318 protein-coding genes and 3 tRNA genes (1 of these 321 only partly in view) are annotated in these 328,593 nt (G+C 38.5%); 157 read left to right on the top strand and 164 right to left on the bottom strand.

The window, feature by feature from the left end:
- The 5 genes from ABDZ97_RS09975 to ABDZ97_RS09995 all read left to right on the top strand — a co-directional run.
- A protein-coding gene (locus ABDZ97_RS09975; protein WP_343787132.1) for an SAM-dependent methyltransferase crosses the window boundary here: on the top strand, positions 1-559 show its 3' portion. The gene continues 149 nt to the left of window position 1, outside the view; 559 of the gene's 708 nt are visible here — the last part of the coding sequence; its start codon lies beyond the left edge, outside the window; the stop codon is at positions 557-559.
- Between the two features lie 95 nt (positions 560-654).
- Entirely contained in the window at positions 655-1,809 is a 1,155-nt protein-coding gene (locus ABDZ97_RS09980) for a cystathionine gamma-synthase (protein ID WP_343787135.1), read from the top strand.
- 1 nt (position 1,810) lies between these two features.
- Positions 1,811-2,509: a potassium channel family protein gene (locus ABDZ97_RS09985; RefSeq protein ID WP_343787137.1), complete on the top strand. Its 699-nt coding sequence runs from the start codon at positions 1,811-1,813 to the stop codon at positions 2,507-2,509.
- A gap of 5 nt (positions 2,510-2,514) precedes the next feature.
- Positions 2,515-3,228 carry an SDR family NAD(P)-dependent oxidoreductase gene (locus ABDZ97_RS09990; protein WP_343787139.1) on the top strand — a complete coding sequence of 238 codons (714 nt, stop codon included), beginning with the start codon at positions 2,515-2,517 and terminating at the stop codon, positions 3,226-3,228.
- Between the two features lie 56 nt (positions 3,229-3,284).
- Positions 3,285-4,472 (top strand): sensor histidine kinase, encoded by a 1,188-nt coding sequence (locus tag ABDZ97_RS09995; protein WP_343787140.1) that lies wholly within the window; start codon positions 3,285-3,287, stop codon positions 4,470-4,472.
- Here the strand turns inward: ABDZ97_RS09995 and ABDZ97_RS10000 are convergent.
- Positions 4,469-5,716, bottom strand: coding sequence for a competence/damage-inducible protein A (locus ABDZ97_RS10000; protein WP_343787142.1), 1,248 nt, complete (start codon positions 5,714-5,716; stop codon positions 4,469-4,471). The two genes, ABDZ97_RS09995 and ABDZ97_RS10000, sit on opposite strands and share 4 nt — an antisense overlap.
- A 68-nt stretch (positions 5,717-5,784) precedes the next feature.
- Here ABDZ97_RS10000 and ABDZ97_RS10005 point away from each other — a divergent pair, with 68 nt between their 5' ends.
- The 3 genes from ABDZ97_RS10005 to ABDZ97_RS10015 all read left to right on the top strand — a co-directional run bounded on the left by ABDZ97_RS10005 (position 5,785) and on the right by ABDZ97_RS10015 (position 9,661).
- Positions 5,785-6,531, top strand: a complete 747-nt coding sequence (locus ABDZ97_RS10005; protein ID WP_343787144.1) for a DUF4197 domain-containing protein — start codon at positions 5,785-5,787, stop codon at positions 6,529-6,531.
- A gap of 5 nt (positions 6,532-6,536) precedes the next feature.
- The gene (gene ispE, locus ABDZ97_RS10010; RefSeq protein ID WP_343787146.1) at positions 6,537-7,340 is read left to right on the top strand and encodes a 4-(cytidine 5'-diphospho)-2-C-methyl-D-erythritol kinase; all 804 of its coding nucleotides are present in this window, start codon (positions 6,537-6,539) and stop codon (positions 7,338-7,340) included.
- A 110-nt stretch (positions 7,341-7,450) separates the two neighbouring features.
- Positions 7,451-9,661 carry a hypothetical protein gene (locus tag ABDZ97_RS10015; protein ID WP_343787148.1) on the top strand — a complete coding sequence of 737 codons (2,211 nt, stop codon included), beginning with the start codon at positions 7,451-7,453 and terminating at the stop codon, positions 9,659-9,661.
- On the opposite strand, the gene ABDZ97_RS10020 is transcribed toward ABDZ97_RS10015, so the two are convergent.
- A complete protein-coding gene (locus tag ABDZ97_RS10020) occupies positions 9,658-10,344 on the bottom strand; it encodes a hypothetical protein (protein ID WP_343787150.1) in 687 nt (228 codons plus the stop codon). The two genes, ABDZ97_RS10015 and ABDZ97_RS10020, sit on opposite strands and share 4 nt — an antisense overlap.
- A 204-nt stretch (positions 10,345-10,548) precedes the next feature.
- Here ABDZ97_RS10020 and ABDZ97_RS10025 point away from each other — a divergent pair, with 204 nt between their 5' ends.
- Positions 10,549-11,409: a type 2 periplasmic-binding domain-containing protein gene (locus ABDZ97_RS10025; RefSeq protein ID WP_343787152.1), complete on the top strand. Its 861-nt coding sequence runs from the start codon at positions 10,549-10,551 to the stop codon at positions 11,407-11,409.
- A 38-nt stretch (positions 11,410-11,447) separates the two neighbouring features.
- Here the strand turns inward: ABDZ97_RS10025 and ABDZ97_RS10030 are convergent, their stop codons facing one another.
- On the bottom strand, positions 11,448-13,463 hold the full coding sequence (locus tag ABDZ97_RS10030; protein WP_343787154.1) for a BCCT family transporter: 2,016 nt from the start codon (positions 13,461-13,463) through the stop codon (positions 11,448-11,450).
- A gap of 339 nt (positions 13,464-13,802) precedes the next feature.
- Here ABDZ97_RS10030 and clpB point away from each other — a divergent pair, with 339 nt between their 5' ends.
- From clpB to ABDZ97_RS10060, 6 genes are all read left to right on the top strand, one after another.
- A complete protein-coding gene (gene clpB / locus ABDZ97_RS10035; RefSeq protein WP_343787156.1) occupies positions 13,803-16,418 on the top strand; it encodes an ATP-dependent chaperone ClpB in 2,616 nt (871 codons plus the stop codon).
- Positions 16,419-16,531: 113 nt separating this feature from the next.
- On the top strand, positions 16,532-16,954 hold the full coding sequence (locus ABDZ97_RS10040) for a DUF2141 domain-containing protein (protein WP_343787158.1): 423 nt from the start codon (positions 16,532-16,534) through the stop codon (positions 16,952-16,954).
- A 70-nt stretch (positions 16,955-17,024) separates the two neighbouring features.
- Positions 17,025-17,588, top strand: coding sequence for a LemA family protein (locus ABDZ97_RS10045; protein WP_343787160.1), 564 nt, complete (start codon positions 17,025-17,027; stop codon positions 17,586-17,588).
- Positions 17,589-17,618: 30 nt separating this feature from the next.
- Complete coding sequence (locus tag ABDZ97_RS10050; RefSeq protein ID WP_343787162.1) at positions 17,619-18,578, top strand: M48 family metallopeptidase; 960 nt, start codon at positions 17,619-17,621, stop codon at positions 18,576-18,578.
- Positions 18,579-18,591: 13 nt separating this feature from the next.
- Complete coding sequence (gene rpe / locus ABDZ97_RS10055) at positions 18,592-19,239, top strand: ribulose-phosphate 3-epimerase (RefSeq protein ID WP_343787164.1); 648 nt, start codon at positions 18,592-18,594, stop codon at positions 19,237-19,239.
- Positions 19,240-19,242: 3 nt separating this feature from the next.
- The gene (locus ABDZ97_RS10060) at positions 19,243-19,704 is read left to right on the top strand and encodes a DinB family protein (protein ID WP_343787166.1); all 462 of its coding nucleotides are present in this window, start codon (positions 19,243-19,245) and stop codon (positions 19,702-19,704) included.
- 12 nt (positions 19,705-19,716) lie between these two features.
- On the opposite strand, the gene ABDZ97_RS10065 is transcribed toward ABDZ97_RS10060, so the two are convergent.
- Genes ABDZ97_RS10065 through ABDZ97_RS10075 form a run of 3 tightly spaced genes read right to left on the bottom strand, consistent with a single transcriptional unit; the run spans position 19,717 to position 23,068 of the window.
- Positions 19,717-20,730 (bottom strand): toxin-antitoxin system YwqK family antitoxin, encoded by a 1,014-nt coding sequence (locus tag ABDZ97_RS10065; protein ID WP_343787168.1) that lies wholly within the window; start codon positions 20,728-20,730, stop codon positions 19,717-19,719.
- A gap of 3 nt (positions 20,731-20,733) precedes the next feature.
- Positions 20,734-21,129 carry an acyl-CoA thioesterase gene (locus tag ABDZ97_RS10070; protein WP_343787170.1) on the bottom strand — a complete coding sequence of 132 codons (396 nt, stop codon included), beginning with the start codon at positions 21,127-21,129 and terminating at the stop codon, positions 20,734-20,736.
- A 52-nt stretch (positions 21,130-21,181) separates the two neighbouring features.
- On the bottom strand, positions 21,182-23,068 hold the full coding sequence (locus ABDZ97_RS10075) for a polysaccharide biosynthesis protein (RefSeq protein WP_343787172.1): 1,887 nt from the start codon (positions 23,066-23,068) through the stop codon (positions 21,182-21,184).
- Between the two features lie 187 nt (positions 23,069-23,255).
- Between ABDZ97_RS10075 and gcvT the strand changes: the two genes are divergently transcribed.
- The 5 genes from gcvT to ABDZ97_RS10100 all read left to right on the top strand — a co-directional run bounded on the left by gcvT (position 23,256) and on the right by ABDZ97_RS10100 (position 28,968).
- A complete protein-coding gene (gene gcvT / locus ABDZ97_RS10080; protein ID WP_343787174.1) occupies positions 23,256-24,338 on the top strand; it encodes a glycine cleavage system aminomethyltransferase GcvT in 1,083 nt (360 codons plus the stop codon).
- A gap of 480 nt (positions 24,339-24,818) precedes the next feature.
- The gene (locus ABDZ97_RS10085; protein ID WP_343787176.1) at positions 24,819-26,096 is read left to right on the top strand and encodes a Glu/Leu/Phe/Val family dehydrogenase; all 1,278 of its coding nucleotides are present in this window, start codon (positions 24,819-24,821) and stop codon (positions 26,094-26,096) included.
- Positions 26,097-26,105: 9 nt separating this feature from the next.
- Complete coding sequence (locus ABDZ97_RS10090; protein ID WP_343787178.1) at positions 26,106-27,221, top strand: NAD(P) transhydrogenase subunit alpha; 1,116 nt, start codon at positions 26,106-26,108, stop codon at positions 27,219-27,221.
- Positions 27,222-27,248: 27 nt separating this feature from the next.
- Entirely contained in the window at positions 27,249-27,554 is a 306-nt protein-coding gene (locus ABDZ97_RS10095) for an NAD(P) transhydrogenase subunit alpha part 2 (protein ID WP_343787180.1), read from the top strand.
- Positions 27,555-27,582: 28 nt separating this feature from the next.
- A complete protein-coding gene (locus ABDZ97_RS10100; RefSeq protein ID WP_343787182.1) occupies positions 27,583-28,968 on the top strand; it encodes an NAD(P)(+) transhydrogenase (Re/Si-specific) subunit beta in 1,386 nt (461 codons plus the stop codon).
- A gap of 58 nt (positions 28,969-29,026) precedes the next feature.
- Here ABDZ97_RS10100 and ABDZ97_RS10105 read toward each other — a convergent pair whose 3' ends face one another.
- From ABDZ97_RS10105 to ABDZ97_RS10125, 5 genes are read right to left on the bottom strand one after another with little or no spacing between them, the layout of a single operon-like run.
- Complete coding sequence (locus tag ABDZ97_RS10105) at positions 29,027-29,782, bottom strand: DUF1295 domain-containing protein (protein WP_343787184.1); 756 nt, start codon at positions 29,780-29,782, stop codon at positions 29,027-29,029.
- Between the two features lie 32 nt (positions 29,783-29,814).
- Positions 29,815-30,708, bottom strand: a complete 894-nt coding sequence (locus ABDZ97_RS10110; RefSeq protein WP_343787186.1) for an EamA family transporter — start codon at positions 30,706-30,708, stop codon at positions 29,815-29,817.
- On the bottom strand, positions 30,708-31,400 hold the full coding sequence (locus ABDZ97_RS10115) for a response regulator transcription factor (RefSeq protein ID WP_343787188.1): 693 nt from the start codon (positions 31,398-31,400) through the stop codon (positions 30,708-30,710). Before ABDZ97_RS10115 ends, ABDZ97_RS10110 begins: the two co-directional genes overlap by 1 nt.
- A gap of 5 nt (positions 31,401-31,405) precedes the next feature.
- Entirely contained in the window at positions 31,406-32,758 is a 1,353-nt protein-coding gene (locus ABDZ97_RS10120) for a sensor histidine kinase (RefSeq protein WP_343787190.1), read from the bottom strand.
- A 28-nt stretch (positions 32,759-32,786) separates the two neighbouring features.
- Positions 32,787-33,080 carry a rhodanese-like domain-containing protein gene (locus ABDZ97_RS10125; RefSeq protein WP_343787192.1) on the bottom strand — a complete coding sequence of 98 codons (294 nt, stop codon included), beginning with the start codon at positions 33,078-33,080 and terminating at the stop codon, positions 32,787-32,789.
- A 133-nt stretch (positions 33,081-33,213) separates the two neighbouring features.
- Here ABDZ97_RS10125 and ABDZ97_RS10130 point away from each other — a divergent pair, with 133 nt between their 5' ends.
- The 6 genes from ABDZ97_RS10130 to ABDZ97_RS10155 all read left to right on the top strand — a co-directional run bounded on the left by ABDZ97_RS10130 (position 33,214) and on the right by ABDZ97_RS10155 (position 37,448).
- A complete protein-coding gene (locus ABDZ97_RS10130) occupies positions 33,214-33,489 on the top strand; it encodes a YbaB/EbfC family nucleoid-associated protein (protein WP_343787194.1) in 276 nt (91 codons plus the stop codon).
- 1 nt (position 33,490) lies between these two features.
- A complete protein-coding gene (locus ABDZ97_RS10135) occupies positions 33,491-34,255 on the top strand; it encodes a TSUP family transporter (RefSeq protein ID WP_343787195.1) in 765 nt (254 codons plus the stop codon).
- Entirely contained in the window at positions 34,252-34,803 is a 552-nt protein-coding gene (locus ABDZ97_RS10140; RefSeq protein WP_343787197.1) for a 5-formyltetrahydrofolate cyclo-ligase, read from the top strand. The genes ABDZ97_RS10135 and ABDZ97_RS10140 overlap by 4 nt, the downstream gene beginning before the upstream one ends.
- A gap of 224 nt (positions 34,804-35,027) precedes the next feature.
- Positions 35,028-35,726, top strand: a complete 699-nt coding sequence (locus tag ABDZ97_RS10145; RefSeq protein ID WP_343787199.1) for a 16S rRNA (uracil(1498)-N(3))-methyltransferase — start codon at positions 35,028-35,030, stop codon at positions 35,724-35,726.
- Entirely contained in the window at positions 35,723-36,403 is a 681-nt protein-coding gene (locus tag ABDZ97_RS10150; protein WP_343787201.1) for a DUF4159 domain-containing protein, read from the top strand. Before ABDZ97_RS10145 ends, ABDZ97_RS10150 begins: the two co-directional genes overlap by 4 nt.
- A complete protein-coding gene (locus ABDZ97_RS10155; RefSeq protein ID WP_343787203.1) occupies positions 36,393-37,448 on the top strand; it encodes a hypothetical protein in 1,056 nt (351 codons plus the stop codon). Before ABDZ97_RS10150 ends, ABDZ97_RS10155 begins: the two co-directional genes overlap by 11 nt.
- Before the next feature lie 3 nt (positions 37,449-37,451).
- Here the strand turns inward: ABDZ97_RS10155 and ABDZ97_RS10160 are convergent, their stop codons facing one another.
- Positions 37,452-37,973: a hypothetical protein gene (locus ABDZ97_RS10160; protein WP_343787206.1), complete on the bottom strand. Its 522-nt coding sequence runs from the start codon at positions 37,971-37,973 to the stop codon at positions 37,452-37,454.
- A 25-nt stretch (positions 37,974-37,998) separates the two neighbouring features.
- On the opposite strand from ABDZ97_RS10160, the gene ABDZ97_RS10165 reads away from it, so the two are divergent.
- Genes ABDZ97_RS10165 through ABDZ97_RS10180 form a run of 4 tightly spaced genes read left to right on the top strand, consistent with a single transcriptional unit; the run spans position 37,999 to position 41,385 of the window.
- Positions 37,999-38,613, top strand: a complete 615-nt coding sequence (locus tag ABDZ97_RS10165; RefSeq protein WP_343787208.1) for an IMPACT family protein — start codon at positions 37,999-38,001, stop codon at positions 38,611-38,613.
- Complete coding sequence (locus ABDZ97_RS10170) at positions 38,613-39,545, top strand: M20/M25/M40 family metallo-hydrolase (protein WP_343787210.1); 933 nt, start codon at positions 38,613-38,615, stop codon at positions 39,543-39,545. Before ABDZ97_RS10165 ends, ABDZ97_RS10170 begins: the two co-directional genes overlap by 1 nt.
- A 9-nt stretch (positions 39,546-39,554) precedes the next feature.
- Positions 39,555-40,796, top strand: a complete 1,242-nt coding sequence (locus ABDZ97_RS10175; protein WP_343787212.1) for a sensor histidine kinase — start codon at positions 39,555-39,557, stop codon at positions 40,794-40,796.
- A gap of 28 nt (positions 40,797-40,824) precedes the next feature.
- The gene (locus tag ABDZ97_RS10180) at positions 40,825-41,385 is read left to right on the top strand and encodes a CAP domain-containing protein (protein WP_343787215.1); all 561 of its coding nucleotides are present in this window, start codon (positions 40,825-40,827) and stop codon (positions 41,383-41,385) included.
- On the opposite strand, the gene ABDZ97_RS10185 is transcribed toward ABDZ97_RS10180, so the two are convergent.
- Positions 41,382-42,464: a fatty acid desaturase family protein gene (locus tag ABDZ97_RS10185; RefSeq protein WP_343787217.1), complete on the bottom strand. Its 1,083-nt coding sequence runs from the start codon at positions 42,462-42,464 to the stop codon at positions 41,382-41,384. The genes ABDZ97_RS10180 and ABDZ97_RS10185 overlap by 4 nt on opposite strands.
- Positions 42,465-42,632: 168 nt before the next feature.
- Positions 42,633-43,400, bottom strand: coding sequence for a YdcF family protein (locus tag ABDZ97_RS10190; protein WP_343787219.1), 768 nt, complete (start codon positions 43,398-43,400; stop codon positions 42,633-42,635).
- A 59-nt stretch (positions 43,401-43,459) separates the two neighbouring features.
- On the opposite strand from ABDZ97_RS10190, the gene ABDZ97_RS10195 reads away from it, so the two are divergent.
- The gene (locus ABDZ97_RS10195) at positions 43,460-44,419 is read left to right on the top strand and encodes a mechanosensitive ion channel family protein (RefSeq protein WP_343787221.1); all 960 of its coding nucleotides are present in this window, start codon (positions 43,460-43,462) and stop codon (positions 44,417-44,419) included.
- Between the two features lie 125 nt (positions 44,420-44,544).
- Positions 44,545-45,543, top strand: a complete 999-nt coding sequence (gene holA / locus ABDZ97_RS10200; RefSeq protein WP_343787223.1) for a DNA polymerase III subunit delta — start codon at positions 44,545-44,547, stop codon at positions 45,541-45,543.
- Between the two features lie 34 nt (positions 45,544-45,577).
- On the opposite strand, the gene ABDZ97_RS10205 is transcribed toward holA, so the two are convergent.
- Complete coding sequence (locus ABDZ97_RS10205; RefSeq protein ID WP_343787225.1) at positions 45,578-46,693, bottom strand: DEAD/DEAH box helicase; 1,116 nt, start codon at positions 46,691-46,693, stop codon at positions 45,578-45,580.
- A 239-nt stretch (positions 46,694-46,932) separates the two neighbouring features.
- Between ABDZ97_RS10205 and ABDZ97_RS10210 the strand changes: the two genes are divergently transcribed.
- Together ABDZ97_RS10210 and ABDZ97_RS10215 are read left to right on the top strand one after the other, a co-directional pair.
- On the top strand, positions 46,933-47,382 hold the full coding sequence (locus ABDZ97_RS10210; RefSeq protein ID WP_343787227.1) for a hypothetical protein: 450 nt from the start codon (positions 46,933-46,935) through the stop codon (positions 47,380-47,382).
- Positions 47,383-47,396: 14 nt separating this feature from the next.
- Positions 47,397-49,244 (top strand): T9SS type A sorting domain-containing protein, encoded by a 1,848-nt coding sequence (locus tag ABDZ97_RS10215; RefSeq protein WP_343787229.1) that lies wholly within the window; start codon positions 47,397-47,399, stop codon positions 49,242-49,244.
- Positions 49,245-49,317: 73 nt separating this feature from the next.
- Here ABDZ97_RS10215 and ABDZ97_RS10220 read toward each other — a convergent pair whose 3' ends face one another.
- Complete coding sequence (locus tag ABDZ97_RS10220) at positions 49,318-51,699, bottom strand: TonB-dependent receptor (protein WP_343787231.1); 2,382 nt, start codon at positions 51,697-51,699, stop codon at positions 49,318-49,320.
- Positions 51,700-51,947: 248 nt separating this feature from the next.
- Between ABDZ97_RS10220 and ABDZ97_RS10225 the strand changes: the two genes are divergently transcribed.
- The 16 genes from ABDZ97_RS10225 (at position 51,948) to ABDZ97_RS10300 (ending at position 63,593) form a co-directional block, all read left to right on the top strand.
- Positions 51,948-53,126 (top strand): T9SS type A sorting domain-containing protein, encoded by a 1,179-nt coding sequence (locus tag ABDZ97_RS10225; protein ID WP_343787233.1) that lies wholly within the window; start codon positions 51,948-51,950, stop codon positions 53,124-53,126.
- A gap of 428 nt (positions 53,127-53,554) precedes the next feature.
- A complete protein-coding gene (locus ABDZ97_RS10230; RefSeq protein WP_343787235.1) occupies positions 53,555-54,184 on the top strand; it encodes a hypothetical protein in 630 nt (209 codons plus the stop codon).
- Between the two features lie 153 nt (positions 54,185-54,337).
- Positions 54,338-54,751: a hypothetical protein gene (locus tag ABDZ97_RS10235; protein ID WP_343787237.1), complete on the top strand. Its 414-nt coding sequence runs from the start codon at positions 54,338-54,340 to the stop codon at positions 54,749-54,751.
- Positions 54,752-54,878: 127 nt separating this feature from the next.
- The gene (locus tag ABDZ97_RS10240; protein ID WP_343787239.1) at positions 54,879-55,121 is read left to right on the top strand and encodes a type II toxin-antitoxin system ParD family antitoxin; all 243 of its coding nucleotides are present in this window, start codon (positions 54,879-54,881) and stop codon (positions 55,119-55,121) included.
- A complete protein-coding gene (locus tag ABDZ97_RS10245; RefSeq protein WP_343787241.1) occupies positions 55,118-55,414 on the top strand; it encodes a type II toxin-antitoxin system RelE/ParE family toxin in 297 nt (98 codons plus the stop codon). Before ABDZ97_RS10240 ends, ABDZ97_RS10245 begins: the two co-directional genes overlap by 4 nt.
- On the top strand, positions 55,411-55,584 hold the full coding sequence (locus tag ABDZ97_RS10250; RefSeq protein WP_343787243.1) for a hypothetical protein: 174 nt from the start codon (positions 55,411-55,413) through the stop codon (positions 55,582-55,584). Before ABDZ97_RS10245 ends, ABDZ97_RS10250 begins: the two co-directional genes overlap by 4 nt.
- A gap of 87 nt (positions 55,585-55,671) precedes the next feature.
- The gene (locus tag ABDZ97_RS10255) at positions 55,672-57,030 is read left to right on the top strand and encodes a S41 family peptidase (RefSeq protein WP_343787245.1); all 1,359 of its coding nucleotides are present in this window, start codon (positions 55,672-55,674) and stop codon (positions 57,028-57,030) included.
- Between the two features lie 102 nt (positions 57,031-57,132).
- Entirely contained in the window at positions 57,133-57,759 is a 627-nt protein-coding gene (locus tag ABDZ97_RS10260) for a hypothetical protein (RefSeq protein ID WP_343787247.1), read from the top strand.
- Between the two features lie 56 nt (positions 57,760-57,815).
- The gene (locus ABDZ97_RS10265) at positions 57,816-59,354 is read left to right on the top strand and encodes a rhomboid family intramembrane serine protease (protein WP_343787249.1); all 1,539 of its coding nucleotides are present in this window, start codon (positions 57,816-57,818) and stop codon (positions 59,352-59,354) included.
- A 37-nt stretch (positions 59,355-59,391) separates the two neighbouring features.
- Complete coding sequence (locus ABDZ97_RS10270) at positions 59,392-59,916, top strand: hypothetical protein (RefSeq protein WP_343787251.1); 525 nt, start codon at positions 59,392-59,394, stop codon at positions 59,914-59,916.
- A 3-nt stretch (positions 59,917-59,919) separates the two neighbouring features.
- Positions 59,920-60,435 (top strand): DUF6896 domain-containing protein, encoded by a 516-nt coding sequence (locus tag ABDZ97_RS10275; protein ID WP_343787253.1) that lies wholly within the window; start codon positions 59,920-59,922, stop codon positions 60,433-60,435.
- Positions 60,432-61,007, top strand: coding sequence for a hypothetical protein (locus tag ABDZ97_RS10280; RefSeq protein WP_343787255.1), 576 nt, complete (start codon positions 60,432-60,434; stop codon positions 61,005-61,007). The genes ABDZ97_RS10275 and ABDZ97_RS10280 overlap by 4 nt, the downstream gene beginning before the upstream one ends.
- A 152-nt stretch (positions 61,008-61,159) precedes the next feature.
- Positions 61,160-61,963: a hypothetical protein gene (locus ABDZ97_RS10285; protein ID WP_343787257.1), complete on the top strand. Its 804-nt coding sequence runs from the start codon at positions 61,160-61,162 to the stop codon at positions 61,961-61,963.
- A gap of 129 nt (positions 61,964-62,092) precedes the next feature.
- Positions 62,093-62,215 carry a hypothetical protein gene (locus tag ABDZ97_RS10290; RefSeq protein WP_343787258.1) on the top strand — a complete coding sequence of 41 codons (123 nt, stop codon included), beginning with the start codon at positions 62,093-62,095 and terminating at the stop codon, positions 62,213-62,215.
- 113 nt (positions 62,216-62,328) lie between these two features.
- A complete protein-coding gene (locus tag ABDZ97_RS10295; protein WP_343787260.1) occupies positions 62,329-62,733 on the top strand; it encodes a DUF5958 family protein in 405 nt (134 codons plus the stop codon).
- 107 nt (positions 62,734-62,840) lie between these two features.
- Positions 62,841-63,593 carry a hypothetical protein gene (locus tag ABDZ97_RS10300; RefSeq protein ID WP_343787262.1) on the top strand — a complete coding sequence of 251 codons (753 nt, stop codon included), beginning with the start codon at positions 62,841-62,843 and terminating at the stop codon, positions 63,591-63,593.
- A gap of 248 nt (positions 63,594-63,841) precedes the next feature.
- On the opposite strand, the gene ABDZ97_RS10305 is transcribed toward ABDZ97_RS10300, so the two are convergent.
- A complete protein-coding gene (locus tag ABDZ97_RS10305; protein ID WP_343787264.1) occupies positions 63,842-66,028 on the bottom strand; it encodes a glutamine synthetase III family protein in 2,187 nt (728 codons plus the stop codon).
- Positions 66,029-66,392: 364 nt separating this feature from the next.
- Between ABDZ97_RS10305 and ABDZ97_RS10310 the strand changes: the two genes are divergently transcribed.
- From ABDZ97_RS10310 to ABDZ97_RS10330, 5 genes are all read left to right on the top strand, one after another.
- On the top strand, positions 66,393-67,823 hold the full coding sequence (locus ABDZ97_RS10310) for a sodium:solute symporter family protein (protein ID WP_343787266.1): 1,431 nt from the start codon (positions 66,393-66,395) through the stop codon (positions 67,821-67,823).
- A complete protein-coding gene (locus ABDZ97_RS10315; RefSeq protein WP_343787268.1) occupies positions 67,820-68,257 on the top strand; it encodes a GNAT family N-acetyltransferase in 438 nt (145 codons plus the stop codon). Before ABDZ97_RS10310 ends, ABDZ97_RS10315 begins: the two co-directional genes overlap by 4 nt.
- 2 nt (positions 68,258-68,259) lie before the next feature.
- A complete protein-coding gene (locus tag ABDZ97_RS10320; protein ID WP_343787270.1) occupies positions 68,260-69,390 on the top strand; it encodes an amidohydrolase in 1,131 nt (376 codons plus the stop codon).
- Positions 69,387-70,541 (top strand): alanine racemase, encoded by a 1,155-nt coding sequence (gene alr / locus ABDZ97_RS10325; protein ID WP_343787272.1) that lies wholly within the window; start codon positions 69,387-69,389, stop codon positions 70,539-70,541. Before ABDZ97_RS10320 ends, alr begins: the two co-directional genes overlap by 4 nt.
- A gap of 90 nt (positions 70,542-70,631) precedes the next feature.
- The gene (locus ABDZ97_RS10330) at positions 70,632-71,561 is read left to right on the top strand and encodes a transglycosylase SLT domain-containing protein (RefSeq protein WP_343787274.1); all 930 of its coding nucleotides are present in this window, start codon (positions 70,632-70,634) and stop codon (positions 71,559-71,561) included.
- A gap of 20 nt (positions 71,562-71,581) precedes the next feature.
- Here ABDZ97_RS10330 and ABDZ97_RS10335 read toward each other — a convergent pair whose 3' ends face one another.
- Together ABDZ97_RS10335 and ABDZ97_RS10340 are read right to left on the bottom strand one after the other, a co-directional pair.
- Positions 71,582-72,247 (bottom strand): DUF6962 family protein, encoded by a 666-nt coding sequence (locus ABDZ97_RS10335; RefSeq protein WP_343787276.1) that lies wholly within the window; start codon positions 72,245-72,247, stop codon positions 71,582-71,584.
- Positions 72,248-72,328: 81 nt separating this feature from the next.
- Complete coding sequence (locus tag ABDZ97_RS10340) at positions 72,329-72,730, bottom strand: CBS domain-containing protein (RefSeq protein WP_343787278.1); 402 nt, start codon at positions 72,728-72,730, stop codon at positions 72,329-72,331.
- A 135-nt stretch (positions 72,731-72,865) separates the two neighbouring features.
- Here ABDZ97_RS10340 and ABDZ97_RS10345 point away from each other — a divergent pair, with 135 nt between their 5' ends.
- The 5 genes from ABDZ97_RS10345 (at position 72,866) to menC (ending at position 77,581) form a co-directional block, all read left to right on the top strand.
- Positions 72,866-73,246 (top strand): hypothetical protein, encoded by a 381-nt coding sequence (locus tag ABDZ97_RS10345; protein ID WP_343787280.1) that lies wholly within the window; start codon positions 72,866-72,868, stop codon positions 73,244-73,246.
- 2 nt (positions 73,247-73,248) lie between these two features.
- A complete protein-coding gene (locus ABDZ97_RS10350) occupies positions 73,249-74,970 on the top strand; it encodes an ABC1 kinase family protein (protein ID WP_343787282.1) in 1,722 nt (573 codons plus the stop codon).
- Entirely contained in the window at positions 74,945-75,550 is a 606-nt protein-coding gene (locus tag ABDZ97_RS10355; protein WP_343787284.1) for a Maf family nucleotide pyrophosphatase, read from the top strand. The genes ABDZ97_RS10350 and ABDZ97_RS10355 overlap by 26 nt, the downstream gene beginning before the upstream one ends.
- A 63-nt stretch (positions 75,551-75,613) precedes the next feature.
- Positions 75,614-76,519, top strand: coding sequence for a 1,4-dihydroxy-2-naphthoate octaprenyltransferase (gene menA / locus ABDZ97_RS10360; protein WP_343787286.1), 906 nt, complete (start codon positions 75,614-75,616; stop codon positions 76,517-76,519).
- 12 nt (positions 76,520-76,531) lie between these two features.
- Positions 76,532-77,581 (top strand): o-succinylbenzoate synthase, encoded by a 1,050-nt coding sequence (menC, locus tag ABDZ97_RS10365; protein ID WP_343787288.1) that lies wholly within the window; start codon positions 76,532-76,534, stop codon positions 77,579-77,581.
- A 6-nt stretch (positions 77,582-77,587) separates the two neighbouring features.
- Here menC and ABDZ97_RS10370 read toward each other — a convergent pair whose 3' ends face one another.
- Both ABDZ97_RS10370 and ABDZ97_RS10375 read right to left on the bottom strand, forming a co-directional pair.
- Positions 77,588-79,189 (bottom strand): hypothetical protein, encoded by a 1,602-nt coding sequence (locus ABDZ97_RS10370; RefSeq protein WP_343787290.1) that lies wholly within the window; start codon positions 79,187-79,189, stop codon positions 77,588-77,590.
- 38 nt (positions 79,190-79,227) lie between these two features.
- Entirely contained in the window at positions 79,228-80,574 is a 1,347-nt protein-coding gene (locus tag ABDZ97_RS10375; RefSeq protein ID WP_343787292.1) for a dicarboxylate/amino acid:cation symporter, read from the bottom strand.
- Between the two features lie 131 nt (positions 80,575-80,705).
- Here ABDZ97_RS10375 and ABDZ97_RS10380 point away from each other — a divergent pair, with 131 nt between their 5' ends.
- The 5 genes from ABDZ97_RS10380 to ABDZ97_RS10400 all read left to right on the top strand — a co-directional run bounded on the left by ABDZ97_RS10380 (position 80,706) and on the right by ABDZ97_RS10400 (position 85,379).
- Positions 80,706-81,476 carry an META domain-containing protein gene (locus ABDZ97_RS10380; protein WP_343787294.1) on the top strand — a complete coding sequence of 257 codons (771 nt, stop codon included), beginning with the start codon at positions 80,706-80,708 and terminating at the stop codon, positions 81,474-81,476.
- Positions 81,477-81,531: 55 nt separating this feature from the next.
- A complete protein-coding gene (locus tag ABDZ97_RS10385) occupies positions 81,532-82,200 on the top strand; it encodes a DUF2461 domain-containing protein (RefSeq protein ID WP_343787296.1) in 669 nt (222 codons plus the stop codon).
- 169 nt (positions 82,201-82,369) lie between these two features.
- Positions 82,370-82,684: a YbjQ family protein gene (locus tag ABDZ97_RS10390; RefSeq protein ID WP_343787298.1), complete on the top strand. Its 315-nt coding sequence runs from the start codon at positions 82,370-82,372 to the stop codon at positions 82,682-82,684.
- Positions 82,659-82,826 (top strand): hypothetical protein, encoded by a 168-nt coding sequence (locus tag ABDZ97_RS10395; RefSeq protein ID WP_343787300.1) that lies wholly within the window; start codon positions 82,659-82,661, stop codon positions 82,824-82,826. Before ABDZ97_RS10390 ends, ABDZ97_RS10395 begins: the two co-directional genes overlap by 26 nt.
- Before the next feature lie 108 nt (positions 82,827-82,934).
- Positions 82,935-85,379: an alpha-ketoacid dehydrogenase subunit alpha/beta gene (locus tag ABDZ97_RS10400; protein WP_343787302.1), complete on the top strand. Its 2,445-nt coding sequence runs from the start codon at positions 82,935-82,937 to the stop codon at positions 85,377-85,379.
- 83 nt (positions 85,380-85,462) lie between these two features.
- Here the strand turns inward: ABDZ97_RS10400 and ABDZ97_RS10405 are convergent, their stop codons facing one another.
- The 4 genes from ABDZ97_RS10405 to ABDZ97_RS10420 are packed head-to-tail and all read right to left on the bottom strand — an operon-like array spanning position 85,463 to position 89,464.
- On the bottom strand, positions 85,463-86,590 hold the full coding sequence (locus ABDZ97_RS10405; protein ID WP_343787304.1) for an extracellular catalytic domain type 1 short-chain-length polyhydroxyalkanoate depolymerase: 1,128 nt from the start codon (positions 86,588-86,590) through the stop codon (positions 85,463-85,465).
- Positions 86,591-86,620: 30 nt separating this feature from the next.
- Entirely contained in the window at positions 86,621-87,532 is a 912-nt protein-coding gene (gene miaA, locus ABDZ97_RS10410; RefSeq protein WP_343787307.1) for a tRNA (adenosine(37)-N6)-dimethylallyltransferase MiaA, read from the bottom strand.
- Between the two features lie 23 nt (positions 87,533-87,555).
- Positions 87,556-88,326, bottom strand: coding sequence for a hypothetical protein (locus ABDZ97_RS10415; protein ID WP_343787309.1), 771 nt, complete (start codon positions 88,324-88,326; stop codon positions 87,556-87,558).
- Complete coding sequence (locus tag ABDZ97_RS10420) at positions 88,319-89,464, bottom strand: glycosyltransferase (RefSeq protein ID WP_343787311.1); 1,146 nt, start codon at positions 89,462-89,464, stop codon at positions 88,319-88,321. The genes ABDZ97_RS10415 and ABDZ97_RS10420 overlap by 8 nt, the downstream gene beginning before the upstream one ends.
- Before the next feature lie 52 nt (positions 89,465-89,516).
- On the opposite strand from ABDZ97_RS10420, the gene ABDZ97_RS10425 reads away from it, so the two are divergent.
- Genes ABDZ97_RS10425 through ABDZ97_RS10440 form a run of 4 tightly spaced genes read left to right on the top strand, consistent with a single transcriptional unit; the run spans position 89,517 to position 94,081 of the window.
- Positions 89,517-90,371, top strand: coding sequence for a ChaN family lipoprotein (locus ABDZ97_RS10425; RefSeq protein ID WP_343787313.1), 855 nt, complete (start codon positions 89,517-89,519; stop codon positions 90,369-90,371).
- A 56-nt stretch (positions 90,372-90,427) separates the two neighbouring features.
- Positions 90,428-91,057, top strand: coding sequence for a 7-carboxy-7-deazaguanine synthase QueE (locus tag ABDZ97_RS10430; RefSeq protein ID WP_343787315.1), 630 nt, complete (start codon positions 90,428-90,430; stop codon positions 91,055-91,057).
- Positions 91,058-91,061: 4 nt separating this feature from the next.
- Positions 91,062-93,083: an OmpA family protein gene (locus tag ABDZ97_RS10435; protein WP_343787317.1), complete on the top strand. Its 2,022-nt coding sequence runs from the start codon at positions 91,062-91,064 to the stop codon at positions 93,081-93,083.
- Positions 93,083-94,081 (top strand): geranylgeranylglycerol-phosphate geranylgeranyltransferase, encoded by a 999-nt coding sequence (locus ABDZ97_RS10440; RefSeq protein WP_343787319.1) that lies wholly within the window; start codon positions 93,083-93,085, stop codon positions 94,079-94,081. The genes ABDZ97_RS10435 and ABDZ97_RS10440 overlap by 1 nt, the downstream gene beginning before the upstream one ends.
- A 5-nt stretch (positions 94,082-94,086) precedes the next feature.
- On the opposite strand, the gene ABDZ97_RS10445 is transcribed toward ABDZ97_RS10440, so the two are convergent.
- The gene (locus ABDZ97_RS10445; RefSeq protein WP_343787321.1) at positions 94,087-95,133 is read right to left on the bottom strand and encodes an acyl-CoA reductase; all 1,047 of its coding nucleotides are present in this window, start codon (positions 95,131-95,133) and stop codon (positions 94,087-94,089) included.
- Positions 95,134-95,206: 73 nt separating this feature from the next.
- On the opposite strand from ABDZ97_RS10445, the gene ABDZ97_RS10450 reads away from it, so the two are divergent.
- From ABDZ97_RS10450 to ABDZ97_RS10465, 4 genes are all read left to right on the top strand, one after another.
- Positions 95,207-95,554, top strand: coding sequence for a 4Fe-4S dicluster domain-containing protein (locus ABDZ97_RS10450; RefSeq protein ID WP_343787323.1), 348 nt, complete (start codon positions 95,207-95,209; stop codon positions 95,552-95,554).
- Between the two features lie 70 nt (positions 95,555-95,624).
- Positions 95,625-96,725, top strand: a complete 1,101-nt coding sequence (locus tag ABDZ97_RS10455; protein WP_343787325.1) for a hypothetical protein — start codon at positions 95,625-95,627, stop codon at positions 96,723-96,725.
- A gap of 389 nt (positions 96,726-97,114) precedes the next feature.
- Positions 97,115-97,993, top strand: coding sequence for a succinate--CoA ligase subunit alpha (sucD, locus tag ABDZ97_RS10460; RefSeq protein WP_343787327.1), 879 nt, complete (start codon positions 97,115-97,117; stop codon positions 97,991-97,993).
- Positions 97,994-98,105: 112 nt separating this feature from the next.
- Complete coding sequence (locus ABDZ97_RS10465; protein ID WP_343787329.1) at positions 98,106-100,178, top strand: recombinase; 2,073 nt, start codon at positions 98,106-98,108, stop codon at positions 100,176-100,178.
- A gap of 59 nt (positions 100,179-100,237) precedes the next feature.
- Here ABDZ97_RS10465 and ABDZ97_RS10470 read toward each other — a convergent pair whose 3' ends face one another.
- The 3 genes from ABDZ97_RS10470 to ABDZ97_RS10480 form a co-directional block, all read right to left on the bottom strand.
- Positions 100,238-100,837 carry a hypothetical protein gene (locus ABDZ97_RS10470; RefSeq protein ID WP_343787331.1) on the bottom strand — a complete coding sequence of 200 codons (600 nt, stop codon included), beginning with the start codon at positions 100,835-100,837 and terminating at the stop codon, positions 100,238-100,240.
- A gap of 75 nt (positions 100,838-100,912) precedes the next feature.
- Entirely contained in the window at positions 100,913-101,815 is a 903-nt protein-coding gene (locus ABDZ97_RS10475; RefSeq protein ID WP_343787333.1) for a histone deacetylase family protein, read from the bottom strand.
- Positions 101,816-101,841: 26 nt separating this feature from the next.
- Positions 101,842-102,261, bottom strand: coding sequence for a hypothetical protein (locus ABDZ97_RS10480; protein WP_343787335.1), 420 nt, complete (start codon positions 102,259-102,261; stop codon positions 101,842-101,844).
- Between the two features lie 48 nt (positions 102,262-102,309).
- On the opposite strand from ABDZ97_RS10480, the gene ABDZ97_RS10485 reads away from it, so the two are divergent.
- On the top strand, positions 102,310-103,011 hold the full coding sequence (locus tag ABDZ97_RS10485) for a DUF4294 domain-containing protein (RefSeq protein WP_343787337.1): 702 nt from the start codon (positions 102,310-102,312) through the stop codon (positions 103,009-103,011).
- Here the strand turns inward: ABDZ97_RS10485 and ABDZ97_RS10490 are convergent.
- Positions 103,008-103,664, bottom strand: a complete 657-nt coding sequence (locus tag ABDZ97_RS10490; protein ID WP_343787339.1) for a fused DSP-PTPase phosphatase/NAD kinase-like protein — start codon at positions 103,662-103,664, stop codon at positions 103,008-103,010. The genes ABDZ97_RS10485 and ABDZ97_RS10490 overlap by 4 nt on opposite strands.
- Here ABDZ97_RS10490 and ABDZ97_RS10495 point away from each other — a divergent pair.
- The 7 genes from ABDZ97_RS10495 (at position 103,663) to ABDZ97_RS10525 (ending at position 111,554) form a co-directional block, all read left to right on the top strand.
- Positions 103,663-104,277: a hypothetical protein gene (locus ABDZ97_RS10495; RefSeq protein WP_343787342.1), complete on the top strand. Its 615-nt coding sequence runs from the start codon at positions 103,663-103,665 to the stop codon at positions 104,275-104,277. The two genes, ABDZ97_RS10490 and ABDZ97_RS10495, sit on opposite strands and share 2 nt — an antisense overlap.
- 78 nt (positions 104,278-104,355) lie before the next feature.
- Positions 104,356-106,041, top strand: a complete 1,686-nt coding sequence (locus tag ABDZ97_RS10500; RefSeq protein WP_343787344.1) for an NAD(P)/FAD-dependent oxidoreductase — start codon at positions 104,356-104,358, stop codon at positions 106,039-106,041.
- The gene (locus tag ABDZ97_RS10505; protein ID WP_343787346.1) at positions 106,041-106,775 is read left to right on the top strand and encodes a DUF1702 family protein; all 735 of its coding nucleotides are present in this window, start codon (positions 106,041-106,043) and stop codon (positions 106,773-106,775) included. Before ABDZ97_RS10500 ends, ABDZ97_RS10505 begins: the two co-directional genes overlap by 1 nt.
- Positions 106,776-106,940: 165 nt before the next feature.
- Positions 106,941-109,124 carry a S9 family peptidase gene (locus ABDZ97_RS10510; RefSeq protein WP_343787348.1) on the top strand — a complete coding sequence of 728 codons (2,184 nt, stop codon included), beginning with the start codon at positions 106,941-106,943 and terminating at the stop codon, positions 109,122-109,124.
- Positions 109,125-109,126: 2 nt separating this feature from the next.
- Positions 109,127-109,594: a thioredoxin family protein gene (locus tag ABDZ97_RS10515; protein WP_343787350.1), complete on the top strand. Its 468-nt coding sequence runs from the start codon at positions 109,127-109,129 to the stop codon at positions 109,592-109,594.
- Between the two features lie 200 nt (positions 109,595-109,794).
- Complete coding sequence (locus tag ABDZ97_RS10520) at positions 109,795-111,081, top strand: citrate synthase (protein ID WP_343787352.1); 1,287 nt, start codon at positions 109,795-109,797, stop codon at positions 111,079-111,081.
- A gap of 182 nt (positions 111,082-111,263) precedes the next feature.
- Positions 111,264-111,554: a hypothetical protein gene (locus tag ABDZ97_RS10525; protein WP_343787354.1), complete on the top strand. Its 291-nt coding sequence runs from the start codon at positions 111,264-111,266 to the stop codon at positions 111,552-111,554.
- Between the two features lie 20 nt (positions 111,555-111,574).
- Here the strand turns inward: ABDZ97_RS10525 and ABDZ97_RS10530 are convergent, their stop codons facing one another.
- The 18 genes from ABDZ97_RS10530 to ABDZ97_RS10615 form a co-directional block, all read right to left on the bottom strand.
- Positions 111,575-111,715, bottom strand: coding sequence for a hypothetical protein (locus tag ABDZ97_RS10530; protein WP_343787356.1), 141 nt, complete (start codon positions 111,713-111,715; stop codon positions 111,575-111,577).
- A 91-nt stretch (positions 111,716-111,806) separates the two neighbouring features.
- Positions 111,807-112,451 (bottom strand): class I SAM-dependent methyltransferase, encoded by a 645-nt coding sequence (locus tag ABDZ97_RS10535; protein WP_343787358.1) that lies wholly within the window; start codon positions 112,449-112,451, stop codon positions 111,807-111,809.
- A 25-nt stretch (positions 112,452-112,476) separates the two neighbouring features.
- A complete protein-coding gene (locus ABDZ97_RS10540) occupies positions 112,477-113,430 on the bottom strand; it encodes an NAD(P)-dependent alcohol dehydrogenase (protein WP_343787361.1) in 954 nt (317 codons plus the stop codon).
- 113 nt (positions 113,431-113,543) lie between these two features.
- Entirely contained in the window at positions 113,544-114,923 is a 1,380-nt protein-coding gene (locus ABDZ97_RS10545; protein ID WP_343787363.1) for a hypothetical protein, read from the bottom strand.
- 301 nt (positions 114,924-115,224) lie between these two features.
- The gene (locus ABDZ97_RS10550) at positions 115,225-116,196 is read right to left on the bottom strand and encodes a WD40 repeat domain-containing protein (RefSeq protein ID WP_343787365.1); all 972 of its coding nucleotides are present in this window, start codon (positions 116,194-116,196) and stop codon (positions 115,225-115,227) included.
- Positions 116,186-116,692, bottom strand: coding sequence for a hypothetical protein (locus ABDZ97_RS10555; protein ID WP_343787368.1), 507 nt, complete (start codon positions 116,690-116,692; stop codon positions 116,186-116,188). The genes ABDZ97_RS10550 and ABDZ97_RS10555 overlap by 11 nt, the downstream gene beginning before the upstream one ends.
- Positions 116,693-116,782: 90 nt before the next feature.
- The gene (locus tag ABDZ97_RS10560) at positions 116,783-118,420 is read right to left on the bottom strand and encodes a S41 family peptidase (RefSeq protein WP_343787370.1); all 1,638 of its coding nucleotides are present in this window, start codon (positions 118,418-118,420) and stop codon (positions 116,783-116,785) included.
- A gap of 60 nt (positions 118,421-118,480) precedes the next feature.
- Positions 118,481-119,578 carry a serine hydrolase domain-containing protein gene (locus tag ABDZ97_RS10565; protein WP_343787372.1) on the bottom strand — a complete coding sequence of 366 codons (1,098 nt, stop codon included), beginning with the start codon at positions 119,576-119,578 and terminating at the stop codon, positions 118,481-118,483.
- A 118-nt stretch (positions 119,579-119,696) separates the two neighbouring features.
- Entirely contained in the window at positions 119,697-120,413 is a 717-nt protein-coding gene (locus ABDZ97_RS10570; protein ID WP_343787374.1) for a heavy-metal-associated domain-containing protein, read from the bottom strand.
- 82 nt (positions 120,414-120,495) lie between these two features.
- Complete coding sequence (locus ABDZ97_RS10575) at positions 120,496-121,056, bottom strand: helix-turn-helix domain-containing protein (RefSeq protein WP_425542653.1); 561 nt, start codon at positions 121,054-121,056, stop codon at positions 120,496-120,498.
- 154 nt (positions 121,057-121,210) lie between these two features.
- Positions 121,211-122,257 (bottom strand): NAD(P)-dependent alcohol dehydrogenase, encoded by a 1,047-nt coding sequence (locus ABDZ97_RS10580; RefSeq protein ID WP_343787376.1) that lies wholly within the window; start codon positions 122,255-122,257, stop codon positions 121,211-121,213.
- A gap of 93 nt (positions 122,258-122,350) precedes the next feature.
- Positions 122,351-123,412, bottom strand: coding sequence for an alpha/beta hydrolase (locus ABDZ97_RS10585; RefSeq protein ID WP_425542654.1), 1,062 nt, complete (start codon positions 123,410-123,412; stop codon positions 122,351-122,353).
- A gap of 12 nt (positions 123,413-123,424) precedes the next feature.
- On the bottom strand, positions 123,425-123,817 hold the full coding sequence (locus ABDZ97_RS10590) for a DUF2255 family protein (protein ID WP_343787378.1): 393 nt from the start codon (positions 123,815-123,817) through the stop codon (positions 123,425-123,427).
- A 6-nt stretch (positions 123,818-123,823) separates the two neighbouring features.
- Entirely contained in the window at positions 123,824-124,471 is a 648-nt protein-coding gene (locus ABDZ97_RS10595) for a carboxymuconolactone decarboxylase family protein (protein WP_343787379.1), read from the bottom strand.
- A gap of 74 nt (positions 124,472-124,545) precedes the next feature.
- Positions 124,546-124,962 (bottom strand): cupin domain-containing protein, encoded by a 417-nt coding sequence (locus tag ABDZ97_RS10600; RefSeq protein ID WP_343787381.1) that lies wholly within the window; start codon positions 124,960-124,962, stop codon positions 124,546-124,548.
- Positions 124,963-125,068: 106 nt separating this feature from the next.
- A complete protein-coding gene (locus ABDZ97_RS10605) occupies positions 125,069-125,641 on the bottom strand; it encodes a sugar O-acetyltransferase (RefSeq protein WP_343787383.1) in 573 nt (190 codons plus the stop codon).
- Between the two features lie 86 nt (positions 125,642-125,727).
- Entirely contained in the window at positions 125,728-126,582 is an 855-nt protein-coding gene (locus tag ABDZ97_RS10610) for a helix-turn-helix domain-containing protein (protein WP_343787385.1), read from the bottom strand.
- 33 nt (positions 126,583-126,615) lie between these two features.
- Positions 126,616-127,242 carry a helix-turn-helix transcriptional regulator gene (locus ABDZ97_RS10615; protein ID WP_343787387.1) on the bottom strand — a complete coding sequence of 209 codons (627 nt, stop codon included), beginning with the start codon at positions 127,240-127,242 and terminating at the stop codon, positions 126,616-126,618.
- Between the two features lie 188 nt (positions 127,243-127,430).
- Here ABDZ97_RS10615 and ABDZ97_RS10620 point away from each other — a divergent pair, with 188 nt between their 5' ends.
- The 4 genes from ABDZ97_RS10620 to ABDZ97_RS10635 all read left to right on the top strand — a co-directional run bounded on the left by ABDZ97_RS10620 (position 127,431) and on the right by ABDZ97_RS10635 (position 129,803).
- A complete protein-coding gene (locus ABDZ97_RS10620) occupies positions 127,431-128,057 on the top strand; it encodes a superoxide dismutase (protein ID WP_343787390.1) in 627 nt (208 codons plus the stop codon).
- Positions 128,058-128,120: 63 nt separating this feature from the next.
- Positions 128,121-128,633: a DUF2480 family protein gene (locus ABDZ97_RS10625; protein ID WP_343787394.1), complete on the top strand. Its 513-nt coding sequence runs from the start codon at positions 128,121-128,123 to the stop codon at positions 128,631-128,633.
- Positions 128,634-128,638: 5 nt separating this feature from the next.
- Positions 128,639-129,178, top strand: a complete 540-nt coding sequence (locus tag ABDZ97_RS10630) for an NADPH-dependent FMN reductase (protein WP_343787396.1) — start codon at positions 128,639-128,641, stop codon at positions 129,176-129,178.
- Positions 129,179-129,245: 67 nt separating this feature from the next.
- Positions 129,246-129,803 carry a pentapeptide repeat-containing protein gene (locus ABDZ97_RS10635; protein WP_343787399.1) on the top strand — a complete coding sequence of 186 codons (558 nt, stop codon included), beginning with the start codon at positions 129,246-129,248 and terminating at the stop codon, positions 129,801-129,803.
- Between the two features lie 2 nt (positions 129,804-129,805).
- On the opposite strand, the gene ABDZ97_RS10640 is transcribed toward ABDZ97_RS10635, so the two are convergent.
- Genes ABDZ97_RS10640 through ABDZ97_RS10670 form a run of 7 tightly spaced genes read right to left on the bottom strand, consistent with a single transcriptional unit; the run spans position 129,806 to position 133,959 of the window.
- On the bottom strand, positions 129,806-131,188 hold the full coding sequence (locus tag ABDZ97_RS10640; protein ID WP_343787401.1) for an MATE family efflux transporter: 1,383 nt from the start codon (positions 131,186-131,188) through the stop codon (positions 129,806-129,808).
- Positions 131,189-131,221: 33 nt separating this feature from the next.
- Entirely contained in the window at positions 131,222-131,620 is a 399-nt protein-coding gene (locus ABDZ97_RS10645; protein ID WP_343787403.1) for a DUF1801 domain-containing protein, read from the bottom strand.
- Between the two features lie 2 nt (positions 131,621-131,622).
- Positions 131,623-131,985, bottom strand: coding sequence for an iron chaperone (locus ABDZ97_RS10650; protein ID WP_343787405.1), 363 nt, complete (start codon positions 131,983-131,985; stop codon positions 131,623-131,625).
- Positions 131,986-132,008: 23 nt separating this feature from the next.
- Positions 132,009-132,248, bottom strand: coding sequence for a hypothetical protein (locus tag ABDZ97_RS10655; RefSeq protein ID WP_343787408.1), 240 nt, complete (start codon positions 132,246-132,248; stop codon positions 132,009-132,011).
- A gap of 7 nt (positions 132,249-132,255) precedes the next feature.
- Entirely contained in the window at positions 132,256-133,092 is an 837-nt protein-coding gene (locus tag ABDZ97_RS10660) for a VOC family protein (RefSeq protein ID WP_343787410.1), read from the bottom strand.
- Between the two features lie 6 nt (positions 133,093-133,098).
- Positions 133,099-133,518, bottom strand: coding sequence for an SRPBCC domain-containing protein (locus ABDZ97_RS10665; RefSeq protein WP_343787412.1), 420 nt, complete (start codon positions 133,516-133,518; stop codon positions 133,099-133,101).
- Positions 133,519-133,959 carry a VOC family protein gene (locus tag ABDZ97_RS10670; RefSeq protein WP_343787414.1) on the bottom strand — a complete coding sequence of 147 codons (441 nt, stop codon included), beginning with the start codon at positions 133,957-133,959 and terminating at the stop codon, positions 133,519-133,521.
- A 123-nt stretch (positions 133,960-134,082) separates the two neighbouring features.
- Here ABDZ97_RS10670 and ABDZ97_RS10675 point away from each other — a divergent pair, with 123 nt between their 5' ends.
- The 11 genes from ABDZ97_RS10675 (at position 134,083) to ABDZ97_RS10725 (ending at position 144,399) form a co-directional block, all read left to right on the top strand.
- A complete protein-coding gene (locus ABDZ97_RS10675) occupies positions 134,083-135,048 on the top strand; it encodes a GlxA family transcriptional regulator (RefSeq protein WP_343787416.1) in 966 nt (321 codons plus the stop codon).
- A 230-nt stretch (positions 135,049-135,278) separates the two neighbouring features.
- Positions 135,279-136,337, top strand: coding sequence for a hypothetical protein (locus ABDZ97_RS10680; protein WP_343787418.1), 1,059 nt, complete (start codon positions 135,279-135,281; stop codon positions 136,335-136,337).
- Positions 136,338-136,349: 12 nt separating this feature from the next.
- Positions 136,350-136,910, top strand: a complete 561-nt coding sequence (locus ABDZ97_RS10685; protein ID WP_343787420.1) for a hypothetical protein — start codon at positions 136,350-136,352, stop codon at positions 136,908-136,910.
- An 11-nt stretch (positions 136,911-136,921) separates the two neighbouring features.
- Positions 136,922-138,763, top strand: a complete 1,842-nt coding sequence (locus ABDZ97_RS10690) for an OmpA family protein (RefSeq protein WP_343787422.1) — start codon at positions 136,922-136,924, stop codon at positions 138,761-138,763.
- Positions 138,764-138,778: 15 nt separating this feature from the next.
- Positions 138,779-139,237, top strand: coding sequence for a hypothetical protein (locus ABDZ97_RS10695; protein WP_343787424.1), 459 nt, complete (start codon positions 138,779-138,781; stop codon positions 139,235-139,237).
- A gap of 29 nt (positions 139,238-139,266) precedes the next feature.
- On the top strand, positions 139,267-140,139 hold the full coding sequence (locus ABDZ97_RS10700; protein WP_343787426.1) for a hypothetical protein: 873 nt from the start codon (positions 139,267-139,269) through the stop codon (positions 140,137-140,139).
- A gap of 59 nt (positions 140,140-140,198) precedes the next feature.
- Positions 140,199-140,735 carry a hypothetical protein gene (locus ABDZ97_RS10705; RefSeq protein ID WP_343787428.1) on the top strand — a complete coding sequence of 179 codons (537 nt, stop codon included), beginning with the start codon at positions 140,199-140,201 and terminating at the stop codon, positions 140,733-140,735.
- 6 nt (positions 140,736-140,741) lie between these two features.
- The gene (locus ABDZ97_RS10710; RefSeq protein ID WP_343787430.1) at positions 140,742-141,821 is read left to right on the top strand and encodes a hypothetical protein; all 1,080 of its coding nucleotides are present in this window, start codon (positions 140,742-140,744) and stop codon (positions 141,819-141,821) included.
- Between the two features lie 3 nt (positions 141,822-141,824).
- Complete coding sequence (locus ABDZ97_RS10715; protein WP_343787432.1) at positions 141,825-142,553, top strand: hypothetical protein; 729 nt, start codon at positions 141,825-141,827, stop codon at positions 142,551-142,553.
- 9 nt (positions 142,554-142,562) lie between these two features.
- Positions 142,563-143,744 (top strand): PASTA domain-containing protein, encoded by a 1,182-nt coding sequence (locus ABDZ97_RS10720; protein WP_343787434.1) that lies wholly within the window; start codon positions 142,563-142,565, stop codon positions 143,742-143,744.
- On the top strand, positions 143,737-144,399 hold the full coding sequence (locus tag ABDZ97_RS10725; RefSeq protein ID WP_343787436.1) for a PASTA domain-containing protein: 663 nt from the start codon (positions 143,737-143,739) through the stop codon (positions 144,397-144,399). Before ABDZ97_RS10720 ends, ABDZ97_RS10725 begins: the two co-directional genes overlap by 8 nt.
- A 117-nt stretch (positions 144,400-144,516) precedes the next feature.
- Here ABDZ97_RS10725 and ABDZ97_RS10730 read toward each other — a convergent pair whose 3' ends face one another.
- Positions 144,517-145,434, bottom strand: coding sequence for a DsbA family protein (locus ABDZ97_RS10730; protein ID WP_343788031.1), 918 nt, complete (start codon positions 145,432-145,434; stop codon positions 144,517-144,519).
- A gap of 216 nt (positions 145,435-145,650) precedes the next feature.
- Here ABDZ97_RS10730 and ABDZ97_RS10735 point away from each other — a divergent pair, with 216 nt between their 5' ends.
- Positions 145,651-145,971 carry a winged helix-turn-helix transcriptional regulator gene (locus tag ABDZ97_RS10735; protein ID WP_343787438.1) on the top strand — a complete coding sequence of 107 codons (321 nt, stop codon included), beginning with the start codon at positions 145,651-145,653 and terminating at the stop codon, positions 145,969-145,971.
- 128 nt (positions 145,972-146,099) lie between these two features.
- Complete coding sequence (locus ABDZ97_RS10740; RefSeq protein ID WP_343787440.1) at positions 146,100-146,729, top strand: hypothetical protein; 630 nt, start codon at positions 146,100-146,102, stop codon at positions 146,727-146,729.
- 45 nt (positions 146,730-146,774) lie between these two features.
- Here ABDZ97_RS10740 and lon read toward each other — a convergent pair whose 3' ends face one another.
- The 3 genes from lon to ABDZ97_RS10755 all read right to left on the bottom strand — a co-directional run bounded on the left by lon (position 146,775) and on the right by ABDZ97_RS10755 (position 150,899).
- On the bottom strand, positions 146,775-149,219 hold the full coding sequence (gene lon / locus ABDZ97_RS10745; RefSeq protein WP_343787442.1) for an endopeptidase La: 2,445 nt from the start codon (positions 149,217-149,219) through the stop codon (positions 146,775-146,777).
- A 135-nt stretch (positions 149,220-149,354) separates the two neighbouring features.
- Positions 149,355-150,512 (bottom strand): GlmU family protein, encoded by a 1,158-nt coding sequence (locus tag ABDZ97_RS10750; RefSeq protein WP_343787444.1) that lies wholly within the window; start codon positions 150,510-150,512, stop codon positions 149,355-149,357.
- A 132-nt stretch (positions 150,513-150,644) separates the two neighbouring features.
- Positions 150,645-150,899 (bottom strand): type B 50S ribosomal protein L31, encoded by a 255-nt coding sequence (locus ABDZ97_RS10755; protein ID WP_343787446.1) that lies wholly within the window; start codon positions 150,897-150,899, stop codon positions 150,645-150,647.
- A gap of 192 nt (positions 150,900-151,091) precedes the next feature.
- On the opposite strand from ABDZ97_RS10755, the gene ABDZ97_RS10760 reads away from it, so the two are divergent.
- On the top strand, positions 151,092-151,712 hold the full coding sequence (locus ABDZ97_RS10760) for an HD domain-containing protein (RefSeq protein ID WP_343787448.1): 621 nt from the start codon (positions 151,092-151,094) through the stop codon (positions 151,710-151,712).
- Positions 151,713-151,780: 68 nt separating this feature from the next.
- A complete protein-coding gene (locus ABDZ97_RS10765; protein WP_343787451.1) occupies positions 151,781-153,166 on the top strand; it encodes a contractile injection system tape measure protein in 1,386 nt (461 codons plus the stop codon).
- Between the two features lie 67 nt (positions 153,167-153,233).
- Here ABDZ97_RS10765 and ABDZ97_RS10770 read toward each other — a convergent pair whose 3' ends face one another.
- The 16 genes from ABDZ97_RS10770 to ABDZ97_RS10845 are packed head-to-tail and all read right to left on the bottom strand — an operon-like array spanning position 153,234 to position 175,952.
- Positions 153,234-156,560, bottom strand: a complete 3,327-nt coding sequence (locus ABDZ97_RS10770; RefSeq protein ID WP_343787453.1) for a hypothetical protein — start codon at positions 156,558-156,560, stop codon at positions 153,234-153,236.
- Positions 156,561-156,570: 10 nt separating this feature from the next.
- Positions 156,571-161,283 (bottom strand): hypothetical protein, encoded by a 4,713-nt coding sequence (locus ABDZ97_RS10775; RefSeq protein ID WP_343787455.1) that lies wholly within the window; start codon positions 161,281-161,283, stop codon positions 156,571-156,573.
- Between the two features lie 14 nt (positions 161,284-161,297).
- Positions 161,298-161,483, bottom strand: coding sequence for a hypothetical protein (locus tag ABDZ97_RS10780; RefSeq protein WP_343787457.1), 186 nt, complete (start codon positions 161,481-161,483; stop codon positions 161,298-161,300).
- Positions 161,484-161,493: 10 nt separating this feature from the next.
- Positions 161,494-163,200: a hypothetical protein gene (locus tag ABDZ97_RS10785; protein ID WP_343787459.1), complete on the bottom strand. Its 1,707-nt coding sequence runs from the start codon at positions 163,198-163,200 to the stop codon at positions 161,494-161,496.
- A gap of 28 nt (positions 163,201-163,228) precedes the next feature.
- Positions 163,229-166,543 carry a baseplate J/gp47 family protein gene (locus tag ABDZ97_RS10790; protein ID WP_343787461.1) on the bottom strand — a complete coding sequence of 1,105 codons (3,315 nt, stop codon included), beginning with the start codon at positions 166,541-166,543 and terminating at the stop codon, positions 163,229-163,231.
- Positions 166,543-166,968: a GPW/gp25 family protein gene (locus tag ABDZ97_RS10795; RefSeq protein WP_343787463.1), complete on the bottom strand. Its 426-nt coding sequence runs from the start codon at positions 166,966-166,968 to the stop codon at positions 166,543-166,545. Before ABDZ97_RS10795 ends, ABDZ97_RS10790 begins: the two co-directional genes overlap by 1 nt.
- A 1-nt stretch (position 166,969) precedes the next feature.
- On the bottom strand, positions 166,970-167,248 hold the full coding sequence (locus ABDZ97_RS10800; RefSeq protein WP_343787465.1) for a PAAR domain-containing protein: 279 nt from the start codon (positions 167,246-167,248) through the stop codon (positions 166,970-166,972).
- 6 nt (positions 167,249-167,254) lie between these two features.
- Positions 167,255-169,099: a type VI secretion system tip protein VgrG gene (vgrG, locus tag ABDZ97_RS10805; RefSeq protein ID WP_343787467.1), complete on the bottom strand. Its 1,845-nt coding sequence runs from the start codon at positions 169,097-169,099 to the stop codon at positions 167,255-167,257.
- Positions 169,100-169,111: 12 nt separating this feature from the next.
- Entirely contained in the window at positions 169,112-169,876 is a 765-nt protein-coding gene (locus tag ABDZ97_RS10810; RefSeq protein ID WP_343787469.1) for a CIS tube protein, read from the bottom strand.
- 2 nt (positions 169,877-169,878) lie between these two features.
- Positions 169,879-170,040 (bottom strand): DUF5908 family protein, encoded by a 162-nt coding sequence (locus ABDZ97_RS10815; protein WP_343787471.1) that lies wholly within the window; start codon positions 170,038-170,040, stop codon positions 169,879-169,881.
- Positions 170,041-170,054: 14 nt separating this feature from the next.
- A complete protein-coding gene (locus ABDZ97_RS10820) occupies positions 170,055-170,507 on the bottom strand; it encodes a phage tail protein (RefSeq protein ID WP_343787473.1) in 453 nt (150 codons plus the stop codon).
- Entirely contained in the window at positions 170,507-170,944 is a 438-nt protein-coding gene (locus ABDZ97_RS10825) for a phage tail protein (protein WP_343787475.1), read from the bottom strand. Before ABDZ97_RS10825 ends, ABDZ97_RS10820 begins: the two co-directional genes overlap by 1 nt.
- Positions 170,945-170,978: 34 nt before the next feature.
- Positions 170,979-172,814: a phage tail sheath family protein gene (locus ABDZ97_RS10830; protein ID WP_343787477.1), complete on the bottom strand. Its 1,836-nt coding sequence runs from the start codon at positions 172,812-172,814 to the stop codon at positions 170,979-170,981.
- Between the two features lie 33 nt (positions 172,815-172,847).
- Positions 172,848-174,287, bottom strand: coding sequence for a phage tail sheath family protein (locus ABDZ97_RS10835; RefSeq protein WP_343787479.1), 1,440 nt, complete (start codon positions 174,285-174,287; stop codon positions 172,848-172,850).
- A 30-nt stretch (positions 174,288-174,317) separates the two neighbouring features.
- The gene (locus tag ABDZ97_RS10840) at positions 174,318-175,337 is read right to left on the bottom strand and encodes a hypothetical protein (protein WP_343787481.1); all 1,020 of its coding nucleotides are present in this window, start codon (positions 175,335-175,337) and stop codon (positions 174,318-174,320) included.
- 6 nt (positions 175,338-175,343) lie between these two features.
- Positions 175,344-175,952 (bottom strand): Pvc16 family protein, encoded by a 609-nt coding sequence (locus tag ABDZ97_RS10845; RefSeq protein WP_343787483.1) that lies wholly within the window; start codon positions 175,950-175,952, stop codon positions 175,344-175,346.
- Positions 175,953-176,541: 589 nt separating this feature from the next.
- Here ABDZ97_RS10845 and ABDZ97_RS10850 point away from each other — a divergent pair.
- The gene (locus tag ABDZ97_RS10850; protein ID WP_343787485.1) at positions 176,542-177,951 is read left to right on the top strand and encodes an ATP-binding protein; all 1,410 of its coding nucleotides are present in this window, start codon (positions 176,542-176,544) and stop codon (positions 177,949-177,951) included.
- Entirely contained in the window at positions 177,951-180,866 is a 2,916-nt protein-coding gene (locus ABDZ97_RS10855) for a hypothetical protein (RefSeq protein WP_343787487.1), read from the top strand. Before ABDZ97_RS10850 ends, ABDZ97_RS10855 begins: the two co-directional genes overlap by 1 nt.
- On the opposite strand, the gene ABDZ97_RS10860 is transcribed toward ABDZ97_RS10855, so the two are convergent.
- Positions 180,859-181,137 carry a hypothetical protein gene (locus tag ABDZ97_RS10860; protein WP_343787489.1) on the bottom strand — a complete coding sequence of 93 codons (279 nt, stop codon included), beginning with the start codon at positions 181,135-181,137 and terminating at the stop codon, positions 180,859-180,861. The two genes, ABDZ97_RS10855 and ABDZ97_RS10860, sit on opposite strands and share 8 nt — an antisense overlap.
- The gene (locus ABDZ97_RS10865) at positions 181,134-181,469 is read right to left on the bottom strand and encodes a helix-turn-helix domain-containing protein (RefSeq protein WP_343787491.1); all 336 of its coding nucleotides are present in this window, start codon (positions 181,467-181,469) and stop codon (positions 181,134-181,136) included. The genes ABDZ97_RS10860 and ABDZ97_RS10865 overlap by 4 nt, the downstream gene beginning before the upstream one ends.
- Positions 181,470-181,494: 25 nt before the next feature.
- Between ABDZ97_RS10865 and ABDZ97_RS10870 the strand changes: the two genes are divergently transcribed.
- From ABDZ97_RS10870 to ABDZ97_RS10880, 3 genes are all read left to right on the top strand, one after another.
- A complete protein-coding gene (locus ABDZ97_RS10870) occupies positions 181,495-183,162 on the top strand; it encodes a hypothetical protein (protein ID WP_343787493.1) in 1,668 nt (555 codons plus the stop codon).
- A 3-nt stretch (positions 183,163-183,165) separates the two neighbouring features.
- Positions 183,166-183,618: a hypothetical protein gene (locus tag ABDZ97_RS10875; RefSeq protein WP_343787495.1), complete on the top strand. Its 453-nt coding sequence runs from the start codon at positions 183,166-183,168 to the stop codon at positions 183,616-183,618.
- Between the two features lie 272 nt (positions 183,619-183,890).
- The gene (locus ABDZ97_RS10880; RefSeq protein ID WP_343787497.1) at positions 183,891-184,193 is read left to right on the top strand and encodes a hypothetical protein; all 303 of its coding nucleotides are present in this window, start codon (positions 183,891-183,893) and stop codon (positions 184,191-184,193) included.
- A gap of 118 nt (positions 184,194-184,311) precedes the next feature.
- Here the strand turns inward: ABDZ97_RS10880 and ABDZ97_RS10885 are convergent, their stop codons facing one another.
- Positions 184,312-185,826: a hypothetical protein gene (locus ABDZ97_RS10885; RefSeq protein ID WP_343787499.1), complete on the bottom strand. Its 1,515-nt coding sequence runs from the start codon at positions 185,824-185,826 to the stop codon at positions 184,312-184,314.
- A gap of 322 nt (positions 185,827-186,148) precedes the next feature.
- Here ABDZ97_RS10885 and ABDZ97_RS10890 point away from each other — a divergent pair, with 322 nt between their 5' ends.
- A complete protein-coding gene (locus ABDZ97_RS10890; protein WP_343787501.1) occupies positions 186,149-186,799 on the top strand; it encodes an HD domain-containing protein in 651 nt (216 codons plus the stop codon).
- 62 nt (positions 186,800-186,861) lie between these two features.
- Here ABDZ97_RS10890 and trxA read toward each other — a convergent pair whose 3' ends face one another.
- Together trxA and ABDZ97_RS10900 are read right to left on the bottom strand one after the other, a co-directional pair.
- The gene (trxA, locus tag ABDZ97_RS10895; protein WP_343787504.1) at positions 186,862-187,179 is read right to left on the bottom strand and encodes a thioredoxin; all 318 of its coding nucleotides are present in this window, start codon (positions 187,177-187,179) and stop codon (positions 186,862-186,864) included.
- A 125-nt stretch (positions 187,180-187,304) separates the two neighbouring features.
- Entirely contained in the window at positions 187,305-189,065 is a 1,761-nt protein-coding gene (locus tag ABDZ97_RS10900) for a MutS-related protein (RefSeq protein WP_343787506.1), read from the bottom strand.
- A gap of 105 nt (positions 189,066-189,170) precedes the next feature.
- Between ABDZ97_RS10900 and ABDZ97_RS10905 the strand changes: the two genes are divergently transcribed.
- Positions 189,171-189,590 (top strand): nucleoside-diphosphate kinase, encoded by a 420-nt coding sequence (locus ABDZ97_RS10905; RefSeq protein WP_343787508.1) that lies wholly within the window; start codon positions 189,171-189,173, stop codon positions 189,588-189,590.
- Between the two features lie 75 nt (positions 189,591-189,665).
- Here the strand turns inward: ABDZ97_RS10905 and ABDZ97_RS10910 are convergent, their stop codons facing one another.
- Complete coding sequence (locus ABDZ97_RS10910) at positions 189,666-190,226, bottom strand: DUF4199 family protein (protein ID WP_343787511.1); 561 nt, start codon at positions 190,224-190,226, stop codon at positions 189,666-189,668.
- A 23-nt stretch (positions 190,227-190,249) separates the two neighbouring features.
- Positions 190,250-191,902 (bottom strand): transcription termination factor Rho, encoded by a 1,653-nt coding sequence (gene rho, locus ABDZ97_RS10915; RefSeq protein ID WP_343787513.1) that lies wholly within the window; start codon positions 191,900-191,902, stop codon positions 190,250-190,252.
- 233 nt (positions 191,903-192,135) lie between these two features.
- Between rho and fsa the strand changes: the two genes are divergently transcribed.
- Positions 192,136-192,792: a fructose-6-phosphate aldolase gene (fsa, locus tag ABDZ97_RS10920; RefSeq protein ID WP_343787515.1), complete on the top strand. Its 657-nt coding sequence runs from the start codon at positions 192,136-192,138 to the stop codon at positions 192,790-192,792.
- Between the two features lie 59 nt (positions 192,793-192,851).
- Here fsa and ABDZ97_RS10925 read toward each other — a convergent pair whose 3' ends face one another.
- The 3 genes from ABDZ97_RS10925 to ABDZ97_RS10935 form a co-directional block, all read right to left on the bottom strand.
- On the bottom strand, positions 192,852-193,628 hold the full coding sequence (locus ABDZ97_RS10925; RefSeq protein WP_343787517.1) for a TerB family tellurite resistance protein: 777 nt from the start codon (positions 193,626-193,628) through the stop codon (positions 192,852-192,854).
- Between the two features lie 55 nt (positions 193,629-193,683).
- Positions 193,684-195,573, bottom strand: a complete 1,890-nt coding sequence (gene htpG, locus ABDZ97_RS10930; RefSeq protein WP_343787519.1) for a molecular chaperone HtpG — start codon at positions 195,571-195,573, stop codon at positions 193,684-193,686.
- 123 nt (positions 195,574-195,696) lie between these two features.
- Positions 195,697-196,287, bottom strand: coding sequence for an SRPBCC family protein (locus tag ABDZ97_RS10935; RefSeq protein ID WP_343787521.1), 591 nt, complete (start codon positions 196,285-196,287; stop codon positions 195,697-195,699).
- A 71-nt stretch (positions 196,288-196,358) separates the two neighbouring features.
- Between ABDZ97_RS10935 and ABDZ97_RS10940 the strand changes: the two genes are divergently transcribed.
- On the top strand, positions 196,359-196,814 hold the full coding sequence (locus ABDZ97_RS10940; protein ID WP_343787523.1) for a GtrA family protein: 456 nt from the start codon (positions 196,359-196,361) through the stop codon (positions 196,812-196,814).
- A gap of 173 nt (positions 196,815-196,987) precedes the next feature.
- Entirely contained in the window at positions 196,988-197,248 is a 261-nt protein-coding gene (locus ABDZ97_RS10945) for an RNA-binding regulator (protein ID WP_343787525.1), read from the top strand.
- A 150-nt stretch (positions 197,249-197,398) separates the two neighbouring features.
- On the opposite strand, the gene ABDZ97_RS10950 is transcribed toward ABDZ97_RS10945, so the two are convergent.
- A complete protein-coding gene (locus tag ABDZ97_RS10950; RefSeq protein WP_343787527.1) occupies positions 197,399-198,082 on the bottom strand; it encodes a carbonic anhydrase family protein in 684 nt (227 codons plus the stop codon).
- Between the two features lie 498 nt (positions 198,083-198,580).
- On the opposite strand from ABDZ97_RS10950, the gene ABDZ97_RS10955 reads away from it, so the two are divergent.
- On the top strand, positions 198,581-200,290 hold the full coding sequence (locus ABDZ97_RS10955) for a M3 family oligoendopeptidase (RefSeq protein ID WP_343787529.1): 1,710 nt from the start codon (positions 198,581-198,583) through the stop codon (positions 200,288-200,290).
- 8 nt (positions 200,291-200,298) lie between these two features.
- Here ABDZ97_RS10955 and ABDZ97_RS10960 read toward each other — a convergent pair whose 3' ends face one another.
- On the bottom strand, positions 200,299-202,032 hold the full coding sequence (locus ABDZ97_RS10960) for a M61 family metallopeptidase (protein ID WP_343787531.1): 1,734 nt from the start codon (positions 202,030-202,032) through the stop codon (positions 200,299-200,301).
- Positions 202,033-202,157: 125 nt separating this feature from the next.
- Between ABDZ97_RS10960 and ABDZ97_RS10965 the strand changes: the two genes are divergently transcribed.
- Both ABDZ97_RS10965 and ABDZ97_RS10970 read left to right on the top strand, forming a co-directional pair.
- Positions 202,158-202,811: a hypothetical protein gene (locus tag ABDZ97_RS10965; protein ID WP_343787533.1), complete on the top strand. Its 654-nt coding sequence runs from the start codon at positions 202,158-202,160 to the stop codon at positions 202,809-202,811.
- Positions 202,765-203,751, top strand: coding sequence for a lysophospholipid acyltransferase family protein (locus ABDZ97_RS10970; protein WP_343787535.1), 987 nt, complete (start codon positions 202,765-202,767; stop codon positions 203,749-203,751). Before ABDZ97_RS10965 ends, ABDZ97_RS10970 begins: the two co-directional genes overlap by 47 nt.
- A gap of 10 nt (positions 203,752-203,761) precedes the next feature.
- Here ABDZ97_RS10970 and ABDZ97_RS10975 read toward each other — a convergent pair whose 3' ends face one another.
- On the bottom strand, positions 203,762-204,319 hold the full coding sequence (locus ABDZ97_RS10975) for an anthranilate synthase component II (protein WP_343787537.1): 558 nt from the start codon (positions 204,317-204,319) through the stop codon (positions 203,762-203,764).
- Positions 204,320-204,370: 51 nt separating this feature from the next.
- Between ABDZ97_RS10975 and ABDZ97_RS10980 the strand changes: the two genes are divergently transcribed.
- The 7 genes from ABDZ97_RS10980 (at position 204,371) to ABDZ97_RS11010 (ending at position 216,025) form a co-directional block, all read left to right on the top strand.
- Positions 204,371-204,748 (top strand): RidA family protein, encoded by a 378-nt coding sequence (locus ABDZ97_RS10980; protein ID WP_343787539.1) that lies wholly within the window; start codon positions 204,371-204,373, stop codon positions 204,746-204,748.
- A 6-nt stretch (positions 204,749-204,754) separates the two neighbouring features.
- Positions 204,755-205,282: a hypothetical protein gene (locus tag ABDZ97_RS10985; RefSeq protein ID WP_343787541.1), complete on the top strand. Its 528-nt coding sequence runs from the start codon at positions 204,755-204,757 to the stop codon at positions 205,280-205,282.
- Between the two features lie 6 nt (positions 205,283-205,288).
- A complete protein-coding gene (locus ABDZ97_RS10990) occupies positions 205,289-207,241 on the top strand; it encodes a glycosyltransferase (RefSeq protein WP_343787543.1) in 1,953 nt (650 codons plus the stop codon).
- Positions 207,242-207,420: 179 nt separating this feature from the next.
- Complete coding sequence (locus ABDZ97_RS10995; protein WP_343787544.1) at positions 207,421-208,761, top strand: dihydrolipoamide acetyltransferase family protein; 1,341 nt, start codon at positions 207,421-207,423, stop codon at positions 208,759-208,761.
- A gap of 56 nt (positions 208,762-208,817) precedes the next feature.
- A complete protein-coding gene (locus ABDZ97_RS11000) occupies positions 208,818-211,160 on the top strand; it encodes an OmpA family protein (RefSeq protein WP_343787546.1) in 2,343 nt (780 codons plus the stop codon).
- 60 nt (positions 211,161-211,220) lie between these two features.
- On the top strand, positions 211,221-213,569 hold the full coding sequence (locus ABDZ97_RS11005; RefSeq protein WP_343787548.1) for an OmpA family protein: 2,349 nt from the start codon (positions 211,221-211,223) through the stop codon (positions 213,567-213,569).
- 113 nt (positions 213,570-213,682) lie between these two features.
- The gene (locus ABDZ97_RS11010) at positions 213,683-216,025 is read left to right on the top strand and encodes an OmpA family protein (RefSeq protein WP_343787550.1); all 2,343 of its coding nucleotides are present in this window, start codon (positions 213,683-213,685) and stop codon (positions 216,023-216,025) included.
- A 54-nt stretch (positions 216,026-216,079) separates the two neighbouring features.
- Here ABDZ97_RS11010 and ABDZ97_RS11015 read toward each other — a convergent pair whose 3' ends face one another.
- The 5 genes from ABDZ97_RS11015 to ABDZ97_RS11035 form a co-directional block, all read right to left on the bottom strand.
- Positions 216,080-217,339: a M16 family metallopeptidase gene (locus ABDZ97_RS11015; RefSeq protein ID WP_343787552.1), complete on the bottom strand. Its 1,260-nt coding sequence runs from the start codon at positions 217,337-217,339 to the stop codon at positions 216,080-216,082.
- Between the two features lie 5 nt (positions 217,340-217,344).
- Positions 217,345-217,992 carry a pyridoxamine 5'-phosphate oxidase gene (gene pdxH, locus ABDZ97_RS11020; RefSeq protein ID WP_343787555.1) on the bottom strand — a complete coding sequence of 216 codons (648 nt, stop codon included), beginning with the start codon at positions 217,990-217,992 and terminating at the stop codon, positions 217,345-217,347.
- 5 nt (positions 217,993-217,997) lie between these two features.
- Complete coding sequence (locus ABDZ97_RS11025; protein ID WP_343787557.1) at positions 217,998-218,594, bottom strand: DUF4494 domain-containing protein; 597 nt, start codon at positions 218,592-218,594, stop codon at positions 217,998-218,000.
- Positions 218,595-218,638: 44 nt separating this feature from the next.
- Positions 218,639-219,733 (bottom strand): hypothetical protein, encoded by a 1,095-nt coding sequence (locus ABDZ97_RS11030; RefSeq protein WP_343787559.1) that lies wholly within the window; start codon positions 219,731-219,733, stop codon positions 218,639-218,641.
- A 142-nt stretch (positions 219,734-219,875) separates the two neighbouring features.
- Positions 219,876-221,459 (bottom strand): S8 family peptidase, encoded by a 1,584-nt coding sequence (locus tag ABDZ97_RS11035; protein ID WP_343787561.1) that lies wholly within the window; start codon positions 221,457-221,459, stop codon positions 219,876-219,878.
- Positions 221,460-221,585: 126 nt separating this feature from the next.
- On the opposite strand from ABDZ97_RS11035, the gene ABDZ97_RS11040 reads away from it, so the two are divergent.
- Positions 221,586-224,084, top strand: a complete 2,499-nt coding sequence (locus tag ABDZ97_RS11040; RefSeq protein WP_343787562.1) for a S8 family peptidase — start codon at positions 221,586-221,588, stop codon at positions 224,082-224,084.
- 53 nt (positions 224,085-224,137) lie between these two features.
- Positions 224,138-224,743 (top strand): DUF5606 family protein, encoded by a 606-nt coding sequence (locus ABDZ97_RS11045; RefSeq protein ID WP_343787564.1) that lies wholly within the window; start codon positions 224,138-224,140, stop codon positions 224,741-224,743.
- 77 nt (positions 224,744-224,820) lie between these two features.
- Here the strand turns inward: ABDZ97_RS11045 and ABDZ97_RS11050 are convergent, their stop codons facing one another.
- The 8 genes from ABDZ97_RS11050 to lhgO form a co-directional block, all read right to left on the bottom strand.
- Positions 224,821-225,477, bottom strand: a complete 657-nt coding sequence (locus ABDZ97_RS11050) for a hypothetical protein (protein ID WP_343787566.1) — start codon at positions 225,475-225,477, stop codon at positions 224,821-224,823.
- 72 nt (positions 225,478-225,549) lie between these two features.
- Positions 225,550-225,966 carry a hypothetical protein gene (locus ABDZ97_RS11055; RefSeq protein ID WP_343787568.1) on the bottom strand — a complete coding sequence of 139 codons (417 nt, stop codon included), beginning with the start codon at positions 225,964-225,966 and terminating at the stop codon, positions 225,550-225,552.
- Positions 225,967-225,996: 30 nt separating this feature from the next.
- Complete coding sequence (locus ABDZ97_RS11060; protein WP_343787570.1) at positions 225,997-226,479, bottom strand: hypothetical protein; 483 nt, start codon at positions 226,477-226,479, stop codon at positions 225,997-225,999.
- Between the two features lie 230 nt (positions 226,480-226,709).
- Positions 226,710-227,543, bottom strand: a complete 834-nt coding sequence (locus ABDZ97_RS11065) for a 1,4-dihydroxy-2-naphthoyl-CoA synthase (RefSeq protein ID WP_343787572.1) — start codon at positions 227,541-227,543, stop codon at positions 226,710-226,712.
- Between the two features lie 60 nt (positions 227,544-227,603).
- The gene (locus ABDZ97_RS11070; protein WP_343787574.1) at positions 227,604-228,497 is read right to left on the bottom strand and encodes an AAC(3) family N-acetyltransferase; all 894 of its coding nucleotides are present in this window, start codon (positions 228,495-228,497) and stop codon (positions 227,604-227,606) included.
- Positions 228,498-228,508: 11 nt separating this feature from the next.
- A complete protein-coding gene (locus ABDZ97_RS11075; protein ID WP_343787576.1) occupies positions 228,509-229,300 on the bottom strand; it encodes a hypothetical protein in 792 nt (263 codons plus the stop codon).
- Entirely contained in the window at positions 229,300-231,402 is a 2,103-nt protein-coding gene (locus ABDZ97_RS11080; RefSeq protein ID WP_343787578.1) for a WG repeat-containing protein, read from the bottom strand. The genes ABDZ97_RS11075 and ABDZ97_RS11080 overlap by 1 nt, the downstream gene beginning before the upstream one ends.
- A gap of 77 nt (positions 231,403-231,479) precedes the next feature.
- Positions 231,480-232,712: an L-2-hydroxyglutarate oxidase gene (gene lhgO / locus ABDZ97_RS11085; protein WP_343787580.1), complete on the bottom strand. Its 1,233-nt coding sequence runs from the start codon at positions 232,710-232,712 to the stop codon at positions 231,480-231,482.
- Between the two features lie 306 nt (positions 232,713-233,018).
- Here lhgO and ABDZ97_RS11090 point away from each other — a divergent pair, with 306 nt between their 5' ends.
- The 6 genes from ABDZ97_RS11090 to ABDZ97_RS11115 all read left to right on the top strand — a co-directional run bounded on the left by ABDZ97_RS11090 (position 233,019) and on the right by ABDZ97_RS11115 (position 240,714).
- Entirely contained in the window at positions 233,019-233,402 is a 384-nt protein-coding gene (locus ABDZ97_RS11090) for a hypothetical protein (RefSeq protein ID WP_343787582.1), read from the top strand.
- Positions 233,403-233,506: 104 nt separating this feature from the next.
- Positions 233,507-233,998, top strand: coding sequence for a GbsR/MarR family transcriptional regulator (locus ABDZ97_RS11095; RefSeq protein ID WP_343787584.1), 492 nt, complete (start codon positions 233,507-233,509; stop codon positions 233,996-233,998).
- Positions 233,999-234,083: 85 nt separating this feature from the next.
- Positions 234,084-235,439, top strand: a complete 1,356-nt coding sequence (locus tag ABDZ97_RS11100; RefSeq protein WP_343787586.1) for a TolC family protein — start codon at positions 234,084-234,086, stop codon at positions 235,437-235,439.
- Positions 235,440-235,462: 23 nt separating this feature from the next.
- Positions 235,463-236,518: an efflux RND transporter periplasmic adaptor subunit gene (locus ABDZ97_RS11105; RefSeq protein ID WP_343787588.1), complete on the top strand. Its 1,056-nt coding sequence runs from the start codon at positions 235,463-235,465 to the stop codon at positions 236,516-236,518.
- 24 nt (positions 236,519-236,542) lie between these two features.
- On the top strand, positions 236,543-239,722 hold the full coding sequence (locus ABDZ97_RS11110; RefSeq protein ID WP_343787590.1) for an efflux RND transporter permease subunit: 3,180 nt from the start codon (positions 236,543-236,545) through the stop codon (positions 239,720-239,722).
- Positions 239,723-239,811: 89 nt separating this feature from the next.
- Positions 239,812-240,714 carry a sterol desaturase family protein gene (locus ABDZ97_RS11115; RefSeq protein ID WP_343787592.1) on the top strand — a complete coding sequence of 301 codons (903 nt, stop codon included), beginning with the start codon at positions 239,812-239,814 and terminating at the stop codon, positions 240,712-240,714.
- Positions 240,715-240,718: 4 nt separating this feature from the next.
- Here ABDZ97_RS11115 and argS read toward each other — a convergent pair whose 3' ends face one another.
- The 3 genes from argS to ABDZ97_RS11130 form a co-directional block, all read right to left on the bottom strand.
- Positions 240,719-242,617 (bottom strand): arginine--tRNA ligase, encoded by a 1,899-nt coding sequence (gene argS, locus ABDZ97_RS11120; RefSeq protein ID WP_343787594.1) that lies wholly within the window; start codon positions 242,615-242,617, stop codon positions 240,719-240,721.
- 22 nt (positions 242,618-242,639) lie between these two features.
- Positions 242,640-243,596, bottom strand: coding sequence for an arginase (locus ABDZ97_RS11125; protein ID WP_343787596.1), 957 nt, complete (start codon positions 243,594-243,596; stop codon positions 242,640-242,642).
- 121 nt (positions 243,597-243,717) lie between these two features.
- Positions 243,718-244,314 carry a sigma-70 family RNA polymerase sigma factor gene (locus tag ABDZ97_RS11130; RefSeq protein ID WP_343787598.1) on the bottom strand — a complete coding sequence of 199 codons (597 nt, stop codon included), beginning with the start codon at positions 244,312-244,314 and terminating at the stop codon, positions 243,718-243,720.
- Positions 244,315-244,587: 273 nt separating this feature from the next.
- On the opposite strand from ABDZ97_RS11130, the gene uvrA reads away from it, so the two are divergent.
- From uvrA to ABDZ97_RS11155, 5 genes are all read left to right on the top strand, one after another.
- On the top strand, positions 244,588-247,380 hold the full coding sequence (gene uvrA / locus ABDZ97_RS11135; protein WP_343787600.1) for an excinuclease ABC subunit UvrA: 2,793 nt from the start codon (positions 244,588-244,590) through the stop codon (positions 247,378-247,380).
- A 287-nt stretch (positions 247,381-247,667) separates the two neighbouring features.
- Positions 247,668-248,648 carry a glycosyltransferase family 9 protein gene (locus ABDZ97_RS11140; protein WP_343787602.1) on the top strand — a complete coding sequence of 327 codons (981 nt, stop codon included), beginning with the start codon at positions 247,668-247,670 and terminating at the stop codon, positions 248,646-248,648.
- 66 nt (positions 248,649-248,714) lie between these two features.
- Complete coding sequence (locus ABDZ97_RS11145) at positions 248,715-250,178, top strand: MltF family protein (protein WP_343787604.1); 1,464 nt, start codon at positions 248,715-248,717, stop codon at positions 250,176-250,178.
- Positions 250,179-250,223: 45 nt separating this feature from the next.
- Positions 250,224-251,147, top strand: a complete 924-nt coding sequence (gene miaA, locus ABDZ97_RS11150; RefSeq protein ID WP_343787606.1) for a tRNA (adenosine(37)-N6)-dimethylallyltransferase MiaA — start codon at positions 250,224-250,226, stop codon at positions 251,145-251,147.
- Positions 251,148-251,210: 63 nt separating this feature from the next.
- Positions 251,211-251,417 (top strand): membrane or secreted protein, encoded by a 207-nt coding sequence (locus tag ABDZ97_RS11155; protein WP_343787608.1) that lies wholly within the window; start codon positions 251,211-251,213, stop codon positions 251,415-251,417.
- 2 nt (positions 251,418-251,419) lie between these two features.
- Here the strand turns inward: ABDZ97_RS11155 and ABDZ97_RS11160 are convergent, their stop codons facing one another.
- From ABDZ97_RS11160 to ABDZ97_RS11255, 20 genes are all read right to left on the bottom strand, one after another.
- Positions 251,420-252,025, bottom strand: coding sequence for a hypothetical protein (locus tag ABDZ97_RS11160; protein ID WP_343787610.1), 606 nt, complete (start codon positions 252,023-252,025; stop codon positions 251,420-251,422).
- An 82-nt stretch (positions 252,026-252,107) separates the two neighbouring features.
- Positions 252,108-253,238, bottom strand: a complete 1,131-nt coding sequence (locus tag ABDZ97_RS11165) for an FAD-dependent monooxygenase (protein ID WP_343787612.1) — start codon at positions 253,236-253,238, stop codon at positions 252,108-252,110.
- Between the two features lie 88 nt (positions 253,239-253,326).
- Entirely contained in the window at positions 253,327-253,899 is a 573-nt protein-coding gene (locus ABDZ97_RS11170) for a Crp/Fnr family transcriptional regulator (protein WP_343787614.1), read from the bottom strand.
- A 404-nt stretch (positions 253,900-254,303) separates the two neighbouring features.
- Positions 254,304-255,047 carry an HNH endonuclease gene (locus tag ABDZ97_RS11175; RefSeq protein ID WP_343787616.1) on the bottom strand — a complete coding sequence of 248 codons (744 nt, stop codon included), beginning with the start codon at positions 255,045-255,047 and terminating at the stop codon, positions 254,304-254,306.
- Positions 255,048-255,220: 173 nt separating this feature from the next.
- Entirely contained in the window at positions 255,221-255,697 is a 477-nt protein-coding gene (locus ABDZ97_RS11180; RefSeq protein ID WP_343787618.1) for an SRPBCC family protein, read from the bottom strand.
- A gap of 80 nt (positions 255,698-255,777) precedes the next feature.
- Positions 255,778-256,053, bottom strand: coding sequence for a hypothetical protein (locus ABDZ97_RS11185; protein ID WP_343787620.1), 276 nt, complete (start codon positions 256,051-256,053; stop codon positions 255,778-255,780).
- Positions 256,054-256,083: 30 nt separating this feature from the next.
- On the bottom strand, positions 256,084-256,821 hold the full coding sequence (locus ABDZ97_RS11190) for a hypothetical protein (RefSeq protein ID WP_343787622.1): 738 nt from the start codon (positions 256,819-256,821) through the stop codon (positions 256,084-256,086).
- Positions 256,822-257,197: 376 nt separating this feature from the next.
- Positions 257,198-257,710 (bottom strand): hypothetical protein, encoded by a 513-nt coding sequence (locus ABDZ97_RS11195; protein ID WP_343787624.1) that lies wholly within the window; start codon positions 257,708-257,710, stop codon positions 257,198-257,200.
- Between the two features lie 273 nt (positions 257,711-257,983).
- Positions 257,984-258,517 (bottom strand): hypothetical protein, encoded by a 534-nt coding sequence (locus ABDZ97_RS11200; RefSeq protein WP_343787626.1) that lies wholly within the window; start codon positions 258,515-258,517, stop codon positions 257,984-257,986.
- A gap of 92 nt (positions 258,518-258,609) precedes the next feature.
- Positions 258,610-259,095, bottom strand: a complete 486-nt coding sequence (locus tag ABDZ97_RS11205) for a hypothetical protein (protein ID WP_343787628.1) — start codon at positions 259,093-259,095, stop codon at positions 258,610-258,612.
- A gap of 91 nt (positions 259,096-259,186) precedes the next feature.
- Positions 259,187-259,573 carry a hypothetical protein gene (locus tag ABDZ97_RS11210; RefSeq protein ID WP_343787630.1) on the bottom strand — a complete coding sequence of 129 codons (387 nt, stop codon included), beginning with the start codon at positions 259,571-259,573 and terminating at the stop codon, positions 259,187-259,189.
- A 2-nt stretch (positions 259,574-259,575) separates the two neighbouring features.
- The gene (locus tag ABDZ97_RS11215) at positions 259,576-259,863 is read right to left on the bottom strand and encodes a hypothetical protein (protein ID WP_343787632.1); all 288 of its coding nucleotides are present in this window, start codon (positions 259,861-259,863) and stop codon (positions 259,576-259,578) included.
- 143 nt (positions 259,864-260,006) lie between these two features.
- Positions 260,007-261,281, bottom strand: coding sequence for a hypothetical protein (locus ABDZ97_RS11220; protein WP_343787634.1), 1,275 nt, complete (start codon positions 261,279-261,281; stop codon positions 260,007-260,009).
- Between the two features lie 139 nt (positions 261,282-261,420).
- Positions 261,421-261,906 carry a helix-turn-helix transcriptional regulator gene (locus ABDZ97_RS11225; protein ID WP_343784445.1) on the bottom strand — a complete coding sequence of 162 codons (486 nt, stop codon included), beginning with the start codon at positions 261,904-261,906 and terminating at the stop codon, positions 261,421-261,423.
- A gap of 307 nt (positions 261,907-262,213) precedes the next feature.
- Entirely contained in the window at positions 262,214-262,366 is a 153-nt protein-coding gene (locus ABDZ97_RS11230; RefSeq protein ID WP_343787636.1) for a tyrosine-type recombinase/integrase, read from the bottom strand.
- 41 nt (positions 262,367-262,407) lie between these two features.
- Positions 262,408-262,983: an NAD(P)H-dependent oxidoreductase gene (locus ABDZ97_RS11235; protein WP_343787638.1), complete on the bottom strand. Its 576-nt coding sequence runs from the start codon at positions 262,981-262,983 to the stop codon at positions 262,408-262,410.
- 57 nt (positions 262,984-263,040) lie between these two features.
- Positions 263,041-263,625 carry a Crp/Fnr family transcriptional regulator gene (locus ABDZ97_RS11240; RefSeq protein ID WP_343787640.1) on the bottom strand — a complete coding sequence of 195 codons (585 nt, stop codon included), beginning with the start codon at positions 263,623-263,625 and terminating at the stop codon, positions 263,041-263,043.
- Between the two features lie 3 nt (positions 263,626-263,628).
- Complete coding sequence (gene epsC, locus ABDZ97_RS11245; protein ID WP_343787642.1) at positions 263,629-264,372, bottom strand: serine O-acetyltransferase EpsC; 744 nt, start codon at positions 264,370-264,372, stop codon at positions 263,629-263,631.
- Between the two features lie 73 nt (positions 264,373-264,445).
- Positions 264,446-265,201, bottom strand: a complete 756-nt coding sequence (locus ABDZ97_RS11250; RefSeq protein WP_343787644.1) for a hypothetical protein — start codon at positions 265,199-265,201, stop codon at positions 264,446-264,448.
- Between the two features lie 40 nt (positions 265,202-265,241).
- A complete protein-coding gene (locus tag ABDZ97_RS11255) occupies positions 265,242-266,657 on the bottom strand; it encodes a gluzincin family metallopeptidase (RefSeq protein WP_343787646.1) in 1,416 nt (471 codons plus the stop codon).
- Between the two features lie 257 nt (positions 266,658-266,914).
- Between ABDZ97_RS11255 and ABDZ97_RS11260 the strand changes: the two genes are divergently transcribed.
- The 3 genes from ABDZ97_RS11260 (at position 266,915) to ABDZ97_RS11270 (ending at position 267,448) form a co-directional block, all read left to right on the top strand.
- Positions 266,915-267,001 (top strand) — tRNA-Ser (locus tag ABDZ97_RS11260).
- Between the two features lie 128 nt (positions 267,002-267,129).
- Positions 267,130-267,204: transfer RNA gene (locus ABDZ97_RS11265), tRNA-Pro, on the top strand.
- 170 nt (positions 267,205-267,374) lie between these two features.
- A tRNA-Arg gene (locus ABDZ97_RS11270) sits at positions 267,375-267,448 on the top strand.
- 359 nt (positions 267,449-267,807) lie between these two features.
- Here the strand turns inward: ABDZ97_RS11270 and catB are convergent.
- A complete protein-coding gene (catB, locus tag ABDZ97_RS11275; protein WP_343787648.1) occupies positions 267,808-268,437 on the bottom strand; it encodes a type B chloramphenicol O-acetyltransferase in 630 nt (209 codons plus the stop codon).
- Positions 268,438-268,722: 285 nt separating this feature from the next.
- Between catB and ABDZ97_RS11280 the strand changes: the two genes are divergently transcribed.
- From ABDZ97_RS11280 to ABDZ97_RS11320, 9 genes are all read left to right on the top strand, one after another.
- Entirely contained in the window at positions 268,723-269,262 is a 540-nt protein-coding gene (locus ABDZ97_RS11280; RefSeq protein WP_343787650.1) for a GNAT family N-acetyltransferase, read from the top strand.
- Between the two features lie 159 nt (positions 269,263-269,421).
- Positions 269,422-269,784 (top strand): DUF4180 domain-containing protein, encoded by a 363-nt coding sequence (locus tag ABDZ97_RS11285; protein ID WP_343787652.1) that lies wholly within the window; start codon positions 269,422-269,424, stop codon positions 269,782-269,784.
- Between the two features lie 91 nt (positions 269,785-269,875).
- Positions 269,876-270,280, top strand: a complete 405-nt coding sequence (locus ABDZ97_RS11290) for a hypothetical protein (protein WP_343787654.1) — start codon at positions 269,876-269,878, stop codon at positions 270,278-270,280.
- A gap of 574 nt (positions 270,281-270,854) precedes the next feature.
- Positions 270,855-271,970 (top strand): GAF domain-containing protein, encoded by a 1,116-nt coding sequence (locus ABDZ97_RS11295; protein WP_343787656.1) that lies wholly within the window; start codon positions 270,855-270,857, stop codon positions 271,968-271,970.
- A gap of 363 nt (positions 271,971-272,333) precedes the next feature.
- Positions 272,334-272,669, top strand: a complete 336-nt coding sequence (locus ABDZ97_RS11300) for a hypothetical protein (RefSeq protein WP_343787658.1) — start codon at positions 272,334-272,336, stop codon at positions 272,667-272,669.
- A 7-nt stretch (positions 272,670-272,676) separates the two neighbouring features.
- The gene (locus ABDZ97_RS11305; protein ID WP_343787660.1) at positions 272,677-273,369 is read left to right on the top strand and encodes an aspartate/glutamate racemase family protein; all 693 of its coding nucleotides are present in this window, start codon (positions 272,677-272,679) and stop codon (positions 273,367-273,369) included.
- A gap of 178 nt (positions 273,370-273,547) precedes the next feature.
- Positions 273,548-274,015: a DinB family protein gene (locus ABDZ97_RS11310; RefSeq protein WP_343787662.1), complete on the top strand. Its 468-nt coding sequence runs from the start codon at positions 273,548-273,550 to the stop codon at positions 274,013-274,015.
- A gap of 236 nt (positions 274,016-274,251) precedes the next feature.
- A complete protein-coding gene (gene tyrS, locus ABDZ97_RS11315) occupies positions 274,252-275,457 on the top strand; it encodes a tyrosine--tRNA ligase (RefSeq protein WP_343787664.1) in 1,206 nt (401 codons plus the stop codon).
- Positions 275,458-275,552: 95 nt separating this feature from the next.
- Positions 275,553-276,170, top strand: a complete 618-nt coding sequence (locus ABDZ97_RS11320) for a succinate dehydrogenase/fumarate reductase transmembrane subunit (RefSeq protein ID WP_343787666.1) — start codon at positions 275,553-275,555, stop codon at positions 276,168-276,170.
- A gap of 5 nt (positions 276,171-276,175) precedes the next feature.
- On the opposite strand, the gene ygiD is transcribed toward ABDZ97_RS11320, so the two are convergent.
- The 3 genes from ygiD to ABDZ97_RS11335 form a co-directional block, all read right to left on the bottom strand.
- A complete protein-coding gene (gene ygiD, locus ABDZ97_RS11325; protein ID WP_486389567.1) occupies positions 276,176-277,003 on the bottom strand; it encodes a 4,5-DOPA-extradiol-dioxygenase in 828 nt (275 codons plus the stop codon).
- A gap of 85 nt (positions 277,004-277,088) precedes the next feature.
- The gene (locus ABDZ97_RS11330) at positions 277,089-277,484 is read right to left on the bottom strand and encodes an OsmC family protein (protein ID WP_343787670.1); all 396 of its coding nucleotides are present in this window, start codon (positions 277,482-277,484) and stop codon (positions 277,089-277,091) included.
- 40 nt (positions 277,485-277,524) lie between these two features.
- The gene (locus tag ABDZ97_RS11335; protein ID WP_343787672.1) at positions 277,525-278,493 is read right to left on the bottom strand and encodes a M23 family metallopeptidase; all 969 of its coding nucleotides are present in this window, start codon (positions 278,491-278,493) and stop codon (positions 277,525-277,527) included.
- Between the two features lie 176 nt (positions 278,494-278,669).
- On the opposite strand from ABDZ97_RS11335, the gene alaS reads away from it, so the two are divergent.
- Positions 278,670-281,285: an alanine--tRNA ligase gene (gene alaS, locus ABDZ97_RS11340; RefSeq protein WP_343787674.1), complete on the top strand. Its 2,616-nt coding sequence runs from the start codon at positions 278,670-278,672 to the stop codon at positions 281,283-281,285.
- Between the two features lie 121 nt (positions 281,286-281,406).
- Positions 281,407-282,654, top strand: coding sequence for a voltage-gated chloride channel family protein (locus ABDZ97_RS11345; RefSeq protein ID WP_343787676.1), 1,248 nt, complete (start codon positions 281,407-281,409; stop codon positions 282,652-282,654).
- 14 nt (positions 282,655-282,668) lie between these two features.
- Here ABDZ97_RS11345 and ABDZ97_RS11350 read toward each other — a convergent pair whose 3' ends face one another.
- The 12 genes from ABDZ97_RS11350 to folK form a co-directional block, all read right to left on the bottom strand.
- The gene (locus ABDZ97_RS11350; protein WP_343787678.1) at positions 282,669-283,136 is read right to left on the bottom strand and encodes a YciI family protein; all 468 of its coding nucleotides are present in this window, start codon (positions 283,134-283,136) and stop codon (positions 282,669-282,671) included.
- A 2-nt stretch (positions 283,137-283,138) separates the two neighbouring features.
- Complete coding sequence (locus ABDZ97_RS11355; RefSeq protein ID WP_343787680.1) at positions 283,139-283,468, bottom strand: TfoX/Sxy family protein; 330 nt, start codon at positions 283,466-283,468, stop codon at positions 283,139-283,141.
- A 21-nt stretch (positions 283,469-283,489) separates the two neighbouring features.
- The gene (locus ABDZ97_RS11360) at positions 283,490-284,665 is read right to left on the bottom strand and encodes a sigma-54-dependent transcriptional regulator (RefSeq protein ID WP_343787682.1); all 1,176 of its coding nucleotides are present in this window, start codon (positions 284,663-284,665) and stop codon (positions 283,490-283,492) included.
- Between the two features lie 22 nt (positions 284,666-284,687).
- The gene (locus tag ABDZ97_RS11365; RefSeq protein WP_343787684.1) at positions 284,688-285,605 is read right to left on the bottom strand and encodes a Ppx/GppA phosphatase family protein; all 918 of its coding nucleotides are present in this window, start codon (positions 285,603-285,605) and stop codon (positions 284,688-284,690) included.
- A gap of 3 nt (positions 285,606-285,608) precedes the next feature.
- Positions 285,609-286,907, bottom strand: a complete 1,299-nt coding sequence (locus ABDZ97_RS11370; protein ID WP_343787686.1) for an ABC transporter permease — start codon at positions 286,905-286,907, stop codon at positions 285,609-285,611.
- Between the two features lie 6 nt (positions 286,908-286,913).
- The gene (locus ABDZ97_RS11375; protein ID WP_343787688.1) at positions 286,914-287,828 is read right to left on the bottom strand and encodes an ABC transporter ATP-binding protein; all 915 of its coding nucleotides are present in this window, start codon (positions 287,826-287,828) and stop codon (positions 286,914-286,916) included.
- A 103-nt stretch (positions 287,829-287,931) separates the two neighbouring features.
- Positions 287,932-289,062, bottom strand: a complete 1,131-nt coding sequence (gene dnaJ / locus ABDZ97_RS11380; protein ID WP_343787690.1) for a molecular chaperone DnaJ — start codon at positions 289,060-289,062, stop codon at positions 287,932-287,934.
- A gap of 14 nt (positions 289,063-289,076) precedes the next feature.
- Positions 289,077-289,607: a nucleotide exchange factor GrpE gene (locus ABDZ97_RS11385; protein WP_343787692.1), complete on the bottom strand. Its 531-nt coding sequence runs from the start codon at positions 289,605-289,607 to the stop codon at positions 289,077-289,079.
- A gap of 120 nt (positions 289,608-289,727) precedes the next feature.
- Positions 289,728-291,032 (bottom strand): UDP-N-acetylglucosamine 1-carboxyvinyltransferase, encoded by a 1,305-nt coding sequence (gene murA, locus ABDZ97_RS11390; protein ID WP_343787694.1) that lies wholly within the window; start codon positions 291,030-291,032, stop codon positions 289,728-289,730.
- 2 nt (positions 291,033-291,034) lie between these two features.
- Complete coding sequence (locus tag ABDZ97_RS11395) at positions 291,035-291,655, bottom strand: DUF4290 domain-containing protein (protein ID WP_343787696.1); 621 nt, start codon at positions 291,653-291,655, stop codon at positions 291,035-291,037.
- A 139-nt stretch (positions 291,656-291,794) separates the two neighbouring features.
- Complete coding sequence (locus ABDZ97_RS11400; protein WP_343787697.1) at positions 291,795-293,498, bottom strand: tetratricopeptide repeat protein; 1,704 nt, start codon at positions 293,496-293,498, stop codon at positions 291,795-291,797.
- A gap of 95 nt (positions 293,499-293,593) precedes the next feature.
- A complete protein-coding gene (gene folK / locus ABDZ97_RS11405) occupies positions 293,594-294,085 on the bottom strand; it encodes a 2-amino-4-hydroxy-6-hydroxymethyldihydropteridine diphosphokinase (RefSeq protein WP_343787699.1) in 492 nt (163 codons plus the stop codon).
- Between the two features lie 110 nt (positions 294,086-294,195).
- On the opposite strand from folK, the gene sppA reads away from it, so the two are divergent.
- On the top strand, positions 294,196-296,001 hold the full coding sequence (gene sppA / locus ABDZ97_RS11410) for a signal peptide peptidase SppA (protein ID WP_343787701.1): 1,806 nt from the start codon (positions 294,196-294,198) through the stop codon (positions 295,999-296,001).
- Between the two features lie 170 nt (positions 296,002-296,171).
- Here the strand turns inward: sppA and ABDZ97_RS11415 are convergent, their stop codons facing one another.
- A complete protein-coding gene (locus tag ABDZ97_RS11415) occupies positions 296,172-296,963 on the bottom strand; it encodes a DUF2797 domain-containing protein (RefSeq protein ID WP_343787703.1) in 792 nt (263 codons plus the stop codon).
- A gap of 144 nt (positions 296,964-297,107) precedes the next feature.
- Here ABDZ97_RS11415 and ABDZ97_RS11420 point away from each other — a divergent pair, with 144 nt between their 5' ends.
- From ABDZ97_RS11420 to rlmD, 5 genes are all read left to right on the top strand, one after another.
- A complete protein-coding gene (locus ABDZ97_RS11420; protein ID WP_343787705.1) occupies positions 297,108-297,788 on the top strand; it encodes a phosphoadenylyl-sulfate reductase in 681 nt (226 codons plus the stop codon).
- 7 nt (positions 297,789-297,795) lie between these two features.
- Positions 297,796-298,692 (top strand): sulfate adenylyltransferase subunit CysD, encoded by an 897-nt coding sequence (cysD, locus tag ABDZ97_RS11425; protein WP_343787707.1) that lies wholly within the window; start codon positions 297,796-297,798, stop codon positions 298,690-298,692.
- A 4-nt stretch (positions 298,693-298,696) separates the two neighbouring features.
- On the top strand, positions 298,697-299,944 hold the full coding sequence (locus ABDZ97_RS11430) for a sulfate adenylyltransferase subunit 1 (RefSeq protein ID WP_343787709.1): 1,248 nt from the start codon (positions 298,697-298,699) through the stop codon (positions 299,942-299,944).
- Positions 299,945-300,038: 94 nt separating this feature from the next.
- A complete protein-coding gene (locus tag ABDZ97_RS11435) occupies positions 300,039-301,334 on the top strand; it encodes a DEAD/DEAH box helicase (RefSeq protein WP_343787711.1) in 1,296 nt (431 codons plus the stop codon).
- Positions 301,335-301,354: 20 nt separating this feature from the next.
- Positions 301,355-302,788, top strand: a complete 1,434-nt coding sequence (gene rlmD, locus ABDZ97_RS11440; RefSeq protein ID WP_343787713.1) for a 23S rRNA (uracil(1939)-C(5))-methyltransferase RlmD — start codon at positions 301,355-301,357, stop codon at positions 302,786-302,788.
- 312 nt (positions 302,789-303,100) lie between these two features.
- On the opposite strand, the gene ABDZ97_RS11445 is transcribed toward rlmD, so the two are convergent.
- Together ABDZ97_RS11445 and ABDZ97_RS11450 are read right to left on the bottom strand one after the other, a co-directional pair.
- Positions 303,101-303,673 carry a GNAT family N-acetyltransferase gene (locus tag ABDZ97_RS11445; RefSeq protein WP_343787715.1) on the bottom strand — a complete coding sequence of 191 codons (573 nt, stop codon included), beginning with the start codon at positions 303,671-303,673 and terminating at the stop codon, positions 303,101-303,103.
- Positions 303,674-303,708: 35 nt separating this feature from the next.
- A complete protein-coding gene (locus tag ABDZ97_RS11450) occupies positions 303,709-304,086 on the bottom strand; it encodes a hypothetical protein (protein WP_343787717.1) in 378 nt (125 codons plus the stop codon).
- 146 nt (positions 304,087-304,232) lie between these two features.
- Here ABDZ97_RS11450 and ABDZ97_RS11455 point away from each other — a divergent pair, with 146 nt between their 5' ends.
- Positions 304,233-306,875 carry a DEAD/DEAH box helicase family protein gene (locus ABDZ97_RS11455; protein ID WP_343787719.1) on the top strand — a complete coding sequence of 881 codons (2,643 nt, stop codon included), beginning with the start codon at positions 304,233-304,235 and terminating at the stop codon, positions 306,873-306,875.
- Between the two features lie 9 nt (positions 306,876-306,884).
- Here the strand turns inward: ABDZ97_RS11455 and ABDZ97_RS11460 are convergent, their stop codons facing one another.
- The 3 genes from ABDZ97_RS11460 to ABDZ97_RS11470 form a co-directional block, all read right to left on the bottom strand.
- Complete coding sequence (locus ABDZ97_RS11460) at positions 306,885-307,670, bottom strand: class I SAM-dependent methyltransferase (RefSeq protein ID WP_343787721.1); 786 nt, start codon at positions 307,668-307,670, stop codon at positions 306,885-306,887.
- 178 nt (positions 307,671-307,848) lie between these two features.
- Positions 307,849-309,003, bottom strand: a complete 1,155-nt coding sequence (locus tag ABDZ97_RS11465) for a hypothetical protein (protein WP_343787722.1) — start codon at positions 309,001-309,003, stop codon at positions 307,849-307,851.
- Positions 308,996-309,970 (bottom strand): hypothetical protein, encoded by a 975-nt coding sequence (locus tag ABDZ97_RS11470; protein ID WP_343787723.1) that lies wholly within the window; start codon positions 309,968-309,970, stop codon positions 308,996-308,998. The genes ABDZ97_RS11465 and ABDZ97_RS11470 overlap by 8 nt, the downstream gene beginning before the upstream one ends.
- A gap of 225 nt (positions 309,971-310,195) precedes the next feature.
- On the opposite strand from ABDZ97_RS11470, the gene ABDZ97_RS11475 reads away from it, so the two are divergent.
- Both ABDZ97_RS11475 and ABDZ97_RS11480 read left to right on the top strand, forming a co-directional pair.
- Positions 310,196-310,420 (top strand): hypothetical protein, encoded by a 225-nt coding sequence (locus ABDZ97_RS11475; protein WP_343787727.1) that lies wholly within the window; start codon positions 310,196-310,198, stop codon positions 310,418-310,420.
- Positions 310,421-310,431: 11 nt separating this feature from the next.
- Positions 310,432-311,826 carry a radical SAM/SPASM domain-containing protein gene (locus tag ABDZ97_RS11480; RefSeq protein ID WP_343787729.1) on the top strand — a complete coding sequence of 465 codons (1,395 nt, stop codon included), beginning with the start codon at positions 310,432-310,434 and terminating at the stop codon, positions 311,824-311,826.
- Between the two features lie 30 nt (positions 311,827-311,856).
- Here ABDZ97_RS11480 and ABDZ97_RS11485 read toward each other — a convergent pair whose 3' ends face one another.
- From ABDZ97_RS11485 to ABDZ97_RS11515, 7 genes are all read right to left on the bottom strand, one after another.
- Positions 311,857-312,951, bottom strand: a complete 1,095-nt coding sequence (locus ABDZ97_RS11485) for a T9SS type A sorting domain-containing protein (protein ID WP_343787731.1) — start codon at positions 312,949-312,951, stop codon at positions 311,857-311,859.
- A 503-nt stretch (positions 312,952-313,454) separates the two neighbouring features.
- Positions 313,455-313,796 (bottom strand): hypothetical protein, encoded by a 342-nt coding sequence (locus ABDZ97_RS11490; RefSeq protein ID WP_343787733.1) that lies wholly within the window; start codon positions 313,794-313,796, stop codon positions 313,455-313,457.
- Between the two features lie 67 nt (positions 313,797-313,863).
- Entirely contained in the window at positions 313,864-314,241 is a 378-nt protein-coding gene (locus ABDZ97_RS11495) for a VOC family protein (protein WP_343787735.1), read from the bottom strand.
- Positions 314,242-314,285: 44 nt separating this feature from the next.
- Complete coding sequence (locus tag ABDZ97_RS11500; protein ID WP_343787737.1) at positions 314,286-314,774, bottom strand: hypothetical protein; 489 nt, start codon at positions 314,772-314,774, stop codon at positions 314,286-314,288.
- 125 nt (positions 314,775-314,899) lie between these two features.
- Positions 314,900-316,564 carry an SBBP repeat-containing protein gene (locus ABDZ97_RS11505; protein ID WP_343787739.1) on the bottom strand — a complete coding sequence of 555 codons (1,665 nt, stop codon included), beginning with the start codon at positions 316,562-316,564 and terminating at the stop codon, positions 314,900-314,902.
- 198 nt (positions 316,565-316,762) lie between these two features.
- Positions 316,763-317,146, bottom strand: coding sequence for a nuclear transport factor 2 family protein (locus ABDZ97_RS11510; RefSeq protein WP_343787741.1), 384 nt, complete (start codon positions 317,144-317,146; stop codon positions 316,763-316,765).
- Positions 317,147-317,417: 271 nt separating this feature from the next.
- On the bottom strand, positions 317,418-318,620 hold the full coding sequence (locus ABDZ97_RS11515) for a DEAD/DEAH box helicase (RefSeq protein ID WP_343787742.1): 1,203 nt from the start codon (positions 318,618-318,620) through the stop codon (positions 317,418-317,420).
- A gap of 633 nt (positions 318,621-319,253) precedes the next feature.
- On the opposite strand from ABDZ97_RS11515, the gene ABDZ97_RS11520 reads away from it, so the two are divergent.
- Positions 319,254-319,691 (top strand): cold-shock protein, encoded by a 438-nt coding sequence (locus ABDZ97_RS11520; protein ID WP_343787745.1) that lies wholly within the window; start codon positions 319,254-319,256, stop codon positions 319,689-319,691.
- Between the two features lie 184 nt (positions 319,692-319,875).
- Here ABDZ97_RS11520 and ABDZ97_RS11525 read toward each other — a convergent pair whose 3' ends face one another.
- The 11 genes from ABDZ97_RS11525 to ABDZ97_RS11575 all read right to left on the bottom strand — a co-directional run.
- Complete coding sequence (locus ABDZ97_RS11525; protein WP_343787746.1) at positions 319,876-320,295, bottom strand: hypothetical protein; 420 nt, start codon at positions 320,293-320,295, stop codon at positions 319,876-319,878.
- 102 nt (positions 320,296-320,397) lie between these two features.
- Complete coding sequence (locus ABDZ97_RS11530; RefSeq protein ID WP_343787748.1) at positions 320,398-321,252, bottom strand: T9SS type A sorting domain-containing protein; 855 nt, start codon at positions 321,250-321,252, stop codon at positions 320,398-320,400.
- Positions 321,253-321,516: 264 nt separating this feature from the next.
- Positions 321,517-323,145 carry a hypothetical protein gene (locus tag ABDZ97_RS11535; protein WP_343787750.1) on the bottom strand — a complete coding sequence of 543 codons (1,629 nt, stop codon included), beginning with the start codon at positions 323,143-323,145 and terminating at the stop codon, positions 321,517-321,519.
- A gap of 304 nt (positions 323,146-323,449) precedes the next feature.
- Positions 323,450-323,806 carry a hypothetical protein gene (locus tag ABDZ97_RS11540; protein ID WP_343787752.1) on the bottom strand — a complete coding sequence of 119 codons (357 nt, stop codon included), beginning with the start codon at positions 323,804-323,806 and terminating at the stop codon, positions 323,450-323,452.
- Positions 323,807-324,274: 468 nt separating this feature from the next.
- The gene (locus ABDZ97_RS11545) at positions 324,275-324,634 is read right to left on the bottom strand and encodes a hypothetical protein (RefSeq protein WP_343787754.1); all 360 of its coding nucleotides are present in this window, start codon (positions 324,632-324,634) and stop codon (positions 324,275-324,277) included.
- A complete protein-coding gene (locus ABDZ97_RS11550; protein WP_343787756.1) occupies positions 324,624-325,832 on the bottom strand; it encodes an RHS repeat domain-containing protein in 1,209 nt (402 codons plus the stop codon). The genes ABDZ97_RS11545 and ABDZ97_RS11550 overlap by 11 nt, the downstream gene beginning before the upstream one ends.
- Positions 325,780-326,580: a hypothetical protein gene (locus ABDZ97_RS11555; RefSeq protein ID WP_343787758.1), complete on the bottom strand. Its 801-nt coding sequence runs from the start codon at positions 326,578-326,580 to the stop codon at positions 325,780-325,782. The genes ABDZ97_RS11550 and ABDZ97_RS11555 overlap by 53 nt, the downstream gene beginning before the upstream one ends.
- A 181-nt stretch (positions 326,581-326,761) precedes the next feature.
- Positions 326,762-327,328, bottom strand: coding sequence for a hypothetical protein (locus tag ABDZ97_RS11560; protein ID WP_343787760.1), 567 nt, complete (start codon positions 327,326-327,328; stop codon positions 326,762-326,764).
- Between the two features lie 3 nt (positions 327,329-327,331).
- Positions 327,332-327,670 carry a hypothetical protein gene (locus ABDZ97_RS11565; protein ID WP_343787762.1) on the bottom strand — a complete coding sequence of 113 codons (339 nt, stop codon included), beginning with the start codon at positions 327,668-327,670 and terminating at the stop codon, positions 327,332-327,334.
- 58 nt (positions 327,671-327,728) lie between these two features.
- On the bottom strand, positions 327,729-328,292 hold the full coding sequence (locus tag ABDZ97_RS11570; protein ID WP_343787764.1) for an RHS repeat-associated core domain-containing protein: 564 nt from the start codon (positions 328,290-328,292) through the stop codon (positions 327,729-327,731).
- 56 nt (positions 328,293-328,348) lie between these two features.
- On the bottom strand, positions 328,349-328,593 hold a 245-nt coding region (locus ABDZ97_RS11575; protein WP_343787766.1), incomplete at its 5' end, for a hypothetical protein.

Raw genomic sequence — 328,593 nt, forward strand, 5'->3', positions numbered from 1 at the left:
GTTGGACAAACAATTCCCGATTGACGATTCTAACTTTTTTATAATAAATAAGAAACGTAATCCCGAGGAATTAAGTAAAGCATTACAGACACTCAGAAACGGAGAGAATGTCATTATGCTGTCAGATGCCGGATGTGCCGGAGTAGCTGATCCGGGAGCTGAATTAGCAAGTCTTGCACATGAAAATGAAATTCCCGTAGAACCATTGGTAGGTCCCTCTTCTATTCTGTTAACAGTGATGGCCAGTGGGTTTAACGGTCAGGCATTTCGTTTCTCAGGTTACTTACCTAAAGACAGAAAGGAAAGAAACCGTTTTATAAAAGAATTGGAATATACGGTAAAGAAAACCGGAGAAACACAATTGTTTATGGATACTCCTTTTCGAAATGTACATGTTTTGGAGGATATGTACGAAGTACTGGAACCTGAAACAAAAGTTTGTGTTGCCTGTGACCTTACATCACCTACCGGATTTGCCATGACAGTTTGTGTAAAAGACTTTAATAAGCTTCCGGCTAAAATAGATAAACGACCTGTTATGTTTGCGCTCGGACGATAGGTTTTTTCGCTTATCTGTTAATCCTTGTAAACCCATTGGTACTGCTAAAAAAAACAGTACATTTGTTATAATTCGAATACTTAGAAAATCAAAATATGGAAAACAAAAAAATGCGTTTTGGTACAAAAGCTATTCACGCTGGAGTTCAACCGGACCCTGCAACAGGGGCTATTATGACACCTATTTATCAGACAAGTACTTATGTACAGGAAGAAGTAGGTGTTCACAAAGGTTTTGAATACTCCAGAACAGGAAATCCTACACGCCAGGCGTTAGAACAAAATATTGCTGCAATAGAAAACGGTAAATACGGAGCTTGCTTCGGATCCGGTTTGGCAGCTATTGACTGCGTTATCAAAATGTTGAACCCCGGAGACGAGGTTATTTCAACCAATGATTTATACGGAGGAACTTACCGTATTTTTAACACCATTTTTGCAAAATATGGTATTAAATTCCACTTTGTCGGGATGGAGAACATTGACGAGGTAAAAGCTAAAGTAAATGCAAATACCAAGTTAATCTGGGTTGAAACCCCAACCAACCCGATGATGAACATTGTTGATATTGAAGCTATGGCACAAGTTGCTAAAGGAGCGAATGCCTGGTTAGCAGTAGACAATACTTTTGCTACTCCTTATTTGCAATCTCCACTTGATTTGGGAGCTGATATTGTAATGCACTCAGTTACCAAATACCTCGGTGGACACTCAGATGTAGTAATGGGAGCTTTGGTTACTTCCAGTGATGAGATCGCAGCTGAAATGTACCGTATTCAAAACAGCTCCGGTGCAGTTACTGCTCCTATGGATTCATTCTTGGTATTAAGAGGGATTAAAACACTTCATCTGCGGATGCAGCGACACTGCGAAAATGGTGAAAAAGTAGCCCATTTCCTGAAAGATCACCCAAAAGTAGACAAAGTGTACTGGCCGGGATTCACTTCTCATCCGAACCATGAAATAGCGAAAAAGCAAATGAGAGGGTTTGGAGGGATGATTTCTTTTACTTTGAAAGGAAACAAAATGGAAGATGCTCACAACATTGTTAAGAATGTGAAAATTTTCTGTCTTGCTGAATCTCTGGGAGGTGTTGAATCATTGATTGGACATCCGGCAACTATGACACACGCATCCATTCCTAAAGAAGAACGCGAAAAGACAGGAGTTGTTGATTCTTTGATTCGTTTGAGTGTTGGTGTCGAGGATGCAGAAGATTTAATTGATGATTTAACTCAAGCTTTGTCATAAGATGATTTTCAGTAAGTTCGCTGTAATTGGAATAGGTCGTTATGGGATTACCATTGCGAAAAGTCTTTCTCAGAAAGGAGCTCAGGTATTTGCATTTGATGTCAAGGAAGAACGGGTCGAGCAAATCAAAGACGACGTTGCCTTTGCTGTGACTATGGATACTACGGATATTAAATCACTTATTTCTCAGAATATTACTGAGATGGATGCCGTAGTTATTGCAATCGGTGAAAACTTTGAAGCAACAGTTCTGACCGCTGTTCACCTGATGGATTTAGGAGTTAAGCGAGTTATTGTTCGTGCCAGTGGTGCGCACCAAAAACTGATTCTTGAAAAAATAGGAATTAAAGAAATTCTTACTCCTGAAGACGAGGTAGCGAGTGCTGTACGGGAAAAGTTGTTAAACCCTTCTATCCTCTCTTTTCTCCAATTACCGGATGATTACGAAATTGCCGAAATTGTAGCTCCTAAAGGTGTTATCAATCGCCCGATTAAGGATATTCAATTCCGAAACCGCTACCAGTTAACATTGGTAACGATAAAGCGGGCTTTTGAAGTCAACAATAAAGGAGTAAGCTGTATAGAACAGCACGTTTTGGGAGTACCGGCAAGTGACACGATCGTTGAAGAGAGTGACACATTGGTTATTTTCGGAACCGGACAAAACGTAACGAAGTTTATTGAAATCAACGAAATTTAAAGGAAATGAATAGAGATATTCTTTTCATTACAGGTGTTTCATCGGGCATAGGCTTAGCTTGTGCCCGATTCTTTTTAGATCAGGGGTATAAGGTATACGGAATAGGACGAAGTAACTCCATAACTCATGAGAACTATCAATTCTTACTGCTTGATCTATCAGATAACGAAGCTATTTCCCGATTCCGGTTTTCTGACGAAGATGGAGAAAAGTACGTCCTGATTAATAATGCCGGAGTAATTGGAGAAATTTGTCCCTTTTGGGAAGCTGATCTTTCCAATATGCAACAGGTTATTCAGGTGAATTTTGTTGCTCTGACTGAATTAACCCAACGTTTTATCCAGTCTGTTCCTTCGGGGATCATTCTTAATATATCTTCGGGAGCCGGACAGCGACCTGTTAAAGGGTGGTCAGCCTATTGTGCTTCTAAAGCTGCTGTAAACTTATTTTCAGAGACACTGGCTGACGAATTCGAACATTACAACCAACCATTTACCATCAAATCAGTAGCGCCCGGTGTTGTTGATACCAATATGCAAACCACTATCAGAAAAGCAACTAAAAATGAATTTCCGGACCGGGCAGATTTTCACCATCTGTACGAATCCCAGCAATTAGATGCCCCGGAAGTCACTGCTCAAAAGTTATATTATTTACTTACACATCTGGATACTTATCCGGCCACATTGCTTTCTCTTCGATCCATAGAACTCTACTAGATATATTCTTTTTTCTAATGCCTCAACCCGATACACAATCCCCTCTCTACTATTCTATGAAGGAATATCTGGAAACCATCCGGTTAAAGCTTGCTTACCGGATCTCAGTTTCTTTCCTTATTATTTTTATGGTACTTACCTATGCCTATTATTTTGACTCATTTGAGAGTTTTATAACTATGGCATTTGGTTTCTTTCTGTCAGCTTTCTGCCTGATTACTTTACGAATAAGTAATAACTATCAACTCGTTATATACATCTATAGTATTTGTGGCGTTCTTGTAACCTCTTACGCTTTAATCATGTTCCACGAGACAATTCACTTTGCTGATATGCTCTGGATGCTTGCTGCTGTATCTCTCGCCTTTTTTGGAATTGGAAAAAAAGCCGGGTTTATTCTTCTGGCTATTTCCCTTATTAGTATTACTTATTTTATTCTTTACTCATTAAACATCAACATTCGGGTTGTACAGGAACGAACTCTGTATCAGGAAGTAACTCTTGTTATGGAAGTAGCGTCCGGTTTTGGGATTACGATTTACCTCTTTCTCATCTTTCATAATTTTTATCAGTTTTCGCAAAAAGAAATGATGAAAGTAAATGAAGAGTTACTGGCACAAAATGCGCTTATCAAAGAGCAGGATGAGGAAAAAACAATTCTGGTTCGGGAGGTTCATCACCGGGTAAAGAACAACCTTCAGATTATTATAAGTTTATTGCGAACACAAGCGATCGAAGTTAATGATCCAAGGGTTGACACTCATTTTCAGGAATCTATCAGCCGCATTATGGCGATGTCTCATATTCATAAAAAACTCTATAGTCAGGAATCCCTGAAGAATGTCAGATTCTCAGCTTATCTGAAAGATCTGGCAAACGATTTGATTGGGATTTATGGTGCCCATAAGAAGATTGATCTGACAATTACTTCTTCCGTGGAACAAATTGGTTTACGGTCCATTGTTCCTTTGGGATTACTGTTTAATGAGTTGCTTTCCAATTCATTAAAGTATGCATTTAAAGAAATGGAAACCGGTAACATTACCATCAATCTGAGTAAGGAAGGAACTGATTTTCTGATTACCTACAAGGATAATGGAAACTGGATTACGCGAGAAGAATATAAAGGATTCGGGTTATCATTGATAGATACATTAACCGAACAACTGGATGGTACCAAGGAATTATTTACCAGCGAAAATGAGACAAAGTATGTGTTCCGGTTAGCGAATCTGGAAATTTAATTATCCAACCTTCCCAATAGTAAAAGCCGAAGCATATTAAGAGCTGACAATACCGACATCTTAGTATTGCGCTCCCGATCGTTTCCAAACATAAATTTCTTTGAAAAAACACCTTCTTTAAAGGCTACAGCAATCCAAACTGTTCCGACGGGCTTTTCGGATGTTCCTCCATCCGGTCCCGCAATTCCTGAACTCGCCAGACAAAAATCAGTACCAAGACTTTCACGTCCATTGACAGCCATCAACTCAACACATTCCTGACTCACAGCACCCTGTGTTTCTAGCACTTCATAAGGCACTCCTACTTTTTCGTTCTTGAGACGATTGGAATACGTAACATAACTTCCTTCAAAATAAGAAGATGCCCCCGGGATTTTAGTAATCTCTGCTGCAATTCCACCGGAAGTACAACTTTCCACGGTTCCAATAGTCCTTTTTTGTTCAGCCAGAAGTTTACCGACAACCAAAGCCAATGATTCGTTCTCTTCGCCGTAATAATAGTCACCAACCAGCTCTTTGAGGGTATTCATGTATTGCTCCACTTTCTCTTTATCGTTTTCTCCTTTGTATGAAGTAACCCGAAGTCGAACAATTCCGGGAGACGGTAAATACGCCAACGATAATTCATCTGAACGGAGCTTATCTTCCCAGTTTTTTATTTTCTCTGCCAGGAAAGACTCTCCTATCCCTGTAGTCATAATACTTGACTGATAAATGTCTGCAAACTGGTATCGCTCATTCAGACGGGGAAAAACACCTTCGGAAATCAACGGTTTCATCTCGTAAGGAACTCCCGGAAGCGAAACAACCACTTTATCATCCTTTTCAAACCACATTCCCGGAGCTGTACCGTTATAATTCGGAAGAATCTCACACACATTGGGCAACATTGCCTGGTTTACATTAGACTCCAACATAGGTCGCCCCTTGCTTTCAAAATATTCCGTTATACGTTGAAGGGTTTCATCATGCATTTCCAGTTTTCCACCAAAAAACTCGCACAAAGTCTCTTTTGTAATATCATCTTTTGTAGGACCTAATCCTCCGGTAATCAGAACTACATCCGCCCTACTCAGACAATCTTCCAATTGTCGTAATATGTCCTCTTTTTCATCCTGAATAGTTACTGCTTTTGAAACTCTGACTCCTCGTTGACTAAGAAACTGTCCGATCCACGAAGCATTCGTATTTATCGTCTGTCCTATCAGCAGCTCATCTCCTATATTGATTAGTTCCAGTATCATTCTATTGAGGCATTATTTTTGTATGTGACAGTAAAAATATTTGTAAGTTTGACAAAACCCTAATGAAAATGAAAAAAAATATTCGACATATACTGCTTTTCTCGACTGTTTTCGCACTTTCTTCCTGTGAAGTTGTTCAGGAAGCTGCAAACTCGGTTTTAACAACTGATTCATCTTCAGAATCGAAGCCTTCACTAACAAACAGTGAAGTTATAGGAGGGTTAAAAGAGGCGCTTACGGTCGGAATTACAAATGCTACCGGGTTGACTTCTAAAACAGATGGCTTTCTGAAGAATGCTGAAATATCAATTCCCTGGCCGGAGGATGCTCTCATTGTAAAAGAGAAAGCTGAAGAATGGGGATTATCCGGACAAGTAGATAAGATCGTTACGACGCTTAACCGCGCAGCTGAGGAAGCTAGTAAAGAAGCTGCCCCGATATTTATTAATGCTATCAAAGGAATGACTATTTCGGATGGATTTAGCATTCTGAACGGTGGTGAAGGAGCTGCTACCCGCTTCCTGAAGGATAAAACAACCAGTCAGTTAAAACAGGCTTTCTCGCCTAAAGTAGATGCTGCTATTCAGAAAGTAGAGTTGACGAAATACTGGGAGCCTGTTGTAACCCGTTATAATCAGACGACGATTCTTACCGGAAAAGAAAAAGTAAATCCTGATCTGAATGATTACGTACTGACAAAAGCAATAGACGGTCTTTTCACCATGGTCGAAAAGGAAGAAAACCAAATTCGTAAAGACCCTGTTGCCCGTGTTACAGACTTATTGCAAAAAGTATTCGGTAGTCTGGGTAACTAATCCTTATGATTGTCTTTCCCCCTGCAAAAATCAATTTAGGTCTTCGGATAACCGGGAAACGACCGGATGGTTATCATGAGATCGACACGGTGATGCTGCAAATCCCTCTTTTTGATATTCTTGAAATCGTTCCAACGACTTCTTTTCTATTCACAAGTGGAGGAAATTCAGTAGACTGTCCGCCTGAGATGAACCTTTGCGTAAAGGCTTATTACTTACTGAAAAGTGATTTTGACTTACCACCCGTTCACATACACTTGCATAAAATTATTCCTATGGGTGCCGGTTTGGGAGGCGGCTCTTCAGATGCAGCCTATACCTTGCTTGCGCTCAACGAATTATTTCAATTACAGTTAAATCGTAAAACGCTGGAGAATTACGCCGCACAACTAGGGAGCGACTGTCCCTTTTTCATCAGTTCTTCTCCCAAATACTGTACGGGACGAGGCGAAATAATGAAAGACATTGAGATTCCTTCTCTTTCGGAAAAATGGCTCAAACTATACGATCCAAAAATACACATCAGCACTTCAAATGCTTATTCAGGAATTCGTCCGCAAGCCATCAACAAAACAACAGAAGAACAAGTTCTGGAACCTTTATCGGATTGGAGTGACTCATTAATAAACGATTTTGAGACAACTGTTTTTCAGGAGAATAAAGCTATTTCACAACTCAAAAACCAACTCTATAAAGACGGTGCACTCTATGCCGCTATGTCTGGCAGCGGGTCTGCTGTCTATGGTGTTTTTGAGCATATCCCCAAAAAAAATCAGCTTTCTATACAAGAATGGGTCTTTCAATTGTAATTAATTTGAAAGTATATCAATTCTCACAGTAACCTTTTAATAACATTTGTACTATAGGTGCAGGGGATATCCTGTTCAATGTGTATTTTTGACTTTCATAATTGATTCGAATGAAACATTTTTTACTTGTAATTACGCTACTTTCTACTTTTTTCGTTTCTGCTCAAAAAGCTTCAACCTTTACCGGAGAAGAGAAAGCATATATGTATCATGTCGTAATGAAAAGTCCTATACTACGAGATAACATAGGACGTTATTTTGAGTATTCAGGTCCACAGGTTTATTTTCGTGATACACTCCTTAATTATGATTCAATCGATATTCTGATTATGAATGAACCGGAACTTCTGTTTATTCGGTCTTCAGAAATTGCGAAAAAATCTCCTGGAATAGTAGCTGAACTGGCTAATAAAATGGCGATTTGGGAGCTGAACAAAACACTGTTAGCTTATAAGCAACAGGACGAAGATGAGATGGCTCGTTTCAAAGGTAAATTTGAAGACTTCGAAAAATTACTTTTAGAACATATTCCCTCATCGCTTTTACGTAAAACAAATTCAGGACAGCACACGTTTGATGCCAAACTCCATCGGGTAATTAATCCATCCCTTTCGTTTTCTGAAAAAGCAACCATGATAGGAACCTTCCACGGAATTTCTATCGAAGATCAGGAAAGAACACTTGTGGCAATCAATCAAAGTATCAATGAATGGGTAAAGCAACGTACTTATGACTTGTTTACACAACTGGGAGCTAAGACGACTCGCTTTCAAAATGAATTAATTGCCGCCGGAGACGGTTCCATGACTTCGGGATTATTAAATGAACGGGAGAAAGACGAACAAGGAAGGTGGAATCGGGGCCTACCAAGGGCTGTAGGACTATTCCCCTACCAGACATACATCGGCGAGTCCGGAGAAAAGAAACAACCAACTATCTTACCGGAACGTTTCGCCTCTCTTCATCTTCAGACGACGGGAAATGGACGTATTACGAATATACACCCGGATGTTTGGGGCTACAATGACAAAAAACAAACAACGGTTGTTATTGAGAAGAACAGCAAATCGTATGTGCTTTTCGGATCGGGAGATACTCGTTTTCTTTCGCCCGACTCTTCTTTTTCTGAGGGGAAAACATTTTATAGTTGTATTACTGAATTAGAAAACAAGTGGATCAGAGACCTCAAAGAAATGATTTATGGAAAAAAAGGCTTTGATTTCTGGATCAACTACTGGGAAGAAGAACGTATCAGAACGTTAAACGAGATAAAGAAACTGGAAATTGACCTAAGCGACCTTCGTATGTCGGGCGTAAGTAATACCAAAAAAGGGAAAAAAGAACGTAAAAAAGACCAGGAAATACTTTTGGGTAAATATAATTACCTGTCCGAATGTGAAAGCACAATCAAAAAATTGAAGAAAGAAAAAGAAGAGGCGCTTATTTTGCTCGCTGATTACGAAAGACTTTTAGATAAATACAAACAACTGATTGGCTACAACTGGGTGAAGTGGACGGAAAATGATGGGTTATACACGTTTGAAGATGGTAGTACCTTCAATTTGTACACACAGGATTTTCGTTTTCCGGCGCATACATTAAGTGAGAAGTTTGAAGTTCGTTTGCTTGCTATTCCTTTTACGGCATTGAGCGATCAGGCAGACGAAGTCATGCTCCATTTAAGTCTTTCGGATATGGAACCCGGATTTGATCAGACGTTTCGTCTGACTGCTGAAGATTTATTTCATTCCAACTCATATCTGATGAGTTCATCCCTCTTCACACCTGACGACAGTGTCGCCGTCGTTGATTTACTAAACGCAATATACACGAAGCCTAAAATTGATATTATTGCCAGAGGACAAGGGGTTGGCGAATGGAAAAACGGACAGGTTCAAAAACAGCATCCGGTACTGGAGGAAGCATTCTATCCCGGAGAAACAGAAGAAGACAAACTGCGCAGTAAAGAAGATTCTGCGTACAAAAGTTTACGAAGAACAGAAGTGTTTATTGATACAAAGTCCGGGATAACCATGGAAATAAATTCGTATACAGATCCTGTTCGTACTGATTTCACTCCTTCTCACCCGGAATTAAACACATTGAAAACAACCGGGAAAATTACAGGAAATGAATCCTTAAGTGCATACAGGTCGGCTGTTCTTTTAAAGACACTTCAGGAAGAACTGAACCTTCTTGCGGGAACTTATCTATCAAGGGAAAAAGCAAAGGTGGTCATTGACCACCTTAATAAAGCATTTGTGAAAGCAAAAATAAGCATCAGCATGTACTCTGTGCCTTTTTCTGAATTTACTTTCTAAGACAATAAGTTCTTTTCGGCCTGTAATGCACGTGGAATAATTACTTCATCCTCAATAAGAGCATGAATATGTAGATCTGCTTCAAGAATTGCTATCTGGTTGATCAGACGACGTACCAACATTCCTGCATTACCATCCTGTTTAAAAGGAGCTAAAACAGTTTCAAGAATACGTAAATCCTTCTCCGTATCACTGTGACTTTGCATAAATGCAGCCAGATTTGACCATCCGTTCAGGAAAGTAGCCGGACGGATCACACCTCCCCTTTCCTCTAATTTTTGTAATTCTTTTATATATGGAAAAATAAACTCATCTTCCTCTTTTAGGTGTTCACACAAGTGACGGGAATAATCCCGAATAAAAATAGATAATACACTGGAAAGCATGTGTTTGTCCTCCAATACATTTACCAACTGTATAATAGACAGTTCTATTTCAGGAAGTGACTTATACCGATACATTTCATGGCCCTTCTCCAAATAAGAAAGTAAAGTCAATGTCGTAAAGGAATCAAAACAAGAAGCTTCAAAAGCTTCCGGAGTTAACAGCAAATCCCCGACTGTTTTCGTCAGTCGTATTAGCTCTTCCTCCTCTACTGTTCTTCCTTTTGTGATTAAACGCTGACGGGCAATTTCAGGAACTCTGGTCCATCCTACCCGATCGGTGATTTTTTCTGTGATCATGGTCTTGATATTTAGTACTTACAAATTAGGTGATTCAAATAGCAAAAGTCAATACCCCGAAAATGGTATTCCATATACTTTGAACAGATCTGAACCAAAAAGAAATCAAAAGTAGGTTGTTAATAACAGGAGATGACATAAATCACCTCTCTTTTTCTCCTCAACCGTCCGCAAACTATTACTTTTGTAATGAAAACAGATAAAATGGATACATTAAAAGTAGGTGGAGTACCGGAACACTTTAATTTGCCATGGAGACTGGCTATTGAAGAACAGTTATTTGAAGCGTCAGGAAAAAGTCTGATCTGGGAAGATCAACCCATGGGAACCGGACAAATGGTGAAGAAGTTGGAATCAGGAGAGTTGGATGTAGCCGTTCTTTTAACAGAAGGTATTACAAAGGCAATTCTGGAAGATGGATTGAAAGCAAAAATACTACAGGTATATGTTACTTCTCCCCTGCATTGGGGGATTCATGTACCCTTCCAATCAGATATCAGGACATTTGATGATTTAAAAGATCAGACATTTGCGATCAGTCGTTACGGGTCAGGATCGCATTTGATGACTTACGTAAAAGCAGATCAGGAAGAGTGGGATACGAATACCTTACAGTTTAACGTCATAGGGGATGTTGAAGGTGGTATGCAGTCTCTTGAGAAAAATGAAAGCCAGGCATTCCTTTGGGAAAAATATACAACACACCCGTATACAGAAAAAGGAAGGTGTCGCTACATAGATGAAGTAGTAACACCATGGCCTTGTTTTGTAATTGCTGTAAGAGAAGATCTGTGTGGATCAGAAAAAGAGTTCCTTAACGAAATATGTACAATTGTTGGAAAACGTGCATTTGCCATGAAGAACTCGGAAAACGTTATTGAACTTATATCCAACCGATACGATTTGCGCTCTGGACAAGTTGCCAACTGGCTCATTGAAACCGATTGGAATTATGACATGAAATCATATACAGAAGAAATTGAAAACACCATTCATTACCTTGTAAAACTCGGGTTAATATCGAAAGCGAAGGTCGAAAACTGGGAAAGTAAATTATTCTGTTAGTCTTTTAAAAGCGGTTTTCAAAAGAAAACCGCTTTTTGTTACTTCATATTTTTATTTGCATTACTGCTGATAAACATTTCGTTTTGTTCTTCCGATATGATTTCCATAAACCGTTCGTAATGCTTTAAAACGTCAGATATCAACTCATTCTTTGTAAAATACTGCACATCATACCCTTCTCTTGCGTCTCCGAAATACGTTTTTGGGTAATATGTTTTTTGCCCTTCCGGATCAGGAAGATTATCTTCATCAATAAGGTAATCAGAAACTTTTTTTACTTGATTTTTCACACCGTAAACAAAATTATTGACAACGTCATGACGAATCTCAATTTCAATGCTGGTAGGATTATCACGTACGTTTATTTTCGCATCAATACCATTATCAGCAAACTCCTTCTGCAACTCTTCAAATCCTTTTCTCACCGTATTCAGAATAAAGTGATCAACAGATGAATGGTTTTTGAAAGATACTATTTGCTTTAGTCGCTCTTTCCAGTATTCACCTGACCAGGGCACAGAAGAAACGGAAAATTCCCGTTCGTAATAATTCCTGTCAATAGTTAATGCTTTCATCAAACTAACAATAAACAACAACATAATTGCAGTAAAAGGAAGAGCAGTTATCAATGTCATTGTCTGGAGAGCCTTCAGACCTCCTGCATTGAGGAGTAATAATGCCAATACAGCCAGTAGAACTCCCCACCATACAACTTGCCATTTAGGAGATTTTGCAGCATTTTTGGTTGCTATACTATTCATTACGAATATTCCGGAATCAGCTGACGTAACAAAAAAGATGACGATGATAGCGATAACCAATCCGCTTGTTATAGAAGACAAAGGCATGTATTCCAGGAACCGGAACATCAGCGCATCAGGATCGGACGCCAATTGACTCAATGCTCCCTCCGCCACGTGAGTATCAAACCATATAGCACTGTTACCAAATACAGACATCCAGATAAAATTGAACAACGTTGGTAGAATAAGAACAGCTGCAATAAATTCCTTTATCGTTCTTCCTTTCGAGATTTTAGCTATAAATAAGCCAACATAGGGTGCCCATGAAATCCACCATGCCCAGTACAAAATCGTCCAGTTATAAAACCAGGGTAAGGTATCTTCTTCATACGTATGAGTACTGAAAGTAAGCTGGAAAAATTCAGTTATGTAATTTCCAAGACCTTCCGTAAAACCACCGATCAAATGTACTGTCGGACCTAAGAACAAAACAAAAAGCAACAACACTATCACACCAATAATATTGATACTACTCAACAACTTAACTCCTTTATTTACTCCCGTCATAGCAGAAATAATAGACAGCGAGATCAGAACAACAACAATTAGTAACTGGTAAAAAAAGCTGGTTTCCGGCACTATATTTAATGTTTCCAGACCTGAATTGATTTGTACTACACCAAACCCCAGCGTTGTTGTAATCCCGAAAAAAGTACTGCAAAGCGCAAAAACATCTATTACATTCCCCCATTTTCCATTTATTCTATTTTTTAGCAACGGATAAAAACAGCTTCTGAGCGAAAGAGGTAAGCGATACCGGTAAGCAAAATAAGACAGTGCCAGTCCAACAATTCCATAGATTGCCCAGGCGTGTATTCCCCAATGAAAAAACGTAAATAATTGAGCATCTTTCGCGCGTTCTGTTACGGGGTTATCTGCAAAAACATCTGCTGAAAAATGCTGCATGGGTTCCGCAACACTAAAGTACATGAGACCAATCCCCATCCCTGCTGCAAAAAGCATAGAAATCCACGAAAAAAAAGAATACTGGGGCTTACTATCATTCGCTCCCAAACGAATAGATCCGAATTTACTGAACATCAGATAGACAAGAAACAGAACAAAAATAGTCACTGACCATACGTACACCCAATTCAGATTAACGAATATAAAAGACTTTATAGTGTCCAGTAAGTTTTGAGTAAGATTTGGATAGATGGCAGAAAGCACACAGACCCCAATAATAAAAATCAAACTGGGAATAGTAATTCCTTTACTGAAAGTACTTTTAAAATTACGGAAATAAATCATAGTTTTTGTTTAGATGCTCCGCTCGTAAAGAGCTGAAAAATAATGAACGATCACATTTTCGCAATTTTTCATTATAAACGAGGACAAAACTACACGATTTTATCCAAAAAGAAGCTTTTTCAAATAAAAACCACTTTTTACGTATCAGGATAAGACTTTACATCAGTTTCAATTTTTTGTATATTTCATAAAGTATAAAGCGGTAAAAGAATAAGTCATTTTGACAGTGTAAATAAATAAAAAAGCAATAAAACAAGTCATTTTGTCTCTTTTCGATGCTTGGCAATAAAATTGAGTTACCAAAACAAAACAATCGGTTAAACCTAAAATTGAAGTAAAATGGATTTTAATAAGTTTACAATAAAAGCGCAGGAAGCTATCCAACAAGCACAGCAAATTGCATTGGGTAACGGTCAGCAAGCTATTGAAACAGGCCATATATTGAAGGGAATGATAGAGGTTGATCAGGATGTGATTCCTTTTTTATTCAAAGAATTACAGGTAAATGATAAAATAGTTCTTGCCGCACTGAATCGAATTGTCGATGGATACCCGAAAGTTTCCGGTGGACAAGCCTATCTCAGCAACCCCGCTCAACGCGTGCTGAATTATGCTTTAAATGAAATGAAACAGTTCGGAGATGAATATGTTTCTGTTGAAATTATGCTCTACTCCATGTTGGATGCTACCGATTCGACTGGAAGTTTGCTAAAAGATAATGCAATAACAAAAGCCAAACTTAAAGAGGCAATTACGAAACTGAGAAAAGGAGAAAAAGTGACATCAAACAGCCAGGAAGGTACTTATCAGGCTTTGGCCAAATATGCTAAAAACCTGAACGAACTTGCGAAATCAGGAAAACTTGACCCTGTAATAGGACGGGATGAGGAAATAAGGAGAGTTCTTCAGATTCTTACCCGAAGAACTAAAAACAATCCTATTCTCATCGGTGAACCCGGTGTTGGTAAAACAGCTATTGCCGAAGGTATTGCCCATAGGATTATTGATGGAGATGTTCCGGAAAACCTGAAATCGAAAACAGTTTACTCATTGGATATGGGGGCACTTGTTGCCGGAGCCAAATACAAAGGGGAGTTCGAAGAACGCCTTAAATCCGTTGTCAAGGAAGTTATCAATGCAGAAGGTGAAATTATTCTTTTCATTGATGAAATTCACACGTTGGTTGGTGCCGGAGGTGGCGAGGGAGCTATGGATGCTGCAAATATATTAAAACCTGCACTGGCAAGAGGTGAATTACGTGCCGTAGGTGCCACTACCTTGAATGAGTACCAAAAATACTTTGAAAAGGACAAAGCGCTTGTGCGTCGTTTCCAAACGGTATTGGTGGATGAACCTTCCACTGAAGATGCTATTTCCATCCTTAGAGGGATCAAAGAAAAATACGAGAATCACCACAAAGTATTAATCAAGGATGAAGCAATTATCTCAGCCGTTGAATTATCACAACGCTATATTACGGAGCGACACCTTCCGGATAAGGCAATTGACCTCATAGACGAAGCTGCTTCCAAGTTGCGAATGGAAATCAATTCCAAACCGGAAGAACTGGATGAAATTGAGCGTCGTATTATGCAACTTGAGATTGAACGGGAAGCAATCAAACGTGAGAACGACACGAAAAAACTGGAAGGCATCCAGAGTGAATTGGCAAATTTGAATGATCAGAAAAACGCATTCATGGCCAAATGGAAAGCTGAACGTGACGTGGTTGATGGTATTCAAAAAACCAAAGAGGATATCGAACGTTTCAAACTGGAAGCGGATCAGGCGGAACGGGCCGGAGATTATGGAAAAGTAGCCGAATTGCGCTACGGGAAGATTAAGGAAGCTGAAAATGAGCTGGAGAACATGAAAGGTGAATTGGCTGAGATCCAGTCAAAATCCAAAATGATCAAAGAGGAAGTAGATGCGGAAGAAATTGCCGATGTCGTTTCCAAATGGACCGGAATTCCGGTGAATAAAATGTTGGAAAGTGAAGTGGCTAAATTGTTACGTCTGGAAGATGAATTAAGTAAACGTGTTGTCGGGCAGGAAGAAGCCATTGTTGCACTATCAGATGCGGTCCGAAGAAGTCGCGCCGGGTTACAGGATCAACGAAGACCTATCGGGTCCTTTATTTTCCTCGGAACCACCGGAGTCGGAAAAACGGAATTGGCAAAAGCACTGGCGGAATACCTCTTCAACGATGAAAATGCCATGACCCGGATCGATATGAGTGAATACCAGGAGAAACACAGTGTTTCCAGATTGGTAGGAGCACCTCCCGGTTATGTTGGTTACGATGAAGGAGGACAGTTGACGGAAGCCGTTCGAAGACGTCCCTACTCCATCATTTTATTGGATGAGATTGAGAAGGCGCACCCAGATACGTTTAACATTCTTCTGCAAGTGCTAGATGACGGACGTTTGACAGACAACAAAGGTCGTGTGGTTAACTTTAAAAACACAATCATCATCATGACATCAAACATGGGGTCTGATCTGATACAGGAAGCATTCGACGACATGAAACCAGGAGAAGAAGATCGGGTTGCAGAGCAAACGAAACAAACAGTTTTTGAATTACTCAAACGCAACATACGCCCCGAGTTTCTGAACCGGATTGATGAAACGATCATGTTCCGTCCTTTGCGAAAAGAAGACATTATCAAGATTGTTCACATCCAACTGGAAGGCTTGAGAAAACTTCTCCTGCAAAATGAAATTCGTTTGGTAACAACAGAAGATGCTATTAATTACATTGCTGAAGCCGGGTACGACCCTCATTTTGGAGCACGTCCGGTAAAAAGAGTGATTCAGCGTCAGGTTCTGAATGAACTTTCCAAACAGATTCTGGGAGGAACCATCGACAAGTCACAAAATGTTGTAATGGATGTATTTGATAACCATATTGTTTTCAGGAAACCAATTCGCGAAGAAGAGGAAGCTGTATAACAATGATAGGATAAGTTTAAAGAGCGTACGGAAATTGATTTCGTACGCTTTTTTTCCAGTCGCAATTTCTGGCACGATTTTTATGCGATATTTGCAATGAAAACCGGAATAGTATGAAAAAATTGATCTCTGGACTTGTTTTTGCATTTGCTATAAGTACAGGAATAGCACAAAATTTATCAGTCAGCATCGAAGATATCGATGTAAAAGAAGGGTATTTCTTTATTGCTGTTTTTGATTCTCAGGAGGCTTTTGATAAAAAGGAAACACCACATAAGAAAAGAATCAACGCTTCTGAAATTCACAAACCGATTATATTCAAAGGACTCCCAAAAGGCAAATACGCTGTTTCCGTTTTTTATGACACCAACAATAACAAACAACTGGATCTGAAAGCATCCGGGATTCCAAATGAACCTTTCGGTCTTTCGAACAACCCGGGTCTGGGCAAGCCCCGATTTGAGAAGATCAGTTTTCCTTTTGAAAAAGATCAGCATCTGGTGATCAAAATGCGGACAACAAAACCTGCAAATTAATTAACCATCATTCCACTTCTGAATACCATTATTTCTGACTATATTTGTTAGAAACCGTAAAAGATAGATTATGTCACCTGCATTAATTGGAATTATCCTAGTTGTCGTTTTGGTTGTGTGGATTGTTGCGATCTACAACACGCTTGTACGATTGAAAAATAATCGAGAAAATGCTTTCGCTGATATTGATGTGCAACTCAAACAACGTCATGATCTTGTTCCGCAATTAGTTGGAGCGGTAAAAGGATATATGGAGCATGAAAGAGAAACACTTGATTCAGTTACCAGAGCGCGCCAACGGGCTATTTCTGCGACATCCATTAACGATAAAATCGTTGCGGAAAAAGAATTGGCAGGAGCATTAAGCGGATTGAATATTCAACTGGAAGCTTATCCGGATTTAAAAGCAAATCAAAACTTCCTTCAGTTACAGAATGAATTGTCTGACATTGAAAATAAGTTGGCAGCGGTACGTCGTTTCTTCAATTCAGCAACTAAAGAATTGAATATCTCCGTTCAAAAGTTCCCGAATGTACTCTTTGCCGGAATGTTTGGTTTCAAAGAAGAACCTATGTTTGATTTAGGTGCCGTGCAACGCGAAGAACTGGATAAAGCTCCCGAAATAAAGTTTTAATCTTCTGATTCACGTATTCTGACACAAACAATGAAGTATACAGGTCTTCAGTCTCAAATTACAGCCAATAACAGGAAATCTGTTCTTTTGTTGGTCGCGTTTCCTTTACTCATATTTGCAGCTGTATATGCCATACTTTTCTTCATCTCCTTTGATGAAGAAGGAAACCCTAATCCTCAGGCAGCTCTTGACTTATTTGTCGATACAATTCCTTTTGTTTTAGCCGGAGTACTGATTTGGTTTCTTATTGCCTACTTCGGTCATTCAAAAATGATTGATCTGGCAACGGGAGCGCATACGCTTGAAAGAAAAGAAAACATGAGGGTTTATAACCTGACTGAAAACCTGTGTATGTCCGTCGGGATGAAAATGCCGCGACTGCATATTATTGAAAGTAACGCATTAAATGCTTTCGCAAGCGGCTTAAGCGAAAAAAACTATACCGTTACTCTTACCCGCGGGATTATTGAAGCATTAAACGATGAAGAACTGGAAGGAGTAATTGCTCATGAGTTAATGCACATCCGTAACCGGGATGTTCGGCTACTTGTTGTTTCTATTATTTTCGTCGGTATTTTCTCTCTTGTGGTTCAGATGGCTTTCAGAAGTGTATTGTATGGAGGTATGTCCGGTGGTTCCCGCAGAAAAGACGGAAAAGACGGCGGAGCTGTTCTCTTAATTATTCTGGTCGTTTCACTTGTCGCCTGGTTATTATCTTTATTATTCAAATTTGCGTTGAGTCGAAAACGGGAATACCTGGCTGATGCAGGAGCTGCACAAATGACCCGAAAACCAATGGCTTTGGCCTCTGCGCTACGAAAGATTTCAGGTAATCATCATGTAGATTCCGTAAAAAGTGAAGATGTTCAACAGATGTTTATTGAAAATGCTCCTGAAGATACTTCTGCCGGATTTTTTGGTGGTTTAGGAGGACTTTTCTCTACACATCCCCCTATAAAAAAACGAATTCAATTACTAGAACAATTTTAAATTCTCATTAGTTATGCCAATTGTTTCTCCTTCCGTACTTTCTTGTGATTTTGCCAATATTCAACGCGATGTTGAAATGATTAACCAAAGTGAAGCCGACTGGTTTCATATTGATGTCATGGACGGTGTATTTGTTCCGAATATCTCCTTTGGATTTCCGGTTTTGGAAGCGATAAAAAAACATGCTACAAAACCAATGGATGTACATCTTATGATTCAGAATCCGGATCAGTATGTCAGCGACTTCAAACGATCAGGAGCTGATATATTGACTGTTCACTATGAAGCCTGTACACATCTTCACAGAACCGTTCAACATATAAAATCAGAGGGAATGAAGGCAGGAGTTGCTTTGAATCCACACACAAGCATAGAACTTCTGGATGATATTATCGAAGATCTGGACCTCGTTCTTGTTATGTCAGTTAATCCGGGCTTCGGAGGGCAGAAATTCATTAAAAATGCTGTCTATAAAGTGGAGCAGGTTAAAAACCTTATTCATAAACGAGGATCAAAAGCTGTCGTAGAAGTAGACGGAGGTGTTAACCTTTCGACAGGTAAAGAACTTGTTATGGCAGGTGCAGATGCTCTTGTGGCCGGAAGTTTTGTATTCAATTCCGAAGATCCTGTACGTACGATTGCACAACTGAAAGAGCTGTAATATATGCATTCAGATTGGCTGGAAGACAAGTTTCGTTTTGATTTTGAAGCGAACGCTGCCTGGACGGATTTTCTTTCGAATGTTATAGATGATCCTAAACCTGAAATTGTACGCATTATTAGTCATATTCTTAATGTACATCACCTTTGGATCAGAAGAATAAAAGATATGCCTGTAGAATCGGGTGATTGGGACACATTTGAACCTCGCCATTTTTCACGTCTCAATTATCAGAATTTTCAGGAGACTATTGATTTACTTTCTGAGAATGGAGAAGATCGAATTATTACATACATAAACAGTGATAACGAGGACATGGAGAAAAGTATGTATGATATACTCTATCATATTCTTCAGCATAGCGCACATCACAGAGGGCAGGTAGCTTTATTATGTAGTAAGGAAGGATATGAAAATCGTCCGGAAGTCAATTATATCAGTTGGTCAGACACCAAAAACGTATAGAATATTTTTCACTTATTTTTTCTTCTTGCTTTTCTTTTTCTTGCTCTTTTTACCCGGAAGCGCATCATCTTCATCTCCTTCACCTTCCTGAGGAGTTCCTTCAGTCAAACGCCCATACTCATCATACTTTCTGAAATCAATGAGTTCATCCTTCTCATAGATAAACTCAGACATTAATTTCCCGTTAGGATAATACTCAACAAAAGCACCTTCTTTTCGACCTTTCTTATAACTTTCCCGTTTCTGAATATCACCATTAACAAAGAAAGTAGTGAACTCACCATCTTTCAGATCTTTCGAATAATTCTCAACAAGTAATACCGCTCCGTTGTTATAGAAATACTCTTGTTTGCCTTCTTTACTTCCATTTTTAAAATTCAGGCGTTTGGAAATTTTTCCATCCGGGAAATACGAGATAAAAGAACCATCTAAAACACCTTCCTTATAATGTACTTCTTCTTTTACCTTAGACCCCGCATAAAACGAAGTCTTTTTTCCGTGCAATAAACCATTCTGATAAAACTCCCACAAAGTTGTATCTCCTCCTGAGCCAAAATAAATGTGTTCGCCACTCTTTTCTCCCGCCATATAATTCATAACCCAGGCTCTTCTCGCTGTACTGTCATAATAATATGTCCATGCCCCATCTTCTTTTCCAATAGCATGGCTTCTGATTACGCGAATACACCCGGACTCGTAGTAAGTTGTATCTATACCATCCTCTTTTCCATTCAGAAAGCGAATTCGATGTTCTCTGAGTCCATTATTATGACAAGTTTCACATTCCCCGGTATACGGACTCCCTGATCCCCTGCTAAAAAACACATCAAGATTTTCATCGTATTCCAACTTACTATTACAGTCAACAACTCCGACAAGATTACCACACTCCCACTCTACAAATCTTTGTTTTGCTCTCTTTTCCGATTTCGCATAACAAGGTTCTCCTGTTTGAGAAGAAAACTGAGCCTGCGCGTGCAAATTCACCAAAAACACAAAAGAAAGTAACACCAAAGAGTATTTCATAATCTACTTAATAAATCGTTCAAAAGCTTTTCGGAATTCGGGATATACCTGAACAGACGTTTTTGCTGTATAATCAAAACAAACCAGTAGAGATTCTCCTTTACACTTAATTTTATCCCCTACACGCAATACATAAGACAAAACGAAACTGGTATTTCCAATAGTTTCCGGTCTTACTTCCACATCAATCATATCGGTAAGAAAAACAGGCTCCAGATATTCTATTTCATTTTTTCGCAGAACGATCCCTTTATTTTCCCAATCCCATTTGGTACCAAGTTCATTACTCAAAAAGTGCATACGGGCAGTTTCGAAATAATTCAGATAAATGGCATTATTAACATGTCCCATCATATCTACATCACTAAAACGAGCCTGAATCCTTAAAATATTACTCATAACGTTTAATTATACGCTAACAATATACTTAGAATTATAGAAAAACCAAGATTTAGTTTTTATCGAGTTTTTGATATACCGAATTGTTACTGATAAACTCCGGAACAATAGCCTTCATAGCAGCAACAATTTCTTCGTTATCCTGTTTATCGAATTTAGCAATCAATCCATTTATACTCTCCCGGATATCATCATTTACTTCCCGAACCCGGGCAATAAGTATCTTCTTGTTATGCGTAGGCAAAGTGTTCTCTTCTGTTGCCAAAAGCTCCTCATATAGCTTCTCACCCGGACGAAGCCCCGTTATTCTAATATCAATATCTTTCCCTTCTTCCAGTCCGGATAATTTTATCATTTTTCGGGCCAGATCAATAATTCGAACAGATTCTCCCATATCAAAGACAAAAACCTCTCCCCCATTCCCCATCGCTCCGGCTTCAAGAACTAACTGACAAGCTTCAGGTATCGTCATAAAATAACGTGTGATACGTTCGTCTGTAACAGTAATTGGACCACCTTTCTCTATTTGTCTTCTGAACAAAGGGATTACAGAACCATTTGAACCTAAAACATTACCAAAACGGGTGGTAATAAATTTAGTCGCATTTTGTTTGTTAGCAAGTTGTGCATACATCTCTGCAATACGTTTCGATGCTCCCATAACATTCGTCGGGTTTACAGCTTTGTCCGTGGAGATCATAACAAACTTATCAACCCCATATTCAATAGCCAGATCCACCAGTATTTTTGTCCCTTTCACATTCGCTAAAATAGCTTCAGAGGGATTATCCTCCATCAGAGGCACATGTTTGTAGGCAGCAGCGTGAAACACATATTGAGGGTGGAAAGTTTCGAACACTTTTCGCATACGATGAACACTTCTTACATCTCCGATTACCACTTCCAGATTATCACCCAATCCCTGATTCTGAAGCTCGACGTGCAAATCATATAATCCTGATTCAGCCTGATCCAGTAAACAAATCTTTTTGGGATTATATTGCACAATCTCCCGAACCAAACCACTTCCGATAGACCCCGCAGCTCCCGTAACAAGAATTGTTTTCCCATTCAGTTCTTTTGAGATCCGGCAACTATCTAAATGAATTTCCTCTCTCCCTAAAAGATCTTCAATTTTAACTTTACGAATATTTTTGACAGAGAATTCGCCATTAATCCAGCTTTTTGCAGAAGGAACATTCATAACTTCTACTCCTGCCTCCAAACAAACATCTACTACTTTATTCTTGTTTACTTTAACCGGGTTTTGAATAGCGATGATAAGCTTCTGAACGTCATGTTCTTTTATCATCTCCTGTAGTTCGTCCGTATGATGAATCGTAATTCCTTCCAGCCTTGTGTTTTTCAATTTTTTATTATCATCAACAAAAGCAACAATATTATAAGTGAGTCGGGCATCTTTTTCTATCGTACGTTTTGTGATCAGCCCTGATACCCCTGCTCCATAAATAATAACATTCTCAGCATTTTTCACCTTTCTTTTAGCTGACTCAAGGTATAGTAATTTAATTGAGAACCGGAAAAAAACCATTAAACTGAAAGAAGCCAGATACTCAACAATAATAATTGATATCGGCAGGAAATTTCGTTCGTCAAAGAAGTGAAATCGTATCGGAGATAAGACAAAAAATATTATTGTAGAAGTTGTTACGGCAAAAAAGACACGTTTAAGATCTTGAGTAGACGTATGCCGAACCAGTCCCATGTGTGTACGAAACAACATAAAGACGATCAATTTGACCACCAGGTACATAGGAAGAGCATACATCAAACTGCTCATTTCTTTCCTGAACACCTCACCTGAAATTTCAATATCAAACCGAACCAGATAGGCAATAAAAAGAGCAAATAATGAGATAACACAATCCATGAGTAAAACTACCCACCTTGGCACATTGGATTCTGGTAAAAACTTCATTCGTGTAGCTGCAATTGAATTTTGTGTACGTATCGCAAAAATAGGCGAATTGGATCAATAACATTCATCTTTTAACGATATTTAGAAAAAGAATTCCCGTTTCATCAAAACCTACTTTACCAAATCGGTAAAAGAAATCTCCTTTCATAGTGCAAAATATGTACATTTGTGCCCAAACGAAATCATTATGAAAAATACTGCACTGACAAGCGTACATACTGAATTGGGAGCTAAAATGGTTCCTTTTGCAGGTTTCAATATGCCGGTTCAATACGAAGGAGTAAATGTAGAACATGAAACCGTTCGAAACGGAATCGGAGTGTTTGATGTTTCTCACATGGGAGAATTCCTGCTTACAGGACCAAAAGCTTTGGATTTACTACAGAAAGTTTGTAGTAATGATGCATCTACTCTTACGATAAGTAAAGCTCAATATTCCTGTCTGCCTAATGATAAAGGAGGAATTGTAGACGACCTTATTATATATAAAATAAAAGAAGAACAATATTTACTGGTAGTAAATGCTTCGAATATAGAAAAGGATTGGAACTGGATTTCTTCTCATAACAGCGATGGAGTTGAAATGCGAAATCTTTCGGATGATTATTCTCTGCTTGCCATTCAAGGACCAAAAGCAGTTGAGGCCATGCAAAGCCTAACTTCAGTTGACTTGTCAGCTATTAAATATTACCATTTTGAAGTAGCTGATTTCGCAGGAATTGAACATGTTATTATCTCAGCGACCGGTTACACAGGATCCGGAGGTTTTGAGATTTACTGTAAAAACAGTGAAGTAAAACAAATCTGGGATAAAGTATTTGAAGCAGGAAAAGAGTTTGGTATTAAACCTATTGGTCTTGCTGCCAGGGATACACTACGTCTTGAAATGGGGTTCTGTTTATACGGAAACGATATTGACGACACCACCTCTCCTTTAGAAGCAGGATTGGGTTGGATAACTAAGTTCAACAAAGACTTTGTTAATTCTGAAAACCTCAAAAAACAAAAAGAAGAAGGAATAAGCCAAAAATTAGTCGGTTTTGAAATGGTTGATAAAGGAATTCCTCGTCATGATTACGAAATTGCTGATGAATCCGGAACTGTGATAGGAAAAGTAACATCAGGAACCATGTCTCCTTCTTTGAAGAAAGCAATCGGACTGGGTTATGTACCTGTTGAAAAAAGCACAGAAGGAACAGAAATCTATATCGTTGTTCGCGGAAAGCTAGTAAAAGCACAGGTTGTTAAACCTCCGTTTTATAAAAAGTGATTTTTCACAAACTGTTTGAATATCAAAAAGGCGGTAGATCTACCGCCTTTTCTTTTTTAGCTCTAAAAACCAATCAATAAACTACAAAACAACTACTTAACCACACAAACAGCTTGTTTTTGTTATATTTCTAAAGATTTGAACAATAAAGTCTGAAAAAATTAACATTAAGTTCTTCATTTTTTTGTTTGTCCATTCATCAGATATTGTAGTTTTGCCTTGTTTTTGGAAGTAATAATTTGTTAACTTTAGATTAACCGTTCTTTGAGTTCTGTTTTTTACGATTTATAAATGGAATTATACTGACTCCGGGTATTTCGCTTGTAGTTTTACTTTATTTCCTTTTATTGATTCGATAAAGTAAAACAGTTGGTTTGCTCTCAAAAACTTATTTTTTTGTGAAATTGCACGGATAATTAATCAACGTGTTGTTGGTTTACCGTAAAATTAGTTTATTTGAACATTATCAATAAACCAGATATGATAACTGAAGAAAAAAAGAAACCCGGGATGTATGAAAGCGTCCAGAAACAGTTCGACAGAGCTGCGGATATCATGGGATTAGACAACAATATTCGTAGAATATTATCTACTACGAATACAGAGATCATCGTTCACTTTCCGGTAAAAATGGATGATGGTAGTGTAGAAATATTTACCGGTTACCGCGTTCAGCACAATAATGCATTAGGCCCCTATAAAGGAGGTCTGCGTTACCACCCTGAGGTGGATATTAACGCTGCTAAAGCACTAGCTACCTGGATGACATGGAAGACGTCACTTGCAGGACTTCCCTATGGTGGAGGTAAAGGAGGAGTTCAACTGAACCCAAAACAATACTCTCAAGCCGAACTGGAAAGAATTACAAGACGATTTACGTATGCTCTTGGAGACAATATCGGACCGGAATATGATATTCCTGCACCTGATGTGAATACCAACGCACAAATGATGGCCTGGATTGCAGATACGTATATGTCTACAAAAGCTCCTTCTGAGCGTTCCAAGTACATGCACGTTGTAACTGGAAAACCTGTTGGTTCAGGTGGACTTGAAGGTCGTGACCGATCTACAGGATTTGGCGTTGTTGTAACCATTCGCGAATGGGCAAAACTGCGTAACATATCTCTTGAAGGGAAAAAATATATTGTTCAGGGATTTGGTAATGTTGGGCAATGGGCTTCTGTTTTCATGAAAGAAAGCGGTGCTATTCTTGTTGGTGTTCAGGATGCTACAGGTACTATTTATAATGAAAATGGTATTGATCCGGAAGCATTGATCACATATACGGCAGGAAATAACGGTGGAGTTAAGGATTTCCCTCATGCACCTGAAGTCGATGGTTCTGATTTCTTCGCTTTTGACTGTGATATCGTTATTCCTGCAGCGCTAGGAAACCAGATCACAGAAGAAAATGCACCTCGTATCAAAGCTCAATTGATAGCAGAAGGAGCAAACGGACCAACAACTCCTGAAGCAGATGTTATCCTGAATGAAAAAGGAATTGATCTTATTCCTGATATCCTGTGTAATTCAGGAGGTGTAATCGGTTCGTACTACGAATGGTTACAAAACCGAAACGGAGAAATCTGGACATTAGAAGATGTGATCGGAAGACTACAACAAAAACTTGAAATTTCATTTGCAAGTGTTGTTAAAGTTGCTGAAGAACACAATACAGACTGGAGAACTGCAGCGTATATCCAGGCAATTAAACGAATCGAATTAGCATACAAACAAAGAGGAGTTTTCCCTTAATGTAAGGAAATGCAATCTATAGGAATTCTGAAAGAACAGAATGGAGACCCACGCGTTTGCGTGGGTCCCATGACTGTTGGTAAAATCATCAAGGATCTGGGTTTTACCGTCTATACTGAACAAAGTGCCGGAAGTCAATCCGGATTTTCTGACGAAGATTATATTAGTGCAGGTGCCACAGTGCATGAGAGGAATGAGGTGATAAATAAGGCAGATATACTCTTGTTTATAAATCATTTCAGACTCCCCCACTTGGATGCTTCAAAAACATTTATAGGTATTGTAAATCCCTTGTTTCATTATAATCACCTGATGGATTATATGAAACCAGAGATCAATTTATTTAGTCTCGACCTGTTACCGCGTACCACGAAAGCTCAATCGATGGATGTACTATCTTCCATGGCTTCTCTTTCCGGGTACAAAGCTGTAATTAAGGCCGCTGAAGTAAGTAATACGGTAATGCCTATGTTTACAACTGCTGCAGGAACTATCCGTCCTGCTAAAGTTTTAGTTTTGGGAGCTGGAGTAGCTGGTCTTCAGGCGATTGCTACAGCTAAAAGACTAGGTGCTGTAGTAGAAGCTTTTGACGTTCGTAAAGCTGCGGGAGAAGAAGTCCGAAGCCTTGGAGCTAAATTCATCGAAGTAGAAGGAGCTACTGAAAATAAGGATGCGGGAGGTTATGCTGTAGAACAGTCTGAAGACTATTTGCAGAAGCAACGTGAGCTAATTCATAAACACGTTTCTGAAGCTACAATCGTGATCGCTACTGCGAATATTCCAGGAAAAAAAGCCCCCCTACTCGTTCGCACTGAAAGTGTTGAAAAGATGAAGTTTGGTTCTGTTATTGTCGATCTGGCTTCGGAACAGGGAGGAAACTGTGAGTTATCTCAGGATGAGAAAATAATCAATCACAAAGGCGTAAAAATTGTCGGAAGCTCTTTTCTTGCACGAGAAATTCCAGCTACATCCAGTCAAATGCTGTCCGGAAATTTCTTTAATTTCCTCAAACACTTCAAGTTAATTGAAGAGGGGGAAGTTCAGAATGATCCGATTGTTGATGGTGCATTGGTTGTGAAAGAAGGAAAGCTGGTCAATGAACGTGTAAAAAGCTTTCTCATATAATTGTCATTCATCTAAAATCTAATAAAAATGCTTGAATTCTTCAATGAAAATCAAGAGATGATTTATTTCCTCATTTTATGTACTTTTCTGGGAATAGAAATCATAGCGAATGTACCGGCAATTCTGCATACTCCACTAATGTCCGGAGCTAATGCAATTTCGGGAGTTATTCTTGTGGGAGCCATTATCATTATGCAGAAAATCGACCCACAGGATTATGTTAGTCTTACCATCGGTACAATTTCCGTTTTTCTGGGCACACTCAATATTGCAGGGGGATTCTTTGTAACCGGAAGAATGCTTTCCATGTTCGGAAATAAAAAGAAGAAATAAACGAAACATCATTTAAGAAAAAACAAACATGATAGCTCTAGTAAATATTAGTTACCTGATTGCTATGTTGTCTTTTATTCTGGGACTAAAGTTTCTTTCTTCTCCCTCAAAAGCAAAACATGGTAATATTCTGGCAGGAACCGGAATGGTTCTGGCTGTTATTGTCACTTTAATCAGTCAGTTTTTTGGTTTTTCAGTAAGCATCAATCTACTATTAATTCTCTTAGCGATTGTCACAGGAACGATAGTAGGAAAACGTATGTCTGATCGTGTTGAAATGACAGCAATGCCTCAACTGGTATCTCTTTTCAATGCAATGGGAGGTGGATGTGCGATGCTTCTTGGAATTATGGAAGCACGGCTAGGAACTCCCCCCTCCTCTGCCAGCCTGATTCTTTTATGGTCCGGTTTAATTATTGGTGCAGCTTCCTTCTCGGGAAGTGTTATAGCCTACCGAAAACTGGCTGGGAAGCAAAAAGACAAGCGTACACGTATGATTATGTACGTTTCAAGAATTCTTTTAGTAAGTTTTCTCGTAATTCCTGGTCTATATCTTACAAATCTGCTACCATTAGGTCTCGTTTCAGTAACTCTTATTCTTTCCTCCCTTGCGCTTGTGTACGGAATACTTTTCGTCTTACCGATCGGTGGAGCGGATATGCCGGTTGTAATTTCGCTGTTGAATTCACTAACTGGTATCGCAACAGCACTTGCAGGTATTCTTTATAACAATACGATTATGATTGCCGGAGGTATTTTTGTAGGCGCTGCCGGAATCCTTCTTACATTATTGATGTGCAATGCAATGAATCGTTCAATTTTTGCTGTTATCGGAGGTAAATTCAATGGTTCTGGAGTCTCATCAGGAGATGAGGAAGAAATAGAAATCAAAGCAACAAGTATTGGTGAAACAGCTACTAAACTTGCGTTTGCTCAGAAAGTAGCGATTGTTCCCGGATATGGATTAGCCGTGGCACAGGCTCAACACCTATGCAGTCAATTACAGGCAATTCTTGAAGAAAAAGATACGGAAGTGCATTATATCATTCACCCTGTTGCAGGAAGGATGCCCGGACACATGAATGTATTACTTGCAGAGGCAGATGTTCATTATGACAAGCTAAAAGAAATGGACCTTGTCAATGATGAAATGAACGAATACGACGTAACCATAGTTATAGGGGCCAATGATGTTGTCAATCCTGCCGCTGAACAGGATGAAAACAGTCCTATCTATGGCATGCCCATTATCAAAGCATATAATTCAAGAGAGGTTGTTGTAATAAAAAGAGGAATGAGCAAAGGATACGCCGGCGTAGAAAACAGATTGTTTGGTTATGATAACTGTCAGCTTCTTTTCTCTGACGCTAAAGTAGCATTGAGTGGACTTATTAACGAATTGAAAGTTCTCTAATAATAGATTCTAATCAAATAGAAACGGCTATCTGATTAATAGATAGCCGTTTTATTATTTACAATATTCTGGGAATAACTGCTTTTCTCTCTTTGGGGTATTCCTCTCCGAATTTCTCTTTATACCATTTATGATGGTCTAAAGTCCGCGGTAATAAATTCGCCCATGACCATATTGTAAATGATAAGGTTGGTAAACTTAAGGTCATTATCCCCCATCCGGTCCATTCAATCAGTTCTCCCATAATATTAGGTGAGGATACCCACTTAAAAAAACCTCCATAGGGAATTTTGTATCCTGTTTCTCCGGGTTTTCGAAGGTTTATCAATTTATAATCACTTGAAATATTAATATACATTCCTGTTAAAAAAACGACAATCCCACAAAGAAACCAGGGAGAAAGCAACCAACTTAGGTCATAAACTGCAAAATTCCCCAGAAAATAGCCATTTACAGGTCCGTTAACCAAATTGAAGAAAACAGCAGATGTCATTATAACAACCGGCATTTTCTTTTTCCCTGACCGAACCCTGAAAGGCCATATAAATGTCCTGTGTATGTAATGTGTCAAAAACAGTGTAAAAAAAATCCAGTGGACGGCATTTTTCTCGGCATTACCTGATAAAAAAAAGTAGGAAAACAAAAGAGGTGATGGTAACTCCATAAGTAACCAACCCCAACGGTTTTGTATCATTGGTCCAATAGGCTTACTGTGTCTTCCGTAAGGCGCGGTAACGAATAATGCCGCCGGAAAAACAACCAACGCGACACCTATCCAGATCCAAACGAAAAAATAAAACTGTTCTTCTTCCATAGTAGATTCTCTTTAGAAAAAGGTTAAAAGTATTATTTTTTCCGTAAACGATTCACGTTAAGTAACACAATAGAAAATATGATTAATCCTACTCCCCCCCATTGTACACTATTTATACGCTCGCCCAGAAATAGAAAAGCCATAGAAACTGAAACCGGAATCTCAAGAGAAACAATAATAGATCCTAACCCCATACCGGTTAAGGGCATCCCCTTATTCATTAATAGTGGTGGTAAAACCGTACCGAATACAGCTAATAATATTCCCCAAGGATAAAATACGCTCCAGGAAAAATCACCCATCAATACAGGTAATGCTGCGATAGTGACAACTGTAAACCCTCCGGTCATCATCCAGAAGCTACGTTTCTTATTGGATAATTCTAAACCAATCCTGTTACTTGTATACAGTGAAATTGTATAAGAAAGTGCTCCCAACATTCCCCAGGAAACACCCTGCCAACTGATCCCGTTTACATCTTTATATACCTCAGTTGCCAATAAAGTCCCGATAAGAACGAGTAAAACAGCAATAATCTTATTCGTTTCGGGGCGTTTCCGCTCAAGAATAGCCTCAAGAACCACTCCCATCCATACACTCTGCATTAGCAGTACGATACAAAGGGAAACCGGAATATAAAGAACGGCCCTGTAGTAAAACACTCCCGTAAAGCCCAAGGATGTACCAGCCAGTACCAACCATAGAACAGAATATTTACGAGGTATGTGATATTCCTGCTCTTTCTTTTTTTTCTGAATAAATGCTCGGAGAGCCATTCCTCCCAAAACAATCCAGCCAATACTATACTGAGCAAATGTGACCTCTTCTGTCGTATATCCCTCGTTGTATGCTAATTTTACGATTGTAGCCAAAATTCCGTAGCACAAAGACCCTAATGCTACGAAAACAATACCTCTAATGATCATTATTCTTCAGGACATATAAATTTAAACCCGATTCCATGCACGTTTGTAATAGCTACACGATCATCTCCTGAAAGATACTTCCGTAATTTGGTAATAAAAACATCCAGACTTCTTCCTACAAAGTAATCATCCTGTCCCCAAACACCATTCAGCACTAACTCGCGTGGTAAAACCTGATTTTTATATTTGCAAAGCATCGACAAAATCTCCGCTTCCTTCTTCGTTAACTTCTTTTGAAAATCAGTTGATTTTAATTCGTAATTTTCAGAATCAAATGTATACTGACCTATTTTATAAGTACTGGCATTCTCCTCTTCCTGAACGATATTAACTCGTTTTAGCAAAGCCTTAACTCGTACCATTAATTCTTCAGTACTGAAAGGTTTAGTAAGGTAATCATCACCTCCCGATTCGAACCCCTTCACCTTATCCTGTGTATCTGATTTTGCCGTCAAAAATAAAATCGGAATATCCTTATCAATTTTCCGAATGTCCTGCGCCAGAGAAAAGCCATCTTTTTTAGGCATCATTACATCAAAAATACACAGATGATAATTGCCATCGTTGAAGCGTTTAAACCCCTCAGCACCATCAGTTGCCAATGTGACATTATACTCATTGGAACGCAATTGATCCGCTACGACAAACCCCAGGTTCATGTCATCCTCAACCAACAAAATATTCGCTTTCATAGACATCAGTTTGTTTTGGTCATCGGCAAGTTAATCAAAAAAGTAGTACCCTGCCCAAAAACCGACCGGACACTGATCTTACCCTTGTGCGAATCAACAATCAATTTCACATAGTACAACCCTAGTCCAAAACCTTTTACATCATGAAGATCCCCTGTTGGTACCCGGAAAAATTTATCAAAAATCATTCGTAAATTTTCACGTCGAATCCCTATCCCGTTATCTGAAACTTCAATCAATATTGAATTGCCTGTATTACGTGTAGATATTGTAATCTGAGGTTTTCTTTCACAGTACTTAATTGCGTTATCAATCAGATTATGAATTACATTTCCGATATGTACTTCATCTGCTGTAATAACAGACTGATCTGCCTCCAGATTCAACTGGATCTCTCCCCCGTTTTCCAACTGGTTGATTTCAAATACCTCGCTTGCTTCCCGAATGAGTTCGTGCAAATCAAATTGTGAATATTTCAACTTCAACTCTTCTTTATCCAACTTGGCAACATTCAATACCCTTTCAACCTGGTTTTCCAATCGTTTGTTCTCCTTGTATATAATCCCGGCATATCGCTTTAGTCTTTCCGGATCATTGGCAAAACTTTCCCGCAGCAGTGTTTCACTTGAAAGAGCAATTGTCGAAATCGGAGTTTTCAACTCGTGGGTCATATTATTGATAAAGTCTGTCTTTATCTCCGACAATCGTTTCTGTTTGATAATTACAGATAGTGCGTATCCAAAAAATAAAAGAACAAAACCTATAATGGCAAACAGCGATATCCAGGGGGATGCATCCGAAGGTAAATCATCCATATTACTCATTTCCCGTTGGGGAAATACTACGGAAAAATAATGCCCGTCTTTATCCCACTTAATTTGCGGAGAAGTATAATGATTGGATGTGTCATCTTCCGGTTTAAAAAAATTGTCCTCCGAAAAGACAATTGTATTTGCATAAACAATACTATCGCTGAAACAATCATAAATTCCATATTGGAAATCTTCTTTTATCCCTCCGTCGTAAAACTCTCTTTTCAGAAGTTGTTCCAAAAAGTAAGGGTGTACCGTATCATTAATAGCAACCGTGAAATAGTTACTCATTTCCTGCTTTACAGCCCCGTACAGATCAGAAGAATCTTTGTACAAAGAAGAGATTTCGGAAACGACATTAGTCAAAGCTATATGTACACGCTCATTAAACTGACGATTACTGAGACTGTCTTCCCGCTGCTGTAATTCCTTTTTATTCTCCTGAATTATAATCGTTTTACGAATCCAGAATACCTGAATAAAAAGGATACTTAACAAGGAAAGTATCCCGATAAACAAAACCGTATTAATACTTCTGATTTTCATTTCAGCTTTTTTCGCGTGTGGATAGAAATTATTGCTGGTCTACCCAGGCCATAATTCCACCATCCAAATTGTACAGGTTATCAAACCCCTGAGACTCTAAAAAACCTATAACATTTGCGCTTCTTGCTCCTGAACGACAATGAACAACTACTTTTTTGTCTTTCGAAATTTCTCCCTGACGTTCCATAATTTCCCCCATAGGAATGTGATGAGCCCCCATATTTACTTCATCATATTCGTACTGTTCACGAACATCGATTAATTGGAAATCCTCTTTACTTTCCTGCATTGCCTTTAGCTCGGCTACGTTTACTGACTTCATCTGAATTTTTATTTTTTACAAAAATAATGCTTTTCAATAAAAACACTTCTCTTTTCGACCGGATGATAGACCTGAGATTAATCGGGTATTTATTGTAATTTTGCTAAAAAAGCAAAAAAATATGTTCGGTAACATGATGGAAAAGCTGCAGGAAATGCAAAATGCAGTTGAGGTTTCAAAAAAGAAGTTGGATGCTATTTCTGTCGAAGGAAAAGCAGAGTATATCACGATTGAAATGACGGGAAACAGACGTGTTAAAAATGTACGCATTGCTTCTGAAGCTCCTATTGACGCAGAAGAACTTGAAGATTTACTGACAATTGCTTTCAACAGAGCCCTTGAACAAGCCGATAAAATTAATGAAACAGAAATGGCTAACAGCGCCCGTGGAATAATTCCAGGGATGTAATATGGAGTGGATTACGGTCATATTGATCTCTTTTTCCGCCAGCTTATTAACCTTTTTCTCAGGATTTGGACTGGGAACTATATTAACACCGGTCTTTATTATTCTATTCAAAGACATTCCTCTTGCTATTGGCGCAACAGCTATTGTGCATATCACCAATACTATTTTCAAATTCGGACTAATGCGCAACGCAATCAACTGGCGTGTTGGTTGGAGTTTTGCACTGACGGCTTTTCTTGGCAGTATATCAGGAGCTTTTCTTCTTCAACAAATCAGCAATGTGGTATTGTTTTCAACTCCGTTTTTACATATCGAAATAAAATGGCTGAATCTCATTTTGGGAATGACTTTACTTTTCTTTACGCTACTTGAATTGTTCGACAGTCAACTATTGAAGAAAAATCCTCCCGGTCCTGTTACAGGAGGAATAATTACCGGAATTATGGCTGGACTGACAGGGCATCAGGGAGCCTTACGATCAGCCTTTTTACAGAAATACGGCTTTGCCAAAGAAACTTTTATTGCTACCGGTATTTTTATAGCCCTGATAACGGATGCTGGAAGAATCCCTGTATATCTATCCAGAATTGAACGTTCAACTATTTCTAAACACAGCCTGATTATCACACTAGCCATGCTGGCTGCTATTGCCGGAGCTCTTTTGGGAAAAAGACTTTTGAAAAAAATAACGCTGAGTTGGTTGAATCAAATGGTTTCCTATACTATTCTGATCTTTTCAGTTTGTCTAATACTCGGATGGCTATGACGAAAAAGGAGTTACGAAAATACTATAAAGCACAACGTGCCAACCTTTCCACTCAGGAAATTGAACAAGCAGGAGCTATTCTACGAGAGAAAATTCTGGAAAAAATCCCTCCTAAAAGTAATGTAGCCATCTTTCTTCCCATATCAAGTCATTCCGAATTGGATCTAACACCATTATTAACCAACACAGAGTACAATTGGTATGCATCCAGATCGGAATTTACGACCCGAACCATGGTATTCTACAAAATAGATTCAACTACGGAATTTGAAATAAATGAATGGAATATTCCCGAACCCCCGGAAAGCGGAAAAATTTCACCTTCCGAAATAGATGTTGTGGTGATACCTCTTTTAGTGTGTGATCTAAAAGGAAATCGTATCGGTTACGGGATGGGGTTTTATGACAATTTTTTAGCGCTATGCAAAGAAAGTTGTCTGAAATTAGGTGTCAACTACTTCCCTCCTGTCTCTTCAATAGCAGACGTTCGCAAAGATGATATACAACTAAATGTATTACTCACACCTGAAAAGGATTATATATTCTAAAATATGAACAAAGGAAATCAGGGTATATTTCACTTACTCACCATTCTTTTAATTCCGATAATTCTGGCGGTATTCTTTCTGGCTGAATCCATCATATTTGGAATACTATTATCAATCGCCTATGTAGTTCTGATCATATGGTTGTTAAAACAGGGTAACAAAAATTAACAGCCCGACAACCCTGTTGTTTCTCAATTTACTTATTTTTACCCCAAACACAAAAGATGCATCGTTTTTTCGTACCGGACATATTCAGTGACCAAAAAGTAATTATTCTACCCGAAGAAGAATCGAAACACGCTACAAAGGTTTTACGGCTAAAAGAAGGAGATACTATTGAGTTGATTAACGGAAAAGGCGATTTATTTACGTGCGAACTTATTCTGACCGGAAAACGTGCAGAAGTAAAAGTACTTCAACACCTGCATGAAACACCGGATAAACAAACGATACACATAGCCATTGCCCCGACAAAAAATATCGATCGTCTGGAATGGTTTCTTGAAAAAGCTACTGAAATTGGTGTTGACGAAGTGAGTTTATTACTCTGTGAGAATTCCGAAAGAAAAATTGTCAAAATGGAACGACTTGAAAAAATTCTTGTCAGTGCCACCAAACAAAGTAAGCGCTTATACAAACCAATCTTACATGACCTGCTTCCTTTCAAAACGTTTATAGAACAAATTGAAAACGGAGGTTTTATAGCTCATTGTGAAGAAAACAGGAATCGTACAGAACTCCGACAACAGTCTATTCCTGAAGATTTTCTGATATTGATTGGCCCTGAAGGAGATTTTTCTCCGGGAGAAATTGAACTGGCCCTTACAAAGAACTTCCAACCTGTTACGTTAGGAAAAAACAGGTTGCGTACAGAGACAGCCGGAGTTTATGTCGTATCTTTAGCAAAAATAGCAACAGCATGAAATCATTGATGATTTTAACAATATTGCTTCCCACCTGGTTTGGAAATGTCTTTGCTCAAAAAGGGACGTATCAGGTTGGTGTATTAAAATACAGTGGCGGTGGAGATTATTATGCCAATCCGACCAGTCTCCCTAATCTGGTGGATTACGCCAACAAAAAAATGGCAGCAGGAATCGACGAAGAGACACCTTATGTTGAAGTCGGATCTCCCCAATTGTTTTCATTTCCTTTTGTCCACATGACAGGACACGGAAATGTTGTCTTTTCAGCCAATGATGTTTCCAATCTCAGAAACTATTTATTGGGAGGAGGATTTTTACACATCGACGACAACTATGGCATGGATCAATTCATCCGGCTTGAACTTCAAAAAGTATTTCCCGACAAACAACTGGTAGAATTGCCGGCATCACATGACTTGTTTCATGCTCCGTATGAATTTTCTTCCGGGTTACCTAAAATTCATGAACACGACAGCAAACCTGCTCAGGCATTTGCTTTATTTCACGAAGGAAGAATGATTCTACTCTATACGTACGAAACAGACCTCGGAGATGGGTGGGAAGACGAGCCTGTACATAACAATCCCCCTGAGACCAGAGAAAGAGCTCTTAAAATGGGGACGAATATTCTTTACCACGCATTAGTGAAAGGAGGGTATGAAGATGAAAAATAAACTTTCATTATGTCTTCTCTTGCTGAATTTTGTGTGGATATCATTGTCTGCATCATCCCAATCGGAAGCCAGTTTTCCAAAGAAAGAGTCACGTCCGTATTTTAAACTTCTTCCTTATCCGAGAGGCTTTGAAAAAGATTCACTGGAGCACATGATGTCCTATCTACTGGAAAAACCTGGTAAACACTGGGACAGGAAGGATTCGTTGCAATACATGTACACGTTAATCGGCTCAAGTAATTATGATCTTGCTTACAAAATATTTGAGCAGCAAAGTCCTCTTGAAAACCTGACAGAAGATCAGTTTCATATTATTCAACATATGCTTCTGTACAAGTACAGGTATAAGGAGTATCATGAATGGCTAAAACTGGAAGAAGCTTATTTTCCATATACAAAAAAACAGATTGAAATCCGAAGCAGAATAGCAGAAGTCAACCGAAAACAGGTTGATCGGGTTTGGTCTTTGAAAGATTCTGTTCTTTTCCCTGAATTACTGGACCCCCGATGGAAGTCCTATAAAAAAGGTGGTCAGGAATATCTGAGTATATTAGTTCCGCTACTTCGGGAGTATGATGATGCTTTACGTGACGAAACAAAGTACGAGAGTGCTTCCAATCGCGCTCTTTCCCTCGCTTTTTATGAATTTGGAAAATTCCTAAAAAAGCATGTGAGTCTTTCAGATGCTTATATTGCCTATTCTATTTCCAGATATTACGATAAGTACAATAACGACGTTGCTGTTGACCTCCGCGCAATCAAAAATGAAATGAATAAACGTAATTACATCTTCCCCTCTATTCGCGAAATTTTTCCGAAGCAGAGAAAAGGAATTTTTAATTACAAAAAGATCATGGAGAAAAGAAAAGCACAACAAGACTCTACTCTTCATGCTGATTATCCGCCCTTAAAAATTGATCCGGATAAACTGGAAGACCCGGTCGTAAAAGGACTTTGGGATGAATTCATTCTGATCGGTGGATTAGTACTGATCCTGATTTGTGTTCTCGTTTTTATTCGAATTGATAAAAAAAGAAAAGAATAAAATCTAATTATACCTTAACTGCAAGAAAGACCCGTTTTGCATTAGAATTGTATCAGCACCTTGCACATATTTCACTCTGAATAACCCTGAAAAATGATTTTCAGTTTCTTCAAGATTCGTAACAATTACATGTGACTCCTCAGATAAATAAGTATTGTAAAAGTCCCCATTGTACTCAAGTTTTGTATGTGTACCGTCAACCAGTGGCCAAATCGTATCAGAAGTCATTTCAAAGTGAATCGAAAATTCTATTGAATCATTTACACCTGAGATAATAGCTTCATCACCATTCATAACAACATAAGGATGAAGGAAAGAGACTTCCCGACCATGGAATGTAGCAACCAATTGATTCGCTAACGGTTGCTCACAGGGAGCACAAGGACCTCCGCAATCGGCACCCGTTTCTCCGTTATTCATAAAACCATCCGAACAGTTTCCCGTCTTTTTCTCTTCTTCTTTTTCACAGGAAAGGAAAACACTTCCGGCAAGCAATAAAACAGCAAATAATCCTAACTTTGTCATTACACAAAGATACATATTTATTTTTTTGGATTCGGAACACACATACAAGACAATACAAGCTCCTTCGGAAGCTATTTACAAGGAAAAAGGGTCTAAATTTCTGGCTTTTGCAGTACCCTGTACAACAGAAGAACAAATCAAAGAACAACTGGAAGTCTGGAGAAAAAGTCATTCACAGGCAAATCACGTTTGTTATGCGTACAAACTTGGATTCAAGGGGGAACAATACCGGGCAAATGATGACGGAGAACCTTCTAATTCTGCCGGTCAACCAATTCTGGGTCAGCTATCTTCCTTTGAAGTAACCAATGTTCTCATTGGAGTTGTCCGGTATTTTGGCGGAACGAAACTGGGAGTCGGAGGACTGATTCATGCTTACCGTACTTCTGCTAAAGAAGCTCTTGAAAACGCAACCATTGAAACACGTTCTATCCAACAGATTCTTGAATTGCATTTCACGTATAAAGATATGCCCGCAGTCATGAATATTGTCAAACAGTCGGGAGCCAATGTCATGCGTCAGGATTTCGAGTTAGATTGTACACTAACGGTTGCTGTTTCTCCTTCAGATAAAGAAACTTTCTCAGAAAAATTTGAACTACTACAAAACGTAACAATAACAGATAAGGGATTAGCATAATGATGGATTTTGAATTATTAGAAAAACTGGTTGCCGTTCGGGGAACCTCTGGAGATGAAATTTCTATAAAAGAATTTCTGATTGATTATATTACTTCTCATCAATCTAATTGGAAACAGCAACCGGAAATTATCCAGGGAGAAGAATTTCAGGATGCAATTATACTTGTATTCGGACAACCTAAGACGGCTATTTTTGCCCATATAGATACAATTGGTTTTATGACAGGTTATGATAAAAACCTGATTAAAATTGGTGGTCCCAGAATAATAGACGGTATTCAGCTGGTCGGAAGTGATAGTCAGGGTGAAATAGAAACGGAATTACTCGTAATCGAAGAAGAAGATGGAAGTTCACACATAAATTATGTGTATGACCGTGAAATAGACCGGGGAACTCCACTTTCTTTTAAACCTGACTTCAGACTTACGGATACACATGTACAAAGTCCATATATGGATAATCGCTTAGGTGTATGGGTTGCTCTGCAGGTAGCTAAAGAACTCGAAAACGGGATTATTGTATTTTCCACTTATGAAGAACATGGTGGTGGATCAGTTGGATTTCTGGGAAAATACATTTATGAAAAATATAATGTGAGACAAGCGCTCATTTCAGACATTACCTGGGTAACTGATGGTGTTCACCATGGAAAAGGTGTTGCAATCAGTATGCGCGACAGTGGAATTCCCAGAAGGAAATACCTGAACAGAATTATTGATATCGCAAAAACTTCGTCTGTTCCTTTTCAATTGGAGGTAGAATCTGCCGGAGGAAGTGACGGAACTATGCTTCAAAAAACAGATCTTCCCTTCGACTGGTGTTTCATTGGTGCCCCGGAGGACAATGTACACTCCCCTGACGAAAAAGTAGCTTTATCCGACATACAATCTATGATTGATTTATACCAACTATTAATGAAGAAATTATAATTTCGCTTCATGTCGGACAAGATCAAGAAATATTTTCTGGGCAGTATATTGTCAAAAACAGAAAGCCTTCACGAAGAATCCCGAATTACATTATTTTACAACCTTGTACTGACGGTCTTTTTTATGTCAGTACTGTCGGTTTTTATCTCTTTGATTATAGGAACCCTTCCCGTTATACTTCCTTCTTTGGGTCATACAGCTCTCTCTCTATTTGCACTATTTTCGCTACGGTGGTGTAAATCGGTAAAAAAACCTGCCCTGGTATATTTCTCAGCGTTGTACCTGCTGTTAATGGGAAACTTGTATTTCAATGATGCAACAGCTCATATCGGAACACCATTCTGGATTATTCTACTCAATATTTTTGTGATTTATACCCTTGGAATACGTTGGGGGATTGCTTTCCTTCTACTTTCAGCAATCGGGTTCATCTATTATCTCCACGCAATTCTTCCCCGGATAATGGATATATTACCCACTTTGTCCAGTGCAACCTATTCTTCTGTTTACTACGAAACTATTTTTGCCCTTTTTTTACTGGGCTATATTATTAATACAATTCTAAACAGTAGTAAAAAGTCCGACGAACTCCTGAAAAAACGAAACGAAGAATTAATTCGTCAAAATCAGGAAATTATTGACCGTGATATAGAGAAAACAGTGCTCCTCAAAGAAATTCATCACAGAGTCAAAAACAACCTTCAGGTCATTACGAGCCTGTTAAGACTCCAGATGAGAGAGTTAAAGCACGAAGAATCCATTTCTAAGTTTCGCGACAGTATCAACCGGGTATTAACCATGGCGTTGATTCATGAGAAGATTTACAAAAGTGAAGGGCTTTCTAAAGTCAATCTTGAAGAGTATTTCCGAGAATTATCTCAGGATCTCATCAAGTCTTACCAAATAGACTTTCAGGTTCAGTTAAATTACCTTTTTGAAGTCGAAAAAATCGGATTAAAATCGATTGTTCCGCTAGCTTTGATTTTTAACGAATTATTTTCAAACTCTCTAAAGCATGCCTTTGTTTCGTCAACACCTCCATTTCTGATTACTTTACAATTAAGAAATTCCGATAAAGGTTATTTTGAATTTACTTACTCAGATAACGGAAAGTGGAAACAGCCCGGAAGCGATTCTACATTTGGTTTGGAGCTGATTGATTCGCTAACGGATCAGCTTGAAGGAGAATTATCATTTCATTCTTCTCCGGAAACAGTCTATCGATTTAAAATTAAGCATCTTAAATCGTAATTTTTTCATTGAATTACGTTATACGTATATGAAATGTACAATCTTTATTTTTTTACTACTCTTTCCCTTGCTTCCTTTTGTTTCGTATACACAACAGGAACAGGAGCAAGAGTTATTACAATTGATCAACTACTGCCGAACAAATCCTGATGACTTTTCACAAAAAGTCGCTCTGCCCTATATAAAAGAAAAAGGATTAACTCATCTAAAGGAAGGTAAATCACTTATCCGTACACTTCTCAAAATAACTCCTTTATTACCTCTCCACATGACAGATGATCTGAATCAAATGGCTGAAGAGTACGCCTTGGAAATGGGTCGAAAAGGTTTTACAGGTCATCGGTCATTTACTTCCCGTTTTAAAAATAACAACGTAAAATATGACTTTACGGGTGAGAATTGTTCATACGGATACAATTCTGCATTGGATATTATAATGCAATTATTAATCGATGAAGGCATTCCCGATTACGGACATCGAAAAAACCTTCTAAGCAAAGACTTTCAATATACAGGCATATCCATTCAACCTCATAAAAAGAGTGAATGGACATGCGTTATCGAATTCGGAGGAATGTTAGGAGACTAAGCCCTTCCCAATCTGTTAAGCAGTTTTAAGTGCGCAAAAACAGCTCCCGCAAAAGTTCTGTGGTAATTGTACCTGTATCCATATTCTTCAGCCGTTTCCTTAACGATAACTGAAATTTTCGAATAATGAATGTGTGAAATATCAGGAAACAAATGGTGTTCTATCTGATGATTTAAACCTCCTACAAACCAGGTCAGAACTTTATTCCAGTTTTCAAAATTTGCTGTAGTAGACAACTGGTGAACTGCCCAACTACTTTCAGGATTATTGGTTTCGTGTGATTCAACCGTAATAAACTCTGCTTCAGGAACAACATGAGCACTCTGGAAAACAAAAGCTAGAATTGAACCTGCAACAAAATGAAGAATTAGAAAACCAATCATCCAATGCCACCAAACAACATCTGTAAATACAATCGGTACAACAATAACATAGAAAATATACACCAACTTGAAAATGACCAAACGCGTCATTTCCTTCTGCAAGTTTGTTTTCTGAGCTTGTAGCAAATTCATTTTATTGTACTTGACCAACTCTTTAAAGTTCTTCGCTGAGACCCATAACAAAGTCATTAATCCATAAAAGAACCAGGCATAAAATACCTGAAACTTATGTATTTTCTTCTTGGGAGCATTGGGTGAAAAACGAAGAAACCCCGGAGCGTCAATATCTTCATCCATTCCATGTACATTGGTAAAACTATGGTGAAGTACGTTGTGCTGAATTTTCCAGGTAAGACTACTCCCCCCCAAAAGCTCCATTGAGTACCCCATTAGTTTATTGATCCATCCTCTTTTTGCAAATGATCCGTGTACGGCATCATGCATAACCGAGAGACCAATAAAAGCCATTCCTGCCCCCATAGCTGCAGTTGCAAGAATAACCGGAACAAAACTTTGTATAACACCTGTAAGAACAAGTATATACGGCACAAAATATATTGCAAGAAGAACTGGTACCTTCAAAGATATTTTCCAGCTTCCTGTCTTGTCTTTTTCATTTTCTTTAAGATAAGTATTAACACGTCGGGTTAATTCTTTCGAGAACTCATCTCTTTTTGTCAATTTCAAATACTCCATACTACTCATTAAAACCCTGCAACTCGCAGAGTACTGTAAAATTACTTATTAAAACGTGGCTTTCTTTTTATTCTTGTTCTATTCTATATATTATTAGACGAGCAGCCATAAATGCCTGATGAAAATAGATTAAACAGGTGTAACTGCCCTCTAATCACGAAATAATTGCTACAAATATCCGGCCACAGAATAGGCTATATATCCGAACCATTCATGTGTGAGCGCATACCAATCCAAAAGTGTGGAGAATGATGGCAGTATATATTCATCCCAATGATAGCTTCTTCCGGGACCAGTATAATGATCCGTCGAATAAGGAGTAACTTCTACCCCCTGCAACCTGAAACAAGCCCGGGCCCGTTTCATGTGTACAGCACTTGTCACCAAAACTATTTTCCCTTTTTTTAATCCATATTGTTCCAAAACTTTTACAGAATTCACTGCATTTTCATACGTATTCTTAGATAAAGAGTCTATCAATATATCTTCCGGTCTTACTTTTAATTTAATGAGTTCTTCTCTAAACCGAAGAGCTTCATTTAATCCTCTGTCAACGACATATCCTTCATCTCCGGCAAGAAGAACCTTTCCCACTTTTCCCTGATGATAGAGTAACAGAGTTTGCCAGATCCGATCTCCTCCCCTTCTCAGGCTTAGCCTTTCCAGATCATTGTTGTATTCTGCCATTCCGCCCAGTACTATGGCGACATCATGATAACTTATATCTTCCGTCCGGATACCTTCTGTTTCCCAAAGACGAACAAATTCTTTAAAAATAAAGGTGTTGGTAAAAAATAGGGCAAGAACAACTCCGGTCCGAAAGAACCATTTTTTCCATTTCTTATTGGTGAAAAAATAGGAAAGCATAATAAATAGCAAGATCCAAACTCCCGGAAATGTGAAAAAGTGAAATATTTTAGAAAGGACAAAAAACATATCCCAATTGATTTTGAATTACAGCTTTAAGCAGCTACTTTTGCGTAAAAATAACGATTATGCCAAATACACAAGACACAATTCAGGATTCTATCAGTCAGGTAGCTGATACTGTTCAGGCAATTAATGATACTGCTGTACAGGCATCTCCCGCCGACAGTATTCCAAAAGTTCTTAAAGTTCTCGAAAATCCGGTAGAACTTATGTCACCGGGATTCTGGTTAGAAGCAAAAGACTATATTATCGATTTCGGAATTCGTTTAGGAACAGCTATTCTGATCTTTGTTATCGGTTTCTGGATTGCTAATCAGGTTAAAAAAGGAGTTTCCCGTGTGTTCGAACGCAGAAACCTTGAACCATCTTTACGCTCTTTCTTAAAAAGCCTTATTACTGGTGCAATAAAAGTTCTGGTAATTATTACTGCATTATACCAGTTAGGAATTGAAATGACTTCCTTTGTTGCTCTTTTAGGAGCCGCTGGACTTGCCATTGGTATGGCATTTTCGGGAACTCTTTCAAATTTTGCAGGAGGAGTAATCATACTACTTTTCAAACCGTACCGCGTAGGTGATTTTGTTCAGATGCAGGGAGAGACAGGAACTGTCAAAGAAATCCAGATTTTCCACACGATCATGAATACAACGGATAACAAACGTATTATTCTTCCTAATGGTCCAATAGCCAATGGGAATATTACCAATTTTACGATGGAGAATATACGACGCGTTGATTTCAGTTTCGGTATTGCGTATGGAGACAATTTTAAGATTGCTCGCGATACGTTGTTACAATTTATAAAAGAAGATAAAAGAATATTAAAGGATCCGGAACCTTTTATAGGGTTAGGGTCATTAGGAGATAGTTCGGTAAATATTACGGTAAGAGTTTGGGCTAAAACTGAAGACTATTGGGATATATTCTTCGATATGAACGAACGTGTTTACAATGAATTCCCTGAAAAAGGACTCAGCATCCCTTTTCCTCAAATGGATGTACATCTTCACCAGGAAACCAAATAATGGTGACTATTATAAAAAGATAACAGAAAAGGTTGTGAACGATTCACAACCTTTTTCTTTTTCACTACTCCTCTCTCGCAATTCCTCCATTCTTTGGTTATATTTGTAACACGAATTTTGGTTCTATGGACTATAAAGCTGTCATCAAAGAAATAAGAGATAAAAAGTATCGCCCGGTATATTTTCTGCATGGGGAAGAACCTTATTTTATAGATGCGATCAGCAAAGTAATTGCCGAAGAAGTACTGGATGAAAGTGAACGTGACTTCAATCAGACAGTTGTTTACGGGAAAGATTGTGATCCGTATCAGATTGTCAGTCTCGCCAAACAATTCCCAATGATGTCCGACAGACAGGTGGTTATTATTCGGGAAGCACAGGACATCAGAAACTGGGATGCTTTTGAGTCTTATTTTGCCTCTCCGCAACCCTCTACTCTTCTGGTTATCTGTCATAAATACAAGAAATTTGATTCCAGAAAAAAAGCATTCAAAGCTTTAGGAAAAGAGAATGTCACGTTTTTAAGTGAAAAGGTACGGGATTACCAGCTTACTTCCTGGATTACCAAATATGTACAGGAAATAGGATACGGAATAACGGATAAAGCTGCCAGTCTGTTAGCCGAGTTTCTAGGGAATAACCTCGGAAAAATAATCAACGAACTGGATAAACTCTCGATCCTTCTTGAGAAAGGAACCAAAATAAACGACGTTCATATCGAAGAGAATATTGGAATCAGTAAAGATTATAATGTATTTGAGTTGGTTAATGCTATCGGAGAATTAAACATTCTTAAAGCGAATAAAATCATTCAGTATTTCGAACAGAATCCGAAAGCAGCCAATATTGTAGTGATTATTCCGAATCTTTTTACTTTTTTCCAGCGTCTTATGATGATTCACTTTCTGGCGAACAAATCTCCTGATAACGTAGCCATGAATCTAAAGGTGCCGAATTTTGTTGCCAAGGAGCAAATTCGTTATTCAAAGCTATTTCCTCCGAAGAAAATCGCGCAGAATATTAGCTTTTTACGGGAATATGATCTTAAATCCAAAGGATTAGGTGCAGGAAACACCTCTCAGGGAGAACTACTGAAAGAGCTGGTCTATCTGCTTACACACTGATTATCTGTATAAATCCGGAACAGTTATTTCTCTATCAGGTAACCTGAATAAAATCGATCACCAGTTTCTCCTGTAAAAACTTAAACTTTCTCATATCCTGGGGAGTCACAAAAGCAATTGAAATCCCGCGTTTTCCTGCGCGTGCTGTCCTTCCACTTCGATGTGTATAAAACTCTGCCTGATCAGGTAAATTGTAATGAACAACAAAAGCCAGGTTATCAATATCAAGTCCCCGGGCAGCCATATCTGTTGCTACGAGTAGCCTGAATTTCTTTGCCACAAACCCTCTCATCACTTTGTCCCGCTCCTTTTGTGTAAGATCGCCATGTAATTGATCCGCTTCAAACCCCTTAGCCACTAACATTTCGTTGACAGTTTTCGCATCTCCTTTTGTCCGGACAAAAATAATACCCCGGGCATTTCCCATTGCTTTAAGAAAAGCAGTCAACATGTATGACTTTTCATGTTTCTCACAAAGAATATACTGGTGTTCTATTAACGGGTTTATGACTTCCGCTTTGCTTCCTACACGTACAGAAGGAGCTCCTTTCGCCATATACGTAGAAATTACCTCCTGTAAACCATGGGGAATCGTTGCTGAAAAAAGCCAGATCTTACGAAAATCATTTGTTTTGGTCAAAATTCTGTCAATTTCCTTTTTAAATCCCATTGCCAGAATTTCATCCGCTTCATCCAATATAAACTGATGAATTCCGGAAAGATCTACTACGCCTTTATTCATCAATTCCACCAACCTTCCGGGTGTGGCAACCAATACTTGTGTGGGACGTGATAGTTGCTGTATCTGTACCTGAATATCTTCCCCGCCGTAAACCGATTCAACAAAAACTTTCGAACAATACTTCGAATATTTAAAAACGGCCTTCGCGTTTTGTTTGCACAACTCCCTCGTGGGACATAAAATAACCGCCTGAATACGTTTATTAGCCGGATCGACTCTTTCGAGAACCGGAACAACAAAAGCAACCGTTTTACCGGTTCCGGTTTGTGCCTGTCCGACAAAATCCGTTTTTTGATGAATCAAAACAGGAAGTGACTTTTCCTGAATCTCTGTAGGAGTATGAATCCCCAACTCCGATAATCCTCTACAAATTTTATCCGATACACCAAGTTCCTGAAACGTCGACATGCTATTGCTAAATAATTTGTGCCAAAGATAGTCAGAAAACGTGACCTCAAAAGGATAGTACCTTTCAATTACAAATTGATTTCGAACCTGAGGAGTTTTTAGTTAAAAGCCCTTTCTGGTCACACCTTTCTTTCGCTTATTTTTTTTTATCACTAAATAGTCATTTTCCTGTTAAAAAATTTTTGCCGTACTATTAATTAGTGTAAATTGCTCCTCGAACCAGTAGTATTAAATTAATTATGAAAACAAAAATTATGGTGGTTTTAGCCTTTATTGGGCTAAAGGCACTCCCTTCAAGCGCACAATCGCCTGAAATTGTCAATTGGTTAAACCTTCATCCCGAAGTTGAAGCCATTTCCCAGGAAAGATGGGATTCATTTAATGATCAACAAACAGCTTTCTTCAAGACCAGACCTCTGATCATATTCCAGAATGAAATTACGATTGCAGATATCAATACCTATGCTGCAAAAAAAGGAATTTCCGGAATTACCAATGAAAAAAGCAATATTACCGATGCTGTTATCAAAGATTGGATAAAGAATCATCCTGACGTTAAAATCATTCGCAACTCGGAGTTACGTAAAATGTCCGCGGAGGAGATTGAATTTTATCAGGAATGTTCTCAATGCCTGATTCTTTCCGGTGACGAGATCACTTTAGATGATATTAACAGATTTGGACTTTAAAATTTTAACCTAAAATGAAAAAAGCAACACTTATCGCTTGTGCGATATTATTTTCTATTTCATCCATCTATTCACAAAGTAATGACTGTGTCACTTCAGGGGCAGGAGAATTAACGGTAGGAACTTCCTGTTCCCCTGTAACATTCAATTCCTCGAATAATACAAAATACTGGAATTCGGCTTCCGGATGTAGCGGTTCTAATAATGATGATGCCTGGGGATGGTTCACAGCAACATCCAGTTCAACAACCATCACATTTACACCAGATAACACAGGACACGATGCTATTCTACATCTTTTCACAGGATCATGTTCGACCGGAATGAGTGCGTTAACCTGTTCAAACTCCGGAGGAAACGGAGCGAGCGAAACAATTACTTACGCAACGACTCCGGGACAGGTATACATGGTACGTGTTCAGAGAAATGGCAGTAATCAAACTATGAATGGTACAATCTGTGTGTATAGTTCTGCTCCTGTCAGTATTTGTAATAACCTGACGGTTTCCACGACAAACTTCTCACAAACAGGGCTTACAACTTGTGGTGCCGGGGATGATTTCTCCTCTTCAGATGTTTGTGAAGATAGTTACATGAACGGAGATGATTTTGTAATTGAATATACACCCACAACAACAGGGTGCGTATCTATCAGTTTGACAAATACGGATACTTATACAGGTATATTTGCTACGGATGAATGTCCTTCAAGCCCTACAGCAACCTGTTTAGGTTCGGTGACTAATAGTGCCGGAAATCCTACTCTGGTAAGTCTTTCAATCACAGCCGGGCAAACATACTACCTCACAGTATCCACCTGGCCTTCTCCGCAATGTACCCCATTTGATATTACAATCAGCACCATTACATGTCCTATTGTTCCTACGAATGTAACATGCGGAGCAATGGATCCGATTTGTTCAGGTTCTCCTATTGCATTTACGGCTGCTGCTGACGGAAGTGAAGCGGAACCCGGAAATAATTATGACTGTCTGGATTCTCAACCCAACCCCAGTTGGTATTACCTTGAAATATCTCAGGCGGGAGATCTTGTGATTGACATCACTGCCGCTGATGATGTGGATTATGCAATTTGGGGACCTTTCACTGATCTGACTAACGCACAGGCAAACTGTGGTTCTTATACTACTCCCGTAGATTGTAGCTTCTCTATATCTGAAACAGAACAGGCATTTGTTAGTGGAGTTTCTGTAGGAGAGGTTTATGTATTATTGGTAACAAACTATGCTGATGTTGTTCAAACTATTTTTGTTAACGAAGCCGCATCCAACTCCGCAGCAACGGACTGCTCAATTGTACCGCTACCTGTTGAACTGGTTAATTTTGAAGTTTCAAAATTAGAAAATCACAACTTGTTGTCCTGGAGGACCAAAACAGAGCTGAATAATGACTATTTTATTGTTCAACGTTCTTTGGATGGTGAATTATGGGAAACTATTGGTTTTGTTGATGGTAATGGTACTTCAAATGCTGAACACATTTACTACTTCGAAGATCGAATAATTGAAAGTGGTATTTCGTATTACCGATTCAAACAAGTCGATTTTGACGGAGCATTCCAGTTTTCTCCGATCCGATCAATAAACCGATCAAAAGAGAATAACAGTACAGATCTTTACCCTGTTCCTTCACACGGTGGATTTACTATAGCCAGCTCCGGTAAAACAATAAAGGATGTACTGATTTCTGATATTGCAGGTCGTAAAATACTTGTTCAGATCATTCAGAAAACAGACACTTTCTTTAAAGCTGAACTAGCTAAAAATGCGGAAGGTATTTATAATGTAATCATTATCTATGAAGACGGCAGCGAAGAAGTTCGAAAGCTAATTGTTGAATAGTCGCTAATTTCTGATATATGAAAACGGGGTATGGAAAATTCCATACCCCGTTTTTCTTACCTGATTAGTTCTATCACTTTAAGGTGTACATTAATTGTAACATAAAGTGACGGGGAGCCTGAATATCTCCCGGACGCGTCATTATTTCCTCATTAAACACATTATTTACCATGAAATTGATGTGATAACGCTCTTTATAAGCGTACCCCACACGCATATCAAATGCCAGACCTCCCTTTTGATTACGCTCACGATACCCTTTTAATCCGGGAAGAATTTCTGTTCCTGCAATGTTTTCTTCAAACACCCGGTCAATATTCCGGACGTGACTGTTATAACGACATGATACACCTAATTTGAATCCCTTATAGCGACCTTCAACATCTCCTTTTATTAGATGCTTGAATCTGTATTTAAGAATATTTGTAGTCGTATCCGAAAAAGTAGATCGGTACTCGGCATTATCATTGAGACTGATTGGATTCATATACGTATATCCCACCAGGGCAATAAGATCTACGTCACCAATTTTTCCTTCACTATTAAAGGAAACCTCAAATCCGGTTATTTTTGCCTTTTCGGCATTCTGTGCCTGAAATCCTAATAACTGGGCAACCGAATACCCCTCATTTAATAAGTCAAAGTACTCATTCAAATCATCCGGATTATTTATATCAATTGGCTGGTAGGTCTTTGGATTGAATATTCCAAATGCAAATTCAATCATATCGTCGTATTGATTGATGAAACCTGCCACATCTAGCATTCCTTTCCATTTACCAATACGAAAAACTTGCCTTGCCCCAATCTCTGCAGCCCATCCTGTTTCACGATTCAGATTTGGATTTGGAAAAATATTTAATGCCCCCACATTGGTAAACGTATACCTTTCTGCAACAGAAGGATAACGAACTCCCTGACCAAAAGAAGTCCGCAAAAATGTACCTTTGAACAACTGATAGTTAGCTGCTGCCCGTACAATCGGATAGATAGGTGATTTGTATTTATCATTTTTCCCAAAATAGTAGTACGAGTCCCCCTGTCGTTTATTTTGTTCGAAGAACTCCCCTCTTATTCCCCCGGTAAGTATAAGTTTTTTCCATAATCTTTGTTCATACTGTAAATAGACAGCCGGATTAATAGATGTATTTGTTCCAAACAGATTCGCTTTTACCGTAACATACGTATTTGAAATTCCCGTCGTTAACACTCCTCCCCATTTGTTTTTATTTTGAAACTGATAATCGGCAAAATAGGTAACGGATCCGTTATCCTGGTCCGGGTTATTTACGGTTTGATTATCGATATAATACACACGGGTACGAAGATTATGTGTATTTCCTTTTTTATCAATATACTTTACATAAGGATCTACATTCAATCGGTATCCTCTGTTTAAAATAACGGTTGAATTGGAATCCGTATAGTCCCCTCCTCCACTCGGTGTATAGGCTAGAGAGTCATTTTCCCAAATGATATACAAACCTGATTTCACCCATTGGAAATTATACCCTACTCCTGCTTTTAGTCCTTTTACCTTCTGAGGTCTGTAAAAAAAAGTCCCGCTGATTCTTCCGCGAGCCTGTGTTTCTCCCTCCCGGTATCCCTGGTCTGAAAAACCATGTCCGGCAACGGTAAATCCAAATCGCTTGTACATTTTCCCATAATAGACATCAGCAAACCCTAGCATTGGGTTCTTCGACCACCATTTCAAACTACTTCGCTTTGGATTATCATAAACTCCTCCCTGTAACTTTACCCGTAGCTCACCATCTACAGACGGTTCCCGTTCCGATAAAGAAACAACGCCATTGAGTGCGCCACTCCCGTACAATACAGAAGATGCTCCTTTTATCACTTCGATCTGAGAAACATTTTCAATCGGAATGGCATTAAATTTTATATCACCAACGTCCCCTGTTAACAATGGCATTCCCTCCCACAACAACATCACACGCGACCCAACACCATAAGCAAATCCACTGCCTCCCCTTATACTGATTTGTCCATCCATAGCATATACTCCGGGGCTTTGATCAACAGCTCCTTCCAGGTCCACAAACCCCTTACTTTCAATCAGATCAGCCTTAATAATCTCCATAGAGATGGGAACTTCTTCCAATTCCTGTTCTCTTCTTCCGGCAGACACTACAACCGTAGATAATATGCGGTCCGATGATTTCAGGCGAATAGTGATTGCTGATGGTTTCTCCACAAGAGTTGTATCAGTTTCATAGCCAATATAGCTTGTAATCAATTGAACAGGAAAAGTAGAACTATTCAATTTAAAATTCCCGTCAAAATCAGTAATAGCTTTCGCTCCATTAGTAATTTCCATGCGAGCTCCAACAACCGGTTCATTGTTTTTCGCATCAATAACTTTCCCCGTAATATTTTGGGCATGAAAACAAAAAGAAGACATACCCAGTACACAAGCCAGTAAAGTTTTTTTCATAAAGTTTCATAGTATAGCATTAATTGCTCTATCATACAACAGCTCAATTAACAATAGTTTAATCCGATTCTTTCATAATAAGTCGTCACCAAAATACATATTATTTCTAAAAAACAAATCGATTCCCATTGACCTGCCAAAATAAATCTTTTCACATCCTGTAGAAGAGGATCAGGTTGAAAAGGAAACTATTTTTTCTCACAGAATTAAAAAAAGAATATATTTGAGTGAATTAATGATTAGAAATTATGAAGAAACTATTACTACCCGTATCGATTGCTTTTTTCGGTATTAACCAAACATTTGCTCAATGTACGCCTGTTGACTGCTCGGCTACGCTTCAGGCATACGGTGGTGTTTGTGATACCATGATGCTGGATGGAACCGTCAACCAATCCTACTCTGATTTTGAATCTTTTGTACTTACTCCCAATTGTTTTGATGCCGGAATGATTGATCCCGGTCAGGCGGGTGTGGAAATAAAAATTACCAATATTGATAATTTTTCATATTCCGGTTTTCCTAATGGGGTATCCGGCCAAACCAATCAATCATCCTATCAGTCAGGGAGTTCAAATACGCTTGGCTGTCTTGCAGTCAGTGGAACACCAACAGAAATAGGTGTTTTTAATCTTACTATGACATTTTTGGCTGATGTGCAATTATGCGGTGCAATACCTGCTCCCATCAATGATAATGAGGCGAGCTATGTATTATGGATGACCGTTAAGCCTGTTGCTACTTTTAGTGGGTTAAGTTCGGAGTACTGTGTTACAGACGGACCTGTAAACCTGAGTATTACAGGTACAGCAGGAGGAACACTTTCAGGTCCGGGAATAACGGGGACAACTTTCAACCCTTCTACTGCAGGACCCGGAACGCATGAAATTAAATATGTTGTTTCCAAACAAGAAGGAGCCGCTATTGCTCCGGCTGCTGACAGCATGATTGTAACCGTAAATGTTTATAACGCGGGAACTACTTTTTACCAGGATGCGGATAATGACGGATACGGGGATATTAATTCTACCATTCAAGCCTGCACACCTCCAACAGGTTTTGTAAATAACAGTTTGGATTGTGATGATTCTGATCCTACTATTTATCCGGGCGCAGTTGAAATACCTGACGATGGTATTGATCAGGATTGTGATGGTTCTGATGCTTTCCTGAGTATTGAAGAATTATCCAGTGAATTGCTCACTATATATCCGAACCCTACTAATGGTAGCTTAAAAGTAGATTTGGGTAATCTCACTATGCAGGAGATTCAGATTCTTGATCTGAACGGAAGAATTGTTCACTCCGTAAGTGTCCAGTCTTCATCAATTGAATTGGATGTACAAAACCTGAACAATGGAATTTATATTTTATCTGTTTCCGTTGAAGGAAGTTTACTTCAAAAGAAAATTATCGTACGAAAATAGTATTGAGTTTTACTAGTGTTCGATAGAACTTATAGAAAAGCGGGAGGTCTGTAAAGGATCTCCCGCTTTCACGTAATATGGTTTTGCAGAACTCAACCACCTAAAAAAAGCAACTGCTTTTGGATAGTAAATTTCTCTGAGTTATTGACTATGCATACACTACTACATCGTTCCGTACCACCATTCCTGGAAAGCAAAACTGATTTATGGTATATTCAAACCCTTTTAGGCCACAGCAGTAGTAAAACACCGGAAACAGACATAATGATCACATTTTCAAGTATTCAAAGTCCATTTGATGATTTGTAAATCAAAAACATTTCATTAATTTCACAATGTAATATTCAGTAAAACTGTACAATGTTTCCATATTGTAGACGATAGTGTATGGTTAAATTGGATGTATAAACTAGTTGGCAGTAATATAAATGAGACAGAACAGTCATGGCATAATACGAGCTCTTCGTAGGGTTGAGAAAAACTCAACACAGGAAACTAACGAAAAGAAAGGAGGAAGTGGAAATTTTATTTCTTTTCTTGCTTTGATAATTTCAATAGTTGCACTCTACTTTCAATTTTTCTATTATCATTACGACTTGAATGCCAGTTTTATAAGTGGTGGATACGAAAATGATTCTTTACGACTTCACATTATTTACCATAACAAAGGAAATCAAGATGGAACCATTTTGAAGGCTGAAGTATGGTATTTTTCAGATTCAAATGTTGAACGACCCAAGAATCATCTGGGATTTCGTTCAAAATTGAATGACCCAGTAATATTACCTCCTGGAAGTCAAGAGTTTCATATCATTTCAGAGCCAACAGATTTTAAAATTTTTGACTTTGAAAAAAATAATACAAATCCATTTGACACTCTGAGAATACAATTGCAATTCAGATATCTAAATGATTATAACCTTCTATCTGAAAAAGAAGAGATTGTTGGGTGGGTTACCCTTGACAGCAATAAACAAGTAGACTACTATTCATTGTCTTTCAAAAATATAATTCTCGAAACGGATACTTATATCTCTGAAACGTATAGAAGTAAATAAATACTACTGCCAACAAAATGTAAAAAATAGCGCGGGTTGACGGTCATCCGAGAGGTTTAGGTTTTTCGGCCAGCTTTGGTTTCAGCCGACAATTAATTACTTTTAAACGCGCCAATTTTTTACACAAACCGTTGGCAACAATGAATCAACCATATGTGGATTGGAATATCAAAGGAGTATAAAAGCGAAACAATTAAAAAAGTCCTTCAAAGCTATTTTAATTCTGATAATGTGAAATTATTGAATGATATTACTGAGCTTGATATGGAATATGAGTGCTTCGAAATTGACCATAATTCAAGTGAATTCCCCCTAGTAATAACATACATAAAATCTAATGACGTTGATGTTTACAATAAATGCATGAAACTCGCTAAATATATTTCAATAGAATTAAATTGTAACACAATTTGCGATGGATCAGATGAAGGAGATGATTCAAGCCCATATTGGTCAATTGTTTGGAAAAGTGGAATCAGCTTTTTAGCCGATGATTGTGGGACGAAATTTGCCGACAACGAAGGAGGAGAAGTCAAGATTGTGAGAATGATTAATATTGATATTTAAAATGTTGCTAACACTATGTAAAAAGCATTAAAACGACTTTTTACATTTGACCGGTAGGCAACTAAATAAAGTACCCCAACTTGCATCTGTTACCAATTTTTGGTAATTTTAATCAAAAAAGCAGACTATGGGACGTAACACATCTATCTCACTTGGCGATCACTTCGAAGATTTCATTAATAAAGAAATTAAGTCTGGGCGTTATGGCTCAGTGAGTGAAGTTATCCGAGCAGCTTTACGACTTCTTGAAAGTGAAGAGCGAAAAATTAATGAATTAAGAGATGCTCTAATACTTGGTGAACAAAGCGGATGGGTTGAAGATTTTGATCCAGAAGAACATTTAAAAGCGCTTCATAAAAAATACAAATGAAAAAATTAGCGCTGAGAATTAGTTCCGAAGCATATTCGGACTTAGAAAAGATATGGCTTTACACCATAAATTCAAAAGAACAAGCTAATAGGTATTACTCCTTAATTATTGATGAAATTAGTTTTTTAACCCAAAACTATTATTCTGGTAAATCCGCAGAGCACATACGCCCAGAATACAGGGTGTCTTTCGTAAAATCACACATAATATTTTATAAAATTGTGGATGACCAAAAATTGGAAGTTATTAGAATTTTACATCAAAGTGTGAACATTGAAGATTGGATTGAATGATGCCTGTAACAGCAAATAAAGAAGAGAGAATTGAATTGATTATTGCATTTGAATTGTGTTTTGACCTAGGTTCACATAATGACGGGGCGACAATGACAGTAGATGTTGGAAATGTATTAAAAGGACTAAATAACTATAATCCAAACTGGAAACCAGATGATGAAAAATAAAAACCAGCTACCAACAATCGCTATAAAAACATGCCCTTCAGGACACTGCGTATAGCCAAACCATTACACACCAATAAAAAAAATCGAATGAGAACAATATTCATAAGTATAATTTTCACCCTAACAGCAACCATTGGAACGAGTCAAAGCAAGGCTTATCTTCCAACGGAAAAAGCAATAGCTGATATTCATTATATGATTAAAAATATTGAGGAAATTCACTACAATCCTTACTTTAAAATAGATAAAGAACTGTTTACTCAAAAGAAAAATGAATTATTAGGTAACTTTACTAAAGATTCCGTTTCTATTAAAACTTTTGTAGCAACAGGAATGAAACTAACCGCCCTAATGAGCGGCGGACATACCACAATGGACTGGCAAAACAATGACATTTTTCAAGAATTAATGTCTCAAAAATTCATTCCTTTTACAGGTAAGCTATCAAACGAAAACTCCTATTTAATCGTTTCTCGTTCTGCGATTCAAGACATAGAAAAAGGCACGCGTATTATATCCATAAACGGAATAGACGTGAATGAATTATACAAAGAGTGTATGAGCTATATAGGAGGAATTGAGACTTTCAAAAATGTTTATTGTGAGCAAGTATTCCCTCTGTATTTATTTTTCACAGATAAAATTTCAGCACCATATAGCATAAAAATAGCTAATGAGAAGAAAGAAATTGAAGTAGATGGATTAGATGTTTCAGAATTAAATGAATTTTTGACTCAAAATCAGCAAAAAGAAAACTATACTTTCAAGATAGTCAAAGATGAAATAGGGCTTATTACATATAATAGCTGCACAGATTATGATGTTTTCAGTGAATTTCTGGACGAAACATTTAAAGAAATTAAAGAGAAAAACATTAACAAACTCATAATAGATATTAGAGAAAACCTTGGCGGAAACTCCAGTTTAAATGATTTATTGCTTTCATATATTGCCACAAAGCCCTATAGACAATCAAGCGGTAGATATTGGAAAGTTAGCAATCAAGCCAAAACTACTTTCAAAAACAACCCCGAATTTGAAGAGATTTTTGGGGAAGAATTTTTAAAAAAATATGATGAATCTGGAAATCAAACAATTATCGAGTCGTTTGACGAAGAATTAGTTCAACCAATAAAACCTGAAAATTATTTTACTGGAAAAACATGTGTACTTATTGGTTCCAGTACTTTTTCTAGTGCTAATTTTTTAGCAGATGCTATAAAAACATACCAACTAACTACATTGATAGGATCGGCAACAGGCGAATTAACCAATGACTTTGGAGAAGTAATAAACTTTACTCTTCCTAACTCTGGCAACTATGTTTATGTAAGTTCAACCTATGACATTGGAGCAAATGGTAATCCCACTATTTTTGAACCTGTTTATCCAGATATAGAAACGAATAAAGATGCACTAGAATATGCACTAGATTGGTTGAAGTAAAAATCTCCATTTGATTGATTAATTTAGTTGCACAATAACTATAAAAGGAATAAAAGTCATGACTTTTATTCAGACGTTGGGCGTCATTAGAAGAAACTGAAAATGAATTCAATAAAAGGTATATTAGATAAGAGTGACTATGAAATCTATGATGACTTCTTGAATTTTCAAGTGGACGGATATTGGCTTGACGAAAAACTTGAAGAATTCTATCCAGGGAATATGTATAAAGGAACAGTCCCTACACTTTTGTTTTGGATGGAAATTGAAAAGGAACGTGAAGTTGTTTGGAATAGAATTTTGCCTGATATCGGACATAAAACAATCTGCCCAATTTTAATGTGTCCAGATGATTGCGATTTTTCCTGTACGCTAATTGACGCTGAAATTGAAAACACCGGTGGTACAATTAAGTGGAATAAAATAGGGATTGACCGAACTGAAGAATTTGAACCTGATAAAATTGGCTCAACAGTTGAATGGCTTGATAAAACTCAGCCACTTGAATTTGATTTAACTGAGTATGAACAAATGCTTGACGAATTCAAGAAGCACTTTGAAATTGACAAACTAAGATGGGAAGAAAGGAATAGAGAACTTCAAGAAGAACAGAAAAAGAAAAATAACGAACGCCCAACAATGCATAAAAGCAATGGCGGTAAAAGTGATAAAACGAAAGTTAGTACTAACAATAAAAGTCGGTCTTGGTGGAAAAGTCTGTGGTCTTAAATCCACCACTGCTTTTATGCGAAACCGTTAGCTTGCATTAAAAAACCGATCGAACATTGAACAACATTGGAATAAAACTAAAGGAAGTATACCTACCATTCTTACTAGTCTCAATTGGGACTATTCTTTTTTACAATCTATTTAGGTGGACTTTTGATATTAAACTTGGAGTTCTTCTATTAAAAGAGGACTTGCTTAATTTTTGGATTCCTTTCGCTCTTCCTTGGATACCGATTTTGATTTGGCTTAGACGTAGGAATAGAATTTTAAATGTTAAGGGAAAAAGAGACAATGGACATTTCTTTTATCAGTTTGCAATGGCAGGCGCTATTGCAGTTCCAATAATTGTAAGTCAGACTTATATAGAAAAAGCTTCATTTGATTTAGTGTCCATTACCAGCGCTGATGAAACTAAAAGCCAAAGAGATGAAAAGTACTTCAATATCAACTCATTTAGAGTTGACAAAAATGCAAGTCTTCCATATGTCACAGCAAGGACTTCAGGTAGAAACAATGACAATCTAAACTTCTATCTATATCTAGCCTGTCCTTTTGAAAATTCCGACAATGTTTGGTACGGTGTTGAATATTCGAAGAATTTGAGCAATCGAATTAGTAATGACAAAAAAGATTCTGAGTACAGAAGTTTCATTGAGAAATCTGAAAAAGAGTTTGATACTTATAATTTTCAAAATGTAAAGTACTTTGAAAAACTTGGCTACTCGGATGATAGAGATGGATTCATCGAGGCAATCAAAGAAAGATTTCCGAATATAACAAAATCAGAACAATTAATTCTTGTTCCCAAAACTGATGTTTTTGAAGATAGACTTGGAAACACCTTCTCTTGGATTTTTGGCTCATTTGGAATTGGATCTTTTATACTACTCTTAATGGTGGTTATTCCAAAAATTGACGAGAAAGAACTGAGAGACTTAAAAAAAGGCACACCATTAAAAGAAGATGATCTTAAAGATATGTTGGAGTTTTTAGACCCGAGAGGATCTAATAAAGCAACTGCAATCCTACTTCTATTAAATATTGCTGTTTTCGTAATAATGATTTTCGTAGGACTGAATATTGTCTCACCGACACCTAAAGAACTATTGGAGATTGGAGGAAATAGACGGTTTGAAGTAATGAATGGAGAATATTGGAGACTTTTTACTTCGATATTTATCCACGGTGGATTGATGCACCTTTTTATGAATTTGTTCGGTTTAGGATTAGGAGCAAGTTTGTTAGAAGGAATTCTCGGAAGAACTCAACTAATTATAAGTTTCATAGTTTGTGGTATTCTAGCCAGTATCGCAAGTATCTATTGGCACGAGAATACGGTAAGCGTAGGTGCATCAGGTGCAATATTTGGACTGTATGGATTGATTTTGGCTTTTACTGTTTTCAAAATTTATCCGACACATATGCGTGGAATGACTTGGATGCTACTAGGACTTTATGCAGGAGTTAGTCTGCTGTTCGGGTTCTTAGGTGGTATTGACAATGCTGCCCATTTTGGTGGACTAATAAGTGGTTTTTTTCTAGGAGGAATATTGATACTAATTGAAAAAGAAAAATTAATAAAAAACGCAAGCTAACAACGGCTATAGTGCATACCCTTGTGGTGCATTTAAAATGAAACAAGAGATTAAAATATGTGATGAATGTGAAAGTGAGTATTTTGCTGACTCATCAGAAATGATGAAACTATGTCCAGAGTGCTCTCATTATTTGTACGGATATGAAAATTGCAATCACGTTTTTTCGAATGGACGATGCACAAAATGCTATTGGAATGGAGTGAGTTCGGATTATGTAAATGGACTTAAGTCGAAACGATGGACTCCAATTTCTCTCGCTGAACTCAAAAAACTAATTGAGTCAGCTGTTTCTAAAATGACAACTAAAGAAAATAAGTTTTGGAATAAGATTGCAATCCGCCCTATTAAATGGAAGGAAATCGAATACGGTGAAGAGGGAAATGGATTTTGGGTTGTCGGAATCTTTGACAACAAAGTGATTTGGTACAATGAAATTGAAGAAGGTTTTAATGTTTCAACGTATTCTAATTATGGAGAAATTGATGAGTATAGTGCGGAACAAGACGAACTTCAATGGACAATAAAAAAAATAAAAAACGCACCACAACAAGGCGTATAGCTTATGGCGGGTGAACAGTTGCCAGCAAGGTTTTCGCTTCCGGTGGACAGGAAAGTGCTTCGAAACCGCCACAAGCCATATGCAAATCGTTGTAGTACATTTAAGAAAATGACTTTAGAAATATTAACCAAAGCGATTAACGAATACCGAAATGAGGGAATTGAACTAATGGAAAGATTAGGAAACAAATTTGGTTATGATATTACAATCAAAGAACAGTACGAAGAACTGATTTGGAAGGAAAATTCAAAAGTCCCAAGAAAAGGAAAACTTTCTGAAAGAGTGAATTACGCATTTCACGGTGGAGAATGTCATTTTCACAAAAAAAAGACTCAACAGAATATCGATGTTATTCTAACTAACCCACCAAAATTTGGAAAAATTGATGCTTGGTTTTTAAAATCATTTTTAGATAGCACAAAAGAGTATTCAGAACTGACAAAACACATTGATTATCAAGAATTAAAACCAATGCTCAATGAATTATATAAAACTGGTAAAGTAGAGGAAATAAAATGAATATCGTAGAAAAAGAAGCTGACAGATTTTTTGATAGACTTTATCGTAATGGAAAAACCAATACGCTTGAAAATCTTAAAGACCATATTACCTCAAAATTATATGACTTTAACAGAGATAGAGATAAGCTTGATTTTCTGAAAATCATACGACGAAAAAGCGTTGAAGATAGGGATAAACATATGAAAAACTGTAATGGTTGTGGTTATGATGAAGAACGTAATATTGGAATTTTTGCAATTGACCAAGAGATAGATGATATAAATCGCTTTTACACATATGAACCAGAAGGAGAAGATGAGTTTAATGTTGAAGAAGAATCAGAATTACACAATAAACTCAACGATATACTTGAAAAACTAGAAAAGCAAGGTTTCGGACAACAAATCATATTTGAAGAAATTGAGGATTTGAAAAACCACTTTAATTTAGGAAAGAAAAATTGGTTTCAGCTTTTAAAAGGAAAAGTTGTTGACCTTACTCTAAAAAAAGTTCTTGATAAGACAATCGTACAAGAAATTTACAATCAATTGAGTGAAGGTTTTGACCAAGCAATAAAAATGATAGAATAAAAACGCACTACAACAACGCATATAGCTTATGGCGGGTGAACGGCTGTCTGCAAGGTTTTCGCTTCGTAGCAAGCTTTGATTTCGGTCGACAGGAAAGTACTTCGAAACCGCCACAATCCATATGCAAAACGTTATATACAATTGACCATCGTATGAAGAACTGGATGACACTATTTTGTTTATTAATCTCGCTACAAAGTGTGGGACAAGAAGCAAATAATGAACTTGAGTTTACGGTGATAAAGGAAACTCTTCCACAAGTGTTAGATGCGAATCCTATCTCTTTCGTAAGCTATTTAAAAGGCGGAAGAGTTTATGAGTCGTTACTCTCAACAACCTCTATCTCCCCTGATTCTAATCAATTAAGAGTCGAACTAGATCTACTCGCTGATTCGATAGCTGAAGTTCTAAAGAATACTAAAATAATTATCCAACTTTCGGATACGCTTTTCGCATATAAGTATTCACCTACTTATATACATTTCAATTTTGGTGATGGTTGGGTTGATACATTTGATTTACGGGATAGCAGTACCTGGTCAATTGAATATGAAGACTTAGTAGAGGTTTTTCAGACCAATCACGAGTACCGAGGACTTTCAAAACCGATTGACCTTGAATTCATAGAGCTAATTAAGATGCATATCAATTCAATTTCTAATGAGGATATTCCAATAGATATAAATAAGCTAAGCAGTTCAAACTATTCATTTACTACTGTTCTTCCGCTAAATCACGACTCATTATGGCACCAATCAATACTATTGAAAGGGATACGTGTTTTCAGACCAGTCTTTAATTCATCAGAAGATAGGGCTTGTTATTTATTTTCTTATGAAACAAGAACTGATCCATGGCGGGAATTTGTTTTTGTTGAAAAAAAGAATGGGAAATGGTACTTTCTTGAATCGTATGGTAGCAAACACGTTGACAAAAATGAAACCTGGTTTAAATAATACACCTACCCAAAAGTAACAGTTCAGCAGTTAAATCAAGCTTTGTACCTGGCAGACAGTGAAATACTTCTAATCTTTACGTTGCGTAGCCTTGAACATTAACTACAAGTAAAAAAACAAACAGAAAAAATGAAACTTAGATTAACCATTTTATTAGCAGTGATTGCTATAACAGTATTTGGAAAAAGTAATCAGACTGTTGATTTAAAATGGGAAATTGGTAAAAACGAAAAGTGGAGTTATGACCGCTAATAAAAAGACAAAATTCACATTGATAAAGGAATAAAATCACCCGAAAATCATGTATAAACGGCATTAAAACGCTGTTTAGCCAAAACCGTTAAGTACAATTAAAAAACAGAACCGTGTTAACTCAAGAAGATTTTTACATAAACAAGTATGCTCAAGAAAAAATTGAACTTACAAAATTTCTTATTTGGTTTGATTCGAAAAATGAAGTTGATCAAAAAATGATTATTCGACATATTGGAGAATACATAAAACAGGCAATTCCTGATAAAGTAAATTGGAATCAAAATGAAATAAATTGTATAATACCATCAGTTCCCTTAAAACAGAGCTTTACTCCAATCATTTTACTGAAAACCAAACCATTGAAAATTGCTCTCGAAAAGATCTATAATTTACCAAAAGAAGAAAATAAAAAGAGTATGATTGCTTTAATTTCAATTTTCAAACACATGGATCAAATTAGGCGAAATACTGAATGTAAAGATGGATGTAATCACGAATGGCACAATATTTATTAAAAAGAAATGTACTTAACATACTGAAAAAAATGGCGTACAAATTTCCCGAGAGAATACACCACATCGCATACTACTAAACCATTGTACATAATTGTAAAATGACAACAATGCAAAAATTGAAAGGAACTGCAATAATAATATTCTTGACTCTTTTTAACTCTTGTGAACAACTACAAGACAATAGGGAAGTTCCGAAGCAGAACATAATGAAGAGTAATGAATTAGTGAGAGACGAGTTAAGTGAACAAAAACATTATTTTGATACGGCATTTACAATAGACAAAAATTCGATACGACTTTTAATCAAAGACATTAGTGAAGAAGAAATTACCTTGGCTTTTTATAGAAATAACAAAGTATTGAAACTCGACACATTACAGTCATTAGGTATAGCATATTTTGAATTTGTGGATTATAATCAAGATAACTTTGATGACTTCTTGATTGCTTACATAGGAAATATTCCAACTCATTTTATATATTTATTTGACCCATTGACCAATGAATTTAGGTTTGTTGAAGGACTGACCAATTTTCCTGAAGCTAAACAACTCAAAGCAAATAATAACTATTACTATTCATACTATAAGGCGGGTTGTGCGGATATGAATTGGGTAAGTGATTTGTTTTACATTGACAACTTCGAGAAAGTTCACATTGGACATATTTACGGACAAGGTTGTGACTATGAAGTAAAAGGCAATCCACAAACGATTGAACTTTTTAAAGTACTAGATAATGACGAGAGTAAAAAAATATTAGTTGAAAAACTTCCTTATTTGAAACATATACCAAACTTCGATGACAAATGGATATTTATAGAGAAGTATTGGAACAAAAACTACTCGAAATATGACTAAAAAAGAACAACGAAGGCATAATAACACTTACCCAAAAGTGACAGTTCAGCGGTTAAATCAAGCTTTGTACCTGGCGGACAGTGACATTGTGACTTATACAAAACCAGAAGAATAAAACATTATACACAACGCACTAGCGGGTTAAATGGAAATTGGAATTCATGGAAAAGGAGAGATAACGTTTGAAAACTGGAGAATAAAAAATCCCGGAAGAGAACTCCCGGGATTTTTATTTTTATCAGCTCATTTTATCTCGTAAATAAAACTTCTCTCATTTTTGGAAGTGGCCAGATTTCATCATCCACAAGCAATTCCAGCTTATCTGCATGATAACGGATTTCATCAAAATGGATTCTTACTTTATCACAATACGCCTCTGCTCGTTTCTCCATATCCTCAATCTTGTTCGCATTCTTGCGTTCCTGAAGCATGGTATCCACCAATTCTTTCAGCTTATTCAGGTGACGGGAAATGTCTTTGATAAGAAGAATTTGCGTAGCGCATAACTCGCGCCCCTCTTTATCCCCCATTACCTCAATCATTCCTTTAACATTATTGATGAGTCGGTTCTGGTACTCAATAACAGCAGGAATCAAATGATTCTGTGCTAAATCTCCCATTACACGCCCCTCAATCTGTACCTTCATTACATACGCTTCGTATTCTATTTCCTGACGGGCATGTAATTCAACAGGTGTTAAAATTTCCAATTCGCTAAACAATGAAAGTGTCTTCTTGTCCGTCAATACTTTTATTGCTCTTGGCGTATCTTTAAGGTTTGAAAGTCCTCTTTTCTCTGCTTCTTTCACCCATTCATCTCCGTATCCATTCCCTTCAAAACGAATCTTTTTCGAAGCTTTGATCAAACGCTGTAATTCTTTAAGAATGGCTTCGTCCTTATTCTCCCCTTTCTTAATACGACCGTCCACGTTCATTTTGAACTCTCGTAATTGTTTGGCAACTATGGCATTCAAAGCAATCATTGCTGAAGCACAGTTCGCAGAAGAACCTACCGCTCTGAATTCAAACTTATTTCCTGTAAAAGCAAAAGGAGAAGTTCTGTTACGATCCGTATTATCCAGTAAAATCTGAGGAATTTTTCCGATATTCAGTTTTAACTCGGTTTTATCTTCCGGTGTCATTTTCCCAGCCTTGATACTCTTTTCAAGATCATCTAAAACTTTGGAAAGATGTGATCCAAGGAATACAGAAATAATAGCCGGAGGCGCCTCATTTGCTCCTAATCGGTAATCATTTGACGCCGAAGCAATAGCTGCACGCAACAAATCTGCATTTTCGTTAATTGCTGCAATTGTATTGACAAGGAATGTCAGGAATTGCATATTGCTTTTCGGATTTTTACCCGGACGCAGCAAGTTTACTCCTGTGTTTGTCGAAAGAGACCAGTTGTTATGTTTTCCCGAACCATTAAGTCCTTTAAACGGCTTTTCGTGCAATAATACTCTGAAGTCGTGACGGCGTGCTATCTTTTCCAGCAAATCCATCAATAACAAATTGTGATCATTTGCCAGGTTTGCCTCTTCAAACATCGGAGCACACTCAAACTGATTAGGAGCAACTTCATTGTGTCGTGTTGTCACCGGAATTCCAAGCTTAATCGCTTCAATTTCAAAGTCGCGCATAAACGCAGTAACACGATCCGGAATTGAACCAAAGTAATGATCATCCAATTGCTGTCCTTTTGCAGGAGCGTGTCCGAACAACGCTCTTCCTGTCATCATAATATCAGGACGCGCATTGAATAATGCTTTATCAACAAGAAAATACTCCTGCTCCCAACCTAAGGTTGTATTTACTTTTGTAACGTTTTTATCAAAATACTGACACACTTGCAACGCTGCATCTTCAATAGCGGCAAGCGCTTTAATCATCGGTGTTTTATAGTCCAACGCCTCACCTGTATACGAAATAAAAATTGTCGGAATACAAAGTGTCTTACCAATAATAAATGCAGGTGACGACGGATCCCATGCTGTATACCCTCTTGCTTCGAAAGTATTGCGAATCCCTCCGTTTGGAAAGGATGAAGCATCCGGTTCCTGTTGCACCAACAAGTCACCTGAAAAACGTTCAATCGCTCTACCAGCCGAAAGCGGGTGAAAAAAAGCATCATGCTTCTCTGCTGTAGCACCTGTCAATGGTTGAAACCAGTGAGTATAATGCGTAGCCCCCTTGGAAATAGCCCAATCCTTCATGGCAGAAGCAACCTGATCCGCGATCTTTCGATCAATGCTGGCACCATTATTAACAGCCGCCATAACTGAATCATACGCTTCCTCTGTAAGGAATTCACGCATTACCTCCGCGTGAAAAACATTCTGACCAAACAACTCGGAAATTTTTCCTTCGAAATTAAATGGCTTGGGAACTCGATGAAGTACATCGTTTAAAGCCGCTTTTCTAAATGATGACATATTTTTTGTATTTACCAGACAAAAATACAACAGTTTAAACACAAGTCAAGTCAAAAAATACACTTTTTTTCAACACACCCCCATTAAAAACATGTTCAAATCATAAAAAAACAATAATTTAAAGAAATCACCCCCTAAAAAATCAGGTCAATATCAAAATATGTGAAAAATCAAAAATACTTTATAATTAGAACATCGCTTCGACTACCTCCCCACTCTATTTTGTCATCCCCTTGTTTTTTACTAATTTTGTTTCTGTACAAACAAATCATTAAAATAACATGTATAAACTTATGTTTTTGAAACATTACTTATTAAATTCTTATACAAACAATTATTCAAAACATATAAACCCGATACTACTATGAATGCAATAGATCTGATTATTTTTATCATCTATGCGCTCATCATGTTATTTATTGGTTTCTTCTTTTACCGTAAAAACAAAGGCGTAGATGATTATTTTGTTGGTGGTCGCCAAATGAGCAGCTGGCACGTGGGACTATCGGTCGTAGCAACAGATGTTGGAGGAGGGTTCTCCATCGGGTTAGGAGGTCTGGGTTTTACAATGGGAATTTCCGGTTCCTGGATGCTTTTCACAGGACTTATCGGGGCCTGGGTAAGTGCTGTTTTACTAATCCCCAAAGTGAGTAAACTTACCAAACAGATTAACTTACTCACCTTTCCGCAGATCTTTAATCATTATTATGGTGCCCGAACAGCTCTTGTGGCTGCCCTAATTTCATTTATCGGTTATTTAGGTTTTACCAGTTCTCAAATACTGGCCGGTGCTAAACTGGCTTCTGCTACATTTCCTGAAATTGATTTCACAACACTACTGGTTTCGATGGGAGTCTTTACAGTGGTCTATACAGCGATAGGTGGACTGAAAGCCGTAATTTTTACCGATACAATACAGTGGATCATTCTAATGGCCGGATTACTTTTTATCGGATTACCGGTTGCCTATTATGCCGTAGGTGGTTACGATGCCATAAAAGCGTCAATTCCCCCCGAATTTCTGAATTTCAATAATATATCCTGGAGTCAGGTAGTCAACTGGAGTATTATTATCATCCCAATCTGGTTTATTGGGATGACCCTGTACCAACGTATTTTTGCCTGTCGCAATGAGAAAGATGCAAAAAAGGCATGGTTTATCGCCGGATTATTTGAATGGCCGATCATGGCATTGCTCGGGGTTTCATTAGGTTTAATCGCCCGGGCTGCTTTTGAACAACAACTTCTGCCCGGATTGGATGGAGCTGATCCTGAACTGGGACTTCCTGTTCTTCTCGCAACAGTATTACCTGTAGGACTCCTGGGATTACTTATGGCAGCCTATTTCTCTGCAATCATGTCAACAGCTGACAGTTGTCTCATGGCTGCAAGTGGTAATTTTGTTACAGACTTACTGGGGAAATTTGTAAAACTCTCTGACGATGCAATTCTAAAGATTTCACAATGGTCAACACTTGTATTAGGTTTTCTGGCAGTATTCATAGCCGTACAGATGACGAGTGTACTGGAACTCATGCTCCTCTCCTATTCTTTTATGGTATCCGGGTTATTTATTCCGGTATTAGGCATACTTTTTCTCAAAAAACATTATTCTGCAGCAGCCCTTTCAGCTATGCTTGCCGGTGGTGGGTCTACCGTTATACTTCACCTTGCTAATGTGACACTTCCTTACGAACTGGATATTAACGTTATCGGACTCACTATTTCATTGCTTACTTACGCTACCATTCATAGTATTTATAATAAAAAAACAAATTTAATAGCTAGTAAATGAAAACACATGTAATTACACCGGAAACGGGAAAACACGAAACTTTCAACGATGAAAAAATTGTAGATTTTCTGTATACTCATTTGGATCAATACGGTGATGAAAAAGAAGATATCCAAAAATGCATAGACTATGTCTTTACACCAGGACGCGGAGGCGCCATCTATCTGGCAGAGGAAGACAGTTCTATTGTGGGAGCAGTTATTGTTAACCACACCGGGATGCATGGTTATATCCCTGAAAACATTTTAGTCTACATTGCTGTTCACCAGAATCAAAGAGGAAAAGGTACCGGAAAAGCTCTTATGCAATTAGTAACTGATCATTGTAAAGGAGATATTGCTCTCCACGTAGAAAAAGACAATCCGGCAAAATTCCTGTATGAAAAGTTTGGTTTTACCAATCCTTATCTTGAAATGCGTTTGAAAAGATCCTGATTATGGACGAACTCGTACAATTGCGACATCTGATTCATAAACATCCCGAAATTTCAGGTGAAGAAAAAAATACAAAAGCACGAATCATTGCGTTTTTTGACCAGCTTCCCGATTGTAAAACAATCGATTTGAATGCAGCGGGAGTTGCTTTCAGGTTCTTTGGAAAAAAAGAAGGGAAGCATTGTTTGGTTCGTTGCGAACTGGATGCTCTCCCCATAAAGGAAACGGAAAACAAACCATACAGCTCCGTTTTTGAAAATGTGGCTCATTTGTGTGGCCACGACGGACACATGGCAATTGTTTGTGGAGTTGGGAAATGGCTTTCGGAACATTCAATTCAGTTCGGGATTGTCACACTACTCTTTCAATCTGCGGAAGAAACCGGTAAAGGTGCACGAAGTGTGATTGAACATCCATTATTTCAGGAGCAACTCCCTGATTATTGTTTTGCACTGCACAATGTTCCCGGGTTTGAAAAACACACGATCATTTGTAAAGAAGATACGTTTACACCTTCCGTGATCAGTATGATTATTCGGGTACAGGGAGAGACATCGCATGCAGCCGAACCAGAAAAAGGAAAAAATCCGACACGGAATATTGCCGGAATTATAGAGCGTGTACTTCAATTAAATTCAGACGCAGCATCCGAAGAAAGCGCCTTTTGTATTGTAACCCCCATTTATACACGGATAGGTTCTCAGGCATACGGAACCAGTGCGGGAGAAGGGGAAACACACTTTACCATTCGCACCTATTCCAATAAAAAGACGGACGAAATCACTGAAAAAATCCAGCAAATCACCGAACAATATCTGGAAAATACTGGAATGCAGGCTACTTTCTCGTTTCTGGAAGAATTTGCTGCCAATGAAAACGACAGCACCTGTGTTGAACTGATAAAAAATGCGGCAACCGATAATAAATTCAATTACATCAATAAACCTGCTCCGTTTTCATGGGGAGAGGATTTTGGTCTGTTTACTCAGAAATTCAAAGGAGCTATGTTCGGATTAGGAGCCGGTAAGGATACTTCACCGCTACACCATCCCGACTACGACTTTCCAGACACAATTATTCAAACAGGTGTACAAATGTTCACCTCATTAATCCAAAAAGTGACGAACGAATGAAACAGACTTCGCATATCGAATTACATGCTGAAAATTACAGAAAAAACATTTCTTTTATCCGGGAACAAATCGGATCCGGTTGTCAATTGTCATCTGTAATAAAGGGAAATGCGTATGGTCATGGAATTGAATCATTTGCTCCTTTAGCTGAAACGTGCGGAATCAATCACTTTTCGGTATTTAGCGCCTACGAAGCCTATCGGTTATCAAAAGTAAGTGACGGAAATAGTACCATTGTGATTATGGGAGTTGCTGATTCGGATGAAGAACTGGAATGGGCTGTTAATAAGCAGGTGGAATTTTTTGTTTATGATACAGATCGATTGCTGCATGCCATCCAATGTGCCAAAAAACTCAGGAAAAAGGCATTCATCCATATCGAGCTGGAAACAGGAATGAACCGGACAGGTTTCTCCTCCTCCGATCTCTTACAAGCTGTTTCTATCATTGAGGAAAATAGAGATCACCTTGTACTCAGAGGTCTTTGTACGCACTTTGCAGGAGCGGAAAGTATTGCCAACTATTTCCGGATTAAGCAACAAATCATAAGTTTTTCCAAATTCAGGAAATTTCTTCTCGGTCGAAACCTGAATTTTGACTATCAGCACCTCGCCTGCTCTGCTGCCATTATTAATTACCCGTCAACTATTAACAATATGGTTCGTGTTGGTATCATGCAATATGGTTTCTGGCCAAACCGTGAGACACAAATGAAACACTTCACAAAGGTTCAAAGCCACGAAAACCCACTCCATCCGGTAATATCATGGAAAAGCAGGGTGATGGGAGTTAAAGATGTGCGTGAAGGAGAGTTTATCAGTTACGGAACAAGTGTACTGGCTGAAAAAAACATGAAAATAGCAACTATCCCTGTTGGGTATTCGCATGGGTTCAGCCGATCATTAAGCAATCAGGGAAAAGTACTTATCCGGGGCAAACGACTGGATGTTACGGGTCTTGTTAATATGAATATGTTGATTGTAGATATTACAAATGCTCCAGAAATAGAAAAAGGAGACGAAGTCGTTCTTATCGGAAATCAGGGAGATTTAGCAATATCCGTCGCTTCTTTCGGAGAACTTAGTAATCAGTTGAATTATGAATTACTGACACGACTCCCTGAAGAGATCCCACGTCGTGTAGTCTATTGATATTTTGACCTGATTCAGCGGAGAATTTGTCAGATTTCTTGTAACCGGAATGATTTTTGTTCTTATTTTAGTTCAAACAAACGAAGAACCATGATTAAATACTTTCTGGCAATAGTTACTTTTTTACCTTTCATCTCTATCTCTCAGGATATGGATAACTATCATTGGGAAGATGAACTGTTATCTATTTGCTCGTTTTCAGACACTTCTGAGTTTTGTTTCGTGAATCCCGGTCGTATTCAGTCCGAGAAGTGGAACGAATTGGCCCAACCTAAATTCTGGCAAAAAATCATGCGTCTTTCGCCGGACTCCTGTGTCATTAATATAGGAGCAACACGAGAGATCATTGCCGTAATGAGTCTGGCAGACTGGGATAAAAAAAGTGAAGATGAAAAAGATATTTATCGGGACTCCATTCGTGCTGAACGCGGTATGGCTGCCGAAGAAAAAGTGTTTATGACCACCGGGAAAAATGATTTTTACCATTTTAACGCAGTTATCCCAAGTATTTCGAAAGGAATAGAAGTTTTTAATCAGAATGGTGTAGATCCGTGGTATGCACAAGCAATACTTATGATCGAAAGTCCCGGGAAACTGGCAAAATCGAATGTGGGGGCGTATGGTCCTTTTCAGTTAATGAAAGCTGTAGCTATCAAGCAGGGCTTAACCGTAAATGGAGCTATTGATGAACGAAAAGATTTTGAAAAATCAGCCTGGGCAGCAGGAAAACTGATTAAGAACATTTGTATTCCCGAAGCCAAACGCATCCTGAACGGACATAATTTATCCTACAATGAAAATGATCTTTGGTTCCGTCTGTTTGTTCTTCATATCTACCACGCAGGATCAGGGAATGTTTCTCAGGTAGTTAATGCTATACAGCCTACACAAGGCGGACAGGATCTCATTACTCAAATGTGGCAGACCAAGGCAGGAAGATTCGGAAATGCTTCTCAGAATTACTCACAGCTTGCGCTCGCTTCTTTCCTTGTATTGAACGAAATGCTGATTACTCTGTAATATTCAATCCTTTGGAATAATTACCCAAGCGATGTTCTTGTAACCGATTTTTTATGTCTCAGTACAGAAATAGCGAAAAGTTGTATAGCAATAACCATTAATATATGGCTAAGGTCTTCTCTGTTCATCCAGCGATGAAGATCATATTTTAAAAGAAAAATAAACGCGGAGGGTAAAAGTACCAAAACACCGTATACTACAAATCTTACCGATGGATACCCTTGCTTCATTACCGTAACTCCATAAATTCCGGCAAAACCAAGAAGCGTAAGAATCGTATCTATAGCGACAAATAAGAACGACCATTGACTATAAGCCAATACCAGAACAAGAAGTGCTTTCAAAAAAATAACCATCTGCCATCTTGACTTAGCTTTTGGTGAAATTGTTCGGGCTTCCAACATAGCCAATGCTGCAAAAGAAGTAGAAACAACACCAAAAAACCATGGAAGAATTTTTCCATAAAACCACCAGTAATTCCAAAACACATGGGATAACCCTCCGAAAAAAGAGGCTAAGGCAAAACTGATAAAGAATAAACGCCAGTAACGCCCAAAAGCAGAATCGACATTCTTTGTTCTGTAATAACCATATAAACAGCTTAGCATCACCAACATATTTGTGACAAAAGCCATAGGTTCCAATAAATCAAGACCGAAAAGTACAAACTCTATTTTATCCATCATAAGCGGCGCAAAATTAGAAAAACTTTTGCGGACCACATCAGGAATCTCTATTCGATTTTCAGCAATTTGACTGCCAAATAGTTACTTAACCAAATTACGGATAATATCTGCCGTTGTTATAATTCCAGCCAACTTTTCGCCATCCAGGATAAGAACAGACCTTACTTCTCCCCTTCCTAAAATCCCAGCGGCCTCTGCAATAGTTGCTGTCTTGGGCAAACTTACAACTCGTGGACTCATAACCTTTGCGACAGTAGTATCATGATATACTGTTTCGTCATCATCCAGACTTGCTCCACTCACAACCCGCATAAAATCGATCAAACTAACTATTCCAGAAACTTTGTGACCGTCAACAACCGGAACATGATGATGAAATCGTTGGTTTTCATAAATTCGTTTTAGATCTAACAACTTCTGATCAGAAGCAATAGTTACTACATCAGAAGTCATAATAGTTGCTACGGAGTCATTCAAATTCATGGCTAAATTTTTTCTCAAATTTACACTTTCAGTCACAATGGGGAACAAAACTACCCGTTTCTTTTTCATTTTCATGACAAATAACAGTTTTTTCTCTTCATTAATCCTTATTTTTGAGAGATAAACCGATAAAGTATGAAGGCAAAGACATTTTTGGAACTCATGACTCTTTCTACCAACCTGTATGTACTGTCACAGGATGAACAAATGATGTCAAAGCTTAAAAGTTTTCTGGAAAAAGGAAAGGATAAAGTAAATGAATTTGTCGCTGAACCTGTTCTGGATGAAGAAGGTAATGAATTGGAATTTATTGATAAACTTCTTAAGAAAGCACATGAAGCCCGAGAGGAAATGAATCAGAAAGTTGAAGAAACAGTTGCCGCACTTTATCAAAAAATGAATATTGCACACGTTGAACAGATCAATGAATTGAATTTGAGAATTGAAGATCTGAATAAGCAACTTGCACTTGCCGAAGCCCGAATTAATCACCTTGAGAAAAAAATCAGTGAATAAACATGTGGTTGTTCGGTTCTATTATCAGGCGGTTTAAAGCAATCCGCCGTTACAATCAGATTTTACGTGTTTTTGTTAAATACGGCTTTGAGGATCTTGTCTCCTACCTAGAAGACGAAAAACGTTTTGGCTTTATTAGAAAATTGCTCCCAAAGAGAGTAATTAAAAGTGCAAAAAAGTACTCAAAGTACGAGCGTATGCGCTTGTTGTGTGAGGAATTAGGGCCAACTTTCATTAAATTCGGTCAAATCCTTAGTAATCGTCCGGATATGCTTCCTGCTGAACTTATTACGCAACTGGAAGAACTTCAGGACAATGTACCTCCCCTTCCCGGTAAAATTGCAAGACAGGTCGTAGAAAGTGAATTGAACGCTCCTGTAGAGGATCTATTTGCCTGGTTTGAGCCGGAATCTTTCGCCAGTGCCTCGATGGCTCAGGTTCATAAAGTAACCCTGAAAACCGGGGAACGGGCAGCATTGAAAATTCAACGCCCCGGAATCAGTGAAATGATTGAAGAAGACATCAAAGTGATGTATAAAATTGCTGATATTATTGAACGGAGAGTTCCTTCTGTCAAACATTTTGACCCCGTTGGATTAGTACGGAATTTTGAAAACAGTATTCGCAAAGAACTGGACTTTATCAGGGAATCTATTAATATCCAAAGATTCCACGCCAATATCTTAAATGATCCCGAAGACCGGGGCATCACCCGATCGCCAAAAGTTTTCCGAGAATTCACTACCGGGAAAGTTTTAGCAATGGAATTTATTTCCGGCATTAAAATATCTGATGTTTCACGCTTGCGTGAGTCGGGGCACGATACAAAACGGGTAGCACGAAAACTAGCAATTTCGTATTTCAAGCAAGTGTTCGAATATGGTTTTTTTCATGCTGATCCACACCCGGGAAACCTTCTTGTCGTCCCTTCCGGTAATATCTGTTTTCTGGATTATGGTATGATGGGCAGCATCCTTCCCCGTGATATTGAATTACTTGGGAAATTATTCATCGCAATTGAAGATCATGAGGTAAGAGCTATTATTCGCATTTTACAGGATTTATCCGGAAATGCTCCCATCAGTGATATGCACGCTTTGGAAATTTCTGTTCACGAATTCCTCCAAAGCTACGCCATACGCAACCTTCACCAGAATGAAATGAGTACAGTATTGCTCGAAATCCGGGATATTGTTATTGATCATGGTTTAAAAGTACCCGGTCACTTCTTCCTGTTAGCTCGTTCAATGGTAACTATTGAGGGAGTTATAGAGCATCTTGATCCTGAACTGGATCTTGTGGAACTTGCCAAGCCATTTATGGTAAGAGTGATCCGAAAAAAGTATGATCCTTTCAAACTCACAAAGAAAGCGTTGCATTCCTTTGTTGAATTTGCCAATTACCTTGAAGACTTCCCCAGAGATATTAAAAACGCAATCCGCAGAATAAACTCAGGACAAATTAAAGCCGATCTCACACACAAAGGGATCGATCCAATGGTACATACTTTCCACAGGATAGCAAAACAATTAATCTCATCCATTATTATTGCTGCACTGATAATCGGATCCACTTTATTTATTATCAACTCTATTCATCCGTTGTATAACGATATTTCGATCATGGGAATTATCGGTTTATCTATTGCCGGACTTCTGGGAATAGGCATGATTCGGGACATCTTCAAAGGAGATAAGGATGATTGGAAAGGGTGGAACAAATAATATCAATTACAAAATGACAATACAACGACTCATATTAGGTTCCAAATCACCACGCAGACAAGAGTTAATCAGTTCAATCGGACTTCCGGTAGAAATACGTACGCAGGATGTGGACGAAACTTATCCCGAATCTCTTTCCGCTGAAGAAGTTCCCGTATTCCTCGCTCAAAAAAAAGCTATTCCTCTTATACCTACTCTTTCTGCAGGAGACGTACTTGTCACTTCGGATACAATTGTTGAATTGCACGGAGAAATTCTGGGTAAACCATCCGATTCAGAGGATGCCTTTCGGATGTTAAAAAAGCTTTCAGGAAACACACACAGAGTGATTTCAGGGGTAACCTTTTCTTCTGTAGAAAAACAACATTCTTTTCAACGTATAACTACTGTTTCCTTCAGAGAACTGAGTAACGATGAAATTACATATTACATTGACAATTATTCCCCTCTTGATAAAGCTGGTGCTTACGGTATTCAAGAATGGATCGGAACGATTGGCGTACTAAGTATTGAAGGTTCTTATCTGAATGTTGTTGGGCTTCCTGTTGCCGATCTCATAGAAGAACTGAAAACATTCTGACTTCTTCCGAATCTCATGCTTTTCCAATAAATAATTCAAACATTACAGCTATTTTTGCTGTTTATGGAAACATCATCTATCAAAAACTGGATAACTGCTTTTCGGCTTCGGACACTTCCGTTATCCGTTTCCGGAATTTTATTGGGATCAATGCTTGCATACGATACAGGTAAGTTTGATAGTTTAGTATTCATACTGGCCCTTTCCACCGTTATTTTCCTGCAGGTACTTTCTAACCTTGCAAATGATTTGGGAGATGGGATGAAAGGTACCGACAATGAGAACAGAGTCGGTCCACAGCGAGCCGTTCAGTCCGGAGCTATCTCTGTAAAAGCAATGAAAAAAGCAGTAATTCTATTTAGCTTACTTTCTCTTGCTACCGGACTTCCTTTGGCGTGGTTGGGAACCAGGGGCATGCCTCCTTCCCTCTTCTGGATTTTTATTGTACTAGCTCTACTTTGCGTACTTGCAGCGATCACATACACAGTTGGTAAAAAGGCCTATGGCTATCTTGGTCTCGGAGACCTTTTCGTGTTTTTATTCTTCGGTTTACTTAGCGTTGGGGGAATATTTGTATTACTGACAAAACAATGGGACAATCTGGTGTTGCTTCCGGCAAGTGCAATTGGTTTGTTAAGCGCTGCAGTACTCAATTTAAACAATATGCGTGATATTGAAAATGATCAGGCAAGTGGAAAGAATACACTAGTTGTAAAAATAGGAGGAAACCTTGCAAAGAAATACCATGCTTTTCTTATCATTACCCCTGTTCTTTTACTGTTACTTTTTTCCTATTTGACGACCACACCCGGTTATTTATTCGGGTTACTAGTATATGTTATATTATTCCCGCATTTGCGAACTGTAATGAAAAACCAACAACCCCGAGAACTTGACCCGGAGTTGAAAAAAGTAGCACTTTCCACTTTTTTCTTTTCCCTACTCATCAGTATCTGGATTTTAATCTAAAAATAGTATACCATGAGAAGTTATCAGGTTATTCCTTTTCAATTCCCATTTAAGCGTCCCGGGGGAACTTCGCGAGGCGTGATGACGAGTAAAAAATCATGGTTCCTTCGTTTTTTTGAAGAGGGAAAAGAAGCCTGGGGAGAATGCTCCATTATTGAAGGGTTATCCCCAGATTATAAAAATGATACTGATTATGAAGTACGAATTACTGATTTTTGTAACCAGTGGAAATCTCGATCACTAGACCCATCACAACTTTCTGACTTCCCTTCTATCCGTTTCGGAATAGAAACCGCTGAGAGACATCTACATACTGGAAGTGCTCTTTCTCTATTTCCAAGTGATTTCACAGAAAAAGGAAAAGGAATACCAATCAATGGACTGATTTGGATGGGGCAACCGGAGTTTATGATTCAGCAAATTCGAGAAAAACTGGATGCCGGTTTTCGATGTATCAAAATGAAAATAGGAGCTATCGAATGGCAAACAGAATTTTCAATTCTGCGACAACTCCGAAGTAATTTCCCCGCTGATCAATTGGAGATCAGAGTTGATGCTAACGGAGCCTTCCAGTTTGAAGAAGCTCTAAATGTTTTGGATCAGCTGCATGATTTACAAATTCACTCTATTGAACAACCAATCAAATCGGGGAATACTATTCAAATGAAACAACTCTGCTCCGAAACTCCTTGCCCTATCGCTTTGGATGAAGAACTAATCGGAGTTAACTCTCCTGAACAAAAACAGTGGTTACTAGACACAATACAACCCCAATATATCATCATAAAACCATCTCTTACCGGTGGGTTTACAGGGATGAAAGAATGGGTTGAAATCGCTGAAAAATCCAATATCCCATGGTGGGCAACCAGTGCTTTGGAATCCAATATCGGATTAAATGCAATTGCGCAATATACAGCTACCTTTGCTAACCCACTGCCGCAAGGCCTTGGAACAGGAGCTTTGTATACAAAAAACATCAGCTCACCACTTTACATTAAAAGAGACGAGCTGATGTTCGATAAGTGCGGTAAGTTCGATTATTCGTTACTTACCCAATAATCCAATTTATTTCGGTGTAGCCAAAGCATATCCAAACTTCTTCTTACCATAATAAGTAACAAAAAGCATTTTGTCCTCATCTATAACTTCCATATCAATGTTAAATCGATAGTGACGATATGAGCTGTATGGCTTCATTGCATAGTCAATAATTCCCTCACGTGTTTGCTTTCCGTCAGGAGATACACGTACCAATGACAACGCTGTCTTTTTCGATTTTCTTGTGTAAGGAAGAACTCCCTTTGGTCCTATCTCAATCAAATTCTGTCTATTATCATAGAATATGATGCCCAAATCATTATCCATATCCATGGCATGGAACGATTTTTGAAGATCCGCCTTCCCGGAATACTTTTTCGGCATTTTTACCGTAGAAATAATCTCACCTTCCGGGCTGATTCTCGTCACAAAAAGTTCTTTGTAAACATACGTAACAGTAGTACTTCTGTTTCCATTCGCATCCACAGTTGTTGTTACGACTATGTCCCAGTTCTCTCCAATCAGAGATACACTTCCGTCTTTATGAGTTACAATCTGTCGTACATCCAAATCATGTACTTGCTTGGTTTCTTTTCCAAAGGACTCTCTTCTCTCGATACGTGCTTTTTCTTTGTCCGACAATCCTTCAATTAGCATTTCTTTATCAATCAACTGTGTTGAAATAGATAAAGGTTCACCTGTATCAGGATCAACAGCCATCACGACAACACCATATCCTGAACCTCTTCCTTCATCTTCATAGTAATAACCACCTCCGTAAAGATTTCCTTCTTTGTTCAATTTCAGAGATAAATCAGTCAAAACACCTTCAGAAAAATTAATTCTATTGGCAATCAGATCTCCTCTGTTAAACTTCAGAATACTGGTAAATCTTTCGTCATCGCGCTCTTCAATTACTCGGTCTCCTAACAAATAAATAACACCCTCGTCACTAATAATCGTCTGGTCAATACTGAATGAATAATCATCTACCTTCATTTCGACCGATTCCTCACGTTCTACTTCTTCCATTTCGGAGTCAAAGACTATAAATGTTCTTGTATCCGCTTCCAATTGTCGACGTGTAAAAGTCTGTAATTTTGCACTATATGAGAACGTGAAAAGCATAAAATTATCATTAGGAGAAGTACGAACAAACATACTCATGTTGGAACGTCTTCCTTCATACTTATACTTAAATACAAGTTCTCTTTTACCAACTTTTCCTGCTTCCCAGTCGACTTCCTGAATGTAGTACTCTTCTGTCGAAATATCGCGTAACTGTTTTGACGTTACAATAAAATATTTGTCTGCAAATTTTACAATTTCTTCAACAAAGTAATTACGCTCGTCAATATCTGCGGAGATATCAATAAAATCAGTACGCTTTAAATTATTATCCAGTTTTTCGATAAAATAATTATACCCGCCCGGTCCCCGAATAGCATGTTTACGAAAAACAAGATATCCGTCCGGAATTTCAAATGCTTTTTGAAGAATCGGATCTCCCGGCACATCCCAGATCAAATCTTCATATGCAAATTGAATAGCATCGGTCATTTTTTGACCAAAAGACTGAGTAATGGACACCAGTAAAAATAGTAATCCACTGAAAAAGAATTTATTCATAAACTAGTTGATTTAATTTGGCTGCAAAAATACTAAAATTAATCACTTTGATCACGAATACTACTGTTTTCGGGTCCCTGCCATTTCTCAAAAACGATGCATGCCGTCAAGTCACCGGTTACATTAACCGCTGTTCTAAACATTCCTAATATTCTGTCCACCCCTATTATCAAAATAATTCCTTCAGCGGGTATTCCTGCTCCCTGAAGAACAGATGCCAAAATAACAACTCCTCCTCCTGGAATAGAAGGAGTTCCTATGGATGCGGCAACAATCGTCAAAATGATAACAAGAAGGGACGCTAGACTCAATTCCAAATTATAAACCTGGGCAATAAAAACTGTAGAAATACACTGATACAATGCCGTTCCGTCCATATTTATTGTTGCTCCTACAGGAATTAAAAAATTACTTATGCTTTTGCTAATCCCTAATTTATTCTGCGCGGTTTTAATGGAAAGTGGCATAACAGCAGCCGAACTTGTTGTTGAAAAAGCTAACAACTGAACATCCCGTATTTCTTTCAGGAAAGTAATCGGGTTTCTTCTACCAATAAAAGCTACAATCATCATATACATTACTAAAAGAATCAACAGACCGATAAGAACAGTTATTACATACATTCCTATACCACTCAAACTACTCATTCCAACACTCATAACCAATTGGGCTATTAATCCGAATACAGCGTAAGGAACCAGTCGCATTGCCCATTTAACAATAGTCATACAAACTTCCTGCACAGAACTTAGTAAGATAACTACCGGGTTTCTTTGTTGCTCGGTCAAGGCAATTAATGAGATCCCTACAAGTATAGAAAACAATACAATTGGCAACATTTCTCCATTTACCATACTAGCTAGCGGATTTTCAGGTAGTAATTGGGCTATAGCGTCCGGAATCCGGCTAAATACAGAACCAGAAACCTGTTCCGTCGAAATTTCAGTTGTCGGAAGTTCAATCCCCTTATCGGCTGTCGTTTCATTCATAAATTGTCCCGGGCGGATCAACAACACCAGCACAGTTCCTAAAACAACTGAAACAAGTGTTGTAGCGATAAAGTAAATGCCCAACCTAGCCCCCATCTTCTTCAGTTGCTCGCCTCCCGCATTAATGATTCCCGTCACAATACTGGCCAAAATCAGGGGAATCATAATCATCTGTACCAACTTTAAAAATAAGGTTCCGGGTAATACTAACCAGTTTGCCAGCGGAATACTAATTTTTTCGGGAACTACCCCTAAAGACGGACTAATCAACCATCCGGTTAAAGCACCCAGTGCCAGTCCTATCAAGACCTTTACCCAAAGTTTTGCCTCAACAAGCGTTGTAAGGTAAAAATCAAGACCTTTCAATGATTTATCCCCAATTGATTTTCTTTCCATTACATTATTGTTTCATTGATTCAATACGGTTTCAAGTACACTTTTATTCTACCCGATCTCTTAATTTTCGTATATTCACAGGCTTTCTGGCATAGTTTTGGTACCGAATTTAAAAAACAATTCTGAAAATTATGAAATACATACTATTGTTCACACTATCATTGATTGTTCTTTCATGTGGAACTTCCCGTAATAATGAAAAGGATAGCTCTACCCCATCAGCATCGCAGAATTTACTCCACCCTGCTGGTAATTTCAATTATTTCTCCGTTTACGGTCCGGATAATGAATGGTACCTCGAATTTTCATTCGGATACACCTTGTTGCTCAATAACCCGTCCGGTAGTTTCGGCAGAATTGTTGAAAAACTTCCCACTACCACTTTTGAAAAAGGGCTTACTCAGGAAGTCTATACTGTTGCTGATGATCGCGGATATACATTGGAAGTTCGCCTTTCTTCCGAAGGCTGCAAAGAACATGAACGCTTAGCAAGAATTGAAGTCTCCGACAAAAATGGAACAGTTGTTTTTAAAGAAGAAGGATGTGGGTTTTATCATAACGGTTCCGGTTTGGAAGATATTTGGGTTATTGAATCTATAAACGGAGCTACTGCTGCTAAAAAGCTTGAAAAAATAGATCTTCCCGTTCTGGAAATTCATCTGGAAGGGAATCGTTTATTCGGAAAATTTGGTTGCAGAAGAATAAATGGTGGTATAAATATGCAAGAAAATACTTTTTTTGCTTCATTACTAATTGCTCCTGACTTCAAATGCAGTGAAACACCCGGAGAAACCAAATTAATGACACTTTTCGGGGATAAACAATTTACGTACCAGATAAAAAATAATCGTTTGATTTTGAAGGATACGAATAATGAACTAATTTTCCGTAAAATAGATTAAATTATTATTGTTGAATCTGTTTCTTTCTGGTCGAATGATCATTAACTATCAAAACATGATTACAAAAGATACATTTGAATTTTTAAGTCAGTTAAAAGAGAACAATAACAGAGATTGGTTTGCTGAAAACAAAAAGCAATATGACGCTATTTTAAAAAATGCCACCTCTTTTTTTACAGAAATCAATACAGAATTAGTCAAGACAGATAGTATTGAAAAGATGAATGTTTTTAGAATTTATCGCGACATTCGTTTTTCCAAGGATAAATCTCCTTATAAAACTAATTTCGGAGTAAGTTTTTCGCGCACCAAGCCAATGCTTCGTGGCGGTTATTACTTGCATATAGAGCCCGATAATAGTTTTGTAGGAGGCGGATTTTGGGCACCAAACAAAGATGATTTACATCGAATTCGTAAAGAAATTGAGCTTGACGCTTCCGAATTACGAGAAATTATTTCAGATAAGAACTTCAAAAAGATGTTTGGAGAATTATCAGGGGATGAGTTAAAAACAGCTCCTAAAGGTTTTGATAAAATACATCCAGATATTGACTTGATTCGGAAAAAACAATATTTGGTTATGCGAAAGTTTACAAATGAAGAAGTATTATCTAATGACTTTAAGTCCGAAGTTTTGGCAACTTTCTCAGCAATGCGACCTTTTTTCGATTTCATGAGTTCGGTATTGACAACTGATTTAAATGGTGAGAGTCTGTATAAATAAAGAACCGTTTTATCTGATAGTTAAGGAAAGATTAACATTTTTTATAGTTGAGAAGGTCAAAAATAAATTGGTAATGAAATACCTTTAGCAATCAAATGACTGAAAAAGTAATCGTTTGGTTTTGAAAGAGACAAATAATGAATTAATTTCCCGTAAAATAGATTAAATTATGATTATCGTAACTACTGAGAATATTCCCGGAAAGCAAATTTCTGAAGCAATAGGAATCGCGAGAGGGAGTACAGTTCGCGCCCGTAATGTGGGACGAGACATCTTCGCCGGATTAAAAAACCTTGTGGGAGGAGAGATAAATGAATATACGAAACTACAGGCGGACTCCCGGGAAGAAGCATTGGAACGGATGAAACAAGACGCCGAAAAAATGGGAGCTGATGCTATTGTAAATGTTCGTTTTGCTACCTCTGTGATTACACAGGGAGCTGCAGAAATTTTGGCGTATGGTACAGCTGTTAAGCTTGGGTGATTTGTTTGCTTTTGGAGCAATAGCCTTAACAGGAACCGTCTATTTTTTCGGAGTTATTGCAATTATAGTTGCAATAATCTACTTGATTTTCAAACGTATCAAAGATAAGAAGAAGGAAACATTTGAAAAAAGAGATAACTAAATGAATACAGCTGTTAAAATAAATGGTTGAAAAACACGAAGCAAACGCCCTGATAGAAAAATCAAGGCGTTTTTTTATTATCTTTAGCCCCGCAAATCAAAGACGTATATGGCAAAAGAATCGATAACAGCAACTCAGGATAAAGTAGCATTTAATACCTTCAGAGAAGAAGTTCTGAATGATTATAAAATCGCTTGTATTTCGAGAGAAGCTTCTCTACTTGGTCGACGTGAAGTACTGACAGGGAAAGCTAAGTTCGGAATTTTCGGAGACGGAAAAGAAATTGCACAGATCGCTATGGCAAAACAATTCCGGAACGGTGATTTCAGAAGCGGATATTATCGTGACCAGACATTTATGCTGGCTACAGGAAATCTTACTGTTCGTGAATACTTTGCCGGACTTTACGCCCATACGGATGTTGAATTGGAACCTCAATCTGCAGGTCGACAAATGGGTGGTCACTTTGCTACGCGTAGTTTAGATGAAACCGGGAACTGGAAAAACCTGATGGGACAAAAGAACAGTTCAGCAGACATCTCTCCTACTGCAGGTCAGATGCCACGTTTATTAGGACTTGCTCAGGCTTCAAAAATTTATCGTAACCATCCGGAATTAAAAAATCTTGAAGAATTCAAGAAGTTTACCAATGGAGGGAATGAAGTTGCTTTTGGTACTATCGGAGATGCCAGTACTTCAGAAGGTCCATTCTGGGAAACGATGAATGCAGCAGGTGTTTTACAGGTTCCTATGGTAATGTCTGTATGGGATGACGGGTACGGAATATCTGTTCCTAAAAAACACCAGACAACCAAGGAAAGTATTTCTGAAGCTTTATCCGGTTTCCAACGAACCGATTCCAAAAACGGATATGAAATTTTCAAAACCAAAGGATGGGACTATGCTCACCTTTGCGAAACATACGAAAAAGCAGTAGCTATTGCTCGTGAGGAACACGTTCCTGTTCTCATTCATGTTGAAGAAGTTAATCAACCTCAGGGACACTCAACTTCGGGATCTCATGAGCGTTATAAAGACGAACAGCGCATGCAGTGGGAAAAAGATTTCGACTGTATTGCTAAATTCAAAGAATGGATTCTTTCCTTCGAAGCTGATGGTAATAAATTGGCAATAGCTGAAGAGCTTGAACAAATTGAAAAAGATGCTAAAAAGCAGGTTCGTGATGAGAAGAATCAGGCATGGTCGGCATTTACAGCTTCTTTGAAAGACGACTTGTCCAATGCGCTGCAATTGATCAGCGACTTGGCTAATGCCTCTTCTAATACGGTTTTTATAGCTAAACTAGCAGAGGACCTGAAAAAAGAAATGGACCCGATTCGTCGCGATATATTGGGAGCAGCCCGAAAAGCACTTCGATATGCCCGTGGAGAGAATTCAGCCGCAAGAACTGCACTTATCAATTGGCTTGAGCAGCAAAAACAAGTTAACTTCGACAGATATAGCTCATACCTGTACTCTGAATCAGATAGAGCGGTAGTAAACGTTGAACCGATAGATCCAGTGTATGCAGATACTCCGGAAATGGAGGATGGAAGAATAATACTTCGTGAGAATTTTAGAAAGCTTTTTGAGAAATATCCAGAGGTATTAACGTTTGGTGAAGATACAGGTAAAATCGGAGGTGTTAACCAGAGTATGGAAGGTATGCAGGAAGCTTTCGGCGAACTGCGGGTCTCAGACACTGGAATCAGAGAGTTAACAATTCTTGGACAAGGTATCGGTATGGCGATGCGTGGACTTCGTCCTATTACAGAGATCCAGTATCTTGACTACTTGTTATATGCTATTCAGATTATGTCTGATGATCTTTCGACTGTTCAATACCGTACAAAAGGTGGGCAAAAAGCACCGGTTATTGTCAGAACCCGCGGACACCGCCTTGAAGGTATCTGGCACTCAGGATCTCCTATGGGGATGATAATTAATAGTATCCGGGGAATGCATGTGTGTGTCCCACGAAATATGACCAAAGCAGCTGGTTTCTACAATACATTATTGAAATCTGATGAACCTGCACTGGTTATCGAACCACTTAATGGCTACCGGTCTAAAGAACCAATGCCGGATAACCTGGGAGAATTCTGTGAGGAACTTGGTAAATGTGAAATTACCGAAACGGGAACAGATCTGACAATTGTTTCTTACGGTTCTACATTTAATCTCTGTACTGTAGCAGCTCAACAGCTTCGTGAACTGGGTATCAACGCAGAACTGATTGATGTACAAACATTGATTCCATTCGACACACACCACATGATCTCAGAATCACTTTCAAAAACAAATCGTTTGATGATTGTTGATGAAGATGTTTCCAGCGGTGCTACGGCTTATATATTAGATCAGGTACTTGTAAAACAAAAAGGGTATTATCACCTTGATTCGGAGCCAGTTACTTTATCTTCTAAAGATCACAGACCTGCTTATGGTTCGGACGGAGATTATTTCTCGAAACCAAGTGTAGAAGATATAGTGGAAGCTGCCTATGCAATTATGCATGAAGCAAATCCTTCTCAGTTTCCTTCTATCTACTAAGTATAAAAAAATACGATGATATAAAAAGCGGTGCAAATAATAAATTTGCACCGCTTTTTTCTATTGTAACACAATCAATACTGTTAACGAACAATTAACTTTCGGATTATAGTATCCACTACTGTTTCAATCTGAACAAAATACATCCCGCTCTGCTTTATCTCCAACTCAGCCGGAATTGCATTCCCTTCATAAGTCTCGATAACCTTTCCTGATGTATCCAAAACCCGAACAGACCGAATAGTTTCCACAGCTCCTCCCAAAGTATAGTTTCCCTCTGTAGGATTAGGATATAAAGTGAACTCAACTGCTTCCTCCTGCTCTTCAAAACTTACAAGATCAGTAGTTTTATACTTGCTAAAGAATCGCCATATTTCTACACTCGCATCAAAATCATGATTCGTAACACCAATATCAATCGGTGCTCCGGGCCATGTATGTCCGCCTCCCTGTATTTTAAAGAACTCAACTGTTGCACCGCCTATCCCTCCGGAGTAGACATACTGTTCGGCTGTACAACCATCCGTAGTATTTACATCGGGTACCTGTGTTACTACAGGTACAGGATTACAACCTGTCTGCCCTACCCAGTAGTCAACGACATCTTCAATAGACTCCTGTTGTGCATTTCCATTGTATGGGACAGTTGGGTCCGCAGTACCGTGAATTTGCATAGCGGGAACGGGATGGGGAGGGTTACAGGTTGAAGGTCTGTTCTTAGGCATAGCTCCCGTAACCGATGCTACAGCTGTAATTCGATACCCTAACGCACAAGCCAGTTCATAACTCATAAAACCTCCGTTGCTCATTCCTGTGCTGTAAACACGATTCATATCAATGGTATACGACTGACTTATTTCGTCAATTAAAGTGGACAAAAAACCAACATCATCCACTCCTCCGGGGATGTTAAAAGCATTCCAGTAACGATTCCCTCCTAAATCCAATGTTCCATTAGGATGAACTATGATAAAATTTGCTGTATCTGCTATCGGGCGAAAATCAGCGTAAACTTCCTGTTGTACATTATTAGATGTATAACCATGAAGATTAAAAAGCAACGGAACACTTTCTGTTCCATCATAAGAAGCAGGAATATACAATCTGTACTCGCGTGTCAAACCTCCATGTTGTAATGTATGATCAATGGTTGTCTGGGAAAAAGCAACCAAAGCACAGAAAAAACTCCCAATCGTAGTAAATAGTTTCATTGTCAATTTTTTTCGAAAATTACAATTATTTCAGTTGCCAAGCAATTGCATCACTGAATCGATGGGAATATCCGAGGGGACCCATTGTAATGTATACCCTTGTTTTTCCATACGGCGAAACCAGGTCATTTGTCGTTTTGCAAATTGGTGGATTGCAGTTTCCAAAGAATTCTCCATTGTCGTATAGTCGATTTCTCCAGTTACATATTGGGTTATCCAAAAATACTCCAACCCATAAAATTTCAATTGTTCAGGAGTCACTCCATCCCGAAGAAGTCCTTCTACTTCTTCTATCATTCCTTCCTGAAATCTTGCCCGTAAACGCTTTGAAATACGATTTCTACGTGTTTCTCTGTCGACTTCCGTGGCTAAAATCAATGGTTTCAAGCCTAAATTTCTTCGTTCAGGCATACCATATTCAGCAATGTACTCTGCTATCTCTATTGCCCGGATTGTCTTTTTAACCGACAGGTTATCCAAACGAGAGCGCAAATCCACAGGAATCGATTCAAAAAGACGAAATAACTCTTCTTTTTCTTTAGTTACTAATTGCTCTCTCAGCATTTTATTTTTAGGAATAGAAGCAAACTCATTTCCTTTAAGAAGTGTTTCAATGTATAAACCGCTTCCTCCACAAATAACAGGGAGTTTATTTCTACTTTTCACAGAAGCGATTGCAGCACCTGCATCCAGATAAAAACGCTCAATATTGTAGTTATCTCCCGCATCACAAATATCAATAAGATGATAAGGAATTGTAGTATTGTTATAAGTAAACTCGTGTAAATCTTTTCCGGTACCAAGATCCATCTTTCGGTAAACCTGTCTGGAATCAGCACTGATAATCTCTCCTTCCAGTGCGTCAGCTATCCGAACTGCCAAAGCAGTTTTCCCGGAGGCTGTCGGTCCAATTACAAATATCGAATCATACGTAGTTTGCACACAACAAAAGTAGGCAACCTAAATCACTTCTGAAAACCGGAAACAGAAATTGGTAACACATACTTCTCACTCCCAGAATTCCAGTAATAGGTTTTATTCTCATCAGGTTTTCGGGTTCGCTTCCAACCCCCTCTACTCGCTTCAAATGCCATTGGCAATAACTCTCCTCGTTTCTCGAACCCTAACTTTTGGTATACCATTCCATCTGAAATATTATAATCCGAATAGGTCATGATGTCACGCAGATTAAAATGTCTGGCAGAGGCTTTCAGTAATTTATCCAATCCTCCGTAAACGCGTATACCTCGAGCAGAACAAAACCGGATCAATTCACCTGAAACATAGGATTCATCAAAATCCCGTACCATTTGTCTGGGCTTTCCGAACAAAGCTACCGCCAAAAGTCGTTCATTTCCGAATAACCCCAGTGCGGAATCAAATAAGGTCGCCCCCTGAAGATGATTTACATTCACAAAGTCGGTTGCTGTTTCTATATCCAGCTCCCTAACGATTACTTTTCTCCCATGAATACGCTCCACCTGTCCCAATTTTGCACGCAAAATATTCACCACAAAATCATGTTGATCTTCCCACTGCTTCCAGGTTAACTGAATAACGGGAATAGTATATTCTTTTCTTAAATTGTGTAGAAACCGGACTAAAAGATCATTTTCCTTTTTGGTCAAAGGCATATTTACAAAGTGAATAATCAGCCTATTTTCGATAGTTACAAGTGTCCCAAAGTCCGTAGCTGTCAGACGGTAAACTTCGCTAAGCTCTCTGAAGTCAATCATTATTCTTCAGGAGTACTTCGTTATAAATCATGCTCAATCGTTCAAGGATGTATTCATTAGAGAATGGTTGAGCAGCAGTTACTAATTCCACAGATTCAACATTCCTTTTTCCCATACATAACTCTTCCATCGAAGTCGCCAGAGCATGAATATCCCCGTTAGGAACCACAGTCAGTAATTTCTCATCAATTGAAGGAACCACCCCCACCTCTGTTGTAATAATTTGTATTCCTGAAGCCATAGCTTCTACCAAAACACAACTAAACGTTTCAAAACGGGAAAAAAGAACAAAGCAGTCACTATTTCTGTATTCAATCGCGACTTCTTCATACGTAAGATTTCTTTTAACATCAATACCTTCCCGCCAGTTGTTTTCTTCCAAAAACTGAAACAATGCAGATGGATCTCCATCTGTTACGATAGTAAGCCGTGTGTCAGGGTGATGTTGATAAACCCGGTGAAATGCTTCCACGATTCCCCTCACATTCTTGTACTTTTCGTCCAGTCCTGAAACGTGCAAAAAGGTATAGGGACGTTGCGAAGAAATTGATTTCTCAGGAAAAAACAATTCGGTATTGACAGGAAGAGGAAGAACGACACGCGCCAAATGTGGTTCTACTTTAAGGATTTCTTCTTCCAGCAAATGAGATACCGGTAAAACCAGGCGTGCCTTTCGAAGCGTTTGAATAACCAACTGACGCTTTATTTTTGACCAGTCTTCGTGCTCGGAAAAATCAGATGAATGTTCCTGAAGAATAAAGTCCACCCCTAATTTAGAGGAAACATACTCAAATTCCTTTCCTTTCGGGTAAGCAACGTGCGCATGAATCAGATCTGGTTTTGAATCCAGTTTTTGTAAAGCCGTGTCCAGCACTTTTTTGTACCTGGCCAATTGTCGGGTCCTGCTGAAAATTCCTTTCGGCTTCGGGTAATACGCAATAATCTCATGAAAATCACCTTCGCGCATTTCATGAAATTCAACCTTTTCTATCGAACTATCCGCTTTGACAAAAATGACAGAGATTTTAAATTTTCCGGACAAAAACTGTGCAAACCTTTTTATAAAGTTCCCGGAAGTCTCATCAATTCGTGTCGGATACCATGAGCTCAACAGTAAAATATGTTGCTTATTTTCCACTTGCTATTACCGATTTGGATTGTAAATTTACGGTTTTAAAATAAAAACTAAAATGAGACATCTTTTTATATTTTCACTGCTTTTTATACTGGTACAAGCGAATGCTCAATCTAACTTTAAGATTTTCAATAAACAAGGAAAAGAAATTTCAATTGATAAGTTCTATAAGTCTCTGGACAAAAAACAACTTATTTTTTTCGGAGAATTTCATGATTGCGCTGATATTCACTGGCTCCAATTGCAAGTAACCAAATATCTCCATGAAAAACATGGTAACAAATTAGTTGTTGGAATGGAAATGTTTGAAGCTGACAACCAATTTATTATTGATGAATATTTCGGAGGACTCATCAGCACAAAAAACTTTGAAGACGAATGCAGGTTGTGGAAAAATTACAAAACGGACTACAAACCTGTTGTCGAATTTGTCCGGGAAAATAATGCACGCTTGATTGCTACAAATATTCCCCGCAGATATGCAAATAGTGTTTTTTATAATGGGATTGATCACCTTAAAAAGTTTCCCTCAGAGACCAAATCTTATTTTGCACCCCTTCCAATTGCTATCGACACAACACTGGAGAGCAACAAGCAACTCATGAATATGTCAATGGGAGGACATAAAGGTCAGAACATGATGGAGGCTCAGGCAGTGAAAGACGCTACCATGGCGCATTTCATTAAGCAGAACATGCCTGAAAACGGAGCTTTCTTACATCTGAACGGTTCCTTTCATTCCAACAAATCAGAAGGAATTCTATCTTTCCTGAAAGATGAAGTTTCTGCTGACCAGACACTTGTAATCACAATGGTATCTCAGGATCAGATTGATAAACTAGAGGATGAGAATAAAGAATTAGCTGACATCATTTTCTGTTTTACAGAAGACTATGCAAAGACCCATTAACTTTTGCATGCATTACGCTGTATTATTCAACGATATTCTTTTGTAACTTTGATTTAATGAAAGAGACAACTTCACATTCTCAAACAACTGAACTTCCTCTTATGGAAGAATTTTATACAATCCAGGGAGAAGGGTATCACAGTGGACGTGCTGCCTATTTCATTCGTCTGGGTGGATGCGATGTCGGTTGTGTTTGGTGTGATGTAAAAGAAAGTTGGGACGCAGAAAAACATCCGTATACTCCTGTTTCTGAAATTGTGGAAAACGCTTTAAAAAGCAAAACAGACTTTGTTGTAATCACAGGTGGAGAACCGGGGATGTACGACCTGTCAACACTAGTGGATGAATTACATACTCACCAACTGGAAGTTGCGATTGAAACATCAGGTGCTTATGCTTTTTCAGGAAACGTAGACTGGTATTGCTTCTCTCCTAAGAAATTTAAATCTCCTGTAGAAGAAGCCTATGAAAGAGCTGATGAGTTAAAAGTTGTTATCAACCACCCCTCTGATTTTGACTGGGCACAGAAACACGCTGAGAAACTGGTAAAAAGTAATTGCAAGCTATTTCTTCAACCGGAATGGTCGAAAGAGGAACGATTTTTGCCCCTGATTATTGAATTTGTAAAGGAACACCCTCAATGGAGAGTTTCTCTGCAAACCCATAAATACATGAATATACCCTGATACTATGCATAGATTACCGATAATTCTGGCCATTGCCATCCTACTGTTCAGCTGTGGAACCACAGCACAAATGACGTACTCCACCTCTAATAAAAAAGCAATCTCGTGGTTTGAAGAGGCGCTTCAGTCCCCTAATGATCATTACGATATGCGCACAGGTACTGTAGACTATGGACCGGCAATTGAATTACTCGAAAAGGCGATCAAAAAAGATCCGAATTTTATTGAAGCACATCAATTAATCTCAGAATATTTTCTGGGTTCCGGTTATCCGGACAAAGCAATTTATCACCTGGAACGATCCATAGCTATCAATCCGGGATATGACCCTTCCGGAAGTTCATACATTATGCTCGCCCGACTTCAGCATGAGTATGGAAAATACGAAGAGGCTACAAAAAATGCAAAACGTTATCTGGAATACGGAAATAGAAATCAACAGTATAACTATCAGGCTCAGAAAATTATCCGAAGTGGAGAATTGGCGGCTGAAGCCATGCGTAATCCCGCTAAATTTACCCCCATCAATCTGGGACCTGCAATTAATACAGAACACCCGGAATACTTCCCTACCATCACAGTAGACGGGAAAACACTTCTTTTTACCCGTAGACTGCCCGCTCCGGGAACAGAACTGGGGGCGCAGGAAGACTTTTTTGTTTCCCATTTGGATGATGAAGGTCGCTGGAATATGGCAAGCTCTATGCCGAAAAACATTAATACAGAACGAAATGAAGGAGCCCCTACTTTTGCTCCCGACGGAAGAACTCTTGTTTTTGTTGCCTGTCCTGATGTAACAGGTAGAAATTATGGCGAAGGAAGAACGGGGAAAGGAAGTTGTGATCTATTCATTACAAAAAAAATAGGTTCTCAATGGAACAATCCCAGAAATCTACCTGGAGGAGTGAATACGGCGCATTGGGAAACCCAACCATCTCTTTCTTCCGATGGAAAAACAATGTACTTTATCCGCGGTTCTTATGACAGAGATCGTAGAAAGCATCAGGATATCTACAGAGCTTTCTTACAGGAAGACGGAAGCTGGTCAGAAGCAGAACGACTTCCTGATATCATCAATACACCTATGCGTGAGGAATCTGTTCATATCCATCCGGACGGAAGAACACTCTATTTCTCTTCTGACGGACATCCCGGATTCGGAGGACTGGATCTTTTTGTAACACGAATGGACGACAATGGAAACTGGAGTATGCCTCAGAATTTAGGGTACCCGATTAATACCCGGTATGATGAAAATTCGCTTCTTGTAGCTCCGGATGGTGAAATAGCCTTCTTTGCTTCCAATCGTGAAGGTGGTCATGGTGATTTGGACCTTTACTATTTTGAATTACCCGAAAGTGTTCGTCCTACAAGAACTATTTATATGGATGGAATCGTTTTCGATGCACAAAGCAGGAAACCACTTGGTGGACACTTTCAGTTGATTGACCTCAAAACAGGAAAAACAGTGGTTGAATCTGATGCGGATAAAATTACCGGAGAATTCTTAGTAACACTTCCTACCAACAGAGATTACGCACTCAATGTCAATTATCCGGGGTACAATTTCTTTTCAAAGAATTTCACCTTAACCATTCCTGAAAATAACGAACCCTATCACATGAGTGTCCCCCTTCAGCCAATTATTGCAGGAGCTACTGTACGATTGGACAATGTATTCTTTGACCTTAATAAGAGTACCCTACGTCCGGAATCGCAGGTAGAGCTTAACAAGCTAGTAGACTATCTGAATCAACATAAAAATGTACAGATTGAGATCAGCGGACATACAGATACAAGAGGTGACGCCGATGAAAACCGTAAGCTTTCGGAAGCACGGGCAAAAGCAGTATATGATTATGTCGTAACAAAAGGAATCGCTCCGGATCGGATGACGTATAAGGGGTATGGGGAAACGAAACCTGTAATCAGTGATTCTGAAATTGCGAACATGCAGACGGAAAAGGAAAAAGAAGCTGCACACCAGTTAAACAGAAGAACAGAATACACTATAACGGCAAACTAATGCACTTTATTCGACTATTACGACCGGTAAACCTTGTCATCATCATACTTACTATGTATGCGATGCGGTGGTTCTTTATCGGTTTTTTACTCGAAAAAGACGGGAAATTTGTACTACACGGAGAACCAATGGATTTCTTTTTGTTGGTGTTCTCAACTGTTCTCATAGCCGGAGCAGGTAATATCATCAATGATTACTTTGATGTAAAAACAGACCGGATTAACCGACCGGAGCGTCTGATTATTACCCGTCATTTAAAAAGAAGATGGGCAATAGTAACGCACTGGATTTTTAATCTCGCAGCATTCGGAATAGCCATTTATCTCAGTTCAAAACATGAGAGTTTTGTCTACCTGTTTATTCACTTGTTATCTATTAACCTGCTGTGGTTCTATTCTATGTACTTCAAACGTCGATTTGCCATAGGAAACATTATTATTGCGGGATTAACAGGACTTGTTCCTATTCTTGCTTCTATTTATTTTCTTAATGTCTATAATCTTGAAGCCGGGGACAATAACTCGTGGTTAAATTCATTGTATCGAATCGGTCAGGATTACTTTGCCTTTAATCCCGAAACGAATCAAATCGGTCAATTGATCCTCAATTTCGGTTTTTCAATGGGTATTTTTGCTTTTTTCACGAATTTGGCCCGTGAAGTAATAAAAGATGTAGAAGATATTGAAGGAGACAAAGCCATTCGGGCACAAACGATACCTATTGTAATGGGAAAACGAAAAACAGATCGGGTAATTGTTGCTTTGCTAAGTATTCCCCTTCTGCTCTTTACCGGATTTATGATTTTCTCAGGCTGGTTACAACCTATTGAATTCCTTATTGTACTGGCACCTATCGTACTGGCCATTCTACTGCAATTACTTGCCTTACTTCAGATTATTTTTCAAAAAGACGATAAAAAGTATAAAATAGCAAATGGTTTGTTAAAGATCTCAATGCTCAGCGGACTCTTCACCCCTGTCTATCTTCTCTTTTTATAAAACCGTCAGATTTCTTTTAGAAAATCCAGTGTATTTATATTGTCTGCATAATCAGTCAGTCCTGGCTGCTGAGATTGCCCGAAAGCAGTAAAATCATGTCCGATTACGACTTGAATTTCCTCTGCCTTTTCAGCAATAAATGTCTCAACTTCTTCCATGTCCTTATACCTTTGACAATTGAGAACAGATAAAGGAGAATGTAAATCTTCCGTAAATCGGAGTAGCGCAAACCCGTTTTCCAACACATCTTCCTTGTTCAACAGGTAAACAGCCCGGTTATAGTCAAAATTATTCATGTACTTGTGGTGTTGCATGAGTTGCTCACCAACGTGAAAAATACCCGTAAAGAATCGATCCAGATTAAAATCTTCATGAATCAAAAGTTTAGATACATTTCTACATCCCAAACCAAAGTAAGAGAAAATATCATCAGACAAGAGCTTCAACTCCTCATCCGATTCTTGTCCCGTCAATACCGCTACAGACGTCCTGTTTTTCCGGATAATATTCGGGTATTTCCCAAAATAATGTTCAAAATACCGTGCCGAATTATCACTTCCTGTAGCAATTATAGCATCTATATTCTCAAATTTCCCGGCTGTAACCGTAATATGTTCCAAAACCCGTGCATCTATCTCTTGCATCAATTTGAGAACAGCAGGCCACAGAACATTATCTCCAGAAGAGAATTTACAAACTGCCTGATGTCCCATTATCAGTACACTCAGGAAATCATGAAAACCAACCAACGGTATGTTTCCGGCCATAACCAATCCTACTCGCTTTGGCTGAGTAGTAAAAGGGTAATCAGACACCCAATTCGTTAGCTGTTCATTAGTTAACCAACTTGCAATTCCACCAAGAGATTTTCTAACATTTTCAGGTGTAAACCAGGCGTTATTTCTTTTTACAGTTTGAACAACACTGACAAAATCTCCATATCCTGATGCAGAAACTCCTGATCCGTTCTGCGAAAAAGGCAAATCCTCAGCTACATCCCCGAATACTTTTCCGAGTTTTTCAAACAAGTTTATCAATTCATTTCTTTCCATAAGAACCTATTGAATCTTTTCCATTTCTTATATTTGCAAAACTAAGTAAAGAACCTTAATAAGAAGAGAACAAATGGCAATAATGATAACAGACGAATGCATCAACTGTGGTGCATGTGAGCCGGAATGTCCAAATAACGCAATATATGAAGGAGGTGCCGAATGGAACTATGCTGACGGAACCTCATTAAAAGGAATTATTACCACACTTGACGGAACCGACGTTGATTCAGAACAAAAGTTTGAGCCCAAAGATATGGATGTCTATTATATTGTTACTGACAAATGTACCGAATGTGTTGGTTTTCATGACGAGCCACAATGTGCAGCGGTTTGTCCGGTAGACTGTTGTGTAGATGATCCTGAGTACAGAGAGTCCGAAGATGAGCTACTGGCTAAGAAAGACTTTATGCACCTGTAGGCACTCTCATTATATTTCTTTATATTTGATGAATTGTAACAAAAACAAAGCGCTTACGTTATAGCAGTAAATGAGATTGTGGATCACATATATGTTTGTAGCTTTTACCGGCTTTTTATACAGTCAGGAAAGCACACCTCTTTCTGAAGCGGAATACCGCCTTTCAGTAAAGTTAGATGCATTACGTGCTGCAAAAACACCTCAGGATCTTCAGGCCCGCAATACAGAATTGAAAAAAGAGTTGGAAAAAACATTCCAACTTGAGGGAGTAATGAACTATCCTTTTTCAAGACTTACATCGATGGGAACGATCAAATCTCCCGACAATGCGGTTCGGCTTTTTAACTGGAATATAGAGAACAAAGATTTTACACACGAATACTTCTGTTACGTTCTGTATGATAACCCTCGTAAAAAGCAGGTTGAAGTCACAGAGCTAACTGACAACTCGATTATGCTTCCTGCCCGTCCCGATGAAACACTTACGGCAGAAAACTGGTACGGTGCATTATATTACGCCATTATACCAAAAAAAAGAAGAGGTAAAATGTATTACACCCTTCTGGGATGGGATGGTAATACAGCCAGTTCAAACATTAAGTTAATGGATGTGCTTTACTTCGCGGGTAGTCGTCCCAAATTGGGTTACAATCTTTTTAAGAACGAAGAAGGTACACATAAACGTTTATTCTTTGAACATAAAGAACAGGCAGTTATGACAATGCGATACGATCAACAAAGAAATATGATCGTCTATGACCATCTTTCTCCTGAATCACCTGCACTAAAAGGTTTTTATTCGTACTACGTACCGGATATGAGTTACGATGCTTATGAGTATGTAAATGACTACTGGATGTATCGTGCGGACATTATTTCAACCAACGAAGAAAATCGTGGCAAGAAAATGACGATTTACACTTTAAACAGTCAAAAAGGTGGTGCCGAAAAACGCGAAATGAAAACTACCTGGATCAGTCCTACTGATGAGGAAGCGCCTGTTAGCAATGGTAAACATACTGCTGTGCTTCCCGATGGTCAGAATAACGCTAAAGATTCTCGTAAGAAAGTTAAAATTACGAATCAGCAACCGGGAACACCACAACCGGATTACAAGCAACCAAAAAGAAAAAAGAACGCACCTGGTTCTATTCTTCAAAGAGGTCAGTAATTCCTTTTTTGGTTGTAGTAAAATCATTCCTTTTTATTAACATTTTTTGGCTTTAAAAATGCAACAACTCTAGCACAGCAGGGGCTAACAGTTAATTCTTTGTTAAAGGATGTTAATAATGAAAATAGGGTGTAATTAAATTCTAATTTTGCGTTATACAATGTACAATTCTAAAGTATCTCCTACTTCACAGGAGGATTCTTAAAGCAACAATGAAAAGCTCTTTTCCGCCCGGAGAGGAGCTTTTTACTTTTGAGTTTCTTCGGGTAGATTTGCTCTGTTATTTTTTCATTATCGGTTGATAAATTTTGTCTGTTATTCTTGGCTATTCTCAATCAAAGAACTATTTTTGGTGGCATTGAAAAAATAGCTAATAAAATTCGCATAAGATGAGCGTACTGGTAAATAAAGATTCGAAAGTAATTGTACAAGGTTTTACAGGTAGTGAAGGAACATTCCACGCCGGACAAATGATTGAATATGGAACCAACGTTGTTGGTGGTGTAACACCCGGAAAAGGAGGAACTACTCACCTGGATAAGCCTGTTTTTAATACAGTTTCGGATGCGGTTAAAGAAACCGGAGCTAATGTTTCTATCATCTTTGTTCCACCTGCATTTGCTGCCGACGCCATTATGGAAGCTGCTAATGCCGGAATTAAAGTGGTAGTTTGTATCACAGAAGGAATTCCTGTAGCTGATATGGTGAATGCAAAAGAATACCTTCGTGACTATGACGTTACGCTTATCGGACCAAACTGTCCTGGAGTTATTACTCCGGGTGAAGCAAAAGTTGGTATCATGCCTGGTTTTGTATTCAAGAAAGGTAAAATCGGAATTGTTTCCAAGTCAGGAACCCTTACATACGAAGCAGCTGATCAGGTTGTAAAAGCAGGAATGGGAATCACTACTGCAATTGGTATCGGAGGAGACCCGATCATCGGTACAACAACTAAAGAAGCTGTTCAGATGCTTATGGCTGATCCGGAAACAGAAGGAATTATCATGATCGGTGAGATTGGTGGTAATCTGGAAGCTTTGGCTGCTGAATGGGTTAAAGAAAACGGAACAAAACCTGTTGTTGGGTTTATCGCTGGAGAAACAGCACCAAAAGGACGTACAATGGGACACGCAGGTGCAATTGTAGGTGGTGAAAATGATACAGCAGAAGCAAAAAAACGTATCATGAAGGAATGTGGTATCCACGTAGTAGACTCACCTGCTCAGATTGGAGCTAAAATGGCAGAAGTACTAGGTGTACATGCTTAAATAATAAGAGTTAAAAAAATAAAAATCCTGCTTTTACCGGCAGGATTTTTTTGTTTGCCCCATTTCGTTTCATACAGATTACTTCTATATTTACGCTACTTAATAAAAGACTATGCGTTTTCCCTGGTTTAACAGTGACATCTTTAAAAGGTATAAGGCTAAACAACCTGTTGAGCAGTACCTTTCTTCTTATTTTGATGAAAACAGAGGATGGATACACTGTAAAGATCAGGTGCGGGTATTAACAACACTTGTTCACGCTATCCGTCCGGATCAGAAAACAACTCAACATTCTATTCGGCATTTCCTTGATATATTGGAACGAAATCCTGTATACGCAAGAGAATTAGGTTCTTTTTTATCCAATTTGTTTAACAACCGGAATTTCAAACCCATTCTTACAGATGCGGAAATACTTGAAGACACACATTTTCTTCGGGAAGTAAAAAGACGTATTATTGCCAAGCTTCTCCCCTACCAACCGAAATCCGATACACTTGAGTTTATTCTTAATCAGGTTTTCTTTTCTTCAAATGATCCCTTGTGGATTGATTCAATTCCCGAAGAAGAACTGAATTATCTTTTTGACCTGCTTGGGTTCAAAACCATCTTTAGCAGAATATCCGAGAACTCAGCATTCGACCAATTGTTTGAATCAATTGAGTTACTTATCTGGCGAATTAACGGACGGGTAATGGAAACGGAAGTTCTTCGTATGGTTCCTGAGTATGATTCACACGAAAGTTCCTTTGTTGCTCTTGAAAATGAACTTACCGAACTTCGTAAAGTTATTTTTTCTTCTCCGGATTTTCAGCTGACCCCGGAAACAATGGCTCTGAAACAATTTCTTGTTCTTCATAAACAATGTGAACAGTTTATTGACAAAGCATTTCAGAACAGTGCCAAGTACGGTATATCTATGAAAGTAAATCAACATTTACTTCGGATTCGTCAGCAGTTAACCCGACTAAAAGTTCTTCTCGACATTCTTACCATTGAAGGACAAAATGACATGAAGGGAAATACCGTACGTCTGGCAAAACTCCTGATAGATATCAATTGCCGGAAGAATAATGTCCGACAGTTAATCAATGAAAGTACACAACTCGTTTCGTATGAAATAACTCAGCATACTGCAAAAACAGGAGAACATTATATCACATCTGACCGGAAAGAGTACATGGAAATGCTCAAAGCCTCTATGGGAGGTGGTTTAATAGTCGGGATTATGTGTATTATAAAAGTGCTGTTAGCCAAAGTCCATGTCAGTGATTTCGGACACGCTTTCCTATACAGTGCAAACTACGCGTTCGGATTTATTGCCATTTATTTGTTAGGTTTTACACTGGCGACCAAACAACCTGCAATGACTGCTGCTGCTTTTATCAATGAATTAAAAAAGGGACTGGACAAAGGAGCCAAATCAAAAACAAAATATGATGATTTTGCCCGGCTTTTTGCCCGATTATTCAGGTCTCAGTTTATAGCCTTCGTCGGTAACGTAATAATAGCATTTCCTGTCGCTTTAGCAGGGGTATTTTTAATTGACCTGGCTTTTGATTATAATATAGCTACTTCAAAAGCGGATAAACTGATTACTGACCTTAGCCCTCTTCATTCTCCTGCCATATTTCATGCAGCTATTGCCGGAGTTTTCCTGTTTCTATCGGGCATTATCTCTGGGAGTATTGCCAACAGAGACCGCTACCTTCAGGTTCCTTACCGGATCAAAGAGCATCCTATCCTTAAATTAAGTCTGGGAAGAAGAAAAACCGAACAAATAGCACAATTCTATGAGAAAAAATGGGCAGGAATTATGTCTAATCTCTGGTTCGGGGTATTCATGGGGTCCACGGCTTCTATCGGTGCTTTTATAGGGCTGGATCTGGACATCAGGCACATCACGTTTGCAAGTGGAAATCTGGCATTGGGACTATATGGAAATGATTTTGAAATTACGCTGTGGATGCTGTTACTTGGCATCCTTGGAATAGGAATCATTGGTCTCATAAACTTCCTGGTAAGTTTTATTCTTTCACTGCTCCTGGCTTTCCGGTCCAGAAACATTCCTTTTTCTGAAATACGATTTGTTTTTTCATCCAACTGGCAACATTTTAAAAAGCACCCGACCAGTTTCTTCTTCCCGGTAGAAAACAAGAAAAAACCGGAAGAATCAGTAAAATAAAAAGCGAAGAGAATTTTAAACATCCCTTCGCTTCTATTATTCGATAAACATTTCCGGAGTTATTTTTGAAAAATAGCCTTCTTTAAATGTGAATAAGCTAATGCTATCTCCTCCTGAAAAACATCCCACCGGGAATCATTCTCCGTATTCTTTCTGAATTTATCCCGGATATCTTCTATTGTCTCTTCCAACTGTTTCTTACGCTTATCAAACTCTACTGAAGCTTTTGTCTTTGCTTCATCGTAATAATCGTCAAGAATCTCCAGTTCAATTTTAACTTTCTCCAAAGCAGCCAATAATTCCGGGTACCAATTAACATACAGCGGGTGACTTTTGATCTGGTTTTCTATTTCACGTACCTTAGTAATGATCTTGTGTTTCTGTTCACGAAATGCTTCTACAGTTTCAGCTTTTCCCAGGGCTAATTGCACCTGAAGGTCTTCTAACTGAGCTTTGTATTCATTCCACAACTCTTTTGACCCTTCATATTTCTGCTTAAAGTCATTAACGTATGAATTAAAATCTTTCTTTACCTCTTCATACTTATCTTTTGCGGCCATCTTTCCCAGTGCCAATTGAACCTGAAACTCCTCCAATTCTTTTGCAACTTTTCGAAAACCAGCCGATATCTGCTCAATTACATGCGTATTTTCATCCATTTTCTTTCGTTTTTATGCTGTGAAAATAAAAGTACACTCCGAAATTTCAAATGACTTTTGTCAGTTCAGTATAAACTAAAAATAAAGTGATTTTGCTACTCGATAGGTGTTGGCGTGTGCCTCTACGATATGTCTTATTTCTTTACTATACCCTCCTCCCATCGTACAAACAACTGGAATAGAGAGGTCTTTAAATCGTGAAAGAACAAGTTCGTCCCTACGCCTGCAACCGGATATGGAGACATTAAGTCGTCCCAGTTTATCCGTTTCAATAATATCTACCCCACACTGATAAAAGACAAAATCGGGGTGAAAGTCATTTAGAATATCGTTCAAATGAAACTCAACAGTTTCCAGATAGTCCGCTGTAGAAATACCGTCCGGTAACCCTACATCTCTGCTTGATTTTTCTTTCCGCAACGGATAGTTATGTTCTCCGTGCACACTGAATGTAAACACATTAGCTTCTTGTTCAAAAATTGCCGCTGTACCATTTCCCTGATGAACATCCAGATCAACAATTAAAATAGAATTTGCTTTTCCTGTTCGCAATAAATAATTAGCAGCTACTGCCTGATCATTCAATAAACAGAATCCTTCTCCTCTATCCCGAAAAGCATGATGCGTTCCTCCGGCACTGTTAAACGCAACACCATCTCTCAACGCATATTCGGTACATAAACGTGTTCCCTCCACAATTCGAAATTCCCGCTCTACCAATTCTTTCGTTACCGGAAACCCGGTTTGTCGTTCTTCTGAACGGGAAAGTTTTAATTGCTGCAACTTTTTAACGTATTCATCGGAATGAATCCCTTCTAACCATTTAAGATCTATTAGGTTCGGAGCAAAAAAATCATCCGGATCTGCTGTTCCCTCGTGTTGTAACTGACGTGGTAACAAGTCGTATTTTTCCATAGGAAAACGATGTCCCTCAGGTAATGGGTGTACATAAATCGGGTGAAAAGCTATTTTAAACACGGAACAAAGATGGTTTCAGTCTCATATTATTTACTTCTCAGGCAATCTTTCACTCGTTTCTGATGTTTCTGACGATCTTCAGGCGTAGTATTTGGTATCGTGAGCATTTCTTTACAATGCTGATCAATTTCTTCCATTCTGGCAAAAACAGGGTCAAAGTCATCCTCGTCACCCATTTTTTCGATTACTTTCTGAATAGAATCATTTTTCTTTACACAATCACAAAGATCCCACTGTTTCCCATACTTTTTTTCAATTTCTTTCTTGATTTCATTCTTCTCTACTACTTCAGACACATACTCGGTAGTATCAATCTCTATGCTATCAACAGCCTCAACAGTTAAATTCCCCTCCTCTATTTCCACAATATCATATTTGCTTTCTCCGTTAGTACAAGAAAAGAACAAAAGCATACCTACAGGAAAAAAAGCGTATTGTAACTTCATGGCAAGAAATTTGTTCTAATATAAAAAGAAATCAGAAAACCGATTAGTATGAAAAAGGTAATTTTCGTTTTGGTTGCAGTCTTTTTATTCTCTCTTTCCTCAGGTTTTTCAATTGTCAGGGGACAAGGGGATGACTCGTTGTATGTCGCCTACTTTCATAAGGATATAGAAATCGTCGATCCTAATTACAAACGCAATTATAACTATCTCTTACGCAGGGTTAAAAAAGTTTATCCTTATGCCGTATATGCCAAACAATTACTGGATGAGTATGAAGCGGATGTTTCAGGAATTGAAAAAAAGCGAAAGGTCAAAAAATATGGAAAAGAAGCGCATCAGCAACTCATGGACGATTTTGAATACGTGATCCGCAATATGTATGTTTCAGAAGGGAAAGTACTCATGAAATTGGTTCACCGTGAAACCGGGCATACCGTATTTGATATTATCGCCAAGTACCGGGGAAAATTAAAAGCATCCTGGTACTCAACTATGGGGAAAATGTTTGAACAAAATCTGAAAGCAACCTATCATCCGGACAAAGAGGACTGGCTCATGGAACGGATCGTAAAAGAAATTGAGCAGGGAAAGCACAAACCGGGAGAACTGGACTTACTGACAAAAAAGGAATTTAAAGAAATCAAAAAAGAAGATAAAGAAAGGTCCAAAAAACTGAAAGAAGACCTGAAACAAAGGAAAAAGGAAAAGAAGGAAAGCGAAAAAGAAGCGGCTAAAAACGAAAAAAACTAATCGTATTTCACTTGTTCTTTTATTTCATTTCGGAGCAAATCAAAATTAACAGATCGTAAAAGCTCGGGTATATTTTCAAAGTATTTTGCGTGAAATCCGTATCCGCCATTTCTCAGCTCATCAATAGCATCTTCAACAGACCACGACTGGTACATGATCCGATAAGCAGCAACAAATGCTCCTGTACGATCCGCACCGTGCTTACAATGTACAAGAACGGGCTTAGGAGATTTCTCAAAAATCCGGAAAGCTTCCAATAGATCCTCCCGGTCTATTCGCCAGGTATTGATTCGTTTTCGTTTTAACACAATTTCGGACACTCCGGTACCTTTATATCTTCCGTTACCACTTAGATTTCTTAAATTAAGAATCGTTTTTACACCCAGATCGTTTAACTCTGGTACCGCATGTCCGGAAGGTTGTCCCGACCGATACAGGTCGGGACTTACTTTATACAAATTATCCACTTCAGAAAGTACAACCGGAATAGCATCTTTCTTTCCCGATTCCTGTGCTCTGATCAAAAAACTAAACTGAAATGCAGCAATCAGTAAAAACATTTTCAAAGTCAGACTAGTATAACTATCCTTCATATTCCATTTCTCTTTACACTCCTGTACCAGTAAAATTATGTATTTTTGGAAGAAAAACATGCGCCAACTTTTTTTCGTTAGTCTGATTCTTTTCACTCCGGTATTGATTCTCTCCCAGGGATCTCTGAAACAAAACCTGGAAGTCGTTCAAAACGGTTACCTTCTAGTTCAATTGTTTTCCCGTGAAAGAACAACAGAAATTATACGAAAAAATCAGGGTGAGGCTGCGGCGCAACGTTACCAGGCAGATTTATTGGAAAAAAATAAAAAACTGGCAAAGGCTTTTGGAGAACACTTTACCTTTAGTAAGGTTCTATTCTTCTACTCCAAAGACAAAGAATTTGTAAAAAATAAAGATTTTGATGCTACCACTTTTTACGGATTCAATCACGAAATCGTTAATAAAGATACTATCAATATCACTCAGTTCAGGATTGGAGAAGTATCGCGTGTAATTGCCGACTCAGTTGTGCACTACCTTCCGGACGGAGAAGTAGAAAAACATCCGAGTTACGTCTTCAGTGCTTTCGTACTGATGGATGATCAGTTCAGACAGTACAGTAAACCCAATTGGTTCTATGTAAGAACACATGCCGGAGCCCCCTTCTTTCAGAAAAAGGAAAACCGTTTGGTAAAGGCGATTAATAGTAAAATGACACGGAAAGCGAAATAGTCACTTCCCAGGAGTACTGTTAATCGAACAATTTTCTACTTTTACTGTTGTTGTATAACATTAATCGAAGAAGTTACTATGAAGCCTGATTACGATGTCGTTATTATGGGAGGTGGTCTTGCCGGACTTACGCTCTCCCTTCAGTTAAAACAAGAGAGACCTGAAACACAAATCCTTATACTTGAAAAACGAGGAGAGTCTGCTCCGACTGCTGCACATAAAGTAGGTGAATCTACTGTAGAACTGGGGACATACTATCTTCGCGAAGTTCTTGACTTAAAAGGTTATCTTGATGAAAAACAATTGCCGAAACACGGGCTGCGCTTTTTCTTTTCTCCACGTCACAAAGACACTATAGAAAAACGAGTTGAATTGGGTCCGAGAGAACGACTTCCTGTACCTAGTCATCAGCTTGACAGAGGAACACTTGAAAATGAACTTATTCACCGTTCAAGAAAGAGTGGAAATGAAATTATACTCGGTGCTAAAGTAGAAGATGTTACACTTTCTCCCGATACGCTTCACGAAGTTCGTTTTTCGACAGACACGAATAAAGACCAAACCGTTTCTGCAAAATGGGTGGTAGATGCTACCAGTCGTCATGCATTATTGAAACGAAAACTGGGATTTGCAAAAGAAATTGAGCACAATGTCAATGCAGTGTGGTTTCGGGTAGACCGTGAAATTGATGTGACTGACTGGTCCTCTGACGAGAAATGGCAATCTTTTCTGGAACCGGGACTACGACGACTGGGAACCATTCACTTAATGGACAAAGGTTATTGGGTATGGTTAATTCCACTATCCTCCGGTGCCACCTCTGTTGGGATTGTAGCGGATGGAGACCTTCACCCGTTTACCGAGATTAACCGACTAGAGCGGGCAATGTCCTGGATGGAAAAGCATGAACCACTTGCACACCAGATGATTTCTCCCCTGTTGGATCATGTTTTGGACTTTAAAGTTCTTAAACATTATGCTCATAACAGTGGTCGAATCTATTCGGCTGAAAAATGGGCAGTTACCGGAGAGTCGGGAGCATTTCTTGATCCCTTCTATTCTCCAGGAACAGATTTTATCTCCATGAACAACACCTGGTTAACAGATCTTATTATCAGGGATATGAATGGAGAATCAATAGAACTCCATGCCAGCGTATATGAAAAAACGCATCTGGCACTATTTGACAGTTGGATTCCTGTTTACCAAAACAAGTATCAGCTCATGGGATCAACACAGATTATGGTCATTAAAATCTTTTGGGATTGGGCAATCTATTGGGGGATTCCATGTCTGCTCTTTACGAATAAGGGATACACCAACCTGAGTGTACTAAAACGATTGTTCTCAAACGACGAAAGTGCAGGACGCCGATTCGGAGCATTAAATAATCAAATGCAAAAAGTATTCCTTGAGTGGTTACCGTATGATACCGGTGATTTCACAGAGCGTTATATTGACCCATTTGATATTCAGTTTCTACGAGAATTCCATAGAGGAATTGAAGAACAATTTTCTCCTCGCGAATTGATTACGAAAGTTGAAGAGAATCTGGAAAAACTAGAAAAAATTGCCGCCGAAATTTTCCGGTTGATTTCAAATCAGGTACATGGAACTCCTATGGATATTCCTGTCGATCCCTATACCATGCAACTTTTCCCTGAAGAGAATCAGTCCCTCAAAACTTCAATTGCTCCGGATAAAGAAATGAACGAACAGGTTCGCGTTATGTGGTTTTATCCGGTAAAAGAAACTGTTAGCTAATGTCTGTACAACAAATTGAACAGAATGTTTCCGAAATTATGGATTTATTTCGCTCAGTTGAATCTGATTGGGAACAATTACCATTGGAATCTATTGTACAGAAGATTGACCGAAATTCGTCAGTATTCACTTCTGTTGCTTATGAAGCTGTATCCAAATTATTAGCACAAAAAGGGATAGAAACCAACGATCTCTCTGAATGGAAAGCCTTTTATGATGACTACGAGGACCAATACTCCTCTCAATTATTAATAGGATTAGGTTGGGCAATCGGTATTTCCGGCTACCCTTCCCCCTCCGATTTTGTCATTCGGTTTCCGAAAGATAAACAACAAAAGATTTGGGATGGAATTGGTTATTTTTATGGTCTTTTCCGATCACGGCTCACGATTCGAAGCCGGTCACTTCCAGAATTTGCTTCTGAAAATATCCCTGAAGGGTTTGACGCGGGGATCGGGCGTGCATTGTATTATCATGCACGGGGAGACTTTGAAAAACTCACCACACTTTTTTCGGGATTTCCTGAAGAACGTAAAGATGAACTGAGTCAGGGAATAGGAACAGCAACTGTATTTGTGGGGGGAATTAACGATATTGAAATCAAGCATCTCCTACAGATTATTTCTCCTTTTCGCGATACCTTCTCAAAGGGTGTTTTCAATGGGATAGAATCGCGAAAAAATGCAGGAAAAACAACTCCCGAATGCCAAATTCTGGAACAAGAATTGTTATAACGTATAGCATACTCACTGGAAACTACCCAAAGTTTTCCAGGGTTTATTATTTTTGAAAACCAAAAGTTACATTTTGTAAAGTAAAACAGGTAACACTTTTTTATCCGGCATATTTCGGAAAACATAAAAGGTTCCTGCTTTTCAGTAAACTTAAAAACGAAATAGATGAAATTAGTTTTCGCTTTCATGATCTGCGTTTCGGCAGTTTGTTCTTTTAACTATGCTCCGGCTCAAAAGCAACAGGAATTAACCAATGAACTCATTTGGAGAGATTATGCTTTTTATGCACGCAGGGTGCAGGGGTTCCGTTCCATGAATGACGGAACACACTTCACACGTCTGCAACAGGGACGTTCCGGAAATGCTATTCTCAAGTCCTCATTTCTTTCGTTTACTGCTGAACCCGAAGTTTTTGTTCATCCGGATGAGCTGGTTTACAATGAAAAGAAACTAACTGTGGATGATTATCAATTCAATGCAGACGAGACCAAATTACTGATTGCTACTGATTATGAAAATGTATACAGAAGAAGCTATACGGCTACTTTTTACATCTTTGATCTGGAAACACGCAATATTTCTCCGTTAAGTGAACAATATCCCGTACAAACACTTGCCGAATTTTCTCCTGATGGGAAAAAGATCGCTTTTATTCACGAAAACAATATCTATATAAGAAACCTGGCTGACGGTACCATTACAGCGGTAACAACAGATGGAAGTATCAATCATATCATTAATGGAACAACAGACTGGGTGTACGAAGAAGAATTTGCCATCACAATGGCCTATAACTGGTCACCTGACAGTAAAAAAATTGCTTACCTGCGTTTTGACGAAAGTAATGTAAAGGAATTTACAATGACTTATTATTTTGAACTGTACCCGGATCAATACACTTTCAAATACCCAAAGGCAGGGGAAGACAATTCCAAAGTTTCCCTGCATATTTATGATTCGGAAAAGAATACATCGACTCCCGTCCAACTGGGAGAGTACGAATACATTCCCCGTATAAGTTACTCACCTTTGGATGACAAATTAATCGCCCTTACATTAAACCGCCACCAGAACCATCTGCAATATCACTTAATTGACGGCTCTACGAATGAGGCAAAAGTGATTTATGAAGAAAAAGACCGGGCTTATGTTGAGATTGATGATAATTTACTCTTCATGGAAGACGGTAAATCTTTCATTCGTACTTCTGAAATGGATGGATATAATCATATCTACAGAATCTATTTTGATGGGAAAATCGAACAGATTACATCAGGAAACTGGGATGTGATTGAGTTCAAAGGAATAAACAATGATAAAGGAATCATTTATTATACCTCTGCTGAAAACGGAGCCACTCAACAGGATTTATACCAGATTTCGATAAAGAACAAAAAAAGAAAGCAACTTTCCAGTCAAAGAGGACACACGGATGCCGAATTCTCAACGGGCATGAAGTATTATGTCCAAACCTGGTCTGATGCGAATACTCCTTATGTAGTCTCTTTACATGAAGCTTCCGGAAAGCAAATTACTGTTCTGGAAGATAATTCTGCTTTGGTTGAACGAATGAAAAACTTCCCACTATCGAAAAAAGAATTTTTTACGCTCAAAGGGCACGAAACAGATCTTAATGCATGGATGATCAAACCTGCTGATTTTGACCCGACAAAAAAATACCCTGTATTTGTTCATGTATACGGAGGTCCTGGTAGCAACACTGTAGAGGACACCTGGGGAAGCATGGAATATATGTATCACCAGTTGTTGGCTCAGAAAGGATATATTGTTGTATCGGTTGACCCCAGAGGAACGATGTACAGAGGTGCTGATTTCAAAAAATCGACTTATCTCCAGTTGGGAAAACTTGAATTGGAAGATTTCATTGCTGCTGCGAAAGTACTGAAAACGTATGATTACGTAGATGAAAACCGTATAGGTATACAGGGATGGTCCTACGGAGGTTATATGTCTTCTTTGGCTATGACAAAAGGAGCTCCCCATTTTAAAATGGGAATAGCGATTGCTCCCGTTACGAATTGGCGTTACTATGACAATATCTATACGGAACGTTTTATGCGTACACCGCAAGAGAATGCCCATGGATATGACGACAACTCCCCTATTAATTTTACAGAAAAACTGGAAGGGAAATATTTTTTGATCCATGGTTCAGGAGACGATAATGTACACTTGCAAAATGCAATGGAAATGGTTAATTCGCTTGTAGATTCCAACAAAGACTTTGATTTGTTCATCTATCCGAACAGAAATCACGGTATTTATGGTGGAAATACCCGTCTTCACCTATTTACGATGTTATTAGAATACACCCTTGAGAATTTATAATTATGAATAAGCTACTTGTAATAGGATTAACTTTCCTGATCTCCTTCAGGTCGTATGCACAAGAGCAGCCCGAGGAGATAAAATGGTTGTCGTTTGAAGAAGCTATGCTACTAAATGAAAAAGAACCACGACCGATTTTCATTGACATCTACACAGACTGGTGCGGGTGGTGTAAAAAAATGGACGCGACGACTTTCAAAGAAAAAAAGGTAGTGGACTACTTGTCCGGTTTTTATTGTGTAAAACTGGATGCAGAACAAAAAGAGGATATTATTTTCTCAGGGAAAACATACGAGTATATCCCAAAAGGGAAACGTGGATTCCACCAGGTTGCCGCAATGCTTTTGGATGGTAATATGTCCTACCCTAGTTTTGTTTTGTTGGCTCCCAATCTGAAGCGTCTCGAAATACTGAAAGGATACATGGATAGCAGTCAGTTAATCAGCAGGCTAAAAGTTCATAACCAATAGGATATACGACTGATTTTTACTCAGCAAGAAATCTATTAATCCACTAAGGTACAAGTCATTTCGCAACTGTACTTAAAGGGTTTCTATTGCTTTTGTTTTCTTTCCCTAAAAATTTGCAGAAAGCGTGCATCAGAATACGATTTTTCTTGTTAAATTAGTCGCTCGATAAGAAAAAGTTCAATTATTTTTTTATAAAACAAATGAGTGAAATAGCCAAAATAGAGTTAGAAGGTCAAATCCACGAGCTACCTGTTGTTGTAGGTTCTGAAAATGAAAAAGCGATAGATATTTCGGCCCTTCGTGCTAAAACGGGATACATTACCCTTGATTTCGGATACAAAAACACCGGTAGTACCAAAAGTGCCATTACTTACCTTGATGGTGAGAACGGAGTGCTACGATACCGCGGATATCCAATTGAGCAATTAGCTGAAAAAGCTTCATTCCTTGAAGTTGCTTATCTGCTTATTTATGGTGAACTTCCTACAAAAGCACAGTTGGACAACTTCCAAAGCTCTATTACCAAGCATACGCTTGTTCACGAAGACATGAAACAATTCTTCGAAGCGTATCCTGCAAAGGCGCATCCTATGGGAGTTCTTGCTTCTATGGTATGTTCACTTTCAACATTTTACCCTGAATCACTGAATCCGAATCGTTCGGAAGCTGAGTTTGATCTTACTATTCACCGTCTGTTGGCGAAATTACCAACACTTGCGGCATGGTCTTATAAAAATGCAATGCGTCATCCTTTCATGTACCCTAAAAACAATATGGAGTACTGTGAAAACTTCTTGTACATGATGTTTGCGATGCCAACTGAAGAGTATCATATTGATCCGGTTGTTATCAGTGCCTTAAACAAGCTTTTGATTCTTCATGCAGATCATGAGCAAAACTGTTCGGCATCAACTGTGCGTATCGTAGGGTCGTCTCAGGCCAACCTTTATGCTTCTATCTCTGCGGGGATATCTGCACTTTGGGGACCACTTCATGGAGGTGCCAATCAGGCAGTAATTGAAATGCTTGAAAAGATCCACAATGACGGAGGTGATGTTGACAAATGGGTAGCAAAAGCAAAAGATAAAGAAGATCCTTTCCGTTTGATGGGATTCGGACACCGTGTTTACAAAAACTTCGACCCACGTGCAACAATTATTAAAAAGGCATGTGATGACGTTCTTGAAAAACTGGGAATCGTTGATCCTATGTTGGATATTGCTAAAAAACTAGAGAAAGTTGCACTTGAGGACGATTACTTCAAATCACGTAACCTGTATCCAAACGTAGATTTCTATTCTGGAATCATTTACCGTGCACTTGGTATTCCAACAGAAATGTTTACAGTAATGTTTGCATTAGGTCGTCTTCCTGGATGGATTGCTCAGTGGAAAGAAATGATCAGCAACGGAGAACCTATCGGACGACCAAGACAGGTATACGTAGGTGCTACTGAGCGTGATTATGTAGATATCGAAAAAAGATAACAGGAATTAATTTCCTTACTTATTAGTTCAAAGCGCAGATTTTATCTGCGCTTTTTTTATGCTTTATTCTTGCGTAGGGTAGGCTACTCTACTGATAATTATCACCTCATTTCCTGATATTTATCATGTTTTATTCCCCTACGTTGCTGCAACTTTGAAACAGGAAATAACAACAACGTAGTATGGAAACGAAACACATAGAAAAGAGTTTTTGGCACAAGTTAATGCCTGATTTGGAAACCAATCGGTATGGTGTCATCTCAATGGTTCTTTTGGTAGTAGGATGTATGGGAGGTGTGGCAGTAGGATTGGGAGGTATTGATCATACCTGGCAATTAATCGCTATTGTAATCCCTACGATGTTAACCTTAAGTCTTCTGTTGGCTGTTTCCGAAATGAAACATATCATGACAGCAATGTCTGTCGCTGTGATAATAGATGTGTTTATTATCCTAATTAATTTGCTCAGTTAGTAATAGTAATAATTGTTTTTTTAGTTTGATTGTGTTTGTGGAAAGAAGTCAATTCTGACTTCAAAAGCGGGAGAGTAGTTAACTCCCGCTTTTTTATTTTTATCCTTCGCTACTCCATCAACCCACCCTATTTTCTGGAAATTCTTCTTATTGTGTCCCATTATGAAAAATGAAAAACGACTACGGATCCAGAAGTCTACCGGTACAAAAACCATGCACTAACAGAGAACCTACAACGACATCATACTCGTTTTACTTACTTTTTGTAGCCAGAACAAAATATTGGTTGGTAGTATTCGGAAAACGATTATTCGTCTGAATAATAAAGCCTCCCTCTTCTATAAGTTTAACTAACTCGCCGGATCTATACATTTCTATTTTCGGAATGGCTCCCAACTTACAAAAAAGAGATAATAGCCCTTTTAAGAACAGTTTTTCCCCCATACAGGGAGTAACAGACAAGAACACACCTCCAGGTTTAAGCAATTCCTCTAATCGTTGAATTGCTTTTTGGGGATCATCCAGTAAGTGTAAAATGTAAAAACTGAAAATAACATCGTATGAACCGGGCTTCAATCGTTCATCAAAGATTGTAGTGTGCCAGTAATCAATATTCGTACGCTCCGAATTACGTGTTGCATAGTCAATCATTCTGGATGAGAAATCAATAGCATGTATACTTTGTACACTTTCTGAGATTCTCTCAGAAATAAATCCAGTACCACACCCAAAGTCAAGAACATTATCAGTTGTCTTTACGTGTTTTTTGGCCTGCTCAATAAGACGTAATGTATTCTTTCCTCTTTTTATTTCTCTGCTACTGGTATAGCTCCCGGCTGTTCGATCCCAAAATTTTTCAGCTTTACTTCTGTTATCTGCATTTTCACTCTTTCCCACAACGAATGATTTTATGTATTTTTAATTACTCACTCTCCCATACCATTGCCACTTTTCCTTTTGTATGCATTGCTTCAGTATAACGGATGGCCTCTGGTATTTCACCATACGGGTACGTTTTCTCTACACTTGTCCTGACTTTTCCCTCCCGGATCAGATCAGCCAGTGCGGTAAGATCATTTGTAGTTACTTTTGCAGTAAACTGTTTGATCTGAAATTTACTAAAAATATTTCTGATAAGTACAGACATCATATTTCCCATAGTTGTAAAACCAACCATCACGCCTCTCCTCCCCATTCTGGTATAATCATCATGCTTGAGGTTACCATGTGTATCTACAACAAGATCATATTTTCCTGCATGGCTATGGATGTTTTCCTGATCATACGCAATCACATGATCCGCCCCCAGACCTTTTACAAAATCGCTGCTTCCTGAGGAACAAACAGCTGTTATGACAGCTCCGTATGCCTTTGCTATTTGAACCGAAAAATGTCCTACTCCTCCTGAAGCTCCATTAATGAGTATAGATTCTCCCGATTTCAATTTCCCATGTGTAATCAGTGCCTGAAATGCTGTTAGTCCCGCTACAGGAACGCATGCCATTTCTGAAAAATCGCGATTATCCGGCATAACTGAACAAGCATCTGCAGCTACACAAAGATATTCTGCAAATGCTCTTCCTTTCAGACTTTCACCAAAAACCCTGTCCCCGATTTTAAAAGTCGTTACTCCCTCTCCTACTCCTTCTACAACACCAGAGAAATCTACCCCCGGAACTTTTTCTTTTGGTCGAAAAAGACCAAATGCAAAACGGGATAAAAAAGGCTTACCTCTAAGAATATGCCAGTCTGCCGCGTTAGCTGAGTTTGCATATATTTTCACCAGTATATTTCCTTTCTTAACGGACGGTTTATCTACCTCCGTTAATTGCAATACTTCCGGTCCACCGTATGAATTTCTAACAAAAGCTTTCATCTCTATTACTTTACTTCAAGTTTTGTATCAATCGTTCTCCCCGAAAATACAAGTTTCTATAAAAAACAGAGTGATGCTACTGTTATATTTTATTGTTTAGAGATATTGTTAATCTATTCATATCTGATATATTTTTGCGTACTCCCGTCAGAATAAATCTCAATTACCATTCCTTTATAAAACTCATTTACATTCTGTCCTATCAAATTGACTGTTTTTAGCAGTTCTTTCTTTGAAATTCTGTTGTCGACACTAACTATATTGTACATTTGTGTCGTTCCATCAAAATCAACTTGTTTCAAGCGATAATAATTTATTGTTTTTGAAAACGCTCTATCTTCCAGTTCATACTGTAAAATTGATGATGAGTGTCCCGCTGCTTCTACTCTTTTTATTAATTTCCAATCAGCACCATTTAAAGAATGTTCAACCTCAAAGTAGTCACTATTTAGTTCGGTTGCAGTAGCCCAGTAAATCTGGTTCATGTTTTCTTTAGCTTTAGCGCTAAAAGCTATAAGCTCAACAGGTAACGGGCTAAAATAACAACCACTGTGATTTGAGAAATCTTCAGAGGGACCACCTACCGGTGTCCAGCGAAAAATTGTACCTGTCCCGGGACCAGCTGTCACCGTCAGATCTCCCCTATTTGCAGGAGTAACATATACAGGTTTATTGTTAGTATTATTCCTTACATTATTGAAATTCATCGTATTATTTGTTCCGGAAGGCAGTCCTGAAGCTGCACTTGAATTGGCATTCCAAACAGAACCGGTCGTTGTTTTTGTTCTTGCATTAAAATCAGTGGCAGAAGTTCCTCTTAAACCAACCTGGACATCACTGGTAAGAGAACCTGATGAAGAAGTTCTGGGGTTTCCAATCAAATAATGAAATTCAATAACATTTGTTGTTTCGTACAACCGAATCTGGAAATGCAGATAATCATTATTGTGACCGTTTACAACTCTGCGCCAATAATTATGTCCTCTATAGGTTCCATTTAAAGTAGCATCACCGAAATATCTTCCTCCCCATTGGAATACAATAATCCGATTAGGAGCAGTTCCCACTACTCGTATTGATAAGTTACTGGACCCTGTAGTTTGTAATCCCGTTCCAAAAGCACTTATCGAATTATTGATATAGGTTAATGGTGCTTGTCTGGTTGTCGATGAGATAGATGGGTTTCCAAATGCTATCCAACCATTATAATCCATAGAAATATGCGTTCCTGCCGGAAAAATCTGCCCTCCTAAACAAAATGAAAAAGGAGTTGCCATAGATGTTGGAGTTGTTCCACCTGACGGATTATTAGTTCCATTAGCCGTTCCACTCCAACCTCCAAGAGATGAATTACCTAAAATAGCCTGATAAGTACCTGTTGTCTCAGTGAAAGCATAATTGGCTACTTGTAAATAGGGATTCTTAGGAACTAAAAATAATATACTACTAAAAATGATCATTTTTTCCAAAATGAAAAAAACTACAGTTTTCATAAATTATAAAGTTAGATTGTTAGCTAATATGATACAAAATGAATCTCTTTTGTAAAATTAGAAAAGAATAGACAAGAAAAAGATGGGCTGCCCCCTCATTTTCAAGCATTAAGAAATAAAAATCATTTATCCCTGAAGAAAGTATAAACTATTTTACATGTATCAGCTACCCGAAATTAAGGGTGATCCATTATTATATTCAGTAAAACACTCGTATCAATGATTCAAACCGCTTTTAATACAACGGAAAGAAGCCCTACAGATAACCGGACATTCCCGTTCCGGATACTTTCACGTATTTTTACAAATCCCAAAACTTAACCTCCCCCATCAGATCAACGGAAACTAACTGTGATTCATCTTCTGAAAGAGCTACTGCACTTGTTGTTCCCGGATGCTGTAAAAATGTTTCTATAAGTTCCCCGGACAGTTTGTCCCACTTTCTTATTGACTTGTCCAACCCACATGTATAAATATGTTTTTCTGTAAGAACTCCGGAAATAAGATGCAAACTCAATGGAATGTAAATAGTTGTATCCCTGTCTGCTATGTACATCGGCCAATCAGGATGCCGTTTTTGAAAACGAAAATCATCTGTTTCTTTGCTGTAAAATGCAAATTGTTTGTTACTGAACAACAAACAATTTCCCTCATGATCCACATCAATTAGTTTTCCTTTTACACCTTCTATTTCCGTTACTTCATTCATTAGATATTTCCATACATGGATAGAAGAAACCCCATCAAAATACACTGCTCCATCCTCCGAAATAAAACGTGGTAATGCTCCTTTCAATCCCGTTGGTATCATAAGTGTATTGAAGTTGTCTTTCACATTCCAAACGTATGAATTCCCTTTTACATCATACGAACAGAGAATCCCTACCTGTTCGTTATAATATAAATCGTAACTCCAGGCTTCTTTTAACCCGATCTTTCGCAGTGTTTCTCCTGTTTCCCCATCAAGAACCAAAATTTCCGAGTTCAATGTTGCTACAATAATCCTATCTTGTCCGAAATCATACACCATACTATAAACTTCATCTTCAATAGCTGCAATTTGATTTCTTCCCGATCTTCCATTTATGATTTCATAGATCTTACCATCAAAAGTAGAAGCAAGTACTGTATCCAACTCTGCTTTGTAAACAACATCAGTATAAGAAACCGGGTTAATACCTGTTAGTTTACCTGATTTAACAGATACCTGCTGTCTACAGGATGTATAAACCACTAAAAAAATAAAACCAATAACCAGTTTACTATTTTTCATTGTCCTCCTCCCTTATCAGATTTTGTCTCTTTCCATTCTCAGAAACAGTTAACCAGGGTCCCTCGTCGGAAGCTCCAAGATTAATTTCATTTCCATTTTCTCCCCACACTTTCAGAGTCGTAGCCCCTTGAGGTTCTGCGACAAAAAGTGCTTGTTGAGACGTTTTAGAATCCAGTGTAAAAAATACATTTCCATAAGAATCATCCGTTACATAACCGCTCCTCTCTTGCCCTTCATGATCGTATAACATAATTCCGGATACGGATGAATTATCCCCTCTGTAAAAGCGATAACCAAACGACTGCGCAGGAGGGAGTGGTGATCCGATTATGACACGTTCTTTTCCTGATGAATCTGTAACCACTAAGCCCCGTACTTTCAAAATCTGGTCAGAAATATCTAACTCAATTCTATGACTTCTTACAACGTAGATCAATAATCCAATAGTCACAAGTGTATTTGCAGCAACAATTAATTTCAAGAGTACATTCTTCATAATTATATCAACGAAGAATAAAATGGAAATGTTACAACATACGTCTATAGACATTAAACAATGCCGCTCAGCTATCTTCGATTGATTTTATTATTCATTACGAATTAGCTCCAGTGCTTTATTCAGAATCAAATCGTTACCGAATTCAATATAACTTTTATCCTGTACAACAGGTATATCCCGTTTAACACCGACCTGCTGTGTTCCTGTACCATCCGGATAATAGACGCCTAACCCTGAAAATACGGACCGGATACCAAAAGGGAGAGGAATTTCAACTATATTTCCGTCTGCACCTGCCGTTTGTCCGCCTATTACGGTCGTATTAGGATGTTGTTGTAATGCCATAACTGTATACTCAGCCTGACTCATTGTATTGTAATCCACCAGAACATATAATTTACCTTTGTATTCTTTTCGCGTATTTCCTATAGTCTGGCTGGTTGTCCACTTATAAGAACCCGGATAATCAAAATCCATATTTATGAATTTTGCGAATTTCCGCTTTCCTTTAATCAATGCATCAGACAATTTAAGAACCGTCCAGTTGGGATAATTTCGGATATCAATAACAACATGATCTGTTTTGTGTAGTTTTCGTTGAAACTTACGTGTAATTTCGGAAGATTTCAGTCTCCCCATGTGGAGATATGCATATTCTTTTCCTGAAACAGAATCTTTCAAAAAAGCATACGAACTCTTCTCACCATTGCTTTGGGTAGGTTTATACCGGGACTGTAAAGTCTCTCTGTCAATGGTTACTAGCGTATCCGTTATACGTTTCCCATTTCTTTCTACCGTTATCACCATTGTATCCTTGTCAGAAATTCGGAGATAATAGGTTGCCTTTGATAAATAGTAATCATTAGAAGTAGCTACTACCCGACTGATTTCTTCCCATTTTTCATCCAGTGTCTTTCCGTCGATAGCCACCAATCTGTCCATTGGCTGAAGGTTAAAAGGTTGAAGCGTATCCTGCCAGACAAGTTTTACAAACACACCATCACGCACACTTTCACAATAAAACGGAGCAAATTTATAGTGATCCATAGGATTGTTTTCCGTTCGAATAAAACCATGTGCATCCCGTATTTCAGTGGTTAAGCTCCTAACAGCAAAATAGTAGGCATCATAAGTGGAAGCCGAAATAAACTCAGGAATATGTGCTCTGTATACCTCTGTCCAATTAGTAGGAATCAGATCACGATACGGGTAATAATAATTGATAATGTTCCAATACCGTGTAGCAGCCAGATAATTAATCGCAGGATTAGAATTGAACGTCTCATATTTGTTTTCACCCGTAATATCAGGGCTTCCCACAAAAGCTCCTTTGATATATTTGTTCTTAAATGCGGGTTTATTCAAACGTAAATGATGCAACCAGGCTTTGTTATCGGCAGAGATAAGTTCATTTTCAATCCATTCAAAACTCTGGTGAAACAGCATTGAATCATTCACTTCTCTGGGTACAGGTTCGTAATCTTTGCATATCTCCAGTAAACGTGACAAAACAACATTGAATTCCTCTCTATTCTCACAGTTCTTAACTATTTCATAATTATCCAGTATAACCTGATCCCAATCTCTATGCCCCGGTTCGGGATGAAAATACTTAAGAAAACCCCATACCTGTCCATAAACGGTTAATCGTTCTATTACTTCTTCTTCCTGTGCCTGACAGATACAACTTATCGCAAGCAGTATTACCGTTAGTATTCTTTTCAATTACGTTGATTTTTTGACTATAGTACTTAATTTCTATTTTGTTACAAAACCCAGAGAACTTTAATAGAATTTACTCAAATCAGTAAACAAGGTCCACCAATCTACACTTCCTGATTTTTTACCCAAACGAACAATAATTAAATTATTCTTTGGATTGACATAAATAAACTGTCCCAGGATTCCCTGTGCCATAAAATCACCGGTTTGAGTTGGTAACCACCATTGGTATTGATAATACCAGGCACTTCCATTGGTCTTATCTACTTTCGTGGATCGCTCTACCCAGCTCTCCGAGACAATTTGTTTACCATTCCAGTTCCCCTTGTTTAAATACAGTCTGCCGATTTTAGCATAGTCTCTTGCCCGTGCATTGATGCAACAAAACGTTTTTTCCAATCCGTTTTTCTTCCTGTCAAGACTCCAACTTGCCTCATATTCCATTTCCAAAGGTTGCCAGAGTTTTTCTTCCAGGTAGGACGAAACCGTTTGATTCTTAATTGCTCTTTCCAAAATCAAACCTAATAACTGCGTATTTCCACTGATATATTCAAACTTTTGTCCGGGTTCCGCTTTCAATTTCATTTTCCGAACAGCCTTTCGAAGGTTTGTTCCGTAATAAAATGTGGCAACATCTCCGAAGGGATTAAAATATCCCTCGTCAAATTTTACTCCTGATGTCATTTGTAACACATGTTCAATCGTCACTTTTTCAAAACCACTTTCTATTAACTCTGGAATATAATTGGTAATCGGTTCATCTACTGATTTTATATATCCCTCATCAATTGCACAACCAATTAAAATTGAAGTCACCGATTTTGCCATGGAAAAGGAAGGAACAATAGAACTTTCAGAATAGTTGTCCCAATAGTTTTCGTACAGAATAGTATCATTCTGAATCACCATAAAAGCTACTGTTTCATTTTCCTCCAGATAAGACTCAAACGGTAAAACAGCATTATTGACCTCTATTTCTTTTGGTATTTTATTCTCTTCTGTTTTCGAAAAGTAAAAGCTGGTCGTCCCTTTTTCTACTGATCGGGAAGGAAACTTTTTGTAGTCTTTTATATCAGCAAAATTGTAAATAATAAATCGCCCGACTTTACAGGACGAGAAGATGAATACCATTACAACAACTAACCAACTTATGTTCCTCATTTCATGTAATTTGTTATGCAGGCGAGTAAGTTACTATTATTTTTCATTTCGAGCGACTACAAATAAAACAACGGCTCATGGAAAATCCATAAGCCGTTGTTCCGAACAATATTGTTTATTAATTGAAAGCCATGTAAAGCATTCCCAGACTCATCAGGATCATTAATCCGTCTTCTATAATTGTGACCGTACTCATAGGAAGATTGAATACATCTCCCAAACAGGCACATTTAATCGTTTTTTTATTCAAAACGGTTTTCAAAACCCCGATTATACTTACTGACATTACTACAAAAGTGATACTATTGACCAATACAGGATTAAAATTCAGTAAAAAAGCGATTCCCAGAAACAACTCGGTAAACGCGTAAATATATCCCCAAACCGGAAATTTTCGGGCTACAATATCATACATAACGTAACTCTCTTTAAATCCTTTCAGGTTCAACATCTTGAAGAACGAAAAAGTCAGAAAAAAGCCCGCCATAAAATGACGCATCCATCTTGAATAATCAATTTGTTCTGTGCTGAACTCTATCAATGCTGTTACCACCAGAATGTAAAAAAAGATGAGTAAAACGGGTTTATATGTCGCTAACCACGATTTTGTCTGTTCAATAGATTCACGATGATGAATTGCAGAAATCTGATACTTAGCTCCAAGCGTTTTCTGAAGCTCGGACAAAGGGATGTGCTTATCCATCGTTATTGTAGCGGAAGCAGTTTCCTTGGAAACTTCGGTTGCCGTTACATGTTCAACAGCTAATAAAGCCGATTTCACTTTCGCTTCACAACTCCCACAAGTCATTCCGGTAATCTGATACGTATGTGTCATAATTTTATATTTTCTTATGCCACAAAGATCACCTGATAAGTGTCGTTAGCTGTTACACTATTTTGGAATTGATTTGTAAGATTTATAGTTCTTCAAGGGGTTTTCGTTTGATTGTTCCCAACTTCTTAAAATGACTGGGAGTTAACCCTGTAACCTTTTTAAATTGATTACTCAGATAGGAGACACTTGAATAATTCAGCTGAAAAGCAATTTCACTTAACGTCAATTCATCGTAGACCAGTAACTCCTTTACTTTCTCAATTTTTTGCAGGATATAATATTTCTCAATTGTGATCCCTTCAACTTCCGAAAACAAATTACTCAACGCACTGTAATCCTGATGTAACTCATCAGATAAATACTCCGAAAGTGTTCTGTCCAGCTGATTATTTTGATTTTGTACAAGATCTGTAATACGATTTTTTATTTTCTCAATTATCCGTGTTTTTTTATCATCTAACAGATCAAACCCGTATGATTGTAACTCCCGTATCAACTGCTCTTTAATCGATGAGATTTCTTCCTCCATCAATTCAATTTCTCCCAACTCCACCTGTACAGGATGTAATCCTTGCCCTTCAAGTATTGATTTAACAACCATTTTGCAACGGCTGCAGACCATATTTTTAATATAAATTGTCATTATCTGAGTATCCCGCTTCCGGTATTTCAATTTTGTCCTGAACCGAAGGTACTAAATCCCCATTATACTTTGCAACTGCATCGGTTGTATTCCGTATAAAAAAACCACGATCAGAGACTCTCTGACCGTGGTTGACTCAATTACTATCCCTCTTCTATAACGACTGCATATCAACTACAAAACGATACTTCACATCCCCTTTCTCCAAACGCTCAAATGCAGTATTTACATCATTCATTCCGATAAGTTCAATGTCAGCCGTAATAGCATGTTTTGCACAAAAATCCAGTACCTCCTGTGTCTCCGCAATCCCACCTATATTAGAACCTGAAAAGCTTTTACGTCCCTTTACGACATTGAAAGCCCCCACCTCTAGTGGTTGATTGGGTAAGCCAACCAGCACCAATGATCCGTCTACCTTCAATAAATTGAGGTAAACATTTACATCATGTTTGGCAGAAACAGTATCCAAAATCATATCTTGCCGGGGACACATTTTCATCTGCTCAGAGTCGGTTGACAATACAATGTTATCCGCACCTAAACGCTTCGCATCCTCAGCTTTTGAAGTTGAAGTTGTAAAAACGGTAACAGTTGCCGCCATAGCCTTTGCTATTTTGATTGCCATGTGTCCTAAACCTCCAACTCCTATAATTCCGACATTTTTACCCGGTCCTGTTTTCCAGTGTTTCAAAGGTGAGTATACCGTAATACCTGCGCATAAAATGGGAGCTGCCTGCGGCAAAGAAAGTGTATCGGGTACATGCACCACATAATTTTCATCTACCACAATGCTTTCAGAAAAACCTCCGTAGGTCATACCTCCATATTTCTTATCAGGAGAATTGAAAACCACTGTCCATCCTTTTTCACAAAACTGCTCCTCTCCATCATGACAGTGGTTACATTCACGACAACTATCTACAATACAGCCAACACCAGCTAGATCTCCAGTTTTAAAGTGAGTGACTCCCTCTCCGGTTTTTGTTATTCTACCGACAATTTCGTGTCCGGGAACAATCGGATAAGTCGTTCCTCCCCAATCATTGTGTACAGCATGTAAGTCGGAATGACAAATGCCGCAATACAGAATTTCAATTTCAACATCATTCGATGTTACTTCTCGTCTCTGAATGCTCAATTCCTTTAAATTCTCTGTCGCTGCTGTTGCTCCAAAAGCTCTTGCTGTATGTGTTTTCATAGCTGTTAATTTTATTCTCAGGTTCTATTTTCAAAAATAGAGGTAATATACCCTGTTTCCAAAAGTACTGTTGATAAACTCATCTAATTCCGTTTATTGCAGATTATCTCTAAAGAATGTTTCTAATACATCAAATGGAATAATCTCTATCTTATCATATAAGTCTGTGTGGACAGCACCCGGAATAATCATTAACTCCTTAGGTTCATTTGCAGACTTATAAGCATCTTCACTAAAATAACGTGAATGCGCATTTTCTCCCGCGATTACTAGCATTGGTCTTGGTGAAATTTCTTTGATGTATGTCAAAATCGGCATATTCATCAATGAAATAGGCGTTGTAACTGTCCACGAAGCGTTAGAATTGATCGAACGCTCATGATACCCTCTGTCAGTCCTGTAATAATCTGCATACTCTTTGACAAACTGTGGTGCTTCTTCATTTGTCTGTGATAATCCGTTTTCAGGGTATTCAGGTGTTCCATTTTTGGCATCTTCCCAACGCTGTAAACTTAATTGTTCCAGCAGTTCGGCGCGCTGTTCAGGTGTCGTAGAATCAAAATACCCCCTTGCATTTACTCTTGACATATCGTACATACTGGTTGTAGCAACTGCTTTTACACGCTTATCAACAGCTGTAGCATTCAAAGCAAATCCTCCAAACCCACAAATACCGATAATACCGATTTTATTACGATCAATATTTTCTTGTAACCCCAGAAAGTCGATAGCAGCGCTAAAATCTTCCGTATTTATATCCGGGGATGCTACATTGCGTGGCTCCCCTCCGCTTTCACCTGTATAGGATGGATCAAATGCTAATGCTACAAAACCTCGTTCAGCCATTTGGTTTGCATACAAACCCGATGACTGCTCTTTTACTGCTCCAAACGGCCCGCTAATTGCCAATGCCGGTAAATTGTCCCCCACGTTTTTCGGAACATATAAATCCCCTGTGAGTTCAATTCCGTAACGGTTTTTGAATGTTACTTTTTGGCGGATTACCTTATCACTTAACTCGAAAGTATAGTGTTCTTCTGTATTTTTCATTGTTTCTGTATTTTGTATTTGTTCTTCTTGTTTAGCTTCTGCTTTTTGTTGACATACCCCCATTATCAAAAGGGAAAAAGTCAATAGTAATGGCTTCCTTTTCATTAGTATTTTATTTTAGTTTTCCGATACTTTCGGTATAATCCTTACTGTAGCCTCTTTAGCCCTGTCACTTATCATTGATGACAAATAGGGACTATGATTATATTTAGCTTTGTAAGCTTCATCTATTTTCACATTCAGTGCTTCATCATTCTCTACTGCTTCAAAAGTTACCTCCCTTACGTTTCCAGCTGCATGTATACAACCTCCCTTCTGCTGAATAGCTGATTGGTACCAGCGTCCCTTCTTTCCGTTATAGGCCCGAACGTATAAATTATTATCAACCACTACCTCCCAAATCCAGGTTGGTGTTCCATAGGTTTTTCCGTCCTCTCGAAAAGGTGAAATCTTTAAATCATCAGCTTTATTGATGCTTTGCAGTTCTTCTGTTGTGAATTTTGTGCTCATCTTCTTTTATTTGATTTTCGCCAAAACTGCTCTCGCAATATCAGCTTGGTTTTTACCGATGTGCTTTTCAATCAAATCGAATATTTCGGTTAATTGATTTTTGGTAATGCCCGTATTCATTCCCATTCCGATATGTGCCTGTAATTGTGGTGCAACTCCGTCCATACTTGCCAATGCGGCAATGGTAACCATTTCTCTTTGCTGATACGTCAAAACATCACTATCAAAAATATCAGCAAACAGATGTTCTTTCAGAAAAGCATCAATACGTGGGCTAAATTCCCCAAAACCAGATGCAGGTTTGGCTTGCGGTATTCCAGTCAATGCTTCTAGCACTTTTCTCCCCTGCTCATATTTGTCTGTTGTATCCTTTTCAAGTATGATTTCTTTTCCCAGACTGTCTGTTATCCCCTTTGAAGCCCTTTCTTCCAACACGACCTGAAATGTACCCAGCGCATTTAAACTTCTTGGAAAACCACAATAAGCATAAAGCTGTACCATTATTTCTTTGATTTCGTTAATGGTAACTCCTGCATCTAATGCTGTGTTTAATTCTACTTTCAGATGTTCTAAATCACCCGTTGTCGTCAATGCGGAAATGGTCACAATTCCCTGTTGCTGTTCAGTTAGTGTAGTGTACATTTGTGCGCTCATACTATTTATATTCAGGGTTATTATAAAAAGAAATACCTCTTTCAACAATTTAAACTTCATAATACCTGATGTATTCATTTCACAGCTCCGGCATACTCCTCATCAGAGACAGGCTCTAACCATGTATTTTTATTAATCTTCGGATTACACTCTATTCCAATGTGCGAAAACCAACTGTCCGGTGCAGCTCCATGCCAATGTTCTATATCAGGTCCGATTTCAATAATATCTCCCGGCTCCATACGCACTGCATTTTTGCCCCGTTCCTGATAATAACCTACTCCTCCAACCGCAATGAGAATCTGACCACCGGAGTGACTGTGCCAGTTATTCCTACACCCCGGTTCAAAGGTCACATTAAACATAGGTACATTCAGATCTTTGTTACTGGTTAATAAAGCAAGCCATGATCGCCCAGAGAAATACCGGGCATAATCTGTATTTTCTTTTCCTACAGGAAAATCACTTATTTTTGGGACTGCTGCTTCCATATTGTTTTGGTTTTTATTGTTGTTACACGACATAAGGACAGTTACTACCCCTATAAAAAGAACTGTCTCTATCCTTCTAAAAAAAGTACTCATATCCACTGTTTTTTTATTCATTTACGTCGATGGTTTTTATAATTTTAGCGGGAATTCCTCCCACAATCACATTATCCGGGACATCTTTTGAAACCACAGCACCTGCAGCTACAATCGCATTCTCTCCGATAGTAACACCTTGTAAAATTGTTGCATTAGCTCCGATCCAGACATTCTTTTTAATATGGATAGGTTTTGGTACAAGCGCATGCCTTTCCTCTGGTGAAACAGGGTGTCCTTCCGATAACAGACTGACCTTAGGTGCTATCAATACATTATCTTCAATGATAATACCTCCTAATCCCAGAAAAACACAATCAAAATTGATAAATACATTTTTCCCAATTTTAGTATGTTTCCCATAGTTAATATACAAAGGCGTGAAAACAGCTACACTTTCATCAATATCAGAACTTGTTATTTGACTCAGTAAGCTTCTAATCTCCTCCGGGTCAGAAGAATTATTCATCTGTATAAGTAGCTTCTTTGTAACATACGAAGCTTCTCTTAATTCACCTCGATCACTATCATCAGACGAAATAACCTCTCCGTTTCGCAATCTGTCAAAAATATCCGGTCTACTCATCTCTGTATTCTTTACAACAAAGATCAGGAGCTTTTAACAGGTGTAGTTAACGATTTTCAAACGAATAATTAAGAAATTCAAACTTTTCATCCCCGAACAGCGGAAGGACTGACTCCGGTTTGTTTTTTGAAGAAATTTGTAAAATAGGTCGGATACTCAAATCCTAAAGCATAAGCAATTTCCGAGACATTCCAATCCGTATGTTGCAAAATAGCTTTAGCTTCACTGGTAATTCTTTCAGAAATATGCATCGTGGTAGTTTTCCCCGTAACTTCTTTTACTGCACGATTAAGATAATTAACGTGTACGGAAAGGTGCCCTGCATAATCTTTGGCCGTTTTTAACTGAAGGGGACGATCAGGGTTTTCAATGGGGAATTGTCTTTCCAATAATTCCATAAAAACATTGGTCAACCGTTCTGACCCACTTTTATCCTGGTTGTAGTTTTCAGATGGTTTCAGTTTTAATGACTCGTGCAAAATCAGGTCAATATAATTACGAATCAGATCATCTTTATGTTCATAATCAGATTTTTGCTCCTCAATCATTTTTTGAAAAATACTATTCAGAAACAACCGTTGCTCTTCCGATATTTCCAAAATAGGTGTACCTCCCATTTTAAATAAAGGTGAGCGTTGCAGATTTTCAGAATGTTTTCCCGAAGTATAAAAATCTTCCGAAAACAATATTGTATAACCAACGTATTGTGTAGAAAGTGTCTCCCAGGAATAAGGAATATTTGGATTTCCGAAAAACAAAATAGTACCTTCTGCATCAAAACTTCTGTCAGCGTAATGAATACGGCTTTTGCCAGTTGTTAAACAAATTTTGTAAAAGTCTTTTCTGCTATATGCTTTCGTAGCATTATCGTCTTCCTCAATTTGAAAGACATTAAATCCTTTTAACTTCAGTTCACTATTATATTCAGACAATACACGCATAACATCCACAAAGATATGAAATTCAAACTTTGACTATACTAACTCTGTTATTCGGTAAGTACACCTTTGCCCTCCTGTTACAATGTGCTGAATCCTTTCGACAGTATAATCATTCCCCAAAAGTTGTCTGAAATTAGTCAACTCTGTCCTACAAAACCCCTGACACTCTGTTGCCGCTGCACAAATCGGGCAATGATTTTCTATTAAAAAATAAGCACCGTTTTCTTTTTTCCATTCGGCCATATACCCCTCATCCGAACGTATCTTACACAGTCTGTTCAACTTACTTTCCAGTGTCTTTGTCTTACCAATCTCTTTTTCATACCGTTGGTACACTTGTTTTTCCCGATCGCTAATCAATAAATCAAGGGCATTTTCTCCCAATAGTTTTTTTACTGACTGCAAGAGTTCCACAGTAACCTGCGCATGTGAATCCGGAAATTTAGACAGCCCTTTATCGGTTAGTTTATAATAGATTGACGGACGCCCTACTCCTTCGCTTTTTGCAACGGTCTCAACCCAACCTTCAGAAGCAAGTTGTAACAAATGTTTTCTGGCTCCTTCTTTAGTTATGTTAAGTTCACTTGCTATCTCTTTCGAATCAGCTTCTCCCCGCATTTTTAAATGCATCAAAATAATATCTGACGGCTTTTTCTTCATTTAGCAACAATAAGTTGTTTTATATCATCACATACAAAGATACAAAATTCTATAAACAGTATAAAAATCAATAATAGGTATGTATTTAAAAATATCACAAATCAAATCACAAAAAAAATAAACCAATAAAAAAGTTGTTTTATTAAATCTCTCCTTCTACCTTTGTAATCGATTTAAAAACATTTCTTATGAGCAAATTTCAATTACCGGCTCTTCCATACGCTTACGAAGCTTTAGAGCCACATTTCGATAAAGAAACTATGACTATTCATCATCAACGTCATCACCAGGCGTATGTTGATAATCTGAACAAAGCCGTTGCAGGTAGTGATGCCGAAAACGAAACACTGGAAAACATCCTACGCTCTGTCAGTAAGTACAGCCCTGCCATCCGAAATAACGGAGGAGGACATTACAATCACTCTTTATTCTGGGAAACACTTTCTCCTACTCCCCGGACACAACCCGAAGGACAACTTGCCGAAGCGATAAAAAACACATTCGGAAGTCTTGATGAACTAAAAGCACAGATTAAACAAGCCGGACTGGGACAATTTGGTTCAGGTTGGGCATGGTTATTTGTAAAGTACAACGGTAGTTTGGGAGTAGCAGCTACTGCCAACCAGGATAATCCGCTGATGGATACAAATGTAACCAATCAGGGGTATCCAATATTGGGAGTAGATGTTTGGGAGCATGCTTATTACCTTAAATACCAGAATAAACGTGCTGACTATCTGGATGCTTTTTGGTCTGTTTTAGACTGGAGCGTAATCGAAAAAAAATACGCTGAAATCATCACTAAACTGCAATAATGTTCATAGATAAGGAGTAAGGGGAATACGACCTCTTACTCTTTTTTGTTTTAAGATGTTAATATGGCCAAAGAATTACCCGTAGAAGGAGGAATTAAAAGTAATATCATTACGATTGACCTACTGGATTACAGACCTAAAGCAAAGAGTCTTTTTTTTGACCTCAAAGAAGGGCTTTTTATGGAAATGATCCTGAAAGAAAAAGAATTCCGACACTTTCTCTCAGAAATTAACTGGGAACAATTCAGAGATCAGGCTGTAGCAATTGGTTGTAGCAGCGAGGCTATTATTCCTTTTTGGGCCTATATGTCCGTAGCAGATAAGTTGAGCGGAATAGCCTCAATTATCAATTACTCAACTCCTGAAGCTCTGGATGAATATGTTTGGAAGAAAAACATTGAACAAACTGATTTTTCTTTTCTTCAGGGTGAAAAAGTAGTCGTCCGGCAAAGTATACATGTTCCCCCTTCTTTGTATATTGCAATCACCCAACAATTAAAACCATTTGTAACGACACTTATGTACGGCGAAGCCGGGCTTCCCAAAGTAATCTCAAAAAATAAAACTAGAAGTTAGAAGTAATGAAAGTATTGATCTTTAGCGGAGCTCCTGAAAGAATGGAAAATTCAACCTCCGAACGTATTTCGAATCATCTGAAGGAAAAACTAACCGGAATGGGTATCGACTCAACTGTATTTAAAATCACAGATGCAGGTATTCCTTTATTCGATACAGCACACAAAAATACTCCCAGATCCGTGATACTTATGAACCATCTTTTCCGGGATGCTGATGTGCATATCTGGTTAACTCCCCTCTATCACGGAAGTATGACTGGTGTTATGAAAAATGCACTGGACTGGCTTGAATACAGTTCTCAGCTTCCTCAACCCTATCTAACCGGAAAAGTAGTCGGACTCGTTTGTTGGGCGGATGGTGTCCAGGCAATGCAGGGGATCAATGCGATGGATTCTGTCGCTAAAGCACTCCGTGCGTGGACAGCTCCATTAAGTGTGCCCATCCAACGAAGTGAGTTATTTGACACTAACGGAGCTGTGTGCCAAAAATATGACGATCGATTCACTGTATTACTCCGGTTACTTACCCAGAAAAACAGTTGAAAAAAATGAATTTTCCCGTCTCTTTACCTTCACTTATTCCCTATCTTTATCTCTTTAAAACTGAGAAATGGGATATTTTGAGGAACAACGAATAGAGGGGTTGAATGAGTTGGAGACGGGAGAATACGAATTATGTGAATTCGTAAATTGTGACCTGTCAGAAAGCAACTTATCAGGTTTAAAATTTACGGATTGTGAATTCATAGAATGCAACCTGAGTGTTGCCCATGTATCTGGTACTGCGTTTAGAAATTGTTCATTTCAAAGCTCTAAGCTTCTCGGAATCCGTTTTGAGGACTGTAACCCTCTTGGGATTAGCCTCTCTTTCCATAATTGTATTATGGATCACACCTCTTTTTACAACCTGAAACTAAAAGCCACCACTTTTGCTAATTGTCGACTCACCGAAGTTGATTTTACCAATACTGACCTGTCCGGTTCTTCATTTGAAAACAGTGATCTGAGTGGAACTGTGTTCGATCGTACCAATCTCCAAAAAACAGATTTCAGAACAGCTTTTAATTACCGAATTGATCCGGAAATAAATTCACTAAAGAAAGCGCAATTTTCTCTCCAGGGACTCACTGGTTTACTGTACAAATATGATTTGAAAATAGAAAAATAGACCTACACCTCCACTTGTTTCCATCTGCCCTTTCTAAACATCCAAAGAGCGACCAAAGCATGTAGCGAATGACAAAAGGCTATCGTGATGAAAATTCCCAGCATCTGCATTTCTAAAAATAACGCCAGAAAGAAAGCCAAAGGAATTTCGATCAGCAGAAACACAAATATATTAATAAACATAGGGGTACGTGTATCTCCTGCACCATTAAAAGCCTGAATCATCACCATACCTACAGCAAAGAAAACATACCCCAAAACAATCACACGTAAACCTGTACTTATCGTGTCTATTACTGCCGGAGATTCAATAAACCAACCAGCTATTGTATTTCCAAAAACCAGGTAAATAACCGTAACCAAAAACAAAAAGATCACATTATACCGTACTGTTAACCATACGGAAAGTGAAGCTCTTTTTACCTTTTTTGCCCCGAGGTTTTGTCCGACAAGCGTAGAAGCGGCGGCACTTAGTCCCCATGCAGGCATCAAACTAAACATAATGATCCGGAAAGTTATGGTAAGCCCTGCCACAGCATCATCTCCAAAACTACTCGACATGCGGATCAGAACAATCCATGCTACAGAATCAATTAAGAACTGCCCCATTCCACTAACAGATATAGAAAGAATCCTTCGAATAACAGACCATTTAACAACAATATGTTCTCTCAAAATTACCAAATGATGTTTTCCATTTAGCAAGTGATACAACTGATAGATTACTCCTATGCTCCTTCCGATTGTCGTTGCCCAGGCCGCTCCTTCAAGTCCCATTCCGCCCCAGTTCCCAATCCCGAAGATCAGGATCGGGTCCAGAACAATATTAATACCGTTCGAAATCCAGAGCGCACGCATAGCAAGGTGTGGTTGTCCTGCCCCACGAAAGGCTCCATTTATAAGGAATAGAAGCATAATCGCCATATTCCCTGCAAAAATGACTCTTGTGTAAGGCACACCTATAGCCAGAACTTCTTCACTTGCCCCCATTATTTGGAGAATTTCCTCTGCAAAGACAAAACCTCCTATCGCTATAACAAGAGAAAAAATAGCCCCCAAACCAACTAATTGAAATGCTGTTGCTCCTGCCTCACCATATCGTTTCTCTCCGAATCGTCTGGCGACCATAGCAGTTGCTGCCATACTCATTCCTACTCCAATTGAATAGACGATCATAAGAATCGCCTCTGTTAGTCCCACAGTGGCAGCAGCTTGTTCACCGAGTTTTCCAACGAAGAAAATATCAACCACGGCAAAAGCTGATTCCATCATCATCTCAAGGATCATGGGAACAGACAGCACAAAAATAGCCGTCTTTAAATTTACTTTTGTGAAATCCTGCTCTTTACCAAGAATAGCGTCTTTAAATAACTTCCAGCGGTTCATATATTTTCAAAAAAGGAGTACAAAAATAGGGCTTTACAGATGAGTGGCAATCATCCAGAGGTGAATAATACGGTTAAGATGGTCTTTTTTCTTCCGGATTTCTTCCATATCTGAAAATTCAATCATGGCACGATCATTCGTAATCCATTTCAATACTGCCTCTTCGTCCCGTATTAATCGCTGTTCAGGAAGGGTTCTTTTTTGTGACCCTCTGTGAAAAATAAGTCGTACGGTTTTCTTTTTCGGAGGAAAGTTAAATGTAATCCGATCCTCTTTCTCCCCTAACGATTTACTATAATAACTCGGAGCATTCCACTTTATATGTTCAACGAGTTCTTCTCCTGCTGAAAGAATACTACTCCGAAGTTCGTTAATTTCTCTTTCCAGCGGATGATTCAGTTTAGCTATAAATTCTGTTACTTCCTTATTCATACTTACTCTTTTCCTCCAAGTACTTCTTCTATCCTGAATTTTACCATACGCTCAATTAATTTGAAAGGAATCGGTTTATTCAAAGGAAACTGTACAGATCCTTTTCCCCGTTTGTACACAGCCAACTCTTTTTCAAACTCTTCATGTCCTGAAGGAGTCGCGTAAAACCCAATATGGTTTTTATACCCCGCAAAATAAACAAGGGGTTTTCCTTTTAATTTATAGGCTGGCATGCCATACGAAATACTCTCATTTATATCGTGACGCCCCGAAACGATACTTGTTCGGATTTTCTGTAAGATGATCTGAACCTCTTCCGGAAAACCTACTATATACTCATCAACACTCGCTGCAATTTCTTTCATAGCCATTCATCTCTTTTACAATTTTAAAGGTAACTGATCTTATACCCTAAATTACGAACAACCTGAAGAATAACTTCAGATTCAAAATTTACTCCCTCTACACGTAGCACATGATCACAATCTTCAAGATCAAAACTTACAATTGTACCCGGAAATAATTTCACCAATGAATCAATGAGTTTATCAGCGATAATACGATCCAGGACATTAGTACTGAACACTTCTATTTTTACCTCTTCGGTTTCTTGTGATAAATTATTCATTGCTTATTCAGGCATTCAGAAGTTCTTCCAGATTCATTTTTTTCATTTTTAGAAACGCTGCTACAACTCTGTCTGACTTTTCAGGATCGGTCATTAATTTGCCTAATACCTCCGGTACTACCTGCCATGAAATCCCAAAAGGATCGGTTAACCATCCGCACATATCTTCTTTTCCTCCACCCTGTAGTAAGCCATTCCAATACCGATCAATTTCATTCTGATCTTTACAGGTGATGACCAGTGAATTACCCGGAGTAAAATTGAAAGAATGAGCCAGTGTACTACTCATTATATTTAACAAGGTTCCGTCACAACTAATCTGTGCAAATAAAAGTGTTTGCTGCGGTACACCAGCCCCTTCTGGATAGTTAGACTCAACCAGAAACCGGGTATCAAAAACAGTTCTGTAGTGTTCCAATGCTTCTCTTACACGTAACGTGTTTTTATTTGCAAAGAGTAAACTCGGGACAATTTTCTGCCCGGAATTGATCGTATCCTTATCCAACTGCCAGTTCACGCCATACCTGTCCTGAACCCAGGCATATCTGTCTGACCAGTCATATTTCCCCGGTGGAATAAGAACTTCCCCGCCTTCTTTCAATTCTGAAAACAAACTATCTACTTCCGATTCATTTCCACAGTATACATATAAGGAAATGGACGGATTCACCTCATATTTTTCACCTCCGTTTAAAGCAAGTAACCGAAATCCTTGCAACGAAAAATCGATCATGACCGGTGAAGTATTTATAACAGTTGCATCATTAAAAACAGAACAGTAAAAATCAACTGCATCCGATGCATTATTGGTAAACCAGAAACAAGGTGTTATAAACTGCTTCATTATATCTCAATTTTGTTCTTCAACATACTTCTTAAACGTGTCCAAAATAGCCTGCCAACCTGCCTGTTGCATTTCCAATGTATTCTGGTTCTCAGCTTCAAAAATTTCTGTTATCACCACATTCCCTTTTTCAACTTCAAACCGAACAGATACTTCTCTACCATCGTCCAGTATGTAAGCAATATATACCTGTGGTTCTACTGCCGTGTAAACACCACCAAAATCAAAACTGGCACTTCCATCCCTCGCTGCCATTGTGTATGAGAATTTTCCATTACTACACAGATCATTTTCAGCTTTCGGACAATGCCAATCCCTGGATGCGGCATTCCAATTGACAATATGTTTTGCATCGGTCCAGCACTCCCAAACCTTTTCGATATCAGCCGCAACAACAGTTCGTATCTCAATCTTTGTCTTTTCCATTTACTCTCTCATATCAAAATTAAACATCCATTGCACACCAAATTTATCAGTACAGCTGCCGTAGTAAGCCTGCCAAAATGTTTCCGACAATTCGTGCTCAATAACTCCTCCTTCAGACAACTCTCTGAATAACCGTTCTGTTTCTTCTTTCGAATCCGGCTGTAGATTAATATACACATTATTTCCCTGCGTACAATTAAATCCCATTGACTCCGGAGCATCGCTTCCCATCAACGTAAAGACCCCTCCCATAATAGGAAAAGAGATATGCATTACAAGATCAGCTACTTCTTCCGGAACTGATGGCATTTCATCAGACGGAGGGATTTCTGAAAATCGATAAATTCCACCATCAAACTCACCTCCGAAAACACTTTTATAAAAAGTAAAAGCTTCTTCTGTTTCTCCCGAAAAATTCAAATACACACTTACCGATGCCATAATTATTATTTTTAGTTTACTTAAAATCAACCTACTGCAAACTAACGAAATTAATTACAGACCAAAAACATGTAAAAACGACATATTCTGGGGGATTTGCGACAAAAAATATATTTTTGAAAAATGAAGCACGTTTCCATACTCATTCCGTATCATGTCAATCTTGCCGGACTGGAAAATCCACGTCAGGGATTAACTGAAACTAATGAATACCTTAAATCCATCGGACAACAACCTTTCTTTACTGTAGAATTAGTTGGTCTGGAGAAAGAAATTCACACGAGTAATGGTCTTTACGCTGTACGGACAGATAAATTAATCTCAGAAATACAACAAACAGATTTAATCATTATTCCACCGGTATCACAGAATATTCAGGAAGCAATTACACAGAATCAGGATTTCTACCCCTGGATAGCAAAGCAACATGCTCAGGGAAGTCAGGTAATGAGTTTATGTCTCGGAGCTTTTCTTCTGGCCTGTACTGGACTTCTGGATGGAAAAAAATGTGTTACACACTGGCGCGCTGCAGATCAGTTCAGGCAATTATTTCCTCAGATTGATCTCGTTTCGGATAAACTTATGACTGATGAAGAAGGTATTTATACAGGAGGAGGAGCATTCTCTTCTGCCAACCTGATTCTTTATATCATTGAAAAAATGGTAAATCGCGAAGCAGCAATCTATTGTTCCAAGATTTTTCAAATTGACGCAGGGCGTACTTCACAATCTCCCTTCATTATTTTCAAAGCTCAAAAAAGTCACAACGACAACGAAATAAAAAAAGCGCAGGACTTTATTGAAAAAAACTTTAGCGAAACCTTGTCTGTAGAGGAATTAAGTGATTTTGCAGGGCTAGGAAAACGTACTTTTGAAAGACGCTTTAAGAAAGCTACTGCAAATACGGTAAGAGAGTACATTCAACGCATTAAAATTGAGGCGGCAAAAAAATCTTTTGAATCTGGTTTCAGACAAGTTAATGAAGTAATGTTTGAAGTGGGTTACAATGATCCTAAAGCCTTCCGTGATGTATTCAGAAAAGTAACCGGATTAACACCTACTGACTATCGGCAACGGTTTATGAAATAAGATAAATTTCACGATTATTGGCCTACTCCAATCGGAGTTGTATTTGTTTTAAAAATAAATTAAACGACAAAAAAAATCGTTTTATCCATTTTTTATTATATTTGATCGCAACTAACAATTACAACTTTATGACACTTATCTTTTATTTGTACTCAAACTTTTTGTTTCGAAAACTTACTTCTTCAAGACTAAACAACCTCTATTTTCAATAACCCGTAAATCCTATTATTTTGAAACGAGTAATTATTGTATCTATCGGAGAAGCTACTCCGGGAATTGCTAAAGCACTCTCTGAAGCGTTTAAACTGAACCATGAAATCCTGGTTAAAATGTTATACAATGCACCTACCGTATTTCTGGAAAATGCTGAAGAAGAACTTGCCGAAAAGTCAAAAAGCATGCTTTCCGAACTCGGACTGGAAGTATTGGTTCAGGATATGTCGGAAGAAGCTCCTGCACCTTCTGCACCTGTTGATATTGCTGTCTATATTGAAAATCCTGCACAACTTACGCTCGTCAACAAACAGCTATCGGAATTTCTCGGTTGTAAAGAAAGTGAATCATTACAATTGCTTTTAAACGAGCCCAGTGTTGTTTTAGGTGGTGTTTCTATGGCTACAGCCGAAAGTCTTCAAAAACGTCTGGAAGCCGAAGTCATGGCCAGTAATCCCAAAACAGATTTGTATACGCTTGAAATAACGGAAAAAGATCCATCTATACGCTCTGCTATTCTTTCTTTACTGAAAGACCAAAAAGTAGTCATTCAGAAGGATACTGAAAATTGGATCAAAAACATAACGTTTGAACAGTTAAACACGGTTTTATCGCGTTATAGAACACAGAACGGAATTCGCATTTACAACCAGAGCTTTTCCAGATATACAATCCTGTTAGAGAACTTTGATCTTAATTCAGAAGAGCAAACTACCTTTCTGAACAAAGAAATAGGCATGCCTGCCGAATCTCTCGCTGAAATTCATGCCAACTTACCCGTAATACTTGATGAATCTGTCAACTACAGCATTTTGCAAAAAAAGCTTGCTATATATCAAGAAGCCGGAATTCAATGTACTGAAGAACGCATTCCATTTGGAAAATACAAAATAGCTATCAGCAATATAACCGATACAGAAAAGACAGGGGAACTATTGGAGAAATTCTTTTCCGGTATACAAATCGGTGAAACAACCCAACGCTGGAAAGCACCGCTCCCTTTGGACAGTATACTAAGTCGGTTTTTAGAAAAGCAACTGGAGTACATCGGATGCGAAATTGAACACGAATACTAAAAAACAACTAATATGAGTTCTACTACCACAAGTAACCTGCATCTGCATGTAGCGGAACAGGGAAAAGTTCTTGCACTGAAAAATGATCACAAGGAAGCTTTACGGCATTACAAAGAAGCATTAAGAATGTGTCAGAATGATGCTAACTCAGAGGTATTCCTGCAACATTACAGTCTTTGTGCCATGGAGTCTCTCGAACGCATGCAGGCATTTGAGGATGTTATTGCCTTTTGTGATAAAAGTATTGATTTTTTAACTGAAAAAAAGACGGAAAGAACTGATGAATTATTCCGTAAATACCTTGCATCTCTTTGGGAACGAAAAGGTATTCAGTATACATTTTTAGAAGATAAACAAGCCGCTGTTTTCGCTTTCGGACAGGCATTGAAAGAAGCAGAAGACTTACTTATGCCCCTGAGCAAAGAAATGTTATCCTGGTTACAACGCGGTTATACGATAACTGATAAACAAATTCGTGACCTACAAAACAAACATTCGTATTTCACTGTACGAAAAGAAAATGTCAATGAAAAAATAGCTATTCAGCTCCCGGAAATGATTAACCCCTTTTAAACTAAAAATCTATGAGTAATTTGACTAAATTCAGTGAAGGTGCTGCCATTCTACAACAAGTGGATGTCAGCGATATCTTCAAAAATCTGGCTTTAGGTATTGCAGAAGCGCAGCAAAAGCTTGATGACAATTCCGTTGCCCAGGTAATCCGGCTTTCTCAGCAACAAATCAATGGAGTATCACTTCTCCAACTCGGTTTTGCTCCTGTTTTTTATGCATTTCAGTATGCTGACATCAGTGCCAGCATCAATCTGAAAATGGCTATGAAAGAATCTATGGAATTTGGTTTTGGTTTTGACCTTTCCATTGCTAATAAAAAAGGATACAAAGAGTCAGACCGCCAGTTTATCAGTGAGAATAATCACGAAGAATTTGCTCAGGAATTTAAAAGTTCCCGCACACTTACTTTTAAAGCCAAAGAAAGAAATACAGTAAAGGTAGAAAATAAATCTTTCCGTCTGAAAGAAGACCTTCAGGCTCTTCACAGAGTAGAAGATCTGGAAGACAGTATCGTTAGTGAAACATCTGTTGATTATCTTATACGTGAAGTACAATCCGAAAGTATTCGTGAAAACAGAAGTGAAGGAATAGATATCTGGTTAGAAGGTGGTTTTATACGTATTGAAGAAGGTCTGGCTTACAAGAAAAAGACACTGGGAGTACTAAAAATCAGAGATTACAATGATGATGATGTAGATCTTGAAGGGGACGGTTCGAATGATTTTACTATCTCCGGAAGTTTCAATGATACAGTTGATCTGGCCCGTACGGAAAATACGGGTACCGTTTATGGAGTCAGACGAGACGGAACCTTCTTCAAATATGATGGTGCAGCATGGGTTGAAATCAGTAGTACTTTACACTTTCTGCACGACAACATTCGAAATACATCCGGACGCCCCAGGGGTCATGAGGTCGTGTATGGAAGTTCGCTCCGGTACGGAACTGAAACTCCGCCGCTCACGCATCACGGAGGGGGAACTTCGTGGGAGAATCATGCAGACCATGCACTAATACATCGGGCTTTACGGGTTATTAACCGATACGACTCTTCCGCTGTAATTACGGTTACAGGTTATACAGACGACAGTGGTTCCGTTAGTTACAATGAATCTCTGGCAATGCGAAGAGCAGAATCTGTAAAGAATCATATTTTCGGAAGTTCTCCTGCTGTTCGAACAGTACAGGGTACTGTCAGCGGTGGTGGAACAACAGATGTTAATAAGCGAAAAGCTACTATTACACTGGACGCAGATTATATCGTTTTTATAGATGGAAACATTACAGAGGACGCGACTCCTGAAAAGTCTTCCAGCGGTCCTAATAAATTTATTCATCTTCAAACAACTCCTGTTGCCAGCGGCTTCCATATTCTGAATGCGAGTTACGGAAATATAGCACTGGAATACACACAAGACTCCAGCTTTGAGCAAATCCTCACGTATGTTGGCGAGCAACTTGAACATTATTCTTCCGAAACCCGGGAAAGCAGGCATTATTTCCTTCACAATGAATCTATTATGAAATTTCATCTTTTCTCGATGGATTCCGAAGATATTTCCATTGATTATTCCAGAGAAGAAAGTCTGGATACCAATGAAACGGAGGATACCTTCATGTCAGGAAAAACAATGAACTCCTCATCTATGGCACAAGAAACCTTCAAAGATGTTTCAAAAGATAATACGTTTGCTTTAGGAGCCAATGTTGACTTCCGGATGGCAAAACAATTTGAAATGTCCATGGAAGGAAATGCCTCGATGTCAGCTCGCTTAGTTGCCGTTCCTGCGCCGGAAAGCTTTCTGAACTTTGTACAGAATACTTTCGTTACAACAGATTCTGATAACGAATAATAACGAAGAACCAATATGCCTGCTCTTGACACTGTACAAAACACGTTGACCAACTCTCCCCTGTCAACCATGATTGAAAAAATGGGACTTTCCGTTGCGAATGCTCAGGCCGCACTGGATAGTAATTCCATCGAAATGCTAAAAAAAATGGCCACGACCAAACTCACGATTGGAAGTAAAGAAATGAATTTGATTAACCTTGGGTTCGTTCCCAGTTTTTACACCTTCACAGAAGCCAGTTTCGAAGCAAAAATGGAATTTTCTCTTTCAGAATCTATCTCTTATGGTGTATCAGGAGAAGTTTCTGTAAATACAGAAGTTGTTTCAGCCAGTGTCAGTGCTCATTTTGCAAGAAAATTTGAACAATCGGCCTCCGCTTCTTCCAGTATTGCAGCCAGAATGGTATCTCTTCCACCTCCTGAAAACCTGATTGAGATGTTGAGAAATCTGGATACAGAAGAAGACAATGCCTGAATACTTATAACAACATAAAACAATTAACTATGTTTGGAAACAGAAGACCACGGATAGGACAAGAACTCCTGGACGTACCAATGGGCGACATGATTCGCCAAATGGCTTTTGCGATTGCTGAAGCCCAGATCCAGTTGGATCAAAACTCAATTGATGTTGCTGAAATGATGGGTGGTTTACGCACCATAACAGATGATTTGGGTAATGTTACTTTTGAAGATAGTCGTGTCTTTTTCGGGAACGAGCTAGTCCAAATAAATACAGCTATCGCTCTGCATAACAGTAGTGAGGATGTACTATTGAAAAACGAAATACGTAAAGCGCTCGGAGAAGGTAACTACACCCCAAATCTTGAAGTACACACGGATCAAGAAATACCCAAAAACGAAGACATTTCTACAGATGAAGCCCTTACTTACAACGGAATGATTTACATCAAAAATGAAGGTGGAACATCAGATCCGGCTACTGCTATATCCTTTGCCAGTTTTCAAATCGCACTAAAAGGATCTATTAATCCTTCCAACGAAATCTCACTTCCCCGACGAATTTCTATGATGGAACTGGGCTTTACCCCTACTTTTTATCAATTTGTCGATACAATAATTGAAGTAAAAATTTCGATTAAGTATACCCAGGAAGGAGAAATCGGTTATTCACGTACCACTAATAATCGTTCTTCTTCTGCGAGTCTGGGAATCGGTTTTGGCCGTATTAAAGGTGGAAGATCCGTTCAGACTTCACAGGTTAATGCCACATACTCTCAGAAATATAGCTACTCTGCGGAAGGTTCAAGTCTGTTGCGTACTAAATTGGTTCCTATTCCACCACCCGCAGTACTTGAGCAGCGAATTCAAATGATGCTTGAACAGGAAATCATAGATCAGGAAAATTCTAATTAATTCTATTCATCAGGCAGCTATCTCTTCAGGGATAGCTGCTTTAAAGCTCTACCAGTCGTATGCGTAATGTTGGTAAAGAATTACTTAATGCACCTTTTCCCGAATTAATACAAACACTTGGTGTCGGTATAGCCGAAGCCCAGTTCGCTCTGGATAAGGTATCTATTCGGATGGCTCAGCTAATGGCTGGTTTTAAACTGGATGAAGAAGATAACCTCGTCCGGGATGAAACTTCCCTGATTAAGCTGAAAGAGGGCACCCCCGGTATCAGTTTACTGGCACTCGGTTTTACTCCTACGTTCTATCAGTTTGTTGAAACACATATAGAACTCAAACTTGCGATCTCTATGAAAACCGAATCCGATGTCGGAGTCAGCTCAAAAGTAAAGGGAACAGCCTGGTCGCCATTCGGGGTTGTCAGTGCTTCCGTTAATGCGAGTTATTCGCAGAAATACCAGTACGAAGCCAGTGGAAGTTCAGAAATGAGAACAAAACTGGTAACCGTTCCGGCACCCCCGATGTTCGAACGACGATTAAAAGAAATCATGGACGAATCTGCTGCAGAAGATCTAAATCCGGATCCGCAACCTGAATAAAATTCTATGGCAAAGAGTTGGAAAAAAATTATTCAGAAAGATCCTTCCCCTCCTTTGGAAGAAGATTTGTCCTGTGAATTGGTTCAGCCTACTCTTGATGAAATTGCTGCACAGCATAAAGAGTTAGAACAATTACTTCAAGAGCGAAAATCACTTGAGGAAGAAATGAATACCCTTATCGACTCGGGTATTTCAAGCGAAGATACTGATCCCAGATTTTCCGGAACTATTGAATCTTTTGCAAACAAAAGAAAAGCAGAACAAAAAAGAAGATCTACGAAAGAAAAACTGGAAAAACAGCTGCTTACTAAAAATAAGGAGCAGGAAAAATGGGAGCGTAAAAAACAACAACTCAAAGAAAAGGTATACCAACAAAAAAGGCAACTCAAAGATAAAATTGAGTTTCGACAAAAAATCAGCCCTCAAAAAGAGAAAGACCTTCCGTTTAACCGACCCGATCATTCAGAAAGATCTCCGGAAAGACAATGGTTTGGTGTAGATTATGAGAAGAGAAAAAAACAAAACAAAGTTGTTCAAAAAAGAAAGGTACTTGCCCGAAAAGAAAAGACCAAAATTTCTTTTAACCGCCCATCCGAGAAAAAATCACCGGATTTATTTGAAATCAGAGATGCAAAGAAATTAAGTCAAAAATTCAGTTTCCCAACCCAAAAAAGATCTGTCAGGCAAGCAGAACAACCACTTAATCGTCCAAAAAAGAAAAACAATAAAATTCCTTATTTGCGTGTTCGCTCCACTTCGATAAAGGATAAATGGGAGGAAAAACATGATAAAAGAAGAGAAGAACTACAACAACGAGTTGTTACTCCTCGTGTCATACAAACCTTTGATCCTCCTCTTCGCTCTTTTTATTCGGATAAAAAACCGATAAGTCCAAAGCAGACAACAAAGCCCTCTGATTGCAAAAGAAAGTTCAAAAAAAGAGAAGATTTCTTTTACGACCAGCAGCGAAAAGAACAATTGAAAGAACAGTCTTTGTTAGCAAAAAGAGCTGAGCGGGCACAAGAAGAAAAGGAATTTCTAAAGAAAGAAAAATTGAAACTAAAAGTCAAAGAAAAATACAGTTAAACTATGAGCCAATCAGGATATAACTCACTTGCACTTCATGAAATACTTCTCAGTATTGCCAACAGTTTGAATGAAGCACAACATACACTGCGTAGTATGCCTGCTTATGACGAATACGGAAGACCCAACACCTTATATCACCTCCCCTATCTTGATTTCAATCTGGAAGTCGTTTCTTCATTTGAATCAACAGAAAGCACAATTCCGGAAGATACCTCAAAGCGAGTGACTTCTGATTCTTTTTTACGCAAGGAATCTTTTGCTCAATTACCTTCCGTTAATGCGATTCGGTTTATTCCCTACAGGAGCACTGAATCTTCTTCCAAAAATACGGGATCCATTACCAGTTCTATTTCCGGCAGATTTGTAGCTGTAATGCCTAACGAAGGTCAAAGACAAGTTATTATGACCTATTCAACCGAAGTAGCAGGACAAACTGATCTGCATATCGATTATACCATCACACTTCGGTTGGTCTATCCTGACAATACGCCTGTAGCCGGACAACGAATTGAACTTAACTTTGATGAAATGACCAGTTCTGCTATCAATTCCACTCTGCAAGTAACTGCTCCCATATTACTGAATAGTAATGATGGATTGACCAATACAGAAGGAGAGTTCTCTTCCACCCTACGTTTTGACAAAGATGATTATTCCACCGGAGCCACTTTTGTCTTTGTAGCGAACAGTGGAACCCAGTTTTTATCAATAGCTATTAGTAAAGATTAACACCTGATCATGATCACATTCAAATATATAAGTTTCACAATTAAACTAAACGATGCACAAAATGCTCCTGTTAATGATTTGGCGCTCTTTGTGCAGTATTTCAATTTTTCAGAACAAAAATGGATTAACATCTATCGCTCTATTGTATCCAATGGCACCTTTTTTTGTAGAGGAACAGTATCTTCTACACTCAAAGACCGACAACCTTTCCTGGAAGCGATTCAAAAGGGGTTAATGCTCCCCATACGTATTGTTCCCACGCAAAAAATATATGATAGTAAACAGAAAGAAATTATAGGTATGACTTTCGATCATTTCTACAATCCGGAGAATGATATACTGGAGTTCGATTTTGGATCCATGTGGCTTATGCCGGAAAATAGCATTGAAAAATATGCAACCTATCATGACTTTGTAACCATTGCTTCTCTGTATCCACCTGAGTTAACTTCGGTTAAAGAAAATACAGATGATATACCTATCAGATCAATAGACGGCCAATATGAAGAGCAATTGAATGAGTGTACAACTAATCTTCAAACAGTTACATCTCAATATGAAAAATTATATTCAACCCATCAAACATTGATGCGCTCTAATCAGGCAACTCTTATACTAAATGAGGAATTGGAAGGTCAATTATCCAGTCTCAAAAACGATTTACGGGACCAAGAACTTCAAATTCAAAAGTTACAAGATACAATCGCAACATTATCAGCAGAAGAAAATCCCACAGAGGGAAATAAACTTATCCCTATTAATTCTCTATACAGCAACATACTAGGACAAGTTGAAACGGTCAATAAATCAACCGAAAACTCTGCATTTAAACTCTCCAATCTTTCATTAAAACTAAAAGCTATTATTCAGAAAGACGGAGACAATCTCAGTGCTTCATTACTGGATTCGTCTCTGTCTGATACGATAAATGGTAATTCTATCAGTGAGCTTTCTTTCGAAATTACTCCAACACAGAATCAGAATCCAGCGACTACAAAAATACCTGAACTGAGTGGGTTAACAGAAACGGCCGTGCGAAGAGTACTGCAAAGTATTGGTCTACGACTCAACCCTGTATATCAGCAGAATCTCAATGTCGTTCACGGAAGTGCTTTCAAACAATCACCCGAACCGGGTACAACTATACAGCCCAATCAATTAGTAACCGTAATTTTCAGCAAACATGAGTAATTCTAATAATCCGGTAAAACTATTCAGCGAACTCCTCGGGGGGCCACTAGGTGAGCTTATCAGTAGTATTGGTAAAGGTGTAGGAGAAGCACAGGCTGCACTGGACGAAGGAGCACTTCGCCAAACACTTGAACTATATAATAGCGAGAAAGACAGCGAACGTTCAGAAGAAGAAATGAAACTACTGAACCTTATAAGAAGTATGGGATACCAACCCACCTTTTATACGATTCCTGAGACAGAGGTTGAAGCCCAGATTTCATTATCAATGGATCTGAATTCGGAACAGACGGGTATCGTTGGAAAACATCCACTTTCCAAATATTCCGTTAATGCTATTCCTGTCAACGCGGGAAACGTTAACCGTTATAACCTGCAGTCCAATGCAATGGCTAAATTAAAATTTAAGATCGTTCCCGTTCCTCCCCCTTCTTCTGTCCCGGAAATGCGCATCGTTCCTGATCTTATGCATCAGAAATGGAACGATGTGAAAGCAATACTACTCTCTTTAGGGTTTGAAGTACAGTTTCAGAATCAACTGGGAGAAATTTTGAGTGAGGAGACACTGGAAGAAAAGACAATTACAGCCCAAAGTATTCCGGGAGGAACAATAAGTACAGTCAATACTATTCTAACTCTTACTTTTACGGGCTAACTACTTACCGGGGAATTACCATGGGTCATCAGGATAGGAGATGCAGATGGTCTTAATCAATTCATTATTGCCAATGGCATACTAAATGATAATTCCCCGGAAGCTTTACACCGGTTCTTATTGTACTTTGTACAGATTCCCGTTTTTGGTGGTAAATTTACTTAGCTTTCCTTTGGTTACAAGTTTTTCCAGTTGAATCTCCGCATTTTCTCTTGATGCACCGGACAACACAGAAAATTCTTTTGCTGTAAGTGTCGGATAAATCGAAAATAAGTCGCTCCATTCTTTTCCGTATTCTTGTTTCTCTCCCTGGAACAACTTCAGGACAGATCCCTCATATACCGGATAGGGTTTTGAACCATATACGCGCTCAACAGCATTTTTATCATCTATAAAAAAGATGGTTGGGAAACCTCTTACTCCCATTTCGCGCGCTAGTTGTAAGTCCTCTTTAAACAATTTTTCTGCCTGGCCTCCTTCATAATCAGTCTTTAAACGCTCCACATCGAGCCCTGTTTTTTTCGCTGCCTGCTCCACGTACTCCCATTTCGTTATATTCTTCTTTTCCAGAAACAACAGTTCTCTTAACTCACGTAAAAACTTCACTGCCTTTGTCTCATCCTGCATTTGAGCTGCCTTAAACGCAATAGACGGAGGATACGAAGAATTAAGCGGGTCTTCTAACCATACATCACCATCGATAGGCATATCGTAATACACACTAACCTCGTCCCAGTGGTGAGCCACATCAGAAGGCTTACTTATCCCCCCGCTGTTATAACTCCAGTCAGGAAGAAGTCCTCCCATTCTGTATTCAATGTTCAATGCATAACCGTATTCCAACTTCAATTTTCTTAACTGTGGTTCTATTCCCCAACAAGAAGAACAAATAGGATCCGTGAAGTAAACAACACGCACGGGTTTGGTTCCTTCATTTCTGGTATCAATCTTATTTTCTGAAGTTTCCGGTCCTGTTTCACACATTCCGGTTTCAATATCGCACAACAGTGGATTCTTCTCTTTTGTATTTTCCATATTTTCTTTATTTGACTTATCCGTTACTACCTGTCCACTACAACTGTTCATTGTAATTAAGAACAGAAAAGCACTCATTATTCCTTTTATTTTCATATCCTACCTCTTTCCCGTAAAAGCATAAAATATCGCTTTTGATGCATTATTCAGTTATCTTTGTACAAAGATAGGCTCAGACAGTCATACTGTCAATTAGTCAAAAATTTATGACCACCCATGAACACTGATAATCAAAACAATTGCCCCGCAGAAAATGCAATAAAACTTCTTTCAGGAAAGTGGAAACCACAGATTTTTAAATTAGCGGTCGAACAGCCGATTCGTTTTAATGCTTTATTACGTGCCTTACCCGGAGCAAGTAAACAAGCAATCGCTACTGCTTTAAAGGAATTGGAGGAGGCAGAAATACTTGATAAAATTACCATCAATGAAAAACCTTTGCATATTGAATATCATTTAACCGAAAAAGGAAAATCAATTATCCCTGTTTTTCAACAACTTGAAACAATTTTCACAAATACGACAGAATCTGATTAATTTTTTTCGTATTTCGAGGTATATTCTAAGTATTAGTACATAATTTCTATTTTGCCCGGCAAATCTACTTTGACAACCTGCCTAAGGTCTCTATCTTTCTCTGTAAAGAATACATAAAATTCATGTTTATGAGACTTTATCTTCTGAAAAAAGCAGATTTGTTATTCGGAATCAATCATTCAAGAGGTTATTTTGGTACATCTGTTAAAAATGAATATGCAACTGCTTCTGCTTACGAGGATGTTCTGCAACAAACCGAAAACGCAAAATCGCTTAACAACCAAATTCTTCATCTACCGGAAGGATTATCTCTATTTTCAAGTAACCGGAAAACCATACGAAAAAAGTATGGCCGACCTGTTTTCCATTTACACTCGCTTCCGTTTCAAAGCAAAATGGAAATCTTGTTTTTTAAACAAACAATTGAAAGAATACGTATTCATATAGAATGTCACCTGTACGAAAATCGTCTGTGTATGGTCAAATATAAATTTCCCTATGCTGACGAAAAACAAAGTACAGCTATCCGAAACAAAATTCTATCAGACTATGGTTATTCGGATGTATCAGGGGATGTATCGGTAAAAGATGATCTTCAACAAGTTCTGTATATAAAGGGTAAATTTGGGTTGGAAATCAATTACATAAACCTTAACAACAAGGTATTCTCTAACTTATTATCAATTGAATCAGATACACGCATAGAGGACACTCAATTGCACAAAGCTATTCAGTGGCTACACCTACAAAAGAGTTAATGTGTAGTCGTTATTTCTATCATAACGACTACACCATCAATCTTATCAGTTTACAGTAATCTTATCTTTGACATCGACTTTAGTCAGAGCAATGTCTACAACTTCTTTCATTATTCTTACATAATGAAACGTAAGTCCTTTCAAATAATCCGGCTTGATCTCTCCGATATCCTTTTTATTCTTCTCACAAAGAATGATCTCTTTAATATTGGCTCTTTTTGCCGCCAGTACCTTTTCTTTAATCCCACCTACCGGCAACACTTCTCCACGAAGTGTTATTTCTCCGGTCATCGCCAGATCTTTCTTCACCCTTTTTTGAGTAAACAATGACGCAAGAGAAGTTAACATTGTAATTCCTGCCGAAGGTCCGTCTTTTGGAGTCGCTCCCTCCGGAACGTGAATATGCACATTCCACTTATCAAACACCTCGGGTTTAAGATCAAACCATTTTGCGTGAGCTTTCAAATACTCTAACGCAATCACGGCCGACTCTTTCATCACATCTCCTAGGTTTCCTGTAAGTGTCAGTTTTCCTTTACCCGGTGTCAGTGATGATTCAATAAACAAAATATCACCTCCGACCTGAGTCCATGCCAATCCCGTAACAACTCCTGCTACTTCATTGGTAATAGAACGGTCTTTTTCTCTTCCAGGCCCTAATACTTTCTCTACTTCTTCGGCAGTCATCTTAGGAGTAAACTCTTCTTCCAACGCAATTTGCCGGGCACGATTCCGAACAATTTTAGCTACTACCTTATCCAGTCCTCTGACACCTGACTCATTTGTGTATTCTACTACCAACTTTTCTAGAACAGATTTAGTTAATGACAGTTGTTTTTTATCAACCCCATGTTCCTCCAATTGTTTTGGCAGCAAATGCCGTTTGGCAATTTCTACCTTTTCTTCAATCGTATATCCGTTTACTTCTATCAGCTCCATACGATCTCTTAACGGTCCCTGAATAGTCGCCAGATTATTTGCCGTAGCAATAAACATCACCTTGGAAAGATCAAACTCTGTCTCAACATAATTATCGTAAAACGAACTATTTTGCTCCGGATCAAGAACTTCCAGTAAAGCTGAAGAAGGATCTCCGTGGTTACTTCGTCCTAATTTGTCAATTTCATCAAGCACAAACACAGGATTAGCTGATTCGGCTTTTTTAAGACTTTGCACTACCCTACCAGGCATTGCTCCGATGTATGTTTTTCTGTGTCCGCGTATCTCTGATTCATCATGCACTCCACCAAGTGACATTCTCACGTATTTTCTCCCCAGTGCTTCGGCAATTGATTTCCCTAAAGATGTCTTTCCTACTCCCGGAGGACCATAAAAACAAAGGATAGGTGATTTCATATCTCCTTTCAATTTCAGAACTGCCAAATACTCCAGAATACGTTCTTTCACCTTTTCCAACCCGTAGTGATCCCGATTAAGAATTTTATCAGCCCGCTTCAAGTCCAGATTATCATCCGTATACTCATTCCAGGGAAGATCCAAAAGATTATCCAGGTAGTTAAGCTGAACTGTATATTCAGCAGCCTGTGGATTCATACGCTGTAAGCGATCCATCTCTTTGTTAAAGAGTTTGTTTACGCGTTCATCCCAGTGTTTTTTACTCGCTCGCTCCCGCAAATCAGTTACATCCTGCTCCTGAGGATTATCTCCTAATTCCTCCTGAATCGTACGCATTTGCTGGTGCAGAAAATATTCTCTCTGTTGACGGTCCATATCCGTCTTAACTTTCTGCTGAATCTGATTTCTCATATCCAGCAATTGGATTTCGAAAGAAAGGTGCTCTAAAACTAACTGCGCACGTTTCTTGATATCCAATTCTTCCAACATTCCCTGTTTCTTCTCAACATCCGCATTCATATTGGATGAAATGAAGTTCACCAGAAACGTCGGGCTTTCAATATTTTTAATAGCGAATGCTGCCTCTGAAGGAATATTAGGCGAATCACGGATAATCTGCAAAGCCATATCTTTCATCGATTCATACATCGCTTCAAATTCACGGTCATTTTCTTCCGGCTTAATTTCCGGTAAAAATTCAGCGGTAGCTTTCAGAAAAGGTTCCGACTCTAATGCTTCTTTCCATTCAAAGCGTCTTTTTCCCTGAATAATAACAGTTGTCGTACCATCCGGCATCTTCAGCAAACGAAGAATCTGAGCCATTGTCCCTACCTGATAGAGATCATCAAACTCAGGAGTTTCCTCGTCCTGATTTTTCTGAGCCACTACCCCTATAATTTTACTCCCCTTGTTTGCTTCCTGAATAAGACGGATTGATTTATCCCTTCCTACGGTAATAGGAATTACTACTCCCGGAAACAGCACATTATTTCTCAAAGGAAGAATAGGTAATACTTCAGGTAAATCCATTTTCTCCATCGCTTCCTCATCATCACTCGTAATCAACGGAATAAACTCCGAGTCCCCATCCAGCATTCCTGTAAAATTTATTAATTGATCGTTCTTGTCATTCATATTGTCAAAAGGCCTACGCCAAATTGTCAGTTAATACTTGTATATACTTCTCCACCTCAATGATTATCTATATAACCATTGAGAACACATAAAGTTTCAAGATTCATGCCACTAAGAAAAAACTGAAATTTTGTCTTATTTCAATTCATACAGATAGGTTAGAACCGATTTGTCGGCAGCACTTAGTGCAATGCCTCTTCGCTGCATCATATTTTCAGCGGTCTCAAACACTTTTTGGAGATCGAATTTTACCTCTGGTGCTGCTCCCCAGGCAAATGAAGGAATGTATTTTGGAGGAAATTCCGCACCAAATATATTAGCTGAAACCCCTACAACTGTTGCTGTGTTAAACATTGTATTGATTCCTGATTTTGCATGATCTCCCATTAAAAGTCCCAGAAATTGTACATCTGTCTGAACCATATCCTGTTTTTCGTAGGAGTACACTTTTACTTTTCCGTAATTGTTCTTCAAATTTGAACTATTCGTATCAGCCCCAAGGTTACACCATTCTCCGATAACGGAATTCCCTAAAAATCCATCATGTCCTTTATTGGAATATCCGATAAAAATGGAATTTGAAACCTCTCCTCCTACTTTACAGTGTGGTCCAAAACTGGAAGCTCCGTACACTTTCGCACCCATTTTCAATGCTGCATGTTCCGCAAGAGCCAACGGTCCTCTAACCATTGCTCCTTCCATAATTTCAGCCTCTGTACCAACATAAACGGGTCCGTTAGTTGTATTCAGAATCGCCCCTTCAACATAGGCTCCTTCTTCCAGAAAAACAAGTTCTCTCTCGCCTATTACCGTATTGGAAGAAGAGAGAGATTGTGATTTTCTTCCCTCCGTATGAAAAAGGAAATCATTTTTCAGAACTTTCGCATTCTCCTGAAACAAATCCCAGGTATTCTTAAGTATTAACAACGGTTGATTCACTGCTATTTTCACTTCAAAACCGTGCTTATAGAGACCTTTTCTTGCGATCCAGTCGTGTTCTGTCCGCAATTCTTCTCCAACTTTCAAGTTAGACACTTCTTTTGCCAGAGATTGATCCGGAATAGCAGCAGCATTGATATGAAGGTATTCCGTGTTTTCATCTGCCTTTGCGTATCGCTCATTCAAATACGTTTCCGTAGCAAATACACAAAACTCGTTATCATCTCTTCCCAATAAACGTAACCAACGCTCTCTGTTCGTAAACAATCCCATTCTCAATTCCGAAAGAGGACGTGTGAGCGTTAATGGGTTGAAGCGCTTGTGTAGTTCGTTATCGTGAAAAGCTAAATGCATACTATCTATTTGTACAATTATGGGTTAAAGATACATTATTCCGAAAAGTGTACCGAGTAAGTGGTCAAAAATTGCTAAAAACAAAAAGCCCCGATAAAATACCGGAGCTTCGTGCTATATTGTAATAAACTCTTATTTCTTAAACTTACCGTAACGCGAGTTGAATTTGTCAATACGTCCTGCAGTATCCACAAACTGAACTTTACCTGTAAAGAAAGGGTGAGAAGTATGAGAAATCTCCAATTTAACTAGAGGATACTCATTTCCGTCTTCCCATGTTACTGTTTCTTTCGAAGGTGCACAAGAGCGGCACACGAACGAATAATCATTCGAAACATCCTTAAAAACTACTAATCTATACTCTGATGGATGGATATCTTTCTTCATCTCTTTTAAATTTCTTAATTCTATCTCCGTGAAACGGACTGCAAATTTAGTGTTTTATTTCTTACAAAATCAAATATTCGCAAAAATATTTTTTTCATACGATTTATCAGTAAAATTTGTCTTGAATTCTAGCCGAATTCATCTCCTGTTTCACTTTCTGTTTACTACTTTGCAAAACAAATACATTTTCACATGAAAAAGCAAGATTTAGAAGCAAATTTCCATTCTTTACTTGGTAACTATTCTTCGGATTTGAATTTCATAACAACGAATCTAACTCACCTCATCACTGCATATTCGGAAAAAAGCAGATACTATCACAATCTGGAACATATTACAAGTATGCTTTCTGAACTGGAAGAAGTTATATCGGATGTTTCTTCTCCTGACACCGTACTGTTCTCAATTTATTACCATGACATAATCTATGATCCGAAAAGAAAGGACAACGAATACCAAAGTGCATGTCTGTGTAGAAAGGTTCTGGATGCAACTGACTTTAAAGAATCGGCTGTCTGTTTCCAACAAATTATCGCAACGAAAGATCATTTATTGAGTACTGATTCAGACACCAATATCTTACTCGACATTGACCTTTCTATTCTTGGTAAAGAAAAACGTATTTATACAGAATATAGTTCTCAAATCCGAAAAGAATATGCGATGTACCCGGATTTTTTGTATAAACCGGGACGAAAAAAAGCACTACTTCACCTCCTTCAATCTGACTTTATTTATAAAACAGATTATTTCAGGAATAAATACGAGGATCAGGCCAGAAAGAATCTGGAAGATGAAATACTTAGTCTGTAAAGCAATTCCAACGATTTTATTCCTATTCTACTACTTTTTTAGTATCTTCATTGTCTAACATATTTGATATGTCAACAAACCATAAAATTTCCCGGCTTACTTTTGAAATCACCTATCCTTTATCTCAAAAGGAAGCCACACAGCAACAAAAACATCTTGAAAAGATGTCACAACAGGAAATTCCGGAAATGCTTGAACATATTTTCAATACAATTCCTGATATAGACAACCAATCTCTGGTTTTGGATCACCTTGAAATTGATTTAGAGGAAATTGACTTTGTTAATTCCAAAGCTGTCTTCCTTGAAAAAATAAAAAAAACAGTCAAAGAAAAACTTACCGAGCTTCAGCGTAAAAACTCCGACTCAAAAGAAATGGTCAAATCTTATCAGGATCCTGATCTTATTTTATTCATTCTGAGAAACGGACACTTACCCTGGTGGGCTGATCACTTAAGTTCATCTTCTGTAAAAGAGATTATCAATAACACGGCATTACTGGAGAGTAACGAGTTTGTACAGCGCCTCTTTATTGAGTTGAACAATAACGCTTCAATCGTTCGATTTATAAGATATTTCAAAGGGAATCCGCTTGTTTTATTCCTGGAAAAACACGTACCGAAGAATTTTATTTCCGGAGAAATCATGTCTTTTATTCAACAACTTGATCCTGAAAAAAGCGAGCCTCTTTATTCCGCCTTGATTCGGTTGATTGCAAATACGAAGTCGCAGCATACACTCTCTTACAGTATTCGGTTTCTTCATTTATTACTAAACAATTCCCCTTATACAATTGCTACCATCTTCGAAAAAAAACTTGTATCAATTTCTTCTCTCTCCTTTTCTAAGGAAGAGACAGATCATTTTTACGCAGCTATACAACAACCGAATTGTCTACTAGAAATTGAAGACGATAACGATACTCCTGAACTAAACGAGGATGACTTTACTCACAATAGTATGGTTTCCAAAGCGGGTCTCATACTTCTACTTCCTTTCCTTCGAACTTTCTTCGAAGCAACAGACCTTGTCTCTGAAAATAGATTCCGATCTAAAACCGATCAACATTATGCCGTTTACTTACTGAATTATCTGGCTATAGGAGAGAACACTCTCCCCGATGAGCATTCTTTGTTAATGGAAAAATTACTCTGCGGCATGGATCTGAATGAGGTTCTTCTTCCCTTTAACGGGCTACGAAAAGGACATGCTGAGGAATGCGAATTTCTGTTGCAGACCGTAATCGAACGGTGGAAGGCACTAAAGAGCAGTTCTCCTCAGACCATCCAAAAAAGTTTTTTGAGCAGAAGTGGTTTTTTGAGCAGACAGACCGATGGAACCTGGCGATTATTTATAGAGCGGGAAACAATTGACCTTTTACTGGATAAACTTCCATGGACCATTTCTATATCCCGGATTCCATGGACTACGGAAATGATTTATACCGAATGGTAAAAGTATCGTATAAACATTCTACTCAAGAAAATCTATACAATACTTTTTATCTTATCCCATTTTCACTTTAGGTAGCAGCTACCGAAATAACTGATCGTGTTCCGTTTTGTAATACGGCTCCTGTTCTCAAATCAACAATATCAAATGTATAGTAGAAGCTGTCGACTCCTCTAAAGAAACTCAACGGTTGATAATATATAGAAGTGACAACGCCTTCGTTCAATACAACACCCGCTACTCCAAATTGGGTTGTATTCCCGGGATCATTCGGATGATTATAAGTATTGATCATACCAACCTCCTGCGAACCTACTACAATAGAATCGGTTGCATAAGGTTGTTTTACCCCGTTTTTATTCACCAGATACAATCTGATTTGTTCAGGTGAATAACGATTCGTGTCATATTGAATAGCTTCTTTGATATCTATAATCACTTTTCTGGTCTCAGCATAAAGTGCCTTACTTTCGGAAACTCTTGTTGTTGAATCCTGTGATAACATCATTTTCGAAACAGGTTTCGCATATGCATAGTCTCCAAGACTGTAAGATGCAATATAGGGCTCTGAAATAGCCGGTATATTCAATTCACTTTCCATTGTAGGTGCAGGAATTTCATCGCAAATGCAATCACAATCAATATAGTAAGGCAGTGTAAAATCAGCGATTACCTGGTCCGGTTCTAAAGCATTTGTTGTAACAGGTCTGGTCACCTGATCAACCGGAACACCGCTACCCAGAGCTAATTCTACTCTAGCTAACTGTAATTTCTCGGCTTCAAGATACTGCATCTTCCTCACTTCTTCAGTTGATTTTACCGGTTGATACTTTAATCTCGCAATATCCACATTGACTTGTTTCAGCCTTTTATTAATTCCAATTGCATATTCTCTGGAAGGAACACTAACTTTTACCGGATCCCCATTTACAACCATAATGTATGTTCCTCCTTTCGGAACTCCAGCCTGGTGAGAAATTCCCGGGTGACGTTTTATGAAATTAGAGAACAACTTGATGTCATTTTGTGTGAGATATTGAATACGGTATTGATACGTATAACTCAGCAGGGTTAACCCGCGGTATTTCCCTCCGTAAATCAGGTTTCTGAATACGGTATTGTTTTCAGAAAAATAAGATGAAATCGTAGCGTATAACTCAGAACTATTGTTCAGTTTTAAACTTCTTTCTACAAGATCCAGAATTTGATTTTGAGCAACAGTAACATTGATTGCATATTGTTTAGCACTCAAATAGGTTTGGATAAAGCCATCTTTATCATCAGGCTTTGTACCAGTATACCCAAAATTAAAATCAGCCAAATCAAAAGGTAACATTTCGGTTGTGAGTGTATTCACACTTCGTGCCAACTCAAGTATATTCGTTGAAAAATATTGGATAGCTTCCTGCATACTTCTTCTTTGTGCATAAACGGGTAGTATCAATTCCTGGGCAGCATATTCAACTCTTGTTTCTGTTACTTCCTGCTGTTTAGAAGTACTGTTCCCAAGGTTACTATCCACTCTCATCGATTCTTTCGAAGGTCGCAACATTTCTCCAACCTGAGGTTGTATAACAGATCCCTTATCATCTGCCCCACTATCAGCCTGATTGACTAATGAAGAGAGAAAAGAAGGCATTGGTTTCAATTCTACGCCCTTCCTTACTACTGCAATTTGGTTAAACAATCGGTTAAGATCATTTTTTAACTCCGTACTGATAGTTACATATTGACTATGCAAGTCTGTAAAATTACACCGCTCCTTTATATCTTCCAGAGAAGGTCCTGACAGCCTTACAGTAATGTACTTAAATGGCAGATTAAACCTTGAACGCAAATCTTCCAGTTCCTGCTCTACTGCCACATAGTTTTGCCTGATTGCACCTTCTATTCTCAAGAAATTATACTTGTCCGTATCATAGTATAGCGGAGTTTCTATTGGTCCTTCATCACTGATCTGGACAGAATCCTGATTTTCATACGCCAAGGGACGTAACCCTTTTTTAAATAAGCATTTCTGTATAAACTGGTAACTCCAGTTTTTTTCCAATGTCCCTAATCCGCCTACCGGTTCATTTATTGAATAGTAATATGGAATAGAACGCAAACTCAAAGGAGCTTGTTTTTCTACGCTTGGTGTAATCAGTACAGGTTGTCCAACTGTTGAGGGCGGTATGGGGGTTGCTGAAGGGTTATTTATGAGATTCAGATTAAATCGTTTTGTCATCAACACCATACGTTTATGCAACATAATGATCTTATCCAGTATATCCTTTTTTTCAACTACAGCCGGTGAAGGAGCAAAGTAATTTCGATATTTCCAGGTTTCACACTCTTCATTACTTCCCATTATCTCCCCCAATAAAAGGTGTTTGGGGAAACAACTCATATCCGGACAACACTCCGCCATTAATGCTGTAGCTTCTTCACAAAACTCATCATAAGCCAGTATCAGGTCTTTTATAAAATCATAAAAGTATTGTACGCCCAGGTATCGTGGTCCTGTGGATTGTTGATTCAGGAAATTAGTCCAGGTTACATCCGGTAGCCCGGAAAAAGGATTCGTTCCTCCATAAACAGGTGCCAGAATACCTGCAAAATCAGTATACGTTTGCCGAAGTGCTTCAAACAAAGCCCTGTATAATGTAGCATTAGAAGTAGAAAAATCGCTGATAAATCCATCTCCCTGAATCTGATTCACATAGTTCTTTGAGAATTCATTGTAATCCGTACTCTGCGGAGTAGACGGTTCAAACCGGGGACGACGAATGATAAACCGGGGAAGATCATACCCGGCATTCTCACCTGTTTTTGGTGCACACGTTCGCGGAATTATTTTCTGAATCAGGTCCGTCTTACTGACCAGTAACTTCCGAACAATAAAATTTCTGTTCATGCCCCGCTCATCGCAACTTCTCCCCAGACAGCTTTTCAAATCAGCATCCAACACCTCCAAAAATAATAGAACAACCTTATCATCAAGAAAACCGGAAGGCTCATTCAGAAAACTCGTTGTAGTACCATCTTCTATATCTGCATCAACTGAAAGAATTTCGAATAAATTCACATCCTGAATTTTTGTAACAGGATCTACAAAAGGTCCGTATAATACTCCGGATGGTAAGGTATACGTTCTGTATCTGTTTATTTCACAATCTCCCAATGACAGTAAAAACCCTTCGGAAGAAACTCCCAAACCTCCTGAGATATTTAGCAAAGGCGGATTAGATGTCGTATTTAGCTTCAACTCCAGACCACACACCACACCGGAGCCAATTAACTTGACGCGGGTTAATCTGTTTTGTTCATCAAGATATGTAACCATTTGGTTAAGCTGCGAACTGGTTAGTACCTGATTTCCTTCAAATACAGGATAACTATTTGTTAACTGGCTCATAATTCTCTTTTTAATTTGTTCCTAAACTTGTTCTGTCCAATACAATTGTATTTTCACCTATCGTGTCTTCTATATCGCAATCGTGAAGTAATCCTTTTGGATATACACTTCTCAATCCGTCAATTACTTCTATCAAATCCGCAAGTGCTTTATTAAGACTTAGCGTATTTTTGTTTTCTTTACTATTCTCTACCAACCATTTTTTATAGGCTTTTTCAAAACGTTTCATTTGCGGGTAGTCAATCCAACAGATATTGGGCACTATGTGTGCCGGACATTCTAATCTGAATGTTCTGTCGAAAAAAGCTCTGAAATTCTGGTTACTGAACCTACCTTGCCAGGAAGGCAGGACCACCGTAAGAATAAAAGAATAGGGATCATCTGTTTTACAGGAAGTACAATCTGCATCCAGATTGACTGCTAATAATCTGTCCTCTACATGCACCTGTCTTTCTGTTATCTCAATAGTCGTTTCTACAGCATCACCTGTCAACAGACCAGTCTGATAGATCCCATCATTTAAACCGTCTTCAGAACCTGTTATTTCTAAAGGATAACCGGGAACAAAAGCGTCTACATCCTCATTTACAATACAACTTGTATTTGTTGTAACCGCTGTAACAGAAATACTTGTGTAATATTCTATTCTTCCTGCATTATTAACTCCCGGATCAGGAATAGGCTGATAAAGTTTCAAAGCAGTCTCAGTACCTGTAAAACTAGCATTTAAGACATCGAACTCCTTATCGTTTACTCCGTTATCTGAATTATTTATCCAGATCTTTTGTATAGGGGTAAATTCTGCTGTTACATCTCCCTGTACTAAAACCGTATTCAAAACAGCATCTATTCCAGTGATCTCTAGTTTTTTCCTGAATCGAAGATTTCCATTCGTTGTCAAACCTGTTTCCAACCCGGGTACATTCACTCCAAAAGGGAAAAACTCCTTTTGATTATTTTTAGGTCGCAATAAAATATGTTCAACCATGTGCATCCCCTCGTGGGAGAAAAATGCCGATTTCATAAAACGAATCATCTGTTGAACAGCAAATTCGTCCGCACCTCCGGTAACGTATACAATTGATGTAGCATCTTCGATACGCGTAATAGTGAGTTCTTTGGAATAGTCTAATTCACCAAGGTTTCCGGAATCATCATTTATAATCTCGTTCACCCATATTGTTGTACGATCATTAACCGGGTTATATAAGATGTCCTGAATTGTATATTCCCCGTTATTATCAGTTGCCCCCACAATACTGAAAACATCTCCGATAAATAGTTTCAAAGCCAGATTCTCTCCGTTGATTTCAAATTGCTTCCTCTTTTTATTTGCAGATGAAATAGTAAAACCTTTTTCTTCAAAAAAGACTGTTCCGTCAACCTGCATTCCCGGAATTATCTCCTGAACAGTAATGGCAATCTGAGCTCCCAATGCTTCAGCTGTATCCACCGTATAGGTTCCGTCATTTTCCGTGGAACCAATTATTTTAATTACAGCGGTTCCCGAAAAGTCATTTGGATTCTCAATTGCTTCGGCAAGGTCTGTATTGAAATCAAACATCTCACTGGTTCCTATTACCTCTCCACAACTATCGACCACATGGAAGTAATAAGGTTCAGGAGCCTGAGGATCAAAATCTGAAAAACGGTAATTGTAACGATAAGTGGCTCTTTCTGATAAGTCAAAAAGTGAGTGGTCTATTGAATTCGTTCCAATATCAACCAACTCACTTTCGTTCTGAGTATTATACAAAACAACACCTCGTGGAAGTGTGTCCTGTAATACAGGTGCAGCTGTAAAAGTAATTACTGTTTCAAACGCACCGGGAGTCGGTTCGTTTATTGTAATTGTTTCAATTGTATATTCTCCGTTATTATCTGCTGAATCAGAAATAATAACCACATCTCCTATCTCCAGATATTGAGACAAATCTCCTCTGACAGTAACTCCAGAATTCACTGTATCTACAACCAGAATACCAGCTGATGATTTACACTTTCCATATCCTATGTACGGACCTCTTAAAATCGGGAAATTGTCAGTAGATCCTTCCGGGAAATGATTTACAGTATAATTCAATAAATAACGTGGTGGGTCCGGCGCCATATCAGCACTGATACTTCCTATGTTATAATAATTGAAAAATGGAGATAAGAGGTTATTTCTATTCGACTCCGGATTATCATAATATTGCGCACTAAATATCGTTATCGCCTCATTTACAAATAAGCCAAATGTGTTTGGATCAGGTGCTGTCGCAAATTCATCACTCCACGCCAGAATTTCACCGTCACGACATAAAATTGCAATTCGGTAGGTTCCCTCTTCCTCAACAATTGTGTAACGCGTTTGATCAACCCCATTTACAATCAATTTCTCAATTGCCTGATTCGTATCAGCTTCAGTTAAATAATCAGTTACTGAAAAAATTTCATTCCCGGATAAAGTAATCTTGTAACTAAATCGTAAAGGATCTACGGGCGAAATTATTATTTGAAATTCTGGCGAAAAACTAAGGTTTACTCCTTCACTTGTATCTATTCCTGACAGTAACTCTACTCTTCTTTCAACTCCGGGAACATTGTCAACACTCCATATCTCACAGGGGCTTTCATAGTTAAACGCTGTAAATCTCCCTCCACTTATTTCGGGGTATTGATCTAGAAAATTCAGTTTATCCACCAATAATTCCGTAGATGATTTTTTTCCTGAGATTTTATAAACCAGCAATGCATAGTCTGTAAATTGTTCCCCAAAACGAGCCATTAAATGGTTCAGAAAACGATTTCTTCGTGTATCAAACCCTCGCTTTCCCTCAGTTATACCCTGTAGATACTCCGGATATTCCAATGGATCAATCAAAACATCTTCGATATCAGGAACTATTCCCTGCAAGCTTTGTGAATAGTAAGTTTTATCGATAACAAACTCACCATTCTCATTTCGTTCTCCATTCATTGAAAATAGCTCGCCAATATTGGACAATTGAGAAAGGTAATCCGCCAATAACTGATCAAAGAACAACAGGAATCCTTTCAACTGCTTCGTTTGTGCTTTTCTTAATTCAGTCATACCGGCAGGTAATCCCTCGGAACCAACACCGTATACTAATGGAAAATCTTCCTGAATACTTTCGTAGCCAGACAAATCTCTGTATGTTCCTTTCGGAACAGGTATATCCAGTAAAACATTATGCAGTTTTTGTGGTCGCTCTTCCCGAATTTGATTTTCAAGCAGGGCATTTACTTCCTCGCTGTCTGCAGAATACGGCAACTCATCCTTCAGGAACGTAAAATTGGATCGGTTAACACTTAATCTCGGAACATAGTTTTTATTAAACGCTAACTTCAGACACCATTTTACACTTTGAGACTTAATTCCCTCTGTATTATCCAGGGGTATATTCGCAATTTGTAGTCCCCGCACTGCTTCAACTCCGGGAGTATCCATAATAATCTGAATAAGATCAGAAACATGAATAGACTCACGGATACCGGAATTTATCAACTCTTTATCATCAATAAATCCATGTTGTAAACGGGGACCTTCAAAAATTTCTTCCGAACGATAGCCCTTATCAAACATTTCTTCCAGCGTGTAGAAGTATACGGTAGGAGAAAGAAATTGTCGTATTGCGAAAAGTATATTTGCTTCTACTTCTTCAACAACTGCATCTGGAGATATAACAATATCACCACAAACAGCGATTTCCTCCACTTTAAGAGCACTGATCCTTATAAAGTCTTCGCATAGATTCCGTGAAGCCATCAATTTTCTCCGAACTTCTTTCACGATCTGTAAGACCTTTTTAACCTTACGCTGATACGAATTGACGAAACTCTCCGGATTATTTGTATCAAACAACAATGTATTTAGTTGCTCCTGAATACAAGTTGTATTTACAATTTCATTATTCCTTGTTATTACAACCAGTACCTCATCCCCTTCGATCCGATACTCTTCAACACGATATCCCGAAGGAAGACCTTCAAAACTCATTCTGAAATTAGAAATAGCCGAACCAATCGCTTCCGGGTCATTCCAATCAATGTTTTGGTTATCCCATCGGGGAAATTCTGCGTACACAAAGATTCTTACTCCACATAAGTTCACATCAAATCCTACTGCACCACAATCAAAAACACGAATGCTCCGTTCAATTGTATTTTCATTCAAATCTCCCAGGTAGTCGCAGGTTCCTAATTCGAGTAAAACGTCATATAATGGTCGGATATTTATCTGATCCGGTTGTGCAGGGTTTTCCGGTTCATAACTTAATTTGTTTTCCGAATAATTTGTATAAACCGGTATTTCGTTAACGGGAACCATCTGAATCCATGCATTCTTCACCCCTGCAACCGGACAGAGTTTATCAGAAGGCGTCTCCACTTCAACATCAATCAAAACCTTCCGGAAATCATTAAATGTTACCGGGTTCATTGGCAAAATCTCCCTTGCTGAATAAAAGTTTTTTAACCATGCAGATCGGGGATGCTGAGCAAGGATATCAGGTACAGAATAAGTTGTACGATATCCCAAATCGGTAATTGCATAACTCAGTACCTCAAGAATCGTTACTCCGGGATCACTCAAATTATAATCTGTCCATAGTTTCCCGGATAAACGTTCCAGATACCGTAACCCTTCTTCCCGGAGGAATGCGTACTGCATACTTTCAATTTCCGGTTGCTCTGTTGATATTGTTATACTCTCCGCCATGATTGTCAATTGGTTTACATATTACTCTCCTGCAACTCTTGTTCGGAATTCATTTTTGTTGTTTCGGTATTTACCTGAGCACTTGCCTGTGAATGAATTTTCATAATCAATGTATACACCTGATTATATGGAAGGTTTCCCAACGACTTAATAATTGTATTCACCTCGTTTACAGATAATTTCAAATTTACTTCTTCCATACTTTGTTTATTATTTATCCAGGAATCCGATAGACTGTAAAATATCTTCTAACTGATTAATTCTATCTCTCATGTTATCAATGATTTTTGCTGTCTTTTCATCATAAGTAGTAGTAACAGGATCTGACATCGCTGGTGACATTGCTTTTTGCTTTGCTAATGATATCACACCGCCTTTTGCATCCATAACAAAAAGACTTGGGACTCCCTCTTTCTCCGACACATAAAGCTGAACAGCTCCCAAATCTGAAGCAACCTTTGGAGCCATCCCCCTCTGAATCGCCAGTACATGAGTCCCTCCCTCTCCTATTGGAGAACCTTCAACATCTTCTATTCCACCAATTAGTGTATTACCATTCAAAATAGCGGCAAAATTATTCGAAGGGGAAGTGCTATTACCATTTACCTTACTAACAAGAAAGCCAATATCTTTTGAAGATCCGTCTCCCCAATCAGTATCATTTTGTATTACTAAAGAGGCTCTGACTTTCGTTACTCCCGATATATTCTTTTCAGAATTTCTTACCAAAACAGAATAACTATCTTCTTTTGTTTCTCCCATACTCTCTGCACGAAGTGCTCCACCACCGGAATCAGAAGATGAACCAATTATTACTTTAGAAGTAGTTGATTCGTGGTAAATTTCTCCTTTCGCTCCTTCTGCCCATGCAGCATCTGTACTTGTAAATGACTTCCAAACTGTTCCATCAAACCCCTCGAAGTCAGCACCACTCCATCGTATTGTCCCCTGATTCAAAGTGGAGGTATTTCCAACTCGTAACGCTCCGTTTACTTCTAATTTTTCAGATGGACTCAGCGTTCCAACACCTATTGAACCACTATCTGTAATCACTGTTTTACGATTCGATCCAATTGCATCATCGCCATGAATGATAATATCCCCCCCCAAACGCTGCAGATGTAAAGAAGAAGTCGTGAGACTTAGTGTATCCCCGATGTATTCTCCTTCCCGTGCCTGAATCCCCTGAGCATCAAAAACAACACTCCCTGTTATTGGGCCAACATTAACGATACCTGTATTTTCATCAAGAGCTATTATGGAATTAGGATCCGAAGCAGGTAAGGAAACATGTAACTTCGTTTGCGGATCCGGCTCGTTAACTCCAATATTTCCACTTCCCGTAATCAGCAATCTTTCCATAGCGTTATCCAAATCACTTTGAAAAGACAATCCTCCATTTCTTGAGGAATCCGGATCATCAACATGCCCAATTGACCAACCATTATTCGCTACTGTAGCTGTATTCAATACCTTCACTCCTGTCAGGGAAGAAGGATTATTGTCTTCTACATGTAATTTTTGCCGGGGGTTTAAGGTTCCGACACCAATATTTCCCGTTGATTCTTTTATAAAGAGTCTGCTGATACTTCCGTCTGCCGTTTCCTGTGAAAAATTAAGTCCCGTATTGTTTTCTCCCGTTGCCGGATTAAGATCAACAGACCATTTATTTATGCCACCGGAAGTATACAGGCTTATTAGTTTTTCTGCAGCGCCTTCAGCTGCAATTCCCAACCGGGAAGTGGGCTCTGCCACCCCAATTCCGAAACGTTTTATCGCACTATCCGGTCTATAAACATATACCCCATCTTCAACCTGATGTACATAGGAGTCAATCAAATCAGCAAATTCCTCTTGTGTAGGGATATCTCCTGTTTCAAAAAAACTATACAAACTCTCTCTGGATACTATCGCCATGGTATTTCTTTTTTAATCCATTTATATCTTATTCTCCCAACGGAGTACCGTCTCCTACTATAAAATTCTGTCCTACCCTTGATCCACCTACTCCATTCTTCACCGGATTCGGCGTTTCCCTTTCATCGCACGAACAATCGACAAGAATATCGGGGTTTGTCACCACATTATCATCGCATTCGCAATCATCAGTTTCCAACACATGAATAATATGCTGTTCTACTGATGTCAGTATGGATGCGGCTGATTTTACCACGGCAACATCAACTGCCGTATATGTCGCATTTTGTGTAATCTGATCCATCTCAAAACAGGTCACATAATCCACATAGTCGCGCTCTTCTATGAAATTCAGGATCACAGATGCTTCTATCTTTCCCCCGAAGGATATATCAATCGAATCATACGCCCAGGGAGCCAGGAATCCTTTAATTTCATCATTCAGTTGTCTGGTGTAAAAACCTGCATCAATTCCCGGATTAAACCGAACATTAAACCGTACCTGAATTTCTTCATACACCGGATTTTTAACGTATAAACTCACAGCCGGTGGCATAATTTCCGAAATGAAAGCATGTATATCATCCAACAGTGTAAGACTTGTTTGTGGTTTAAGCAGGTTTACTGCGTTTTGATTTCGCAGATTTGATACTACTACCAGTGAAACATTTCCGGGTGCAATTTCCCTTATATCTGACGGAGAAATATATTTTGTGTGATTAATACACTTGACTTTGTACACATTGGGGAATCGTTCCAGAATCAATCGCTCATAATCCCAGATCATTACCGCACGATTCTTATGTCTCAATCGCTCACTTATTCTGATATAAAAGTCATCATCGCTTTCTTCGGCTCTTCCTCCAAAAGAAGCAAAAGGCTGCATCACTTTTTTAATTCCTGAAATACCGTTGGTAAAACCTGTTATGCTATCAGCGGGAAGCGCCTGTTGATAATGTTGTTCATCTGTACCGTTTTCGACAAACTGAGCTACCTGTGCCTGTGCTTGTACAGTTACCAGATCACACACAGCCCTTGTATTTTTATCGACAGATGCTTTCAACCATACATAACCTGAAGGTAAAATAGTATTGGTTGTATTCAATGCCTTTGGTAAATCAAATACGATTATACCGGAAGTAAGAAATCCTTTTGTACCGTCCAAAACAATTCTATCCTCCGGTAAACGATACCACTCATTGTCCGAAAGGTAACTCCATTTCAACTTTTGAACCGGTAACCCCGGATCTGCACTTCCCTCCGCAACTTTAAACAGTACTGACAATACACCCGGAACCTCCAAATCAGTTATACCTATATACAAAGTACCTTCATCATTATAGTCCGGTACCAGTTTGGCAATAGGTGTCTGGTTAAACAAGTAGGGATGTATCTCTCTGAAACCGAAGGGCTCAATATGATAATATGCTGTTTCCCGGTTTGTGTAGCTTTCCTCTGACTGATTAACTACAGAATTCTGAAGATCTAGAGTACTTTTGGCTCCATAACTAACAGAAAGTTCCGAAATTGTTGGTGTATAAGGTTCATTAGGTAGCTCATTCCCTTCTGTACCATTTCTGGCGGCATTAATTGCCTGTGTTGCATAAGAATTTTGATAATCGGCATGCCCGAAATCTACATTCTGCAATTGAAGACGTATAAAGCCTGCCTGAGAAGCGACTGTGTAGCTGTCAATTTCAGTATCAATCTTTGCGTTATAACTATTTAACGTAGAGTTATTGGTTACTGCTATCTGTCGAAAACTCTCCAGTTTAGTACTACCAAAAAAATAAGATATGAGACTAGTATTCATTAAAAGTCCGGACGAAGATACAACAGGAGTATAGGTAACCGGTTCTTGCTCAAACAAACGAGCTACCCACGAAGTCCAGGGAAGTAATTCTTTCCAGTTACGTCCTTCCAGAATATCAACCTGAACTTTAAAATTATTATTGGTTCTTCGTTTAAAAAGGTTAGTTATTGCCGGAATATAATGGTTGTAATACTCTAAAAAACCAGTACTACCTTCCGGTAAACCTTTCCAGGTGATATTCATTCGAAGTGACGTTAATCGTTTTCTAAAAATCTCCTGACTCCCGATATAAAAAGAAGACGTAAGTTTTGGCCGTGGTCCGAAAGGTTGAAATGGATTAGAAGCATCTAATACTCCATTGTCATTCTGTAAAACTAATTCTCTGACTCCTTCTACATTTACATCCAGCCGGGCTGTTTGTATTTCCAGACCTTTCAATTTCTCATAAATGTAGGGGGAAGAGATTGAAAGCGTATTAAGTGTCACTTTGACTACCGGAAGATTTGTATCCAGCTTCTCTTCAAAATTAGCAGAATTGAAAGCTACTATACCAGGTTGATCTTCCGTTAAAGTTCGCTGTATAATAATAGTATTCGATCCTGGAGCCCCCAAATAGGTTGTATCTATTGGTAATTTTGCCGGGGAATCAATCGGATGGACCCATTCCTCTTCTCCACTAAAAGCAACAGTAAAGCAATCTGATAATAGAGCATTTGTGAGTCCGTTCGTTGTATTAACCGTCAAAATAATCTGTATTGTTCTGTTTCCCTCAGCTAGAAATAAAACCGGGGAAGCCAAAGCGAACCCAATCTCTGCCTGCGGACGATCTGCTCCTAAAATACTAAACGGAGCAGCCGGATTACTTATGTTTCCAAAAGTTCTCCATTTGGGTTCGGGAGACTCAATTTCTTTTCCAAGACCATTTTCCGAATTCGCTACGGGAGACGCATAAAGCCGACCATCATTACTTTTATTATAAAACAAAGCTTTAAAAGATGCTGTACGAGCTTTGTTGACAATAAGATTTTTGGTTGTTCGGTACGATATCTCTTCCCCAGCACTGTCTGTTCCTGCAGCCAGTCCCGTATTTTCAGGAACGACAACCCGGGCGACATTTTTTGCCAGCTCAAAAACCACGTACACCTGATCCGGAACAGGGTTTCTCTTTTCCAACTTCAGAACATCTTTGTAGTAAAAATCAAGATGCCTCTTCGAGAAAGTATTGATTGCATCCTGTGCATAGCGAAACAGTTCCAGAAAAGCGATAAATAGTGCATAATGTGGTTCTGTTTTCTGACCTACCTCGTCAATCAACTGACCTACCATTAATTCTTTCCAGGATCCATTTTTCTGATTATTTGCATCGTAATACTGAATCCGCTCTGCGAATTTATCTGTAAAGTCAATCAGATCCTTCATGCTCCGCTCATCGACAGAAACATAGTCCGGGAGTAAAGACTTTATAAGTCTTTGCTGCTGGCTTGTTCCATCTCTGAACAAAGGGTTGCTATTCTCACATGTACTACTCATTATCCTTCAATATCAGTGCCTTCTTTCAAATAAAACGGGTAAACAATATTATATCGGGAGTTTGTCGATAATACTGTATAATAAACGATTATATCAATCCGTCCTTCAAGCGGCCGTTCATTGTATTCAACTTTCGCCAGCTGAGCACGTGGTTCGTTTTTTATAATAGCTACCCGTATCTGTTCAGTAACAAATGTTCTGAAGTTTGAATCCATTGAATCAAATACATAATTAGTCAGATTCGCTCCAAACTCAGGTTGCATAACCCGTTCTCCCAGAGTTGTTTGCAAAACAATCTCTATACTACTCCGTATGTTTTCTTCTGCTTCGGTCATTACTACCTGCTTTGCAGTCTTTGAAAACGTCACAGGAAACCCCCATCCTCTTCCTAAAAATGCTTTTTTTGTATCTATGAAATCGGTCATATTATCCTATAATTACAGTTAATTCACCTATAGCTGCGGAAGCTCCACAACCACATACATCCCCAACTCTCAAAGCAGGCTTCCCTCCTATCAGAACCGTCTGGCTGCCATTTACAAACGGTGATGTCTGCAAATGAGGAGTATTGACCGGAATCGCACATACATGGTTATCTCCCAACACTGCTGCCGGCATTCCTGCAATTAAAACAGTCGCTTCTCCGGGACCTGTAATGGTTCCTCCGTGTGTCGTTGTATCTAATACTCTGGCTGCTGAAGGCATTTCACTCTAATTTATCATTACTAAAGTTCCTGAAACTTCCGTATTTCCTCCGGAGGAGTTTAGTTTAGCCCCTGTTCTTCCGGCAGCTTCAAAGGTTCCGGTAGAATCAAGAGAAATGTTAGCTCCTTTCAGGTTTATGTTCTGTTTGGCTTCAAAAGACAGATCTTTACTGCTGTAGACAGAAATTCCGTCTTTGTCCATAGTGATCGTATTTCCATGCGCATCTTCGATCCGGATATACGCTCCACTACTATCTTCTTTGTCCGACAGAATTACTTTTTGTTCTTCGGGAGTAGCAATTGTAACAGTATCTGTAGCTTCATCAAACGTGAGGTTCATATTGTTCCGCGCAAAAAAACCTGTTATCTCGCTACTTGAATCATCAGATTCATCGGTCATTTCAGGAGGAGCCAAATGACTGTAAATACTACCCAAAACAATCGGTTGACGGGGATCATCATTTAAAAAACCTAAAACAACATCGTCTCCTACCTCCGGTTTAAAGTAAACTCCTCTGTTTTCTCCCAATCCGGTTCCGGCAACACGTGCCCACACTCCGTTATCGGTATCATTTACCAGTGGAATTTTTACTTTCACCCAGTAATTACTGTCATTCCCATCTTCGGTTTCTACAGAAAGTACCTGTCCGATAACTAATCCGTTAACAGCCGGAAGCAATCCGGAAGCAGGTTCCTGTACAATGTCATCGTACAACTCTGCAAACCACTCCTGACTAAAGCCAATCTGTAATTCTGTATACCATCCACTATTGGATGTAAATTGGTTCATTACTCCGGACACAAAAGCTATTCCGTTAAACTTATCTGAGATTTTACCCAAATCAATCAGAACTCCCGGCTTTATTTTTTCCCAACCGTCAATTTTCAGAGTTCCTCTTATTTTTTCAAGATGACTTCGCATCAACTTGGAGTACGCCCATGATTTCAATTCCGCATTACCTAACTGTCCGGAATGTTGTAATGGGAAATCTGTTACTCCCAATACTTCGGAAAGGTCAGACGAAGACAAATTTCCTTGCTTGGTTGAATCAGCACGTGACACGTCTTCAGAGACAATTTCTCCCGTACCTGAATCAAAGCAACGTGCCGTTACTTTATCATACTGCCCTACTGCGTTTAACTCCAGATCAAATTCATAAATATTTCCACCAAAAGATAAGTTAGCGATTGGTTGTTGCAGAAAATCCGGCTCAGCAACTCTCAGTACACCATTTTCAGTAAAAACCAGACGACCTACTGCATCAGCTCTTGAAACCAGAAAATCCCAATCCGTACAGAAATACTGCACCATTTCTCTGTGCTTCTGGCTTCTCTCGGCATTCTGTTCAGCCGGGACTTCAACTTTCTTTAGTCCTGCTATCGGATCAGCATACTGTTCCGCAATATTTTTGATGATCTCAATATCCGTTTTATCAGCAAACAAACTGTTTTTCCTCTCTGCTGTCAGCTTTACTGCCACGTCTTTTAATTCGAGGCAAAGCTGTGTATTTCCATTAGCGAGTTGTTTGACTTTCTGTTTTATAATAATCCCTGCAAATAATACATCTTCAAAATCATCATGCCGAATTTTTATTGACAATTCATTCCCCGGGTTAAAATCATTGCTCTGACTCGCTGAAAAACGCTGTTCCGAAACACTCCCATCCAGCAAAACAAGTTTAGCTGTAGGAATTTTATTAATACTATTCATCGTTACTACAGAACTAACACCATAGGTATTCGTAAGCTCCCTGGTAACACGTTGTCCGGCTTCCTTTACAGTTACGAAAAGTGACAACGAATAATAGGAACTTCTATTCTTTGGGGTTGTATTTGCTTGTAAAAATGACATTGTTACTACTTTCTATTTGATCGGTGGAAATATGAGTTCGGTTCCCGGAACCAGTTTTCTGAAATTCTTTAACTTATTTACCTCTGCAATCTGCATATACATAGAAGCGTCCCCATACTCTTTAAAACAAAGGTTCGGTAGCGTATCTCCTTCCTTCACCAGAATTGCTTTTGTAAGATCCGGAGATAATAACTTCATCGCTTTTTCAACAAGAGACACATCTGAGGATTCCAGAATGGTTACATCCATCTCCGCACGAAGCGGAATACCTTCCGGACTGAACATGGTGTACTTGACATTGGCAGAAGACAGTACGCCTGTCATAAGAAATGTGCCCCATACCACCATCATATACATCGGTTTATGATGATCATTTGTCTTACCTACATCTCCATCTAAAGCTGAACTTACAACTCCGGATTCACTCCAGTTCCCTACTCTTGCGCCAAGTGTCAGAAAAGCCTCCACTTGTGCTACCACGCTATTGAAATCGGGAATATCAGCCAGATCAATTCCTAAACCGGATAAATTACTGGGAGAAGCATTGGTTCCGTCAAAATATAATTTCAGGCTTAATGATTTGGGCTTAATGCGAAGGAATTTTTTGTCCAGATTCCCGACAATCATTCGTTCCTCAGAATCGTAATCCAGCGCATGATTCAGATTATAGCTTTCCGGATTATACATTGGCGTAAACGGAATACCTACTCCCGGTATATTCTTATCGGGATAAAAGATAATCGTCATTTTTGTCAGTTGTCCTCTCGGAAAAGCCATGTCTATCGTTCCTTTTTACTTTTAACTATTTCTTCAACCATATTCACTGTCATCTGAGCCCTGTTTGCGCGCTTTTCAGCTTCTCTGGGGGAGTTCGGTTCAGCATTCGTTGCCGGTTGGGCAACGATTCCCCTGATAACAAGTTCTTTTATTACAATCGGCATACGTCACGTTGTATTTAGGTTCCTACTTCCAGACGGGTATAATACTGGTAAGAAAGTTCAATGGTCTCCGCCATGATTCCATTCTTCTCAGCATCAAATCCTTCAATATTCCACTTGGAAGGCCAGGCATTCACAAACTGCCAGGATTCCAGCGGCTCGTGGTTTTCGTTTAACAGGTTTACAGTAACCGTAATCGGTTGAAACTTAAAATACTCAATTGCATCTCTGAACCACCCGATTAATTCCGAGCCAACCAGTAAACCTCTCTTCAAGACAAGATTATCATAGGTAGCTCTCTCCGGAAGACGATGTGTAAATCGGTTTTCTCCCCCTTCTTTGATTTCAAAACTGTTCGGAATAGAAGCATTTAAACCCGATACGGATTGAAAGCCTGTTTCCTTCTCCGTTCCCAGCCCATCAAAAATGACGCTGAAATGAAACCCCGCCGGTGGATATCGATTCACCATTACCCGATTGCTTCAACGGTTAAACCTTCGTGACTTAGCTCAATCTCCTCTATCGCAACCTCATTCGATGTCGAATTTAGCCCCGGACCTGTCACTTTTGATGGCCAGGCATTGAATACCGTCCAAACCATTAACGGCTCATGGTTTTCGTTCAACAACGAGATCGTTACATCACGGCGCTCAACCTGATTCAATCTGATAGTAGCTAACCATTGATGAAATTCATCATCACCTTTCAAAATTCCTCTTTTCAGATTGATATTTGTAAATTGTGGAATTCCGGGCATTTTCGTTACCTGATAGGACTTATAACTTCCCTCTCGGTAATCGATCGGTTGGATTTCAATATCCAAACCGGAAACCTCTGTAAAACCTACTCTTGATCCTCCCCATTCTACCTGAAAATGGAATACGGATACAGGATAATTTGCTGCCATATTAACGTTATTAGTTATACTTAATTAATCTATTTTATTCCTGAATGTAATGCGTGAAACGTAGTATGATAAACTCAGCCGGACGAACGGCTGCCACACCTACTTCTATGATCATTTCTCCGGCCAGTACATTTTCCATGGTCATGGATGTACCTACACCAACATTAACAAAGAAAGCTTCCTGTGCTGTTGCTCCGGTCAACCCTCCATCTTTCCAGACACCTGTCAGGAAGTTGCTAATCATGGCCTTTACATTTACCCAGGTATTTGCATCGTTGGGTTCAAATACAAAGCGTTCTGACGCTCTCTTTATGGATTCTTCGAGATAAATAAACAAGCGTCTTACATTAACATATCTCCACTCGTTACTATTACCTTCCAGCGTTCGTGCTCCCCAAACAATAGTCCCTCTGCCCTGAAAATTTCTGATGACATTTATTGATTTACCGCTTAAGGCATCCACATTTAATTCTCCCTGTTGTTGGTTTGTCACCCTAACTGAGGGGCCTATTACATTGCGTACTCCGACATTAGCCGGTGCGCTCCATACTCCTTTGTTAGTATCAACTCTTGCATAAATCCCTGCTATCGTGCCGGAAGGGTTTAACATCACTCTGTATCCAGCTACAGCACTCATTACTTCTGTATAAACAGAAGGTTGATTATCTCTGAGATAATTGAGGTTACCACCGACAAATTCTGTAGAAGGATCATTGTATCCATCCGCCATTTTTGTCATAGTAGTCTCCAGTTCATACAAGAGTTTCTGTAACGCTGTTTTTAATGCATTCGCATTTGTCTTATCGGTGGTTGTTACAAAATCTGCAGCTTCAGATACAGCAAGTACCATTTCTCCTTCACTACCTACAGTATCTACCAAAATAGCCTCTATAATATCACCGGCCAATTCAAATTCTGGAGGTAAATCCCCGACAAGATTACCTGCCGATGTAACATTAGCATTAACAGTTGTAACAATCGATTGTACAGCCTTGGCATCTTCCTCTGATAATGTTTCGGTTGCTACCATCAGGTAGCTCAAAGCATCTTTTGTCCCTTGCAGAGCTTTAGACACATCTGTATTAAAATCCCTTACATCGTCAAAAGCAGTATCGGGGACACCATTTATTGTATATGACGCAACCTGTATTAATAATGGATTCGTTCCATAATTCAACGTGGTATCCAGGTAAGGATAGTAAGCTGCACCATAATTTAGGTTGTCGGGGCCCACACAATTATTCCGGAAAGTGTTTCCGTCCGAAACCGGAGCAGGAGTTGCCGACTGAGGCACATCCATCACTGTAAAACGATTTTTCATTCCTTCACATTGCGCAAGAGCATCCTCATAAATAGCCTTACGGTCCAAATCAGATAAATCAGCAGATACTGCATCGGGAACAACCAAGAGTGTTACCTCACTGATTTTCTCCAGTGCAACCAATCCTTTTTGTAACGCACCCTTTTTAATCGTTATTGCTGAGTAGACACCAACGGGAACGATCCAACACGGACCTCCTCCATTAGCAAAGTACATTTGCAGGTGATAATACATCCTGAAATCAGAATCAGCAGTATCCTGATTTACTGTAATGGTTCGCGTCTCAATAACAGATGAACTCGTTACAGGAATATCAGCAGTATCAGCAATGTTGATAGAAAACGGCTGTGCATAAGCCCCGCCAAATAGACTTTCGTACTCCAGCATGGATGTAATGCGTACAGGGGTACACATTGGAACCCCTAGCCCATCACGTTCTGCTTTTTCTACATAACCAATGAACGCAGGTATAGCTGTTGAAACGCCTGCTACTGATGGAGGGAGCGAATTTATTTCTCTGATATAAACGCCCGGTGTTGCTATATTCATACTCATAATTCTTTGTATTATATTTTCGTATTATCAGGACTCCTGTTGAATGAAGTGTGAAAATTTCAAAATGATAAACTCCGAAGGCCGGGATGCTGCCAGTCCAATTTCAACAATCATTCGTCCTTCCAACACATCCTGTATGGTCATTGTTTTTCCGACTCCTACACTTACAAAGAATGCTTCTTCGGTAGTAGCTCCAACCAGCCCTCCGTTTCTCCACAGTAAAGTCAAAAAGGAGTTAATCATAGACTCAACTCTTTTCCATGTGACAGCACTATTGGGTTCGAAAACAACAAACTGAGAAGCATTTTTCACCGATTGCTCAACAAATAAGAACAAACGTCGTACATTGATAAAACGCCACTCGTTGCTATTCCCGTCCAACGTACGCGCTCCCCATACTAACATTCCTCTTCCCTCAAATTGGCGAATTGCATTGATTGATTTTCCGGATACTGTATCAATATTCAAGAGAGCCTGCTCCTGATCTGTTAACAGCACCGAAAGCTCTCTGACATTTCTGATTCCCACATTAGCTGGAGCTTTCCACACACCTCTCTGGTTATCAACCCGTGCGTATATTCCGGCCATGGATGATGACGGGTATAACTCTACAAAAAATCTATTCAAGACTGCCACAATCTGGTTGTACAGTGTCGTATCCGCATTTTTTACAGCTTCTAAAGAATCCCCTTCAAAATTTGAAGAAGCTCCTCTTGAATCTGAAACAATTTCTACTCCTGAGTCATCAAAAGCATAGTGCTGCGTGGTTATCAGTCCGGGATAATAAGAGGCGCCGTACTTCAGACTATCCTGACTGACATTCTTATCTCTGAAATTAGCAGCATCATTAAAAACTGTTTCCCCCGAAGTATGAAGAACATCCAATAACGCAAACCGATTTTCCATCTTCGCACAATGCGCCAACACTTCATCATTTAACGCCTTGATTTTAGCATCATCAATGACTCCTGCATTTGTGAGTTTTATAATTTCCGGAATATTTACCAACGTGATCTCATCAATTTTCTCCAATTCATCCAGACCTGCTGAAAGACTCGTTTCACTAATTGCATTAATATCTCCACTTCCATATTTACCAACCGAAACAACATAACAAGTCCCTCCCCCGTTGGCATAAAACATCTTCATCTGGTAGTACAGAATATAAGGAGCAAAGGCAGAATTAGCTGGATTAACCGGATTAACCGGATTAATATCAATAACCGGATCTCCTGCGGTTCCTGAAAGTTCAACCTCATAAGATTGTTTAAACGGTCCTCCAAACAGTTCCTCAAACTCCAACATTGAGGTAATCCTAACTGGTTTGTTGACCAATGTTACACCATCTTTCTCATCCTCTCCGGTGTATCCCACAAATCCTGGAATAGCGGTTGCAACTGCTGCTACAGAAGACGGAAGTACCGAAACTTCTTCAACGTAAACCCCTGGAGTTCTATATTTTGCCATGCTATTTATTTTTTAATTACTATTTCTATTTTATATATACACAAAGACATTACTAACATTCGGTTCACCAACATCTTCGTTAACAATGTTGACAACAGGATTAGACAGATTACTGACTAATGTAGATCGGACTCCATCCTGCTCCCGAATAAACCGAAGCTTCTTACGAGGTAACTCCGATAAGGGAATAAGTTGTTCCGAATCAAAAACGACAACCGGATATCCATTCATTTCGTCATTATTTGTCTGCACAAATGAGTATTCTCCCAACTGATCCTCTACAGAAAATACATAGTCGTCTGCGCTCATATTTTTTATCACAAAATGGTAACGCCAATACGATTGTTTTGTAGTGAACTGAGCTTTAAAGGATGATGCCAGTACCTCTTCTGTCAAGGTAATACGAATAAGTCCAAATGCACTTTGTCGTTTTACCTGTTCATCCACATAGATTTGTTTTGTTATCACCTCCGGATTATCACTCAGAGACGTTTTGAAATCATAGACACCCTCAGGATACTTTGAAAGATCTACCGGATAACGGAATTCTTTTTCTGCCGTTCGGGGTATGGTATCCGGGTCTGGAATTTCCAACGGGATTATGTTTCCTGCTTCATCCCTGATCTCCAATTGCCCCAAAGCTTCCGGATTTTCTGATTTTTGCGGAAATATATAGGTAAATACCTTTGATTCTGCCCCCGGCAAAATACCCGGAGTAAGTTCGGATGTTAACCCTGAATTTTTAAACAGTAATAAGTCCCCGGATGTATAGTCCTCCCCTCCAACATTCAAATCCGTTATATTAAAAAAACGGGTTCCTTCTTTCAATACCAACATGAACCGCAATTCCTTTTCCGTAAATGGTACAAAAGGAGCTGCCGTATAGAAAACCCTAAACCCGGTTTCATCTGATCGAAACAGCATTTTATTCTCTTTCAACCAACTCATTGTATCACGGGTAGGTAGAATAGAAAAGTCAGGAGTCTGACCGCTGGTGTAATACGAGTGGTCTAACGTTACCTGAAATGCTATTCTATACGATCTGTTCATTACTTCTTAATTGTTTTCACTGGTTATAATTGTCATATCGGTAATTGGCAGACTTTGATTTTCTGCTGCTCTGTTCTGATAGCTCACTAAACGAACTTTGTACAGGACGGACGGCAAGTACTTTGCTCCCAGTATCGACCAAAAATTGTACTGTTGTTCAAATGAATAAGAATAAATATCAACGATCAATTTCTCCAGTTCCACCGGCATATTAGGTGAGCTTTCAGGTGAGAAAACATATTTGCTCTGAAAAAAGCTGATTACATTCGATAATTGCTTCAATCCTTCCCGATAAGTAGATGTATTGTTGTTCTCTGCTGAATTCACATAATTCGCACAGAATAAAACATATAAGTTTAATTTTAGCGCCGGATTGTATCGTTCATACGTTCCGTTACTGTTTCTGTGTTCAAACACCTGATCTTTGATGACACGCTCTTCTTCAACATTAATTAATGACATCCCTATTTTACCCGAAGGGATGGCCCAGTCACCATTCTGGCTTGCTACATTACTGAGGACAATAAAGCCATCATCATCAACGATCTTGTTATTGACCAGTTCGAGATGATTCTCTACTTCCTCTTTTAAAAAATCTAATGCAACATCAATCATTACACGTTTTTCTTTTTCTGATGCTGATCTTCGGTTTCGAAGATGAACATCAATTGTTAGTTTCTGAGTACTGGGCTGCCCGGTTCAGTCGTGTTTGGTTTTTTCCGGAACAATTCCAATGCTGTAAATTTCTATGCTTTGTTTGATGAAATCAAGGACATGTAAGTATAAAAAAAGAAAAATAAAAGCAAAAATTTAAAATATAAACAATTGATAATCAATACTAAAAACCTATTAAAACCGGAAAAATAAAGCTCTTTTTTCGCTCAATTTGTTAGTTTCTGATTGTCATTGGAAAAATAATTCAGAGAGCACAAAACAATATTAAAACACTAAAAATCAATAGATTAAACCATAAATTTTCTGCTTTTCGGAAAAATGCGTAATCCGCTTCATTTTTCCGTTTTACACAGTTCGTGTCCGGAATTAAAAAACTGATTATCAAATAATAAACAAGTAAAATCTTTTATATACTGTTATCTTTTGTCCATTTTAATTTTTCCGGTTATCACATAAGATGTCCTTGACATTACAGAAAGCGATTCGGAAATTTATACGCTTAATACACCTGTACAATTTACCCGATTATATGGACCAGGATTTTGACAAAGAAAAAGCGTATTCAGACTTTCATGCTTACTTAAAAACAGAGGATAAAACACCTTCTATAGGCGAAATTTCAGAACTAACAGAAGATATTCTTTTAGACCTTCAGTGGTTGATTACTTTAACTGTTTTACGGATTCAGGATCTGGAAAAGGATACGGTTTCGTCCTTTCAGGATGTCACTCCTCCGGAGCTTTCCGGAAATTCAGGGTATGCACAATTAATCCGTAACCTGAAACTATCTGTACCGGAACGGCTACTTCTTATCACTACGATTGCCCCTCTGGTAGCACCGGAAAAACTAACACGTCTGTTGCGCGATGAAAGAAATCACGTACGACTACTTTACCCCGAATTCGGTGGTTATCTGGATCTCCTTCATACGGGATTTGTACCCACCCTGCAAACGATACTGTTTCTTCTTGCCGGCAAAGACAAAGTCAATGCTGTGTATTATAAAATGGCGGTCTACACCAACGGAAAGTTAGTCAGGGAAGGAATTATCCGGTTTATCCCCTCCTCTTCTTCGGAGCAAAACGAACTGCATTTTTCGCCTTCACTTACGCAGGAATACCTGCATTATTTTCAGTCCGGGAGTCAGCCCCGACCGGATTACGGAAGAGCTTTTCCAGCAACCTGGGTAACTACCGGACTAAACTGGGGACACCTGGTTCTGGAAGATCGTACTTTAAAAAATATCCGGGAAATTATGCGATGGGTAGAGCACGGAGACACCCTCCTTGCATCCAGTAGTATGTTCAATGTTTCCTACCCCTGTCTGTTTTACGGACCACCCGGAACGGGAAAGTCTCTCACCGCCAAATTAATTGGTAAAAAATACGGTAAGGACGTATTTCGCGTCGACCTTTCGATGATCGTTTCCAAGTACATCGGTGAAACGGAAAAGAATCTGGCTTATCTGTTTGACCGGGCACAGGGAAAAGACTGGATCCTGTTCTTTGATGAAGCGGATGCACTGTTTACAAAACGAACGGCTGTCAATTCTTCGCAGGACAAATGGGCGAATCTGGAGGTCAGTTATCTGCTCCAACGAATGGAAGAACATAAAGGTTTAACAATCCTCGCTACGAACCTGAAAAATAACATCGATACTGCCATGACCCGCAGGTTTCAATCCATTATTTATTTTCCTTCTCCCAAAGAAAACGAGCGAAAACAACTTTGGATCAACCTGCTCCCTTCCCCGTTTACGTATGAAGCATCCATCAGCATGGAACAATTATCAAAACTGGAATTTTCAGGAGCCAACATTGCTAACATCCTCAAAGATGCCTGTTTGTGCGCACTGGATCATCAAACAAAGGAAATTCATCACGCATGGTTACAGGAAAGCATCCGTAAAGAGTTTATCAAAGAAAACAGAACGCCCTGATGTACGCTTACAAACCATATCAGACACGTACGCGGGAGGAGGATAATTCCTGGGAAGAGCTCGCCGTACTGAGGAGAAGGGAGCAGCATGCCTTGGGGGATCAAACAGACATTCTGGAACAGGAAACGGATGATGAAAAGAAAAAGGCAAACGAAAACTCCAGAGATGAAAAAACTCCTGGCTATGAAGAGAGATGGTTTACATTTAAGGTTCCTGTCTCACAAGATTTAGACGCTAAAGAATCACATATAAAGATATATAGTTTTGTCTATAAGGTTGCCGAATTTAGAGCAGAAGAAATTCTAAAAGAGAAACTTAAAAATCATAATTCTCAGTCTTACTCAAGTCTATGGAAAGGCGGGAGCTTTACTGAATTTACTGAAGAAGATGTAAAAAGAGAGTATAAAGCGTTTAGCTTTAGCTATACAGACTTGCTTAAATATGCTAGTTATACAATAGAAGTAGATGAGAAAGGAGAAAAAGTAAAACCTGAAGGTTTTGATGAGAGAAGAAAATGGTTTGATTCGTTAGCTAATGGAACTCCACAACAACAAGAAACAAGAAGAAATATCTTTAGAAAAGCAGATCAAAGATTTAAGGAGGTTACGGGTAAGGATACTCCTAAAGATAATTCTGTTTTAATTGAATTGTATTGGGATTTGATAGATGAAGAAATTTTAAATCATTGGGAAGGAACAGATGTAGAGTTTGGCGATCGAATTAAAATAGAAAATTATTGGGAAAGAAAACGAACCAATGAAATATGGAATAGCCTTAATGAGCAGCAACAAAAAGAGTATGAAGCCTTTCTTGATAATGCTAATGCAACTGGAAATTATGGTTCTGCCACCTATGAAGAAAGCTTAAAGAGCTTCAAAAAGAACTATGACGATTGGTATAAAATAGTAAATGAAATTTTAGAGAACAAGGAATCTAAAAGATTATTTGAGTTCATAAGAGATTATGGAACTCCTAATAGACTTCGGTTTATAAGTGCATGGAAAAAGGTAAAGATTTTAAATCTCATTAGGGGATATGATTTACCAGGAAAACAAATGGTGGCTGAAAAGTTAATCAAAAGTATGGGACAACCTGAACTTGATGCATTCTTTGAAGCTCTCACAAAAGACAATTGTTACTGGTTCAAAGTTTTTGAAAAAAGCAGCGGGTCTTATGATTTTTCAGTTATTAAACTCATAGAAAAATTTCATGGTCTAGAAGTGATAAACACTTCCACTAGGAAAAAACTTCTATCCGAAATGACCAAAGAAATTCATGATGGAACAGGGTTAGGATCAGAACAAAATATAATCAAGGTATTAGAGTCTACTCCCGACTCAGATGCATATGAGATTATTGAACATCTTAAAAAGAATGACTCTCGCTTACTCAAAAGGCTTCAGGATGGTATGGATTGGAGTGGGTATGAACAATACTCTCATTTACTTATAGGACTTATGTTTAGTTCAATGACAGAAGGAGTTACTGAGGAAGATGCGATTGACAAACAATTTCAAACATACTTAGGGTATGATTATGATACAGGGACGCAACTTGTTACCATACCCTATCTTAGACGTTCAGAATACGGTGTTAAAGGCTCTCGTGTAAAATACTCCGTTGATTTTAATGAAAAAGGTGAAATACAGTTTTCATACTACTGGAAGAGAGGAAGATGGAGTAATATATCTGGTAAAACAGAACATAAATATACGTTTGATCCCTTTGAACCAATTCGAATAAAATTTCATCAGACAAGTGAAAATCTCAATAAATCCAAAGATGACATACTAGTTGTACCTGCTATTTATTTACTCTATGTTGATAATCAGGATTTTTGGGAAACCGTCACCGAAGCATCCTTATTTGCATTGGATATTCTCGCTTTAGTAAGTGGTACAAGCGCTGTATTTACTGCTACATCTACTATTGGAAAAGTCGTAGGAGCAGCAGAATTGTTATATGGTGTAAGTGATTTCCTCATACGCTTACATAGAAATGATATTTATAAAATGGAGGGAGGGGAAGAATTTCTTCGGATATGGGATGCAACAACTGCTGTCGTTGGAATATATGGTTTAGCTCGTTTGGTGATAGCATCACCAAAAATTCTTCGAAATCTAGGGGAAGCTTGGGGAAATTTCAAAGGGAAACAGCAATTGAAAAAGCAGAATAAGGCATTATACGAACAAATGCAAAAAGAGATTAATGCTTATGAAAATCAACTAAAAAATTACTATGATGATGTAAATAAAAATCAAGGTTTTGCTGAACAAGCTACTCCTGATGGAATGGTGAAACAAAACACTCAAAAACCCAAATTGGAGAAGTTGGATGAGACAGTTGAAACTGCGGATGATTTAAAAAGAACAGATGTTGATAAATCGGAAAAAAGTGGTAAATTTGAGGAGAGTTCTTTGGATAATGTTAACACGGCGGGGATGTTTGGGAAATACTCAACAAAACTCGATGATGCCGTAACTGTATTACAAAAAGAAAGTTTGTTCGGAGACGATGCTTTAACTTTTTTAGATGCCGAGTATCGAACTGTACAGACTACAAAACAGGTAACTACATATAGAACATTTGGCGGAAATGCAAAAGTGGGTGGTACATTTGTTACTACAAAAACTGGCGCATCAAGAACTGAACTTGCCTTATTAGATGAATGGAATAATAGTATGCGTTTCGAAGCAACTATCAATATTCCTTCAGGAACCAAGATGAATATTGGTAAAGTTGGTCCACAGACAAGTACTAATGGATTACAAACATTAGCGGGGGGTGGAGACCAAGTTATTTTACCTTATCAATGGAATACACAATGGGTTTCGAAAATAGTAGATAAGAATACTGGAAAAATTTACAATTCAGTAAGTGAGTTTGCAGTAGATTTTCCAGCTTTAGTTAACTAGATTGTGCGGATAGCCTTTTGTAAATTGAATCAATTTTTACTAATGTTTCCAAGCCTAATTCTTTATTTTTAGTAGGGGCTTCCATTAGTAAACGAATACATAAAAGCAGGTGTTTTTGAGCATCTGTTTTTTTATTTTCAAAAAGAAAGTTCAAGGCATCAATTAAGGATTTTCTAATTTGATGATATGCAGAAAAATCTTCACTTGATATTATCAAGTCAACACTTTCAATTGCTTCTAATATTTCTATGTTGAATTTTTTAAAACTCATCTCCCAAATGCCAATTTAGTTCGTACATTTTGTAGTAATCCATCCAGTGTATATAGGATGTGTGCTTTATCTTCTATTGGTAGATTTTGAATTTCAACTACTCTTTGAATAATAGAGTTATCTAATTCTATTTCAGTTTTCCCAGTGAGATAATCCAAAGAAACATCTAACGCATCGGCGAGTTTACTTGCAATGTCGATAGATGGTTTTATTTCATCACGTTCATACTTACCAATAATATCTCCATTGATACCAGATAGCTTTCCTAGTTCAGCCTGAGAGAGCTTTTTTTCTTTACGACAGAACGCCATTTTTTGTCCGAAACTCATCATAATTATTCAGTTTTTAGTACCAAAAATGGTAATAAAGACAAAGTTAAAAGAATTATTGTTCATAAACAATTTGTATAATACTTGTTTGATTCGGAATGATAACAAACAGTATTCACTCGCAACTATGCCTGCCGTTAATTTCGACATGGTGCTCAACGAAAGTTTCAAAAAGGATATGTGGGAACTGGTCGAAGTAGCAACTTTAATTATAGGTCTCATTCCCGTATTGAAAGTAGGAGTTTCTGCTTTAGTAAAAACCATATCGGCAATTGACGTTGCAATTATGGCAGCTGCTATTATTGTTGACCGCAATAAAGATTCACTTCCTGGTTGGTTCAGAGAGTCCTTCGGCTATATCGAAACAGCCTCTATCGGCTTAATTCTGGTGGGAAATCCCAGACATTTATTAAAAGCTGAACAGCAACTGGCTAAGTTAGATGGACACATTGCTAATTTATCAAAAGCACAACGGGCTATTCCTGGGCTTGAAAACGCTTTGTTTGCACTAAAGGAAACTCTGGAGGGACAAATCAATTTCGGTAAACGGGTAGCAAAATCTGATGAAAGTACCTTGAGAAAACTCATTACTGAGGTTTCTGAAAGCACCATGGATGGAGCAAAAAAGAGAGAATTACTGGAAGCACTGAACGAGCAATTGCGCACAGTGACCAAAAAGGCAGTTTCAGTATTAGACGAAGCAGCATACAGACAAAAACAGATTTCAGATGCGTTGATTAATCAGGGACAGGAAGCGGTGAACATAACAAAGAAAGCTGACATGACTGCTCCTGTGATCACCAAAACAGAAAAAACCGGAGAAGCAATACTAGATGGAAACAGTATCATTCTGAAATCAGCAGATGGAGCTGATATTGCCCGACCGTTGTTTCGCTCAACAGACGAAGCATTAGCCTGGCTGGAATACAGCAAAAAAAGCCGTTTTTCTGATGCACGCCATATTGATGAACTCGAACCGAAAATGCATCCGTGGTTCTTTGACGAAAGTGGAAAAAAACTTTTACCGGAATCCCACCCACATTTATATGACGGAGAAAGACCTTTATCACTGGAAGAATTGTTTGGGAAAGAGGGAAAACTTAAACAAAAACAGTTTGATGAACTGACAAATAATTCTAATGTTCTTTCACCTGAAAAAAAAGGTATTAATGAAAATATAGAAAATTTATCTGCAATGAGCGAAAAAGAGGCCGAAGAAATATTTAGTGAGCTAAACAAAAATTCTCCTAATAAACTGACACCTAATACTCGCGAACATAAGGCTCAGCGATGGCATGAGTATAAAGAAAGAAAGGGAAGCGAGGCTTGGAGTTACGAGCGTTGGTCAAAGCAGTATGATGCAAACATGAAAAATTATACCTTTGGAACAGGAAGAGAAGCAGAATATAGACTGCATTATGGAGGAAAAAAGGAATTATATAAAACTCCTTTTACATATAGAGATTTAGATTCTGTAAACCATGAGACTAAAGAGATTTTTGAAATCAAAACAGGCAAAGAGTATCTCACGACTGAGGGGGATTTGCCCAATACAGATAGAATACTCAAAGACTCATGGTTCGTAGATCAGGGATATAAGGTGACTTGGATACTTGAAGAAGGTGGATCAGCACCTTTATTAGAGGCTCTTAAAGAGGCAGGAATTGAAGTATTAATTGGAAGACAAATACCATAGCAAATGAAAAATATAGAGAAAGCTCAGGCAAAATTTGATGAATTCATTCTTGAAATGGATGATGCTTTGGAAGCACTAGTCAATTTCGTTGAATCATTAAACGATAATATGTTACTACCCCTTGATTATTCTTGGGATTCTTTGGATCGAATTGAGAGCCTGCTTGCCTTGTACTTTGACGATAAAATTATTATTGAAATATCAGAAGATAAATTCATTACACGTATTGCTAGATATTTGGGAGAAACTCTACGTAAAAGAATGGGAGGAGTGTGGAAACTTTGCGAAGACCCTAAAGATTTTGCATTCGGTTTACCAACTCTAGGAGAGATAAAAAATATGAATCCTCAATATGCTTACAATCCATTTGACACAATTGAAACTTATAAAATCAGACGAGTCAAAGGATTAATTAGGCGTGCTGTTTTTTCACATACTAAATATACAATAAAATAACAAACAATATTACTCTTTTTTAGACTGAACCTTATTTCTTTGATGAAAACAGGCCTCTATCACTGGGCGAATTATTTGGAACAGGTGGAAAACTTGTTGCAGACAACAGTGCGCTGATAAAACATACCAATGAGTTTCCTATCCTTACCCAGCGAATCCGGCAAGGATTACCGGAAGAAATAAGCAGTAAATTACATAGCTGGCCAAAAGAGAAGCTTGCCATTCTGGAAGAAAAATTAAGTAAACCTCATTACGCAGGATTGTTTGATGACATGAGCAGCCCTGCATTATTCAAGGTTCTTGATGAAGTACTGGAACATCCTGAGCAGCTGTACAGCATTATAAAAGGTTCTGACGAGCTAACGGCTGTGATAGAGCGTTTTGCCCGAAGTCGTTTCTTTACCGAATTCATGGAAAAAGGAAGGGAGTTTGAACAGGCAATTACCAAATTAGCGGACGAAGCAGATCCTGATTTCCTTTCCGAAATAGCCCAAAAAGCCGGCACTTCAGCCGATGAACTGGCTGCTTACACACACCTTTCTCAAGTACAGGTTTCTTTATTACCGGCTGGGTAAACTTCCCCGTTTTTGTAGCCTCCCTAAAAATCAGACAGTTTAAAAATTAGTTAAATTATCCCCACCCAATCAACAAGACCGGACTTTAGCAAAAAATGGTGAATTATACTTCTCCTACCTACCTCAAAATAACTCTGCTTTTACGAGATCCTTTCTTTCCGTTGTCGTCATAGGTTTCAATTTTATGTTCCAACCATTTTACAAAAGGAAGACAGTGTAAACTGATATAATGGAATTCTCCCAGCTCTTCTTTTAGTACCTGTTGCAATTCCAGCAGTTCATTCTTATCTCTTTTCACTCCTGAAATGGTTTTCAGAACAACGTTTAGCTTTAGAGACACATTTTTCAGGTAATTCGGTTCGTCCTCAATCTCATTCAGGTTTCGGATATACCGGTTGACATAGCGTCTGAAAGAATCTATATTTACATCATACGGCGTATCTTTCAGGTTCTGGTTAATCAGAAATTTCAGAATTGGAATATAATAACGCATAATCCCCATTCCGTTGCGGTAAGTATTAAACCGCAAGAGTTGCTTGTCTGCTTCATTAAACTCTCCTGAAAGGTACATTCCTAATAGCTTATAATACTGAATTCTTCGTCGAAGGTCAATACTTGACTCGAACAAGTTATGTTGCCCTACTCTCTCGAGAAGTTCAAGCACCTCTCCTACTCTACCCGATAAGAAAAGTAATCGCAACACCAGATCAACTTCAAATGGTTGTGACTGAATCCGGTTAAAGAAAGTCTTTGAAAAGATTACATGATCGTCCGGAAGATGTAATTGTATGTTTCCATTCCTAAACTCCTCCAGATAACTTCCAATAGCATCCAACAATAAGAATTCATCGGAAAATTCATTTGCCACCAACAGATCATCCTTGGCCTGCAAGAGACGAATCTGATCCAGATGAAACTGGCAGGGGCTATTATCCTGTTTAATTAAACTCAGAATAAACGAACCGGCGTGTAGATAAAATCCCACTGTGACTTCATTAGACTCTACATAGTACTTATAAATTGAGAGCCGCATACTTTCTAGCCTTTCCAATAAACCTTCATTCAGTTCATTCATCAGAAAATAGCGCTTACAACTCAAATGAAACAACTTGGCTTCTGTAACATACAACGAAATTCTATGTACTTCCCCCAAGCGTTCCGTTAATTCAATCGGGCAGATATCCATATAAAAATTCTCGCACTTGACACGTCCCAATATGATTTGGTTTAAATGCAGGTGCTTTAACCGTGCTGTTTCTTCCAGATAGTCAAAACGGGCGAGAATCATATCTTTCCCATAATCGTTTTCGATGAGCGTTTTTAATTGCTTTACCGAATCAATTGTTGAAGATACACGGGTAAGCGAATGCCCCGGAGATTCTCTGGTATTTATAATCGATAGAACGTCCTCCTGCAGACGTTTCACCAACTTTCTGAAATTTTCTTTAGCATTCGGAGAATCCTTATACAACAGATTTATCGTTTCTATCTTTTTTGGTCTTCCCCGTTTTAATAAAACATCCAGTAATTCATATTTCTTGCGAGATCTTCCCCTTCCGGAAGCTAATTTTCCTTCCAGTAAACTTATTTCCCTTGAATTTAAATTCTCCAGTAATCTTTTCAGTTGGTTCATGTGTGTTCAAATTGTAAAGGCGTTTTAAAGGTTAAAATTTTGGATCAATAATCCTTAAAATCCTAACGAAAAATAGTTTCTTTTATTTAGGTTAAAGCGGTTTATGTAACAGAAAACGGAATTTTAACTAAAAAATTCACTCAGTCGTTAGATTTAACAGTTTTTATGTTTTTTTTATTCATCTATTTCCTGCTTACTTATAATGAAACAAACAAAATTAGTTACACAAAAAGTCGTGTTTCACATTTCAAAACATTGGATTCCTAAATACATTTATTTCTCGCTTTTATCGATACGTTTCAATTTTCATTAGCTTTAATCCATGAACTGGAAAGAAACAATACAGGCGATTGAAAAAAGTGTGAAGGACAAATTCTCCAGAGAAGCAACCGGACATGACTGGCACCATATTGATCGTGTCAGAAAAAATGCTTTAATCATTGCTGAGAAAGAAGGTGGAGACCTTATTATTACGGAACTCGCTGCCTTACTCCATGACATTGATGATCATAAATTCAATGGTGGTGATTGGGAAGCCGGAACACGCAAAGCAAAACAGATTTTAGAAGAACATCAGGTACCGGAGCAAGCCTCTATTCATATCTGTCAGATTATAGGAAAGGTAAGTTTTAAAGGAGCCAATGTTCTGTCTGTTCCCGATTCGATTGAAGGAAAAAGTGTGCAGGATGCAGATCGTCTGGATGCAATAGGAGCTATAGGTATCGCAAGAGCTTTTGCTTACGGAGGCAACAAAAACAGGATGATTTATGATCCCACGGAAGAAATAGTTCTCCACGAATCACGGGAAGACTACTTCAATGCTGGTTCTCATACCATTAACCATTTTTACGAAAAATTATTACTGTTAAAAGATACGATGAATACTCCAACGGGCAAACAGATGGCAGCTTCAAGACATGCTTTTATGGAACAGTTTCTGAAACAGTTTTACGATGAATGGGATACAAAATGAAAAAGCCCGTATTACCGGGCTTTCTATACTATGATTCTGTTCTGAACCATAAAGTCTTTTATTTATAGGATCGCATCCAATTTGGAAGTCAACTGATTTTTAGGTACAGCTCCAACTGATTTGTCCACTACTTCTCCATTCTTAATGAACAACACTGTTGGAATATTACGTACTCCAAATTTAGCAGAAACTTCAGGATTCTGATCGACATCAACTTTACCAATTAACGCACGTCCTTCATACTCTCCGGACATCTCCTCGATAACAGGACCGATCATTCTACAAGGACCACACCAGGCAGCCCAGAAGTCTACAACAACCGGCTTATCTGATTTCATTACAACTTCCTCAAAGTTGGTGTCTGTGATTTCTAATGCCATAACTTTACTTATTTATTTACTATTTTTTTCAGTTCGTTAAAGATAACGATTGATTTTGGTGTTCAAATTGTTTGCCAATTATTTTTTTATGTCATTCTGACAGTCCTACAGGGAGCCCGTCATTATCAGGTTAACCCCATTTTCTTTAATAAGAAGGAAGCGTTCATATTCTGACAGACACCGGCACGCATTTTATAATCAAATGTCAGTTCATCCTTTTCAATGATGGAATCAAAGTACAGGTTTTGAAAAGCACTACTTTCATCTCCCAGCCTGCAAAGCGATAAATCATGAGTAGCAATAATTCCTTTCGCTCCCAGTTCATTCAATTTGTTCAAAAATGCTGCAGATCCTTTTTCTTTATCAATCGAATTGGTTCCTTTTAATATTTCATCCAGAATAATAAATACTTTCTCGCCTCTTTCTATTGCATCTACTATAAAACGTAAACGGGAAAGTTCGGCAAAAAAGTACGAAGCGGAACTGGAAAGATCGTCAGTTGTACGCATACTGGAATACAACAATAAATCGGGCATCACAAACTGTTCTGCCACAACAGGAAATCCGCAACGTGCCAAAATCAGGTTTACACCAACGGAACGCAAAAAAGTACTCTTCCCGGCCATATTCGGACCTGTAATAATGGAAAAAGCTGTTTCTCCCGATGCCTGAAAGTCATTATAAACAGTCTCGTCCGGAGAAAGTAACGGGTGCCCCAGTCGTTCCGTTTGAATCTGACTTCCTTCCAGTCTTCCGTAGGTCAGATCCTGACGATTGTGTGCATAGTTGGCTGCACAAATCCATACTTCTAAGTGTGCTAAATCGTTCTCCCATTTTCCAAAATCACTATTGTACTTTGCCAGCCAATCCATTTGCAAGGTTTGCATCCAAAAATCCCAGGCCAGAAAAATGTTCAGTACAATTCCCATAAGCATATTTAAACGGTAATCAGCCAGATCTATCAAACGGGTAATACGACGCAGTGCTTCACGTGAAGAATTCTCCCCCTGCAGCAATTTTTCTTTAAAAACCTGCATCTCTTTCGAATCAAATTCGCACTTCTCCAGCTCGTTTAATCGAAACAAAATAGATTTCCACTTTTCACCTGCTTTTGAAGAGGTAAACAAGATCTTATTGGTTTCCTTCAGTCTTGTTCCTATCAGGAACATCGGGATCAATAAAGACAAGATAAATTGCATATCAGAAAGAACTCCTGCCTGCCAGAAAACCAAAGAAGAAAGTGAAAAAACCGGTAGTACCCATCTAAGAATCCGAATGACTCTCATTTTTTTGACCGGAAACTGAATCCACCTCTCTGCTGCTTCCTCCATTTCCTCATCCTCCTGACGCGAAGCTGCAAGGTATTTTTGTCTCCAGTCTGTTTTATGTTTCAGATCTTCAATTACAGCCTGTACATGCTTCCGATCTTTGCTTCCCTGCAACAGATACTGCGCCAACATTCTTTTTCCCGACCGGGTAGCAGTTCTGTTCAAAAAAGCAAACAGACCATTTTTGTGAAACAGGTCCATATCAATCGCATACGGATGTCCCGGGTCCGAAAACTCACTTCCCGAATCAAAAGCAGTGTACTCCTTTCTCAACGCTGCTTTTTCAGCCTGGTTCATCGCTACTAATCGTTCATAAAAAGCATGTTTCTCCGATAAATCGGTAAAACGGGACACCAACCAAAGAAATACGCCCAATAACACAATAACGATCGGAACAATAATTTTCCAATCCGGATACAGCAAATAACCTGACAAAGGAATCAATAGAAAAACAAGTAACCTTAGCCATCCAATCGTTACTTTACTACCTGCCACTTTTTTTCTCGCGCTCTCAAATTCGTTTACACGTCCATCATAAAAAGCGAATAGATCTTTCATTTTCATAGCATGTAAAGCTAAGTATTTTAATGCAAAGCATGGCTGGCGAAAAAATTATATCTACCTTTGGCGCGTTTTTTTAAGCAAAGCATAAAATTAAAAATAATGGCAGGAAACAGAACATTTACAATGTTGAAGCCCGACGCGATCGAGAACGGGCACATGGGAAAAATCCTTGATATGATTATCGGTGCCGGTTTCACTATCAAAGCGATGAAATTAACGCGTTTGACTGAGGAGCAGGCGAAGAAATTTTACGAAGTACACAAAGAGCGTCCTTTTTACGGAGAATTAGTTGAGTATATGACTTCCGGGCCTATTGTTGCTGCAATTCTTGAAAAGGATAATGCAGTAGCGGATTTCCGTACGTTGATCGGTGCTACTGATCCTGCTGAAGCAGCAGAAGGAACTATCCGTAAGAATTATGCTGAGTCCAAAGGACGAAATGCAGTTCACGGATCAGATTCTGATGAAAATGCTGAGATCGAGTCTAATTTCCACTTCTCTGCAAACGAGATTGTTTAAGGAATACCTGATAAAACTAAAAACGGCTTACTGAATTCAGTAAGCCGTTTTTTATTCTTTACTACTTTACAGACATTACATTCCTCTAAACAATATTTTACGGAATAACAGTGTCACAAAAAGAGCATAAATCACGGACAAAAGAAGAAACCCCATCAATAAAAATACAAACTGTACCTTCGGATTAAGAATCCCAACTGTCGTTTGTCGGATTTCTTCCACAATCTGCTCCCTTGATTTCAGTTCCGCATCCGGGTTTTGCTCCTTAAACAACGTAAGGTTTTTATCATCAGAAAGTTCTTCCTCTACCAATACCATCCTCTCTTCGATTTTATAATCCAGATACGAACTATCTACTGAACTCAGATAGTACCAGGAGAAAGAAGCAACAATTACAGTATAGATAACGCCTCCTGCGATAGCACTTTTTACATCCTCCAGAAAAGTTACCTTTTCGAATCCTGCCTGTTTTTTGGTAAGATATAAACCAATTGCGACGGCAGATAATAGTAAAAAGTTATTTATTAAGGCACTGATATTATACCATTCAATACTATAGCCTGACAGGTAAATAAAAAGTTTGGCTGCAATCCACACTGCAGCCAAACTCAATCCTACTTTTATTGAAACTTTCATAAGTAGTTTATTTCATCAAAAAATTATCCATTCATTGAGATCAGGAACTCTTCGTTTGACAACGTTTGTCCCAATCGGTCCTTCACAAACTCCATTGCTTCTATCGGGTTCATATCCGCAAGGTACTTACGCAACAACCAAATACGCTGTAAGGCCTCTTTATCCATCAACAAGTCCTCGCGACGTGTTCCTGAAGAAAGAATATCGATTGCCGGATAGATACGACGATTCGCAATTTTTCTATCCAATTGCAATTCCATATTCCCCGTTCCCTTAAACTCTTCAAAGATTACTTCATCCATTTTCGACCCTGTCTCAGTAAGAGCTGTTGCTATAATAGATAAAGAACCTCCGTTTTCGATTTTTCGAGCCGCTCCGAAGAAACGCTTCGGACGATGTAATGCGTTTGCATCCACACCACCTGAAAGAACTTTTCCTGAAGCCGGAGAAACCGTATTATAAGCTCGTGCAAGACGTGTGATTGAATCTAAAAGAATACATACATCATGTCCTGATTCCACCATACGTTTCGCCTTCTCAAGAACAATGTTCGCTACCTTAACATGCCGATCTGCCGGTTCATCAAATGTAGAAGCAATAACTTCCGCATTTACACTACGCGCCATATCTGTCACCTCTTCCGGACGTTCATCAATAAGAAGAACAATCAAATATACTTCCGGATGGTTCGCTGCAATTGCATTCGCAACGTCCTTCAACAGAACTGTTTTACCTGTTTTCGGTTGCGCAACAATCATCCCACGCTGTCCTTTTCCTATCGGAGCAAAAAGATCCATAACACGTGTAGACATGCTTTGTGATTTGTGCCCTGTAAGGTTAAATTTCTCATCCGGGAATAACGGTGTCAGATATTCAAAAGGAACGCGATCACGCACCAAAGCAGGTTCTCTTCCGTTGATCTTATCAACTTTCACCAACGGGAAATACTTTTCACCTTCACGTGGTGGACGAATTGTTCCTTCCACTGTATCTCCTGTTTTAAGTCCGAAAAGTTTTATCTGACTCTGACTTACATAAATATCATCCGGTGAAGGAAGGTAATTATAGTCTGATGAACGAAGGAAACCGTATCCATCAGGCATTAACTCCATGACACCCTCTGCAGAAACAATTCCCGCAAGGTCAAACGCTTCTTCTTTCGCTTCCTGCTCAGTAAAAGAACGTTTGTCGTCATTTCCATTCTGTCTTCGAATATTATTGGTTGGGTTGTTGTTGGTGTGGTGTCGGTTTTCTTTTTTGAAGCTTTCTCGTGCCGGGCGCTTCTCCTGTTGTTCGGGTTCCTGTTGAGGAGCTTTCTTTTCTCCTTCAGGGGTTTCAAACAAATCAGGTTGTTTGGGCGGTGGTGAAGTACTTGTAGCTTTCTCCACTACATTTACTTTTTTGATTACCCGGGCTCTTTTTCGTTTTCCCTCCGTCTGACCTTCCGCGTCATCTGTATCTGCATCCGGTTCAGTTTTGGTTTTCGTCGCCCGTTGTTCTTTCACAGGAACTTCTTTCTCCTCCACTTTCTCACTCTCAGCCTCTGCTCCTTCACCTGCTATAAGGTCTATTAGATCAGCTTTTTTGTATGATTCAACTCTTTTGATGCCGAGTTGTTTAGCAATTACACGCAAATCAGGAAGTTTTTTCGCTGATAGCTCTTCTTTTGTTGACATAAAAAAGAAATAAAATTATTCTTAAAACGTGATGTTATAAACACTAAAATTTGGATTTATCTCAGAAATCAGACTTAATTTCAAAAAGATGCTGCAATAATACGAAAAAATTATATTCAAAAAATAATTTCTTTAGTTTTTTAAATTTTCTTTTCCTGTTGAAAACTAGCACCCAACCACTAAGTTTTTTTACTTCAGACTCCTTACATTTGTGGTTAAACAAAACTAATAACATGAAATTTTTCATCGATACGGCAAATCTATCCGAAATCAAAGAAGCAAATGACCTTGGAATTCTTGATGGGGTTACTACAAATCCTTCACTAATGGCTAAAGAAGGAATTACCGGTCACGATAACATTATGAAACACTACGTTGATATTTGTTCTATCGTTGATGGTGATGTATCCGCAGAAGTAATTGCAACTGATTTCGAAGGGATGATACGTGAGGGAGAAGCACTTGCTGAGTTACACAAAAATATTGTGGTTAAAATTCCTATGACAAAAGAAGGAATTCAGGCGATCAAATATTTCTCAGGTAAAGGTATCCGCACTAACTGTACGTTGATCTTTTCAGCAGGGCAGGCTCTTTTAGCAGCAAAAGCGGGAGCTACTTACATTTCTCCTTTCCTTGGTCGTCTGGATGATATTTCTACGGATGGTACAGACCTGATCGCACAAATTCGTATGATTTACGACAACTATATGTTCCAGACCGAAATACTGGCAGCTTCTGTCCGCCACCCGATGCATATTATTTCCTGTGCAGAAATTGGTGCTGATGTTATTACTGCTCCGTTAAAAGCTATAACTGCGTTATTAAAGCACCCTCTTACGGATAGCGGACTTCAGCAATTTCTTGCTGACTATGCAAAAGGAAACAAATAGTTTTAGAAATTAATTTTCATAAAAACAAACGGAGCTTGTAACAAGCTCCGTTTGTTTTTTTATATCCCTCTTGCCCTTTTAATATTCTCATAAGCATCCTGTACCGCCTGAAACTTCTCTTTAGCTCCAGTTTGGTACTCCTCTCCCATGTGGGCTACTTTATCAGGATGGTACTCCACCGCTAACTTTCGATAGGCTTTTTTTATCTCGTCATTGGTAGCGTTTTCAGGAACTCCCAAAATTTTGTAATCACTTGATTCATCCCGGAAGAACATACTCTTCAATCGTTCAAACTCATAACCCGGAATACGCATAAAAACAGAGATCCGCTCAATTACCCCAAGCTCAACCTGACTAACTTTTCCATCCGAATGTGCAATTCCAAATAAATAATGTAACAATTGCACACGTACTTCAGGAGTTGTTCGCATAAGAAGATCATTACAAATATCCTGCAGTGGAATATGTTCTGACTGGACAAACTGCTTCAGTGTTTGCAAATCGTCTTTATCGAAAGCAGGACCAAACTGCCTTCTGAAAAACTGTTTCACATATTCAAGCTCGGCTTTCATTACTTTTCCATCTGCTTTCATTACAGCGGCAGAAAGCGCCATAAGAACTGCCGAAAAATCACTGGTAGCCGTACGTTGTTGGTAATACCGAAAAACATCTTCGGGATTTCTATATCCTTGCTGATAGCGCCCTCTTGTCGCTTCTGTCACCTCTTCTGCACTATCCAGTAAGTACCCCAGAATAAATCCAGCCAGCGCCCCAAAAATAGATTGAGTAACCAGGAAACCTACTCCCGCAAAAATAAATTTGTAAAAACCTTTCATTTGAAATAAAAAGAGACGGCTCTTCTCAAAAAAAACCGTCTCCTGTAATTAATTATTAAACAAGCTCAATACTGCGCTCAATAAACTTATCCAGAGCTTCTCCTTTCAGCATCCCCTGTGACAACAAAGCGAGATCAGCCAATTGTTTCACTGTATTCTTTTTAACAGCTTCATCTTCCACCTCTACCAGCGAACTGATTTTAGGATGGTTAGAGTTCACTACAAGGTTATAACTTTCCGGGAATGCTCCCATAAACCCGGCTCCTCCCAGCTTTTGCTGCTCCATCATCCGGCGAATGAACTCCGGCTGTGTAATAATAATAGGCGCATCTTTCTCTGACATGCTCTGGAACTGAACCGTAAATTTCACTTTATCAACTGCCTCTTCAAATACCGGCTTGATAGCTTCTTCCTGTTCCTTTGTAAGTTTAGAAGGAAGTTCCTCCTCTTTTTGGATCAATCTGTCCAGTGAATCCGAATCAACTCTCGCGAATGAAATATCCGTATCGGTCTGCTCCAACTTTGAAATAAAATGCGGAGTCAACGGAGAATTCATTTCCAACACGTCATATCCACGCTCTTTAGCACTTTTCACAAAACTATACTGACCGTCTTTGTCATTTGTATAAAGAATAACGACTTTATCATTCTTGTCTGTTTGAGAAGCCTTGATTTTCTCTTTGTACTCTTCAACGGTATAAAAACCACCTTCCGTACTGTTTAAAAGAACAAATTTTTCTGCTTTTTCGGCGAATTTATCCTCTGAAAGAATTCCATATTCAACAAACACCTTCAAATCATTCCACTTCGACTCAAAGTCTTTACGATCCTTGTTGAACATTTCCCGCAATTTATCAGCTACTTTTTTCGTAATATGAGCAGAAATCTTCTTCACATTACTATCCGCCTGCAAATAGGATCGGGATACATTCAACGGAATATCCGGTGAATCAATAACACCATGTAATAATGTCAGAAAATCAGGTACAATATTCTCAACTGAATCTGTAATAAATACCTGATTGCTGTACAATTGTATTTTATTACGCTGTACTTCTACATTCTCCTTAATTTTCGGGAAGAACAAAATACCTGTCAGGTTAAACGGATAATCGACATTCAAATGAATATGAAAAAGCGGCTCTTCAAATGTCATCGGGTACAACTCATGGTAAAACGACTTGTAATCTTCATCAGTTAATTCTGAAGGAGATTTTGTCCATGCCGGAGCCGTATTATTAATCTGACGTTCCTGTTCAACGTCAATTTTCTTTGGGTTTCCCTCTTCATCTTTCTCTCCCGAAGGATCGTCCTGCTTAATGGTTTCTTTTCCAAAAACGACAGGTATGGGTAAGAATTTACAATACTTATCCAAAATACCTCTGATCCGGCTTTCTTCAAGAAATTCAAGCGAGTCCTCAGCGATATAAAGTACAATATCTGTTCCCCTGTCTTTTTTCTCTATTTCCTCAATTGTAAACTCAGGGTTACCGTTACTCTCCCACTGAACCGACTGAGAACCTTCGTGTCTGGACAAGGTCTGAATCTGAACACGTTCTGCCACCATAAAAGCTGAATAGAATCCCAGTCCAAAATGACCGATAATCTGTTCAGCCCCTTCTTTTCCTTTGTATTGTTGTACAAACTCTTCTGCTCCCGAAAAAGCAATCTGATTAATGTACTTGTCTATTTCATCTGCAGTCATTCCGACACCATTATCACGGATTGTCAGTGTACGTGCATCCTTATCAAGAATCACCTCCACTTTAAGGTCTCCCAATTCACCTTTAAACTCACCGGAAGAACTTAAAACACGCAGTTTTTGTGTGGCATCTACTGCATTAGAGACTAACTCACGAAGAAAAATTTCGTGATCAGAGTACAAGAATTTTTTAATAATCGGAAAGATATTCTCCGTTTGGACATTAATCTGACCTTTTTTCATATCTGCTTAGTTTTTTAAGTTATTTTACTACTTGAAATTGTATTCTTTTTGTTGTAGCAACAATCTTCAAGATATGTGCCAGATCATGAAATACTGACAAAATGACAATCACCGGGATCGATTTTACTTTTCAACAGCCGTTCGGAAAGAAGGCATGATATGTTTTGGGGCATCCAAAATAAACATATTGACAATCCACGCTGGAAAACCATCTGCCGGAGTCTTTGACTCATGTGTAATACGTGTCGTGTACTCAGTCAGCGGTTCAAACAACCAGGAACCGGAAAGATTCTGCATCCGTTCATAGTCCTCCTTTTCACTCACATAACCGCTAACCGTATAAAATTTAACCTTTACAATACCATTTCCCAGATTGTAGCGTTTATACTTTGCTACCATATCCCGATCCGTATACGGCCAGGGAAAATCAACCACGCAATACAGAATCCACTCAGAATCTGAAGTACTTTTTATGATCTCGGCATCTGTAGTCTTATAGGACGTTTTCGAAAATTTCTCCAAATCCTTCAGGTGATCAACACATGTTTCTACCCCAGCCTTTACATCCACTACTCCTCGGTATTCTTTCACTGAAGATCCTTCGGCATTTCTGGTGTATATTCTTACTCCGTTTTTATCGTATTCTTTTTTCCATCCGGAATCATCTGTCATTAACAATCCGGTTATCATTGTCAGAAAAAACAGTGCTTTCATACTCTATTATGATTTTACTTCAAGGTCTATCAAATTTAAAAAGATTTATTTAGATTTGGAGCCGTCAAAGCATGAAAAGAGCAAAAGATTTACCGGACATCCAGAAACAGTTGATCAAATTTACGCTGATCGGCATATTTGCTGTTATGGTTGACTTTATTTTTTACTACATGTTTATGCATACTCTCCCTGAAAAGGAAACATTACTACTGGATAAAAACGATATTTCAAAGACGCTTTCTTTTATTTGTGGTTCTATTGTCACTTACAACCTCAACAAATACTGGACATGGAAGCAGAAAGACAGGTCGAATACCCGTTTTACCAAATTTATCTCCTTATACCTTGTATCACTTTTACTTAATGTCGGAGTAAATAAAGGTGCTCTCCTTGCTTTTGAGAACGTGGATTTTCTTCAGTCTGTACCCTTCCAATTTCCTATTGCTTTTGTTATGGCAACCGGATTTAGTGCTGTTTTTAACTTCGCAGGACAGAAAGTCTGGGTATTCAAAGTAAAAGCTTCCTGAAATATTTTTTTTCTTTTTCAACTTACATCAGGACAATATTTTAAAAATTCGTGTATCTTTACCCTACATTTTGAAAATCGTTGGTGTCGATAGTTGATCTTCTCCGCCTTTTTCAGGTGTTTTAGTTAGTTATCCGGTAAAACGGAGAGTATTATTTATTTTAATTTTTTTTTATGAACATTTTTGTTGCCAGACTTGATTATGGCGTAACAAGTGAAGACCTTAGAGAGGTATTCGAAGAGTATGGAGATGTATCTTCATGCAATGTAATCTTTGATAAAATGACAAGAAAATCAAAGGGGTTTGCTTTTGTTGAAATGCCAGACAACGCTGCTGCTCAAAAAGCGATCGCAGAACTAAACGAGGCTTCTATCAACGGAAGAACTATCGTTGTTAAAGAGGCTGAAAGCAGACCTGCTAATAACAGAAGATAATTAGTAAGCTATTATGCTGATCAAAGGTGACTTTTTTAGTCACCTTTTTTATTTTATGTAAACTTTCTCATAAACCAAACAAACCATCGTCAACAAAGAAACCGGAGAATATCCCCGGTTTCTTTAGTTATTTATATGCTGTCCCTGTGATTATTTTGTCACCGGGAACATATCATTCAATGTTCTTTCGCAACAAACAAATGTATCATCAAAGAATTCAACTGTTCCTTTCACAACATCGTACATTGCACCAATTACACCTATCTCACCATGGCGGATCATTTGTTCTATTACCATAGAACGTTCAATGACAGCTTTTACGCTACGTTTAACGTTAATATCCGCTACTTTCTGAACAAAATCAGGATTACTTCCCGTTCTTTTTTCCGCTTCAAGGATTGTTCTTTCTTCATAAATTGCCGGCTGAATCTTTGACAATAATGAAGTAAGGTTCCCCATTTCAACGTGATTACAAGCTCCTGTTACCGCTCCGCATCTTGTATGTCCCAAGACAACGATCAACTTTGAACCCGCACCTTTAACAGCATATTCCAAACTTCCCAGAATATCCGAGTTAACCACATTTCCTGCAATACGGATAGAGAATATGTCTCCCAATCCCTGGTCAAAAATCAATTCGGCTGAAGTACGGCTATCCATACAGCTCAAAATACCTGCAAATGGCCATTGACCATCGCGCGTATCGTTCATTTGCTTCAGCAAATCTCTATCAACGCTTAAATTCTCAACAAAGCGCTGATTTCCTTCCTTAAGGATCTCCAAAGCCCTCTCCGGCGTAATAGTACTTTGTGTTTCTTTTGTGTGTGCTCTCATGTTCATGGACTTTTTAAGACAAAATTATTTTGTACTAATTTATATTTATGTACCAATTATTACATACAATAAACCCATGCAGCCTAAAATTCTGAAAACTTCAGAAAACACGGATGAGGATTCCGAAGCACCTTTGTAATCCGCTGTTCGACATATGTCTCTTTCACTTTCGTGAATGTGGCCCGCCATTAGCACCTCAAGTTTTTCCCCAAATGATAAGTTGTTAAGTTTCAAAAAAACAACTGCATGGGCTCCCGTTATCCGGGGGAGGCTGTCCGATCTTATCGGCAGTCACTCTAGAATCAAAAATACTTTTTTTCAACCATTCCGGAAAATGTAATTTCTAACATTTATGAAAAATTAACGTTCGTTAAGATTTTCAATTCCTCCCCAATCTTCTCTACCTGATTACATACAGTACGAATGTTTTGTAGTTTTCCCCTTTACCAAAGTATGTTTATTATCTTTAACCCTATCGAAACAAACAGAATTAAGGATATGGATTTACAAATAACAGAACGTCATTTTTTACCCGAACAACTTTCAATTCAGTCTTTCAGTGATATAGAACCTTTTTTCAAAGAATTGACGAACCGGGATATAACTTCATTGGAAAATCTGAAGAAATGGCTATCCGACCGAAGCGAACTGGATGCTGTTCTGGAGGAGAATATGGCCTGGCGATACATCCGGTTTTCAATAAATACGACCGATGAAGAATTAGCAAAATCTTATCAATTATTTGTTACTGAAATACAACCGCACATTGCACCTTATGAAGACCTTCTTAATAAGAAATTGCTAGCATCTCCTGCACGAAAGGAGTTACTGGGAGAAGAATACAAAATCTATCTGAGATCTATTGAGACTTCAGTTAAATTGTTTCGGGAAGAGAACATTGAATTACAATCGAAAATCAGCGAGAAAAGTCAGGAGTTCGGTTCTATATCAGGTGCTCAGAGTATCGAATTCGAAGGTCAGCAGATCACTATGCAAAAGGCAGCTACATTTCTAAAAGATCCGGATCGTGAAAAACGTGAAAAGGTTTTCCGGTTAATGGCTGACCGTAGGTTACAGGATACACAAAAGCTTGATCAACTCTTCTCTGATTTACTAAAAATGCGTCACCAAACAGCTCTTAATGCTGATTTTGAAAACTTCCGGGATTACATGTTTGAGGCAATGGGACGCTTTGATTACACCAAAGAGGATTGTTTCAATTTTCATTCGACAATTGCATCTGAGATCGTTCCACTTGTTAAAGCGTTTCAACAGGAACAATGCGAGAAAATGGGACTGGAAAAAATGCGTCCCTGGGATACAGATGTCGATCCGGAAGGAAGGAAACCTCTGAAGCCATTTGAATCCGGAGAAGAAATGCTGCATGGAACCATCAACATGTTCGCTTCAATTGATCCGTTTTTTGGTGAATGTCTGCATAAAATGGACAAAATGGGACACCTTGACCTTGAATCCAAACCCGGTAAATCTCCGGGAGGATATAACTATCCGTTGTACGAAACAGGCGTTCCCTTTATCTTTATGAATGCCGTGGGAACCCACAGAGATCTTGTAACGATGGTTCATGAGGGAGGTCACGCTGTTCACAGTTTTCTGAGTCGTGATTTACCACTAACAGGTTTCAAAAGTTTACCCAGTGAAGTAGCGGAACTCGCTTCCATGAGTATGGAGTTAATATCCATGGATCAATGGCATAGGTTTTATGCTTCCGAAGAAGAATTGAAACGTGCCAAAAAAGAACAATTACAAACCGTCCTTCAAATTCTTCCATGGATTGCTACAATAGACGAGTTTCAGCACCGACTCTATGAAAATCCGGAACACACCGAAGAACAGAGAACTGAAATCTGGTTGACACTTCTCGATAAATATGGAACCGGTATGGTAGACTGGAGCGGTTTTAAAGCTACCCGTGAGAAAAGTTGGCAGCGTCAGTTACACTTGTTTGAAGTCCCCTTTTATTACATTGAATATGGGATTGCCCAGTTAGGTGCGTTAGGAGTCTGGATGAACTACAAAAAAGAGCCCATCAAAGCCGTTGAACAGTACAAATCTGCTCTTGCTTTGGGGTACACACGTTCCATCCCTGCTATTTACACTACTGCCGGAATTCGTTTTGATTTCAGCAAAGAAAACTTGCGGGAACTGGTAACATTTGTCAAAAAAGAACTTGAAAAGTTACAATAATCCCCTTCTTACAGATCGGTTTCTTCCAATTTAAATCCGGTCCACTTTCTAAAAGCCTGAAGTTGTATAACGGAGGGCTTATAGACTTTTTTCAATGAATAATTCAGGTAATAGTTCTTATCTGTTTGCGGTAATGTCCGCTCTATTAGCTTCCCTTTTCGGTTCACAACCATTGTAAGCTGGTCATTACGGAAATAATCCAGCCACTTATCCAACTCTCCGTCGACAAAGTAATTATTTACTGCCATTATCTTATCTCCGATCATTAAGCCTCCGACATCAGCGTCAGACCCCGGATAAACAGTTGTTATCATCCATCCCTCACCTGATTGCGTAGTTTTTATACCAATAGCCGCTAACGAAGTTTGTGATACCGGAGTTGCTTCCATCTCCAATCCAAGGTATTCAAATGAATCTGCTAAAATAGATTCAAATGTTGTTGTACCATGAATATATTTCTCAAAAATCTCATACATATCACCACCGGAAACGTCTTTTATTGCCTGCAAATAATCCGCTTCGGAAACACCTTTTTTATCCAGGTAATAATTGTAGTATAAGTAGCGCATCACATCATTCAGACTTTTGCGATTGTCCGTTTTTTGCATAACAAAAACATCGGTTAACAATGCGATTAAAGCTCCCTCATTATAAATACTCACTTTTCTTCCGGGCGCACCTGCAGTATAGCCATCCAACCAGGTATCAAACGAACTTTCGGCAACGGAATAATGAAATCTCCCGAAATTTTCAAAGTGCTTATTCAATAGCTTATACACTTCTTTTAAATACTCTTTAAGCGAAAACACACCTGATTTTAACAGGTAATAATCCCCCATATATGTCGTAACTCCCTCACATAAATAACCCAGAGGAGAATAATTCTCTCGACTATAGTCATACGGATACATCTCTACAGGACGAATCGATTTTACATTCCAGGTATGGTATAATTCGTGCGAACTAACTCCCAATAAGTCATCATACACCGAACCAAAAATATCGATGGATGGTCCCAGAACTATAATTGTCGAATTTTGGTGTTCTACCCCATGATAGGCTCTTTGCGGCTGAATTAAGAAGATAAAATGATACTCGTCTACCGGAAACTCTCCGAAATCCTTCATTTGAGCAGTAGTAAAAGCTGTAAAATCCTTCAAAATACGCTCCCAGTCAGGGCGGTTCAATCCGTGGAACCAAATATGAAACACTACACCTCCAACTTCATACGTATTGTGTTCCAGTTCTTTGGCAAACACGAAAGGACTATCAACCAACACGTGGTAACTCTCTGCTTCAATCCGGTTTCCCTCCCGTTTTAATCCGCCTGCATATTCCCTACCCTCAGGAACATTTACTTCCAACACACATGCCTCCTCTTCCCTTCCTTTACAGTAAATACAGCAATTCACAGGATTAACATACAACATACTGTCATCCAGATAAGTTGATCCTGCATTCATATCAGCTGCGTAATACGAATAACGAACCTGAATCACTTTACACCCTGATGTATCAACTTCCCACGTATCTTTGGAGATCTTCGAGAAGTTTAATTTTTTACCCTCTTCAGAAAAAACCTGAAATGACCTGACATTTTTCGCAAAATTCCCCAATTCATATCGTCCCGGACGCCATGCAGGAAACTGTAAATACGTTACCTCCTCACGCACATCAAATTCCGCCTTGATCTGAATATATTGTTGTTGGGGAAAATCGGTAGAAAAAATATATTTCGTCATATCTGATTTTTTCTGCGAAATTAACATTTATCAAGTTTACTATAAAAATGACACAGCCTTTCTTCAATAATTTCCACAAATCAGCGTTTTTTTCTTACTTTCGGGAAAGAAATCATTCGTGTCAAATGAGAAAACTAGCAGTACTTATTATATCACTTTCATTTTTCCTTGGAACATCACACAGTCAGGAAGTATTCAAACCATCTCATTCACTTAAAGTAGACATGGGTTTACCCGCTTCACAGGGAAACAAGCCCTTTAAATCTCTAATGCAGGGTTTATTTAATGTCTCTGCTTATTATCAATATACATTACCTTTCGGACTAAACTTCGGTGGTGGCGGAAACTTCAATTACTTCACACTTAACGAATTCAAACTACCCGGAACCGTCAAAGGTGGTATATCAACGATAGGAGGTTTTGGTAAACTCGGTTTTGAAAAATTCTTTTCTCCGAAACTCGCTTTGGATGCCGGAATGAAATTCGGTTATAGCTATTCTTTCAGTAAAAACTCCAGCACGATTGAGAAAACAGGTAGGTCTTTTGAATATGACGCTCCTTATCTCGAACCCATGGTTAACCTTTACCTAATGGCCGACGAACAATCCGGATTTTCGTTGAGTATCGGCTATGTATTTAGAGGCGTAAAATTCAATGCTTCCCATTTAATGGTGGATGAAATTACCGGGTTTGAACCGGAAGACTTCGGAGGGAACACACACTACCTGATTGTTGGCTTCGGGTATACCTATTACTTCGGAAACAAGAGTAATAATTAATCCACTTCTGCAAATGCTGCTTTCCAAAATACTGTTTTACGGAATTGTGTATCCGGTATCTTTCCTTCCCCTTCCTGTTTTGTATCTGACAACAGATTTAGGGTATTTTCTCTTGTATTTCGTATTCGGATATCGTAAAAAAGTAGTTCGTAAAAATCTGAAAAACGCCTTTCCGGATTTGGATGATACGGCCATTCTTAAAATTGAACGAAAGTTTTACCATCACCTTACAGATCTGATGGCTGAGGGAATAAAAAACCTTTCAATCTCAAAAAAAGAACTATCAAAGCGTATGTCTGTTGACAATCCGGAAATAATGGATACGTTGCATGAGAAAAATAAAAGTGTATTACTCGTCAGCGGACATTACAATAACTGGGAATTTCTGATCACCTCTCAGGCATTTCTTTTCCCCCAACAGGCTGTAGGGATCGGGAAACCTCTTACCAGTAAATTCTGGGACAAAAAACTGAACGAATTACGCGGACGTTTTGGCATGCGCATTATTAACCATACTAATGTTTCTGATAAACTTACCGAATGGCAAAAAGAATCTCTTTCTATTCTTGCATTAGCGGATCAATCTCCCGGAGACTCACTTAAAAGTTACTGGATGAACTTTCTCCACCAACCAACAGCTGTTCTTTTTGGTCCGGAACTATTAGCCAATCAATATGATATGGCTGTTGTTTTTTTCCACATGAAGAAAGTAAAACGGGGACACTATTCCATTCATCTTGATCTTATTACAGAAACCCCACGCGAATTACCTTATGGAACCATTACCGAAAAACATACTTCTTTACTGGAAGATGTCATTTGCAAACAACCTGAATACTGGCTGTGGTCGCATAAACGCTGGAAACGTGAACTTCCGGAAAATCCCGAAGAATTAAGAAGAAAACAACAGGAAGGTTTTGAGAAAAAATTCAGAAAATAGAAAACCAGCCCTATAAACTCAGAAAAGTTCGTAAGATATCTTTCCCGTCAGGAGTTAACACAGACTCCGGGTGAAACTGAACTCCGAAAACAGGCAGTTCAGAATGCTCTATCGCCATCACTACATTTTCTTCCGATAAACATGTAATCTTTAGTTCATCTGGAATATCTGTCACAGCCCAGGAGTGATAGAGTCCGACAGGAAATTGTTGGGGAAGTTGTTCAAGAAGGACTGATTTCCCTCTTTTAAAACAATTGAGTTGTCTTCCATGTCTGACTTTATCCAAATTATACAATTTGCCTCCAAAAAACTCAGTAATTCCCTGCATTCCTAAACAAACACCTAAAATAGGTTTTGAAAAAGAGTAACCGGCAATTACGTCCGGCATAATCCCTGCATCTTTAGGTAATCCCGGACCCGGGGATAAAATTATATGAGAATAAGCTCCTATTTCCTCAATAGAAATCTCATCGTTTCGTTTTACATCTACAGAAACACCAAAAGAAGCAACGTAATCATACAAATTGTATGTAAACGAATCATAATTATCTAAAATGAGTACACGCATTCCCTTGGTTTGGGGCAAAATTATTAAACTTGTCGAACAAAAGCTCTGCGTATGAAAAAAATCATCAGTATCCCGGGAGCTCCTGCTCCGATAGGACCCTACAGCCAGGCTGTTTTAAAAGGAGATACACTCTTTGTTAGTGGTCAAATTCCACTTAACCCGGTGTCCGGAGAATTGGAAACAGGCTCTATTGAGGAAGCTACGCACCGAATCATGAAAAACATTTCTGCATTAGTAGAAACTGCAGGACTCCGTATGGAAGATATTATTAAAACCTCTATCTTTCTTAAAGATATGTCTGATTTCGCAACGGTCAATACTGTATATGCGTCTTATTTCACAAAGGATTTTCCGGCAAGAGAAACCGTTCAGGTAGCTAAATTACCCTTGGATGTTCCTGTTGAAATCTCCTGTATTGCGATAAAATAGATAATTATGAAACGTCTGACCACTTATTTACTGATTGTAACAGCTGTACTTCTTTCCTGTACCTCGTGCAGAAAACTGGGAACTTTCACTTTGGACTACTCTACTGACATTGTGATCCCTTCTCAAACGGGTATTAGCGTTCCGTTTACGGTTTACTCTCCTGATGTTGAAACCAACTCAACCTCCAAGTTTGAATCAGAAGGAACTTCAACAAAATATGTAAATACGATTCAGCTTTCACAATTAAAACTCTCTATTATCAATCCCTCTTCGGCTAACTTCGATTTCATTGATGAAATACAGATATTTATCAGTGCACCGGGTCAAAATGAAACGTTAATTGCTGAAAAACTTAACATTCCTGAAACACAACTTACATCCTTTCTTTGTGATGTTAAGGATGTTAATCTAAAGGATTTTATTTCTCAGGATTATTATGAGTTACGGGTACGCACAGTAACCGATCAGGTTTTCAGTCAGGAAATAACCATACGCGCAGATCAACTATACACTGTTGAAGCTAACATTCTTTAAAGGAGCATGTCTATCAAACTTTCCGTCATTATTGTCAATTACAACGTTGAGTACTTTCTCGAACAATGTCTCAATTCGTGTCGGAAAGCTATGCAAAATGTAAACTGCGAACTTTTTGTCGTTGACAACAATTCGATTGACGGATCGGTAGAAATGGTCAGAAATAAGTTTCCCGAAGTTCATCTGATCGCCAATACCGATAACGCTGGTTTTTCCAAAGCTAACAATCAGGCTATGCGTATAGCCAATGGAGAATATGTTCTCCTCTTAAACCCGGATACCGTGGTTGAGGAAGACACCTTCGAAAAAGTAGTTCATTTTATGGACACACATCCGGATGCAGGAGGTTTAGGAGTTCGGATGCTAGATGGAAAAGGAAAGTTTCTTCCGGAATCCAAAAGAGGACTTCCTACTCCCTCGGTTGCATTCTACAAGATCTTCGGAATATCGCGATTATTTCCAAAATCAAAACGCTTCGGAAGATACCACCTGGGATACCTGAGTGAATTCGAAACCAATGAAATCGAAATCCTGAGTGGCGCCTTTATGCTCATGCGAAAAGAAGCTTTGGATAAAGTGGGTTTACTGGATGAGGCTTTTTTTATGTACGGAGAAGATATTGACCTCTCCTACCGTATCATTTTAGGAGGATATAAAAACTATTATTTTCCAGAAACAAGGATTATTCACTATAAAGGAGAGAGCACCAAAAAAAGCAGTGTAAACTACGTATTTGTTTTTTACAGGGCTATGATCATCTTTGCTCGCAAACATTTTTCGCAAAAGAATGCCCGCCTGTTTTCTTTTTTAATCAATCTCGCCATCTACTTCCGGGCCGGAATAGCTATTCTGAACCGTTTCATTAAACGTGCTTTTCTTCCGGCAGTTGACTTTGGCTGTATTTTACTCCTTCTCAATTGGTTCACGACCTTTTGGCACGAAAAAGGAACCGATTTCCCGGAGAACATTCTGCGAATAGCCTTACCAGCTTATACGTTGATCTGGATGATTGCAATCCTCTTCTCCGGCGGATACGACAAACCTGTTCGTCTGCAACGTTTTGCAACAGGAGGTTTGTTAGGAACAGGACTCATTCTGGTTTTCTATGCCCTGCTTCCTAAAGACTGGCAATTTTCCCGTCTGTTTATTCTGGTTGGAACGGCTTCTACAATTCTGTATTACCTGTTATCGCGGATTCTACTTCATTTTACCATAGGCGGTAAATTTGATCTATACGGAAACAGAAATAAAAACTTTGTTATTATTGGTTCGGAAGAAGAATCTCGGCGAGTAAAAACACTTCTGGAACATACCAATAATAAAATCAATCGTATCGAAATAGTCTCTCCGGCTCACGAGAAAAATGAGGCTGCCGTAGGAACAATTAGCCAATTGGATCAAATCGTTCATATTCACAAGATGGATGAGATAATTTTCTGTGCTAAAGATACAACCGCACAAACCATCATTGAGTGGATGACACGCATTGACTCCTCCAGAATTGATTTTAAAATTGCGCAACCTGACAGCTTGTTTATTATCGGAAGTAATTCTATTGATACCAGCGGAGACCTCTATGTATTTGACGTAAATTCCATCTCTAAACAGAGAAACAGGAGAAACAAGCGCACGCTAGACGTTGTACTTTCTTTATTTTTTCTACTCTCTTTCTGGATCTGGATTTGGTTTTTCAGCAACAAATCCTCATTTCTGCGAAATATGTGGCAAATTCTCTCCGGTAAAAAGTCTTTTGTTGGTTATCGTTATCAATACGATGAATCCAGTCTGTATCTCCCCAGAATCAAACCGGGCATACTTACACCAGCCGATGAATTATCCGCTCAGCCACAGAAAAAAGAATCCTTTCAAAAAATGAATCTTATATACGCCAGAGACTACTCCTGGTTGAAAGATCTGCAAATTCTGTCGAAAAGCTGGAGAAAAATAGACCGGGACTAATGCGGGATTAGTCACTTCTCTTCGTATTGGACAAATTATCAGAAAAGAATCTTTCAAATAGTAAAATTCATCGGTTTCAACTTCAATTTAACACAGATATTACTATTCCGAAACCTTGTTCTTTTAGAATTTTAGGTTATTTTTGTGCTCGATTATTCCAAAGAAAGAACATATAATATATGGCACAGATAGAGATTCGACTTCCCAAAATGGGAGAAAGCGTTACCGAAGCGGTAATCACAAATTGGCTGAAAGAAGTTGGTGATACAGTTGAAATGGACGAGCCTCTAGTAGAGGTTGCCACAGATAAGGTGGATAATGAATTACCTTCTGAAGCTGCCGGAGTTCTTGTGAAGCGCTTATTCGAAAAGGATCAGACTGTTCAGGTTGGTGAAGTTATTGCAATCATTGCAACTGACGGTGACACCTCTGAGCCTGTAGCTGCTCCTGCTGCCGATACTACTTCAGCACCTGCCGCAGCTGAAGCTGTAATGAATACAGTTGCAGAGGTTGCCGGTGAAGTATCCGCTCTTGATAAAAACGGTCCTTCCGGAAAATTCTACTCTCCATTAGTACGAAGCATTGCTGAAAAAGAAAATGTTTCTATGGTTGAGCTAGAAAATATCCAGGGAACAGGTGCGAACGGAAGAGTTACAAAAACAGATATTTTAAGTTATCTTGATAATCGCGGAACAGCACCAGTAAGTGCTCCCGCTGCAACGCCATCTACAAATGGAGTTGTGACTCCTGCATTGGATAAACCGGCTCCTGCGCCAGCAGCACCAAAAGGGCCGAATGTAGTAGTTAATCCAGGAGATGAAATTATCGAAATGGATCGAATGCGTAAAATCATCGCTGAGAACATGGTCCTTTCGAAACAAACTTCACCTCACGTTACTTCATATGTTGAGGCTGATGTTACCAACATCGTGAACTGGCGTAATAAAGTTAAAAAGCAATTTGAACAAAGAGAAGGAGAAAAAATCACCTTTACGCCTATCTTCATTGAAGCAATCGTAAAAGCGATCAAGGACTTCCCGATGATTAATATTTCCGTTGACGGAACCAATATCATCAAACGCAAAGACATTAACGTAGGAATGGCAGCAGCTCTTCCTTCAGGAAACCTGATTGTTCCGGTAATTAAGAATGCAGATCGCCTGAACCTTGTCGGGTTGACAAAATCAGTTAATGATCTGGCAAACCGCGCTCGTCAGAATAAATTGAAATCAGATGAGATTTCTGGTGGAACCTATACCATTACGAATGTTGGTTCATTCGGAAACGTAATGGGAACCCCTATTATTCCTCAGCCTCAGGTTGCAATCCTTGCTGTAGGAGCTATCCGTAAGATGCCGGCTGTTATTGAAACACCGGACGGAGACTTTATCGGAATTCGTCACAAAATGTTCCTTTCTCACTCTTATGACCACCGGGTGGTTGACGGTGCATTGGGAGGACAGTTTGTTCGTCGCGTAGCAGATTACTTAGAACAGTTTGATGCCAACAGGGAATTCTAAAACACTGTAATATTGATTTTTACCCATCCTGAGTGATGGGTTTTTTAGTTTCTACTATGAAAACACAACTATTTGTACTGCTTCTTTTTGTAGTATCTTTTGCTACAGTAAACGGACAATACACACAGGAGGAGATGCAACGCATTTTGTCAAAGTCCTCTCCAGGGGAATTATTGAGAGAAAATTCTCAACTCCTACTGGTTGCCAACTACTACCAGTCGATTCAGGTTATTGATCGTTTACTGGAGATGGAACCGGATAATGCCAATTATAATTATCGCAAAGGATATGCACTGCTTTTCTCTCAGTCACAATACGAACAGGCACTTCCCTATCTTGAAAAAGCAGTGAAAAACGTAAAGAAACTTTACGATGCCAGTAGCGAAAAAGAAACAGCAGCTCCTGTTGATGTATATTACTACTTGGGGAAATGTTATCATCAAAATGAGACATTGGACAAAGCAACAGAATTTTATCAAAAATATCTGGAGAGTTCCACATCAAAAAATGCTTTGTATCCCTGGGCTGAATTAGGTATTACCCAGGTTGAAAACGCCCAAAAAGAACTGAAAAACCCCAAAAATTATGAGTTAAAAAATCTGGGAGCTGTAATTAATACAGAAGCCCCTGAATTTTCTCCGGTTGTTTCTCTGGATGGCTCTGCACTTTTCTTTACCGCCCGACGATTGTGGAAAAACGGGTTGAATAAAGACATGAAAGATCTAAACACAAACCACTATTGGGAAGATATTTATGTCAGTTATAAGAATCTGAACAACACATGGTCTGATCCTGCTCTTCTCGAATTCTGTCAATCGGGACAAAATGAAGCAACTGTTTCTGTCAGTATGGACGAAAGAAAAATTTATGTCTATAATGATGTTAGTGGAAACGGGGATATTTATTTTTCAGAATTCAAGGGAAACCAGTTTCAGCAAATACAAGCTGCCGACATCAAAAAGCTAAACAGTAAATTCTGGGAACCTCACTTAACTGTAACTCCTGACGGACAAACCATGTTGTTTGTATCTGATCGGGCAGGAGGATACGGAGGACGAGATATTTATCGAATGGTGAAATTACCTGACGGAAACTGGAGTGAACCGGTCAACCTGGGACCTGAAGTAAATTCAGAATTTGATGAAGACGCTCCTTTTCTTGCCATGGATAATAAAACTCTGTACTTTGCTTCTAACGGCACCAAATCGATGGGAGGATTTGACATATTTATGTCTGTACAGGATGAAAACGGAAACTGGTCTCCGGCCATCAACATGGGAGTTCCTCTAAACTCAACCGGAGACGATATTTTTTATACCACAACGATGGATGGAACTACGGGATACCTGACTTCTTTCAGAAATGGTGGTTTTGGAGAAAAAGATATTTACGAAGTCAAAAATAACGAAACAGGGAAACAAGGTATTTCTGTTCTGAAAGGAGAAATTGTTGTAGCTGGAAATCGTCCGTTACCTCAGGATCTTTCAGTGACTGTTTCCTGTCTGAACTGTGGAAATAAAACCTCGGTTACCCTTTACCCAAGAGTGCGCGATGGTGTTTATTTTTCGCGTCTCGAAAAATGCAGGGAATACGAATTAGTCTATGCGTACGGTGAAAACGAAACTGAATTCTACAAAGAAAAGATTACGACTAAATGTGATACTGAGTTTGAAGAAATTCACAGCCGTGCTCTACTCCGCCTTGATGATATGACAATCATCCCGTTTATGAAGTACCATCTCAAAGGAAATATCTCTGATTTTGCAGATCAGACACCAGTAGGAAAAGCTACAGTTGAGTTTTTATCTGTTGATGGAGAACTACTCGAAAAGCATTCCACATCCAGCGAAGGGCTATTTACCTCTGCATTACTGGATAGTAGTTTCTTTGGTGACCCGATTCATTTTATGGTCAAAGTTTCAAAAGACGGATACCTGACTCAACAATTCGAAGTAAACGAAACTCTTGGAGAAAAAGCGGTTATAGATCTTGCCTATCTGATTGATAAGCCAGATGTAGGAAAAGAACTTTCCAAAGTACTTAAACTGAATCCGATTTATTTTGACCTTGATAAATCCACTATCCGACAAGACGCTAAAGTAGAACTGGATAAGATTGTACAGATAATGAATGACAATCCTTCTGTTCGAATTGAGTTAGGTTCACATACCGATTGCAGAGGTTCAGCAAACTACAACCTGGCTTTGTCAGAACGTCGTGCAAAAGCTTCTGCTGACTATATCCGAAAGAAAATCTCTGATCCTTCCCGAATTTCAGGAAAAGGATACGGAGAAAGCAAACTCGTTAACAACTGTCCCTGTGAAGATGAAGTTGTTTCCGAGTGTTCGGAAGAAGAACATCAGGCTAACAGAAGAACAGAATTCAGAATTATTGAATAATCTTTTTATTTAATTGGAAATTAGTATATTCGTATCCTTAGAGGTAGAAACAAAGTAAAGATGAAAAAACTAATCCTATTTACCGCTGTAGTGCTTGCAAGCTCAATGACCTTGTATGCGCAAAAAACAGATCAGGAAATCATTGAATTTGCGCAAACCGCATCAACCAAACAACTGCTAAAGAAGAATACCGATCTTTTGATGGATGGACGTTATAGGATGTCTATTGTAGTAGCTGATAAACTGATTGAAAGCAGTCCCGGAAATTCAAACTTCCTTTATCGTAAAGGGTATGCTCTTTCTCAACAGAGTATTAATTATGAAGAAGCAATCAACCTACTTGAAAAGGTTAAAGACAATACGACTCTGAAGTATAATGCTTCCAGCGATAAGGAAACACAGGCTCCGATAGATGCACTTTATCACCTGGCATCGTGTTATCACCATCAGGGAGATATTGAAGAAGCTAAAAAATACTATCAGTTATATATTGATAAAGCTCCTAAGAAAGCAGCGCTAAGAGGTTTCTCTGAGTTAGCACTGATGCAATGTAAAAAAACGGAAGTTGCCACAGATAAAAGTTCTTCTGTTCAAATTCGTAACATCGGTGAATCCATCAATACGGAAGCTCCGGAATATTCTCCGGCTGTTTCTCTTGATGGAAGTGCTTTGTATTTTACCTCAAGACGTCTGTGGGAAGATTCGTCAAATGCCGAATACATTGACCCCAGAACAGATACCTATCTGGAAGATATCTATGTTAGTTACAAAGATTTCGACGGAGCCTGGGAAACACCTATTCGTCTTGAAAATTCACAGCCGAATCAGAATGAAGCGACTATTTCTGTAAGTTCGGACGAAAGAAAGTTGTACACGTACAATGATCTTACGGGAAATGGAGATATCTATTATTCAGATTTCCAGAACGGAAGATTTAACGATCTACAAAAATTTGACATGGAAGGAGTAAATACGGACTCCTGGGAACCACATATTTCCGTTACGCCTGATGGAAACACGATCTATTTTGTTTCAGATCGTAAAGAAGGAATGGGAGGACGTGACATCTATCGTATCACTAAACTACCTGATGGTAGTTGGAGTGAGCCTTATAACCTTGGTGCTCCGATCAACAGTGCCTATGATGAAGATGCCCCGTTCATTGCTGTAGACAACAAAACACTTTACTTTGCTTCGAACAATGAAAATTCAATCGGTGGATTCGACATTTTCGTAAGTGTTTGTGACGATATGGGCGTTTGGTCTGCTCCTATTAACATGGGAACCCCGATCAACTCAACAGGAGACGATTTATACTATACAACTACTTCGGACGGAAGATTTGCATATATCACCTCTTTCCGTGCTGATGGAAAAGGAGAAAAAGATATTTACGAAATTGAGGACAATTACTTCGGGCGTAAAAACTCTGCTTTACTTAAAGGACTTATAACAGTAGTTGGAGGGGAATCTTTACCGGAAGATGTAAACATTACAGTAAAATGTTTGAATTGTGGTGAAACGAATATCCGCACAGTTTACCCAAGAACATCGAACAACACCTATATGAGTAATCTTGACAAATGTCGTGAGTACGAAATGGTGTACGCTTACAATGATGGAGAAACTGTATTTCATACAGACAAAATCAAAACGAAGTGCGATGACGAGTATGAGGAAATATATAAGCCAGTCTTGTTAAGACTGGAAGACTGGACAATTATTCCGGCTCTTGATTACGAACTGGCAGGTACTATAACTGATACCGACTCAGGAGAGCCATTGGAAGGTGTTCTGATTGAAATTCTTGACAAAGACGGAAACGTAGTTGAGAAAATGATGACAGACAAAGACGGTAACTATTCATCTGATATCCTGAAAGGGAAAGAATATGGTGATAACCCGGAACTTAGCCTTCGCGTTTCCAAGAACGGATACGTAACGTATGAAAACCCATTGAATACAAATGACCTAGGAAATGAGTCAACTGTTCTTAAAAATATCGGGTTGAATAAACTGGATCTTGGAAAAGATATCGGAAATATGCTTGCTGTTAATACGATTTACTTTGATCTTGACAAATGGAACATCAGAGATTCTGAAAAGCCCAAGCTGGATAAAATCGTGAAAGTAATGAACGAGAACCCAACTTTGGAAATTGAATTGGGAGCACATACTGACTGTAGAGCTTCTAAAGCTTATAACCAGTCTCTTTCCAACAAACGTGCAAAAAGTTCAGCTGAATATATCAAATCCAGAATTTCCAAACCTGCACGTGTTAAGTACAAAGGGTATGGAGAAACGAAACTGGTTAACAACTGTGAGTGTGAAGGTAAACAGGAATCTTCCTGTTCAGAAGAACAACATCAGTTAAACAGACGTACTGAATTTAAGATTACCAAGTTGTAATACAACATACATTATTATGAGAAAGAGGACATTTTTTTGTCCTCTTTTTTATTTTGTAACCTTCTGATTATCTTTCCGTACAAAGCCATATCATACATTAACGAATTAAGCTTATGATCAATCGAATTTTACGTATCCTCCTAATCACTTTAACTTTTTCAGGAATCGCTTACGGTCAGTATAGTGAAAAAGAACTACAACAACTGATTCAGGAAGGTAATACAGAAAAGTTAGTTCGGGCAAACAGCGAACTTCTTTTGAACGGAATGTTCAGACAGGCTGCCACAATTGCTGAAAACCTGGTTAGTACTTCTCCTGAAAATGCTAATTTCCAATATCGACTGGGTTATGCCTACTTATATTATCATCCCGATATCAACAGTCCTATTGATCCGCTGACAAAAGCATGTGCTAACGTTACCCAAAAATATGATGCGTCCAGTTCCAAAGAGCAACAGGCACCGATTGATGCTGTATACTATCTAGGAAAAGCTCATCACCGGTTAGGAAATATAAAAAAGGCTGTAGATCACTACCAGAAATTTCTTGAACTGGCCGGGAAAAAGAACATTCTTTCTTCTTATGCTGAGTTGGGACTCATCCAATGTGAAGTTGCAGAGGAACTGATGAATAATCCATCAGATGATAAACTTTCCAATATCGGAGATTCTATTAACACTAGTGGTCCGGAATACGCTCCTATTGTTTCACTCGACGGGACATCGCTCTTTTTTACTTCCCGAAGACTTTGGAAAGATGAAGAAAATGAAGGAATGATTGATCCTGCAACGAACAATTATCTCGAAGATATCTTTGTCAGCTTTCAGGATGAAAATGGGAAATGGAAATCTCCTGAAATTCTGGATTTTTGTAAACCTAATCAAAACGAAGCAACTGTTTCTGTAAGTATTGATGAGAGAAAAGTATACGTATATAACGATGAATCCGGAAACGGAGATATTTACTACTCCCAGTATAACAATGGAACATTTAATGCGATTCAACCCATCGATAAAGAAGCTGTTAACACGAAAAATTGGGAACCTCACCTATACGTAACTCCCGATGGTTCTGAGGTTTATTTTGTTTCTGACCGTCCCGGTGGGTTTGGAGGCAGAGATATTTATGTCATGAAAAAAACAGGAAATGATTCATGGTCTGAGCCACAAAATCTCGGCCCAGAAATCAATACTCCTTATGATGAGGATGCTCCATTCGTAAGTATAGACAATGAATCCTTGTATTTTGCTTCAAACGGATCAAAATCGATGGGAGGGTTCGATATTTTCTGTGCAAAACGTAACGAAGAAGGAAACTGGGGAACTCCTGCTAATATGGGCTATCCGATTAACTCCCCTGCTGATGATGCTTTTTATACAACAACTACAGATGGTTTCAAAGGGTATATCACGTCTTTCCGTGCAGGAGGGAAAGGAGATCTTGATATTTATGAAATTCAACATTTCCCTCCACGAAACAGCAATACTGCAATTTTAAAAGGACAGATCTTTGTGGTAAACGATCAACCGCTTCCTGAAGATATCGCCATTACCGTTGCCTGTACCAATTGTGATAAAAACTCCTCCATCACTGTTTTCCCCAGAATCCGGGACGGGGTCTACTTTACCAAACTCGAAAAATGTAAGGAATATGAGTTGACGTATACCTATAACAATGGAAAAACAACTTTCCATACAGCTAAACTGGCAACGAATTGTATTCCTGAGTATGAAGAAATATACAAACCGGTTTATCTACGATTGGATGATATGAAAATTATCCCTTACTACCAGTTAAAAATTGAAACAATTGATATTGCTTCCAACGCATCTGTCGGAACGGTTACGGTTCAAATTCTGGATGAAGACGGTTCTGTTCTTGAAGACTTACAAACAGACGAATCAGGAATGTATACATCAAAAATTCTTCAGTCAAGAGACGAAGGAGGAAATGCTAATCTGAAATTTAAGATAACAAAAGATGGTTATCTCTCCAAAACAATTGACTTGTCCTTCGAATTAACAGATGAGAGCATTCTAAATGCTCAGTTATTGATGGAAAAAGCTTCTGTAGGTGAAGATCTTGGACAAATTCTTAAACTGGATCCGATTTACTTTGACCTGAATAGTTCTTTCATACGTAAAGATGCTAAAGAGAAGCTGCAGAAGATTATTGATGCTATGAACAATAATCCGAACATGGTTATAGAATGTGGATCGCATACAGACTGTCGCGAATCATACGAATACAATGAATGGCTATCGGACAGACGTGCAAAACGTACCGTGAATTATATCAGTAAACGCATCAGTAACCCGGGCAGAATCTCAGGAAAAGGATATGGTGAAACACAATTAGTAAATGATTGTGGCTGTGAAGGAGATGTCGTTTCTGATTGTTCCGAAGCAGAACACCAGTTAAACCGAAGAACTGAATTCAGAATTATCAAGAACTAAAAAAACAAACAGATAAAATGGAAACACCTCATTCGAAATGAATGGGGTGTTTTTTTAGATATATAACTCCTCCCCTTCTTCTCGCTGGTTATAAATCAGGTAAGTCAGTTTTTCAGGATCAAAAACTTCATTGGCAATATGCAGTAATTCTTCTGCAGTAATTTTGTCTATTCCTTTATAAATTTCCCGCGTGGTATCAATCTGGTCAAAAATCAACACACTTTTTCCCAGTGCTAGCATCAATCCAGAATTACTCTCTCCCGCCAATGCCAGATGTCCTTTTAGTTGTTCTTTTGCTTTCGACAACTGTACAACTCCCAGCTTTTGTTCCTTTAACCGTTTCAACTCTTTGTGGATCACCCGTAATGTATTTTGAACATGACGTTTATCCGTACCAAAATAAATAGAGAAAAAGCCGGTATCCGCATAAGGTGTATAATTAGACTCAATACTATACGAATAGCCATATTTCTCACGAACCGATAAGGAAAGTCTTGAATTAAGTGCCGGACCACCCAGAATATTATTCAACAATACCATTGCTTTTCGCTCTTTGGCATTATATGGATATGCGAGTCCTCCCATAAGTCCGTGCGACTGATAGTTAGATTTATTTTTCTCAACCGTTACAGGAGCATAGTTCTGAAAATGATTCAGTACCGGAGCCTTCCCCAGTCCATTATAATCGCCAAAATACCGGGTAGACAATTCTTGTATTTTCCGTTCCGAAAACTGACCTACGATTGATAAAACCATATTTTCCGGACCAAAATAACGGGCCACATAAGCCAATAAATGTTCACGGGTAAACGAATGAACGGTTTCCTGAGTTCCTAATATATTTCTCCCGAGAGGATGATTGGCAAATAATAAGCTTTCAAATTCATCAAAAATACATTCGGAAGGACTATCCAGATACGAATTAATCTCATCAACAATCACTTCCTTCTCTTTCTGAATTTCTTTTTCCGGGAAAGTCGAATGGAAAACAATATCCGCCAATAGCTCCAGTGTCCGTGCCAAATACGTCTTTGAGAACGAGGCATAGATGCAGATCTCTTCTTTAGCCGTATATGCATTCAACTCTCCTCCCACCGAGTCCAGACGGCTGAGAATATGGAATGCCTTTCTTTTTGTTGTTCCTTTAAAAATAGAATGCTCCAGGAAATGAGCCAGACCTTCTTCATGATCATCCTCAAACCTCGAACCGGCCAAAACGGTAATACCGGCATGAGCCACCTGATTTTTTACCGGCTGAAAAACAACTCTTAACCCATTGGGAAGAGTATACATATACGGGAGTTTTTCACTCATACTAATTACGGATTCTTACGATACACCTGCCAACTTGTACCTTCTTTTCGGAAACAAATTCTGTCATGGAGACGGTTAGGTCGTCCCTGCCAGAATTCATAATGTATCGGCTCAATAACATATCCTCCCCAATGTTCGGGGCGGGGAATTGTACCACCAAACTCCTTCTCCATCAGTTCTGCTTTAAGAATTAAGTCCTTGCGGTCCGAAAGCTCATCACTTTGTTCTGATGCCCAGGCCCCCAACTGACTGCCTTTCGGACGGGATTCAAAATACTTGTCACTTAATGAAACGGGAGCTTTTCGGGCAATTCCCTCTATTCTTACTTGTCTTTCAAGAGGATGCCAGAAAAAATGGGCTGCTACTTTTGGATTGATTGCTATTTCACGCCCTTTCTGGCTATTATAATTTGTGTAAAATACAAGCCCTTCATCATAGAACTCTTTCAGGTAAACAAGTCGTGAACTTGGTTGTCCATCCTCCGAAACCGTTGCAATATTCATCGCATTGGGTTCAGGAGCAGCTGATTCTATTGCTTCTTTAAACCAAACTCCAAAAAAGTCAAACGGATTAACATTTTCAGCGATCCTTTCCAACTCTCCTTTCGAAAAGTTGTGATGATCATCCCGAAGTGCTTTCAGAAACTTATCCATTTTACTTACTCTTCTTCTCCATCATAATCGTCTTCCACTACGCCCTGAACTTCTTCCTCTAAGTCGTCATCATCTGAACCTGAAGCAGAGAACACCCCGGCAGTAGCACCTTTAAAACCAACCGGTTCCGAATCATCTTCTGCTTGCTGTTGTTGTTCGTGATACTCCATTTCATCTTCATTGAAAGGGAAAATATCCAAAATAGGAGATAGAACGATCGATGGGATATCGAAGGAAACCATCATCCCTTTCATACTCTCGTTTGTTCTGTCGAAAGCTTCTTTTACATTCGATGCATTTACAAGCAAGTTGTTAGAAATACGCTTTTCTTTATCACTATCGGGATCTGCAGAAACGTACGTAATTTTTACTTTATACCATGTATCGCAGTCTTCATAGTGAAAGATGTCCGCAAAATCAGTCTTAGCTATATTTGTGATCAGAAATTCTCCTTTCACGGTCTCTCCTATTTCCTGATAAGCGCGCGCTTCAGCATCGGTAAAAGACATTGCATTGAACAGGTAAGGCTCACTGACACGCTTTAACCTTCCGTCTTCCAATTGTTTCGTATATTTAACCTTAACGGTAAACCAACTGTTCATAGTTTTATTTTTTTACAAAGATAGTCAGAGAAATGATTTTGTAATTACGATCGGATCTTTCTTCCATCTACATACGCCAGAAAGGAAGAATTCGGCAGTTCACACACAACCATATTTCCCGAAATATAAAAATCAATCACCGGTTCATTTGTTATGTTTATTACTTTTCCATCAATAACACAGTCCACTCCTTTCATTTGATTCTGGAAAGCAATAACATTGTTTTTCAGCTTCCATTTTTCGGGTTTGAAATAAGCTGCTGTCACTTTTCTTTTTCCATCCCAAACCTGGAATAAATCACCTTCCCCCCAAACGACCATCTGATCTTTGGCATCCCAATAGTCCGGAGCGTAATTAGATAATGTTTTTACACTATTATTAGCGTAGTATTGTAAATTTCCATTTTGATCTGTATAAGTAACACAAGACCAACCGGCTATAAAACGTTTGGCGTGCATAGGTTCAAGATCAAGAAATTCCCCTTTTTCAAAAATAGCAAAGGACATTTGTACCGGATCATTAAACGCTACAATATCACGTCCACAGGAGAATGTAAGCGGATCGCGGTACGTTCCCGCTTCATAAAATGCTCCTTTGTAGAATACATAATGTGTTCCTCCAACGGCTGCAAAAGCAACTACGTTATCTCCTATCCCCGCAGGCAGGTATATATCACCAATCACGGTGTACAGATCTTTTATCTGACCGTTATACCACACTTTTACAGAATTGAATTGCGTGTCCTCAAAAACAACCAAACTATCCGATACAACATATCTTCGTCCGAAATTTGTCAGTAATTGCCCTTTACCATCTTTCCAGACCGAAGTAACGGGACCGGTGTTAAACACAAGAATGTTATCGGAAACACTATAGTTATTAGCCACCCCTGCTAATGTTTTTACCTGTTCTCCCTGAAATACTTTTACATCTCCTTTATTATCAATATAAGCCAAAAGATTATCTCCTACCTGAAATGATTTAACAGGAAGGTATTCCAACTGACGGATAACGCCATTATGAAACGCCTTAAAATATCCCTGTAGACTGGTAAATGGTCCAATTCCTTTGAACTCCTGTCCATACGATATCTGGACAAAGCATACTGCCACTAAAAGTGTTATGATTCCTCTCTTCATATTATTGATACTACAAAAAAAGTGCCCGAAAGAGGCACTCCTACAAATATAACGAAAAGTTAGACTTTTTCTTACTTTGCGTTTCTGTTAAAAAAGAAAGGGGCTGATCAAAGCCCCTTTCCATTTTCTCTATACAACTGAATTAGTTTTTAGCTGCTGCTTTTACTTCGGCAAGTTTAATAGCCTCCATAACATCAACTACTTTTCCTGTTTTGGAAAGCGTAGCAAAGTCAACTTTTTCATCTGTACCTGGTTTTACATGCATTGTTCCAGAGTAATCTTTTCCAGACTCAATGATGATGTCCTTAATTTCTTTCATCGAAAGTGAAGGATAGTACGATTTAATCAAAGCTGCCACACCTGATACCATTGGAGCTGCCATTGAAGTTCCCTGTAATTTCATGTATTCATTTTCAGGAACTGTGTTATAGATCTCAAAACCGGGAGCAAAAATATCTACTGATTTCTTTCCATAATTTGAGAATGCCGCTGCCAATTCACCTTTCTTTGAATGACGGGTGGATGCTCCGATTGTAAGCAACATTGTATTTTCCTTCTCCTGGAAATCATACATTACAGCCGGGAAGTTTGGTTCCTCATCAAGGTCCTTACTATCATTTCCTGCTGCATGTACTAACAACACTCCTTTTTCTTCAGCATAACGCATTGCCTCGTACACTTCTTTCTGATTTGGAGAGTATGCTTTTCCGAAAGACATATTGATTACCATTGCACCATTATCAACTGCATAACGAATAGCAAGAGCGATATCTTTGTCATACTCATCTCCGTTAGGAACCGCACGAAGTGACATTAACTTAACGTTTGCCGCTACTCCGTCACCTCCCAAACCGTTTCCACGAAGAGATCCTACGATTCCTCCAACGTGAGTACCGTGTAATGCATCCGGACCTTTTACATCTGTGTTTCCATACTTAACATCAGAAAAATCACTCGGTTTGTCACCTACAATTGCACGAAAATCTTTATCCAGACTATAGTGCGTTTCCAACATACCCTGAATCTGCTCCAACTGCTCTTCCAGTACTTCAGGTGTAAGGTCTCCTGTTTTCAATGAAATCGCCACTTGCTTCATTTGCTGCATCTGCGCATCCTCAGGCTTCCATTTCTTAAGATCTTTCAGTGTGTAGTCTTCTTTCCCCAATGCCTTTGAGATCATTGTAGGTACCATTGGTAACATCTGATCCTTAAACATGGTAATTTGCATTACATACCCTTCGTACTCATTCTTTTTAGCATTGTAGTCGTCTTTCACTTTTTTGTAGAAAGCATACTCCTCTTTATCTTCTACTTCATCTTCCGACTTACCGTCATATTTAGCTTTAAGTTGCTGATACAAACGTGTAACTTCCAGTTTAGCATCGTTCATATTTTCTCCATTGGCATTTCCAAGGAAGTTCCAACCATGAACATCATCAATATATCCGTTTCCGTCGTCATCAATTCCATTTCCTGGAATCTCTTTTTCGTTGACCCAGATTTGTCCTTGTAAGTCCTCGTGAAAAGTATCCACTCCGGAATCAATAATAGCCACAACAACTGTCGAAGACTCTTTCTTCTTCAACTTTTTGTATGCCTTTTCGGTATTCATCCCCGGTGTCTTACCGTTATACCAATTCAGGACTCCCTTCTCCTGTCCAAATGAAACTGCCGACAGTCCTAACGCGAAAAATGCCAGCGATAACTTAACTACTATTTTTTTCATATCTTTAACTGTTTACTACAGTTTTCTGCAGTATTCATGCCAAAGATGATAAAACATCCTGAATTTTGGAATAATTTTTCCATTGATGGTAAAAAAAAGTTGAACATTGGACGAGAAATCTTACGAATGGTAAAGTACTGGCTTTTGATCTTTACAGGAGTTATGTCCTGTATTTCATGGGGACAATTATCTGTCTTTGATACCATACACAATGAAACCTCTTATGGTAATTATGCCGTAAAAATAAAGGAAGGTGCACAACTTCCCGATCCAATTGTTTACCGCTATTCAGCAAACGGATGGGCTTATGTTTCCGCTCCCTTTTCTGAACTCAAAAAGGCAGTAAAAGACGGTTTTATTACTGCGATTAATACTTCTTATCAACCTGTAATCCTCAATGACAGTGCTCTCGTTACACACTCGGTTACACCAATTCATTCCGGGATGGAGGGATTACCTTCCTCCTACACTGGGAAAGGTGTCATAATAGGATATGTTGATACCGGTTGTGATATTACACACGGTGATTTTCTGGATAGTGACGGCAACAGCAGAGTTTTGAGATACTGGGATCAAACAGCCGCTGTAAATGCAAGAACTCCTGCTAAATATGGATATGGGCAGATATATGACTCCAGTGACTTTAATACGGGTATTTATCCGAATTATGCAGGGTCAGGACATGGAACCACTGTCGCCGGAACAGGTTCCGGAAATGGTCTCGCGAACGGAAGAAATAAAGGTGTAGCTCCTGAATCATCCATTATTATTGTAAAAAATCCAGTGTCAGGAGGCAATTTTACAACAACTGTTGCAGAAGCCGTCGACTATGTATTTGCTGTAGCAGATACACTCAACATGCCGGCAGTAGTTAACCTGAGTTTAGGAATCTATCTGGGAAGTCACGACGGAACCGATCCCGCTACGTTATATATAGATAGTCTTTTATCTAATAAACCCGGGAGAATTGTTGTTGCAGCAGCTGGAAACTCGGGAGCCTGGAGTCCGTACCATATTCACGGAGAAACAAACTCCGACACTTCTTTTACCTGGTTGATTCCTAATCCTTCTTTTTCCTTTGGAGCACCGGGGGTTTATGTCGATGTATGGGCAGATACCAATGACATTACTAATCTTCAATTTGCCTTCGGTGCGGATGCACCGGGACCGGTGTTCAGAGGAAGAACAGATTTTTTTCAGGCTGGTGCTGTATTAAATACAGATATTTTTGAAACACTGGAAAGCGGAGGAAATACAATTGGACAGCTGATCTATAATCAGCGAATTATTGGACCGAATTACAACCTGAGAGCATTATTTTTCACCGATAGTCTGGATTACCGCATCCGTTTTATGACGACAGGAGAAGGAGGTGTCTTTGATGCCTGGAGTCATGTTAATCTGGGGCTTAGTAACTTTGAAACTATTATTCCTGATCCGGTTATCTATCCGGATTTCCAACATTATATTTTTCCCGACACCCTACAGTCCATCGTATCTGCTTGGGCTTGTTCTCCGCAGGTTGTAACGGTTGCCAATATGCAAAACAGGAAGAATTATATTGATTTCGAAGGAAATGTTTATCCACCGGATGGAGGACTTGTTCCTTCGGGACAACTAAGTGTAAATTCCTCAAAAGGCCCCAACAGGAGAAATATTCTTAAACCGGATATTACCGCTGCAGGTGACCTCACTCTTTCTGCCCGGGTCATGAACGAATCTTACGCGGCCAATCAACTTGACGAAGGAGGGCTTCATGTCCGAAACGGTGGAACTTCCATGGCTTCTCCTGTCGTGGCGGGAATAGCAGCACTGTATCTGGAAAAGTGTCCCATATCTACGTGGCAGGATTTTCAAAATGCTATTCGGGAAACAGCTTTTACAGATGAGTTTATCACCTCGCCTCTTCCCAATTATGCTTTCGGAACCGGAAAAGCAAATGCACTTGCGACCTTACTCAGTACGAATTTTGCTCCTGAGGTATTCGGAGATACTTTGCTCTGTAGTAAAACCGGATTACTTGAAGTCACTCCGGAACCCCTATCAATCAACTGGAGCACCGGAGAAACTTCATATCCTTTAGAAGTGTTTGAAACCAATAATTATTCAGCTTATGTTGAAAACGAAAAAGGATGTAAAGCACAATCTGATACACTACATGTTGTTTCGGGAACCACACCCAATCCATCACTTATTTCACAACTAAACGGAGCTTTAATTGCCAGTAACAATATTAATTATCAATGGTATCTCAATGATGAACCATTACCGGGGGAGACTAATCAAACTACTTTTCCGCAAATTTCCGGTTATTACAGCGTTGCTGCTACTGATCCGTCGGGATGTATGGCCCGATCGAATACTCTTTTCTTCTCTGTTCTGGACCTTCCGGAAGTAAAAGAGCAATCAGAAATTACAATATCTCCCAACCCCTCTTCCGGAACTCTTTTCACTTCGGAAGCATTGAACGGTAGCTATACAATACTCAATATGGATGGCAAACTAGTTCAGCAAGGATGGATCAACGGGAAAGAAATATCTGTCCGAGAGCTTGCCCGGGGACTTTATCAACTTTTCATTGTCACTAATCAATTTGTTAAAGAATCAAAATTCGTAAGGAATTAGCTCTTTTTTTAATGCTTTATGCTATTTTTGGCAACTAAATTCAAAAACACGAAATGAATCTAACAGGAATTATTTCAATTTCCGGAAAACCGGGATTGTACAAAGTTGTTGCTCATGGAAACAACAATGTTATTGTTGAGTCTTTGGTAGATGGTAAACGTTTTCCTGCGCACTCAAACAACAGAATCTCTGCTTTGGAAGACATCAGCATCTACACGTATGAAGAAGACATACCGCTTAAAGATGTATTCCGTTCAATTTTTGACAAAGAAGATGGCGGACAAGCTATTTCACATAAAGAAAGTCAGAAGAAACTGGCTGATTATATGGAAGAAGTACTTCCAAACTATGATCAGGACAGAGTATACCCTTCTGACATAAAGAAATTATTTCAGTGGTACAACCTTCTGCAAAAGGCCGGTGCGCTTATTCTTGAAGAAGAAACAGCGGAAGAAGAAGTTGTTGAAGAGGTAAAGGAAGAAAAACCTAAAAAGGCAGCTGCAAAAAAAACAACGGAAACAGCTGAAAAGACAGAAAAAAAGACTCCTGCGAAAAAAGCACCAGCTAAAAAGGCAGCTGCAAAAACTGAAGAAAAAGCCGCTCCAAAAAAACCAGCAGCTAAGAAAACAACTGCGAAAGCGAAAAAAGAAGAGGAATAATCCATTCATACATACTAGAACAAAAAAGCTGTCCCTATTTCTTTCGGACAGCTTTTTTGTTTGTAATACTATTCATTTTACAACTGAGATTGTTTTATTAGTTGTCCAATAAAATTAGCATCTAACTTTTCAGTATTCAACTTTATATAATAGTATGCTTTTACTTTTGAACCGTTTAGTTTGATAATGAGAACTTTATTTTTATCCGAATAAATAAGTCGGTTATTAGATAGTAGATAATCGGACCCAAACCTCGACTCCAACTCTCCTTTTGTTAGACCTACTAGATTTGCTTCTCCTAAATCAGAATCATTATTGAAAACCCTTAATTCAATCAAAATCTCAGTTTCATCATTATAAACGTGCTTATTTTCTCCATGCTTAAAAACAATTACCTGATCAATTCTTTTTGAATCCTTAACACTTTCAGATGAATAATAGTAGGTATAGTAGATTGCGTTTTCAATTTTCGGTTGAAAATAATAATCCTTTTTATTACTTACGCTTGTTGTAGTGTATTGATTGTTTTTTGACTTCTTATATTTCTGTAGATCAATTGGAGCATCCAAAAAGGAAATCAAAGATAAAGTTTTAACAGACCTTCTCTCTTCTTCCATTTTTGAAACAGACGAATCAGCAACTACTCCAATTTGTTTCTCTCCTTCTGCATCTGTTACATATTCACAACTCAGCAAGAAGAAAACCACTATTATAATTACTTCCAATAACCTCATTTTCTTTAGAATGATAAATTATGCTCTAAATCATAGTTATTAATTCGTCCCTAATCTTCTCCAATAAGAAATCTAAGAGAGAATTTCACTATCTGAAAGTCTGTTTTTCTTACGTTTTTTTATTCCTTTTAGTAAAGTGTATATTCCAAGAGCTAATAGAAATGGAGGATAAAAGAATATCCTATTTAAGAAAAGAAGTCCTATCCCAAACCATAGAATGGCTAATGTAATTACGATAACTCCAGCAGCTACCCCATCCTTTATACCTATCTTGGATAAACCAAGTGAATCTTCATAAACCTCTTCATTGTGCTGTCTATTTCTTTTATCTTCAAGTAATTGAGACTCTATCTTATCCTCTTGAAAATCATCACAAAAAACAGCAAACGTTGCTTGTTCTTTTGTTAAAGAACAGACTATTCCCTTTTTTGGTGAAAACTCTCTTCTTATACATGTTTTACAATATTCTAATTGTGCAACTCTATCCATTTTCAGTCTTATATAATTAGTGGTTATAAATTACTTCGGTAATCCGTCCACGGAGGATTTTTTCCAGGGCTGGCCAGGAGCAAACCACCAGATAGAGTTATCTTCTAAAACGACAACATATCTTGTCCCACTGACTTTACTATATGCTTTTAGCTGATTTATTTTAAACTGTTCTGGTAATCCTTCAACAGAAGATCTTTTCCAGGGTTGTCCCGGAGCAAACCACCAGATTGAGTTATCTTCTAAAGCGACAACATAACGACTTTCTCCGTCTTCTTTCGAGTAACATGATATGTGTTTTATAGAATAGTTCTCTGGCAATCCATCCACTGATGACTTTTTCCAGGGTTCTTCCGGAGCAAACCACCAGATTGAATTATCTTCTAAAACGACAACATAACGAGAAGACAAGTCATTCAGTCTAAGGTAGGATTCAAATAATTTAATGTCTTGTGAGAAAACAGCTGTGTGCAAAAGCAATACTAGTAGAACTAAGAATGATTTTTTCATCATGGTAAATTTTTAAGTTATTCAAAATACTTGGCTAAAATAACTCTTTACACTTGAAAACGTTTCTATAACAGATTTCTACTTTCTTTTTATCTGACAAAAATGCTCAGTTCGATTTTAAATTATCTGATTACAAAGGGTTGAATTGCATTACTTCTTTACAATCTTCACTACACGAACAAAAAAGTCTCCTCTTTCTGAGGAGACTTCTTCTACTTCTCTACTGTATCCATTTATGGAAACTTGGGGAATTTCGAAAAATCCCGTTCTCTTTTTTCTAAAAATGCGTTACGACCTTCTACGGCTTCTTCGGTCATATAGATCAAACGAGTTGCTTCGCCTGCATATACCTGCTGTCCCACCAAACCATCGTCGATAAGGTTGAAGGCAAATTTTGCCATTTTCACTGCCGTCGGACTTTTTGTCAAAATTTCCTGTGCCCATTCGTAAGCTGTCTGTTCCAACTCCTCATGCGGGACAACAGCGTTCACCATTCCCATATCATACGCTTCCTGTGCAGAATACGACTTACCCAGGAAGAAAATTTCCCGGGCGCGTTTTTGCCCTACCTGACGCGCTAAATAGGCCGATCCAAATCCTCCGTCCACACTAGCTACATCTACATCTGTTTGTTTGAATACAGCATGTTCCTTACTGGCTAATGTCAGATCACAAACAACGTGCAGACTATGACCGCCACCAACTGCCCAGCCCGGCACAACAGCAATAACTACTTTATTCATAAACCGGATCTGACGCTGTACATCTAATATATTAAAACGGTTTACACCATCTTCACCTTTATAACCGGTCGTAGAACGTACGCGTTGATCACCTCCTGAACAAAAAGCCCATCCTCCGTCTTTGGGAGAAGGACCTTCGCCACTAATCAATACGACTCCAATTTCTTGTGATTCATGGGCTATAATCAAGGCTTCCAGTAATTCGGAAACGGTTTTCGGTCGAAATGCATTTCGGACTTCAGGTCTGTTAAAAGCAATCCTTGCTACTCCGTTACATTTTCTGAAAGTTATATCCTGGTATTCTTTAATCGTTGTCCACTTCATATTTTCAATTTTGACAAAAGTAAAAATTTGCAAGTACTTCTTAGCTTCTATGGAAGAATATCAACTTCCCTGTGGCGTATACATGGTAATTCCGTTTTTTTCATACGCATCGATCATTACATCCAGCATTTTCCGGGCATCGATCAGTAAGGTTTCTGCCTCTCCCACCTGCACTTTCTTGAGAACTCCCCGCTTTTCAAAAAGGGGAATCAATTCATCACACTTGCGTTTTACCGACCACTCCGGGTTATGAATTTTTGTTTCAACGACCTGTTCATTTCCCTCGTAATCCCTGATCTTTACTTTTTGAATTTCGTGATAATAGATCGGAAACTTAAAGTCCGTTACAGCATCTTCGAGACAATGAAGATTAGTTCCTGCATTGTCCAATGTTACTCCTATCATCAGAATTTTACCATTTTTCTCAGCTACTCTGTAAAAAGGACTGTTCTCGTTATAAGGTGTTAGCTGTCCGAAATGAGCATCTACAAAATACTCTGTATCCGGTCCGATACAGGCAACCGGTTCTGTTGGATGTATGCTCCTTCTTGCATCCGGCAACTTCCTGAAATACTCTGTCACAGCTCCCAATCGCGAAGGTGTTTCCTGAACATCAAACACCTCCAGTTCTTTAATATAATCCAGCTGTCTCTTATTATTGGGAGAAGTTGGCATTAGAATATTTCCTGTATTTCCCACTGTCTCCAGTAAAGCAGCCACCAATGTACGAGGTCCATCTTTCAGGTAGCCTATTTTTGACAAAGCAGAGTGAACAAGGACCGTATCTCCTTCCGTAATTCCAATTGTACGCAGTTCTGCTATCAGATCTTCCTGTGTTAATCCTCCTGTTTTTGCCTGTTGGTGCAATACCCGGTTTCTTCGCTTTTTTTTGAATTGCTGAACACTTTTGATAAAACGTTCCGGAGCAAAACGGAAGATTATTTTCTTTAACATACCGGTCATCACTACTTCGAATCAAAATTGTACATGATAAACCCGTCCTGCGCTTTAGGCGCCGATTCCTTGTAAGCAAACCTGGATTTTAACGCATACTCTTCCGCTTTTTGTATCATACAGTTGTTTGCGTTCACTGATTTTTCAGCAACATAACGTGCAGAAATTACATCTCCGTTCTGATTAACACGAATCGCAATAACAACTGTCCCGTTAGATCCTGATCCACATGTATATCCCGGATTGCGAATATACCAGTCGTTATTATTATGTGGTTTTCTTCCTTCCAGATCATAATTTACCATTGTCCTTCCTGCATACACCTTATCTCCACCGGAAGAAGAACCCGATTCGTTATTCTGTGAGTTTGTCGTAGATGTACGTTGATTATTGCTTGTCCTTTGCTCCGTTGTTTCTCCGGAAGTTCCTGTCTGAGGACGAGAGTTTTTATATTCATTAAAAAACTCCTGTTCCAAATTCTTCACGTCCTGTTCCACTTTGTTATCAACAGATGACCGCGAAAACCCTTCATTTACCTTTTCCCGTTTATCGTGTACATCTTTTGTCAGGTTTTTAACCTCACCGCTTTGCTGCTGCATTTCCTCCGGAATCTCAATCTCGTCCGGTTCAATCGGGATCATTTCTTCGGGGACCTCAATCCTTGCATACACCTCGTTATCACCAAAGTACACGTTTGAGGAATAGGTTTCCAGCTGTAAATAAAGAAAAATACCCATGTGGACAACAAATGTCGTCAGAATCCCAAATCGGTGCTTTTCTATGAAGTCAAAAAACCTGTCCACTACTCTACTGGTTCAATAATACAATCATTCTCTATCAAATAGTACTCCATTTTATCTTCTCTGAATAAACGAAGAATTCCCGGCAAAATCAACTCCACGCGTGAATAAGCATGCGGAAGCTTCAATTTTCCTGATTTATCATAGATTCGAAAACCGTTATCATCATGAATCCGGAGTAAGTCCGAAGTAACTTCTATAATTTCATCATATTCCGGTGGAAGAACAAACTCTCCTTTTCTTCCGAATAAGCCATACCTGTTCTCATCCATTACTACTGCTGTAGGTCCGGAGAATGACTCTGCAAGTGCAAAACGTCTGTTCCAAACCCGGTTCATCCCGGAATCAAAAAACTCCCAATATTCGTTTCGTTTGGCAGCAAAAATATCCGAATAATAGGAAATATCCTGATAGCGCGGTGCAACTTTCCATTGTCCTGTCGTATCAATCAATCCATATTTCCCCGAACGTTCATCCAACATCTTGGCATATCCGTTCTTAAACTGACCAAAAAGCAATACATTGGGATAACTGGCAAACTGAGGTTCAATTTTTATCTCACCGTTTTCATTTACAAAACCTACTTTATCCTGTTCCACATAAGGAATGTATGTTCCTGTCTGCGGACCAAATCGTACAGCTTCTCCCGAAAACAATGTATCTCCCGACAAGGCTACAATAAAAGTCGAATCCTCATCCCCAAACAGGAAACCTGATCCGAAACGGGTTATTTTTTCCTCTCGCTCCAAAACTACCCTACCTTGTTTGTCAATGACAAGGTACTTTTCGTTCTGAATTACAACAGCTGTTCCTTCCTCAAATGCTTCAACCTGATCAAATACTCCCTGAAATGCTCTTTTTCCCGATTGGTCATAAAACACATAGCCTTCATCTGTCAGGACATAAAATAGTCCTTCCGAAGGTTCTCCAATCTCCTCAAAGTCGGTTTCCAAAATCATTAATCCCGTGCGGTCAATAATACCGTAATAATCATCTTCATCCGCAACAATAGCTATACCGTCTTTAAAAGCAGAAGCATCTGCAAATATTGGCTCTACAATTTTATCACCAAGCGCATCGATATATCCGAGAGCCCCGTTCAACTGGACAACGGCCATCCCCTCATTAAAAAGTGATGCTCCGTCAAACCCGGGGCGAATAATAACCGTTCCTTCTCTGTCGATGTACCCCCACTTTCCATTCTTTCGATACGGAAGTAACAAACGGTTAAGTGCATAAATCTCCCGTTCCAGCTCTTCCATAAACGGATAATCCGGAAATTCTTTTTTGAATTGCTCTACTTTAGCCAGAGAAAAGTCTCTCGTATACGCCCGGTATAACAATTGCCAGGCCTCTTCAATATGTGGATTATCCGGATATTTTCTGATAAATCGCTTGTACTCCAAAACCGTATGATCTGAGGTAGCCACTTTATACAGTTCTTTTTCTGCTTCCGAAACATACGGATTGTAGGAATAATGTGTAACAAAATCGGCAAACGCTTCTTCCGTTCCTGACTCAACCTGTTCCGCATACTGACTTCTGAAAAACAACTCTTTAGCCAGATTAGCAAACTCCGATTTGGGGTATTTTTCCAAAAAATGTGCATAATCATGCGACGTATTGGATTGTTCTGCTTTCTCAAATGCAAGTAAATCCCTGCTGTACTTTGCCTGTTTGAGTTCTTTTGCCCAGGGATGCGCCGCAATGAAACGTACATACGCCAACTCCGTATTTTCCGATTCTACATTTTTAAACATCTCGGAAGAAACAGCCTGTCGCAAAACCAGAATTGAATCATACGTATATTTCCATTTTTCCGCATACTTTTCCCTGGCCTTTTCCTTTTCTTCTTTATACTTCCGCTCGGATTTCACAATCTTCACATACGCTGAATCCAGATTATGAAAGGGGTTGTCATCCCGCAAATAAATGACTGAAAGCCCGAAAGCAGCTATCGAAGGCGACTTCTTTTCTTTCTTTTCAAAGATCTTCTTTGCCTGAAAATAGTCATACATAGCGAGCGCTTCAAAACCCTTATTCAGGTTTTGTCCGGAAACAGATCCGGAAAATACGATAATCATGCACAACTGAACTAACCTCATACTACTGTTTGTATGCTAATTTACCCAATACTTAACGATAATAGTAGTAAAGTTGGTATAAATAGCCCGAAACTCTGCTATTTTGCTTCTACCAGACCGAAGTGTTCCACCGCTTTTTCAGTCACATAGGAACCAATCGCCAAAGAAGCTGTTGCTGCCGGAGATGGTGCATTCAGAACATGGATCGAGTTCCCGTGGTATTCGATACGGAAATCATCACGGGTATCTCCGTCTTCCCGTAACAACAAGGCTCTGACTCCCGAACGTCCGGGTTTCAGGTCATCCATAGTCAGGGAGGGAACCATTCGTTGTAATGTTTTCAGAAATAACTTTTTCGAAAATGCTCTTCGGTATTCATTGATTCCGAAACTGATATTGGAAAAGAATAATTTCCAGGTTCCTTTGTATGTTAACGCATCCCAGGTATCTTTAAAACTGAAATCTGTCTTTCCATACCCTTCGCGTTTAAAAGTGAACACAGCATTCGGTCCGCACTCTGTTTCTCCGTTTGTCATACGTGTAAAATGAACACCTAAAAAAGGAAAAGCAGGATTGGGAACCGGATAAATCAAATTCTTCACCTTGTGTTTTGCTTCTTCCGTCAACTCATAGTAATCACCCCGGAATCCGACAACTTTTTCTTTCAACTGAACACCATCTTTTCGCGCCAGTCGATCAGCCTGAAGTCCTGCACAAAAGACAAGGTGGTTTGCTTCAAATACTTTTTTATCTGTAAGCACCTCTGAATACCCGTCTTTCTTTCTGACATCAAACACTTCATGTCCTAACCGCAACTCACTCTCCGGGTTTAATTCCAGAGCAAGTTCTACCATTTTTGCCGTTGCAGCCCTGAAATCAACAATTCCTGTACAGGGGACATGAATTCCTGCAATTCCCTCCACAAACGGTTCGTATTCCTTTATTTCTTCTCCGGTAATCTTACGAATACCCTCTATTTCATTCTTTAGACCTGTTTCAAATATCTTATCCAGATAGGGTAACTCCTCTTTATCAGTCGCCACTACCACCTTTCCGCAAACATCATGTGGAATTTCATAAGTTTTACAGAACTCTACCAGCTCTCTTCTTCCTTCTACACAATTCTTTGCTTTCAATGAGCCGGGTTTATAATACAAACCTGAGTGTATTACACCTGAATTATGTCCCGTCTGATGATCCGCTAATAAGTCTTCTTTTTCTATCAACACCATGCTCAGAGAAGGAAACCGTTTTTGCATCTTATAAAAAGTAGCAGCTCCCACAATTCCTCCACCTATAATAGCAACATCAAATCGTTTCGAAACAGACATAAAAACTTTTTTCTACAAAAATAATCAAACAGACGGTTTAGCCTTTCAAAATGCACCGGGAATCCTAAATCTATTCTCTGCAATTTTTTTTCGGCAAAAAACAAACTGATAAATCGTAATTTTTCACATTAAAAAATGTTGAAAAAAAGCAAAGTTTTGAGGGAAAAAATCACCCGTTTCATTTTTTTCAAAAAAAATATCGAAAAAATTTCCAAGATTAATTTCTTTGTTGAACTTTGTAGCACTGAAAGGCTCTCGATAGGAGTCTTTCAAGCTAAACACAATTTTTAGTATAAATAAAGAAACATGAGTACAAGCAAGCCCAGAGTCGTAAAAGACTATGAAAAACTTGACTTAGAAATCAAGGAGCAAATTAAACTGGCTTTTCCCTATGGTTTTTACAGTCATCTCGTTTCGTACGTTAATAAGGACGGACAAAAAGTAAGCGCATTACCCTTTGAAACAGATGACAAGTATTACCTTGTACGTATGACGGCTCAGGAAGCCCGAATCATTATTGAAGAAGATGATGATTTTGATGATGACGGAATACTAAAAGAAGACGTTAAAGAAGATTACAAAGAAAAGTTTGCCGATGTTGATTATATGTCGGAATATACTTCTGATGAAGACGAGGACGATGACAGCTATGATGAAGCTGACAACGACGATGGAGAGGATGAAGATTAATTAAAAAATCATATATTGCATTGGCCTGCCGTAGGGCGGGCCTTTTTATTTTAACATTTTTTATTGTTCTCTTTGTTGAGAACTAAAAAAACTTACTTATTTTTGTGTCAGAATTAAATGATATGACAGATCAGGTTACCTTATCGGAAAAGCAAAAACAGCTGATTGAGCGTGTTGGTGTTCAGCACGAGAAGGCAGGCTTCTCTCCTGCTGCAGCCCGTGTTGTTGCTCTTCTACTCGTATCCCCTGTTCCGGAATTAAGTTTTGACCAAATCAGGGAAACTCTGGGACTTAGTAAAAGTGCAACCAGTAACGCTTTGAACTTTCTGATTAATACGGATAAGATTGACTATATCACTTATACAGGTGATAGAAAACGCTATTTCAAAAGTAAGATCAGTTCATGGCGGGAGAGTATGAAAGATGCTATTATTAAAATTACCGGGACAGCCGCTCTGATGGAGGAAATACTGGAACAACGCCCCGACAGCACTCCTGAATTTAATAAAAGCCTTTCAGAAGTTATTGACTTCATGAGATACATCAATCAGGAGCTACCTGCGTTGTATGAAAAATGGGAAAAAAGGAACACCTAATTTTTTTCTCTTTTTGGTTCTTTTAATTCAGAACTAAGTGTTTAAAAAAGAACTTTTACCTAAAAAATAAGTAATCAAATAAAAAATGAAAAAAAACAGAATTCTTAAGATTCTCACCGTTTCACTGGTATCCGGGCTTTCTTTTTCCATATCGGCTCAGGAACAGGAGTACAATTTCAGTCTTCAGGAGGCATTAACTTATGGATTGGAAAACAGTCTGTCTATTCGACAGGCTTCTATGGATCAGGATATTGCCGAAGGACAGATCGGTGAAATCAGAAGCTCAGGATTGCCACAAATCAACGGGGAGGGTCAATTCCAGAATTTCCCTAATCTCCCCACACAGCTTCTTCCCGGAGAGATTATCGGACAACCCGGAACCCAGATTCCTGTACAATTCGGTACTGATTTTACAATGTCCGGGACATTAAAGTTATCTCAGTTAGTATATAATCAGCAATTCTTCACCGGATTGAAAGCGGCTAAGAGTTCACGGGAACTGTATCAGCAACTCAGATTGAAAACAGAAGAAGATGTTATTCTTGCCATTGCTCAATCCTATTATCAGATTTTGGAAACAGAAGCGCAAAAATCAGTACTTGAAAGTAATGTCGATCGGTTGAATCAAATTGAACTACTTCTGACAGCTCAATACGAAAACGAATTGGTCACTAAAACGGATTTGAGCAGAATAAAAGTGAACAAGGTAAATCTGGAAACGAATCTCAAAAGTATCCAAACAGGCATCGAACAGCAGTATAATTATCTAAAACTACTGATCGGTATGCCCATGGATCAGCAATTACGTATTAAAGATCCCGGCAATCTGGATTTGGTCGAACTCAACAATCGAAATTCGGAAAGAGAAACACCGGTAGAGCTAATGATTTTATCCACTCAGCAAGAGTTAAATACGCTGAACAAAAAACAAATCAATGCCGGATATGCTCCTACTCTTTCCGTTTTCGGGCAACAAATGTGGCAGGCACAACGAAATGAGTTTGACTTTTTCAAATCAGGTCGTCCCTGGTTTCAACAGACGGTAATTGGAGTACAATTACAAGTCCCAATTTTCGATGGACTTCAGAAACACTACAAAGTTCAGCAGGTAAAAATAGAACATGAAAAGTTAAAGTTACAACAAACAGAAGCTGAACGACAACTTGATATGCAGTTACAGAATGCCCGCGAACAATACAAGAATAGCTTGATTTCGGTACGGGCACAAATCGAAAACAAAAATCTGGCGGAAGAAGTATTACACCAGACCCAACTCCTCTATAAAGAACATGTTGTCGGTTTGACAGATTTGCTCGATTCTCAGCAATCTTTCCGGGATGCCGAACTCAACTATTACCGTGAACTGATCCGGTACAAAAAATCAGAACTTGAGATGCTAAAAGCTCAGGGACAATTAAAAAGTATAATCAATCAAAATTGATCCAATTTTAAATAAACATCCAAATGAAAAAAGTAATCATCATCTTCTCTGTTATCGGTTTATCCGGACTTGTAGGATACAAACTTTTCGCCAATAAGCAGGAAATGCAGCAAAATGCCAAATTATCTGAAATCACCAGTGACAAAATTCCAGTTCGTGTGATTCATCCTGAAAACAAATCACTTGACAGACAGATACAATCTGACGGAACACTGGAAGCTATCACTGATCTGGTAGTAATTTCCGAAACTCAGGGGAAAATTTTATCTGTTTACAAAGAAAAAGGAGATCGTGTCAGAAAAGGAGATCTTTTGGCACAGGTGGAAAACGATTTGATAACAGCTGAAGTAGAGGCAGCTAAAGCCAATCTGGATAAGTTAACCCTTGATCTGAATCGGTTTTCCAAATTATATGAGAGTGACGCCACAACGAAAAGACAAATAGAAGAGATTCAAATCGGGTTAAAAAATGCGGAAGCACAATACAAAAGTGCTAAAAAACGATTGGATAACACTTCTATTCGCGCTACAGCAAACGGTATTATCAACGACGATTATGTTCAGGAAGGAGCTTATATAAGTCCGGGAAAAAAGTTGTATGAAATTGTAGATGTAAGTCAACTTAAGCTTAACGTAAAACTAACCGTTACCGAAGTGCTTACCCTAAAAGAAGGAGATCTGGCTGAAATCACTATTTCTGCTTTTCCTGCTACCCGTTTTTCCGGAAAAGTTACCTCTATTGCCGCAAAAGCGGATAATGCATTAAAATATAATGTTGAGTTATCCTTAACGAATCAAAAAGAGTTTACGCTGAAGTCAGGAATGTACGCAAGAGCACAGTTTGACTGGAAAGACACTACCGAACGAACACTTCTTAACAGGAATGCAATCGTCGGAAGTTTACAGAAACCGCAGGTATTTATCATAGATAATAATGTAGCGAAACTAAAAGACATACAGGTTGGCGAAACAACAGGAGATCAGGTAGAGGTACTATCAGGTGTCCGGTCTTCAGACAATGTTGTATTAACCGGGCATATTAATCTAAAAGACGGAACTAAAGTTGAAATACTCAACTAATTCCTGATAAAACAATAATTAGAAATGAAAATCACAAAAACTTCAATAAAACGCCCTACCCTGGTTGCCGTTTTGTTTATTCTGTTGATCGGAGTCGGGGCGTTCAGTTATACCAAACTGAATTACGAACTTATTCCTGACATGAGTGTTCCTGTACTTACAGTAACAACCGTATATCCGGGAGCCGCTCCGTATGAAGTTGAGAATTCTGTCACAAAAGAAATTGAAGATGCACTTTCTACCGTCGAAGGATTGGACAGAATAAGCTCCAAATCTTTGGAAAGTGTCTCCATTGTTACAGTAGAACTACGACAAAACATAGATGTAGATCAGGCATTACAGGAAGCCCAACGAAAAATCAATGCCATGATCAATGATCTACCTGATGATGCAGAACTCCCTTCTCTTGGTAAATTTGATATCAACGACCTCCCTATCATGCGTCTGGGAGTAGCAGCAGAAATGTCAGGAACCGAATTGTATGATCTTGTCGATAAAAAAATACAACCTCAATTGGCAAAAATCCCCGGTGTAGCACAGGTAAATCTGCTCGGTGGACAACCACGTGAAATTAAAATCAACATTGACAGAAATAAACTGGAAACATATAACCTTAGTCTTCTTCAAATCAGTCAGGTTATTCAAAATGCCAATATGGATTTCCCTACGGGAAAAATAAAAAGCGGAGAATCAGAAACATTGATCCGTCTGGCAGGAAAATATACTTCCCTGGAACAGATGAGAGCATTAATCATCGGAACTACACAAGATGGTTCTAAAATTTACCTTTCTGATATTGCCGAGATACAGGATTCTCAGAAAGATGAAGAAATCATTTCACGGGTAAACGGAGAAAATGCAATCGGACTTTCCATTCAAAAACAAGGAGATGCAAATGCAGTAGAGTTAAGTGCCGAAGCTAAAAAAATAATGGAAAACCTTGAAAAGGAATACGCCGGAGACAAACTAAAATTCTCTATTGCTTCCGATAGTTCAGACTTTACACTTGAAGCGGCAGATGCTGTAATTCACGATTTATTATTTGCCATTGTACTTGTAGCATTGGTAATGTTATTATTCCTGCACAGTATCCGTAATGCTGTAATCGTTATGGTTGCCGTACCGGCCTCTATTATTTCAACATTTACGGTCATGATGTTACTGGGGTTCTCTTTGAACCTTATGACCTTGCTTGCTCTTTCACTGGTTGTCGGAATCCTCGTGGATGATGCTATCGTGGTTATTGAGAATATCTACCGACACATGGAAATGGGTAAAAACAAGTTTCAGGCAGCCTACGATGGGATTCGTGAAATTGGAGTAACCGTTATTTCCATCACCCTGGTAATTGTAGCTGTATTCGTTCCTATTTCACTCACAGGCGGTTTGATCGGAAACCTGCTTCGTCAATTTTCGCTTACCGTAGCAGTAAGTACATTACTGAGTTTGCTCGTTGCTTTTACTCTGATTCCGTTACTGGCATCTCGTTTTTCAAAAATATCACACATCAAGAACAAAGGGTTCATTGGAAAAACGATCACGGCCTTTGAAAATGTTATTAAAGGATTTGAAAATGCGATGTCCGGTGCTTTGAAATGGAGCTTCAATCACAAAATTATTGTTTTGGGTACAACACTGGTTTTATTTGTGTCATCCTTTGCTCTGGTCAAATTCGGCTTTATCGGAAGTGAATTTGTTTCGGCAGGTGACAGAGGTGAATTCACCATGGAAGTGGAGCTCCCTAAAAATGCAACACTGAGACAGACAAACTTGTTGTCACAGGAAGTTGAAAATTACATTTCTGAACTTCCCGATGTACAGCGCGTTACTACCACTGTAGGACAGTCTTCCGGTAGTATGACAACAACATCCACTCCGTATCTGGCTGAGATCAACGTACAATTAGTTCCGGCCGAAGAACGAACCATTTCGACTCAGGTTTTCTCCAGACGATTACAAATTGAGCTACAGGAAAATCTGGCAGGAGCAAAATTCAAAGCCGTTCCTGTATCTCTTATCGGAACCGGTTCTGAAGCTCCTATTCAGGTAATTCTGAGCGGTACTGACCTGGATTCACTTGCTGCAACGGCTGCTTCTGTTCAGCAGCTAATCTCCAATGTTCCGGGTGCTGTTGAAGTTGAAAGTACAATTGAGGGAGGAAATCCCGAGGTCAAAGTTGAGGTCAATCGTGAAAAGATGACCAATCTGGGGTTATCTCTGGAAATGGTCGGTGCAACGATGCGAACAGCCTTTAATGGAGTTCAGGAAACCAAATACAGAGACGGAGATAACGAATATGACATCTCAATTCAACTGGATGCTTTTGACCGGAAAAATGTAGAAGACATTGCTAACCTGACTTTAATGAATACTAAAGGCGAACAAGTACGACTGGAACAATTTGCTTCTATCATTGAAAGTTCAGGACCTACGGAGTTGAACCGTAGAGATAAAGTTCCCACAGTAACCGTATCTGCACAAGTGCTTGGAAGACCGGTAGGTACTGTCGGAGAAGAAATACAAACCCGACTTGGTGAAATGGATCTGCCGACCGGAGTTGGTTATTCTATGGGAGGAGATCTCGAAAATCAATCAGAAGCATTCGGTGGATTACTGCTTGCACTTCTGGCGTCGCTGGTACTAGTTTACCTCATCATGGTTGCTCTGTATAATAGTTACGCTTATCCACTTGTTGTTATGTTCTCACTTCCTCTGGCGGTAATCGGGGCATTACTGGCACTGGCACTAACTCAAAATGCGTTGAGTATCTTCTCGCTACTGGGAATGATTATGCTTATTGGTTTGGTCGCCAAAAACGCTATCCTTGTTGTCGACTTTGCGAACCAGTTAAAGGCAGCCGGATTGTCAGTTAAAGAAGCTCTGGTTAAAGCAACACAAGTGCGTATCCGTCCAATCCTGATGACAACACTGGCAATGGTAATCGGAATGCTTCCCATTGCTTTGGCCAGTGGCGCCGGAGCCGAATGGAAAAATGGTCTTGCATGGGTACTTATTGGTGGATTAACCAGTTCAATGTTCTTAACTTTGATTGTTGTACCAGTTGTTTATTATATCTTTGACCGCGTAATGGCTAAGTTCGGTTGGGATAAAGAAGTGCAAATTGTACTTGAAGAAACTCCTGAAAACGAACTTAATACCGAAGTTGAAGAAACTATTCGAAGCCAGGCAGAGGTAGTTGCTTAGTTAATTCCAGTTAATCTAAGTTCTAAAAAGCGAATGTAGTTATTGCTCCATTCGCTTTTTTTATTCCAAAAAATCACGAAATTTAGACCATGGAAATACCTCATATCCCGGATCTTATTCTGTATGCCATTCCTTTTTTTGTCGTTACAGTAATTACTGAAGGGATTATTGTTTCCCGCAAATTTCCATCCGGATATTCTGTTAAAGACGCACTGGCATCGATTTCTATGGGATTGGGGAATGTATTTATCGGGTTCGCTTCTCAATTGCTTGTTGCATTTGTGTTTACAGTTCTTTATGATAACTTCCGCGTCACTACTCTTCCCTTTTCCTGGTGGGTATGGATTTTACTGCTTTTTGCAGATGATTTCTGCTACTACTGGACGCATAGAATCGGACATGAAAGCCGTTTATTCTGGGCTTCTCACATTGTTCACCATTCCTCCCGGAAGTTCAACCTCAGTACAGCATTGCGCCAGACGTGGACCGGGGGATTTTTTACTTTCCTGTTTTATCTGGCACTTCCGGTTATCGGATTTCATCCCGTGATGATCTTTACGCAAATGTCGGTGAGTTTACTGTATCAATACTGGATACACACCGAGTTGATAAAAAAGATGCCCCGCTGGTTTGAGTCCGTAATGAATACACCTTCCCATCACCGGGTACACCATGGTTCCAATCCATTATATCTGGATAGAAACTATGCAGGGATTTTCATTATCTGGGATAAATGGTTCGGAACCTTTCAACCTGAACTGGATCATGAAAAAGTGCAGTATGGATTGACAACGAATATTGACAGCTACAATCCGGTCTACATCGGTTTTCACGAATGGGGTAATCTGTTCAGAGATATTTTTTCATCCGGCGCTAACTGGAGAGGAAAAATAGGATACCTGCTCCATCGTCCCGGTTGGCGACACGACGGAACAGGTAAAGTATCGGAAGATCTCAGACGGGAATATCTGGAATCTAAAAAGCAATCCTGAGCCACTACATACGTTGCGGAACATCAATCCCCAACAGACGCATAGCTGACTTTACTACTTTTGCAACATTTAAACTCAATGCCACACGTAATTGCTTCACTTCTTCATTCGTTTCTTTAACAATAGGAGGAACACTTTGATAGAAAGCGTTATACATTTTCACCAATTCAAATGTATAGTTTGCTATCTCAGCCGGGCTGTAATTTTTCCCTGCTTCTTCCACGGTTGAAGGGTACATCATCAACCACTTGATCAATTCTCGTTCTTCCTCTGTAATAACTGATTTTTCAGGGGCTTTAAGCAATCCTGTTTTTGCTACCAGTGACTGAATCCGGGCATACGCATATTGTAAAAATGGTCCGGTATTACCATTCAGTTCAATAGATTCTTCCGGGTTAAACATCATTCGTTTGCGCGGGTCTACTTTCAATAGATAATACTTCAAACCGCCCAGTCCTATCATTTTAAACAGTTCCTGTTTTTCCTCTTCTGACATACCTTCAATATGCCCTCGTTCACGAGTCATTTCAGAAGCAGCCTGAATCACTTCGTGCATCAGATCATCAGCATCAACAACCGTTCCTTCACGGGATTTCATTTTTCCTGTCGGAAGGTCAACCATTCCATACGAAAGATGGAAACATTCGTCAGCCCAAGTATAGCCGAGTTTTTTAAGAATCAGAAATAACACTTTAAAGTGATAATCCTGTTCATTACCTACGGTATAAATAATTCCGTTCAGGTCGGGATAATCTTTAAAACGTTCAATGGCTGTTCCTATATCCTGAGTCATATATACTGCCGTACCATCCGAACGGAGGACTAATTTCTCATCCAAACCTTCATCCGTCAGGTCAATCCATACGGAACCATCCTCTTTACGATAGAAAATCCCTTTGTTCAATCCATCTATTACAACATCCTTTCCAAACAGGAAGGTATCCGATTCATAGTACAAATGATCAAAATCAACTCCCATTGTTTTATAGGTCGTATCAAATCCATCATATACCCAACTGTTCATCGTTGTCCAAAGCAAATAAGTTTCAGGGTCTCTTGCTTCCCATTTCACCAACATCTCTTTGGCTTCCTTCAGAATAGATGTTTCGTTTTTCGCCAGTTCTTTTACTTTCGACAGAATAGCCTGTTTTGCTTTTTCATCTTCTTTTTCTGCCGCTGCCGCATACAATTTCGTTACTTCTTCAGCCACCTGATCTCCGGTAGAAAAATCACTCTTTTCCCAGGCGGTCATAATCTCTTTCGCCTCGGCATTCAGTGCTTTGTCAAACTCAACATAGTATTTCCCGACAAACTTATCACCTTTCATTCCGGTTGTCTGCGGAGTTTCTCTTTCTCCTGCCGCATTTAACGGAGCAAATTTAAGCCAGGCCAACATACTCTTACAGATGTGAATTCCCCTGTCATTAATGATTTGAGTTTTGATCACCTTGTTACCATTCGCTTTCAGGATTTCGGCGACACTGTACCCAAGGAAGTTATTTCGCAAATGCCCCAGGTGAAGAGGTTTATTGGTATTCGGAGAACTGTACTCTACCATCAAGGTTTTTCCTGTCGGTTCTTTTGCCAGTCCGAAAGACTCATCCGCATCAATATCCTGTAATGTCTTTAACCAGTAGACATCATCTATCTCAAGATTCAGAAAACCTTTCACAACATTAAATCCGCGAATCAAGTCAAGGTGATCCCTTAGGAAATTCCCTATTCGTTCAGCAGCCTGATCAGGAGATGTTTTCATCATTTTAACAAAAGGAAAAATTACCAGCGTAATATCCCCCTTAAACTCCTTCCTTGTTTTTTGCAACTGAATCATTGATTCATTTACCGGTGTTCCGAATAATTCTCCAGCATTGTCTAAAAGGATTTGTTTTATGTTGTTTTCCATTTTTTAAAAATGAGATCGTAAATTACTTTTTAATAACCGGCACCAGTCGCTCCAAAAGATCAAAAGCAACTTCAGCCATTTTGTTTTTCTTTTCATCCAGGCAAGGATTGATCTCAACAAACTCCAGACAGCAGAGTTTATCTGATTTAATCAATCCCGTCATAATTCCTTCCGCTTCTTCCGGAGTCAATCCATTGTCTACCGGAGTTCCTGTACCATGCGAAACAATTTTAGGATCCATGCTATCCACGTCAAAAGAGACATAAATAAGATCACAGTCCTTTAACTTCTCCAATACCTCATCAACCACATGGTCTACTCCTGACTTACGGACTTCCTCAACAGTAATATTTCGGATTCCTAACTTATCCATCAGAAGATCTTCCGGTTCTTCTGTATCTCGAACTGCAATAAAAACCAAATCCTCCGGTTGAATTTTAGGAGAAATTCCTCCGAAATTTTTCAGGTTATCCCAAAGACCTTTTACATCTTCTTTTGGTTCGTTAATCTGCGCATCCAGATTATCCGTTGCCAAAGCAGTTGCCAATGGCATTCCATGCATATTTCCCGAAGGTGTCGTGTATGGAGTGTGTAAATCTCCGTGTGCATCAATCCATACTACCCCCAGACGTTTTCCGGGATGACTGTTTTTAATGGCAGCTATTGTACCTCCGGCCGATCCGTGATCACCTGCAATTATCAGCGGAAAGTCACCTTTCTCATACGTAGACTTTACAATCGTATCCAACTGCTCAAATACTTCCGTCAATCCTTCTATTCGCTTCGCAAAAGGGTAAAGAGGAGGTTTATTTAGCAGTTCTTCGTTATTTTTAATACTATATTGGTTAGTAAACTGCGAAAAAAAGTCACTTTCCTTTTTCCACGCAGCAACCTTAACGGCTCCGGGACCTAAACTAGCTCCTCTGGTACCTGCCGTTACTTCAGATTCGTTAATAATCAATTGAATTTTCCTGGCCATAGTACAGAATTTGTTGCAAAAATACGATTATTCACCAAATACCACCTGCCTGCGCAGATGAACATCCGGAACAAAAAAACCGGAGCCTTCTGACTCCGGTCGAAAAAATATAGTTCCTATTTTATAAATCAACTACAACTCCGTGTTTTTCGATTAGCTTTCTCATATTGATGAGTGCATAACGCATACGACCAAGAGCCGTATTTATCGAAATATCTTTTGCTTCTGCAATATCCTTGAAGGACATGTCCTGAAAAATTCTCATATACAGGATTTCTTTCTGCGCTTCGGGTAAGTACTGAATCATGTGCACGATTTGCCCTTCCAGTTCCTCTTTGGACAATGATTGTTCCACATTCAGATCTTCCTGTGCCAGAACACTGAAAATATTAAACTCTTCCGAAAAAGAGGTTGATTCGGATACCATACGTACTTTATTCGCACGTCGGAAATAATCCACCACAAGGTTGTGCGCTATACGCAATACCCATGGCAGGAATTTCCCTTCTTCGTTATAATTGCCGGCTTTTAACGTCTTAATGACTTTAATGAACACATCCTGAAAGATGTCATCTGCCAGATCTCTGTCTTTTACTTTAGACAGTATGTAATGGAAGACATTATTCTTGTGACGCATTAGTAATACTTCAAATGCTTCTTCACTTCCTTTAATATACTCACTGACAAGAACCTTGTCGCTTCGTTCGGATTTACACATAGTTTGCCCGGTTTAACTTAATTTTTCAAAGTAATTTTCAAGCGTAAATGTGTTCTATAAGCGACTGTTTTTAGATGTTTAACAAGGGCTAATATACGACATTCTTGTTAATTAGCAAAAAATGAATTTTCTTTTTTAGTTCATTTTATACAGGTCTGACTTATCATTTTACTCCCGGATAAACACAAAATCAGGAGTCCGTGAGCAAAACTTTCTTCAGCTGTTTCTCAGCCCATGGAAAACCACTATTTTTGGAAACAGGAAATTGAACACATGTCATCAAACGAATATATTCACATCAAAGGGGCTCGGGTACATAACCTCAAAAACGTAGAAGTAAAAATTCCTCACGGGAAACTTACCGTTATTACCGGGCTTTCCGGATCAGGAAAATCTTCTCTCGCATTTGATACGCTTTATGCCGAAGGACAACGTCGATATATCGAAAGTCTTTCGGCTTATGCCCGTCAGTTTCTGGGTAAACTGGACAAACCGGATGTTGATTTTATAAAAGGAGTCGCTCCGGCTATAGCGATTGAGCAAAAGGTTATTGCCACGAATCCCAGATCAACGGTTGGTACATCAACAGAGATTTATGATTACCTGAAATTGTTATTTGCCAGAGCAGGGAAAACTTTTTCACCTGTATCGGGAGAAGAAGTAAAAAAACATACGGTTACAGATGTTGTCTCGTATATTTCAAAACTGGCAGAAGGAACGCGATGTCTCCTCCTCGCTCCTTTCTCTACGGAAAAGTATGGAGTTAAAAAACAACTTCAATTATTTATTGATCAGGGGTACGGACGGATTTTTATTGACGGGGAAATGCGCGAATTAGATGAAGTACTTGCTCAAAATCCAAAAAAACTAGAGTCCCCATATCTGTTGATCGACCGGATCAGTGTTCCTGCTCCGGATGATGAAGCTGGCTTTTCACGGATATCTGACTCCGTTCAATTGGCCTTCCTTGAAGGAAAAGGACACATGGAAGTTTATTTACACGACGATCAGCAATCGAAAGCTTTTTCTTCACTTTTTGAACTGGATGGTATTTCCTTTACCGAACCTTCTGTTCATTTTTTCACCTTTAACAATCCCTACGGAGCTTGTAAAACATGTGAGGGCTATGGTAGCATTATTGGTGTGGATGATAGCCTTGTCATCCCTGACAAATCACTCAGTGTTTACCAGGGTGCTGTTCAGCCCTGGAAAGGAGATACGCTTGGAGAATGGCTCAGACTGTTTGTATTAAGCGCAGAAAAGAACAACTTCCCTATTCACAAACCGATTAGCGAGCTAACCGACCAACAATATGAAATGCTTTGGAAGGGTGGTAAAGGCATGGAAGGTATCGATGCTTTCTTCCGTTATCTGGAAAGTAAAAGTTACAAGATTCAGTATCGTGTCTTACTTTCGCGGTACAGAGGAAAAACAAAGTGTCCGGATTGTAGAGGAACACGATTACGTAAAGACTCCAACTATGTGAAAATCGGAGACAAAAATATCAGTGATCTTGTTTTGATGCCTATTTCGGAGTTGATTCCATTTTTTAAATCACTTAATTTAAGTGAGCACGATCAGCAACTTACAAAACGTTTATTACCTGAAATAGAAAACCGGCTTGAGTTTCTGGATCGGGTCGGACTGGGGTATCTGACACTCAACCGACAGGCAAATTCGTTATCCGGAGGCGAATCTCAGCGTATTAATCTGGCTACCTCTTTGGGAAGTAGTTTAGTTGGTTCCATGTATATTCTTGACGAACCAAGCATTGGTTTACACCCCAGAGATACTGCACGACTGATTTCTGTTTTAAATAATCTGCGTGATATCGGTAATACCGTTATTATTGTGGAACATGAAGAAGATATCATGCAGGCTGCCGACGAACTTATCGACATGGGACCTGAGGCCGGGATTAATGGTGGTACTATTGTCTTTCAGGGCAAACCCGTTGATCTTAAGAAGGTCAAAAATAGTCTGACAACACAGTACCTCTCAGGAGAGTTACAAATTCCGGTTCCGGAAAAAAGACGAAACTCCAACCAAAGTATTACAGTACTTGGAGCTCGAGAAAACAATCTGAAGAATATAGATGTTACATTTCCTCTGAACAATCTGGTTTGTGTAACAGGAGTCAGCGGATCCGGGAAATCTTCGCTTATCAAAAAAATTCTGTATCCACTGGTTAAAAAGAGCCTGGGGATATACGGTGATAAAGTAGGAGAATGTAATGGTTTAACCGGAGATACCAAGGCTATTTCAAACGTCGAATTAATTGATCAGAATCCCATTGGGAAATCTTCGAGAAGTAACCCGGTGACGTATTTAAAAGCGTTTGATGATATCCGCGATATTTTCTCTAAGCAGCAAATTTCCAAGATCAGAAATTATAAGCCGGGATTCTTCTCCTTTAATGTTCCGGGAGGTCGATGCGAAACTTGTGAAGGAGAAGGAACCGTTACAATCTCTATGCAATTCATGGCTGACGTTCATCTCGAATGCGAAGCATGCAAAGGAAAACGATACAAAACAGAAACGTTGGATGTCATTTACAGAGGAAAAAACATTGCTGATATTCTGGATATGGATGTTGACAATGCTATCGCTTTCTTCTCAGAAGGGAAAAGTAAATCCGACGAAAAAATTGTGGACAAATTGCTCCCGCTTCAAAGAGTCGGATTGGGGTATGTAAAACTCGGACAGTCTTCTTCCACCCTGAGTGGTGGAGAAGCCCAGAGAATTAAGCTCGCCTCTTTCCTCATCAAGGGAAGGACATCCGATAAGACATTATTTTTATTTGACGAACCAACAACCGGCTTACATTTCCATGATATTGCCAAGTTGATGATTGCGTTTAATGAATTGATAGCTCTGGGACACTCAGTAATTGTTATCGAACATAATATGGAGGTGATCAAATGCGCAGACTATATTATTGATATCGGTCCGGAAGGAGGAAAAGAGGGCGGCTCGTTAGTATTCACAGGTAGTCCGGAAGATTTAACAAAGTGTGAAAATTCTTATACTGCTAAATACTTAAAAGACAAACTTGTTTATCAGTAATTTTCAGCATCTAGGTATAAATACCTATTTTCCGGTTTTACAAACCTTTATTTTATTGATTTTGAGTAAAAAAACATCATATTTGTAGTGTAATGAACAATTGAAATCAGTTCATTCCGGACTCTACACTAAACGACAAACTATCGGGATACCTTATCCAATGTAACCTGTTTTGATTTCAGGCGCGGAATCTTCTGCGCTTTTTCGCTGTTTCCGGTACTTTCCCATTCTTTCGTTCTGTTACTTCTATTGATCGGTAATAGAGATGTTTTTTTTAGCTTTGGGACGTGAAGCAATTTCTGATCATACAAACCGCTTTTTTGGGTGATGTCATTCTGGCAACTCCGCTAATCAGGGAACTTAAAATACAATATCCTGATGCAGAGATTGATCTTCTTGTTCGTAAAGGAAATGAACAATTAGTAATGTCCAATCCACATATACGGGAAGTACTTATTTGGAATAAAAAGGCCGGAAAATATAGACAGCTTTTCTCTCTTTTAAAAAGAGTCCGTAAACAAAAGTATGATGAAGTTATTGGCATACAACGTTACTTTAATTCCGGATTACTGACTGCCCTCAGCGGTGCTTCATCCCGGGTCGGATTTTCGGAAAACCCGCTTTCCTTTTTGTTTACACGTCGTGTTCCTCATCAATTTGGAGACGGGACACATGAAGTCACGAGAAATTTTGAACTGGTAGCACACCATTCACTTTCCCCTACTTCCCTGCGTCCTGAACTATTTCCTTCTCCCGAAAACTATTTAAAAATTCAGCCGTTGGTGCAGGATTCTTTTTACTGTTTTGCTCCTGCTTCAGTATGGTTTACCAAACAACTTCCTCTGAAAAAGTGGCTGGATCTCGCTCATCATATAGGCAGTGAACATCCTATATACATTTTAGGAGGTCCCGGGGATTTCGAAACCTGCGAAGAGGTATTGACACAGCTTCCCGGTTTTAACTGTACCAATCTGGCAGGAAAACTAAACTTACTTGAATCAGCTGCACTTATGAGCAAAGCAACAAGGAACTACGTCAATGATTCAGGTCCACTTCACTTATCAAGTGCAATGAATGCTCCGGTAACTGCTTTTTTTTGTAGCACAGTACCCGAATTTGGTTTCGGTCCGCTTTCCGACGATTCTCAACTTTTGGAAACAACAGAAAATCTGGAATGCAGACCCTGTGGAATACACGGACACAAAGCCTGTCCTAAAGGACATTTTAAGTGTGCAACAACCCTTCCTGTAGAGCAAGCCAGGTACTAAATCATCAAGTTTTCGACAGATTTTCTGGTTTTGTCAGTATGTATATTTTTTTCGTATATTGACGAAGTGAACAAACCAAAAAAGATCATAGCTACTATCTTCGCTGCGACCGTACTACTGTTATTGGTTATCTATATTCCTTTCGGCACAAAAGAAGACGGAAAAATAAAACTGGACTTCAAAACGGAGGAACAAAAGAAGAAAGATAATAGCTTAAACAAAATCATTGAAAAAGGAAAACTGGTTGTTCTGACAGAAAACAGTACCGTCTCTTATTTTGTGTATAGGGGGCAAAAAATGGGATTTGAATACGAGGTTCTGAAACAGTTTGCCAAAGATCTGGGTGTTAAATTAGAGTTTCGTGCTGTCAAAAATCTCGATCATGTCATTGCCGATCTGAATTCAGGAAAAGGAGATCTTATTGCCTGCAACTATACAATTACCCGTGATCGTCGTGATCAGATAAACTTTAGTATCCCGCATCTTCGTTCCAGCCAGGTTCTCGTTCAACGAAAACCAGAGGACTGGAAAAAGATGAGCAGTAAAGAAATCAAGGCGCATCTGATAACTGACCCCGTCCGTTTGGCTAAAAAGAAAGTTCACGTCTGGGGAGAATCCAGTTATTACAAGAGAATGGTTGCCCTGATGGATGAAATCGGCGATACGATTTATATCCAGCCGGAAGATGGAAATATTGAAACAGAAGAATTGATTCGCCGAGTATCCGAAGGAACAATTGATTATACCGTTGTAGATAAAAACGTGGCTCTGATCAACAAACGTTTTTTTGATAACATTGATATCTCTCTGGAACTAAGCATTCGGCAGCAGATTGCTTTTGGTGTTCGAAAGTCTGACGAACAGTTGCTCGACTACCTCAATGACTGGTTGAAGAATTTTATGCAACAGCGTTTATACAGTTTTCTGAAGCATAAGTATTTCGATATCGGCACCCATACCCGAAAGGCTATGGATCAGTACTCCAGTCTGGGAGGAGGTAAAATCTCTCCGTACGATGAAATACTGAAAAAAGAAGCAAAAAAAGCTAATTACGACTGGCGATTAGTTGCATCATTGATTTTTCAGGAGTCAAAATTTAACCCTCACATCGAATCCTGGCAAGGCTCTTACGGCCTGATGCAGTTTATGCCTGAAACAGGAGAACGATTTGGTGTCTATCCCGGCTCTCCTCCTGAAGTTCAAATCCGTGGAGGAATCAAGTACCTGAAACGCATAGAAAAGAATTTTACCGAAGTAAAAGATTCTATTCAGCGTATGAAATTCACAATCGCTTCTTATAACGCAGGCCCCGGGCACGTTCTGGACGCCCAGACGATCGCTAAAGCGAATGGTGCAAATCCGCATATCTGGGATGATGTTGTAGAAGAGTACTTCCTTCGTCTTACAGAACCGGAAATGTTAGCTGTAAAAGGTGTAAAGTCTGGCTATTACCGGGGTAACATGACCTACCGATATGTACGTGAAGTATTCAGAAGATATAATGAATACAAAAACCTTTTCCCCGGATAACCCGGAACCACTTCTCTTTCTTCATGATTCCGTATCTTTGCCACTGTGCAAAAAAAGAACAAACACCTCATCGTTTTAGCCGGCGCTACTGCATCCGGAAAAACAGCGCTAGCGGTAGAGTTGGCTCTTCAACTTAACTGTTCTGTTCTTTCCGCAGACTCCCGGCAATTTTATAAAGAGTTATCCATCGGTACAGCAAAACCTTCTGTTGAAGAAATGAAAGGTGTCAGGCATTACTTCATCGATAATCTGAGTATTCGTGAAGAATATACAGCCGGACAATTTGAGACAGATGCTCTTCGTGTACTGGAAGATGAGTTTAAAGAAAAAGATATTGCTCTTCTAACCGGAGGGTCTGGGTTATACATTGATGCTTTGTGTAAAGGGATCGATGATCTTCCCCGTTCGACAGAAATTCGCCAGCACCTTATCCGTGCATTTGAAAAAGAAGGTATTCATCCCTTGCAGGAAGAGTTAAAAGCCTGTGACCCTGAATCAGCAGCAATACTAGACCTACAAAATCCGCACCGTGTCATGCGGGCATTGGAAGTCTTTCGTTCCAGTGGAAAAAAGATGTCGGAGTTACAATCAAAACAAGATAAAGAACGACCATTCTCCGTTCATTATTTCGCCATTCATCATCCACGGGAACAATTATACGACCGGATCAATCAACGCGTTACCGAAATGATTCAAAACGGACTCGTTGATGAAGTGAAAAGCGTAGAAAACTTTCGCAATCACCAGGCTTTAAACACGGTGGGGTATAAAGAAATCTTTGATTATCTGGATGGTCAATTATCGCTGGCTGAAGCAGCTGATGTCATACGTCAGAATACCCGAAGATATGCGAAACGACAATTAACCTGGTTTCGACGCGAAGCTTCCACAAAATGGATTGATTACGCAGCCCCCAAAGACAATGCTACAGAAATTATTCGCCTGCTTTCCCCCCTGTTGGATCACTGATATTTTCATTCGAAAACTTGAGAGTGCTCTCAATATTCATTAACTTTGTAAAAAACATGTAAGATGGCGTTAATCTTGATTACCATATTGCTTTTGGCTCTTGCTTTTGCAGGAATTGCTATAAAAATCTGGGCAAAAAAAGACGGTCAGTTTGCCGGAACCTGTGCCAGTAATAATCCATTGTTGCAGGAAGAAGGGGCTACCTGTAGTCTTTGTGGTGCACGTCCGGAAGAGCAGTGTAAAGGTGATGATCTGAAGCTTGAAAAATAGTTTCAGGGAGTACCCGTCAATATTTCTATTTGGTGAAGGAATCTTTTTTCCTGCAATTCGGCAGGAAATGATTGGTAAGCTATGGTGTAGAATTCTGCTTCCCGGCAATTTTGTTCATTGATACTGCAATTCAGTACTAATACATAGATAAATTCCTGCCAGATTCGTCGATCTGTAACCTGCATGGTGAGTACGTTTCTATACTGTATAATTGCGTTATCATAATGTCTTTCTGCCACCCATTTCCGGGCATCCTCGGTGAAAAAAGTTAATTTTTCTTCCCATTGTTTTTGCTTCCGAATACGTTCTTCATTAACATGCTCCGCTTTAACAGTTTCTTTTTTAAAGATCGGAAGAACAACTATTAAAAAAAAGACGATGGAAGCGAGCGTTACACCAACTAATACACGCCGTTGAAAAACCCGGGTTCTCTTCGATTTCGTCCGAATACCGTCTATTACTTCAGGAGAGGCATCCGGTGTTCTAATTTCACTTTTTCTTACCGTTGCCTCTCCAAGATTAATTTTACGTCCCTTTCCCGAAAGCGTGAGATTGTGATTATCACGCAGTACATTACGAACCGACTGTACAATCCCTCCAAATAGCATCCGGATAATTTTTCTTATTTAGTTAGATGCTCTAAATATACATTTTTGTTTCATAAAAGAGGGATAAAACAAAACGCCTAAATCAACTGATTTTATCCAGGGTAAATAGCTTATCCATCATTTTTTTATTCATCCGTCGTGGAGTGGCATACTTAAGAATCGAATTCCGGATTCCTTCAGCCAACGGATGATTCAGGTGAGCTATTTTTCCGAATTTCCAACTTCTATTCACCACCGAAGTAGCCTTTGCCCGACGAACTTCAGGATATTTCACAAATGCCTCCATTACGTTATATTTTGCAACAAGTCCCCCCAAAACGTAAGCGTCTTCAATTGCCTGACAGGCTCCTTGTCCCAGATTTGGCGTCATGGCGTGTGCAGCATCACCTACCAGACACGTATTCTCCTTCTGCCAAATCCGGATGGGTTTCACGTCATAGAGTTTTGCCTTGATTACCTTCTCTTGCGGAGTTGCCCATACCAATTGTTCTGCAATCGGATGAAATCCTTTTGTAAACACATGATGATCGGCGTCCAGATCTCCCAAATTATCATTGATTAATAAATACCAGTACACTTTTTTCTCCGAGATACGTACAAACCCAAACCGCTTTCCTCCAGACCAGGCTTCGATCAATCGATGTTGGTATTCAGAAGGAAGATCAAACTCAACAACTCCTCTCCAACATAATTGCCCGGAATTCCGATACTCATTTTCATCATATAGCTTCTGGCGCACCACCGAACGAATTCCATCAGCTCCAATAATGAAATTCGCTGTTTCTTCTGTTCCTTCTTCAAAAGATAATTGATAACCGTTTTCCTTTTTCTGTATATCCGTTAAACGACGGTTAATTTCGATATGTTCTTCTCCTACCGCTTCTACTAAAATGGTGTGCAAGTCCGCTCTGTGTATGGCATGATTTTGCAAACCGTATTTTTCGACAAATACATCTAAACGAATAGAAGATAAAGGAGAAAAATTTCCTTTGGTGATATCCATTGCGTCTATGCGATTTCCTTTTGCATAAATCTTTTCATGAATTCCCAGTTTACGAAATACCTGCAGTGCATTATTAGCCATAATAATACCGGCTCCTACAGCTTTTATTTCAGGGGCTGCTTCGTACAACTTAAAATTCACTCCTGCTTTCTTCAAAGCAAGTGCTGTTGTTAATCCTCCTACTCCTCCTCCTATAATTGCTATCTTCATGACATACTATATTGTTTTGTTATGTCACAAAATTACTTCCTCCCCTACCTGCAATTCGTTCACTTAAGTTAATTAATCCCTCCAATTTTCACACTATTCTTTTCCGGATCCGGCTTAACGATTGTGGGGTAATTCCCAGATAGGTTGAAATATATTTTTGAGGAATTTTCTGTATTACTTCTCCTGATTTTCGCAATAGGTTATTGTAACGTTCTTCCGGTGTATTAAACAACAAATCATCCAATCTTTCTTTTGCTTCAAGAAAGGCTACATCTGACATTTTTTTACTGAATTTCAGCCAGAACACATCCCTATCACATAAAGTATCAATACTTTTTTTATCAAAAAGTAAAGCTTCCGTATCCAGAATAGCCTCAAGAATTAATTCAGATTTCGAACCGGAGATATAGCTTTTATAATCACCAAAAAAACTTCCGTTCACCTGTAACAGGTAACTAATTTCCTGTCCTTTATCATTCACAGCATAAGTGCGTATAGCTCCATCTACAATCACCCCTAATTTATCACACACATTTCTCGGAAAGGCAATTTTATCTCCTTTTTTATATACGACAGTCTCACCGACTTCCAGTAATTCATCGAGACGTTGAACAGTCATCTCTAACAATTCAGAAAATAGTTGCTTATCTATTCCGGACATATTTTGCGCATTTTCAATCTTCCGGTAAAAATACGGATAAGAAGGCAAATCTTTTCTTCTGGATTACTGCATTCTTCGGTAATATAAACCATATTTCGTATTCGGATGTCTAACTACCTATAGGTATTGGTAGATATTTATTCTTCAATACCACTTATAATCGCATTGTTTTAAAATGTATACCCAATTCCCAACCACCAAAAAAGATCAAGGTCTGATATGGAACATTGGGGTCCGGATTAATCACTAACCAATCATAAAGTGATACAAATCCAATTTTCATAAATTTACTGACGCTATATTTTTTCAGTTTGACTCGTCAATCCTAGAACTATACGCCCCAATAAGGGTCATTGTTACTGCTTCTCTTTCGCCTTATTCCCCGCACATATCAGAGACTTATTCTAATCATCTTCACTAGAATCACCACTATGCAGTGACGCCCCCCATCCTGCAATTCCTCCATAATGCCACATTGCTCCATGTGTATTCATATCGATTAACTCCATTTTTCCCACCTCTTGTTTGTGGTGCCAGGTGTATTTATCCGTTCGATCAATACCATGGGCCTCATCTGCATGTGCAAAATGCTGTGCACGCGTACCATTCGCAATTACATTCGTTGATAATGCCAGAGTATTACCATATTGTTTTTTTAAATCATGACTAGCTACCTTAACAGTAATATTAGGTGTACTAATTCCTTGATATATGGTACCATTCGCAATATTACTATCCGCAATATTAGTTCCGTTAAACGTGTCAATTACATTACCATCATCTTTATACTGATATTTGAAAAGACCTCGACCACCTTCTTTTTGATCTATCACTTTCGTTGATGTTTTTCCATCTCCTTTATCTCCAAAATCATAAACTGCCTTGTCTTTTTTTCTTTGGATTATCCCGGTATTTTGTTGTTCAACATGCTGTTTATTCGGTTGATTGTTTGACATGTTATGAGAAGCTATCATTTGTTTCACCTGAGAGCTACTATTTGCCATCTCCTGCAATTTCCGTTGAGCAACTGCTTCAGGTCTATTATCAACAAGTTGAAAAATAGACTTACTATCGTTCTGCTTTTGAGGTCCAGCAGCAGAAAACGACGGGTTCTCTTTCTTGTTAGTTTTGTCAGCGTAGGTATTCATATACTATTTCTTTTCAGGTTTTAGGTAATTACCTGTAACGGTTTCGTATAGCGATCAGTTACGGATTAAAGATACTAATTTTCTGTTTATCAATGACGTTAGCAATTCCGAGTAGATTCGGACGCTGTCGAATCCGCCATAATTGCAATTATATAGTGTTACCGTACGTACTTTTATTCAATTAATATTTGTTTCCATTTATCCGATTCTGCAAACTCTTTTATAATTTGATTTCGCTTAGTTAGAAAATCAGTTAAATATTTTTTTAGAAATATTTGATCCACTAACTTACCTAGAATTCCGAATGGAGATTTATAGTAAAAATAATCAGTCATTAGCGTTCCGACATTCAATTCAGAAAAATGATGTTCATGTTTAAATTCACTGAACACGCCTTTTACCATTTCGTCTACAAAGTAATTCGGTCGGGAAAACTCAGTTATTTCAGAAGTCAGGTTTTGATAAATTCCAATGTGTCTTGCTCTCCACGTAACTCTTTCATTTAGTCCGATTAATCCGCTTATCTTTCCAGCGATTGCAGTTTCATTAGTATGTTCAGTTGATATTTTGTGCAAATCAATACTTCGAGAAAGATCAAAAACGATCTTTCTATCTGCTTTTATTTCGGTTTGTAATTCAATTCTCGGCATTCAGTTTGTATAAATTAGGGGTAACTTCATTTTTTTTGAGAAATAATTATGCGTCATTTTTTATAGCATATTATTTGTGTTTATTTTTTAATCATTATTTCATTCAATTCACTATCATAAATCATAACCAAGTGTCGGTCCCAATTTAGGAATTCATCACAAGTAAATTTAAGCACATTATCTCTCCATCCTGTAAATTCAATCATATCCATTTCGATTGGACTTTTGATATGTTCCTTACTTTCAAAGCTAGATGATATTCTTTCAACATTATAATAATCTGCAATAATGAAACTACCGTCAGGAGCAGTTGTCAAATTATAATATTGTGGTTGGTCTTCTAAATTTAAATACATTATTTATTGCTTCTTGCACTTGACTGATTATTATTTTCTTTTATTCAACCATTCCTTCAACTCCTCATTTATATTTTGAGCAACTTTTGGGCAACTATACAATCCTAAATCGACCTTTTCTTCATCCTTAAAAGACTTTAAAAATATTCTTGCATAACCACCTATCTCAGCTTTTCCTGTTGGAATATAAGACGATAAAGGGTTCAAAAAACAGCCACATTCTTCTTTGGAATCTAACAGTTCGAAAAGGTCTTCTAAATGTTCTTCTTTTACCCAACCCTCAGGAAATTCATTTGTCATTGACATCCCAAGGCACGACTTACTAGGGTCATTATCAATTGATTGAGAAACAAACTTTATAAAAGATAAAGGGGTATAATTTTCAGGTTTTGGAAAAGAATAAGTTGGTATCCAAAATGAATTAATTAATAATGAATCACCAGTTGAAAATGCCCAATCTCCTTGCTCTTTAATCAAGTCACCATTAACACGGAACTTTCTAATTACATCATTTTTAAGTTTTACAAAAATCCAGAATTCAGGTCTCATTTTATAAAACCCTAATGATTTAGTATTGTTCCATTCTTTAGCAAAAAGTTCAATTTGCTCTTTATTCAAACGGATTGAATCTGTTCCGTAAAGTTCTTTTTTGATAAAAATTTCATCTACTAATTCAAGTTCAATTTTTGGTTTCTCTTGAATAGATTTTCTAGAATCAACGCAGCTTGAAAAAACTAAAATTGTGAATATTGTAGTTATGATTTTCATTTTTTCAGCTTGTTGCAAATGTCCCTGCTATATGTAGTAACGGTTTTGAAACCTAATTTTCGGTTTATAATTGGCTTTAAATTTACAAAATCACTTTCGATTTAACACTTTAACTACTATTGATTTATTCATTGTTATCTGTCATTTTTTATTCGTTTTAAAGTTTGTTCCGTATTGTTCAGTGCCCCCCGAAACGACCAAGTCATATGAACCTTTAATCCATTTGCCCATTCATGATTTTTCTGATATATTGGATTGTAGTAATCTATTGCTAACTACAAGTCCTTGTTGTCTATTTATAAAATCACCTCCATCTTTATCATTTATAAATTCTTCTTCCTCTATTGGCTACAACATGCGAAGCTACCGTTCTTTGTTAATTAAGGTGATCAATCATTTTTTTATAAAAATTAATGATTGGTAATATTGATTCTTCTTTGTTCTCAAAGCCCAAGTAAAACTGCATTTTCACATTGAATCCAGTTTGATCTGTTTCACCAATTATGGAAGGTTCAAATGACGTTTCCTGTACGATTTTTTCGAGGTCAGTTTCCTTTAGAAAAAGCTTGATTTTTTCAGCCAATAATCCATCAGAGCATTTAATTTTCCAGGGATTCTTACCTTTTGTAAATAATCTGCCTAAATTACTTCTTGTTTCAATTTTAAAGTCAGGAATTCTTTTTCCTGATTTGATTGTACACAAAAATTCCCCGAGATTTAAATTCCCAAATTCGTACTTAACGTCTATGCTACTTCCATTGTAGTCAATGTCTAATCGATGAAGGGTCACAGGCAGTCGAGCTCCCATACCTCCATTATATTTTTTTGTTTCATGTTGGTAATTACCATTCAATTCTTGGGAAATTTCCTGAAATCTCGATTCAATCATAATTTTTCAAATTATTGCTAACGGTTCGAAAATAGGCACAGATACCCAACAAATATAGTACTTTTGGCGCTTTTACTTATTTGATGTTATGGGCATTTTTTCCTTTTATGGACAACATTTCCCTTATTGTCATAAATAGTGATATAATCATCATTGTAAGTCAGACTTATCACACCATGTTTGTTATGTAAGCTATTCGATTTTTGCCTTATTGCAGCCCCAGTTTCGTGATTGTCGATAAATTCATAATCCCAAATTTCATTCGGTATTTCATCAACCTCTTTCTTGAAATTCAACAGTTTGTTTTCCTCTTATTCTTCCTTGTTCGAATTTCTTTTTCAAATGATCTATTAAGTCTAATTTTAATTGATCACTCTCAATTGATTTAAAGGAAATATAGTAATATTCACTCCATGAAATTTTGAAAAGAAGTCCAGTTTCAGAAATCAAGCATTGTCTCATGCTATCAAATTGATGAGTTTTTGATATTTCATCGAAAGAAATTTTCAACTTATCATCAGAAATCTCAAATTCTAATTCTTTATCAAACAACTTCTCCTTTTCTTTTTTCTTTACCCACCTTTTTTCACGGGTTGGGTACTTGATTATCTCAAATAGTCCAATCACCATAAATGGTGTTCCAACTAAACGATTATCAACAAATAGTAACGAAATTATGAAGCCAACTATAAAAAATCCGATAGCCACATAAAGCTCATTCCTTCCTAAAAATCCGAAGTTAGATGAAGACTTTGCATGTTCTTCTAATAAATCTCTGTTTTGCTTTTGTATAATCTTAAATTTCATAGTTCTCTAATGACATACAACGGTTCTGCTGTAGGAAAAGTGGCGATTTTTTTCGAGGGTAATCGTGTGCCATTTTTTTTACAGCATGTTAGCTACATTTTTTTAATCAAATTTATTGTATTTGCTTCAAGATATTGAGCGTTTAACTGAATTGTATCATTTTTAATAATAAATTCAAATTGATTTAATAGTGCTCCTTCTTCAGTTGAAAATTCAATTAAATCAACTTCATCATCATCAATAATGTACCATATACCATTTGTTTCATGAGTTAATAGAGAATCCGCTTGAAAGGTATTGTCTTCAAATAATTCTAATTGAAGTTTTTTTGTTTCAGCGTTTTCATATTGTCCAACGAATATTAATTTTTTTTGATCGTGTACTGATTTTGATCTTAAATAGAAAAATGTTACTGTCCCAATCAGAATTATACCCAGCGCGAGGCTAAAATTTCGAACAGATTTATCAAATCCACTAATACTCATTCCATACAATCCATATCCTATGGCTATTAGTCCTATGAGTAACATTCCTCCTCCAATAATATATAACACTAAATAGAATAATCCTTCGAACATTTTGTAAGTTTTTGTCTGTTGTAGCTAACGTTTTGGTTATGCGCAGTGTCCCAAAGGGAATTGTATATAAGTTTTGTTGTACTTTCGTTTCTTATTCTTTAAACATTTCATTGTAAACTTTTACATGGTGAGGAAATTCTTCTTCATAAAATGGGTAGGCAATTCCTTCAATTGAAATTTCAAATCCTTCACTGTCCATCCCGCTAATCTGATTTCCAATCCCTTTGATTTCAAAACCTTCTTCATTCCTAATTACTAGAGAGTCGATTGTTCTAGTTGAGATTAACTTGTCTTTTGGATAATCATCTTCTAGTTCGATGTTATTGTCCTTACAATAGGATTTGATAAGATCATATTTCGATTCTTTTTCGACAAAATTTATTTCTCCGAAAACAACACCCATTGGTGCATCTGCTTTTTCAAGTCTTGTCGTTCCAATTTTATTTGAGCCTAGATAAATCGAATATTCTTTTTCCATTTTTAATCCCTTATTTGACTTAAAAATTCAATTCCACCAATTCGACCATCTTTTAAGATGTCAAGAACTATTGTCCCTTCGGTTTCGTGTTCCAAAACAATGCTTTCATCAAACTGCCATTCCGAACCAGGTTGATTTGGTCCTTCTCCTGACACGAAATATATGTATGGTTGTCTTATCCACTTTTTCCTTTCTGATTTTTCTAATTCTGCAATTAGGTCAAGTCTATCAGGCTCCTGTTCCTTAATCAACTCTATAATTTGTTCGATATGAAATTCTGTTTTTTGCATTTATTTAATGATACACAACGGCTTAGGGCTTGGTGTTCGGGCAGAAAATTTCGAGCGAGCGACAAAGCTCAAATTTACGAAAAAGTGTCGGGCGTTCCCGTTCGACCCGTCTGATGCAAAACCCGTGTTACTAGCTGTTTTTTTTATTTCGTTAATTGTCTTGTTTCTTCGTAGCTGTCAAATTTAATTTCATTTTTTATTCTATCGGACAAAACATTGTTGTCAAGTAAAATTTCTACAATCCCATTTCTGTGAATGGCACAATTCATTTTGTTGTACAGAATTTCGAGTGGTTGTTTACATTCTTTTGTCTTGTTTGTTTTAAAAATATTGGTGTATATTCCTGCTAATTGCTCAATTTTGTGTTCGTTGTTGGTCTTGTCTGCTATTTCGCTTAAAAGTTTAAAGTCGCCCCTTTTGTAATTAGAAACCAAAATTTCTAAATAATCAATCGGATTTTTAGCGGTTTGTATTTTTTCCAAAGCAAAGTTTCTAATTTCTTTACTTTTCAAATGTTTCAATGCGTAAATAGCATATTCAACTATTCTGTTTTTACTTGTCCGTTTTTGTTTTGCAAAGTCTAAAATTATCTGACTGTCGTAAGGAAATTTGTAAAAGTCAAAAATATCCAAAAGTCGTTCAATGTTAGATTTGTCGGTTTCTTTAATTAGTCGTTTTGCAGTTTGATTGACTTCCTCGTTAGTCAAGTCCCTCTTTCTGAAATACGAAAAATGAGGTTTGCTATTTAAAACTTCGTCAATTATATCTTTGTATTTTGTCGGTTTTGATTTGTGTTTTTCTTGACTTGCTTTTGTTCGTTTTATGTTGTCAAGGTAAATGCGAATAAACTTATTGGTTTCGGCTTTATTTTTAAGCTCTTCGGAAACTTTTATGTTCTTGTTTTCTTCTTGAAAACGCTTAATTATCCAATCGCCTTGCCAGTCGTTAGGATTTTGTTCGATGTATTTTCCAAATTTTTCGGCAACATAAAAAAGTCCGTTTAGTCCATCAAGTTCTAAAATTTCGTAAGCACCAACCCAATCAGAACCTTCAATCGGGTTGTTTAAAAATCTGTCGCAAATGGCTTGCTTTACTTCTGCATCATTTTGTCGAGCGTAAAGTTTTGCGAGTGCAAACAAATGTGTCAAATTCCAAGTATCATCTTGTTCGGTTGCCAAACCTTGCAAAACTGCTTTACGGATTTTGTCTTTCTGTTTCGAGATAGAAATAATGTCAAAGATGTATTGTGCTCGGTCGTTTTCACTTTGTCCGTCATAAGCGTAAATGTTCCTCGCACCTTTTATGATTTGATTTGAAAAGTCAATTTCAGGATTGTTTTTCACTATTAAATACGCTTCGCCTGTCCCACGTTTTAGTGAGTTCAAAAACTGTCGTTTTATGTCTGCTATTGCGGTCATTTAAAATTGCTGGTAACAGTTCTGCGTAGGCGTTTATGCCGACACTCAAATATAGGGAATTTTGGCTTAACGCTTAGGGTGTGTTATGCGTATTAATCTTTAGTGTTTTTGAATTTCTTGTTGCAAGTATTTTGCAAAATTAAATAGCTAACAAATCGCTTAAATTGAATTTATCATATTCACCCCGATGAGATCGTTTCGCTTCAATTAATTCATTCTTAAGCTGCACTTCAAGCAGTATTTCCGCATTTATTTTAAATAGCTTTTCAAGCATTAGTGCGTGTTCAATGCTAAATTTTCTCTCACCGTTAAAATACTTGTTAATATTTCTAGGTGAGATATCGATATACTCAGCGAATGCTCCTTTCTTGATTTTAATTTGTTTGAGAAGTGAATTTAAAAACTGACCTAAAAGAATAATATCTTCTGGGTTCTCATTATCGGCATAGTTCTTTAACGAAAATCGAAATCCAGTTAAAATATCATTTATCTTTTCTTCCGAAGATCTTTTTTCATATAATCGACGTCTATATTCTCTAATTGAATCATGTTCCTTTTTTGTCAATTCTTTTGAAATGTTACCACCAATAACATCATCAAATTCTATTTTTTTATCTTTTTTCATTTTACAATCTTTTAATTAAGCTAAATCATCCTCATCACCTAAATATTCTTCAATTAAAAGTCGACTTTGGTTTTGGTGTATTTCCATATATCCCCAAGCTAATAGGATATTAGTTACTTGACCATATACTTTAGTCTATCCATTTGCTATTTTTTGAGCTTCTTCAAACTCCAATAGAACAACGTCCCGATTTTCAGGTTTAAAAGTGTAAGTCGGATAATATTGTTCTGCTTTACTGTCCAATTTGTCGTGTCATTTTATAATTACTGCCAACTAACTATATACACTCACCGAATGTAGCATAAAATTATAAATCGTCAAAAATGCTTTTTATATTTTGTAAACTCCTGGTACTGAAATGTGTGTAAATTTCTATTGTTCTGCTTCTTTTGTACCCTAAAAACTCTTGTATGTAGCTCAAATCAGTTCCGCTTTCCAATAAATGGGTTGCAGAACACATGTATACGACCAGACATCTTAGGAAACAACCTCACTCTTCTCCTACTTCAGGTTTTTGCCCAATCGGGTTATTTTATTCAGCCATTTTTGTCTGAATTCATCCGTCGAGCCCTTGATTACTGAAATGTAGGTAACCTTGACCGGATTTATCCCACAAAACTGTAATGTACCTTTCTTAAATTGATTAATCGTGGGTTGTCCCATAAACAAACGGTCATACCAACGGGGGGTATCCGATGTGATAACGATACGTGAGGTTTTACCTTTTAACAGCTTTTTGGGGAAGGGTTTACCTGGAACAGGCTGATAGGTTAAACCGGGGAGAAAAGTCCGGTCGATAAACCCTTTCATAATAGCCGGATAACCGTACCACCACATCGGAAAAAACCAGACAATGTGGTCTGCTTCCTGAATCTTATCCAGTGCATCCTGTAAATCCGGCTCCAGTTCACATCGCTGACGGTACCCGTATCGTAAATTCGGATCAAAATCCAACTCTCCTATATTGATCCGGGTGATCGTTGCACCTGTTGCTATTGCTCCCTTGTAATACGCTTCTGCTAAGGCGTAATTGAAACTTTCTTGATCCGGGTGACCAGTAATGATTAGAATTTTCATGTTTTGTTTTTTTGTACAAAAGAACTATTTCCGGTACAGCCGAAAAAGGACATTTGTCTAATTCGATCCCGAAGTACTTCTTATTCTGCTCAAATGTCGTTGAGTTATCCCCAGGTAAGAAGCCAGATAATTCAGAGGGATCAGTTGTAAATACTCCGGATGCTGCTCTACCAAACTCCGGTAGCGCACCTCTGCACTTTCCCGTTGCAGAATAAACACACGCTGTTCCATCTTTACATACTCACGCTCCGCAATCATCTTCAGCAAGCGCAGCCAGTTTACGCTTTTCGCTTCCAACTCTGTTACAACCTCTCTGGAAACCGAAAACAATTCTACATCTGTTAACGCCTGTATATTTTCAACAGTTCCCTGCTGGGTGATAAAAGATGAATAGGCTGTAATAAAAGCACCTTCAAACGAAAAGCAGTAGGTTACTTCTTCCAGAGAAGAAGAGTAATAAAAGGAACGCAAAACACCTGAAAGGACAAAAACAACTTCCCGGCATACCTTCCCCTCTCTAAAAAGGTATTCTCCTTTTTTGAGTCGCTTTTGCACCACTTTTCCACTAAACTCTTCAACCTCTTCCTCCGTTAACACCTCATAGGTTCTGAGATATTTCCGCAAACGTTCCGAATCTTCCATTTCCTACAGTAGTTTTTTTGCTTCTCCGATTACTTTCGCAGGAACTCCTGCAACTGTGTATCCGGGTTCAACACTTTTGGTTACAACACTTCCCGCAGCTATGTTTACATTGTCCCCGATAGTAATATTGCCCAACACGGTTGCCCCTGCACCGATGATCACATTTTTTCCAATCTTTGGGTGACGATCTCCCCCCTCGTGTCCGGTTCCTCCCAGTGTTACGTTATGAAAAATAAAAGCCCTGTCCCCGACCTTTGCTGTCTCGCCAATGACAAGTCCGATACCATGATCAACAACGATACCTTTTCCTAATCTGGCGTTGGGATGAATATCCACTCCATACACCTCAAAAATACGATTCTGGAAATACTTGGCTGTTAGTTTTTTTCCTTCCAGAAAAAAACTTCTCGCAATACGATAGGCAGTTACAGACTGAAATCCTCTTGAAAAAAGCAATACTTCCAAATACGTCTCACAAGCAAAATCACGGTCATAATAGGTTTTCAGATCGGTTACAAGCTCTTCCTGAATGGTGTCATTTTCATTTAGTACCTTATAAAACAATGCCTGTAAATCTTCCTGACTCCGAAAGTTATCACACAACTTATTACTCAGGATAGTTGCCAGTGTATCTAAAAACCCTTGTTCTTCAATAACATTTTTCTCAATAACCGACCGGATCTCCGGCTCCTTCTTCCAGTTCTCTTTTATTTCCTGTCGTATTTTACTCCACAAACTCTCCATCATTTCTACTCCTATTTATACACAAACGAAGTTAGGCGTATTTTGAATTGACAGTGGTTAACTCCGGGTTATTTTATTACCACCGGCTTTCAAAAAAATCTCTGCCATCTCTCAACACCAGCTCGTTCTTTACCTCTTTCAGTTTCAATACAACCTGCATTCCCGTAAACAACGTATACGTCAATTGCACAAAACCATATTCACCGGAAAAATGAGCAACTAGGGACGAACTTCCTATTTCCGAATGTGCCTTTGCCAGTATACGTACACATTCTACCTCACCGAAATTTGTCAGAATACGTTCCTTCCCTTCTCTTTTATAGTGATAATTCAACAACAATTTATCGGTCCAAACACCCCAAACAGAGTCCGACCAGTAACTCGAAATCAACATGCTATCCTTCCATTCCTCCTGATTCTCCTCTCCCAGTTGTATATAGGGAAACGGACACGTCTCCAACGCACGAAAAAAGCCTTTTCGAGGAGGATGCAACCATATATTTGTTTCATTTTCGACAAGCCCGGTGAAAACTGCTATCTTCGGATCAGGTTCATAACTGTATATGATTTGCGTTTGATTCCGGTTAGTTCGCTGAAAAAGTTTCGGTCGGATTACGGTCAGATGTATTTCCTTCAGCAAGGCTTCTGCCCTATTCTCTGTCAGTTTAAATGTGTCCTGTTCCTTGTTTTTCAGGTAATATTCCTGATCTCCCGAAAGAATCTGAAATTCGTACACAAAGACCTTTCCCGGTGTATAAATAACATTATTTCGATCTACTTTTCCTTTTTCCAGAATTACGCCATCATATTGCTGCCCGAAACTAAAATTCATACATAGAACAAACCAACAACTGATTATAAAATAACAGATCTTATTCATTCTTTTCTACTGTCTTTATCGCATTTTTCAACGCGTGTTTGGTTTCAAAATAAGTAGCTTTGATTGCCGACAATTGTTTTGGGTTATCTGCTAAAGTCTTCTCCAAAGTTTCTACTAAAAATTGATAATTCGTAAACCGAACAGGGGTCATTAGAATTGTTTTCAACCATTCCCACATCCGCTCCTCTCCTATTTCCTTTTCTATCGCTGAAAAAATCAGGGGTGCGTAATAGTATACATACAATTCCCGATCATTATAATCTGAGGCAGAACGAACTTTCCCGAAAGGAACCGGGTTAAACCCTTTCAGATCTTCAATTTTCGTCCGGATCAGCTTTGTGTATACTTCTTTACCTATTAGTTCTTTTGTTAATTGCAGCGCTAGGTATTCCGCAAACCCTTCGCTCATCATGTCTCCCAAATCAGCATTGAAAACTTTGTAATTGCCAAAATAATAATGTCCGAGTTCATGAGCAATAAAGGGTCTGTACCAATTCTGCAGCCGGGGATCAAAAAGACTCTCCAGACCATTCTCTCCCCATCCTATACTCACAATCGTCGGATAAGACACATACAACCATCCGTCTTTTCGGGAAGTAGGTGTTGTCTGTACAAAAGTTACCGGTTGATCAAACGGAAGAGAAAGTTTTTGTGTGTAAAATGCTTTATAAGTATTGATCAATTCACTAAACTCCCGGATCTGTTCATCTGTAATTCCGGGATTAAGGATATAGGTCTCTCCTATTTCAGAAAAGTCATAATCCCCGCAAAATAAAGTCAATTCCTGAGGAATATCGCTTTTCAATGTCGCATGTGTTGCTTTTACAGGTGCATTACCATTCACATATAATGTAGAACAATCCTCACAAACAATTTCAAGGTCATACCTAACATGCTCATAGATTTTGTCATTCTCAATATCATACAAAACAGGATACCAGGCAGTTTGCATACCATCCGTTCGTACAGAATTATGATTGAACGCTATATTTCCTTTCCAGTCTTTACGACTGTAATCTTCTATCGTATCCGCTACCACCGGAAACTTCCCCACATACTTTACACGGACTGCTTCCGGAAGAAACTTAGACTTTCTGTCATTTGTAGGAAAGAAATAAGCATTTGATTCACCCGTCGAAAGCGTATCATACAATGATTTATCATAGTAGATCATAAATTCATCCGGCTTCACACTTTTAAAATGCAGTATGTTCATTCCCGAATTAAGACGTAGAAAATAATTTTCCAATTGCGGAATATTCTGTAAAGTCAAATCACAATCAAATGTACCTTCTGCAATGGATATTTTCACTTTCCCTGTGAGTAAGGGTACTTTTTCCTGTGCAACGAACGGAGTGATACTCCAGAATAACAATTGCGAGAACGCGAAAACTACGTACTTTTTCATTTCATCGTCAAGATTAGACTACAATAATAACGGAAATTCTATTTTTTATCTTTTGAAAGAGCTGGTTTCTCCGGATTTTTTCTCTTTCAAAAGAGGGACACAGACCTCAAAAACTCTTATTTCTAACTACTTATCATTTTTCAAAGATGATTTTTCACTTTTCACACTTGTTTTATCAGTATTATTTATAAATTTGCGCCCAGTTCAACGGAACAGTGTTCTTTTTTCGGTAAAAGAATAACTCTTTTGAAATATTTGGTGGAGTGGGTGAGTGGCTGAAACCACCAGTTTGCTAAACTGACGTACGGGTAACCGTACCGCGGGTTCGAATCCCGCCTCCACCGCATTTTTTTATAAAAAATGTTTGCGGTTTTAAAAAGAATCAGTATTTTTGCACCCGCTTTCATTAAAAATGATCTGACAACGGTTAGAAACAAATTGAAATATTGAAATATATCAGGGGTTATCTCCTCGGGGTGTAGCGTAGCCCGGTTATCGCGCCTGCTTTGGGAGCAGGAGGTCGCAGGTTCGAATCCTGCCACCCCGACAGAGGGGATGATGCAAGTCATCCCCTTTGTTATTTCTGACAGTATCTGAATCTGTATTGTCTGACAAGTTACTTTTCGATACGTTTCGGGAAAACTTAGTAATTTGCGATTACATTACTCATGGTTCAGGCTTTCCCGAAACGTATCGGGAGTTATATAATTATTGATCGGTCCCATAGCTCAGCTGGATAGAGCAACTGCCTTCTAAGCAGTAGGTCTCAGGTTCGAATCCTGATGGGATCACTAAGGACGGTTTTAAACCGTCCTTTTTTGTTTACATAAATACTGATAATCAACCATTTAAACAATAAGGAACAATTAAAAACAAAATAAAACACATAAATTTGTGATACTATTTTGATACCCTTTTGACAATTCGGATTTAGAAAAGAATTATGTTAACCTTTTTCCTGAATGTACAACTTCGAAATCATTTGAAATTCAAATTGTTATTTTGGAATTACAAGAGAAAACTCAAAACAAATAAAAAAATTTGAAGAAACAACACTAATATTACAAGACACTTAAAAGGGTGTCAATCTACACATTTCTCATGGTTCAAAACCGTTATAATTAGGTGAACAAAAGCTAAAATTCAAAAATTACTTTCGATTCTTAAAATATTCGTACAACTGCTCTATATCATTGGAACATAAAACAGGAACGACATCGGCTAATTCGTTCTCATCCCAATCCCACCAACTCATCTCTAATAATTTTTCAATTGTAGTGTCGTTAAATCGTTTCTTAATCAATTTAGCAGGGTTTCCCCCTACAATTGAATAAGGCTCTACATCTTTTGTTACTAAAGCCCTACTTCCTATAACCGCCCCGTCACCAATTTTAATTCCAGGCATAATCATCGCTTCACTCCCTATCCAAACATCATTTCCCACAATGGTATCACCAGCTTTCTGAAAGCCATCTTTACTTGCCTGAAAAGCATCAATTTCGGACATATAGAAAAATGGAAAGCTCGATATCCAGTCATATCGATGTCCCTGATTTCCTGCCATAATAAAACTCACTCCGCTACCTATTGAACAATAAGATCCAATAATTAACTTGTCCACATCTTCTCTATCCGGAAACAAATACCTTGCACAATCATCAAAAGAATGTCCATGGTAATAGCCCGAATAATATGAAAACTTGCCTGCAATTATATTGGGATTCGTGATATGATCTTTAATAATTTTCCCTTTAAAAGGACTTTCAAAAAAATTATCCATTTTTTAATTATTTCATTGAAAAATAGGAGCACTACAACCTACTTATACAACTATCCTTTACAAAAGTAACTAAAAACACATGTAAACTCTCATTGGTAAAATGGTAGAATAAACACGTAAAAGCCCTTTTGATCATTCGTAATGATCTGTTATATTTGTCATATATGCTTCCCCACAAAGGGAAAGGATAACACAAGGCGTGAAATAAGCTTCTTTTGGTAAAATGAGTTGCGTTTTTTACCAATGATCACCTTTGACAAAATAAACTGGATTAAAAATAGAACGATGAGTAGTAATTTTCAAAAAATAGAAACGGAACGATTTACGCTAAGACAATTTACGGAGGATGATTTAGAGAATGTTTTCAAAGGGCTTTCTCATCCTGACATCATAAAATATTATGGGATAAGCTTCAATAGTTTAGAAGCGACAAAAGAACAAATCACCTGGTTTAGTGACCTGGAAAAAAATGAAACAGGAATATGGTGGGCAGTCTGCTCCAAAGACGGAAACGTATTTTACGGTGCAGGTGGACTCAATGACCTGGATAAAGACAATAAAAAGGCTGAGATTGGTTTTTGGCTACTTCCTGAATTTTGGGGAAAAGGAATTATGAAGGAAGTAATGCCCCTAATCTGTGAATATGGATTTAAAGAGTTAGGACTTCATCGAATTGAAGGATTTGTAGAGTCGGAAAACAAAAATTGTCAAAAAGGACTGGCAAAACTTGCTTTTAATTTGGAAGGAACGATGAAAGACTGCGAAATAAAAAATGGAGTATTTATAAGTCTTGACATTTACGCAATGATTAATCCTGAAGGATAAAAGCAGCACAGCTCTTTTCATATTTTCAGAAGTTTAATCCACAACAATCAGGTTGTTATTCTTATCGTAATGATTATGAAATTTCGACCTTTGAGGTTACGAAGGGTGGTTTACGACCATCCTTTTTTGTTCTCTATCTTATTTATCAAAAGAATTAAAATGAAAATCAAAACACATGAAATTAATGATTCAAAAATTGCTGAACTATTGTCAGAAGAAAACCTTATAAATACTACTGAAGAAGGAATAGATATACTAGGAAGCCTTTATTATCAAGGGTTTGATAAAGTTATTATCCATCAAAAAAATATTACTCCAGACTTTTTCGAACTCAAAAATCGAATGGCAGGTGAAATCCTTCAAAAGTTTTCGACGTACCGTGTTCAATTAGCTATTGTAGGAGAGTTTTCAGCCTTCTCTGGTCAAAGCCTGAAAGATTTCATATACGAAAGCAATAACGGGAAACAAGTTAATTTTGTTTCTTCAGTGACTGAAGCATTGGAGAAACTATCAGGGAACTGAATGTGATGAAAAGTAACGTAAACAACATTCTTGTGATTACTTTTAAACGCTGCTCCTGTAACATTTAAGACACCTTATTTGTTCTACTACTATGATGAAGATCGTTTTTATGTTACTCTTATTTACAGCTATTTTTGATTGTACTGGTCAAAATAACACAAATAACTTCACCTCTACCCATTCAGATAGTTTGCACTTTCAGCAAATAAAAGAGCAACTAGCCGGATGTTGGAAAACTAAAAACTATCAGTTCAGGTATCAGGATGATTATGGGTATGAATTTAAAAGTCGCATTCATTCTTCAGCTCCGTTTTTCAAAGTTATCATGAAAGAAAAAGAGGTCTACCTCCAATGGCTTGAAGTAACAGGGGGAGAAAGTCTCCAAAAGATACTCACTATTACTACAAATAAATTAATCGTTGAAAATGAAAATAAGCTGAAAGTAGTTTATCGAAAAAACAAAAATTGTTCTTCTCAACTAAAAGGAATAAAGTAATTAGTAACCAAAAAACCCGATACATCATACGGAAAGTGCCCCCCTTTATCATCATAACCAGGATCTGTTTATTTTTGATTATCCGTTGTACTTCTTGCGATTTATTCTCGATTTCGCATAAAAAACGAATATCCCTCCATTCATTACAAACTGTTTTTCAATCATTTAATCCTTCATGAAAATAAATTGGTAAAAAATAGAAGAATAGCACCATCCAAAAGCCCTGGAACTTTCGTATATAAGACAAAATTAGATTTCATGAGGTCGAATGATGTTAATTCAGAACAAAGGAAAAAAAACAGGTATAAACACCTAATTAATAACCCATTAAATTACCCATATCCCTTTAAGCATTTCAAAAAGGGAGGATAGCGCGATAAAAAAATGCTAAGTTTGCGACCTTCCTATCTTTCATATATCTATAACCGACGTAGTACACCGTATTTTTTACGGTAATACGATTAGTTGCTTTATAAAACAGATCATACCTCATAGAAAAGGTACGTGTTTCACATCTTATAAAGCTCCATGATTTTTATTTGAAATAATCAAATACAGATAATTACGTCAGAATATGAAAAATCGATTAGAAGCTGTTTATTCCTATAACCTTTTTGATACCCCCCCGGAAAAAGAGTTAGACGAGATCACAGAACTCGCCTCAATAATCTGTAACACGCCCATTTCACTCATTACCTTACTGGATGATAAACGACAATGGTTCAAATCAAATAAAGGTCTTGAGGTAAATGAAACAAAAGTTGAAGATTCCTTTTGCCAACACGCCTTGCACAAACCCAACGAAGTACTGGTTGTAAATGATGCATTCAAAGATCAACGATTCATCAACAATAAACTGGTTGTAGGGGATCCTTATATCCGCTTTTATGCCGGAGCACCTTTGGTAACCAAAGAAAACCATGTTCTGGGAACCTTATGCATTATCGACAGAAAGCCAAGGGAGTTTACCAAAGCGCAGGAAAGGGCTCTTCAGATTCTGGCCGAAAAAGCGATGATTATTATTGAGAATCACAAAACGTTTACGACACTGAACACCTCAGTAAAACTCAATATCGACCGGTTGACAAAAATCACAGAGAATATACCTCTCGGAATATTTGAATTAGTCGTTTCAGATTCAGGTAATATGAAGTTTTCATTTATAAGTGCGGGCATGAAAAAATTACATCCTGATATAAATCTGGATGAATGGATTAAAAATCTGAACACCATTTTTTCATTGACACACCCCGAAGACATTCGACCTTTGCAAGCCGCTATAACGCGCTCAATAGAAATGGAAACCCGGCTCTATCATGAATACCGGGTGAAGCAGAACTCAGGTTATGACTGGTATGCAATAGAAGGACAACCTCACAAAGAAAAAAACGGAGAAACAATCATATACGGTGCATTTACAAATATTACCCATCATATTGAATATGAAAATGCTCTTGAACAAATAGCTTTCGACATTTCCCACGTTATGCGAAGACCTGTAACAACAATCCTGGGAATTACCAATCTACTTGAAACGGAACAGGACTTGTCTTCCGAAAAACTAAAAGAATATTTTGGTTATATAAAAACCGTAACACAGGAATTGGAACAATTTACAAGTAAATTAAACGATATTTATTCCGAAAAACAATCCAAAATAGCCAGTCACAACAACAGAGAGAAGACATAATTTAACGCTGTTTTTTTGATTCGGGAAATAACTCCGAAAAACGGACACCTGAATTTTAAAAAAGTTGAACTCCAAAGTCAAGACGTTGGAGCATTGGGATACAATAAAAGAACTGTTAAGGTGATTTATCTATCGGACTTTTTTATGATAATAAGCCCTGTAGAAAAAGACATTGAAAAAAGGGTTGAATGGATAAAAGTGAATGAATAACAATGGTTCTAAATTATATTATATAGCTTCTGAATATAAACAACATTCAATACATTTAGCACAAGTAAGCAGATTAGTAGTATTTTTGAAAAGTAACTACAATGTATCCCATTCAATTATAAAATAATAATCATTACTTATTAATAACCTATTATGGAGTTAGAAAAGCAAGAACTAATCGAGAACTATATAAGAGCAGAATTACTACAGTTGAACTTTAAACGACTTATCATCAAAAAAGCCTGCAAGAACTTTGAAATTTCGGAAGAAGATGCACTTCATCTGTATAACTCTGTCAAACCAACACTAAGAAAAGATGCTATAAATAGAGCTTTAATCTATCTTATACTGGGATCTATTTCATTATTTATCGGAATAACTGGTACTTTCGGAAATACAGGATTCATTTTCTGGGGAGCTCTATTAGTAGGTACCGGATCTCTCATTACCTCTTTAGGGTTATTTAAATTAGCTTTGTTAAAAAACTAGCTTCCCAATGAAAAAAATAGGATTAATTGGCGGAATCAGCTGGACATCGACCCTTGATTATTATAAGTATTTGAATCAGGGAATCAATTCACGACTGGGTGGTCTAAACGCTGCCGAATGCGTTATTTATTCGTTGAATTTTGCCGATATCCAGAAAAAAGGTTGGATAAATGCCTATGAATTACTTTTACAAGCCTGCAAAAATCTGGCTTCAACCCATATTGATGCAATCGTTTTGTGTGCTAACACAGCCCATTTATTTGCTGACAGAATCCAGAAAGAAATCAATATCCCTATCCTTCATATTGCTACTGCTACCGCTAAAGCCATTCAAAAGGAAAACCTAAATAAAGTAGGATTACTGGGGACAATGTTCACAATGGAAATGGGATTCTACCGGGATAAATTGGAAGAATTTGGAATAACCACTCTCATCCCCGAACAAAAAAGTGATATTGAGGAGATACAAAATATTGTTAAGAATGAATTGGGAAAAGGAATCATAACTGATTCATCCAAAGTTAAATTCATGCATTATGCCGACGAATTACGGGCGCGGGGTGCGGAAGGGATAATCCTTGGTTGTACAGAAATCCCTTTGCTGATAGATCAGAATGACTTTAGTTATCCTGTATTTGATACCACAAAAATTCATGTTGAAAGTATTCTAGACTATGCTTTAGATACCTCTGATTACTAAAAACGTTCTGTACTTATACATCTCCGTTTTTCACACGATAATTATAAAGTTGAATTAACTTGTACTTTTTATTGTTATCTATGATGAAAACAATCCTTAGCAGTAGAAAAAATAACTATTGAACCCTCTGTTCGAAAAGAAAATAAGTATTTTGCGCATCATTTAACAACAAAATCCAATGACAGAAACAGACCTTATTTTACTCAACTTTCAGGAAATCCGAAGACGTAGCATTGCATTATGGGAGGGTCTTCCTGAAAATTTCCATTTCTGGAAACCTGATGAAAAAGCCATGACGGCAATTGACATGATCCGACATGTTATCGGGGCTGATTACGGCTGGAATATCATCATCAATCGCGGTGATATGTCTTCGTATCAGTCGCCCTGGGAGAACAAACCTTATCAAAGCGTACAGGAAGAACTGGATTTTGCTCTACCCTACCGACAGGAATTTCTCAAAACCGTTCGTTCTTTTTCCGCAGAAGACTTAAACACAATTGAAATAATTCATCCGGGAACCACAATAAAAAGAAAACTAGGAGATTACCTCTTGCGGATCGGATATCACGAATCTGTTCATGCTGGTCAGTTTCTCTCTTACTTACGAGCCATGGAAGTAGAGCGACCATTTATATGGGATTAACTTCTTTTAGTGCTCCGTTTTTGTAAGATTTGTTCCAATTCATTACTTTTGTATCAGAAATGAAGTTATTGAACAACATATTGCGTCTTCCGTTTTTCAGCACGTATTATTATCTGATAGTAGCTGCCCGAAGAGGATATGTTTATACTTCAGATACATCCCTATTGTAAAAAATCGTAATAAACATAATCAGGCCCGGGCGAGTAATCGTCCGGGCTTTTTTTATTTTCACTAAAATGGAACAGATAGACAAATTAAAAGAAAATGTAGCGATCATTCTCCCCGAAAACGGATTAGAAGAAAAGCTAAAACTGATAGCAAAAGAAAACAGGAAACTGGTAATCAAGTTAGGTTTTGATCCCACTGCTCCTGATTTACATTTGGGACATGCTGTTGTTCTGAAGAAATTGAGACAGTTTCAGGAATCCGGTCATCAAATCGTTATACTGGTCGGTAGCTTTACAGCCCGTATTGGAGATCCCACCGGAAAGAACAAAAGCCGGAAACCGCTGAGTACAGGAGAAGTAAAAGAGAATGCTCAAACCTATATCAATCAGCTTTCTAAGGTGATTGATATCCAGTCAACCCAAATTGTTTTTAACTCCGATTGGCTGGATAATTTATCTTCCTCTGAAATGATTCAACTTCTCTCCCGGGTTACAGTAGCCCAACTCATGCATAGAAACGACTTTGCCAATCGGTTTTCAGAAAATATACCAATTGCCATGCACGAGCTGGTCTACCCAATTCTACAAGGATTTGACTCTGTGAAGATACGCTGCGATATTGAAATGGGAGGAACAGATCAACTTTTCAACTGTACAATGGGTAGGCAGTTACAGGAAAGCCACGAGATTCCTGCACAAACGGTCATGTGTATGCCTTTGTTAAGAGGTCTGGACGGAAAAGAAAAAATGAGTAAATCACTGAATAACACAGTAGGATTAACCGATTCCCCCAATATGATGTTTGGAAAAATCATGTCCATTCCGGATCATTTAATTCCTGAATTCCTGGAGTTAGTAACTGATTTTACACAACACGAGAAGGAAGAAATAACAAAACAATTATCCGGTGGAGAAAATCCGATATTGCTAAAAAAGAAAATTGCCGGGAATTGTGTCAAACAGTACTATTCTAGTGAAGCTGCAAAGGAAGCAGAGGAATTCTTCAGGAAACAATTTCAAAACAAAGATCCTGAAAATAGAAGCTATACCCCTGTCTCTATCCAGTCTCCGGAAAACAATACGGATACAATTTCTCTCATTTCCCTTGTAGCGCAGGTAATGCACGAATTAACGAAATCAGCTGTAAGAAGACTCATTGAAAATGGTGCTGTTACAGTAAATGGAGAAAAAATGACGGATTCCTACAAAGAAATACAAGTACTTCCGGGAACCAAAATTAAAATTGGAAAAAGGAACTTTTTCGAGTTAAAATAATGCATGAGCAGGTTAATAAAAGCGTAATCTATTAACCTGCTCTTTTCTGTATATTTGTCACCTAATACTTTTACATATTCGCAAAAAAGGCCATCATGACAATTAAGAGACTACACTATTTTTCAGGAATTGTTCTCTCTCTTTTTATAGGGCTTCACCTCTTCAATCACTTCTGGAGTATTTTTGGCTCCAATAGTCACATTTCCCTAATGGAATCCCTGCGGGTAGTATATCGAAACCCGGTGATAGAAGGTGTATTACTTCTTGCCGTGATAATTCAGATTATTTCAGGACTGTCATTATTCTTCAAAAAGAGAAAATCTCTAACCGGTTTTTATGATAAACTACAACTTTGGACCGGAATGTATATGGCATTTTTTCTTCTCATTCATGTCGGAGCAGTACTTACGGGAAGATTTATACTGAAACTGGATACTAACTTCTATTTTGGAGTAGCGGGACTAAATACTTTTCCTTTTAATCTGTTTTTCATCCCTTACTACGGATTAGCTGTTCTTTCCTTCTTCGGCCATGTTGCTTCTATTCATTTTCAAAAAATGAAAAAAAATATTTTCGGACTATCTCCCCGAAAACAAGCAGGAATTATTCTCTGGATCGGATGTATCTATCTGGTCATCACCTTTTATGGGTTAACAAATGGTTTTCAGGGCATCGAGATTCCTTCTGCCTATCATGTGCTAATCGGAAAGTAAACTTCTTAACCTATTCTTACCGAAGTCATCGTCAATGATCCTGCCATGGCTTTATCATTAAACAACGATACCTTCTCATCTTTTCTCTGCAAAGCGAGTGTATATAAAAGAGGTAGATAATGTTCAGGAGTCGGAACAGCCAACTCAAAGGGCCTTCCATTCGACCGGTAATTGATCAACGAGGTATGATTACCATTCTGTATAAATTGTTTCATTTTATCACTCGCTTCCAAAGCCCAGTCATACCCATAATCATCCACATTCATCTTATCCCAGGCGACCATTCGCAGGTTATGCACCATATTACCACTTCCGATAATCAGAATTCCTTTTGAACGTAAACGATCTAATTCGCGGGCAAGTTCATAGTGATAAGCCGGTGTTTGTTGATAATCCAAACTCATTTGCACAACCGGAATATCGGCATCCGGGTACATGTGCTTAATTACACTCCATGCGCCATGATCCAAGCCCCACTTGTCATCCAGAATTACCTCGGTCTTTGTAATGATTTTCTTTGTTGCCTCCGCCAGTTCAGGACTACCCGGAGCCGGATAATTCACCTCGTACAATGCCTTTGGAAACCCTCCGAAATCATGTATAGTCCGGGGATTAGGCATAGCTGTAACGCGTGTTCCTTTTGTTTCCCAATGTGCCGAAATACAGAGAATCGCCTTGGGTCTTGGAATCGTTCGCACAGACTCTCTGAATCCGCGAACAAACTCATTCTCTTCTATAGCATTCATAGGACTCCCATGTCCGAGAAATAATACCGGCATCTTCTCCGTATTCCCAAATCCCTCTGTTATTCTGCCAAACTCTTTTAAATTCATCGCTACTCCTGTTAATGGTACCACCGCCATCAGTTTGAGAAAATGTTTTCTTTTCATACTCACGCTTAAAGATAACGAAATCTGTTTACGAAATCAACTGAGTCGTCACAGTGATTGTCCCTGTAAGTGTCTTGTGAATCGGACAGGCATTCGCTATATGAACTATTCGCTGTTGCTGTTTCTCGTCCAGCTCTCCCTCAACTCGAATCGTACGGATAAATTCAGAAGAATTATTCTTTGCATCACGTTGTATGTCTACATCTACTATAATGGAACGAACCGACCATCCCTTCCTGTCCAGATACATCCGCAATGTGATTGAAGTACATGTGGCCAATGATGCTGCCAATAACTCATCCGGAGAAACTCCTTCGTTCTTCCCTCCCAGCTCTTCAGGTTCATCAGCGATGATTGTATGCGTTCCCGCCTGAATCTCTGTACGATACTTATTCTCTTTGATTACAGCACTTACTTTTGCCATTACATCCCGTTATTTATAGTAAAAATACGGTCAATTTTTATTAGTCAAAAGCATTCAGAGCATTATTTGACAACTGGATCATCTGCTCATACTCTTCAGGAGAAAGGTCTCCATGATAATATCCTACCGGATTTATTTTTTGTCCGTTGTGCTCTACTTCATAGTGTAAATGAGGACCTGTTGATTTCCCACTATTTCCTATAAGACCAATTAAATCTCCCCGCTTGACTTTATCACCCTTTTTTACTTTGAATGCACTAAGGTGGGCATAGCGCGTCTTGTATCCATACCCATGATCTATGACAATACTTTTCCCGTACCCCCAGCTTTTTATTTCCAGTTCTTCTACCACACCATCTCCTGTAGAATATACTTCTGTACCTACAGGTGCAGTAAAGTCCATTCCCCAGTGCATTCTCCGGGTTTTATAAACCGGATCTATACGCCACCCGTATCCTGAAGCTACCCGGGTCATATCCTTATTCCGAACCGGTTGGATAGCCGGAATACTAGCCAGACGAGCTTCTTTATCCAGTGCTATCTCTGATAACTCTTGCAACGAAAGACTTTGCGCATATAACCTCCGCTCTACTTCGTCAATCTTTTTATTCGTTGCGATCAGTAATTCTGAATATTTTTTACCTTCCAGTTCTTTGTATTTTTCCGAACCACCTACTCCCATACGGCGAAGTTCTTCAGGAAAAGCTTCTGCATTAAATGCAACACGGTAGATCGCACGATCCCGCTTCTCCATTTCATCAAGTGCCTTGGTAATCAATTCCAGATCCTGAGTCATCTTATCCAACTGCGCTTTGTAAAACTCATTTTCCTGTCTCAATCTCGTCTCGCGAGGTGAGTCAATCCGACGGGCAATAAAAAAAGCAAGAATGATTCCCAGTGTAATGGTAGGAGCTATAAAAATCAGTCCTCTAAGAACTCGCTCTCCCCATGTTCGCCGAACACGTTCGTAAGAGAGTGTTTTTGGGTTATATACAAATTTCTTTTTCACTATTCCGAAAATTTCAACGCTGTATTCACTTTTTTAGCGTTCCACACCGTCATTTTTTTCATTTAGCCTGACAAAATTAGGTAATATGGCTAAATTTGCACTTAACTTAACAATCATTAACAGGAATTTTAACACATTCCTGCTGATAATAAAGGGGATAAAACAAACTTGAGAAGATGAATTTAAACGAAATCCGCAAACAGTTTCTCGATTTTTTCGAGTCAAAAGGACATAAGATAGTGCCCTCTGCTCCAATGGTGGTAAAAAATGATCCGACGTTGATGTTTACGAACGCCGGGATGAATCAGTTCAAAGATTATTTTCTTGGACATGCGGAAGCCAAAGATAAAAGAGTGGCCGATACCCAAAAATGTTTGCGTGTTTCCGGAAAACATAATGATCTGGAAGAGGTCGGTGTAGATACCTACCATCATACCATGTTTGAAATGCTTGGTAACTGGTCTTTTGGAGACTATTTTAAAGAAGAAGCCATTGCCTGGGCGTGGGAATTACTTACAGAGGTCTATAAAATAGACACATCACGTCTTTATGTCACCGTTTTTGAAGGGGATCAGGAAGATGGTGTTCCTATGGATACGGAGTCAATTGAAATATGGAAAAAATACATTGCGGAAGACAGGATCATTCTGGCCAACAAAAAGGACAATTTCTGGGAAATGGGAGATACCGGTCCATGCGGCCCGTGTACCGAAATTCATGTTGATGCAAGAACAGACGAAGAGCGTGCTAAATCAGACGGAAAATCACTTGTCAACCAGGATCATCCTCAGGTAATTGAAATCTGGAACAACGTATTTATTCAGTATAACCGAATGGCCAGCGGAAAACTCGTTGAGCTTCCGGCAAAACACGTTGATACAGGAATGGGATTGGAAAGACTGGCTATGGTTCTTCAGGGAAAACAGTCAAATTATGATACGGATTTATTCCAAAATCTGATTAAACACCTCGAAAAAGTATCCGGCTTTACGTATGGAGTAAAAGAAGAAACTGATATCGCCCTGCGCGTTATTGCGGATCACGTACGTGCTATCGCTTTTTCTATCTCAGACGGACAGCTTCCTTCCAATACAGGAGCGGGATATGTGATCCGGAGAATTTTAAGAAGAGCCGTTCGTTATGGGTATTCCGTTTTAGACCTGAAAGAACCTTTTATCTGCGGTCTGGCAACCGTACTATCTAATGAAATGGGAGATGCTTTCCCTGAACTTCGTTCACAACTTTCAATACTAGAAAATGTGATTCGAGAAGAAGAAAGTAGCTTTTTCAGAACACTTGAACAGGGAATTAAGCGTATTGATACGATCCTTGAAGAACTAACCTCCAAAAATGAAAAAATCATCTCAGGACATGCTGTATTTGAACTCTATGATACGTTTGGATTTCCGGTCGATCTTACTTCATTAATAGCAAGAGAAAACGGTTTCTCTATTGATGAAATTGGATTCAATACCGAACTGGAAAAACAAAAATCACGATCAAGAGCTGCCACTTCTATTGCAACAGATGACTGGGTAGAATTGCGTGAAGATGATCGTTCTGAATTTGTTGGATACGATCATACCGAAACACACGTTTTTATCACCAAATACCGGAAAGTAACACAAAAAGGAAAAACTTTTTTCCAGGTTGTATTGAATATCACTCCCTTCTACGCTGAAGGAGGAGGTCAGGTAGGTGACAAAGGTGTTCTTGTTTCTGAAAGTGAAACGGTACGTATTTTTGATACGAAAAAAGAAAATAATCTTACCGTACATCTTACTGACAAGCTTCCTGAATTCCCATTGGAGAAATTCGAGGCAAAAGTAGATGTAAAACGCCGTGAGCTGGCGGCATCCAATCACTCTGCAACCCACCTTCTTCATCATGCTCTGCGTGAAGTGCTGGGCACACATGTGGAACAAAAAGGTTCTCTTGTCAGCCCGGACTATCTCCGCTTTGACTTTTCCCACTTCTCAAAAGTGACGGAAGAAGAACTTTCACGAATTGAAGAACTTGTCTCAGAAGACATTCGCAAGAATATTTCACTGGAAGAGCATCGTGCCGTTCCTATGGACGACGCTGTTGAGATGGGAGCTATGGCTTTGTTTGGTGAAAAATACGGAGACCTTGTCCGCGTAATTCGCTTCGGAGATTCGGTGGAGCTGTGCGGTGGAACTCATGTTCCTGCAACAGGAAAAATCGGGCTGTTTAAAATCACTTCAGAATCGGCTGTAGCAGCTGGAGTAAGACGTATTGAGGCCATTACAAACGATACTGCCATTGCATTTTATAAAGAAAAAGCGGCTCGCCTGGAAGCAATTCAGCGTTTACTGAAGAATCCTAAAGATCCTGAGAAAGCAATTGAAGATTTACTGACAAAAAATCAGTCCCTCAGTAAAACGATAGAACAGTTCGAAAAAGAAAAAGCAGGACAGTTTAAACAGGAACTGAAAAACCAGTTTATCGAAAAAGAAGGTTTGCTATTTGCTGCTACAAAAGTAACTATGGGAACCGGAAGCATAAAAGATGTTTTATTTCAGTTAAAAGGAGAAATGAATCAGCCTTTTGTTGCTGTAATTGGTGGAGAGGAAGACGGAAAAGCATCTCTTACCATTATGATTTCAGACGAACTGGTTAAAGAAAAAGAACTGCATGCCGGTAATCTCGTCAGAGAATATGCTAAACTCATTCAGGGAGGAGGTGGCGGACAGCCATTCTTTGCTACCGCAGGAGGAAAAAATCCATCCGGGTTAGACAAAGCATTGGAAGAAATTGCTAAATTGTTCTGATACAACAATATTCAATATGCAGGGCAATGGTGTCTGCCCCGAACCGTGGAGAAATGAATTCAAAGCTGATGGCGCCTACGAACGGATACAAAACGTATGGTAGAAATCGGCTATGGAAAAAATGAAATTTAGTACGGCATATTTTGCTCCTTCCCAGTTATGGAAATGGCTGTTATTATCTTTACTCATAGGAATTCCTGTAGGACTCGCTTCTGCAGGCTTTCTGACTGCACTTGACTGGGTAACACAAACACGGGAAGCAGCCATCTGGTTAATTGCTTTTCTCCCTTTGGGAGGATTGCTCATAGGATTGCTTTATCATTACTACGGGCAGGATGTAGTAAAGGGAAATAATCAGCTACTCGAAGAATTTCATAGTCCAAAGCAAATTATCCCATTCAAAATGGCTCCTTTGGTGCTGATTGGAACCCTTTTGACTCATCTTTTCGGAGGTTCTGCGGGAAGGGAAGGTACAGCTGTACAAATGGGAGGAGCCATAGCAGACCAGTTCTCAAAAAAATTCGGAATCACCTCTTCGGAACGTCAAATGATCCTTATTGCCGGAATCAGTGGCGGTTTTGCTTCTGTTTTTGGAACACCTCTCGCAGGGGCTGTTTTCGCCATTGAAGTACTTGCAAAAGGAACTAACCGTTACCGTGCTGTTCTCCCTTCGCTTTTCACTGCTGTAGTTGCAGACATGACTTGTCATTATGCAGGAGCTACCCACACCATATATACAATTCCTTTTGTTCCCGACATACAACCTACATTTCTTTTGTGGTCCGTGCTTGCCGGTATTCTTTTTGGTCTCGCAGCTTTCTCCTTTTCAAAAGTTGTGCATTTCTTCGGAAAGATGTTCTCTTCCGGTTTCTCCTACCCTCCACTCCGCCCCGTCATCGGAGGCATAATTATAGCTGTGGTAGTTTACCTCATGGGAACTACAAAATATATCGGTTTGGGTATCCCAACCATTGTCTCTGCATTTGAACAATCACTTCCCCCGTATGATTTTATGATTAAGCTGCTATTGACCACATTTACATTGGGAGCCGGTTTTAAAGGAGGTGAAGTAACTCCTTTGTTCTTTATTGGTGCCACATTGGGTAATGCACTTAGCTTTTTTATCCCTCTACCTATGGCATTACTCGCAGGAATGGGGTTTGTAGCCGTATTTTCCGGTGCAACAAATACACCTCTCGCCTGTACCATTATGGGACTGGAACTATTCGGAACCGAAGCAGGTATATTTATTGCAATAGCTTGTTTTGTTGCTTTTTTCGCTTCTGGAAAAACAGGTATTTACAGCTCTCAGGAAGTTCATCGCTTCAAATCAAAATGGTTCAAAATATTTGATCGAGCTACAAAATAGAGTTTATAAAATTATCAAGGTTGTTCCTTCTCAATTTGTTTATGATACGGCAAGTACATCGGTAAAGCTGCTGATCCATACCAATCAAGAATTTCCACATCGAATATTCCTGCTTCAATTGCAGGATCAGTTTTCAGCAGTTCCTGAATTTCTTCCTTGTTATCCAGTTTAAAGATGAAAATACCCCTGTACTCCAATTCATTCTTCCCCAATGGTCCTGCAACTACCAACTTACCTTCTTCTGCTAACCGTCCGATATTGTCTAAATGCCCACGAAATAATTTCTGTACGAGCTCTTTATCCTCAATCACTTCGGTACCTGTTTTAAGAATCACTAATTGATACATTCGCATTCCATACGCATCAGCTCCCAATGAGTCCGCCAATTCGCTGTCATATGATTGTTGTCCGAAAGCAGACCAAATGCTTCCGAGTACTACCAATAAAAACAGAATCCCTTTTTTTAATGAAGTTGTAGCCATTCTCATTTTTTCCTTTTTTTCGGTTTAGGCTCCGGTAATTCCTTTACTGAAATACGCACGAGTTCACTCAGCCAGTCTCTGTCTTCAATTTTGTCTTCTATAAGAAAGCTAGGCTTTGCACCCGAATACGGAGGCGCTTCGACAAGTGCTTCTCCAATATACTTTCGTCCTGCTTCCGTAGGCTTGATAAAGAGTTTGTTATCACAAATCAAACCAAATAGCTTTCCATCGGCATAAATCCCGTATTCCCCAAACATCTTTTTTGCCGTTATCTCACCGGCTTTTTCTATCTGGTACACAACAAAATCTGCAAAACTCTGATCGGAAGCCATACCTTTATCTATCTAAGCGGTTCAGGCGTTTACTTTAGGATTCGAAAACATTCGTACATCTTCATCCGTAATTGTCTTCCCGGCAAGGATCACCAGACGTTCAACGATATTTCGTAACTCTCGGATATTTCCTGTCCAGTTAACAGCGCTTAGTTCTTTCAATGCTTCTTCAGTAAAATCCTTACGTTGTATCCCATGATCCGCACACACCATCGTCAGAAAGTGTTCTGCAAGAAGAGGAATATCCTCACGTCGGTCATTCAGAGCCGGAACATGGAGTAAAATGACACTTAAACGATGATAAAGATCTTCCCGGAAATTTCCTTCCTCAATTTCTTTTCGCAGATCTTTATTCGTAGCCGCTATAACTCTCGCATTAATCCGAATGTCTTTCTCTCCTCCTACCCGTGTAATTTTATTCTCTTGTAATGCCCGCAAGACTTTTGCCTGAGCAGAAGCACTCATATCTCCAATTTCATCTAAAAAGATTGTACCATTCTCCGCCAGTTCAAACTTTCCTTTTTTCTGCTTAACTGCTGAAGTAAACGCACCTTTTTCGTGACCAAATAACTCACTTTCAATTAATTCCGAGGGGATTGCTGCACAATTCACTTCAATAAAAGGTCCCTTGTTTCGTCCACTTTGTTCATGTAATTGTCGGGCAACCAGTTCCTTTCCCGTACCATTTTCTCCGGTGATTAATACTCTTGCATCAGAAGGAGCGACTTTTTCAATCATCTCTTTTATCTTCATGATGCCGTCCGTCTCTCCGATGATCGATGATCCTTTGACTCTTTTTATCGTTTTCTTAAGTGCTTTGGTTTCTTCCACAAGTGTACTCCGGTCGCAGGCATTACGAACAGTTACTAAAATGCGGTTCAGGTCAAGCGGTTTCTCAATGAAATCAAACGCCCCCTTTTTTATAGATTCAACAGCCGTTTCTATATTTCCGTGTCCGGAGATCATGATAACGGGCGTAGCAACCTCTGCTTGAATCAAATCGTCCAGCACTTCCATACCATCCATTTGTGGCATTTTGATATCACAAAAGATAACATCAAACGACTCATTCTTGGCCTTTTCCAGTCCTTCTTTACCGTTCTCCGCTTCTTCTATTTCAAACTTCTCAAACTCCAGTATTTCGCGCAATGCTCTTCGAATACTTCTCTCGTCGTCTATGATTAATATCTTGCTCATGGAATTTCTTATTTTTACGAATTTACTGATTATTCAACAAATCAAATGCCACTCCCTCTTTCAGCGAACAGGGGGTTATGATTATACGTTCGGTACCGGTTTTCTCCATAATCCACTTCATCTTAGCCGCTGCAATAGGTATCATCTTTCTCCGAACCGGAAGTATGCGGTGATGACGTTCACGTTCCTTTGCAGTCATACGCAACAGAATATCTATCATCACTTCCATTTCATTACGACTCAACATAACAGGATCAAATCCTTCGGGAAATTCCTTGTCATATAACAGTTCATATAAGGTTTCAAACGACCCGGAAGAGCCTATAAAGTCTGAGCAGGAAATCGTATCAAAAAAACCGCCTGTTTTCTCTTCCAAATAAGTATTGATTTTCTCCTTATCCTCTTCAGAAAACGGATCACTGAATGAAAATTGCTGGAATATACGGGAAACACCAATTTCGAAACTATTCATGGCAAGTATACCGTTCTCATCTGCCAGAATAAACTCCGTGCTTCCCCCTCCTATATCCATAATTAACCCCTTTCGGTCAAAATTATGAGTAAGACAGACCCCTTTATAAATTAACTTTGCCTCTTCGATTCCATCAATTACCTTACAGGGAATATCGAATTCTTCTTCTATTTTATGAACAAAGTCTTTTCCATTTATGGCATTTCGAATAGCAGATGTTGCAATAGCCTGAATTTTTGTGCAACCATATTCCTTACAAATTGCCATAAAACGCCCCAGGCAGTCCATTCCTCTTTGCCAGGCATCTTCTGAAATACGGTTATCATTTATCCCTCCCATACCAAGCGCAACTCCTTCTTTTGTAGAAAGCAGTAACTCAGGATGGGGAGCTCCGTTTTTAATGATCAGTAAATTAAATGTATTTGTGCCCAGGTCAATTGCGGCAACGGGTTCCTGTCCCTTACTCATTCATTATGGTTTTTTAAATATCCAGTTGATTAAATTTCCAAAACGCAGACGGTATCCTGTAACAAGCAAAGCATTTTTAAATACTCGTGCTGCAACCCCTATATTGAACAGAATCCCGAGGAGTAACAATACAATAGCCATTAACAAATGCCAAAGTTCTCCGCTTTCGTACCCCAATCCCAGATTCACCATAATAACCATGGGTGATGTAAAAGGGATAATACCCAACCAAAAAGATAATTCAGCATCCGGGTTTTCAGCTACGTACCACCCCGACCAAATGCCAATCAAAAACAAGAAAATCAATGGAATAAGAAACTGTTGTCCGTCAGATTCTGAACCTTGAGCTGCTCCCAGTGCAGCAAATAGCCCACCGTAGAATAAATACCCCAGTATCAGTAACAGAACAAAGAAAGTTCCCATCACTCCAAAGTTTAGTTGTTCATACACCAATTGAACCAAATCGTTATACGGTGTGTACTCTTGTCCTGCGACAAGATTGGCAGCATCAAACATATCCGGAAAGAAAACAGATCGGAAGAAAAGTAAACCTCCGAAAATCAATACCGTCCAGATTGCAAACTGTATCAATGCTGCAATACCGATTCCCAGTAATTTCCCGGTCATTAATTCTCCGGGCTTTACTGTTGCTAGTAAAACCTCTGCTATACGACTGGATTTTTCTCTTGACGTACTTCGCAAAATGGTCATTCCGAAAAGGAAAATAAACAGAAAGACAATTCCTCCGAAAACGACTCCCGCATAAGCTGCTAATTTGTAATTCCCTAATTCTTCGGGACGATAGGCATCCCGTACTTCCAAATTTAACGGATGTTTGACGATGAGAAACTCTTTCAAGGTCAGGTCCGTAAACTCTTTCGCTTTCAATCCTTCCAAACGTTTTTCCAGCTCGCGCTGAATCCGTAACGGGATCTTCGAATTCAATCGTTTCTTCTGAAAAAAGAAAACGTGATTATTGGATAGCACCTTTTCGTTTACAACCAACAATGCATCAAAACCGGCGTACTCAGGATCTGAAGTGAAAGAAGCAGGTTCTACATAGGAATTGATAAACGCGTACTCTATTTGCCCTGAAGAATCAGGAACAATTATATTTTCAAGTGTTTCAACCGGATCAGAAACCAGTACGCGGACATGTTCTTCTTCTCCCCCAGAAGCTGTAAATAAAATATAGAGGATAAACAGTACAACGAGAGGTCCTCCTACTGCCATCGTCAGAAATGAGCGACTTTTGAGACGCTCATTCAATTCTCTTCCGGCAATACTTATAATTCTTTTCATGCTTTATTAGTGTGTTACAGTAGTTTCCCGGATAAATACTTCTTCCATAGACGGTAATTCTTCCCAGGCACCTTCTATATCAATTTTCGGAACCAGTGTTTCCAGTAAACTCCTGAAATTACTGTCTCCGACCATCCGCACACGGGCAATATATCTGTTCTCCCCGATAATTTTCTTATCAACCAGATCAAAACCTGTCCATAAGGCCGTTGCAAATGCAATCATATTACCTGAAAACTGTACTGCATAAAGTTTTTCAGAGTGATGTCCTTTGACCTCCTGAACAGTTCCTTCCAGAACTTTCTTGCTCTTATCTATTAAGACAACGTGATCACATAATTCTTCCACACTGTTCATATTGTGCGTGGACAAAAGAATTGTTTTTCCCTCCTCTTTCATCTCCCGCAATATGCCACGCATCAGTTTGACATTACCAGGATCAAATCCACTGAAAGGTTCATCAAGAATTAATAGATCCGGATTATGAAAAACCGTGGAAATAAACTGCACTTTCTGAGCCATTCCTTTGGACAACTCTTCAATACGTTTACCTCTCCACTCCTGAATATCAAATTTTTCCATCCAATAATCTAGCGCCGCTTTACTTTCATTTTTATGTAAACCACGTAAAGATCCCATAAATAGCAGAAAATCCGAGACGGTCATATTGGGATACATTCCTCTTTCTTCAGGTAGGTATCCGAGAGAACTCAGTTGCTCCCGGGGCATTAACCTATTATTCAGATAAACACCACCATCATCAGGAGTTATAATCTGATTAATAATTCGGATTAACGTTGTTTTTCCGGCTCCGTTGGGTCCCAGAATTCCATGAATTTTTCCCGGTTCAAATTTAGCCGACACATTATCCAATGCCAGTTTGATTCCGTATCGTTTTGTTATATTCCTGACTTCAAGCATAGATTTGTTTCTCGGCTAAATATAAAAAGAAGTTTTTACCTGCAAATACAACAAAAGGCATTCTCCTCACGGGAAAATGCCTTTTCTCTATTTTTTATCGGAATCAGCTTTGGAACATATCCTTCACCCGCTGAAAGAATCCTTTATCTCTATCTTCCGGTTTCGGAGTAAAGTTTTCACTTTCTTTCAGTTTTTCAAGAATTTCGCGTTCTTCTTTTGAAACTTTTGTCGGTGTCCAGATATTAATGTGTACAAACAAATCACCAGATCCATATCCCTGTACATTAGGAAGTCCTTTGCCTTTCAGGCGCAACATCTTCCCACTCTGTGTACCCGGTTCTACTTTGATTTTTGCCTTACCTGTAACCGTAGGAATTTCGATCGAATCCCCCAAAACAGCATCAATAAAACTTATATATGCATCATAATGAAGGTGTTCTCCATCTCTTCTCAGAAGAGGATGCTCTACTTCTTCAATTACGATCAGAAGATCACCCGGAATTCCGTTAAAGGGTCCCGCATTTCCTTTCCCCGTAACGCTCAATTGCATTCCTTCTTCCACTCCTGCCGGGATGTCGATCTCAATCACCTCTTCCTGGCGTTTCAATCCCTGATTATCTGCATCTGCAGGTTTTTTATCAATGATCTTACCGGTACCATTACAAGAAGGACAGGTAGAAGCTGTTTGCATCTGCCCCAGGAAAGTTTGTGTAACACGCATTACACGTCCGCTTCCGTTACATTGCGAACAGGTTTTATAGGTAACTCCGTCCGCATTAACCAGTTTGTTAACTTTGATTTTCTTTTTTACACCGGTAGCTATTTCTTCCAGTGTAAGTTTAATCTTAACTCGTAGATTACTACCTCTCGAAGTACGTGCACCTCCACCTCTGGACGATCTACCGCCTCCGAAACCACCAAAAGCACCCCCGAAGACATCTCCGAACTGTTCAAAGATATCTTCCATGTTCATGCCTCCACCACCGAAGCCACCACCTGAAGCGCCTCCGACACCAGCGTGACCAAATCTGTCGTATCGCTGACGTTTTTCCGTATCACTTAACACTTCATAAGCTTCGGCTGCTTCCTTAAACTTTTCTTCCGCCTCTTTATCGTCCGGATTCTTATCCGGGTGATACTTTAGCGCCAGTTTACGGTACGCTTTTTTGATCTCTGCCTCAGTAGCCGATTTGCCAATACCAAGAACCTCGTAATAGTCTCTCTTTTCACTCATAATTCAAAATGTGCTTATTGCCCTACAACAACTTTGGCATAGCGCAACACTTTATCTTTCAAAAAGTATCCTTTTTCCACTACATCAACGATTTTCCCCTTAAGACTCTCTTCGGGAGCCGGAATATTCGTAATTGCATCATGTAATTCTGCGTCAAATGCTTCGCCCTGTGCCTCCATTGGCTTCAAACCTTTTGAAAGTAAAATTCCTTCAAACTTGTGATGTACAAGACGGAAACCTTCTTTTACAGCCTCTACATCTTCAATTTTCTCATTTGCCTTTATAGCACGCTCAAAGTCGTCCAGAACTGTTAATAGATCTTTCATCAAATCTGAACCTGCCTGGTTGATAATATCCGCTTTCTCTTTAATCGTTCGTTTACGGAAGTTATCAAAATCAGAGTACAAACGCACGTACTTATCATTCATCTCGTTATATCTGTCCTCCCAGGTAGGCTCTGTCGATTCTTTCTGCTCATCTTTATCCAGAACCTCGTCCTGCTTAACTTGTTCTTCCTGATTTTCCAATTCTTCTTTCTCAGCCATAACTCGCCATTTTCGCATTCTAACTCAAACTTTTTGCCAACTAAAAAAAATGGACAATCTGACAGTTCAGTTATCCATTTTTTATTTTATCTGGCAGTAAACCTGCCATTTTTGTACTTCTTACAATCTTCTGATATCAGCTCCCAAATTGCTCAAACGAATATCAATATCCTGATACCCTCTGTCAATTTGTTCAATATTGTGAATCACACTACGTCCTTCTGCTGAAAGTGCAGCGATTAAAAGTGATACTCCTGCTCGAATATCCGGAGAAGTCATTTGTATTCCTCTCAAAGGATACTTTCTATCTAATCCGATGACTGTTGCCCTATGTGGGTCACAAAGTATAATCTGCGCCCCCATATCAATTAGTTTGTCAACAAAGAACAAACGAGATTCAAACATTTTCTGATGAATCAATACCGCACCTTTTGCCTGTGTTGCCACCACCAAAATAATACTCAACAAATCCGGAGTAAACCCAGGCCATGGGGCATCAGATATCGTCATAATTGACCCGTCGATAAACGTTTCAACTTCGTAGGATTCCTGAGCAGGGATAAATAAATCATCTCCTCTCAATTCCATCTGAATTCCAAGCTTTCGGAATACGTCAGGAATAATCCCCAAATTTTCGTACGACACATCTTTGATCGTAATTTCCGATTGTGTCATCGCTGCCAGTCCTATAAATGAACCGATTTCGATCATATCCGGAAGAATTCTGTGGAAACAACCTCCCAACTTGTCTACTCCATCAATTTCGAGACGATTAGACCCTATTCCTGCAATTTGTGCTCCCATACTATTCAGCATTTTACACAATTGCTGTAGATAGGGTTCACACGCTGCATTGTAGATCGTTGTATGTCCTTCTGCCAATACAGCTGCCATTACAACGTTTGCCGTTCCGGTTACAGAAGCCTCGTCGAGATGAATATAGGTTCCCTTAAGTTTTTTTGCTTTAACAGAGTAAAAATACTCTTCCGCATCAAAATTGAACTCAGCACCCAATCTTGCAAATCCTTCAAAATGCGTATCCAGTCGTCTACGTCCAATCTTATCTCCTCCGGGTTTAGGAATAAACCCTTCTCCGAATCTAGCCAGTAACGGTCCAACAATCATGATCGACCCCCGAAGGCTACTTGCCCGATTTTTAAAATCTTCCGAACGCAAATAATCCAGATCAATTTCTTTGGCCTGAAAAATGAAAGTTCCTTTTTCAACCTTCTCCACTTTTACACCCATTGCCTGTAAAAGAGAGATTAACTTATTCACGTCAATAATATCCGGAAGATTGGATATGGTTACTTTATCTTCTGTCAAAAGTACCGCACACAAAATCTGAAGCGCTTCATTCTTCGCTCCCTGGGGAACTAATTCTCCCTTTAGTTTCTTTCCTCCGTATATTTCAAATGATGCCATTCTTATCTCTTTTTCTTATTTTTCCCTTTGAGCGGTTTTTTCTTACGCGCATTCGGATTCACCCCAATCGATCTCAAGATCTGATTGGTTGAAGTAAGATCTTCAGGGTCTTCTACCTGTAACTTTCCGTTTGATAATTCGGAAAGTTGATTCATAATAACTTTGTTTTCAACTGTATCATTGTTATACGTTAGATACAGTTTCTTCATGATATTCGCCAAACGTCTTGTAACTGCACTTTTCTCTTCCGGATCAGATATTACAAGTGCTTTTTTAATCATTTCCTGAATATTATGACCATAGTGTCCGTAACGGATCGAATTTTTAGGATATCCGAGCCTCTCGGGTCTTTCTTCAAGAGTTTCTCTGCTTGGAATCGGGTAAGGTGAATCTACATCCAGTTGGAAATCGGACATTATGAACAAATGAGTCCATAATTTGTGCTTAAAGTCATCCACATCTCTCAAATGCGGATTTAACTGTCCCATCACCTCAATAATCGCCTTTGCTGCCCGATTTCGTTCGTCTCTGTCTTCTATTTTACGTGCAAAATCAATCATCTTCTGCACGTTTCTGCCATACTCAGGAATGAGCATTTTCGGCCGAACCGTATTATATTCCATTCTAAAATACTCGTATTTACCTCAAAAGTAATAAAAAGCGAAAAACTATCACGTATTAATTTTGTGAAAAAGCCAAATATCCTAAAAACAAAAAGGCCGCCAAAGGGCAGCCTTTCTGACTATAGTGTCACTAGGTTTCTTATTTCACTGTTGCCAAGAAAGCTGAGCTTTCAAAGAACTTAATAAATTCTCTGTCTTTAGCTGCTTTAGCTTTCAATGAAGCATCTTTACCAAAAGCAGACTTAAGATTGTTTACTACTGCATTTTCGTTGTTTTGTCTTGCAGCAATAATTGCTTTCAGGTAGTAAGACATTGCTTCTTCTTTAGCGTCAGCTTCGTCAATTGTAGATGATGCTGCGTCAAGATTTCCTGCCAATACCTGAGCTAAAGCCTTGTTAAATGTTTTCTCGTCTCCCATGTTTGAAACTGCATCTTCATACTTACCGTCCTGAATGTTTGCAATTCCCATGTTGTATTTCACTTCAGCACCTGCTGACATAGCCTGACCATACAATTCTTTTGCTTTTGTACGATCTCCTGAAATGTGGGCAATAACACCAAGGTTATTCAACGACTGAGGGTTCTCCTGCATATTATTCGCTTTCTCAAACTTCGCTTTCGCCTCGTTTGTTTTTCCTTGTAGGAATAATACATATCCAACATTGTTAGGTCCTCTCCAATCTTCTGAGTACAATCTCTCAACTTCTTTGTAGATACGAAGTTTTTCATTAAGATCATCTGTCAATGTAGCTGCAAACAACAACTCTTCCACTTTCAATGTATCAGGGTTTGTTTTTGCCAATGCAGTCAATTCTTCATCTGAATATCCTGTAAGGTCATACACAAAGTTAATTTGTGAACGACGCAACTGAGGCAATACATTTTTCTCAAGGTAATCAAATGTTTTAGCCATGTTACGCATTTCTTTCTCACGTTGAGCAGGATCACTGTACATGCTCAACACACGTAATACAAGATTCTTCTCATCTTCCTGCATTTCAGACTTTTCAAGTTCAGCCTTAAATCCAGCCCAGTCTTCCCCTTTCGCCTGAAGATTGAACGACTCATCTGCCTGACCAAACTCATTCTTTGCTTTCTTAGCAATAGAAGCTGTTGCTTTCTTTCCTGACTCAGAACGAGCCGTTGACAATTCATTGTTTCTTCCTTCTTCACCTTCAGGAGATGCGTAAGCAAGAATATTGATTGTTTTAGGAGCAATTTTAGGATTTGTCTGCGCTGCTGCCATGAACGCTTCAAAAGCCTTGATATCTTCATCCTTCATTTCAGCAGGACGAACATTACTCATATTTTTAAGATAGTTGATCTGTGCCTTAGCTACCTCTTCCGTCACTCGTTGGAACTGATCCGCACCGATAAGTACTTTTTGATCATTCTGAACAAGGTAAGGAGTGATTATTGTTGCATCAGCGATCTTTTCGGGACCAAACTGATCTTTCTCTTTTCCTTTTTTATAAACTACACCGGAAACAGATAATTCCGATTCTTCCATTGAAGGCTTGTAAGCAACTACATCTGTATAGGTAAATTTCCCACCAGGTTTAAACATAATTGTTTGTCCGTTACCTTCAGCTTTTTCACCCTGGATTGTGATTGTTTTTAACGCAACCCCTCCAACAGAAGGAGTTATTTCGACAGAAGCCTTCTTATTCAACCCTTTTTCAGGGAGAACACCTTCTACCTTGATTCGTACGCTATCTCCGTGCATCTCTAATGGATCCGGAGTAACCGTATAATCTACATCTTTCAACAAGTCACAACTTGTTGTCGTCAAACCACCTGCCAACGCTATAGCTGCAAGTCCTTTTAAGCTTTGATTCTTCATTATAAACCTAGTTTTTAGCTTTTCCAGTTAATTACTGTGCAATAATAATGATTTTTTTTAGTTCTTAAAAAAGTACCCCCATTTTTTATGACTATTTAAGATTTAGCAAATATTCTGGGCTCTCTCATCTCTTTTTTATCAGCTAAAATTTCCCGGATAGTTAATTGACTCAGAGGATCTACCCATTCTCCTGCTATTTCAACAACCGGAAATAACACAAATTCCCGCTCGGAAAAAGAAGGATGCGGAATAATGAGTTGCTCAGACACTAAGACCTGCCGATCGTAAAAAATAATATCCAAATCGATTGTTCTGGAGGTATAACCTTCACCAGGAACAACAACTCTTCCCATATTTGCTTCAATACTTTTCAATCGCTCCAGAAGCGCCAATGGAAACAACTCTGTATCAACGATCAAAGCCGCATTTAAAACATCAACCTCCGCTTCAAAACCGACAGGTTTCGTCTCATAGAGAGAAGATACACTTATCACCTTCCCTATCTTTCTGATTTCCTGAATTGCTTTTTTTAAATATTCTATGCGAGGTTCAATATTTGACCCCAAAGCAACTACAACTTTTGCCATATCCCATTTTTAATTGCCGCTAATATACATTATTGTGCCATCTATCAAACTTTAGAACTTACTCAACATAAAAAACGCTAATTTTACATTAGAATTAAACGCGATACATTATGAGCACACCACAAATTTCCTTTTGGAAAGTATTCTGGCCCAGTTTAACTGCCATTATAGTTTCTTCTGTTTTCAGCTCCATTTTCTTTTTCCTGTTTTTAGGAGCAACGATTGGTGCTTTCACAGCCGGATTTGAGACAAAAAAGCTGCAGATTGAAGACAATAGTATTTTACATCTTCAACTGAACGAACCAATTACTGATAAAACCAACGCTTCCTTCAATCCTGTTGAATTTAAATTCGACGGAACAACTGGTCTTGTTGACCTGCTAGTGGGAATAGAAGAGGCAAAAAATGACAGCAAAGTAAAAGGTATTTTCATTGAACTTTCGAATCTTCAGTGCGGAATGGCAAGTCTTTTTGAACTAAGAAAGGCATTGGAAGATTTTAAGGAATCTGGAAAATTTATTGTTGCCTATAACTCCGGAGAAGTTATCACTCAAAAAGAATATTTATTGACTTCTGTTGCAGACGAAAATTATGGATTTCCGACGTCTACTATGGAATTTCTTGGTCTTGGCGGAGAATATATGTTTTTCAAAAACCTGTTTGATAAGTTAGACCTTGAAATGCAGGTTATACGCGGTCCTAACAATGACTTCAAAAGTGCTGTTGAACCTTATTTTCTTGATAAAATGAGTGACAGTGCCAGATTTCAGGCACAACGCTACCTAAACAGTATTTGGGAAGACTATTTAACGGTTGTCAGTTCTTCCAGAGGTGTCAGTGTTACTGAACTCGATGAAATTGCGGAAAATGTTAAAATTCGTAGAACAGGAGATGCTGTAAAGTACAAATTACTGGACGCTACGAAATATCAGGATGAAGTTTACTCTCTGCTTAAAAAGAAAGTCAATAAAGCTGAAAAAGACGATCTAAAGCTCATTAAATTCACAACCTATGCCCGTAAAAAAGCACGAGAAAAGCGTACGTTAGACGATGCTAAAGATGCTAACATTGCTGTAATTTTAGCCGAAGGAGGAATTGCAACAGACGGAGAAGGCATTGTCTCTTCCGAATTGGTTAAACAAATTCGTGAAGCACGTGAAGAAGATGATATCAAAGCTGTCGTTTTCCGTGTAAACTCTCCGGGAGGAAGTGCTCTTGCAAGTGAAGAAATCTGGCGGGAAATAACCCTAACGAAAGAGCAAAAACCTGTTATTGTAAGTATGGGTAATGTTGCCGCATCTGGAGGTTATTATATTTCAGCTCCGGCCAGCCGTATTTTTGCAGAATCCACAACAATTACAGGATCAATTGGTGTATTTGGTGTAATTCCCTATACAGGAAAAATGCTTGAAGAAAAAGTTGGTCTTTCTTTTGACCGAATAAGTACAAATTCTCACGCTGTCATGTCCACCAACAGAAAACTGACGGAAGATGAAATGAGTATTATTCAGAAAGAGGTTGATCAGATTTACGAAGAGTTTGTAGCGATTGTTGCAAAAGGAAGAAACCTGACACCTGAACGTGTAAACGCAATAGCTCGCGGACGTGTCTGGACCGGTAAAGATGCATTGGCAATCGGACTGGTAGATGAGTTAGGTGGTTTAAATGATGCTATTGCCTACGCTGCAAAAGAAGTAAACATCAAAGAACCGATTATCACCTATTTCCCGAAATCGAAGCGAGATCAGTTTATGGAAATTCTTGAAGCGATTACGGAGGAAGAGGATATGGATGCACAGATGAGAACAAACTCTACGCTTAGCCAACAAGTTTTGACCATTATGAATAACATGAAAGAAATTGATAACATGAAAGGTATTCAAATGCGTATGCCGTATCTCATGGAGATTCATTAGATCTAATTATTCCAGTTTAGCAAGGGTTGTCTGTTGTCAGACAACCCTTTTTTATATTTTACAGGACGTATAAACCGTGTGTATAATTAGACCTAAATTCCTGCAAGCACTTTTTATCGTATCATTTCACGGACTAAGATCTACATCTACTTCCAGACTTCTTAAGAGACTTAAAAGAACAGTTCAATTTCATACCCGGTATGCTTACGGATATTAAGAACTCTATCATCGTTTAATAACAAATACTGTCCTTTCACCCCTTGTAGAACACCTCGTATTTCCTCCTCCTTGTCAAAGCTCACTGACTTGATCTTTTCCGGGTATTGCAGTACGGGATATTCAAACGTCATCACCTCATCATCGTCTGAGATAAAACTACTAATATCGGAAGGAAGCATTTCTTCAAGACGCCACTTTTCCTCAATAAGGTCTACTGATTCATCGTTTACATTTTTCAACATATTTCGCCAGTTGGTTTTATCCGTGTAGAAAGATTTAAGCGCAACTTCAATTCTTCCTGCCTCATATCTATTGGGTGTTTCAGCCAGCCGAATCGCCTGATAAGCTCCCTGATCTATCCAGCGAACCGGAACCTGTTGACTTCGTGTAACTCCCACTTTAACCTGATCTGTCAATGCCAGATACACAACATGGGGCTGGTTATGATTACGCTGTTCCCACTCAACATCTCTCCCCTCCCCCAAATGTGCTCTACACAGCTCAGGTCGGATAATACATTCGGACGACTCCGGCGCATTGATAAAACACTTGTAACAAAAGCCCTGTCCAAATGATTTTTTGGTTACTGCTCCACACGAAGAGCAATGAATAATACCGGTATGTTTCAAAAGAATTTCATTCCCCAGAAGTTCATTCATATTAACTCCGGTATCAAATGCCATTGTATATTGTATAGGTTCACCATGCTGAACCGTCATTTTGCGTAAATCTCCTTTAACCATAGACACAAAGTTAGTAAGTTACGTGTAGATTCTATTCCTTGCTTAAAAAGTAATTTATTTTATTCTCCTATTATTTCGATAGGAAATATATTATTTCTACTTTTGTCAAAATTTTTCAGATTTTTGACAAAGGAAATAAGAAGCATGCGAGACGAAAAAAGCAAACACTTACAAAAACTACTTCAGGAAGTATGTAGTGAGTATACATCCGGGATCGTTTTCTCAACCAGTCTGAGCATGGAAGATCAGGTAATTACTCATCATATTTTTTCAAACAATCTGCCTATATCTGTATTTACACTGGATACGGGACGACTGTTTCCGGAAACATACAAAGTGCTTGAGAATACGAGAAATCGCTACAAGAAACCCATTCAGGTTTTCTTCCCAAACCATTCAAAAGTAGAAGAGCTTGTCAACCATAAGGGAATGTTCAGTTTCTATGAATCACCTGAAGACAGAAAGACATGTTGCCATATACGAAAAGTAGAACCTCTTAACAGAGCGTTGAAAGGTGCTAATGTGTGGATAACAGGACTAAGAGCCGAACATTCGGAAAGCAGAAGCGGATTATCCGTATTTGAGGAAGACACAACCCGTCAGCTCGTGAAAGTCAATCCGTTGTTAGACTGGACAACCGAAGATATTACCAGCGAAATTAAACAGCACTCAATTCCTTACAACCCTTTGCATGACAAAGGTTTCATTAGCATTGGTTGTCAGCCTTGTACCCGGGCTGTAAAGGCAGGAGACGATTTTCGTTCCGGACGCTGGTGGTGGGAAGATAAATCAAAAAAGGAATGTGGGTTACACACGACTAACTAATAAAGTAATGGATTATTTAGATCATCTGGAGGCAGAAGCCATTCATATTATGCGCGAAGTTGCAGGGCAATTCGAACGTCCTGCGTTGTTATTCAGCGGAGGAAAAGACAGTATTACACTGGTACATCTTGCACTAAAAGCATTTCGTCCCGGGAAACTTCCTTTCCCGCTTGTACATGTTGATACAGGGCATAATTTCCCCGAAGTACTTGAATTCCGGGATAAACTGGCACAAGAACTGGGAGAGAAACTTATTGTACGAAAAGTAGAAGATACGATAAAACGACAAGGGCTTCAGGATGGAAAAGGAAAATTCCCCAGTAGAAATGCACTTCAAACCTACACTCTACTTGAAGTTATTGAAGAGTTTGAATTTGATGCATGCATCGGGGGAGCAAGAAGAGACGAGGAGAAGGCTCGTGCCAAAGAACGCATTTTTTCTGTTCGTGACGAATTCGGTCAATGGGATCCGAAAAAACAACGCCCCGAGCTATGGAATATTTACAACGGGCGCATTGATCAGGGAGAAAATGTCCGCGTCTTTCCTATAAGCAACTGGACAGAACTGGATGTATGGAATTATATCAAGCGCGAAAAGATTGAACTTCCGCATATTTATTTTTCACACCCAAGGGAATGTATTTATACAGAACATGGTCAGCTCATGACAACCAATGAGTTTGTTACCCTTTCACATGAAGACAAAATTGTAACGAAGGATGTTCGGTACAGAACAGTTGGTGATATGACCTGTACAGCTGCTGTGGAGAGTATTGCTTATACCGTTGATGATATCATTGACGAAATAACAGTGACAAAAATCAGTGAACGCGGAGCTACTCGAATGGATGACAGAGCAAGCGAAGCTGCAATGGAAGACAGAAAGAAAAACGGATATTTTTAAACACATGGATTTACTACGATTTTTTACTGCGGGGAATGTTGATGATGGAAAAAGTACACTCATCGGACGCTTGTTATATGATAGCAACTCCATTTCAACAGACATTATAGAAACCCTTACAAAACAGAGTAAAACCATTACGGAAGATACAGGTATTGACCTTGCTCTTCTTACAGATGGATTACGCGCAGAAAGAGAACAGGGAATCACTATTGATGTAGCATACAAGTACTTCTCTACTCCTAAAAGAAAGTTCATTATTGCCGATACTCCGGGGCATGCAGAGTATACACGTAATATGTTTACGGGGGCTTCTACAGCTGATCTTGCGATCATACTTATTGATGCCAGAAACGGTATTACCGATCAAACGAAAAGACATTCTATTATTTCATCTATTCTCAGAATTCCGGAAATCATTCTTGTAGTAAATAAGATGGACCTTACCGGTTATAGCGAAGCAATATTCGATTCGATTCAGGAGGAATATACTGAATTCGCTAAAAAAATAGGATTAAAAAAAGTGACCTTTATTCCTGCAAGTGCTCTTGCCGGAGATAATGTAGTGCGTAAATCAGAGCATATGCCCTGGTATGAAGGAGGTACACTGCTGGACTATCTGGAAAACTGCCCTTCAGAACGAGACGAAGAAATTTCCGGACAGGGAAGGTTTCAGGTACAGTACATCATTCGCCCGCAGACGGAAGAACTTCATGATTACAGAGGTTATGCAGGGTCTGTACTAAGTGGAACACTGAAAAAAGGAGAACTTATTGACATTTTTCCATCCGGACAAACCAGTAGAATTATCAAAATTGAAAAAGAAGGAAACGAAGTTGAGGAAGCCACAACGAACGAAGCTGTAATTATTCATATCGATGATGATATAGACATCAGTCGAGGAACAACATTTTCCTCCAGCTCATCAGGACTACAGGTCGAAAAAGATCTTGAAGCTACTCTTTGCTGGATGGACAACAAGAGTTTCCAACCCGGACAAAAATTTATCCTTATGCAAAACAGCTTTTCAACAAAAGCACGGATTAAAGAAGTTTCCGGTAAAATTGATATTCATAGCTATGATCGTGTATCGGAACACACCAATTTACACCTGAACGAATTCGGTGTCGTCAGTATAAAAACAGCCGTTCCTGTCGCTTATGATCCATTTGACAAGAATACGCGAACAGGGGCTTTTATTCTGATAAATGAGAATACCAATAACACGGTTGCTGCAGGTGTACTTCACTAACTAATCTTCCTGTGTAAACCGGTTGAATCAACTGATTCTTAACAGAGGCGATGGTAAGCGTTCAATTTAGTGTATCTTTGCCAAAAATTCAGGCATGACTTTTCACGATTTGAATCTGAACAAACCACTTTTGAGAGCACTTGATGACATGGAGTTGAGTACACCTACTCCTATTCAGAAAGATGCTTTCTCAGTCATTATGTCCGGGCGTGATGTGCTTGGAATTGCGCAAACCGGTACGGGTAAAACACTTGCTTACCTCCTACCCTCTTTGCGATTGTGGAAGTTCACAAAAGATATTCACCCACAAGTTATTATTATTGTTCCTACAAGAGAGCTTGTTGCGCAGGTTGTTGATGAAGCACAAAAACTGGGAGCTTATCAGAACGTTCGTATCCTTGGTGTATATGGTGGTGCCAATATCCGTACGCAGGAAGCTAGCATCCGTGAGGGAGTGGATATTCTGGTTGCAACACCGGGGCGTCTGAATGATCTCATTTTAAATGGAGCACTTGCTACAAAAGCTGTTAAGCGTCTGATTATTGACGAGGTAGATGAAATGTTAAGCCTCGGGTTCCTTCCTCAATTAAAAAATATTCTGGACTTACTTCCTGAACGCAGACAGAATCTTCTTTTCTCTGCAACTGTAAGTCCTGAAATTGAAGACCTAATTGCCGATTTCTTTACAAATCCTGAAAAAATAGAAGCGACTCCTTCAGGAGTGCCGGTAGCGAAAATTGAGCAAGTTGCATTTGCAGTTCCCAATTTCAATACGAAGTATAATTTGCTTCTTCATCTTTTGGAGGACAAGAAACTGTACACCAAGACTATTGTTTTTGTTTCTTCACGGAAATTTGCAGATAAAGTAGCCGAAAAACTCGAAAACGATCTACAGGAAACGATTGGTACCATTCACTCCAACAAAGCACAAAATACGCGTTTTGGAGTTACCAATAGTTTTGAGTCAGGTGAAATCCGTGTGTTGGTAGCAACCGATCTTTTCGCCAGAGGACTGGATATTTCTGATGTCTCACATGTTATCAACTTCGATATGCCGGATGAAGCAGAGTTTTATCTGCATCGTATTGGGCGTACCGGGCGTGCTGAACAACGTGGAAAATCTGTTTCTTTCTACACCGAAACTGAAATTCCGAAAAAAGAAGCTGCAGAAAGTTATATGAACCAGCGTATTCCTGTACTGGAAATACCTGAAGATGTAGCAATCTCGGATGAACTTATTGAGGAAGAAAAAGAGATCATACGTGTACCCAATGTTCAGGTAAAACTGGCAACCAACCCTTTCCGACGAGGATCGGATGACGATGGCTTAGGAGGCCGAAAAAGAGCTACTCGTAAGGCACCTGTCAAGAAAAAGAAAAAAAGAAAATAACTCATTCATAAGCTGAATAAATGACAATCCAAAGAGGACAACTGGTTGAACTTGAAATAACTGATTTTGCTTTTGGTGGAAAAGGAATTGCGCGCATACCTTCCGAAGAAGGAAGCTATCCGGTTTTTGTAGATAATTCCTGGCCGGGACAAACGGTCCTTGCCCGGGTTACCAAAAAGAGAAAAAGACACGCTGAATGTTCACTGGTAAAGGTTCTCAAGAAGTCTCCTGAGGAAGTTCAGCTTTCTTATCAGCCTATTTCCGGTGCTCCCTATATTTTCGTTCCGGTTGAGCGTCAGATCGCGTGTAAGCGTCAAACGACACTGGATGTGTTTCGAAAAATCGGTAAGATACAGGATATTGAAGATCGATTTGATGAATTTATCGCTTCGCCTGCCGTATTTAACTATCGAAATAAAATGGAGTATTCGTTCTCCTGCATCGAACACGACATTGCAACCGATGAAGAGATTGACGATGCTTTTGCGTTAGGTTTCAAGCACAGAGGAACCTGGTGGAAAGTTGAAAGTCTGAATGCAGAATCCGGGCTATTTGATAGCGAATGGGAAAATAAACTTTCAATTGTACGGGAGTACCTGAAACAAACGGAACTTCCTGCATGGCACCCTCCCAGAAAAGAAGGCTTCTTTCGTCATATCGTTGTCAGAAAATCCTTTTTTCAGGATCAATTATTAGTTAACCTTGTTACCTCTTCCGAAGGTCTTGATCGTTTTGACGCAGATGCATTCGGACAAAAACTTAAGGAATTGTTTGGTAACCGGATTGCCGGTTTTCAGCACACTATAAATGACAATGTAGCCGATCGTGCAAAAATCGAAAACGGTACCTGGCGATTGGTTTTCGGGGAAGAAAAAATCATTGAAGACCTGCTCAATCTGAAATTTGAAATTTCGATGGAGAGTTTCTTCCAAACGAATCCTAAAAGTGCTGAAAAGCTATACACCAAAGCTCTGGATTATGCCTTTGAAAATAATGATCTGGACAATAAAGTCCTTATGGACCTTTTTTGTGGAACAGGAACCATTGGTCAGATTTTATCAACCCGAACAAACAATACGGAAATTATCGGAGTAGATATCGTTCCCGAAGCCATCGAAGACGCCAAACGAAACGCCAAACGAAATGCCATTGATACGATCAATTTCTACGCTGCCGATGTTGGAAAATTCCTAAAAGAATTCCCTCAATATGCGGGCAAAATAGCAACGATCATTCTTGATCCGCCGCGAGCAGGAATCGCTCCAAAGACTTTACAAAAAGTAATTGATCTTAAAGCTGATCGCATTGTCTATATTTCCTGTAATCCTGCTACACAGGCACGGGATACGGAAACTCTTCAGGAGAATGGATATGTATTGGAAAAAGTATCTTTTGTGGATCAATTCCCTCATACCAGTCACATTGAATCCGTCGCTAAATTTGTTCGTCAATAATACGCGAACAAATCTGGGTTAAAATTGATTACGTAAACAAAAATGCTTCTTTCTTCAGAAGAGAAGTCACTATTCTCTACTTTGAGCTAACCGATCTGGAGGCTATTTACCCACTTTACACTCAATATATTCTTGATGTATCTCCCCAGGGGTGGTATCCTTCTCCGATATAATTAAAACCATACTTCTCATACTATCCAACATGATCTGTACATAAATACACATTGTCAAAACCAGCTGTACCAGCATCTGTTCCGGATGCTCTCTTACCTATATAATCTTCATTATCTCTTCCATTTATTCTGGTTCACCCTATCGAAAATAAGTAGGGGAAATCTGCAAATGTTCCATTTCTTTACCTGTCAACACTTTAGTCCCTGCTGACTGAAATCCCAACTTCAAATACAGTTTTTTCGCATTAGGATTCTCTTTATCCACCAATAAACCAAGTGTTTCTCCTTTTTGTATGACGTACTCATCGATAAGAAAACGTAAGATCATTGATCCGATTCCTTTTCCCTGCTGATCTGGTTTTACTCCTATACAATCAATATAATATTCTCCTTTTTCCGTTTCATCTTCCAGGTGTAATTCCCGGTTGTAAACCTGTTTCAACATCGACATAACCGGTTTTCGCAATTCATTCAGACGGGCTCCATCATAAAGAACAGCTGCAGCTACCACCTTCTTATTTTCATCCTCCACAACCCAGCTATTTTCATACGAATACTGATTTGCTCTTTCCCGGGTCATACTTCGCAAAAATGCAATTGCTTTTTCAGTATTTTCCTCTCCAATAAAACGATAGGTTATGTCTCCCATTGCCAGAAAAATACAATCTGCCAGAATCTCTGAATCGTTTGGTGTCGCCTTTCGTATTAACATGATTTATTACTTTATATTATCAGAAAATATAGCACTCATTCCTTACATAATTTACTAAAATACTTTTCTCTGAAGAAGGAATTCAAATCGCGTTCTATTTTTTCTCCGTTTTGTTTTATATACCACTCAGAATCGCAATAGGGTAATTTAACAAGGGAATCTCCTTCTTCGATTTCACGATAGATATAGAACGGCACCTTTCTCTCAAACCATTCCGTATTCAATACAATATACCCTGTTCTACCGGTACTCTTCTCCTCCAGTTTTTTCGTAATTATGCCCGAATAAGACAGGGTATGAATTTCAAAATACTCTTTTTCAAGAAAGGAGACAGATTTATGCTGTAGGCTTACAATAATAACGGGGATTACTATAACCGGAATAAAAACAAACAGAAGAAGTTTTACAATCAAACTTTCATGTTTATAGTCTTTCTCTTTAATATGAAAATACTGATACAAGTTCTATATTTGGGCTGAAACTACAAAAATAACAATTATCTGCGCTGTATGTAATCAGGTATTTCAGTCTTGTTTACATCAAATAACTCCCCGAAAGTATGATAACAGTATACCCTGAAAACATAAAATTTAAATACCAATGGAGAAGCTACCAACAGCGTGTACTGGATGAATTACAAGATCATTTGACAGACAAGCACCTTCATGTAATAGCACCTCCGGGTTCAGGAAAAACTGTTCTGGGGTTACAAGTCGCGTTACAATTAAATAAACCTACTCTTATTTTAGCTCCTACCATATCTATTCGAAATCAGTGGATTCAACGATTCTGTGAATTATTTCTCCAGACATCAACTACCCCGGATTGGATTTCGAGAGATATCAGAAATCCGAAATTTATGACGGTTATAACTTATCAGGCACTTCATGCTGCCTGTAAAAGGGATGTGGAAAAAATTATCGATGGGTTAAAAGCGCAAAATACGCAAACGATTGTAGTAGATGAAGCACATCATCTAAAAAATGAATGGTGGCAATCCCTAATGAAAATAAAAAATAGTCTTGACTCGGTTATTGTAGGTCTGACAGCCACTCCTCCTTATGACGTTACAGGAGCAGAATGGCAGCGATATATGGATATGAATGGTCCTGTCGATACTGAAATATCAGTTCCTGAACTGGTCCTTGAAAATGATTTATGTGCTCATCAGGATTACGTGTATTTAACACTTCCGACAGAAAAAGAAAATGAGAGAATAACGCAATTCAGGCAAACTATAAATAAGTTATATCAGGAAATCAGTACGGATACCACACTGGTAGAAGCAATTACTAATCATCCTATTTGGCGAGCTCCTCTCAAGAATCTGGACTGGATTTACAATAACTTATCTTACTACTCATCCTGTCTCATATTCCTTCATTCCAACTCTATTGAGGTTTCTAAAGAACATCTGGAAGTAATTGGTGACAAAAAGCTCTACTTACCCCCACTTGATTATAACTGGTTAGCTACCTTACTTGAATTTTACCTGTATAAAGACAAAGAATATTTTAATGATTATACTGTCCATAAAGACGCTATAGAAAACAAACTAAAAAGACACGGAGCTATAGAAAGACGTCAGATTAACTTTTTACACAACAGAAAAGTAACTGAATCTCTTACAACAAGTATTAGTAAGTTAAATGGTATCAAAGAAATCACTGACTTTGAGTATAATCAATTAGGAAGTGATTTGCGCCTAGTCATACTTACGGATTACATACGTAAAGAGTTCTTCGTTAATACTTCTGAAAACAACCTAGAACTGAATAAAATTGGTGTTATGCCAATTTTCGAAAGACTCCGGCGTCAGAATATTAAAAACAAGAAAATAGGAGTATTAACCGGTTCTCTTGTTATTATTCCTAAAACGGCACTACCTTTATTCAAAGAAAAAGCTGCTCCGAACGATATTTCTTTTTCAGTAGTCCCCTTTGACGACAATTACCTTTTGATTCATCCAACTGAAGGTCTTAAACATACGATCGTTCATATTGTAACGGATGTTTTTCAATCAGGTGAAATTCAAATCCTTATCGGAACGAAAGCGTTACTTGGTGAAGGATGGGATGCTCCGGCAATCAATTCTCTTATTCTAGCCAGCTTTGTCGGATCTTTTGTCCTTTCTAATCAAATGCGAGGGAGGGCTATCAGAACGCAAAAGAATAACTCTGAGAAAACAGGAAATATCTGGCATATTGCCTGTATTGATTCTACAACTCCTTCCGGAGGAGATGATTATGAATTATTAAAAAGACGATTCAGAAGTTTTGTGGGAGTCTCCTTTGATTCTCCTCCTTCAATAGAAAATGGTATTAACCGTTTACGTCTGTCAAACAATATTTCCTCAAAAGAAGGAATTGAAAACGCTAATACAAAGATGTTCGAATTTGCTTCAAAACGGGAAAACCTAAAGTCTAATTGGCAAAAAGCATTAGAAGGAGGAACCACACTAATTGAAGAGATAAAGATTCCTTTCTCAGAAGAAAGGAGTTACCAACGAACAAAATCCATGTACCTCAATAAAACCCTTGCTAATTTTATTGCCACACTATCTTCCAGCGTTTTAACTTTTCTGGAAATCATTATTCATGCTATAGGTAAAAACTCTGGCAAGATCAGGACACTTCATGATTTTTATAACATATTAATCGGGGTAGGAGTACTCGGGGTTATTCTCTTTGGTAAAAACACTCTTAAAGCATTGAAGCTGTACATCAAGTACCGTGATATTTCAAAAGATATTGATAATATCGGTAAAGCCTTATTAAACTCGCTACTAAAAACAAACGTAATCCACACTGAGCGTTCCCTGTTAGAAGTTGTAACTTCTTTTGACGAATACGGTGCAGTATATTGTCATCTGGAGGGAGGAACAACATTTGAAAAATCAGCTTTTACTAATGCTCTGCATGAAATTGTGAAACCTGTAAATAATCCACGGTATATATTACTAAGAAAAAGTAAATTTCTGCTTCTGATACAACAAACAGACTATCATTCTGTACCTGAAATCCTGGGAAGAAATAAATCACTGGCAGAATATTTCAAGCTACAATGGGACAAAATAGTAGGTAGTTGTGAACTTATTTTTACCCGAACAATTGAAGGAAGGAAACTACTTTTAAAATCCAGGATGAAATCTCTCGCAGCACAACTGGATGATCAAACTGAACATATTAATAAATGGAGATAGTATCTGAGATTAATTTCCACCTGTTTTTTCAGCGATATAAAACAAGTCAAGGCATCTATCAGTAGCAGTATCAAGGTAAAAATCGGTCAGTGAAAGATCTAACATTCCTGATGAATTACATGATTTTAGTAATTTTCTCCGGTTGACCCTGTTCATTATATCGTATGGAACGCGAAGTAATGCTGCCGGACAGCGATATTGAAGCCGGAATATATCGTACCGGGTAATTCTTCGGACAGCTCGCCTATTCATATTGTAATAGGTCATCGCCCTCTCATTTCCATATACTCCTAATTCCCTGATTGGACCAAAATGTGACTGAAGCAGGATCGTAAACTCTTCCTTCGTATATTCTCTGACATGCCAGGGGTTTCTGGTCAATGACATGGTCTTATTAGGTGTACTGATAATCAGCTTTCCGCCGTCTTTCAATACTCTGTGGACTTCGGCAATAAAGTCTGCATCGTTCTTTATGTGTTCAATGACCTGAAATGAAATCACAAAATCAAAACTGTTATCAGGAATATTTGTCAAAGGCGGAACCTTCATCCTCAGATAATTGACACCATCGCGCTCAGGATAATCCCTTGTAACCTTTGTTTTGTCTATTGTAACAAATTTTTCCGTCAGTTTTGCAATCATTTCAACTCCATATCCACTACCTGTCCCAATTTCCAGTACGTTCCCCGAAACTATTCCTGCAACCTCGACATAGGCTAACAATGACCTTTGATAGACGTAGTTATCTGACATATCTTCATGCGACACCCTCTCAGCAGTTTGGATTATTCTCATTTCAATTCTTTACGTATTACTGGCAATTATGCCGATAAACGAAAAGACTAAAATGAAGGTTGGAAACAAAACATTGATTTACAACACATTGTTGTATTCCTAACTTGTTCGATACGGAAGATTAATGCTCTGTTTACAGATCAAGAGATTTTTTATTCTTTCTGGCATACTATTTTCGTCAATCAACGATGTTTTTTTCTAATAGCCATGTACCGGGGAGCTCCATCTCTTTCTTGATTTCGGCAGACAGATTCTCTTGGGTAAAACCATACGTATTCAGAGTTTCCCATAACTCTTTATCTGAGCGCAATAAACCAATCAGCCCCTCCTTTCCATGTACCCGAAACACTCTTTCACATATTACCGCCCCGATCATATAGGGTACAGGAGTCCCGTTTCTCATAAAGAGTCTTTCATAGGGTTCCAGGTGTTCAGCAAGTTGTATACTATTTTCCTGTATATATAGTTTGAAATATTCCCTGTTCTTTGCGTAATTATCCAGTCCGCTTCCTCCTGCATAGGTCGCCAGTCCTTCATTTAAAAAAGGTGGTAAAGAAGGAAATAATGTAGTACTATATACATGCATAATCTCGTGCATATAGTATTCGGAATCATTCCCCGAATACACAATGTTACCAGGGTCTACCATCCCTCCTATCGTGTCAAAATACATATTAGGCAAGTAATCGAAACCTTTGATTTCAAAAATTTGTTTCAGGGATTCACAGGAATAATAAGTGATCGGAACTTCAGGCGTCTCAAAAAATAAACAAACCTCACGAATAGCCTCTTTTTGCCGGGCTATTTCCTGATTATCCGGAGTTTTTCCCTTCGGGATATGATACGTGATGCTCCCTTCTGTAAAAACAGACCAGTCTTTTGTACAATAATCAGTAAGTCTTTTTAATTTCCATACTCCATTCACCCGAATAGCAAGTATATTATAAATGGCCCGAATGACATTTTCCCCGCTTTCACGATTGTATCCCACGAAGCCTATTTTAGCTATTTTTTCGTTTGAAGAGAGTGTAATAACCTCCATCAACGTTGGGCGAAAATGATTGTTTCCCCACCTGCTCTGCTCGATCTTAAAAAGATCTTTGTAGGGAACAACATATCTCTCAAAATCAGCTTGCAACCAGGAAGGATGAGAAGTTAAACTCTCATTTTTAGTACGAAGGAATTCAGAAACTACGTGAATAAGCTCTGTGATTCCCTTATCCGAGGTATCGACAGCCGGGGAGACAGACATGTAAACCGTCTCGCTCTCTTCATCTTGTGCCAGACAGGAAACGTGTATAAGAACCAGTAAAATGTAGATGATTTTATTCATTTTTACCACTTGATTTGGACTGTATCTGGTTAAAAAAGAATTTGATTACTTCAAAATTGACTTCTGACGTTGTCCAATGTCCCACTCCTTCAAAAGTAGAAAAAATTACCTGCACCTCATTTTCACGATAAATGGACTGACATTTCACATACCGTTCCTGTACCTCTCTGCCCAGATTAGTATTGATGATTTTCCGTTCTTTATTGCTGTAGGCATCCTCAAACTGTACGGCATCATTTTCATCCAGTTTTCCCATGTATATAAACTGCGGAATAGTCATATAAACTTTTCTGTCAAACTTTTTTCCGAACAGTTTATAAAAATCATTGACCCCCAAAGGGTAATTCAGTTTAACACCATTTATCGTTTCCTGCGGAAGCATCAGTTCTCCATTAAAACCACCCATAGCCAGTGCTTTAACCCGCTCCGGATGAATGTATGAAAAGCGATTGGTAAATGTAGCTGATGCCGAAAAGCCGTTCATCAGCACTTTTTCTTCGGTTTCAATTTGCATTATTGCTAAACGATTACGAGCATCCTCGATCATTGCTATCAACTGCAAATCCAATCGTTCCAGCTCTCCGGTTGCTCTTACCATCACATCTCTGTCCAATGCATGCGTGTATACAAGAGCTTTAGAGGCCGGTCGTGGAAAAATGGGAACCAACAGAGGGATTTTTAGCATCGTGGAAATATTATTTCCTACTGAACTGACTGCTGCCAAATCTATTGCGGCCCGTTTATGTACTTCAATACTATCAGAGGGTCTGCCAGTGTTATTAGGTTCCACCAGTAAACAAGTCATTTTATTCACGGGTGTTCCCTCAGGGATAAACAAAATATAATCGTGTTGAAATCCCTTCTCAGGATTCTTCCGAATGACGAGTAAACTATCCTTTACAGTAATTTCCTGCGTATAAACCGTGAAAAAAAGAAACAAAAAAGAGAGAATTATTACACCTCGCATACAGTTATTCTTAGTTTTTTATGATGGATGATAAAGATACAGAGTATATCAAAACTATATTTTTTCTTATGACTTCATTTTTCATCCAGAAAGTAAAAACCACAAAAAACGCTCCTAACACATAGATTATCAAACATTTATTTGGATTGTAAAACTATTTTTGCTAAGTTAGTTACTGAATTACCTTTTAACAACAAGAATTCTAACTCTATAATTTACAACAAAATGGAAAGTAAGAAAACTATTTCTAGAAGACCTTCTATGAAATTTATCGCTTCATCAGAGAAAGCACCAAAGGTCGAAATTCAGGCTGGTATGAAATTCAAAGTGGAAGCCATTGAACTCGTCGATGCAACTTTAAAGCCTATAAAAAAAGGGGCTGCAAGACTTTGTGGCGGAACTTCCACCTGTTTAGCACTAATTGATATTGAGGATCTGGAAATGCCTTAAAAAAAGTCGATATGTTTTACAACTCCCGGTATAACTTCTGTTTCGAGACAGAGTCCTGTCATCTATTGTATAATTCCAAATCTGGTGCCACCGTAAAATTAAGTGGTGAAGATGCTGTAATTTTAGGTGAATACTTAATCGGAGCAAAGAGACAGGTTGATCCTGATTTATTTGACATTGACCTTTTTAGATATCTGGCTGCTTCAGGTTTTATCGTAGATGCATCCGTTGATGAACTTTTGGACATCCGAGAAAGGTATTGGAAAGCAAGAGGTGAAACACCTGTTGTTCTTACTATAACGACTACCATGAACTGTAATTTGGGTTGCTATTACTGTTACGAAGAACGAATAGAAAAAAAGCTCGAGTTCAAAGATGCTGATTCGATTATTCAGAAATTAGAGACGCTTTTCTCTCAGAGTAATAAAAAAAGTCTTCATGTTGACTGGTATGGTGGTGAACCCTTACTAAACATAGAGTTCATGGAATCTGCCTCTCTTCTGATTCAAGAGTTTTGTCAGAAAAAGGGGATTAATTACCATTCTTCTATTATATCGAATGGAACGTTATGGCCTCAGCAAATTGAGTCCTTTCTGAAAAGACATAAGATCCGACAAGTTCAAATTTCCTTTGATGGTCTGAAAGAAAATCATAATGCAAGAAGACGCTACCGAAAAGAATTTTTGTCCGGGGAAAATAACTCGTATGACCTAACTTTTTCGCTGGTAGAAAAGCTTCTTGACTTTGTCACTGTCGATATCCGGTTTAATATTGATTGGCGAAACAAGGATGATATCTTTCCCTTTTTAGATATCATATCAGAACGGGGATGGTTTGATAAAATGTATCCTGCTATTTTTCAACCTGCCAGATTATCTGCCTATTCCGAGCGGTCAGCATTTATGTCAAAAAAACAACTTTCAATCAAAGACTTTGACCTGATACGGGAGAAGATTTCAAAAAAACTGGCCGGAATCGGGAAAATCGAAGAATCGGAAGTCCCGGATGGCTTTCCTTTCCCTAAAACATTCGTATGTGCTGCGTTAGCAACCGATTCTTTTGTTGTTGGCGCTGACCAACTCATCTACAGATGTGGACTCCAGGTAGGAGAAACCAATAGGGCGACTCAATCCTTACAAACGGATTCTAATCACCACTTTAGCGATAACGGTTTCTGGGATACTTTTGACCCGACAATTTCATCGTCATGTTCCAAGTGTTCCTTTCTTCCTGTATGCTTTGGAGGTTGTCCTAAAAAACATCTGGAAGGAGACCAATCTGCTCTCGATGAACAAAGCGAATACTGGAAAAATAATTTAGCACAAAAAGTGGTAACCTATTTTGGACTGGAAACACTCTCAAAAGTTCCTTTAACGAAAGAATTACAATTCAGAGAGGGGTATTAACCTCCAACTAAAGACATTGGAAAACAGAACTTAGTAATCAAAAATCACTTTCTCAGACAAAATTTCTTTTCCTATCTTATTCTTAACGATCAGTAAGTAGGTTCCTTTTCTGAAGCCGGAAATATCAATCTGTTTCTGATCGGATGTTTTCTGTAAAACTCCTTGCATATCATATAGTTCTGCTGTTGAAAAATCAGCGCAATGTACACGGATAAAAGAAGTTGCCGGGTTCGGGTAGACACTGCAATGGCTCAATGTATTATCATCCGATGAAAGCAGTGATCGGTCCAATCGATATAATGCTGCCTCTCCTGTAGTATTGACCTCTGCCGTCAAATAATACCCCGATTGGAACGTAGTTATCCCTTCTACCTGAATAGAAAAACCTTGCGGAGGAGGTATAACCAACCGGTCTATCGTACCACTGGAAAATTCGCTGAAGGAAAAATCACTTATTTCTACCAGAAAAGGATCCGTATACGTATACCCCGAAAGGGTAATACGATTATTTGTGGAATCATATACGGCTCCGGTCACCAGTCCCTGTGTATTTATACTGTCTATTCGTGTCGTTTGATAAGTTCCCGGAAGTTTGGGTAATGCGTATATACTTGTCCATCCGTTTCCCCAGTTTTTCGTAAAAATATAAAGACTGTCATTCCCAGTAATGAGCGCCTCTGCATCAAAATTCGTTGAAAAAGAACCTGGAGTAAAATCCGTTTGATCTGCATAAGAGAAATTGATAGTATCGGCACTCACCGTATTATCCGGGGTTGAAAAGTAATCGGCAACAGCTATCCTGTAAATTCTCAAATCTGTTCTTGACCCTGTATTATTTCCGAAATCAGCAATGTAAATATACGTGCCATCGTGGCAAATATCTTCCCAATCTCTGTTCGTTGCATTTATTATAAACACTGAACGGGTAACTGCTCCTGTAATACTATCCAGCTCATATAAGGCCGGATACCCTCCTGAATCATTATGGGTAATTAACTTTCCCTGTAAGGTAATCAATCCAGAAGACTCAAAAATAACATCCTGAAGCGGAGTGACAAGTCGCAATTGCCCACTTCCCAATAGAGGAAGTAAAAAAAAGATCAGGAAACCATACAGGTAGTTCATTGCTTTAGATCATTTTGTTTTATTAGTCTTGACATCGGCTGATAACCTTAATCTAACCAAAAATAGAAGAAATTAGCCTTGCACGTAATCTGATAATAAAAAATGCTTCAATTTATATGATCTTTTTTTTAGATATACTGCAAATAATAAAAAGCTGTACGATTCTTCTTCGTAAGGATTTTTATTTTCCTCAACAATAGAACTTTTATTACCAAAATCATATCCAGCCTCTACTTCTTAAGTATTCTTCGACTAATACTAAGCCCGATACCACCTCCAACAAATAAGGTTATCCCGCGATTAAAGATTGAAGGAAACGGATGAAACCCCTCTGATGCAGGAAGATCATAAAAAAGGTGAAACAAAAGTGTACCTTCATTGGAATGATAGTAACAAGGGTCTGGAATCAAAAACTGTTCTAGAATTAAATAGTTAAACAAGCAAGCTATTATAGCTCCCAAGCTCGTAAATAGTACTATAAATAACAGCCTTCTTAAAAACAATTATTCACACGATTTAAAATCTTTTCGCTTATAAATGGCTTCTCCTACCCGAATTTCATCATCGGATGAATTCCACTCAGCAAAAGGAGACAAGATATCATTCCACTGAAAAGATAAGGTTATTTTCTCCTGACCAAGATCCTGTGTACTAAACTCGATTTTGTCTCCGTTTTCCGGCATCATAGGTTGAGTCCCTACAACAGTTGAGATAATCTTGTAATCACAATCAATTACCAGTTCTTCGGAATTATCATTCACGAATGTTCCTCTGATATCAGTTTGTTTTGAACAGGATACACAAAAAGCTGTAATAAGCGAAAGAAATATTACATGTCTTTTCATCGTTGAATCAGGCTTTTAATGCTTCACAAATGTAGCATAAAAAGTCAAACGCAAGTTATTCCCCGATTCAGGCAGGTGGCTCCCATAATTCAATCTTATTCCCTTCAGCATCCAGAATGTGCACAAACTTTCCATAATCATAGGTTTCGATCTCATCCACTATAACTACCCCCTCCTTTTTCAACTCTTCTACCAATATTTCCAGATTTTCAACCCGGTAATTAATCATAAAATCTTTTGATGAGGGAGCAAAGTATTCAGTGTTTTCCGGAAAGGGTGCCCACTGCGTTTCGCTCTTTTCTGTCGAATCAGAATTTTCGTACCACTCAAAAACCGCCCCATAGGGATTCGTCTTCAAACCAAGGTGTTTTTGGTACCATTCTGTCATTTTCTGAGGATCTTTGCATTTGAAAAAGATACCTCCCAAACCTGTTACTCTTTTCATTTTATCGCCCACTTTAAATTATTACCACACTGAATTCAAACTATTTACACCAATTCATCTCTTAGTAAACGATTGGTTGTTTGTTGTACCCAATAACAAATTAGTAACCCTATAGAAAAAGTCGTGATGAGCACTCCTACAACGAAAGGAAAGACTAAAAGAATAAGAAAGCTCCATTTGACTATTGGTATGTAGAATAAGCCGATAACCACCGTAAAAACGGTCCATATAATCACATTAACCCGCAAAGAATACCTAAATGACGCATCAGTAACACTCCCTCTGTTTAGTAGATCTTCCGGGATCTTTTTCCCTGCATACCAAAGTGCAATTAAAAATGAAACAAGGAGTCCTGCTGTCGCTTTTCCAAACAAAATGAACATTCCACCTGTCAGGACGAGTAATTCGGTTGGGATAACAGTCGAAAGTCCTAATACCGTCACTATCACAACCAGTCCTGCAGACGTCCCGATCAGATATGAAATGAATATACTTTTCCTCCTGATTTTTGCTAATTTCTCTTGATCCGTCATTTTACAACCTACAAAATACAATTAGCTAAATATACTGCATTACAAAAATCCCAGACAGGAATTTGGTTGCTTTATTTCATACGCAATAGAATCGGCTTTACCTTCATCCGCACGTCATCATTCCCTTAGTCAGTAACAATCAGCTTTTCTTCTGCTATCATTTTATTTTCTTTTGAAAGGCGGATACAATACATCCCCTTCTGTAAGTTATCTCCTGACAAAGTATAGGTCGTTCCTGAAATGTTTCCCAGTTGTTTTACTAACCGCCCTTCGATTGTATAAAGCGATAAAGTCATACCATTAAATCCATCTCCGTATTTCAACGTAGTGGAAAAAGAAAAAGGATTGGGATAGACGGAAAAAAGTCCTTGCTCTTTAGCGTCAGGAATTCCAAGTGTAGCATTCCCCAGTTTAGCGACAAATAAGTCACCCGAGTTTTGTACTCCGGCATTTGTCAAAGTAGTTGCTCCAAATGATAACGTAGCACAGTTAAATACTCCCGTCAGGTGTATGTTTCCATTTACATCTAAAGCAGCACTTCTGGTTGTATGATAATTGTTACCAAACGGGCTTTTTACCCAAAGTACATTTCCATTTGCATCCCACTTTGAGGTAAAAATATTTCTACCTCCCCCATTTATTAGTGTTGTAGAACCAAATGAAAGAGAGGAACTGGAATACCACCCTGTTACATAAGCATTTCCCTGGCTATCTACATTCACACTTTCTCCTCTATCCATCCCATTTCCTCCAACACTTTTTGCCCAAAGGACATTCCCATTTGCATCGTATTTCGCAAGAAACATATCATCACTATAATATTGATTCAAGGTTATAGCTCCAAACGAAACGGAAGAGGAAGAAAAAGAACCTGTCACATACACATTTCCAGCCGCATCTGTATGCAGACTGTTTGCCGTTTCGTACTCATTGCCTCCTGCTCCTTTTGCCCATATCACATTGCCATTTGTATCGTACTTTGCAACAAAAAGATCGGTACTCCCACTATTCGTCAGTGTAATACCTCCTAGCTGAAGTGTAGCTCCGCGAAATACACCTGTAACAATACTATTTCCTGCGGCATCCACACTAATCGCATGTCCGATTTCCAGATCCGTTTCTCCTGCATCTCTGACCCATATAATATTCCCATCCGAATCCCCTTTTGCGATAAAAACATCAGAAAATCCGTTGCTGACCAAATCAGTATTTCCCAAAGTGAAATCGGAACCATATTCTCCCGTAAAGTATAAATATCCATTGTCATCCAGCGCTATTCCATTCAATTTTTCCGACTTAATTCCTCCGGCTCTTTTTGCCCAGATTGCATTTCCGTCAGGATCAAATTTTGCCCAAAACATATCATATTGGTATAAATTGGCATTGGGTAAGGCAAAGTTTTCAATCCGAAGTGTATCTGCATCAAACCAACCTCCCACATATAAATTACCTGTCGCATCAACTGTAATACTGTTTGGTTTGGTTCCGTTTACAGAACCACCAAAATTTTTCGCCCAAAGAATATTTCCTTCATTATCATACTTCGCAATAAACATATCCGCCAAATTGGCCGAATTTCTAGTTAACGTAATGGTTCCTAACGTAAATGATGAACTGGTAAATTCTCCTGCTACGAAAACATTCCCCACATCATCTACAGCAATACTGTTTCCGATCTCTTCATACCCGCCAATTGAAGTACCTGTCGCCCAATTCCAGGCAGGTTCTTGCGTTAATATATTGGTATAAAATCCCAGCAAGACCATGCTTATTAACAATCCCTTTTTCATCCGTTCCTGTTTGTTGTTTGTGTTTCCAATGTCTTTCGTATATGACTTCTTTGCCTATCGTACAGACATTTTTCTTCCTATAGACAGGTATCACGTGGTAGTGGTTGCCATCTTTCTTTTCACGCACAGAAGCAATTAGCAATACATTTACGAAAATGTATGCCTTGCAGCTACACCATTAGTTCAATTGTACAACAGTTATTTTTTTAACTCAACAAGGTACGAAGTGATTGATTTTATTTTTTCTCCTTTGGCACTGGTAAAACAATAAAAATCAGCAAAAGCATATACCTTTCCGCTTTCCATTTTCAACACTCCATTGGCAGCACCTTCTTTTCCGTGTGATAAAATCTGATCAAGGATTAATTCGGTTGTCTTTTCGGATTTCATGTTTTGTAATTCCGCAGTAAATTCTTCTTTTCCGTTGATTTGTTTGTCTCCGACTCTATCCCAGACAATTTCATCTGATACACTAGCAATTAAAAATTCAACATCTCCTTTGGCAAATGCACTGTTGAATTTTTTCAAAAACTCTCTTTTGGGAGCATTTCCACAATCTGTTTTTATCGTAATCTTTACCATCCAATAGAGTTTTTTAATATCTTATATACTATTTGTCAAAACAACATCATTCCTAATGTAGTTATTCTAAATTTAATTAAGTGTATAAACTAGCTACTGAACAACACTTTAGTTCCAGATAGCACAAAACAAAAAATCCCAATGAAATTTCATTGGGATTTTTTTAGTAACCTCAAACGGAAAAATTACACCTTTCTGATAGAGTTTTTTATATAAAATGACTACAATTTTTAGCTGAAGTTAAATTATATGCTATTTATTTGAAACAGAACTAATCTACAAATGTGTAGGCAGTCCCTGTATTTCCAGCTCTTCCGGTTCTTCCAACCCGGTGGATATAGGTATCGTAATCATTTGGTATCTGGTAATTGATAACCAGTGATACATTGTCAATATCGATCCCTCTGGCCGCAACATCTGTTGCCACCAGTACCCTTATGCTACCATTTTTGAACTTTTTCAGGGCATTTACCCTGTAATTTTGAGATTTGTTACCATGAATCTGATCCGCCTTTACTCCTGCGTTATTGAGTTTTTTCGCAAGTCGGTTCGCCAGATGTTTCGTTTCCGTAAACAGGATTACTTTACTAAATTCAGGATTACTCAACACATCCAGTAAAAGTTTAAATTTATCCTGTCCGCTTTCCACTTTGATCACATCCTGATCAACATTTTCCGAGCTTGAATCTCCGGAATGTATTTCCACAAGGAACGGATTCGTTACAATTTCATCAATGACCACCTGTTGTTTGCGATCTTTGGTTGCAGAAAATAATAACGTCTGTTTACGTTGTTTCATTCCGCCTACCAGTTTACGAATGTCGTGGATAAAGCCCATATCAAGCATTTTATCAAACTCATCCAACACCAGTATTTTGAACTGATTCAGCTTTAAACTTCCCCGCTGATTTAAATCAAGTAAACGTCCCGGAGTACCGATAATAAGATCAAAACGGTTTTTCAAACTCCGAACATCTTTCTCCACATTTGTCCCTCCGATATAGCAAGCTGCAGTGAGATTCATCTTTGCCGACAGTTTTTTAAATTCATCATACACCTGAATCGCCAGCTCTCGTGTAGGGACAACAATCAGCGAAGTATACTTTTCCTTTTCACCCCTGAGCATATTCTCCAAAACAGGTATCAAAAAAGCACCTGTTTTACCTGTTCCTGTATTTGCAATCCCAATCAGATTTCCTCCATCCATCAGTTTATCAAATGTTTTGTCCTGAATTTCAGTAGGAGATACAAATCCCATTTTCAAGATATTGGCTTTCAATTGGGCTTGCAGATTCATATCTTCAAATCGCTTATCTACGGTAATTGATTTTTTTACTGTAGAGACAACAGCTTTCTGAATCAATAATTCCGGATTTAATTGTGATTTTCTTCCCTTGCGATTTCCTGCTTTTTGATTTGGTCCTTTTGCTTTTTTTGTTCTATTAGCTTTGCCTTTATTTGCTCCTGTCTGCATACATTAACTTCTTTCCCCTTCAGGGTTGTTTTGTTATAACAAATTCGAATTTTCCTAACCTCCTTCCAGCCGGGTCTGTTTTGCCTCTATCAACTACCTGTACATGAAAATTCTAAAAAACAATGTGACTTTATTATCCCGTGTTTTTGCCGTCTCAGAAACAATAGCAAAACTATTTATCAGAATAAGAATTAACCTGTTCGCCACAAAGGTACGTACTTTTTTGGCACTCCCGGATTTATTTTCTTTCCGGAACTCAGTTCTGTGTATTCAAAATAAAAGCCTATCTTTGCATCACCAAGTAAAATTCTGTTAAATAAGCTGGTGTTGTAATTTAGTTTTGTCAAAACGTTTCATCGTTTTCCCTTTCTTTTTTATATCATTTTATTTTGGGATTTAGTTGTTTTTCGTCTATTCATTTTTAGCGAAAAAACGTATGTAAGCCTTTGAAAGAAGGGAAGTATTCACTTAATAGTAAAGCGTATCGAACATCTTATTTTTTGTATCAAAAAGGATTTTCCTTACTCTGTTGACAAATTACTTTTTCGGCAGTTTACAAATCAACCAGAATTATACGCATAGGTGGTAAGACGAATTATTTCAGGAGAAACTTTTAAATATATATAATAACTTATGGCAGATACCTTCAATAAGAAAGAAAGAGAAAAAAAGAAAAGACAGAAAAAAAAGGAAAAGGAATTCAAAAAAGAGTCCCGAAAGGAAAGCTCCAATAAGTCCGGTTGGGAAAGCATGATGGCCTACGTGGATGAAAATGGTGTTATTCATGATACACCTCCTGCACAAACCAACAAAAAAGAAATTAAAGCAAAAGATATCGAAATCGGAATCCCCAAACGAGATGACAGTGAAATTGATCCTATTCTAAGAGGGACGATCAATTACTTCGACCCTGCTAAAGGATATGGATTTATTAAAACGCCGGACGATCAAAGTTTCTTTGTGTATCAGAGTAATATCTCAGGCGGAGAACCTGTTAAAGGTAGAAAAGTACGCTTTGAGAAAGAGAAAGGTGCAAAAGGCTGGGTAGCTGTTAAGGTTGTCCTGGAATAATACAACACTCAATTTAGCAGAACCTAACCTCTTTTACTTTTAACGAAACACTGCTCCGGTAGACAAATGTACGCGTCCGGGATTCCTATCTGAGAATCCCGATTTGTCTCCATTATGTTTATTTTTCGGAATAAAGAATCTCATCAAATTCTTTACTGACGGTCTTTCAATATTTCAATAGAACTTACTCTTCCAGATAGGCTTGTAATTCATTTTTAATCGTCATTCTTTCTACTGAAAAGGTAGTAGAATTTGCATGTAGAAAGTCTATTAATAAAACGGCTTTTTCTGACAGCATAGCTTTGTTATAGTTCCTGTTTACTTCAGTAAGTTCTGCTGATTGAACCATTGTATACAGTAACTCAATTAACTTTTCGATATGTGATTCGTGGAGATTTCTGATCTTTTTTAAGAAGTCCTGACTGTCCATTTCATTGAAATCTTCAAGTTTTAAGTCAAACGCACTTTTGAGCGTTTGATTTACTTCCTCCATGCTGTTTTGCGTATTACCTGATTTCAACCTGCTCATTTTATCAATTAAGCTAGTCAATACCAAAACAAGTTTTTCAATTTCCCTCTTTATAAAGTCTCTTTCTACTGCCATACTTTCTCTTCTATTCAGAACCCTTAATCATCTATTTACCTACTCCTCAACTCTTTTGTTGTAATAGACATTATTGATCACAATCACCTTTGCTTCTCCCCCTTAATAAATCAGGATCTTTTCAACAAACGTGTCATTGTTATCCCAAAATCTTATGAAATAAATGCCTTTTTCGAATTGAGAGACATCTATTTTCTGTTCCTGACTTTCCATTTGGAATGAAGATAGAACCTGGCCGTTAGCATTTACTATTTCAATTGTATAAATTTGATCCGTTTTTAGAGTTAATGAACTTTGTGTCGGATTTGGAAATAGTTCTGTTTTTCTTCCTTCATTTATGGAAATCTCATTAGTCAAAGGACTTTCAATACATACGGTTTGTCCTATGTTCAATTCTTCCCACATTTCAGTTTCGGGATTAAATTTATAGGACCGATCATCTTCTATATTTTCCGGACCTGATGCCCACAGAAATCGACATTCATTTGATGAACTCTGTATCCCTAAAAAGTAGCTTTCAGGTAGGTTGGTTAAATTGGTGTTAATATACTCCCAGTGATAAACGACATCTACTGTTCCGATATTAAAATTTGTAGCTGTTGCCAATAAGACTGCACTATCTCTTAAGCTTACAATTTCATTTCCTGCTTCTCCGGAATTGTCTTCAAATATTTTGAACATAAATTTAAGTTCATCACTGGCACAGGCTGTTGATTCTTCGAGAGAGAATTTAGCACCATAGAACAAAATGGAATAAATACTTTGTACATTTAAGTGCTGTACAACTATTTGTCCTGTTTCTACACTAGATGTATTGAAGTTATTAAAAGTGGAGGGAATCTGACAAAAAGTAACATCACCATCCTTCAGCGTAAAAAAATCATTTCCTTCGTGTTGCGCAAAAAGTACTGATGTATAGATTATAGCCAACAGTGATAATACAATTTTACTTTTCATACTTCTTTTATTTTACATTCGGTTTTACTATTCATTCATCGATGAAAGAGAGTAATATAAATCATTTATTCACAACAACATAACAAATTGAATCATTTATTGGACTCTAAGACTGTTTCAAATTGATCTATTCAGGTAGTATCGTTACTCTCAAATTCTCTACTTGCGAATAAATTTAAGGATTATTTTAGAACAGGTGATATTCTCCATCCCCCAAGGCGTCATCCTCCCGAAATTATTTATTTCAACTTGAAAGAAGAAGCATCAGGTTTTTCGTTTAAACAGTTGACAATTTTCCGTTTTGGAAATCAAGGAATAGTTTTGCTCCAGATTCTCCTTTATAGAAGCAGTACATGAGTCTGTCCCGGAGTCTATATCCCCTAAAATAAATACATAATCAATTGGCTTCTTCAACGAACTTTGTGCATTAGACTTCCATTCCAGGCAAGAATATTGTTCCGGTGGAGTCGTACCCAATAGTGTAGCAGGAATTTTTGCCTCATTCCATTTTACCGGAAAATACCCTGTAGCACACTCATAATTCTCAAGTATCACCATCGGTTTATCAACTCCCAGGTAATTTGAAAAGTGAGGTGCTAACCAGTTATCCGAGTAATTAAGCGGTAAAACCACACTATTGGGAGCGATTTTTTCTGACATTTCATAACATTCTACGGCTACGTTATCCAAATCACGAATAACAGATGAGTAATATACTGTCAACCTGAGATTACAATATAAAACGACCAATACTCCTAATATCGTAAACCATTTGGGCAATCTCTGTGTTGAAAGCCAGATGATCAGAACGATGAAAAATAACAATCCCAATCGCACAGAAACAAAACCGGCAGTTCCATCGGAATCAGGAAGTACAAAATAGAAGAGTAGCATTGAGAGCGCCAGTATCAGCCAAAAGTTAGAAAGTACAATTTTACCTTTCGCAGATGGAGAAGGATTGCCGCGGGAAAAAAAACGTCCGGTAATTTGGAGATAGAGGGACACGACTGTCATCGCCATCAAAACGTAGAAGATTTTTTTCGTATACGTTGCTTCGAATACAAAGTCATATACGATAATTGGCCGGATCTCCTTCAACCACTTTATCAATTCTGAATACTCCAGGAAATTAGCGTTCCCGGGCGTATCTCGTGACAAAAAATAATTCAACAATAAAAGCAAAGGAACAAAAGCAGAAAGCAATACTATCCCGGACTTTTTTAGTACTGACTTCCCTGCCTCTTTAACCTGTAACGGATAATTATCCACAAGGGTCATCACTGCTTTCGTTACAATATGTACACCAATAAAAAACAGTAACAATCCGAAGATAAAAATATGAGAAAAATAAGTCAATGTGGTTAGTAGAAACAAAACAAAAATGTTCTTTTTTGAGAAAAGATGATCTTCATTTTTTATCCAGTAATTGAGTGTAATAAACAGCAGTAATAATGCGATAGAGAAGTTATAGAATCCTAAAAGGAACAGAAAAGAATAGGAAAAAGGAAATATCAGGTAGCTGAATACGACATAGTTTTCCGGATGTATGGTTTTTAAAAGTGCTCTGAATGAAAGCGGGAATGCTATCAGGTAAAACAAAACCAGTATTTTCTCGGCAACAAATGAAGGAAGGAAAAGATTAAATACAGCCAGAATAAAATGCCCGATCCAATTAGGAACCGGCTCCTGATTCAAAACAAAAAACTCATGGATCTGCGGGTTGTTTTCAAACAGCAATGCATTAATCAAATTTGAATTATACAAGTGCGCAGCTCCATCCATTGTAGGCAGGAACGTATTCGTCAAAACCGGTAGTAAGCTTATCGCGATTACTGTTAAGAACACGTATTTTTCCAGTTTGTCAAATTTTCTGGCTATCATATCGTCTCGCATGTAGAGTTGTAACGAAAATTTCTCCGTTTGAAATGTACGTAAGATTATTCTAAGATTGACCGTTCATCTCGTATTTCCTATCTGTAATTAGTAAAACCAAGGATTTGCCTTGTAGAAAAAACAACAAGAACGGAACCAGAGTACGGAATTTGCGGTATACGTTGTTGTATCACCATTCAACAACTTCTATAACAAACCTTTTAACCACTTTTTTTAGATAGTTATACAAAAAACAACTAGTGACACCATTTTGGCATACTACCATGCAGATGGTATTTATCGAGTTGGTAACTATCAGTGAATATTACCAACTTTTACGTTTTATAATCAATCTTCCTTTGTCATCACGAACAAAATCAAGTACAGTTGAATCTTCTATTGCAAATTTCACTAATACAGAATCGCCAGGCAAAGCGTTGCAATATCTACAATTTCTAATCCAACCTTTAATCTCCTTCTTCTTTGTAGGGTTAATTGTTACATAACACCCCGTACCTCCATAACCTCCTTTGTAACCAATAAATAAACCATAAATAGTATTATTATTTTCTAGCTTATTTTTTTCATCTTTTACTTGATAAAAGTATAGAGTAAAACCTACAACATGAAGAATCACTATATTTATATAGAGCATATATTTTTTATAAAACTTCTTCAACATATCATTTAAATTATTGGATTGTTCCAATTGGTTAAGTCCATTGATACTATTTTACAGTCTATCAGAGGTTGCGCTAATAATGAAGTTTCCTGTTATAAAATTTAAACACGAAGATTTAGATCTAGGAAGACAACTACGTGCAAATCCGAAAACACTCATAACTGAGTATCCTATAGTTACTGGTAATGTACTTGTAGCCCCCAATGTACTACCATAAGAAGCAGTAAGCCATGTATTAATACTCCTGATAACCGGAACCATAATCATCGCATTATAAGATAATCCAGCGGATAAAACTAATGAATTTCCCTTCTAATCCCTATCAACGGTCGTATAGCCTTTATTTATATAATTCAGACCTATGCTTACGGAGCTAGTGCCGATCTTACTTAAGGGTCTTCCCGTTTTTTTTCATTTGCAAATTACAACAAATCATACGAGTAATAAATCTGGTACACTACCCACCTGCTAATCTGGTACACGACCAATCAACTTCTCATATTTTTCCCTATTCCAATAGCAACTTTCAAGTTCCACTATTTCTGGTTTATCAATCGCATATTTTATGAGTATAGTATCTCCGATATTTACCTGTCCATAACAATGTTTTGGGTCAAATCTTTCAGAGTCAATTATTTTCCCATTTATAAAGTGGTATACTTCTATATAATTTCCCAAGCGTGAGGCATGATATTTATCAGAAACTACAGCGAAATTATATTTACTTTTCATTAAAGCTTTTTCTTTTTGTGAATCACGGTAATATAACCACCCAACAAATACAAGAAAAATACTTACCCAAAAAATTATTTCTTTTTTATTTTTCACCTTGCTGACTATTTTTACGTTCAAATTCACCAATTAAGTAATTATGATACATTTGAAAATAGATTCCAAGAAATGGTGTGCCAAATCTCCTGTTACCGTATGAGTTCATTATAAAACTTGATGAATTCTGAGAGAATCCATAGTAATCATAAGCTCTAAATATTACTCCTTCTTTAACATCAACTTTAATCATAGTCGTTGATGTTTCCCACAATCCTACCTTCCAGAAACTAAGACCTCCTGGGATAAAGAAAGATGAACCCGAAGAGTATAAGCTCAGATTAGCATCTGGATTAAGAACTGTTTGTATAGTAAAATCTAAAGTAAAACTTTGATACCCACCCCGCATACAAAAAGTGGTATGATAGGTTCTCGCTCCATTAACGTCCCATGGCATCCATGTAGGGGCTGTTTCGATAGCAAGCGGAGCAAATCCAATAATTAAAGATGTTTTTATCGCAAAATCCAGACCTGTTGCGGCATCTTCATAACTTTGGTCAATTATTTGTAATGCACGACGTTGTTCTTCTGTTCCACGGATGTCTCTGCAATTCGGGTCAAATCTGCACCAATCGTAAAGTTTATACTGTCTTAGGTATTCGAAATTATCTATTTTATTGCTTGCTTTTGCGTTTTCGTATGAGGCTTTGTTTCTTGGAGAGACTTCTACATCATTCATTACTCCCCCATCACCACCTTGACCGACCCACACACCATTTTCATACTTGTAGTGCCATTCTGTACCTTTTGCATCAGTACGCATAAAATCATCTCCCTCGTTTGGATTTTCGGGAAAAGCATCACCACCACCGTCTCCACCATAATTTACAGACTCCAACCCATAAGGGTCAGTAAAATAAACAGGGTTATTAGCAAAGTCTACATAAGGCGACATATTTGGAAACTTCGTCATCAATGGGGCTAACGACTTCCAACGACCTAAACGTGGGTCGTATTGACGGAACTCCGTGGTATAAGAGTTCCCATTGCCAGACACTTCCCCGTCATGCTCCATGCCATTAAAGAGGTAGCGATAATCCGCCCCACCATTCCTGCCCGGCATGGTCATTCCAAACGCATAATAATCACTCCATGATAAGATCACTGGATCGTAATTACCATCCGTAGCGTTCCACATTTTCCGGTCATTGATCATCGCCAGCACATTCTCCATCAACATAAATAACTGAATAATCATCTTGTGTGGTAGTTGATAGACTTTCTATAATTTTTTCAATTTTGTTATACATTTCTTCACGTACGCAATAACCATGTTTAGTTAGCATTCGTTTATATTTCGGTGAAATTTTCACTATTAATCTACCAATATTTTTTTGAGAATGTATATAATAAATTCGTTGATCTTTCCCTTTTTCAAGATAGCTTAGATAAATACTGTTATCAGGATTTTTAATAGATCTCATTCTTTCTATATATAGAACCGAATCCAGGTAGTCTTCAATTCTCATGGCCATTTGCAATAATTTTTGATATTCTTCTTTGGAGGTTTTCTTTATTTTGCTCATTGACTCATCCGCGTTGTGTATACTGTCATAAAAAACTCTGTAATTATTGTAATTTACAATTCCAACTTTGTAGCATTTCGTATCATTCAAATTATCAGGTAAACGGGCTTTCTTTATTTTGAACCTAAATTTAACTCCAAACCGATCAAAATGTGACCAACCTTCATAATAATACCTTACAGGTTTTTCTAATGAATCTCCTTCATAGTATTGGGTTTTGTGAAATGACTTACCAAAAACAGTAGTTTTAGAAGAAAGATTATCGTTATAATCTAAATACATCGAAAAAAACAACTCTTTATAAATATCATTTTTACTAACCTCAAATTCTTGTGCAAAAAATGAGATTGGAAAAATCACTAAGAATAAACTAATCAATTCTCGCTTTAGACTTCGGATGTTTCTTATAATCTCTATCATTGTCCTGACTTTTTGATTCTTCTTTTTTACTGTCTTTGTTATCACTATCTTCAGATTCTATAATAGTATAATCCATTGACTGAGGAAATTTGCTTTCAACTCCTCCACTGCGTTTAAATTTATCAAGCGCTCCATCAATATTTGTTCTGCTAGGTTTGGTGTAAGGTATAAGTTTGATACCCTACCCAATTTCTTCTAAATCAAACTTTACTTCCTCTATTGGTACAACTCGTTCTAATCCACTATTATCTTCTAATAAAACAAATTCAAAATTTGGTTCTCTTTGATAAAACCCATCTTTAAAAGAAACGAACTCAATAAAGTCAGAGTCTGTTATAAAAACGGATTCATCATTAAGAAAATCATATACTTCTTTTCCAAAACGAACTTTAACTGCATAATTAGGCAATATACTTACATCGGTTATTCGGCTACTAGCCCCATTAAAATCGGCTCCTTCACCATATACTTCCAAATATTGGTTTAGTTTAAGGACCTTTCTTTCCACTAAAATTTCCCAATTTAATTGTAACCAATCAGCAATAGAACTCTCATTTGTTGTATAACTTCTATCCTCCAAAAGAGGCATTACTGAAGCCCAAGATTCATTCATAAATTCAGCAAAATGTCTAATAGCAATATCTATGTCTACTTCTTTCATATCTAAAACCCGTTTAATATATAAAGTTTTTATTGTGTCAGTAACTTTTTGAAGAATTCCCACAAGAGCCTTAAAGTAAGTATCCACTCTTTACTCCTTTTGAATAATCTCAATTTTTTTTATCTCCGAAATAACATGCTTTTCAGGAATAGAAGGTTTAACAAAACCATTTATTTCCTCTCCAAGTTCAGTTTCAAACCTATAACTTCCTTTAATTTTTAGCTTTTTCCGATAAAGGCTATCTGGCCATTGCTCATATTCATTTATGTAATATACAAGTGTATCGTTACAAACTAGGACAGCAGATAGTTTGGCATTTTCAGAATACCCAGTAATTTCTATCACTACTTCATTTTTTGCTTTCTCAAGTTTATTCACTTTACAAGAGTAAAACAAAACCGTAAATACAAATATTATTCTTACCATCATTGTGTCGGTTTTGGACCTAAAGATTTTTGAACCTCAAATACTACTCTGGTAAAATCTCCTAATGATTAAAAAAACCATTCAATGTAGTATGTTTAACCTTCATGCCAGAAGCTGTATGATTAGCTTCCCACCAAAGGCCAGTGTTTGGATTCATCCAAGCAAAATCAAATCTATAATAATTTAATCTTCCATGCCAATTATTTAAATCATACTTACCTCCAAAAGGAATTTTAATCTCACCATTTTCATTATGACTCCAAAACCAGAATGCAAATATCTGATAATGCCTCCCCCTGATTAATTTCCGATTCGGATAATCAGGATTCGTACCTTCCAACCCAAACGGATCGACAAAATAAACAGGATTATTATCAAACGCTACATACGGACTCATGTCCGGATATTCTGCCATCAACGGATCCAACGACTTCCAACGCCTCAAACGCTGGTCATACTGTCTGAACTTCGTTGTATAGCTGTTTCCTTTGCCCGATATTTTATTATCGGTTTCCATATCGTTGAACTGGTAGCGGTACCCCACACCTCCATTCCTACCCGGCATGGTCATACCAAACGCATAGAAAGGATTACCGGGTCGTAATTGCCATCCGTAGCATTCCACATTTTACGATCGTTAATCACAGCCAAGACATTGTTCAGGTGGTTGGTTAACTCATATCATTTATGTCCGTTGGCATCATACGCGTAAAAAGTAAGCTGTAAATTACCTGTAGTTACTCCTCCTGAACGGATTTGAGCCATTTTCAGAACGCGTTGACCGAATGGATTGTAGTGAAACTCAAGATTCGGACTCGCTGCATCCGTACGCATGACCTTCAATAATTTGTGATCCCCGTATCGCCATTCCAACTCCATGTCTTCCGATGCGTCTTCGATCAACTCCCCGATCTTGTTGTAGGTGT

It is taken from the genome of Wandonia haliotis (genome assembly GCF_039523435.1).
In the GTDB taxonomy this organism is placed as follows: domain Bacteria; phylum Bacteroidota; class Bacteroidia; order Flavobacteriales_D; family Crocinitomicaceae; genus Wandonia; species Wandonia haliotis.

Bases quoted from the DNA above. Each gene is read 5' to 3' on its own strand.
- ABDZ97_RS09980 (WP_343787135.1), top strand. From the start codon at position 655: ATGGAAAACAAAAAAATGCGTTTTGGTACAAAAGCTATTCACGCTGGA.
- ABDZ97_RS09985 (WP_343787137.1), top strand. From the start codon at position 1,811: ATGATTTTCAGTAAGTTCGCTGTAATTGGAATAGGTCGTTATGGGATT.
- ABDZ97_RS09990 (WP_343787139.1), top strand. From the start codon at position 2,515: ATGAATAGAGATATTCTTTTCATTACAGGTGTTTCATCGGGCATAGGC.
- ABDZ97_RS09995 (WP_343787140.1), top strand. From the start codon at position 3,285: ATGAAGGAATATCTGGAAACCATCCGGTTAAAGCTTGCTTACCGGATC.
- ABDZ97_RS10000 (WP_343787142.1), bottom strand. From the start codon at position 5,716: ATGATACTGGAACTAATCAATATAGGAGATGAGCTGCTGATAGGACAG.
- ABDZ97_RS10005 (WP_343787144.1), top strand. From the start codon at position 5,785: ATGAAAAAAAATATTCGACATATACTGCTTTTCTCGACTGTTTTCGCA.
- ispE (WP_343787146.1), top strand. From the start codon at position 6,537: ATGATTGTCTTTCCCCCTGCAAAAATCAATTTAGGTCTTCGGATAACC.
- ABDZ97_RS10015 (WP_343787148.1), top strand. From the start codon at position 7,451: ATGAAACATTTTTTACTTGTAATTACGCTACTTTCTACTTTTTTCGTT.
- ABDZ97_RS10020 (WP_343787150.1), bottom strand. From the start codon at position 10,344: ATGATCACAGAAAAAATCACCGATCGGGTAGGATGGACCAGAGTTCCT.
- ABDZ97_RS10025 (WP_343787152.1), top strand. From the start codon at position 10,549: ATGGATACATTAAAAGTAGGTGGAGTACCGGAACACTTTAATTTGCCA.
- ABDZ97_RS10030 (WP_343787154.1), bottom strand. From the start codon at position 13,463: ATGATTTATTTCCGTAATTTTAAAAGTACTTTCAGTAAAGGAATTACT.
- clpB (WP_343787156.1), top strand. From the start codon at position 13,803: ATGGATTTTAATAAGTTTACAATAAAAGCGCAGGAAGCTATCCAACAA.
- ABDZ97_RS10040 (WP_343787158.1), top strand. From the start codon at position 16,532: ATGAAAAAATTGATCTCTGGACTTGTTTTTGCATTTGCTATAAGTACA.
- ABDZ97_RS10045 (WP_343787160.1), top strand. From the start codon at position 17,025: ATGTCACCTGCATTAATTGGAATTATCCTAGTTGTCGTTTTGGTTGTG.
- ABDZ97_RS10050 (WP_343787162.1), top strand. From the start codon at position 17,619: ATGAAGTATACAGGTCTTCAGTCTCAAATTACAGCCAATAACAGGAAA.
- rpe (WP_343787164.1), top strand. From the start codon at position 18,592: ATGCCAATTGTTTCTCCTTCCGTACTTTCTTGTGATTTTGCCAATATT.
- ABDZ97_RS10060 (WP_343787166.1), top strand. From the start codon at position 19,243: ATGCATTCAGATTGGCTGGAAGACAAGTTTCGTTTTGATTTTGAAGCG.
- ABDZ97_RS10065 (WP_343787168.1), bottom strand. From the start codon at position 20,730: ATGAAATACTCTTTGGTGTTACTTTCTTTTGTGTTTTTGGTGAATTTG.
- ABDZ97_RS10070 (WP_343787170.1), bottom strand. From the start codon at position 21,129: ATGAGTAATATTTTAAGGATTCAGGCTCGTTTTAGTGATGTAGATATG.
- ABDZ97_RS10075 (WP_343787172.1), bottom strand. From the start codon at position 23,068: ATGAAGTTTTTACCAGAATCCAATGTGCCAAGGTGGGTAGTTTTACTC.
- gcvT (WP_343787174.1), top strand. From the start codon at position 23,256: ATGAAAAATACTGCACTGACAAGCGTACATACTGAATTGGGAGCTAAA.
- ABDZ97_RS10085 (WP_343787176.1), top strand. From the start codon at position 24,819: ATGATAACTGAAGAAAAAAAGAAACCCGGGATGTATGAAAGCGTCCAG.
- ABDZ97_RS10090 (WP_343787178.1), top strand. From the start codon at position 26,106: ATGCAATCTATAGGAATTCTGAAAGAACAGAATGGAGACCCACGCGTT.
- ABDZ97_RS10095 (WP_343787180.1), top strand. From the start codon at position 27,249: ATGCTTGAATTCTTCAATGAAAATCAAGAGATGATTTATTTCCTCATT.
- ABDZ97_RS10100 (WP_343787182.1), top strand. From the start codon at position 27,583: ATGATAGCTCTAGTAAATATTAGTTACCTGATTGCTATGTTGTCTTTT.
- ABDZ97_RS10105 (WP_343787184.1), bottom strand. From the start codon at position 29,782: ATGGAAGAAGAACAGTTTTATTTTTTCGTTTGGATCTGGATAGGTGTC.
- ABDZ97_RS10110 (WP_343787186.1), bottom strand. From the start codon at position 30,708: ATGATCATTAGAGGTATTGTTTTCGTAGCATTAGGGTCTTTGTGCTAC.
- ABDZ97_RS10115 (WP_343787188.1), bottom strand. From the start codon at position 31,400: ATGAAAGCGAATATTTTGTTGGTTGAGGATGACATGAACCTGGGGTTT.
- ABDZ97_RS10120 (WP_343787190.1), bottom strand. From the start codon at position 32,758: ATGAAAATCAGAAGTATTAATACGGTTTTGTTTATCGGGATACTTTCC.
- ABDZ97_RS10125 (WP_343787192.1), bottom strand. From the start codon at position 33,080: ATGAAGTCAGTAAACGTAGCCGAGCTAAAGGCAATGCAGGAAAGTAAA.
- ABDZ97_RS10130 (WP_343787194.1), top strand. From the start codon at position 33,214: ATGATGGAAAAGCTGCAGGAAATGCAAAATGCAGTTGAGGTTTCAAAA.
- ABDZ97_RS10135 (WP_343787195.1), top strand. From the start codon at position 33,491: ATGGAGTGGATTACGGTCATATTGATCTCTTTTTCCGCCAGCTTATTA.
- ABDZ97_RS10140 (WP_343787197.1), top strand. From the start codon at position 34,252: ATGACGAAAAAGGAGTTACGAAAATACTATAAAGCACAACGTGCCAAC.
- ABDZ97_RS10145 (WP_343787199.1), top strand. From the start codon at position 35,028: ATGCATCGTTTTTTCGTACCGGACATATTCAGTGACCAAAAAGTAATT.
- ABDZ97_RS10150 (WP_343787201.1), top strand. From the start codon at position 35,723: ATGAAATCATTGATGATTTTAACAATATTGCTTCCCACCTGGTTTGGA.
- ABDZ97_RS10155 (WP_343787203.1), top strand. From the start codon at position 36,393: ATGAAAAATAAACTTTCATTATGTCTTCTCTTGCTGAATTTTGTGTGG.
- ABDZ97_RS10160 (WP_343787206.1), bottom strand. From the start codon at position 37,973: ATGACAAAGTTAGGATTATTTGCTGTTTTATTGCTTGCCGGAAGTGTT.
- ABDZ97_RS10170 (WP_343787210.1), top strand. From the start codon at position 38,613: ATGATGGATTTTGAATTATTAGAAAAACTGGTTGCCGTTCGGGGAACC.
- ABDZ97_RS10175 (WP_343787212.1), top strand. From the start codon at position 39,555: ATGTCGGACAAGATCAAGAAATATTTTCTGGGCAGTATATTGTCAAAA.
- ABDZ97_RS10180 (WP_343787215.1), top strand. From the start codon at position 40,825: ATGAAATGTACAATCTTTATTTTTTTACTACTCTTTCCCTTGCTTCCT.
- ABDZ97_RS10185 (WP_343787217.1), bottom strand. From the start codon at position 42,464: ATGGAGTATTTGAAATTGACAAAAAGAGATGAGTTCTCGAAAGAATTA.
- ABDZ97_RS10190 (WP_343787219.1), bottom strand. From the start codon at position 43,400: ATGTTTTTTGTCCTTTCTAAAATATTTCACTTTTTCACATTTCCGGGA.
- ABDZ97_RS10195 (WP_343787221.1), top strand. From the start codon at position 43,460: ATGCCAAATACACAAGACACAATTCAGGATTCTATCAGTCAGGTAGCT.
- holA (WP_343787223.1), top strand. From the start codon at position 44,545: ATGGACTATAAAGCTGTCATCAAAGAAATAAGAGATAAAAAGTATCGC.
- ABDZ97_RS10205 (WP_343787225.1), bottom strand. From the start codon at position 46,693: ATGTCGACGTTTCAGGAACTTGGTGTATCGGATAAAATTTGTAGAGGA.
- ABDZ97_RS10210 (WP_343787227.1), top strand. From the start codon at position 46,933: ATGAAAACAAAAATTATGGTGGTTTTAGCCTTTATTGGGCTAAAGGCA.
- ABDZ97_RS10215 (WP_343787229.1), top strand. From the start codon at position 47,397: ATGAAAAAAGCAACACTTATCGCTTGTGCGATATTATTTTCTATTTCA.
- ABDZ97_RS10220 (WP_343787231.1), bottom strand. From the start codon at position 51,699: ATGAAAAAAACTTTACTGGCTTGTGTACTGGGTATGTCTTCTTTTTGT.
- ABDZ97_RS10225 (WP_343787233.1), top strand. From the start codon at position 51,948: ATGAAGAAACTATTACTACCCGTATCGATTGCTTTTTTCGGTATTAAC.
- ABDZ97_RS10230 (WP_343787235.1), top strand. From the start codon at position 53,555: ATGAGACAGAACAGTCATGGCATAATACGAGCTCTTCGTAGGGTTGAG.
- ABDZ97_RS10235 (WP_343787237.1), top strand. From the start codon at position 54,338: ATGTGGATTGGAATATCAAAGGAGTATAAAAGCGAAACAATTAAAAAA.
- ABDZ97_RS10240 (WP_343787239.1), top strand. From the start codon at position 54,879: ATGGGACGTAACACATCTATCTCACTTGGCGATCACTTCGAAGATTTC.
- ABDZ97_RS10245 (WP_343787241.1), top strand. From the start codon at position 55,118: ATGAAAAAATTAGCGCTGAGAATTAGTTCCGAAGCATATTCGGACTTA.
- ABDZ97_RS10250 (WP_343787243.1), top strand. From the start codon at position 55,411: ATGATGCCTGTAACAGCAAATAAAGAAGAGAGAATTGAATTGATTATT.
- ABDZ97_RS10255 (WP_343787245.1), top strand. From the start codon at position 55,672: ATGAGAACAATATTCATAAGTATAATTTTCACCCTAACAGCAACCATT.
- ABDZ97_RS10260 (WP_343787247.1), top strand. From the start codon at position 57,133: ATGAATTCAATAAAAGGTATATTAGATAAGAGTGACTATGAAATCTAT.
- ABDZ97_RS10270 (WP_343787251.1), top strand. From the start codon at position 59,392: ATGAAACAAGAGATTAAAATATGTGATGAATGTGAAAGTGAGTATTTT.
- ABDZ97_RS10275 (WP_343787253.1), top strand. From the start codon at position 59,920: ATGGCGGGTGAACAGTTGCCAGCAAGGTTTTCGCTTCCGGTGGACAGG.
- ABDZ97_RS10280 (WP_343787255.1), top strand. From the start codon at position 60,432: ATGAATATCGTAGAAAAAGAAGCTGACAGATTTTTTGATAGACTTTAT.
- ABDZ97_RS10285 (WP_343787257.1), top strand. From the start codon at position 61,160: ATGAAGAACTGGATGACACTATTTTGTTTATTAATCTCGCTACAAAGT.
- ABDZ97_RS10290 (WP_343787258.1), top strand. From the start codon at position 62,093: ATGAAACTTAGATTAACCATTTTATTAGCAGTGATTGCTATAACAGTA.
- ABDZ97_RS10300 (WP_343787262.1), top strand. From the start codon at position 62,841: ATGCAAAAATTGAAAGGAACTGCAATAATAATATTCTTGACTCTTTTT.
- ABDZ97_RS10305 (WP_343787264.1), bottom strand. From the start codon at position 66,028: ATGTCATCATTTAGAAAAGCGGCTTTAAACGATGTACTTCATCGAGTT.
- ABDZ97_RS10310 (WP_343787266.1), top strand. From the start codon at position 66,393: ATGAATGCAATAGATCTGATTATTTTTATCATCTATGCGCTCATCATG.
- ABDZ97_RS10315 (WP_343787268.1), top strand. From the start codon at position 67,820: ATGAAAACACATGTAATTACACCGGAAACGGGAAAACACGAAACTTTC.
- ABDZ97_RS10320 (WP_343787270.1), top strand. From the start codon at position 68,260: ATGGACGAACTCGTACAATTGCGACATCTGATTCATAAACATCCCGAA.
- alr (WP_343787272.1), top strand. From the start codon at position 69,387: ATGAAACAGACTTCGCATATCGAATTACATGCTGAAAATTACAGAAAA.
- ABDZ97_RS10330 (WP_343787274.1), top strand. From the start codon at position 70,632: ATGATTAAATACTTTCTGGCAATAGTTACTTTTTTACCTTTCATCTCT.
- ABDZ97_RS10335 (WP_343787276.1), bottom strand. From the start codon at position 72,247: ATGATGGATAAAATAGAGTTTGTACTTTTCGGTCTTGATTTATTGGAA.
- ABDZ97_RS10340 (WP_343787278.1), bottom strand. From the start codon at position 72,730: ATGAATTTGAATGACTCCGTAGCAACTATTATGACTTCTGATGTAGTA.
- ABDZ97_RS10345 (WP_343787280.1), top strand. From the start codon at position 72,866: ATGAAGGCAAAGACATTTTTGGAACTCATGACTCTTTCTACCAACCTG.
- ABDZ97_RS10350 (WP_343787282.1), top strand. From the start codon at position 73,249: ATGTGGTTGTTCGGTTCTATTATCAGGCGGTTTAAAGCAATCCGCCGT.
- ABDZ97_RS10355 (WP_343787284.1), top strand. From the start codon at position 74,945: ATGATTGGAAAGGGTGGAACAAATAATATCAATTACAAAATGACAATA.
- menA (WP_343787286.1), top strand. From the start codon at position 75,614: ATGGAAACATCATCTATCAAAAACTGGATAACTGCTTTTCGGCTTCGG.
- menC (WP_343787288.1), top strand. From the start codon at position 76,532: ATGAGAAGTTATCAGGTTATTCCTTTTCAATTCCCATTTAAGCGTCCC.
- ABDZ97_RS10370 (WP_343787290.1), bottom strand. From the start codon at position 79,189: ATGAATAAATTCTTTTTCAGTGGATTACTATTTTTACTGGTGTCCATT.
- ABDZ97_RS10375 (WP_343787292.1), bottom strand. From the start codon at position 80,574: ATGGAAAGAAAATCAATTGGGGATAAATCATTGAAAGGTCTTGATTTT.
- ABDZ97_RS10380 (WP_343787294.1), top strand. From the start codon at position 80,706: ATGAAATACATACTATTGTTCACACTATCATTGATTGTTCTTTCATGT.
- ABDZ97_RS10385 (WP_343787296.1), top strand. From the start codon at position 81,532: ATGATTACAAAAGATACATTTGAATTTTTAAGTCAGTTAAAAGAGAAC.
- ABDZ97_RS10390 (WP_343787298.1), top strand. From the start codon at position 82,370: ATGATTATCGTAACTACTGAGAATATTCCCGGAAAGCAAATTTCTGAA.
- ABDZ97_RS10395 (WP_343787300.1), top strand. From the start codon at position 82,659: ATGGTACAGCTGTTAAGCTTGGGTGATTTGTTTGCTTTTGGAGCAATA.
- ABDZ97_RS10400 (WP_343787302.1), top strand. From the start codon at position 82,935: ATGGCAAAAGAATCGATAACAGCAACTCAGGATAAAGTAGCATTTAAT.
- ABDZ97_RS10405 (WP_343787304.1), bottom strand. From the start codon at position 86,590: ATGAAACTATTTACTACGATTGGGAGTTTTTTCTGTGCTTTGGTTGCT.
- ABDZ97_RS10415 (WP_343787309.1), bottom strand. From the start codon at position 88,326: ATGATTGACTTCAGAGAGCTTAGCGAAGTTTACCGTCTGACAGCTACG.
- ABDZ97_RS10425 (WP_343787313.1), top strand. From the start codon at position 89,517: ATGAGACATCTTTTTATATTTTCACTGCTTTTTATACTGGTACAAGCG.
- ABDZ97_RS10430 (WP_343787315.1), top strand. From the start codon at position 90,428: ATGAAAGAGACAACTTCACATTCTCAAACAACTGAACTTCCTCTTATG.
- ABDZ97_RS10435 (WP_343787317.1), top strand. From the start codon at position 91,062: ATGCATAGATTACCGATAATTCTGGCCATTGCCATCCTACTGTTCAGC.
- ABDZ97_RS10440 (WP_343787319.1), top strand. From the start codon at position 93,083: ATGCACTTTATTCGACTATTACGACCGGTAAACCTTGTCATCATCATA.
- ABDZ97_RS10445 (WP_343787321.1), bottom strand. From the start codon at position 95,133: ATGGAAAGAAATGAATTGATAAACTTGTTTGAAAAACTCGGAAAAGTA.
- ABDZ97_RS10450 (WP_343787323.1), top strand. From the start codon at position 95,207: ATGGCAATAATGATAACAGACGAATGCATCAACTGTGGTGCATGTGAG.
- ABDZ97_RS10455 (WP_343787325.1), top strand. From the start codon at position 95,625: ATGAGATTGTGGATCACATATATGTTTGTAGCTTTTACCGGCTTTTTA.
- sucD (WP_343787327.1), top strand. From the start codon at position 97,115: ATGAGCGTACTGGTAAATAAAGATTCGAAAGTAATTGTACAAGGTTTT.
- ABDZ97_RS10465 (WP_343787329.1), top strand. From the start codon at position 98,106: ATGCGTTTTCCCTGGTTTAACAGTGACATCTTTAAAAGGTATAAGGCT.
- ABDZ97_RS10470 (WP_343787331.1), bottom strand. From the start codon at position 100,837: ATGGATGAAAATACGCATGTAATTGAGCAGATATCGGCTGGTTTTCGA.
- ABDZ97_RS10480 (WP_343787335.1), bottom strand. From the start codon at position 102,261: ATGAAGTTACAATACGCTTTTTTTCCTGTAGGTATGCTTTTGTTCTTT.
- ABDZ97_RS10485 (WP_343787337.1), top strand. From the start codon at position 102,310: ATGAAAAAGGTAATTTTCGTTTTGGTTGCAGTCTTTTTATTCTCTCTT.
- ABDZ97_RS10495 (WP_343787342.1), top strand. From the start codon at position 103,663: ATGCGCCAACTTTTTTTCGTTAGTCTGATTCTTTTCACTCCGGTATTG.
- ABDZ97_RS10490 (WP_343787339.1), bottom strand. From the start codon at position 103,664: ATGTTTTTCTTCCAAAAATACATAATTTTACTGGTACAGGAGTGTAAA.
- ABDZ97_RS10500 (WP_343787344.1), top strand. From the start codon at position 104,356: ATGAAGCCTGATTACGATGTCGTTATTATGGGAGGTGGTCTTGCCGGA.
- ABDZ97_RS10505 (WP_343787346.1), top strand. From the start codon at position 106,041: ATGTCTGTACAACAAATTGAACAGAATGTTTCCGAAATTATGGATTTA.
- ABDZ97_RS10510 (WP_343787348.1), top strand. From the start codon at position 106,941: ATGAAATTAGTTTTCGCTTTCATGATCTGCGTTTCGGCAGTTTGTTCT.
- ABDZ97_RS10515 (WP_343787350.1), top strand. From the start codon at position 109,127: ATGAATAAGCTACTTGTAATAGGATTAACTTTCCTGATCTCCTTCAGG.
- ABDZ97_RS10520 (WP_343787352.1), top strand. From the start codon at position 109,795: ATGAGTGAAATAGCCAAAATAGAGTTAGAAGGTCAAATCCACGAGCTA.
- ABDZ97_RS10525 (WP_343787354.1), top strand. From the start codon at position 111,264: ATGGAAACGAAACACATAGAAAAGAGTTTTTGGCACAAGTTAATGCCT.
- ABDZ97_RS10530 (WP_343787356.1), bottom strand. From the start codon at position 111,715: ATGGGACACAATAAGAAGAATTTCCAGAAAATAGGGTGGGTTGATGGA.
- ABDZ97_RS10540 (WP_343787361.1), bottom strand. From the start codon at position 113,430: ATGAAAGCTTTTGTTAGAAATTCATACGGTGGACCGGAAGTATTGCAA.
- ABDZ97_RS10545 (WP_343787363.1), bottom strand. From the start codon at position 114,923: ATGAAAACTGTAGTTTTTTTCATTTTGGAAAAAATGATCATTTTTAGT.
- ABDZ97_RS10550 (WP_343787365.1), bottom strand. From the start codon at position 116,196: ATGAAAAATAGTAAACTGGTTATTGGTTTTATTTTTTTAGTGGTTTAT.
- ABDZ97_RS10555 (WP_343787368.1), bottom strand. From the start codon at position 116,692: ATGAAGAATGTACTCTTGAAATTAATTGTTGCTGCAAATACACTTGTG.
- ABDZ97_RS10565 (WP_343787372.1), bottom strand. From the start codon at position 119,578: ATGAGGAACATAAGTTGGTTAGTTGTTGTAATGGTATTCATCTTCTCG.
- ABDZ97_RS10570 (WP_343787374.1), bottom strand. From the start codon at position 120,413: ATGACACATACGTATCAGATTACCGGAATGACTTGTGGGAGTTGTGAA.
- ABDZ97_RS10575 (WP_425542653.1), bottom strand. From the start codon at position 121,056: ATGACAATTTATATTAAAAATATGGTCTGCAGCCGTTGCAAAATGGTT.
- ABDZ97_RS10580 (WP_343787376.1), bottom strand. From the start codon at position 122,257: ATGAAAACACATACAGCAAGAGCTTTTGGAGCAACAGCAGCGACAGAG.
- ABDZ97_RS10585 (WP_425542654.1), bottom strand. From the start codon at position 123,412: ATGAAAAGGAAGCCATTACTATTGACTTTTTCCCTTTTGATAATGGGG.
- ABDZ97_RS10590 (WP_343787378.1), bottom strand. From the start codon at position 123,817: ATGAGCACAAAATTCACAACAGAAGAACTGCAAAGCATCAATAAAGCT.
- ABDZ97_RS10595 (WP_343787379.1), bottom strand. From the start codon at position 124,471: ATGAGCGCACAAATGTACACTACACTAACTGAACAGCAACAGGGAATT.
- ABDZ97_RS10600 (WP_343787381.1), bottom strand. From the start codon at position 124,962: ATGGAAGCAGCAGTCCCAAAAATAAGTGATTTTCCTGTAGGAAAAGAA.
- ABDZ97_RS10605 (WP_343787383.1), bottom strand. From the start codon at position 125,641: ATGAGTAGACCGGATATTTTTGACAGATTGCGAAACGGAGAGGTTATT.
- ABDZ97_RS10610 (WP_343787385.1), bottom strand. From the start codon at position 126,582: ATGCGTGTATTGTCTGAATATAATAGTGAACTGAAGTTAAAAGGATTT.
- ABDZ97_RS10615 (WP_343787387.1), bottom strand. From the start codon at position 127,242: ATGAAGAAAAAGCCGTCAGATATTATTTTGATGCATTTAAAAATGCGG.
- ABDZ97_RS10620 (WP_343787390.1), top strand. From the start codon at position 127,431: ATGAGCAAATTTCAATTACCGGCTCTTCCATACGCTTACGAAGCTTTA.
- ABDZ97_RS10625 (WP_343787394.1), top strand. From the start codon at position 128,121: ATGGCCAAAGAATTACCCGTAGAAGGAGGAATTAAAAGTAATATCATT.
- ABDZ97_RS10630 (WP_343787396.1), top strand. From the start codon at position 128,639: ATGAAAGTATTGATCTTTAGCGGAGCTCCTGAAAGAATGGAAAATTCA.
- ABDZ97_RS10635 (WP_343787399.1), top strand. From the start codon at position 129,246: ATGGGATATTTTGAGGAACAACGAATAGAGGGGTTGAATGAGTTGGAG.
- ABDZ97_RS10640 (WP_343787401.1), bottom strand. From the start codon at position 131,188: ATGAACCGCTGGAAGTTATTTAAAGACGCTATTCTTGGTAAAGAGCAG.
- ABDZ97_RS10645 (WP_343787403.1), bottom strand. From the start codon at position 131,620: ATGAATAAGGAAGTAACAGAATTTATAGCTAAACTGAATCATCCGCTG.
- ABDZ97_RS10650 (WP_343787405.1), bottom strand. From the start codon at position 131,985: ATGAAAGAAATTGCAGCGAGTGTTGATGAGTATATAGTAGGTTTTCCG.
- ABDZ97_RS10655 (WP_343787408.1), bottom strand. From the start codon at position 132,248: ATGAATAATTTATCACAAGAAACCGAAGAGGTAAAAATAGAAGTGTTC.
- ABDZ97_RS10660 (WP_343787410.1), bottom strand. From the start codon at position 133,092: ATGAAGCAGTTTATAACACCTTGTTTCTGGTTTACCAATAATGCATCG.
- ABDZ97_RS10665 (WP_343787412.1), bottom strand. From the start codon at position 133,518: ATGGAAAAGACAAAGATTGAGATACGAACTGTTGTTGCGGCTGATATC.
- ABDZ97_RS10670 (WP_343787414.1), bottom strand. From the start codon at position 133,959: ATGGCATCGGTAAGTGTGTATTTGAATTTTTCGGGAGAAACAGAAGAA.
- ABDZ97_RS10675 (WP_343787416.1), top strand. From the start codon at position 134,083: ATGAAGCACGTTTCCATACTCATTCCGTATCATGTCAATCTTGCCGGA.
- ABDZ97_RS10685 (WP_343787420.1), top strand. From the start codon at position 136,350: ATGAGTTCTACTACCACAAGTAACCTGCATCTGCATGTAGCGGAACAG.
- ABDZ97_RS10690 (WP_343787422.1), top strand. From the start codon at position 136,922: ATGAGTAATTTGACTAAATTCAGTGAAGGTGCTGCCATTCTACAACAA.
- ABDZ97_RS10695 (WP_343787424.1), top strand. From the start codon at position 138,779: ATGCCTGCTCTTGACACTGTACAAAACACGTTGACCAACTCTCCCCTG.
- ABDZ97_RS10700 (WP_343787426.1), top strand. From the start codon at position 139,267: ATGTTTGGAAACAGAAGACCACGGATAGGACAAGAACTCCTGGACGTA.
- ABDZ97_RS10705 (WP_343787428.1), top strand. From the start codon at position 140,199: ATGCGTAATGTTGGTAAAGAATTACTTAATGCACCTTTTCCCGAATTA.
- ABDZ97_RS10710 (WP_343787430.1), top strand. From the start codon at position 140,742: ATGGCAAAGAGTTGGAAAAAAATTATTCAGAAAGATCCTTCCCCTCCT.
- ABDZ97_RS10715 (WP_343787432.1), top strand. From the start codon at position 141,825: ATGAGCCAATCAGGATATAACTCACTTGCACTTCATGAAATACTTCTC.
- ABDZ97_RS10720 (WP_343787434.1), top strand. From the start codon at position 142,563: ATGATCACATTCAAATATATAAGTTTCACAATTAAACTAAACGATGCA.
- ABDZ97_RS10725 (WP_343787436.1), top strand. From the start codon at position 143,737: ATGAGTAATTCTAATAATCCGGTAAAACTATTCAGCGAACTCCTCGGG.
- ABDZ97_RS10730 (WP_343788031.1), bottom strand. From the start codon at position 145,434: ATGGAAAATACAAAAGAGAAGAATCCACTGTTGTGCGATATTGAAACC.
- ABDZ97_RS10735 (WP_343787438.1), top strand. From the start codon at position 145,651: ATGAACACTGATAATCAAAACAATTGCCCCGCAGAAAATGCAATAAAA.
- ABDZ97_RS10740 (WP_343787440.1), top strand. From the start codon at position 146,100: ATGAGACTTTATCTTCTGAAAAAAGCAGATTTGTTATTCGGAATCAAT.
- lon (WP_343787442.1), bottom strand. From the start codon at position 149,219: ATGAATGACAAGAACGATCAATTAATAAATTTTACAGGAATGCTGGAT.
- ABDZ97_RS10750 (WP_343787444.1), bottom strand. From the start codon at position 150,512: ATGCATTTAGCTTTTCACGATAACGAACTACACAAGCGCTTCAACCCA.
- ABDZ97_RS10755 (WP_343787446.1), bottom strand. From the start codon at position 150,899: ATGAAGAAAGATATCCATCCATCAGAGTATAGATTAGTAGTTTTTAAG.
- ABDZ97_RS10760 (WP_343787448.1), top strand. From the start codon at position 151,092: ATGAAAAAGCAAGATTTAGAAGCAAATTTCCATTCTTTACTTGGTAAC.
- ABDZ97_RS10765 (WP_343787451.1), top strand. From the start codon at position 151,781: ATGTCAACAAACCATAAAATTTCCCGGCTTACTTTTGAAATCACCTAT.
- ABDZ97_RS10770 (WP_343787453.1), bottom strand. From the start codon at position 156,560: ATGAGCCAGTTAACAAATAGTTATCCTGTATTTGAAGGAAATCAGGTA.
- ABDZ97_RS10775 (WP_343787455.1), bottom strand. From the start codon at position 161,283: ATGGCGGAGAGTATAACAATATCAACAGAGCAACCGGAAATTGAAAGT.
- ABDZ97_RS10780 (WP_343787457.1), bottom strand. From the start codon at position 161,483: ATGGAAGAAGTAAATTTGAAATTATCTGTAAACGAGGTGAATACAATT.
- ABDZ97_RS10785 (WP_343787459.1), bottom strand. From the start codon at position 163,200: ATGGCGATAGTATCCAGAGAGAGTTTGTATAGTTTTTTTGAAACAGGA.
- ABDZ97_RS10790 (WP_343787461.1), bottom strand. From the start codon at position 166,543: ATGAGTAGTACATGTGAGAATAGCAACCCTTTGTTCAGAGATGGAACA.
- ABDZ97_RS10795 (WP_343787463.1), bottom strand. From the start codon at position 166,968: ATGACCGATTTCATAGATACAAAAAAAGCATTTTTAGGAAGAGGATGG.
- ABDZ97_RS10800 (WP_343787465.1), bottom strand. From the start codon at position 167,248: ATGCCTTCAGCAGCCAGAGTATTAGATACAACGACACACGGAGGAACC.
- vgrG (WP_343787467.1), bottom strand. From the start codon at position 169,099: ATGTCATTTTTACAAGCAAATACAACCCCAAAGAATAGAAGTTCCTAT.
- ABDZ97_RS10810 (WP_343787469.1), bottom strand. From the start codon at position 169,876: ATGGCTTTTCCGAGAGGACAACTGACAAAAATGACGATTATCTTTTAT.
- ABDZ97_RS10815 (WP_343787471.1), bottom strand. From the start codon at position 170,040: ATGCCGATTGTAATAAAAGAACTTGTTATCAGGGGAATCGTTGCCCAA.
- ABDZ97_RS10820 (WP_343787473.1), bottom strand. From the start codon at position 170,507: ATGGTGAATCGATATCCACCGGCGGGGTTTCATTTCAGCGTCATTTTT.
- ABDZ97_RS10825 (WP_343787475.1), bottom strand. From the start codon at position 170,944: ATGGCAGCAAATTATCCTGTATCCGTATTCCATTTTCAGGTAGAATGG.
- ABDZ97_RS10830 (WP_343787477.1), bottom strand. From the start codon at position 172,814: ATGAATATAGCAACACCGGGCGTTTATATCAGAGAAATAAATTCGCTC.
- ABDZ97_RS10835 (WP_343787479.1), bottom strand. From the start codon at position 174,287: ATGGCAAAATATAGAACTCCAGGGGTTTACGTTGAAGAAGTTTCGGTA.
- ABDZ97_RS10840 (WP_343787481.1), bottom strand. From the start codon at position 175,337: ATGAACAGATCGTATAGAATAGCATTTCAGGTAACGTTAGACCACTCG.
- ABDZ97_RS10845 (WP_343787483.1), bottom strand. From the start codon at position 175,952: ATGATTGATGTTGCATTAGATTTTTTAAAAGAGGAAGTAGAGAATCAT.
- ABDZ97_RS10850 (WP_343787485.1), top strand. From the start codon at position 176,542: ATGGACCAGGATTTTGACAAAGAAAAAGCGTATTCAGACTTTCATGCT.
- ABDZ97_RS10855 (WP_343787487.1), top strand. From the start codon at position 177,951: ATGTACGCTTACAAACCATATCAGACACGTACGCGGGAGGAGGATAAT.
- ABDZ97_RS10860 (WP_343787489.1), bottom strand. From the start codon at position 181,137: ATGAGTTTTAAAAAATTCAACATAGAAATATTAGAAGCAATTGAAAGT.
- ABDZ97_RS10865 (WP_343787491.1), bottom strand. From the start codon at position 181,469: ATGATGAGTTTCGGACAAAAAATGGCGTTCTGTCGTAAAGAAAAAAAG.
- ABDZ97_RS10870 (WP_343787493.1), top strand. From the start codon at position 181,495: ATGGTAATAAAGACAAAGTTAAAAGAATTATTGTTCATAAACAATTTG.
- ABDZ97_RS10875 (WP_343787495.1), top strand. From the start codon at position 183,166: ATGAAAAATATAGAGAAAGCTCAGGCAAAATTTGATGAATTCATTCTT.
- ABDZ97_RS10880 (WP_343787497.1), top strand. From the start codon at position 183,891: ATGAGCAGCCCTGCATTATTCAAGGTTCTTGATGAAGTACTGGAACAT.
- ABDZ97_RS10885 (WP_343787499.1), bottom strand. From the start codon at position 185,826: ATGAACCAACTGAAAAGATTACTGGAGAATTTAAATTCAAGGGAAATA.
- ABDZ97_RS10890 (WP_343787501.1), top strand. From the start codon at position 186,149: ATGAACTGGAAAGAAACAATACAGGCGATTGAAAAAAGTGTGAAGGAC.
- trxA (WP_343787504.1), bottom strand. From the start codon at position 187,179: ATGGCATTAGAAATCACAGACACCAACTTTGAGGAAGTTGTAATGAAA.
- ABDZ97_RS10900 (WP_343787506.1), bottom strand. From the start codon at position 189,065: ATGAAAGATCTATTCGCTTTTTATGATGGACGTGTAAACGAATTTGAG.
- ABDZ97_RS10905 (WP_343787508.1), top strand. From the start codon at position 189,171: ATGGCAGGAAACAGAACATTTACAATGTTGAAGCCCGACGCGATCGAG.
- ABDZ97_RS10910 (WP_343787511.1), bottom strand. From the start codon at position 190,226: ATGAAAGTTTCAATAAAAGTAGGATTGAGTTTGGCTGCAGTGTGGATT.
- rho (WP_343787513.1), bottom strand. From the start codon at position 191,902: ATGTCAACAAAAGAAGAGCTATCAGCGAAAAAACTTCCTGATTTGCGT.
- fsa (WP_343787515.1), top strand. From the start codon at position 192,136: ATGAAATTTTTCATCGATACGGCAAATCTATCCGAAATCAAAGAAGCA.
- ABDZ97_RS10925 (WP_343787517.1), bottom strand. From the start codon at position 193,628: ATGAAAGGTTTTTACAAATTTATTTTTGCGGGAGTAGGTTTCCTGGTT.
- htpG (WP_343787519.1), bottom strand. From the start codon at position 195,573: ATGAAAAAAGGTCAGATTAATGTCCAAACGGAGAATATCTTTCCGATT.
- ABDZ97_RS10935 (WP_343787521.1), bottom strand. From the start codon at position 196,287: ATGAAAGCACTGTTTTTTCTGACAATGATAACCGGATTGTTAATGACA.
- ABDZ97_RS10940 (WP_343787523.1), top strand. From the start codon at position 196,359: ATGAAAAGAGCAAAAGATTTACCGGACATCCAGAAACAGTTGATCAAA.
- ABDZ97_RS10945 (WP_343787525.1), top strand. From the start codon at position 196,988: ATGAACATTTTTGTTGCCAGACTTGATTATGGCGTAACAAGTGAAGAC.
- ABDZ97_RS10950 (WP_343787527.1), bottom strand. From the start codon at position 198,082: ATGAGAGCACACACAAAAGAAACACAAAGTACTATTACGCCGGAGAGG.
- ABDZ97_RS10955 (WP_343787529.1), top strand. From the start codon at position 198,581: ATGGATTTACAAATAACAGAACGTCATTTTTTACCCGAACAACTTTCA.
- ABDZ97_RS10960 (WP_343787531.1), bottom strand. From the start codon at position 202,032: ATGACGAAATATATTTTTTCTACCGATTTTCCCCAACAACAATATATT.
- ABDZ97_RS10965 (WP_343787533.1), top strand. From the start codon at position 202,158: ATGAGAAAACTAGCAGTACTTATTATATCACTTTCATTTTTCCTTGGA.
- ABDZ97_RS10975 (WP_343787537.1), bottom strand. From the start codon at position 204,319: ATGCGTGTACTCATTTTAGATAATTATGATTCGTTTACATACAATTTG.
- ABDZ97_RS10980 (WP_343787539.1), top strand. From the start codon at position 204,371: ATGAAAAAAATCATCAGTATCCCGGGAGCTCCTGCTCCGATAGGACCC.
- ABDZ97_RS10985 (WP_343787541.1), top strand. From the start codon at position 204,755: ATGAAACGTCTGACCACTTATTTACTGATTGTAACAGCTGTACTTCTT.
- ABDZ97_RS10990 (WP_343787543.1), top strand. From the start codon at position 205,289: ATGTCTATCAAACTTTCCGTCATTATTGTCAATTACAACGTTGAGTAC.
- ABDZ97_RS10995 (WP_343787544.1), top strand. From the start codon at position 207,421: ATGGCACAGATAGAGATTCGACTTCCCAAAATGGGAGAAAGCGTTACC.
- ABDZ97_RS11000 (WP_343787546.1), top strand. From the start codon at position 208,818: ATGAAAACACAACTATTTGTACTGCTTCTTTTTGTAGTATCTTTTGCT.
- ABDZ97_RS11005 (WP_343787548.1), top strand. From the start codon at position 211,221: ATGAAAAAACTAATCCTATTTACCGCTGTAGTGCTTGCAAGCTCAATG.
- ABDZ97_RS11010 (WP_343787550.1), top strand. From the start codon at position 213,683: ATGATCAATCGAATTTTACGTATCCTCCTAATCACTTTAACTTTTTCA.
- ABDZ97_RS11015 (WP_343787552.1), bottom strand. From the start codon at position 217,339: ATGAGTGAAAAACTCCCGTATATGTATACTCTTCCCAATGGGTTAAGA.
- pdxH (WP_343787555.1), bottom strand. From the start codon at position 217,992: ATGGATAAGTTTCTGAAAGCACTTCGGGATGATCATCACAACTTTTCG.
- ABDZ97_RS11025 (WP_343787557.1), bottom strand. From the start codon at position 218,594: ATGAACAGTTGGTTTACCGTTAAGGTTAAATATACGAAACAATTGGAA.
- ABDZ97_RS11030 (WP_343787559.1), bottom strand. From the start codon at position 219,733: ATGAAGAGAGGAATCATAACACTTTTAGTGGCAGTATGCTTTGTCCAG.
- ABDZ97_RS11035 (WP_343787561.1), bottom strand. From the start codon at position 221,459: ATGAAAAAAATAGTAGTTAAGTTATCGCTGGCATTTTTCGCGTTAGGA.
- ABDZ97_RS11040 (WP_343787562.1), top strand. From the start codon at position 221,586: ATGGTAAAGTACTGGCTTTTGATCTTTACAGGAGTTATGTCCTGTATT.
- ABDZ97_RS11045 (WP_343787564.1), top strand. From the start codon at position 224,138: ATGAATCTAACAGGAATTATTTCAATTTCCGGAAAACCGGGATTGTAC.
- ABDZ97_RS11050 (WP_343787566.1), bottom strand. From the start codon at position 225,477: ATGAGGTTATTGGAAGTAATTATAATAGTGGTTTTCTTCTTGCTGAGT.
- ABDZ97_RS11055 (WP_343787568.1), bottom strand. From the start codon at position 225,966: ATGGATAGAGTTGCACAATTAGAATATTGTAAAACATGTATAAGAAGA.
- ABDZ97_RS11060 (WP_343787570.1), bottom strand. From the start codon at position 226,479: ATGATGAAAAAATCATTCTTAGTTCTACTAGTATTGCTTTTGCACACA.
- ABDZ97_RS11065 (WP_343787572.1), bottom strand. From the start codon at position 227,543: ATGAAGTGGACAACGATTAAAGAATACCAGGATATAACTTTCAGAAAA.
- ABDZ97_RS11070 (WP_343787574.1), bottom strand. From the start codon at position 228,497: ATGTTAAAGAAAATAATCTTCCGTTTTGCTCCGGAACGTTTTATCAAA.
- ABDZ97_RS11080 (WP_343787578.1), bottom strand. From the start codon at position 231,402: ATGAGGTTAGTTCAGTTGTGCATGATTATCGTATTTTCCGGATCTGTT.
- lhgO (WP_343787580.1), bottom strand. From the start codon at position 232,712: ATGTCTGTTTCGAAACGATTTGATGTTGCTATTATAGGTGGAGGAATT.
- ABDZ97_RS11090 (WP_343787582.1), top strand. From the start codon at position 233,019: ATGAGTACAAGCAAGCCCAGAGTCGTAAAAGACTATGAAAAACTTGAC.
- ABDZ97_RS11100 (WP_343787586.1), top strand. From the start codon at position 234,084: ATGAAAAAAAACAGAATTCTTAAGATTCTCACCGTTTCACTGGTATCC.
- ABDZ97_RS11105 (WP_343787588.1), top strand. From the start codon at position 235,463: ATGAAAAAAGTAATCATCATCTTCTCTGTTATCGGTTTATCCGGACTT.
- ABDZ97_RS11110 (WP_343787590.1), top strand. From the start codon at position 236,543: ATGAAAATCACAAAAACTTCAATAAAACGCCCTACCCTGGTTGCCGTT.
- ABDZ97_RS11115 (WP_343787592.1), top strand. From the start codon at position 239,812: ATGGAAATACCTCATATCCCGGATCTTATTCTGTATGCCATTCCTTTT.
- argS (WP_343787594.1), bottom strand. From the start codon at position 242,617: ATGGAAAACAACATAAAACAAATCCTTTTAGACAATGCTGGAGAATTA.
- ABDZ97_RS11125 (WP_343787596.1), bottom strand. From the start codon at position 243,596: ATGGCCAGGAAAATTCAATTGATTATTAACGAATCTGAAGTAACGGCA.
- ABDZ97_RS11130 (WP_343787598.1), bottom strand. From the start codon at position 244,314: ATGTGTAAATCCGAACGAAGCGACAAGGTTCTTGTCAGTGAGTATATT.
- uvrA (WP_343787600.1), top strand. From the start codon at position 244,588: ATGTCATCAAACGAATATATTCACATCAAAGGGGCTCGGGTACATAAC.
- ABDZ97_RS11155 (WP_343787608.1), top strand. From the start codon at position 251,211: ATGGCGTTAATCTTGATTACCATATTGCTTTTGGCTCTTGCTTTTGCA.
- ABDZ97_RS11160 (WP_343787610.1), bottom strand. From the start codon at position 252,025: ATGCTATTTGGAGGGATTGTACAGTCGGTTCGTAATGTACTGCGTGAT.
- ABDZ97_RS11165 (WP_343787612.1), bottom strand. From the start codon at position 253,238: ATGAAGATAGCAATTATAGGAGGAGGAGTAGGAGGATTAACAACAGCA.
- ABDZ97_RS11170 (WP_343787614.1), bottom strand. From the start codon at position 253,899: ATGTCCGGAATAGATAAGCAACTATTTTCTGAATTGTTAGAGATGACT.
- ABDZ97_RS11175 (WP_343787616.1), bottom strand. From the start codon at position 255,047: ATGAATACCTACGCTGACAAAACTAACAAGAAAGAGAACCCGTCGTTT.
- ABDZ97_RS11180 (WP_343787618.1), bottom strand. From the start codon at position 255,697: ATGCCGAGAATTGAATTACAAACCGAAATAAAAGCAGATAGAAAGATC.
- ABDZ97_RS11185 (WP_343787620.1), bottom strand. From the start codon at position 256,053: ATGTATTTAAATTTAGAAGACCAACCACAATATTATAATTTGACAACT.
- ABDZ97_RS11190 (WP_343787622.1), bottom strand. From the start codon at position 256,821: ATGAAAATCATAACTACAATATTCACAATTTTAGTTTTTTCAAGCTGC.
- ABDZ97_RS11195 (WP_343787624.1), bottom strand. From the start codon at position 257,710: ATGATTGAATCGAGATTTCAGGAAATTTCCCAAGAATTGAATGGTAAT.
- ABDZ97_RS11200 (WP_343787626.1), bottom strand. From the start codon at position 258,517: ATGAAATTTAAGATTATACAAAAGCAAAACAGAGATTTATTAGAAGAA.
- ABDZ97_RS11205 (WP_343787628.1), bottom strand. From the start codon at position 259,095: ATGTTCGAAGGATTATTCTATTTAGTGTTATATATTATTGGAGGAGGA.
- ABDZ97_RS11210 (WP_343787630.1), bottom strand. From the start codon at position 259,573: ATGGAAAAAGAATATTCGATTTATCTAGGCTCAAATAAAATTGGAACG.
- ABDZ97_RS11215 (WP_343787632.1), bottom strand. From the start codon at position 259,863: ATGCAAAAAACAGAATTTCATATCGAACAAATTATAGAGTTGATTAAG.
- ABDZ97_RS11220 (WP_343787634.1), bottom strand. From the start codon at position 261,281: ATGACCGCAATAGCAGACATAAAACGACAGTTTTTGAACTCACTAAAA.
- ABDZ97_RS11225 (WP_343784445.1), bottom strand. From the start codon at position 261,906: ATGAAAAAAGATAAAAAAATAGAATTTGATGATGTTATTGGTGGTAAC.
- ABDZ97_RS11230 (WP_343787636.1), bottom strand. From the start codon at position 262,366: ATGTGTTCTGCAACCCATTTATTGGAAAGCGGAACTGATTTGAGCTAC.
- ABDZ97_RS11235 (WP_343787638.1), bottom strand. From the start codon at position 262,983: ATGAAAATTCTAATCATTACTGGTCACCCGGATCAAGAAAGTTTCAAT.
- ABDZ97_RS11240 (WP_343787640.1), bottom strand. From the start codon at position 263,625: ATGGAAGATTCGGAACGTTTGCGGAAATATCTCAGAACCTATGAGGTG.
- epsC (WP_343787642.1), bottom strand. From the start codon at position 264,372: ATGATGGAGAGTTTGTGGAGTAAAATACGACAGGAAATAAAAGAGAAC.
- ABDZ97_RS11250 (WP_343787644.1), bottom strand. From the start codon at position 265,201: ATGAATTTTAGTTTCGGGCAGCAATATGATGGCGTAATTCTGGAAAAA.
- ABDZ97_RS11255 (WP_343787646.1), bottom strand. From the start codon at position 266,657: ATGAAAAAGTACGTAGTTTTCGCGTTCTCGCAATTGTTATTCTGGAGT.
- catB (WP_343787648.1), bottom strand. From the start codon at position 268,437: ATGGATAATTTTTTTGAAAGTCCTTTTAAAGGGAAAATTATTAAAGAT.
- ABDZ97_RS11280 (WP_343787650.1), top strand. From the start codon at position 268,723: ATGAGTAGTAATTTTCAAAAAATAGAAACGGAACGATTTACGCTAAGA.
- ABDZ97_RS11285 (WP_343787652.1), top strand. From the start codon at position 269,422: ATGAAAATCAAAACACATGAAATTAATGATTCAAAAATTGCTGAACTA.
- ABDZ97_RS11290 (WP_343787654.1), top strand. From the start codon at position 269,876: ATGATGAAGATCGTTTTTATGTTACTCTTATTTACAGCTATTTTTGAT.
- ABDZ97_RS11295 (WP_343787656.1), top strand. From the start codon at position 270,855: ATGAAAAATCGATTAGAAGCTGTTTATTCCTATAACCTTTTTGATACC.
- ABDZ97_RS11300 (WP_343787658.1), top strand. From the start codon at position 272,334: ATGGAGTTAGAAAAGCAAGAACTAATCGAGAACTATATAAGAGCAGAA.
- ABDZ97_RS11305 (WP_343787660.1), top strand. From the start codon at position 272,677: ATGAAAAAAATAGGATTAATTGGCGGAATCAGCTGGACATCGACCCTT.
- ABDZ97_RS11310 (WP_343787662.1), top strand. From the start codon at position 273,548: ATGACAGAAACAGACCTTATTTTACTCAACTTTCAGGAAATCCGAAGA.
- tyrS (WP_343787664.1), top strand. From the start codon at position 274,252: ATGGAACAGATAGACAAATTAAAAGAAAATGTAGCGATCATTCTCCCC.
- ABDZ97_RS11320 (WP_343787666.1), top strand. From the start codon at position 275,553: ATGACAATTAAGAGACTACACTATTTTTCAGGAATTGTTCTCTCTCTT.
- ygiD (WP_486389567.1), bottom strand. From the start codon at position 277,003: ATGAATTTAAAAGAGTTTGGCAGAATAACAGAGGGATTTGGGAATACG.
- ABDZ97_RS11330 (WP_343787670.1), bottom strand. From the start codon at position 277,484: ATGGCAAAAGTAAGTGCTGTAATCAAAGAGAATAAGTATCGTACAGAG.
- alaS (WP_343787674.1), top strand. From the start codon at position 278,670: ATGAATTTAAACGAAATCCGCAAACAGTTTCTCGATTTTTTCGAGTCA.
- ABDZ97_RS11345 (WP_343787676.1), top strand. From the start codon at position 281,407: ATGAAATTTAGTACGGCATATTTTGCTCCTTCCCAGTTATGGAAATGG.
- ABDZ97_RS11350 (WP_343787678.1), bottom strand. From the start codon at position 283,136: ATGGCTACAACTTCATTAAAAAAAGGGATTCTGTTTTTATTGGTAGTA.
- ABDZ97_RS11355 (WP_343787680.1), bottom strand. From the start codon at position 283,468: ATGGCTTCCGATCAGAGTTTTGCAGATTTTGTTGTGTACCAGATAGAA.
- ABDZ97_RS11360 (WP_343787682.1), bottom strand. From the start codon at position 284,665: ATGAGCAAGATATTAATCATAGACGACGAGAGAAGTATTCGAAGAGCA.
- ABDZ97_RS11365 (WP_343787684.1), bottom strand. From the start codon at position 285,605: ATGAGTAAGGGACAGGAACCCGTTGCCGCAATTGACCTGGGCACAAAT.
- ABDZ97_RS11370 (WP_343787686.1), bottom strand. From the start codon at position 286,907: ATGAAAAGAATTATAAGTATTGCCGGAAGAGAATTGAATGAGCGTCTC.
- ABDZ97_RS11375 (WP_343787688.1), bottom strand. From the start codon at position 287,828: ATGCTTGAAGTCAGGAATATAACAAAACGATACGGAATCAAACTGGCA.
- dnaJ (WP_343787690.1), bottom strand. From the start codon at position 289,062: ATGAGTGAAAAGAGAGACTATTACGAGGTTCTTGGTATTGGCAAATCG.
- ABDZ97_RS11385 (WP_343787692.1), bottom strand. From the start codon at position 289,607: ATGGCTGAGAAAGAAGAATTGGAAAATCAGGAAGAACAAGTTAAGCAG.
- murA (WP_343787694.1), bottom strand. From the start codon at position 291,032: ATGGCATCATTTGAAATATACGGAGGAAAGAAACTAAAGGGAGAATTA.
- ABDZ97_RS11395 (WP_343787696.1), bottom strand. From the start codon at position 291,655: ATGGAATATAATACGGTTCGGCCGAAAATGCTCATTCCTGAGTATGGC.
- ABDZ97_RS11400 (WP_343787697.1), bottom strand. From the start codon at position 293,498: ATGAAGAATCAAAGCTTAAAAGGACTTGCAGCTATAGCGTTGGCAGGT.
- folK (WP_343787699.1), bottom strand. From the start codon at position 294,085: ATGGCAAAAGTTGTAGTTGCTTTGGGGTCAAATATTGAACCTCGCATA.
- sppA (WP_343787701.1), top strand. From the start codon at position 294,196: ATGAGCACACCACAAATTTCCTTTTGGAAAGTATTCTGGCCCAGTTTA.
- ABDZ97_RS11415 (WP_343787703.1), bottom strand. From the start codon at position 296,963: ATGGTTAAAGGAGATTTACGCAAAATGACGGTTCAGCATGGTGAACCT.
- ABDZ97_RS11420 (WP_343787705.1), top strand. From the start codon at position 297,108: ATGCGAGACGAAAAAAGCAAACACTTACAAAAACTACTTCAGGAAGTA.
- cysD (WP_343787707.1), top strand. From the start codon at position 297,796: ATGGATTATTTAGATCATCTGGAGGCAGAAGCCATTCATATTATGCGC.
- ABDZ97_RS11430 (WP_343787709.1), top strand. From the start codon at position 298,697: ATGGATTTACTACGATTTTTTACTGCGGGGAATGTTGATGATGGAAAA.
- ABDZ97_RS11435 (WP_343787711.1), top strand. From the start codon at position 300,039: ATGACTTTTCACGATTTGAATCTGAACAAACCACTTTTGAGAGCACTT.
- rlmD (WP_343787713.1), top strand. From the start codon at position 301,355: ATGACAATCCAAAGAGGACAACTGGTTGAACTTGAAATAACTGATTTT.
- ABDZ97_RS11445 (WP_343787715.1), bottom strand. From the start codon at position 303,673: ATGTTAATACGAAAGGCGACACCAAACGATTCAGAGATTCTGGCAGAT.
- ABDZ97_RS11455 (WP_343787719.1), top strand. From the start codon at position 304,233: ATGATAACAGTATACCCTGAAAACATAAAATTTAAATACCAATGGAGA.
- ABDZ97_RS11460 (WP_343787721.1), bottom strand. From the start codon at position 307,670: ATGAGAATAATCCAAACTGCTGAGAGGGTGTCGCATGAAGATATGTCA.
- ABDZ97_RS11465 (WP_343787722.1), bottom strand. From the start codon at position 309,003: ATGAATAAAATCATCTACATTTTACTGGTTCTTATACACGTTTCCTGT.
- ABDZ97_RS11470 (WP_343787723.1), bottom strand. From the start codon at position 309,970: ATGCGAGGTGTAATAATTCTCTCTTTTTTGTTTCTTTTTTTCACGGTT.
- ABDZ97_RS11475 (WP_343787727.1), top strand. From the start codon at position 310,196: ATGGAAAGTAAGAAAACTATTTCTAGAAGACCTTCTATGAAATTTATC.
- ABDZ97_RS11480 (WP_343787729.1), top strand. From the start codon at position 310,432: ATGTTTTACAACTCCCGGTATAACTTCTGTTTCGAGACAGAGTCCTGT.
- ABDZ97_RS11485 (WP_343787731.1), bottom strand. From the start codon at position 312,951: ATGAACTACCTGTATGGTTTCCTGATCTTTTTTTTACTTCCTCTATTG.
- ABDZ97_RS11490 (WP_343787733.1), bottom strand. From the start codon at position 313,796: ATGAAAAGACATGTAATATTTCTTTCGCTTATTACAGCTTTTTGTGTA.
- ABDZ97_RS11495 (WP_343787735.1), bottom strand. From the start codon at position 314,241: ATGAAAAGAGTAACAGGTTTGGGAGGTATCTTTTTCAAATGCAAAGAT.
- ABDZ97_RS11500 (WP_343787737.1), bottom strand. From the start codon at position 314,774: ATGACGGATCAAGAGAAATTAGCAAAAATCAGGAGGAAAAGTATATTC.
- ABDZ97_RS11505 (WP_343787739.1), bottom strand. From the start codon at position 316,564: ATGAAAAAGGGATTGTTAATAAGCATGGTCTTGCTGGGATTTTATACC.
- ABDZ97_RS11510 (WP_343787741.1), bottom strand. From the start codon at position 317,146: ATGGTAAAGATTACGATAAAAACAGATTGTGGAAATGCTCCCAAAAGA.
- ABDZ97_RS11515 (WP_343787742.1), bottom strand. From the start codon at position 318,620: ATGCAGACAGGAGCAAATAAAGGCAAAGCTAATAGAACAAAAAAAGCA.
- ABDZ97_RS11520 (WP_343787745.1), top strand. From the start codon at position 319,254: ATGGCAGATACCTTCAATAAGAAAGAAAGAGAAAAAAAGAAAAGACAG.
- ABDZ97_RS11525 (WP_343787746.1), bottom strand. From the start codon at position 320,295: ATGGCAGTAGAAAGAGACTTTATAAAGAGGGAAATTGAAAAACTTGTT.
- ABDZ97_RS11530 (WP_343787748.1), bottom strand. From the start codon at position 321,252: ATGAAAAGTAAAATTGTATTATCACTGTTGGCTATAATCTATACATCA.
- ABDZ97_RS11535 (WP_343787750.1), bottom strand. From the start codon at position 323,145: ATGCGAGACGATATGATAGCCAGAAAATTTGACAAACTGGAAAAATAC.
- ABDZ97_RS11540 (WP_343787752.1), bottom strand. From the start codon at position 323,806: ATGTTGAAGAAGTTTTATAAAAAATATATGCTCTATATAAATATAGTG.
- ABDZ97_RS11550 (WP_343787756.1), bottom strand. From the start codon at position 325,832: ATGATTATTCAGTTATTTATGTTGATGGAGAATGTGCTGGCGATGATC.
- ABDZ97_RS11555 (WP_343787758.1), bottom strand. From the start codon at position 326,580: ATGATAGAGATTATAAGAAACATCCGAAGTCTAAAGCGAGAATTGATT.
- ABDZ97_RS11565 (WP_343787762.1), bottom strand. From the start codon at position 327,670: ATGATGGTAAGAATAATATTTGTATTTACGGTTTTGTTTTACTCTTGT.